Source organism: Chryseobacterium indologenes, from assembly GCF_018362995.1.
GTDB classification, from domain to species: domain Bacteria; phylum Bacteroidota; class Bacteroidia; order Flavobacteriales; family Weeksellaceae; genus Chryseobacterium; species Chryseobacterium indologenes_G.
The window spans coordinates 4669202-5008467 of the sequence record NZ_CP074372.1; the positions used below are offsets into that span (position 1 = coordinate 4669202).

Below are 339266 nucleotides of genomic sequence, written 5' to 3' on the forward strand. Positions count from 1 at the left end.
ATATTCCAATGCCTTTCCGCTTCTGTTCCCGCTTCTGCAGAATAAGATTACCGGCTTTTCAATAGATAGAATCTCATCCTGTCTATCTTCTACTTCACCAAGAGGAATATTCTTAGCACCATCTATATTACCGTCCATTTCAAGCTCCATTGGCTCACGAACGTCTATTAATTCATAGTTTCCGGATTGTATTACTTCTATTAAAGACATAGTTGTTGGGTTTAAACATTAAATTAGAAACGAAATTACGCAATTTTTTTTTGAAAAAAATCCTAATTAAAACATAATTTTTTAGAAAAGAAGCAGGATAGGAACAGGAGTTAAGAGGAAGCTCCACAGAAATCAGAAGATTGATAAAATAATCTTAATTTTGCAGTGTGAAATTATGAATGCAGGCGCTGAAAAATATTCCCAACTGATCAAGTCCAAAGCAAAAAGTTTTGGATTCCAGAGTTGTGGCATTTCTAAAGCTGATTTTTTGGAAGAAGATGCTCCTCATCTTGAAAAATGGCTGAAGAACAATTATAACGGCGAAATGAAGTACATGGAAAATCATTTCGACAAAAGACTTGATCCCCGACTTTTGGTTGAGGGCTCCAAATCTGTTATTTCACTTTCATACAACTACTTTCCCGAGGAAAAAATTTCAATTTTAGAAAATTATAAAATATCAAAATATGCGTATGCAGAAGATTATCATGAAGTAATCAAAGAGATTCTCCGGGAAATGGTTGCAGAGCTGCAGGAAGAAATAGGGGAGTTCGGATTCCGCGTTTTTGTAGATTCTGCCCCCATTATGGAAAGAAGCTGGGCTAGAAAATCAGGAATTGGCTGGGTTGGAAAAAATGCAAACCTCATTACCAAGCAAAACGGCTCTTTTTATTTTCTGGCTGAAATTATCTGTGATTTAGAATTGATTGCAGATCATGCAACTACAGACCACTGCGGAAGCTGCAGAAAATGTATTGATGCATGTCCTACAGATGCTATTGTTTCTGAGAAAATTATTGACGGAAGCCGTTGTATTTCCTATGCAACCATTGAGCTCAAAAATGAAATTCCGGACTATTTTAAAGATAAAATGGAAGACTGGATGTTCGGCTGTGATATCTGCCAGGACGTCTGCCCATGGAACCGTTTCTCAGCACCCAACAAACAAAGCCGTTTCCAGCCCAATGAAGCCTTGAAAAATTTCAAAAAAGGAGAATGGAAAGAAATTACTCAGGAAATTTTCTCAGAAATTTTCAGAAAGTCCCCCGTGAAAAGGACCAAATTTGCAGGTCTGAAGAGAAATATTGAGTTTTTGCAGAAGTCTTCTGACTGATTTTTCCCCGGACTTTCGGTGACAATCCCCCCCTTCGGAATTTTTTAAAGTTCCAAACCAGAGCTGATAACCGACCATTCCTTAAATTTTTGGCTTTAAGGAGGTAAAGATTTATATCAATAAGTTACGTGAAAAACCTTTCCTATAAAGAAAAATTGATTTTCAGGAGATCAGAATCTCACCGAAAATCAACGTTTTTTTTGTATTCTTTTAGGAGCAGTTTTTACTCTTACTTTAAACCTTTTTTGGGATTTGATAGTTTTACGCATATTTGTGAATATTTCGTAACTAAATATAGCTAATTTTTCGATTAAAACAAATACTTTTACTAAAAAATAAAGATTAAATTTTATTAAAACATGACTGTGAAAACTATATTAATGTATCTTCTGAAAGTGGTAGGAATTATTTTAGGAATTGTAGTGATTTATGTAATTCTCGGATTGCTGATTCCCTATATTCCGGTTTCGGCTAAAGATGATGGACAGAAGAAAGAAATTCCGATTTATATTTATACCAACGGAGTGCATACAGATATAGTAATGCCTGTAAAAAATGATCTGAAGGACTGGAGCCTGAAAATTCCTTTCGCCAATACAAAATCAAAAAAAACAGATTATCAGTATATCGGAATAGGCTGGGGTGACAAAGGATTCTATCTTGATACGCCTACCTGGGCTGACCTGAAGTTTTCAACCGCTGTGAAAGCTGCATTCTGGTTAAGCGATTCTGCTATGCACTGTACTTATTATAATACCATGAAAGAAGGTGACGATTGTAAAATGATCATGATCAGCAGAAGCCAGTATGAAAATCTGGTGAAATTTGTTGAAGATAAGTTTGACAGAGACCAGAACGGTAACTTCATACTGATTCCTACAAACGCTGTATATGGTGATAATGATGCTTTTTATGACGCAAAAGGTACCTACAGCTTTCTTTATACATGCAATACATGGTCGAATAATGCTTTAAAGGCTGCAGGTCAGAAAGCGGCCCTTTGGACTCCGTCAGATTTCGGAATTTTCCAGCATTATAAATAGTTTATGAAGAGGATTTATCTGTTTTTCATCACTCTCTGGTTATGTTCATGTTCTCAGGAGAAAAAAAACAGTATCGTGCATACTGCTGAAATACCTGCTGTGGCTGAAAAGAGACCTGCTGCTGACCCTTCCAGGACAAAAATAAAAGCTGAGGAAGCATTGAGGTTCTGTAATTCAAAGGCTCTTAATAATGATTTCTGTATCCTTATCGATATGAGCCTCCATTCCGGGGTGAACCGCTTTTTTGTCTGGGATTTTAAAAATAATAAAATCTCAAAAAAATATCTGGTTGGTCATGGCTGTGGTCCCAATTCTTGGAGTAAAGATGATTCTAAAGCAAATCCGGGATTCAGTAATGAGGACGGAAGCCACCTTTCATCCTTAGGAAAATATAAGCTTAAAGGAAGAGGGTATAGCGACTGGGGAATCAACATAAAATACCTGATGCACGGCCTTGAAGAAACAAACAGTAATGCTTTAAAAAGATTTATTGTCTTTCATTCCTGGGAAATGATGAGTGATAATGAAGTCTTTCCAAAAGGATCACCTGAAGGATGGGGCTGTCCTACCGTTTCCAACAATGCTATGAAGGAAATTGATCCGATGATTCAATCCTCAAAGAAGCCCGTTCTGATGTGGATATATAATTAAATCTTTGTTATACATTTGTTTCGTAACCTTCATGTAAATTGATTCCGTCTTATGAAACATACGCTTTTCCGCGAACAACAGCTCAATTGTGATGTAGAAACCGCCTGGAAATTCTTCTCTTCGGCCAATAATCTTTCAGAAATTACCCCGAAAGACATGGGCTTTATTGTATTGACGGAAATGGAAGATGATGAAATCTATGAAGGAATGCTCATCGACTATTACGTTTCACCATTGTTTGGTATTAAAATGAAATGGCAGACAGAGATCATCCACGTCGATTTTCAAAAAAGCTTTATTGATTTCCAGAAAAAAGGTCCCTACAAACTTTGGAATCACCACCATGAATTTATTCCTAATGAAGAAGGTGTTATGATGAGAGATACCATAGATTATGAACTCCCGATGGGTTTTTTAGGAGAAATTGCCCATCGCCTTTTCGTTAAAAAGAAACTGGAACATATCTTTGATTACCGTTTTCGGGTTTTGAGTAAATTGTTTTAACTATTCAGTCTCAGTTATTCAATAGGAACGGGTTATAATCCTGAGCTTAGACGAAGGAAGTCCGTTTAAAAATGATAATCGAAATTCCATTGGCTTTAGCCAAAACTTAAAACCATTAATAATCAAATATACTAGATTTCTTCTTTTTATTCTTATTCTGAACTTTAGAGGTTGGATTCCTACGGAATGACAAAACAGACTACTTAGTGTATGCGTGTATTTATCATTCCGTAGGAATCCAAATATGAATTAATAGAATTATTCATCCATTGTTTAAGTTTTTTTAACAATTCAATGACTATATTTCCCAGCAGAAATCACTATTTTTGCAGCATTATCGTTTTTACTAAAAAACTAATGTGTTCTAATTGACATGGCAGGTCTGAGGTCATTTTTCTTATTTTATATCATGCTGGTTTTTACCCTTTTCAATTCGAATTGGGCAGAAAAATCGTTGCAGAATGTTCCTCACGTTCCCCATGTAACCAATATTTATCTTCTGGATGTTTACGAAGAGGCAGATATGAATACGCATGCATTGCCTGCTGCTGCCAAAATTGTAAAACATTCCGTCAAAAAAAATGATCCTGCAATTGCAGATTTTTCAGGAATTTTAAAAGTTATTCCGAAAATCACCCTTCCGGAGATTGCTGTATCTACTATTTGTGGAGTTAAATCTTTTCTCCATCTCCTCCAGTTATACTAAGTTTAAGTTATTGAAAATCAAATTATTTTAACGAAATTTTATAACTTAAACATTTAAAAATGTATTTTAAAACTGTAATAATTTGCCTTTTGGCAACATTATTCGCTGTGTCATGCAGTAAAGACAAGGAGAAAAATAATAAAAAAGACAAAGAAGTTCCCGTACTGGAAATCAAAGAAAAAGATACATTGGTGAGCAACCAGTTTGTCACTGATATCCAGGCTAAAAAGAATGTTGAGATGCGTTCCAGAATCGGAGGCATTATACAGCATATTTATGTAAATGAGGGACAGTTTGTACATCAGGGTCAGGCTTTATTTAAAATCAATGATGCCGAGCTGCAGATGGAACTTCTGAAAGCCAATGCGGCATTAAAGCAGACTGAAGCTGATGTTCGTATTGCAGAAGTAGAATTGAAACAGATTCAGAGTCTTCATGCTAAAAAATTTGTGGCCAACAACGAGCTGGAAATGGTGAAGGCAAAGCTGTCTTCCGCTAAAGCAAAACATGCTTTTGCCGATGCTGAAAAGAGAACCGTTCTTCAGAAAATAAGCTTTACAAGGATTACGGCGCCTTTTGACGGGGTCATTGACGTGATTCCCCATAAAGACGGAAGTTTGGTAGAAAACGGTACGTTGCTGACTACGCTGTCTCAGCTGAATGAAGTATATGCGTATTTCTCAATCCCTGAAAATTTATATTTTGAGCTTTTGGCCAACGATAAGATAGGAAATCACCAAAAGATAGAACTGACACTGCCAAACGGAGTCAATTACCAGTTCAACGGAGCTTTGAAAACCGCTGAAGGTGAAATCGACAGAGCTACAGGTTCCATCCGTTATAAAGTACTGTTCCCGAATCCGGACCGTCTGATCAAACACGGAACTTCCGGAAAGCTTATTATTTCTGAGCAACAGAATAATGCAATTCTTATCCCGCAAAAATCTACGTTTTCCATTCAGGATAAGACCTATGTTTTTGTAGTGGATAAACAGAATAAAGTGAAAATGACCAGCATTAAGATCGGAACTACCTTAAGGGATTCTTATATGGTAGAAAGTGGTCTTAAGAAAGGAGATTTAATCATTTATGAAGGAACTCAGTCTTTGAAAGACGGTGATATTATCAAAATCAAAAAGAAGTATTAACCTTTCATAATCTTTAAATCTATTTACTATGGTAGAAATGTTTATAAGACGAAAGGTTCTTTCGTTGGTTATTTCCATATTATTTGTACTGCTGGGAATTATGGCTTTATTAAAGATGCCTATTACCCAGTTTCCGGATATCGTACCACCTTCAGTAACCGTTACGGCAAAATATACAGGAGCGAATGCCGAAGTATCTGCCAATGCGGTAGCTCTTCCTCTGGAAAGGGCAATCAATGGAGTTCCGGGAATGACGTATATGTCAACAGTAACTTCCAATGACGGTCTTACCCTTATCCAGGTGTTCTTTGAAGTAGGAACAGATCCTGACGTAGCAGCGGTAAACGTTCAGAACAGGGTGACAACTATTCTTGATGAACTTCCTGAAGAGGTGATCAGGGCCGGAGTTACCACTGAAAAAGAGGTGAACAGTATGCTGATGTACCTCAACATCACGAGTACAGACCCAAGTCAGGATGAGCAGTTCATCTATAACTTTACAGATATTAACGTCCTTCAGGAGCTGAAACGTATTGATGGAGTGGGGCGTGCCGAGATCATGGGACAGAAAGAATATTCCATGAGAGTATGGCTGGATCCTCAGAAAATGGCCGCTTACAATATTTCCGCAGATGAAGTCATCACTTCCCTGCAAAAGCAGAATATTTCAGCAGCACCCGGAAAAGTAGGAGAAACGTCAGGGAAAACTTCCAGCCAGCTTCAGTATGTGATCAAATATAAAGGAAAGTTTTTTGAGCCTAAACAATATGAAGAAGTTCCCATCAGATCTGATGTTGACGGAACAATTTTAAAGCTTAAAGATATTGCTAAAGTTGAATTCGGAGCGATGAACTACGGAATGGTTTCCAAAACAGACGGAAGACCCTCTGCATCCATTATGATGAAACAACGTCCGGGCTCCAATGCTTCTGAGGTTATTGAAAGCGTAAAGGCAAAGATGGAAGAATTAAAAGTAACATCTTTCCCACCCGGAATGGAGTATAACATGGCTTATGATGTTTCCAGATTCCTGGATGCGTCTATCAGTGCAGTATTGACAACGCTTATCGAAGCCTTTATTCTGGTAGGAATTGTGGTATTTATCTTCCTTCAGGACTGGCGTTCCACATTGATTCCCGTATTAGCTGTTCCGGTAGCGCTTGTAGGGACTTTTGCCTTCATGAATATGCTTGATTTCTCTGTCAACCTTTTAACATTGTTTGCATTGGTTCTGGCCATTGGAATTGTAGTTGATAATGCCATTGTCGTCGTTGAAGCCGTTCACGTGAAAATGGAAGAAGGAATGAATGCGATGGATGCTACCATCAGTGCCACCAAAGAAATTGCAGGAGCCGTGGTAGCGATTACGATTGTAATGTCAGCCGTATTTATTCCTGTAGCGTTCCTGGATGGTCCGGTAGGGGTATTTTACCGTCAGTTTTCATTGACACTGGCAATCAGTATTGTGATTTCCGGAGTGAATGCATTGACGCTTACCCCGGCGCTTTGTGCTATTATTTTAAAACCCCATGACCACAATAAGAAGAAAACAATTATTGACAGGGCTTTCCAGAGTTTCAATACAGGGTTTGAAAGACTGACCAATGGTTATGTAGGTATTTTATCAAAATTTGCGACAAGAACCACGGTTACTTTTGGACTGTTGTTTTTATTTGTCGGACTAACCTTTGTAACCAGCAAATTCCTGCCAACCGGATTTATCCCAATGGAAGATCAGGGAATGGTGTATGTAAGTGTGACCACTCCGCAGGGTGCAACAGTAGAAAGAACTGAAAAAGTGCTGGATGAAGTAACGGTTATCGCCAAGAAAATTAAAGGAGTCGAAAACGTGACTACTCTTGCAGGGTACAGCATCGTTACAGAAATTGCAGGTTCCTCTTACGGAATGGCGATGATCAACCTTAAAGACTGGAAAGAAAGAAATATTTCCGTGAATGATCTGATCACAGAGCTTTCTGACAAAACAAAAAGCATTGCTGATGCCCAGATTGAGATTTTTGCGCCGCCCACAGTTCCGGGATTCGGTAATACCAGCGGTTTTGAACTGCGTTTGCTTGACAGAACCGGAGGAACCATTGAAAATACCGATAAGATCACCAAAGATTTCGTTAAAAAACTCAATGAAGCTCCAGAACTGCAGAACAGCTTTACCAGTTTTGATGCCACTTTCCCGCAATACATGATCAACGTAGATTATGATATGGCAGCAAAGAAAGGAGTTTCTGTGGACAATGCGATGTCTACATTGCAGACAATGCTTGGATCCTATTATGCCACGAATTTTATCCGTTTCAGTCAGATGTATAAAGTAATGGTACAGGCGAGTCCCGAGCATAGAGATACCCCTGAAAGCATTCTGAATTTATATTTAAAAAATGATAAAGGCGAAATGGTTCCCTTCTCTACCTTCATCACTATTGAAAAAGTGTACGGACCCGAAGTACTGACGAGGTATAATATGTATATGTCTGCCATGATTAATGGAGAACCTGCAGATGGTTACAGCTCCGGAGATGCTATTGCTGCGGTAGAACGTGTTGCGAAAGAAACACTGCCGAGAGGATTTGATGTTGAATGGTCAGGAATGACAAGAGAAGAAATCTTATCAGGAAACCAGACTGTTTACATTTTCGCGATCTGTCTTTTATTCGTTTATCTTTTACTGGCTGCACAATACGAAAGTTTCCTTCTTCCGATGCCGGTATTATTAAGCCTTCCAACGGGAATCTTTGGTTCCTATATCGCATTGGTACTTGCTGGGTTAGATAACAATATTTATGCACAGGTGGCATTGGTCATGCTGATCGGACTTTTGGCTAAAAATGCCATTCTGATCGTGGAATTTGCAGTAGCAAGAAATAAACAGGGATACGATATCATTCCGGCAGCAATTGAAGGAGCCAGACAGCGTCTGAGACCTATCCTGATGACCTCTTTTGCATTCGTGGCAGGACTTATTCCTTTATGTATTGCATCAGGAGCCGGAGCCATCGGTAACCGTTCCATTGGTACGGCTGCGGCAGGAGGAATGTTGATAGGAACTATCTTCGGATTGGTCGTGATTCCGGGACTGTATATATTCTTTGCAAAACTTGAAAATAAGAAGAAAGATGAAAAGATTAAATCATAGAAATATAATATACGGAATTGCCTCACTGAGCTTGGTTTCATGTGCTGTTCCCAAAGTAACAGAGTTGAAAAAAGCCCAGGAATTACCGAATGAACTGATCAAAACAGATAAAAATACGGATGAATTTCAGCAGATCAATCTGAAGGCTTACTTTACAGATCCCCAGCTCCTTGAGCTTTTTGATAAAGTAGTACAGGCAAATCCGGATTTCCAGATTGCACAGCAAAGAGTGGAAATTGCCAACAGTTTCCTTCAAAGATCAAAAATGGATCTACTGCCTTCCCTTGAAGTGGGAGTACAGGCTTCCGGTGACCGATACGGAAAATATACAATGGAAGGAGTTGGAAACTACGATACCAACCTTTCTCCTAATATCACGGAAAACCAGAAAATTAACAGGGATTTTACCCCTAATTACTGGCTGGGAGCAAGAAGCAGCTGGGAAATTGATGCTTGGGGCAAGCTGAAAAACAAAAAGATTGCTGCCCAAAAGAAATATCTGGCTTCCACAGAAGGATTGAGGTTGTTGCAGGTAGAACTTTTCACGGACATTGCCAATCTATATTACCAGTTGGTGGCTTTAGACAACCGTCTTGCCATTTACCAGAAGAACTACAACCTTCAGCAAAGAGCTTTTGAAATTGTGCTGGCACAACGTGAAGTAGGAAAAGCTACAGAATTGGCGGTACAGCAGTTCAAAGCGCAGAACAATAACTGGCTGGCAGAGATTGAACATATCAGGGTAGAAATCGTTACAGTAGAACAGGCTATTACTACGTTGACAGGAAGCTACGGCGGAGAGGTAAAACGCGGAAAAATATTGATGCCTACCAATATGGAAGTCTTGAATAAAACAATTAATGTAGAAGGAGTTATCCATTCCAGACCTGATGTAGCGGCAAATTATTATGTTTTAGAAGCTTCCCAGGCTGATGCAAAGGCTGCGAAAGCTGCTTTTTATCCTAAAATTGATCTTGGAGCCGGTTTCGGACTCAATTCTTTTTCTGTAGAGACATTCTTTAAACCAAGTTCATTGGCTGGGCAATTGTTGGGAGGATTAATGGTACCTGTTTTTAATAAAGGACAGTTGAAATATGAATTCAAAGTAGCGAGTAAAGAGCAGGAAATTGCTTTTTTAAACTATCAGAAAAGTATTACGACTGCTTTTAACGAACTTCAGTCGATCCTCAAACAGACTAAGATCTATGAACGGGTTTTGAAACTGAAATCAGAAGAAGTAGGTTTTCTGGACCGTGGTGTAGAGGTTTCCAACGATCTCTATCTGACAGGATATGCCAATTATTTTGAGCTGATCAACTCTCAGAAGAGCAAACTGACTGCTGAACTGGATTTATTACAATTCCAGCACCAAAATACCAGAAATAACGTCATGCTGTTTAAAGCACTGGGCGGGAAACTGGATTAATTTTTACTTTTTTTACGATGGAGGAAGCTGTCTTTTAGGCAGCTTCTTTTATATTTTAACGCTGTTCTACGGGTTCCCGTAATGATAATTGAGATAATTAAAGGATATTGCGTTAGATTCTAACTTTATATAAGTTGAGTTAACTTTTTTTTATATGTTCCAAAAAAAGAGACTGTCCAATAGGGCAGTCTCTTTGTATATGGTTTAAAACGAATCTGCTTGTATCGCAGAAACATTTTATAAGTACATATTATTTAACAATCTGAATTTCAACAGCAGAGAATCCTTTAGGAGACTTTTCTTTTTCGAAAGATACTTTGTTTCCTTTTTTTACCGGTTCTACACAGTTATTGTTGTGGAAGAAGATATTTTCTTTAGAATTGTCTTCAGTGATGAAACCGTATCCTTTTTCACTAAGGAAAGTAACAATTCCTGTTTTTCTTGGATCTTCCTCAATAATAGGAGCAGCACCCAGTTGAATATCATCAAGGTTTACTTCCTGTCTTTGTTCAGGTGGAGTAGAAGTTAATCTTCCGAATTCGTCTACATACATGAAGACATCCTCCGCTCCTTTGTTGTTGTTCGTTTTACGTTCTTCGCGTCTTAGCGCCTTTTCTTTTTGCTTTTGAATTTTTTTCTTGAAATTTTCCTTTTTAGAAAAAGAATCTGCCATAAATTATTTTTAGTATTTAGTTTCTATAAATTAATTGGTTCAATCTGGTCTGTTTTAGACCCCTATAAAGCCTGGCTATGTTTTCTGTTTTAGATTTTCCCAATCATACAGAGCTTTAAAATTCCGACAAGTATTGTTCTTAGTAGAAGAATAAAAGTTTAAAATATGGCTGCTCAAAAAGCAAAGACTGAATAAAAATATTCGGGTCGTTACAGAAAACAAAGTATTGACTTGGTTATTTAATGTACAAATATACAACAATAAAATGAATTATCAGGTTTTAAATGATTGATTATCAGAAATGGTTTTACGACAGAATTGCCGGGATACCTTTATAGTCTGAATGTAAGACGATAATAAGAGCATAAAAAAATCCTCAGGATACTGAGGATTATAAAAAAATATATTATAAAAATGAAGTGGTGTATAATATGGCTGTGAAAGTATCAAATGTTATGCCTAAAATTGATGCGTAATCGTGAATTATAAGGCTTTGTTTAATATATGATGCTTGTTTCAGATCATATCTGGCTGGTAAATAGCATTCTATTAAAAAATGTTGTTTATATAAAAAAATATAAATGTTTTTGTCTTTCTTTTAAATTAGAACCAGAATAATACCTTTTTCTTTAAAATTCCCGAAAACTTCACCATGTTGAGGCCGTTTTTATTATCCATCTTTGCCTCATTAACATTTAAAAATAAAATCGATGTCAACACAAAATGTAAAAGGAAAAGTTGTTTTAATTGCCGGAGGAGGTAAAAACCTGGGAGGACTTTTAAGTAGAGATTTTGCAGCAAAAGGGGCAAAACTGGCAATACATTACAACAGTGAAAGCTCAAGAGCAGATAGCGAGAAAACCCTTGCTGAGGTACAGGCGTTAGGAGCAGAAGCATTTTTGTTCCAGGGAGACCTTACTCAAGTAGATAATATTACAAAATTCTTTGATGAAGCGATTTCCCGCTTCGGAGGGATTGATATTGCGATCAATACGGTGGGAATGGTACTGAAAAAACCATTTTCAGAGACTACAGAAGCAGAATACGATACTATGTTCAATGTCAATTCCAAATCGGCTTATTTCTTTTTACAGGAAGCCGGTAAAAAACTGAATGATCATGGGAAAATCTGTACCATTGTTACATCATTACTGGCTGCTTACACAGGATTATATTCTACTTATGCAGGAGCAAAAGCACCGGTAGAGCATTTTACAAGAGCCGCTTCTAAAGAATTCGGAGCAAGAGGAATTTCTGTAACTGCTGTAGCACCCGGCCCAATGGATACACCTTTCTTCTATGGACAGGAAACGGATGATGCGGTTGCTTATCATAAATCAGCATCAGCATTGGGAGGACTTACAGATATTAAAGATATCGCTCCGCTGGTAGAATTTCTGGTAACAGAAGGCTGGTGGATTACCGGACAGACCATCTTTGCTAACGGAGGATATACAACAAGATAATTTATTGGGCAATCTATTAAAAAGAAACTCACTGAAAACAGCTTTCAGTGAGTTTTTATTTTAAAAGAAATCAGGAATTAAACGGTTTTTACCTTTCCTTTTTCCATTATACTTTTGATGATAAAGAATAAGCCCAGAAGAACAAAAGGAATACTTAAAAGTTGTCCCATATTCAGACTCATTCCGTGCTCGAATTCTACCTGATCTACCTTGATGAACTCAATCAGAATTCTCATGATGAAGATCAGCAGAATACTGATTCCGAAATAAAATCCTCTTCCGATTTTAAATATGTTTTTCCTGTAAATAAAATACACAGAAAGGGAAATGATAAAATATGAGATCGCTTCATAAAGCTGGGCAGGATGTCTCGGGAGATCATCTACCTGACGGAATATAAAGGCCCATGGAACATCCGTAGGAACTCCTATGATTTCAGAATTCATCAGATTGGCAAGCCTTATAAAAGTACCACCCAACGGAAGTACAATCGCTATAGCATCTAAAACCGTCATGAACGGGATAGAAAATTTTCTTGCATAGATAAGAAGCATGATTACTAATCCGATACCACCACCATGACTGGCAAGTCCTGCAAATCCTGTAAAATGATAACTCCCATCCACTCCCTTTTGAATCGGTAATAAGATTTCAAGAGGGTGTTGAGAATAATAATCAAAATCATAAAAAAGACAGTGTCCAAGTCTGGCGCCTAGTAGAATTCCTATCAATGCATAGGAAAATAAAGCTTCATGAGCCTGTGAACTAAGACCTTCTTTTTTGTAAATACGTTTTAAAATATTTAAACATAAAACCAGTCCTGTAAGAAATAACAGTCCGTAATATTTTAAAGGAAATCCAAGAATATTGACGATTTCGGGATTCACATCCCAGTTGATATATAATAAATTCATTCCTGCAAAGATAAGAAAATAGGAATTTCCGGACCGGATGGAAGTATTTCGGTATTTTTCAATTTGATTTTCAGAAGCCTATGAGTTGATTTTGTAGATCAGATAGTGAACAGATAAGAATGAACATAATTTAAAATGATTCTTGATGAAACATTTGGTAACTTTAGCATACCACCAAAACAAAAAGCTATGCATCATCAGTTGGAGAAACATTATGTAAACAGAGTAGGCTGGCTTCGGGCAGCTGTATTGGGAGCAAATGATGGGTTGTTATCCACTACAAGTATTGTCATTGGAGTTGCGGCTGCAGAACCGGAACGGCATATTATTATTCTTGCAGCGCTCGCAGGTATGATTGCCGGAGCAATGTCTATGGCTGCAGGGGAGTATGTTTCTGTGAGTTCACAAGAAGATACTGAGAAGGCAGATTTGCTTCGCGAAAAACGTGAGCTTGAAGAAATGCCGGAAATAGAACTTAGAGAACTTGCCAAAGTATACGAAAAACGCGGTTGTACCAAAGAAACTGCAATGCAGGTAGCCATTGAGCTTACAGAACATGATGCATTGGGAGCCCACGCCCGTGATGAATTAGGAATTAATGAAATAACACAGGCAAAACCTTTACAAGCAGCGATGGCTTCCTTCGGCTCATTTGCTGTGGGTGCTTTATTGCCGTTTAGCGTTTCTCTTTTGGCGCCACTTAAACAAATGGTGTATTTCCAATACGGATTTTCAATTGTATTTTTAATGTTTTTAGGGGCCGTTTCTGCCAAAGCAGGAGGTTCTGATATTAAAGTAGCTGTATTGAGGATCTGCTTCTGGGGAACCGTTGCAATGGGAATTACAGCATTTGTGGGACATATTTTCGGGGTCAATATAGCATAAATGTGATGATAAAAGCGCTTGTAAATATTTAAATTTTACTCGTTTTTTTCCACGGTGGTAAAATTTAATAGATGTAGAATAAAACAAAACCTCTGAAAATCAATGATTTCAGAGGTTTTTTGTACCCAGGACCGGGATCGAACCGGTACTCCTAAGAACTGGTGTTTGAGACCAGCGCGTCTACCAATTCCGCCACCTGGGCTTGATGTTGATTTAAACGTGATGTTTGTTTCAAATTGGTGTGCAAATATAGGAACTTTTTTCAATGTTCAAAAGCTTTTTGAAGAAAAAATTTTAAAAGTTCAGTTCCAAACCATCGTAGGCAAGGTGTATTCCGGGTGGAAGCTGCTTATCTTCAATATCATGCAATCCCAAATGATGACTGATATGTGTTAAAAATAATTTTTTCGGTTTTAGTTCTTCAAACAATTTAATAACATCCGGAAGAATAAAATGGGCAGGATGGGGATCAAATTTTCTGATACAGTTTAAGATCAGAACATCCAGATTCTTCAGTTTCTCCTTTTCCTTTTCAGAAATGAATCCGGCATCTGTGATGTAGGCAAGGTTTTTAAATTTGTATCCGAAGACTGTAATTTTATAGTGAATCACTTCTACCGGAGTGATTTCCGTATCCAGTACATGAAAAGGTTTATTTTCAATTTCATGAAGTTCAAAAGCGGGCGCTCCGGGATATCTTACATCAGCAAAAGCATAAGGAAATCTGTTTTTTATTTCATGAGCAACCCTTGAATAGCAATATAGGGGAACATCTTTACCGCTCTTAAAAATCAATGGCCGCATATCATCAAGTCCGATTACGTGGTCATTATGCTCATGAGTTATCAACGCAATATCTACGGTATGTTCGTGGTTGGTAAGCATTTGCTGCCTGAAATCCGGACCGCAGTCGATCAGTATTTTTTTATTTTCCTCCGTAGTTACCATCACGGAAGAACGTAAACGTTTGTCTTTGGGATTTTCAGAAGTACACACTTCACATGTACAGCCAATAACGGGTACACCTTGGGAAGTACCGGTTCCTAAAAATTTCAACTTCATTTTGTTTTGAGGTTGGTTTAATTTTGGTAAATTTACAAAAAATTTCATGTCCTAATGTATCAGAAACTAACTCCTAAACAAAAAGCATTAACAATTAATCTAGATCCTACTATTTATGGTACTTTCGCAGAAATTGGAGCAGGGCAGGAGACTGTTCGCCACTTTTTTAGAGCAGGAGGAGCTTCCGGTACGATTGCTAAGGCGATGTCTGCTTATGACAAAGATTTTAGTGATGCCATCTACGGAAAGGAAGTAAAAAACAGGTACGTTACCCAAAACAGGCTTCGCAAAATGCTTCGATATGAAGTAGCTTTGATTGAAGAGCGAATTTCAAGAGATAATAATCCCGATAGAAAATTCTTTTCTTATGCCAATACGGTAACAACCATCAATTTTGACAAGACTGTAAGAGGCCACGGCTGGGTAGGAATTCGTTTTCAGACCAAAGAAAATGAAGATTACAATGAAATCGTGATTCACGTAAAATTCAAAGAAAATGATGCCACCCTTCAGCAGGAAACCTTAGGAAATCTTGGGGTAAATCTTATTTTCGGAGCTTTTAATTACTTTGACAATCCAAGAACTTTAGTAGAATCTTTATACGACGATATTGCAAAAGACAACCTGGAAATTGATATGATTGATTTCAGCGGTCCTGCTTTTGCGTATGTTGACAACAGACTGATGTCACTGCAGCTGGTGAAAAATGGAATGACCGATGCTGTGATTTTCAATTCTCAGGGCAGCAATATGCTTCCGGCAGATGTATTGTACAAGAAAAATATTTTCGCGGTAAGAGGAAGTTTCAGACCGGTAACGAAAGTAAACATTGATATGCTTAAAAACGGGATGGATATGTTTTTCAAAGATGCGATCTGTACCCATGAAGAAACAGAAGTCCTTATCGAGATCACCATTTCCAATCTGAGGGCAGACGGAGATATTGATGAAAGAGATTTCCTTGACAGGGTTGATATTCTGGCTAAACTGGGATATACCGTTATTATTTCCAACTTCTCTGAATATTACAGGCTGATTGATTATTTTGCATCTTATACAAGTGGAGACATTGGTGTAGCAATGGGCGTAAATAATATGCTGATGGTATTCGATGAGAAATATTATAAAAACCTTTCAGGAGGAATCCTTGAAGCCTTCGGGAAATTTTTCAGAAACGGGATGAGAGTATATCTGTATCCTTATAAAGATCCTGAAACCCACCAATTGCTGGATTCTTCAAACCTGAAAGTAGAAGAAAACCTGAAAGAACTCTATAAATATTTCAAACACAACAATCGTATTGTAGATATTACCAACTATAATCCAGAGTTTTTGGAAATCTATTCAAGAGAAATTTTGAGAAAAATTGCATGTTGTGTGAAAGGCTGGGAAACTCAGGTTCCGGAAGGTGTAGCAGAAATGATTAAAGAGCGTGGAATGTTCGGATATAAAGAAGAGCTTTCCCTAAAACAATTCTCTTAAAAAAATATATACAATGTCAGAATTAAAGAAAAGACTTTCCTCAATTCTTGAAAGTCCTAAACATAATACAGAAGAAAAACTTGAAAAAGTTTGCCACTTGTTGGATCAGGAAATTTCTTATTTCAACTGGACAGGTTTCTATTTCAAAAACGGAGATAAGGAAGAACTGATTTTAGGCCCTTATGTAGGAGCGCCAACAGATCATACCATTATTCCTTACGGTAAAGGAATTTGCGGACAGGTAGCAGTTTCCAATGAAACATTTGTAGTTCCCGATGTAAACGAAGAAAGCAATTATCTAAGCTGCTCCATTGATACAAAAGCCGAAATTGTAGTTCCTATCTTTAAAGACGGAAAAAACATCGGCCAGATTGATATTGATTCCCATACGGTAGATCCTTTCACTAGTGAAGACCGTGAATTATTAGAATGGCTTTGTAACGAAGTTTCTAAAATTTTATAATAGAATTTCAATATGTACAAAATATAGACTCCGGCTTTTATAGTCGGAGTTTTTTGTGAGTATTGAAATGGAATAGAATCCGAAGATTCACAGCTTGATTAGGGATTATAAGTGGTTATGACAAACATGATTAAAGGTTCATCTCCCGTATTTTCGATAGAATGATATCCTATAGAACTGATCGCTGTAATATCTCCTTTTTTAAGAATCTTCTTTCGTATAGGCCCTTCAATTCCTGTCCTTTCACGATATTCTCCTGTCCCGTGCACGACTACATACAGTTCCTGCTCATTTCTTTGATTGTGTGTATGAAATCCGGATTCATCTCCCTTATTCAATAAAACCATATATGCCGCCAGACGATTATTGGCTAATTCTTTCTGGTCAAACATCTGCAGCATATATACCGTTCCTTTTCCACCATACATATTTAGACGCTTATGCATTTGTGTGATGGCTCGTTCATTCTTTTCAAAAGCCATTACATAAAGATTGATGTATTTTGAAACTTCCTGGATAGCGTGATCAAATTCTGCTCCTTCAGATAATATAACTGTATCAGACATGTAAGTTTAATATTTAATGTTTAGAGTTTAAAGTTGGTTAAAAAATCAGCTTTGCTGCATCAGATGAATCTCAGCCAGCAATTCTTTAAAATAATTCTCACATTTCGCAATATGGGTTCCATACCAGGAAAATGCTTCGCCATCTACAATCATAATCTTTTTATCAGGATAGAAAGTCTGCAGTTCCTCAATATGTTTTTCTTTAAACGGAAACGGTTCAGAGGACAGCATGATAACGTCAGCATCCGCAAGATCTTCAGCAGTAATCTGAGGATAACGGGTTTTATCTTTGAAGATATTCTCAAAACCAATTTCTGATAAAATTCTATGGATAAATGTATCTGATCCAATCGTCATATAAGGATTGTTCCAAATGAGATAAGCTGCTTTCACAGGAGTTTCCAGCTTTGCCTGATTCAGGACTTCATATATTTTAAGATTGAAAAGCTGGGCTCTTTCTTCTTTTCCTAAAAGTTTCCCGAGGTTTTTAAGCAGATAATAATTGTCTTCAATCGTTTCAACATTTGTAACGGTTACTTTACAATCACCCATCAGGGCTTCTACCTGATCTTTTACATTTTCTTCCTTATTGGCCAGAATAAGATCCGGCTGTAACGCTTTTATTTTCTCAATATTGATATTTTTGGTCCCGCCGATTACTGCTACATTTTTTATTTTATCCTGAGGATGAATGCAGAATTTTGTTCTCCCGATAACTTCATTTTCAGTAAGCCCAAGGTCAAATAAAGCCTCAGTAATTGAGGGTACAAGTGAAACGATTTTCATATTGGCATGTTAGATGATGCCTAAAATTACAAAAGTTTTCCGGTTAAGAAAAGTCCGGCTACCGTAAAATAGATAATAAGTCCCGTCACATCCACCAATGTGGCTACAAACGGAGCAGAAGAAGTGGCAGGGTCAAGATTTAATTTCTTTAAGACAAACGGAATCATAGAGCCTGATAATGTTCCCCACAAAACAATCGCAATCAGGGAAACCGAAACACTTAGTCCAACGTAAACCCAGTATTGGCCATAATCAAAAAGCCCGATCTGCTGCCAAAGCATGATTCTTATAAATCCAATAACTCCCAGGATAGCCCCAAGACATAATCCGGAGATAATTTCTTTTTTCATGACATACCACCAGTCCTTAAGACTGATCTCCTGAAGCGCCATTGCACGAATAATTAGCGTTGCTGCCTGCGACCCGGAATTTCCTCCACTGGAAATGATCAGCGGAACAAATAGGGCAAGAACAACAGCTTTTTCAATTTCTTTATCAAAATACCCCATTGCTGAAGCAGTCAACATTTCTGAAACGAATAAAATGATCAGCCAGGTTGCTCTTTTTTTGATCATTTCAGTCCAAGAGGTCTGGATGTAAGGAAGATCCAATGCTTCCAATCCCCCGAATTTCTGGATGTCTTCCGTATTCTGCTGTTCAATCTGATCGAGAATATCATCAATAGTCACAATTCCTACTAAGACACCCGCTTCCGTAATAATAGGAAGAGCACCACGGTCATACTTTTCGAAATACGTTACCGCATCCTCTTTAGACGTAGTAGTAGTAATCGCTACAAAGTGATTATCTGTGATATCAGAAACCAAAGTATCTTCCTCTTCCAACAGTAAAGTTCCGATAGCAAGGTCATCAATCAGACGGTTTCTTTCATCCACCACATACAGGTAGTTCATGGTTTCCACTCTTTTTCCTACCTTTTTGATCTGCTGAAGACATCTCTTTACCGTCCATTCCTTACGGATCTGAATATAATAAGGAGTCATCAGACGGGCAATAGAGTCTGAGTTGTACCCAAGAAGTTTTAAAGCAATTCTTCTTTCCTGAGGATTAAGATGATTAATAGAATATTTAATAAGCTCATCTGGGAAATCCTCGAAAAGAGCTGTCCTGTCATCCGGAGTCATTGCATTCAGGATCTCAGAAACTTCATCGCTTCCGATACTTCTGATGGTATCTTCCTGGAAATCAGGATCAAGATGTGAAAAAACCTCTGCTTTGTATTCTTTCGGAACCTTCAGAAACGCGAGCAGCCTCTCGTCAGCAGGAAGTTCGCTGAGAGTTTCGGCAATATCGGCAGGGTTGAAGATAAGTTCGTCTCTAGAATTCAAAACGTGAAATTTTTTGGATATGCAAAAATAATTCAAATTTTTAAGACTGAGCAATAAAGTGGCAAAATTAAGGATTAATTAAAGTTTATCACTTCAGTATAAGGGCAAAAAAAACACCCGCCGAAGCAGATGTTCAAAAATTAAATTTAAATTCCAATATTCTTTAAATTGGTTCACATTCTGAGGTAGGGATGTACGTACAAACAGCATTTGTACAGCACTGGTATGGTCCGCAATCTGAGTTGTCTCCACACTTTTTTATTCCGCTTCCTTTAATATTTTTCTGCTCCAGCCTGTTCAGCTTCTTAAGATTTGAATTTTTCATGGTGATCAAATATTTAAGATTAAGGCTCTATCGGACAGTCATGATCAAGACATTCTCCATTGCAGCAATATCCCACAGAACATGGTCTTGTTATACTGCATCTGAACGGTCCTATGCCGCCATTAATTTGTTTCGCAGCCTCTCTGCTGAGTTTTTTTAGATTTTTCATATAGTTATAGTTTAGATTTAATGTTAGACTAAAATAGTAAATATTTTCATATTATTCATTTGGTGGTGAAAATATTTTGCCGTAAATCAATATTTTATTTAATTTTTAAATAAAAAAACACCTACAATTGCAGGTGTCCGTAATGATCATATATTATTCCAGTGGACATGGGTTCACAACACAGATGTTATGACAACATGATCCGCCCGGACATTCATAATGTTCCGTACATCTTTTGAAAGGTCCGCTGCCTTTGATTTCCTTTTGCACTTGTCGACTGAGTTTTTTTAGATTTTTCATGAGATTTGATTTTATGTGAGTTAGTTAAGTTTTTATATTCTATTCAAGACAGATGAAGGGTGAACAGATTCCGAAGCAGCACCATCCAACAGCACAGGGATTGGTTTCGCTACATCGTTCCATGGATCCTCCATTAACTTGTTTTGCTTTTTCTCTGCTGAGTTTCTTTAGATTTTTCATGATATTTTGGTTTTAATTTCAGACTAAAATAGTAAAAAATATTTAATAATTCCTTATTTAGTGAAAATATTTAATTGTTAATCAATTATTTATGATGTATTTAAAATGAAAAGCACCTGTTCCATAAGTGCGGACAAGTGCTTTATTTAACATGAAAATATTTATAATTAAGGAGACAGGAAATACTTCGTGAAAATTATGAATGATGAATGATGAATGATGAATGATGAATGATGAATTTTTCTGATACAGCTAATTGAGCAATGAAATAAAAGTTCACAATTGACTTGCGAAGCAAAATTGACCATTGATTATCAAAGGTCTTATATTCCAACCTTAAACTTTAAACTCAAAGCTCTGCTTCCGTCGGTTTCAGCTTTCTCAGTTTTTTGATGATTCCCCTTATTGCTCCTTCGGTTCCTATTTTGACAGAATTGGTTGTGGAGCCCAGCAGACGCATGTTTTTTCGGTAGGTATCATGGTCCGTTTCGGTTACAAGAGTGCCGTCAGCACCAAAGAGTTTCATACTCACAACCACCTGATTGGAGAAAACATATTTTCCAAATCCAACTTTGAAATATCTCACTTTGGAAACAATGGCAAAATCTGCATCATTGTTGAGGCAGTAGTCTACAATAGTCTGTTTATCTATGCTGTCAAAGGGAACCTGAACTTCTGCGCGAAGCATTTTATTTCTTCTGCCACTGAAATTATCGGTAACGGCATCAAAGAAAGCATTGTTGGTAGGGTCTTTTATTTCGTCAATATCAGGCTCTACTTCAGGATTGAAGTACAGAACTTTTTTTATTTTGTCATCAGCATTTTTTTGAGCTTTTACCGAAGTAAAGCTGATGAATAAAAAAGTAGTAATTGCTGTAAAGAATATAATTTTTTTCATTTGTAATTCGAATGCAAAATTACTGCCTTTTCGTTGGATTGCATAAAATTTATTAAGAAATTTTTAACATTTTTTTCTATCAAATTTGATTTATGAAATCAATAATGTTTGCAGAATCAAAAAATAGTCGTAATTTTGCACCCGTTACATAATAATCATTAAACAATATTGGAATGTACTTAACAACAGACAAAAAGCAGGAAATTTTCGCACAACATGGAAAATCTGCACAGGACACAGGAAGCGCAGAAGGACAAATTGCTCTTTTCACTTTCAGAATCAACCACTTATCTCAACACCTAAAGGCTAACCGTCACGATTTCAACACAGAGAGATCTCTAGTGAAATTGGTAGGTAAGAGAAAAAGTTTATTAGATTACCTTAAAAAGAAAGATATCGCAAGATACAGAGCTATTATTGCTGCATTAGGTTTAAGAAAATAATCTATAAAGATTTTCAAAATAAGAAGCAACTTCGAAAGAGGTTGCTTTTTTGTTTTATAATACATCGAATCTTTAACCATAAAAAGGGACAAAGCTTTTTTAGAAACTATTAGATATTTGAGAAGAACACTTAAGTTTTGAAAGTCTTTGATTTTAACAAAGAATCGCTGCGGAATGACACAATTCAAATAGAGTTGTATCATTCAGTTTGTTATTCCGTAAGAATCCAGATTTTATTATCCATAAAAATATTACAACTTAAGCCAATAACACAACTGAAGGTGCGAAAATTCCCCTTCTCTGGAGGGGTGGCGAAAATTCAAAGAATTTTTGACGGGGTGGTCAACCCATAATAGCTATTTTATTCAGCCTTCTTTCCAACCTTTCCCAAATGCGTATTCTGAAAACTATCCGGATACTTCAATCCATAGCCCAGAATCCTGTCAAAAGCGGAGTGAGAAAATAAGATGGCTCCTGTCATCTGCAAATAGGGAAGAGATAAGGCTGTTCCGGCAAAATAAACAATCACAGCTACTCCAAAGTGATGGAATAGATTATAGAAAAATGCTCCAACCTTTGTATTCACTGTATACCCCAGCATTGAAATGTCCGGCGCAAGGAATAGTCCGGCAAACCACCACCATGAATATCCCGTTTGGGCAAAAGCATAGATCCCTAACAACAGAAATGCTGCGTATTCAAGCTTTAATTGTATTTTCATAATAATTTGGTGTTAATTATTAGATAAGTTCTTTTTTATGGTAGAAAGTTACATTTTAAGACCGAAAAAAAGCGGAACACCTTTGAGATATTCCGCTTATACATTTTGATATGATTGATTTTTAATGCCCTGATTTGGCTTCAGTGGTTTCCACATGGCCAAGATATTTGGTACAGTAAGCACCGAAGATCAGAATAACCAGATAGCAGAATACAGGAATAATGAATGAATGCTGTACTCCAAACTGATCTGCAAGATATCCCTGAAATATAGGAACAATAGCACCTCCTAAAATAGCCATTACCACTAATGATGATCCCTGGCTGGTATATTTACCCAATCCTGAAATAGCCAACGTATAAATATTAGAGAACATGATAGAGTTGAAAATTCCGATTCCTAAAATGCTGTACATAGCCAGTTCTCCATGATTGACCATGGCTGAAATCAATAATACGACATTGATCGCTGCAAAGATTGATAGCGTTCTTGCGGGAGCCGCTTTACCAATGAAAAAGGCAATGAAATTCAGAACGATAAATACAAGGAAAAAGCTGATCTGAGAGAACGTAAGATTTACAATGCTGAAGATTACCAGGAAAACAGCTCCTGCTGCCCCAAGCATATAAACAGCTTTTTTGCCTTGGCTTAAAGATTGGTTCAAAGAGATAGCTCCAAGAAAACGGCCGATCATGGCACCACCCCAATACAGAGAAAGGTAATTCTTACTGATGATTTCATTGAAGCCCATAATCTGCGGTTGCTCAAGGAAACTGATGATAAAACTTCCCACCGCTACTTCTCCGCCCACATAACAGAACATAGCAAATACCCCGAATTTCAGATGGCTGAACTCAAGAGCTCCCCAACCTTTTACAACTTCTTCTTCACCCATCTGGAATGATGGAAGTTTAACTCTGGAAATCAATAGGGCAACCAATAAAAGGATTCCTGCAAAAATAAGATACGGAATTCTTGTTGCTACCGCACTGAATGATCCGTCCGGGGATGAGAAAAATTCAAAAATAAGATGGCCTCCAAGCACAGGAGCAATCGTAGTTCCGAATGCATTGAATGCCTGTGTCATATTCAATCGGCTGGAAGCAGATTCCTCACTTCCCAGTAACGAAACATAGGCATTGGCAGTAATCTGCAATACGGTAAAGCCTAATCCTAAAATAAATAAGGCCCCTAAAAACAACGGATAATACGAAAACGTAGCTGCCGGATAAAACAGGACACAGCCAAAAGCTGCGAGAAAAATTCCGAACAGGATTCCTTTTTTATAGCCTAATTTATTGATAGGATCTCCTTTTGTAATAGAGACCAGGAAATAAATCAGCGATCCGATAAAGTAAGCTCCGAAGAAGCAGAACTGTACCAGCATGGATTCAAAAAAGGTAAGATTGAAAAGTTGCTTCAGATAGGGAATCAGGATATCATTCATACAGGTGATGAATCCCCACATAAAAAACAGCAGGGTGATGGTAATCAACGGAACCGTATAATTCCTGCTTTGCGATTGTACTTCTTTATTAATCATAAACATTTATTTATCTGTATAAGGATAAGTCCTTAACTTTTTTTGCACACAGCATTGAATTTTGTGAAGTAAGGCAAATATAGGGATCAACCTATGTTTTTGCAATAATTTTAATGGTTTTTATAATGAAATGTATACTTCTTTTCAATTCAGAATATTATTTTCATTTTTTGAGACAATAATACAAAAACACCAGCATTTTTCAATGCATTATCTTCAGAAAAACACATTTTTGTTTTCACAAATAACGAATAAGTTGAGATTACAGCTATAAATTTTTGAATCTTTCATCAACTGATAGCCAATTTTTTGTATTTTGACAGCCTATTTATGCAAGTGAAAAATTTAATATTTCATTATTATATAGTACCTTTGCACACGAAATTTAAAGAGTTTAAATATTAATTCATACTCAATACGGAGTATTAAGAAGACAAATTTATGAGTATACCTCAAGCGTTTACAGAAATGATTACTCTTGCTGATGGCAGAGAAATCACTATCGAAACAGGGAAATTGGCCAAGCAGGCTGACGGATCTGTGGTAGTAAAAATGGGTGGAACAATGCTTTTAGCAACTGTTGTAGCCAATAAAGAAGCAAATCCTGGTGTAGATTTTTTACCATTAACAGTTGATTACAGAGAAAAATTCTACGCAGGTGGAAGAATTCCTGGAAACTTCTTCCGTAGAGAAGCAAGACCTTCTGATCAGGAAATTTTAACAATGCGTTTGGTGGACAGAGTTTTACGTCCGCTTTTCCCTGAAGATTTCCATGCTGAAGTTCAGGTGATGATTTCATTAATTTCTTATGACGGAAAAACAATTCCTGATGATTTAGCAGGTTTGGCGGCTTCTGCAGCTATTGCTATTACTGATATCCCTTTCAACGGACCAATGTCTGAGGTAAGAGTTGTAAGATTTGACGGAGTACTTTCTATCAACCCAAGCTATGAAGAATTGAAAAATTCTGAGCTGGACATCATGGTTGGAGCTACTAAAGACTCCATCGTAATGGTAGAAGGTGAAATGAAAGAAATTTCTGAGCAGGAAATGTTAGAAGCTATTAATTTTGGTCATGCTGAAATTAAAAAGCAAATTGAAGCTCAGGAGAGATTAGCAGAAAAAGTAGGAAAAGCTTTCCCTAAGAGAGAATATTCTCACGAAACTCATGACGAAGAAATTCGTGAAAAAGTATGGAAAGAAACTTACGATAAAGTATATGAAGTAGCAAGAACTCCATCTGGAAAAGAGGAGAGAGGAGAGAAATTCAAAGCGGTTCGTGAAGAATTCCTTGCTCAATATGCTGATAACGAAGAAGAATTGGAAAGAGTAACACCTTTCGTAAAAGTATATTATCATGATGTAGAGAAAGAAGCAATGCGTCAGATGATTCTTGAAGACAATATCCGTCTTGATGGTCGTGATCCTCAAACGATCCGTCCAATCTGGTCAGAAATTGATTATCTTCCGGGAGCTCATGGATCTGCAGTGTTTACAAGAGGTGAAACTCAGTCTTTAACAGCAGTAACGTTAGGTTCTGTGAAAGATGCCAACATGGTAGACAGCGTTATCACGCAACACGACGAGAAATTCTTCTTACATTATAACTTCCCTCCTTTCTCTACAGGTGAAGCAAGACCTTTAAGAGGAACTTCAAGAAGAGAAGTAGGACATGGTAACCTTGCTCAGAGAGCATTGCAGGCTGTAATTCCTGAAGAAAATCCATATACCATCAGAATTGTTTCTGATATCCTGGAATCAAACGGTTCATCTTCAATGGCAACAGTTTGTGCAGGAACACTAGCACTAATGGATGCCGGGGTACAGATTACAAAACCTGTTTCCGGTATTGCAATGGGATTGATCACAGATGCAAAATCAGGTAAATTCACGGTACTTTCTGATATCTTAGGAGATGAAGATCACCTTGGAGATATGGACTTTAAAGTAACAGGTACCGCAGACGGTATCACTGCTTGTCAGATGGATATCAAAATCCAGGGACTTTCTATGGATATCATGGAAAAAGCTTTGATGCAGGCTAGAGACGGAAGATTACACATCTTAAATAAAATCACTGAAACAATTGCCGAACCAAGAGCAGATGTGAAGCCTCACGCTCCGAAAATGGTAGTAATGGAGATCGCTAAAGACTTCATTGGAGCTGTAATCGGGCCTGGAGGAAAAATTATTCAGCAGATGCAGAAAGATACTGATACTGTTATTGCTATCGAAGAAGTCGGAGAAATCGGACGTATCGAAATTGCAGGAACAGACAGAGAGAAAATCAATGCTGCTGTTGCTAAGATCAACGAAATTACTTTCGTACCGGTTGTAGGTGAAATTTACAAAGGTAAAGTAGTGAAAGTAATGGACTTTGGTGCATTTGTAGCCATTGCTAAAGGTACAGAAGGACTTCTTCACATTTCTGAAATTGAATGGGCTCGTCTGGACAAAGTTCCTTATGCTGAAGGTGATGAAGTAGAAGTGAAGTTCATGGGTTATGATGACCGTAAGAAAATGAAACTTTCAAGAAAAGTTCTTTTACCAAGACCTCCAAGACCGGAAGGACAAGGTAGACCAGAGGGACAAAGAAGACCTGAAGGACAGAAGCCACAAGGTGAAAAGCCACAAAGCGAAAAACCAGTGGAAAACCAAACTCCTTCCAACGAAGCTTAATAAGATTCATTCTTAAATATAAAAAATCCCTCAATTTGAGGGATTTTTGCTTTTATATCTTTATTGTGAACCAAAGGTGAACCAATCTATTTTAATTTTTTTACCTTGTGAATCATAGGGTAAAACTCAAATTTTAAATGGTTTTGAATAATTTGTCGATCTGTTTTCTGATTGAAGGATCTTTTGTTACTTTATAAAACTCATTAATCAAATCCAGTGAAGAGGGTTTCTTAGGATATTGATTGTTGTTCAAAAAGCTTTTTAAAGCTGCATTGACATTATCCTCACCAATTAAATTACTCAATTCTATCATGGCTGCAGCCCCTTTGGAATAAGAAATATGAGGAACGTCTCCCGTAGCCTTATAGATGGGAACATTCTCGGATAATCCTTTTTCATTGTCATAGATCTGCTCATGTACTTTGATTCTTTCCATCATTTTTTCTCTGCCATGCATTTTCTTATAAAGCATCATTTCTGTATACATCGCCAGTGTTTCGGTAAGCATTACAGAACCTTCTCTGTCGTCAGGATTGATCTGACTGTTTCCCCACCAGAGATGTGAAAGCTCATGTCCTGCAAGTTCATTGATGACATCCTGTTTCTTATCTGCCTGTATATTAGCATGAAAAATCATATCTTCAGGCATAAAGATGGCAGAAGGATAGGCTGTTGCAGCAAAACCTCGGGTAAATGACGAAATCTCTGCAAAATTGATGGTTTTAAAAGGATATTTCCCGAAATTCTGCTGGCAGTAATTTAAAGTAAGTTTTGCATTTTCCAGAAGATGATCTGCGTTTTCAAAATGTTTTTGATGATAGAAGATATTGATGATAATTCCTTTATACTTCTCACTTTTTATTTCATAGTTAGCTGAAGAAACGGCAAAGCGAAAAGGGATTTGACCTGCTTTGTACTCAAAATAATGACGCCCTGATTTTGTCCATTTCTTTACCAGATCTCCGGTGCCTATGGCTGTTTGGTTCCCTTCAGTAGAAACAATCATATTAAGGTTAATAAAATCCTTTTTTATTACTTCAGGACCTTCCGGTTTCTTCAGTTCCGTAAGTTTTCCCAATTTGAACTGGCGGCGCTGTTTTTCATCCTGAATCTCATAATCCTTTTGATAACCAATGGTGGGATAATATCTGCTGATTCTCATAAAAGATCCGTTTTCAATAATGGCATTAAAGGATTGATGACCATTAACAGCAAACCATTGATAAGATAGGGTGAAGTTCAGGGAAGCAGTTTTGCCTGGCTGAATAGCCTGTTGTAATACAATTTCTGTAGTGTTTTTATCAATTTTTATTGTTTCAGGACCTGATGTCAATGCAGCCGATTTAAGCTTTAAATCCTCATTAAAATTGACGAGTAATTTATTGATGGGCTGATCGGTTTGATTGGTAAGGGTGTATTTTCCTGCAATCTGGTAGGCATTTTCTGAAGGATACAACTTAATTTCTGTGGTAACATCAGTAATATCGGGCTGTGGAATATTTTCATATTTCCGGAAGTTTTTTTCATATTCTACTGAGCTTAAGAGATTTTGGTCTTCGTTTTTAGGAATATATCCTTTCATAAAAAATATTCCGGCAAAGATCCCTGAAACCAGCAGGAAAATACTTAAAATGGAAGAGGCAACAGGTGTTTTTTTACTCCTGATTAAACCATTAAACATCCATAAAGTACAGATGGCAGCCGCTCCGAACAGAAGCCTTCGTGCAAAAGCTTTTTCATAGATTCCATAGCCGTTAAAATCGCTGTAAGTGCCTTTAAAATCAGAAAATATTCTGAAAAGAGGGTAGGAGATGATTTTCCCGGAAACAGGACCGGACAATACAAAAACTGCAAGAATGGAAACTCCGAGTGCAATGAATTTATTAGGAATTCTGTCATTAATGAAAAGGATCAATCCGGAAAACAGAATCAGAGGGAAAGTATTGAAAAGGAAAACGCCGAGATACGCCTTCCAGTCGATATGAAAATACTGATAAGCTGCCTGAAAGACAATTCCCTGGGCAATTAGAATTCCTGTAAAGAAAAACAGCAGAAGACTGATCGAAATAAAATGCCCGGCTAATCTGTTTTTTGAGAAAAAAGTGCTGTTTTCAATCAGAAAAAATCCAGAAGTTCGGCTTCTCCAGAAAATATCATTCAGAAAATAAACTGAAATAAGGAGACCCAGCAGATGAAAATTCTCTGAAATGGTTGTTGCCATAAGTCCCGAACCGGCATATTTCTGCGGAAGACGAATTCCTTTTTCAATCTCGGCATACATTTCCATGCCGACACAAAATAATAGAAGAATAGAAACTGCGGGGACAGCAATACTTTTAAACAGATAAGTAAGATCGGTTTTCACAAAAGAAAATACAGCCCGAAAAGAAGTCAACCCACCAAAATTAGCTGAAACAGTTGAATATTCTGATCTGTTCGTTTCCGATAATGGCTGAATAATTCCCGACATTTTTACTTTCTTTCCGGATAAATTGGAAAATGAAAATAATCTGAGTGAGAGAAGTAGAAATCCTGCTGATACAAGAATAAACAAGAGTCTGTTCAACAAAAGGTAACCCGTAAAAGGAACCATCTGGATATTTTTCTGATGCGAACTAAGATCACGGGCCTGCATGAAATAAGCAGACAGTCCAAAAGGGTCAATCAAAGCTGAAAACTGCTGAGTTTCCAGAGACTGAGGCAAGCTTCCAGCCATAAAAGGTGAGTTTGAAAATAATAAAATAACCATGTATAAGACATACAAAAGCAGTCCGCCTACTACAACCAGCAGTTTTTTTCTGACAATAAATGAAATAAGAAACAGAAAACTGCAGACAAATAAACTGTTGGTAAGGCCAAAGATCAATAAAGGATAGAGGTAATGGATAATCGTAAAGTTTTCCTGCATTTCACTTCCGGTACGCATGATTTGTCCTATAATAAATCCTGTCATCAGAAATGAAAAGCTTACAAATGTCTGAAGAAAATAAGCGATGAATTTCCCTTTCAGATAAGTGGATTTTGAAATCGGAAATGAAAACAGAATGTGGTCAAATTTTGAATCCTGATCTTTAAACAAGAGCTGTAAAGCATATACGGTAGCAAAAAAAATAACCGCAAGACTCAGCATTCCGGTCATAAAACCGATAGTATAAGGTGAGTTTAAATAAATTCCTTCCCCCACTGAAAGATTGAACTGGCTTCCGCAAAAAATACCAATAGCAACTAAGAGTAAGGCCACAAGATAGGTGAGCCAGTGCTTGGAAGAGCGTCCGGCTTCAAATAAAAATATAGTGTTCATGATTAAGGTTTTTGAGTGAGTGTTTGGAAATAAACGTGCTCCAGTAAAGGAGTTACGGAACTGAAATCTTTGGGAGATTCTTCAGAAAATACAGTAATATGAAGCTCCCTTTCGAGAAGCTGTCTGCTGATGATCTCATAGCTGGAACCATAGGTTTCCAGTTCGGTTTTGTCAATCGGTTTTGACCAGATTTTATTTTCCAGCTCTGCGATTAATTTTCCCGGATTTCCTTTTCTGAGAATCTGTCCGTGATTCATTACCGCCATTTCTGAGCAAAGGTTTCTGACATCCTCAACGAGATGAGTGGACAGAATCACAATCACATCCTGGCTGATATCATTAAGCAATGTATTAAATCGGTTACGTTCTTCAGGGTCCAATCCTGCGGTGGGTTCATCCACAATAATAATTTTCGGATCTCCCAATAATGCCTGGGCTACGCCGAAACGCTGTTTCATTCCTCCGGAGAAGGTGTGTACTTCTTTTTTAGCAAAATCAGAAAGGTTGACCTTTTCAAGAAGACCCAGAATTTGATTTTTACGATTATTTTTGTCGGTGATACCTTTCAATACAGCAATATGTTCCAATAGGTCATAAGCAGATACCTTTGGATAAACACCAAAGTCCTGAGGTAGGAATCCAAGATTCTGTTTGATATAATCGGGATTTTTGATAATATCTACTTCATTGAAAAGCAGTGTTCCCGATGTTGGTTTCTGAAGCCCTACAATGGTTTTCATCAGAGAAGATTTTCCGGCTCCGTTGGGACCAAGCAGCCCGAACATTCCGTTTTGGATGTCGAGGGAAATGTTCTTAATGGCTTGAAAACCATTTTTGTAGGTAAGACTGAGATTGTTGATTGATAATGTGTTCATAACGTTGTGTTTGGGGAATAAAAGGACGGGCGGCCTTTCGGCAGCTAGTTTAAATTTAAAGTTTAAAGTTTAGGGTTTAAAGTTTAGGATTGGAGTATTAGCTGGAAGTTAGAAGTGGAATTTTTACACACCCACTCTAAACGCTCCAACACGTAACTCGTACCCCGAATCCCGCAACTCGAATCTCGATTACTCTTTAAATTCAAGAATATCTCCCGGCTGGCATTCCAGGATTTTACAAATGGCTTCAAGGGTATCGAAGCGGACACCTTTGGCTTTGCCGGTTTTCAGGATAGAGAGGTTTACGGGCGTGATACCCAGTTTTTCTGCCAATTCTTTACTCTGCATTTTTCGTTTGGCAAGCATCACATCTAAGTTGACTATAATTGGCATTTTAAATAAATAGGTCTTGTTCGTTTTGCAAATGTAGTCCTTGCTTAAAGATATTCGCAAGAAACAGACAGAAAATTCCAAGCATAAAGTGAATAAACACCAGTCCCCATATCATACTTTCTACTTCCACAAAGAAACTCGCGATCATCACCAGTGGAAGCGGGATAAAAATATTGTACAGGTAAAATTTCTTAAGTTGAATAATGTTTTCCTGAGTAAACAGTTTCTGCTGGAAAAATACTTTGAAAACCCTGGCAGATAACCAGAAAAAGATTCCATAAGTGATGAGTACAGACAGAAATGAAAAAATCATATAGGAGTAATTGTTTTCGATATTCAGAAATGGCTGTTCTGTAAACGGATAATTGATGTGGAGGAACTTCCCCTCTTTATAAGGTGTAACCGCAAATCCGCTGATCAGGCAGAATACGGAATACACAAAAGTGATTAAATATCCGGCCGACAATACAGAGCAGATATAAAATAAAATTTTTGAAATAATTTTGGTCTGGTTCATGGTACGAAGAGTAATTGATATTGCAAATGTATAATTAATTATCGTAAAACAATAATTGATTTAAATAAAATTTTATTTTGTATTGTGTGGAATTTGAGAATAAAGTATTGAAAACGTTGTGATAATCACTGTTTTTAATTAATTTTAAATAATAAAAAAATAGAAACCATGGCTTACAGTACTGAACTTGCCGACCGGGTACGTGAACGGCTTTCAATCATAGAAAATATTGAGGTTGAAGAGAAGAAAATGTTCAGCGGACTGTCTTTTCTGGTAAACGGGAAAATGTGTATCAATATCAGTCATGACAACCTGATGTGCCGTTATGATCCGGAAATGGAAGATGAGGTTTCGGAGAAAAAAGGTTTTCTGCCGATGATTATGAAAGGCAAGCAGTTAAATGGATATTGCTATGTTGAACCCATTGGTTTTCAAAAAGCAGCTGATTTTGAATACTGGATCAGAATCTGTTTGGATTATAATCCGGTGGCGAAGGCGTCGAAAAAGTGAGTGGGAGTTGGGTGCTGGGTGCGAGTTTCGGGTTACTGAGGCTGAGAGTAAGAGAGTGGGAGTGTTGGAGTTTACAATCCCACATTCATCACTCATCATTTATAATTCATCATTATGATAAAGTTTTTCCCTGATCTGAATTAAGATTTTCGTTGTTTTTTCCAGATCCGGCCCGTCAGGAAGACTGGATGTTGAATAGTGTTTTTCTATTGATTGTATAAGGTGTTCTGCCATTTGCATTACACTTTCATAAGATTGGTTGCCCGCTTTAATATCTAACAGTTCGTCCCGGTTTTCTACGCGGATCGTCAGTGAACTGGTTTTAAAAATCTGTTCACAGGACTGCAGGAGCCTGATGGTGTGCATCATATTCTTGCTGTCGTAATTTTGCCCGTGGGTCTGATTGACATTATAACGGTCCTCATTACGCTCAGCCACCCATTTCCAATATTCTCTGTAATCTTTGCAGTAAACAGAGTAGGCATCAAGGTTACAGAACAGATAAGCGACCGGTTTTTCATCTTTAGGAATGGACGACACAGAAACCTGATTTGCCTCTTCATTCTGCATAACACCTTTATAACCCAATGTTCCCGATTCATCATAAAATAAAGCATACATTCCCTTTGTATGGTCAATGTTGATTAATCCGCATTTTTCCTGTGAACCACCCCGTCCTTCGGACACCCCTCCAGAGAAAGGGAATTCGAGAAGCCATTTTTTCAACGGTACAGAACCTTGCCCCTTAAGGATAAAACAGAAATCCAGAATAGATTTTCTTTCTTTATCAACAGGATTTAAAATCTTTTTGTTAAGACCTTTCACCTTTTTGATCTGGGAAACAGCATAGCCTGCAAAAGTATCTTTACAGAGTTTTGAAAGGAAATCTTCGGTTTTCAGCAGATCCATCAACGGATGTTTATATTGAATACAATCTTCCGGACTTGCCAGAATTTCAAGGATATTGGGATTGTTTTTCTGCAGCAGTTCTACAAACCTCCCGATTTCGTAATACGTAATGTCATTGGTCTCGTTGGAAACCTGCGGGATGTAATTCAGACCAAAGAAATCTTTCTTCGGCAGATAATACACTCCACGGATATCCGTATCAGAATTCTCCGTTGCCAGCCCAAAAGCGCGACTTCCGGAAATGGCTTCGAAGAGGAGGAGGTTGCGGGTTTTTAGGTCTTGGATGGTCATGATTTTTTTATTTTTTTTTGGAATAATTGTGGTGTATTAAGTGAACTTCAAAAATTAAAGTGCATCAAAAGTTTCTTTGATGATTTCCGGTAAAGGTTTGAATTGTGTAAGAAATTTATATTTTATTCCTGCAGTTGTTTTATAAGATGATAAATTATACCCCACATTGCCTTTTTCTTCTTTATTGAGAACAAGATTGTCATAATTTCCCAAATCCATAGTGATAATAAGTTCTTCTCCAGACTTTCTGAACTCTTCATAACAGTTGTTGATAAAGTTAAAAGAAGGATTTGTTCTGTCAAAACAATCTTCTTTTATACGGAATTCATAAACTGCATCATCAAGCTGTTGTAACAATATAGCTAAATCTGCATCCTTTCCGTGAAGTTCTTTATATCGGGTAACAACTAATTCAATAAAAGCTTCCGTATAGAAAATGATAAAACTATCATCATCAATATTCCAAAAAATACTATAAAAATAATTGTGTTTGGGAAGATCATACCTTTTGAAAGTTTCGATCACTGACAGAGGGACTTCAATTCCCATTTCTTCCTTTAAAAATTGACATCTTTCAATAAATTCATGTATTTTTTCTTTCTCTTTGGGAATCAATCTTTCAATCTCCTTTTGAATATATTTCTTTTTGAAAAAGTTGAATATTTTCATGTTATCTTTCTTTAAAGTTTTAATATCTCCCTGAAAACTCTTTCCATCTCAGCCTTATCCACCTTTCCTCCTGATAGACCTTTTGCTTTTTCCTCATTCTCAGCGATTGTTTTCTCAAGAAAATCAAACAATTCCCAATCGTTCGGATGGTAATAAGATTCTCCTTTGGTTCCTTTTAAGACAACAAGATCTTCTATTTTCCGTCTGGTTGCATCATCTGTTAAAACAAGCAGATCACTGAACAGTACAGGCGGAACTGTTCCTTTTTCTATGATCCATTTTCCTGTTAATGTCGTTCGTAAGCAATAAAAATAACTTTTTAATTTTACTTCTTCACTTCTGCAGGCTTCCAGATATTTCTTGCTCATGCTTAAATAGTGATAAGAAACCGCAACCGGAGAAAAACAGGTATCTGCCAGAGGTCTAAACAGTTCTATAAACTTTTCATCCACTTTATAGACGATAGGAGAGTAGAACCAGCTCAGCAAGGCCGCATTCGACTTCAACAAAAGATGGAAGGTCTTTCTCAGATCCCAGCCGGAACCGTCCAGATCATCTTCCGTCATAAATTCTATCGTTTCATCCTTATCCCAGGGAGAAAGATACCAGTCTTTGTCATGGCGGTATATAAAACGTATATCATAATCACTGTCATGAGACGCAAAACCCCATGCTCTGCTCCCTGATTCTACCGCAAGAAGGACTTCTACGCCGCGTCTTGCCTCAACTTCTTTTATTTTTTCAAGTATTTTTGGTGTCATTGTTTTTTATTTATGTTACAAAGTAAAAAGGCTAGTGCGCAATGTTCTTACGTAGGGTTTTGAGTTACGGGATTCGAGATGCGGGTTGGGAGTTTCGGGTTGGTGAGTTTGTGTGTAGGAGAGTTTGAGAATGGTGTGGGAAATTTCTTCTTCTTACTTCCAGCTACCAGCTTCCAACTCATAAAAACTACAGACAAACGATACAAAATACTCTCTATTTTACTAATATTGCACTTTTCCATTTAACATAACTATAAACACCCATGTTATCATCAGAATTACAGCATAAAATTGATTTTAAAACAAAGCCGTTAGGGGCATTAGGACATCTGGAACACCTTGCCCATAAAATCGGAATGGTTCAGAAAACTACTTCCCCACAGTTATTGAATCCTCATATGGTAGTTTTTGCAGCCGATCATGGGATTGCCAAAGCGGGTGTAAGTGCTTATCCACAGGAGGTAACCTATCAGATGGTAATGAATTTCCTGGGTGGAGGTGCTGCTATCAATGTTTTTTGCAGGCAGAATGATATTGCAATCAAAATTGTAGATGCCGGAGTCAATTTTGATTTTCCGGTAGGATTGGATCTGGTAGACAAAAAAGTAAGAAAATCCAGCCGTAATATCCTGGAAGAACCGGCGATGACGCCCAAAGAATTTCAACAGGCCCTTAAAAATGGAAAATCTGTGGTGTCTGAGATCGCTAAAAGAGGCTGTAATATCATTGGTTTCGGTGAAATGGGAATCGGGAATACTTCCGCTTCTTCATTGATGATGAGCAAACTGTTTGACATTCCGATTACCAATTGTATCGGACGTGGAACCGGGTTGAATGATCATCAGCTGGACAATAAGGTCAGTATCTTAAAAGAAGCTATAGAAAAATATCCTGCTGAAATGACCGAGGATGAAATTGCACAAACCTTCGGAGGATTAGAAATCGTACAAATAATTGGTGCCATCGAAGAAGCTTATCATCACAATATGCTGATTATGGTAGATGGATTTATTGCAACGGTAGCGGTAGCCACGGTCTGGAAAAAGAATCCTGAAATTCTGAACAACTGTATTTTCTGTCATGTAAGCAATGAAAATGCCCATCCTCAATTGTTGGGACTGATGAGAGAACAAGCTATTCTCAATCTGAATCTGCGTCTTGGAGAAGGAACAGGTTGTGCATTGGCCTATCCGATTATTCAAAGCGCAGTTAATTTCCTGAATGAAATGTCGAGTTTTGAGGGAGCACAGGTATCAAATAAAAATTAAATGAAAACCATAAAAAATGAATTGATCTACTTTGCAACAGCACTGATGTTTTTCACAAGAATTCCGGTTCCGTTTACCATTCCATATTCCAGTGAGATTATGAATAAATCCCAAAAGTATTTTGCCTGGGTTGGATTAGTGATAGGACTCATTAATGCTGTAATTCTTTATCTTTCTACGATGCTCTTTAATCTTGAAATAGGAATTGTTTTAATGATGGTCTCCAGTGTTTTACTTACCGGGGCGTTTCATGAAGACGGTTTCACAGATATGTGCGATAGTTTCGGAGGAGGATATGGAAAGGAAAAAATACTGACCATTATGAAAGACAGTCGGGTAGGAGCATATGGAACCATTGGAATTATTCTGCTGTTTGCATTGAAATTTTACAGCATTCAGGCTTTGGGAATAATAGCACCAGTAAGAGTTCTCGCCATCATTGTTTTAGCGCATACAGTAAGCCGGTTTATTTCGGGAACTATGATTTATACTCACCGATATGTTACCGATATTGATGTCAGCAAATCAAAACCTTTGGCCAATAAACCTTTGGATGGAATGGCTTTACTGGTAGGATTTATAAGTGTTTTAATTGCTTTTGCCCTGATTTCGGACTGGCGGTTGATTTTCGCTTTTGCGCTGGCCTATTTGGGTAAAATATATATGGGATGGTATTTTAAAAAGCATATTGGCGGTTACACAGGTGACTGTTTAGGATCCGTACAGCAGGTTTGTGAAGTTTTATTTTACTTAGGAACAATGATCGCATGGAAATTCATTTAATCCGTCATACCGCCGTAGAAAATCCGGAGAACCTGTGTTATGGTTTTGCTGAAATGCCTTTAAGAAAAGATTATCCTGAAGATTTTAATGCATTAGAGATAGATGATGATTATGATATCGTTATCTCAAGTTCTTCTGAGCGATGCCGTCTTCTGGCCGATTATTTTAAATTGGATTATCAAACAGATGAAAGACTCCGCGAAATGAATTTCGGGAACTGGGAAATGAAAAAATGGACCAATATTCCGGAAGAAGAAATCAATCCGTGGTATAAAGATTTTATCAATGTTAAAGCTGCTGGCGGAGAAAATCTTGTTGAAATGCAGACCCGTGTTCTCAACTTTTGGAATGAACTCATTCAGAAAAACGATGTCAATAAGGTTCTCATCATTACCCATGCAGGAGTCATACGTTTGATTCTTCAGACAGTGCTTAAGTTTCCACTTGAAAAGATGTTTAATATTCAGATTGATTATGGAAAGAAGGTCATTATTAATGTGAATGACGGAATATTTTCTGTGAAAAAGATGAATGTATAGTCACTGTAAACATTCTGCATTATTCATTATCTAGAATATGATGTTTAGATTCCTACGGAATGACACAATAGCAATAGAGCTTTATCCGTACAGTTTGTCATTCCGCAGGAATCCAGCCCGCGTTATCAGAAAAATTAATTAGGAAATCGCACTTCTGAATACTATTTCAACTGAAGACGTAAAAATTCCCCTCCTCCGGAGGGGTGGCGAAAATTCAAAGAATTTTTGACGGGGTAGTTTTCAACGTCCCCTCATCAAATCTCACAAAAAAACGCCACCCGATAGCATCAGATGACGTTATAGAATTTATTTAAAAATCCTGATAAAACTATCTTTTTCCAGGCTTTCCAGTGAAAAATCAAAGTCAGCCTCGAACTTTTCTCTGGTAATCTCTGCGCCAAGCTCTTTTACAAGTTCATTGAAAGACATCGCTTCGTACCATTGCTGATACAATGCGCTTGTAGCCATCATTGAAACTTCACTATTTCCTGAAACATGAGAATGTCCGGCTCCGAAATTCAATAGTACGAAACATTGCTTTTCGTTTTTTGTTACCAGCATTCCCAGAATCATCTGTTTTTGAACAGAATTACATCTGGCTTCAGCAAATAAATTGTTGGGATTCATCATATACTGATAGGAAATATCATCTCCTTTTCCGATCACGATTTTATATCCACAATTGGCATCTCCGCTGAAAACGTTGTTCATGACAAGTGTTGGTGCACAATGCCCTTTATTGGCATAAAGATATTCAACAGCACCGTTGGGAGCAGAAGTCATATCTCCTGAATACATCAATTGTCCGTCACCATGGTTATAAGCGGCATTCCAGCCTATTTTTCCGGCAATATTCAATCCTGAAAGGTCAAGGTCATTGGCTCCCCATTGATCTTCCCAATAAATACCTACTGCCAGTCTTTCACCATAAAAACGGGTTCCGGTAGGAATATTTCCAACAAACATTTTTTCAGAAGCTGGTAATGCAAATTCTACATTCTCAGGGAAGTAGAACTTCTTTCCGGAAAGGTTTTCATATTTCAGTTTCAAGAAATCCAGAATGAAATCATAGTTGAACTGATTTACGTAAGTTTCCTTACCTTTTTTAGTCCATGATTTTCCGTTTCTGACTCTATAGACAAAAGTATCCTGACCATACATTCTTGAGTAACATGCGGACAATGCTTTAAATAATGCAAACGGTGTCGCATTTTCCAGCCAATGCCAATCACTGTTTTCTAATAATGTATTGGTAGTATTGTTCAATGGATTTGAAATCAATGGTTTATGGTTTATTTTAGAAAGCTTTGAAATCTTATTAATAGCTTTCGGAGCTCTGTTTTTATAAGCAAGGAATAACGGCTTGAATCTGTTGAAAATTTCTGCCAGTTTTTCCATACCAAAGCTTTCAAACAGATAGGTTGGATTAAAATTACTTTGCTTAATTAAAGTAATCAATTCATCATTTTTAATTAAAAGCGTTGTATGAGTCGTTTTATAAATGACATAACGGAAAAACTCAACAGGATTTTCAGGATAAATATCGTATAGATCGGCTATTTTGATAATGGCTTCCTTATTTCTGATGTTTTCTTTTCCTGTGAAATCATATTCCAGTTCCGTATGCAGAATATGCAGCAAATCATCAATGGTTTCTTCTTTTAAAGCAATTCCTGACTTTAAGAGAGAAAGGCATTTTTCCTGCATTTCTTCTACTGTATAAGCTTTTATGACTTTAAAAATTAATTTTGTATCAGGAACATCCAATATTTCTTTAGGAATGTAAATTTCATTTTGAAAATTACTTCTATAGGTTGAAATATAGTGTCTGATCTGTTCAAAAAACAATTCAGTTCTGGAAGTATTTTTTATTTTCTCCCAGGATTTATGGAAAGTTTTATTCAAATCATTTCCATTCAGTTTTTCCTTGGCATAATAAGAGATGATCTCATTTTTTGCCCAAACTGCATTAGGTTCAATAAGAAAACCGTCATTGGAAATAAATGGCTCTGCATTCGATTCTTTGGCCAATACCGCATTGAATAATTGTAGTGTTTTCATTGTTTTAGTTTAAAAAATAAGTGAGGAGTATGTTCATTAAAAGTGAAGGGTATAGGAACTCCTTTTACCTATAGTTTATAAAAAGCGGGGAGTATCTTTCCAAAATATAGGAACTCCCTTTGCCTTATAATTTGTAAAAAGGCGGAAAGTAATTCTGAATTATAGGAACTTTCTTTGCCTTAATTTTTTTAACTAATGAAAATGAATAGGTTAATGTAAACATTTTCATTGTATTGAGGAGCAGACAGGACTCGAACCTGTGACCCACAATCTTGGCGATTTATAGGAACTTTAGTTGCCTGCAGCGAAAAGTAATTTTGTTGCTCTACCATCTGAGCTACTGCCCCTGCCGTTATAAAAAGTTTTCATGAACCTTACAGGCTTTTATACCTGCAAGGCTGGTTATTAGTGTTTGAAAACCTCTAAGGATTATATTAAATTAAAAATTATGCTTTTCTGAATTTCTTCTTTTTCTTCCATGGAGCATTCTTCTGCACGTCTCCCGCCATGATACAACCGTAAGGCATCACCTCATCCAGAACTTCGCAAAGTCCATATTCTTCAATCTGTGCTCTTACGTTCTTAGCACTTTTATAAGCGCTCGGAAGTTCAGAAATATCAACCTCATTAGAGTAGAAACGGATATCTAATCCTTCTGTTTCCTCGTTAAAAATTTCTTCAGTTGTTTTATGAGCTAAAGATCTTTTATGCTGGCTTCTGCTAAAGTTTCTTCCGGCTCCATGCGGTGCAAAACCTATGTTTCTTTCATTCGCTTTTCCCTGCACAATCAAAACAGGTTCTGCCATATTCAACGGAATCAGTCTTGGTCCCGTGATATCAGGCATGAATTTATCATCTAGCGGCGTTGCTCCTTTTGCATGGTAGAACAGATCTCCATCTTTGAAAACGAAGTTATGCTCATTCCAATATCTGTTTTCCTTTTCTATTTCCAGCTTATTCAAAACTGCATCATGAAGGGAAGTATGGTTTTCTTTTGTCCATTGTCTGATCAGCTGAAGTGCTTCCCAATAGGATTTACCTTCTTCAGTATCATAAGGAATCCAGGCATTTTCTTTTAATGTTTCAGGAGAGATTTCCTGTCTGAAACGGTTGGCCGTTTTCATTCCTTTATCATATAAGGCTGCTCCTGGAGCTCTGGATCCGTGATGTGTTACCATCATTGTATTTCCGGTATTTTTGGAAATTCCTACGAACAGGAAATGATTTCCGTCTCCCTGAGTTCCCATATGAGAACGGGCAATGCTGATCAGTTTTTCATCATTTAAGAATTCATTTTCTCTGAAAGCATCCATCAGTTCCTGAGACATCGGCATCTGTTCATCTCTTGGTCTTCCTCCATATCCGAAGTGTGTTACGGAATGTGCAGCATCCAGAACCTCTTTAGGATTGGTTTTTCCAAAATCCGTCAGCATCACAGAACAGCAGATATCAGCGCTATGGAATCCCGGGTGAATGGCATTCTTGGCAATTACTACACCTCCTACCGGAATCTGACCTTCAGGACCTGTAGGACAGGCATCAGGCATTATTGCACCACCAACGAGAGTAGGGGTTTTCATCAGCACTTTCATGGTTCTGATGACCTTTTCCACATTATCATTTTCACTTTCATGTTCTGCACGGATGTTGATCACAAAATCTTTAGCCGTTTCATGAAGCGGAATTAGATCCGGTTGTCTGAACTGTGCCAGATATTCTGCGATCTGATGTTCATCCAGATTATTCTCATTGATATAGCTAATGGCATCTTTAAACCATTTTGCTGGTCTATATCCTAATTCGATTAAATGATTTCCATTAAATTCCATTTGTTTCATTTTGATGATGCAAAGTAATATCATTATTGCGCAATAGTTTTGCGTAGATAAAGAAATTTTAATTATTTTTACAAAAAGTTTATTAAGTCGAAAAAACAGTTTTGCGGATTCGTCAATAATATATAATTAAAAAACAAGGTTTATGGTACTATTAGAACAATTAAAACATTTCCCGGAAACTATTCAGTTTGGTGATGTTATCGCTTACATTGATGAAAATTATGAATTTACTCCTACAGCTTTTCAAAACGGAGATACTACCAATCAGGCAGGGCAGAATAATGGTTCGTGTAAAGTATTCAGCTTCGCGAGTATTCAGGATCTGACGAAAGAAGAGACACTTTGGCTTTTTGGAGAATTTTATAGAGATGATGTTTTGAAAAATCCGGAGGGAGATGATCACCAGAATATCCGAAACTTTATCAAATTCGGTTGGGAGGGAATTACTTTTGACGAAAATGCTTTAAAGGAAAAATAACTTTTAGAAAAGAGCAGAAATGAATAAGTGAACAGCTTATTTAACAACACCAATCATTAAACACTAAGGTATGTCATCCAATAAAAACGCTCTGATCCGATACAAAACATTAGATAAATGTCTTAAAAACAAATACAGGAAATATACGCTGGAAGATCTCATTGATGAATGTTCAGAAGCATTATTTGAATTTGAAGGAAAAGAATCCTATGTAAGTAAGCGAACGGTCCAGCTTGACCTTCAGAATATGCGGAGTGAGAAATTCGGGTATGAAGCTCCTATTGAAGTATACGAAAGAAAATACTACCGCTACAGTGATCCGGAATACAGTATTCATAACATCTCTGTGAATGAAAGTGACCTGAAGGCCATGAACAATGCAGTCCAGATTTTAAAACAGTTTAAGGACTTTTCCATGTTCAAAGAGATGAATGGGGTTATTCAGAAACTGGAAGACTCAATTCATGCAACCAATCAGAAATCAATCATTCACCTCGATAAAAATGAACAGCTGAAAGGATTGGAACATATTGATATCCTCTATGAAAGTATCGCGAATAAAAAAGTACTGAAGATTCTTTACAAAAGCTTTACAGCAAGAGAATCCAATATATTTACTGTACATCCGCAGCTATTGAAGGAATTCAACAACCGTTGGTTTCTGATCTGTCTTTATAAACAGAAAATGTACAATTTGGCACTGGACAGGATGGAAAGTATTGAAACAGATGAAAGCCTTCCGTATATTGATAAAGATCTGGATGGAGATGAATATTTCAAAGATATTGTAGGAGTTACCGTTTCGGAATCACTGGAACCCAGAAATGTGATTTTTTGGGTAGATGCAGGAAATGCTCCTTATGTGAAAACAAAGCCGCTGCACAAAAGCCAGGAGATCATTCAGGAAGATGAAGACGGAACCCTATTTAAAATATGTGTTCAGATCAATTTTGAATTAGAAAGATTGCTGCTTGGGTTTGGGGACAGTCTGATTGTTCATAAACCCCGGAAACTACGGTTGAAAATGGAAGAAAAGTTTAATGCAGGATACAAAAATTACCAGAGTTTGATTGTTCCTGAGGAAAACTAAGCTTTCTGCTTATTTTATCTTGGCTTGGAAATTGCATTATTTAAATACACAAAATTAAGTTTATGAAATCAAGAATATTTAAAGCATTAATTGCAATCCTGGCACCCATAGCGATAGAATATATTGTTAAAAAAATATCTGAGAAGCTTGATAAAAAAGAAGATCAGAATGAAAAACCAAAGCAGATTACGGCTTAAACGTAAAGTAGTTTAAATTTAAAATTATTGAAAAGAGACTGTCATAACTAGGTACAGTCTCTTTTTTGTTGTAAAGGGATATTGTTGATAAACGCTGAAAACCACTCCGCCAAAAATTCTTTGAATTTTGCCACCCCTCCAGAGGAGGTGAATTCTCGCGTCTTCAACTCAAACATATTTATGGATATAGCTTTAATACTTTTTTAACAGATAACATGGGCTGGATTCCTGCAGAATGACAAACTGTACGGATAAACTATCATTACCATTGTGTCATTCCGTAGGAATCTAAACGTTTTGTTTATTGTATGAAATCAAAGTTTTTAATAACTTAAGTGTTTAAACGCTTTTGTGGTTCGATAGCTCATACAAAATCATAAATACCATCCTTCCATCCCAAAACTTTAGAAGAATCTGCCTTAAGCCAGTTTTTCAGGATTGTAGCATATACTTTTCTGAAATCTTCTTTATAGATCAGATCACCTTCATTCAGATTTTGCAGATCAGGAAGTGCATTCAACAGACCTTTCTTTTTAAGGTTTCCGCTGATAAAAAACATCTGGTTGGCTGTTCCGTGATCCGTTCCGTTACTGGCATTCTGGGCTACGCGACGTCCGAATTCTGAGAAGGTCATCAACAGGATATTATTGAAAAGCCCATTGCTTTTCATATCGGCAACAAATGATTTTACAGCTTCATTAATGTCATCAAATAACTTCTTTTGTCTGTCATTCTGATTGACATGAGTATCGAAACTTCCGATCGAAAGATAATAAACCTGTGTATTGATATCAGATTTTATTAAAGAAGCGACAGTCTTAAAGTCTTTTCCCAACTGAGAATTAGGGTAAATCTGTTCCGTCTTTTTGGCTTTGCTTTTTTCAAAAATATAATCTGCATTATTAATCGTAGAACCTAGGGTCTGATAAAGATAAGACACGGTTTCATCATCGTGATGGTGATCGTAGAGAGATTTAAAATATTTTTCCTGGCTGGTTTGATAAAGCCTTTTAGGATCTTTAAAGGCAAAAGCTTTATTGTTTTCTCCTTTTAAAGCTAAACTTAGCATATCATCTACTTCCAGTGCCTGAGTCGGGTGGTCACAACGATAACATTCTTCGTCCAGGAAACGTCCCAGCCAGCCTGTTTCCAGAAACTGATCACTTCTGCTTGCTGACTGCCAGATATCCATGCTCCGGAAATGAGATTTGTCGGGATTAGGATAACCTACATTATTCATGACAGAAAGCTCTCCATTATCAAAAAGTTCTTTAAAATAGAAGAGAGCCGGGTTGATCCCTGCTTCATCGGTCAATGGTATTGAATCCTGAATAGCTAATGTTTTCCTTTCTCTGAAATAAATATCATTTTTAGCGGGAATGATAGTATTTAAACCGTCATTTCCCCCTGTAAACTGAAGCACTACAAGAATATTCTGATTGGGATTCAGAGCTTCATCCAGTGTCATCGCTTTTAAAAAATTAGGCATAAGCATTGAAGCCGTAGCCAGCGAACTTATTTTGAGGAATTCTCTTCTTTTGATTAGCATAATTTTGTTTTTTTAGGGTAAAGGTGACTGATAGATGATAGATGGTAGGTTGCGGGTTGCAGGGCTAGTCTATATTTTTACTACTATTTGTTTAATAAACTTTTATGGAATTAAATAGTAAATAAAAGGTTGTAAAGCGAAACAGCGATTCACTATTACCTGCAACCTGAAATCTTCTACTAACATAACTGGTATTCCGGCGTAGACATCAGGTTGATGACATTCATTTTGATGCTCTTATCAGAAAAATTTCTTACCGAGTTCATATCAAGGCTTTGAGTATTCTGGAGAAGATAATCTTCACAGTTTTTATGGGCAAATAGTTTTTCAATACGCTCCCAGTCGATGGTGATATTAGGGTTTTTAAAGCTCTTGTTAAAAGCTGTTTCCCGGGATTTCATTCCCATATCGATATCATCGTCCTGTCGGGGACTGTATTCCAAAGGCCTAAGCCCGGACCAGATTTGTGGAATCTGAAGCCTTACCATCAGAGTAGAACTGTCAATCCATGCCTTTCCATTCGGCCATCCCGCTACATTTGGCGGATAAAGCAGCATTTGCCCCAATAATTTCTGATAAACGATGAGGTTTTCAGGGTTCTGAATATGCATAGGAAGTATCCGCATCATACCAGCCATCAGTTCTACAGGAGATTTAATTCGGTTACCGATATTCTTCTGATCATAAAACCATGTGCTTGAAAATATTTCAGTCATTAGCTTCTTGATGTCGTATCCTGAATTGTAGAAGTTTGTACTGAGTGTATTGACAATATCCTGATCTACCTTTTCATTCACAAAGAACTTATAGATTTTCATTGTAATAAACTGTGCTGTTGCTTTCTGTTCCAGAATGATATTGAGTACATCACTTCCATCAAAGTTGCCTGTTTTACCTAAAAAAGTCTTTGAGCCTTCATCGTGGAGATTTTTTCTTTCTTTGAAATATCCTTCCTTATCATAACTCCACCCCGTAAAGGCTCTGGCGCCTTCTCTTACATCTTTTTCAGTATAATTACCTCTGCCCATGGTAAACAGTTCCATGACTTCACGGGCGAAATTTTCATTAGGATGATCCTTTTTATTCTGTTGATTATTCAGGAAATTAAGCATAGCTGGTGACTGGCTCACTTCAAAAAGAAGATCTTTGAAATTTCCCAGTGCATTCTTTCGGAGGGTATTTAAAAGCTGTTTGTTGAACTTTGGATTGACAACTCTTGAAGCAAAATGTCCATGCCAGAAGAACGCCATCTTTTCCCTCATCTGCTCCTTGCTGTTTACGATTGTATTCAGAAAATTGAGATTCAGTTCATTGTTTTGCTCCCTGTTGAGACGCTGCATTTCTTTTTTCTTTTCTGCAGGAGCTGTACTGTTCATATAATCTGTCGCTAAATCCTGATCAGGCGTGTTATACGTGATCTCGCTGAAGCTGTCTTCTGTAAATAATTCATTCATTAACGCTTTAATGCTTTTATTTTTCAAATCATCAATTTGATTAATGCCAACACCAAAACCTGCCCGCCAAAGAAGATGCTTGTTTTTTAATAATGAATCAGCTATCATGAGGAATTTATTTTTTTGATACGCTTTGAAGAAAAAGGTTAAAATAATAATGGGTTAAGGATTGTTAATATTATTTCTAAGGCTGGAAGCTGGAAGAATGAAGCTGGGAGTTATGATGTGCAAGAAGGGGAAATTTTTCTTTACTTATTTATAACAGCTATAAGTTTTATATAAAAGGATATTACTTGCAGCCTCCCTCTTATTGCTTTTCTTTTTTTCTTTAATTCACTTTTTAAGATCAATTTTTGATAATTTTTGTTAAACAAATATTTAAATTTTGTTAAAAATAACGAACTGATATTCATTATTTTATGATTTTTAGCGGTGTTAAAATCAAAGAAAAAACCTTGCTTGGCATGATTTTTACATCCTCTTGTTTAGTAAAATTTAAAAATTAGAGTTATGAAAATGTTTAAACAAGCAATAGTACTGGCTGGTATTTTAACAGCAGGTATCGCAAGCGCCCAAAGTTCTCAGATGAATAATATGATCAAAGTAGGTGCAAATGTTGGTTTAGCAGTTCCCGCAGATAATCTTTCCGCTGCAGTAGGGGTGGATGTATCTTACCAGAACCTGATTACACCAGGATTCGGATTAGGTATCGCATCAGGATATACTCACTACTTTGGAAAAGAGAACAACGGATATAAAAATAATGATGTAGGAGTAGTTCCTGTAGCAGCTTTAATCAGAATTTATCCAAAACAAACCGGTTTCTATTTCGGAACAGACTTAGGATATGGTTTCCTTGTTGGAGATAAAGCAGTGGCATCCAACACCAATGTTGAAAGAGCAAGCGGAGGTTTCTATCTTAAACCGGAGATCGGTTACCACAACAGAGACTGGAATTTCTTTGTACAATACCAAAAGGTTTTTGTAGGAACAAAAGGAGATTTGCCAGGTCAGGACTATAATGTGGGGAATATCGGTGTAGGATTCGGTTACAATATTCCATTAGGAAAGTAGTTAGATTTAATATATAAACAATTATTAACCAAAACCTTTTCACGAAAGTGAAAAGGTTTTTTGGTTCTGTGCAGGATTTACAAAAACTATTATTATATTTGGTAAAATTTGAGGTTATGATTCTGAATCCAAAATTTCCACTTTATTTACCAGGAGTAGAGAACAGTAATAATGATAATGTTTCTATCATAGGGGCAAGTCTCCGTGAAGATGTAACGATCTTAGGCTATTTCGTTTCCGGGAACGGAGGTCTTGAGATAAAAGTACAAAATAAATATGCAACCAAAGAATACACTTCTTTTTCAGATATTTTAAAGAAGTTTATTCAGGATAATCAATTGCAAAATGTAAAACGTCTTGGAATGGCAGTGCCAGGTCCTGTACTTGACGGAAAAAGCAGTCCTGCAAGATTGGGTTGGAATTTAGATGTTGAAGAATATGCCCGTGATTTCGGGTTCGAAAAAGTAGACATGCTGAACGACCTTGAGGCATCTGCCTACGGAATGGCTCTTCTTGAAGATAACGATCTTGAAGCTATCTATACAAGTGGACATCTTGAAAAAGGAAATGTAGCGGTTCTTGCTCCCGGAAACGGATTGGGTGAAGCCGGATATTTCTTTGACGGAAAATACCTGAGACCTTTCGCTACAGAAGGAGGTCATTCAGAATTTTCACCAAGAACCAATGTAGAGGTTGAATTTTACCAGTTTCTAAATAATATCTACGGTATTGTAAGCTGGGAAAATGTACTTTCCAAGTCTGGGTTATTCAATATCTATAGATTCTTAAGAGATGTGAAAAGACATCCTGAGCCGGAATGGCTAGGAGAGCGCCTTGCACAGGGAAATTTTGTGGAAGAACTTTATAAAGCGGCAATCGAGGAGAATGTATTAATCTGCAGAATCGCTTTAGATACTTTCCTTGAGTTTCTGGCAAGAGAAGCTAACAACTTAACATTAAAATTGAAAGCTACCGGAGGATTGCTGATTGCCGGAGATATTCCACAGATGATCGCTGAATATATTGATAAGGCGAAATTCTATGAGAAATTCAAGATCAGTGATAAAATGGAGGAGATGCTTAAAAACACTCCTATCTATCTGGTCAAGCAAAATCATACAGCATTAAATGGTATAGCGCTTTATACAGCTTACTATCAGGTATAAAACAAAGCTCCGAAGAAATTCGGAGTTTTTTTATGGGATGATATTATTCATGAAAATAATAAATTTTATTGATGTACATCAATGAAATCTATTGAATAAGATATTACCTTTGTATCGTTAAATAAGTAAACAACTCTATTCAATGAAAAAAATATTTTTATTAGCAGTTTTAGCTGGTGGTTTAGCATTTGGACAGTCAAAAAAAGTAGTAGCGTCTGATGTACACTGGTGGGGATACAAAGTAGCAAAATCTGAGGCGAGCTCTCACGACGGTACTGTAAAAGTAAAGTCCGGAGATATGATCATGAAAGGAAACCAATTGGTAGGCGGAAGCTTTGTATTGGATATGACTTCTATCAGCTCAACTGACCTTACAGGAGAATATCAGCAAAAATTAAACGGACACCTTAAGAACGGTGATTTCTTTGAAGTTGAAAAATTCCCTACAGCAACTTTTAAAATCACTGGAATCAAGAAAAACAGCGATAAAATCTACAGCTCTCTTGTAACAGGAAACCTTACTGTAAAAGGAAAAACAAATCCAATTACTTTCCCTGCTAAGATTTCTTACAGCAAAGGAGTAGTAAGCTTAGTATCTAATAAATTCTCTTTCGACAGACAGAAATTTGATGTAGCTTACAAGTCTACAATGCAGGATGTTTTTGTGAAAGATGATATTGATATGCAGGTAAAAGTAACTGCTCAATAAATTAATCAAAAAAAGATTGTTAAAAGTGTAGAAGTTCTACACTTTTTTTTATTTTTGTTGAATTGTAAATAAAAAAGAATGAAAAGATTACTATTGTTTGCTATGGTGTGCGCAAGCATGTCATTTGTTTCTGCTCAGAAGAAATTTGATAAGGTTTCAAAAGTGACTTCATCAGAGATCAGATGGTGGGGGTATAAAGTGGTAAAAACCGAAGAAACTTCCCATTCAGGAACAGTAAAGCTGAAAAGTGGAAAATTTAACTTTGACCATACGGTTCTGGTAGATGGAGAGTTTATCATAGATATGAGAAGTATGATGGCAGGAGATGTTTCTGATGAAGATCAGATCAAGCTTACCAACGATCTGAAAAGCTCGAACTTCTTTGAAGTGAAAAAATTCCCTATCGCAAAATTCCATTTGACTAAAATTATTCCTTTAGCAAACAGTGAATACAATTCAACAGTATACGGAGACCTTACCCTTAAAGGAGTGAGAAAAACAATTTCTTTCCCTGCGAACGTATATGTTACTCAGTTTACAACCTCTATTGAATCTGCGAAGTTCTCTCTGAACAGAAGAGACTTTAAAGTATTCTATCAGTCTTCATTGAAAGATTATTTCATTAAGAACGAAATGGACATCCAGTTCAAAGTTACTACAGAAATGCTGGATAACGAGAACAGAGTTCCAAAGAAGAAAAAATAAGATTACTATACGATCAATATAAAAATGAGCAGTTCACCAGAGCTGCTCATTTTTTATGCTTTTGTTACATCAAAGATTTAGCTTAATCATTTACTGTTCCCGGTATTTTTTATAAATTCGTAGTATGAAAATTTATATTGTCAGCGGTCTGGGAGCAGACTTTAAAGTCCTTGAAAGAATAGAGTTTCCCAAACACTGTGAATTGATTTTTATAGATTGGCTCATCCCTGAAAAAAATGAGCCTTTTGATTCCTATGTTAAAAGAATGGCTGATAAGGTAGATGACTCTGAGCCGTTCTGCCTGTTGGGATATTCTTTCGGAGGTATAATTGTTCAGGAGATTGATAAATTGAAGCCTGCAGAGAAAGTGGTAATCCTTGGAAGTATAAAATCTGACAAGGAAAAGTCAAAATTCATCAAGACAGGCGAGATGACCAAAATCCCCAGAATATTACCGGTAGGTCTGTTCAACGATAAAGCGGCCAATGTATATGCTGTTATCCGAAAGCTTTTTGATCCTAAAAATCCTAAACTTTTGCAATATTTTAAAGTAAGAGATCCCTATTACCTGAAATGGTCTGTAGAAAAAGTGTCCGAGTGGAAGTTTGAAGAAAACCCGAATGTGATTCAGATCTTAGGTGATAAAGACATTGTTTTTCCAATTCGTTATTCCAAACCGGATTATATAATAAAAGGAGGAACCCATCTTTTTCCCGCTACGAAATCCAAAGAAGTTTCAAAAATATTGAACGAAGTGTTTTGTGAAAAATAAAAATATTATTAATTAAATAGTTTTTTTAGGGGTATTTGTTTTAAAAAGATGATTTTTATAGAATTTATATTTAAATTTGATAGGGTTAAATATAAATTATATGAAAGTAGGTTTGAAATGGATCGTTTCATTCTCAGTAATTACACTCGTTGCAATTGGTGGATTATTCTGGAATCCGGCTGCAGATATTCCTGTTACCGGGGAATTTTTAAGTGAAGATAAGATTGTAGGTGCGGATGTTGCCTGGATTCTGGCTGCAGCTGGGCTTGTCCTGTTGATGACACCTGGGCTGTCTTTCTTTTATGGAGGAATGGTTGGCAGGAAAAATGTGATTTCTACCATGCTACAGAGTTTTATCGCCTTAGGAGTGATCTCAATGGTCTGGGTAGTCGTAGGTTTTTCTTTGTCTTTCGGAGAATCTTTGGGTATTAACATTGCCGGAAAACACTATGGAATCATTGGGAACCCGCTCAGTTATCCCTTTTTTAGCGGAGTGGGGAATCTGCCTCATAAAATGATGGCGCCTACTATTCCTTTTATTCTTTTTGCTTTATTTCAAATGAAATTTGCGGTTATTACCCCTGCGATTATTACCGGCTCTTTTGCGGAAAGGGTTCGTTTTATTTCTTATTTACTATTCATTGTCCTTTTCAGCATCTTTATTTATACACCGCTTTGTCATATGGTATGGCATCCTGATGGGCTTTTAAACAAATATTTTGGGGTGAAAGACTTTGCAGGCGGAACAGTTGTACATATGAGTGCCGGTTTTGCAGCACTTGCCGGAGCTTTGGTGGTAGGAAACAGGAAAAATCCACATCATGAGCCTTCCAACATTCCGTATGTATTGCTGGGAACAGGAATGTTGTGGTTTGGATGGTTCGGTTTCAATGCAGGATCTGCACTCAGCGCTTCTGCATCTGCGGCTACAGCTTTTGGAACAACTACCATAGCATCTGCTTCTGCGATGATGACCTGGATTTTTTTTGATAGAATCAATGGGAGAAGTGTTTCTGCTTTGGGTGCCTGTATTGGAGCTGTAGTAGGGTTGGTGGCGATTACTCCGGGATGTGGCTTCGTAAGCATTCAGGAAAGCCTTTTTATCGGGTTTATTACTGCAATAGTTTCTAATATAATGGTTAATTGGAAGCCTTTAAAGAAAATAGATGATACGCTGGATGTTTTTGCCTGTCATGGAGTAGGGGGAATTATGGGAATGATTCTTACCGCTATTTTTGCTCATGGTGAAAAAGCAAGCTTACTGCATGGAGGATTAGAGGTTTTTCATCATCATATGGCCGCATTGGTTTTGGTTTCTGTTTTTACGTTTTTCGGTTCATTGATTTTATATAAACTTACAGATTCCATAATTACATTAAGAGTTTCTGAAGAATCTGAAAATAAAGGACTTGATCTTTCCCAGCACGAGGAAAGTTTCAGCTGATAAAAAGGGCATGAGTGTTAACTGATGCCCTGAATGAAATTTATGATTTATTGAATAGAATGAATCGCTTCAAAGATTTTATTTTTAGAATTTTCAAAGACTTCACCTCCAAATTCCTCATTATCTAAGGAATGAATGGTGACATCATTCACCCCCATAATCCCGAAAATATGTTTCAGATAGGTAGTTTGAAAATTGATGTGTCCGTTCTTTTCATTTTCACCATATCCGGTATCTCCGCGGGTTGAGAGAATAAAGAGCTTTTTGTTTTCGAGAAGCCCTACATAATCACCATCCGGCATTCCGGATCTGAATTTCCAGGTTTCGTTAATCCGCATTACCTGGTCAATATAAGCTTTTAACCCGGACGGGATAGACCAGTTATACATAGGAGTTCCGATTACATAGACATCATGTTCCCTGAGTTATTTGACCAGTTCATCACTGAGCTGTAAAGGTTTTTGGTTTTCCTCAGTTTTGTCTGCCGGTTTTTTGAATGCTCCCGCGATCCAGGATTCATCAATATTGGGAATAGTGTCAGTTCCTGCTTCCCTGTAGGTGAAAGTATCAAGAGGATATCTTGTTTTCCAGTTTTCAGCGAAAAGCTGTGTCAGTTTTCTGCTGTAAGATCTTTCATTTCTTACACTGGCATTAATAATCAATATTTTCATTTGCTAAGAATTTATAACAGCAAAATTCCTGATTATTTAGTCCTGAAAAATTGATCTAGTTCAAGAGGATTTATTTTTTTTCCTGATTCTGCTGATAAATTCTGCGGAAACACCGAGATAAGAAGCAATCAAGTATTGGGGAACTCTGGAGGAAATATCGGGATAAGTATCCAGAAAATCATGATATTTTTGTTCTGCTTTGTGCATATGATTGAATACCACTCTTTTTTCAAGGGTTCCAAGATAACTTTCCAGAATAATTCTGAAGTATTTTTCTAAGGCTGGAATTTCCTTCAGCATTTTTTGAAAAGACTGATGGCTGATCTGCAAAAGCTTTGTTTTTTCTACAGCCTGTATATTATAAATGGAAGGTTTTTGTTTTGAAAAACTGGAAATATCTGTTGCCCACCAATGATCAATAGCTAAAAAGAGGATTTCTTCATTTCCATTTTCTTCATTGATGCAGAAAGCTTTTAAAACTCCCGAAATGATATAACTGTCATGACGGCAGATTTCCCCGTTTCGCAACAGAAAATCTCCTTTTTCCAATGTTTTTTCTGTCCAGAAGCTTTTACATAAGGCTATTTCTTCCGGAGTTAGTGGGATGTGCTGGAGAATACTCTTAATTAATGTTTCCATTTAAAAAAATAATTAAAAAGAATAATATAATGATGGATCTGATAGTCATTGATACTATCAGTTCATTGACAAAAATACTTATTTTATGGGCTGTCAAAACCAAATAAATCTGGGATTTTGCTATGCTATTATTAGGATTTATCCTGTATCTTTGTTTTTGAGGAAAATGACGAATCATTTATGGAATCAATATCGGTTTTTGAAATTATTAAAGTAGGAATAGGCCCGTCCAGTTCGCATACAATGGGACCTTGGAACGCAGCAGCAGCATTTATCAGGATTATAAAAAGAGAAAGATCAATAGAAGAAGTTAAAGAAGTTTTTCTTGAATTCTTTGGCTCACTCGCAAAAACGGGGATTGGGCACGGAACTGATATTGCAGGAATGCTTGGATTGAATGGAGAAGATTTTAAGACGATCAATACTTCAAAAATTGATGAAAAAATAGATTATATTAAAAGTACTCAGACCATTAATCTGGGTGGTGAGAAAGTTATTCCGTTTATCTACGGACATCATCTGATTTTAAACATGAAAAAGAGCCTTGATTTTCACCCAAACGGAATGATCTTCAGAGCAGTTTTTGAAGACGGAACTGAACTTGTGCAGGACTTTTATTCTGTAGGTGGTGGTTTCATTGCCAGCCAGGAAAAAAACTCTATTCAAAAGCAATGTGTACGTACATTGTATCCTTGTCATAAAGCTTCTGATATCGCAAAGTACTGCGAGAAACTGGGATTTGATAAAATTTCAGATTTAATTTTCATGAATGAGGAAAGCTGGAGAACTCAGGAAGAAACGAGAAAGGAAGCACTTTATATCTGGCAGCAGATTAAAGAATGTATTTATAAAGGAGTCAATAAGGAAGGGATTCTTCCGGGTGGACTGAATGTTTCCCGAAGAGCTGCGGGAATCAACAGAAAACTGTTAGGAGATAAAATCTATAAAAATAAAGACGAGTGGTTCCAGCAGGTGGTGGACGCTGAAGAAAACTTTACGAATATCAACAAATGGATTGCCTGTTTTGCACTGGCTGTGAATGAGGAGAATGCAAGTTTCGGAAGAATTATTACGGCACCTACCAATGGAGCGAGTGGAGTAATTCCGGCGGTATTGATGTATGCTCAGGCATTTACCCCGTTTACGAGTGAGGATGATATTGTAAGATTTTTACTTGTAGCAGGAGAAATCGGAACATTATTTAAGAAAAATGCAACTATTTCTGCAGCAATGGGAGGATGTCAGGCGGAAATCGGGGTTTCTTCTGCAATGGCAGCAGCCGGACTTACAGAAATCTTAGGTGGAAGTGTTGGACAAGTATTGATGGCCGCAGAAATTGCTATGGAGCATCACCTTGGGTTAACTTGTGATCCGATTAAAGGGTTGGTACAGATTCCATGTATTGAAAGAAATACAATGGGAGCAATGAAAGCGATTACGGCCGCGAATATTGCATTGGAAAGTGATCCTACCAAAGCAAAAGTAACATTGGATGAGGTAATTCTTACGATGTGGGAAACCGCTCAGTCGATGAGTGACCGTTTTAAAGAAACTTCTGAGGGCGGATTGGCGATTGCTGTCAACGTTCCGGAATGTTAATAGAAATAACACTGTTTTAAAATAAAACCCTTAGACATTACTGGCTAAGGGTTTCTTAATAAAATAAAAGTAAAAACCGTTGGGCTTTTAGTATGGTATAAGGGAATTTACCTTAAAATTCCTCTGATTCTGTTGGCATTGGAAATCAGCTCTTCAAGATATTCATAGTTTTCTTTTTCCAGAGCGGATTTGAATTTTCTGAGCTGGGTAATGTGTTCATTCAGAACGTCCAGTACATTTTCTTTGTTTTGTTTAAAGATGGGAACCCACATTTCCGGATGCGACTTGGCAAGACGTACGGTACTTGAAAAACCGGAACTGGCAAGCTGGAAAATCGTTTCTTCTTCACGCTCTTTTTCCAGTACGGTATTGGCCAGGGCATAAGATGTAATATGGGAGATATGGGAAATATAAGCGGTGTGGACATCATGATCTTCTGCATCCATATAAATCATGTGCATATCAAGGGCATTGACTACTTTTTCAACAGTAGCTAAGGCATCTTCTGCGGATTCCTCTTTGTTGCATATCACACCTGCTTTTCCTGAAAAACTCTCTGCAATAGCGGATTTCGGACCATTATTTTCTGTTCCCCACATCGGGTGAAACGCTACAAACCTTGAACGTTTCGGGTGGTTTTTTACAGCATTTACAATGCCTGCTTTTGTAGAACCGGCATCCATTACAGTTTGCTGATCAGACACAAGGTCAAGAACAGACGGCAACAGTTTTCTGGCAGCATCCACAGGGATGGCAAGAATAATCAGATCCGAATTTTTAATTCCATGCTCAAGATCTACTCCGGCATCAATTATTTTAAGATCTAATGCATCACTAATATGCTGTGTATTGTTATCGATTCCGTAGATGAAGCTGGCCAGATTTTTCTCTCTTAATTTCAAAGCCATCGAACCTCCGATCAATCCTACTCCAATAATACTTATTTTCATCTTTTTAAATTTTTTAAAATAAAAAAACCTCGTCCCTAGGACGAGGTTTTAAATTATATTCATAAGAATCCCTATCCCAGAGCTGAGGTAAAAATTCTATAATAATATGTTCCGTTGTTAAAAATCACAAAGCAAAGGTATAAATATTTTTTAAATGAAACGAAATTTCTTTTCTAAATTGTATATAGACGGTGTTAATGGGAAGTGGATTTTTTTGTTTTGGCTTTTCTATTCAGTCTATAGCAGATTAATCTTTTTTATTGGTATTAGTTTGATATTTCTTGATAAGATTGGTTTCGAATGATAATATATCTTCTGGTATTTTTAATGTCTCTATTTCTCCTATTTGTTTCCATTTTCTGTCTTCATATAAATAGAATATTGTTTTAGCATTTGGTTTTGGTTCAAATTCACCATCTTCTACTCCTGTATAAGTAATGAACTTATTAGATAGATATGAAGCAACTACATAATAATCGTTTTCTTTAATAAGATTTTTTATTGCTTTTGAATTTTGGGAATCATTTTCAGGATTAGTAGATTTTAAAAAATACCCTTTTGAATTATTTATACTCCAAAAATATTGAGTTTCATCATTTTTTCCAATAAAGTCAACACTGAAAATACCCCTCTTTTTATCCGAATAAGTGTAAGTTGGGTATGGATTGGAGATATCTGGAATGAAAAAACCATTTACTTGATATTTATTATCCAGAAAGTTTATGGAAGAGTATTTATCAATATTTATTGCAGAGACATTTTCATCTTTTTGACCTTTACAGCCGTAAAAGAAAAATATTAGAATTAATAAAGTTAAAAAGGATTTCATCATTATGCGTTTATCTTAATTTTCAAACATTTCGAAACAGTAAGGATTATTTATTTTTTTAATATTACGTTTTTCAATCCATATCTTTTTTCTGTGTATTCGCTCTCAAATAATAACTTACCTTTATCATATCGAAGAGTACCGAAATAAAATGGTTTATCTGCATCACCTGTATATCCGTTAATTACCTGTGAATATTTTAAAAATATTCTTCCATCAACAGTTTTATCTTCTTGAAGTACATATTGATTATACATTTTCCCCATGTTTCCGGATTCTGTATAAATGATAGAATCTTTATCAATTTTCAATGAAATTCCATAATCATCTAACTTCTCGTTGGTTGCAAAATATTCTCCTGAGGGAATTGAAATCTGTTGTTTTGATGACGAAATACTTCCTGTATTTTTCTCTAAATCAGATTCATCACTTTGACTATTATAGTTATCTTTTTTTCTTCTCTCTTCTGTTCACATGAATATGATAGAAATATGAGTGATAGTAAAATTAAAAAGTTTTTCATCATTTGTTTAAATTACTTATTCCGATTTTATTCTGGTCTTATGGATATATCCTTTTTTACCTTCTTTAGATACTACCAACCACCAATCTCCGTTTTGATCTAAAACTTCAACTTGTTCTCCTGTTTTAATTTTTTGAAGAATTTGAGATGATGTATTTTTTTCTTTTCTTAGGTTAGTGAAACCATCAGGATCTATTATTATTGAATATTTTTTTTCTTGATTATCTTCTTGTAAAAGTCCATACTCTTTGGAGTATTTTTCAAGAGATGGATAACCATAATATTTGTTTTTTTGAAAAGAGTCCTTTAGTTCCGGATGAGAAACATAGACATTATTTAATAATAAGTATGATTTATCGGATTGAATATCAATATTTTCCTTACCGGTAAAGCCAAGTTGTAAAAGATAGGCAATAGCCTTTTCTAATGAAGCAGGTGTAATGCCATTTGTTTTTATGATATTGTCTTTATTATCAGTTAAATAAGATGTTAGTGCATACAGAAAAGAATCTTTGGATTTTAAACTTTCTAATAGTTTTTCTCTAATTTTAAATGAATTTGTAGTGTTATTATAGAATACAAACGATAGTCTAGAACTTTGTTCGATATCATCCCAGCTTTGGATATTTTTAACTGCAGAATTAAAAAGGGCTTCATTTTTTTCATAGTTAAACATAACTACTAAATCGATTGCAAGATCTGGATTTTTAGATGCTACATTTAAGATTGAGGTCAAGTCATTCTGGTAAATAATTTTGTTTAGGGTTAATAATTCCTCAAAATAAGGATGTTTTTGATTACTATTTATACTTACTTTGACATTATCTAAATCAGGTAGAATATCATTACCTATTTTAATATATTTTCCTTCCTTTGATATCTGAAAATTGGTAGCTTCATTGAATATTAAAATATCATTATATCCGTCTTGAAGTTTATCAGGTTTAATGCCAAGTAGATCCAGGTTTATTTTATCAAAATTTTCCTTGGTATTTTTGAATTTATGATGGGTGAAATAATTTTCAATTATTTCAGTTTCTTTTTCTATTATTTTTTTTTCCTTCTTAACTGAACATGAAAATAATATAAATGATAATAGGACTAAAAAAAATTTCACCATTTGGTTAAGTTATTTATTCTGATTTTATTCTGCTTTTATGAATATATCCTTTTTTACCTTCTTTAGATACTACCAACCACCAATCTCCGTTTTGGTCTAAAACCTCAACTTGTTCACCTGTGTTGATTTTTTGTAGGATTTGAGAAGAAGAGTTTTTCTCCTTCCTTAAATTGGTATAACCATCAGAATCTTGAATGTAGAAGGCTGTTTTATTTTTGCTTTTCTCTACTCTACATTTTTTTGCTCTTACATTTTCTTCAGGAATAGGTATTACTTTATCAGTCCATCCGGATTTCTGGATATCAATATTTTGGGGAACATCACAAATATATTTTACTGCGTCCTGAGAAATATCTGACATTGTTTTATAGATAATATTTTTAAGAAGCCATGTGTTATTATCCAAAATAATATTATATTCTTTTTCATAGTATCCACGATCAGGGAAGGATGTCTTTACAGTGAATCCTTTATTTCCAGAAATTGGAATGATATCATCAATAATATTACCTCCATCCTCAGAAAAGTTTCTTGTTTCCAATGCTAATGTATATTTACCTTGCTTATCCCCAAAAAAGATAAATAAATTTTCTCCTTGATAAGGTTTGTTACTTACAATTTTATCAGAGATGCCATCTTTGTTGACATCAAAGGTCTTTATGAAATAATCTTCATTGTTAACATAGGTTTCAAATGAGCCCCATTTAGTTTCATTTGAAGTATCCGTGGATAATAATTCTTTTGCCAAGTTTTGTTTTTCAATTGTTAAGTTGGCTAATAATGTATCATCTGGTTTTGGATGAGGAGAATCAAACAAAAATGTTAAAACTGATTTTGCATCATTCTTTGATAAAGAGTTGATTAGATCATATTTGTTATTTCTTTTAATGTATTCTATTGACTTTATTTTAAAATAATTAACAGCATCAGCTTCCCATTTTCCATTTTTTGAAATTTCTATTATTGAATTTTCATATTTTTTATATTGAGGTTTTTGAATTAAAGAAAACCAGTAATCAATATAAGAATTGGCATGTTTATAAAGAATCTCAGCAGAATCTTTTTCATCGTTCCAACCAAATGTATTTTTAAAGGTTTGAAAATCCTTTGGAAAATTTTCTAAGAACTCCTTTTCCTTTTTATTTGAAAATGACTGCTTAAGATTTGCAACATTAATGTTTTTATTTCCCTCTTGTGAAGGGCTTTTGCATGATATTAATATAGCTAGTATTAATAAGAGTAATTTATTCATATGCTTGAGTAATTATAATTTTAGCGTTTTTAATTCCTATTTCTTCCACATAGGTAAATATTTCTTTTAATTTATCTTTACTACCACCAACAAAATCTGTAGATCGGGTTGTTCCTGGTAATAAACATCCTTCAGTATCATCTGCTGTATTACCAGAATGGATTAAGATTGCTCTGTCCTTAGATACAACATCATTGAATAGCTTTAGGCCTTTTTTAATTTTTGTACCGGAATGCCATTCTAGATTGTATGTCCCAATAGGAACACGTTGCTCTTTTCCTGACTCTGTACTGTCAGGCCCTTTTTCTTCGAGGATAAAGCCTTTGATCTGAGTATTGTCAATACTGAATTCTCCAATTGTTGATTTCTTAGTTTGCCATTTTCTAACTAATCTTATTGTTACAGAACTAGACGATCCGTTATTTACAGGTGGTGAGACTTGGGTTTTATTTACACATTTTTGTGGGTATTCAAATAAAGCTTTTAATGTAATTACATAGTTCCTCCTTTCTTGTAAACCATTTGCTCCTCCATTCACTAAGTAACTTATTAAATCTACTTTGTCATCATCAGCTATTAATCCCATATTTACCGTTCCATATTTCTTTTTTTTGCCATTATCTTCCCATGTAATTGTATCTTTAGGGTAGTCAGGTTTGTGAATCTTTACATAGGATGGTGCATCTGCGGGACCTTTCCATCTTGTGCCAATACTTAATATTTTTCCTTGTTTCCAATACCATCCAGCTGATTCACAGGCTGTTGAAAGTGTGTCGGAAACCTTTTCGTAATTTGTAACTACATCAATTCCAGAATAATATTTATAGATTTTATAGTTGTTTTTCCAGGTCAATTGCATTAAACCTCTACCTTTATATTTTTCACCATCTCCTTTTGTTGTATTTCCACTTTTTATTGCATCTGGATGTTTACCTGGATCATACTTAATTCCATCGGCATATTCTTTTGCAGTTCGTAGACGATCAGTTTCATGATAAATTTGTGATAAGAAATGTAATTTTCTAAGGCAGGTGTTGATACCATAACGATTGAAGATTGTATTTATTTGAGAACGCAGCTTTTCGATGGTTCTATCTTCAGCTTTAATATTGCAATTAGGAGCATTAAATAAATTATATCCGCTACCTTGTTTAACTCGCTTTTCGCTATCACGAAGCCCATGAATTATTTTCTCAAACTCTTCTGGTGTGAAATCTCTATTACAAAAACATTTCCCAGTTTTTGGAACTGCAGGTTCAGGCTGCTTCTGCACCCCCGCCGCACTCTTCACCTTCTCCACCTGCATCAGGCCTTCCGAATTTACCCCAAATTTTTGAGATTCTGCAGAAAGATCTTTGGAGATAATTTCTATAAAATAATTTTGTTTATCGGAGTCCGGATCGCCGATAGGAGAGTCTACTCCTTTTTCAAAAATAGCTTTTGTAATGATAAATCCTGAAGTGTCACATACATCAGCAGGGATTTTAATATTTCCACTTCTGTAAACCTCATCATTGGAAGTGGAATCATATTCCCAGACTACATATTGGATGTGTTTTCCCACCATATTTTTGGAGTGAATTCTTACCCTTACTTTATCACCTACAGCGACTTTGGAAAGTTCTTTTCCTGTATCATCAATGAAAACGGCTTCTATAATATTACCTTTAGGAGCAGGTTGTTTGGGACCACCTCCTTGTTGTGGAGGAAATTTTTGAGTGTGTGTGCCGGGTTTAGGCTTAGGTTGGGGTTGATTTTGAGACTGTCCTTTATAATCAGGATTGGCAACATCTACATTTACCTGGCTGGCTCCCTGAATTTTTCCTGAATAAGTGGCTGTAACATAATACTCATGATTGGCGCCTTCATTCCTGTCACCTTTCATCAGAAACTGATTGGCCATCTGACGAAGGATTTTCTCATCAGACATCAGAGGAATTGACACTTCTGCAATCCCTTTTTCATTGACCCGAGCCTTGTAACTTCTTGTGTGACGGTTATTTTTATTGATATTAGCATCATGACCTTTTCCAGGCGCATCATCTTCCCAAAGATGGAACTCGATCTCTTTATTAAACATTGCAATGCAGTGTGCCTGCGCAATAAGAGTATCGCGGTAACTTGCCTTATTGACATCTTTTGCTCCTCTGTTGAAAAGAATTACCTTCTCTATTTTTGAAACCTTATCACTGGTTGGAATTAATATACAACTGCCAGCCAGTTCTTTGGTAGCAGATATGCCGGGTAAAATTCCTTTTTTAATCTCATAGACTTTCATCTGAAATTCTATACCCAGGCCTATTTCTCCGAATCTGTACGTTACCTTTTCACCCTTTTTAGGCTTGTTGGTAATATCTTTCCAGATTCCGTTTTTCTGCTTCTTATAAAGATACCATTCATAGTCACCTTTCAGACCGAATGACAGCCCTGAAGGTTTTATCTCATAGGTATACGTTGTTCCTACCAGAGGATTCTGATTCCCGATTATACTTCCTGTCATGGCTTAGCTGTAATAAAGTTCGTCTGTACCTTTTGTATCTTCCTTGAATTCATCAAAATCCACAACGGGATTGTAAACCTGCTGTTCCTGCGTATTCGCTTTGGCAACCTGGCTTTTACCGACTTCACTCTGCTGTCCATGTTTGAGAATGGTAATTTTTCCTCCCGTACTGCACATCAGTTCTGAGATTTCCGTAAGACAGCTTTTTCCCATCACTTTTACTTTTTCATACGTCTTCTGCCACTTTCCGGCAGGAGCATAAGCACATGGAAGATAACCTCCTGAAGTTGGCTTAAGTTTACACTGTCCAAATGGTTGTGCTGCAGGATCAAGCTGAAGGTCGTCTTCTGTTACAGCCAGATAATCGGCCTGTCCATCTCCGTCATTCCAGTAATGTTTCTGATGGCTGGTAACTTTAAATTTCGGAAATTTGAATCCCTGATTACACTGCACGGTTGCCTTCTGTACAATAAAATATTTACCTTCATGGGGACTGGAGCCACTGTCTTCTTTTTTATCTTTCTTTTCTTCTTTATTGGTTGGTTCTTCTGCTGTTCCAGATGATTGCTCTTCATTTTCTGAAGGTTCTTCTATTGAATTTTCTTCTTCAGAAGCAACATCTTCTGTAGACTCCTGCTCAGAAGATGCAGAGATATTTTGAGATTCTGTTTCCTCAGCCATAAGTTGTGGATCTTCCGGAATAAGAATGGTTTTTCCGGGAACAGGCTCCTGCATGACATCTTCCGGCGGGCAGTGGAGGTTATGATAGGTTTTTAAAATGCCCTCATTTTTCAGCTTAAACTGCCGGGCCAGCGAACTGAAAGTATCGCCTTTTTGTGTGACATAATTTTTCATATTATCCTTGTGTTATATTGATATGGTGCTGGTGAATAAATTCATCTTCATGACTGAGTAAAACTGAAGCTTTAGCCTGTAGAAGATTCTTATTTTTTGTGTGGGTGGTGTATTCTAAAATTATATTTCCTTGTGCGGGTTCAGCTGCAGAATCCTTAAACTTAATACCGCGCATGATTTCCTGTGGAGTACATCGCTCTGTGATTTTACCGTTTAAAATGGTCAAAGCAGAGTTTTCATCATCATTTGACTGTTCAATATTGAGTTCACATTGTACAGGAAACGAATTCTGTAAAAAATAAAAAGATTCTTTCCATTTTATCTTTCTTTGGAACCAATCTATTTTGGGAAACAAAGTCTGAAACAGGAGTGTACTTTGCAATTGCTGCAAGAAAACCGTTTCATCGCTGATGTTCCTTTCAAACGAATCCATGTAATTTTGAGTAATTTCTCCTACATAAAACTCTTCAAGATCTTTACGCTGATGGGTAAATGTGTCTGTGATTTTCTTGTGGTCCGCAAAGCCGGTAATTTGTCCTTTGTCATTCACAATAAATTCAAGAGGCATAATACTTTTCATGCAGGAAATGGATAAGCTGCTTACTTTATCATCGGGCGTATTTCCATTAGATTTAAAATCGTTCTGGCTATAGCTTAAAATATATTGATCCGTACTTTTGTTTTTGTCTAAAGCAAGCTCAATGATATAATCAATAGTAACGGAAGGTTCAAACGGACTTTCAAAGGTCTCATTCACGGAATATGTTTTCGCAAAAAAAGACTCAGAAAATTTTGAAGGAAAACTGTTTTTTCTTTCCTGTTCTTTTTGAACCTCTGTTTTAAAATTGATGGGAACATAGATATTTTTAACCTCATTAAGATTTTCGAACCAAACCTTATCCATCTTTTGGCAATGGGAATTGTGAAACAGCTTTAGTTCCTCACCAGTCATGCCCAGCCGGGAAGCTATAGAGGTCAATGTGTCTCCATTCCGTACCTGATATTGTAAGAAATCAATTTCCATCCAATGTGAATTATAGGATAAAGCTATTAAAAAACTCTATTTGAAATTAATTTTTAGGGTTAAATTTTAAAAATTGTAGTAGAATTACGACATAGATTTGAATCGTAGTGCAAAACCACCCCGTCAAAAATTCTTTGAATTTTCGCCACCCCTCCGGAGGATGGGAATTTTTACTTCTTCAGTTGAGATGTTTGGCCTGGATTGGAATTTTTATTGATGTTTTTGTTGTGAATAAATATGGCTGGATTCCTACGGAATGACAAACTGTATGGGTAAGACATCATTGCAATTGTGTCATTCCGTAGGAATCTTAGCTGCTATAAGGCTTTTAAAGCTTGTGTACTTTTAAAACAGTTAGTAGTAACTTAAAATAAGCCAACAAGAAAACTTTTGTGACTTTTGTGGTTTCATAATATATAGTACAACCAAAAGTTATTATTAATTTTAAAGCCATAAAAAGCAAATATGAAGAATAGATTCTTATGCGGAGTTTTCATAATATTGATCAGTTTAGGCTCTGTGTATGCTCAGAAGTCAGGTGATCAAGCGACTGTTTTTTTTACCACGAAAGCAAAGGATACTGTAAGGATCAACGAAACATTCAATGAAAATGATACAACAAATAGTAAGGGCTTAAAAAAACAGCTGAAACCTATTCAGTCCAATTTTAAAAGGATTAATTCTATAACAAAATGGACCTCTGTCAAAAAGAATAATATTGAAGGCGAATCTGCAGAAGGCGGGGAGGCTACATTTTATTATACGGATAAGGGCTTGGAAAAAGTTATTGCCAGGCATTATGGCGAAATGGGGCAGAAGCTGATAGAATATTATCTTCTTAACGGACAGCTATCGTTTGTTTTCGAGAAAGAGTATAGGTATAACCGACCGCTTTTCTATGATGTTAAAGCAATGACAGAAAATAATGATACGGAAGCATTTGATTTGAAAAAATCAGAAATTACAATGATCAGAAATTATTTTGAAAACGGAAATATTATTTTAATCAATGCTACTACGGGACGCGGGTATAATATCAGTGCTGATCATCCGGCTGAACAGGAGAAAGAGATCAAAGAAGATTTTAAAAGGCTTTTGGAGCTTGTGAATTAAAGGTGCGCTATGGTTTATCAGCTTTAATAATATTCAGTCTTTCTTCCACCTCATTGATTCTCTTGAGCCAATAGTTGATTCCTTCCTGATTGGTTACCGTTTCTTTGAAAGCATTACGGCTTACGGACCATAGATGTGAGCCATTTTTTTGATAATCCAGTTCCCGTTCCTTTTTATTTTCAGGTTCTATCCGGTATCTCCAGAATACCAGAGATTTCATATACTCTGAACGAACTTTTTCCAGATAATCAATAATGGCCTTTCTGTCCTGCGGAATATATCCGGGACCAGAGCATCCACATGAATGAAAAGTGATTCCTACAGTATACAAATCACGGATGTGCGCCCATTGCTTGTCGTCATTTTTTGGAGGGGATTTAAAATCAAGTCCCATATTGGCCATCAGGTTTCCACATTCGGGGCATTTGGCTTCCACCGAAGTCTGAGCATCCCGATCCACGTCTTTAAGGTGGCGGCGTTTGAAAGTTTTCTGGCAGTTGAAACAGGCATAATGTCCTTTGTAAACCATCATGGAGTATCGGCACATATTAAAGTCTTATTCTTTGGTTATAAGTTATTTTTTATTTGTTTTTCCTCTTCATTAAAATTGATTCCCATGAGACTGCTGGCACTTCTGGGATCGTAGACCGACCATATATCTCCCCAGGGAAATTTGAAGGTGCAGCTTGGGTAAGGTTTTTTCTTTTTTTGGGTTGGAAGCATTTCCAGGATTTGGATAAGAAAAGTATTGTTTCTGTGAAAAACGTTCATTTCTTTTTCCTCTGTCCATTCATTCCAGTCTTTGGCATCACCATTTTCCCATGTGTTCATATGGATTATGTCCAGCTGATCTTCAAAAAAACATAAGCTGAAAGATAACTGGTACCCCAGTACTTCTATATGCTTAAAATAATACCAAAAATACCCGGTTTTTACATCCCACATATTATGATAATTTTCTTTATAAAAATCAGTCTGCTTCAGCTGATCAAGACTCATTCCCCGATAAAGCCGTGTATTGAAGGTTTTCAGCTCTATAACTCCATTTTCACTGTTAATCAGCATGTCCCAAAAAATTGAAGCCATAAATATACCCGTTTTTTCTTTATAGACAACGAATAATATTTACAGCTTCTGGTAGAAATAGAAATATCGGTGTGTTATTTTGGCTATGGGTTTGAAATTATTAATGTAGAGGGGATATCAGAAAGCCAGAGACTTTTTGTATCAATCAGATTTTTCCAGCTTTTACTACTGATCAGCATCAGATCCTGAGCGTTCAGAAATTCTTTCTCAATCTTTTTCTCATTGTACAGCGTAATATGATTCGGGGCTACCTGTTCAATACTTCTGATAAGTTCCTTTACTTCAATATTGTTCCGGATCTGTCCTGCTGCATCCAGAATGATAATCTGAGAATTGTTATTATTGATCAGTCTTTTAGCATATTCAAGAAGATAAAAATCACTCAGATTAAAGATCGGAACAAATACTTTATCGGCTGTTTTAAAATCTTTTTCCACCAAAATTCCTACAGGAATATTGGTTTTATCCAGAATCTGAAGAGTGAAATCGTCAAAAGGAGAATTGTTGAATATATTTCCTTTGCCTTTCACGGTATTCAGAAGTTTTTCAGGATTGATGATTTTAGTTGTAAAACCGAGTAATCGTCCTAATAAACTTCCCTCATACATAGATTTTCCAAGCATAATCAGCAGAAGGTCATAATGTCCTTTATTGGTAATGCTGGCAAGATCACTTTCTATATCGGTAGAGGCTTTGAAAAGGGTAGTTACTTCAAGATTAAGATCGTGAGAGGTTTCAATGACGTTTTGGAATTGTGAATCCTCATACTCGTTGATATCGTAGGCATGCATTTCATCTACCGGAGCAATATTCATAGCAGTGATGCTTTTATTGCCATTCATTTTATGAGTGAAATTGTGGGCTAATTTTAAGAGAGTGCTTCCTGATTCTGGTTTATCAAAAGAGAGGAGAACACGATACTTGGAATCATTTTCATGAATGGGCTCGTCCTGATTTTTTTTAGATTTAAAAATGAAATTAATAAAATCTAAGGCTGGTCCGGTCATAAAAGTGGTGAAAAGAGCCATGATGACCAGCATTGCGAAAATTTCAGGGCTTAAAACTCCAAGGTCATATCCGATGTTCAGTACGATAAGTTCCATAAGACCTCTTGTGTTCATCAGAGCTCCGATCGTTAAGCTTTCTTTCCAGTTAATGCCTACAAATCTTGCCGTCAGTGCACTTCCTGCAAACTTTCCGAGAACAGCAGTCAGAATAATAAATCCTGCCGTCATCCATAGGTGGCTGTCATTCAGAAGTCCGATTTGAGTACGAAGTCCTGTAAATACGAAGAACAACGGAAGGAGAAGTACCAAAGCCACATCCTCTACTTTATCAATAAAAAGAGTACGGAATTTTGTGTTTTCAGGCATAATAGCTCCTGCCATAAAGGCGCCGAATAACGCGTGAATACCAATTACCTCAGTAGCATATGCAGATAAAATAAGAGTTAAAAAGAAAATAGCGACCATTGGTTTGCTGATTGTATTTTTCCCTGCCTGAAGGTCTCCGATTCTTTTCAGGAATGGTCTGACAATTTTTATCATTAAAAACACATAAGCAATGGCCATAATAATTACATAGATGGAGCTTGCAAAAGAACCTGCCTTTACAATAGCAATTACTGCAGCAAGAATGCACCATGCCGTAATATCATCTGCGGCCGCACATGTAATAACAATAGTTCCCAGTTTGGTTTTCTGGAGGTTTCTCTCCTGTACAATTCTCGCCAGTACCGGAAAGGCTGTAATACTCATAGAAATAGCTATAAATAAGGCAAAAGAAGTAAACTGGATACCTTCAGGTGCAAATTCCTGGTAAACAAAATAAGAAAGTCCTATTCCCAATGCAAAAGGAATAATAATACTCGCATGGCTGATGACTACAGCATCATGAGCTTTTTTTCTTAATACACTCAGATCCAGTTCCATTCCAACAATGTACATGAAAAGGATAAGACCTATCTGACTCAGAAACTGAAGGTTACCTAATGATTCTTTGGGGAAAAGAAATGCCGAAAACTCAGGGAAATACATTCCCACAAGTGATGGCCCCAGCACAATACCAGCAATCATTTCTCCGATTACCGTAGGCTGTTTTATTTTCATACAAATCCATCCGAAAAGCCTTGCTGTCATAATGATCGTGACGATTTGCGCCAATAATAATGCAAGCGGGTGGTAAAGATTGGTTTTAAATGATTCCAGGAAATTTTCCCAGGTAGAACCACTGCTGGTTTTAGCAACGATATTTTCTTTTACTTCCAAAGTCTGTCCTTCGATAATGAAATAATACATCAGACACGAAAAAACAGCGATGGTAGTAATGTAGAAAATTAAATTTTTGTATTTCCCCAAATTCATGATTCCAATATTTTTATGCAAATTTGATAAGAATATAGTTATGTTAAATATTCTTTTTTTTTAAATGTAATGAATGTTCTAAAAAATGTAATAAAATCTATTTGAAAGAATAACCGAGCCCGATTCCTATTCTCCAACTGCCATTCTGATCAGCCGTTTTGGTATTATAGTAAGCCGGAATCTGAAGGGCAATCTTTTTATAGATCATAGTAAGACCAGTACCCAATGTGGGCATAATAGGACTGTTTTTTGTTCCTGATGAACGGTCTTCTTTAATTCTCAGTGAAGGAAGCATTCCCAATACGAATTTTACGTTGTGGTGGGTAAGACTTACATTGGGTCCGGTAAAGTTAATAAAAGCACCATGATCTACGTATCCGGCCGCTGCTATTCCGTCAAAAAAGGATACTTCCATTTTTGAAAGTGTCTCCTGGGAAAAACACAAGCCGGATATGAGAAGTCCTGCAGCATAGAAACAGTTTTTCATTATAAAATCAATTAATTCTATGCAAAAATAAATGGATTGTATGTTGAAAAGGGGGAGTTGTAATAAAGCGCAGAAATTCTGTAACGAAACCCTGAAGATTTGAAAAAGGACTTATTTCCCGAATAGTTCCATCAGAGAATTTTTGTAGGCATCACCGATCTGAAGTTTCAGAAAAGTATGATCTTCAGTGGCAATTGTTGTAATAATTTCGTTGGTTGAAAATACTTTAATAGAAGATAAAGCAATAATCTCTTTTTTGTTGACCTGGGCAAAATCTTTGGCAGGAAGCATTTCCAGAAGGTTTTTAAAATTCAGGTTTTTTAGAACGATTGTCGTTCCGTCACTTAGGATGATATCTTTATCCCTGCTGTCGATTTCAGAAGTTTTAATATAAGAAATCTGTTCCGTAAATATGACGGTCTTTCCGATATTGGTATTCCATTCGATAAAAGCTTTTTTAGGGCTGTCTTCCACCAGTTCTTTAGCTTTTTCGAAAGCCTGGATCAGTCTTTCTTTTTTGATAGGTTTTCTTACATAATCTACCACATTCAGGTCAAAAGCTTCAGCTGCATATTCTTTATAAGCCGTTGTAAAGATGATTTTCTTGGAACCGGAAATAATTTCGGCTACCTGAAGACCTGTCATTCCGGGCATTTCAATATCCAGAATACACAGATTACAGTCGATGTTATCTATTTCGTTCAGAAAGATTTTAGGATCATTGAATGCTTTTACAACTTCTACATTATCGATCTGCTCGCATAGAAGTTTTAAATAGCTGATAGCCAATAATTCATCATCCAGAATAACGCATTTTATCATAGAATTCTCCTAAATTGATTTTTAATTCTGCAGTGAAGACTCCGTTTTTTGAACTTCTTTCCAGCTGGTAGTAAGTACTGTAGATCATTTTAAGCCTTTGATCAAAAGACTGGCTTCCAAAACCGCTTTTTTCCTTTTCCAGAATATTCTTTAGCGAAGCTTTATTGCTTACTTTCATGGTGAAAATACCGTTTTCAAGCTCCATATAAATGGAAATAAAAGAGTCCTGAGCCAGGAAATCCGTATGTTTGAAGGCATTTTCAATAAGGTCTACAGAGATCAGCGGCGCAAATACCTTTTCTTCATACAGAGAATCAGACTTGTTGATCCTTGATTTAATTCTGAAATCGAAAAGAGGATTGATCTTAATTTTATTAATTTCAATAAGACTTAAAGCAAAATTGAGCTCTTCTTTCGGGCTGACATACTTGTTATTGCTTTCATATAAAATATAATCAAGGACATTCGCCAGTTTATCCAGAGACATATACGTCTGATAGGCATGAGACTGAACCGAATTAAGAATATTTTTAAATAAATGCGGATTCAGCTTTGTACCGATATGTTCCAGACGGACTTCGTTCAGACGCTGTTCAATAAGTTTATTGGTCTCAGATAATTTCCTATTTCTCTTTTTCAGTTTCTCATGCTGGCTGAAAAGGTAAATACTGGTTGTCAGAAACAGGAAAATGGCAAAAACTCCGATGAATATCAGATAGTCATGAATCATGTAGTAATTGCCGTCCATACTATGGTATTAAAACTATTTAAGTTTTTTAAGACTGTTGACCGTCACCGTTTCTTCACATTTTTCATAGGTGATCTCGTAAGATGGATTTTTTTCGGGATAGGTTAAAAGATAGCTCGGGCAAGGTTTTTTTTGTGCATGGCTGCGGTCAAAATCTACTTTCCCGTTGGTAATGATACTGTCTTTTATAAATTTCTCATCAATCTTGTAGGCTGCCATTGCGCTCTTAGCCTCGTCAGAATATTTGAACTCTTTGGAAAGACTTTCAGCAATAACACGGCTGTTAGGTAGATAGCCGCTGCAGCTTGCCCCTTTTTTGTTTAAAATAAAAAATACGATCAAAAGCCCCGGAACGAAGCCTATTGCATAAAATTTCAGTTTCTTCATTAGAAAATTAAAAGATTGATATCGTGGTACGTAAGTCCGAAACGGTCGCAGATGATCTTTTTGGTATGTCTTCCTTTGTACATATATAAGCTCTGCTTCATTTCGTTTTTGCGGATCAGCATGTTTTCAAAGCCGCCCTCTTCGTCATAATTTAAAATATAGGAAAGGAAGAAATTCGAGATGGCCTTCGTGGTAGTTCTTGGCATTCTTGAAGTAAGGTTCGGAAGTCCGCAGTGAATGACACCGTGTTTGATGACATATGGATCTTCCATGGTAGTGAGTTCTGAGGTTTCAATAACTTTACCATTATCTATGGTAATATCGATAATGACACTGCCTTTTTTCATTTTCATCACCATATCTTCAGTGACGATAGGGGTCATGTTCAATCTTGGAAGAGCTCCTATCACCACATCAGCACGTCTTAAACTTTTGCTCAGTTCTTTTGGATCAATAATAGAAGTAGGTACCCGGCTGTCAACAATAGTATGAAGTCTTCTCAGCTTTGATAAAGAGTTGTCAAAAACTTTTACGCTGGCTCCTAAACCTATTGCAGCTTTTGTTGCAAATTCACCTACAATTCCTGCTCCAAGAATTACTACTTCTGCAGGTCTTACTCCTGTAATACCCCCAAGCATTAGTCCGTTTGATAAGGCTAATAATTCTGAAGCATATAAAATAGAAACAGTTCCCGCAATCTCCCCGATTAATCTTACCAGTGACAGCTGTTTGTATTCATCAACGATAAATTCAAAAGCTATGGCATTTATTTTTTTCTCTGCAAGCTTTAAGAAATATTCCTTGTCTCTCAGATTGATCTGAAGTGCTGAAACCAAATATGTATTAGGTTTCATGTACTCAATTTCGTCTTCAGTAGGAGGGTTGATCTTCAGAATAAGATCCTGTCCGAAAGCTTCTTTAGGATCATTGGTGATCTTCGCTCCTGATTCGGAATACTGCAAATCTGTAAAAAACGAACCTTCCCCGGACCCGGATTCTATAATAATCTCATGGCCGTGCTCTACCAACACCTGTACGGCGTCAGGAGTGATGCAGGTTCTCCTTTCGTTGAGACAGGTTTCTTTAGGAATTCCAATACTGAACTGTTTTCCCTTTTTAATAACCTCCAATTTTTCCTCTTTCGGCATCAATTCTTCTTCTGTGAAAGGAGTAAAAATATTTGTACTCATCCTTAAATTAAATTATGTCTTACAGATTGTTATTTACACTCAATTAATGAGCAAAGATACATAATATTTAATCGAATGAAACTTCTCTGTATTCACCCGTGTTCACAATACTCATTGTGTGATAGTTGAGACCATAAAGCTCCTCTTCATACACTTCCGGCCACTCGATAATGCATAAAAAAGAGTTGTCCAGATATTCTTCAATTCCGATATCATAGACTTCTTCAATGTTTTTTAAACGGTAAAGGTCAAAATGATATACTTTTCCTTTTTCCGTATTGTATTCATTGACAATAGAGTAGGTTGGAGAATTTACTTCATCCTTGCTGCCCATATTTTTAAGCAAAAATTGTGTGAAAGTAGTTTTCCCGGCTCCCAGATTTCCCTTTAATAAAAGAATATTATGTTTTAATTCCGGAATGATGCTGTCAACAACTTCCTGCCAGTCTTCGATTTTATTAATATTGAACTGCATATGCTAATTTGTTTTACAAAAATAATGATTTATGATTTGCTAAGCTAGAAATTTAAGGTTGGAATACGGAAGTTATAAACAGCACATTCCATACATATTTACAAACTCACCAACTCGCAACCCGAATCCAGCACCGAAATTCCCAACCTCTTCCAATTTCTCCATAAATTACTTAATTTTACAGCATGATTTCCAAACAGACCATTGATAAAATATTCTCCACGATCCGCGTTGAAGAGATTGTGGGTGAGTACGTGCAGTTGAAAAGAGCAGGGTCTAACTTTAAAGGACTCAGTCCTTTTCATGAAGAAAAATCTCCAAGTTTTGTTGTTTCACCAAGCAAACAGATCTGGAAAGATTTCTCAACCGGAAAGGGAGGAACGGCGATTTCTTTCCTTATGGAAATTGAGAACTTTACCTATCCTGAAGCCCTTCGCCATGCCGCAAAAAAGTACGGAATTGAAATTGAAGAAGATCTGCGTGAAATTTCTGAAGAGGCAAAACATGCACAGACTGAAAAAGATCTTTTATATAAAATTCATGAAGTTGCCAATACTTATTTCCAGGAAATTCTTTGGGATGATCATGAAGGGAGAAGTATAGGACTTTCTTATTTTAAAGAAAGAGAACTTCGGGATGATATTATCAAAAAGTTCCAGTTGGGATATTCACCGGAGAAGAAGAATGCTTTTACTGAATATGCACTGGAAAAAGGATACAACAAAGAAATTCTTGAAAAATCCGGACTTTCTATTTTCCCGGAAAATACCCCTGCAGGAGTAGACCGTTTCAGGGAAAGAGTTATTTTTCCTATTCACAGTTTTTCAGGAAGAGTATTGGGTTTTGGGGCAAGGATTCTTAAAAATAATGTTAAGACTGCAAAATATCTCAATTCACCGGAAACGGAGATCTATCATAAATCCAATGTTCTTTATGGATTGAACCAGAGTAAACAGGCGATTTCAAGAAAAAATGGCTGTCTTTTGGTGGAAGGATATATGGATGTGATTTCACTTCATATGTCGGGAATTGAAAATGTTGTGGCCAGTTCCGGAACGTCTTTAACAACGGAGCAGATCAAACTGATTAAAAGACTTACGGAAAACGTAACCATTCTTTTTGATGGTGACAATGCCGGTATCAAAGCCAGTTTCCGAAGTATTGATATGCTTTTGACAGAAGGAATGAACATCCGCGTATTGCTTTTCCCTGATGGAGATGATCCGGATTCATTCGCCAGAAAACATCCGCAGGAATATGTAGAGAAGTATATCGAAAATGAAGCGATGGATTTCATCGACTTCAAAGCGGAAATCCTGTTGAGAGATGTTGGGAATGACCCTATTAAAAAAGCAGAAGCGATAAGGGATATCGTAAAATCGGTTTCTTTTGTACAAAATGCACTGAAAAGGGAAGTTTACCTTAAAGAGGTTTCCAATAAATTCGGACTTTCTGAGCAGAGTCTTTTCAATGAGCTGGATGTTCAGAAGCAGATTACGCAGAACCAGACACACCATGTTCAGCAGCAGCAAAAGGAGAAGGCAGCACCGAAGATGGAAATTGTTCCGCTTGAAAAGGAAAAAGAAGATCCTTTTCTGTTTGATGTACTGTTCATGGAGAACAAGCTTGTCGAGCATATGCTGGCATTTGGAGATATTATTCTGAAACGTAGAAATGAACAGGGTGAAGAATATCAGATTACAGTCATTGAGGAAATTCTTCATCATTTTGAAGAAGAACAGTATACGTTTTTAGTCAAAGGCAATGAAATCATTATCACTCAGGTGAGAGAGGGAATTCAAAAAGATGAGCTCAGAAGTGGAAACTTTTTTGTATCTTTTATGGATGAAGAGATTACCACAAAGGTGGTGGATGCTTTGATTCCGTTGGATGATCTTGAAAACTGGGCTTCCAGGAATATTTATCCTCCCAATTACGGGGATAAAGTGGCAGATCAGATCCAGGGAGATGTTTTATTGCATAAATACAGGTATATTGATTATTTAATCACAGAAACAGATAAACAGTTGGATTTGTACAGGGATACTGACGAGGTAAAGTACTATGAGCTCATCAAAAAGATTACCTTATTGAAACAGGCTTCCATGCGATTGAGTAATATCATCGAATATTCGCCTATCAAAGGAATCTATGGAGATAGAAAAAGATAATTTTTAAGTCAGTTTTTTTCATATTCTGTGACAAAAAGTCCTATAAAATTTTAGGAATAAATATTGTAATTTAAACTTCGAGAATAGTATAAAAATAATACATAATAGAAATATGGACATTAAAAAAGATTTCAGAGATTTCTCTGTAAAACATTTAGGAAACAACGGTTTGGTTACCGATCAGTATATGGGAATGTATGGCCCAACGAATCTTACTCCGTACATCATGGAAGAAAGAAGATTAAACGTTGCTCAGATGGACGTTTTCTCCCGTTTGATGATGGACAGAATTATCTTCCTGGGAACAGGTATTGATGATCAGGTAGCAAACATCGTTACGGCACAGCTTTTATTCCTGGAAAGTGCAGACCCGTCAAAAGATATTCAGATCTATATCAACTCTCCTGGTGGAAGTGTTTATGCAGGGTTAGGTATTTATGACACCATGCAGATCATTAAGCCGGATGTAGCAACAATCTGTACAGGTATGGCTGCTTCTATGGGAGCTGTATTATTGGTTGCCGGAGAGAAAGGAAAACGTTCTGCGCTTAAGCATTCAAGAGTAATGATTCACCAGCCTTCAGGAGGTGCTCAGGGAGTTGCTTCCGATATGGAGATCAACTTGAGAGAGATGCTGAAACTGAAGCAGGAACTTTATGAAATCATTGGTCATCACTCAGGACAAACGTACGAGTGGGTAGAAAAATCTTCTGACAGAGATTACTGGATGACTTCTGAAGAAGCGAAAGGCTACGGAATGGTAGATGAGGTTCTGCAAAGATCTACTGAGAAAAAATAATTGATTGCAAAATCATAAGAAACCGCACCATATTGGTGCGGTTTTTTTGTTGGATTAATTTTGGATTTTAAACTGTATTGACTGTTCAGATTCCTAAGGAATGGTACAATTGGAATAAAGGTTTATCCATACAGTTTGTCATTACGTAGGAATCCACCCACAATAATTTATGAAGAAATATATCAGAAGAAATCTACAATCCAGACCATATTCTCAGCTGAAGACGTAAAAATTCACCTCCTCTGGAGGGGTGGCGAAAATTCAAAGAATTTTTGACGGGGTGGTTTTCCATGTCCCGCATAAAAAAGAAACTGTCTCAAAAAGTCAAATAATTTGTCTTTTGTCATTGACTGCATAGAATCTTTAATTCATTTTGTAATTCTATTGTTAAAATACAATTATCATTATATTCAAGATCAGTTTATAATCAATCTCTATTTTCGCAGCCATAAAAGTGAATATGAAAAAATTACTATGGTCTGTTGTAGTGCTGGCAGTATTGGCTTCATGTAAAAGTGATGATGATACCACAATAATTAATCAGGATATTAATTATTCCAAACTACCTCAGGAATTTCCATTTACAAAACTGGCTACGATCAACGGAGTAGATGTCATCAATGGCGGATTTGGTTCCGGAGCAGCAGCTCACCCAACAAGAAAAGGTGAATTCTACGTCATAACAGACAGAGGACCTAATACTGACTTTCAGAATGGGAAAAAGTTCCTTGCTCCAAACTTTACGCCTACCATCATGCATTTTAAAATCAATGCTGATGGAAATGTAGAGGTAATTAAATATATTAAACTTAAAAACCCATCCGGGCAGCTTATTACAGGATTACCAAACCCTGTAGGAATGGGAAGTACCGGAGAAATAGCTTATGATGCTTCCGGAAATGTTTTAGGGACAGATCAATATGGGTTAGACAGCGAAAGTATTGTAGCAGCTGCAGACGGTACATTCTGGGTTTCTGATGAATACGGACCGCACATCGTACATTATAGTGCAGACGGGATTGAGATGGAAAGAATAAGCCCGATAGGTGTAAATACCGGGCCAAGAAAACTACCTGCCGTTTTAGCGAAAAGGAGAGCCAACAGAGGGATGGAAGGACTTTGTATTACTCCGGATGGAAGAACGCTGGTAGGAACCATACAGTCGATGATGCATGTACCCAGCAAAGCATTGGCAACCAATACTACTTTAACGAGAATTGTCACATTTGATATTATTACAGGGCAAACCAAACAGTTTTTATATAAGCAGGACGGAGGCGCTTCTGATTCAGTTTGTGACATTACAGCATTAAGTAACAATGAATTTCTGGTGATTGAAAGAGATGGAAATTTCGGATCTCAGGGAGGAATTAAAAAAGTATACAGAATCAACCTAAGTAATGCTTCCGATGTGAATGGAACTGACATTAATGCAGTTGACGGAATGAAAATCAATGGAAAAGCCTTAGAGCAGTGTTCATGGGATGAAATTACCAATGCGGGGATAAAAGCTGTTTCAAAAACATTAGCGGTGGATCTGGTTGCAAAACTAGGCTATGAACATGATAAGTTTGAGGGAATCGTTTATTTGGGAAATAATAAACTGGCTGTTTTTAATGATGATGATTTTGGAGTAGTGGATGATGGAAATGGAAACCCGAAAGCTAAAATTCTTCCTAAAACAGGGAAGGTAGACAAAGGAACTATGTACGTAGTCGATATTCAATAATTAGATTTTTTTAACGGAAAACGGCGACATCGAAGATGTCGCCGTTTTTATATCAATAGGAACAGACTTTAGCCAGAACCTATTATTTTCAATATTAGTTAAAACCTTCAATAATCTTAGAGAAATCCTCTAATTTCAAAGCAGCACCTCCAATCAGTCCTCCGTCGATATCCGGCTGAGAGAAAATTTCTTTTGCATTGTCCGGCTTTACAGATCCTCCGTAAAGGATTGAAATTTCATCAGCAACTTCCTGTCCGTATTTTGCAGCGATGATACTTCTGATGTGTGCATGGATTTCCTGTGCCTGCTCAGGGCTTGCCGTTTCTCCTGTTCCGATTGCCCAAACCGGTTCGTAAGCGATCACAACTTTCTTGATTTCTTCAGCAGAAAGTGTGAAAAGCGCTACTTCAGTCTGATTTTTTACCACTTCCAGGTGTTGTCCTGCTTTTCTCTGCTCAAGAGTTTCCCCGTTACAGTAAACAGGAATAAGACCTTTGTCAAGCGCCAATTTGATTTTTCTGTTACAGTGAGAATCTGTTTCTCCGTGATATTGTCTTCTTTCAGAGTGCCCGATCAATGAACCGGTAGCGTCGATAGATTCTAACATATCAGCAGAAATCTCTCCAGTGTAAGCACCACTTTCATGCTCACTCATATCCTGAGAAAATACCCCGATTTCGTCCTTTTCAAAGATGTCTTTTGCCATCATTAAATATAACGCAGGCGGAGCGATCCAAACCTCACAGTTGGTAGCATTATTGTTTTTATAGCTTAGTAACTGAATCATCAATTGTTGTGCATCAATTACATTTTTGTTCATTTTCCAGTTGCCTGCAACTATTTTTCTTCTCATAAGATTTATATATTGATTTATTTACTTTTAGTGGTTTGTAGTATTATAATCCCCAAAGATTTTTCAGCAGAACATAGTATGTATGCTCCTCTTCAGTTACTTTATTATCCGCTTTGATCAATGATTTTGCAAACTGAACAAACTTTACGCGTTCTTCTTCTGTAGAATCTTCATGGAAGCATCTTGCATGGAATTCAAAGTGGTCTTTCCATTCTTCAGGCTGTAAAAGAGCCAGAGTTTCCAATTCGTTGTCAAGGTTCATTCTGAACGGAAATTCATCCGCCATATATTGCTGTACCAGCATTCCTTCCTCAGGAGCAAACTCTCCGTCTACAGAAGAAAGGATCATTAATAAGTGATATCCGGCGATTGATTTATTTGATTTTTGCATGAGCTGTAGTATGTTTAAGTTTAGTGTTTAAATTTGATAGTTGATAGTTGATAGTTGATAGTTGAGCTAAGATTATTTCTGCTCCTTATCACTTATCATTTATAATTCATCATTTATAATTAATTAACGTAGTCCTTTGCAGGCTGTTTATCTATAATTTTTCCATTCTCAAGAATCAGTACAAACGGGTTGCTTCTTGCTATGGTTTTGATGGCAGTTCCGTCCATCATTGCATTTTTAATCGTTTTAAAAGTATTCGGATAGGTAGAAACTCCATAGATTAGAGCTCCTTTCTGTGTATTTACTTTAGCTTCCACTTTCTGAAGCAGGTCAGCAGGAACATCTTTTGGATGATATGAGAATACCAAAACAGCTTTTGGAGCGTTGATAATTTCATTCGTAACTTCCATTCCTGTAGGGTCTTCAATCTTAAATTTCACAATCTCAGATTTATAACCTTCTTTGATCAGCACAGATTCATTTTTTCCTTCCTCAATTTTCCATGGAGAACCTTCTGCCCAGTATTCTGTCTTTTTGATATAATCATCCTGATTTACCTTGATAACAGCTCCTGTTTTCTGATTTTTCAGAGAATAAAAAGTCTTGTATTCAGAAGGGTTTTTTTCGATTTTTACTTTTTCACCTTTAATGTCTGTTCCTACTTTATAATCACGGAAATCAATGATCGGTTCATGCATAATTCCCTGTGCCATAACGTAAACCATGCCCAGTGAAAATACAGTTAAAAGAACATATTTAAAAGTATTGGAAGACTCTTTTTTGGTAATTCCGTACTCATCTTTTTTACGGAAATCTTTTCTGTACAGGACGAAAAGGATAATTAATCCTACAAGAAGTACAACATCTTTAAGGAAGCTCTGCCATGGAGTAAATTTAATAGCATCACCAAAACATCCACAATCTGTTACGACATTGAAATACGCCGAATAAAAAGTTAGGAACCCAAAGAAAATACAAAGGGCAATTAATACGGACAAGGTAAATTTAAGCTTTAATTTCAGCAGCAGCATAAATCCCAGGAAAAGCTCCAGTACCACCACTATAATGGAAAACAGCAGGGCAAACTTTTCTAAAAACGGCATATTGAAAACCGGAGGGGCAAAATATTCTTCCATTTTGAAAGAAAAACCTACCAGATCCACGGCTTTCACAAAGCCTGAAAGGATAAAAATAATAGCAATAATAAAGCGTAATAAACCTTTAAGCATATTAAATATTTTTGGGTTCGAATTGATTTTCTTTTTCCGAGAACTTGATCAGACAGAAGACCGCATAGTTCAGCATATCGAAATAGTTGGCATCAAGTCCTTCTGAAACGATTGTTTTTCCCTGATTGTCCTCAATCTGTTTAGTTCTTAATACTTTCTGGTAAATAAGATCTGTGATTGAAGAGATTCTCATATCTCTCCATGCTTCACCATAATCATGATTTTTTCTTTCCATTAAAGCTTTCGCTTCGTTGGAATATTTGTCATACAGACCTAAAATTTCTTCTTTATTTTCATTGAAATCATTGGAAAGACCTTTTTCAAGCTGAATAAGCCCAATGATAGAGTAGTTCACAATAGCGATAAATTCATCTTCCTCACTCTCATCCACCATTTTTTTATCGGTCATCTGAAGCGTGCGGATCCTGTTGACTTTGATGTAAATCTGGTCTGTAATGGAACTCGGTCTTAGCACCCTCCATGCAGCTCCATAATCCTGTAACTTTTTACCGAAAAGATCACGACACTGACTGATAACTTTCTCGAACTGTATTGATGTTTTTAGCATAAATTTTCTTAATCTTCCAAATATACGAATTCGGTTTTAGATTTTTGAATTTGAGAAGCTGAGTTTGTGAGTGGGAGAGTTTTAGAGTTTCTGGGTTCTACTTACCGAATTTCAGGACTTGGCCGTGTGGCTCTAACTTCCAGCCTCCAGCTTCCATCCACTAATTTCTAATTTCTAGCTTCTAATCACTCATAAAACCTTATAAATCCCTAATTTTGCAGGATATAAATCATTTATCATTCATCAATTATAAATTCCCATGCTCTCCAATTCTCCAACCTATTCAATCAACTGTAACGGTCGTTTAATACAACTTGATACCCCAAAAATCATGGGAATTCTCAATCTGACCCCTGATTCTTTCTCTGACGGTGGAAAATTCAATACCGAAAAAGCTGCTCTGGAGCATGCCGAAAAACTGTTGAAAGATGGAGCAGAAATATTGGATATAGGACCTCAATCCACACGTCCTAACGCAGAGTTTTTGAGTGCTGAAGAAGAAATAAAAAGAATTGGAAATATCATTTCTCTGATTAAAAAAGAATTCCCGGAATCCCTGATTTCCCTTGATACTTTTTACGCAGCAACCGTAAAGTTTGGGTTCAATGAAGGAATTGATCTGATCAATGATATTTCCGGAGGCCAGTATGATGCAGAAATGTTTGATACGGCAGCTCAGACAAAACTCCCGTACATTTTGATGCATGTAAATCCTTCTTATGATACCATGCATGATAAGATCAGATTTGAAGATATAACATTGGAGGTTAACAGATATTTTTCACAAAAAACAAAAGAACTTTTAGAAAAAGGAGTGAATGATATTATTCTTGATCCCGGTTTTGGATTCGGAAAAACGGTAGAAGATCAGATGAAAATGATTCATGAGGTTGAATATCTTGGATTTGGAAGGTTTCCTTTGCTGATAGGGATTTCCAGAAAGTCATTTATTTATAAACCGCTGGGAAAATCACCTTTGGATATCAATGAGGAAACCCAGAAACTTCACATGAAAGTTTTGGAGCAGGGTGCAAAAATTGTAAGAGTTCATGAAGTCGCTGAAGCAAAGCAAACCCTTACTCATTTTTTACGGAAAAAATAAAAAGTGTGAAAAAAACTTGTGAGTAATTAAAAAGTTTATACATTTGCAGTATGAATTTTATGAATCAGAAAAATATTATTGTCATTTCTATTATCGCTGTTGTCATTAGCAACAGGAAGGAAACGGCATTTTAGATAGATTTTAATTTAAATTATATATAGAACCGTTTCAAATGTTGAAGCGGTTTTTTTGTTTTAATTTTTTATAGTAAAAAATATGTACCAGTTAGTATCAGTAATTATTATCGTCATTATTATTCCCTTGCGTCTGTGAGATGGAAGATGTATAACTGTACATATATTGAGCCCTCTCACACTGTGAGAGGGCTTTTTTTATTCCTTTTTATTAATTTTTTAAACCTCTATAACATGTATTACAACGACGACACGATTATCTACTTTGATGGAAAATTTATGAAAGCCAAAGATGCAGGGATGGATCTTTACGGACAGTCTCTTCATTATGGTTACTCTGTTTTTGAAGGAATTAAATCCTACAACACAGATAACGGAACCCAGATTTTCAAAGCAAAAGAACATTACGAAAGACTGAAAAGATCAGCAGAATTGATGCATATTCCCTTCGATTATTCTGCCGAACAGCTTACAGAGCTTACCTATGAACTTCTGGAGCGTAACGGTTTCACAGATGCTTACATCCGTCCGTTGGTCACATGTTCACCCAATATGTCACTTTCAAAAGGCCAGAAATCTTATTTGTCACTTCTTGCCTGGGAGTGGAATAACGGCTATCTCGCAGATAAAATGAAAATCATGACTTCCCCTTTTCAACGTCCAAATCCGAAGGCATTTAAAGTGGAAGCCAAAGTAGGAGGACATTATGTAAACTCGATACTTGCCTGTCAGGATGCCAAAGACAAAGGCTATGATGAAGCATTGGTTTTAGATGAAAATGGAAACGTTGCAGAAAGTTCGGGAGCGAATGTTTTCTACGAAAAAGACGGTACTTTATTTACTCCGGGCAAAGGAAGTATCCTTCCGGGAATCACAAGACAAACGGTTTTTGAAATCTGTGAAGAGCTTGATATCCCAGTTAAAGAATCCTTTTTCAAACCTGAAGAAATGCGTGGTGCGGATGCAGGTTTTTTCTGTGGTACAGCAGCAGAAATCGTTGCACTGGATTCTCTGGATGATGTCCCATTTACAAAAAGCTGGGAAGATACAGTAAGTGAGAAGGTGCAACAGGCTTATTTGAAAAGGGTAAGAGTTCTGTCATTGTAAATTTTTAGAATTTAAATTATTGATTATCAGATAAATAAATCTATTTTTTAAATGATTGGATATTGTAGTTTTTAGGAAATTTAGAAATGAAAGAAATATTACAAGCTGTAGTTTTGGCTGAAAATTAAATAAAAAAAATCGCTTTAAGCAGATGAGAAGAAAAGAAAATGAAGAATAATATGCTAAATAAATATTCAAAAACATTCACACAAAACAGTGAGCAGCCCGCAGCCAAAGCAATGTTGTACGGGATAGGATTTAAAGAAGAAGATATGCACAAAGCCCAGATTGGAATTGCCAGTATGGGATACGATGGAAATACATGCAATATGCACCTCAACGATCTCGCTAAAATGGTAAAAGAAGGAACGTGGGAACATGGATTGGCCGGACTGATATTTAATACGATTGGTGTAAGTGACGGAATGAGCAACGGAACAGACGGAATGCGTTATTCTCTGGTGAGCCGTGATGTAATTGCTGACAGTATTGAAGCAATCTGTGGAGCCCAATATTATGACGGACTGATTGCATTACCAGGCTGCGACAAAAATATGCCGGGAACCATTATTGCAATGGGAAGATTAGACAGACCATCCATCATGGTATATGGAGGTACTATTGCTCCCGGTTGTTACAAAGGAGAACAGCTCAATATAGTTTCAGCTTTTGAAGCCTTAGGGAAAAAAATTGCAGGAGAAATTACAGAAGAAGATTTTGATGGTGTTGTGAAAAATTCATGTCCCGGAGCAGGAGCATGTGGAGGAATGTACACTGCCAATACAATGGCTTCTGCAATTGAAGCATTAGGAATGAGCCTTCCGTATTCATCCTCCAATCCTGCTTTAAGCAAAGAAAAACGGGAAGAATGTCATGAAGCGGGAAAATATCTGAAAGTATTACTGGAAAAAGATATTAAGCCTTCCGATATCATGACCCGAAAAGCTTTTGAAAATGCACTGCGCATGATTGTTATTTTGGGAGGAAGTACCAATGCTGTTTTACATTTTATAGCCATGGCAAAAAGTGTCGGAGTATCACTGGATCAGGATGATTTTCAAAAAATGAGTGATTGTACTCCTGTTCTGGCAGACCTTAAACCAAGCGGAAAATATCTGATGCAGGATTTGTATGAGCACGGAGGAATACCATCGGTAATGAAATACCTTTTAAAACAAGGACTGTTACACGGGGATTGCCTGACTGTAACCGGAAAGACATTAGCCGAGAATTTAGAAAATGTTCCAGATCTGGATTTTAATACACAGAAAATCATAAAACCTCTTTCAGAACCTGTAAAAGCTACCGGACATCTGAGAATACTGTACGGAAACCTTGCTGAAAAAGGAAGCGTGGCGAAAATCACAGGGAAAGAAGGCGAACGTTTTGTAGGGAAAGCCCGTGTATTTGATGGTGAAAAAAATCTGATCAGAGGAATTCAGGACGGAACCGTACAACATGGTGATGTCATCGTCATCCGGAATGAAGGTCCGAAAGGAGCTCCCGGAATGCCGGAAATGCTGAAACCTACAAGTGCGTTGATTGGAGCTGGCCTTGGAAGCAGTGTCGCTTTAATCACAGACGGAAGGTTTAGCGGAGGAACCCATGGTTTTGTAGTGGGACACATTACTCCCGAAGCCCATGAAGGAGGTCTGATAGCTTTTGTAAACGATGATGACCTGATTGAAATTGATGCCGTAAACAATACTATACAGCTCAAAGTTTCAGACGAAGAAATTGAAAGAAGAAAAAAAGGGTGGCAAAAACCCCCTCTTAAAGTACAGAAAGGACTGCTTTATAAATATGCATTAACAGTATCATCGGCTGCTGAAGGCTGTGTAACGGATGAAATCACTCAATAAAAGTATATGGAAAACCTGAATTTATCAACAGAAATACAACTTAGCGGAAGCCGGATCATTCTGGAAGCATTTCTTAACGAAGGCGTAAAAACAGTTTTCGGATACCCTGGCGGGGCTATTATTCCTATCTACGATGCCCTTTATGATTATCGGGAAACGCTGAAACATATTCTGGTACGTCATGAGCAGGCAGCGGTACATGCGGCACAAGGTCTGGCAAGAGTATCAGGAGAAGTAGGAGTCGTTTTGGCAACAAGTGGTCCGGGAGCAACCAACCTTGTGACGGGATTAGCGGATGCTCTGTTGGATAATACCCCTTTGGTTTGTATTACAGGACAGGTTTTTGAACATCTTCTGGGAACCGATGCCTTTCAGGAAATAGATGTAATGAATGTTACAAGCCCGGTTACCAAATGGAATTATCAGGTTACTGATGCCAATGAGCTTCCCGAAGTACTGGCAAAAGCATTTTACATCGCAAAATCAGGCCGTCCAGGTCCTGTATTGATTGATGTTACTAAAAATGCCCAGCTGCAATCTGTTGATTATAAAGGATATTCTCCATGTCATTCATTGAGAAGTTATAAACCAGATCCGGATCCTTGTTTTGAAAATATTGAAAAAGCGGTACAGCTGATCAATGAGGCAGAAAGACCATTTATTATTGCCGGGCAGGGGATTATGTTGGGGAAAGCTGAAAAAGAGTTCTTAGAGTTTGCTGAAAAATCAGGAATTCCGGTGGCATGGACAGTGCTGGGAATGAGCGCTATTCCTACCGATCATCCACAAGCCGTTGGGATGGTAGGAATGCACGGAAACTATGGACCGAATATTTTAACCAACGAATGTGATGTTTTGATTGCTGTCGGAATGCGTTTCGATGACCGTGTAACAGGAAAATTGGATCAGTATGCGAAGCAGGCGAAAATCATTCATCTGGACATCGATAAGGCAGAGATCAATAAAAATGTGAAAGTAGATGTTCCGGTTCTTGGAAACTGTAAACACACACTTCCGTTTCTTACAAAATGGATTACAAAAAGAGAATACCCGGAATGGCATGAAAGATTTAAAAGCTGTCATGAAATTGAAAGTATCAACCTCATCAATACTGAACTTTATCCTGAAGAAGGAGAAATTACAATGGGAGAAGTTATCCGTTATCTGAACGAGATGACAAAAGGAGAGGCGGTAATTGTAACCGATGTGGGACAGCATCAGATGGCAACATGCCGTTATTCTAAATTTAAGAATCCCCGTACCAATGTAACAAGTGGTGGATTGGGAACCATGGGATTCTGTCTTCCTGCTGCAATAGGAGCATCCTACGCAGAGACTGGACGTCCTGTAATTGCTGTCATGGGAGATGGAGGTGCTCAAATGAATATTCAGGAGTTGGGAACCATTATGCAGTATCATCCGGAGGTTAAAATTCTAATCCTTAATAACTGCTATCTGGGAATGGTAAGGCAATGGCAGGAATTGTTTCATGAAGAAAGATATTCCTCGGTGGATATTCAGAGTCCTGATTTTGTTCAGGTGGCAAAAGGATATAATATTCCAGGAAACAGAGTCTCTGAGAGAGAAGATTTGAAATGGGCCATTCGGGAAATGCTGGATCACAAAGGATCTTTCCTTCTTGAAGTTATGACCGGAAAAGAGCACAATGTATTCCCAATGATTCCTCAAGGGAAAAGTGTTTCGGAAATTGTACTGAATAATAAATTTTAAAAATAAAAATATGAAAACAGATCATAAAGAATATACCATTACAGCGTATACCGAAGATTATTTAGGGTTGATCGGACGGATCAATGCTATTTTTTCAAGAAGAAGAATTTCTATGGTAACCTTCCATGTAGGTCCTTCAGAAATAGAAAAAGTTAAAAAATTTGTCATAGTGATCAGGGAAACCGAAGATTCTGTTCAGAAAATCAGCAGACAAATGGAAAAGCAGATAGACGTTCTGGAAGTACATTATCACAGAACCCCTTATCTGACTGCAATAGAATACGCAAGCTAGTAAAAAAGTAAACATCATAATCAATAACAAATAAAATCAAAAAAATGGCAAAATTGAATTTTGGAGGAGTAGAAGAGAACGTAGTAACGAGAAATGAATTTCCGTTGGAAAAAGCTCAGGAAGTATTAAAAAATGAAGTCGTAGCAGTAATTGGATACGGAGTGCAGGGACCCGGACAGGCTTTGAACCAGAAAGATAACGGAGTTAATGTCATTGTAGGACAGAGAAAAAACTCCAAATCATGGGATAAAGCAATCGCAGACGGATTTGTTCCGGGAGAAACTTTATTTGAAATCGAAGAAGCTTTAGAAAAAGGAACCATTATCTGCTACCTTCTGAGCGATGCCGCACAGATTGAATACTGGCCAAAAGTAAAACAACATCTTACTCCGGGAAAAGCACTGTATTTTTCTCATGGTTTCGGAATCACCTTTAGCGAACGCACAGGAATCGTTCCTCCAGCCGATGTAGATGTATTTCTGGTAGCACCAAAAGGTTCGGGAACGTCCCTGAGAAGAATGTTTCTGCAGAACAGAGGTCTGAACAGCAGTTTTGCCGTATACCAGGATGCAACAGGAAAAGCAAGAGAAAGAGTAACTGCATTGGGGATTGCAATAGGAAGCGGATATCTTTTTGAAACCGATTTTAAAAAAGAAGTTTACAGCGATCTCGCCGGAGAACGAGGAACATTGATGGGAGCTGTACAGGGAATATTTGCCGCTCAGTATGATGTATTGAGAAAAAACGGACACAGTCCTTCCGAAGCCTTCAATGAAACCGTAGAAGAGCTTACCCAGTCATTAATGCCATTGGTAGCAGAAAACGGGATGGACTGGATGTATGCCAACTGCAGCACAACCGCTCAGAGAGGAGCTTTGGATTGGTGGAAGCGTTTCAGAGATGCCACTTCACCTTTGTTTGAAGAGTTGTATGATAATGTGGCCAAAGGAAATGAAGCGCAGCGCTCGATCGACAGTAACAGCAAGCCTGATTATCGTGAGAAACTGGAAGTGGAACTTACCGAGTTAAGAGAAAGCGAAATGTGGAAGGCCGGCAAGACCGTACGAAGCCTGAGACCCGAAAACAATTAATACTTATACAAGATGATGAAAGAGGGAATAAGTTCCTCCGTTTTAGAGAATGTCTATAAAGCGGAGGAACGATTAAAAAATGTAGTGGTAAAAACACCTTTGGCTGTCAATAACAATCTGTCAGCCATTTATGACGCAAATATCCGTTTCAAAAGAGAAGACCTTCAAAGGGTAAGATCCTATAAAATAAGAGGAGCCTATAATAAGATGGCAACGATGTCAAAGGAAGAACTCTCAAAAGGAGTGGTGTGTGCCAGTGCCGGAAACCATGCACAGGGAGTGGCTTTTGCCTGTCATACCATGAAGGTGAAAGGAACTATTTTCATGCCTTTACCAACGCCTGGACAAAAACTTGAACAGGTGAAAATGTTCGGGGGAGAATATATTGATGTTATTTTGTTCGGAGATACATTTGATGCTGCCAAAGATGCTGCGCTGAGGTTTTGTGAAGATCATGACAGCGCATTTATTCATCCTTTTGATGATCCTGCGATCATTGAAGGGCAGGCCACAACGGCACTCGAGATTCTGGAGCAGGCTGAAGGTGTTGTTGATTATCTTTTTGTCCCGATTGGAGGCGGTGGATTGGCAGCAGGAATTTGTTCCGTCTTTCAGCATCTGTCCCCACAGACGAAAATCATTGGAGTAGAACCTTCGGCGGCAGCAAGTATGAAAAAAGCGCTGGAAAAAGGGAAGCCTGTCCTTCTTGAAAAGATCAGCCGGTTTGTAGATGGAGCAGCTGTACAGAAGGTGGGAGATCTCACTTTTGAACGCTGTAAAAATATCCTGCACGATATGGCTACAGTAGATGAAGGACTCGTATGTGAAACCATATTGTCATTATATAATAAAGATGCCATTGTTGTAGAACCTGCGGGAGCTCTTTCTGTGGCTGCATTGGAAAAATATGGGAATGAAATAAAAGGTAAAAATGTAGTCTGCATCATCAGTGGAAGCAATAATGATATTACCCGTATGGAAGAAATCAAGGAAAAAGCTTTGCTGCATGCGGGATTAAAACACTATTTCCTCGTTCGATTTCCACAACGCCCCGGAGCATTGAAAACTTTTGTAATGGATGTGCTGGGACCTGATGATGATATCACTTATTTTGAGTACACCCAGAAAAATTCAAAAGAAAAAGGAATTGCTGTGGTAGGAATTGCTCTGAAACAGAATAAAGATTTCACTCCTTTGATTGATAAGATGAAACAATATGATTTCTTTGTCAACTATCTGAATAATGATCCATCACTGATGAATTTACTTATTTAAAATTTTAAAACCATTAAGAAGAATTTAGTTTTAAGAATAATGAAGGAAATATCTTCAGATATTTATAAGCAGAATACTTCATTCAAATTCATTTGAATCTTAACTTTCCTTATAATCTAAATTCTTCTTAATGGTTCAATTTTTCTTTATCAATTATCTTTCCAGAGAAAAATTAGGAATTACTTTCGGACGTTCTGTTTCATTAGCAACCTTCCAGGATGTTCTGTACATCCATTCCGTCATTTTATACAGCTTTTTATAATTGATATTTTCAGATTCATCCTGTGGCGTATGGTACTGATCATGTAGCACACTCGTGAAGAATATAGCAGGAATCCCAATTTTAGCATACGGAAGATGATCGCTTCTGAAATAGAAATATTCAGCGTGGCTTGGAGAATCCCAATCTTTCAGATATTTGAATTTTGTACTCTCATTATTGGCTTCTTCAGCCATTTTTACAAGTTCTTCAGAATTCTTGTGTGGAGCATTTCCTCCCAATAAAGCTGCTTCATTATTGTCATTTCTCCCAATCATATCACCATTAAGCACGGCTACAATTTTCTCTTTTGGAACAACCGGATGAGCTGCATGCCACCTGGAACCTAGTAATCCTCTTTCTTCAGCTCCATGAAAAACAAACAGGATACTTCTTTTTCCCGGCTGCTTTTTATAAGCTCTTGCCATTGCCAGCATCGCAACACAGGTACTTGCATTATCATCAGCACCATTGTAGATCGTATCATTCTTTACAGGATGTCGGATTCCGTCATGATCCTGATGTCCGCTTAGCAGAACATATTCATTTTTAAGAACCGGGTCGGTACCTTCTATTTTTCCGATGATATTCACTGATGGATATTTGTAAGTTTCAGTGATGAGGTTAAGAGTTGCCTTAGGATTGTTTTTTACCCAGCCTGCATTTTCTCTTTTGATCCATAAAACAGGAATATTATTGGTGATTTTTTCTCTCAAACCTTCCACACCATAGCTTCCTCTTGTCATTTGAGGAAGTACTTCCACCCAGCTTTGTTCAGAAGTGTCGTCGGTAATGAAAATAATTGCTTTCGCTCCCAGTTCAGAAGCTTTATTGTAATATTTATTCCTTACAAATCCCGGATATCTTCTTACAAAAAGAGTCATATCCTTAGAGATATTTTTGTCTGAAGCATTTACAGCAAGTACTTTTCCTTTGATATTGAATTTAGCAAGATCTTCAGGCTCGGCGTTTCCCGCATATACAATTTCGGCATCTATAGAAGCGTTTACAGGCTCAGCAACCAGGAAGTCTTTCCATAGTTTCAAGTTATTATCTCCAATTTTCAGGCTGCTTTGTGGAATTACCTGATGTCTGTACATATCAAAGAACTGGAAAAATGTCCCGTTATCTCCGGCAGGTTTCATTCCAACTTCTTTTGCCTTGTCGGCAAGCCACATGGAGACTTTCAATTCATCCAGCGTTCCTGCTTCACGGCCCCAGAACTGATCTGTAGCAAGCTGATACATATCGGTACGAAGATCAGTTTCTTTGATGGCAGAAACCAAAGGTTTTTTATAATTCTGAGCATTTCCCAGGGTAAACAGGAAAAGGCTCAACAGAGAGTAAATGCAATTTTTATTCATAGCAGTATTTAATTAAATTCAGCTAATTTCTCTGAAAACTGTTTTGAAAATTCCTTTCTGTCTTCTTCCAGTTTTTCCTTTGTAGAAGGTAAAATATAATTAAAAAGGATCTTGTCTTCATTGTCTAAAAAGATAATTTCCTTTTCGTTCCCATCGATCATCTGTGAGAAAATTTCCCACATCGGAGTGTCTTTTAATTTTAATAATTCAAAAAACTGTTCTGCTTTGATTTCGATTTTCTGCATGTTCTTTTTTATATATTATCGGTGAATATTCCTGAATTTACATTCAAAAATAAAGATTTTGTCTTTTTCTGACGATTAAAACTCGAGAAACTTCAGTTTAAACTGAATCGCAAAGTTTTCTTTGAAATGAGGAGTTGCGTAATAACCCACTCTGTAGAATAAACCTAAGTTAAAATAACTGGAAAGGAAATTGTTCCATTCCAAACCTACTTCCTGATACAGGTGATCCAGTTTTCTGAACTTAAACTGATGGTATTCCGGATGCTTCATATCTCCGATAGTTCCTCTCAGAACAAAATCAAAGCTGGAAACATTGTGCCCGAAACTTTTGAAATACAACGGAAGCTTGTGAGTGAAGTAATATGCGATAAATCTGTCATTATAATATTTTCCACCCTCCAGAGTAGCAAATCCAAGATAAGAAGTAAGGTTAAAATTGAAATCCTTACCAGGAGAAGCAAGCCCGTTCATTGTAAAGTTTTTCCAGATTGGCGCTTCACCCAAAACAGCACCTCCGTACAGCCTGAAACCAGTAGTCCCGATGGGTGTCTTAAAATTATGAACAAAAAGAGCATCAAAACGAGAATAATTAAAGTTCCCCTGCAGCAGTTTGTAGCTCTGCTCATAATTGAAATACAACTCAGGATACTTCTGGTCAATCAGAGATTTTCCCTGAGGAGTCATGATATTGGTAGAATTCGGAGAATATTTTAAGGTAAAAAGCGTATTGAAATTCCTGTATGAAGTTCCTCTGTCTCTGAACTGATAATCAAATTCTGCCTCTTCAGTATTTCTTCTTACGGCAAGGGCAAGTGTAAGACCATTGGTCACGTCATTCATATAGGATAAGGCAGCTCCTTTGAAGTGAAAATATTTATCATTATTCAGGTTATTCCCGAAATTCATCGTCCTCATTTTGAAGTTCCAGAGTTTTCTGTTGAACTCTCCTGATGCCGTCACATCATCATACACCTCAAATCTGAAAATTGAATTTTTTTCCAGCGAGGTTTTCATATCAAGTCCCATTCCGTATTTCCATCTTCTGTCTTTTACACCGTATGCAAAATAATAATCCGGTGAAAAATAAGGGTTGAAATTTTCATTCAGTTTTGCCTTTAAACCTAATCTGAAGCCTTCATAAGAGTTATAATTGACAATTTCATCCACCGCAAAATCTACAGAACCCACTCTGATCTGTCCGTTCAGTAATCCGGATAAGATCTGTGCTTTGCTGTCGATTTTATATTTTTTACCTAAACTGTCGATCGTTTTATAGGTGTTTTGTTCTCTTTCCGTAAGAGGTTCCGTTCTGTAACGGTCCAGAGAATGGCCGTCAATATTTTTTACGGAGAAAGTATAGCCTTTGAAATCTTTGGGATTCTCTTCGATGGGAGCTTCGAAATCAAAATATTTTGAGGTGAGGAAAGCATAGGTGCCGAAGCTTTTTTTATCTTTCTTATCGTCAGCATGTTCCTTGTCATCCATCGCCATTTTCCCCATTTTAAGCTTTGTCTTTTCATGGGCAAGGAACCATTTGTTATTGTAGAATACCCATGTACTTGTGATAATTCCGTCGTTTTTATTTTTACTGAAATTTTCAATCTTTTTGATTCCGTAGGTTTCCGTATCTACATATATGGCGCCGTTATATTTTCGTTTTCTGTCCGTTTTTTTGTAATTAACTTCACGGAAACGGATCACAAAGTTTTTTCTCCCGTCAAGAGTAACGGTATCCGAAAGAAAGAACCTGTACAATCCTCTGTTCTCGGGCTTCACCTGTTCAGGAACAATATCCCTGTTACTCTGCTGGAGTGCAATCATTTCATAGATTGGCTGCTTCAGACCAGAAATTCTGTTGTCCAGAATATTGATCTTTTCACCATATTTTTTGGAATATAAAAACTCTTGTGCTCTTTCCCAGAGAAAGAGTTTACTTTTTGAAAATACTTTTCTTGCGGAAATATTATTTAATGAATCTTTTTCTCTTTTTTTCTTGAAAATATTTAGATCATTGAAATATTGATTAAACTGTGTAAGGCTGTCTTCATCAATATCCAGAGATATTTTTTCATAGGATTTATAAGAGTAGGAACCTAAACTTTTTGGAGAGTTTTCATTAAAAAGTTTGTTCACTTTTTTCAGAATTTCCAAAGCTCTGGGATCACTTTTATCTTCAATAACTACTGCTTCAATGCTGGTGGTTTTTGAAGACTTTTTGAGCAGGGAAACCTCCATGCTGCTTTCTACTGATACCGTTTCTTTCTGATAAGAATCGGCGTCAATATCAATGTTTTTGCATCCTGTTTTAAATTCAAGAACGCCCTGTTCATTAGTGTATCCAATGACGGTGTTGTCACATGATACTTTTGCGTTAAAAACAGGCTTTTGACTGGCGTCATCCACAATCTTAATTTTTGATTGCGAATACCCCAAAAAGCAGATCAGAAAAAATAATAACAGTAAACCCCTTTTCATGTAAAATTACTATGTCAAAATTAATGATATTTATTGTTCTGGAAAAGTTTTTAACATAGTATAACATTGATTTAATCTAATGTTTTCATGGACTTTGGACCGTATAAAACTGAATGATGACAACACTTGGATAGTCTTTCTGTATTTCATGAAAATTTCCAATAAAAAAACTCTTGAACGACCAAGGTTCAGGAGTTTTTTGATCAGTTGCTATTTTGTTTTCTATGGTTTATTGATCATCCAAAGCTTTCATAAATTCAATAATATCATCTATTTCCTTGTCCGTAAGCTGTAAAGGAGTATCAGACAGTGTTTGATTGTCTACTTTAAATCCAAAAGCTTTTCCACCGCCTTTGTTGTAAAAATTCATTATTTCTTTCAATGTTCTGTAACCTCCGTTGTGCATATAAGGAGCTGTTTTATTGATGTTTCTGAGGGTAGGCGTTTTAAAGGAATGCTGTAATGAAGGTACAGTTTCATGAAACTTTCCTCTTCCCGGATCATTGTCAAAGGTTTTATTTTCACCATTGACTGCCGTTCCTAAAACTTCCTGTTCAGTTTTCTTGAAATTGGGAGGAATTGTACCATTGAATAAAGGAACAAAATGACATATTGCACATTGAGCTTTTCCAACAAAAAGATTGAACCCTCGCTTTTGGTTTTCTGTCATTGCTGACTTATTTCCCCTCATATAATCATCAAAAGCAGAATTGAATTTTGACAAAGAACGGATATAACTCGCGAGTACATTCTGAAGCTGCCAAATCTCTGTTTTTTGAGAATGGTAAATCTTTTTAAATGCCGCCTGATAGTTTTTATCCTGATTGATTTTCGCGAGAATGACATTCAGATCTCCATGCATTTCTTCTTTATTGGAGATCACATCCGAACTCTGTCCTTCCAGGTCATCTTTTCTCATATCCCAGAACTGGCCGTGTTGATAGCCTGCATAGTTGAGAGAAGGAGCATTTCTTGCAAGCTCCGAATTTTCCAGTGACATAGATCTGGCAAGCCCGTCAGTAAATGCTTTCTCAGGAATATGACAGGTAGCACAGCTTCGGTTATTGTTGTTGGAAAGGATTTTATCATTAAAAAGCTGGTGCCCGAGCGAAGCCTTTTCTTCAGAGAATGCATATTCTTTTCCCGGAGTGAAAGCATTAGGATTGAAAGCATTTTTAGCAAAGAATGTAGCCGCATTTTTGTTTAGAGCTGTTGTTACCTCAACATCCGGGATTTTCTCCTGGTTTTTAAAATCCAGCATCAGAGTGGTGATCTTGTTCAAATGATCAGGGATAAAACTGGCGTAGTCAAAAGTATTTTTGTCTGTGTTTCTTTTCAGGATTTCAATGGCTGAATTGATTTCTTTAATGATACTTTTTAAAGCTTTGTCTTTCGAACGTTCAGTGGAAATTTGTTCCAGTGTCTCTTTGATCCCTTCCAGCGAAGAAGGCATTTCCTGTAAAAATATTCCGGAAACCGGAGTATCAAACCCTGCAATTCCCAAACTTGAAATTCTGAAAGCTTCCTGCCTTAATGCATCAAAAACCTGGTCTTTACTGATGGTAATAACCTGAAAGTTGGTGGCTATGGTATTGCTTTTATTGATGAGCTTATTGAGCATTCTGATCACCTCATCTTTATTTCCTTTATCATAGGGATAAAACATTTCTTCCAGAACCTGCAGTCCTTCGGGTTCTATTTCTGTATGCTCATCCATTTCTATTTCAGGAAGGGCAGGACCATTGATAAACCTAGCAGAGTGAGGAAGGAAGTATTCTACAGCCCATTCCATTTTTTTGTAGGTTTTTCTGATATCCTGGAATTTTTCCTGAAGAAGTTTTTCGTCAGAATTTTTGGAAACAAGGGCTTTCAGTTCATTGATCTGTTTTTCAAAATCAGTATTGGTTTTGATAATCCTGTTTTTTACAGAACCAAGATCTTCATATACGGGCTGCTGCTTATCATTTTTACAATAATAGAGCGTAAAAAGTGCTGCTGCACAGTATAAGAAAAGAAGTATCGGGTATTTTGAAAGTTTACTCATAAGTATGAAAAAGTATCAACAGAAATGTTCTATTGATACTTTAATTTGATATGAAGGAATTAAAACTATTTTTCTACGTTTCTGATGATGACGATCTGTCCACCTTCTTTATTGGTGTTGATTCCGGAACCGTCAGGATTTTTAAATTTATCCAGCTGCCATGTGTGTGAGTGGATATTCACTGAGAATGTATTTGGAATTCCGATGATGTCAGAAATATCAACCATTGCTCCGAATTCCCATGAACCGAATTTCTGCAGATCTCCGGATTGGTTGTAAGCAGTCTGCCATGCAGTATCATTTCTGTTGTGCTTCATGTTCAACCATGGTTTGTATTGTTTTGTAGCGATATTCAGCTGCCAGATATAAGAATCGTGGTTGGCATTTTTGTAATAAGAATCTCCGTCTTCCTGAATGTATACAAAGTTTTCAGTAACACATAAGTTGTCAGGATTGATAAGATTATTTCCAGGATTGGAATCTCCTTCAGCAACCACTTCCAGCTTTCCTGTCAGCATATTATTGGAGTTCAGAACAAGCTTATAAACTCTTCCCCACATTGTTAATCCCGCTTTCGGATTTACACCGTCAGAAGATTCTCCTGTAGCGGTAAAGTAAATTTCTCTTCCTTTTCCTGCTCCTTTTCTGTAATCTACATCTTCCACTCTTGAAAAACGGATGGCATTATTATCAATGTTTTTCTGGTTGATCTGGGCACCTGTAAGATTTTTGGCATTAGGAATTTCAACGAATTCTACATCGTAGCTGCTTCCTTTTGTCATATCCGTTTCAGTGTAGTTGCTGTTGGTTCTCTTTAAAGAATATAACTTTCCGTTATCAAGATCTCCCTGCGTATCGGCAACATACATAATCAGCTGTCCTGCAGACTGGTGAGAAGAAGAATAAGACTGATCTTCACCAATAATGATATAAGTTTTTCCGTTAGAAATATCTTTAGGAAGCGGAACTGCGTTTTCCATAGAAGCTTTTCCCAAAGCTGGTTTTACTCTTGTTTTATCAGTTGCCTGAGAGGTCGGAGCCAAAGGATTTAAAGCGTGAACCATACTTTCTTCACCTGATTCACCTGCAGTAAGGAACGCACTGAAACCGTGAATTTCTGGAGTTGCCAGTGTTGCAGAACACAATCTCGTCATTCCTCCGGTTCCGTTTAAGATATATTCTCCTTTTACAGGTTTAAACGTTTTATCTAAATATACTCTGGATACAGATTGTTTGATCTCATGATTGGTAATCATCAGATAACCGTCAGAATTAGGATCTTTCATGATTCCCATACCGTCCGGCTGGCCTCCGAAAACGAAATCGGGAGAACCTGAAAGAACATCAGAGCTGGAAATAAGGGTGGTAATATTTAAATTTTCAAAACCAGGCATCCCAAAGACGAAAGCGGGTTCTTTAGAGAAATTTTCAAGTTTGATTTTGTCATTGACAGGAGTGTTTCCGTCCCCGTTATTGTCATCGTTGCAGCCTTGAAATACAAGGGAAGCAAAGAGTAGGGCTCCGATAGTTTTGTTAATTTTCATAAATACGTTTTTTGAATTTCGATTATGGCAAAACTAAAGTTCTGGTATTAACTAAGTTTTAAGAAGACAAAACAAATAGTTTAAGATTAGATGATGATTTGTTAAGATAAGGTCAATAATTAGAACGGATATAAATAAAGAAGTTTTGAATGAAAATGGTAGTAACAAAGGGTGATATTTTATCATATAGGGTAAGTGAAAATTTCTATACACTTACTTTTTTCGTTCACAAATCCGTTACATTCCATGATGAAATAATGGTGATTTATGCTAAAAACAATGCTTTTACAAACCTTTATTAAATAAAAAATAATGATTCAAACAAAAACAGGCTGTCTCAAAATGAAACAGCCTGTTCTGATATTTATAATAGGTATCCTATTTTAGATATTCAATGCTTTTTGGTAAGCATTTTCTAATCCTTCAAGGTTTTTACCACCTGCTGTTGCAAAACCTGGGTTTCCACCACCACCGCCTTGGATTTCTTTAGCAAGATCCTTTACGATAGCGCCAGCCTGATAATCGGCAGCCAGATCATCAGAAACACCAACAGTAATCATTGGTTTTCCGTCTGCATCAGAAAGAATGATTGTCACTGAAGTTGGGATTTCTCTCTTCAGCTGGAATACGATGTCTTTTACAGAACCTGCATCCAAGGAAGTTTTCTTCACAAGAAGCTGCTTGTTGCCTTTCTGCTCATAAGCATTTTTCCATTCTCCGATTTCTCCTTTTGCTTTTTCCTTTTTAAGGGCATCTACTTCAGCTTTCAATGACGTATTTTCTTCGATCAGTTTCTCGATAGATCTTACGACATCTTTAGACTTCAATAATTGAGAAAGTTCGATGATCTGTTTTTCAAGATTGTTGAAATACTCTTCAGATTTATCTCCTGAAATCGCTTCAATCCTTCTGATTCCCGCAGCAGCAGAACCTTCAGAAGTGATTTTGAAATGACCGATTTCGCTGGTGTTTTTTACGTGAGTTCCTCCGCAAAGTTCTTTTGAACTTCCAAACTGAATCATTCTCACACTGTCACCATATTTTTCACCAAATAAAGCCATTGCCCCTTTCTCCAGAGCTTCCTGAATCGGAATGTTTCTGAATTCCTGTAAAGCAATACTTTCTTTGATCTTTTTATTTACTTTTTCTTCAATTAATGCCAGTTCTTCCTCCGTCATTTTGTTGAAATGAGAGAAGTCGAAACGAAGATAATCAGGACCTACATAAGAACCTTTCTGCTCTACGTGAGTACCTAAAACCTCTCTTAAAGCTTCATGCAGAAGGTGAGTCACAGAGTGATTAGCCTGAGAATTTTTTCTCTCGGAAGCATTTACTTTAGCATAGAAAACAGCACCTGCATCTTTTGGAAGACCATTGATTAACGAAATAATCAATCCGTTTTCTTTTTTCGTCTCCAGTACTTCAAAACTTTCAACAGCATTTTCCAGAACCCCTTTATCTCCCACTTGTCCACCTCCTTCAGGATAGAAAGGAGAACTGCTTAATACCACCTGGTAAAATTCTCCGTCTTTGTTTTCTACTTTTCTGTATCTTGTAATATAGGTTTCAGATTCAATCTGGTCGTAGCCTACAAATGTTTCAGGCTTTGATTCAAGATTTACCCAGTCATATACTTTCTGAGCAGAATCTGCTTTTGAACGAAGCTTCTGTTTTTCCATTTCAGCTTTGAATCCTTTTACATCAATAGTTAACCCTTTTTCTTCAGCAATAATTCTTGTTAAATCGTCAGGGAAACCGTAAGTATCATACAGCTCAAAAACTTCTTCGCTTGGCAATACTTTCAGATTATCTGCAATCGTCTGCTGGATCAGTTTTTCAACTCTGATCAGACCGTTTTCAATTGTTTTTAAGAATGAATCTTCTTCACTTTTGATAACTTCAGCAACCAGTTTTCCTTGTTTTTCAAGTTCCGGGAAGAAAGGTCCCATCTGCTCCTGCAGAACAGCAACCAGTTTGTAAAGGAAAGGTTCTTTCATATCCAGGAATCGGTAAGAATAAGAAATTCCTCTTCTTAAAATTCTTCTGATTACATAACCGGCACCTCCGTTGGAAGGTAGCTGCCCATCTGCAATCGCAAAAGAAACCGCTCTGATGTGGTCTACCACAACACGGATGGAAATATCTTTTTCGTCTTCTAAGATTCCGGTATATTTCTTACCTGAAAGTTCTTCAACCTTAGCAATAAGTGGAGTGAAAACATCGGTATCATAGTTGGAAGACTTCCCTTGAAGCGCCATACAAAGACGTTCAAAGCCCATTCCCGTATCCACATGCTGAGCAGGAAGCTTCTCTAACGATTTATCTGCTTTTCTGTTGAATTCCATGAAAACCAGGTTCCATACTTCTACAACCTGGGGATGGTCATTATTTACCAGTTCAAGCCCTGAAACTTTAGCTTTTTCTTCCGGTGTTCTCAAGTCAACATGGATTTCTGAACACGGTCCGCATGGTCCGCTTTCACCCATTTCCCAGAAGTTATCTTTTTTATTTCCGTTGATAATTCTGTCTTCTGAAATGTGAGATTTCCAGAAATCATAAGCATCCTGATCTCTTTCCAGATTTTCAGAAGCATCACCTTCAAAAATCGTTACATATAAATTTTCTTTTGGAATTCCGTATACTTCAGTCAGTAATTCCCAGGCAAAAGCAATAGCCTCTTTTTTGAAGTAATCCCCGAAAGACCAGTTTCCTAACATTTCAAACATGGTGTGGTGATAAGTATCTCTACCTACATCATCCAGGTCATTGTGCTTCCCAGAAACTCTCAGACACTTTTGTGTATCGGCAATTCTAGGGGCGGTAGGCGTTTTGTAGCCAAGGAAGAAATCCTTGAACTGCGTCATTCCTGAGTTGGAAAACATAAGGGTAGGGTCATCTTTCAGCACAATAGGAGCTGAAGGAACAATAAGGTGCCCCTTACTTTTAAAATAATCTAAAAATTTTTGACGTATCTCTTGTGATGTCATAGTATTGCTTTTGCTTTTTTAAATATCAAATTTTTGATAAGATGCAAATTTAAGATTTTTAAGCGATTTGTAATAATTTTATGCTATGTTTTGAATGGTGCCGGATTTTGATGATGAATGCTCCTGACCAAGGTTTATAAAGCCTGAAACCAATGATCATTATTTAATTTTGCAATTTCCCACTTAACTTACTACCTTCGTCACCATCTGATTAAGATAAAATATCCTTTTCTATGACGAAAAATGAAATTCTGAAAAGCTGGATAGAACAGTATTCAGGACCTCTCCTGAAGAAAGCACTGTATCTGCTTTCGAATAAAGAAGATGCTCAGGACGTTGTTCAGGAGGTTTTTCTCGCTGCCTACTCAGGATATGATTCTTTCGAAACGAAAAGCCAGCCTCTCACCTGGCTGATGGCTATTCTGAATAGAAAAATTGCAGATTTTTACCGGAAAAAATATAAATCAGAACCGAATATCAGACTTGATCATTTCTTTGATGAAACAGGATCGTGGAAAAATAATGATGTTTTAAATGACTGGAATGTATCTGGGGAAGGTGATGAACTTTTAGACAACGGAGATTTTAATAAAACATTAGAGGAATGCATCGAGGAACTGCCTTCCAAGTGGAAGATTCTGTTGAAAATGTACTATATTGAAGAAAAAAAAGCACCGGAAGTAAGTCAGGAATTGAATGTTTCTACGACTAATCTTTGGAAGATTTTGCAAAGAAGCCGTATGCAGCTCAGAGAATGTCTGGAGTTTAACTGGTTTTCAAGATCGTAAGTAAAATGATAAAAGAAATACTACATAAATTATTTTTACCATGCAGTGAAGCCACTTTACTGATGGAAAAAAGAAATGCCCAATCCATTTCTGCCAAAGAAAACAGGATGCTGAGCATGCACCTGATGATCTGTAAATGGTGCAGAATGTACAATGAAAAGCTGGCACTTTTGGATAAAGCTTTTAAAAAAACTTTTTCTGAAAAAGAAACTGAAATAAATGAGTCTGAAATTCAGGATTTTAAAAATAAAATGATCGATAAATTGAATTTCTAGGAAAAATTCTGTCAGGATTTTAAAAAGGCTCCGACTATACTATTGAAAACAATAAAGTATTCAATTAAAATCTTAAAAACATGGTCGGAACAGTACAGAAATCTAAAAATCAATTCACCCAAACCGGGTATTATATCTCCCTTTTCGGAGCAGCTCTTATTTTGCTGTGGATCGGTATCTTCAAATTTACGCCTACAGAAGCAGCCGCAATAAAACCTTTGGTAGAAAACCATTTCTTAACCTTTTTCGTATATAAGATTATGAGCGTTCAGGCAGTGTCAAATCTTATCGGAACGATAGAAATTATCATTGCATTACTCCTGATATTTAGTGCGAAATTTGCTGTACTGAAGAAGTATGCAGGAATAGGAATGGTGGTCACTTTTCTGGTAACATTAAGCTACTTGTTTACAACACCGGGAATGTGGAAAGTGGTGGACGGAGTGCCTGTGACAGATTTCTTTATTGTAAAGGACCTGATGCTCTTAGGATTTGGATTGATGCTCGTTCAAAATAATAAGTAATGAATAAAAAAAAGGTAAATATGAAAAATATACTAATTGTACTCGGAATTGTTCTGGGTATAGCAGTATTTGCTGCGGGATCGGGGCTTTTCAAGAAAACGAAGCCCAATGTAGTGGAAATAAAAAAAGAAAATGAGAAAATTATGGATAACAAAAACGTTAGAGAGATTTATTTTGCAGGGGGATGTTTCTGGGGAACAGAGCATTTTTTTCAACAGATTCGTGGAGTTGTAGGAACAGATGTAGGCTATGCCAACGGGAATACTCAAAATCCTACCTATGAAGAAGTAGTAAGCCATACAACAGGTTTTGTTGAAACAGTGAAAGTGAAGTATGATCCCGAGCAGGTAGATCTGAAACTGTTAATTGACCTTTACTTTAAAACCATTGATCCTACCAGCAAAGATCAGCAGGGAAATGACAGAGGAAACCAGTACAGAACAGGAATCTATTTCACCAACAAAACAGATGAAGCCATTGTAAAAGAAGAAGTTCAGAAACTGGCAAAAAACTATAATAAGCCTTTATTGGTAGAAACTATTCCATTGAAAAACTTCTACAGAGCAGAAGATTACCATCAGGATTATCTGGATAAAAATCCGGGAGGCTACTGCCATATTGAACCGGGACTTTTTGAAATGGCAAAAAAAGCCAATCCGCTTCCAAAGCCAGGCTATCAAAAACAGGATAAAAAAGTTTTAAAAGAAAAACTGACTGCAGAACAGTATAATGTTACTCAGGAAAACGGAACAGAAAGACCTTTTCAGAATGAATACTGGAATGAAACCCGCGAAGGAATTTATGTAGATATTACCACAGGAGAACCTTTGTTTATCTCTACAGATAAATTTGAATCCGGTTGTGGATGGCCAAGTTTCTCAAAACCGATTACAAAGGCTTTGATTGATGAAAAAATGGACCGTACCCACGGAATGACCAGAGTAGAGGTAAGAAGTAAAACCGGTGATGCTCACTTAGGACACGTTTTCACAGATGGTCCTACAGATAAAGGAGGACTTAGATACTGTATCAACAGTGCTTCGCTGAAATTTATTCCAAAAGCTGAAATGGAAACAAAAGGATACGGAAAATATCTTCCGTTGTTAGATAAAAAGTAATGTGAAAGGAAGGCTGCCATTTGGCAGCCTTTTTATTTTGAATTAATGATAAGTTGAAATCTTTCTTTGATGCTTAACATGGAGATATTTAAGAGAAATAAGAATCCGAAGATCAGGTAGAATGATTGTTCCGGGAGCTTTTCTGCCAGGTCATCAATATCCATAAAATTGATTTGCTTTTTTTTCACATCATCAAAGTACACTGTACATCCATCTCCATGATAACTTCTTTCAATTTTGTTAGGATCTTTATAAAAATGAACGGCAAAAAAATGGCCTGTTTTTTCCATGTCAACGCCGTATGTATCCTGCTTGGAAATGGTCATAGCATCAATTAGAGCTATAAAATCCTGATAACTGTTTTCATCGTTGATTACAAATTCAATTCCTGACTCTTTTTTATTTCTGGCTTGGAGTTCTTTAAGTTGAGAAACATAGAATTTCTGATTTTGAAGAGCTGTATTAGGCTTTACAACAATCTTTTTATAATTCCAATTTCTATAAGGCTCAAAAGTATTGTCAAAAGCTCTATTGGGCCTGACTTTCGCAGGAAGCCCAAGATCCATTACCGTATATGGAGGATGAACCCTCTGATTTCCATAATACCAAAACAGAACGGGAATCAGTATGGCACTGATTAATCCAGGTACGTAGAATATTTTTTTCATGGTTAGTTTTTTAGCGAAACCTAATGAAAATTTTAAGCCAAAAAAAAGTGATCCGAAACGAACCACTTTAATTTTTTTGAATCTTTAAATCATTCAATCTTTAATTCTAATCATTGAAACCTACCAATCTCTTTTTCTCAAAATCCAGTATGATCCGAATATGAATAGAGCAGACCATGCCAGACATGCAATAAGACTTTCTGTAGGGTAGTGGAACTCATATTTTACGCCCATCATTTTAGCCATATTTAATCTCATCATCGGATTAGGAATAAGACTGGACATACTTTCCAACGGTAAAAGATGCGTGATGAAAAAGTCATTCTGAAGAATTTCATTTCTTTGTGGCCCCTGCATCCCTTTTACTTTTGAGAATACTTCCACAGCAGTTAAAATTCCTTCTCCAATCCAGAAGACAAAAAGAGCAAGAAATACAAACACTGATTTTCTCAGTAAAATAGAAAGAAACATTAAGAAACAGAAGAAAGTGAACAGTTTTACAAAGTAATTTCCAATGAAGAAAATCTCAGCAACAACCTTTGCAGATTCTTTTGTATTTGAATATTGATAACCAAGGAATATAGTAATACCCAATACAATCAATGTTGAAACAATCGTGAAAATACTTATCGTAAGTAGTTTTGAAGTGATGAATTCTTTTCTGCTTAATCCATCAATCGTATTCTGCTTAAACATCCGGTTGCTGAATTCCTGCGAAATAGAGAAAACAATAATCAGTCCCAGGAAAATTTTCAATAAAGCAACAATCCATGTGGTAAAGTTCCAGATTTCCGGGAAATTATAAATCCCCTGTTCCTTTAAGTTAATGGTTCCTCCGAAAATATCAAAATCAACCAATCCGATGAAAAGCAAAGCAATAAGAATAGCAAAATATAATATTGTAAAAACTTTGAACGGCTTATAGTTCAAATTTTTGTAGTATTCCAGTTTTAATAATTTTATCATGACTAATTGGTGTTTTTTACAAGTTCAAGGAATTGAGATTCAAGAGATAGTTTTTTCTTGGCCAAATGAGATAAGAAAATCCCTTTCTCAGCCAGTTTCTGATTCAGTGCCGAAGCAGAAATTGATGCATCATCACGGATCTGAGCTTTAATATAGTCTCTGTCCTGATTGACGAAACTAAACCATGGTAGCTCATTCAACGTGTTGAAAAGAAGTGTATTATTATCTGCTTTCAATTCAAAATATCCGTTGTTGGAAGTCATTTCGTCTACTCTTCCGCAGTAGATGGAGTTTCCTTCTTTCAATACAATTACATGGCTGCAGATTTTCTCAATTTCATCCAAAAGGTGGCTGGCAATAATGATCGTGATTCCCTGTTTGGCAATATCACTAATAATTTCCCTGATCTGAATAATTCCTTCCGGATCCAGTCCGTTGGTTGGTTCATCTAAGATCATCACTTCAGGGTTGTTCAGCATCGCTGAAGCAATAGCAAGACGCTGTTTCATTCCCAGAGAAAAGGTTTTGAACGTATCTTTTCTCCTTTCAAACAGGTTTACGGTTTTCAAGACTTCATCAATCCTTGAATAAGGAGCATTTTTAATTTCTGCTACAATTTTAAGGTTGGTTTCTGCACTTAAATAAGGGTAAAAGTTGGGCTGTTCGATAATCGCTCCGATCCTTTTTAAAGTTTCCGGATCAGTTCCTTTTTTACCAAACCAGAACCAGTCTCCGCTGGTAGGATTGATGGTTGAAAGCAGCATCCCGAAAGTAGTGGATTTTCCGCTTCCATTCGGACCCAGAAGCCCATAAACATTTCCTTTTTCAACGTCAAAAGAGATATTGTTGACCACAACTCTTTTGAATTTTTTCGTTAAATTTTTTACTGATAAAATCTTTTCCATGTAATTTGTTTTACATAGTAGTAGTCTATGTAAATTAGATGATGTTACAGAATTATCATAAATCAATATTAATTTATGGGTAAATACATTAAATTTGATAGAATTAATCAAGACTTATGAAGCTAATTGAACTGGCAGAAGAACTCAATGTTTCTGCAGAAGCCATAAAACAGTTTATACAGGATTTCGATCTGGAATTGGTAGACTGTATCAGTACGAATTTTGAAGTAAAAGAAGATTTTGAAAAATTTGCCCGGGAAAATGTAGACTTTTTAAGATTATACGAAAAAGATCTGGATAAGAATAAAACTCTGGAGCAGATTGCCAAAGTCATCAACCAGCCTAAAGACAAGGTAGAAAAGGTAATTAAAGATAATAACCTTAATATTTTTGATAACGGGTTTTTCAAATCTTCTATCTCCAGCTATGGAATTGATAACAAATTGGGAGGGAATTACCAGTTTGTCTACGATTATTTCGGGCACAAAACCAGCCTGCAGCAAAGAGATTTTATAGGATACAGGGATCTGTTCTTTTACACCTCTACTGTTTTGGAACCATTCCTGAATCCGCAGCAGATCAAAGACTGGGGGATCAACAAGCCTGCAGGAATTATTTTGTATGGCCCTCCGGGAAGTGGTAAAATATTTTGGGCGAATAAGATTGCTGAAATCATTGGATATCAGTTTAAAGAAGTCAAAAAACATTATTTGAGCACTTCGCTGATTGACGGAAATGAAACCAATTTCAGTGATTTTCTGTTGAATATGATGAAGGAAAATAAAATGTTGCTCTTTATGGAGGATTTTGATGAAATTATGATGCAGAGAAGAGCAGAAACAGATGTTGCTTCCTGTAATCTTGAAGCTCAGGAACTTATTCTTCATTATATCGGAAAATTTGAAAAAGAAGGAGTTTTAATGGTTGGTTCTGCCAATTCAGTTTCAGAAATTGACGAAGAAATTCTTGCTCCGGGAAGATTTGATGTCATGATCCCGATCTTTCCTCCCAACGCTTCAGAGCGGTCAGAAATCATTTTATATGCTATGACCAGAGGATTGGAAGAAGACTCTTTACTTTACAAAATACTTAAAAATAACAAAGCAGATAAAATCCCTTTCTGGCATGAAATATCTTCAAAGATGAAAGCATTCAGCAACACAATGCTGATCGATTTCACCCAAAGCTTAAAGAAAAGAATTAAAAATCTCTATCAAAGATCCAGAAATGAAAAGCTGAAGATTGATCAGAATCTTTTGAACGGGGCACTAAGAGATGCAGGTTCAAAACTTACCGAAGAATATCTGGATCAGGTAGCCAGGTTCCTTGCAGATGCCATTATTAATAATTTTGATGATTTTAAGTTCAGGATTCAGGCCTTGAAGAGCGAACTGGAAACCTACAGAGTTGTTGAAGAACCACAAAGAGCTATAGGATTCCAGCATAATGAGGAGGAGAAAGATAAAGGCTAGGTGGTTTAAGATTTAAAGTTTATAGAATAATTACTCATTACTCATTGCTCATTACTCATGAACAGCATCTGGGAACTGGACACTTTCTACAGGAAAAGAGATATCATTATCATTGGTGCCGGATTTTCCGGGCTTTGGACAGCCATATCCATTAAGGAGAAGTATCCCGAAAAATCTGTTCTCATCCTGGAGCGGAATACCATTCCATTGGGAGCATCAACGAGAAATGCCGGGTTTGCCTGTTTCGGAAGCCTTACCGAAGTTATTGCTGATTCAGAGAAAATGGGCTGGAAAAAAACGCTGGAACTTGTTAAAATGAGATTTGACGGACTTCAGAAAATTCAACATTATTTTAAAAATGAAGAAATTGATTTTGAACTTACCGGAGGCTATGAAGTTGTAAATAATGAAGAACCTTTATCCCATATTGATACCGTTAATGAAAAGCTGAAAGCAATAACCGGTCTGGATCAAACATATACTCTGAAACAGGACAAAATAAAGGAATTCGGGTTGTGGAAATCTGCATTTCTGATTGAAAACCCCTGTGAAGGAAGTCTGCATTCCGGAAAACTGTTGCAGAAACTGCTTGAAAAGTGTCATGAGCTGAAAGTAGAATTTTTATTTGGAACAGAAGTTGGAAATATTAAAGAAACAGTTAATGAGATTGCGGTTTACCTTTCTGATGATCTTTCTGTAAAAGCAGATAAAATAATCTATTGTACCAACGCTTTCACTTCCACGTTCCTGGAAAAAGAAAATATTGTTCCTGCCCGCGGACAGATTCTTCTGACAGAACCCATAGAAGGATTGAAGCTGAAAGGAACTTTTCACTATGATGAAGGGTATTATTATTTCAGGAATCTCGGAAACCGGGTGTTATTGGGTGGTGGAAGAAATCAAGATTTTGAAACAGAAGAAACAACGGCTTTTGAAACGACAGAATTTTTACAAAATCATTTGGAAAATTTTTTAAAAGAAGTTATTCTTCCCTATAAAGACTTTAAAATAGCACTCCGCTGGTCAGGAATAATGGCTATGGGCGATGAAAAATCACCCATTGTAAAACAACTTTCAGAAAGACAGTTTTGCGCGGTAAGACTTTCAGGGATGGGAGTGGCCCTGGCTCCTAAGATAGGTGAAATAATGGCTGATATGATTTAAAATAACGAAGTGTACAATGAAATACTTACCTTACGAACGTATTACTTACAAAACAAATTTATCTGAACAGGAAGTTTTAACAAGACTTTCCGGCTTTGTAGAACCCAAAAAATTCGGTTTAGGGAGGAATTCCATGAAGGATTATGAAGGTTCCGTCAATAAAAATAGCTTTGAAATCAGTAAAGTTATTCAATACAGAAATTCTTTTCTTCCTCAAATAAATGGTAGAATCCACAATGACAATGATGGGACACAAATTCAGGTAACCTTTTCATTACATGCATTTGTATCCTTTTTTTTAATAGTTTGGTGTTCATTTGCCCTGATTTTCTTCATAGGTGTGTCTATAAGAGTTATAAGAGCAAAAGAAATATCTGTAGAATTTTTTCTTCCTTTATTTATGCTCTTGTTTGTCTATGCTTTAACTATGGTAGGGTTCAAATCGGAAAGTAAACAATCAAAAGAATACCTTAAAAGAAGCTTTGAAGCCGAAATCATCAGAGAATCGTGAGTTCTGATTAATTTATGAAACCTTAATAAAACTTCAACTCGAACTCAAAACTTTAAATCCGGAACTTTAAACTCAAAATACTCCACTCTAAAAGAATTCCTTATTTTTGTAAAAAGAAAAATTCGTGATTAATAACGACCAGATAAAAGAAGTTCAATCCAGGATTGAAGACTTACACAGATACCTTCAGATTGAAAAAAAGAAGATAGAAATTGCCAATGATGATGAAAAAACAGCAGCTCCTGAATTTTGGGACAACCCGAAAACGGCTGAAGCATTCCTAAAACAGCTTCGTTCCAAGAAAAAATGGGTAGAAAGCTATGATGAAATTCAGACGCAGTTTGAAGACATACAGGTTTTAGTGGACTTTGCTAAAGAAGATCCGGATTCTGAAAAAGAACTGGATGAGACCTTTCCAAAATTGGTAGAAAAAATTGAGGACCTTGAATTCAAAAACATGCTTTCCAATGAAGGAGATGAGCTTTCTGCTGTACTTCAGATCACCGCTGGGGCTGGAGGTACAGAAAGCTGCGACTGGGCGGCTATGCTGATGAGAATGTACACCATGTGGGCAGAAAAACAAGGATATAAAATACGTGAGCTGAACTTTCAGGAAGGTGATGTAGCAGGTGTGAAGACGGTTACCCTGGAAATTGAAGGAGAATTTGCTTTTGGATATTTAAGAGGTGAAAATGGGGTGCACCGTTTAGTAAGAATTTCGCCTTTCGACAGCAATGCGAAACGCCATACCAGCTTTGTTTCCGTATATGTTTATCCTTTGGTAGATGATACGATCGAGATTAATATTAACCCTGCTGATATCTCGTTTGAAACGATGAGGTCTTCCGGAGCAGGAGGGCAGAACGTAAACAAGGTAGAAACTGCTGTACGTCTTCGTCACGCACCAACCGGAATTATCATTGAAAACTCAGAATCCCGTTCTCAGCTTCAGAATAAAGAAAAAGCAATGCAGCTCCTTCGTTCGAGACTATACGAAATGGAACTGGAAGAGCGTATGAAGGCAAGAAATGAGATAGAAGCCAATAAAATGAAGATCGAGTGGGGAAGCCAGATCCGAAATTACGTAATGCACCCATACAAATTGGTAAAAGATGTGCGTTCAGGTCATGAAACTTCAGATGTGGATGCGGTAATGAACGGAAACCTTACTCCATTCTTAAAAGCATTCCTGATGGCCGATGGGACCGCAGTTTCTGATGATGATCTCGATTTATAAAAATCATGTTTGAATTTTAGTTAAAATCTTATAATTAATTTTTGTTTCAGATATTTTAGGCTTACTTTTGTTGTTCATCGATATTTATGGAAGATTTCAATAGCTGGAAGGATTTATTAAACCCGGAATTTTATATTAAAATGGGAGGGTTTTGGCTTATTTTATTCATTGTTTTTGCCGAAACAGGTCTTTTTGTAGGTTTTTTTCTGCCTGGAGATTCACTTTTGTTTGTTTCGGGTATTTATGCTGTTGAAATCATCAAAGAGACTTTTGGATCTACAGGAAGCGATTTCTTAGATACTACATTATTAGCTTCAGGAGTAGCTCTTGCCGCTATTATTGGAAATGAAGTAGGATATTATTTCGGAAGAAAAGCCGGGCCTGCTTTATATAAAAGACCGGATTCCATGCTTTTCAAGAAAAAATACCTTTACCAGGCTCATGACTTCTTTGAAAAACACGGAGCATTAGCAATTATTATGGCTAGATTCTTACCTGTTGTAAGGACTTTTACCCCCATTGTAGCAGGAATTGTGAAGATGGATAAAAAGGAGTTTTTAAGGGATAATATTATTGGTGCTGTGCTATGGTCGTTCATTTTGATCTTTGCAGGACATTATCTGGATAAACTGTTTATGGAACAGTTTGGAATCAACCTGAAAGAGAAGCTGGAATATATCATTATTGTGATTGTTTTGGTGACAACACTTCCGGTGATCATTAAGTTTGTTTTCGGAAAAAAGGATGATTTCTCCAAATATGAAAACAAAGATTCTGAATAAAAAATAATTCAATCAAAATATACAGCCGTCTCAGAAATGAGGCGGCTTTTTTATGTATGAGAAATGTTTTTTACCACGCAAAGCTCGCAAGGTTATTATTATGATCCGTTACTTTTCGTTCGCAGAGGCGCTTCACTTAGCTAAGTAATCTATTTTGCTGAAAGAAGTGTCTTTGCGAACGATAGAATTATAAGTTTTAAAATTTCTTTGTGAACGTAGCGTTTTTAAATACATCTACCAGACAAAAATTTTTTATGCTGGATACTAAAAGATTCTTATGAACGAATTGTTTAAAATAGTAGTTTAACTATTTATTGCATTAAATAATAGCTATTTTTTAATCCATTCCAGAATATTGGGATAGATGATGCTGTCTCTTTTTCTTTTACTGAAGAACCTTGGCGCATGGCCTGCTCCTTTCATAAAGATAAACTTGTGCGGAATATTCATTTGGGTAAGCACTGAGTCCATGGCAATCCCTTGATGTTGATTGACCAAAAAATCATTATTACCCTGAAACAGGAGGGTAGGAACATTGGTAATATTCGCAATAGGACTTGCTTCTCTGAAAGCTTCAGAAACATTTTTCCGGTCAAACTTACTACCTACCACCTTTTGAAAAGTGGGAGAAGTATATTTGGAATAAAAAGATTTAAGATATTCAGAGCTGTAAAAATCTGTTGGTCCACTCAGAGAAATAATTTTTTTGATCTGATCGGAATGCTGATATCCGTAAAGTAGAGCCAGATGTCCGCCGGCACTTTCTCCCAGAAGAATATAATTATTAGGCTGAAGCTCTGCTTTTTCCGTTAAAGAATTGAATTTTTCAATCGCCAGGCCAATATCCTCAAGCTGTTGCTTATAAGTGATTTTTTTCTTTGCAGAAACCAACCGATAGTTCATATTGATACTTGGAATTCTGTTTTCAAAAAGCATTTTCTGAACCTGTATCATGTGTTCCTTCTTACCTAAAGTCCAGGCACCGCCATGAACGATAAGAACCACAGGAGAATCTTCAGCATAATCTTTGGGAAGAAAGACATCCATTTTTTGTCTTTTATGCTCACCGTATTTTAAATTGTAAATTTTCTGCTGGCCTCCGGGACCTACCCAGACTCTGAACTTCGTATTGCAGGACTGCAGCAGAAAACCGAAGCATCCCATTACGAAAAAATGATACCTGAGAATGAGCTTTTTCATTAATTAAATTTACAAAAAAATTGATGTCTTGTCAATGATAGATATCAGAATATTAAAGTTTTTCAGCGGTTTTTGATGAAAGTCCTTTTTTGATGCTGATAACATCTTTTTCTCCTTTCTTAATAATGAAAGAAATTTCGCTGTCATCATCCTGAAGGAAAAATACATCCTCTTTTTCAGCCAGCATTCTCACTTTGGGAATAGTATTGCTCTGAATAAAGAGCTGACCGTTTTCGTAAAGAATATGAATAATACTGTCGTCCGAAAGCTTATAATTACCGGCATATTTTTTAAGTAAATCAGTACTTAAAGTGACTTCTTTCTTAGGCTGGGGAAGAGTATAGGTTTGATCTAAAAGGACTGCTAGAATAGTGTTCCCTGCTTTTTCCAGCTTTTTACTCGTGATATTATTCAGAAGGATAATGCTGAGGTCCTCTTCAGGAAGCATAGCAAAATAGCTTGTAGAACCCTCTATATTTCCACCATGGTTGATGAGTTTTTTACCATACAGATCATCAATAAACCATCCGTAACCATAGCCGCTCAAATAAGGTGTTGTAGCCTTTTTAAATGTTTCTTTGGATACGATTTTATAATCTCTTAATCCTTTATAATAATTGTAAAGGTCTTCAGCAGTACTGTAGATCTGTCCTGCAGGGCCCGTTAATGTAGAATTCCAGACTTCTGTTTTTTCCTGTTTTGTTTTTGAAATATATGAATAGGGAACTGTTTTGTATGGACTTTTCAGAGCCAGATAATTAAAGCCGGTGTGAGTCATCTTCAGAGGATTTAATATGTTTTTTCTTATCGCATCTTCATAAGAAAGGCCCGTTAATTTTTCAATAATAATTCCCAGCAGAATATAACCTGAATTGGTATATGAGAATTGAGTACCCGGTTCAAAAGCCAGAGGTTCGTTTTTAAAATAGGAAAGCTCTTTATCTTTGGTAATACTGTTTCCGGTGTGAAGCAGGCTGAAATATTCCTTGTTTTGCAATACTTCATAGATACCAGAAGTGTGGGTAAGCAGATGTTCTATCGTGATTTCTTTTCCTCTTGGATAATCAGGAATATACTTTGAGATAGGATCATGTACAGAAAGTTTTCCCTCTTCACTTAATTTCATAATCATTAGAGCTGTGAAAGATTTGGTCAAAGAAGCAATCTGGTAGACACTTCCGTTCTGATTGGGTATCTTTTTTTCTGCGTTTTGCCAGCCGTAAGACTTTTCAAAAATGATTTTATTCTGATAATGGATTAAAGCCGTTCCATTAAATTTATTGATAGCTGCGTATGCTCTTATGATACTGTCTATTTCCTGCTTTTTCTTTTCCTGATCAATAGTGCTGATATTCGTTTCAGTCTGGGCTTTTAAAAGAGAACAGAATATGCTTAACATAATAATAGAACATAGTAAGGCTAAAACAGAGGATTGACGTTGCATAGTATCAGATTTTAAAAACGGTTAAAAGTAAGCAGATTTTTGTTATGTTGTTAGTAGATAATTTATTATCCATAAGGCAGCTGTCGGGAACATCATAATTTATCTGAGAAATTGTCTGGTAAACTATAGATTTTCAGCATAGTGGCTCAGAGAATTATTGTATCTGGGCAAATGTTTTGAAATTGCTTTCAGGGTAAGTGATAATGCTTCTTTGTATTCTCCCGCTGAAGAAAGGGACAGCGCTAAAAAAGAGTCTACTGCATCATTCAGTTCGTCAGAATAATTAGCTTTTTCTTCCCTTAAAATATGAATGCTTTCTTCTATCTTTCCATTATTTCTTAAGGTACTTGCCAGCTGGATTCTTGCTCTTCTCCTTCTTAAACCGGTTAATCCTTTATTTAATGCCGATCTGTACAGAGGTTCTGCTTCCTTTTCATGTCCTGTGGAATCAAAAGCACAGGCTTTTTCAAAATCAGCAATGGCCGGGGAATCCGTTAGTAATTCTGTATGATTTTTAATTTGGTGAATAAACTCTTCATTGCTTATTGTTCCGAGTTTCAGCCATATACTCTGTAATTGGGTTTCCCAGTTTTCATCCATTGGATAGATTTTAAACAAAGATACAAAATATTGAAAGCTGAGCATTGTTTAATCATTCTTATAATTTTCAAAATTATTGTCAGTTTATGAATCTAAAAACGGAATTAAATATTTATTTTTGCTAGACTTAACAAAGATTAAAAAATTATTAAAATATGGCATCAGGCTTTTTTGCAATTTTGGATGATATTGCAGCATTGATGGATGATGTAGCGGTTACCAGTAAGGTTGCTACACAAAAGACAGCAGGGATTTTAGGAGATGATCTGGCTGTAAATGCGGAAAAAGCCACTGGCTTTCTTTCTTCAAGGGAAATTCCAGTTTTATGGGCAATTACAAAAGGTTCTTTTATCAATAAACTGATCATTTTGCCTATCGTTTTTTTACTCAATTGGTTGTATGCTCCGGCTATTAATTATGTATTGATCCTTGGAGGATTCTACCTGGCCTTTGAAGGAGTTGAAAAAATAATAGAATTTCTTTTTCATCGTGACAAAAAAGGGCATGAAGTTATAGAAGAAATTGTAGAAGAAGAAAAAAGTTCTGAAGAAATAGAAAAACAGAAAGTAAAATCGGCAATTACAACAGATTTTATCTTATCAATCGAGATCGTTATTATTGCTTTAGGAACCGTACTGGAAGAAAGTCATCCTTTCATTACACAGATTTTAGTAACAAGCCTGGTGGCATTTATTGCGACTGTTGGAGTTTATGGAATTGTAGCTTTGATCGTAAGAATGGATGATGCGGGCTTTAAATTAATTAAAAAAAGTAATGATAAAGGTTTTTTCGGGAGGCTTGGACATCTATTAGTGAAGGCTTTACCTATTGTTATTAAAATATTAGGAGTCGTGGGAACAATTGCTTTAATAATGGTTGCCGGGGGAATTTTTCTACACAGAGTGGAATTTTTTCATGGCATACTTCCAACCTGGCCGGATGTTTTGAAAGAGCTTACGCTTGGAGTTGCGGGCGGATTGGCAGCGGTTGCAGTCTTCACTTTAGGAAAAGGAATCTATTCTTTAGCAACAAAAAAATAAAACAGAATTAGAATTAAATAACCAAAAAATCCTGTATTCAATAGAGTACAGGATTTTTTATTAATAAATAGGGAGAATTGATCAGTTGACTTATTAAAGGTCATACTCGTTTTTGCATAGGCATTTACTGAGATTCTTATCCCTTATTAAGTTATAGTTTGGAGTAAGTTTATTTTATTTTCAACCCATTCATGTAGGCTAATTTAATTGTATTGGCGCCATGAAATTCAGAATAATTGAGATCAATTTTATTTTCCGTTTCTAGTTTCTCGTAAAGTTTAAGAATTTTCCCTCTATATGGGCAACTGTTTACAAAATTGTTTAAAAAAATTTCAGTAGTATCTTTTTCTGAAAAACATAGAAAGAAATCTAAAGGAGAAATAGAATCTTCTGACCATTGATTAAACTTTGTTCCATTATTCTTTAAAAACTCGATGGCGATTTTTTTAGAATTAAAAATTTCGAAAATTGGAAGTATATATTTTTCTATATTTTCTGTGATTTCAATAATTGATTTTTCATAAGATAGCCCTGCTAAATTCCATTCTTTCCAATTATTATAGGGAGTTAAATAACCTATTTGATTTCCAAAAATTAATCCCTGAGAATATTCATTTTTAGTTTGCTCTATCTGCCATTTCTTTAAAATTTTAGAATAGATACTAATGTGAGGTAGGAGTTTAATGGATGAAGAATCATTTCTAAAACTCGACTGAAAATAAATCTCAAAATAGATATCTTTATCAAGGGATACTTTCTTAAGTCTTTGTCCTTTTTCAAGCGTTTTGAAACCATCAAGTTGAGTGGCAATTTCGTTACAGGCATTTAAAAATATTGTTCTTGTATCCATTTGTTTCCAGAAGTATTTTGAGTCGATCAAATAAAGAATAAAAGTATAGAAAATAAAAGAGAATAAAAAAAGAGGCTTAAAAAGCCTCTCTTATATTAATTGAATAAATCTTTTACTTTATCAAAAAAAGTTTTTTCCTTTCCGGATGGTTCTGCAACCATTTCTCCGCTGGACATCTGCTTTTCAAAGAAGTCTTTCTGGTCTTTCGTAAGCTTCTGTGGCGTCCACACATTGATATGGATAAACATGTCTCCTTTTCCGTAACTGTCGATGCTTGGAAGTCCTTTTCCTGCTAATCTTAAGATCTTTCCGGACTGAGTTCCCGGATCAACGGTAATTTTTACTTTTCCGCCTACGGTAGGAATTTCTTTTTTCGTTCCTAAAGCAGCTTCAGCAAAAGAAACATACAGTTCCTGATGAAGATTATCGCCTTCTCTCTTGATGATTTGATCTACTTCCTCTTCAATGATCACCAATAGATCCCCTGGAATTCCACCAAATGGAGCATCATTTCCTTTTCCTCTTACATTAAGCTGAATTCCGTCTCTTGCTCCTGCCGGGATATTGATTGTGATTTCCTCTTCATCTTTGATAAGACCTTGTGCATTGGCTCCTGCAGGAATTTTGTCAGCAACTTTTCCAATTCCCTGACAAGTACTACATGTAGTTTGAGTCTGCATTTGACCAAACATGGTATTCATTACTTTTAACTGAACACCGGAACCGTTACAGGTAGGACATGTTTTTGAAGTGGCACCTTCTGCCATCTTCATTTTCTTTACTTTGATGGTTTTCTGAGTACCATTTACCATTTCCTCAAGGTTCAGCTTGATTCTGATTCTTAAATTAGAACCTTTTACCTGCTGACGGCCTCCACCGCCGCCACCAAATCCTCCGAAACCACCACCGAAAATATCTCCAAACTGGCTGAAAATATCTTCCATGTTCATTCCGCCTCCGAAGCCTCCGCCTCCGAAACCGCCATTTCCACCCATTCCGGCATGACCAAACTGGTCGTATCTGGCACGTTTCTGATCGTCGCTCAGAACTTCGTAAGCCTCAGCAGCTTCTTTAAATTTTTCTTCAGCCTCCTTATCACCAGGATTTTTATCCGGGTGAAATTTGATGGCCATTTTACGGTATGCTTTTTTTATTTCGTCGGCGGATGCAGATTTGCTGATCTCAAGAACCTCGTAATAATCTCTTTTTGACATGACAATTTTATAATTGATTGTTGATAAATGATAAAAGATATTGTAAAGCTAATAAGTGAAACATTCATCAATTATCACTCATCATTTATCATTTCTGAATTTTAATTTCCTGTTACTACTTTTGCAAAACGGATTACCTTATCGCCTAAAGTATATCCTGTTTCAATAACGTCTACGATTTTTCCTTTCAAATCTTCCGATGGAGCAGGGATCTGAGTAATCGCTTCATGGAAATCAACATTAAAGCTGTCACCAGCTCTTACTTCCATTGTTTTTAAGCCTTTTTCGGTAAGTTTATTTTTGAATTTCTGATAGATAAGCTCTACACCTTGCAGGTCAGCCGGGTTTCCGTTTTTAGCGATTTCCTTTAATGCTCTTTCAAAATCATCTAAAACCCCTAACATTGAAACCATCATCTCCTGGTTGGCATACTGGAAGAATTCCATCTTCTCTTTGCTTGTTCTTTTTTTATAGTTTTCAAATTCAGCGTACAATCTGATGTAACGGTCTTTTTCTTCTGCCAAAAGTTCTTCTGCAGAAGGAGTAGCTGTCACATTGTCCTGAGACGTTGCGTCATTCTGAACGTTGTTTTCTTCCTGATTATTGATGCTTTCTTCGTTAATATCCTGGTTTTCCATAATTCAATATTTATTTACTGTTTGTTTGACAAAGAGCCTGCCAAATATGAAATCAGGACATTAAGGCAGAAAAATGAGTGAAGGTAAATGGTGAATAAATCAATCCGCTTTGCTTATGAATCTGTAAGTGTGTAGTTTTAAAAATTGACTTTGTAAAACAAAAATTGACTATTGACCATTCACTTAACAATGTCCAATAGTCAGTTCAAAAACTATAATTGTATTTTTTATTTTCCTGTAAACGTTTGATACAACAGATACAGGTTTAAAACAATAATAATAATGGAAATTGCCCACACGCAGATTTTAAGAAACGGTTTATTGACAAATTCACCCATTTTCGCTTTATCATTGGTAAACATAACCAATGGGACAACAGCAAAACTTAGCTGCATGGATAGAATAACCTGACTTAAAACCAATAGTTCGGTTGTTCCCTGTTCGCCATAAAGGATAGCAACAATAAGTGCCGGAATTACAGCAATAAGTCTAGTGATAAGCCTTCTCAGCCATGGTTTTAATCTGATATTTAAAAAACCTTCCATTACAATCTGTCCTGCAAGCGTACCGGTTAATGTTGAGTTTTGTCCGGATGCCAATAACGCAATAGCAAATGCAATACTTGCCATGGAAGCTCCTAAAATAGGGGTCAGCATTTTATAGGCATCATGAATATCAGCAACATGTTCGTTACCTGTCGTATGGAAGGTGGCCGCTGCCAGAATTAGGATTGCAGCATTAATGAAGAATGCCAGCATCAATGAAACTGTGCTGTCCAGGGTAGCAAACTTTATGGCTTCTTTTTTTCCTTGCGTATCCCGGGTATAATCTCTGGTCTGTACAATACTGCTGTGCAGATACAGGTTGTGGGGCATTACGGTGGCACCTAAAATCCCGATGGCAATATATAGCATTGCGGGATTCTGAATGATTTCCTTTTGAGGAACCAATCCTCCCAGAATCTCATTGAAAGCAGGTTTAGAAATAACAATTTCATAGACAAAACAGGCGAGGATAATGAATATAAGCCCTCCTACAATACTTTCAATCCATCGGAAACCTTTGGCCTGAAGTAAGAGAATAATTAAAACATCAACTGTTGTAATGACAATTCCCCACGTTAGCGGAATATGAAATAATAGGTTTAATGCAATCGCAGAACCAATGACCTCGGCGAGATCACAGGCGGCAATGGCTATTTCACAAAATACCCAGAGGATAAAATTGGTAGTAGGACTGAAGTGATCTCTGCAGGCCTGTGCAAGATCTCTTTCTGCAACAACTCCCAGTTTCACGGATAAATGCTGCAAAACCATTGCAAAAATATTGGAAATAAGAATTACCGATAGCAGGGTATACCCAAACTGAGCTCCTCCTGCAATATCTGTAGCCCAGTTTCCCGGATCCATATATCCTACGGCAATCATCAGTCCCGGTCCGGCAAATGCAAGATATTTTCTCCAGAAATTTGCATTTTTAGGAACTTTGATAGATGAATAAACCTCTGATAAGGAATGAGATGTTTTATCTTTTCGCCAGGCGTTCTTTATATTGAAATTCATAAATGTTAGAAATGACTAACAAATTTAATTAAATAAATGTAAACAGAGAAATCATGGTACAAAAAAATCCCGGAAATTACTTCCCGGGATCTAATTTTTATTGAATCTAAAGATTATTTAGCAAATCTTACAGCCATTTTTCTGTCTGCAGCTCTTTCAGCATCAGAAGCTTTTGCATCTACTTTAGCAAACTGACTTCCGTAACCGTCTGCAGCAATTACCTGTGCACCAACGCCAGCTTTAGCTAAAGCAGCTTTGATAAATTCAGCTCTTGCTTTTGACAATTTTACGTTAGAAGCTTCGTTTCCTGTTTTATCAGTATAGCCTCCAACTTTGATTTTTGCATCAGGGAAAGCCTTAAGGATAGCTACCAGGTTATCCAATTGTCCTTGTGAACCTGCTTCAAGTTCAGTAGAGCTTCCCATTTTGAAATTAACATGGTCGAAATCGTACCACTTATCTTTCAATGCAGAATCATCAGCTGCATTTTTGTAACCACCGGATTTAAGGAATGAAATCATTTGATCCTCCATACCACCTTTGTAACCTTTTAACATCACACCGTTAAGATCAATATTTTCGTCGGTTTTAGCAGTAGCCGGAACAGGTGTTGCAGTTCCTGTTGCAGCGGTATCTGTAGTAGTACTTGTTGTTGCAGAGTCAGACGTAACAGTAGTGGTGGTAGTGGTCTGTTTTTTCTCACACTGTTTCCACAAGAAATACCCGGCTGCCAGTAACAGTAAAAGCGGAAGCAACCATTTCCAGATTGAACCTCCGCCTTGATTATTATTGTTATTATTTTCAAATCTTTCTCTCACTTCTCTAGCTCCTTCTGAAACATTTTCTCTTGCTGTAGCTACACCTTCTGCGATGTTATCTTTAGCGGTAGAAGTTACCGAAGAAACTGTTTCCTTCGCCTGACCAAACCAATTTTCAGCTCCTAATCCAAAGGAAGCCAAAGACAGACCTGCCGGCAATAAGGAAGAAATAATGCCTTTCTGATCGTTCAGTAAACTGGAAATACCTGAAGCACCCAAATTATTGTCTGCTGCGTATTTTCCAACTGTGCCTACTGTAGCTCCAGTCACCAGATTTAACAAAGAACTGGCGGAGGTATTGCTTACTCCTGAAAAACTAGCAATGGAGTTAACTAATCCACTTACTTTATCTCCAAAAATTGAAGACAACAAGTTAGAAATAATAGGGTTGCTGGACGAACCACCTAATAAATTCCCTAAAATTCCACTTGAAGAGGCTTGTGTAATAGCATCCACAACGCCAGGCTTATCTGCACTATTGGCTAATCCTCCTACTACTGCAGGTAATAATCCGCCGATTGCTTTAGAAATACCGGATTCACTTTCTCCAAACTGCGAGGCAGCCTGTGAAACCAAAGCGGGACCTAATTGTCCTTTAATTAAATCAATGACATTTAAAGACATAATAATAAATTTTTTTGATTAATGTTGAGATAAATTTAAACAAAAATCCGTCCAAATGTCACTTTTTTTTGAATATTTCTTTAAATTTTAATGATTTTTTTTTAAATCATTAAAATTTTTAATAAGCTTTTGCGAATAACACACGTCTCTTAGAAGGTTTTCCGGAAACTAATGAAATCCCTTCTTCTACATCATCATCTAGAGGAATACATCTGATCGTAGCCTTCGTTTCATCCTTGATCTGTTCTTCTTCTTCAGCTGTACCATCCCAGTGAGCATAGATGAAACCACCTTTCTCTTCCAGAACTTTTTTGAATTCTTCGTAAGTATCTACTTTCGTAAAATTATCTTTTCTGAATTCAAGAGCTTTGTTATAAAGATCCTGCTGAATTGTTTTCAATAGATCTTCGATATAAGAATCCAGACCTTCGATAGAACGTACTTCTTTTGTCAGATTATCTCTTCTCGCAATTTCCACAGATTTATTTTCAAGATCTCTTGGTCCCATCGCGATTCTTACAGGAACTCCTTTCAATTCGTATTCTGCAAATTTCCAGCCCGGTTTGTTCTGAGTATCATTATCAAACTTTACAGAAATACCTTTTGCTTTCAGTTTAGCCTGAATATCCAATGCTACTTCACTGATTTGCTCTAACTGCTCTTCTCCTTTAAAGATCGGAACAATCACCACCTGAATCGGTGCCAGGGTAGGAGGCAGTACCAATCCGAAATCGTCAGAGTGGGTCATAATCAAAGCTCCCATCAAACGGGTTGATGTTCCCCATGATGTAGCCCATGCATGTTCTATTTTCCCTTCTTTATTGGTGAATTTTACGTCAAATGCTTTTGCGAAATTCTGTCCTAAGAAGTGAGATGTTCCCGCCTGCAAAGCTTTTCCATCCTGCATTAATGCCTCGATGCAATAAGTTTCATCAGCTCCAGCGAATCTTTCAGAAGGTGTTTTTAACCCCTGAATTACCGGCATTGCCATAAAGTTTTCTGCAAAATCTGCATATACTTTATTCATTTTTTCTGCTTCTTCCACAGCTTCATCTTTTGTTGCGTGAGCAGTGTGGCCCTCCTGCCATAAGAATTCTGCCGTTCTTAAGAAAAGACGTGTTCTCATCTCCCAACGAACAACATTCGCCCATTGGTTGATCAGTATCGGTAAGTCTCTGTAAGACTGAATCCAGTTTTTGTATGTATTCCAGATAATAGCTTCTGAAGTAGGACGAACGATAAGCTCTTCTTCCAGTTTCGCATCCGGGTCTACAATCAGTTTGGATGGATTGTCCGGATCGGTTTTTAATCTGTAGTGAGTAACAACAGCACATTCTTTTGCAAAACCTTCTGCATTCTTTTCCTCAGCCTCAAACAAGCTCTTGGGCACAAAAAGCGGAAAATATGCGTTAACGTGACCTGTTTCTTTGAACTTTCTATCCATTTCATCACGCATTTTTTCCCAGATTGCATAGCCATACGGTTTGATCACCATACATCCACGCACGCCTGAGTTTTCAGCTAAATCAGCTTTTACAACCAGCTCATTATACCATTTGCTGTAATCTTCGCTTCTTGAGGTTAATTTTGCCATTATTTTTTAAAATTTTTTTAACTTTTGTACATTATTGTTATCTAAAAATAAAAATCTATTTTTGATAGATTTTTTTACCAGTATTTTGGTACATTTTTGGTACAGATTGCAAATATAATTTAAATTAAAAATTTTTACGTTATCATGAAAAGAAATATACATAAAAATTTGCTTGGTCTGCTAAGATCCAAAGGGGTGTTGGCAATATCAGGCGGATTATTACTTGTGTCTTGTGGTGCTCAGATGGGAGGGTATAGCGAGACGGATGGGGTGTATTACGACCCCAATAAGGATACGCTACCTGAAGGAGTTATCATCAATGATAGCGGAAACAGAGTAGGAGAATATTATGACTACTATCAGGATTCCAATGTTATTCAAAATGCAGAGGCGAATTCCAGAGAACAGCAAAACAGATATAATGACTGGAGTGGTACCAATACTAATTGGAACTCCAACGCTACTGATTCAGACTGGGGACTTTATGCAGGTTCTCAGACGAACTACTATGACAACTCATGGGGATGGGGATCTCCTTGGGGATGGTATGGTGGCTACAGCCCATATTGGGGCTGGGGCATGAACCGCGGCTGGGGCTGGGGTGCAAGTTTGTCCTGGGGTTGGGGCGGATCATTCGGATGGGGCTGGGGAGGCTCTTACGGATGGGGAAGTCCATACTGGGGATATGGTGGATATTATGATCCATTCTGGGGCGGTTACGGAAACCCTTATTGGGGATACGGAGGCGGTTACTGGGGTGGTGGATACTACAACAGACCTGTTTACAGAAGAAGCGGTGCCAGTGGAGGAGGATTCCAGAATACAGGTGTAGCCAACGCAGTATACAGAACCAACACAGCCAATTCAGGCTTCAGAAATACTAATGGTGGTTTCAGAAACGGAAATAACGGAGGTTTCAGAGATTCTAACTCAAATGGAGGTTTCAGAAATAGTAACGGCGGATTTAGAAACACAGATAACGGCGGCTTCAGAAATTCCAACTCAAATGGTGGTTTTAGAAACTCCAATTCAAATGGTGGATTCCGTAATACTGCACCACAGACAAGACCTAATTATAATTATCAGCAATCACAGCCTAGAAACAACAATAGTGGAGGCTTCAGATCTAATGATTCAGGAGGTTTCAGATCTAGCGGCGGCTTCAACTCAGGTGGAGGCGGCTTCAGAGGCGGTTCTTCTGGCGGCGGTGGCGGAATGAGATCCGGCGGGGGAGGCAGAGGTGGATTCAGATAATTTTCAAACGAATAAACTATTAAAAAATAATGTTAAAAAAATCTTTAGTATTAATGAGTATTTCTGCTGCATTTTATGCGCAGGCTCAGGATGTTTCTGTGATAAGAAATACCGTGGATGTTTACTCAAGTACTCCTATGGTGGGATCGGCTAAGTTCAATGCAATGGCTGGAGCTAATGGTGCACTGGGTGGTGATGCAAACTCTTTGCTTACCAACCCGGCAGGTCTAGGGGTAGCTATTTCAGGAGAGGTTTCAGGAACTTTATCTATTTTAGGCAATAAGAACAGCAGCTCTTTAGCTGGATCTACCATAGACTACAGCAAAACCAAGGGAGATCTTGGAAATGCAGGAGGGATCATTGCTTTCCCGCTGATGACAGAAACGGCTTGGAAGTTTATTAATATCGGTATTAATTTCTCCAACCAGTCTCTTGATAATGTAATCCAGTCACCAGGTAACAACAATGTTGTTTACGCTTTTGATAAAGATGATATAACCAAGGATGCATCATTGGCAGGACATATTTATGAAAGATATGGTAATTTGTCAAAGATGAGTTTTGGGGTAGGAGCGAATTACAATCATAATTTATATTTAGGGGCAGGTTTCAATTTTTTCAACGCTTCAGTTGATCAATATGATACTTTATTTTACCGAAACCTTACCAACAATTCTACAGAAGGATTCAGTAAGCAGGATACTCCTTATACAGAAAGATCTTCAGGGTTTTCTGCTTCATTAGGGGTTATCGGAAAGCTAAGTCCTAATTTCAGAGTGGGAGCATCTCTTGAAACTCCTACATTCTGGACGATAGACAGGAATTATTATTTCTATAACGATCCTGTTTACGGGGACGATATGGGTGCTGAAAACAGAAAGTTTACTTCACCGCTTAAAGCGACAGTGAGTGCTGCATTTGTAGCAAGTAAAAACTTCTCTTTGAACGTAGACTATACCCTTGGACTTACAAAGCCTGATTATAAAGTATATGGCGGCGCAGAAAGATCATTGAATGATTTCTTTAAGGAGAATTACAAAAACCTTTCTGAAGTAAGAGTAGGAGCAGAGTATAGAGTACAGCAGTTCAGACTGAGAGGAGGTTATGCTTACCAGTCAAGTCCTTTTGATGCCCTTACGATCAGTAGATTTAATGATGCAGGTACTGTAGGAGATCAATCGTACAGCAACATGATGCTAAGTGACAGAAATACACTTTCTTTTGGTATCGGTTATGATTTCAAATCATTCTATGTAGATGCATCTTATCAGAATATCTCATCTAAGTACACGAACCCTTTTATGAGAGGATATATGGACGGAAACTCTGATTCATCTTATTATTCTGCTAATAACATCTTTGAAAGCGATGCGTATGCAGCAAGTGAGGTTAAAAATAACAGAAACAATTTCTTCCTTACAGTAGGATGGAAATTCTAAGCTTTAGATAAGCTATATACAATAAAAAAGCTCCGGAAAGTTCCGGAGCTTTTTTATTTTTTAATGAGAATGAGCAGCGGGATGCTGATGGAAGAGATGCATCATCAATGCAAGTGAGACTCCTAAAACAACCAGTCCGATTTTTACCCAGTCAATATTGTGATTTTTATTACTTTCAAAAATGATCACTGATGAAATGTGAAGGAAAATTCCTCCCACGATAGCCAGAAAATAGGGCTGAAGATCAGGATTGAAATAGTTTCCTAATAACATTCCCATTGGAGAAGCCAGGGCAAATAAGGCTACAATGAGAATAGAAGGATAAGATGAAGAACTTTTTGATTCTCCTTTTCTGTTGAATAAAAATGCTCCCAGAATAAATGAAATAGGAAGATTGTGAAATACAATTCCCCAAAGATAAGGTGACATCTCGTGCTCTTCATTGGCAAGAGGGATACCTTCAATGAAAGCATGGATGAATAATCCCACCATTAAAGCAACAGGAAGAATATTGTGTTCATTATGATGATGGAAGTGCCCATGTTCAAAACCTTTGGTAAGAGCTTCCAGAATCATCTGCAGAAGAACTCCTGCAATTACAAATATCCCAAGATTACTGCTTCCTGCAGAGGTATACACCTGAGGGAAAACTTCATTGAGACAGATTGTAATTAAAAAACCGGCACTTAATATCAGTAGATTTTTGGCCAGTTTTTCTTTTTTACCAAAGTGTTTTCCCAGGAATACTCCTGTAATTACACTTAAAATCAGTAAAAGTACTGTTGTCATTATTTTTTCTTAAATAAATTGATGCAACGCGGGGAATTTTCTTTTTTAAATTCATTCAGCTGATAATCTCCCCAGATTTTTATTCTTTCAAAACCACATTCCGAAGCATAAGCATGAATGGCTTCTAATGTGTGAAGCTTTACTTTTTCAAAGAAATGAAAAGGCTTACCGTCTGCTTCAAAACGGATATCTTTGATGACATGTCTGCCCTCTATCTTTTTAAGAATTCTGAAATCTATATCACCGCGGGTGATTGTTGTTTCAGGAACTAAAGTTTTTCTTACATACTCTTCATTCAGATAATCCAGCACAAAATATCCTCCGGGCTTCAATGCATTGTAAACCGATTGGAATACTTTTTTATCATCATTTTCATTATCAAAATACCCAAAACTTGTAAATAAATTGAATACAGCATCCATCGGGTCTGCATCAATTGGGTTTCTCATATCATGAACTTCAAAAAGGAGGGTTTGATTTTCATACTGCTTGTCAGATTCAATACTTTGTCTTGAAAGATCCAGTCCCAAAACATCATATCCTAATTTATTGAGGAAAACAGAGTGTCTTCCCTTACCGCAGGCAAGATCTATGATTTTCGACTGAGGCGGAAGCTGAAGGTCCGCTGTGAGCTTTTTAATGAAGTTTTCAGCTTCTGTATAGTCTCTGTTGCTATAAAGTAAATGATAATAAGGGGTATCAAACCAAGATTCAAACCATTCCATAATGCAAAAATAACTAAATTTGTGCGGTTAAAAGCAAAGTATTTTACAACATTAAGAGATTGAAAAATTCAATTGGACAAGAAGTTGGAGGGCTAATCTTTTAATTATTAAAGCTTTAAATCTTTTAATTCATACTTATGGATACAGAAAATATTAAAATACAGATAAAGACATTCTTCGGATTGGAGCAGATTCTGGCAGAAGAAATCAAAAAATTGGGAGGCAGGAATGTTGAAATTAAAAACAGGGCGGTAAATTGTGAAGGAGATCTGGGTTTTCTTTACAAGATCAATTACTCTGCAAGAACAGCATTGAAAATTTTGGTGCCCATTCATGAGTTCAAGGCTTTCAACCAGCATCAGTTTTATGACAGACTTTTCAAATTTGAATGGGAAAACTTCATGGATGTAGACCAGTCTTTCTCTATTGATGCCACGGTAAACTCTGAAACCTTCAAACATTCACAGTTTGTGACTTTAAAGATGAAGGATGCGATCGTGGATTATTTCCAGGAAAAATTCAAAAGACGTCCGAATGTAGAAACAAGAAATCCGGATATTAAATTCCATCTTCATATTGACAGAGAATTGGTGATGATCTCAATGGATTCTTCAGGAGATCCTTTGTTTAAAAGAGGATACAGAAGAGAACAGGGAGAAGCTCCTATCAATGAAGTGCTGGCGAGCGGAATGCTTCAGCTGGCAGGATGGGACGGAAAAGGTAATTTCCTTGATCCTATGTGCGGTTCCGGAACATTGCTGATTGAAGCGGCTATGATTGCTATGGATCTTCCGGCTCAGATCTTCAGAAAGAGATTCGGATTCCAGAACTGGAATAATTATGATGCAGAATTGTTCTCAAAAATTAAAGAATTCAGAATCAACAGAGTCAGACAGTTTGATGGAAAAATTGTTGGGTATGACATTGATGCAAGAATGCTGAACGCTGCAAGAATGAATGTAGAAGCGGCAGAAATGGAAGATGTTATTGAGATTAAAAAACAAAACTTCTTTGATTCTAAAAAGGAACTTTTCCCTTTATTGATGGTGTTTAACCCTCCATACGATGAGAGAATTTCCATTAATGATGATGATTTCTACAAAAAAATCGGAGATACCTTCAAAACTAATTATCCGAATACATTAGCATGGCTGATCTCTTCTGATCTTGAAGCGGTGAAGAAAATAGGTCTGCGTCCTTCAAGAAAGATCAAACTTTTCAATGGAAAGCTGGAAACGAGATTTTTACAGTACGAAATGTATGAAGGAACGAAGAAAGTGCATAAGCTGGAGGAAAATAAATAATAGTTTGTATCGTTTAGAATAATAAACTAATGGCCTGGAATTTTCTTGATGGACTTGAAATAATTGTCAATGTATTGGAACTATTTGGTTCTGATTCACGTTCAACTTCTGATAGAAAAAACCTGAACTATGATGAGAAGCCACAACAAAAGAGTTCAGGAAGATCTAAATATTTTACAGAGAAAGTCAGTGCTGGGCTTATTGCAGTTACAGCATTCTTTTTTCTGATTGTTTTTAAAGATCCGTTGCCAGCAGAAAATTATACACAAACTTTGGTTGTAACTTCCTTAATAGGAGTTGTGATTTCATTTGTAATGTTTTTTATATTACATGTGATGGAGCTCTACTATTTTAAGAATATCTTTAAACTGCTCCTGTTCAGTTGTTCGGTAATTGCTTTCTTTATTTCTGTGGTAATGTATGGCTATTTCAGATGTGGTTGGTTTATATAGATGTTTTAAAGTAAAAATATAAAGAAGTTGTATGGCTTGAATAATCTCTTCAGACTTAGAAACATTGGAGAAAATTGGTTTAAGCCCTTCAAGAAAGATCAAACTTTTCAACGGAAAGCTGGAAACGAGATTTTTACAGTACGAAATGTATAAAGGAACGAAAAAGTACATAAATTGGAAGATAAATAAAAACACGGATACAGCCCTTTCAAGTCTGGAGGGGCTTCTTTATATCAATTATCTTTTAAATATTATTATCTGTGATGTTTTTTAGGTTATTTATTATATTTTTATCACAAATTTTTAAAACTAATACATGAAAAAAATCTACGTAGTTATTGTCTCAGTTATACTGCATTCTCAAATTTTTTCGCAAGTAATCACGGTTTCTACATTAGCGGGAAATGGGACAGAAGGATATGCGGACGGAAATGTAAATTCTGCAATGTTTAACCGTCCTGCCGGTGTTGCTGTAGACGATGCAGGGAATGTATATGTTGCTGATACGGGAAATTATCGGCTTCGCAAAATAACTCCATCAGGAAATGTATCTACTTTAGCTGGAGATGGCACGCAAGGGTTTGCAGATGGAAGTCCAAACAGTGTTAAATTTAATGGTATTAATGATCTTATTGTTGATGCTTTTGGGAACATTTATGTATCAGATTTTTATAATAACAGAATCAGAAAAGTAAGTCCATCAGGAGATGTTTCTACTTTTGCAGGGAATGGTACTGCTGGTTTTGCTGATGGTGACAACGCAACAGCGCAATTCAAAAATCCTGCTGGGATAGCAATCGACAAAGAAGGAATTATATATGTTGCCGATCAAAATAATAACAGAATAAGAAGAATAACAGGAGGTCAGGTTACAACAATTGCTGGTGATGGAGTGGCTGGATATATAGATGGCAATGCATTATCAAGCAGGTTTGATTATCCAACAGACATAGAAGTAGTGGGGCAGGATCTATATGTAGTAGATAATTGGAATAATAAAATACGCAAAATATCGTCAGGTCAGGTTTTTACTATTTCTGGAAGTAACTACGGATTTGCAGATGGAACATTGGCTAATGCTAAGTTTTATAATCCACTTAAATTGGTTTCAAATAAATCTGCTGATTTATTTATAACTGATACGATGAACAACAGAATTCGTAAAATTTCAGGAAATCAGGTTTCTACATTATCAGGAAGCATATTAGGATTTGAAGACGGGATTGCCGGTAATGCAAAATTTTATAATCCAAATGGAATAACTATTGACAATCAGGGGAATTTATATATTGCGGATGTAGGTAATCATAGAATTCGTAAAATAATGATGAATAATGTACTTTCTATTAAGGAATTGATGAAAAATAGAGAAATGCTAATTTATCCCAATCCTGCAAAAAATGAATTCAGTTTACAATCTCTTACCAATGAATGGTTACTATTGATGGATATTTCAGGTAAAAAAATTAAAAATATCAATTTGAAATCCGGTAAAACACAAAATGTGGACATATCTTCTTTGCCTAAGGGTGTTTATATTTTAACTGATGGAAAAACGAAATCTGCGAAAATTATTAAAGAATAATAGAATATAATATGTCCTGGAATTTTTTAGATATACTTGATGTGGTTTTGGATGTATTTGGTCTGTTTAGCTCCGGATCAAAATCATCGGGCTCATCAGGCTCAAAGCCTAAAAGAAAGGCTTTAAATCACAATATAATATCTCAAAAGAAAGAGCTAAAAGATCCGGATATTCCACAGAAAAAATAATTGCAATAGAATTCAGTTGAATTAAAATAATAAAAAGAGGCTGTACTCATGTGTGCAGCCTCTTTTATTTATCGTGCCAGTGAAGGAGAAAATCCATACTGCTTTTTAAAGGCATGTGAAAAATGCGACAGGTCCTCAAAACCTACTTCAAGAAAAACATCGGATGGTTTTTTATTCTTTTCTGATAAGTGATAATAGGCCAGTTCAAGACGTTTTTGCGTCAGCCACCGCTGTGGTGTTGTTTGAAAAATCTTTCTGAAATCTCTGTTGAAAGTAGATAAACTTCTTCCCGTCAGATATCCATATCGTTCCAACGGCATATTAAACATATAATTCTTTTCCATGAAGTTAATCAGATCTACTTTCCCAGGCTCATCAAAATCAGCGAGTACAGAATCTATATTGTGATCAATTTCTCTTAAAATACTGATAGCTTCGGTAATCTTCAAGTGAGCGATATTCTCAGGAAATGGTCCTTCAATCTCAAAATAAGGAATGAGTGACGCAAGACAGCTGTTCAGAAGCGGATGACTGCTGAAACTGTGAATGCTGGATTCCCCGGGTCTATCTTTCTTTTGATGATCAACAGCGCTGTAAAATGCTTTCAGACGTTCTGTGGTAAGATGCATCACTACTGCTTTGTGAGGAAGTCCGTCTTTTGGATAATTGATAATCGTGGCAAGATGATTTCTCGGAATCAGAAAAATATCTCTGGCTTTGAAAATATAGGTTTTGTCTGCCTGGATAATTTTCGTTTCTCCTGATATGAACCAGACCAGCATATGATATTCAAAAACAGTTTCTGTTTTGAACAGCTTATCATCATAACTGGAAAGTTTGATATCCGGTGTGAGGTATTGTATCTGGAAATCCATTGTCAAAAGTTTTTCATTACAAATGTATTTAAAAACGGCGACTATATAGAATTTTACACCATTGTCATTGACTACGTCGAATCTTCGATTTCTGACGAAGGAAGAATCTCATGTAAAGCTTAGATTCTTCATTTCACTGCGTTACATTCAGAATGACAGCGTCATAATAATAAGATAAAAAGATTAATGTAGGATTGTATATAATTGCCTAAAAACAGTTATTTGGAATCAAAGGTAAATCCCAACATCTCTTCACTCAGTTTCCATAATTGCTCTGCATTTTTTTTATCAATAGAATAGGGCTGTACTCCGCGGATCGTAGCCGGTTCATCAAACCTGTGCTCAATTTGCCCTCTGTCGATTTCTGCAATATCACAGTTTTCACAATAAACTCCACCGATTTCGTTAAGCTGAGGGCTTACAGCGCACCAGATTGTAGTAGCAGCTCCTTGTTGAATGGTTTTTAACCGTGCTTCAACTTCCGGTTTGATATTTCCGTTTTCATCATGCGTTCCGAGCTGCTTAAAAAGCTCAATAGGTTCTTCTCTGCCCAGATCAGTGCCATAGACTGAACCTGGGTGAAGGGAATACGCTCTGATATTGAACTCTTTTCCTCTTTCATCAAGTTCCACGGCAAACAGATTACATGCTGTTTTAGATTGTCCATATCCGGAAAGCGTATCATACTCTCGTTTCTCAAAATTCGGGTCTTCAAAATCAAAAGTAGCCATTTGGTGGCCATATGAAGAAACACTTATAACCCTTGCTGTGTCTGCTTTTTTCAGAGCCGGCCATAATTTTGCGGTAAGATGAAACTGTCCAAGGTAATTGGTTGCCAGTTGAGATTCGATACCTCTGCTATCCCTGCGGAGAGGAACCCACATGATGCCCGCATTATTAATAAGAATATCCAGACTTCTGCCTGATGATACAAATTTTTCTGCAAAAGAGTCAATAGATGCCGGATCCATCAAATCCATTTTTTCGAGTTCAATATTTTCAATTCCTGAAAGATTTTTTCCTGCTTTTTCAATATCTCTTGCGGGAATAATGACATGTGCTCCGGCTGAGGTAAGGGCTTTTGTAGTTTCAAGGCCGATTCCTGCATACCCGCCGGTAATGATGATTGTTTTTCCGGTAAGATCAATTCCTTTTATAACTTCCTGAGCTGTTGAGAAAGCATTAAAGCCTGATTGAATGGGTTGTTGCATTGTGCTGATAATAGATTCCATTTTGTTGTTGTTTTAAATTTCTAAAGCAAAATTATGATGGATTCCTCAGCTTTATTTTGTTTAAAATGTCAAATGTCTTGGCTCAGAATTTCATTTGTAAAATCCATTTCCTGAGAAAGATAAAACCCCACTTCGTTAATTTCTCTGAATAAGCTGTTAAACTGTTTGTAGGTTGTTCTGTGAATAAGTAATTTTGAAAAATTTTCAATTTGAAGCCTACTATTTCCATTGTCGTTGCCATTTACAACCGAAAAGATGAACTTTTTGAGCTGCTGACCTCTCTTACCCAGCAGACAGATAAGGAGTTTGAGATCATTATCGTAGATGATGGTTCTCTGATCGATCTGAAACCTACCATCAAAAACTTTGAACAAGGTTTAGATATTAAATATTTCAGAAAAGATAATTCAGGACCGGGACTGACAAGAAATTATGGAGCGGCAAGAGCCGCAAATGAATGGCTGGTATTTGTAGACAGTGATGTCATTGTTGAAAAAGATTATATTGAACATATTAAAAACGATATTCTTACAATTCCTTGTGATGCTTTTGGAGGAGCAGATAAAGCACATAAAGGATTTAACCTGATGCAGAAAGCTATTTCCTATTCCATGACTTCTGTTTTTACAACCGGAGGAATCAGGGGAAGTAAAAGGGCGGTTTCCAAATTTCAGCCCAGAAGTTTTAATATGGGCGTGAAAAAAGAGGTCTTTAGGAAAGTAGGCGGATTTTCTGAAATGAGAATAGGAGAGGATCCGGACCTATCCATGACCCTTTGGGAAAACGGATTTACCACTGCTTTTTTTGATGATATTGCAGTATATCATAAACGTAGAGTTGATTTTGGTAAATTCTCCAAGCAGGTTTATCAGTTTGGCTGTGCAAGACCGATTCTTAATCAGAGACACCCGAACTATGTGAAGATTTCTTTTGCATTTCCTACCTTATTTATGTTAGGATATATGATGGGCTTTCTGGAGTATTTTATAATGCATAGAGGGATAATCCTTTCTTTTTACGGGTTGTATACGTTTCTGGTGTTGTTTCACGCTTTATTATTGACTAAAAATATCAGTATCGCCGGGATGGCAGTTATTTCCACGTACATTCAGATGTTTTCCTACGGATATGGGTTTCTGAAATCCTGGATTTTGCTGAATGTTTTAAGGATGAAACCGGAGGAGGCTTTTCCACATCATTATTATAAGAAATAATAGGGAGTATCCTGTATAGGTTTTGGCTAAAGCCGTTGAAAGATTTATTTTTTTGATAAATGGGCTTCAGCCCATTCCTATTGAATTCTTTTATGGTATAAATTAAAACGGAAAATAATAAAACACAACGTTTGTCATTCCGCAGGAATCGAACTCCTTATTTATCATTAATTTATTATCCAAATTTAAAAAAATATCAACCTAGATTCCTACGGAATGACAGACTGGATGGATAATTTAAGCGAATAATTTGTATTGAGTCTGGGGGAATAGGGTACATATATACATTCCGCTTTTCATTCCGTAGGAATCTAGACAGAACTCTTGTGATTTAAACTAAATGAGTCGTCCTAAAATAGGTTGACATAAAATTAGACAATATTTAATCCGGAGAAGTATTTATTTTCTTCGGATTTTTTATGCACTTTATCTGGCGTTTGCATATTAAGACTTAAATGTGGTCTTTTAGTATTGTAGATATTAATACTTTCTTTTATCAAGGAGTTTAAGTCTTGTATATTCTTTGTTTTACAAAACAGGAATTCCTGCTTTAATATTCCATTAATTCTCTCAGCCAATGCATTTTGATAGCAATCATAACCATCAGTCATAGAAGGTTTTATTCTATTTTTATTAAGCATGTTTTGGTAATAGCCAGAACAGTACTGCAGTCCTCTATCTGAATGATGAATCAAAGGAGTATTTGAAACTCTATTTTTCACTGCCATTTTTAAAGCTTTGGCTACATTCTCAGTATTCATATTTGAGCTTAATGAATATCCCATGATTTTTCTGCTGTAAGCATCTGTTACTAAAGACAAATAGCAGGTAGATTCCCTTGTTTTAATATAAGTTATATCGCTTACAAAAACCTGTTCTGCTTTTGCGATCTTTAATTCTTTCAATAAATTAGGATGTTTTCTAAGCCAATGTTTTGAAAAGTTGTCTTAACATACTTTTTTTGAGCACGCACAAGCATATTCTCTCTTTTTAGATAAGCAAATAAAGCATCTCTGCCTATTTTGATTCCTTCATTTTTGAACCCTTCTTTAAGTAGGTAATAAAGCTTTCTGGTTCCAAGTCTGGGCATTTCCATTCGTACTTTTTGTACGAGTATCTTTATTTTTAGTAATTCTTTTTCACGGGTTAAGCTCCTCTGCTTATTTTGATAAACTGCCTGACGGCTTATCCCAAACAATCTGCACAGCCTGGATATGCTTATTCCTTCTCTGTGGAGTCTGAAGATTGTTGGGAGGAAAACTTTTTTCTGATTTGGGTGCCATACTGCTTATCTGACATATCAATCATGGTATTAAGAACCTTAGTTTTTAGCTTTTCATCAGCTAATTCTTTTTCCAAACGCTTAATTTTTTGAGCCGGAGTTTCTTTAGAGTTATGCATAATATGGAATTTAGGTTTACTCCAATCTAAGTTACCATATCTTCGCAACCAAACCAAAACTGTACTTCTGTCTTGGATACCATATTCTTTTTGGGCTTGTTTATAAGTGTAATCACCGTTTTCTACCTGAGAAACAACTCGTAATTTAAAGCCTATACTGTAATCTCTTTGAGTATGTTTTTCCTTTTTTAATTCTTGAGCTTTCATAATATAAGTTGATTAAGTGTCAACTTATTTCAGGACGGGACAAAAAATAAAAAAAAGGCTGTTTCAATTGAAACAGCCTTTTTACAATAAATTAGGATATGGAAATGTTTTCATGGTGGTTAAGAACGCCTACTTTCAGCATACACTCCTTCATTTTATGGTAAGTTCTTTTGATGTCGTGGTCAAGACCGATGGAGAATCTGATCAATCCGTCAGAAATCCCTATAGATGCTCGTTCTTCCTCTGGAATTTCAGATGAAGTAGATTTCCCTGAGCATGAGAATAAGGTTTTATAGAACCCTAAACTTACTGCCAGATAGCCAAGATTTTCTGCCTGCATCAGTTCCATCAGTTCATTTGCTTTTTCTGTTGTACCTGCATCCAGAGTCAGTAATCCTCCGTAGCCGTATTCTTCATGAATCATGCTTTTCATTAACTCATGGTTTTTGTGCGATGGTAATCCGGGATAAGATACCTTTAAACCATCTGCCTCAAATCTTTCAGCAAGATACATGGCATTGTGGCTGTGTTGTTTTATTCTGATGTGTAATGTTCTCAGGTTTTTTAAAATACTTGAAGATCTTAAGCTGTCCATGGTAGGTCCAAGAAGCATACATGCTCCGGAATTTACATTTTTAGTATCATCAATAAATGCCTGTGTTGCACAGTATACACCTCCTACCGTATCACTGCTTCCATTGATGAATTTCGTTAAACTGTGGATCACAACATCTGCCCCGAATAAAGTCGGAGAGATTGAAAGAGGAGAGAAGGTATTATCTACAATCAGTTTCAGATTGTGTTTTTTACAGATTTCTGAAAGTTTTCTAAGGTCTGCCACTTCAAGAAGCGGATTGCTCACGCTTTCACAGTAGATTACTTTAGTATTGGGAGTGATAGCATTTTCTATAGACTCAAAATTGTTGATATCAACAAAGCTGGTTGCAACATTAAACTGAGGCATAAAGTTTTTAAGAAAAGCATACGTTCCTCCGTAGATGGTTCTGCTTGAAATAATATGGTCACCACTTTTGCACACCTGCATCAAAACCGAAGTGATAGCTCCCATTCCGGATGCTGTAACGTTGGCAGATTCCGTGTTTTCCAACTTGGCAAGAGCCTGTGCCAGATAAAGATTCATCGGGGATGAATGTCTGGAATACAGATAACATCCTTCTGCATTTCCTTCGAAAGTATCAAACATAGTCTTTGCAGAAAGGAATGTATAAGTAGAACTGTCCGAAATAGAAGGATTCACTCCTCCGAATTCCCCAAAATACTGAAGATCCTGGATCTCGTTGGCTGCGTTAAAGTTTTCCATAAATATTGTTTTTATTTTATTGTTCCAATTTGCATTAATTTGCTAATTATTACAACATAAATTTGAATTTATAGAAAATAAAACTGTAAAATATTGTTTATTTAGAAAAATTATTTAGTATCTTCGATATTGTTAAACTTTTACCAAAAAAATATCTATGGAACTTGACGAAACTGATAAGAAACTGTTACTTTTTTTGCAGGATGACTGTAAGCAAACCACCAAAGAGCTCTCCGGTAAGCTTGGATTGTCTGTTACCGCAGTTTATGAGCGTGTGAAAAAGCTTGAAAATGCGGGCGTCATATCAAAATATGTAGCTTTGTTGGACAAGAGTAAAGTTAAGAAAAATTTTATCGTTCTGTGTCATGTAAAATTAAGCCAGCATAAAAAAGAATTTGTTCTGCAATTTGAAAAAGAAGTGATGGATTTACAGGAAGTTACCGAATGCTTTCATGTGAGCGGAGATTACGATTATATCCTTAAAATAGGAGTAAAAGACATTGAAGACTACCGTAATTTTATGCTGACAAAGCTTACGACGCTGCAGCACATCGCAAGCACACACAGCTCATTTATGATTTCTGAGGTTAAAAATACAACGGCGATTGTATTGTAGATTATTAAAAATTTTTCTGCTTAGCTATTGGTTTTCTTTCGTTATTTTATCAATAAAATAATGAAGTCTTTTGATGTCTGCTCTTCCTTTGTTTTTATCATTTAAAAAGCAGGTCGTTACAATAACCATTTTTAAATCCGGGATGACACAGATGAGCTGACCACCATAGCCGGTTGCTACGAAAGCCTGATGTCCGTTGGTTTTTCTTCGCCACCAATAATAGCCATATCCGTTGGCATTAGGCATTACGTCCCAGGAATCAAGTTTTACCTGTTCTGAGGTAGACTCCTGAATCCATTTCTGAGATACGATCTGTCTGCCTCCAAGTTTTCCGTTGTTGAGAATCATAGAACCAAATTTCAACATATCTTCAGGTTTCATAAACATTTCCGAACCTCCAATATTTCTGTTCATGGAATCTGTATCCCATCGGGGTACATTTACCTTTAGCGGTTTAAAGAGGTTCTCTGTTGCAAATTGTTTCAGGTTGGTCTTTACAATTTTTGCCAATGCTGCGCCGAAAAGATGGGTTTCCCCGCTGTTATAGTTGAATACGGTTCCTGGATATTCTTCAAAAGGCAGATCCAGCACAAACTTTACAGGATCACCGGAAAAAAGCATGGCCGTTGAAAGTTTTGAATTTTCAGTCCAGTCGAAACCGCCCTGCATGGTCAGGAGATTTTTTAAAGTTAAAGTATTTCTTATTGAATCATGAGCCACCTTTCCTTCAATATTGGAAATGTTTTTAAAACTGCTTCTTGAAACATTGTATTCCGGAAGAATTTTCAAGACCGGAGTATTGAGATTAGGAAGCAGGTTTTTATCTTTTGCTATCCCTGCCAGAACAGAGACGATACTTTTGGTAACAGACTTTATACTGAAGACTGTTTCTTTATTCGCTCCGTGAAAATACTGCTCATAAATTACCTTATCATTTTCAGAAACAATAAAAGACCCCAGAGACGGAATGCTGTCATTGATTTCTTTGGTAAATTGGTCTGTAAACTCTTTGGGTAATTCTTTGTTGAAGGCCGCCTGTGCTTTCAATTCAGAACAGAATAGGGTAAGACACAGTATTGTCAAAATCTGCAGTATTTGCTTTGATCTCATTGTTTAAAAAAGAAGGGATACATTATTAGTTGATGAAAAAATATACGTTAAAATCTGTCCGAAACAGAATCGTAATTCAATTTTGGACAGATTTTAGCTGATGTTTTCAATTCCTCTAAATTATGAAAAACAATGAAGGTTTAAATATGTTTTAAAGAATGTTTTTTAATTTTTTTGAATGATTTTCAGGATGTGAAATAGTCCACTTTTAAGAAAGAAATTAAACCAACACTCCATTTTTAGAAGAGATAGGATCCGGAAGATCGGTTTCTCCGCTCATCTGAAGAAGGTCAATTTCAATGGTTCTGCAGATGGAAAGCATGGGAACGTCAAACATCAATCCTGCAAAAGGATTTTCAGAATAATCTCCCACCAGTTCCATAATAATGTAGATCCATCCGATAATGATACAGAACGGAATAGAAGTCCATATTCCCCAATCACCCAGTTTTGCAAACTCATTTACTAATCCCAATGGGAGAAGCATGATAAACAAAATGTTGAAAACAAAGGCTGTACTTGCAAACTGCCTTGGAGAAGGAAATTTTTTGATTCTTTCGGCCTGTCCCTGAAAATTATAGAATTCATTCAGGCTGTTTTGCAGCTGAGTCTGGTTGAATTCTGTAATTGCACCCATGTTTTTAAGCTCATTGATGTCTTTTGCCTGCTGAGATACCAGGTATGTGGCGAAGTTTTTGTAATCATCTTTAAGTTCATATTCTTCCTCCGAAAGGTATTTATGGAGGAAAATAGGAGCTCTTCCGTAATCCGGGAATCCGGCTTTGATTAGTCTGTTTCTTCTCAGGTTGATATTACCGAATTTCTTTTCTGTACTGATATGTTCCCATTCTGTAGGTACCAAAAGCTGTTCACGGAAAGTATATAACCATGCAATATGCCGGAAGACGATTCTTTTTTTACGGTCTTCAAGATCAAAAACGCCTATTCCTTCATTTTTGGTATCAAAAGCATAAACCATGGAAGCAAATGAACGGCTTGAATTCACAATACCACCCCAGATTTTTCTGGCTTCCCAAAGTCTGTCATAAGCCTGATTGTTTTTAAAACCAACAAGAAATGCCTCTGCTGTACCAATCAGTGCCACAGGAACCCAGGGAATTGTCATCCAGTGCCAGTTGAAGAAATAAAAGAAAACAGCAATCAATGTACACCAGATAGAGATTAAAACGAGATGTATACCTGCTAGATTGAGAACCTGTTTATAATTGACGTATTTGGTTGTGATCATAAAGATAGATGTGTTTTGCGTGTAGAGACAAAATAAATACCAAACTGTGATGGGTTTTATTTGTAATGCCTGTCAGGTAATGGATAATCGGGTTTTCTTGATTTGTAATAGTCTAAGATTGAGATTGATAACCTTAAATAAATGTAGTGAAAAAATTGCATAAAAAAACCTCTAAAAATTTTTAGAGGTTTTAATTTTATATAAAATTAATATTTCAGCATTTCTTCGATCTTACTGCTGAGCTTTTCAGCATTAGGAAGCATTTCTTTTTCCAGTATCAGGTTAATTGGGACAGCTGGAACATCCAGTGATCCCATGGTTTCTACTGGTGCATCAAGATATTTGAAGCAGTTTTTAGAGATACGGTGGGCAAAAGCTTCTGCAAAAGAGTTGTTAAGCTGTTCTTCAGTGAGAACGATACATTTTCCGTGAGCCTTTACTCTTTCAAAAACAAGTTCTTCATCCAGAGGAATTAATGTTCTTAAGTCAATCACTTCAACTCTTCCATTGAAATTCTTAACGGCTTCTTTAGCCCAGTAAACTCCCATTCCATAAGTAACCACTAATAAGGTTCTGCCTTTTTCAGTTTCCTCCTTATCAGCTTCGATGATTACTTTACCTTTTCCAAACGGAAGAACATAATCTTCAGCCGGTTCTATCGTTTTAGCATCTTCGGTTCCCGGAACTTTACTCCAGTATAATCCTTTATGTTCAAGCATTACCACCGGGTTCGGATCGTAATAAGCGGCTTTTAATAGACCTTTAAAATCTGCTGCATTACTTGGATATGCTATTTTGATTCCTTTAATATTGGCTAAAATACTTTCAACACTTCCACTGTGGTAAGGACCGCCGCCGCCATATGCCCCGATAGGAACGCGGATGATGTTGCTTACAGGGAATTTTCCGCCACTCAAATAATTGGATTTTGAAATCTCCGTGATTAGCTGGTTGATTCCCGGATAAATATAATCCGCAAACTGAACTTCGACAATTGGTTTTAAGCCCACAGCACTCATTCCCGCTGTAGATCCAATGATATAAGCTTCCTGAATGGCTGTATTGAAAACTCTTTTACTTCCGAATTTTTTTCCTAAAGTAACCGTTTCACGGAAAACCCCACCAATTCTTTCACCGACATCCTGCCCGTAAAGAAGAGCTTCAGGGTGTTTCCACATCAGTTCCTGAATAGCATGGATAGCAGCATCCACCATTACAATTTTTTCTCCGTTGGCTGGCTCACGTGTTCCTGCTTCCTCAGTAATAGGAGTGGGTGCAAAAACGTGCTGCATTACGGTTTCAGGCTTTGGATCTTCTGCATTTTTAGCTTTTTCAAAAGCTTCTTCTGCTTCAAGACGTGCCTTTTTCGTGATTTGCTTTAAAAGATCTTCGTCAATTCCTGTTTCCAGTAAATGTTTTCTAAGGATTTCTCCCGGATCTTTAGCTCTATGTTTAGTTAAATCTTCTTCGTCTCTATAGAATTCTCTTCTTACTCCGGAAGTATGGTGGCCGATCAAAACTGTTTTTGCACAAACAACTAAAGGTTTTCTTTCTGTTCTTACAAAATCTACGGCCTTCTTCATCGCTTCGAAACTTTCTATGAAATCTGTTCCGTCTACTCTCATTCTGCTTAATCCGGTGAATCCGGCAACAAAATCATAGGCATCACAGGTTCTTGCTTCGTCCTTCGTTACGGAAATTCCCCATTCATTATCCTGTACAAGGAAGATGATAGGAAGCTGATGTAAAGCTGCAAACTGTAAAGCCTCACTCACTTCACCTTCTGTAACAGAATTGTCTCCCAGGCTGCAGACCACAACAGGATTGTTTTCAAATTCCTGCAGATTGAAGTCCTGAATGTATTTGATTCCCTGTGCTACTCCTGTAGTAGGGATGGTTTGCATTCCGGTTGCAGAACTCTGATGAACAATCTTAGGTTTGTTTTCATCCCTGCTTGAAGGATGGGAATAATAAGATCTTCCTCCGGAAAAAGGATCATCAGCTTTAGCCAGTAATTGAAGCATTAACTGATAAGGTTCAAAACCAATTCCTAAAAGAATACTTTCGTCTCTATAGTAAGGAGAAACCCAGTCTTCTTTTTTTAACTGATATGCTGTTGCAAGCTGGATGGCTTCGTGACCTCTTGAAGTACTGTGAACGTATTTGCATACGTTTCTGTTTTCTTCATAAATATCAGCCATTGCCTTGGCCAGCATCATATGATTATACGCTTTGAGTAATATATCATGAGAAACTTTTTCGTGAAGTGCATTTTCCATAGGAAGCAAATATACATAAAAAAACAAAATACTAACAACTGTTAGTATTTTGTAAAAAATCTTTGTTTATATAGGTTATTCCTTGATCACTTTTTTAGAAATAACATCTTTGTCTGTTTTTACTTCAATGATGTATATCCCTTTTGTATAAGAAGATAAATCTATTGTTTCCTTCTCATTATTAATAGTACCGCTTTGTAATTTCTTACCGGTAAGGTCATATACATTGAATGTAGATTTTTTAGGAGCTTTTAGAATGTTTGTAAAATCTTTCGTTACCGTAGGAGCAATGGCAAGACTGTTAAGAGGGCTTGCAGCATCCTTAGTTCCTAATAACTCAGTAAATCCGGTTACTATGACAGAATAGTTTTGAGGGGCATTACCTCCTGTATTGTTTTTCAGTATACCTTTATTGGTAATTTCTATTTTATAGGTTCTTCCGGCAACCGGAGCATCAATTACAACCTGTTCCACATTATCTACAGTATTATCTCCTTTGGTAGCAGGAGTCATTGGGCTATTGGCATCCAGTTTCCATGGATAATAAACTGTGTTTGTAGTAGTATCTGTAATTTTCAGATCCAGATCATTGATTAATTTGGAGCCTCTGTTATTGTAAATATTACTCCATTGACTAGTAAAGTTGGTAAACTCAGGATCTACCCATGATATCGTAACTTTTAACGGCTCAGAGCCGGATGCTTTTACTGTTTTTACATTGGCAACTCCGCTGTTTAATGTTTCATCATTAAAGATAATGCTGTTGTTGGATTTCCCTACAAGAAGTTCAGCTCCTTTTTTTGCATCAATAAATCCCCAGCCAAATTGTGGGTCAGGGCCAATATTTCCTGCTTCTTTTGCTGAGTGTACCATTAAGGTTTTTGCTGATGCGGCATTTAATAAGCTTCCGGAAAACAGTTGTTTGTTAATCTGTGTCCAAAGTCCAACGATACCTGTTACTACAGGTGCAGAATAAGAAGTCCCATCTCCAACGGTGATCTTACTTCCTCCTGTGGCATTATTATCAGTCCATGCACTGGCAACTTCTGTTCCTACAGCAGTAATATCCGGTTTGATACCTCCATCATCTCTTGGTCCTGCACTACTATAAACAGAATGAATAACGTCAGAAGAATTGGTATATCTTCCGTCATTAGTTGTAATTCTATCCGCTGCTGCTACAACGATAATATTTTTCCCTAGAGAGCCAATTCCTATACAGTCATACCCTTGAGCGCAATTATTGGGAGGTAAAACATCGGTTGCTGTGAATTCAACTAAATTTCCAGAATTATCCCTATAATACTTTTTATAAGTACTTGTATCAGCACTAGGCCCTTCACCAAATGAGTTTCCGGCAGATTTTACAATGATGTAAAAAGGGTTGTTGTATACAATCTGATCATAATCACGGTCATTGGTATGATAAGTTCCCTGAGCATCAAATGTAGTATTGGGGCTTGAAAATGCTCCATTCCATACCCATGAAGGTTCATTATTAATCAGTTGAGGATCTGCCCATCCCTGATTGGTTCCATAGGAATGATTGGAAATATTGGGTTGAGCTGTTGTGATTTTTTGAAATACTGTTTTTTGGGTAGTTTCGCCGTCCAGAACAGAAGTTCCAAAAGCATAAGCATCTATAGTAGAGTTTGGTGCAATCCCTTTGAAATTAACCTGTCTTGTTGTACCATTTGTAAACGTTACAGTGTATGGGTAATCTTTTGCGCCTATAAAGCTGGAAACAGCTGTTGCGTGATCCCCATAGTTGACAGTGCTGCTTTCTTTGTTCGTTATTCTATTGGGTAAATTATTAAAGAAAACGTGACCAGCAAATACTCTTGCTACACCGGATGAGGTGCTTCCGTCGAAAATGGTGAACTTAATTCCTTCTCCATTAAAGGACCCTGTTAAACCTGTAATAGTTCCTCCCTGTAAAAAATCAGAATTGGAGTTTTTAATCTGGTCCATGTCATGAGCTTGAAAAAAATAGGGTCTGTTATCGGGTAAAAATCCTGCCAGATTGGTTCTTTGCTGCTCAATCTCTTTTAAAACTTCGGGAGTTTTGTTAGTGCCATATCGTTTAGATACATAAGAATCAAACCTATCATTGTTGTCTATTCTTTGACGCTCTAATTTTCTATTTAATTCTTCATTATTTTGCGCACTTGTCAATGTAACGATCAATGTGCTGATTAAAAGTAATTGTTTCTTCATTTTTGAGTAATAAATTGTAAAAATTATAGTTGATCAAATTTATAGCAAAAAACTGATAACTAGTTGGTTTTGGTAAATAATTCTAATTTTTTTAATAATATTTTAATATTTTATTTCATGCTTGTTTGAGTTGTTTATATTTTTAATAAAATGTATGAATTTTGTTATCGTGAATTATGGTTTATTCTTGATGTTTGGTATAAATTAATTGGAAAAAATGGAGTAACTTTACATTCTCTTTTATAAAAAAGTTAGAACATTATATGTATTTAATTTTTGACACAGAAACAACAGGTTTACCAAAAAATTTCAACGCTCCGCTTTCAGATTCGGAAAACTGGCCAAGAATGGTTCAGATTGCATGGCAGGTACATGATGATGACGGGAATTTGGTTGAAAACCAGGATTATATAATAAAACCTGAAGGGTATGATATTCCCTTCAACGCAGCCCGTATTCACGGAATTACTACAAAAATTGCCAATGAAGAAGGCCGCGACCTTGAAGAAGTTTTAAAAGAATTTGCTGAAGTTTTAGATAGAGTAAGAGTCGTTTCCGGACACAATGTAGAATTCGATTACAATATCGTAGGAGCGGAATTTTACAGAAAAAACCTTAAAGATAATCTGCAGGAAAAACCCAAAGCAGATACCATGATTTTGGGAACCGACTTCTGCCAGTTAGGCGGAGGTAGGGGTGGGAAATACAAGTCTCCAAAACTTGAAGAACTTTATGAAAAGCTTTATGGAAGCAAGTTTGATGAAGCCCATAATGCTGCTGCCGACGTAAATGCTACCGCAAGAGCTTTCTTTGAAATGATAAGAATTGGAGTGGTTCCCGCAGAAACATTAAAGATTTCTGAGGATCAGCTGGCGTATTTCAAGAGCCTTTATCCGGATCCGATAAAGCCTTTCAATATTGTTATCAGAAGGCAGGTTGCAGATTTTCATAATAAGAAAAAGCAGCAGGATTTCGGAAGTGTCGATGAAATTGATCTGGGCAAATATTTCAATTTTGACAATCACAGTGTTTTCTCAACGTTAATGGCGACTTCCAGCATTAATGATTTAATTAAAAAAGCTACGGATGACAATTTCCCTGCCGTTGGAATGGTGGATTTGGGAAATATGATGGGTGCTTTCAAATTTGTTTCGGCAATTGAAGGGGCAAATGCAGACCGTGCAAAAAAGCATAAAGAATATCTGGCGAAAAAGCAGGAAGCAGAGGAAAACGGAGAAGAATTTAATGAGGCTGAACCTGTATCAGAACCTTTAATTCCTGTTGTAGGTTGTGAATTTTATATTTCAGACCGTTACGAACAGAAACAGTTTACCAAAGATGATCCCGACAGAAGAACGCAAGTGGTTTTGCTGGCGAAAGATTTTGAAGGATATAAAAATTTAGCAAAACTTTCAAGTATCGGTTTTTTAAAAGGATTTTATTTTGGAGTTCCAAGGATCAGCAGGGAATTGATTGCTGAGTATAAAGAAGGTTTAATCGCCCTTACTTCCGGAATTCTGGGAGATATTCCGGATGCTATTTTAAATACCGGTGAGCAAAAAGGAGAGGAACTTTTCAAATGGTGGAAAGATACTTTTGAAGATGACTTTTATGTTCAGATTCAAAATCATAAACTGCCTGAAGAAGAGCACTTAAATGATGTTTTACTGCATTTTGCAGATAAATATAATGTTAAAATCTTAGCCCAGAACGAAACTTTTTATACCAATAAAGACGATTCTAATATTCAGGATATTGTAAGCTGTATCAAAGACGGGGAAAAATTGACAACTCCTGTCGGAAAAGGCTTTGGGAAGAGAAGAGGATTGGCTACCGGGGAATATTACATCAAAAATTCTGACGAAATAAAAGAAGCTTTTTTAGCTTATCCAGATGCTTTTGATGCTTATGAAGAATTCACTGCAAAATTTAAACCTTATACCTTAAAAAGGGACGTTTTACTTCCAAAATTCGATATTCCGGAAGAATTTATTCATTCCGAAGATGAGATTGATGGCGGGAAACGTGGTGAAATGGCCTATTTGAGACATTTAACATATGAAGGTGCGAAAAAAAGATATGTAGATACGGGGATCACAGACGAAATTAAAGAACGTCTGGATTTTGAGCTGGAAGTAGTTGCTAATACAGGATATCCAGGTTACTTCCTTATTGTACAGGATTTTTGTAACGAAGCAAGAAAAATGGGGGTTTGGGTTGGTCCGGGCCGTGGTTCTGCTGCAGGTTCTGCTGTAGCGTATTGTACAGGAATTACCAACGTAGATCCTATTAAATATGATTTGCTTTTTGAGAGATTTCTGAATCCGGAGAGGGTTTCCATGCCGGATATTGATATTGACTTTGATGATGAGGGACGTGATAAAATCATCAAATGGGTAGTTGAGAAATACGGTAAAAATCAGGTAGCACAGATTATTACCTATTCTGTTTTAGGAGGAAAATCTGCAATTAAAGATGCGGGAAGAGTATTGGATGTCCCGATTCCTGATACGAATAATATTGCAAAATTAATTCCGCCAAGCCCGGGGATGAACATTGCAAAAGCTTTATCTAAATATGATAAGCTAAAACCGGAAGAACAAATGCTTGTTGATGAAATGAGATATGTTCTGAATAGTCCGGATGATGCCCGTCATGACGTGCTTGCGAGTGCGAAAAAAATGGAAGGCTGTATCAGAAATACCGGTATTCATGCCTGCGGGGTGATTATTACTCCGGAAGATGTAAGTAATCTTGTGCCGGTAACCATCGCTGCAAAGGATGCGGATATTCTTGTTTCGCAGTTTGATAACTCCGTGGCGGAAAGTGCAGGTCTTCTGAAGATGGACTTCCTGGGGTTGAGAACTTTGACGATCATTAAGGATGCATTAAAGCTTGTAAAGGCAAGATATAATATAGATATTGATCCGGATCTTATTCCGCTTGATGATGCCAAAACATATCAGTTGTTTAAAGAAGGACGAACAGTAGGGATTTTCCAGTATGAAAGTCCCGGGATGCAAAAATACATGAGGGAGCTTAAACCAACGGTTTTTGCCGACCTTATTGCCATGAACGCCTTGTACCGTCCGGGTCCTATTAAATATATTCCAAACTTCATTAACAGAAAGCACGGAATTGAAGAGATCGTTTATGACTTACCGGAAACAGAAGAATATTTAAAAGAAACCTACGGGATTACCGTTTATCAGGAGCAGGTAATGCTTTTGTCCCAGAAATTGGCCAATTTTACTAAAGGTGAAGCCGATACTTTGAGAAAAGCGATGGGTAAAAAGCAGATTGATGTCCTTAATAAAATGTACCCGAAATTCATTGAAGGAGGCAGAAAGAACAACCTGAATGAAGAAAGGCTGGAAAAAATCTGGAATGACTGGAAGGCCTTTGCAGAATATGCCTTCAACAAATCTCACTCTACCTGTTATGCATTTATTGCTTACCAGACAGCTTATCTGAAAGCTAATTATCCTGCAGAGTACATGGCGAGCGTAATGAGTAATAACATTAACAATACGGATTCAATTACCATGTTCATGGAGGATTGTAAAAGTATGGGAGTGGATGTACTGGGACCGGATGTAAATGAATCTCAATATAAGTTCTCTGTAAACGAAAAAGGACAGATCCGTTTCGGCCTGGGAGCAATCAAAGGGATTGGGGAAGGTCCGAGTGAAGGAATTACACGGGAAAGAGCGAATGGAAGATTCAAAAATATTTATGATTTCTTTGAAAGAATTCTGCCTTCGCAGATGAATAAAAGGGTAGCGGAAAGTTTGGTTCTTGCGGGAGCTTTTGATGAATTGGATTCTTTCCACAGAGGTCAGTATTTTGATATTGATATGTCTGGAAGAACGAATCTCGAAAGGTTGATCAGATACGGACAAAGCTTCCAGGAAAGTAAAAATGAGATGGAACATTCTCTTTTTGCGGATTTTGCAGAAGAAGTTCAGATTGAGCAGCCGAAATTGGCACCCTGCCCGGAATGGCCAAATATGCATAAGCTTAATAAAGAGAAGGAAACCATCGGATTTTATCTCTCTGCGCATCCTTTGGATGAATTTAAATACCAATATCAGTTTATGCAGGGACAGCTTTCTAAAAAGTCTGTATTGGAAAAAGATGAGGAAAAAGTGGTCATAGATGAAGCGCCAATTCTGGAAAAAGACTCTACTGATGAGGTTGCAGATCTTATAGAAATTGTTTCTGATGACATCGTTGCCGGTGAAGAGGAAGAGATCATAGAAGAAGTTACAAAAAAAGCTGAACCGAAAGGAGTTTTTCATTTTTTGAATCTTGATGAAGTAGACGCTTATAAAGAACAGGCTTTTGCCAATAAACAGGAAGAGCTTTTTGAAGAAAAGAAAAAAGACTGGAAAACCCTGCAAAAAGAAAGAGAAAACGGTGGCGGTGGAAAAGAATATACTGTTGCCGGTCTGATCACAGAATATGTGGTGAAAGATGGTTTCAGAAGTGGTGAAAAAGTAGCTTTTGTTACCCTGGAGGATTATTCGGGATCTTATTCATTCAGATTGGGAGACCGGGATTATATGAGGCTGAAGGAAAAGCTGGAAGTTCAGAGGTTTGTTATTTTCAAAATAAAATTTGCTCAGGTGAAAGATGGAAGAGTCTTCGTAAATGTGAATGATGTGATAGAGCTTCAGGAAGCATTCGAACGATTTGCGAAGAGTATATCTTTGGTTATGGATGTTATGGATGTACGGGCTGAAGATCTTGACTTTTTCAGAACGGTTCTTGATAGAAACAAAGGAAATCAAAAGTTGAAATTCTTTATCAAAAATCTTGAAGATGATTCCCATATTGAAGTACAATCGATGAAACATTCGGTGGATTTGAATGGGGATTTGATTAAAGAAATTCAGCTTCTTAATAAATATGAGTTTTATTTAAACTAAAAAAATTTACAATAAGTGTAGAGAGTGGCCAAAAGTCACTCTTTTTTTTGTTTGTGTATTATAAGTTTTGATGAAAATTTATAAATAGTTTTTTATAATAAATAGAAAAATTTTCTACAGTCTATTTTAATGATATACTATGTTAATTGTTTGATTATTAGTATTTTATTTATTTTTCAACAAATTGCGAAATAAATATTTAAATTAAATAAACGTTTGATTTTATTTGATTTTGTAAGGGTAATTGGCTGTTTATTATTAAAATTTTATGATAATTTTTAATATTTAAAATAATATTTATACATTTATCGCCCTAACTTTTATTATTACTATTTATGAAGAAATTATTACTATTAAGTCTATTTTTAATAGCTTCCATTACCAATGCCCAGATAATGCTGGGAAGCGGGACTACCCAGGGCGGGTATGTTCCTATTGATGTCAACTACGGATACAACTACACGCAGCAGATTTTTACTAAAAGTGAAATTAACGCCAACGCTGCAGGTAATATTACCGGAATGAAGTTTTATTTACCGAATAATGCTGATATTACAAAATCAGTAGATTGGGTGGTATATGTAGGTCATACTACTAAAACATCTTTTTCCAGTACTACAGACTGGATTCCTGTATCTGGCCTGTCTCAGGTGTTTTCAGGAACAGTAAGTGCTTCCGGAGGTGAAGTGACTGTAAACTTTACCACACCTTTTGCTTATAACAATACGGATAACCTGGTTGTTGCTGTTGATGAGAATACTGCAGATTACACGGCAACTTCAAACAAATTTTATACTTTTACAGGGGCTTCCAATTCGACTTTGTATTATAGAAGTGATACAACCAATCCGGATCCGGCTTCACCACCAACAGGATCAAGAACAACAACGAAATCTGTTACAAATCTGCTAGGACTTACTCCGGGAATTCCGGCTTGTCCAGTTGTGTCTGCACCTGCGGCTGCGGCAACAGGCATTTCTGTATTGCCTACCATTAGCTGGGCTGTTGCAGGCTCTGCTACATCATATAAGATCAGCATTGGAACTACACCGGGAGCAACCAATGTGATGAACATGCAGGATGTAGGAAATGTAACTTCTTATACTTTAACGAATTCTTTGAGCTTCGATACTCAATATTATTATACAGTATATGCTGTCAACTCTACAGGAGTTTCTCCTGCATGTACAGAAAGATCTTTCACTACAATGGCTACTTTGGGATGTCCGTCTGTGAGTGCGCCTACAGCTGCTCAGGTTGGTTTACCTGTGTTAACTACTTTCTCATGGCCTGCAGTGAGTGGAGCGCTGGGATACAACCTAAGCATCGGGACATCTGCTGGTTCATCCAATGTTTTGAGTAATTTTAATATGGGTAATGTTACTACTTATACCCTTACTCCTGCACAGCAGCTGAACCCTACAACGCAGTATTATTATACTATTACAGCTTATAACGGCAGTGTTGTATCAACAGGATGTACTGAAAGAAATTTCACCACTACTATAGCGCCTCCGGCAAATGATAATTGTTCTGGTGCTGTAAATTTAACAGTAAATCCTTCTTTGACTTGTACTGCTACAACTCCTGGTAATACATTGGGAGCTACAGAATCTATGGCTGCAGGTACTTGTAGTGGAGCTCCAAATGATGATGTTTGGTATAAATTTACCGCAACAGCAGCAAGCCATGTTGTAGCGCTCTCTAATGTAACTTCTACAGGAACTACAACAGGGATTTCAGATATGTATTTCCAGGTATTGTCAGGAAGCTGTGGTACTATGACAAGTATGCTGTGTTCTGATCCTGATACGAATATCGTTACCGGTCTTACTCCAGGTCAGACTTATTATATCAGAGTATACACGTATTCATCTACTGTTACTGCTAATGCAAGTTTCAATATCTGTGTAAGTACACCACCGGCACCGCCAGCTAATGACGACTGTGCAAATGCAGTAAATATTACTATTAATCCTGATATGAGCTGTACTAGTATTACAGCAGGAACAACATTGGGAGGAACAAGTTCAGGAGTTGCTCTGGGTTCTTGTTCAGGAACAGCTGACGATGATGTTTGGTATAAATTTACTGCAACGTCAACAGGTCATACTTTCCAGCTTAAAAATATAGTTTCTGTAGGAAATGTTTCTACAACATCTTTGTATGCTCAGGTATTCAGTGGTGCTTGCGGAGCTTTGGTAAGTACTACATGTATCAGCTCAAATACAAACTTTACAAACTTAACAGGTCTTACTCCAGGTCAGACGTATTATGTAAGAGTATATACTTATGATTCTAATTCAGGGGCAAGTTTCTATGCAAACTCTTTTGATATCTGTATGGGAACACTTCCTGCAGCTCCTGCTAATGATGAGTGTTCTGCTGCTGTTTCTTTATCTGTGAGCCCAACTCTGACGTGTGCTTCACCGGTATCTGGAACAACTTTAAGTGCTACTAATTCAGGATTGGCAGTAAGCCCATGTACAGGAACTGCTGATGATGATGTTTGGTATAAATTTACAGCTACAGGTACAGATCATGTAGTATTGCTTTCAAACGTTACTGCGGTTGGAACTTCTACATCTACGAGTCTGTATACTCAGGTATTCAGTGGGGCTTGTGGTACTTTGACAAGTATTAAATGTGGTACTGCAGTGAATACACCACTTACAGGTCTTACTCCAGGTCAGACTTACTATGTGAGAGTGTATAACTCCAATACAAACGGTAGTACACTATATGCCAATAGCTTCAATATTTGTATTGGTACACCTCCGCCACCACCTGCAAATGACGATTGTGCAAATGCTGCATCTCTTTCTGTGAGCAGTACAGACGCTTTCCTGAATGCTGTGAATGGTTCTACCGTGAGTGCTACTCAGAGTTCAGGAGTTACAGCACCTACATGTAGTGCATCCGGTATCAATGATGATGTTTGGTATTCATTTACTGCAACTGGTGCTACACATCTTGTACATGTTTTATATACTGATAATGCAACAAGTACACAGATATATTCTGGAACATGTGGAGCTTTAACAGCGATGACTTGTTTTGACGGTGCTTATGGAAATTCAAGTGTATTATTACAAAACCTTGTAGCAGGACAAACATATTATGTTAGAGTATACTCTTCATCAAGTACTGTAACTACAACATCCAATTTCCAGATTGCTGTAACCACTCCTTCGCCTGTAACTAACGATACTTGTGATACGGCTATTGCTCTGGCTTGTAATGGAACGGCTCAGGGTGTTAATGCTCTTGCCGGGGATGAAACACTTCCTGCTTCAACTTGCGGTAGCTCTGGAAGTACGGCATCTTATAAAGGTGTTTGGTATACTGTAAAAGCTACTGAAAACGGTCCTATTACTATTGATGCTTGTGGTACACAATATGATGCTTACTTAAGAGTATATACAGGTTCTTGTGGTTCACTTACTTGTTTCAGCAACACTTCAGGTGTAGGATATGCTGATACTGGTTGTGCAAATACTCTTTATAATGCTCCTACATTAACATTTACTGGAGTTGCAGGGACTACTTATTATGTATTGCTTACAGGATATGCTTCAACCAGAATTGGTAATTATAGTATTTCCGTTACGCAAGGATGTTCAGGGCTTGCAACGGCTGAAGTTGAAAAGAAAAACAATGAAATTAAAGCTTACCCTAATCCATTTGTAGACGTTCTGAATATTTCAGATGCTTCTAAAGTAAAATCTGCTTCTGTAGTTGATGCTGCAGGAAGAGTAGTGAAAACTATTGACAATCCTTCTTCTACGCTTCATCTTGGAGATCTGAAACAAGGAATGTATTTAGTGGTACTGAATATGAAAGACGGATCTAAACAAACGATTAAAGCAATCAAAAGATAAAATGTATTAATTATATAACATGAAACGACAGCTAAACAGCTGTCGTTTTTTTATTTTTAATTTTTTTAAAAAGGTGTTTTAAATTTATTGTAAATTCGTAGATGTATTAATAACCAAAAACTTATACATGAAGAAAATCTTATTTGTATGCTTACTGATGTTAAGTATTGTATTAAGTGCTCAAATCAAATTAGGAGCAGGAAGTACAGACACGGGTAATGCTCCGGTCAACAGTGGTTTTGCCTTCTCTTATTCCCAGCAGATTTATACAAAACAAGAAATCAATGCTGATGCAGCAGGTAATATTACAGGGCTTAAATTTTACTTAACACCTTCTGCAAATCCCTCTTATTTATCAAATTGGGTGATTTATTTAGGACACACTACAAAAAACTCTTTAGATTATCAAATCGGGTGGATTCCTGTTGGGGAAATGACTCAGGTTTATTCAGGTACGGTTACTAATGTAAACGGAGTTGCAGAGGTGACATTTTCTACTCCTTTTCCATATGATAATGTAAGAAACTTAGTTGTTGCAGTAGATGAAAATGGATTTAATTCTAATTCAAATAATCCGTTTTTTGTATATAATACTATGGAGCAGGCTCTTTATACTGAAAGTAATACTGTTAATCCGGACCCTGCAAATCCTCCAATTGGCCATTTTCTACCTTATAAACCCGTGGTCAGCCTTATGGGGTTACTGCCCAATCTGTTACCGGATTGTCCAATAATCAGTTATCCTGCAAATAATGCTTCGAATGTACCGGTTGTGCCTAATTTTACATGGGCTGCTGTACAGGGAGCTACAAGTTATAAAGTTTCTGTCGGAACTACTGCGGGAGGAACAGATGTTGTTAATCAGCAATCGGTAATGACAACAAACTTTACTCCATCATCTCCACTTTTGGCAAGTACAGTTTATTATCTTAAAGTAACAGCAGTGGGGTCGGCAGGAGAGTCTTCCGGTTGTGTTAATCAGAAATTTACAACAGTGCAAGGTATACCCTCCAATGATGAGTGTATGAATGCTATAACTCTGCCTGTAAATCCAGATCTGAATTGTGTTGATTTTACTTCTGGAACTACTGTGATGTCAACTGTATCATCTCCTGCATCATCATGTGGTACCAGTACTGGTGACGTATGGTATAAGTTTACAGCTACTTCCGTTACTCATACAGTTAATTTAAAGAACGTAACCTCTGTGCCATTAGGAGGTGGTAATGTTTATTTTCAGGTTTTAAAAGGTGATTGTGGTAATTTGACAAGTATATTATGCTCCGGATCCGATTGTGGTTATGTGACAAGTGTATCATGTCCTGTTTCTGTTATTAATAACCTTACTGTAGGAGAGACTTATTATATTAAAGTCTTCAGCGGCTCAGGTTATTCATCTCATAAATTTGAAATATGTGTAGGGACAATGCCACCACCGCCAGCCAATGATAATTGTACCAATGCTATAAGTGTTCCTGTGAATTCTGGGATGGATTGTATCAATGTTACTTCCGGAACAACTTTATCATCAACGAAGTCTGCTGTATCTTGTGACAATTTCTCCAGATATGATGTGTGGTATAAATTTATAGCAACTGATACCAAGCATATCATTAAATTGATTAATAAAGTTGCTGTGGGAGAACCAAACTCTTTGGGAGGATTAAGTTTTAATGTGCTTGGTGGCAGTTGTGCTAATCCTGTATGTGTAGGAATAGGAGGGGCTGTTGGACTTGTTACTGGTTTTACGGTGGGAGAAACTTATTATCTCAGAGTATTTGATGTACAAGGAACACCACAATCGGGTTTCAATTTTGATTTATGTATTACAAAAGATTTGACACCGATTCCGGTAAATGATGAATGTACAAATGCTGTTTCTTTGACTGTTAATCCGGATTTGACCTGTGTTGGGGGACTTGAAGGAAGTACTTTGGGAGCAACAGTTTCAACGATGTTACCTGCAGCTTCCTGTGGTGGAACCGGGGTTCAGAATGATGTGTGGTTTAAATTTGTAGCAACAGGAGCCAGCCACAGAATTAGTTTTAAAAATATTATAGATGTTGGAGTGAGTGGTACACAGCAGGATATACGATTTGAGGTTTTCAAAGGTAGCTGTAGTGCTTTAACAAGTGTAAAATGTGGCGGAAGTGTTAATCGTTCTAGTTATATTAATAATGTTTCAGGGTTGGTTGCGGGTGAAACCTATTATATAAGGGCATACAGTACAGGTGTTGGTATTGCCGTTAAATTCAATATATGTGTAGGAACATTGCTGCCTCCTGTTAATGATGACTGTACTGGTGCTTTGACGGTTTCAAATTTTCCATATACTTATACACAGGTTGATGCTGAGCATACTACCAATAATAACGGATTTATAAATTCTTGTAGTTCTGCAATGAATGACGGGACATGGTTTACCTTCGTTGGTGATGGTTTTCTGCATAAGATTACAGTTTCAAGACCTTTAAATAGCACATTTAATTTTGGTATTGGTGCCTATAAAGGAAATTGTGGAAACTTAACGTGTGTAAAAAGAGTAGATTTTACTGGTTCAAGTCCGGTTATAATGGATTTGCCAACTATTGCAGGAAACGTATATTATATAAATATCGGAGATCGGGATTACTATACTGATACAGTGGAAGGGGTTTTTACCATTGCTATAGAAAAGGTAACCAGCCTTGGTACTCTTGAAGTTACTGATAAAAAAGAAACTATAGAAGTATACCCAAATCCATTTACAAGCGTACTGAATATTGCAAAACCACATGACGTAAAATCAGTTTCCATTCTGGATTCTTCCGGAAGATTGATGAAAACTATTGACAATCCTTCTTCTACGCTTCATCTTGGAGATCTGAAACAAGGAATGTATTTAGTGGTACTGAATATGAAAGACGGATCTAAACAAACGATTAAAGCAATTAAGAAATAAATAGTTTCTTAAAAATAGAAAAAGAGGCTGCTCAATTTGAGTGGCCTCTCTTTTTACCAGTGGAATTATCTTTTATAAAAGGAAAAGTTTAATTCATTGTGATATAATTAAAAAAATATTTTTTTTATTGTTGATTTTCACTAGATTTGAGTAACTAAACTGTTTTTTATATGAGAAATTTTTTACTTGTTGGTTTATTAATGACCGGCTTTTTATCCTCTGCACAGACTTACTGTACGCCTGCGTTTGCAAGCGGTTGTAGTGGAGGAGATGTGATAGATTCCTTTGCAATTCCGGGTGCCGGATTTGATCATCCTAATACAGGTTGCTCTACTGATGCATATGGAGATTACACTTCCATGACAATCAACCTTAGTGCAGGTTTGAGTTATGATTTTAGTGTTAAACATGATTACAGTGATCAGAATGTACGTATTTGGATAGATTTTAACAACGACGGTACTTTTGATGATGCAGCTCCGGAACTTGTAGCGTCTGCAAGCAGTGCTCTTGTAGGGTCAAACAATATTACTTCAGGGCTTATCACAATTCCTTCTACTGTTACTCCGGGTACTTACAGAATGAGAGTAGGAGACCGGTTCTCCAGTGACCCTATTCCATGTAATACAGATGGGTATGGAGAAGCTCATGATTATACGGTTGTAATTGGTGCAGTTCCGACTTGTTTTGCACCATCTGCTTTAACGGTATCTGCAGTAACTGCAAATTCAGCTCAGGTTGGATGGACAGCTCCGACTTCTGCTCCAGGCAGCGGTTATGAATATTACTATTCAACTTCCAGTACATATCCTGCAGCTGCTACTGTGGCTTCCGGAACCAGTACATCTTTAACGGCTAGCTTATCTACACTTGCTCCGGCTACTGTTTATCACGTGTGGGTACGTTCTGTTTGCAGTACTTCCAATAAGAGTGCATGGTCTCAAATGGCAACATTTATGACATCCTGCGTTTCTGTAGGAGTACCATATGCATTGAATTTCGAAAGCATAACTCCACCTGATCTTCCAAGTTGTACCTCGGTAGTAAATGACGGTTCAGGAAATATGTGGGAGACAGGTGATTTAGATGCTCAAGGATTTACGGGAAATGTTCTTGAATATTCATATGACTATGCCAATAATGCTGATACCTGGTTTTTCACTAACGGAATAAATCTTACCGCGGGAGTTACCTACAGAATTAAATATAAATATGCAAATGCAGAAGGATTTGTATATGCTGAAAAATTAAAAGTAGCTTACGGAACTTCAGCTACAAGTGCAGCAATGACCAATACGCTGGCAGACCACCCGAATGTAGTTACCAGTGCAGCAACCAGTACTTTTGTGAATTTCACACCAGCTGCCACAGGGGTTTATTATTTTGGATTCCAGGCATATTCTGATGCTAATATGAATAAGCTGTACGTGGATGATATTAATATAGATGTAGCACCAGTTTGTAGTGAGCCTAATGCGCTAGTAATGTCAAATATTACTGCCGGAGGAGCTACAGTTTCATGGACAGCTGCCACTCCTGTACCGGCAAGCGGTTATGATATTTATTACAGCACGACCAATACAGCACCTACAGCTACAACTACACCTAATTTTACAGGAGTTACAGCAACTACTTATAATATTCCAGGTTTAGCTGCTTCCACTGTTTATCATGTATGGGTGAGATCTGCGTGTAGTGCAGCCAGCAAAAGTATATGGAGTGATCCTGTTACATTTACGACATTGTGCTCAAGTGCGAACCTTCCTTATGCTGTAGATTTTGAAAATGTTACTGTTCCTGCGCTTCCAGGCTGTACAATGAATGTTAATGCGGGATCTGGGAATAATTGGGAAACAGTTGATCCGCCTTCTGACAGCCAAGGATTTACTACCAATGTATTAAGATATCATTATAATTCTTCCAATTCTGCCAATGCATGGTTCTTTACCCAGGGATTGAACCTGACAGCAGGAACACAATATACTATTAGCTATAAGTACGGGAATAACTCATCTACTTATGCTGAAAAGCTAAAAGTAGCTTACGGAACTTCACCGGCTGCATCTGCAATGACTAATTCAGTGGCAGATTATCCGTCAATCAATGATGAAATGGCTCATACAGAATCTATAACATTTACAGTTGCTGCAACTGGAGTGTATTACTTTGGATTTAATGCCTATTCAGATGCAGACCAATATAACCTGTATGTAGATGATATAAGCATTAATAATGCAAATCTGGCAACATCTGAAGTTTCTGCAGCGAAAAACAGTATCAAGGTATATCCTAATCCATTTACGGATGTGCTGAACATTTCTGATGTGAAAAACGTGAAAAATGTATCCGTAACAGATGTTACAGGAAGATTAGTGAAAACTATTGCAAACCCTGAATCTACAATACACTTAAGAGACTTGATGCAGGGCGTTTACTTGGTAACGTTAGAAATGAAAGACGGATCTAAACAAACCATCAAAGCTATTAAAAAATAATTTATCATTTAAATAGAAAGAAAGAGACGGGTCCTTAGTGATCCGTCTTTTTTATGAAGAATATATTTGACTTTTAAAATGAATAGATCAAAAAAGATGAGCGAAATATTTCACTCATCTTTTTATTTTGTCATTTGACTGTTATATAATATAAATTGTCAGGAATTATCCATTGCCAATTGCTCATTACGTATTACTCGTTATTTATTTGGCACCGGCTGGATCTCACCCTTGTTCATAAGGTCAAAAACAGTTGGGAAGAACATTACTAATATAAAATAAATGATGATCATCAGCACCACCAGTGCAAAAAGAATGATCACTAAGCTATTCGGTTTGTTTTTCTTTTTTGGTTCCATGATTTTGTGGTATTTGGTGAATAAATTTTACTTATACCAAATATTAAGCTAATTTCTTGCCACATTGCTTGCAATATCTGGCATCATCATCAATATCTTCGTTGCCACAGCGTTCACATACCATTTCCAGATTTTGTCTTTTATTTCTCATTTCAGCTGTTACAATACCGGTAGGAACAGCAATAATGGAATAACCGGCCAGCATCAGAACAACCGCGAAAAACTTCCCTAAAGGCGTAATAGGAGATACATCACCATATCCTACGGTAGTTACCGTAACAACCGCCCAATAGATAGACTGCGGTATGGTTTCAAAGCCCTGTCGTCCGCCTTCCACCATAAACATCAGTGATCCTACAATCACAGAGAATATAATCAGGAATAAAAGGAAAATATAAATCTTTCTCGAACTGTTTTTCAGAGCCCGCACAATAAGATAGCCGTCATTCATAAAATCCAGCAAATTGAAAATCCTGAAGATTCTCAACATTCTCAGCATTCTGAAAATCAGGAAATATTTAGTGATAGGAAAGAAGAAGCTGAGGTAAAAAGGGACAAGTGCCAGGAAATCTATAATTCCAAAAAAGCTGAATATATAATTCCGTTTATTCTTCACTACTGCAATACGCATAGAATACTCAATAGTGAAGAAAATGGAAATCACCCACTCCAGAATCAGGAAGGTATAATGAAACCTTTTATCAAGCTTAGGGACACTTTCCATCATAATAATGGCAGTACTTGCAAGAATTAAAGATAATAAGATGATATCGAACAGTTTTCCGAGCTTCGTATCGGAGCGATAAATGATCCGGTAAAGGAATCTTTTCCAAAGTTTGTCCTCAGGAACAAGATTATGTTCTCTTTCCATTTATATAGGTTATTTCACAGCGAAGTTAATAATTTCTATAGAGTATAGGGTAAAGATATGACTGTTAAAAGAATCCTGCAAATGTTAAAATATTTTTCATCATTAAAAAGTGAATTATTGATACTTAATTTAATGATTTTCAATACATTATAATAAGTAAAATACGAATAAAAAATGACATATAAAAATTTATTTTTTAACATAATATTAATTCAAGTTTGTAATTTTATCCAACAAAAGCTTTATATCATGAGAAAAATTTTAACCTTGTTTATTCTGTTTTTCATAAACAGTTTTGTAGATGCTCAGGTTGGGATTAATACTTCAACACCCAATGGTGCTGCAGTACTGGATATAGTCTCCAACCAGAAAGGGATTCTCATTCCTCGTCTTTCAGATACTGACCGGGACACATACCTGGCAGATAATAACGTTTCCACAGTACCACCTGCAGGTGTTGTGAATGCTAACCTTACTGCAGGAACACTTATTTTTAATACGACAACGAATAACTTCCAGTATTGGGATGGTACCCTCTGGAGACAGCTTTTTGTTCCCACATCTTCTCAGGCTGGTAACGACGGTGTCGTTAAAATAAATTCTGGAAACGCAAATGTAAAACCTTCATTCAGTTTAAGTGCAGCAGGAAGCGGATATGGGCCAAGACAACAGGTTCTTTATGCCACACCGCTGGTCTTTGCTGCAAGTCCTACTACAAGCTGGCCGGAAACCACAGTTCCATTTCCGGGAGTGACCTCCAATATTTATATTGCAGCTAGTGGTAAATGGAGAGAAAATGAAATTTACGGACAAGTACATGTCTGGAGAGCTATTGCTACAATTACTCCAGGGTCCAATTCATCAGGATCAATAAAAGCCACATTTAAAAATCCTGACTCCGGTTTTGAGATTAACTCTATCCAATTAGTCCCAAGTGGTTCAAGTGGAGCAGGTAACATTCTTACATTCTATTTCTATACTATTGCAGATCCTGCGAGTCTTGATCCGGGAAGAGGCTATCAGCTTTTTATGGAAGCCGATATAAACTGTAGTGTGGTAATGGAGTCCTTTACAAGAGTATCGCTTTTCAAAGATTAACAGTCTATTTATTTTTTTAATATCAAATTCAAACCGGCCGATGAAAGCCGGTTTTTTTATTGCTGCAGAAATATTCTTTGGAATTTTAGTAAAATTAATATCTTCGCTGTAACCGTAAAATATAAATTAATGAAGCTAAAAACTGTAATTGCAAAGATTGAAGAGGAAATAAGTATCAGACAGGCAGAAGATTTTGATAATGTAGGATTGCTGTGTGGTGTTTATGATCGTGATGTATCCGGGATCCTGGTTTGTCATGACGCTCTGGAAAATGTGGTAGATGAAGCCGTTGAAAGAAACTGCAATCTTATTGTATGCTTTCATCCGATTATATTTTCCGGACTTAAATCTTTAACAGGAAAAAATTATGTGGAAAGAGCTGTTTTGAAGGCTATTGAAAATAAAGTGGCGATTTATGCCGTTCATACCGCATTTGATAATGATTTCTTTGGAGTCAACTATGGAATTTGCAGACAGTTGGGATTAAAGAATATGAAAATTCTTCAGCCAAAAGAAAATAATCTAAAACAGCTGACAGTTTTTGTTCCGAAAGAATATTCAGAAAAAGTAAAAGAGGCTATGTTTTCAGCCGGAGCCGGAAATATCGGTTTCTATGACGAATGCAGTTTTACGGTAAATGGTAACGGAACATTCAGGCCGGTAGAAGGTTCAAATCCGTTCTCAGGACAGCAGGGTGTTCGTGAAAATGCAGATGAAGATATGATTTCCGTGATTTTTGAAAGCTTTAAACAAGGACAGATTGTGAGCGCAATGAAAGCAGCACATCCTTACGAAGAAGTCGCTCATCAGATATACAGCCTTGATAATAAAAATCAACATGCCGGATTGGGAATGTATGGAGATCTTGAAGAGGAAATGGATGAAAAAGATTTTCTGGGGTTTGTAAAAGAAAAGTTTGGTCTTGAAGTCATAAAGCATTCTTCTTTCAACAATAAAAAAATCAAAAGAGTAGGGGTTCTGGGCGGTTCCGGAGCAAGTGGAATAAGATCTGCAGCTTCCAGAAAATGTGATGCTTATCTTACCGGAGATCTTAAATATCACGACTATTTTTTAGCTGAGTCTAAAATGCTGATTTGCGATATTGGCCATTATGAATCAGAACAATTTGTTACTCAACAATTATTTGAAATTTTGTCACAAAAATTTAGTACATTTGCAATTTCAAAATCTATTGAAAAAACAAACCCAGTAAATTATTTCATTTAAATATGGCAAAAACCAACGATATTTCAGTTGAAGAAAAATTAAGAGCTTTATACGATTTACAGATCATTGATTCAAGATTGGATGAAATCCGAAATACTAGAGGAGAATTGCCAATTGAAGTTGAAGATCTTGAAATTGAGATTGAAGGTCTTGAAAAAAGAGCTGAAAAATTTCATGCTGATATCAAAGAACAAGAAGATCAGATCAAAACAAAGCATGAAGTTATTAACCATGCAAAAACTCTAATTGAGAAATACAAATCTCAGCAGGATAATGTAAGAAACAATAAAGAGTTTGAAGCATTAGGAAAGGAAATGGAATTCCAGGATCTGGAAATTCAGCTTGCTGAAAAAAGAATTAAAGAATTCGGAGTTAAAATTGCTCACAAAAACGAAACTTTAAGTGAACTGAATACGAAGATCGAAGATTTGAAAAGCCACTTGAAATTCAAGAAAGAAGAATTGGAAGGTCTTATCTCTGAAACTCAGAAAGAAGAAGAATATCTTTTAGAGCAGTCTAAAGAATTCGCAGGTAAAATCGATGAGAGATTATTAGCTTCTTACAACAGAATCAGAACAAACTCTATCAATGGTCTTGCAGTAGTAGGATTAGAAAGAGGAGCTCCAAAAGGATCTTTCTTTACAATCCCGCCTCAAAAGCAAATGGAAATTGCTCAAAGAAAGAAAATTATTATTGATGAGCATTCAGGGAAAATCCTTGTTGATGACGAATTGGTAATGGAAGAAAACGAAAGAATGAAATCTGTAATTAAGTTCTAATTATTGATTTTACATCATACAAAAGCTGTTTCAGAAATGAAGCAGCTTTTTTTTGTGTATACTCAATAGGAACGGCTTTAGCCTTTAGCATGATGTATTTTGTGGTGTCTTTGTCATTCCGCAGGAATCTCAACTCTACTTTTTGATTATAGTATGGATTCCTGCGGAATGACAAAGGTTGTGTTGTAATTGGATTAAAAAATTCAATGGTGGTGAATCAATAGAAACGGGCTTTAGCCCGTTTAACTAAAAAAATAAATACTTCCTATTGGCTTTAGCCAAAAACATAAAAAAACCGCCTCAAAATGAAGCGGTTGATGTTATTTATTCATGATGATCATACATCTTATTATACAAAGCAATAAACTTCTCTTTTACTGCCTTTCTTTTCAGTTTTAAAGTTGGAGTAAGCAATCCGCTTTCAATGCTCCATACTTCAGGCGTAAGCTCAATCTTCTTGATTTTCTCCCAATTGCCAAGATGTTCATTAATCCCTTCAATTTCCTTTTCAATTCTTTGCTTCAACTCAGTGCTTTTTGCAATTTCTTCCGGCGTGGAACCTAAATTTAGGTTATTTCTCATCGCCCAGCTTTTTGCAAATTCAAAATCAGGCTGTACCAAAGCACATGGCATTTTTTCACCATCACCTACTACCATGATCTGTTCTATAAATTTAGAAGCTTTTGCTAAATTCTCAATAGTCTGAGGAGCAATGTATTTTCCACCGGATGTCTTGAACATTTCTTTCTTACGGTCTGTGATCTGTAAAAATCCGTCACTATCAATATGCCCGATATCTCCGGTTTTGAAAAATCCATCTTCTGTAAAAGCTTCTTTAGTCATTTCTTCGTTTTGGAAATACCCTTTGAAAACAGATGGCCCTTTTACCGTAATTTCACCATCTTCCTGGATCTTTACTTTTAAGTTATCCAATGGAATACCTACTGTTCCCACTTTCATTTTCTCAAAACTATTGACGGAAATCACCGGGGAAGTTTCTGTTAAACCATAACCTTCCAGAATTGGAATTCCCGCATTTTGAAACATTAAGTTAAGTCTTGTAGACAATGCCGCTGATCCTGAAACCAATGTCACGATTTCGCCACCTAAACCTTCTCTCCATTTAGAAAATACAAGTTTATCAGCAATAATCTCCTGAAGTCCAGATGGTTTTGAGATTACTTTCTTCTTACTGATCAGGTTCAATGCCCAGAAGAATATTTTTGATTTCAATCCTCCGGCAGAAGATCCTGTGTTGTAAATTTTATCATATACCTTTTCTACCAGTCTTGGAACTACGGTCATATAATGAGGCTTCACCTCTTTTACGTTTTCCCCCATTTTTTCGATGCTTTCAGCAAAATAAAGAGAAAAACCGTTGTATTGATAAAGATAGAACAGCATTCTTTCAAAGATATGACAGATAGGCAGGAAGCTTAATGCTCTGGCCTCCTTATAATCGAAACCTCTTCTCTTCGGAATTCTTGGAATAGCACCCAATACGTTTGAAACAATATTATTATGGGTAAGCATTACTCCTTTAGGTCTTCCTGTAGTTCCGGAAGTATAAATAATAGTTGCCAGATCTTCTGTATTAATGGCATTGGAAAGGTCGTCTACTTCAATTTGTGTAGATTCATCTTTACCCAGATCAAGGATTTCTCTCCAGTTGGCAGCACCGCTGATGTTGTCAAAAGTAAATATCCCCTGTAGACTTGGGATGTTATGTTTCACTTTCATTACCTTGGTCAATAGTTCCTTATCAGAAACAAAGCAGTACTGAATTTCGGCATTGTTGAAGATAAATTCATAATCTTCAGGTGAAATACTTGGGTAAACGGGTACAGAAACGACTCCGATCTGGGAAAGCCCAAAATCCATAATAGCCCATTCAGTACGGGAATTGGTAGTAATCAAAGCGATCTTATCACCCGGTTTTATGCCCAGCTTCAGTAACCCTCTGGATATCTTATTTCCCTCATTAATAAACTCCTGCGTAGAAGTTTTTTTCCACTCACCCTGATACTTTGTTACAAACATATCCGTTTTAGGATATTTTTCTAAAGCGTAGTGCGGAATATCGAATAATCTCTTGATCGTCATGATTTTTTACGTAATTTATAAAGAAATTTAAATATAAGCATTTTTTTTAATTGGAAACATATCAATGTAATAATTAGAAATTAGTTAAATGCTTGCCATAATATATTGAATCAAAAAGGGTACAGAAAGCCTTTAAAGGATGATTGCAGTGGCTTATACACATCCTGTATACCTCAGCCTGCCGTTTTTATTTTTCTTCCTGAATAGCATGGTATTCCCAATTAGTAAACCGACACATCATTTATTGACATTTTAAACCTTAAAAACTGTTTTAACTCCCTTTTTTTGTGCGTTTTTCCCGCTTTTAATTTATTTTTTCAGATTTGCTTAAAAAGTGTAAATTTACGGCTATCTAATTATTTTTTTTATGGACTTTAATTTATCGGAAGAACAGCTGATGATTCAGCAGGCAGCAAGAGATTTTGCACAAAACGAACTATTACCTGGAGTGATTGAAAGAGACCGTGACCAGAAATTCCCTACAGAACAGGTGAAGAAAATGGGAGAAATGGGTCTTTTAGGAATGATGGTAGATCCAAAATACGGAGGAGCAGGTATGGACAGCGTTTCTTACGTGCTGGCAATGGAGGAGATTGCAAAAGTGGATGCTTCTGCAGCTGTTGTAATGTCTGTAAATAACTCATTGGTTTGTGCCGGTCTTGAAAAATTTGCTTCTGAAGAACAGAAAGTAAAATATCTTACTCCACTGGCGAGCGGACAGGTAATCGGAGCTTTTGCATTATCTGAGCCTGAAGCCGGTTCTGATGCAACTTCTCAGAAAACAACTGCTGAAGACAAAGGAGATTACTATCTTTTAAATGGAATCAAAAACTGGATCACCAATGGTGGAACAGCTACATATTATATTGTAATTGCTCAGACAGATCCTGAGAAAAAACACAAAGGGATCAATGCTTTCATCGTAGAAAGAGGATGGGAAGGATTTGAAATCGGACTAAAAGAAGACAAACTGGGAATCAGAGGAAGTGATACTCACTCTTTGATCTTTAATAATGTAAAAGTTCCAAAAGAAAACAGAATTGGTGCTGACGGATTCGGATTCAACTTTGCTATGGCGGTATTGAACGGAGGAAGAATCGGTATTGCTTCTCAGGCTTTAGGTATTGCTTCAGGTGCTTACGAACTGGCACTGAAATATGCTAAAACAAGAAAAGCTTTCAAAACTGAGATCATCAACCACCAGGCAATTGCATTCAAATTAGCTGATATGGCGACGCAGATCACGGCAGCAAGAATGCTATGTTTCAAAGCAGCATGTGAAAAAGATGCAGGAAAAGACATCTCTGAAAGTGGAGCTATGGCAAAATTATACTCTTCTCAGGTAGCAATGGATACTACTATTGAAGCAGTACAGATCCACGGTGGATACGGATATGTGAAAGAATACCACGTAGAAAGATTAATGAGAGATGCGAAAATCACTCAGATCTACGAAGGAACTTCTGAAATTCAGAAAATCGTGATCTCAAGAAGCATCGCAAAATAACATTTTATAAAACACACTACCTATGAAAAAATCTTTGTGGATCACCCTCGGTGTTGTATTGTTGTTACTAGGTATATTTGTCTGGTATAAGTACTATTTTGTTTTTGGAGAAGGCGTGAAATCCGGATACCTGAACTATGCCATGAAAAAAGGTTATATCTTCAAAACCTATGAAGGTAAACTGATTCAGGAAGGCTTCGGGAGAGGAAAAACAGGAACCATTACAAGTTATGAGTTTGAGTTTTCTGTAGATGACCCTGAGATTTTCAAGCAATTGGAAACCAACAGCGGTAAAAGCTTTGATCTTCATTACAAAGAATACAACGGTGCTCTTCCGTGGAGAGGAAATACAAAGTTTGTCGTAGACAAAGTAGTGAATATGAAATAAAACAAATAAGGCTCTCAATATGAGGGCCTTATTTTACACCAAATCACAAAATATTAATATATGAAATAAAAATTTCCATTTTTATGGTGAATCCTGTTATAATAACAAAGATTCATTGTTTTTATCTACACTTAAAGTTAAGAGGAATTTTCCTAATAAACAAGCTGTTTTTATTAATGTTATAAAATTAAGCATAAGAATTAATCTTACCTTCTAAACCTCATTAAAAAAACATTAAAAAATCCACCACGAGAATGGATTTCAAATCTAATGAGCGTCGTTATTAGGAACATTTTTATTCTTCTTCTTATAAAAGTAATACCCAATACCGGCAATAAGAAATAAAGGCCACAACGGAAGAATAAACAGGAAAATAGAAGTGATCACCTCCCAGCCTGATTCAATGGCTGCCAATGATTTTCCACCGAAAGTTTTAGGTTCTTTTTCTGTTTGAGCCTTGTCGCTGATACTTACATTGATTGTACAGATGGTATTGTCTGCGTAATTACGCCCTGAAACCTGAATGTCTTTAGTATCAATATCTCCAACATTACTATTGATAGCATCCATTAAGCCATCAAAATGCTGTATGGGAACCTTGATATCAAGGCTGTATACTTTTTGATTCTCTCCATAAGGGCTGGCAGATTCCACATAGGAAAGATTTTCACTTTTGATATAACCGTTGTTTTTATTGGCTTCTTCTCTAATGATTTCTTTCACCGTTTCCGAATTGTCTGCTTTTATCACAAGATATCCTGATTTTACCATTTTATCTTTTGGCATATTCAGTTCATAGCTGTCGTTTTTAGGCGTGTCCTTATAAATGATTTTGGTCTCTTTAATAACCTTTGGAGCTGGAGACTTTACAGCAATTTTTTCAGATTTTTTTTCAGCAGAATCTTTTTTCTCTATTTTGGATTCCAGTTTTGTAGTGGCGATTTTTTCAGATAAAGAATCTACCATTTTGGAGGTGTTCTCTATTTTTTGCTGAATATCACTTTTAGTATTTTCAAAATCTTTTATTTTAATACTGGCAGAATCCATTACCTGGTTTGCTGCTTTACTGGCATTGTCAATGGTTTCTGTAGCAACAGTAGTTGCGCTGTCAGCTTTATGGATTACTTCATTAATTTGATCCTGTGTAGCTTCTGCTTTTTTACACATAATGAAAGTGCCTGATATGGCAACGAGTAATATGAACTTTTTCATAACATTAATTTTTTTGATGAAGTAAAATTAGAAGGGAAGTTCTTGTAAAGATTGTAAATAGAATGTATTGTGCTGGTAAAATGCTAACCGTTGTATTTTCAGGGTTTTGTATTTGTTTTACAAAAGATTTACAAATTGTTTTTCTTTTTTTCGGTATTAAAAAGATTAGAGTATGTTTTCATAGAGGTGTTTAATAACAACATTTTATTATTAATGGATTAGATTCCTACGGAATGACATTCAGAACGCTGAATTTTATCCATGCACTTTGTCATTCCGTAGGAATCCAGATGTATTAAAATAATAAACCTCATGCCTTATAAAAATGATTATATAGTAAGAAATAAAAAATCCGTAGAAATTTTCTACGGATCTGTATGATAAGCAATTTTATCTTTTAATTAATGTTCCTGGAATTCACTGATAAAATGTAATTTCACATTCGGGAATTTCTCCTGTGTCATATGAATTGTGAAAGATGAGTCTGCAAGAAATACCAGTTGATTGTATTTATCTCTCGCCAGGAATCTCTGCTTTAATCTTGCAAATTCTTTGAACTCTTCAGATTTCTCGTCTGCTTCTACCCAGCATGCTTTGTGCATAGATAGTGGCTCATAAGTACATTTTGCACCATATTCATGTTCAAGACGGTATTGGATAACCTCATACTGAAGGGCTCCTACCGTTCCGATGATCTTTCTTCCGTTCATTTCCAGGGTAAACAGCTGCGCAACTCCTTCATCCATCAACTGATCAATACCTTTCGCCAATTGCTTGGCTTTTAACGGATCATTGTTGTTGATATAACGGAAATGCTCAGGAGAGAAACTAGGAATACCTTTGAAGCTCAATTTTTCTCCACCTGTAAGTGTGTCTCCGATTCTGAAACTTCCGGTATCATGCAAACCTACAATATCACCAGGGAAACTTTCTTCCACTACTTCTTTTTTATCAGCAAAGAATGCGTTGGGAGAAGAGAATTTCATTTTTTTACCCTCTCTTACCAATAAGTAATTTTCGTTTCTCTTGAATGTTCCTGAAACAATCTTTACGAAAGCAAGTCTGTCTCTGTGCTTAGGATCCATATTCGCATGGATTTTGAAAACAAATCCTGTGAATGTACTTTCTTCAGGTTTTACCAAACGGGTATCACTTTCTTTTGGCTGTGGCATTGGAGCAATATCAATGAAAGCATCCAACAATTCACGTACTCCGAAATTATTTAAAGCTGAACCGAAGAATACAGGCTGAAGATCACCTTTCATATAATCCTCACGGTTAAATTCAGGGTAAACAGATTGAATAAGATCAAGTTCTTCTCTTAAAGTTTTTGCTGCTTTTTCACCAATTACTTCGTCAATAGATGTATCATTGATGTCATCAAACTTGATAGAATCTCCAACTTTCTGTTTTTTCTCTTCTAAGAATAACTGAATATTGTTTTCCCAGATATTATAAATTCCCTGAAAGTCACTTCCCATACCGATTGGTAAAGATAGTGGGCAAACAGTTAATCCCAATTTTTGTTCTACTTCATCCAACAGATCGAAGGCATCTTTACCCTCACGGTCAAGTTTATTGATGAAAACCAACATAGGAATGTTTCTCATTCTGCAAACCTTAACCAGTTTCTCAGTTTGTTCCTCAACCCCTTTTGCAACGTCAATTACAACAATTACAGAATCTACAGCAGTTAATGTTCTGTAAGTATCTTCCGCAAAGTCTTTGTGACCCGGAGTATCGAGGATGTTGATTTTATGGTCTCTATATTCAAATGCCAATACGGAAGTAGCTACAGAGATCCCTCTCTGTCTTTCGATTTCCATAAAGTCGGAGGTAGCTCCTTTTTTTATTTTGTTGGATTTTACCGCACCCGCTTCCTGGATAGCACCCCCGAAAAGAAGTAACTTTTCCGTAAGAGTTGTTTTTCCGGCATCCGGGTGGGAAATGATCCCGAAGGTCTTTCTTTTTTGTATTTCTTTGATTAAGTCTGACATATCGTATTTTGAAGTTGCAAAAATCGTGATTTTTTACGAGGTTTTCAAATTTAAATTAAGACAATATTAATTAGGCAGAAGAATAGAAGGATAGTCACGTTTGAGAGTGATAAACAGGACTATGAACCTACTAATAGTCTGCTTTACTTGAGCTATTTATCAAACAAGCATTTTTATTAGCAATATAAAAACATCAATCAATCCAACGGCAAACAGTATAAAAACTGCTGACATGATGTATTCAAATATACCAGATTCAGTTTTTTGCGGTTCTGTCATATTAATTCTTGGTTTCAGATAATGCCACGCAGGAAGTGTGCATACAAAGTATATTTATTTTTTACCACCTTCAGAGGAAGATTCATATCAATATGTCTTATGGTCTCCTCTTTTTTCTCTGATTGGATTGTTATTTCCAGTAAAGGAGGAATGCCTGACCCCAACGGATTAACAGTATAAATATCAAAATTTTGTTTTGAAGACCGAAGGTCTTTATAAAGGATCTGATCTGCAATCTCATCCTTTGCATTATAAAATAAAAGCCCGGTTTCATCCACCACAATTTTACTTTTTAATGTTTTTCTTTTTATATAATAACAGACTGCAGGAATTAAAATAAGTGCCGAGATCCCCCAACAAATCAATGCCGGATAAATCATTGTCTCAAATCCTCTTTTATAAATTCCGTAAACGGGTCCCATAACGAAAAGTATAGTGAAAGGAATAAATATAATGAAGAATAGTGTATTCAGAACGACCGTCATCAATTTGTTTGTTGTAGACTCAATCCTCTGAAAAGGAGATTCTGTATTCATTTTGTGATGTTCATGGATAAAGGAACGAAAATAAGAAAATCCTTTTTTAGTTGCCTGTAGCAGTCAAAAAAATTATCTTTGTTTCTATATAAACTTTTTACAGAGAAAGGATGGAAAATAGCAAATATCCGAAGTTTACGTTCACATGGTTTGGCGGTGTTGTTTTGGTGGTTGGATTATTCGTGGGAACAATGGCTGTTTCTTTATTCAGCACCCTTTGGAAAGTTGTTTTCAGGGAAAATATTGAATTGAAGGACTGGTTTCTGATGGTAGCAAATTCTGTAGGATTCCTTACTGCTATTGCTTTTTTTGATTTTTTCATTGTAAGACGTACCACCCAAAAGAAGCTTAACTTCAATTTATCATCCGTTAACTTCTCTACCTATCTTCTTATTTTTCCAATGATGGCGGGGATGATGTTCATTTCAGAATTTATTGCCGCTCAGATTCCTACTACAGGACCTTTTTTTGGAAAGTTTTACGAATATTTTACCCAACTGATGAGTCAATTGACCGATAATCCTGTGGTAATGATCATTATGACGGTAATCATGGCTCCGATTTTTGAGGAAATTATATTTCGAGGGATTATCCAGAAAGGATTGATCAATAAAGGAGTAGAACCATGGAAAGCAATTTTATATGCTTCCATTATTTTTGGAGTGGTTCACGGAAATCCATGGCAGTTTATCAGCGCAGTGATGCTGGGCTGTGTGCTGGGACTGGTTTATCATAAAACAAAATCTTTACTGATGCCTATACTGCTGCACGCGTTCAATAATTTAACTCTGTCGCTGTTGGTACTTTACGGTAAAGATGAAAGTTTCGCAAAAGTTCTTAATGTTTCAGAATGGCTTGTACTGGCCGTAGGAATTGTACTTTTCTCTTTATTCTATTATCTTTTTATGAAGAAGTATAAAGTGCATTATGCTGAAATGTAAGTAACCAGGCTAAAAAAGTAAAATTGAAAATGAATATAGAAATGGAATTATTAGTAGCTACACACAACGAACATAAAAAAGAAGAAATCCAACAGATCCTGGGAAGTGATTGCGTTGTGAAAAGTCTTACCGATTACAATATTCACGAAGAAATTGTGGAAGATGGAGATTCTTTTCATGCCAATGCCCTGATCAAGGCAAAATACTGCTTTGAAAAAACAGGTATTCCAAGTTTGGGAGATGACAGCGGTCTGGTAGTAGAGTCTTTGGATGGAAGACCTGGTATCTTCTCTGCGCGTTATGCCGGAGATCACGATTTCGCAAAAAATATCGAAAAGGTATTGGAAGAAATGAAGGGGATAGAAAATAGAAAAGCGTATTTCGTCACCGTTCTCTGCTACTATGATGAAAAAGGAGCTCAATATTTTGAAGGCAGGGTGCACGGAAACTTACTGACAGAAAATAAAGGCTTTAAAGGATTCGGATATGATCCTATTTTTGTTCCTGCAGGGTATGACAGAACCTTTGCAGAGATGAATCCGGAAGATAAAAACAAAATCAGCCACCGCAAGCAGGCCTTAGATTTATTTATGGATTTTTTAAAAGTGACTGATTAAGTTTAAATATCAGGGTGAACTGACCATTTAGATTTTCTATCGTACATTTGTTATAATAAATTATTGATTTGAGTACTTATTTAACAATATTAGGTTTTAATTCAGCGATTCCAACCATCAATACATCACCCACAGCCCAGCTGCTGGAAATGGAAGAAAGACTCTTCCTCATTGATTGTGGAGAGGGAACACAGGTGCAGTTGAGAAAAGCAAAAGCAAGATTTTCAAAAATCAATCATATTTTTATCTCCCATCTTCATGGGGATCATTGTTTCGGGCTTCCGGGACTTATTGCTTCTTTCCGTCTTTTAGGAAGAGATACTCCGTTGCATGTTTATGGTCCGAAAGGGATTAAGAAGATGTTAGAAACCATTTTCCAGATTACAGAAACCCACCGTGGTTTTGAAGTGGTCTATCATGAATTGGATAAAGATTATTCCGAAAAAATATATGAGGACAACAGAGTAGAAGTATATACTATTCCGTTGGATCACAGGATTTACTGTAACGGTTACCTTTTTAAGGAAAAACCTAAAGACAGACATCTGAATATGAAAGAAATTGCCAAATACAGCGAGATTGAAACCTGTGATTACCATAATATAAAAGCAGGAAAAGATTTTGTACTGAGCGATGGCTATGTTCTTAAAAACGAAATTCTCACTCTTGAGCCTGTTGCGCCGGTATCCTATGCATTTTGCAGTGATACCCGCTACCTTGAAAGTGTTATTCCGATTATTAAAAATGCTACCGTTCTCTATCATGAATCCACATTTTTACATGATCTGAAGGAAATGGCCGATTATACAGGGCATACCACGGCATTGGAAGCGGCAACTATTGCTCAGAAAGCTCAGGTTGAAAAACTGATTTTAGGGCATTTTTCCAACAGATATGGTGATCTGACGGTATTTACCGATGAAGCAAGAAATATTTTTCCCAATACATTTTTACCAAAAGCATTGGAAAGTGTAAAGATTTAAAATGAATATGCTGAAATTTGAAGAACTCAGAGATTTTCTCAACGAAAAGGCAGATCAGTATAATGCTCCTGATTTTATTGAAAATGATCCCATACAGATTCCTCATCGTTTTTCTTTAAAACAGGATATTGAAATTGCAGGATTTCTGGCGGCTACAATTTCCTGGGGAAATAGAAAATCGATCATTAATTCTGCGGACAAAATGCTTGATATTATGGGGAATTCTCCCTATGATTTTGTGATGAATTATTCAGAAAAGGATCTTGAAGATATTCAGGATAAAAGTATTCACAGAACTTTCAATGGACAGGATTTTTCCTACTTCATCAGACAGTTCAACAGAATTTATAAAGAAAATGAAAGCTTGGAAAATCTGTTTGAAGTGAAAGAACCGGAGAATAATTTTCTCCACGCCATAGAACGGTTCAGGAGCGGTTTTCTGGAAACAGAAAAGCACAGAAGCCATAAGCACATCAGTTCGCCCTACAAAAACTCTTCTGCCAAAAGGATTATTATGTTTTTGCGGTGGATGGTGCGTAAAGATAAGCGGGGTGTGGATTTTGGAATCTGGGAGAATATAGATCAGAAGAATCTTTCCATTCCTTTGGATGTGCATACCGGAAATATCTCCAGAAAACTGGGATTGGTTTCCAGAACACAGAATGACTGGAAAACGGTGGAAGAACTGGATGCTGCCATTAGAAAATTTGATGAAGCAGATCCTGCAAAATATGATTTTGCCTTGTTTGGATTAGGAGTTACCAAAGAACTGTTGTAAAAATATAAAGGATGAAAAAATATAACGAAAAAACAGAAGTTCTTGAAAAAATAGCGGATAGTATTACATCATGGATAGGGTCTATTCAGTCTCTGATTGTGCATACTCTGCTGTTTCTTACTTCGTTTCTGCTTCCGATGCTGCATATTGTAGATTTTGATAAGATGCTTCTGATCCTTACTACAGTACTGTCTCTGGAAGCTATTTATCTGGCTATTTTTATCCAGATGTCAGTGAATAAAAGTCACGAGAAAATTGAAGATATCCAGGAGGATATTGAAGAGATCAGTGAAGATATTGAAGACATTCAGGAGGATATCGAAGAGATCAGTGAGGATATTGAAGAAATCAGCGAAGATATTGAAGAGATCAATGAAGATATAGAAGATATCCAGGAAGACATTGAAGAGATCAATGAAGAAGAGGAAGAAGAAGACCACAATGAAAGAGCAAAAAATGTAATATTGAGGAGCAATGTCAACTCTAATAAAAACGAAATAAAGGCTTTAAAAGATATTATTTCTCAGCTGCAAAATGAAATCGAGCAATTGAAAAAAGAAGAATAACTGCAACTGAATTATGACAATAAAATATAAACAGATCAATACAATTGGTCTGTTTTTTTATAAATTTCTGCTCCAGAGTGATTTACGGAAAATGTAATGATAAGAAAAAAATCTTATGAATCTAGGTGTTTATTTGAAAAATAGTAACATTAAAGGCTGATTTGTTATTGTTATTTTTGCTACATTTGAACAAATGAAAACAAAATGTTAATCTATAGACTAAAAAACTATTTTTTCCTTTTTTCTTTTATATTGATTTCTGTTTCTGCATTTTCTCAAACGAGACCAGTCAGAAAATCAGAAAAGATAAAACCTTCTGCTGCCAGTCTCAGGGCCGGAGCATTCATAGATGTGAATGTACCTCCGTACGTCCCTTCAAATTATACACCTGAGCAATTGGTGAAGAATATTTTGATCAACGGCGGTACCAATTGTACAACAGCCAATGTTACCAATGTTACAGTATCTCCTAATCATGATGTGACTAACAGCAACAGATTTTGGGGATATTTTCATAAAGGAACAACAAATTTTCCTTTTACTGATGGTATTGTCCTGACAACAGGGTATGCTTCGGAAGCTGGTAATAATTATATATCAGCTGTTGGGCAATCTACAGGAACCGGGAGTGATGCAGACCTTGTTGCCGCTACAGGAGCCAACGTTAGTTTAACGGATGCTGTAGCGCTTGAATTTGATTTTGTACCGAATTCCAACCAGGTGAAGTTCAACTATATATTTGCTTCCGATGAATATACTTCGAATTATCCATGTCTGGGTTATTCTGATGCTTTTGCATTATTGCTGAAGAAAGTGGGGGACCCTACCTATACTAACCTTGCGGTGTTGCCGGGAACAGCAGGCCCTGTAAGTGCTACCAATATTGTTCCTGCCGGCAATGGATTCAGTTGTGGACCTATCAATGCAGCTTATTTTGGAGGATTGGCAAACCCGCATCTGCTTATTAATTATTTTGGAAGAACAACACCTTTAACAGCTGTAGCAGACGTAATTCCAGGACAAACGTACCATTTTAAAATGGTATTGGCAGATGCAAAAGATTCTACCCATGATTCAGCTGTATTCCTGGAAGGAGGATCTTTTGATGTCGGAATTAAAATTGTAGATGAAGCCGGGGCAGTTTTACCTGGCAGCATCAACATGTGTGACAATACACCAAAGCAATTGAAAGCACAGGTAGCAGCCATTCCGGGAATGACGTATCAGTGGTATAAAGACGGAGTTGCCATTCCGGGAGCAACCAGCGCTATTTATGTTGCCACCCAGCCAGGAGTATATACCGTAAAGGTAATGGTTCCGGGCAATCAGTGTCCTAGTGAAGCAACCGTTACCATTATCGGAGGAACGAGTCCTACAGTACAGAATGCTGTGCTTAAGCTCTGTACAACACCTGCACTCAGTACCTTTAATTTAGAAACGGCAAAACCTCTGATCAGTACAACACAGGGAGCGGTATTCCGTTTTTATGCTAATCAGGCTGATGCACAGGCTCAAAATAATAGTTATATTACCAATCTGACAACCTATAATGGAACAGATGGACAGATATTATATGTACTGGTTTCCAATGGAGCTTTCTGTAGTAAAATTGCAACTTTAACATTAAGAAAAGAAGAAACTCCAACGGCATTGCTTACAGCTCCTAGATTAAAAATCTGTGCAGGAGAATCTGTGTTATTAACAGCTTCTGGTGGAGTAACATACCAGTGGGGTGATTCTGCAGCCACTACAGGTGGAATAAGAACTGTAAGCCCTACCCAGACAACAACATATACCGTATATGCTATCGGAGCACAAGGTTGTAAATCTCTTCAGCCGGCACGTATTACAATAGAAGTAGTACCGGCTATCGTTTCAAACTTGAAAGGAGGACATATCTGTCAGGGAGATAAAATCATTCTGGATGCAGGTTCAGGTCCTGGATATACCTATCAGTGGAGCAATGGAGAAACAGGTCAGAGTATTACGGTTTCCACTCCGGGAGAATATTCAGTAATGATAAGCAATGGGGTGTGTTCAAAAGAGTTTAAAGCACAGGTCATTAAAGCAGTGATTCCTGAAGTAATAAAAGTAGACTATAATGAAAATGGGGTAATGATCATTACAGCGAGCAATCCAAGTAATGGTACTCTGGAATATTCGGTGGATAACGGAGTTACATGGCAGTCTTCCAATGTATTTAACAATGTCCCTAAAAATAAAGTCATTTCAATCAGGGTGAGAGTTAAATTCACAAGTTGCGTAGGATTCCTTGAATTCTTTACATTCGTTATGAAAAATGTAATCACTCCAAATGGGGATAATATTAATGATATTATTGATTTCAGTGGAGTGGTCAACTATAAAGATTTCAGCGGACAGGTTTTTGACCGATACGGAAGAGAAGTCTTCAAAGCTGAAAAGATAAGACCATATTGGGATGGATATTTCCAGGGTAAAAAACTGCCTACTTCCACCTACTGGTATCAGGTAACCTTTGAAGATCCTGCGAGTAAAGAAGTTACGGTGAAAACAGGATGGATATTACTTAAAAATATAGAATAATTAAAACTATAATCGAAAGACTGACTATTTTGTCAGTCTTTTTTTATTATATTAAAATAAATAGAGTTGATATCCTAACATAAATAAATTTGCGTTAGTAATAATGTAAATTGTGTTAACTTGAATTTCAATTAAAAAAAATAGTATTTTTGTTTAAAATAATATAAAATGTTAAATAGGAGGAGAGGAAATTTATTTTTAGCGTTATTTTTAGTTTTCATAGGTAACTTTATTTTGGCTCAAAATAGAGGAAGGGTAGAAATTGCGAGAAAACCTAGTGCTGCTTCCTTGAGAGCAGGTGCTTTTATAGATGTGAATGCACCAAGCTACCCGGAATCAGGCTATCCTATAACTCAGCTAATCAATGATGTTCTTATATCAGGGGGTAGCACCTGTACCAGTTCAAGTGTAAGCAATGTAACGGTGTCTCCAAACCTACCAGCTTCCAATCAGAACCGAAGCTGGGGATATTTTAATAAATCAAATACCAATTTTCCGTTTAGCAAAGGAATTATACTTTCTACCGGATATGCCAATAAAGCAGGAAATACTCTTCAGGGAACTTTAAGCGATGACCTGGGAACAGGAGGAGATGTAGATCTGGCAAACGCTTTGGGAATAGGGAATAATAACCTGACCAATGCTACCTCTATTGAATTTGACTTTGTTGCGGCTTCTACTGAAATTACTTTCAGATATTTATTTGCTTCAAAGGAATATCAGCAGAACTTCCCATGTACCATCACCGATGGTTTTGCCTTGCTTCTGAAAAAGGTATCTGATCCTACTTATACCAATCTTGCAGTGCTTCCGGCAGGAGCAGGCCCTGTAAGTGTAACGAATATCCACCCGCAGTATCAAAACTGCGGACCTAAAAATGAAGCCTATTACGGAGGTACCAATACCGCTCAGATTGAAACCAATTTTAACGGCCGTACCATTCCTCTTACGGCAAAAGCAACTGTAATCCCTGGACAAACGTATCATTTTAAAATTGTTCTTGCCGACTATCAGGATCCCAACTTTGATTCTGCCGTATTTTTGGAAGCAGGATCTTTCGATATTGGAGTGAAAATTTTAGACCCGGCCGGAGCACAGCTGCCTGCATCTGTAAATATGTGTGATAATACACCACAGACCTTTACAGCTTCTGTTCAGGGACCCAATATAACCTATCAGTGGTATTTGGGAACCAATCCGATTGCTGGAGCTACCAATGCAAGTTATACGGCAACAGCACCAGGAGTTTATACTGTTAAGGTTTTTATTCAGGGAAACAGCTGTCCGGGAGAGGCTACCATTACAGTAGTGGGTGGAACATCTCCAACAGTACAGAATGCGACGTTAACGGCCTGTTATGCTGCCGGAAATGCTACATTTAATTTAACATCAGCACAAGCTTCAATAAGTACAACTCCGGGAGCTGTGTTTTCATATTATGCTACCTTGGCAGACGCTAATGCAGGAAATACAAATACAATTCCAAATCCCACAGCTCATCAGAGTGCAGGTGGAACGGTGTATGTAAGAGTAGCAAACGGTTTCTGTGCAAAAGTAGCACAGCTTCAATTGGTGAAAGCACCACAAATGATCCCTACTATTGCCCCTCCGGCAGTACTTACCTGTGCTAACTCTCAGACTACACTGGATGCATCAGCTTCCGTTTATCCGGCAGGTGCTACATTCAACTGGACGACTACTGGAGGAAATATTGTTTCAGGAGGAACTACTTTAAATCCTGTTATCAATGCTGCGGGAACCTATACTTTAACTATAACAAAAGTCTATCAGCCAGGAAATATTAGTTGTACAGCAGTGGGTAACGTAACGGTAACAGGAAACAGTGCTCCACCAGTTACAGGACTTACTGCAAGCAAAATAAAAATCTGTAAAGGCGGGTCTACAACACTTACCGCAACAGGAGGTGCTACCTATAACTGGGGCAATGGCCTTACCGGAAACGGAAATACACAGGTGGTTTCACCTACCGTTACAACTACTTATACTGTAACAGCAGTAGGTGCTAATGGCTGTGTGTCTCAAAATCCTGCCACTATAACAATTGAAGTGTCAGAACCTTTTACAGCACAGAACGCAATACTACATAAATGTTATCAGCCAGGATTAACTTATAATCTCACAGAAGCTCAGCCTCAGATCACAACTACAGGTGGAGTTACTTTTACTTATTATATAAACCAGGCTGATGCCATTGCTGCTAACGGAAACTTTATTGTAACCCCTACAGCATATACGCCGCCGGGAGGAAGCCAGACGATTTATGTTTTGGCAAGTAATGGAGGTTGTAGCTATGTAGTATCTCTGCAATTATTAAGCACGGCTCAAACTACTCTTACAATTGCTGCACCACAAACAATTACTTGTACGACTCCTCAGATTACAATCAATGCTTCCGCATCAGTTGTACCTGCAGGATCTACTATTGCATGGACAGGAGGGACTATCGTCTCAGGAGGTAATACCCTTACCCCTGTTGTAAGCGCTGGCGGTACCTATACTTTAACCGTTACGAATGTATCACAGCCAGGAAACCTGAGCTGTACCTATACTTCAACAGTAACAGTACAGGAAGATAAAGTACAACCGGTTGCCGCTGTTGTTTCGTCAGTGCCTCGTATTTGTATAGGTGAATCAGTAACATTAACAGCTTCGGGAGGAGTAACCTATAACTGGGGGAATGGTCTTACAGGAAACGGAAATACTCAGCTAGTTTCACCTACTGTGACTACGACATATACAGTATTTGCCGTTGGAGCTAACGGATGTATTTCTGCAACACCAGCATCGGTTACAGTTCAGGTTGGTCCGCCTATCGCAGGACTTACCGCATCCAAATTAAAAATCTGTGAAGGGGAATCTGTGACATTGACTGCTTCAGGAGGAATTACTTATAACTGGATAGGACTTACCGGAAATGGAAATACACAGGTTGTTACTCCTACCACAACAACAGAATATTCAGTATTTGCATTGGGAGGAAACGGATGTAGCTCTGTAAACCCGGCTAAAGTTACCATCGAAGTAGTTCCGGCAATTGTTTCTACATTGAAGGATGTATTTGTTTGTGCCGGAGATAAAGGAACTCTTGATGCAGGTCCGGGACCAAATTATACGTACTTATGGAATACAGGAGCAACTACCCAGACGATAACAACTAATGTTGCGGGTGCTTATTCTGTAATAATCAGTAATGGAGTATGTTCCAAAACATTCTCTGCCCAGCTGATTAATCCTGATCTGCCACAATTTACCAATGTTGTATATGATAATCACATTCTTACCCTTACGGCAAGTAACCCGACGGGAGGTGTTTTAGAATTTTCAATTGATGGAGGATTAACATGGCAGCCATCGAATATATTTACCGGTATACTGAATAATACAATGTATACTCTGATGGTAAGAGTAAAAGGTGCTAAATGCGGTACTTCACTGGACTATTTTACATTCGTGATCAGCAATGCTATTACTCCTAATATGGATGGTGTAAATGATACTATCGATTTCACAGGAATCAGCGGATATAAAGATTTTGCAGCTTCTATCTTTGACAGATATGGGGCTGAGGTATTTAAAGCTTCGAAAGGCGATGTTATCTGGACAGGATCTTTAAAAGGAATTAACCTTTCTACAGGGACATACTGGTATAGAGTACAGTGGGAAAACCCGGCCAGTAAGAAAATGGAACAGCGCTCAGGCTGGATTCTCTTAAAGAACAGAAACTAGAATTTATTAAAATAAAAATAGACAACAAAATCTTTCAGCAATGAAAGATTTTGTTGTTTTATATGGGAAACGTTATTGTGTTTTGTGAATTATTTAAAATAGAGGATAAATATGTTAAAACAATTTATAACACGATGCTACCACATTGTTTATGGTTTGTACGAATAGGGATTGATTAACGAAAATTTACTTTAAAAGGTTCATATATTGTTTTTTTATGGTAAAAAATACAAATATGTATGTGAGATATTTAAAAAAAAATTAAATTTGTTGAAACAAAAATATTATGAGAAGATATCTACCGCTTTGTTTATTTTTTTTAGTCATCTCGACTTTTTTATTTTCACAAGATCTACCGCCCAGGAAACACGTAAAGGAAATTCCTACAGCAGCCTCCAGAAGAGCAGGTGTTTTTATTGACGTTAATGCTCCGCAGTATCCTGAAACTGCTTACACTATTGAAAAAATGGTTAAAGATGTATTGATCTCATCCGGGACCAATACCTGCCTTACTCCCAATGTAAGTAATGTGAAGATCACTCCTAATCATGCTGCAAGTAATGCAGACAGAGCATGGGGATATTTTCATAAGGCAACAACCAATTTTCCTTTTAAAGACGGGCTTATTCTTTCTACAGGGTATGCAAGAAGAGCAGGTAACACTTTTGAAGGAGGACTGAGTGATGTCAACGGTGGAGGTTCAGATGCTGATCTTGCACAGGTGATCGGAGTAGTGGAAAGCAGATTGAATGATGCTGTTCTTTTGGAATTTGACTTCGTTCCAACAACAAGTCAAATTAAATTTAACTATCTGATTGCATCCGAAGAATACACAGGTTCATTCCCTTGTACTTTTGCAGATGCATTTGCGATCTTATTGAGACCTACTTCGGGCGGACCTTATGTGAATATGGCTGTACTTCCCGGAGGTGCCGGACCTGTAAGTATTACGAATATCCACCCTGCAGTACCAGGCAGCTGTGGAGCGGTAAATGAACAATATTTTGCCGGTTACAACACAGGTAACGTTGAAACCAACTTTAATGGAAGAACAATTCCATTAACTGCTACAGCAACCGTAGTAGCAGGACAGCAATATCACTTCAAAATGGTAATTGCCGATTATAGTGACCACAGTTATGACTCTGCAGTATTTCTGGAAGGAGGATCTTTCAATATTGGAGTAGACCTTTTAGACCCTGCAGGAACAAAATTGCCTTCTGATATTAACGTTTGTGATAATGTACCTCAGGTAATTACTGCTTCTGTAAATGATCCTAACCTTGTATATCAGTGGTATTATAATGGGGCACCTGTTCCTAATGCTACAACCAATACAATTACGGCTGTACAGCCAGGTACTTATACCATCGAAGTAAGTGTTCCGGGGAATCCATGTCCGGGTAAAGCTAGTATTCAGATTCATGGAGGAACAACTCCGCAGGCTCAGGATGCTACATTACTGCTTTGTACCACACCGGATATTACGACTTTTGATTTAAGCACAATTACCTCTACCATCAGCCCGACACCAGGAGCAATTTTTAAGTTCTACGTAAATCAGGCGGATGCAATTGCACAGAACGGTAATTATATTCAGACTCCATTAAACTATAACGGTAACGACGGTCAGATTCTGTATGTTGTAGTTTCCAATGGTGGTTTCTGTAGTAAAATGGTTGAATTGAAATTACTGAAAGAAGTAACCCCAACCGCTAAAGTAAAAGCTTCCAGAATAAAAATCTGTCCGGGAGAATCTGTAACCCTTACTGCTGAAGGAGGAGATACTTACCAATGGAGCAACTTCATGGGAACAGGAGATACGCAGACTGTTACTTTATATCAGACAACAACATTTACAGTATATGCCATTGGAACAAAAGGTTGTAAATCTCTTAATCCGGCAACAATAAGAATCGAAGTTACTCCGGAAATCACTTCACCATTAAAAGATGTTGAAATGTGTGTCGGTGATAAAGTGACTCTTGATGCAGGTGCAGGACAAGGCTTTAAATACCTTTGGAGTACAGGGGCAACAACACAGAAAATTGATGTAGACCAATGGGGTATCTATTCCGTAGAAGTTGATAACGGAATTTGTAAGAAAGTTTTCGAAGCTAAAGTATTGGGTGCAGCTACGCCTTTTGTGACTGGATTAAACTATGAAAGCATCAAGAAAACAGTAACGATCACGGCTGAAAACCCTCCGATGAACAATTTGCCAAGTACTTTGGAATATTCTATTGACAACGGAATCACCTGGCAGGATTCAAACGTATTTAGCAATCTTTTAGACAATACAAATTATACTGTTTTGGTAAGAAGAGTAGGGACGCATTGCGTAGGATCTCTTGAATTCTTTACCCTGCAGATCAACAACATTATTACTCCGAACGAAGACGGAATCAATGACGTACTGGATCTTAAAGCTCTTGGAGACTTTAAAAACTTTACAGGTTCTGTGTATGACAGATATGGAGTGGAAATGTTCAGATTCTCAAAAGAAAAACCTATCTGGGACGGAACAGTTGGAGGTAAGAGACTTCCTACAGCAACATACTGGTATAAGTTCAACTTTGAGTATCCGAAATCAAAAGCTCAGATGAACTGGTCAGGATGGATCATGCTGAAAAACAGAAACTAGAATTGATAATGTAATATAAAAGAAAGCCTTTCAGATTTATTTTGAAAGGCTTTCTGCTTTTTAGGTGTAAAGTTTACGATCACTTAATCCAACAAAAAAGCTCCTTTAACAGGAGCTTTATTATTGAAGTTTATTGATTTTCTTTCCAGAGATTAGCGAAGTGTATAAAATCTGCAACACTGAGTTCTTCCGCTCTCTTATCCAAAAACTCATGGCCTTTTAAAGCTTCTGGAATATTTAAGGATTTCAATGCATTAGACAATTTTTTTCTTCTCTGGTTGAATCCTGTTTTTACAATCTGCTTAAAAAGAATTTCATTGCCTGCAAGACCTTCCTTTGGATTTCTTGTAAGACGGATGACTCCGGATTTTACTTTTGGTGGCGGATTGAAGACATTTTCATGTACTGTAAACATATAGGATACATCATAATAAGCCTGTATCAGAACAGAAAGAATACCGTAATCTTTAGTTCTCGGAACGGCTGCCGTTCTCTCAGCCACTTCTTTCTGAAACATTCCTACCATTTCCGGAATCAGTTGATAATGATCTACAATCTGAAACAGGATCTGAGAAGAGATATTATAGGGGAAATTACCAATGATGGCAATCTGATCATCTTTGATAAAACTGAAGTCCTGTTTCAGGAAATCTCCCACAAAAGTCTCTTCAGTAACCTTTGTATAATTTTTTTTCAGGTATTCGATAGACTCTGTATCGATCTCTGCAAGGTAAATGTTCTGATCTTTTTCAAGAAGATATTTGGTAAGAACTCCCATTCCGGGACCTACTTCCATGATGTTATTATAGTTCTCAAAACTAAGACCTTCTACAATTTTTCTTGCGATGTTTTCATCTGTCAGGAAGTGCTGTCCAAGATGTTTTTTTGCTTTTACACTCAAGGTTTTTTATGATTTTATTAACAATGATTTTCTTTATTTCGTCCCAAATTTCGGAAGTTTTTTTCTATTTTAGCCAAAAATTTTAATATTAATGGCTAAATCTGTAGATGAATTTAATAAGAAAAGGCTTCGGTCCAGCAATATTACAGTAGTGATAAGTATTGCCTTAGTGTTATTTTTGTTAGGATTAATGGGGCTTATTTTAATTAATGCCCAGAAGTATTCTGACTATATCAAAGAACAGTTGGTGGTGAACGCCTACTTTGATGAAAATTATGATGCTAAAGATTCTGTAAAAATTGCAAAACTGGAGGAAGAAACTTTTAAAAAGGTACAGACACTAGCTCCGGTAAAAAAAGCAACCTATATTTCAAGAGACATGGCTGCAAAAGAAGCCAAGAAAAGTATGGGAATTGACAGTGATGCATTGTTTGAAGAAAATATCTTCCCATCTTCTATTGAAGTTGCTTTAAAACCTGAATTCGTAGATCCGGCAAAAATTGATGAGGCTATTAAAGAGATCAAATCAGTTCCAGGAATTATCGATGTTAAGAACGACAGTACCCTGATGGTAGATGTTTACAATAACCTGAGCAGGATCTTAAAGTGGATCTTCGGATTTTCAATTCTGTTCCTGGTATTGGCTGTTGTATTGATCAACAACTCTATCCGTCTGAAAATATTTTCAAAGAGATTTATTATTAAAACAATGCAGCTGGTAGGAGCGAAAAGAAGATTCATCCTTAAGCCTTTCATCATAGAAGCCATCATTTTAGGAGCTATTGGCTCTGTAATTGGTCTTATAGCTTTAGGTGGTGTCTGGTATTATTTCACAAGCCAGATTGGTTCTGCTTTCGTACAGGACAACAACCAGTATTTCTGGTTAGTAATCTTGGTATTGGGAGTAGGAGTTTTTATCTCTGTCTTAAGTACAATTTTCGCTACATGGAGGTTCTTAAAATCAAACGTTGACGATTTATATTACTCTTAACAATGAGCAAAAAAACAAATAAATTTTCCGCTTCAGACTTTGGACATGAAGCTGAAGTACCACAGCAAAACGCTTTCTATTTCGGACCGCAGAATTTCAAGTGGATGCTGATAGGACTGGCATTTATTGTCGTAGGATTTCTATTGATGATGGGCCCGGACGCCAATACGGTAGATGGTAAATTTGACCCGAACTCATGGAATGATGATATCTTTTCTATCAGAAGAATCAGAATAGCACCTCTGTTTGTTGTTATAGGATTTGTAATAGAAGTATACGCTATCTTAAAAAGAAAATAAATAAATTTTTATATTTTGAGATTAAGAGATTAAGAAATTGAGAGTGATGCATTCTGAATTTCCGGATCTCTTAATCTTTTAATTTTTTAAAAGAATATGGATTTAATCAAAGCAATTATTATTGCCATTGTAGAAGGGTTAACGGAATATCTTCCGATTTCTTCTACCGCACACATGGGATTTACGGCCAACCTTATGGGTCTTGAAGAAACAGAATTTTTAAAAATGTTTCAGGTATCCATTCAGTTTGGAGCTATTTTATCAGTGGTAGTGGCCTACTGGAAAAAGTTTTTTGACTTAAACAATATTCAGTTCTATTTTAAACTTGCTTTTGCTGTAGTTCCGGCGCTGGTTTTAGGATATTTATTTGATGATAAAATTGAAGCTGTGCTGGGGAATCAGATCGCTATTTCTTCAGTGTTGGTTTTAGGAGGTGTTGTTTTACTGTTTGCTGACAAATGGTTTAAAAACCCTAAAATAGACGACGAAAAAGGAATTACCATAAGAAAAGCAGTAACCATTGGTTTCTGGCAATGTCTTGCGATGATGCCCGGAACAAGCCGTAGTGCGGCTTCTATCATTGGAGGAATGACACAGGGGCTTACCAGAAAAGCTGCTGCAGAATTCTCTTTCTTCCTTGCTGTACCTACCATGCTGGCAGTAACGGTATATTCAGTTTTTGTTAAAACCTGGGGAAAAGAAACGGCAAATCCGCAGAAAGGATATGAAATGATTATGGCGTCACAGGACCACATTATGATCTTTGTGGTAGGAAATGTTGTCGCGTTTATCGTAGCACTTATCGCTATCAAAGCATTCATTGGAGTGCTTAATAAATACGGATTTAAACCTTGGGGCTGGTACCGTATTTTTGTTGGAGTTGCTCTATTGATTTATTTTTATTTCTTTAAATAAGAAATTACTCATTTATACCCATTCATGACTGCTGAAGAACTGAAATCAGGATACATTTTTTTATTGGATAAGCCTTTGGACTGGACTTCCTTCCAGGCTGTCAATAAAATGAAATATAAACTTAAAAGGGAGTTTGATCTTCCTAAAAAATTTAAAATCGGGCATGCAGGAACTTTAGATCCCAGAGCAACAGGGCTTCTGATTGTCTGCTGTGGAAAATTCACCAAGAAAATTACTGAAATCCAGGATGCTCCTAAAGAATACTGGACGGAGATTAAGATCGGAGTACAGACAGAATCCTACGATACTGAGAAACCGGAAATCCTTCATCAGGATATCTCTCATATTACTGAAGAACAGGTAAAAGAGGTACTGGAAAAGTTTGTTGGAGAAATTGAACAGAAACCACCCGTTTATTCAGCCATTAAAATTGATGGTGAAAGAGCTTACAATCTAGCAAGGGCTGGGGAAGAAGTGGAAATGAAGGCCAGAAAAACCACCATTCATTATATTAAAGATGTTAAGATAGATTTTCCTTTAGTAAGTTTCATGGTAGGCTGTTCAAAAGGAACCTATATCAGAAGTCTTGCACACGATATAGGGCAGGAATTAGGAGTAGGAGCCTATTTGACTCAATTAAGACGTACTAAAATCGGAGACTATGCTATTGAAAACGCTACAGATCAGTTTTTAAATAACGAGTACAGATTTGAAAATCTATGAAAATAAAATTATCCTTTTTCATATTTGTCTTCGTTTTTTTTAAGACATTTTCTCAGGATACAGAATCTGGAAAATCAAAAATGGATTTTTATTTTAATCCTTCCCTTAATATCGGATTTAATATTAAGAAGAAAGACCAGATCAACAATTCGCAGTATATTGAAAACAGATCCTCATTAGGAAATCTGACTTATGGTTTTACTACTATTGGAGGATATAATTTTCTTCCTAACTTTGCATTAGGAACCGGAATCAAATATAGCTTTATACAAGATAATTATCATCTGATTTATTGGGTTATTCAGCCGAAGATCATTTTTTCTCCCGGAGAAAGACCATTTTACATTGATATTAATTATGGAAAGCAGCTTAATCACTCCGTTGTTTCAGATACTGAATTTTGGGGCGGCAGATTGGGAATGCAGGTTTCTTATTCAAAAAGATTGAGTCAGGAAGGAGGAATTGTTTTTGAATCACATAAACTCAAAGATAGAGCTGATGGATTTTTCATAGGATTAAGCTATGGAATTACAATTTTCAGCAATAAAAATTATACCGGCTACGGAAAAGACTAATGGAAAAAACGCGCATCAATAAATATTTATCAGAAGTAGGATACTGTTCCAGACGAGCAGCAGATAAGCTTTTGGAAGAGGGCAGGATCAAAATAAACGGAAAAATTCCCGAGATGGGAACAAAAGTTTCCGATGAAGATCTTGTGGAAGTAGATGGTAAAGCTATCAGAGAACCTCAGGAGAAGCCGGTATATATCGTTTTTAATAAACCGGTAGGAATTGTATGTACTACGGATACAAAACGTGAGAAAAATAACATCGTAGATTATATTAACCACCCGAAAAGGATTTTTCCTATCGGAAGATTAGATAAGCCAAGTGAGGGACTGATCTTACTGACAAGTGATGGTGATATCGTTAATAAAATTCTGAGAGCCCGTAATAATCACGAAAAAGAATATATTGTTCGTGTAGATAAACCGATCAATCCGAGATTTTTGGAAAAAATGCGCAATGGAGTTCCTATTCTGGATACCGTAACCAAAAAATGTGAGGTAGAAAAGATTGATGATATGAATTTCAGAATTGTTCTTACTCAAGGACTCAACAGACAAATCCGGAGAATGTGCGAATATCTCGGATATGAAGTCAAAAAACTGAAGCGAATCCGTATCATGAACATCAAACTAGACCTCCCGATTGGAAAATGGAGAGATCTTACAGATGATGAACTGAATGCACTGAATTCTATGCTTACAGATTCCAGTAAAACATTCGACTAAAACTTATACTATACTTTAGCGGTTTCCCTCTATTTCCCAGTATCAATTGCTGGAAATACTAATGAATTATTTTTATTTCATAATTTTTCACATATTGGTGTAATATATTTTATTTTTCACAAGAAATATATTATATTTATAACAATAACACTTATAACCTGAAAATCATGAAATTAAAATTTATTGTAGCCCTTTTATTTGTGACTTTGATAACTTTTACCAGTTGTCTAAATGAGCACGATCCGGATCATTCACATGATTCTTCCTTTTACATTGATTACAGAAGCTTAAAAGGATTACCAGACGGAATTGCCGTTATAGAACTCGATCCTGAAGCCCCGAATTTTGGAAATATCAGCAGCAGGCTTGAATTGGGTGTTGGTGTATTACCACATCATATTTATTATAATCAAAACGCAAAAAAAATGTTCACTACTGCTTTGGGTGGCAGTTATCTCTATGAGATAAAAACGGGAAAAGATCAAAATGGGCTGCCAAAATTAATTGATGCAACGCCTATTGATACTGGTGAGAATACGGTAGGAGAAAATATATTTTTCACAACTGACGGAAGGTATTTTATGACCTTTATGGGAGGGGCAGGAGGCCCTAAGGATGGCAGCATAGGTGTTTTTAATGCTAATAATAATCAACTGATCAAAACAATTAAAGCACCAATTCAGGCTAATCCCAATAAGTTTATAATGTATCCGCATGGTATTTCAATTAATGAAGAAAAAGGATTAATGATGGTCAGCTCAACCATTCATCCGGACCTCACTACAGGAATGGGCAATACCTGTACTTTATTAGATCTGAACACTTATGAAATAAAAGAAACCTATCAGGTAGCAGACTCCCCAACTGATTTATCTGCTCCTGTGGAAGTGTTATTATTACGCGGAAAGTTTCCACAGTATGCACTTGCTACAACAATGCTTGGCGGAGATATCTGGATTGCTCCATACAATACTGCCACTAAAAAATATGATGCTTTTACTAAGATCTTTGACGGAAGCACAAAAGGTTTAGGCTGGGCACTCGAAATGTATATTGATGATTCAAACAAACTGTATGTGAGTTTTGCAGATCCTGGAAAGGTACTTGTCTTTGATATAAATAATCTTCCCCAATTAAAGCTTTTAAAGACTTTTGATGCTGATAAAGGAGCACACCATATGGCTTTCTTTAAAACCAAGTCAGGAAAAGAAGTGGTAGCAGTACAAAATAACCTGTTGGATCTCCCTAATCTGAACTCAGGAACCATTAGTGTAATTGATATCAACACAGGAAAAACCTTAGGTACAGTCGATTTGCGTAACCGCTATGGAATATTGCCGGAATCCATTGAAGGCACCAATGGACCAAGCAGTTATATGCATCATTAAATCCGGGGTAATATTTCAGAAACGATTCCAAAAATAATATTTTGGAATCGTTTTAAGCTATTTTACATATAATCTCATTCTTTCTTCATACTCAGGTTTCAGTTTTAAAAGTTTCCATATTTTTCTATCATCAGGATTACTGATACGGTAGAAAATGATTTTGTCTGCAGAATATTTGAAATAGGGATGATTTTTAAGCCATTCTTCGGGGGCATCCACTAATGAATATCTGGGTACATCTGAGGAATTTAATGGTGCAATTGAGATCAGCTTTTGAACAAGATCTTGATCAATATTGTATGTACTTAAAATCTGTTGCTTATTGATAAAGCCCCCTAGTTTTTTTCTGAAACCGATAATAGAACCCGCGCTTCTTTCATCCAGTCCAAATTCTATAAGTTGTCTGAAAGTAATTTTATTGAGATCTGTTTTTGAAAAATCGGTTTTTTCCTGCTGCTTTTCCTGGAGTTTGATATAAGGTTTCATTTCCTGAAATTTCTCAGCAGAAATCACAAAACATTTCTGCAGATCGTCTAGGCTTTTAAAGCTTCCCCGTAGATTTCTGTCCCGGTAATTAATGATGGTAATGGCTTGCTTTTCTGAAAATCCAAAAGCTTTCCAGCCCTCCAGATCCAGTTGATTAGGATCAAAAGAATGGTACTGGATTTTGGTTTTAACCGTACTGTTCTTTGCTGAATTTTGAAAAGTTTCAGGAGTTTTTGCAGGTAAAAGTAAATAAGGCTCCAGCTTGCTGTAATTTTCCGGAGAGATGATAAAACATTCTTTAAACTTCTCCTTGCTGATAAAGCTGCCTCCCAGATAATTTCTGTATTTTAAAATAGCTTCTGCCTGTCTTTCACTGAAACCCATTTTTAGCCAGTCATTAGCAGAAAACCGATCAGGATTGAATTTCCCTGAAATCGTAATTTTTTTCTTTCCATACGCATTGAATCCTTTTGGTTTTCCATTCTCTGTTATTTCAGGAAGTAAAATGAATGATTCCAACTCCCTGAATTTCTCGTCAGAAATAGCGTAACATTTTTTCAACTGTTCTTTTGACATAAACTTTCCCCCTACAATATCTTTATATTTAAGAATTGTAGCAGTCTGCTTTTCTGAAAAACCAAGTTTCTGCCATTGCTCTTTGTCCAGTGTATTGGGATCAAAATCTGATAGTTTCGCAGAATTTGAAGAACTAGTAATAAACTTTACATCAGGAAAAGGTTCTTTTTCCCGGCTGGTATATTTCTGATAGGCCAATAAAATAGTCAGCAATGTGACCATAAATGCCAATTTCTGGTAATAGCTTTTTCTCATCATGAAGTAAAAATATCAATAAGAATTAAGCGTGTCAATATCTGATAATGAATTGGTTAAATATGATATACAGATTGTGTTTAATGCTTATGAAGCAATCAGAAATATCATCTTTTATATGATATAATTTCGTAATTGAGAGTGAATGTTGTGATTAGAGTTTATCTGTTTTTTGTTTTTAACACGACATGTTTTGTCGTTGTGTGTGAATAATTTTGCATTTAAATAAAACAAATGTCAATATAAATAAAGTGGATTTAATAATAAATAGTAAGATATATGTTAAATCGCATCTTTGTGATTTTCATGTCTTAAAAAGTGTTAAATTCGCGAAGTTTTAAGAAACTAATTACTAACTCAGAAAACAACATTGGAATGAAAAAATTCTATATAGGTGCATTCACTTTATGCACGGTCTTGGGCATCTCTGCCCAGGAAGTGGTATGGCAGAAAGACATCAAATCCTCTACCCAGGATTTTCTTAGTCAGGTTACTACAACAATCGATCAGCAGTATCTTATAACGGGAAGCTCTATCCAAAGTAATAAGCAGCAAACATCAGGAAATAAGCAAAACAACGGTTACGATTTTCATCTTGTAAAACTGAATCAACAGGGAGATGAAGTCTGGGAAAAATATTTCTCAGGACAAAATCATGATTATCTGTCAGCAACTGTTACTACACAGGATGGAGGGTTTCTATTAGCCGGAACATCCTATTCAGGAAAAGGCTTAGATAAAAAAGACGATTCTAAAGGAGGATCTGATATCTGGCTGATCAGAATCAATGAATTTGGTGATGAATTGTGGCAGAAAACACTCGGAAGTTCTTCAGACGAAGAAGCAAGAGCCGTTATCCAGACCACCGATTTGGGATTCTTTGTTGCAGGGAATGTTCAAAACTCTTCAAAAGGTTACGGTTCAAAAGATGTTTTGATCACAAAACTAGATAAGAATGGAAAAGAACTCTCCCAATTAATTTTAGGCGGAAAAGGTTTAGACGAAGTAGAGAAAATGATTCCAACGAAAGATGGCGGAGCCTTACTGGGAATTTATTCAAGAAGTTCCGAGGTTCGTGTTTCGGGATCTGAAAAGTCTCAGATGCGAGATGCGGGTTCTGTGTCAAACGGTCAAAATTCGAATCCCGTATCGCGAAACTCGAAACAAACTGAAAACTTTGGTGAAGGTGACTATTGGATTGCCAAGCTCGATAAAAACGGAAAAGTGGAATGGGAAAAGAACTTTGGAGGCAAAGGAGATGATCATATCAGAACGCTGGCACTAACTTTAAATGGCTTTGTTATCGGTGGAGAATCCAGATCGGAAAGATCAGGAAACAAAACGGTTGGATTGGAAGAAGGAACAGACCTTTGGCTGATTTCTTTAAATGAAAGAGGCGATGAACAGTGGCAAAAATCCTACAATTTCAAAAACAGAGATATCCTGATGGGAATGAGTGTCCTTCATTCTGCAGATGATAAATCTTCCAAAGGAATTTTATTAGGAGGCTATACTCAGGCTGAAGGAAGAATACAACCCGATGATGAAACGTTCTGGATGTTGTATCTAGATCATAATGGTAATGAACAGTGGAGAAAGCATATCAAAGGAGAATCCAGAAAGAAGGAAGAGAGACTATCTGACTTAAAGCTCAACAGAGACGGTTCAATTGTTCTGGCTGGGACCAGTGCAGAAGAGCTTGGGAAAGAGAATTGGAAGATTGTGAAACTAGGAGACAAGCAGGTTGATCAGTTAATCGAAAAATATGATATCAAGATTTATCCAAATCCTGTATCTGATTATGCTTACGTAGAAATTGGTTTTGATTTTAAAGATGCTGATATTCTGTTGTATGATATGTCTGGAAGACAACTGCAAAATCTGAAAACAAAGAACAGAGTGACAAAGATTAACACTCAGGCTTTGGTTCAGGGAGCTTATCTGGTGACTATAAAAACTGATAACAACAAAACGGCGAATGCTAAGTTGATAAAGAAATAAACGAATAATTATGAAGAAAATATTTTTACTGTTGATAGCCTTTTTAGGCTATCAAGCCTATTATGGGCAGGAAAGAAGCTTAAATAAAGGAGTAGAACATCCTGTTCCTACTATTTCGTCATTAGCTACCTATACGAATATCCCTGTTTCTGTACAAACCGGAATTCCTAAAATATCCTATAATTTAGTTAATGTTCCGACTAATAATAACTCAGTTAATATCAACCTGATGATCAATTACCATGCAGCGAACGTTACCGAAGATTTATGGTCTGGAGATTTAGGATCAGGCTGGTCACTATTGGGCCAGGGAGTTATATCAAGAGATAACTACCAAGATCCTGACGAATCTTTTGATGATAACACAAAAACTTTTTACTTCAAAAATGATTTTAATGATATTTACAATTATAATATTCCAGGAGAATCGGGAAGGTTTAAATTTGTAAGAGATACTTTGAATAACAGTTTTCAATTATTAAAACTGACCCCTACTACATCAAAAATTACCTATCAAAGAAATAGTAATCAATCCACTTTGATTATTGATTCTTTTACCATAACTAGTGATACAGGAATCAAGTATAAGTTTGAAACTTATAATAAATCTACTGCATCGGTGTGGAGATGGAGTTTTGACTGGCTTAATGATATGTATGGCAAGCTTGCCTATAGAAGTGCTTTTTTCTTAACGACGATAGAAGATGAAAATAATCAGGAACTTGCAAAATTTACTTATTTCAGAGATTTGGTGTATGTGACTGGGACAGGAAATACAGTTACAGAATCAGAATTGAATAAGCTCAGTCGTATTGAAATTAAAGATAGGGGAATCATTGATATGGAATATGGGAAAAAACAATATGTCCAAAAAGGGGATCAGTTTTGGCTAAAAAGTATGACATTAAAAACAATCAATAATCAATTTGTGTCGAAATATATATTTGATGTAAATAATACTTTAACCTCTTACAGTAAAGTAGATATAAATAATACTATTTTGGAGAAGACAAATTTTGGGTATGGAGGGAATACGGAGATTCCGACTATATATCCACCTGTGGAAGAGGGAGAGAATGTCTATGGGAATACATTACTTAATACTATCTCTTTACCAACGGGAGGTGTTATTGAGTATAATTTTGAAATGATTCCCTATTTTAGTGTTCAGATAAATAAAGAAATTCCAGCTCCTACAGAAAACATTGGGAATGTAGGCTTCAACCAGTTTGGTTCAACCCGAAAGTATTTTTTTACACTGGCTGAAGATAAAAAAATAACCATTGAGTCCCCTGTAGGAAGCTTATCCGGCTATCTGTGGTCTCTTATTTTTTATAAAAAAGTAGGAAACACTTATCAAATAGCACCTTATAGTTTAGGAAATGCATTTTCAGATGATCCTTCTAATTATCCAGAAAAAAATGAAATAAAATTTAAGGCTGGTGAATACTATGCTGCTTTAAGCAGTACATCACCCGCAGCCTTTCCAGAACCATTATTTTTTGATGCTGTAAAGAAAGTTGGAGATTCTACGGTGGTTACTGAAATAAGATCATCCCGTAGAGGAATTCCGAGAATAAAAAATATTAAATACTATAATGATATTCTATCGGTTCCTTCACGGGTGGAAGAATATTCTTATAAAAAGTTTGAAAATCCTGCTGTTGAAAGTGGTCATTTTGAAGGGGGAGGTTTTTTATCAGATGGTATTAGTCCAGCTAATCCCGTTCTAATTTATAAAAATGTAAAAGTTTCGGGAGGTACGGAGGGGTATACTAATTATTATTTTAAGGCAACTGACGCGTATCCCGAATATTCTGAGCCTTCACCTTATCCCGGAACTAACTATAGGATTATTCCCAATTATAATTTTACAAGAGAGGGGCTTTTAGAAAAGAAAGAAATTTATAGTATTACTGGTCAAAAAGTATCGGAGGATTTGTTAGATTACATTATGGAAGACTATCCCGCTCCACCTTATCCTTTAATGAATAACGGAATTAGTAATACTCCCTATACAAAAACAGCATGGATGAAAAATGAGACTATTACTTCCCGTAATTATTTTAATTCAGGTATTACTGAAACGAAGAAAGTGATTTTTAATAACACGAATAATTACAGACCTAATTTAGAAAAAGTGACTTCATTTGACGGAAGTATCCAAGAAGTAAAATATAAATATGCGTTAGATAAAAACATTCAAAAATTAATTACAGCCAATATTATAGGTATTCCTTTAGAGAGTGAAACAACTCAGACTATTGGTGCCGTCACTAAAACAATTTCAAAAACAGAAACAAAATACGATAACCCATTAAACTTACTCCCAAGTTCTGTCCTATCTACAGATCTACAAAATGTTACTTCTACAGAAGTTACTTATGACCAATATGATTTAAAAGGAAACTTACAGCAGTATACCACGAAAGATGGTATTTCTACCGTAATTATCTGGGGGTATAATCAGACTCAGCCGATTGCTAAGATAGAAGGAGCTAAATTAACAGATATCCAGCAGTCCTTAATTGATTCTATTGTTAATGCCTCCGATACAGATGCTCTAGCAGCTTCTGGTAATGATGAGACAGCATTTTTATCAGCATTGAGTTCATTCAGGAGTAATACAGCTTTATCCGGTTATCAGACCACTACTTATACTTATGATCCTTTAGTAGGAGTAAGAAGTATCACTTCACCATCAGGAATCAGAGAAAGCTATGTTTATGATTCGGCTAACAGGCTTGAAAAAGTGATTGATGTGAATGGCAAAGTGTTGAAGGAGATGAAATACAATTATAAAAACTAAACACAATCATGAAAAAACTCATATTACCAATAGGAGCCTTGCTTTTATCTAATATAACCTATGCCCAGCTTTCCACGATTTCAAGCAATGAAAATTATATTCAGACCAAAACATATTTAGATTATAATGGAACAGCTGCTACCAAATCCTTAGAAACGGTACAGTATTTTGACGGATTGGGAAGACCCAAGCAGATTATCAACTTACAAGCTTCACCTTTGGGAAAAGATGTTGTGACCCACATTGAATATGACCCTTTCGGAAGACAGGTTAAAGACTATCTTCCTGTTCCCCAACTTTCCACAAGTAACGGGAATTATTATTCAGGACCTTTGGGTGTTTATCCTAACACCTATGGCAATGAAAAGATCTATTCAGAAAAGGTTTTGGAAAACTCACCTTTGGACAGAATTCTGGAGCAGAAACAAGTTGGAACTGCATGGGATAACAAACCCGTACAATTTGGATATGACGCCAATGTCGATGGTGAGGTTAAAAAATATACAGCCACTTTTACCTATACCACTTTTACTTCCCAACTCATCCCATCCGGTTCCTATGCAGTAGGACAGCTGTATAAAAATACAGTCACCGATGAAGACGGCAACTCAACCATTGAGTTTAAAAACGGCCAGGGGCAGGTGGTATTGGTCAGAAAAGTAATCAGTGCTACAGAAAGTGCAGATACCTATTATGTTTACAATGATTATAACCAGCTGGCTTTTGTGATTCCTCCCAAAGCTTCCGTAGAAGCAGATCCCAATACCGTACTTAGTGATTTATGTTACCAGTATAAATATGACGGAAGGAACCGTCTGGTAGAAAAGAAACTTCCCGGAAAAGGCTGGGAATATATGGTGTATGACAAACAGGACAGGCTGATCATGACCCAGGATGCTGTCATGGGAGCATTAAAACAGTGGCTTTTTACCAAGTATGATCAGTTCGGAAGAACAGCATACACAGGCCTATATACCAGTACCCAGGTGTATGGTACAGCAGGAAGAGCTGCAGAGCAAATATCAGCAGATGCTAAGGGGAGTAATAATGTAACCAGGTCCTCTACCGTAGGATTTACCAACAGCGGGGTAGGAGTATATTATGATAATGGTTCTGCCAGTTATCCTGGTTCTGTCACTACGCTGTTAACGGTTAATTATTATGATACTTATCCGACAGGCTCCCCTGCGGTAACCAATGTCTTTGCCCAACCTCTTCTTACAGATAATCCTGCTAATGCACAAACCACTAAAGGATTTCTTACAGCTTCTTATGTAAAGAATATAGAAGATGACAATTGGACAAGGAATTTTATCTGGTATGATACCAAAGGAAGAAATATCGGATCAAGAAGTCGTAATTATCTTGGAGGCTATACTGTGATTAATAATAAGCTTGACTATACCGGGGTTATCCTTCAGACCAATACTTACCATAAAAGGCTGGGTTCAGACCCTGAAAAAATCATTGTAGAAAAATTCACCTATGATTCCCAGAACAGGCTTCTGACCCAGACTCATCAGATAGGAAGTAATCCAGTTGAATACATTGCTCAAAACAAATACAATGAACTTTCCCAGCTGGAATCTAAGAAAGTAGGAGGAATAGCTGCGGCCTCCCCATTACAGACCATTGCTTACCAATACAATATCCGTGGTTGGATGACTAAAATCAATGATCCTGCTAATCTGAACGGGAAATTATTTGGCTATGAGATGAAGTATAACAATCCTGTTTATACCAATACTTCATCCGGAAGGTTTAATGGGAATATTGCTGAGATTGATTGGAATATTTCCAGTTCCGAGGGGTTGAAAAGATACAATTACCAGTATGATGCTTTAAACAGGGTGTTGAAAGGAGCTTATTCCCAGCCCAATGCTTCTTTAGCCCAAAATAACTATTTTAATGAAGAGCTGAGCTATGATCTCAATGGGAATATTAAAACCTTAAAGAGATTATCATGGCCTGCTGCCGGAGGAACAACAGCAGAGAAGATTGATGATCTGATCTATAACTATCAGAATGGAGACAAAAGTAATGTATTGGACAAAATTACCCTTCCTCCAGGAGTTATTAACAACAGTTCAGGATATAATGCTTTGCAGGGAACCATGGTGTATAATCCCAACGGGAATATGACGGATCATCCTGACAGAAAGATGAAGATCATTTATAATTGTCTGAATCTTCCCAATTATATTTCAGTTAACGAAGGATTGATAGGTATTTCCAACACCAGCTATACCTATAGGGCAGATGGAACCAAAGTATCTAAAACATACAGTATGAACGGATCTATAGAAACCAATTATCTGGATGGTTTCCAGTATGATAACAGGCATGCATATGATACTTCAGCCTCTCTTTATACCATTCCTGCATTAAAATTTGTACCTACCTCAGAAGGGTATTATGATTTTACTGAAAATAAGTATATTTACAATTACACGGATCATTTAGGAAATGTAAGAGTGAGCTACAAAAGTAATGGCAGTGGTGGGAGTGAGATCATTGATGTCAACAATTATTATCCTTTTGGATTAAAACATCAGGAGAGCCCTATTGTCCCAGCCCCTTTTGCAGGAGTGCCTTATAACTATAAATACAATGGGAAAGAGCTTCAGGAGACTGGAATGTATGATTATGGAGCAAGATTCTATATGCCGGATATGGGAAGATGGGGTGTGGTAGATCCTAAGAGTGAGTTAGGTAGAAGATGGGGGCCTTATACTTATGCTCTAGACAATCCTATTCGATTTATCGATCCAGATGGAATGTGGCCATACCCTGTAACTACACGTTCTTTTGCTCCATTTGAGTCTTTTGGAGGATGGTTTGGAGGTGATAACAGAGGGTTTTCTACTTCACAATCTGTTACGTCTAGATTATCACACGGTTATGTAATGAATACTGATAATCATACTTACACTAATTATGGAGCTACTTCCAGTCCTTCTACTCATTTTTTGCTTGGCTCTGCAACAGCGACAGATGACCGTGGTACAATTACAAATGCGGTATATAGCTCAAATAAAGATGGAAGTACTACAACTTCTTGGACATCTACGATGGCGGGGCACAATCCATTAGTTCCAGGTTCTCCTGATATTGATGTTAAAACTAATTTTAGTTTAACAGAGAATAAAAATTCAGGAACTTTAGGAGTTAACGTTACTCAAACAGGAGATGGATTTCCTTCAGCAGAGACAATGATTGGTGATACAGCTGGGAATCAATTGATGATAGGTGTTAGTCCTGCAGTAGGGAATCCTTACACCAGTTTACCAGGGGATGGCAGTAAACCAATGATGAGTAACAATTTTACTATAACAATGGATAAGAATGGCGTATTTACAGGAGTGCAAAAAGGGGATAAGACATACTCTGTTGGCGATTGGAATAAAACAATGACTTCGCAACCAGCTGTTGAAAGAGTACCTATTCCAGAACCAGGGTCATTGGAGTTTGAAATGGTAAGATAATAAAAAAAAATACAATGAAAATACTACTAACAAATTGGATAAATATATTAGGCGTTTTTATATCCCTCTTAGTTTATTCTATCATTTTTAATTTTACTGTTGATGATGGTGTTACAAGAAATTTTTTTCAATCAATATTTGCTGCAATATTTTTACTCTTTTTATATGGCGTAATGTTTTGGGCAGGCTTTATATTAGCACTTATTATTTTAGATTTAATACTTATAGTTCCTAATCAGGATAAACTTATTTTAAAATTATTATTTGAATGGGTTATAATTAGTATCCCTTTTATATACTGGGCTATCATATATGAAAAACAACGAAATATTTTTATGGTTGCTATAATAGCTTTTCTAGTAACACAATTATTAAGAAAAAAAATAATAAATAAAGCCATTCAATGAGTGGCTTTATTTATTTTACTGTTGTGCACTAGATAGTGCGTGCCCCGCTGTCACGAACATTTTGCTTGTGTCCACAAATAAAACAAAACCACTGTACAAACAGTGGTTTTTGTTCTTTATTCTAAAAAATGTGTTTTTTACAAAATGTCCTACTTATAAAGCAACTTTTCCAGTTTACTCATCAGTAATCCTTGTTTTTCAGAATATAAAATCTGCTGCAGTAAATGCGGCGGATTTTAATATATTGTATAAAACTTATTCAGCATCCCTTTCTCCCAGAGACTCTTTCAGCTTAATAAGCTCAGCTTTTACAAATTCCAGTCGGTCAATAAGGGTAATGGTTTCTGAGATTTTACTGTTTGTAGTCAGGGCGATGCGGGCTCCGTCCAGAGTGTATCCTTTTTCTTTTACCAGATGGTAGATCATCTGAAGGTTTTTGATGTCTTCAGGAGTAAAATATCGGTTTCCTTTTCTGTTTTTTTTAGGCTTGATAATCGGGAATTCCTGTTCCCAGTAACGTATTAATGAAGTGTTTACATCGAATGCTTTTGCCACTTCTCCTATAGAATAATACAGTTTATCAGGTAAATTTATTTTCATTTTACAACTCCTAAACCTCAAAGATAAAAATTTTTTAAAGTTTAATCCAAAATATATTGTAAAAAGTGCGGTCATACTTTGTTTCAAAGGAATTTAGGGGTCTAAATTCATCATTCAAGAACAAACGTTTGTAGTAGATATAAAGGATCATGATATACTGGCGCTTTTTTGTCTAAATTTGTGAATTCTTACGATATATAAATATAAATGAATCCGATTTCTGTTCTTCATATCGATCTTTTTCAGGCGGGTAAAAATACTTCAGATTTTTATTTTAACACAATGAAGAATCATTTGGTGGTAGGACATCGTCATATAGAGAAACCTCACAGGCATGATTTCTATGCGGCTGTTCTTTTTACCAAAGGAGTAGGGGTACATGAAATCGATTTTCAGAGGTATGAAGTGTCGGAAGGAAGCCTTTTCTTTCTGTCACCTGGGCAAATTCACAGCTGGGAACTATCGGAAGATATAGAAGGTTATATTTTCTTTTGTTCTCAGGAATTTTATGAAATGCATTATGTGAATCAGAAGCTGAGGAATTTTCCTTTTTTCGGATCTGTGTCTTTTCCGAGAAAACTTCAGTTGGACGCTCTGGAGCTGAAGAAGAATATTAGGTTATTTCAGGAACTGGGAGAAGAACATCAGGCTAAAAATATAATGAAAGAAGGTCTTATTTTGTCATTAATGTCTCAGATCTTCATTAATTCTACCCGATTATTTTCCAGAGATTTTGACACACAGGATTCTGCCACCGGACTTTCTTACTTTAAACATTATCAGGATTTCGAAAATCTGATTGAACAGCATTTTGCAGAACATAAATCGATTGCCTATTATGCTTCTTTATTAGGAATTTCATCCAAACATCTGAATAGAATTGTACAGACTGTTGTTCAAAAAACAGCTACAGATATTATTACAGAAAGAGTAGTGCTGGAAGCCAAAAGAATGTTGATGTACCTGGATGAAAGCCTGGTTGAAATTGCTTTCAGATTAGGATATGAAGAATATTCCTACTTTGTAAGAGTATTCCGGAAAAGTTCCGGAATGACTCCTACGCAGTTTATGAGGAAATATAAGGCTTAATGAGTTTAAGGTTTAAGGTTGCTGGTTGTTTTGGTTACGAGTTGCGGGTTTCTTTTGTTTCGAGTTTACGAGTTGCTGGTTACACACAACCTTAAACTTTGAACCTTGAATTCTCCCTAATCCCTGCAACCTACCATCTGCTCCCTAAAGAGCTAACTTAAACGGTCCTTCAAAAGTTGTTTCAAATGAATCTACCAGTTTTCCTTTCTCATCAAAGACTCCGATGACCATATTTTGTTTTGAGAACTTAATGTTTTCTTCAGGAAAGGAAATGTTAATGTTTCCTTTCAGGATCTGGTCTCCTTTCAAGATGATTTTTTCAGAACCGAAATACGTGATTTCTGCATTCGATGGAGTGATAACTTTGATATTTAGGATCTTTTTCTCATTAGATTTATTCAGAAGCGTGTAAATAAAGGTATTGGTGATTTTACCGTTTTTAACGAAAAATGTAGAGCCCGCTGGTTTGATGAACTTAGCTTCCATAGAACCACGGTCGTACATTAAAAATCCAAGGAATCCAATCAGCAATGCCAGAATAACGGTTGTCGCTTTCATTCTCGGAGTAAATCTGAATTTCTCGCTGTTTTCAATTTCTGATTCTGTAGCATAACGCACCAATCCTTTAGGTAAACCTACCTTTTCCATTACTTCATCACAGGCATCAATACAGGCTGTACAATTCACACACTCCAGTTGCTGCCCGTTTCTGATGTCGATTCCTGTAGGACAGACAACAACGCATTGGTTACAATCTATACAATCTCCTTTGCCGGCCGCTTTTCTGTCTTCATTATTTCTCCATTTTGAACGGCCTTCCCCTCTTTTAAAATCGTAATATACGTTGATTGTCTGTTTATCAATTAAAACACCCTGAAGCCTTCCGTAAGGACAAACCAGCGTACATACCTGCTCACGAAGCCATGCAAAAACAAAATAGAAAGTCATCGTGAAAAAGATCATTGTAATGAACTTTAAAGGATGTTCCGAAGGTCCTTCCAGCATAATCTGGAAAACCTGTTCATAGCCTACAATATACATAAACATGAAAGTAGATATGATCAGAGAAATCAAAATAAATACGGACCATTTCGTCACTCTTTTTCGGATCTTCTCGGCATCCCATTCCTGTCTGTCGAGTTTCATCTGCTTATTTCGGTCTCCTTCGATCCAATATTCTATTTTACGGAAAACCATTTCCATAAAAAGGGTTTGAGGGCAAAGCCAGCCACAGAATATTCTTCCGAAAACCACGGTAAATAACATTACAAAAATAACAGAAGTTACCGCGCCTAATGCAAGGATAAAAAAGTCCTGCAGGTAGAAAGGCTGTCCGAGTATAAAGAATTTCCTGTCGATAACATTGATGAGCAGAAAAGGATTATTGTTGATCTTTACAAAAGGCAGTCCGAAAAATAATGCAAGAAGAAGATAGCTGGTGTAATTTCTGTAATTGGTGTATTTTCCTTTAGGCTTTCTGGGGAATATCCACTTCCTTTTTCCGGTTTCATCCATTGTTCCCACTGAATTTCGGAAATCTTCATTTTCAATTTCTAAAGATTTGATATTGTTGGACTCTGCGCTCATTGTTGTATGCTATAAAAGTATTTTGGTACTATTTTCAACAGGATAACCTCTTTTTTTGAATTGATTTTTTATTGAAAAAAAGTGATCGATCCTGTTACTGCAAAGCTCCGGATTATATCCTTTTACTACTAATATGATCTACTTCAAAAATAGGACAATTGGGACATTTTGTATTTATGGTTTTTATTGTATCAAAACGGGAATATATTTTGAAACCTGAAGGCCATATTGTAAATTGCGGGTTTAAAAATGAAGCATGAAGAATATCTTTAAAATAGGCATGATTGGTTTGGTTTTCGCATTGGTAAACTGTCAATCAGTAAATTATAGTAAAATGTTTTATGAAGGAGTAAAACCGGAAAGGGTTTCCGATACGTTCAGTTTCACAGAAGGGCCATCAGCAGATAAAGAAGGAAATGTTTACTTTACCGATCAACCCAATGATAAGATCTATTATTGGGACTGGAAAAGCAATACAGTAACAGAATTCTTAGACAAGACGGGAAGGGCAAACGGAACGCACTTTGATAAAGACGGGTATTTGATTACCTGTTCAGATGATCAGGGAGAAATCTGGAAAATTTCCAAAGACAAAAAAGTAGAAGTTCTGCTTAAAGGTTTTGAAGGGAAAAGGTTCAACGGTCCCAATGATGTATGGAATGATGAAGCCGGAGGAATGTACTTTACCGATCCGTTGTATGAAAGAGATTACTGGATCGGTTTTAAACAGGAACTGCCACACAAAAGCCTTTATTATAGAGATAAATCAGGGAAAGTTACCAAGCTGGATACATTTACCCAGCCGAATGGAATTGTAGGCAGTGAAAAACTGAAAAAATTATACCTTTCTGATATTGATGCCGGAAAAACCTATGTATATGACATATTGGGTGAAGGAAAACTGTCTGAAAAAAGACTTTTCTGTGAAATGGGCTCAGACGGAATGGAGTTAGATAAGCATGGTAATCTTTACCTTACAGGAGATGGAGTACATGTTTTTAACCGTTCAGGAAAGAAAATTTACCATATTCCTATCCCTGAAAAGTGGACTTCCAATGTAACTTTTGGTGGAGAAAATAATGATATACTTTTCATTACCGCTTCAAAATCTGTATATACTTTTCCTACAAGGGTAAGGGGGATCAAATAATTTTTGTGTCATTGCGAGGAGCATAGCGACGAAGCAATCTCTTTTCATTAAATATGATTATAAATATGAGATTGCTTCACTTCGTTCGCAATGACAATAGAGTATTGAGTGGAGGGTTTAGTAAGCAACCTCCATTTTTACTTTCTTTCCTTTCAGTTTTTCGTTTTGCAGCTTTCTTAAAACAGCATTGACTTTATTTCTGGAAACAGCAACATAGGAAGTGGTATCCTTTACTTCGATCAAACCGATATCTTCTTTCTGAAGTTCTCCTTTTTTGATAAGATATCCCACAACATCCACTTTATTGACCTTATCTTTTTTTCCGGCACTGATATAAATAGTCTGGAAAGGTGTTTTTTCCGGAACCTTAGTAAATCCGGCAACACTTTCCTCAGGAGTATTATTTTTAATGAATGGGAAATTTTCGTCCTCTGTCATGATCATATATACAAAACCTTTGGCATTCATTCTTGCAGTACGTCCGTTTCTATGAATGAAGGCATCTTCTTTTGGTGGAAGCTGATAATGTACAATAGATTCTACCTCCGGAACATCAAGTCCACGGGCAGCAAGATCTGTAGTAATAAGAATTCTGGCAGAATCATTTCTGAATTTCAGCAATGCACGTTCTCTTTCATCCTGTTCCATACCGCCATGGAAGGTTTCTCTGTCGATTCCCATCTGATAAAGGAGTTCAGAAATTCTGTCAACAGCTTCACGGTGGTTACAGAAGATAAGCGTTCTTTTATTTCCTATTTTGCAGATTAAATTAAACAAAGTATCAAGTTTTTCCTCAGAGATTGTCATTACTTTTCGCAATTGAATATCTGGTTTTACTTCACTTAGTTTTAAAAAGTCGATTGTTTTTTCATTTTTAAGACCTGTAAACAATGGAATTTCATCCATTGCAGTGGCTGAAGTTAAAATTCTTTGTGAAAGTCCTTTTAATGAGCCTGCAATAAACTCCATATCTTCATGGAAACCTAATTCCAGTGCTTTATCGAATTCATCAAGAACGAGGGTTTTAATCGTTTTCGGATCGAAATTATTATTTCTCACATGGTAAGCAACTCTTCCCGGAGTTCCTATTAATACTGCAGGAGCTTCAATTAAATTGTTAACCTCAATCTTTTTGTCGTGTCCGCCGTAACAAACAGATACTTTATAATCTGTTCCCATTGCTTTGAAAACCTGTTCAATCTGTAAAGCCAATTCTCTGGCCGGAACCAATATTAATGCCTGAACTCCCTGAACATTTTTTTTCAGATTCCGAAGAACCGGGAATAAAAAAGCAAGAGTCTTTCCAGATCCTGTAGGAGAGAGTAAAACAATGTCTGTATTGTTTTCTGACGCATTATAAGTAGATTTCTGCATCTGATTCATATCCTGAATCTGCAGCTTCTGATAGATTGATTGTAGTTCCATGGTGCAAAGGTAGTGAATTTAAGCGGGTGCTGCGTGGGAGAGTTTGAGGGTTTGAGAGTTCTGGAGTGATAGCATTTTAGGGTTTGAGAGTTTGAGTGGGATAGGGAAGTGCAGCTCTTCTTTAATTGTTATTGTTTTAATTCTGGGTTACTGTCATTCTGAATGAAGCGTAGCGAAATGAAGAATCTCATTTTGTCCACCATTAGTTATAGTGCTTCGTAAATTACGTTTGTAAACTTTAAGTTTATGCTCAGCATGACAGCGAATATTTCTTCATTCTAAATTTAAAACAGTTAGTATTAGATATGTCATGCTGAGCGAAGCCAAAGTATTATTTTAATCAAAATATTGATTTTTAAATATATAAGTTAAATATTAACACGCTGAAACCTGTTGTTTATCTCAAATAAAATCCCTATCTTTGCACCCACTTTTGGGGTGAAAAGGTTTGATGGGTAAATTACTTAAAATTAATTACTTCCGTATTTTTTAATCCGCATTTATTCAAACCGTTAAAAAAGAAGGAATACAAATTTTTATTAGAAAATGTCAAAAGAGACAAATTCAGCAGAGGTTTTATTAAACCAAAACGTAGCACCAGAACAATTTGATTGGGATTCTTTCGAATCAGGTCTTGATGCAGATGCGAGAAAAGAAAAAAGCGATTTAGAAGAAATCTATAACGGATCTCTTAACAGCCTGAACGATAATGACGTTTTAGTTGGTAGAGTTGTAAGATTAACTGACAAAGAAGCTATCGTAGACATCAACTTCAAATCTGAAGGTGTTATTTCTCTTAACGAATTCCGTTACAACCAAGGCCTGAAAGTAGGTGACGAGGTAGAAGTAATGGTTGACAAGAGAGAAGACAAAACTGGTCAGTTACAATTATCTCACAGAAAAGCTAGAACACTTAAAGCTTGGGATAAAGTAAACGAACTTCACGAAACTGGAGAAATCGTTAACGGTTTTGTTAAATCAAGAACTAAAGGTGGTATGATCGTTGACGTTCACGGAATCGAAGCATTCTTACCTGGTTCTCAAATTGACGTTAAGCCAATTAAAGATTACGATCAGTTCGTAGGAAAAACTATGGAGTTCAAAGTTGTGAAAATCAACCCTGAGTTCAAAAACGTAGTTGTATCTCACAAAGCATTGATCGAAGCAGATATCGAAGGTCAGAAAAAAGAAATCATCGCTCAGCTTGAAAAAGGTCAGGTTCTTGAAGGTACTGTTAAGAATATTACTTCTTACGGTGTATTCATTGACTTAGGAGGTGTTGATGGATTGATCCACATTACAGACCTTTCTTGGTCTAGAGTGAACCACCCATCTGAAATCCTAGAGGACGGACAGACTGTAAAAGTTGTAATCCTTGATTTCGATGATGAGAAAACAAGAATCCAGTTAGGTATGAAGCAATTAGAAGCTCATCCTTGGGATGCTCTTTCTGCTGACTTGAAAGTAGGTGATAAAGTAAAAGGAAAAGTAGTAGTTCTTGCTGACTATGGTGCATTCGTAGAAATCGCTCCAGGTGTAGAAGGATTAATCCACGTTTCTGAAATGTCTTGGTCTACTCACTTAAGATCTGCTGGAGATTTCGTAAAAGTAGGTGATGAAGTAGAAGCTGAAGTATTAACTTTAGATAGAGAAGAAAGAAAAATTTCTCTTGGTATCAAGCAATTGTCTAAAGATCCATGGGAAAACATCGAAGCTAAGTATCCGGTAGGATCTCAGCATGTAGGAACTGTAAGAAACTTCACTAACTTTGGTGTATTCGTAGAGTTAGAAGAAGGTATCGACGGATTAATCTACATCTCTGATCTTTCTTGGACTAAGAAAATCAAGCACCCATCTGAGTTCTGCGCAGTAGGTGATAAATTAGACGTTGTAGTTCTTGAATTAGATATCCAGGCTAGAAGATTATCTCTAGGTCACAAGCAATTGACTGAGAATCCATGGGATAAATTCGAAACTAAATATGCTGAAGGAACTATCCACGCTGGTAAAGCTGTAGAAGTTCACGATAAAGGAGCTTCTGTTCAATTCGAAGATGCTGAAGTAGAAGCATTCTGCCCTTCAAGATTATTAGAGAAAGAAGATGGATCTAAAATCAAAAAAGGTGAAGAAGCTCAATTCAAAGTAATCGAATTCAACAAAGAATTCAAGAGAGTAGTAGTATCTCACACAGGTATCTTCAGAGACGAAGAAAAGAAAAACGTTAAAGAATCTTCTTCTAGAAACGTATCTTCTTCTTCAAACAACGAAGAAAGATCTACTCTTGGAGACATCGATGCATTAGCAGAGTTGAAAAGAAAAATGGAAGAAGGTAAATAATCTTTGAACCATTGATATATAAGGAGCCGCTCATTTGAGCGGCTTTTTTTTATCTCTATACCAATATGAAAAGTAAAAATATGATTAAAGAAAAGGGTAGATAATATAGCTTTTTCAAAAAATAGTAACATAAAATAAAAATAGATAATCATTGAAAATATTACAGTGATGTGTGATTTATATAATGAAATAATTAAATCGTAATGATTTAAAAATAAGATAAATACAATGTGATAGGCATAAATTTATGATGAGGTTCTCCTTATTGAGAAATATGTAAAATAATATTAATCTGATGATTTTTAATTTATTCATTTATGTTTTTGTTTTTAATAAAAAAAATATGAAAGTTATGTGAATTATTTGTAGATTAGCGCCTTTAATAATGGATATGAAAAACAAAGCTTTACCTCTTTTATTTGCGGTATTTTCTGCATTTCCAACAGTATTGTTTGGACAGGATAATGAAAAACTGATTAAGGATTATATTTCTCAAAATAAGATTAGAGAATATAAAAAGTCTGCTCTTAATAATATCATTGTTGATATTGTAGATCCTTCAAAATCCTTAAATGGTAATGTTGTGAAATTTTTACAGACTTATAATAGTTTACCAATTTACAGTTCTGTAGGAACAGCATTGATCAAGGACAATAAAATTGTTTATTATACAGATAATTTTATAAAAGATTATACTGCATCTACATCCGGTACAGCTGCTATTAGTAAAAGCACAGCGCTTCAAAAAATTGCTGAAGACCTGAAAAATCCTGATATTGCAAATTTTACGATTCTTGAATATCTTGAAAAGACTCAAAAAAAAGCCACATCAGCCAATCAAAGACTTGTATATACTAACGACGAGAGCGGAAACTTACGCTTGGCTTATGAATATACCTTAACGGAACCAAAAACTCCGAATTACTGGAATATTTTAGTAGATGCCAACAATGGAAATATCCTGTTAAAAAATAATCTGACTTTATCTTGTAATTTCCATCATGATGCTTATAGCTCAGATGCTGAATATGGCCATGCTGATCATTTTGAAAATACCCTAATGGGCCCCAAAAATAATGTAGCACAGAATAATATTCCGTTACTTTTACCGGATAATGCATCCTATAACGTGTTTCCATTGCCAATTGAAGCACCTACTTTTGGTTCAAGATCAATCATTACTAATCCTTGGATCCTGAGTGCTTCTCCTGAAGGATGGCATTCTGACGGAACCAATCATTATACGGTTACAAGAGGAAATAATGTTTTTGCCTATGAAGACGCTGCAGGAACAGCTTTAACAGCGCCTGATTATCTTACAGGAGCTCCGGCAGATGGTGGGGCTACAAGAAATTTTGATTTCCCTTTTAATATCAATGAAACTCCTTTAAATAACAGGAATGCTGCCATTACGAATTTATTTTATCTGAATAATAGAATTCATGATGTTTTCTACAAATTTGGATTTACAGAATCTGCCAGAAACTTCCAGCAGAATAATTTTGGTAATGGACCTGTAGGAGGAGATGATGATTCTGTATATGCAGAGGCGCAGGATGGAAGCGGATTAAATAATGCCAATTTCTCTTCAGGGCAGGATGGTTATAATGGTAAAATGCAGATGTACCTTTGGTCTCCGGTAGGAAGAGTATTTTATTATAATGCACCAAGTACTGCTATTTCCCGTACACCGGGAGCAGGAACTGCGCAATTTGGTAATCCACTACCTATGAGCGGTATTACAGGAGATGTAGCACTCTCATCAGTTTTGGATGGTTGTACAGCTTTGCCTGCAAGTTCATTGACTAATAAAATAGGACTGGTTGAAAGAGGAACATGTTCTTTTGCTGTTAAAGTGAAAAACCTTCAGGATGCCGGGGCTAAAGCGGCGATTGTTTATAACAACGCAGTGAATGGGGCTACTATAGGTAATATGGCGGGTAACGATCCGACAATTATAATTCCTTCGGTACTTATTAACAATGCAGAAGGAGAATATATCAAAACTCAAATGGCAGCAAGTACAACAGTAAATGTTACCTTGAAAGGAAATATGACTCCTGATGGAAGTTTTGATAATGGAATCGTAACTCATGAATATGGTCATGGAATATCCAACAGAATGACAGGTACAGGATACAACTGTCTGAATGCAGGAGTAAGTAAAGAACAAATGGGAGAAGGATGGTCTGATTTCTTCGCCTTAATGTTGACTAATAAAGCTGGAGACAATGCTACTGTGGCAAGAGGTACAGGTACTTATGCATTAGGTCAGGCGATAACAGGTGCTGGTATCAGACCTGCAAAATATTCAACAAGTCTTGCAGTTAACGGATTTACATATGGAGATACCAATGGAATGGAATATAATAACGGATCAGCAGTTGTTCCGGATGTACACTCTATTGGTTTCGTTTGGGCTACTATGTTATGGGATCTTCATTGGAAATATGTTGAAAAATATGGTTATTCTTCGGATGTATTATCTACAACGCCTAACGGAAGTACAAAAGTATTACAACTGGTAACAGATGCTTTGAAACTTCAGGGATGTAACCCTAGCTTTATTGATGGAAGAAATGCAATATTAGCAGCAGAGTTAGCAACTACCGGAGGTGTTGACAAATGTATGATCTGGGGTGTTTTCGCAAGAAGAGGTTTAGGAGTAAGTGCATCTGCAGGAGTGAAGAATAATATTAATGATCAGATTCAGGACTTTAATGTACCGGAACAGTGTTTATTAGCTACCAATGAAGTGAATGGTGATAAAAATAAAAATATTTCCATCTATCCAAACCCTGCTAAAGACGAGTTTTATATCAATTTCCCAAGCAATACTCTTGGAAAAGTAAGTGTAGAACTTTATGATATGTCTGGTAAACTGGTTTCTTCTGAAGATAAAATTTCGCCGGATGCTAAGAATGCAATTTCTACAAGTAACCTGGTAAACGGAACTTATATGGTGAAAATCAAAGGACTTGGTTTTGAAGCCGCTTCAAAAGTAATGGTTAAAAAATAATTTACTTATATTTAATTTCAAAATCGCCACAAGCTTGCTTGTGGCGATTTTGTTTATCTATCATGATAACATTTCGGATAGGTTTAATTTATATGTCGTAACTTTGCAGGCTGAAAAAAAAATTATGAAGAAGAAAAATATACTAAAAGGTGTTTTATTTGTAGGGATTGGAGCTAGTATATACGGTATGTTGGCCACTTTTGTGAAAATGGCTTACCATGATGGTTTCACTACTTCGGAAGTAACTACTTCCCAGTTTGTATTAGGTTTGACAGGACTTTTGATCCTTAATCTTATTCAGACTCTAACCTCAAAACAGAAATTATCGCTGCCAAATTCTAAAGAAGTCAGAATGTTGCTGCTTGCAGGAACTTCTTTAGGAGGAACAAGCTTATTTTATTATATTGCTGTACAATATATCAATGTTTCAATTGCTATAGTACTTTTGATGCAGTCAGTATGGTTCAGTGTGGTGGTGGAAAGTATTCTTACAAAAAAACTGCCCAACGCAAGAAAAGTAGTTTCAGTAGTTATCGTATTGTTGGGAACAGTTTTGGCCACGAATCTTATCAATATGGATATAGAACTTGACTGGCATGGAGTCTTCTGGGGACTGATGGCCGCTGCGTCATATACTTTGACGATGTTCACTTCCAATACGCTGGCAACCCATCTTCCGGTTTTCAGGAAAAGTATCATTATGCTGGCAGGTGGTTCTGTAGTAGTTTTTGCATTTTTATTCTTTGCACAGATCGGACCTATGTATTTTGATGGTTTAAAATCATTATACTTGAATTTTACAGATAATACAGAACATATCCATTCATTCAATTATTCAATATTCCTGACATACGGATTTGTCCTGGCTCTTTTTGGAACCATTATTCCTCCAATTTTATTCAATATCGGATTCCCAAATGCGGGGTTGGGCCTGGGAAGTATTGTTTCCTCACTGGAACTTCCGGTTTCCGTAACAATGGCCTTTGTTTTATTAGGGGAGAAAGTATTTCTGATTCAATGGATAGGAATTGCTTTGATCCTTTTTGCTATTGTTTTGATGAATTTACCTTCAAAAAAAGTAAAAGAAGTTTCGGTAGCAGAATTGTCTTAAAAAATATTTAAATAAAAATAACAGTTGAAGCCGTTCCTTTTGGAGCGGTTTTTTTAATTTTAATCTTTAAATAAAAGTTTCATGAAACATTTCAGAAATATAGCTGCTGTTTTTGCGTTGATGGTGTCCGGTTTTATGTTTTCACAGGTAAAGCCTCTGGATGCAATGCTTTCCGATTATAAATACCCTTATGAAGTTCATTTTCTTAATTTGAAGTCTCAGGGAGAGGATTTGAAAATGGCTTATATGGATGTAAAGCCACAAAAGCCTAATGGGAAAACAATAATGCTTCTTCATGGAAAGAATTTCAACGGAGCGTATTGGGAGAAAACGGCAAAGGATTTGTCTGCAAAAGGATTCAGAGTAGTGATTCCTGATCAGATCGGGTTTGGAAAGTCTTCAAAGCCTCACGCTTACCAATTTTCTTTTTCACAACTGGCAGAGAATACGAAAGGAATTTTGGATGAACTGAAAATTGATAAAGCAATCGTTCTGGGGCATTCAATGGGTGGAATGGTAGCGACTAGATTTACATTGCTGTATCCGGAAAAAGTACAGAAGCTAATTCTCGAAAATCCAATCGGGTTGGAGGATTATAAGACTTTTGCTGCATATCAGACAATCGACCAAGCGTATCAGTCCGAACTGAAAAATACTGCAGAAACTTATAAAAATTATCAGTTCAAATTCTATTATGATAACAAGTGGAAAGAAGAATATCAGCCCTGGCTTGATCTGATTGCAGGATGGACTCTTCATAAAGATTACCCTCAGGTAGCCTGGGATGCAGCGCTTACCTCGGATATGATCTATAATCAGCCCGTATGTTATGAATTTAAAAATATAAAAGTTCCCACACTGCTTATTATTGGAACAAGAGACAGAACGGCAATCGGGAAAGATAGAGCGCCTAAAGAACTTCAGCCAAAAATGGGACAGTATCAGGAATTAGGAAAGAAAACCCAGAGTGAAATTGCAGGCTCAAAGCTTGTAGAGATTGAGAACGTAGGGCATCTTCCACACATTGAAGTATACCCTCAGTTCTTTGAAGCTCTGTATAACTTTATACAGTAAAATATTTGAAACATTAAGTTTTTATATAAAAATGGTTCTTCTTTTTCATTTTCATCTGATGAAACTTAACGATTCTTATTTTCTTATTAAACTTAATGTTTCAAAATTAATTTTTCCTGTATTCAAAGAATACTAAAGTACAAACTCCAATTCCCGAAAACAAGACACAGGAAATCCCTAAATTCTGGATAAAACCAACGCTTATCAGGCCTAAACCTATCAGTATATAATACATTAGTCCCAGCAAAGCTCCCGCACTTCCGGTTTCATTTTTATAATGGATAAGTGCGGTACTCAGAATATTCGGAATAGCAATGCTGAATGCCATTACAATGAAGAAGTATGGAATTAAAAAGTATATCCCTTTACTCACCAGAATCCATACGAAAACTGAGGCGATACATGCAGTAAATGTGCCCGCTTCAACTAAATATTTAGGTTGTATGTTCCTCAATAACAGAAATCTGTTAAGTTTTGCTCCGGCAAATGTTCCGACAGCCAATATAACACTGCTGTATCCGAAAATATATGAGGAATAATGATATTCTTTAAAGATAAACGGAGCCAGTGTGTAGTAGGAAAACAGCAAGACATTAAAGCTCATAATCAGTAAGCAGCATTTTATAATAGTTTTATCACGAAGCATTCTCTTTAATAAATCAGTTAAAATAACCATATTGATTTCTTTTACTGAATGTTGGGTTTCTGAAATTTTCTTACGGGAAAGAGTATAAAACAGCCCTGCAAGCAGACATAATGTTATAAAAACACCCTGATGTCCAGCGGACGAAATCAATACTGATCCGGTCATCATTCCTATTACAGGACTTATGGATAAACCAATTCCAATCCAGGAAAATACTTTGCTGATATTGTTTTGATCATACGTATCTCTTAGAATTGTTTGTGTAACAATAGAGCCTACAGAAATTCCAAATGCAGAAATAATCCTGGCACTAAGGAAAATCATGAAATTGGGTGCAAAAATAGCTGCCAGTGTTCCGATTCCATAGGTGATAAGCCCGTATTCAAGGGATTTTTTTCTTCCGATTCTATCACATTGTACTCCCCAAAATGCTACTCCCAGAGCAAATGCTATAAAATATAAACTGATCGTCAGGGTAACAGATTCTTCATTCACTCCGAACTGCTCCTTCACCATTGGTAAAACCGGGCTGTAAATAGTTTCTACAAACTGAGGAAGCATTACAAGTACGGTCAGCAGCCAAATGGGATTTGTCTTTTTCATTTTTTTCTGCAAAGTTTCCAAAATTTCAATGTATATTTATAATGACATAAAAACAAAAAATATCAAAAATAGGACATGGCTGTATTGAAGCAAAATGAAGAGTTTGATGCGGATTCTATCCGGGAAAAGGTAATTGGAATAGCTTCTGATATGGTGATGCATGATTCCGGCTTTCATTTTCATACAACGAAAGCTCAGTTATTATATGCACCATCTGGCTGCATGACCGTTACTACTTCTGATAGGCAACTGGTTTTGCCTCCATTCAGAATGCTCTGGATTCCTGCCAATGAGACTCATCGGGTAAATTTCAGAAATATTGTGGCTTACAGGTCAATCTATTTTGATGAATGTTATGCCGAAAAATATATGAGATCCAGTCTTAAAGTTTTGCACGTCAACCCATTATTAAAAGAAATTATTGAAAGGATCTGCTTTTGGGAATGGTCAGAACTCAGAAATGATCAGGTCAATCTGCTCAATGTTTTCTGGAATGAAATAAGTGGAGCTTTGGAAGAAAAGCTGGAGATTAAAATCCCGCAAGACAGACGTTTTAAGAAATTTTCAGAAGAGTGGACTCTGCGCTATGCTATGCCGCCGATGTTGAAAGATCTTGCTGAAAAAACCGGAGCAGTGGAGAAAACAATCAGCCGTATTTTTAAAAAAGAAACAGGGTTGTCTTACCAGGAATGGAGGCAGCAGTGGCGGTTGCAGCGATCCATTGAACTTTTGGTGGAAGGTAATTCAATAGGAGAGGTGTCTCATATTTTAGACTTCTCTTCAGACAGTGCTTTTATTGAGTTTTTCAAAAAACAGACAGGCTCGACTCCTTTGCAATACCTCATAAAGCATGAGTAATATCTTTACAGGTGATAAAAGAGATTGGATAGATGAACCTTGACAGGGTTGAACGAGATTGATTTAGAAACAGGAAAAGGAACTCCAAATAGAAAATAAAAAGAGTTTTAAACAAAAAAAGAGACTGTTTACGTGTAAACAGCCTCTTTTTGTATGTATTGTTGTCTGAATTATTTCTTCTTGTAAGCAGCGTCTTTGATTCTTGCTTTTTTACCTCTAAGGTCTCTGAAGTAGTAAATTCTAGCTCTTCTAACTCTACCTTTTCTGTCAAGCTCGATTTTTTGAAGTGCAGGCAGGTTAATAGGGAATACTCTTTCTACACCTACATCACCACTCATTTTTCTGATAGTGAAAGTTTTTGTAGAACCAGTACCTCTTAATTGGATAACTGTTCCTTTGAAGAACTGAGTTCTTGTCTTTTGTCCTTCTTTAATTTCGTAATACACAGTAATTGTATCACCTGCTTTGAATTCAGGGAATTCTTTTTTAGCAATGTACTTGTCTTGTACGTACTTTAATAAATCCATTATTAATAAAATAAAATGTTAAAGCTAAGCAACTTACACGTTCTTCGTCAGAGGTTGAATAACAGGTTGCAAATGTACAAAATACTTTTTGAATATGCCAAATAATTAATGTACTAAAAACTATAATTTTTTCATTCCGGTTTTGCTAAAAAATTAACGGTTTCTTTAAAGTACCATCAGACAGAGTTTATATGGGAATTCTACTTTTGCCCGAAGTAAAAAATCCGAACAACGATTTTTTAAATTCCTGATTCACAATTTAAAACTATATGTTATTTTAAAACTAAAGCTATTATGAAACATTATTTCTTCTTTTTTTGTTTCGCGGTCCAGATGGCTTTCGGGCAGGTTTTGTTTCCCTATTTACAAAATCCAACCCCGAATTCTATGATCGTCAATTGGAAAACAGCTTCCAATAATGAAACAACCGTGATCTACGGAGATTCTCCAACGAATTTGAACGTGACAGTAACAGGAACTACCAATATCTTTTCAGATACAGGGTACAACAACAACTATTATTATCATACGGCAAAGGTTACCAATCTGCAGCCGAATACGAAATACTATTATAAGATAAAAACAGGTACCAGCGAGTCTGCTGTCTACAATTTCAGAACGCTTCCTTTGCCTGGACAGGCTGTAACGGCTAATGGAAAGATCCGTTTCCTTATTATGGGGGACAACCAGATTAAAGCTGAGCCCAGATATGATACGCTTACTTTGAATGCCTATAAAAAATTAAAAGAAAAATTCGGAGCCGCTTCAGATCCGTCCGATAATGTTGCTCTTACTTTTATGGTGGGTGATCAGGTGGATGTAGGAACATTGGATCATTATGAAAATGTTCACTTTAAAAAGAATATCAAATTATCACCGTATCTGCCAATCCAGACAACAGTAGGAAATCATGAAACCTATGGAACGATGGGAATGAATTCTTACTATGCTCATTTTTATATTGATGAAATTAGTTATAAAGGAATAAACTCAGGAAATGAAAATTATTATGCTCAGCAGGCTGGGAACGTTTTGTTTGTAAGTTTAAGTTCTGAACATACAGGATCAGCACAGCAGACATGGCTTCAGCAGATCTTAACAGCAGCTAATAATGATACTACAGTAGACTGGATTATTTCTTTAAGCCACAGACCTTACCAGGCTGAACAATATGTGGGAGATATCTCTACATGGGTAAGAGAAAATGCCGTACCACTTCTGGTAACTTCAGATAAATATTTAATGCACGTGGGAGCTCACCATCATTTATACCACAGAGGACAGCTTAAAAATACACCAAACTATCAGATTATTTCCGGTGGAACGGCTTGGGATCAGTATTGGGGAATGTCTAATGAAAAGGATTTTGATGATGTTCAGAAAACTTTGACAGACTGGACGTATCAGATCGTAGAAGTAGATGTTCCGACAGGAAAAGTGGATATTGAATGTTATTCTATCGGAGGAGTTTACAATAAGAAAAATAATGTACTGGTAGATTATTTCCACAGGTATAAAAATCAGCCTAAACCGGCAAAACCATCCATTACAAACAATTTCTCAGGGGCTATTACTTTACCTTTGACATTAAATGGAAGTGCATTTGCCTCTTCAAATAATGAATTGCTGAACACAACGCAGTTCCTGATCAGTAAGACATCCAGTTTTTCTGTGATTGAAAAAGAATTTTACCGCGATTTTGAAAACTGGTTTGGAAAAGACGGAAACGGAACTCCGGATAAAACCAAAAACCTGAATGATGGCGTAGACATTACAAAAGCAACATTGGCTGCTAACTCTATTCCAAACGGAATCTATTACGTGAAAACGCGTTACAGAGACAGAAACCTGGAGTGGAGTGACTGGAGTGATGTAAAGCAGTTTGAAATCACCGGAAGTGTTGTTTCAAATCCTACATTTACTTTAAATAAAACAGAATATGCCCAAAATGAAGCGATTACTGCTACTTTCACAGGAGGTCCGGGGAATCAGCAGGATTGGGTAGGAATTTATAAAAAAGGACAAACGCCGGCCACTACTACTTCACAGGTATACAGTTATACTAACGGACAGGTAGCAGGAACGGTTACTTTTAATAATGGTATGGCTAATAAAGGTCAGTATTTTGCAGGATTTTTTGCTAATGGTGGTTATACAGAAATCACTCCAAGAAAAAATTTCTATGTAGGACCGAAAGTTCAGTTGCAGACAACTTCTGATACGTATCCGGTAGGAGGAACGGTTGTTCTTAATTTTACAGACGGACCCAACTTACAGAAAGACTGGATCGGAATTTATAAAATGGGACAGACTCCGGGAACTACAGCTTCTATCAAATGGAGCTATGTAACAACTGCATCAGGAACGCTTAATTTCACAGGCCTTCCGAAAGGATATTATTATGCTCAGTATCTGCTAGAAGACGGATATAACGGAATCGGGGAGAAGGTATTCTTTAAAGTAGGGGATATCGTGACTGATTTGTGGATCAATAAACCGGTATATACTTTAGGTGAAAATATTACGGCTTCATGGACAGATTCTCCGGGAATTATTAAAGACTGGCTGGGAATTTACCCGCAAAGTGTCCAGACACCGGATGATAACTTCGTTTCTTATACCTATTTTGACGGGGTGACTCAGGGAACAAAAACAATCCAGGGAACAGCAGTTCCTGCCACACCAGGAAACTATTATATGGTCATGTTTACCAATGATTCTTATACAGAAGTTTCAAACAGAGTACAGTTCCAGGTAACTTCACCAACATTAGGAACTGAGGAAACCAGAAGTACAGAGAAAAATGTAGTGTTGTATCCAAATCCGACCAAACCGGGACAGCCTACTTTTATCAAAAGTGATTATCCGATTGAGAAAATCGAATTGGTTTCAGCTTCAGGAGAACTGCTTTATGTATCGAAAAATATCAATAACCAACGTTTCTCTTTGGTGAATGAAAATCTTCCGGCAGGCGTTTATTTTGTAAAAGTACACGGAAGAAAACTATTTACTTTAAAGCTGATCATTCAGTAAGGTAAACTAAAACACAACTATAACGGAGAGGCTGTCAGTAATGATAGCCTCTTTTTATGGATGTAAATGATTATAAAATTATCCATAATTATCTGTGAAAATCTGTGCCCATCTTTGGTTAAATAAAAAAGCGATTCCAAAAAATGAAACCGCCTTTGATATATAGTTGTGGTAATTAGTCAAATAGATGGTACAGATCATCCTCGCTGATCAGCGTCTGGTTTTCAGCAGAAGCATTTTCCTCCTGAGCGTCGGCCAGCGTTTTAGTTTCCTGAATGAGCTTTCCATCCATATTATAAAGTTTTAACAAGATCCATTTTCCGCTGCGTTCAAGTTCTTTAGCTCCATCCCATGTTTTTATTCTGATTTTTCCGCTTTGAATAATACCTGCTTTTACAGAAGACTTATTGGCAGGCTTTCCTTTTACATACTGTGTGATTTGTGCTGTGAAGGAATAATCTTCCCCGTCTTCACTGATAGGTTGTGTAAATGTATATAAGATAGTGCCTTTGGGGTCATAAACAGTTGCATCATATCCTGTTTGTTTAGCGTTCAGCTTTTTTTCAAAACTCAGCTTCGTATTATTACCTTCAAAAAAGCTTTTGATATTTACGATAATACCTTCCTTATAAACTGTTTCATTAAAGCCTTCATAAGTAGTACCATTATAAGGGATGCCATCTTTATATGTTAATGTAGATTTCAGCTTTCCCTCCGGGGAATAATATTTAATTTCCTGGATAAGATCATCTTTTAAAAATTGCTCGGAGGATAACTTTCCGTCTTCATCAAAATATTTACTGGTTACCTTTGAGCCTTTTTCATAAGTATCAATAGAGGAAATCTGTGAATATTCATAAGCCAGATGATAATCATTCCCGTCCATTGGATTATAAATATCATTTTCCTTATCATATTGGTAGATCAGATGACCTATTTTTTTACCCGACTCATCATAAGTGGTTTTATAGCCATCTTTTTTATTCATTTTCTGTTCCTGTAAAATCTTTCCGGTTTTGCTGTAGACAACGCCTTCCTTTACACTGCCGTCCTTTCTGTATTTTTCTATCTTAGAAATCCTCATTGGACTGGAATAATAATCCACCACCATATTTTCACCCGAACCGGAGGTCGTATTGCTGCCAAGATATTTTCCTTTTTCACCGTAATATTTTGTTTCAGTGTTGCTGTCCTTATCAATGATGGTTTCATTTCTGATGCCTTTAATGTCATTATCATAAACGGTTGTTTTTACAGGCGTTGAGTTTTCATATTCAACCAGAATATTAAAATCCATTCCCTCCTCAGCGTCTTTATAGCTGAACATCTTTCCTGAAAAATTTCCATCAGCTTTATAGACCACATCTTCTGTCAGCCTGCCATTCATATCATAAGTCTGGGCAGGGCCAACCTGCTGTCCGTTGGAATAGGTGGCGAAATTCAAAACCTTTCCTTCAGGAGTGTACCAGGTCACTTTTCCGTCAAAAACTTCACTGTTTGGAGTTGTGTCAGAAGCCAGACCTTCCATCTGTAGTTTGCCGTCTTTATAGAAATCCTTGATAAGAGTGAGCTTGCCTTTAGGAGTTGTTTCACGGTAATATTCCATGTTGTCCTGAGTGGTCTTTTCCCAGTTTTCATCGAAATAAGTTTTTTCCTGTGCATACACATTGATGCTGAGTACCAAGGCAAGTAATGCTGAGGTAAATAATTTTTTCATGTTTTTATTTAAAGTTTGATTTTGATATGATTAATGTGATGATACATATTGAAATGTTTCTCTGAAGAGATCAGAAGAAGTAAAGGGCAATCATGCTCTGCCGTAAAATAATTTTTATATTAAGTTGTGTTTAAAATCAATGATACCCGAAATAAAATAGACTGTATTTCTGGATTTGAAGCCTCAAATATATATCAATTTGATGAGAAATACCATAAAAAACGAACAGACTTGTTCATTTTTGTTGATAAAATTCTGATTTTTAAAGTTTTAAATGTTGAAAAAAAGGATTGAAAGAAGTATTCAATTCAGGACGATTTCCGGTCGTGGGATATACCGGAAAATTTATTAAATTTAGCCAACAGAAAAATCTAATATTTCATGATAGATAAAAGAGTAAAAAATGCAAAGGAGGCCATCGAAGGAATTCAGGATGGAATGACACTGATGCTTGGCGGATTCGGACTTTGCGGTATCCCTGAAAACTCAATCAATGCTTTGGTAGAAAGTGATGTGAAAGATCTTACCTGTATTTCAAACAATGCAGGAGTAGATGATTTCGGATTAGGATTACTGCTTCACAAAAGACAGATTAAGAAGATGATTTCCTCTTATGTAGGAGAAAATGCTGAATTCGAAAGACAGATGCTTTCAGGTGAGCTGGACGTAGAACTTACTCCACAAGGGACTTTAGCTGAAAAATGCAGAGCTGCCCAGGCGGGAATTCCAGCTTTTTACACACCTGCAGGTTACGGAACTGAAGTAGCAGAAGGAAAAGAAGTAAAAGAATTCAAAGGAAAACCTCATATTCTGGAACATGCTTACGATGCAGACTTTTCTATCGTGAAAGCATGGAAAGGTGATCATGCCGGAAACCTTATCTTCAAAGGATCTGCAAGAAACTTCAACCATCCTATGGCGGGTGCTGCGAAGATCACCATTGCGGAAGTAGAAGAATTGGTAGAACCGGGACAATTGGATCCAAACGAAATTCATATTCCGGGAATCATGATTCAAAGAATTTTCCAGGGAGAAAAATTTGAAAAAAGAATTGAGCAGAGAACAGTAAGAACTAAAGAATAAGCCCAAATAATAAACAAGAAGCGCTGAAAATATTTTCAGCGCTTTTTTTATGCTTGAGGAACTTGTGTTTTCCTTTCCCCGATTTGTTGTCTCCACATGGCGTAATAAAGTCCCTTTTCGGCAATCAGATTGCTGTGGGAACCTGTTTCTACTACCTGCCCGCGTTCAAGTACATAGATCTTATCAGCATGCATAATCGTACTTAAGCGGTGTGCAATAAGTACTGTAATCTGTTCCCTTTCTTTTGATATGTCTTTGATAGTCGTAGTAATTTCCTCTTCAGTAATACTATCCAATGCAGAAGTAGCTTCGTCAAATATCAGAAGATGAGGTTTTCTTAAAAGAGCTCTTGCAATCGCTATTCTTTGTTTTTCACCGCCACTCAGTTTCAGACCGCCTTCACCAATAACTGTTTCAATTCCTTTTTCAGCTCTTTCCAGCAATGCTGTACAGCTCGATTTCTGTAAAGCAACAGCCAGTTCCTCTTCAGTAGCTGAAGGATTTACGAAAAGAAGGTTTTCTTTAATAGTTCCTGCAAATAACTGGGTATCCTGCGTTACAAAACCAATCTGATTTCTCAGTTCATCAAAATCAAATTCCTTTCCATTAATTCCATTGTAAAAAATATTTCCTTCCTGAGGCCTGTACAATCCAACCAGCAGTTTTACCAATGTACTTTTTCCGGAACCACTCGGTCCAACGAAAGCAATGGTTTCACCGTTTTTAAGATCAAAAGAGATATTATTTAAAGCTTTATACTGGGCAGACTGATGTTTGAAAGAAACGTGTTTGAATTCCAGTTCTTCAATAGCACCAATTTGTTTCGGATGAAGAGGTTTTTCCTCTACTTCTTTTTTCATTAAACGGTCAAAATTCTGAAGAGATGCTTCAGCTTCACGGTAAGAAATAATAATGTTTCCAATCTCCTGCATTGGTCCGAAAATAAAGAAACCGTAAAACATCAGTGACAGATATTGTCCTGGAGTTACAATATTTTTAAAAATCAAATACAATAAAGTCAGGGTAATCATCTGCTGGAGAAAATTCACCATCGTTCCCTGGATAAAACTTAAAGAACGTATACTTTTCACCTTTCTTAATTCAAGACCGAGGATTTTATAAGTATTGTTATTTAAACGGATCACTTCCTGATTGGTTAATCCTAAACTTTTGACAATTTCAATATTTCTTAAACTTTCTGTAGTACTTCCCGCTAAAGCTGTGGTCTCGGTAACAATATTTTTCTGAATTACTTTTATTCTTTTACTCAATAAATTGGTAACAATAGCAATAAAGAATATTCCACAGATATAAACCGGCATAATAGACCAATGTAATCGGATTGCATACACCGAAACGAAAATAATGCTCACCAGAATCCCGAAGAAAATATTAATGAAATTTGTGATAAATTTTACAGTGTCTTCTCTTACTTTCGTTAAAATTGATAGGGTTTCACCACTTCTCTGATCTTCAAACTCCTGAAAAGGCAACGCCATGGAATGCTTTAAACCATCTGTAAATATTTTTGCACCAAACTTCTGGGTGATGACACTTACCACATAATCCTGGAAAGCCTTGGCAATTCTACTCACCATTGCCGTTCCGATAAGAAGTCCCAGAAAATAAAAAGCACCATGATATACAGAGCTTCCATATAAATATTCATTAAGATTTCTGGGTAATAATTTTTCTTTATCAAAAAAATTAGGATGAGTAACCAGCTGGTCAAGGATATTTCCTGTAATAGCAGGAGCAAATAAAGAGAAAACCTGATTGATAGTAGCCAAAAACAATGAAATGAGAATCAGCCACTGATAAGGTTTAAGATATTTAAAAAGTATTTTCATTCTGTTAAAATAATGGAGCAAAATTACAGATATTATTTTAACTAACAGTGTTAATTATTGAATACAACAAAGCCCTTTTGTATTCAAGTGAAAATAATTAAATTGCAGTCTAAGTTTTTATTATGCTTACAAAAGAACAAATTGCCAAAAGAATTTCAAAAGAACTCAAAGATCGTTATTATGTAAACCTGGGAATTGGGATTCCTACTTTGGTTGCCAACTATGTTCCGGAAGGTATTTCCGTAGAATTCCAGAGTGAGAATGGAGTTTTGGGGATGGGGCCTTTCCCTTTTGCAGGAGAAGAAGATGCTGATATCATCAATGCCGGAAAACAGACTATTACTATTTTAGAAGGAGGTTCATTCTTCGATTCAGCATTCAGTTTCGGGATGATCCGTGGTCAGAAAGTTGACCTTACCATCCTTGGAGCAATGGAAGTTTCGGAAAACGGAGATATTGCCAACTGGAAAATTCCGGGAAAAATGGTGAAAGGAATGGGTGGTGCAATGGACCTTGTGGCTTCTGCTGAAAATATTATTGTTGCAATGATGCACGTAAACAAAGCGGGAGAAAGTAAAATCCTGAAGAAATGTACGCTTCCTTTAACTGGTGTAAACTGTGTGAAAAAAGTAGTAACTGAATTAGCTGTTCTGGATGTAACTCCGGCTGGTTTCAAACTGGTGGAAAGAGCACCGGGAGTTTCAGTAGAAGATATTATTAAAGCTACAGAAGCAGATCTGATCATTGAAGGTGAAATTCCTGAAATGCAGTTCTAATCTGATTACAATATAAAAAATTTCGGCCTCACAAAGTGAGGCCGAAATTTTTTATAAGATGTGAAATAAAACCGACATCGGAACTCGGAGCGTCAAAAAAATAATTCCTGTGAGCGTTAAGAAAATTCTATTGTCCGAAGCGCGAGACTAGTTACGAATCGATTCAACAATAATGAATTCGCGCAAGTTTAGAATTTTTAGAGAACAGGAATTATTTTTAGCGAAGAGGTCCAGGTCTTGAATTTTGTTTCTTTGTTTCAAGACAAAAAAATTAAAGCAAAAAAAAACGATGCGTTTGTCATTTAGAATTAGACAAATAGTTCTAATAATGACTTTAAAAGCGACATCGGAACTCGCAGCGTCAAAAAAATAACTCCTGTGAACGTTAAGAAAATTCTATTGTCCGAAGCGCGAGACTAGTTACGAACCGATTCAACAATAATGAATTCGCGCAAGTTTAGAATTTTTAGAGAACAGGAATTATTTTTAGCGAAGAGGTCCAGGTCTTGAATTTTTGTTTCTTTTGTTTCAAGACAAAAGAAATTTAAAAACAAAAAAGCTGCCTCATCATGAAACAGCTTCTGTATTTAGTCTAATATTATCTTATTTATTTCTCATCCTGCGCCCCAAACACCTTCTGCAAAATGCTTGTCGTTCTCATTGCAGGAGTATTTCTGATTCCGCTTTCTTTATCTGCAACCATTTTGAATACACCATTGATGGTTTCTGTAGTAACATATTCGTTAAGATCTGTTGTTACAGATTGTCCTGTAAAAGTATTGTATTTTGAAATCAGGTTTTTCCAAAGCGTATCAGCACCTACTTTTCCTAATGATGCCTTTACTTTAGGCTGGAAAGCACTGAACAGCTGGCTCTGGGTTTTCCCCTGAAGATAACTTGTTGCTGCATTATTACTGCCCAATAAAATATTCTTGGCATCTGTAATGGTCATGGAAGTAATGGCATTGGTGAAAATAGGAGCAGCTTCTGTTACGGCATCTTCAGCAGCTCTGTTTAATAATTTTACGCCTTCATCAGCAAGACTTCCCATACCGATGGAACGTAAAGTGGTATCAATCTTTCTTAATTTTTCTGGCATTAAAATTTTTACCGCTTCATTTTTGAAAAAACCATCCGTAATCGCCAGTTTTTTGACTCCGTCCGTTACTCCCATACTTAAGGCTTCTTTTAATCCTGAAGAAATCTGGGTAGAGGTAAGGTTTCCAAGATTAGCAGATGATTTATTAGTCTGAGTGGAAGTTGTGGTTGTGGTGGTAGTTTTAGCACCATTATTTTTTACGGGAACATTCAGATCTACGCCTGTTTTATCTTTAACGGCAGATTTTATGATATCGAAAATTTGTGCCTGTGTTGACATTGAGAATAATAATCCGACTGCCAGGAAAAAGTTTTTTTTCATCCTATTTTTTTACAAATTTAAATCTTTTAATTTTTTTAAGTCGACTAAGTTGATCAAAAAACAAACCATAATGTACAGAATATAATAGAATAATATCTAAGAAAATAATTTGGCAAACGGTAAATTGTCCATTCACAAGAAACTAACAATTTAAGATGTTTAAATTTTGTTTTTAAAAAGGGCTAAGAGTTTTGAAAAATAATTATCTTAGCTCAAATCTTAATTTCATCCAATGATACGGACTTTTTTAGTATTTTTTGTATTGATTTCAAATGTAATTTTTGCCCAGAATAAATTGAATCTAATCCCTTATCCTCAAAAAGTTGAATTTTCACAGGGTGAATTTATAATCCCTGAAACTCTGCTATTAAGCAGCAATTTACCAAAAGAGGAAACAGGGGTTTTCAAAAAAAGGTTAGGCTCTGGGTTTAAATTCCAAGAAATTCAAAAAGATGGTGGAAGCCATTTGACCTATTCTATAATTCCTGTAGCTCCAACAGATGCAGAACAGAAAAAAGAATATTATTCAATAGGAATTTCTCCTAAGCAGATTCATATAAAATCTTATACTAAGCAAGGTTATTTTCTGGCACTGCAAACATTGATTCAGGTTTTTGAGCAGTATAAAGAGAGTAAGAAAATTCCGGCTTTAAAAATTGAAGATCAACCGAAATTTGCATGGAGAGGAATGCATCTGGATGTCTGCCGCCATTTTTTCACAGTAGATGAAGTGAAGCAATATATAGACTATCTGGCAATGTACAAGCTGAATACTTTCCACTGGCATTTAACAGATGATCAGGGATGGAGAATTGAAATTAAAAAATATCCAAAACTGACTCAGATAGGTTCAAAACGTAAAGAATCAATGATCGGGGCTTATGTTGATAATACTTTTGACGGGAAGCCTTACGGACCTTATTTTTATACTCAGGAACAAATAAAAGAAGTAGTAAAATATGCTCAGGACAGACATATTACAGTAGTTCCGGAAATCGAAATGCCTGGGCATGCTTTGGCCGCATTATCTGCATATCCTGAACTGGCCTGTACAAAAGGCCCTTTTGAGCCTGCTACTAAATGGGGCGTTTTTGATGATGTTTTCTGCCCGAAAGATGAAACATTTACTTTCCTGGAAAATGTTTTGGATGAAGTGATGAAGTTATTTCCATCCAAATACATTCATATCGGAGGTGACGAATGTCCGAAAACGCGATGGAAAGAATGTGCGCATTGTCAGGAATTGATTAAGAAAAATAACTTAAAAGATGAACATGGTTTACAAAGCTATTTTATTCATAGAATTGAAAAATATGTCAACAGCAAAGGACGAAAAATCATTGGTTGGGACGAAATTTTAGAAGGAGGGCTGGCACCCAATGCTGCTGTGATGAGCTGGACTGGTGTAAACGGTGGTATTGAAGCAGCAAAATCAAAACACTTTGCCGTAATGACTCCCGGAGCATACTGTTATTTTGACCATTATCAGGGAGATCCGCAGTCTGAGCCTAATGCTTTTGGTGGTTTTACTCCTTTAGACAAAGTATATTCTTACAATCCTATTCCTTCCGAACTGAATGCCGAACAGGCGAAATATATTATGGGAGTTCAGGCTAACTTATGGACGGAATATATTTTAGACTTTAAACAGGTTCAATATATGATCTTCCCAAGATTAATGGCACTTTCCGAAGTGGGTTGGGGAACCTCAGATCCTAAAAATTATAAAGAGTTTGAAAACAGGGTGATCAATCAGTTTAAAGTTCTGGATAAGATGAAGGTGAACTATGCAAAAAGCATTTATAATATCACCGGAAAAGTAATTCCCTCAAATAATGGGATTGCTTATGAACTGTCTACCTCACAGAACTCAAACGGAATCAGATATACTTTAGACGGAACAGATCCTTCGATCAACTCTAAAACTTATGAGAAAATGGTTCAGATTCCTAATTCTTTAACGATAAAATCAGCTTATTTTGAAGATGGCCAGCTGAAAAGTGCTGTTTCTACCCAGCAATTTACCATTTCAAAAACTACTGGGAAAAGCATAAGTCTTGAACAGCAGCCAAGTGAAAATTATTCTTTTGGAGGTGCTTTTACTTTGGTAGATGGTATTATCGGAAATGTAAAACAGCTTGGTAAAACATGGCTTGGCTTCCAGGGGAAAGATGTTGTGGCAACCATAGATTTTGGTCAGAAAACAGCTTTTTCCGAAGTTTATTTCAATACCCTAGAAAATAAAGGAAGCTGGATTCACCTTGCAAAATCTGCGAAAATTTTCGTTTCTGATGATAATAAGAATTTTAAAATGATCAAGGAAATTGGCACTGCAGAAATTCAAAATGCCAAAGGGAAAATCAGATTGAATGTAGGAACACAGAATGCAAAATATCTGAAAGTAAGCATTGAAAATGCGGGCATTATTCCGGCAGGAAATCCTGGAGCAGATTCAAAGGCATGGCTGTTTGTAGATGAAATTGGCGTAAATTAGCCTTATTAGTTGCAATATTATCAGACTTATGTACAAATCAATTTCCTTCATTTTATTGTTTTTTTTTATGTTTTCATGTAAGCCTGAGAATGTAAAAGCAAAAGAATTTAAAATAGGAAAAGTTAGTTTTAATTATCCTTCTGATTGGAAATTAATAGAACCAAAGATGATTGATTCTTATAGTGCATATTTAACTAATAATGAAGATACTATATTTATAAATTATGGAAGATATAATCATAAAATTTACAAAAATAAATTAAGTGAGAATTTAAGGGAACAAATTGAAATAAATGGGAGAGAAGCCGTAATTGAAATACCAAATTCTAAACAAGGATTTTATAATATTTATGTTCCAAAATTAGATTCATTAGATGGAGTTATTATATCATCATCTTCATTAAAAGATAGGAAAAAAGTTGCTACAATATTATCTGGTTTTAAAATAGACAATATTGGCAATTCAAATATTTTAGATAAGAAGAATTTCTCAAACAAAAACAAAGAAACTGGATTAACTAATTATGAATACAATTGCTTAAGCTGTCATTCTGAAAATAATCGAGTTATTGGTAGGTCATTAGATAAAGCTTTTATAAATTCCAAGAGCAGTGAATGGCTGACAAACTATCTATACTCAGATAAAAAAAGTTATTATACTGATATTAAATGCTTTCAATTTGATAAAAAAGATTCGATATTAGTAAATCAAATGGTAAATTACCTAAAACATAAATAATTTAGAATTAAAATTATGCAGGACAATACCATACTTTCTTCCGAATTTTCATCACCAGATCTGGTAGAAAAGCTGTATCAATATGGTACAACGAAAAATTACCATGAAGGAGATATCATCTTAGATGAAAATGCTTCCATTCGTTCTATTCCTATTGTGATGAAAGGAATGCTGAAGGTCATCAGGACTGAAGAAGACGGACGTGAAATTTTACTATACTACATCAAAGCGGGAGAAAGCTGTATCATGTCTTTTCTTGGTGGAATGCATAACGAAAAAAGCATCGTAAAAGCCGAAATCGAAGAAGATGCGGAAATTCTTTTTTTACCGGTAGACAAAGTATCTTTATTCATCAAAGAGCACCCGGAATGGTTAGACTATATCTTCAGATTGTATCATAAAAGGTTTGAAGAACTATTGGATATCATCAATGCGATTGCTTTCAAAAAAGTAGATCAAAGACTGCTGAATCTGCTGCAGAAAAAATCTGAACTTACCCACTCTGAAACCATCACTACAACTCATGAACAGCTTGCAAATGAGCTGGGAACTGCAAGAGTAGTAGTCTCGAGGCTCCTCAAGCAACTGGAAGAAGACGGAAAAGTAAAGCTGGGCAGAAACAAAATTACCCTCCTGAAAACCCTTAATTCATAAACGATACCTCATTTTAATCAAGGGCACTCACATTCCCCTCCTTTGGTGGGGTGGCGAAAATTCAGAGAATTTTTGACGGGGTGGTCAACCTGTCATTGCGAACCAAAGGAGAACCAATCTCGGGTAATTTTCTTGTGTTCTTTGTAAACATATTAGTGTTCATTCGTTTTAAACCTTCCTTATGTAACAAAAGTAGCTGTAGCCTTCCTTTCACTTTCCCATTTTTGCATCAGAATATTTGAATAGTAAAATGGAAATTATAGGGTATGCAGCAGCAGTTTTAATCGGGATTTCTCTCGGTTTGATCGGAGGTGGGGGAAGTATTCTCACCGTTCCGGTCCTTGTTTATCTCTTTGGTCTCGATGCCTTTCTGGCAACGGAATATTCCCTTTTTATAGTGGGAATAAGCAGTCTTGTTGGATCTGTTTCGTATTTTAAAAAAGGGTTGGTCAATTTTAAGATGGCAATGATATTCGGAATTCCTTCTGTGCTTTCCATCTTTTTAACCAGAATATACCTTCTCCCTTTAATTCCGGAAGAGGTATTCAGAATACAGAACTTTACCATTACCAGAGACATTTTTTTATTATTGATTTTCGCAGGCCTGATGATTCTGGCTTCTTATAAAATGATAAAGGGCAATGCTTCAGAAAAACTTTCAGAAAGAGCTGCAGATAAGAATAATACTTTGCTGGCTGCAGGACAGGGTTCTGTTGTGGGTGTTCTAACCGGATTGGTAGGAGCAGGAGGTGGTTTTATGATTATTCCGGCATTGGTTAACCTCTTAAAAATTCCCATGAAGATCGCGATAGGGACTTCTTTAGTCATTATCTCCTTCAATTCTTTGATAGGCTTTTTTTCTTCTGCAAATCACGTAAAAATAGAGTGGAAACTATTGATTTCTATCGCGACAATTGCTGTTGCAGGAATTATAATAGGTTCACAGCTATCAAAAAAGATAGATGGAAAAAAACTAAAACCGGCATTCGGATGGTTTATCCTGATCATGGGTATTTACATTATTACCAAAGAAATATTTCTTTAAATCTCTTATGTAACAAAAGTAGCTGTAGAGGAAAAAAGAAAGCGGGAGATTTGTATCAGATAACAACATCAAAAAATAGAGACAATGAAAATAAAACAGATTTATACAGGATGCCTGGCACAGGGAGCTTATTATATTACTTCAGCAGGTGAGGCGGCAATTATCGATCCTTTAAGAGAGACACAACCTTATATCAACAGACTGAAGGAAGATGGAGTAGAATTGAAATATATTTTTGAAACCCATTTTCATGCTGATTTTGTCAGCGGACACCTTGATTTAAGCAATAAAACCGGAGCTCCGATTGTGTATGGCCCAACTGCAAAACCAGAGTTTGAGGCTATCATTTCAGAAGATCATCAGATATTTGAAATAGGAGATATTACAATCAAGGTTCTTCATACACCAGGGCATACTCTTGAGAGCTCATGTTATTTGTTGATAGATGAAAATGGAGATGAAAAAGTATTATTTAGCGGAGACACTTTATTCCTGGGAGATGTAGGCCGTCCGGATCTTGCACAGAAAGGAGCGAATATGACTCAGGAAGAACTGGCAGGACTTTTATATGACAGTTTGTATCATAAAATTTTGCCTTTGGATGATGATATTACGGTATATCCTGCTCATGGAGCTGGTTCAGCCTGCGGTAAAAATATGCAGAAAAAAACGGTAGATACACTGGGAAACCAGAAAAAGACCAATTATGCTTTGAATCAAAAGGACAGACAGAGTTTTATAAAAGAAGTAACAGATGGACTTTTGCCTCCTCCTGCTTATTTTGGAATGAATGTTATGATGAATAAAAAAGGATACAGCAGTTTTGATGAAGTTCTTTCAAAAGGATTGCATGCACTGGCTCCGGAACAGTTTGAGGAAATTGCTGAAGCTTCAGGAGCTCTGATTTTAGACGTGAGAGACAATCATGAATTTGCCAAAGGTTTTATCCCGCAGTCGGTCAATATAGGACTGGACGGTGATTTTGCCCCTTGGGTAGGTGCTTTAATTGCTGATGTGAACCAACCTATTCTTCTGGTAACGGGAAAAGGAACCGAAGAAGAAGCCGTAACGAGATTAAGCAGAGTAGGGTTCGATCATATTTTAGGATTTTTGAATGGAGGTTTTAAAGCCTGGGAAAAGAGCGGAAAAGAAACTGATTTTGTCAACCGTATCTCTGCAGAACAGTTTGAAACCGAGGTAAAAGAAAAAGAAGCAAAAATCATTGATATAAGGAGAGAAAGTGAATATAATGCTGAACACATTCATGAAGCTTACAGCATGCCTTTAGCGTATATTAATGAATGGATTAATCGCTTACAGCTTGAAGAACACTTTTATATGCATTGCGGAAGCGGATATAGAAGTACAATGGCTGCAAGTATCCTTCAGGCAAGAGGGTATAGGAATTTCACAGAAATTGAAGGAGGTTTTAAAGCTATTTCATTGACAAGTATTCCTAAAAGCGACTTTGTGTGTCAAACTAAAATTTTAAATAAATTAGATTAAAAAAAAGAAATGTTGGAGATTATAAAAGAACCGTGGCCATGGTATATTGCAGGTCCATTGATTGGCCTTACCGTTCCCGCCTTATTGTTGATGGGAAATAAATCCTTTGGAATCAGTTCCTCGCTTAGGCATATCTGCGCAGCCTGTATACCCGCCAATGTGAATTTTTTCAAATACGACTGGAAAAAAGAATCCTGGAATTTATTCTTTGTAGCTGGAATTTTCTTCGGAGGAATGATTGCTGCCCATTTTTTGGTTAATCCAAATGAAATAACAGTAAATCCCGATCTGAAAACGGAACTGGCAGGCTATGGAATTACAGATTACAGCAATCTGGTCCCGGGACAGCTCATGAACTTTGAAAGTTTGTTAACCTTGAGAGGATTTATCACAATGGTTGTCGGTGGTTTTTTAGTAGGTTTCGGAACAAGATACGCAGGAGGATGTACCAGCGGACATGCTATCATGGGACTTTCCAATTTGCAGTGGCCTTCTTTAGTGGCAACAATCTGCTTTATGATAGGTGGCTTTTTAATGGCCAATCTTATTCTGCCTGTGATCCTTTCCCTGTAGGTATAATTAAAAAAAGAATTTAAAATGATAAAAGAAAAAGAACAGGATATACGTCATCAGGATGCTGTTTGTGTAAACGAAAGTACACTTACTTACCGATGGTATCACAACCTGAAGTACCTTGCTGCAGGAATTATTTTTGGGATTATATTTGTGAAAGCAGAAGTGATCAGCTGGTTCAGAATACAGGAAATGTTCCGTCTGCAGTCTTTCCATATGTACGGAATCATTGGGAGTGCCGTGTTGGTGGGAATGATTTCTGTGTGGCTCATCAAAAAATTCAATATCAAGACAATATATGGTAAACCTATTACCCTGACACCTAAAAAGTTCAATAAAGGTCAGATTTATGGAGGATTGATATTCGGTTTTGGCTGGGCCATTACCGGAGCCTGCCCGGGGCCTCTTTTTGCTCAGATCGGAACAGGAGCTTTGGCAGTATCTGTTACCCTGTTGAGTGCAATTGCCGGAACATGGGTATATGGATATTTCAGAGATCAATTACCCCATTAATACCTTAAAAAAGACTGTAGAAAATAACCTGCAGTCTTTTTTATGTATAAAATTATGAGTAAATGAAGTTCTCCGCTCCTAAAGCCATATAAAGATTAATACGCTCTATTCTGTACTGAAGTTCCAGACTGATGAGGTTCATTTCATTTTTAAGGAGATCTCTTTGCTTACGGATCAGTATAAAGCTGTTGTTGGTACCTACTTTTATTTGTTTTTCGGTGAGGGTAATATTTTTTTTCATTTCATTGACAGCATTGGTAGTATAGGTCATCTGCTTTTCAATGGAACGAAGATTGGCTAAAGAAGATTCCACTTCGTTCAAAGCATTCAGGACAGCTTTTGAATATTCTTCAACAACCTGTTTCTGCTGGGAATTTTTAATCTCTACATTCTTTTTTAACTTTCCGCTATTGAATAAAGGAGAAACTAATCCTCCGCCCACTTTTAATAACGGATTGGAAAATAAAGAATTGATAGATTCCACATTACTTCCGGCAGAGCCAAGAGAGGTGCTTATACTCAATGAAGGAAGTCTTGCTGCTTTTGCCTGCTGTACTTCGTAAAAAGCCTTTTCAATCTGAAAATGATTAGCCTGTATGTCTGATCTGTTCTCTAAAAGCTCAAGCGGAAAAGATTCAGGAATACCGGTGGTTACAGCATTAAAAAAATTCTGAGTGGCCAGTTTTCCTTCCGGATATTTTCCGGTGAGCAGTTCCAGAGATCTTCTGGATTGTGTATTCGCGTTTTTTACTTTTTCCAGATAACCTTGCAGAGAAATAATCTCTGCTGTTATATTGGAAATATCTAAGGCATTTGCCGTTCCAACTTTCTTTTGAATGATGTACAGCTTTTCCAGGTCTTTAGACTTCTGAATATAACTTTCAATTTTATCTTCCTGAATATTTCCCGCAATATTCAGGAAATAAGCCTTAGCAATCATCCCTGCAATAGATTGGTGAAGCAAGGTATTCTGATGTTTTGCAGAAAAATAATTGCTGGTGCTTGCCATCTGTGAAGATTTATTTTTCCCCCAAAGGTCAATCTCCCAATTGGCTTTTAATGCCAGACGCCGGATCTGAGTATCACTCACTAAATTATTGGAAGTATTGGCTACTGCACTTACACTCGGATAAAGATCACTTCCTGCAATTTCCATGGCCAGCTCAACCTGATTCAGTTTTTCCTTCGCAATAATAAGATCAGCATTATAAAGCATTCCTTCATTGATCAACGCTTCCAGCTGAGGAGTTTTAAGATCATTGATCCAGTCATAGGAAACCGATCTTGAGTTTGCTTTTCTGTCGAAAATCCATTCATCCGGAATTTCTATATGAGAAGCAATCTCACTCTTTTCTTTAAGTTCGTTTATATTTTCCTTAGTGGGCTCTTTATAACCGATGCATGAACTTAAACTTACGGAAAGTACACTCAATAAAATTAATTTTTTGTACATGTTAATGAAGTTTAGGAATCAGATAATTGACTTTACTGCTTACACGTACCATTACTTTTCGGATCAAATGAAGCGGTTTGATATAGTCAGAATAAATGACAGCTGTTCCTCTTGCCCCAACGGTGAGCTGTTTCTGATTGTCTTCCAATACAAACTTGGCAATAAGTTTTCCATCAGTTTCTGGCAATTGTCTTGCCGTATCAGGAAGTCCGGCCGTAGACCCGTTTCCTCCAAGCATTCCTCCGGCATTATTCATAATTCCCTGGCTGGTAGCATCAATTACATATTCAAGTCTGGCTTTCACAACTTTTCCCGGTTCTGTTTTAAGAGCTAATTCAACTTCATTACCTTTTTTTACGGTTTCCAGTTCATTCTGTGCAAAGAATCCAATCACAGACTGCTGCTTCTGAATCAGCACGAAAGCAGATTTAAAAGGTGCCATGATCGCTCCTTCATTCAGCTGAACATTGGGAATCACTCCATCAGTAGGAGCAAGAACAACGGTTTGAGAGAGGTTCCATTTTGCCTGATCCAGCTTTGCCTGAATTTCAGACACTGATGAATTTTCTCCATCATAAGAAGCACTGGATTTGGTTTCCAAAGATTGTTGCTGTGACTGCGCAGCACTGATTCTTGACTGCAAATCCTGTACATTGGTAATTGCCTGTTCGAGATCAAATTTATTAGCAGCTCCGGCTTCCACCAATTCTTTGTACTGAGCCGCTCTTTTATTAGCCAGATCCAGCTGTGACTGCAACCCTGCAATATTTTTTCTGGAAGCTGAGATGTCCGTATTATAAGAGCTTACAGTAGCTTTCATATTGCTTAGTTTGGCCTCCAAAGATTTTATTTCCTGTACATAAGGCTCTCTGTCCAGTACAAATAAGGTATCTCCTTTCTTTACTTCCTGATTGGTCGTTACATATACCTTTTTCACTTTTCCTAAAACCTGCGTGGTAATATCCACACTTCTGTTTCCTACCTTTACATCAGAAGTAATAGGGCAGTAGTAATTTAAACTTAATATCAAAGCAATAGATCCGAAGATAGGCAGTGAGTATACTACCACCTGTGTGGTAAAGGTCCAGGGGATTAGTTTTAATTTTTTAATAAGGAGCCAGCATATTCCGGCATATATTGCGACTAGTAATTCAAGCATGTTTGTTAATTTTCGAGGGTTTTCAATTCTTCTTCCGTGATTTCTGTGTCTTCTTCAGGGGCATTCTGGTTACCATAATCGTAGTTGGCCCAGATTAAAGCAACCGGCCATAAAAGGCCTCCAAAAACAAGGGAAAGGAGGCACATACTTTTTATGGCGTTCAGTTGAGGATGTTTCTTTTTTTCTGCTACTTTTTCCGGATAAATATGAACTTTCCAGAAGAGATAAATGCCTGCAAGAGGTAAAACAAGTAAAATTAACCATGAAGCAGCATTCGCTATATTGTCTTCTAAATTGCCTGTTGATGCCTGAACAAAATTGCATGATAACAGCAGGCAAAGAAGTAAGAGTATTCTTTGCATAAAATAATTGTATAAGGTAATAATGAAATGTAAACAAGGTGGTAACCGGCTGTCAGTAATTATATGCCTGGTTACTGTGAATCTTAAGGAAGATTAAAGATGATTCAATAATAAGGTGTCTTTTTAGATGATATTTTTCTCATTTTGCTTTTAATTGTTTGGGTAACAGTGTTTTCAGTAAGCAAAAATAGAATGAATAAAGTGAGAAAAAGTATTCCTAAGTTATTTTTTTCTTTCGTTCCTTTTTTTATGGATGCGGGCTGTCATCCTCGAGAGAGAGTTGGGAGTAATGCCCAGAAAATTGGCAATATACTTTCTGTTGGCGTTCTGCGAAGTAAAAGGACGGGTTTCCAGGAACTCTTCGTATCGAGAGTGCGGAGAAGTAGAGCAAAACTGTTCTGTACGTACTTTTAATGTGCTGATAATCTGTTTTAAAGATTTGAGATACACATTGTAAATACCTCTGTGCTGAAAAGCGGCTTCTTCAAATTCACTCTTGTTGAACAGGAAAATCTGGCTTTCCAGTACGGCTTCTATCGTGTATTTTCCTTCGTTTTCATTAGCATAAGATTCCGGACTTTCCATAATGACGGCTTCCTTTTCAGAAGGGAGAAAAAGATTGCTTTCAACCCCGTTTTCATCATCAAAGAAAAACCTTAATAATCCATGGGAAAGAATGAACAGTTGATTAAAAGACTTACCGGGTTCTACCAGTTTTTCTTTTCTTCTAAGGAGTTTTGGGGTACTGATATTGACCAAAATAGTAATTTCCTCATCAGAGAGTTCCTGAAAGAAAGAGATATTTCTGAAAGTTTTAAATGAGTCCATTACAGCAGTAAAGATAAATAAAAATAATACACAGATATTCATTGAGCAGCCATGAGGATTTCATGGAAGTTTTTTTTAGATTTGTGAGCATTATACAATTTGAGATACCATGAACAATAACCGAAGAAGTTTTATTAAAAAACTGGGAATTGCAACAGCAGCACTTGCCTTAAACCCATTAGATTTAATGGCTGCTGAATTACCCGAACCCACTGCTAAAGCTGTCAACAAACCGATTGTCCTTTCTACCTGGAATTTCGGATTAAAAGCTAATGAAGAAGCATGGACAATCCTTGGAAAAGGAGGAAAAGCTTTGGATGCGGTTGAAAAAGGAGTTCGCCTTGTAGAATTAGATCCCAAAGAAAGAAGTGTAGGATATGGAGGCCGTCCGGACAGAGATGGAAGAGTAACGCTGGATGCCTGTATCATGGATGAAAATTATAATATTGGTTCGGTAGCATGTCTGGAGCATGTGAAAAACCCTATTTCTGTTGCCAGAGCAGTAATGGAAAAAACACCTCACGTCATGCTGGTAGGAGATGGTGCATTGCAGTTTGCCCTTTCACAGGGATTTAAAAAAGAAAATCTTCTTACTCCGGAATCCGAAAAAGAATGGAAAGAATGGTTAAAAACCAGCCAGTATAAACCCATTGCCAATATTGAAAACCACGATACCATTGGAATGATCGCATTGGATGCTCAGGGAAACCTTTCAGGCGCATGTACAACCAGCGGAATGGCCTTTAAAATGCACGGCAGAGTAGGAGATTCCCCGATTATCGGAGCAGGTCTGTTTGTAGATAATGAAGTAGGAGCAGCTACAGCAACAGGCCATGGTGAAGAAGTCATAAGAACGGTAGGAACCCATCTTGTGGTGGAACTGATGAGACAAGGCAGAAACCCGCAGGAAGCGTGCAAAGAAGCAGTGGAAAGAATTGTGAAAATCAATCAGAGAAGAAACAAAAATCTGAAAGATATTCAGGTAGGTTTTATCGCGATCAATAAACAGGGAGAATATGGTTCTTACTGTATTCAGGACGGGTTCAATTTTGCCGTGTATGATCAGAAGGGTAACCGCCTTGAAACTCCTGAATTTGCTTTGAAATAATTCAAATTAAAAAAGAATAAGCTTTGCTTGTTCTTAATAAAATATAGCCATGCAAGGGCTTTAGCCAAAACTTAAAATATGAAAAGAACAATTATCGCTTCCTTATTTCTCATTATCGCATGCAAGGAAGGAAAGAAGGAGATTAAAACAGATGTCAAACCGCAGCAGACTGAAGAGAAAGTAGTTTTAAATAATGAATCCAATGAATCAGAAGATGCTGAAAAATGGTTGGAGAAGAGCATTGTAGATTATTTTAAAGCTGATATCGGAAGTGAAGAAAATAATATGCAGAAGATCACAACCAAAGACTATTTCGAGTATAAAACAGATGCAACGAATGTAGATATGGATGTAGAGGGAAGTCTGACTGAAAAAGAATTTCAGGATAAATGGAAATCGAAATTTGATACCAATAAAGCAGGAATTGGAGTGGGTTTCCTGATTACAGCACAGGACTGGGATAAAATTGAAGTCGGGAGCTGTGATTTAAAATCTACCTCAAAGGATGAATATATCTTTAATGTAATGTTGACTGATAATAGTTTTAAAGCCCAATATCCGGCAGTAATAAAAGTAGTAAAACAAAACGGTTCCTTTTTGATTGCAGATGTATTGCAGGACGAACCAAAGTAAAATTAAACAGATACATACAATGTCAAAAATAGAAATAGCGTGTTTTAATCCTGAATCAGCAATGATTGCTTTTGAAAACGGAGCAGACAGAATAGAATTATGTGACGGTCTCAGTGAAGGGGGAACTACTCCGGATTTTGAAACAATGAAAAAGCTTCGTGAAAAAATTAATATCCCGATTTTTGTGATGATCCGCCCAAGAGGAGGTGATTTTACCTATTCGGATTCAGAATTTGAACAGATGAAAAATGAGCTGGTTCATTTGAAATCTTTACAGGCAGACGGTTTTGTATTTGGTATTCTCAACGAAAATGATGAGGTTAATGTTGAACAGAATAAAACTTTAGTTGAACTGGCCGCACCGCTTCCGTGTACTTTCCACCGTGCCTTTGACCGTGCTGCAAACCTGGAAGAGTCATTAGAAAAAGCAATTGAATGTGGCTTTACAACCATTCTTACCTCCGGCCAGAAACCCAATGTATCAGAAGGAAAAGAAAATATTAAAAAACTGATTGAACTTTCCGATGGAAGAATAGAAATACTTGTTGGAGGCGGACTTCGTTCATCCAATATTGAAGAAATAAGAGCTGTTACCAATGCAGAGTACTTCCATTCCTCAGCCATTACGGATGGTGGTGCTTTTGCGAACCCGGCTGAAGTGGTTACGTTGAAGAGTAAGTAATGCATTTATACACTCAGTTTGTCATTCCAGGCGCAGTAGGAATCTAATTCTTATGGTAGAGATTCCTTCGTACCTCGGAATGACAAAATCACTGGTATGGTAACAATACAAAACAAATTTATTGATGAATAGAACGATCCTTTTTGCTTTCCTTTTTATGCAGAACATCCTTTATGCACAGTTTTTCCAAAGAAATTTGTCTTCTGAGAACTGGCAGTTTAAAAATTCAAAAGATCAGAACTGGCTTCCTGCGAAAGTACCGGGAACCGTTCATTTGGATTTAATGGATAACAAGGTCATTCCTGATCCTTTTAAAGATGAAAATGAAAAGAAAGTACAATGGGTAGAAAATGAAGATTGGGATTATCAGACTCAATTTTCGGTTTCCTCTCAGGAATTGAAAAATGATAATATTGATTTAGTCTTTAATGGCTTGGATACATTTTCTGAAATTTATCTTAATGGTAAGCTCTTAAAGAAAACAGATAATATGTTCAGGAAATGGAATATTCCTGTGAAACAATTTCTGAAATCAGGTACTAATACATTGCAGATTAAGTTTCAATCTGCTGTTAATGCCGGAAAAGAACTGGCCAAAAAAGTTCCGTTTACCATGCCGGAATCGCCAAGAAGTTTTGTGAGAAAAGCACAGTATCAGTTCGGATGGGACTGGGGACCAAGATTGGTTACTGCGGGAATCTGGAAAGATGTTACACTAGAATTCTGGAATAATGCCAAAATTATTACCGTTAAAGATATTCAGAACAACTCTGAAAAAGCCTCTGATTTACATTTTGAAGTGGAAATTTATGCTCAAAATGCAGGAGACTACACCTTAGATCTTAATAAAATCCACCAAAAAATAGCTTTAAAAAAAGGGATTAATACAATATCAGTTCCTTATGACACAAAAGGGATGAAGCTTTGGCAGCCTAACGGGCGTGGTGAAGCTAATCTTTATGATTTTAAAATAAAACTTTCAAAAGACCTTAAAAATATTGATGTTAAAGATATCAGGATAGGATTAAGAACTGTAGAATTGGTTCAGGAAAAAGACGAAAAAGGAAAATCATTCTATTTTAAAGTGAATGGAAATCCGTTGTATATCAAAGGAACCAACTGGATTCCGGGAGACAGTTTTTCACCCAGAATGACCAAAGAAAAATATCATAAACTGATCAAAGATACCAAAGACGCCAATATGAATATGATCCGTATCTGGGGTGGTGGCATTTATGAAGATGATGAATTTTACAAAGCCTGCGATGAAAACGGAATTTTGGTATGGCAGGATTTTATGTTTGCAGGAAGTTTTTACCCTGCAGACGAAGCATTTTTAAACAATGTAAAAGAAGAAGTAAAGGATCAGGTCAGCAGACTTCAGAATCATCCATCTATTGCTTTGTGGTGTGGGAATAATGAAATTGATGAAGCTATTGTCAACTGGGGATATCAGAAACAGTTCAACTATTCAAAAAATGATTCACTGCAGGTTTGGAAAGACTATAAAAAGTTATTCCATGATGTGATTCCCAATGCACTGGCAGAAAACCTGAAGTCTGATAAAAATATATATTGGCCGAGTTCTCCGTCTATCGGCTGGGGACATAAAGAAAGCCTTACAGAAGGAGATTCTCACTATTGGGGTGTTTGGTGGGGAGAGCAGCCATTTGAGATTTACAACGAAAAAGTAGGACGTTTTATGTCTGAATATGGTTTTCAGGGAACACCAACTCTTGAAACTACCAAATCCATGTTTTCAGGAATCCCGGATTTAAATTTGCAAAATTCAACTATCAAAGCACATGAAAAGCATGCCCGAGGTTGGGATATTATTAATGAATATCTGAAACGTGATTATAAAATCCCGACCGATTTTGTTCAGTATAATTACGTTTCACAGCTGCTGCAGGCGAGAGGTATGCAGATTGCCATTGAAGCTCACCGCCGTGCAAAACCTTACAATATGGGAACACTGTATTGGCAGCTCAACGACTGCTGGCCGGTAGTTTCATGGTCTTCCATTGATTATCTCGGAAACTGGAAAGCCTTCCATTATCAGGCAAAAAGAAGCTTTGAACCCGTTTTGGTATCAATAGCGGAAACCAATAAAAGCTATGACGTTTATCTGATAAGTGACCTTATGAAAGAACTGAAAGTAGATACGAAGTTTGAACTCATTGATTTTAAAGGGAAAACACTTTGGAAAGCCAATCAGTCAGACGTTGTAAATGCTGATGTAAGCAAGAAAATCAGAAGTATAAATAAATCAGAATTAGCACAGTTTAATCTGTCTGAAGCCGTTTTAAAGATCAGCTTTGAAAAGGATGCAACATTTCAAAAACTATTCTTTTTTAATAAACCGAAAGACCTGAAACTTTCAAAACCAAATATCAAAATCAGAAAAATGTCACCAAGTGAAATTGAAATCTCAACAGATGTCCTTGCAAAAGATATTTATTTGATTGGAGATACTCATTTCAGCGATAATTTCTTTGATCTCCTACCGGGAACTTCAAAAAGAATAACACTCTCAAAACCTTTGGGAAATGTAGAATTGATGAGCCTTTGGGATGTGATGAAAGAGTAATGAAATTTATAAAGATGATATGGTTAACTTTTTATTCTGATAAAATTTGATTAAATTACCAAAAAATGGTAACTTTGATATGTTGAGTTTAAAATCAAAATCATATGGGACGTAATACATCAGTTTCTTTAGGTGATTATTTTGAAGATTTTGTAGATCATAAGATTGCTGAAGGACGGTATAAAAATGCAAGTGAAATGATCAGAGCTGGTTTAAGATTACTTGAAGAAGAAGAAAATAAAATTCAGATTCTTAAAAATGCTATTCAGGAAGGTATTGAAAGTGGAGTTGCTGCTGATTTTAATCCGGAAAAACATTTGGCATCATTAAAAGCTAAGATAAAAAGGTAATGGCTCAATATACTTTTACCAATAAAGCTGTTGAAGATATTACTAAAATTTATGAATATACTTTGGAATTTTGGTCAGAATTTCAAGCAGATAAATATTATGAAGAACTCATTTATTTTTGTCAGATGCTAGCAGAGCATCCTAAGATTGGAAAATCTTATCCTGAGCTTGAATATGATATTTTTGGCTTTTTATCAAATAAGCATATTATATTTTACAGAATTATTGGAATAAAAGAAATAGAGATTGTTAGAATTCTTGGTGCTGAAGTAGATTTGAAAAACAGGATGAAAGATTAAGCTATTGATAATTATAAAAATTATGAACAAGAAGAGCTATCCATTACGATAGCTCTTTTTGATAGTATAGTGAAATTTAAACAATAATTATGTTAGTTTGATTGTTGTTTATTGTATACTTCCCAGTCCAGATACCCTTCCATGGTAAGTCCGTAGTGAAGTTCTCTTTTTGGAGGAGTGAGCTCCCAGTTGTTTTCAAGTCTTTCCACGAGATCAGGGTTGGAAATAAAAGCTTCCCCGAACGCTGCAATATCAATTAACCCTTCATTAATCAATTTTTCAGATTTCTCTCTGTCCATGCCTCCTGCAAGAATAATCACTCCATCATACCAGCTTCTGAAACGTTTCATAAAATCTTCCGGTAAAGCAAAACTCCCTCTCGATTTCTGGTCCATAATATGAACGTAAACAATATTTCTCTTGGAAAGTTCTTTCGCCAAATACTCATAAGTAGCTTCTATCTCATCGTAATAAGGCATTTCGTACAATCCGCCATAAGGAGTTAAACGGATAGCTACCTTATCAGCGCCGATCGCTGCAATCGCAGAATCCACAATCTCCAGTAAAAAACGAGAACGATTTTCTATACTTCCGCCATATTCATCATTACGGGTATTCACAAACGGGTTCAGGAACTGTTCAATAAGATATCCGTTGGCTCCATGAAGTTCAATTCCATCAAAACCAGCTCTTATAGCATTTACCGCCGCTAAAGTAAAATCCTGAACAATCTGTTTTACTTCATCAGTAGCCAATGCACGTGGTTTGGAATTAATGACAAAACCTTCTTTTCCGTTTTCATCATATCCCCATGCATGCGTTTCACCTGCCTGAATATCAGAAGAAGAAACAGGAGCTTGCCCGTCCGGTTGGATCGTTACATGAGAAACACGTCCCACATGCCATAATTGAGTGAAAATTTTGCTTCCTTTCTGATGTACAGCATCAGTCACGAGTTTCCAGCCTTCTACCTGTTCGTCAGTATATAATCCCGGAATATGAAGGACTCCTTTTGAAGTAGGAGAGATTGCAGTACCTTCTGTAATGATCAGTCCTGTACCGGTACGTTGTGCGTAATATTCAGCATTGAAACCTTTCGGAATTCCATCTTCATTTCTGGCTCTGGTCATTGGAGCCATGGCAATTCTGTTTTTAAGGTCTAAGGAACCTATACTTGCTTCTTTGAAAATATTAATATTCATTGTTTAAAATTTTAATTATTAAAAAAATGAGATGATTGGTCTTATTTTATTATTTTACAAATGTGTTTCTAAAAGATATTTTCACTGATTTATTTTCAGTTAGTATTTTATCTCTTATCAACAGTACAAATTTCCGCCAGAATTTATTATTATAAAAATTATTTAAAATATAGTTATTTATTATAAAAATAATATCTTGGAATTTAAAATGAGGTTGATGAGGAGAACAGATTTGTTTGTTGAATTGGTGAAAAAGAAATCCATTAAGACTTTGTAATAATCAGGAATAGTATTCTGTATCGGAATTGTACTCAAAAAAATATAAATTTTACCCTTCCAACTCAAAAATCAGCCGTAAATTTGCATCATATTTCTTTACAGTTATGGTAAATTTTGTTCTCATTGCAGTGTGCATTATTGCAGGAATGATATTTAAAGCAACAAAATCTATCCACCCCGATGCTCACAAGGGTATCAATACCTGGATTCTTTATCTTGCTCTTCCGGCAGTTTCGTTTAAATATCTGCCTAAAGTAAAATGGACAACAGAAATGCTGTTTCCGATAGCAGCCACATTTTTAATTTCTGTGTTCTGCTTCTTCTTTATGATGTTTTATAGCAAGAGCAGGGGATATTCAAGGCGTTCCAGAAGTACCTTAGAACTGGCAAGCGGTTACAGTAATACATCATTCATAGGATTCCCATTGATCAGTGCTTTTTATGGCGAAGGGCTTCTGAGTATTGCCATTATTTGTGATCAAACGATGTTCTTTGCCCTTTCTACTCTTGGAATTATTGCTGCTGTAAAAGGAGGAAGCAGATCAGGAAAAGTAAGTGCAGTATTCATTTTAAAAAGACTCATTACATTTCCTCCATTAATAGGTTGTATTTCCGCCCTGATATTGTCGCGGTTTATTGATTTTACCGTTGCAGAACCGTTTTTTGATAAGCTTGCAGCTACCGTAAGTCCATTAGCTTTGTTTTCAGTTGGACTGCAGCTGAAATTTAACGGATGGAAAAAACTGATTCCGCAGATGTCAATGTCAATGCTTTACAAGCTTATTCTGGCACCGGCAATTGTTTTGGGAATGGCTTTATTACTGGGAATAAAAGGAGATGTGGCTAAAATTACCGTATTTGAAGCGGCGATGCCTACATTGGTTACCTCCAGTATCATCGCAGAACAGTTCAGACTTAATACAAAACTGACCAATCTTATCATCGGAGTCAGTATCATTGTAGGATTTTTTACCTCCGCATTTTGGTATGAGATGACCCAATTACTGTTTTAACCATTTATAGATTCATTCTTAGAGACTTTCTGAATTGTACTGTTCTTTTATCCGCACACTTTGTCATTCCGTAGGAATCCAGCCTGTCATATCATTGTTTTTGATCAATAAATTAATACAGTTTTAGATTTTATAATACTTGATTGTTTAGATTCCTACGGAATAGACAAAAGAGGAAGTAAAAACATACAACAGATTTAGTTTCCAATTCTGTTAAAGATTATGAGAGAGTTTTTGTAAAGTTGCAGTTCTCTGAAGAAAAATCTAATTTTACACTTTAAATATTTCCCTTGCAATACGCTCAAATTGTTTTACCACTTAACCTCAAAGGATCTTTTACCTATAAAGTTCCCGAAGAAATGATGTCCGAAATTCAAGCCGGAATGCGCGTTCTGGTACCATTTGGCGGAAAGAAAATCTATACGGGAATTGTATTTGAGCTTCACGACAACGCGCCGGAAAATTTTACTGCTAAAGAAATTATCAGTATGTTAGATGATAAGCCGATTGTTCCTGAAGAACAGATCCGTTTCTGGAACTGGCTTTCGGAGTATTATCTGTGCAGTCTTGGTGAAATTTACAGGTTTTCATTCCCTTCTTCTTTGAAGCTGGAAAGTGAAACTTATTTAAAATTAAAACCAGGAATTGTAGTTGATTTTGAAAACCTGGATGTCAATGAAATGTACCTGATTCAGGCACTCGAGGTCCGACAGCTGATTAACCTGACGGATATTGAGGCTTTTATCCCTAAAAAGGATATTATCAAGACCATCAATTCATTGATTGATCTTCAGTATATTGAAATTGATGAAAAAATTGCTGAAAAATATAAAGCTAAAGAAGTAGCTTATGTGAGAATTAAGGATGAGGTTTTGGCCAATCAGAATCTTACGGAAATTCTTTTAAAACTAAACAGAGCCCAAAAACAGAAAGACCTGTTCCTTCTTATTTTGGAAAAACAGACAGAAAATCCAGATGCTCATATCAAAAAATCTGAGTTGTTTGAGGACGGTTATTTCGGAAGTTCCCATTTCAAACCATTAGCAGACAAAGGTCTTGTGGAGGAATATTACATGCAGAAAGACAGAATTGAAAGCTATGAAGGAGAAATTGAAGAGCTGGAAGAACTTTCTGAACAGCAGAAAATTGCTAAATCTGAAATTGATCAAGCTTTTGAAGAAGGAAAAAATGTCCTGCTTCATGGGGTAACTTCATCAGGAAAAACACATATTTATTTAGAAAAAATTGAGGAATGTATCAAAGAAGGGAAAAATGTTCTGTTTTTGCTTCCTGAAATTTCCCTTACCAAACAAATTACGCAGAGATTAGAAAAAAAATATGGCAGGCAGCTAGGTTTTTACCACCAGAAACTGACAGATTTTGAAAGGGTAGAAGTCTGGAGAAGAATCAGGCAGAATGATATCCGTATTCTGATCGGAACCCGTAATGCATTGTTTTTACCTTATCAGAACCTGGGACTTATTGTGGTGGATGAAGAGCATGATTCTGCCTACAGACCAAGGGAAGTGACTCCTTATTTCAATGCTAAAGATGCCTCATTGGTTTTGGGCGGATTTTACAATGCGGGAGTAATCCTTGGATCTGCAACACCTTCTGTCGAAAGCTACTACAGAGCCAGAAAAGATAAAATGAGATATGTTTTCCTGAATGAAAGATTCGGGAATGTGAATCTGCCGGAATATGAACTGATCAATTTCAAAGAAGCGCTGGATTCTAAAAAAGTTTCCGGAAATTTCTCTTTGAAACTTGTTGAAGAGATTAAGAAGACGGTGGATGAAAAAAAACAGGCGATTGTCCTGCACAACCGCCGTGGCTATTCTAATGTCATAGAATGTGAGAGCTGTGGCTATGTCAATTACTGCTCCAATTGTGATGTGGTGATGACCTATCACAAGGCAGCCAATGAAATGAAATGCCATTACTGCGGACAAAGAGCTTCAAAACCGAAAACCTGCCCGAAATGCAATTCTGAAAAGCTGAACGAAAGAGGAGTAGGTGTAGAGCAGATTCATGAAGAAGTTTCCAAACTGTTTCCGGAAAATGAGGTGGACAGAATGGATGTGGATTCTATGCGTAAGAAATTTGCCTACGAAAAGCTATATGAAAAGATTGAAGACGGAGAAACAGACATTATCGTAGGAACTCAGATGATTTCCAAAGGACTGGATTTTGATCATATTGAACTCGTTACTATTCCCAAAGCGGATTCCTTATTATATGTACAGGATTTCAGAGCAGAAGAAAGAGCCTATCAGCTGATCACACAGGTTTCAGGAAGAGCCGGAAGGGTTTCCGGAAAAGGAAGAATTCTTATTCAAACCTTTAATCCTGATCATTCTGTATTCCAGCTGATCAAGATGAACAATCCTGCGAAGATCTATAAATATATCCTTACCGAACGCCAGAAATTCCATTATCCGCCCTTTACGAAGCTTATTATGATTGAAATGAAGCACAGAAAAGAAGATAAAGTGGACCGGGCGTCTCAGTTCCTGGGCTCCATTTTAAGAAAATATCTTCCGGAAGATTGTGTTTTAGGTCCTGAAAGAGCTCAGATTGCAAGGCTGAATAATCTATATCAGTTTCAGATTATGCTTAAGCTTCCCCGTGGGAAAAACTATGAGAAATTCAAAAACCTGGTTTTGATAAGTTTGAAAGAATTTGATGAAATCACTGCATATCAAAGCATTAAAAAAGATGTTTTTGTTGATTTTTAACAATTTTTAACAAACTTTACACTCTTTTATAACGGGTCAGTGGTCTGTTATATGACAATAATTTCTACTTTTGGACGTTGATTAAGTGTTTGGCTCTTTAATTGAATGATTTAACCTGTCATTTTTTATAGCGTCAAAACTATAGAACAAAAAGAAGATAGATGGTAAATTTCAGAAAATATATTTCAAGTGCGGCGGTGTTGGCTTCTGGTCTTTTCCTGGCTCAATCTACCGTTTCTACCGTTCTTTATTCTCAGAATTATGACAGTCAGAAAAGCAGTTTAAACCTGCCTTCACCCGTTAGTACGATGGTGGAGAAAACTGTTTTGTCAGCAAAAGAACTTGTAGATATTAATGTGAACACAATGATGGCGGATCCTGTGCTGAAAAATGCAAGCTGGGGATTCGTAGTGTACGATCCGAAAACGAAGAAAGTAATCTCTTCGTACAATGAAAATACTCCTCTGGTACCTGCTTCTACTACAAAGCTGCTTACAACGGAAACGGCATTAAACCTGCTGGGTGAAAACTACCGTTGGATGACTCAGCTGGAGTATTCAGGAACTATAGATGAAAATGGAGTTTTAAATGGAAATCTGTATGTCATAGGAAGCGGTGATCCTTCTTTGGGAACAAACAAAGCGGGTGCATCATCTTACAGAGACATTATTTCAGATTTCGTGGGCGGAGTTTCAAGAGAGGGAATCAAAAAGGTAAATGGTGATATTATCATTCAGACAGCGCTTTTCAAAGGCAATATTTCAGTGCTTCCGGAAAATGTTGTATGGCTGGAAAACAATAATTATTATCTGCCTGCAGGAAGTACCCGTGATATCAACCCGGCTAACGAAAAACTGATTGTCAAAAAAGGGAGTTTCTCAACGGATAAGAAATTTTTCTATGTTTCTCCTTACAATCATCAGATGGTATATGCTGATAAATATGAAGGAAACGGGGCTTTAACAACCAAAATTCCTGATGCTCCGGCCTATCTTGCCAACTCGTTCAGAACAACATTGGTGAAAAGCGGAATCCCTGTTACCGGAAAAGTAAGTCCGAAAATGACAGATTCAGCCCCGGAAGGCAGAAAAATGCTTTCAGCTTATAAATCTCCAACTTTAAGTGACATTATTTATTATACCAATCAGCACAGTGATAATTCATTGGCAGAAGCTTTATTAAGAACAGTTGGTTATCAGAAAATGGGTGACCAGACTTCAGAATCAGGAAGAATTGTGGTGACAAACCACCTGAAGGATGCCGGTTTTGATATGAATGGTCTTAATTATATGGATGGAAGCGGGCTTTCAAGAAGCAATAATGTAACGCCTATTTCTCAGGCGAAATTTCTAACCTCTTTGATGGATCAGAAATATTACAGATCTTATCTGACTTCTTTACCAATCGGAGGACAATCCGGAACGTTAAAAAGAATGTTCATAGGTGGAGGTAACGGACAGGTTTTTGCAAAAACAGGAACTTTGAATAAAGTAAAAACATTAGCAGGTTATCTGAAGACAAATTCCGGGAAGACATTGGTGTTTTCTTTAATGGTAAATAACTATTCAGGGTCGGTAGATATGGTGAAAAAGAGAATGGAGAAAATTCTTGAACCTGCACTGGATCTTTAAAAATTTTTTATTTTATATATTATAACAGCCTTTTAATCATTGATTAAAAGGTTTTTTTTATATTTGGTTAAATTTTTCTAAACATGACAAAATTGTACCTTTTGGTGTTGGGATTTTTATTTTCTCAGCAGTTCTATGGCCAGAAGCATGAACAAAACATTGATATGAAAGGATTGATCGAAAAAGAGAAAAAATCCTTTACGCAAAAAATGAATATCGGGAATACGAATCCCAATACTCTGAATTACGATTTACAGTATCAAAGAATGGATGTTACGCTCAATCCGGCTTCCAATAATATTTCCGGATCGGTAACTTCTCATTTTAAACCTACTCAGAGTATGGGAAGCATTTATTTTGATCTGACAACTTCTTTAACGGTTTCTCAGGTTAAATATCATGGTAACAACCTTGTTTTCCAGCAGCTTCCTTCCAACGAAGTGAAAATTGATTTTCAGACTCCGATAGCTGCGAATACGCTGGATTCTCTGACGATTCATTATTCAGGAATGCCGCCTAGTGCCAATGGTGCCTTTACAACAGCTACGCAGGGCGGAGTCCCGGTACTTTCTACTTTAAATGAACCTTATGGCGCACAGGATTGGTTTCCCACAAAACAAAGTCTGAATGATAAAATTGAAAGATTCGATTTCAAAATTACAACGCCATCTAATTACAGTGTTGCCGCCAATGGAAAACTTATGTCCGAAACTTTCCCTACAGGATCAACCAAGCTTACTTTCTGGAGAACGATGTATCCTACACCGGCTTATCTTATCGCATTGTCTATTACCAACTTTGTCAAGCTTACTGATACCATCGGAAACCCTCCGTTTCCTTTTGTCAACTATATTTATCCGTCTACGAATTCAAATGCTACCAGCATAGCCAATATTAACTGGACAAAGCAGGTGATGGATACTTTTGAAACCTATTTTGGTTCTTATCCTTTCCGTAATGAAAAATACGGCCACATGGAATTTATGTACGGAGGAGGTATGGAGCATCAGACGATGTCTTCCATGGGAGGCTGGAGCAAACAGTTGATTGCCCATGAGCTTACTCATCAGTGGTTTGGTGATAAAGTAACCTGCGGTGCATGGAATGATATCTGGTTGAATGAAGGTTTTGCAACTTTCGGAGAACATGTTGCCAATGAAAAGTTACTGATGACCAATACTGAGTTCCTTAATTATCTGCAAGGTCAATCCAATTATATTACAGCAAGTACAACGGGAACTGTATATGTGCCAGACAGCGGACTTTCCAGCATCAATAGAATATTTGACAGCAGACTGTCTTATTCTAAAGGTGGATATGTACTGAGAATGCTGAAATGGATTTTAGGTGATGCTGCATTTTATCAAGCTCTTAAAGATTATCATGCAAGACCGAATTTAGCCTACAGCTATGCTCGTACCGCAGATTTTAATGCTTCTCTGCTTCAGTCTACCGGAACAGATTTTACAGGATTTTTTAATGACTGGGTGTATGGGGAAGGATATCCTACGTATACTATAAAATGGATGCAGGGTGGTAATCAGGCTTTATTTAAAGTTTCTCAGACCCAAAGCAGTTCTGCAGTGAGTTTTTTCGAAATGCCTTTACCTATAAAAGTAACCGGAACTTCAGGACAAACGGCTTATCTGGTCCTTAACAATACTTCCAATAACCAAAGTTTTTTAGAATCTGTGACATTCCCTATTGCAAGTGTTCAGTTCAATTATGAGTACCAGATTCTGGAGAAAAACTCTACCGTTACTCAGGATAATACTTTAAGTGTTTCCTCTGTTGAGAAAGAAAGCTTTGGACTCTATCCAAATCCTGCAAAAAATGAAATTAACTTGAAAGGTATCAACAGAGCTGCAGATTTTACGATTCATGCAGTAGATGGGAAACTGGTAGTAAAAGGAACTTATCAGCCAGGCAAAGCGATCGGAATTTCAGAATTGGTTCCGGGAACTTATTTCATTACCATTGATGAAAAAAGCATCAAATTCATTAAACATTAAAATTTAAGACTCTAAAATATCAATACATATTTTACTTATCATTACCGATAAAAATAACAGGAAGCTTTCAGATCTGAAAGCTTCTTTGTTTTCTGGCAGCTTTAGCCCCTCTCTTCCGGGCTATTTTTACTTTATATCCAAACCATCTTTCTTTAAACAGTTTTCGCATGAGGTTGTCAAAATGTCTTGTGATGACCAGGTTCTTGAATCCTCTCCATTTCTCAAGAGGACTTGAAGGTAAGGCTCTCACCGAGATGGAATAGCCTTCCGTATCATACTGAATATAGTGCCACCATCCGGAAGGAATATAAAGGGTTTCACCAGGGTGAATCACTGCTTCATAGCCGTTTAAATAGAGTAGTGCAGGATATTTTCTGTAGTCTGGGTTTTTAATTTGGGCAAGACTGTGGAAGTTATATGGCAGCTTATACATAAAATCAGACTGTTCCCAGGGAAAAAGCCAGATTCTTTTGATTCCCTGAAACTGGGTAATGAAAACGTGTGACATATCAATGTCAATATGATTTCTGGTAACAGAACCTTCCCCTCCAAAAAACATAAAAGGAAGCCATTTTAGTATTTTACCATTTGTAACATCATTGTAGATAAGATCGTTTTTAAGTTCAGGTTTTATTTTTAATAAATTAAACAAAAAAAGGCGGTGTTCAGTAGGGGTGGACTGTATAAGATCGAGATATTCTGAAAATGTACTTTGTGCTATAGGATCACTTGCGACTCTGTCAAGAGAATCAAGCTCGCTGCCATAAATATTTACCTTGTGATCTCCTGCAATTTCTTTGAAATATTCATAATTCCATTTTTTGAAGGCAGGGCTTTCCGGATGTATAAAATCTTCAATAATAATTGGAATTCTCGGCTTCATATGGTCCTTAATAAAGGTTTCTGAATGGATGGTCTTTATTTTTTGTACCGGCTTTAATCTCATGCTCTCAAATTTTAAACAAATATAAATATTATCCCACTAAATTTATAGACTAATAATGTTAAAACTGAAACCTGAATTGATTTTTTAGAATTAAACATATAAAAGGTTTTATTTTACTGCCTTTTTAGTAAATTAGCACATCTAAAAAATTACTAAAAATGATCTCTGAAAAATACCTTCAACATTTACAGAACGAACTTCAGAATATTGAGAATGACGGACTTTACAAAAGAGAAAGAATCATCACTTCTCAGCAAAGTACAGAAATAGAAGCTAACGGAAAAAAGCTTTTGAACTTCTGTGCTAATAATTATCTGGGATTATCCAACCACCCGGAAGTAATGAAAGCGTCTCAGGAAATGATTCAATCTCATGGATACGGGATGTCATCTGTACGTTTTATCTGTGGGACACAGGATATTCACAAGGATTTGGAGAAAAAAATCGCTGACTTTTTAGGTCTTGAAGATACCATTCTTTATGCGGCAGCATTTGATGCAAACGGTGGGGTTTTTGAACCTTTGTTTACTGAAGAGGATGCTATTATTTCAGATGAACTGAATCATGCTTCTATTATTGACGGTGTTCGTCTTTGTAAAGCAGCGAGATACAGATATAAAAACAATAATATGGCGGATCTGGAAGCTCAACTGATTGCAGCTTCTGAAAAGAACCACCGTTTCAAAATTATCGTAACAGACGGAGTATTCTCAATGGACGGTATTGTTGCAGATCTGAAAGGAGTGTGTGACCTTGCTGATAAATATGATGCTTTGGTAATGGTAGATGATTCTCACGCAACAGGTTTCATCGGAAAAACAGGCCGTGGAACTCACGAAGCCAATGAAGTAATGGGTAGAGTGGATATCATCACTTCTACTTTAGGAAAAGCATTAGGAGGTGCTTTAGGAGGTTTTACTTCCGGTAAAAAAGAGATCATTGATATGCTGAGACAGCGTTCAAGGCCTTATTTGTTCTCGAACTCTCTGGCACCTGGGATCGTAGGAGCTGCTTTGAAAGTATTGGATATGATTTCTGATAATACTTCTCTTCGTGATCAGGTAATGGAAAATGCAGAATATTTCAGAACCGAAATGAAAGCGAAAGGTTTTGATATTCCTGACGGTGATGCTGCTATTGTTCCGGTAATGCTTTACGATGCACCTCTTTCTCAGAAAATGGCTGAAAAGCTTATGGATGAAGGAATCTATGTAATCGGATTCTTCTATCCTGTAGTACCGAAAGGAAAAGCCAGAATCAGAGTACAGTTATCTGCTGCTCATACTAAAGAACATTTGGATAAAGCAATTGCTGCTTTTGAAAAAGTTGGAAAAGAATTAGGAGTGATTTCTTAATCATTACGTTGATTAAAATAATGGAAATATAATGTTCGGCTCGGGCAGCTTTGCTGCCCCGAGCCGAATTATTTTTTATATAAAACGGTTTTTACTTATATTTTCCTGATCAAAAGAAATTTATTTTTAACAATTATATAATAAGCTTATCTTTGCTGTTAATTTTTTCTGAATGCTTTATACAATAATCAAAGCGCTGCACATTATTTTTATGGTAAGCTATTTTGCGGGAATTTTTTATCTCGTGAGGATTTTCGTTTACTATAAAGACACCGATGAATTTCCTGAAGAGAAAAAGAAAATTCTTAGAGAGCAGTACACCTTTATGGCCAGAAGACTGTGGAATATTATCACAGTTCCTGCCGGGGTAATCATGGCAGTATGTGGATTGGTCATGATCTTTTTAAATCCTGGCCTGATGAAAATGGGATGGTTTCACTTAAAACTAACATTCCTTATCGGGCTTGCCATTTACCATTACTGGTGCTGGAAAAAAGTCCTTCATTTAAAAGAATTACATGGTGGTACACTGCCGATTGCCAATATCAAACTGAGACAGGCGAATGAAATTGCAACATTCATTCTGTTTCTGGTTGTGTTTACCGTTATATTAAAATCAATGGTGATCGAATACTGGTGGCAATTAATTGCAGGATTTTTCGTTCTTGTATTTCTGATCATGATGACTGTGAAACTGGTTAATAAAAATAAAAAAAACAAATAATTGTAGAGTAGGACGTGTGTCTTAAACATTCATCCTTTTTACATCTTACAAAAAAACTATGATTGCAATTTTAAAGAAAGAACTTTGGAGTTACTTTGGAAACTGGAGTGCATGGGTGATCATTGCCGCTTTCAGTTTGATCGCAACTCTTTTCCTGTTCTTTTTCGACAACGATTCTAATATTTTTGAGATCGGAATGGCCTCGCTTCAGAGTTATTTCGTATTGGTTCCATGGCTGCTGATGTTTATCATTCCGGCCCTTTCTATGAAAACTTTTGCGGAAGAACAGCAGACAGGAACATTAAACTGGCTTTTTTCACAGCCGTTAAAGGTTTCTGATCTCGTAACCGGGAAATTCCTTTCTGTATGGATTGTTGGGGTTTTATGCCTTATTCCTTCACTTATTTACCTTTATACAGTATATGTGTTGGGAGTTCCTGCTGGAAATATTGATCTGGGAATGACCTTTGGAAGTTACTTTGGACTGATTATTTTAATTGCGGCATTTGCCGCCGTGGGAATTTTGGCTTCTTCATTGTCACAGAATCAGATTATGGCTTATCTGTTGGGCGTTTTCATGTGCTTCATTATGTATTTTGGAATCGAGCAATTAGCAAGCTATAAACTTTTGGGAGGAGCAGATTTTATCCTTCAGAATATAGGTTTCTATCAGCATTTCTTAGGCTTTACAAGAGGGCTTATTGATTTTAAAGATGTAGCGTATTTTGTTCTTGTCATTGGTGCTTCATTAGTATTGTCCAATCATTTTATAAACAAAAAGAAGTAGAATTATGAAGAAGATCAATGCTAAATCTCCACTGGGAATTTTCTTAATTGCAATTGTTCCTTTGGTTATTATCCTGACCTATTCAGGAATCAGATTAGACTTAACAAAAGAAAAAAGATATACACTTTCTGATAATACCATCAAAGTACTGGAGTCTGTTAAAAAGCCTCTGACTGTTGATATATATCTGGAAGGAGATTTTCCGGCAAGTTTTAAACAGCTTCAGAGCGAGACGAAATTCATGCTGGAAGAATTCAGAAAAATAAATCCGAAGATCGATTTTAAATTCATCGATCCGATTAAAACAAAAATGTCTCAGGACACGCTGATGGCCTTGGGAATGCAGCCGTCTATTCTTCCGGATGTAAAAGATGGAAAGATTTCACAGATCACCCTTTTCCCATATGCTGTAATCAAACATGGGAATGACGGTGTTTCTATACCGTTGGTAGTACAACAGGCCGGAATTGATGCTGACCAGCAGTTAACAAGATCCATTGAAGGGCTGGAGTATAATCTTATTTCCAACATTAAAAATATTGCAGCTGCAAAAAGAAAGAAAATCGGGATTCTGGTCAATCATGATGAATTGAACCCTGATGAATTCCAGGGATTTGTACAGCTGGCTATGGAAAACTATGATGCTGGACCTATTATTCCTAAAAACCAGACTGAACTTTCATTAGAAGATGTTCCTTTATTAAAGCAAATGAGTGCTTTGGTGATTGCAAAACCAAGAAAAGCTTTCACAGATAATGAAAAAGTAATCCTTGACCAGTACATCATGAATGGAGGGAAAACCCTTTGGATGATTGATGCGGTAAATGCTGAGATGGATACCTTAACAAGATCTAAAAAAGTAATGCCTTTCCCGGTAGATATCAATATGACAGACTTCTTTTTCAATTATGGGTTAAGAATTAATCCCGCTTTGGTAAAAGACGTTAAAAAGTTTGCACTATTAAGACTGGTTACAGGAGAAGTAAGCGGAAATCCACAATACACAAGCCTGCCTTGGCCGTATTATCCGCTTGGAATTGCTGAAAATAATAATCCGGTCACAAAGAATATTAACCCGGTAAAATTTGAATTCCCTACTTCTATCGATACTTTAGGGGGAAGAAAGAATATCAAAACAAAAGTTCTTTTCGAATCCAGTGAAAGAACATTACTGAAACAGGTTCCGAACTATGTGGACCTGAAAGAAATTGCAAGTGTAGACAGTCTTGGACAAATGGAAAAACCAAGCACACCGAAGATTTTCGCTGTAGCATTGGAAGGAAAGTTTAATTCTGCCTATGCATCCAGAATTGAAAGAAAATCTTACCCTGGATTCAAACCATCCAGCCCGGAAAACAAAATGATCGTTATTGCAGACGGTGATGTAGGAAGAAATAAGGTGATCAAAGGAAAACCGCTTCCATTAGGTGTAGACCTGCTGACCAACGAGCAATTTGGAAACGAACAGTTCCTGAGAAATGCTTTAGACTATCTATTAGACGACAGCAACCTGATGGAACTGAGAAACAGAAATATTGAAGAAAGACTTCTGGACAGACAAAGAATCACTGAAGAGAAGTCCACATGGCAGTGGCTGAACTTACTGCTTCCATTGGCCATTATCGGCCTTATCGGAGGATTGTTCTTCTGGCTGAGAAAAAAGAAATTTGGATAAAATATAAAAGTCCGGAAGATACTTTCTTCCGGACTTTTTATTGTAATATGGCCCAATCTTGCTTTAAAATCAATTTAATTATGACTCCTGAAGGAAACAACCTGCTGGAAGGGTGACCACAGAAGCCTTGCTTATAGCTTTAGTTATAAAAAAGTTGAGTTCACATCGATATTCAATAATATTTGAGATTAGTACTAATACACTATAGATTATTGCTGAAAGGCTCCTTTTGGAAGTAAAGCGGCAGTTCTGTAATAACTGATATCGGTAGGGATCTGAGCCTGAAGATCCTGGAAGGTGTCATAATCATAATGAACCCAGTTTTCTTCATGGTCGGGATCAGGAGTTTTGTCTACAGCCAGTTCAAGCTTTCCGTCTTCCTGGTAGCTGCATTCTATGGCGGCATATTTTTCACCACTTTTATCCTGGGTATACCAGCATTTTATGGTTCTTTCGAGCTGTGGTTCATGGGTTTCGTTATCAATGACCTGAGAGCAGATAAAGTTTTCCAGGTCGTCCGTTTTGAAAACGGTTTTAGAAATTAAAGGCAGATCATCTACGGATAGGGAATACAGTTTATTGGTAGAAATAATAAAACCGTCGGCAGTTTCTTTTTTCTCAATATCAAAAAAATCAGATTTCTCCTTAAGATATTCTACTACATTCGCCTCGTCCTCTTCGTCACTTAAAAAATAATTGATGTTGTAAACACTGTCTTCGTTGATGAATTCAATTTCTTTTAGAAAATCAGAACCTTCCTCATAATAATACAGATGATATTCGCTTAGCTTCACAGCTTTACTTTTAGAGATAATTTCTCCAAAAATGTTTTTGTACACTTTTCTCATTTTTAATCACGTTATTTAGTTTCATCTATTAGTTTAAGTGGTATCACAAAGATAAGTTTTCTTTTTTTATCTAAGTCTGAAGTGTAAAATAGTATTTATTTCGTAAGTATTTTATATATCCTTTATAAAATCCTCATATTCATAGTAAAACCTTTCGAAACCGTCCATTTTGTCCACAAAAAATTCAAAAATTTCTTGCCAGGTATTTTTGTTGAAAATGGAAACTCCATGTTTTTCTATCCATATCCTGCTGATAATCTTTCCGTTCTCAAGGGTAAAGTGTTCTTCTTTATGAAAATCTCCGGTATAATCTTTTAAGATATCTTCCAATGACCAGATCTTTTCGTAATAGGCGTTTCGGAAAATTTCGTCCTTCATTTCGATATCCAGAGAAACTTCTGCTTTTTTATTGTCGGCAGAAAATTTAAATGCCATATCCTTGATTTTGGTATCATAAAGGATCCATTTTCTGGGAAATGATCTTCCGAAAGCGGTCCAAAATTCCTTTTTTAACTGCTGTGCCTCTTGTTTACTGAACATACGGCAAACATAATGATTTAATAGGAGAAAGGCAAAAATATGGTACTAAAACCGTGAAATTACGGATAAGCCGGATGAGCAAAAATACCTAAAGGCAAAGCTGTAATTGAAGATTTATCTTTCTGCTTGCAGCTCTTTTTCAAATGTTAAACAATTTTCTTATTTTTGCTGTAATGCTTTCAAAAAAATCTCAATATGCGTTCAAGGCGCTTTCATATCTTGTAGAAAAAAGAAATGAAGGCCCGATTCTTATTTCCGAAATTGCGGAACACAAAAAGATTCCTTTAAAGTTTTTGGAAAATATTCTGCTTGAACTAAAAAAAGCGGAAATTCTTGACAGTAAAAAAGGAAAGGGTGGAGGATATTTTCTGAAGGAAAAACCTGAAAATGTGAAACTGGCGAAAATCATTCGTCTGGTAAACGGTCCTATTGCCATGCTTCCTTGCGTAAGTCTGAATTTTTACGAAAAATGTGATGACTGCAATGAAGATCACTGTGGACTTCATGATGTACTGATAGAGGTGCGGGATGCTTCGCTGAATATTCTGGAGAAAAAAACTTTAATGGATCTGGTCGACTGACCTGATCCTTTTTTTTGAATTAATAGTCTACTTTTTTTGTAGGATAAATATTTTATCAGATATTTGCAGTACTTCAAATGAATAAACTATGATTTCAAAAGAAGAGGCAAACCGATTACAAAAGCTTACACTCTCCATGACTGCAGTGCATTCTGCTGCAGTATACAGTATATCTGCAAATATTACCTTATACAGAAGTGCTGAAAACATACGATCGTTAAATGTCTTTATTTTCGATGTGACGGATAATCAAAAACTACAGACTAAAACGATTTTTTAATATGGTGATTTCAAGAAAAATTCAGGTAAGGCTTAATGTCCTTTTTGTGACGGCTGTCATTATATCTATTGTTGTTTTTTCAATGTATGAACTGGGATATCTGGAAGAGCTGCAGACCATTCTGGCAAAAAATAATTATATTTTTTACTGGATGCTTCTGGTAGGGGTCTTTGCAGAAATTGTGGCGGGATCAATGGGGATGGGATATGGAGTGATCTGTACCACCACACTTATGCTTCTGAATATTCCACCACATATTGTGAGTGCAAGTATCCATTCAGCAGAAAGTTTTACAACGGCAGCGGGAAGTCTCAGTCATATCAGATTGAAAAATGTCAGTAAGAGTTTAGTGAAAAAACTTGCAGTACCGGCAGTTATCGGGGCTGTTATTGGTGCGGTAAGTCTTACTTATCTTGGAGAATACTATGCAAAAATCACCAAAACACTGATCGCTTTTTATACTTTATATCTCGGGATTCAGATTTTATCAAATGCTTTCAAAGAAAAACAAAGTAAAGCATTGAAAAGGAAAACCAATCTTACCAGACTGGGAGTGATAGGTGGTTTTATAGACTCTTTTGCCGGTGGAGGATGGGGACCTCTGGTAACCGGAACTCTGATTAAAAATGCATTTACTCCAAGATTTGCCGTAGGAAGTTCTACCGTAGCCAAATTTATCCTTACCCTAACGGCCGCCGTTACCTTTTTCTTTACGCTGGGAATTCAGCACTGGAATATCATTCTCGGCCTTTTAATCGGCGGAATTATTACTGCTCCTTTTTCAGCTATGCTTACTGCAAGGCTACCTGTGAAGAAAATGTTTGTGATTATCGGAACATTGGTGATTGTGATGAGTTCTATAACTATTTATAAATCAGTTTTTAACTAGAAATTATGCCTTGTATTGAAAAATAAAGGGTTTAAAAAGATATTCGGTTTTGAAAATATTTTACTTTTACATCACTAAATATTAGAACATGAATTTACATATCATTGCACTTTTTAAGTTTAATGAAAACTATCTGATGGATGCGGTAGAGCTGTTTCAGAACCTTGTGAAAGAAACAAGAAAAGAAGAAGGCTGCCTGCAGTATGACCTTATTGAGGATAAAGATAATAAAGGAACTTTCTTCCTGATCGAACTTTGGGAAAGTGTTGAGCATCACAACAGACATAACGGCCAGGACCACCTTTTGGATTTCCGTAAAGATGCTTCCAAAATCATGGAGAGCTCAGCAGAAGTGTACAAAGGATTTAAGATATATTAATTTTGAGGATATAAAGAATTTCTCAATTACCTTACAGAATAAAAGGCGGTCTCAAACTATTGAAACCGCCTTTTTATTAGAAAAAATAGAAAGTATTAAAATAAAAAGTTTATTTCACGATAAGCTTTTTCGTCTCCGAATGGCCACCGTAAGTAATTTTTACAAGGTAATTTCCTGATGTAAGCGTAGAAAGGTTCAGATCCTGTTTGTAGAATCCTGCCTGATTAGAAAGCTCTGCAGAATATACCTTTTTACCGGTAAGATCATAAACCTCCACATTTCCTTTGTTGCTTGCTTTTTCTTTAACATCAAAAAGAACCGTTACTTTTTTATCTGCTGGTGCAGGATTAGGATAGATACCAAAAGAAGCCTTTTTCCCAACTTCAGTAATTCCTAATGTTTCAGTAATTTTTTTGTATTTGAAATACATATTGCCTGTACTTGCCCCGCCATTAGTTGTGAAGTACATTCTGTAGTAGTCATTTCCTTTTTTAACATAGTATACCACATCGCTTTTTACCGTTCCGATGCCTTTCCATGAGTGGCCCACAGTTGTAATAGCTGTTGAGAAACTTGCATTGGCAGGGATTGTATAAGCTGTTGTAGCCTGTGTTTCCGGCTGTGTCATTGCTACTTTGATATTAGGGCTTTGGATGGCTCCGGAAAGCGGATACATCTGCACGCCCATATAGAACGTATAATATTTTGTAAATACGAAATCCCATGCATTTCTTGACGGTTCAAGATCAGGAACTTTTGCTCCGGTATCAAATGAAAAATAGTTAAAATATGAATCATCCGTTCCGTTAGCGATGGTTCTTGTTTCTGTAGCGCCCCAAGCAGTACCATTCCATTTTGAATATTTAAAAGTATATCCTGCAAACGCATCTTCTATCGCAAATTTGATGTATGTTCCTGAAGGATATTTTAAAACAAAAATAGCTTTCCCCTGGATATGGTGATTCATAGGATTGTAAACTCCCCATCCTGTTGAAGGGATATTGGGGTTTGAAGATGTCACAGGTCCCTGTTCAAAAGCTCCCTGGCTCCAGTCAGTGGTCTGATCCGGGTTATAAAGAGGATCTCCCCATGAAGCCTCATTGCTGATGCTGATATTATCCCAGTCTGCTAAATTAGTTGAAGCAGTGAACACTTCAATATCCTTTGCATCATTTATTCTTGATCCAAATGCATAGTTTGAATTTCTATAAAAAGCAACATCCCAGGTATTGGCAGGCTGAGAAACCATATTACCATCTGCAAGATTTACAAATACTCTGTTTTGATATCCGCTCCCCATTGTCATATTTACCTGTGAGTATCCCAATGCATCAGTTTGTGCCAAAACAGTCTGCTGAACAGACATTGCCAATACTGAAGCCAATAATAGTTTTGTTTTCATAACTTATTTTTTAAATCCTTATTTAGAATGATTCTACAAAAGTATATAATTATTTTTAATGAGTCTAAATAAAAACATGATTTTTATCGTGTTTTTACTTTAATTATACTTTTGTTTACATAAAATATGAGCACAGAAAAGCCGGAAGGATTGATCCCGCCGGCTTTAAAAAGGCCAATAATAGTCTAATAAACCTTATTTTTTGATGAATTTTGTCTGAATCGTTTTTCCTTCAGATGTTTCAATATTCATATAATAAACTCCAGTCTGAAGAGTGCTGATATCAAAATTTTGTCCGTTGGGTTTTCCTTCTGTTGCTTTTTGTCCGGCAGCAGAGTAAATGCTGATATTTTTAAGATCTTTTTTTGATTTAAATTCTAATGCCGTTTGATCAGAATTTAAGGCAAATCTGATGTTTTCTGTTACTTTATTGTTGTCATTTACTCCTAAAGAAGCTGTCGTGTTATACACTACATTATCAACCTGAATTGCAACGTGAGTTGCTGTAGGAGTAAATTTAAATACAATATATGAACCTGTAGATGCCGGAATATTTACACTGATATTCTGAACTGTACCAATAACCGATACACTGATGGGGCTTCCGACAGGAACAAATGTTGACATATCCGCAGGATTGGATGCTATCCCAATCTGGATGCTACCCGGACCGGGAGACGGAGATACTAAAGTCGTATCAAAAGTTAATGTCTTATTTCCTGTTGGAACTTCAATTTGAGGAGAAATCAGATATGAAGACCCTGCCGCATTATTTCCTGCATAGGATTGAACGAACCTGTTAGAATCACCTGTTACAATCATTCTCGGAGGTACAGGAGGAAACTCTCCGGTAATTGGTGCAACAATGGCAGACCATCCAAACTGAGGGAAAGTTGTATTCCCGGCTGTAAAATTATTGAAATTTTCATTGATGTTAGATACCTGAGCATTCGCTGTTAAGGCTGTAAACATCAGAGTTCCTAAAAGTAATTTTAATTTCATGAGATTATTTTTATTTAGAATTATTCCACAAAAATATATATTTATTTTTAATGAGTCTAAATAAAGTTTTATATTTGTCGAAAATTTGTACCCTTATGAAGAAGAAAGTGCTTTCCGTTCTATCATTATCCGTGGCCTTATGGGTGAATGCACAAGAAAAGGATTCTCTTAATCAAAAGAAAATTGAAGAAGTTGTTATTACAGGACAGTACATGCAGCAGTCCATTAACAAATCGATATATAAGGTTGATGTAATTGATGCAGAACAGATTAAAAATATGGCAGCCACTAATGTTGCCGAGGTTTTAAATCAAAGTCTTAACATACAGATCACTCCGGATACCCGTTCAGGAAATTCCACGGCCAATATTATGGGACTTAACGGTGATTATGTGAAAATCCTTATCGACAATATTCCGGTAGTAGGGGATACAGGATTGGGAAGTAATATTGACCTTACCAAAATTACCTTAAGCAATATCGAAAGAATTGAAATTGTAAAAGGAAGTATGGGCGTTGAATATGGAAATGGAGCAGTTGCCGGAGTAATCAACATTATTACAAAGAAAACCAGTACAAAAAAAGTAAGCGTAAGAGGTTCGGTACAGGAAGAAACGGTAAGGGATAATTACGATCTTAAGAAAAGAGGGAACGGAAGACATATTCAGAACCTGAATATAGATTATAATATCAGCAATGAATGGTTTGCCAGCATCAATTTCAACCATAACCAGTTTATGGGATATGAAGGAGAAAGCAAAGGTTACAAATATTTCGGACAGGACAATCAGAGAGGCTATGAATGGAACCCGAAAGATCAGTATGATGCCTCTGCATTGTTAAGATATACCAAAAACAAAACAACATTTTTTTACAAACTATCCTATCTTAATGAGAGTTTTAACTTCTACAACCCTGAAGTAAGCAGAAATCCGCTTAATGATGGAGTAGGTGGAGTATCTTATGAAAGCAGGGACCGAAAGTACAATACTGACCGCTGGATTCACCAGTTTAATATTCAAACCAATCTGGGACATATCCGATACATGGGGGATTTCTCTTATCAGAATCAGGACAGAAAATATTACGACTACAATTACGACATTCCAAACAGAGCGATAAAGAGCCGTCAGGATGAAAAATCTTACTATAAAACCGATGTCATTTATTCAAGAGGGATGTTCAGTAATTTTCTGGATAGTAAAGTTTTTGATTTCCAGCTGGGGTATGAGTTAGATTACACTAATGGTTATGCTGCTTTGATTGCCGGAGACTTCTTTGGTGAAGCGGTAAAAAGAAAGATATTTACCTATTCCAATTTCCTTTCCGCAGAATGGAATGTTTCAGACAAATTTTCATTAAGGCCGGGAGTAAGACTTTCCCTTAGTGAGAACTTTAACGATCAGTACAACTATTCCTTATCTGCAAGATATAAAACTTCCGAGAATTCAAATCTTAGAGCAATCTTAGGATCTGCAAACCGTTTCCCTAAATATGACGAGCTATACACCTATTTTGTGAATCTTAACCATGATGTACAGGGAAACCCGGATTTAAATCCTGAAAAGGGATTCTCTGCGGGACTTTTCTGGAATCAGAACTTCTCAGTGGATAATGGCTGGAAAATCGCTTATGGAGTAGATGCATTATATCTGGATGTGCGTGACAGGATTGAAATGGTTGTGGTAAAACAACCTTCTACCTATAAATACATGAATCTGAACAGGTATAAAAATCTATTATTCTCAGCCAATGTAGATTTCAGAAAAGATCAGTTTGCCCTGTCTTTAAGAGGATCTGTGAACGGAACATCCGTATCAATGAATGAATTAACATCCTCTTCTCCTACAGATTTCCAGTATTTGGTACAGGCAGGTGCTTCTGCAACGTACAAACTGAAAAATACCGATACCAATTTTGCCCTTTACTATAAATTCACAGGTCCGGACAGAATTTATGTGTCTGACGGAGCAAGTGGTTTCCGCCTGGGAAAAGTAGACAGTTTCCATATGATGGATTTTATCGTAAGCCAGCCTTTCTGGAATAAGCATTTTGAAATTTCTGCAGGGGTGAAAAATATATTTGATGTGACGAGATTAAACTCTACTGCAGTTGCCGGTTCAGCGCATACAGCAGCGAATGGTTTTGTTAATTTATACTATGGCAGAAGCTATTTTGCCAGATTAATGTTTCAATTTTAAATAATAAGTTACTGTTATGAAGTATTTAAAAATATTTTCTGTTCTTTCCATCATGGTGGCCACACAGTCCTGTCTCTCTGCAGATGAAGATCCGGTTCCGGTTCCTCCCATGACTGGATCAGAAGTCAATGTAAAAGTGGGTGGTCCTACAGAACCTAATCAGGTTTGGATTGATCTGAGTGATTACACCAATCCGGCTGTCAACAGCAGAACAGACTGGGATCTTGGTTTTTATACAGGAGATGAATTTCGTGTAATAATGAACGGGTCTCTTGCTATGACAGTTATTAAAATACCTGATGCTACAGATATCAGTAAAATAAAAGATGCTGATGTTGAAAGTTTGAAAGAAATTGCTCAGGTAGGAACATTTGATGCAGCCAACATGAAGTATATCGATAATCCTGATGGTAATTTTCTGACTCAGACTTCCGGGATTGATGCCATCAAAGAAAATGATACTGATAATCCTGTTTATCTGATCAATCTGGGAAGAGAAATACCTTCCGCAGCCAATATCGGGGCAGGTTCCGTTTCATTGTCCGGTGATCCGAGAGGATGGAAAAAAATTCAGATCCTGAGAGCTCAGAATGGATATAAAATCCGCTATGCCGATCTGAATGCGACAGGAACAGATATCAAAGAATATATCATTACCAAAGATACAGAATACAACTTTTCGTTCTTCAACCTGAAAACAGGTACACCTGTAAAAGTTCAGCCTAAGAAAAAAAGCTGGGACTTAGCATTCACAACGTTTACCAATGAGGTATTCATGGGACCTGCAACCAGCGCGGGAAGCTACTTCTATGCAGATTTTGTAACGACCAATACCTTGAATGGAGTAGGTGCTTACCAGGTAAGTGTTACAGGAAGTCTGGATCAGGCTTATACCGCATTCAAACTGAAAGACGTAGAGCCGGCTAAATTTGTTTTTAACGATCATAGAGCCATCGGTGATAAATGGAGAACAACAACGGGCACGGCATCGAATCCTGTTCCTTTTGTCTACTCAGACCGTTTCTTTGTGCTGAAAGATGCTGAAGGTTTCTACTTTAAACTGAGATTCAACAAAATGAAAGATGAAAACGGAAACCGCGGGTACACCAACTTTGAATTTGAACCTTTATAAATAATCAAATAATAGTATATCATGAAAAAATTCATCCTTGCAGCTTCTGTACTTGTAGCAGTGTATTCCTGCAAAAAGGCAGAAGCATCAACGAAAGAAAATACAAGGGAAGCCACTTCTGAAGCACCAAAAACCAACAATAAAATAGTAACGTTAAACGGCGGAATTACCGAAATCGTAGCTGCTTTAGGCCACGAAAAAGAAATCGTGGGAACAGATGTTACAAGTACTTATCCTGCATCTTTAAAAGCTACGGCTAAAGATTTAGGCCACATGAGATCAATGACCATTGAGCCGATCATGGCAGTGTCTCCGACATTAATTTTAGCTTCTGATAAAGATATCAACCCTGAATTAATGGGGAAAATCAAATCTTCCGGGATTCAAACTGAAGTATTCAAACAGGAATATACAGTAGATGGAACTAAAAAGTTAATCGAATCTGTAGCAAAAGCGATTGGAAATACAGATTACCAGAAATTAAACGACAAGATTGACGCTGATCTTAAACAAGTACAGCCTATTGCTAAAAAACCAAAAGTATTATTCATCTACGCCAGAGGAAATATGCTGATGGTGAGTGGTAAAAATACACCAATGGCTTCATTGATCACTCTTGCAGGAGGTGAAAATGCTGTAACTGATTTTGAAGACTTCAAACCATTGACCCCTGAAGCTGTTGTAAAAGCTAATCCTGATGTACTGTTCTTCTTTGAAACAGGTTTACAGGGAGCAGGAGGAAACGAAGGCGCTCTTAAAATGCCGGGTGTTTCCCAAACCAATGCAGGAAAGAATAAGAAGATCATCGCAATGGATGGAGGTTTAGTATCAGGTTTCGGACCGAGACTAGGAGAAGCAGCAGTAGGATTAAACAAACTTTTAATTGAAAACACAAAGTAAACTATACTTTTATCTTATTATAAGTGCAGTACTGCTGGTCATTATAGCAGTGCTGTCACTTAATACAGGAGTGTATGATTTCGGAGAGAATTCTCCGTTCAGGGCACTGTGGCAATTTATAAAAGGTGATCCGTCTTTGTCCTTAAGTGATAAATATGTGATTTGGGACGTAAGAGCAGCCAGAATTGTTATGGCAATTTTAATAGGAGGAATGCTTTCCGTCTCAGGAACCAGCCTTCAGGGACTTTTTAAAAACCCGCTGGCAACAGGTGATTTAATCGGCCTTACATCGGGTGCAACCCTGCTGGCGGCAATTGCGATTGTTTTAGGAGGACATTTCAAAGAATACCTTCCTGAGGTTGTACAGTTTTCATTGGTAGGAATCGCTGCTTTTATAGGATCATTCTTATCTATGATGCTGGTATACAGGATTTCAACAAGCGGAGGAAAAACAAATGTAGTGATGATGCTGCTTACCGGCGTTGCAATAACCGCAATAGGTTTTTCAATTACCGGATTCCTGATCTATATTTCAAAAGATGAACAGCTTAGAGATTTAACCTTCTGGAATCTGGGAAGTCTGGCAGCCGCTACATGGACAAAGAATATCATTCTGGCCGTTGTAATGACGATCGCTTACATCATTTTATTGCCTAAAGGAAAAGCTTTGAATGCCATGATGTTGGGAGAAAAAGATGCTCAGCACCTGGGAATCAATGTGGAAAAACTGAAAAAACAGATCATCATCACCGTTGCATTAATGGTGGGAACCTGTGTAGCATTTTCAGGGACAATTGGTTTTGTAGGTCTTATTGTACCTTATATTTTAAGACTTTTATTCAAATCCAACAATACCTTTATCCTGCCTTTATCAGCCATGTGCGGAAGTATTTTGCTGCTAACAGCAGATACATTCAGCAGAAGTATTGTAGCGCCGTCTGAGCTTCCAATAGGAATTCTGACTGCACTGATGGGAGGACCTATCTTTATTGCTATTTTGGTTAAATTTAAAAAATCACTGTAATGATCAAGGCACACCAGATTAATTATAAACATAAAGAATTCCGTATTCTGGATGGGGTAGATGTCTCTCTGGAATATGGTGAATTTTTAGCCATTGTAGGTCCGAACGGAGCAGGAAAATCAAGCCTTATGAGTGTTTTGGCAGATGAAGTGAAATCCGGAAAACAAAAAGTATTATTTAAAGATAAGCTTATTCAGCATTGGAATGTAAAGGAGCTTTCCAGACATAAAGCAAAATTTTCTCAGCATAACAGCAATGATATTCCGCTTGAAGTAAAAGATGTGGTCATGATGGGAAGATATCCTTATTTTGATGCCCAGCCCGGTAAAGAAGATTTGGAAGCCATGAACAATATGATGTATGAAACCGATATTTTTCATCTGAAAGACAGAGATTACAATACCCTGTCCGGAGGAGAAAAGCAAAGGGTGCATCTGTCAAGAGTAATGGCACAATTACAGAACGACATTACCCATAAACTGGTTTTTCTGGATGAACCTTTGAACAATTTGGATATAAAACATCAGTATAAGGCGTTGGAAATTATCAAAAACTTTACGAATAAAGCCAATAGTGCCATTGTTGTTTTACATGATCTGAATCTCGCAGCACAATTTGCAGACAAGATATTATTGATGAAATCAGGAAAAGTTTCCGCCTTTGGAACTCCACAGGAAGTTTTCACAGCAGAAAACATCAGCCAAGCCTATAATTTTCCTTGTACCATCTGCGGACACCCTATTACAAATAACCCAATGATCATTTTTGGATAACCATGGAAAAAGAAGAACTTAAAATCCTTGCACAGAATCTTGCCAATCCTCAGGGAGAAAAAGGCATTGAGATTGGTGAAATGATGAATGCCACCAACATCGGGATGACGTTGGAAAGTATTAAAACACTTGTGATAGATGACGGTCAGCATATCCTCGAAATAGGACACGGCAATGCCGGGCACCTGAAAAGTATCATGAGCCTTGCCAAAAACCTCAGATATACAGGAATCGATATTTCTGAAACCATGCACAATGAAGCCAGAAAACTCAATAAAGAATTTGAAAACCAGGCAGATTTTATTTTGTATCAAGGAAAGAAACTTCCTTTTCAGGACGGGACTTTCAACAAAATATTTACAGTCAATACTGTGTACTTCTGGGAAAATCCGGTAGAATTTTTAAATGAGATCTACAGGGTCTTGAAAGATGACGGAACATTCGTTCTTACATTCGGGCAAAGAGATTTCATGGAAAAACTGCCGTTTACAGAGTATGATTTCACACTCTACAACAACAATGAAATGGAAGAACTGATCTCCAAAAGTCATTTTAAAAGAATGAAAACTTCCGAAAAAGAAGAAGAAATAAAAAGTAAAACAGGAAACGAAACAATACAAAGAATTTATACAATTTTAACCATAAAAAAATAAAATAATGAGCACATTAGTTAATGATTTAAAGGAAAAATGGGAAGCTCTGAAAGCAGAAAATCCACATATCAGAATAAGAAATGCCGCTGCACAGCTAGGTGTAAGTGAAGCCGAATTATTAGTAACCAGTGTAGGGGATGGTGTAACTGTTTTAAATGCAGATTTTCCGGGAATTCTTACAGAAGCTGAGCAGTTGGGAAAAGTAATGGCTCTTACCCGTAATGATGAATGTGTTCACGAAAGAAAAGGAATCTATCAGAACAGTGATTTCAGCAGCCCGCACGCACAGCTTTTCGTTGGAGAAGACATTGACCTTAGAATTTTCCTTAACCACTGGAAGTTTGCTTTTGCAGTTGTGGAAGGAGATAAGAAAAGTCTTCAGTTTTTCGGAAAAGATGGTCTGGCATTGCACAAGATCTATCTGACAAAAGACAGCAACGAAGAAGCTTTCGATGCTATCGTTGAAAAATTCAAAGCTGAAGATCAGAATCAGGCTTTTGTATTTGAGGCAGTTGCTCCAAAGCAGGCTGAAAAAGCAGATGCAGAAATTGATGTAGAAGGTTTCAAAAAAGCATGGACAGAATTGAAAGACACTCATGATTTCTTCATGATGACCAGAAAATATGGAGTAAGCAGAACGCAGGCATTAAGATTGGCACCGGAAGGATTTGCTAAGAAAATCGATAATGCTAAAGTGGTTAACATCCTTGAAGATGCTTCTGAAAAAAATACACCAATTATGGTTTTCGTTGGAAACAGGGGAGTCATCCAGATCCACACCGGAAATGTGAAGAAAACACTTTGGCACCAGCAGTGGTTCAATGTAATGGACCCGGATTTCAATTTACACCTTGATGTAACGAAAATCGCAGAAGCCTGGATCGTTAAAAAACCAACTGAAGACGGAGAAGTAACGGCTATCGAAGTATTCAACAAAGAAGGAGACTTTATCGTTCAGTTCTTTGGAAAAAGGAAACCTGGAATTCCTGAGCTTCAGGAATGGAAGGACCTTGTAGCAGCTTTAGAAAAGTAATAATTAGATGATTTGAATGAGACCGTTTTGTTTGTAAAATTCAAAGCGGTCTTTTTTTATTCGGATTTTGGCGAAGAATAATCAATGACTTTAAGGTAGATTTGCTGATAAGTGAATTCGCTGTTATAGTACAATGAGTGCCAAAATATTTATGTAATTTGTGGTTAAATATAAAAAAATGAAAAATATTTTCATAGCGATACTGCTTGCCGGTTTCTGTTCTTTGAAGGCGCAGGAGCTTAAAGCTTTCCAGTTTTATGATAAAAAAGGAAAAGAAGTAAAGACGGAAAAACTGGTGAAAGAACTGGCGGATTATGATGTGGTCTTTTTTGGTGAAAACCATAACAGTTCTATCAATCACTGGCTTCAGCTTAAAATTACAGAAGCTCTGTTTGCTAAAAAGAACGGACAGCTTATTTTAGGAGCTGAAATGTTTGAAAGAGACAATCAGCCTCAGCTGAACCAATATTTGAACGGGAAATTTGATGCTAAAACATTCAAAGACTCCGCACGTTTATGGAACAACTATGCAACGGATTACAAACCTTTGGTAGATTTTGCTAAAAATAAAAAACTGAATTTTATTGCCACCAATATCCCCAGAAAATATGCCTCTCAAACCGCTAAGGAAGGTCTGGAATCCCTGAACCAATTAAGCGAAAAAGAGAAAACATATATCGCTCAGTTACCGATAAAAGTTACATTAGACACTCCGGGATATCCGGAAATGAAAGCAATGATGGGAGATCATGCGGAAGGAACCAAAGTGATGAATTTTATTTCAGCCCAGGCAACGAAAGATGCTACAATGGCAGAATCTATCCTGAAAAACTTACAGGCCGGAAAAACATTTATCCATTACAACGGAAACTATCACAGCAAAGAATTTGGCGGAATCTATTGGTATATCAAACAGAAAAATCCTAACCTGAAAATGGCTGTCATCTCTGTTTTTGAATCAGAAGATCCTGAATTGAAAGTTCCTGCTAAAGAGTATATTCCAACAGATTTCAATCTGATTATCCCGGGAGATATGACGAAGACTTTTTAATCTTACAAAAATGTCATTCTGACGAAGGAAGAATTTCACTGTTAACTTATTATAAGATTCTTCACTACATTGCATTTCTTTCAGAATGACAAAAATCAAACTTACATTGAATTCAATAGGGTCGGGCTTTAGCCCGGCCATTTTTATATAAAAGCTTCAACGGCTTTAGCCAAAACATAAAAATCAACGTTCCATAATTATTTTTACTCCACAATATTTACCTTTGTACCATATTCAAAAAACATGAAGAAATTACCCATCCTACTGATTTTTTTTATAGGCCTGTTGAACGCCCAGAAACTCACTTCCAATGAGATTTCAATTATTAATCAGGGAGATATAAATACAGCACTACCGATTTATCAGACAACAGATGCCAGCCAGCATAAAACATTGCTGAGCATTTCTTCAGAAGCAGATCCCCTTGATCCGAATACGGCTGTTCTGGTAAAAAGAATGAAGGAATCCCTTCTGTCAACAGATGGTGGAGTAGGAATTGCTGCTCCTCAGGTGGGAATCAACAGAAAGATCATCTGGGTACAGCGTTTTGATAAAGAAGGAACTCCTCTGGAATATTTTATCAATCCTGTCATTGTATGGCATTCCGATCTGCAGAATCTTGGTCCTGAAGGAGACCTGTCTATTCCTGATTTCAGGGATCAGTTTTACAGAAGTAAGGTGATTCAACTGGAATATGTGGATTTGAAAGGACAGAAATATTCAGAAATTGTAGAAGGTTTCACAGCCGTAATTTTCCAGCATGAAATTGACCATCTTTTCGGCATTCTTATCTCTGATAAAAAAGAAAAAGAGAAAAACGATTCTTATAAAAAAGTAGATGCCTATCAGAAAAGTGATTTGATGAAAGACAGGAGATAAGGATGAGTTATAAATTATAAATTATAAATGATGAATGATGTCAAACTTCTGTTTTCTATCGATATTTTAAAATAAAATCTTCTCCATCTTCATAATCTGCGGGATCAACGTGTGAAATCACTCCAATATCAGATTGTAAATTACTTTTTAGCTGTTCAAAATACATTTTTTCAGTTTCCTTGGTGCCATTGAAGGTCAGACTCATAATAAGTTTGTCGTCATCAGTAATGTCTGCACCTACCATGATTTTGTTGGGGTTATCATGATATTTATTCCAATAAAAAGTCTGGGTGATGGATGGTGTTTTAATGAAATAACCAATCATTTCATCTTCTGTTTTGAAAATGTAATTTTTGTCATGTCTTGGATAGGTATAATCCAGATTTAATTTTTTGTAGCCCGGAAGAAATGTATTTAATACTAAATTAATTGTCTTCCTTGATTTTTGCCCCGCATACACCTGACAAACAATATCTATAATGATGTCCATTAAACAAAATTACTTTATTCTAAGAGAATAAGTAGCAAAGTTAATATTTTAAAATATCTTCAATCATCTGTGTTCATCTGCGAAATTTGTGGTTAAAAATAAAATAAAAGGAGCTGTTTCCATGGAAACAGCTCCTTTCGTTATAACTATGCTTAAAAAAATTGGATTAATCGTTGTTGGTTACTGATAATTTTACCTCCATATTATTTCTGGTTGCATTAGAATAAGGGCAGATTTGGTGTGCCTTTTCTGTCAGAGCCTGTGCTTCCTCAATAGAAACTCCAGGAATGTTGACATCAAGTTCTGCTGCCAGTCCGAAACCTCCATTTTCAAGTTGGCCAATGCTCACTTGTGCAGTAACAGTCGTTTCTCCGGTTTTTACTTTAGACAGACTGATTACTCTGTTCAATGCGCTGTCGAAACATGCAGAATATCCGGCTGCAAAAAGCATTTCAGGGTTTGCAAAATCTTCATTGGCTCCTCCTAATGCTTTCGGCATTCTTACATCAAGATCCAATACTCCGTTTTCACTTTTTACATGTCCGTTTCTGCCTCCCTGAGCAGTTACTTTGGTCGTATATAATGTTTTCATTTATTTTCTATTTTGTTTAATATTTTTAGAACTGTGTCTTTAAGATGCAGCAATTCTTCCGGCTGTATACCCAGTCTTTCCTGAATTTTTCCCGGAATTTCACATGCCTTTTTCTGAAGCTGTTTTCCGGCTTCGTCTAAAAATACTTCAACCACTCTTTCGTCTTCTTTTTTCCTTTTTCTGATGATAAATCCTTTGGCCTCCAGTCTTTTAAGAAGAGGTGTCAGAGTACCGCTGTCCAGGAACAGCTTTTCTCCGATGTGGGTTACGGTAAGTCCGTCACCTTCCCATAATACCATCATAACAAGGTACTGCGGATACGTTATGTCCAGCTCATCGAGGAAAGGACGGTAAAGTCCTGTGATCTCTTTGGCAATAACATACAGCGGGAAGCAAATCTGGTTTTCTAGTTTGGGGGTTTTCGGATTTTCCATAAGTTTGAGTACGAAAGATTCGATGAAGGTATTACTTTTTTATGATAAATTCATCCATTGGAATTCTGACTTTTTTCATAGAAGACAGCCAGTCATTGGCTTCGTCACGGTATCCAAGATATAAAAGGCTTACACTTTTTAATCCTAATTCTTTTAATCCCAATACTTCATCTACCACTTCATTACTGAATCCTTCTGCCGGAGTACTGTCAATTTTAAGTTCAGCAGCCTGAGCCAGGGCAATTCCTAATGCAATATATGTCTGGCGGGCCGTGTGTGCAAAATGCTCTTCAGGAGTCTGTGCCCCATATATTTCTTTAATTTTATCGGTATAGCTTCCGAAACGGCCTCTTGGAAGGTCTCTTACATCGGTATGATAATCGTAAACTTTGTCAATTTTTTCATTAGAATAGCTGTCCCATGCTGCAAAGACCAAAACGTGAGAAGAATCTCTCATTACTTCAGGGTTTAAAGCACCTGCTACCATTTTTTCTTTCAGTTCCTGATTTTCTACCACGATGATTCGGAATGGTTGTAATCCCGATGAAGTAGGAGCCAGTCTTGCTGATTCTAAAATAGTATTAAGATCTTCCTGTGAAATTTTTTTGTTCGGGTCATAAGCTTTTACAGCGTGTCTCCAGTTTAGGTTTTCTATTAATGACATTTTTTTCTTTTGTTTTAAATTAAACTACTTGGTGGTTGTTGAACTTCCTGTTTTTTTAATTGAAGTAAAACAACAGTACAAATATATAAACAATTTAATTGTGTGCAATTTAATTTTGAAAGATTTTATTGATGACGATTATTGATGAATTAAAATAAATAATAATACAGTTTGCTCTTAACTCATTTTTCGTATGATTCGGATTTTTTAATACCTTCTCTATTCCAATCTTTGCAGGAGAATTTTAAACTAAAAACAATGCAGAGATTTAAAAACAAAACCGCGTTAATTACCGGAGGAACAAATGGAATGGGTCTGGCTACCGCTCGGAAATTCATTGAAGAAGGAGGAACAGTCATTATTACAGGAAGAAGTGAAGATACTGTGAATATGGCTCTGGAAAAACTTGGAGAAAAGGCTTTTGGAATTGTATCCGATGCCGGAAATATAAAAGATCTGATGAACCTTCAGCAGGAAGTCAGAAAATATACAGAACAGATTGATCTGGTCTTTGCCAATGCGGGATACGGAAGATTTGCTCCTGTAGAATATGTGGATGAAAACCAATTTGACGAACTTTTTAATCTTCTGGTAAAAGGTCCTTTTTTTACAGTGCAGCAAATATTACCATTGATGAATAGCGGAAGCTCCGTTATTTTTAATACTTCCGTGGCGACGGATATTGCGATGCATAACTTTTCCGTGTATTCTGCTGCTAAATCTGCTGTGCAGTCTTTCATTAAAACCTTTGCGGTAGAGCTTACAGAACGCGGGATCCGTGTCAACGGGGTGAGTCCCGGACATATTAAGACCAATATTTTTAATAATACAGGCTTAACCGGAGAGCAGATTGAAAATGCCATTGAGGATATTATTCCTACCATACCTTTTAAAAGACAGGGGGAACCGTCAGAAATAGCCAATGTAGTTCTGTTTCTTGCATCAGAAGAAGCCTCTTATATCCATGGGGCTGAAGTAAAAGTAGATGCCGGGATTTCTGTGATCAGATAATGGCAGAATATTTCAGAGCAATTAAAGATTATTTGATCTCTTTAATTTCCTTGATGATATTGGTTTTATTTTCAATACCAATATTATAGGTCTTACTTTTCTTAAGGCTCTGGGTTGCCTTTTCCATCAGAGTTTTGTACTCCGGTGATTTTTTTGAAATATAAAAAACCTGAGCACTGATTCCAATGGCAACACGTACTACTTCATTGGGTTTATCCGGATCTTCGGTGATATCTGAAATAGTAGCATTATTATACCAGGTTAAGTTCTGTGAACTGGAATTACCGGAACAGGATGTAATCATAATAAAAAGTAATAATAGATAGGACCAGGCTTTCATAGCAAAAAGTATTAAGTAAAAAGCTCCTGCAATGTATCAAAATAAATGCAGGAGCTCTATATAAATTAGTTAAAATCCACAGCTTCCTACGCTAGGTGCAGGAGAAGGAGAACATCCTGAAAGGGATGAGAAGATATTCAATACACAATTGGTATTTACATAGTTGTTATCATACAGTAAAGAACCTGATGGACTTCTGTAGTACACGTTTCCTGCTGTATTGGCAAAAGAGGATACAGACGCAGATCCACAGCTTGTGTTCGTACATGCCGCTCTCCATGCAGCATCAGTTACAGGTCCGCTGGAGAATAATGATGGATCAATGATTCTTTTCTCAACAATTCCGGAAGCATTTTTAAAGCTTACCAATATTGCTACGTGATATACCCATGATACGCAGCATGTTCCTGTAGAAGCTCTCAGGTTACCGTACACGAATTGCTTTTCACAGTCGTATCCTGCATTCAATAGTATTTGTCTCATTTTGTGGGCTCTTGCATAGCATCCATCAACAGGATATCTGAAGGTGATGCATGGAGAAGAAGCTGTAGAAGTTCCGCAGGCCTGATTTTTTATCTGAGCAAACAGACTGTTTAAAGTGGCAAGGTCAGGAATAACGCTTACTGCTTTTCTGCTCTCTTCTTTTACTTCTTTAGTAAAGATAGATTTGAAATAACGGATATCTTCAGCGGTAGCTTTGTCTACTTTTGCGATTTCGCTGGTATTGGCTTTAAGGAAAATCTGAACAGGAGTTTCGTTTTCAACAGCCTGTCTGATTATGGAAATATAACCTGCATTTTCTTTAGTGTCCCTGATGTAATAGGGTTGAGCAGTAACCATAAATGAGATTTTAAATTTCCCATCTTCTTTTTCAATCCCTACCGGGACAGTTTTGCCGAAATCTTTCATTGCAATTTCGTTTGACTCTTTGGCAACAAGATTAGGATCCTGGTTGGCAGCTGAATCTGAGCAGGCATTAAATGACAGTACCGACACAAATACCATCATGGATAACAGAAATTTTTTCATAGTTTTTATATTTTGGTGGTTAATTTTCAGTGAACATTTTAATTTGTAATAGTTCACTTATTCGTGATATTAAAAGTAATAAAATTTAAAATATATGCAAGATTTTTTTTCAATAAAATAAATTATTCTTTCATTTTATTGATTTTATGATATTTAAAATGGTGAAAAACTAATGATTATAGTGGTGGATTTAAAGAAAATAAGTTTTTTTTAAATTATGAGTTTTTTGGTTTTCATGGGTTAGATTCCTACGGAATGGACAAACTGTGGGGTAAAACCTCGATTCCAATTGTGTCATTCCGTAGGAATCTGGCCAATTTCACAAATCAGCACTATTTTTCAACATCTATAAGGTTTTGAAAACCTTTGATTTCCAAATTATGAAACGGTTTAGATTCTATGGGATTTAAATGTTCTGATAATTATGATACTATTTAAACTAAAAACCCAGTTTCAATTATTGAAACTGGGTTTATTATATTTTAAGTCAATTGACTATTTGTAAATGAGTTCTGCCTGGAAAACGTCTGCAAAATGTTTTCTGATCTTTGCTTTCAGTTCTTCCATTTCTTCCGGAGTAAGCTCTCTTTCAAGTTCTCTTTTCAGAGAAGTCACCTGCTTATCTTTGATACCACATGGAATGATGTATTCAAAATAACGCATATCCGTATTTACATTCAATGCGAAACCATGAAGAGTTACCCATCTTGAAGCTTTTACACCCATCGCACACATTTTTCTGGCATAAGGTTTCCCTACATCCAGCCATACTCCTGTTTCTCCCGGAGAGCGCTCACCTTTAATGCCGTATTCTGCAATCGTTCTGATGATTACTTCTTCCAGATTTCTCATGTATAAATGAATGTCTGTAAAAAAGTTCTCAAGATCCAGGATAGGATAGCCTACAACCTGTCCGTAACCGTGATAAGTAATATCTCCGCCACGGTTTACCTTTACGAAAGTGGCATCAATCTCTTTCAGTTTATCAAAGCCGGCAAGCATATTTTCTTCGTGTCCGCTTTTTCCTAAAGTATACACATGAGGATGCTCTACAAAAAGAAGGTGGTTGGGAGTGGTTGTATGCTGTTCTGCAGGAAGATCTCTGTTTTTTATCTTGGTATCAATGATATTTTTCATCAGCTGCTCCTGATAATCCCAGGCTGGCTGATATTCTTTGACCCCTAAATCTTCAAATTCTACTGATTTATTTTGATTTGTATTCATTTCAATTTTTGATATACAAATTTAGTGAATTTTACCCTTTTATGGAATGGATAAAATCTATGGCACTTTTCTTCCAGTCTCTATCCTGAAGCAGAATATTCACAAAGGCTGTTCCTATGATACCGCCATCCGCTTTTTCCGTTACATTTTCAAAATCCTCTTTCGATTTAATTCCAAATCCGATCATCACAGGATTTTTGAGTGGGAGGGAAGCTACCCTGGAAAGGTAGTTTTCATTTTTTAAAACCGCATTTTCATTACCCGTTGTAGAGGAAGAGCTTACTGCATACAGAAAACCTGAACTTAGAGAATCAAGATACATCATTCTTTCATCAGAGGTTTCCGGAGTCACCAGAAAAGTAAAGTTAAGATTGTACTGCTTTAAAACAGACTGATAATTTTTCTCAAACTCAATAGGAGGAAGATCCGGAAGAATCAACCCTGAAACACCGCTTTCCGAACATGCTGCACAGAATCTCTCAAATCCAAAACTCAAAACAGGATTGATATAACCCATAAGGATAATGGGAATTCTGATTTCGTCTTTGATGGCTTTTAACTGAGATAGTAACTTTTCAATCGTCATTCCGTTTTGTAAAGCCAGTTCATGAGCCTTCTGAATCACCGGTCCGTCCGCCACAGGATCAGAATAAGGCATTCCGATCTCGATCATATCTGCTCCGGAATCCTGAATCAGTTTTATAATATCAGCAGTATCTTCCAGTTGTGGAATTCCTGCGGTGAAGTATATATTTAGTTTTTTCATTTCTTTCATTTCTTTCTTTTTTGTATTGATGTATTGGTGTAAAATGTATTTATGACCAGGTTTTATCTGTTAACATCATTTTACGTGAATACTTTTTACATTTTATAAATTCTTCAGATACGTTTCCATATCCTTATCTCCACGGCCACTCAGACAAATGACAACAACATCATTTTCATTAAATTTCTTCTTGTCCAGAACAGCCAGCGCGTGAGAGCTTTCCAATGCCGGAATGATTCCTTCCAGTTTGGTCAGCTCGAAAGCACATTTCAAAGCTTCATCATCATTAATACTAAAGAATTCAGCACGTTTTTCTTTAAATAAATGCGCATGAAAAGGCCCGATCCCCGGATAATCCAATCCTGCAGAGATAGAATGGGGTTCAATGACCTGGCCGTCTTCTGTTTGCATCACAAGGCTTTTACTTCCGTGAAGTACTCCAAGAGTTCCTAGGAAAGTAGTTGCCGCAGATTTTCCTGAATCTACCCCCAATCCTCCTGCTTCTGCAGCAATGATTTTTACTTCTTTTTCCTCTACAAAATGATAAAAAGTCCCTGCCGCATTACTTCCACCCCCTACACAGGCAATCACATAATCAGGATTTTCTCTTCCGATTTTCTCTTGAAGCTGCTCTTTGATTTCTTTTGAAATAATGCTTTGAAATCTTGCCACAAGATCCGGAAATGGATGAGGACCTACCACGCTTCCAATCACATAATGAGTTGTCTGAGGATTGTTGATCCAGTCTCTTAACGCTTCATTCACTGCATCTTTAAGTGTTTTTGATCCTGAAGTGGCTGGCACAACTTCAGCACCCAGCATTTTCATTCTTGCAACATTCGGGGCTTGTCTCTGGATATCAATTTCTCCCATGTAAACAATACATTCCAAACCAAGCAAAGCGCACGCTGTAGCGGTGGCAACACCATGCTGTCCGGCTCCGGTTTCAGCAATAATTCTGGTTTTTCCAAGACGTTTTGCTAACAGAACCTGTCCCAGAGCGTTATTGATCTTATGAGCTCCGGTATGGTTGAGGTCTTCCCGTTTTAAATAAATCTGAGTCTGGTATTTCTGACTTAGGTTTTTAGCAAAATATAAAGGAGTAGCACGGCCTACATAATTTTTCAGCAAATCCTGATACTCAGCCTGAAAATCTTCAGATTCTATAATTTCAAGATAGTTTTTTTGCAATTCTTCTACATTAGGATAGAGCATTTCGGGGATAAAAGCACCTCCAAACTCTCCATAATATCCGTTTTCATCGGGGTTTTTATAATTCATTTTTTTATTCTTTAGTAATTAAATAAGCATTATTCTGTGCGCTTAGCTGATTAAGCAGTTCTTTGGTTTCCTTTGATGCATTAAAAATCAAAATATCATCGTCTTCAGAGTTAATCCATTCCGATCCGATACTTTCTTTGATCATTTTAGCTTTGTCATGAAGAATTTCAATTGAACACTTTTCATAAAAAAGGCGGAGATCCGAATGGCAGAAACCAATAGTATCCAAATTTCTCTGAATAACATTTTCTTTGAAATGACGAACTAAAGCAGCTCCATACCCTTTCTTTTTATGAGCAGAAACAAGTCCTACAGCTTCCGCAAAAGAATAATCAGTGCCGGCTATTTTTAACGTAAAATCAAAATTGACACGCATCAATGCCAGAATATTTTCATCGGTATCCAGTATAAAATGAAATTCAGAATCTTTGAAAAAAGTCCGGAAATAAGCAGACTTCATGCTGTTCCAGGCAGAAATATCCCAAAGCTGTAAGATATGTTCTATCTCATTTTCCGTTAAATCTTTCGTCTCCTTTACTTGATATTTCATGAGTTTAAGCTATTAATAAATGTAAGATGATAATCGTATTGTTGTTTGGTAATCAGTTTTTTATAATGTAATAATTCTATTTTATGCATTAAATCAATTAATGTTGCTTTATCTATTTTGGATTGATACATGGTAATTGCAATTTCCAGATTGTCAATCATATAATAAGAATCAGAGTCTTCATACAGCAGAAATATTTTAGCATAAATCAATCCTAAGTCATATTTTATAACTGATCTTACGTGGCTATCCAGAAACTTATCCGAAATAATAACAAGATAATAGCTGTTCCACAAACTGATTCTTTCAAAAAAGTACTGGATATCGGTTTCCTGAAAATCTTTGATGATTTCAATGAATTCAGACAATAATCCACCAACTTCCCAATGCTCTATATTGCTGTCATTCTCAGCTACAAAATGATACAGAGCCTGGATTTTTTCATTCCCAAATTTAGGAGGAAACAGGGTTTTATAAAATGTCTTTTTTAGCAAATGTATGTTCATCATTGTGTCTTTTTAGGGGTTATATCTTTTTATTGATATAGGTTTTTAAACTTTTTTATCCGGTCAATATTTTTATTTCCAGGCTCTATTTCAAATTTTGAATTGATATCTAAAGCAAAAGGCTGCTGTTGTAAATCTTCAATATCTCCAATATTTTCTTCTGAAATACCACCACTTAAAAAGTAGGGCAGTGGAATCTTAAGATCGTTCAGCAAAGTCCAGTCAAACTGTTTTCCCGTGCCACCGAATGCTTTCCCGTCTGTATCAAACAAATAATAGGTGATAGGTGACAGGTTGCAGGTTTCAGATTGCTGACTGAAAGTTTGCAGTATTTTATTTTTGGTTGCTGAATCATTGTTTCCTATCCTTATCACTTTAATGATCTTGACTTCGGGATCCAGTTTTTGTCTTAATCCAGCAATGAAACGATAACTTTCGTCGCCATGAAGCTGTACAAAATTCAATCCTGCTTTTTGAACAATCTGTAGAATGACCTCTGCTTTTTCGTTTACAAAAACACCAGTTTTTCCCTGATGATTAATGGCAGAGATTTCTTCCAGGTTCAGATGATTCAAAACATATCTCGGTGATTTTTCATAAAAGATAAAGCCAAGAAAATCTACGTTCATTGCCATCAGCTCTTGAATCTGGCTTAATTGCGTTAAGCCACATACTTTGAGTTTGGGAGTGCTGATAGGTTGCAGGTTCATTTCAGGTATCATTTTGTCTATTAAATTTGTACTGAAAAGTCTTCAAATGCTTTAGCCGGATTTGTATTTTTCATAAAATATTCTCCCATCAGGAAGCCGTCAAATCCTTTTTCTTTTAAAAACTGAAAATCTTCAAGGTTATAAATACCGCTTTCCGCTACAGATAAAACTTCTTTTGGAAGCAGGTTTTTCAGCTGAACAGAATGTTGCAGATCCACTTTGAAGTCTTTAAGATTTCTGTTGTTGATTCCTACAAGATCAATTTTTGAATTACAATGTTTCAGTTCATCTTCCGTATGAATTTCCAGTAAAACTTCCATTTTCAGTTTATGGGCAAGATCTGTAAATTCTTCTACCTGAGCGGATGAAAGACAGGAAGCGATCAGTAAAATGACATCAGCACCAATACTTTTAGCTTCATAAAACTGGTATTCATCAATCATGAAATCTTTTCTCAGAATCGGAATGTTAATATCATTTCTTACACTTACAATATCATTTAAGTTTCCTCCGAAAAAATCATGATCAGTCAGAATAGAAATTCCACTGGCTCCAAAATTTTCGTATGCTGAAACCACTTCTAAAGGTTCTACATTATTGTTTATGATTCCTTTTGAAGGAGATTGTCTTTTAAATTCAGCGATAATTCCGCTTTTATTTTTGATGGATTCTTTCAGAGAATGGGTTTTCCTTCCAAAAAAGGCTGTGCTCTTTAACCGGTCAAGAGATATGCGTGATTTTGCCCCGGCAACTTCCTCTTTTTTTCGTTCAATAATTTTATCAAGTATGGTCATTTGATACAGAATTTAATAAGATGATAAAAATGATAAACCATTAAGGGATATTAAGATGATAAGATAAATTAAGTTCCATCAAAGATGGAGAATGAAGGATGTCGCTAAATAAATAGCTTTAGCCATGATCTTAACTATTCTTCACCACTTAAAAATTCTTAACGGTTAAAAAAAATAATAAGACTAATTAATTAAAAGATTAAAACTTTTCAACGCTTTTCCACTTTGCAGACTTTCCTGAGCTAAAAGAAGACAATCATTATATGTTCCAAATTGGTGAGTATTGTACAGCGCTACTGAAGCATTGGCCAGAATCACAGAATTTTGTTGTTCCGTACCGTTTCCTTCCAGGATATTCATAAATATTTTTGCCGTTTCCTGAACAGAGCTGCCAGCTTTAATATCTTCCAGCGTTACCGGATTGAAACCTAAATCTTCAGCAGAATAAATTTCTTCTCCGTTTTTTGTTATGATTTTGCTGTCGTCGGTAAGACTTATTTCATCATATCCGTCAAGGCCATGTACCAGAATAAACTCACGTTCCTCTTTTTGAAGGAGGTACTGATAAATTCTTGCAATTTCCAGATTGTATACCCCAATCATTGAATATTTGGGTTTTGCAGGATTAACTAATGGTCCCAAAAGGTTAAAAAATGTTCTTAATCCCAAAGATTTTCTCAATAATCCAACAGATTGAAGCGCGGGATGAAAATAAGGAGCATGTAAAAAGCAGATATTGGCTCTTTCAAGGTCTTCATTCAATTGTTCCGAACTGTTTTTGAACTGATAGCCCAATTCTTCCAGTACATTGGATGAGCCTGTGATAGTGGAAGCTCCGTAATTTCCATGCTTGGTTACCTTCTGCCCGGCTCCGGCCACCACAAAGCTGGCTAATGTTGAGATATTGATAGTGTCTTTTCCGTCGCCTCCCGTTCCCACAATGTCAATGGCGTCACTGGCATCTATATCTGCAGGAACAGCCATCTGCAGCAGAGCCTCTCTGAAGCCTTCCACTTCCTTCAGAGTAATATTTCTCATCAGGAAAACACTGATAAATGCAGTAACTTCTGCGGAATTGAACTTATTCTGTGCAATTTCAATCATGGTAGCCTTAGCTTCTGATTTTGAAAGTGTATTATGGTTGAACAGGTATTGCAGTATTTCTTTCATTTGTGGCGTTTTTATTGTTGTTGATGGGATTTCAAGTGTTTTCACGATAAAAGAAAGTTTTTAATGATTACTTCTCCTTCGGGTGTTAAAATACTCTCAGGATGGAACTGTACTCCGTGTACATCATAGGTTTTGTGCTGTAAAGCCATGATCATTCCGTCTTTATCTACAGCTGTGATTTCCAGTTCCTCCGGGAAACCTTCAGGATTTACTGCCCAGCTGTGGTATCTGCCTACTTCTAATCCGGAATGCAAATCTTTGAATAATTTAGTATTTTCTTTTACCAATTCAGTCGTGGTTGCTACTCCGTGGAAAATTTCAGCCAGGTTAATAAGATTTCCTCCGAAAGCTTCAGCAATAGCCTGCTGTCCGAGACATACTCCCAGGATACTTTTTTTAGGGGCATATTCTTTAATAAGGTCTAATAAAATGCCTGCTTCCTCAGGAATTCCAGGACCTGGAGAGAGAATGATCTTGTCATACTTTCCAATTTCTTCCAGAGTAATTTCATCATTTCTTACCACATCCACTCTTTGATTCAGAATTCTTTCAATAATCTGGACCAGGTTATAAGTGAAGCTGTCGTAGTTATCAAATACGAGAACTTTAAGGGGCTGCTGCGTGTTTATATTGTTGTTCATTTCTTTTTTGTTAGGTTGTTTTGCTAGTTGCTAGTTGCTAGTTGCTAGTTGCTAGTTGGTAGGGCTTATTTTATTTTTCAACTATTTTTTCTGCTTTTTCCACTGCTTTTTTCAGTGCATTCAGCTTGTTATTGACTTCCTGCAGTTCATTTTCCGGAACCGATTTTGCCACAATACCGGCACCAGCCTGATAAAAGAGTGTATTGTTTTTACTTAAGAAAGTTCTGATCATGATGGCCTGGTTGCAGGTTCCGTTCAATCCGATCATTCCTATACAGCCACCATAATACCCGCGGGAGTCTTTTTCGTATTGATTAATAAGTTGAAGCGCTTTATGTTTCGGAGCTCCACTCAGTGTGCCCTGAGGGAAGGTTGCAGATACCATTTCAAGAGGGTTGATATCTGTGGAAACATCGGCTGTTACTTCACTTACCATATGAATAACGTGAGAGAATAGCTGAATTTCTTTAAGCTTGGTCACCGTTACATTTTTTCCGAGTTTTCCAAGATCATTTCTTGCCAGGTCCACCAGCATGGTATGTTCTGCATTTTCTTTAGGATCAGCTTTTAATTCTTCAATAGCCTGAAGATCAGTCTCAAAGTTTCCTGTTCTTTTAGATGTTCCGGCAATCGGGTGGATGATTGCTTTATTGTCTTTTATAATTAATTGGCTTTCAGGACTAGATCCGAATAATTTATAATTTCCGTAATCAAAATAGAAAAGATACGGAGAAGGGTTGATATTTCTTAAAGCACGGTATACATTGAATTCATCTCCCTTGAATTTCTGTTCAAACCTTCTGCTCAGAACAAGTTGGAAGACATCGCCACGCATACAGTGTTTCTGGGCTGTTTTTACCAACTCTCTATACTCTTCATCAGTAATATTAGACGTTTCCTCATCTGTTTTTTCGAAAGGATACACCGGAGTATTCTGATTTTTAATAAGGTTTTCCAACAGATGAAACTCGGATTTTACGCCGTCAATAGAATTTTCAATGATATACATTTCATCGTTGAAATGATTGATCGCAATTACATATTGATATAATCTGTATCTCAGAACAGGAATTTCAACTTCCTTACTTTGTGCTTTAAGATTGATCTTTTCGAAAAACTGTACCGCTTCAAAGCTTGTATATCCAAAAAGGCTCTGGGCGGTTTGTTCTATAGGATCGTTGGTTTCTTCACATTTAAAAATTTTCCTGAATTCTTCAAATATATCTGTGATATTGCGTTCCATCATGAATTGCTTTACAGGAGCAGAAGCAGGAAGCTTGATTTCATATTCGTTGAGGTTTTTTACTTCAATTCCTGCAATGGCATTTACAGCGATGAAGGAAAAGTTGTTATCAATACTTTTTGAATCCGAGCTTTCCAGAAGAATGGTATCGCGGAATTTATCTCTGATTTTAAGATAAATATTCATGGGCGTGTGAAGATCTCCCAGTATTTTTTTCGAAACAGTTTTTATTTTAATTGTATCAGTATGCATTTTGTTTTTTTGTAAGATTAAAGAATAAAAAAAGGCTTCAACGGTATCCGTCAAAGCCTATATATTGTTTTTTGATTATTTCTGCTGTATGATTAGCAACATGACAATACCTTCAGACCCGACGAAGAGTTTGAAAGCCACCACCAAATATTGTTGCTCATTTTAAACATGGGACAAATGTAGAAAATTTTTTAATACAAAAACTAAAAAATAGTAAAAATTAAAAAACTTAATATAAGAATCTCCTATTTAAGCTGTTTAAGCTCAAGTTGTAATTCTTTGATTTTCTCTTTGTAAGCTTTATCATCATAGTATTTTACATACTCTTCCAATGCCGCAATGTATTCTTCAAGGAATTCTTTATTGGTTCTGTCTGCTTCATATTTGATTTTTGCAGAGTTGACGGGGGCTTGCTTTTCATATTGTCGTAAAATCTTGCCTTCTCTGGACTGATCATAAAGAATAACTATGTTCTTTTCATATCCGGGAATGTATTTTACAGGAATATCCTTATCATCAGGTATTCTGATTGAATTGCTGATAGGATAGATTACAGCAGAAGTGGTGGAGAAAAAGGTTGTGGTGTATTTTCCGTCCTGTTTCCTTACAATGGCTTCATAATCATGGATAAACATTTCGTTTAGGGTGGAGTTGGTTTCTACATCAGATGTGATGATTGCTATGCTTTCCACTCCGTATTTATTTAAAAACCATGCATTTAAAAACTGTCCTCCAATCCCGTTTAATATTGCCAGAGGAATGATCGGGATCAAAAACCATGCTTTTTTGGTCAGGTAAGAAAGTCCACCAAAGAATACCAGCAACAGAATCACAGTATAAAAACCATGATGACTGGTAAAAAACAGAATTTTTGAAATTAAAACCATGGATTAAATATAACGATAATAATCTTTGATTAAACGCTGGGATGGCAAAAATGTTATTAAATTACTGTTAAAACGGTCGCAAAGGCGTTTCACTTAGCAAAGTCCGCTGTGATTAGCTAAACAAGAGCCCTTGCGAACAAAAAAGTAGAGTTTTACATAATTATTTTGTGATCCCAGCGTTTAAAACAACTATTTTACGGGTTCAGACAAAGGAATATCAGGAGTTCCACTATAGAAAACAATCAGCGTTGCCCCTTTATCTCCGGTTTTTCCTCTGTGGCCGGTATTAACCATTTCAGGAAGAACCTGACCTTTTCTTATCCATTGTGTTTTGCCATCTTCCTTTCTTTCGATCTGGATTTCTCCTTTTTCTACATACGCAGCATTAATGACAGGGTGTTTATGCCAGTGCAGAGCTTTGTTGGGAGGAACAGCAATTTTCAGAACCGATATTTCAGGCTGTGTTGTGGGATAAGCCGGATACACAGTTCCATCCCAGGACTTTGTAGTTTTTAAAAGCGTTACAGATTCAATTTTATCAGAATATTCTGATTGTGGCTCGTTCGATGAATTATCACAGGAAAGAAGCAGGGAAGAGAGTAGAGCAAAGAAAGCTGTACCCAATAGATTTTTTTTAATCATAAACTTTCAATTAATAGATTGATTTTGGTTCGGATGATCCGTGATACAAAAATAGCAAGCTTGTTTAAATTTCCCTAATGTTTGAATTATTTTTTTATTGATCTGATTACAATTCAGTCCTTAAAAAATATTTATCAAAGAAAACATTTGTCATAAGTTTAAAACTTTATTTTTTATATTTTTGCTACCAAATTAGAAAAAAATGAAAAAAGTATTAGCAATCGCATTTATCGGAGGTTTATTATTAGCAAGCTGCAAAAAAAAGCCAGATCACTCTTTACAGGATAGCAACACTATGATGGAAGAGCCAGAAGCAACGACTGTTGTAGATTCTACGGCAAAAACTGCTGTTCCTGCTGCTGCAACTCCGGCTACAACTGCTCCTGAAGCTGCTAAAACAGATTCTACAGCGAAGAAATAATGAAAAAAATACTTTTGGCAGGAACACTCGGCCTTCTGATCATTTCCTGTTCTAAAAAAGAAAATACAGCAGAAGTGGCTCCTTCTTCTGAGACAACAGCTGTTTCAGAACCGGCTAAATCTAATCTTTCAGGTGACCAGATCATGGAAACATTGGATTGCTCAGGATGTCACGCTGTGAATGAGAGAATGATAGGACCTTCTTATAAGGAAATTGCAGGGAAGTACTCTGAAAAGGATACAGAATTGTTGGCTTCCAAAATTATAGAAGGCGGAAGTGGAGTATGGGGAAGTGTGCCTATGGCTGCCCATCCACAGGTATCTAAAGAAGATGCCAAAAAAATGGTGGAATATATTTTAAGTCAGAAGAAATAAAATATGTCTGCTGAAAAATCCAGTCTGCACACAAGAAATCTGCATCGCAATCCCTATGATTTTGATGAGCTTATTTCTTGTGTGCCGGAACTGAAACACTTTGTTTTCGTTAATGCTTATCAGACGGTAACCATTAATTTCAGCATTCCAAAAGCGGTGAAACTGCTCAATAAAGCCTTACTCTTACATTTTTATCATATTAAAGGCTGGGATATTCCCGATACCAATCTTTGTCCTCCAATTCCCGGAAGGGCAGATTATGTACATTATATTGCTGATCTTTTAGCTGAACAGCTGGACCAAATTCCGACAGGAAATTCTGTAAAAGGATTGGATATAGGAACAGGAGCTAATCTTGTGTATCCTTTAATCAGCCACAGATCTTATGGCTGGGAAATGCTGGGAACAGATATCAATCAGGATTCTTTGGCCAATGCTCAAAATATTCTGGATCAAAATGAAGACCTTATGTCTGTTATTCAGTTGAAAAGTCAGCCTGATGCTGATCATATCTTTACCAATATCATTAATCCTGATGACAGGTTTACCTTCACCATGTGTAACCCTCCTTTTCATGATTCTGAAGATTCTGCAATGAAAGGAAATATTAGGAAAACAAAAAATCTTAATAAATCAAAGAAAGCCAAACCTGTTCTTAACTTTAGCGGTCGGCAGTCTGAGCTTTGGTGTGAAGGAGGCGAACTGGCTTTTATTACAAAGATGATTCATGAAAGTGCATTATTTTCATCACAGGTTCTTTGGTTCACGTGTCTGGTTTCCAAAAAAGACAACCTCAATAAGCTCAACAATCTTTTAAAGAAAGTAAACGTTGTGGAGGTGAAAACCATTGACATGGCTCAGGGACAAAAGGTAAGCAGAATGCTGGCCTGGACGTTTATTCCTCAAAAAGATCGAAAAGCCTGGTTTATTTAAGGTTCAAGGTTTAAAGTTTAGGGTTCAATGTTTAAAGTTTATAGCACGATAGTACATATCTTGAATCTCATTACCCCGTATCCCGCATTTCCTGTCCACTTTTTAAAATTTCTGAAAAAAGCCATTGATGGTCATGTCAAAAATGCCTAAATTTGTACGCTTTTAGAAAAATAAGAAATGCAATTATCAGAACAAGAAATCATTAGAAGAGAAAAGCTGAATAAGCTTACTGAAATGGGGATTAATGCGTTCCCTGCGGATGAGTATACCATTACAGATACTACAGAATCTATAAAACAGGACTTTTCTGAAAGTAAACAGGTGAAGATCGCTGGTAGATTGATGTCCCGCAGAATTCAGGGGAAGGCTTCTTTCGCAGAATTGCAGGATTCTAAAGGAAAAATCCAGGTTTACTTCAACAGAGACGAGATCTGTCCAGGTGAAGATAAAGAACTATATAATGAAGTATACAAACACCTTTTGGATATTGGTGATATTATCGGTATCGAAGGAGAATTGTTTACTACGCAGGTAGGAGAGATGACGGTTTTAGTAAAGAACTTTACACTTCTTACAAAGGCTTTGCGTCCTCTTCCTCAGGCTAAAACTGACGAAAACGGTGTTGTACATGACGGTTTTACAGATCCTGAATTAAGATACAGACAGCGTTATGTAGATTTAACGGTAAACCCTCAGGTTAAAGAAATTTTCGTGAAGAGAACAAAATTGTTCAATGCCATGAGAACATTCTTCAACGATGCAGGGTACTTTGAAGTAGAAACTCCTATTTTACAGTCAATTCCTGGTGGAGCGGCAGCAAAACCGTTTATCACGCACCACAATGCATTAGATATCCCATTATATTTAAGAATTGCCAATGAATTATATCTGAAAAGATTGATCGTAGGTGGTTTTGATGGAGTATATGAGTTCTCTAAAAACTTCAGAAATGAAGGGATGGACAGAACGCATAACCCTGAGTTTACCGCTATGGAGATCTATGTAGCATACAAAGACTACAACTGGATGATGGATTTCACTGAGAAATTATTGGAATTCTGTGCCACTCAGGTGAATGGAAATGCAGAATCTACTTTCGGTGAACACACGATCAACTGGAAAGCTCCTTATCCAAGAGTTTCCATGACAGAAGCGATTCTGAAATATACAGGATTTGATATTACAGGAAAAACTGAGAAGGAATTATACGATTTTGCCAAGTCTATCGGTATTGAAGTAAACGAGACGATGGGGAAAGGAAAATTAATTGATGAGATCTTCGGTGAGAAATGTGAAGGAAACTTTATTCAGCCGACATTCATTACAGATTATCCGATCGAAATGTCTCCGCTGACAAAGAAACACAGAAGCAAAGAAGGCTTAACAGAGCGTTTTGAATTAATGGTATGTGGTAAAGAAATTGCCAATGCGTATTCAGAGCTTAATGATCCTATTGATCAGAGAGAACGTTTTGAAGCACAGATGACTTTATCTGAAAGAGGAGACGATGAGGCAATGTTCATCGATCAGGACTTCTTAAGAGCATTGGAATATGGTATGCCGCCAACTTCAGGGTTAGGAATTGGTATGGACAGATTAATCATGTTCTTAACGAACAATGCATCCATCCAGGAAGTGTTATTCTTCCCTCAGATGAGACCTGAAAAAGCAGTTCCACAGATTGAACTGGGAGAAGATGAAAAGGTAATCCTTGAAATCCTTAATTCTCAGGAAGAAGCAATGTCTTTAGCTGAAGTAAAAGAAAGAAGCCAGCTATCCGGTAAAAAATGGGATAAAGCTTCCAAAACTCTTACAAAGAACAATATTGTGAAAGTAGAGAAAATTGATGAAAATCTTTTGATGACATTGGTTTAGTCGAAATCATTTCTATAATATTATATAAAAGCGAGCATTTTGTTCGCTTTTGTATTTTTTTTGTATTTTTTCATTAATTTGCACCAGATAAAAACACGCTTTAATGAGAAAATTAATTACTACAAGTATTGTATTGGTCAGTTCCTTGATCAATGCACAAATTAACTTAATCCCAGATTCTAATTTTGGAAATAATAGTACAGTTGATTTAGGATCAGATGTTACTGCATTTCTTTCTTACCATTTTTTAAATGACAAAATAATGGTTCAAAATTATGATCTTGTAGATCCGGATCTTACTTACTCCAGAGTTACAATGCTCAATAATAATGGTAGCTTAGATGGTAGTTTTGGTACAGGTGGTTCTTTTCTTTTCCCGAAAAACTACAATGCTAACGAAGATGCAGATTTTGTGTATCATCTTACTTCATCGCATCTATTCATGTTTTCTGGTAGAAAATATTTGTATAATGGAACTTTAGATCAAACTTATGGAACGAACGGACAATCGCTAAGCTATCATCCGTCAGAAATTTATCGGAAAGTACTTCCTGATGGCAAATTAATTATCAGAACCATAAATAATTTTTATCGATACACACAGTCAGGGAATTTAGATACGACTTTTGGTACCAATGGAAGTCTTGTGAGTAATAATCTTTTAACAAATTATGGCTATCCAACTTTTGATTACCATCAGGAATTCGTTCCATTATTTTCGGACAATTCTGTTTTAGAATACGATGGTAATTATTCTCATTTTAGAAAGATGAATTACACCACGGGTTATTATGATACTAATTTCGGGGTGAACGGAGATGCTCAATTTTCTACAGGAACTTCTGCTACGATTATGAAATTTCGTGTTTTGAATGACAATTCTTTCATTAATTATTTATTTGATAATAATACTAACTTTTTAACGAAAACATTATCAACGGGAATGTTAGATAATTCTTTTGGAAATAATGGTAGAATTGATTTACCAAGTAACATAAGTGCTACAAATTTATTGTACAACCAGGATTTTGCTGCGGTCAATGATAATAATTTTATTATTCCTGTTTTCGATGATAACTATCCGAAAAAGATGTACCTCGCCAATTTCAATAATAATGGATTAAGTACAATAAACAGTCAGAATCTTTTAGATACAGGAATTACCACTGCTATGGTAAATCCTGATGACAAAGTATTTATTTCTGTAAAAGATGGTTATCTCTATCTTTTTGTAAATCCTAGATTTATCAAAAGATATTTAATCTCAGAAAATACTTTGAATACGCGTGAAAATATAAACAAGACTGACGAAATTAGTTTTAACAATCCTTTCAAAGATGAATTACATTTTAAAACCACAGAAAAAATAAAATTTACCGAAATTTATGATGAAGCTGGGAAATTGGTCTTGAAAAATTCAGGACAAAAAGACAACAATACTTCTGCGCTTCCAAAAGGGGTTTATATTATTAAAATAACCAAGGAAAATGGGCAGATAATTTCTAAAAAAGCAATTAAGAATTAATAGTATCTATTTGCTGAAAGTAGAGAAAATTGATGAAAATCTTTTGATGAAATTGGCTTAAGATTTTTCAGAAGATATAAATATAAAAGGTACAGAGCTATTCTGTACCTTTTTCTTTTTTCCATTTCCGAAGCTGATTTCTGAAGTTCTTAAACGGAGCTACGGTATTGATATGAATCCATTTCCAGACGGGCCATTGAGCCGGTGTAGTTGCCCATTTTCTTTGTCCCGGAATGAATAATGTATCGTCATCAAGGCTTTCTATCCATGCAATAATTTCATTAACCTGATTTTGTAATAATGCTCTTTGCTCTTGTAAGCTATAAGATCCGTATTGATCATAAAATGACTGATATAATCCCTTCAGGTTATTCCATTTGTATTCAGGAGTAGGTGTTTTAACATCAATTCCCTTTTTTTCATCAGATTCCCATTGCAAAAGCAGGTGAGTCCAGCCCAGCTGATAAGAAATGTTTTGTGATGGAGTTTTGTCAACTCCGGATTGAAGGTCTTTTTCGTCTTCTTTAATATCATCAAATTCCTGATCGTAAAGCTGGAATCTTTTCTTCAGCTCTTCAATAAGTTCTGTTTTATCCTTATAGCTCTGCATATTTTACTTATTTTCTAAGTTTACTGAACGATGCCATCAGATAAAATAAAAAGGGAAGAATAAATAATGAACCCAGCATCAAAGCCCATCCCAATGCGGCAATAGTTTTTTCAGGGGCCATATGTTCCAGTAATGAAAGATGCTGTCCGTTTCCTAATAGAATAATATTCGGATTATGCTGATACGTTGCAGCTACTAAAATCATGACCATCTGAAATCCTGCCAATGCACGTACAGGAAGTAGTTTTTGTCGGTTTAATGCTCTTAAAATAAGTAATAAAGCAATCGTTGCAAAGGCAATAGCCATAATTCCCAAAGGTTTTGAAAATACCCACATCAAAAGAGGAATATCTGAAATATAAGCTGTTAAAAACACCAATATTCCGGTAATGACCACAAAGATCATCGTTTGCTTGGACTTTCTTATCATCAGCAAAAGATCTGCTTTATCACGGGTCTCCCTCAATGAAAAGATAGAAGCCAGATAAGCGCACAATGCTACAGTGAATAGCCCCACAGAAACTCCAAACCAGTTCAGCCAGCTAAAAATATATAAATCCACAAAACTTACCGCGTCAGGATTGATAGAGTGGGAAACTGTTGCCGCAGCAATTAACCCTAAAAAGAAAGGTGTTAAAAGACTCGCGTAATAGAAAATCTGGGTATATAAAACCTGCCAGTTGTCTTTCACAGCATCATAGTGTCTGAAGGTAAATGCTGTTCCTCTTGCAATAATGCCTACAAGCATCAATACCAAAGGAATATGCAGATAGGTAGACATGGTAGTATAAATTTCGGGAAACCCTACAAAAAGAATCACAATTGCGATGATCAGCCACATATGATTGGCTTCCCAAACAGGAGCAATAGATTCATACATGATTTCCTGAGTCTTATGTCTTGCTTTTTTATTGGTGAAAAGCTCTACAATACCAGCTCCGAAATCGGCTCCTCCCAGAATAATATAAAGACAGATGGAAAGCCAGAGAAAACCTATAACAACGTAGATCATGATTTTTTGTTTTTATCGTTAAACTGAGGGTCGGTAGGATCGTAAAGTTTCGGTACCATTTGAATCTGTCTTCTTAAAAGGAAGATAAGAATCATCGATAATGATATGAAAATTGCAGTAAAGAAGTAGAAGGAATACTGTATTCCAGGCATTGGGGTAACAGCATCTACTGTTCTCATAATTCCGTAAATAATCCACGGCTGTCTTCCCACTTCCGTCACCGTCCATCCCGCTTCCAAGGCAATATATCCAAAAGGTGTTGCTATTAAAAAGGTTTTTAGCAGCCAGTTTTTACTCAGCCATTCCTTTCTGAAGAAAAAGGAATATAAATAAATAACTCCAATACCAATCATGACCACTCCGAAAAAGATCATAATCTGAAAAGCGTAATGAACAACTGCAACCGGAGGCCATTCATCTCTCGGAAAATCTTTAAGACCTTTTACTTCAGCATTGAAATCATTGCTCACCAGAAAACTTAAAACCTTTGGAATCTTAACAGCATATTTCACCTCTTCTTTGTCTTCGTCAGGAATTCCCCCAACGATAAATGAAGCACCTTTTTCAGTTTCAAAATGAGCTTCCATAGCAGCCAGTTTTATCGGTTGTCGTTCTGCTACCGATTTTGCGGCAACATCACCGCTTAAAGGTGCTCCGAATGCACCGATAAGAGCAAAACCTACCGCAATTCTAAAAGCTTTGGTATGAAATTCAATATTTCTTTTTCGCATGATCATAAAAGCATGAACTCCGGCTACAGCAAATCCCGTTGCACAAAATGCAGCAACAGTCATGTGAAGAGCCTGTGGAAACCATGCATCGTTGAACATCGCTTTAATAGGATCTATGTTAAGGTATTGCCCATTTATATAATCAAAACCCGTTGGAGAATTCATCCATGAATTGGCTGCTACTACCAGAATTCCGGAAGCAAGCCCGCTTACTCCCACAAGAAATCCGCAGAACCAGTGAAACCATTTGTTGAATCTTTCCCATCCATATAAAAAGAACCCGATGGCAATAGCCTCAATGAAAAAGGCTGTTCCCTCAAGAGAAAAAGGCATTCCGAAAATAGGACCGGCATGTTTCATAAAACCAGGCCATAAAAGCCCCAGCTCAAAAGAAAGCATTGTTCCCGAAACAGCTCCGGTAGCAAAAAGAATGGCTACTCCTTTGCTCCACGCTTTTGTAAGTCCTTTATATATTTCATTATTGGTCTTTAGGTATTTCCAGTGGGCAAAAGCCATGAGAAAAGGCATCACCATACCCACACAGGAGAATATAATATGAAAGCCCAGTGAAAGCGCCATCTGGGCACGGGCAGCTATAAAATCATCCATAATATCAACTTTTCAGTAAATAAATTTACGCATAAATTATTGATGTTGAATATGATTTACAACAGTTGGTATTTCACCAATACCTTTTAATTTTGAATCTTTTATTATCTTCCTGCTCCTTATGTTTTCAATAAGAAAACTCTACATTTTTTTGACACTTTTTAACTTTCATACCTCGAAAAAAATCACGATATTTGTGAGTCTTTGCATACAGCAAGAATTTTAATATTTAATATGAGTCAAAAACAATATACAGCTAGTAGTATTCAGGCATTGGAAGGAATGGAGCACGTTCGTATGCGTCCTTCAATGTACATTGGTGATGTAGGAACAAGAGGTCTTCACCATTTGGTTTATGAAGTAGTAGATAACTCTATTGACGAGGCATTGGCAGGATACTGCGACACGATCTTCGTTAGCATCAAGGAAGGAAACGGAATTGAAGTAAGTGATAACGGTAGAGGTATCCCGGTTGATTTCCACGAAAAAGAGCAGAAATCAGCTCTTGAAGTTGTAATGACAAAAATTGGAGCCGGTGGTAAGTTTGATAAAGACTCTTACAAAGTTTCAGGAGGACTTCACGGAGTTGGGGTATCATGTGTGAATGCACTTTCCAACGAAATGGTAACTACTGTTTACAGAGACGGAAATATTTATCAGCAGATTTATTCTAAAGGAAAAGCTCAGACTCAGGTTGAAGAGATCGGACATAGCGAGAAAAGAGGTACAAAGCAGTTTTTCCAGCCGGATGATACCATTTTTACGGAACTGATTTACAACTATGATACATTAGCAAGCCGTTTAAGAGAACTTTCTTACCTTAATAAAGGAATTACCATTACGCTTACTGATGAAAGAGAAAAATTGGAAGACGGTTCTTTCCGCTCAGAAATTTTTCATTCTGAAGGAGGGTTGAAAGAATTTGTTGCTTATATCGATGGTAACCGTGAATCTATTATGGAGCACGTGATTTTCATGGAAGGTGAAAGAGACGATATTCCTGTTGAAGTGGCGATGCGTTATAACACGTCATTCAACGAAAATCTTCACTCTTACGTTAACAATATTAATACCCACGAAGGAGGTACCCACCTTGCAGGTTTCAGAAGAGCTTTAACAAGAACGTTAAAGAAATATGCAGATGAATTGGGACTTCCAGCTAAAGAAAAAGTAGAAATTACCGGTGATGACTTCCGTGAGGGATTGACAGCTGTAATTTCTGTAAAAGTAATGGAACCTCAGTTTGAAGGACAGACTAAAACAAAATTAGGGAACTCTGAAGTTTCCGGTGCTGTTGATAAAATTGTAGGGGAGATGCTTACAAACTTCCTGGAAGAGAACCCTAATGAAGCTAAGGTAATCGTTCAAAAAGTTGTTTTAGCTGCTAAGGCAAGACAGGCTGCGAAAAAAGCCCGTGAAATGGTTCAGAGAAAATCTCCAATGGGAGGTTCTGGTCTTCCCGGGAAACTTTCTGACTGTTCATCCAAAGACCCGGCCGAATCTGAACTATTTCTTGTAGAGGGAGATTCTGCAGGTGGAACAGCTAAACAGGGAAGAGACAGACATTTCCAGGCTATTCTTCCTCTGAGAGGTAAAATTTTGAACGTAGAGAAATCTATGCTCCATAAAGTATATGACAACGAGGAAATCAGAAATATCTATACTGCCCTTGGAGTATCTGTAGGTACTGAAGAAGACAGCAAAGCTTTGAATATGGCGAAGCTTAGATATCATAAAATTGTGATTATGACCGATGCTGATATCGATGGTTCTCACATTTCTACTCTGATTCTTACTTTCTTCTTCAGGTATATGAAAGAACTTATTGAGAACGGATATATCTATATTGCTCAACCACCTTTATACCTATTGAAGAGAGGTAACAAAAAGGTGTATGCTTACAATGAAAAAGAACGTGAAGAATTTACTTTAGAAATGTCTCCGGACGGAAAAGGAGTAGAAGTACAACGTTACAAAGGTCTTGGGGAAATGAATCCTGAACAGCTTTGGGAAACAACCCTGAATCCTGAACACAGAATTCTGAAACAGGTAACCATTGATAATGCAGTGGAAGCAGACAGTGTTTTCTCAATGTTGATGGGAGATGAAGTTCCGCCAAGAAGAGAGTTTATCGAGAAAAATGCGAAATATGCAAAAATTGATGCATAAACCTTTTTAAAAATATAATAAAAAAAGCTTCTGATTATTTAGAAGCTTTTTTTATATTTGGATAAACCAAAAAAACAATAATATGTTAACTCTTTTACAAACAGATCCTTATAATGGGACAGATGCAGTGTCTGGAGCAGCCGCTGCAGGATTAGGGATCGGAACAATGTTCTTCGGCTTACTATGCTATATTTTCTATGGATACTGCATGTACAAAATCTTTCAGAAAGCAGGAAGACAAGATGCCTGGGCTGCTTTTATCCCGATTTATAATTCAATAGTATTGCTGGAGATCGTGAAGAAACCAATATGGTGGATCATTCTGTTCTTTATCCCGTTGGTAAACATCTATGCATGCTGGGTTGTATATGACAGACTGGCGAAAGGTTTTGCCAAAGAAACTCCTCTTTACACTATTCTGATTCTCCTTTTTGGATTTATCTTTATTCCTGTGTTGGGACTTGGCAGTGATCGTTATGATAGTAAACTGGTTCCCAATGATTAAAAAAGAAAATGAAAAACTTAAAGACTTCAGAAATGAGGTCTTTTTTTATGAATGGCTGTTAGATTGTAGAATTAATTATACTGCTGATTATTATTAATTCTACAGCTTTTGAATTATATGAATCATAATTTATTTTAAATTTGAAACGCAGACAATATGAAGTTTTATCACTTCATGCACAGAATAAATATTTGGAATGAGTATAAATATTCTGTTTTAACTTTTCAGACTTAAAATAATGAAAAGTTGATAATGTGTTCATATCCTTATAAGTACATCCAAAAAGTACTTTTTAAGTATTAGGTTTAAGGCTTCACTGTGTTGAAGCCTTTTATATTTTTTTAACAGTTATTAAGATTTTCTTATTTTTGCTTAATTTTAATAACTATGATGAAAATATTAGTTCTTGGGGCTTTCTCTATTGCCTCATTACATTTTGCACAAAGCTATCCTGCTTCTGCAATTCCTGAGAATTTAAAGAAAAATGCTAATGTTGTTATACGAAAAGATTTTACAACAGCTCAGATAAACAAAGTTGATCAGATAAAATATCAGTATAATACGGTTATTACAGTTTTAAACAAAGATGGTAATGATCAGGCTACAGCTTATATTCCTTATGATAAAGCAAGACGTATTTCAAATGTAAAACTGACTATCTACGATGAAGCCGGAAAAAAGATTAAAAGTGTTTCAAAATCTGATTTTCAGGATGTAGCAAACAATCCCCAGGGAATTTTTTATTCTGATAACAGAGTTCTGGTGTATTCTTATACACCGGCTCAATATCCTTATACCGTTGACTTTTCTTATGAAACTGATGATGAAAATACAGTTTTTATCCCTGACTTTGTACCTTTTACTTCTATCAAAACATCTCTGGAAGAAGCACAGTTTAAAATCATTAATACTTCAGGAATTGAGCTTCGCACTAAGATATATCCGTCAAAATACAATTATGCTTCTGTTATAGAAAATGGTGGCGCAAATGATAAAACTTATTCATACAAAAACGTACCTGCAATTGATGATGCTTTTATGATACCGCAGCCCGTTAAAATCTTGCCTTCAGTAAACTTTGCACTGGCAAAATTCAGCTTGGCAGGAAAGCAGGGAACTTTAAACAGCTGGACAGATTTCGGAACCTGGATTTATAATGATCTTCTGATACCGGTTTCAGCTTCTACTCCTGCTATCAAGGCAGAAGTGGCATCTTTACAACTGCAGGGATCTGTGGAAGATAAGGTGAAGAAAATTTATCAGTACATGCAGAACAAAAGCCGCTATATTGCTGTAGCATTAGGAATAGGCGGCTGGCAGCCTATGATGCCGGATGAGGTTCAGAAAAAAGGCTATGGAGACTGCAAGGGGCTTACGAATTATATGAAAGTTCTTCTGAATGAGGCGGGAATTCCTTCCAATTATTGTATCATTACTTCTGGTCGTTCGCAGGTTTCTTTTGATCCTGAATTTCCTTCCATGGGTGGAAACCACGTTATCCTGATGGTTCCGACTGAAAAGGGGAATATCTGGCTTGAAAATACTTCTCAGCAAATGGCTTTTAATCATTTAAGTTACAGTACAACCGATAGAAATGTACTGGCAGTGACCCCAAAGGGAATCGAACTTATCAATACACCGGTATATAAAGCAGAACAAAATAAAGAAAAGCAGGTGTTGAAAATTAACCTTAATGAGGATAACAGTATCGCCGGAACAGGAAACTTTTACTATACTGGAAATCAATATGATTATAATTTAAGGTTTGTAAATCTAAACCCAAAAGAGAAGAACGATGCCGTAAAAGCCAATTTTGACATTTTGAACTTTGAAAAAGTGGAAATGAAAAACTTTAACAATGACAGAGACAATGCTGTTATTACATACGATCTTGATTTTAAAACCAATAATTTCTCTAAAAAAGCAGGAAACAGCCTTTTATTCAGATCTGTACCCATTTTTTCTGATGTTGTTTATAAGACGGATGAGAACCGTGAACTTCCTTTTGAAGTCAATATGTCTTTCGAAGATGAATATGAAATTGCCTTTGTGCTTCCTTTGGGCTATAAAATTGATGAAACTCCGGATAACTCAAACATCACTTCTGAATTTGGATCATATAAGCTAAGCTTTGTTAAAAATGATAATCAGATAAAAGTGATCAGGAAAATGCAGATCAATAAAGGATTGTATCCAAAAGAAAAATATAATGATTACATCAGTTTCAGAAAGAAAATTCTGAATATGGATAATTCAAAAATTTTAATAACAAAAATATAACCATGAAAAAGCTAATAGTATTGGTCCTTTGCTCTGCCAATGCAATAATGATTAATGCTCAGAAGAAATATGAATTTCTGAATCCTCCGAAATTCAACGATGCAGATTTATCCAAAACTAAATCTTTATTGGATGAAAATGCTCCTGCTGAAATTTTGTATAAATCTGCTTACTTTATGATAGATGCGAACACAGGGAATCTGCACAAAAAATATTATTTCAGGGTTAAGATTTATGATAAAGACAAAGCTGAAGACTGGTTGAATCTTGAAATTCCTATTTATAATGTTGGGACCAACAGAGAATCACTGGGTAAATTCAAGGCTTTTACCTACAATCTTGAAAACGGAATCACGGTTCCGGTAAAAGTGGAAAAAAGTTCACAATATAAAAGTAAGGAGAATAAATATGTTACTCTGACAAAATTTGCTTTTCCAAGTGTGAAAAACGGATCTGTCTTAGAATATCAATATGAAATTATATCTCCGTTCCGCTTTATGATTCCAGAAGTATTGATAGAATCAGATACTCCTTCGCTGAACACAGAATATGTTTTTGATACCCCTATCAATATGTCATACAATGTGAACTATACTGGCGGACTTACACCTAAATACAGAGAAATGGAGGAAAGGAACCTGTATGGTGCCCAATACAAAACCTTCAGATTTGCTTATGAAAACCTAAAAGGCTTTAAAACTGAAAAGTTTGTAAGGAATGACAGAAATTTCAGAACGAAAATCAGTGCAGAGTTGAACTCTACTAACTTTGGTGAGCTTAAACTGTATTCATCCTCATGGGATCAGATCGGAAAAAGACTTTATGAAAGTGACGATTTTGGAGGAGAACTGAAAAGAACAAAGCTGGCAAAAGAAAACATGCCGGCAGGAGTTTCAGAAATGAAAACCGATCTTGAAAAGGCAAATGCCATTTTTTCATATGTTCAGAAGACTTTTACCTGGAATAAAGATAAAGGAGTCTCTACAGAAGATGGTATCAAAAAATTGTTGGAAACTAAAGTTGGAAATGCAGCAGAAATCAATCTTTTCCTTGTAATGATGCTTCGTGAAGCCGGGCTTAAAGCTGATCCGTTGGTAATTTCTACTGTGGAAAATGGGTTGATTAACCTGGTATCACCTAATATTTCCAACATGAATTTTGTATTGGCCGCTATCAATATTGATAATCAATTGCATATCTATGATGCGACATCAAAGCAATCCTCTCTGGATGAAATACCTCTTAAAAACTGGAATCAATATGGGATTTTGGTTACTAAAGAAAAGACTCTGCAGATTCAAATGGCCAATGTAAAATCAAGCAACACTTTCCTTACAGTCAATGGTAAGATCAATGATGATGGAAGTATTTCAGGAACCTATTCTGACAGAGATACAGGTGCCTATGCCATGTATGTGAAAGACAGCTATGATGACAATGCTGAGAAATATAAAAAGCAGTATAAGGAAAACTTTTCTATGGACTTTACGGATATCAATTCAAAAGTATTGGAAAACGGAGATTTTGAAAGCAGCATGAAATTCTCTTCAATGAACCTTATTGATAGAGTAGGAAAGAAAATGATCATCAATCCGATGCTGTTTTTAAACAAAAGTTCCAACGAGTTTGATCAGACGGAAGTAAGACAATATCCCATCGATTTTGGATCGCCTATTACGAAAGTGAAAAAGGTAGTTCTTGAAATTCCTGAAGGATATGTTATTGAAGAAATGCCTAAAGAAAAAAGAATCGTTACTGAAGATAAAGAAATAGCCTATACCTATTCGGTAGAACAAAAAGGAAATAAACTGGAAGTGACTACCACCACAAAAGTGAGCAGTTCAGATTATCCGAAAGAATATTATCCTGCATTTAAACAAATCTGGGGAGTAGCATCTAAGTTTGAAAACCAGGTAATAAGCCTTGTTAAAAAGTAATATGTAAGAAAACTTAAGCAAGATTTATAAAAAAAAATAAAGCTTTTTCGAAAACCATTCATCTTTTGAATGGTTTTTGTATTTGATACCAAAAATCAGAATTATGAAAAATACGATTGCTGTTATAGCATTATCTTCTTTCTTAGCGGTGACTGCCTGTAAAAAAAATGAAAAGGCAGGGCCAGTAGAAAAAACAGAAAATAAAACCACGGAAGGATTTGTGGTAGACTCTGTGAAAGTGAATGATTCTACAAAGATCACAGATTCTTTAAAAGTGAGCTACACTTCAAAACTATTGGTTTTTCCTTCATTAAAAGATAAAAAGTTATTAGACAGCATCTATTTTCAGAATGAAAAAATCAAAGACTTTTCCAAAGCAGGTCTTCAGGCCTACCTTGATAAAGAAAAGAATGATTATTTCAATTCTATAAAAAATGATAATAAAGATTGGGTTTCTGATGTTACCTATGCTCAGAATTGGTATTCGAGTTCACATATGAATTTAATGTCCAATACAAATGATTATATGCATATTCAGTATGTAGGAAGCGGGTATGAAGGGGGAGCTCATGACAATTATGGTTTTTCAGAAAGAGTTTTTGATCTTAAAAACAGTAAAAAGTTAGAGCTAAAAGATATTACTTCAATGCCTAAAAATAAAATTGAAGCAATTCTGATGAAAAATATTGATAAAATCAACAGCGGAACGATGGATGGTGACGGAGAAGTAAAAAACTCAGAAATGCTGCTGGTTGAGAAAATCCCTGCATCCGATAACTTTTATTTTGATGATAAAAACCTGTATTTCCATTATAGTCCTTATGAAATTGCCGCTTTTGCAGCAGGGGATATCACAATTCCAGTCTCGTGGGAAGACCTCAAAGGCACATTAAATACAGAATTTAAAGAAAGAATGAAAATTAAGTAAATTAATGCTTCCAGATCAGGAAGCATTTTTTAATTTTGCGTCAATGGAAAAAGTAGCTTTTATTATCAACCCTTTTTCGGCCAAAAAAAACTATCAGCCGTTTTTGAATGAACTTAAAACAAAGGTTAACAACCCGTTGTATTATGTGTCAGAATCTATTCCGGGAACCGATGAGTTTATCCAGTCTCATTTTGAAGAAGTGGATATTTTTGTGGCCATAGGAGGGGACGGTACCATTTCTACCGTAGCCAAAAATCTGATTAACACAGAAAAGATTCTGGCTATTTTCCCGGCTGGTTCAGGAAACGGATTTTCCAATGAAACCCAGTTCAGTAAAAATCTGGATGAACTTTTAGAAAAAATAAAGGTCAAAAACTCCAGAAAGATTGATACTTTTACGGTAAACGACAGGCTTTCTATTAATGTTTCAGGAACAGGATTTGACGGTAAAGTTGTCAAGGAATTTGAAAAAACAAGCCGCGGATTCAAAAACTATATCAAAGTTTCCTTAAAAACTTTCTTCAACTACAAGCCTATCAAGGTGAAGTTTTTTGATGAAGAATATCAACAGTACAACGGAAGATATCTCATGATGAATATTGCTAACACCCGTCAGTTTGGTAATAATGCTTACATAGCTCCAAAAGCCAGCAAGAGTGATGGTTTGGTGGATATGGTCTTGGTGAAAAAGTTTCCTTTGACCTATTCTGCGCTGTTTGCTTTCAGAATGTTTACCAAAAGACTGAAAGACGATGACTATGTCACCTATCTTCCAGTCTCTGAAATATCTTTTAAAGTCAATACCAAAAACTGGCACCTCGACGGTGAATTCAATAAAATAAAATCACCAATTCATGTTAAAGTACAGCCGTCAAGCTTAAGTATCCTGATTTAAAGTTCAAGGTTCAAGGTTTTGAGTTTAAAGCTTACAGGGAGATAGTCCTTAATAAACTTCCTCTGAAACTTCATAGAATATCTCCTGATACCTATAACCTACGATCTGCCACCTGTTTATACTTCCAGCTTTTTCACAACTTCATCCGGATGATCCATGCAATATTGAAGTTGGTTCTTGTCAAGTTGTTTTTCCCAGTTGGCAACTACTACCGTAGCTACAGAATTCCCGATTACATTAGTCAGGGCCCGGCATTCACTCATAAATTTATCGATCCCAAGAATTAATGTCATTCCGGCAATTGGAATTTCAGGAACTACTGCTAGGGTTGCTGCCAGGGTTACAAATCCGGCACCCGTAACACCTGCGGCTCCTTTTGAACTTAACATTGCCACGAGAAGAAGCATCAGCTGTTTTTCAATAGGAAGATGGATGTTTAATGCCTGTGCGATAAACAGAGAGGCCAGTGTCATGTAGATATTGGTTCCGTCGAGATTGAAGGAATATCCTGTAGGTACTACAAGTCCTACAATAGCCCGTGAGCAACCCGCTTTTTCAAGTTTTTCCATGATTCCCGGAAGGGCAGACTCTGATGAGCTGGTTCCCAAAACAAGAAGAAGTTCCTCTTTAAGGTAAAAAAGAAACTTAAAAATATTAAATCCGTTATACCATGCCACGGCTCCTAATACCAGAACTACAAATAGTATAGATGTAATATAGAAAGTAGCTACCAGAAATATAAGGTTCAGTACAGAATGAAGCCCATATTTTCCGATAGTAAATGCCATTGCTCCAAAAGCTCCTATTGGGGCCAGTTTCATAAGCATATGAACGATTTTAAATACCGGAGTTGACAGATCCTGTAAAAAATCAGTTACTTTCTGGCTTTTTTCTTTTGTTAAAACCAAAGCTACTCCCATTAAAATAGCCACCAAAAGAACCTGAAGAATATTATCACCCACCAAAGGACTGAATAAAGTCTCCGGAATAATATTCATAATGAACCCCGTAAGCGTTGATTCATGAGCTTTTGCCTGGTATTGAGAAACATCGCCTGAAAGAGTAGCAGGATCAATATTTAAACCATGGCCCGGCTGTAAAATATTTCCTACTATTAATCCGATGATAAGTGCAAGAGTTGAAAATGTGAAAAAATAGATCATTGCTTTTATGGCAATTCTACCTACTTTTTTCAAATCGGTCATGTGAGCGATTCCCAGCGTGAGGGTAATAAAGATCACCGGGGCGATGATCATTTTTACTAATTTGATGAACCCATCCCCCAGAGGTTTCATTTTTTCTCCCAGTTCAGGATAAAATTTTCCAAGAAGAATACCGGCAACGATGGCAATAATCACCTTGAAATAAAGCTGATTGTATATTTTTTTTGCTTTCAAAGAACAGTCGTTTTGTTTTTTAAGGGCGAAAATTAAGAAAATTTATCTGAAAACATGACAAAAGTCATTGAAAAGATCTGTACAGAGGACTGATCAATAAAAAACTCCGGCTTCATTCGTAAAAAGGCAAAAGCCTTTTAGAATGAAGCCGGAGCTGTATTTAATTTTTTGAAAGATACTATTATTCCACTGCAACAGAATCATCTCCACGGCCGTCTGCCACTGCATGGATGCTTCCGTTTTCATCAAGAACAATCATTTCTGTTTTTCCAATGTATTTTGTTTTTTCAATAACATAGTTTTTGCTTTTCAGATCCGAAATTGTGCTTTCAGGGAAGTTATTTTCTACCGTAATCGTTTCCGGAAGCCATTGGTGATGGAATTTTGGTGCATTCACTGACATATTGGCGTTCAGTTTAAAATCAACAACATTCACAATAGACTGGTATACTGAAGTAGGGATGGTAGTTCCTCCGGGAGTTCCCACTACCATATAAGGTTTTCCATTCTTAAGGAGGATAGTTGGGGTCATGGAAGAAAGCATTCTCTTATTCGGCTGGATAGAATTGGCTTCTCCGCCCACTGCACCGAACATATTGGGTACACCTGGTTTGATAGAGAAATCATCCATTTCATTATTTAAGAAGAATCCGGCTCCTGAAACCAATACTTTACTTCCGTAATAACCGTTAAGAGTTGTGGTTACAGAAGCAGCATTTCCATCCTTGTCCAAAACGGAAATATGAGTAGTCTGCATAGATTCTTTAGGCTGTTCTATGATTTTACCTACTTCTGCACTAGGTGTAGCTTTATCAAAACTGAAACTCTTCCATCTTCCTTTCAGATAGTCGTCAGAGATCAGGTAAGAAGTTTTATCCTGAATAAAATCCGGATCACCCATATATTCTGCTCTGTCTGCAAAGGCTCTTCTTTCTGCTTCAGCCATGATTTGAACGGCTTTTGTAGAGTTTTGCTGATACTTTTCGAGGTTTTCAAAACTTGCCATTCTCAGCATTTGAGCCAGAAGAACTCCACCGCTTGAAGGTAAAGGCATGGTTACTACATTGCTTCCTTTATATTCAAATTCAAGGGCTTTTCTCTCTGCAACTTTATAATTTTTAAGATCTTCCAACGTGATAATTCCGTTGCCCCTTTTCATTTCAGCAACTAAAAGATCAGCTGTTTTTCCCTCATAAAAACCTTTTGCTCCTAATTTTTGGATCAGTTTCAAGGTTTCAGCCAGGTCTTTTTGAATTAATAAATCTCCGGCTTTCCATGGAGCATCTTTTACAAAAATGATAGAAGATTTGTTATGTTTCTGAAATTTTTCCCTTTGGTTATTCAGCATTTCTGCTTCCTTATCTGTAATAGCAAATCCTTTCTCTGCAAGATCAATGGCGGGTTGAATAATTTTTTCCATAGGGAGTTTGCAGTATTTAAGGGTAGCAAAAAAACCGGCCACACTTCCGGGAATACCCACTGCCAGTCTTCCATTTTGAGAAAGATCCGTATCTGCTTTTCCTTTTTTATCAATATACATATCGCGGGAAGCTTTTTTCGGAGCAGTCTCTCTGTAATCTAATGTGAATTTTTCCCCATTGTTTTTTACGCCTACCAGAAATCCACCGCCTCCGATATTTCCTGCCTGCGGATAGACAACAGCAAGGGCATATTGCGTTGCGGTAACAGCGTCGTAGGCATTGCCGCCCATTTTTAAGATCTTGGCACCCGCTTCACTGGCTAATGGATGTGCAGAGACTACTACACCTTTCTTTTTTACCTGTACTTCCTTGATAATATTGATATCTGTGAACTGAGCCCAGCTGAGTTGAGCAGCTAACAGCATCGAAGCAATTAAAATCTTCTTCATATGATTGTTTTTCTTGAAACAAAATTATTGAATTTTAACCGAACAGCAACCTGATGATCATTGCATTTGATTTTTTCTTTCATTGAAATTATCTAATTGAAAATACAGAGCATTTTCGCGATACTATTTTAAATACACCTTTTTTATTATGGTTGGCATGTTTTTTTTACTTTTGTACAATTCTAAAAAAATCTGAAAAATGGAATCCTATACGGAAAGAATACTGATTACAGGTGCCTTGGGTCAAATTGGTACCGAACTTACGAACAGACTTGTTGAAATCCACGGAGCGGAGAATGTTGTTGCTTCAGGATTGGACAGATGGCAGGAAGGAATTACTTCTGCCGGACACTATGAAAGAATGGATGTTACCAATACACAATTGGTAAGACAGGTGATTCATGATTACGAGATTACTACAGTGTATCACTTAGCGTCACTTTTATCCGGGACTTCGGAAAAGCAGCCTGTTTTCGCCTGGAAACTGAATCTTGAGCCACTACTTCATTTTTGTGAAATGGCGAAAGAAGGGCTTCTTAAAAAGATCTTCTGGCCAAGTTCTATCGCTGTATTTGGAAAAGGAATTCCAAAGCATGATGTGGGACAGGATGTAGTGCTGAATCCGACAACCGTTTATGGGATCTCCAAAATGGCAGGGGAGAAGTGGTGTGAGTACTATTTCGATAAATATGGTGTAGATGTAAGAAGTATCAGATATCCTGGATTGATCTCATGGAAAACTCCGGCAGGAGGTGGAACTACTGACTATGCGGTTGAGATTTTCTATAAGGCCATTGAAGATGGAAAATATACAAGTTTCATTTCCGAAGATACAGGAATGCCGATGTTGTACATGGATGATGCCATCAATGCAACCTTGAAATTAATGGACGCTCCGAAAGAAAGTTTATCCGTTCGCTCTTCTTATAATTTAGGAGGAATGTCATTTACTCCAAAAGAACTGGCAGCAGAAATCAAGAAAGAAATTCCGGATTTTGCTATTGATTATAACCCGGATTTCAGACAGGCAATTGCAGATTCATGGCCGGCTTCTATTGATGATTCAGTAGCTAAAAAAGACTGGGGTCTGACTTATGATTTCGGAATTTCTGAAATGACGAAGGACATGATCAAGAATCTAAAGGTAAAATTAAGCAAGGATTAATAATGTAAAGTAATGCTTTAATTAATAATCTTTTTAACATCTGATTTTTAATATTTTACAGAATTTATATAAACTTTAATTTAAATGGTATTATTGACTTTTAACATCACCTGTATTGAAGCTGAAGTAAAAAACGGCTCTCAAATTACTGATGATGAGCGTTTGAAAATTATAGAAAATAATACCAGAGCAATTCTTAGAATTTTAGATATTCATGATATCAAATCAAGTTTTTTCGTAGAGATTTCTCTTGTCGAAAAGCTTCAAAATTTAATAAAAGCAATTTCATCCAAAGGGCATGAAATTGCTTTTTATAATAAAGACTCCAATCCTGAAGAAATTGAAAATGCCAAAAAGAATATTCAGGATCTTCTGGAAAAACAGATCAGGGGAATCCGTCAGAAAGATGTAAAAGTTTCACAGGAAATTTTGAAGCTGATGGAATTTAATTACGTTTCCAATATCGATAATGCCAATATTCTTTTCCCTTTCAAAAGACTCAAAAGAGATACGGAAATTACAGAAGAAGACGGACTGAGTATTGTCCCTGAAAGTATCTCCCCTTACAGTCAGCTTCCCTATAATGATTTCGTGTTCCAGATCCTGCCGATGAAATATTACCAGAATATGGTGCTGGAAACTTTGCAGAATGAAGAATTTGTATTGATCTACCTGAACACATGGCAGTTTACAGATTTTAAGAAATACCGTTTTGATATTCCATTTTACAGAAGCTTATTTTCGGGCAAAAAAATGGAGGACAAACTAGATGCCCTCCTTACTTTTCTCAATGACAGGGAAATGGCTACTTCCCGTATGAAAGATTATATTTTTTAGGTTGCAGGTAGTAGGTTGCAGGAATTAGGGAGAATTCAAGGTTCAAGGTTTAAAGTTTAAGGTTGTTTGTAACCAGCAACTAATAACTCGCATCCCGAACCCCGCATCTCTAACTCAGCTCAAAAAGCGTAATCTCCGGTAATACTCCAACTCTTCCCGGATAGCCCAATACTCCGAATCCTCTGTTTACATACAGTAGCTTTCCTTCGCTTTCATATAAATCAGCCCATTTTGGGTATTTGTATTGTACCGGTGACCATTTTATATTTTTAAGATCCAGTCCAAACTGCATCCCATGCGTATGCCCTGAAAGTGTCAGGTGGATATTTGCAGGGTGTTTTTTTACCACATAATCAAAATGGGTAGGGTCGTGGCTCATCAGGATCTTTGTGGCAGATTCCGGTACGTTTTTTAAAGCATCATCTATTTTTCCAAATTGAGGGAATGGTTTTAATCCCCAGTTTTCAACTCCTAGAATGTAAAGTTGTTCTCCGTTTCTTTCGATGACTCTATGTTCGTTTCTCAACATATCAAAACCAGCCTGCTTTTCATAACTAATCAGGGTGTCAAGGTTTTCTTTTTTGGCAGCAGGTGATTCCCAGGATACGTAATCGCCGTAATCATGGTTTCCTAATACTGCAAACTTACCGTCTTTGGCCTGGATTTTTGAAAACAACAGAATGAAAGGCTTGAACTCATCTGCAACGTTATTGACCATATCTCCGGTAAATAATACCAGGTCAGGTTTTTGCTCATTAATCAGATCTATAGCATGTTGTAATTTGCTGGGGTCAGAGAAGCTTCCGCTGTGAACATCAGAAATCTGGACGATTTTATATCCTTTGAAGCTTTTCGGAAGATTGTTGAATTTTACCCTTACCCTTCTTACGGTGTGTCGGTATTTACCAAAAGTAATCCCATCTATGAAAAGAGCAGAAAGAATACCTCCCATTCCTAAGCCTACGATGCTCAGGAATTTCCTTCTTTCCGGGAAGAAGTTTTCTGAAGACTTGGCAAAGCCGATCAGGTATCCTCCGGTTCTGAAGATATCGTCAATTAATAAAAACAGAACGACAAAAATTTTTGGAAGAATGAAAATCAAAAATAGAGAGATCATAATCTGAGCCCTTACCGTACTTCTGTCTGATCTTTGGAAATGGGTGACTTCATAAGCGAAAATTCCATACACGGCTAAAGAGAGTACCCAATATCCGATTTTTATCCATGAATTATCAGTAAGTGTTCTGATAGCCTGATAAATATAAACTTCCAAAAACAGGAAGATTCCAGCGATGATTAAAAAATTTTTTTGCATGTTCTGATCAAAAAAAGCACAAAGAATAACTTCCCTGTGCTTTTATATTTTTTTGTTTATTAAATATTTTAAGGAAATCTGTAAACGAGCGCATTGATGTTCATTCCGGCACCTACCGAAGTCATCACAACGTTCCCTTTTTCTTTAAACGTTTGACCCTCCATTTTTCCTTTAATTATTAAATCATACATGGTAGGAATTGTTGCTACAGAAGTATTTCCAAGATCCTGAATCGTCATAGGCGAGATCGAGTGATCATATTCTTTAATGTCATAAAGCTTGTGAAGTCTTTCAATCATCGCGTAATCCATTTTAGCGTTTGCCTGGTGAATTAAGATTTTATCTATATCTTCAATAGAAAGACCTGCATCAGTAATGGTGTCTTTAATGGCTACGGGTACGTTTTTAAGCGCGTATTCGTATATTTTTCTTCCCAGCATTCTTACATAAAGACGTTTTTGGTCTACTTCTTTATTGATAGAAGGGGCGTTTTCAAGATAATTCAATTCCGGACCATTGTCACAGATTGTATTGTGAGCGATGATTCCTACATTTTCATCGTCAGTAGCTTTTACCACAACTGCTCCGGCACCGTCAGCAAAGATCATTCTGTTTCTGTCATGCGGATCTGTTACACGGCTTAGTGTTTCACCTCCTATTACAAGAATTGTTTTTGCTACTTTAGCTTTAATAAGGTTATCAGCCAAAATCATTGCTTCTACCCATCCCGGACATCCGAAAAGCATATCATACGTTACGCATTTTCTGTTTTTGATCCCCAGTTTATTCTTCACTCTTGCTGCCATTGTAGGCATAAAATCAGCATATCCGTTTTCGGTAACTTCTCCGAAATTGCTTGCATAGATGATATAATCCAATTCCTCGCCGTCTACTTTTGCATCCTCAAGGGCAGTTTTTGCAGCTTCATAACCGATTTGTGAGTTGGAAAGATCATCCTCAATGAATCTCCTGTTTTCGATTTCTGTAATCTCTACAAATTTCGCAATGGTCTCTTCCACAGGCTTTTCAATCTTTACTCCGTCTTCAGTGTAGAACTCGGAATTCATGAAGTAATCTCTACCAATAACTCTGTTCGGAATATAACATCCAGAGCCAATAATGATCGTATTCGGCATTCGTTTATATGATTTTTTTAAAGATGCAAAGTTAATAATTAATATTAATAACGGAGAATTAAAAATATTATTAAATTTGCAAAAATTGTACTTTACAATCTATGAAAAACAACTCGTCCTTAAAAGGCTTACTTATTGCAGCTGTGGCGTTTATCGTTGCCTTTGGGATCTACTTCCTTTTTTTAGCCAAGAAGAATTATTATGTTGTAGATAATCCTACCCCGAATACGTATTACTTTAAGATCAATAACGGATCTGAAGGAATCATCTCTGCCGGGCAGTATGTGCATGTGGATTTGAATAAAGGGAAAAACTCTATTCAGGTTTTTGATCAGAACAAAAAAATGCTGTATGATTCGGCATTTGAAGTGAATAAGCTTCGTGGTCTGATTAATATTACCCATCAGGATTACTATGTGAATGATCAGTATTACGGATACAATCTTAAAAAAGATTCGTTGCTGGCCAACCTTGATAAAACGGTCATTGACGGAAAGGATTATTACGGAGGAGCCAGACGCTTCAATAAGCTTTACACAGAAGATTTTTATTACAATGTGGATGAAGATTATGACAAAGTGATCAAGAATATCCAGAAAGTGGAATCCCGATCTAAAATCTTCAGAAAGCAGGATTACCTAAATTATTATAAAGAATATTACAAGTTTTAAGTTTTGACAAAAGATATCACCAAAGTTACTCCCTACAATTCAGAGGCTACGAAAAAAAGCCAGGTAGAGGATATGTTCGACAATATTGCACCGAAGTATGACCTTCTGAACCATGTTTTATCCATGAAAATTGATGTTTTGTGGAGAAATAAACTGGTAAGATGGATGAAAAATGATAATCCGCAGGAAGTGCTGGATGTGGCTACAGGAACGGGAGATCTGGCAATTACTATTGAAAAAGGAACCGGTTCTAAAGTAGTTGGATTAGATTTATCACAACAAATGCTGAATGTTGGCGTTATTAAAATAAAAAAACTTAAATTAGACGGCAAAATTTCCATGCAAAAAGGGGATGCAGAAAATTTACCTTTCGAGGACAATAGATTTGATGCTGTTTCCGTTGCATTTGGAGTAAGGAATTTTGAAAACCTTCCCAAAGGTTTAGCAGAGTTAAGAAGAGTAGTTAAAGATAACAAAAGTGTTTATATACTGGAGTTTTCAAAGGTTGAGGGTTTCATGGGGCCATTTTATATGTTTTATTTCAAAAATATATTGCCTGCCATCGGCAGATTGGTTTCTAAGGATAATAGGGCGTATACATACCTTCCGGATTCTGTAAATGCTTTTCCTTTCGGGGAGAAGATGAAGCAAATTCTTTTAGATACGGGATTTAAGAAAGTTGAATATAAAAAATTAAGTTTAGGTATAGCCACAATTTATAAAGCAACAAAGTAACCTATGAATAAATTTCTATTAAAAGCACTGGTTTTAACCTCAGTAAATGTTGCCGTTTTTGCAAACGCGCAATTCAGAACCCGAAACAGAATGGATAAGTTGGAAGATTTCGACGAGCAGAAATTCAGTTGGGGGTTTTATTTGAACGGGAACAGACTGGATTACCGCATTGTTTTGCATCCGAAATATGGGATGAATGATAATGAAAACCTTGTTACCTCCAAGGAAAGTTATAGCTTCGGTGCCGGGCTTATTGCAAAATGGAGACTGAATGATTATCTTGATGTAAGGATAGAACCAGGTTTACAGTTTGCACAAAGACAGTTGACTTTTAATACTCAATCCAATGACATTTATGCAGGCGGTTCTTTGACCAATCCTCCTTTTATGCCATTCCCTTTACAGGAAAAGGATAAAGTAAGAGAAATTAAATCTACATTAATTGACGTTCCTGTAATGCTGGAACTTCACGGACAAAGATGGTACAATTCAAGACCTTACATTGCTGCTGGGGTAAACTATGTTGTAAACCTTCAGTCTAACTCAACTTCCACAGATGATAACATGCAGGGAATCTACAGATCAACGACTCACAACTTTGCATGGTCTGCAGAAATGGGGATCCAGTTTTATTTCAACAAATTTAAACTGACTCCTGCTGTAAGAGGAACATTCTTCATGAACAATGAGAAAGTGGCTGATAACGCTACTACACCTCCTTACTGGGCTTCTGCGATTTCTACATTACAGACAAGAGCTGTAATGTTTGTTCTGAAATTTGAATAAAAAATATTTCATTGAAAAATAGACCGGAGGTGCATTAGCACCTCCTTTTTTGTTGTTATATCAAAATATAGAGTGTTTTATTTTTGTTAGTGTTATTATTTTTTTATTTTTGCTTTTAGTTAGAATATACAAACCTGAAATGCTTCAAGATTTAGAAAACAATTTTTCAGAATTAGAGAGAAAGATTTCGACTCTGCAAAAGAACTATAAAAATCTTACGGAAAATTTAAAAGAATTAAGTATTGAGCATGAAGAGTTGAAGAAGAAGTATGATGAGGAGAGAAGAAAGAATCAGGTATTAGCAGAAGAACAAAAAAATATAAAACTTTATTCAGCAATATCAGGAAATCCTGAACACAATAGATTAATGAAAAACCATATCAACAGATTGGTGAAAGAAATTGATTTCTGTATTGCTCAGCTTCAAAACAGTGGATTATAATGGAGATAAGGAGAATAACCGTCAACATTGCAGGAAGAGTGTATCCGCTGAACGTACCGGCAGCAGAGGAAGAAACTTTGCGTAAAGTAGGGAAGCAGATCGAGAATATGATTAAAGATTTTGAACAGAACTTCGATGTAAGAGATAAACAGGATGCTCTGGCTATGTGTGCCCTTAAACTGGGAACCAATGCAGAAGTAGTTTCTCTTAACTACGAAAAAAATATTAATTCTACCAACGAGAGATTAGTTCAGATTAATCAGTCGTTGAATGAAATCGGGAAATAGATTTTTTTTCCTGAAAAATTACTGCCTACAATAATTCTAACACATTAAAGGTAAACTCAACGCTAAACAATTACCGAACAAATGTCCATCGAATGGCGTGCCGGATTTCCGGATTACAGACAATGGAAATCAGTTCAAATCGTGTTGATTAGGAGTTTACTCTCAATCTCTGGATTATTGTAGGCTTTTTTATTTGGATATGAAGACAATTAAAACTCAATATATATTATGACAACAGCCATTATAGCCGGCGTTATTTGCTTAGTTATTGGGGCAATCATAGGGATGTTTTTCTCTAAAAGCTCATTGAATACTAAGGCAAAATTTATCATAGATGATGCAACAAAAAATGCCGAAAACCTTATAGAAAAAGCTACCGTACAAGCTGAATCCATAAAGAAAGAAAAAAACCTTCAGGCAAAAGAAAAATTCCTGGAACTGAAATCTCAGCATGATGCAGACATTCAGTCCCGTGAAAAGAAAATGCAGGAAGTTGAAAAGAGAACGAAAGACAAAGAGCATAAGCTGAATGATGAACTTAGCAAGACCGGAAAACTTGAAAAAGATTTGGACAAGCAGATTGCAGATTATGCTAAGAAGAACGAAATCCTTGAAAGAAAACAGCAGGAATTAGATATAGCTACTGCCAAGAAAGTAGAAATACTTGAAAAAATCTCTAATTATACTGCAGAGGAAGCTAAAGCAGAATTGGTAGAAACCATGAGAGCTGAGGCAAAAACAAGAGCACAGGCACATGTTCAGAGCATCATGGAAGAAGCTCAGCTGAATGCGAAAAACGAAGCAAGAAAAATCGTTATTCAGACTATTCAGAGAATTGGAACTGAGCAGGCTATTGAAAATTCAGTATCCGTTTTCAACATCGAGTCTGATGAAGTAAAAGGTAGAATTATCGGTAGAGAAGGTAGAAATATCCGTGCTCTAGAAGCTGTAACAGGAGTTGAAATCATCGTTGATGATACTCCGGAAGCTATTCTTCTTTCATGCTTTGACCCTGTGAGAAGAGAGATTGCAAGACTATCCCTTCACAGATTGGTTACTGATGGTAGAATTCACCCGGCAAGAATTGAAGAAGTCGTTGAAAAAACCAGAAAACAAATTGAAGAGGAAATCATTGAAGTAGGTAAGAGAACGATCATTGATTTAGGAATCCACGGATTACACCCTGAATTGATTAAAATCGTAGGTAGAATGAAATACCGTTCTTCTTACGGACAAAACTTACTACAGCACTCAAGAGAAGTGGCTAACATTGCTGCAACTATGGCTGCTGAATTAGGATTAAACGTAAAATTAGCCAAAAGAGCAGGTCTTTTACACGATATCGGTAAAGTTCCAGAGCAGGAATCAGAATTACCACACGCACTTTTAGGAATGCAGTGGGCTGAGAAATATGGTGAAAACCCTGAAGTAGTGAACGCTATCGGAGCTCACCACGACGAGATTGAAATGAAGTCATTACTATCTCCGATCATTCAGGTTGCCGATGCAATTTCAGGAGCAAGACCGGGAGCTAGAAGACAGGTATTGGAATCGTATATCCAGAGATTGAAAGACCTTGAATCTGCAGCACTAAGCTTCGACGGAGTATCCAGCGCTTATGCAATCCAGGCTGGTAGAGAACTGAGAGTAATGGTAGAGAGCGGAAAAGTGAACGATGAAGTAGCTTCTCAACTTTCTTACGATATCTCTGAGAAAATTCAGAATGAACTGACTTATCCGGGACAGGTAAAAGTAACAGTAATCAGAGAAACGAGAGCTGTGAATATTGCCAGATAATAATCAGAAAAAGATATTTAATAAAAACCTTTCAAGAAATTGAAAGGTTTTTTATTTTTATCAAAACTTAAAAATGCAAGAACTGTCCATGTCTTCAAAACTGAAGTACATTTTTTCAATTCCCGTTATTATTTCCGCCTTAGGCTATTTTGTAGATATTTATGACCTTCTTTTATTCGGGATCGTCAGAATACCAAGTTTAAAAGCGCTGGGACTCAATCCGGATGCTGACGGAACCTTTATTCTGAACTGTCAGATGGTGGGGCTTCTTATCGGAGGCGTTTTCTGGGGGATTTTCGGAGATAAAAAAGGAAGGCTTTCCGTACTCTTCGGATCTATTTTAGTGTATTCTCTGGCTAATATTGCCTGCGGGTTTCTTCCTTACTTTCCAAAAGAACATTTGGTGTGCCAATATGCCGGTTTGAGGTTTATCGCAGGTATTGGCCTCGCCGGAGAGCTTGGAGCGGGAATTACGCTGGTTTCTGAAAGTCTGCCGAAGAGTCTGAGAGCAATCGGAACCTCAGTGGTGGCTGGTTTTGGATTAATGGGAGCTGTAGTGGCTCAGCTTACGGTAGAACTGGCCGGTGGGTGGAATATCTCTTATATCATTGGCGGGATTATGGGAATTATGCTGCTGGTACTGAGAATAAGTGTATCCGAATCCGGAATTTATAAGAATATTGAGCATAAAAACGTTTCAAAAGGTAATTTTCTATCCTTTTTTACCAATAAAGACAGATTGATAAGATACTTAAAATGTATTGCCGTAGGATTACCTACATGGTACTGTATAGGGATTCTTGCCGTTTTAGCCAATCAGTTTGCCCCTGAATTAGGGATAAAAGAGATTAACCCTGGAAAAGCAATTATGTGGGCTTATGTGGGGATCTCTGTCGGTGACCTGTTGAGTGGTTTTATTTCTCATGCTTTAAAATCCCGTAAAATGGCCATTTTTTACATGCTGATCTTTACCCTGATTGGAGTAGCCATCATGTTATTTGGGAATACCAACACGGAAACAAAATATTATCTGTTTTGTGTATGGTTGGGCTTCGGGACAGGTTATTGGGCTATGTTTGTGACCTTGGCGGCGGAACAGTTTGGAACCAATATCAGAAATACGGCAACAACAACGGTTCCCAATATGGTAAGAGGACTTGTACCAGTGATGATATTTGCTTTTGATTCTCTGAAAGGACATTTCCCCGTTGTGGAAAGTGCTGCTATAGTAGGAGTGGTAGTATTTGGACTTGCATTTTATTCCTCACTTACCATTTCCGAAACTCATGACAGAGACCTTGAATTTACAGAATAATCTGAACTGTTTAATAAATAAGCCTGTGCTATTCCTTGTTTTTAATATAATAATTGGTTTAAAATCAATAATTTATTAATTTTGTTCTGATTATTGTTGCGTATAATTAATATTTGTTTAACTTTGGAAGGTAACTAAAACTATATTGTTTAATCAAACTAAATCTCATGAACATTATGAAAAACGCTAAAAAATTAAGAAAACAAGACCTTAAGAATATCGTAGGAGGAGTAAGCGGAAATCCGGATTTATCTCTTTGCGGATGTAGCTGCTCTGGCTCTGTAACAGGACCTTGGTATTGTGTACAATATATAGCTTGTCCACAGGTCTATACTTGTGGTGAAGCCGCAATCTAAAGAAAATTATTTCAATACGAAATAAACATTTCCACATTTAATATGCAGAACCCTTTTGATATCAAAAGGGTTCTGCTCATTTTAATGGATAATATACAGAAGGCTGCCCACACTTATGGTAATCCACAGAAGTACAGCGGTGAGTAAAGGTTTTAATCCTATTGATTTCAGCGTTTGAAGAGAAAGGGTAGAACCAATGAAAAACAAGGTCAGATTCAGGCCGGATTTTGCTAAAACAGTTATAGAAGTACTGAAGCGGTCAAGAAACGGGAAATACGTATTCAAAAGAATGGCTACAATAAAATAACCGATGAACCACGGAATTTTTATTTTTGAACCCTTACTTTTAAAAATGAACATTGTAATCAGGGAAATCGGAATGATCCAAAGGGCACGTGCTAATTTAACAGTCGTTGCTATTTTCAGGGCTTCATCGCCATACTTGCTGGCTGCACCTACAACAGAGCTTGTGTCATGAATTCCCACTGCACACCAAAGCCCAAACTGTTCCTGTGAAAGATTCAGCAGATGTCCTATGGCAGGATAGACAAACAAAGCAATAGAATTTAGGGTAAAAACAATCGCTAAGGCAAGAGAAATCTGTTTGGTGCTAGGTTTAATAATCGGAGATACTGCGGCAATAGCACTCCCTCCACAAATAGCTGTTCCTGCAGAAATAAGGTAAGAAAGAGGTCTTTCCAGCTTAAATATTTTGCCCAGAAAATAGCCTAATACCATTACTGTAACAATACTCACAACCGTTAACATCAAGCCTGTTTTTCCGGCGTGTAAAGCTTCATCCAGTTTCATCCCGAATCCAAGGCCCACAATTGAGATCTGCAAAAGTAAATGAATATAATGATGAAGATGTTTCTCAAAAGGATTTTCGATAAAAACAGCCAGGCCAAAACCTAAAACAAGGGCAATTGGTGAAGATACAAGAGGGGTAAGGCACAGAACTGCCAATACAATAAAAAATACTTTTCGGGTCATTTCATTCTGAATGAAATCTTTCATAATGCGAACTTTTAAATTTGCATCAAAATTCCGGAAAATAGTATTACGAAATAAATTGTATTTTGTTATATTGGATAACTAAAAGTTATATCTTTGCTTATTGCTTATTGCTTATTGCTTATTGCTTATTGCCTGTCATTCTGCAAACCTCAGAAAAAGCTTAATCAGTTCAGATTGCTCTCCTTTAGGCAGAATAAAATGGAAGTCTCTTTCAATGCTGAAGTTTTTAATATCAATGACGGTCAGGACGTTGTTTTTCAGTTCATTCAGGATGGTGCTGATCGAAAGAAATGCCATACATTCCGAGTGGAGAAGATAGTTCTTGATACTTTCACTGCTTCCCAGCTGCATGATGATATTCAGTTCATGGATATTGATTTCTTTTTCTTTAAGCCTGTTTTGTATAAACTCAAGAGTCCCCGAACCCTGTTCTCTGAAGATCAGATCCAGATGATAGAGATCTTTTAAGTTTAAGGTTTTATGAGCAAGTGGGTGATCTGATTTCGCTGCCAGAACAATTTCATCAGGTTTAAAAGTCTTATATTCAAAATAAGAAGACTGTGATTCCCCTTCAATGATTCCCAGATCAATTTTTTCTTCTTTTAAAAGGGCAGAAATAGCTTCCGTATTTCCAGTAAGAAGCTCAATCTTAATATCTTTATAATATGTATTAAATTTCGCTAAAATTTCAGGTAAAATATACTGCGCAACGGTTGTACTCGCCCCGATAATCAGTTTTCCCTTATGCTGCTGATTGATCTGGCTTATCTCAAATTCCATGTCGCGGTAGATATTTCTGATCTTTTCTGCATGCTCATACAGAATCTTTCCGCTTTGAGTCAGCTGGATAGAAGTTCCTTTACGGTCAAACAGCTTGGCGCCTATCTGAGTTTCAATCTCTTTAATGTGTTTAGTGACAGCGGGTTGTGAAATATGAAGCTCTTCTGAAGCCTTAGTGAAACTTAATCGGGAAGCTACCGTATGGAAAACTTTTAATCTGTAATCGAACATGGGGTAAAATTACGAATTATTGTTGGAAGTGGCGAGAGGGTACGGGATGCGGGTTTCGGGGGTTCGAGTTTAAAGTTTAACGTTTAACGTTTTGGGTAACTAGTAATGGGCAACCAAAAACAATTTATAAAAAATCCGAGATTGAACGATCCTGCTGATCTTCAAATCTTCTGTTTTTCGATTCTCCGATTTTCTGTTGGGTATAAATACTGTTGTGTCCTGAAAGAAGATAAGATGCTACACAGGCAATAGCGACATAAACTCCACATTCTGCTCCGAATAATTCAATTCCCATCAGCATACAGGCTAGAGGAGTATTGGTTGCTCCGGCAAATACTGCTACAAATCCCATTCCTGCCAATAATCCGAATGGCAAAGGAATAAAGAGAGACAAAGCACTACCTAAAGTAGCTCCGATAAAGAACAACGGGGTAACTTCTCCACCTTTGAATCCTGCTGAAAGTGTAACAATAGTAAAAATCATTTTTAACGCAAAATCATACAAAGGAAGCTGTTTCTCAAAAGATTCCACAATCACAGGAACACCTAATCCGATATATCGGGTAGTACCCATCGCAAAAACTGCCATGGCAATAATAACTCCACCGACTACAGGACGAAGAGGCGGATATTTAATTTTTGATTTGAAAACAGAGCCTGCCCAATGAATAATCTTACTGAAAGCAGCAGCACAGACCCCGAAGATTATTCCTGCCAGAATACTGTATAGAATGGGTAAAAACTCCAGCTTAGGAATAAAGTCAATATGATAATGGGTATGTTTTACATTCCATAGATTTGTGGCCCAGTCCGCCAGAATAGCTGAAGCAAAAGCAGGGAATATCGCATTATACCGTATTCTTCCGATCAGAAAAACCTCAAGTCCAAAAACAGCTCCAGCCAAAGGAGTCCCGAAAACAGAACCAAATCCGGCAGCAATGGCCGAAATAATCAATATTTTCCTTTCATTTCTGTCAAGTTTGAAAGGTCTGGTAAGCTGATCTGCTATAGCTCCTGCCATCTGAAGAGCTGTTCCTTCACGCCCTGCAGATCCTCCGAAGAAATGAGTTATCATTGTACCCAGATACACAAAAGGAGCCATTTTAAACGGAATAATTCCTTTGGGCTCATGAATGGTGTCAATCAACAAGTTGTTTCCAGCCTCAACATCTTTTCCAAAATAATAATAAAGAAGTCCTATCAGAAATCCTGCTACCGGAAGCAAAGCTATCAGCCAAAGATGGTTTTCCCTGAAATCTGTTGCCCATTCCAATGATTGCAGAAATCCTGCAGAAGCGGTTCCCACCAATGCACTGATAATGATGCTAATACATAACCATTTTAAAATATAAGGCAGAGCCGGAAATTTTCTGAAGAAAAAATGGGTGTGAAAAATTGCTTTTTTACCAAGTGTTCTTTGACTTTTTGACATAATAATCCTGATTAGTTATTTGTTAATAATCTTTTAATCAGGCGTCATCAGCTTTTGTAAAGCGGTTGGGTAAGGAAGAACACCATTTCCTTTGAGGGTACAAATATATGAATTATGGTAAAAAGATAAAAGATAAAAGATAAAAGATAAAAGATAAAAGATAAAAGATAAAAGATAAAAGATAAAAGATAAAAGATAAAAGATAAAAGATCTTGTCGTTAAAATTCAATAGAGGTGGGCTTTAGCCCGCCCACATCAATTTAACACTTTGCACCGGCTTTAGCCCAAACTTAAATAAATCAGAGTTTTAATAGATTGGATAATGTATAGCCTTATCGATTTCGAGCGGGTTGTTGTATTTTCTTATCACTTCCTGCATGTTTTTGGTCTGAGTGTTTAGCTCATCTACGTTGCGAATCTCTTTTCCGTTGATATTTATTTTCAGGTCGTTGTTGGATTTACTGAAGTTATTTCTTTCAAACGCAAAAGGATCATTGTAAAACTCCATGATCAGCTTATGCTTCTGCTTTTCATTGATGGGAATAGCTTTGTTACCGAAATTGGATTCAAGAAAGTCATCAGTCGGGTATACTTCCGGCAGTTCCTGACTTTTGATAAGATGATAAATGAAATTTTTCTTTGTGTCAGATAGTTCAAATATTAAACCCGGAAGCCCGCGTAATTTAAAAGGACCTTCATTGAACGGAATATCTTTACAGAACCAGGCTGTCCAGTTTCTACCTCCGAATTGGGTTGTAGCTTTTTGCAAGGTATAGCTGTCTGCTTTTTTGGTTTCACTCGAAATTGTCCAGTTTATTTTATCTGTAGTTTTAAAAGAATAGTATCCATTTTTGATGTTGATGAAATTTTCGTTCTCAAAAGAATTAATCTTTCGTTTCACCACCTGTCCGGACATATCCGTATGACTGCTATTCATCCCGAATTTTTTATTTAAAGAATCTGTCGTCATAAGATTTTTTCCGTAAAACTTCACCTCTTTTGGGGTAATGTCCAGTATCATATTTAACTTCTCATAAGTAGTTTCTGTAGAATCCATCTTATATTGCAGTTCATAAATAAACCGATGCATCTGCGACTGGACCAACGCTATCATCAGCAATGTCATTAAGGTAAAAGTACTTTTCATATAATGTGGTTAGTTGTGTAAATAGTTGCTGGTTGTTAGTTGCCCACAACCTTAAACTCTAAACTTTAAACCCGCGCACCCCGCATCTCGTCTCTATAAAAACGGTTTCATCTCATCCTCAATCTGCGTTCTCAGCTCCATCAGACGTTTAGCATAGATTTCCTGTTGTTTTTCTTCCTCTGTTTCCGGAATCCATTTCGGTACCGGAAGTTTTTTCCCATTTTCATCTACGGCAACAAAAACGATGATACAGTGTGTTTTTTTCTCAAAATTCGGCTGCTTCAGGTTTCTTGAAAAAACATTGATGGCGATATGCATGCTTGAGGTTCCGGTGTAGATCACCTGCGCATCCACTTTTACCACTTCACCAATTTTAATAGGGTCATAAAAACGGATTCCGCCTACATATACGGTGACGGAATAATTACCACTCCAGGTTGTCGCACATGCATAACCGGCCTGGTCAATCCATTTCATAACACTTCCTCCATGTACATTTCCTCCGTAATTCACATCTGAAGGCTCCGAAATAAACTGAAAAGTAATAGGCTTGTTCTGCATCTTTATAAAATTTGAATAAAGTTATTTAATAATTTCCAAAGTTTTAGATTAAATCCTACTTTTGGAAGACGAAACTTTCAATGAAAGAGAATTTTAACCCATAACAGACTTAGAAACCGTAATGAAGAAAGTATTTTATCTCAACACATGTGATACCTGCAGAAAAATTTTAGCCCAATTCGATCTTACAGACTGGGAACTTCGAGAAATCAAAAAAGAGCCGATCACGAAAGAAGAATTGGCAGAAATGCATAAAAAAACAAAATCATACGAAGCATTGTTCAGCAGAAAATCTACTCAGATCAAATTGAGAGGTTTGGATGTAAAATCATTGACTGAGAAAGATTTTAAAGAGTTGCTGCTGGATCATTATACCTTTTTGAAAAGACCTGTTTTTATTACAGACAAAGAGATCTTTGTTGGAAATGATAAGAAGAATGTTGAAGAACTTCAGAAATTCTTTGGGGTAAGCGAATAAATAAGACTTTAAATAGTTGATGTATCCGGCTCAATAATAATTCATTATTGAGCCGGATATTTTATATGTGTATTGTAAGTGTTTGATTTTTAATACTATTTATGACTATATTTATAATCGCCAAAAATTTACAATATGAAAACAAACTTTTCAAAAACAAAGAAACTGAGCAGATCAGAGTTAAAAGAGATGAGTGGAGGAATTGCTTTCATTCCTCCTTGCAGTATTTTATGCGGGCCTGCCGGAGGAGTGATTTCTACCCGACCTGGAATAGGAGACGCCTGTAATGCAGACCGTTCAATTTGCTGTATCTGCTACTAAACAAAAAGAGGCTGTAATCTAAATTACAGCCTCTTTTTATATCTTTTGAACAATTATACAAAAGGAGCTTTTACCACTTTTGCAGGAATGTTTTTGTTTCTTACCTGAATAAAGATCTCAGATCCTAATTTGAAATGAGGCTTGTCTACATATGCAAGACCCAATCCGATTTTCTTCATTGGAGACTGTGTTCCGGAAGTTACTTTCCCGATTACATTTCCTTCAGCATCTACTACAGGATAATCATGTCTTGGAACTCCTTTGTCTGTAAGTTCGAAACCAACTAGTTTTCTTGTAACTCCTTCCTCTTTTTGTTTTGCGAAAACATCTTTAGAAACAAAATCTTTATCAAACTTAGTAATCCATCCTAAACCAGCTTCGATAGGCGAAGTCGTATCATCGATATCATTTCCGTACAGACAGAATCCTTTTTCTAATCTTAAAGTATCTCTGGCAGCCAATCCGCAAGGAATAATTCCTTCTTCTTTACCAGCTTCCATCACAGCGTCCCAAAGTTTTTCAGCACTTGCATTGTTGAAATAAATCTCAAAACCACCGCTTCCTGTGTATCCTGTGTTTGAAATGATCACATTATTTTCTCCTGCAACAGTTCCTACTGTAAAGTGGTAGTAAGGAATTTCTGAAAGATTTACTTCTGTAAGTTTTTGAAGGATTTCAGTAGCTTTAGGCCCCTGAACTGCCAATAATGACATCTCATCAGAAGCATTGGTCATTTTAGCCCCGAAAGTATTGTATTTTGAAATATGATTCCAGTCTTTATCAATGTTGGAAGCGTTCACAACCACGAAATATTTGTCATCTTCCATTTTGTAAACGATAAGGTCATCTACAATTCCGCCGTTTTCGTTGGGAAGACAAGAATATTGAGCTTTTCCGTTTTCAAGAGCATCTACATTATTGGTAGTTACATACTGTAAAAGGTCTTTTGAACCCGGCCCTTCGATGAAAAACTGTCCCATGTGGGAAACATCAAATAATCCTGCTTTTTCTCTTACTGCAAAGTGCTCTTCTGTAACCCCTGAATATTGAACAGGCATTTCAAAACCTGCGAAAGGTACGATCTTAGCTCCCAAAGAAACATGTTTGTCGTACAAGGCTGTTTTCTTCATATTTAATTTTTATTTCTTTATTTTAAAACTGTTAAAAGTCTCATTGAATTGGGTCATATAGTTTCCGTTCCAGAATTTCTGGCCACAGTTGATGGAAACTAAATATAAGTTTTTGTCTTTTTGAAAAACTTTGGTTATCCAGAACAGCTTCTCTTTTTCATCAAAGTGTTCATACACATATTCTGTGTATCCTTTCTGTCCCTTTTTATCTTTCACTTTATTCTCCTGATCCTGTGACTGATAAAGTGCCAGGATGAATTTTTTTACTTCTTCTTTAGGAAGTGTCAGATCATGATATTCCGAAATTGTAATGGCTCCTATCTGGCTGGTAGGAAAAATATTGATGATCTCGCTGTCATTTGTAGATTTCCAGCCGTCCGGAACATTAATAGAGTAGTTGGGACTTTCATATACTTTTGCTTTTTGGGCAAAAAACAGACTTCCCGTTAAGATTGCAGAAAAAAACAATATTTTCTTCATCATTTAAAAATGGTGTTTATATTCTTCGAGGATAATTTTGAACCATTCTGTAAAGTTTTCAGGATGTTCAGAGATTTCTTTATCGAGATTTTCAGGGGAAATGAATCTGACATCTTCCACTTCTTCTTTATTCAGATTGAAATCAGCTTCATAGTTTCCCACAAATACGTGATCCAGCTCGTGCTCCCAAAGGCCGCTGCCAACATCTGCTTTATAAATAAAATTGAATTTTTCTGAAAGTTCTGTCTCTATTCCAAGCTCTTCCTTTAGTCTGCGCAGGGCCCCTTCCTTATAAGTTTCCCTATCTCTTGGATGTGAGCACACCGCATTGGTCCATTGATTGGGAGAATGGTATTTTCCTGAAGCCCTTTTCTGAAGAAGCATTTCTCCTTTACTGTTGAACAGAAATACAGAAAAAGCACGGTGCAACAGGCCATTGACGTGAGCCTGCTGTTTTTCCATCAGCCCTAAAACCTCATCTTCAGGATTTACTAAAACGACAAATTCTTCCATTCCTACAAATGTAAGAGTAATAAATGTATTTTGGAAATTTTTAGATAAACATCATGCTTTTTGTAGTAATCCTGAGAAAGTAGAGAATGCTTTTTTATAAATTTGCAAATTTACTTTTGCTTTTTGGCTATTCTTATATATTAATCATAAAAAGAAATATCAAAACGAAAAATTTTAACTATTTGAGATGAAATGGTTGATAAAATATTGATATTATTCTTCAAATACTACTTTTTGTAGTATATTTTTAACTTAAACTAAGATTAACGTGCCTGATAGTTGTAAAAACGCTAACTTTGTTACTTAATATTTAGTAATGGAATTAGAATACATTGAACACATTAGTCCTATTCTAAAGGATGGCGTAAAAAATTACTTAATAGATATCGACGGAACCATTACAGATGACGTTCCAAACGAAGAACCGGAAAGAATGGTTACCTGCGAACCTTATCCTGATGCACTGGAAACTGTCAACAGATGGTATGATGAAGGGCACCAGATCTGCTTTTTTACTTCAAGAACCGAAAATCTGAAACAAATCACTATTGACTGGCTGGATAAGCATGGTTTCAAATACCACAGCGTACTTTGCGGAAAACCAAGAGGAGGAAATTATCACTGGATAGACAATCACCTGGTAAGAGCTACAAGATACAAAGGAAGATTTACGGATTTGGTAGAAAAACAAGTGACCATTGAAGTATTCAAAGAAGACGGCGAATAAAAATATAATTCAAAGATTTAAAGATTAAATGCGAACCCGGTTCCTTTAATTTTTAAATCTTTCATTTTTTAATATACTCGATATTTTATGAAAGTTTTAGCAAACGACGGCCTGGATCAATCCGGAATAGATGCATTGACAGAAAAAGGCTTTGAAGTGATTACTACAAAAGTTCCACAGGAGTTTTTGGTAGATTATATTAACGAGCACAAAATCCGTACTCTATTGGTGAGAAGTGCTACGCAGGTAAGAAAAGATATTATTGACGGATGCCCATCTATCGACATTATTGGAAGAGGTGGAGTAGGTATGGATAATATTGATGTAGACTATGCAAGAGAAAAAGGAATCCACGTGATCAATACTCCTTCTGCTTCTTCGGAATCGGTAGCTGAGCTTGTTTTTGCTCATTTATTTTCCGGAGCAAGATTTCTTCAGGATTCTAACAGAAAAATGCCTTTGGTAGGAGATACTGAATTTTCAGGTCTTAAAAAAGCTTATGCTGCCGGTATTGAACTGAGAGGAAAGACGATTGGTATCGTGGGAATGGGAAGAATCGGGCAGGAAGTGGCAAGAATTGCTTTAGGACTTGGGATGAGAGTGGTTGCTGCTGATAATAATGTAGGAAAAGCGAGTATCAAAGTAAAGTTTTATAACAACCAGTTTATCAATGTTGATATCGAAACTGAGCCATTGCAGGAGGTTTTAAAGCATTCAGACTTTATTACGCTGCATGTTCCGGCTCAAAAGGATGGCTATATGATTGGTCAGAATGAATTTGAAATCATGAAAGACGGAGTAGCTGTTGTGAACTGTTCCAGAGGAGGAGTTATTGATGAAGCAGCTTTAATTCAGGCCTTAGATTCCGGAAAAGTAAGATTTGCCGGATTGGATGTTTTCATTAATGAACCAACACCTTCTAAGGAAATTCTTAATCATTCTAAAATCTCTCTTACCCCTCACACGGGAGCTTCTACTCTTGAAGCACAGGACAGAATTGGGCTTTCTTTGGCTGAGCAGATTTCAAGTATTTTACAGATTCAATAATTGAATGATATTATACAACAAAAGCACCTCAAGTTGAGGTGCTTTTTTATTTTGAATTTTTGTCAGATTATATATTTTTGCTTTTCAACAAATCTCTGATCTCTGTCAGTAGTTTTTGATCCTCTGTAGGTCCTGCAGGAGCCGGAGCATCTTTTTTGTTGACTTTATTGGCTAGTTTGATGATCCAGAAAAGAACCATGGCAATACAAAGGAAGCTGATTACTGCTGAAAGGAAATTTCCATACGCAACCCCGTTCCATGTAAGTTTTGCAATATTTTCTGCGCCGGCTGCTTTTAATGCCGGATTCAGTATCAGAGGAGTGATTACATCTTCTACCAAAGACGAAACAATTTTACCAAATGCTGCACCAATGATCACACCGACAGCAAGATCGAGAACATTCCCCTTAAAGGCAAACTCTTTAAATTCTTTTACAAATCCCATAATTTATATTTTTTTAATTAGTATATACACAAAAATATAATTAAAAAATGTAAAAAACACTACTTTTTATAGTTTTTTATTCCCAAAACATTGAGTTTTATGATGAATTCATAGAATTGGATTTAATGAATATTTTAGCTTTATACAGATACTTTATTTCATTCATGAGGTCTCCTTATTTTTATTATTGACGTGATACCATAATGAAAAATCTTTTGTAATTTGCTTAAAAGTTTGTTTCACCTATGAAGATTTTTACCGCAGAACAGATTCGCAGCTGGGATCATTTTACAATTTCCCATGAACCGGTTTCATCCATCCAGTTGATGGAAAGAGCTTCAATGGCAGCAGCCCACTGGATTTCGGAACATTGTAAAAATCATAAAAAGCTGGCCGTATTCTGTGGCAACGGAAACAATGGAGGAGATGGATTGGCGGTAGCAAGAATACTGTACCTCAAAGGTTTTGATGTCGATGTATTTGTAGGAGATTCCAAACGGAAATTTTCAGAAGATGCTTTGGTCAACCTGAAAAGGCTCCGCGATTTATCAGGAATTTCAGTCAGAAAATTTGATCAGAGCGAACACTATAATTTTGATGATAAAACAATTATTATTGATGCTCTTTTCGGAACAGGTTTATCCAGATCGTTGGAAGGGGAGTTGAAAGGACTTGTAGAGCAACTGAACTCTAAAAAGAATATTAAGATATCCATTGATGTGCCTTCCGGATTATCTTCAGATGAAATTTTTGATAATGGTCCCGTTATTCTGAAATCTGATTACACACTGACTTTTCAAGGCTGGAAAAGAACTTTCCTTCACCCCGAAACCGGAAAATATACCGGTAAAGTAGAAGTACTGGATATTGATTTAAACAAAACCTATGCTGATACAACGGATGCAGAATACTTTATCATTGATGATCCGTTGATAGAATCTATATTCAGGCCCAGACAGGAATTTTCTCATAAAGGAAGCTATGGTAAAGCTGCAATCATAGGAGGAAGCTATGGGAAAATAGGAGCTGCCGTTCTGGCTACACAATCTGCCTTAAAAACCGGAGCTGGACTCACCTTTACGCTGGCACCGGAATGTGGATATGAGATACTCCAGACCTCTTGTCCTGAGGCTATGTTTATAGAAGGAGGGGAACAGTTTATAACAAAATTTGAGATAGACAAAGACCTTATCTATGGCATAGGACCTGGACTGGGAAATCATCCGGATACTGAGAAAAGTTTTCTGAGCTTTCTGAAAAACTATTCCAGCCCGTTGATTCTGGATGCCGATGCATTGAATATTATTTCTAAAAAATCAGGAAATCTGAAATTAATCCCCAAAAAATCAATTATTACGCCTCATCCAAAAGAGTTTGAAAGGCTTTTCGGAAGTACAGAAAATTCTTTTAAAAGACTTGAACTAGCCAGAGAGAAGGCAAAAGAGTATCATATTTATATCGTATTGAAAGATCATCATACACAAGTTATTACTCCGGAGGGAAATGTGTTTTACAATATAACGGGAAATGCGGGTCTTGCGAAAGGAGGCAGTGGGGATATCCTTACCGGAATTCTGACTTCACTTTTAGCACAGGGCTATTCTGAGGAGGAAACCTGTATTCTGGGAATATGGCTTCACGGAAGATCGGCTGATCTTGCTTCAGAAAGACATTCAAAAGAATCTATGCTTCCCACGGATGTTATTGGTGAATTTGGAAGCGTTTTTGAGGAGCTGAACAGGAAAGTTGCCAGAAGTTTGTAATAGGAAATGAACTGAACGGCTTTTTAAATAGACTTAAAAACAAAAAGGCAAATTTGTAGCGCTACAAATTTGCCTTTTTATCTTAAAACCGGAGTCCTTTAAACTCCAGTAGTATTCTTACCTTTTTCTATGTATTCAGGTTTTTCATTTTCTTCCGGAGTAATCTTAAATTTCTTAGAAACGATCATGATAACAACTCCTGCAATCATAAAGGGAATAGAAAGTACCTGACCTGTATTCAGACCTCCGATCTGGATGAATTCGTCACCTTGCGGCTCTTTAAGGAACTCAACAAAGAATCTGATAGCCCAGAGAATAATAAAGAACAGTCCGAATAACCATCCCTGCTGATATTTTTTATCTGTTTTTCTGTAAAGTATCCATAATAAAATGAATAGAAGAACATACCCTACAGCTTCAAATAACTGGCTTGGATAACGAGGTACGGTAAGACCATATTCACTGCTTTGCTGTGGGAAAAGTAAGGCAAACGGAGAGTTGGGATCAGCAGGTTTACCAACGATTTCAGAATTGAAAAAGTTTCCCATTCTTACAAATGCTCCTCCTAAAGCTACTACAATACCTAATCTGTCATATACCCAGAACGGATTTTTTCTGATGATTTTAAATGAATAATACAGCGTTGTGAAGATCAAAGCGATAGTAGCGCCGTGACTTGCCAATCCTGAAAATCCTGTGAATTTTAAACCATTTTTTGTACTTATGGGTAAAAATACACTCCAGAAATCCTCTTTAAACAATTCCGGTTGATAGAAAATAACATGTCCTAATCTTGCCCCAAGGATTGTTCCAAGTAAAGTCCATGTGAAAAGAGGTTCAAGGTATCTTTGGTTAATATTGTCAATCTTAAAAATTCTCGTCATTAAAACATATCCGAAACCAAATGCAAATACAAACATCAAACTATAAAAGTGAAGGGTAAATGATCCGATATGAATTCCTTTCGATGGATCCCATATTTTGAATGGAATTTTTAGTTCTATGGTATCAGAATCTGTAATAGGTTTTGCTGTTTTTACCGCATATTTAAACTTTGTAACATTTTCCTGGGTAGCAGCGGTACTGATCAGCTTAAAGTTTTTATCAAGAAACTGATAGTTGGCATCTTTGAATCTTGCCAATGCTGAAGCTGCATAATTATAATAAGAAGGCTCAAGGCTGGACCCGTTAAGGATCACAACAAAAGACTGGCTCTTATCTGATTCTCTGTCCGGAAAAGCGGTAAGGTCTCCCATTTCTGTGGTAGAATAGATTTTTACCGGAACATTGCTTCCGTTGATATCTAAAGTTCCGTCAGATAAACCTCCAGGGTATTCCTGCGCAAAAAAAAGCTGCGTGGTGAACGCAAACAGCACAAGATAAATTCTGAAAAAAATAGTATTCATTTTCTATTGATTTAATAGTTTGATTATTGACATTTATGTTTGGGTGGAACGGGATCATAACCGCTGCCTCCCCACGGATGGCATCTCAAAATTCTTTTAAATCCCAGCCAGAATCCTTTAAAAATCCCATGAACCCGAAGAGACTCAATCATATAATGAGAACAGGTAGGTTCGTAACGGCAGTTTTTGGGAAGTAAGGGCGAGATGAACCATTGGTAAAATTTTATCAAAATTACCAGCGGAAATGTAATGATTTTATTGAATGTAAGTTTCAAAACAATGCAAAAATAGGGTAAAAAAATGAAAATTAGTTTAATTTTGTTATAAGTTTCGGTGATCAAAAATCCGGAACATTGATCTTAAAAATAGAATTACTTTGAATCAAAATATTCCATTAGCTGAAAAATTAAGACCCAAAACCCTGAACGATGTATTGGGGCAGGAACACCTTACCGGCAATAAAGGAACAATCAGAAAAATGATTGAAAATAACACGCTGAATTCGCTGATCCTTTGGGGGCCTCCCGGAACTGGAAAGACGACGCTGGCTGAAATCATTTCAGAACAGTCGGGAAGGAAGTTCTATAAACTTTCTGCTGTTTCTTCAGGGGTGAAAGATGTTCGTGATGTCATTGATGATGCTAAAAAACAGAATTTGTTTTCCGGGAAATCACCCATCTTATTTATTGATGAAATTCACCGCTTCAACAAATCTCAGCAGGATTCATTGCTCCATGCCGTAGAGAAAGGCTGGATTGTCCTGATAGGAGCGACTACTGAAAATCCAAGTTTTGAAGTAGTTTCAGCGTTGCTTTCGAGAAGCCAGGTTTATATTTTAAAAGCTTTGAGTTATGAAAAACTTGAAGAATTGATTGATATTGCTTCTGAAAGATATAATAAAGATGAAGGAACCGATTTTAAAATCCTTGAAAAAGAAGCTTTTATTCAATATTCGGGTGGTGATGCCAGAAAGTTGATCAATTCTGTAGAATTGGTTTTGAATCAATATAAAAACTCCGGTACAACAGAAATCATTAATACCGATGTTCTTGAAGTTCTTCAGGAAACCATGGCGCTGTATGATAAAAACGGCGAGCAGCATTATGATATTATTTCCGCCTTTATCAAGTCAATGCGTGGTGGTGATCCAAATGGAGCTGTGTATTGGCTGGCAAGAATGATTGCCGGAGGGGAAGATATTAAGTTTATTGCCCGTAGAATGCTTATTCTGGCCGCTGAAGATGTAGGGCTGGCTAATCCCAATGCGCTGGTGGTTGCCAATAATTGTTTTCAGGCGATCAATGTGATTGGAAATCCTGAAGCAAGAATTATATTAAGTGAAACGGCTGTCTATCTTGCGGTTTCTCCTAAGAGTAATTCTGCTTATATGGCGATCAATGAAGCATTGGCTTTGGTAAAACGAACCGGGAATTTACCGGTACCACTTCATTTGAGAAATGCTCCTACAAAACTGATGAAAGATCTGGACTATGGAAAAGAATATAAATATGCACATTCCTATGAAGGAAATTTTGTGGAACAGGACTTTCTCCCTGAGGAAATCAGGGATGTAAAATTATATGAACCTGGTACTAATTCTACTGAGAAGAAGATTTATGAGGAGCTTAAGAAAAAATGGAACAATAAATATTAAAATAAAAAAGGATGCTGAAAATGGCATCCTTTTTATATTATTCAAGTTATTCGGTAGTGTAGATAAACAATGTTTTCTTACCGTTGTGATCTTTTGTTTCAGCTTTTTTCTTGATCTCAGGATAGATCATCGTGCTGGTATCCGTAAATTCATAACCTTCAATAAATACCGGATTGTCTGCCGGAATATTATATTGTGCGTTGATGTTGGATAAGGACATTCTGTCCAATGTATTTTCTCCGTTTTTGAATTTGTATTCAGTTACCCCTTTTGTAAAAACAGAACTGTATTTTTTTAAACTTTGGGGAAGACCTACCGAAGTATTGTATACTTTAGAAACCTGCAATATGTTCTTTTTCGCATTGAACAATTCTACTGTTCCGATAGCGTTGTCAGCAACTGCAAACTTTACAGCAGGATTTTTTTGCTGTGCAAATAAAGTAGCCGAAGAGAGTATTAAAAAAGAATAGAGTAATTTTTTCATAATCAGAATATGTAACTGTTAAAAACGTGATAAATATAGTTATTTTTTATAAAATGTGAATGAAATCTCAGATTGTTTTACATTTTATTTATAATAAAAACTTTTATTTTGATTATCAGTCTGTAGTTTCTTCATTTTTATCTTTTTTGTCAACCATATTTCTGATGATATTTTTCAGTCGCTGAAAAGCGAAAGAACTTAATAATAAGATAATTCCGAGAGCAATAAAGGCGCTGATTCTTGAAATATTATCCATTTGCCATACATCATAACCGTAGAGTTTTAAAACCATAAGCCCTATCAATGCAAAACCAACCTTGTTGTATTCCTGAATATCTTTTTTTAAACCCATATAAATAAAAATGCTGGCAAGAATAGTCCATACTATAGGAAGATAAAGAATATTGAAGTGTTCGCTTGCTTCATAAGAATGAGGAAGGTCATTAGAAACCATTAAAACATAAGAATGATGAAGCTCGCAGCTTAAGGAAATGATAAGTGTCAATGACAGGATCCAGTAAGAAATCCAGACTTTATGAAATTCCGATGATGGAATGATCCGGGAACATACATATATAAAAGGAATCCACTGAAGCAGATGCAGTAAATAGAAACTTAAATGGAGCTTTTTTGTTAATACAGCCGTTACAATTGGTAGTGTGGAAACTGAAGTATTAAGGATGATCAGAAATAAAAACAGATAAATCAGAGCGGTCTGAACATCACTTCTGATATTCAGCAGTTTTCTGAAAAGTAATAATATAAACAGATAATAAATACTGAATAATAATCCTATGCTGACAATCGCTGACCAAGGCATTTCTGAAACATGATATGTGATTTCAAGAAGAAAACTGATATAAATAACTCCGTAGCTAATCACAGTCACAAGATCTTCAAAAAAGGTATTAACTTTCTCCTGCGATTCTTTTCCGGTATTCCTTAATAAATATAAATTGATCATTAGGGAAACGATCGTAAATGAACTGGTAATAAACGGAGGATTGAATATGATATTAAAATCTGTTGTTCCCAGATACTCTGTCCAGGTTACAATCTGAGCGATCATGACCAATGGAAAAAGGATGTAAAAGAAAATCCTAAAAATCTTATGACCTGTTTTTTTCCAGATGAAAAGCAGCAGGGTGGTTTCTATTGCCCAGATACTGGTGATAAGGTGGGTTTTAAACTGAATAGCTATGGCAATAGTGATAAGGCTGGTAACGAGTCCTGCAAATACAGAATAAGCGACTCCGAAGTTTTTTCGTCCATATTCTCTAAAAAGCAGGATAGAATTGACTGCAGCAAAAATGAGTGGAAAAATAATGGGAGGTTCATAGGCTAAAGTATCAAAAATATAAAGTAGTCCCAGAACACTCGAAAAATTAGCAAAAGCAAGTATTAAAATATCAGAAGTTGAAAGGATATTTTTCTTGATGTAGTCATGCAGGGCAAAAAGGTAGAAAATCACATAACTGATCATGTAAAAAGTAATGCTTAAAAGTTCCGTGCTCTCATTCGTCCAATAAAAAAGATAAGCGGTTGTAAAAATATAGGCAGTCCATCCTACGCTTTTCCAGTGTTGAAGAAAAGAGACTACCAGCATTCCAATATTTAAAAGAGTAAGATAAATAAAAAGGAAAGGGTAGTTGCTTTGCCCAGTACTGATCATCAAAGGAGCACTGAAACCTCCAATTAGTGAAAAAATAATCAGGACTTGACTTTTGTAATAATAAGATAAGATAATAGATGCTGCTGTAATGAGGGCGGTGATCACAAAAGCTGTATTCTGTGTAAAAAGATGATATTCCCGGAAAGCGATGGTGGCGGTGAAGTACAACACGGCAATTCCGCCTCCGGTTATAATAGAAGCAAATGCTGTATAGTTTTTTCTGAGGAAATGTCCTGTAATGATGATTCCTGCTCCGGTACAAAAACCAATACCCGCTCTTGCAGTTTCTCCGATCCAGTTTTTATCAATAGCATACTTTACAAAGTAACCGATTCCGAGAACAAGAGTAAAAATACCAATGATGGTGAGGGCGTTTTGTTTTAAAAAATCAAAAACAGGGGTCAGCCAGTCTTTTTGAACCGGCAATAGAACTTCTTCATTTTCTTCCCTGTTTTTTATTTCTTTAGGAACAATTTGATGAGGCTGTACTTGCTGAGGAACAATAGTTTCTTCCGCTGAAGCTTTTTTTTGCATCACTTCAGACTGAGCCGGGGCCTTATTGATTTTATAATTAAGGTCAGTGATTTCCTTTTCAAGTCTTCTGATTTTAGTATTCAGATTGTTGAAAATGATGAAGATTACTATAAGTATGATGACAGCAATAAGTTCATTCATTTCATTAGTTTTATCAAATATAAAGAAATGTTTGAAAAGCGATTTAAAAAATTAACCCATCACTTATACTGTGATGGGTTAAATGGTATAGATAACTAACAATATGTTTTACTAGTTGGATACTTTGTAAATATAGAATGATGAGATACTGGATCCTAACAATCCTGCATTAATAACACCTGAGTCTGTAAGTCCAAAAGATACTTTATCACCAGCCTGGAATGAATACAGAGAGTTGATGCTGGAATCAGAAAGTGTTAAGTTAACTGCCAGTGCAAGGTTAACACCACTGAAAGGACGGCTGTCTATTAGTGTGGATACTCCTGCTCTGGTTCTTGCGATTCCAATTCCCGGGCCCCCTGACAATAATGATGCCTGTAGACCTGTTCCATATCTGAATGCAAATCCAATAGCATATACCCCTGTAGATGGAATGGTATAAGAACCGTCAGCATCTGTAAATAAAGCGGCACTACCTATATTACGGTCAGCTGCCACAAAGTTGACAGGCAGGAATGATGCAGGGAAAACTCCTACATTCAGAAAGCTTAGACCAGTAGTTTTTTTTGCTGCATATACAGTAGTATTGGTTCCTGATGCGGCAATTAATAGCGCAGGATCTACAGTGTAAACCTGAGTACTTCCCTGGTTAATTGCTAAAACCTGATAGCCAGGTAATGCTGTAGCTGCAGGTGTGTCTCTAACTTTCAGTGTTCCATTAACATCTAGAGTTGCAGATGGAGTAGCTGTATTGATACCAACTTGTGAAAACAAAGGTAAGGTTGCGCATGCTAATATTAAGCTGTAAAGTTTGGTTTTCATGATCAAGATTTTTAATTAGTTGCTTAGCAAATATACAATAAAAATTATACCCTTCATTGTGAAATTTGCAATTTTAATATTAATATGATGTAATATATTTAAACATATGTTTGTATTTTAGGTTAAATTATCTCATAATTAAATTACGAGTTATTATATTTATTTTTTAAATAATTGTCTGTTTATGAGGTTTTTAAAGAAATTTATTTCTCCCTATTGTGTGGGTTATTTTTTTAGCAAAAGGGCGGTGTTGAGTACCGGATATTTTTTTTATAAAAATTATTTTTTTTCCGTTTTTAGTCGTTTTAAAAGCAAAAACACTGCTCAAATGGCAGTGTTTTTAATGTATTTATTTGCTTTTTTCTAGCTTTCCAGGAGGAATTCTTTATAGTTTCCAAGAAAATCAACATTAGCATTGATAGATTCCAGCTCTTTGAGCGCATTTCCATGTAAGACTTCTTCCCAAGGTCCTTCCACGTTGATGAAGAAGAAATAATTGCCCAGTCCGGTCTTTAATGTTCTGGATTCAATTTTGCTGAGGTTCATTTTTCGCCATGCAAAAACAGATAAAACCTGATGCAATCCACCGGGGTGATCTTCAGGAAGAGTGATCAGCATTCCCGCTTTTTCTCCCAAAGTTTCCAGCTTGTTATTTTGGTAGGTACTGTGTTGCTTAGAAATGATGATAAACCGGGTATGATTCTGTTCAAAATCCTGAATATTACGGTTGATAATTTTCAGTCCATATAAATTGGCGGCAAACTGGTTAGCAACAGCAGCAATAGCAGTCTCCTTGTTCTCTGAAACAAATTTTGCGGCAGCAGCTGTAGAGGAAAAATCCTGCTTTGGAATCTCTTTATAATGAGTATCCAGAAAATGGAAACTCTGTGCGAGTGCCTGTGGATGTGAATATATTCTTTCAATATTCTCAATAGAGTTGTCCGGGTGAATCATAAGGTGATGCGCAATAGGCATTACCGCTTCTGCTTCAATCTTAATAGACGGGGTCTTATATAAATAGTCCAGCGTCATAGAAACTGTTCCCTCAATAGAGTTCTCCAAAGGTACAACGGCCTTTACTGCTTCTCCGCTTTCAATAGCTTTAAAACAATCCAGAATACTGGCTTGTGGTAATAACTCTTCATCAGGAAAAAGCTGCGCCGCGGCAAGCTGGGTGAAACTGGCATGAGGTCCCAAAAATGCAATCTTCATAATATAATATATAAGGGATGATTAAAATAAAGGTACAAAGGTGCGAATTAATTCATAAATAGAGTTCAATGTTTTATGTTTAAAATTTAATGCTGGGAGGTACGAGTTACGAGGTTCGGGTTACGGATGCGGGATGCTGGTTATTTTGATGCTGTTTACTCATAACATTAAACCTTGGGGTCTTTAACTTTAAAACGTCTAATCCCTATCACCTGCTACCTAACTCCTGCCATCTGGCTACTCCTTCCAGTTCTTCTCAATCATTTCCATCAGAAAATCTGGACATTTGATAACCTTATTGGTTTTTGCATCCAGAAAAAATAGAGTAGTGGAAGCTTCTGTTATTTTAATATGCTCTTCATTGTAAATTTCATATTCAAATTCGATCCTTACTCCCGGAATTTTTTTAACATAAGTATGAATTTCTAATTTTTGATCATACAAAGCTGGTCGGATATACTTAATTTTATAGTCCGAAACGGGCAGCCAAATTCCTTGGTTTTCAATTTCATCGTATGAAATTCCTATGCTTCTGAAGAGCTCAACTCTCCCCACTTCGAAGTACGTTGCATAGTTGCCATAGTATACGTATTTCATTGGATCTGTTTCTGCGTAACGTACTCGTATTGAGTGTGTTGTGTGTATCATTTTAGATGTTAAATTATACATACAAATATATTTTTAAATAATCAATACCTGCAATATTTTTTTTTGAAAAGAAAAAATTGGACCTTTGTCTTCCTTCTAAACACAGTACAAACAAAGAATAATCGGGGCATAAAAA

General features: G+C 36.6%; 296 protein-coding genes, 2 tRNA genes, 3 pseudogenes and 1 riboswitch (1 of these 302 cut by a window edge). Of the genes and pseudogenes, 157 read left to right on the forward strand and 144 right to left on the reverse strand.

All coding sequences use genetic code 11. From position 1 onward, the window contains the following. Window positions 1–210, reverse strand: the 5' portion of a protein-coding gene (locus tag DYR29_RS21250) for a rhodanese-like domain-containing protein (protein ID WP_213278416.1). 90 nt of this gene lie to the left of the window's left edge; the window shows 210 of its 300 coding nt (coding positions 1–210); the start codon lies at window positions 208–210; the stop codon falls past the left edge of the window. 175 nt (window positions 211–385) lie between these two features. Here DYR29_RS21250 and queG point away from each other — a divergent pair, with 175 nt between their 5' ends. From queG to DYR29_RS21290, 8 genes are all read left to right on the forward strand, one after another. Next, complete coding sequence (gene queG / locus DYR29_RS21255) at window positions 386–1324, forward strand: tRNA epoxyqueuosine(34) reductase QueG (RefSeq protein ID WP_213278417.1); 939 nt, start codon at window positions 386–388, stop codon at window positions 1322–1324. Window positions 1325–1683: 359 nt separating this feature from the next. Continuing rightward, window positions 1684–2367 carry a TIGR02117 family protein gene (locus DYR29_RS21260; RefSeq protein ID WP_213278418.1) on the forward strand — a complete coding sequence of 228 codons (684 nt, stop codon included), beginning with the start codon at window positions 1684–1686 and terminating at the stop codon, window positions 2365–2367. Window positions 2368–2370: 3 nt separating this feature from the next. Beyond that, on the forward strand, window positions 2371–3018 hold the full coding sequence (locus DYR29_RS21265) for a murein L,D-transpeptidase catalytic domain-containing protein (RefSeq protein ID WP_213278419.1): 648 nt from the start codon (window positions 2371–2373) through the stop codon (window positions 3016–3018). 51 nt (window positions 3019–3069) lie between these two features. Further along, complete coding sequence (locus tag DYR29_RS21270) at window positions 3070–3522, forward strand: SRPBCC family protein (RefSeq protein ID WP_213278420.1); 453 nt, start codon at window positions 3070–3072, stop codon at window positions 3520–3522. A gap of 373 nt (window positions 3523–3895) precedes the next feature. Beyond that, on the forward strand, window positions 3896–4228 hold the full coding sequence (locus DYR29_RS21275) for a hypothetical protein (RefSeq protein WP_213278421.1): 333 nt from the start codon (window positions 3896–3898) through the stop codon (window positions 4226–4228). A 59-nt stretch (window positions 4229–4287) separates the two neighbouring features. After that, window positions 4288–5376 (forward strand): efflux RND transporter periplasmic adaptor subunit, encoded by a 1089-nt coding sequence (locus DYR29_RS21280; RefSeq protein WP_213278422.1) that lies wholly within the window; start codon window positions 4288–4290, stop codon window positions 5374–5376. A 28-nt stretch (window positions 5377–5404) separates the two neighbouring features. Then, a complete protein-coding gene (locus DYR29_RS21285; protein ID WP_213278423.1) occupies window positions 5405–8527 on the forward strand; it encodes an efflux RND transporter permease subunit in 3123 nt (1040 codons plus the stop codon). Next, window positions 8508–9953 (forward strand): TolC family protein, encoded by a 1446-nt coding sequence (locus tag DYR29_RS21290; RefSeq protein ID WP_213278424.1) that lies wholly within the window; start codon window positions 8508–8510, stop codon window positions 9951–9953. Before DYR29_RS21285 ends, DYR29_RS21290 begins: the two co-directional genes overlap by 20 nt. Before the next feature lie 250 nt (window positions 9954–10203). On the opposite strand, the gene DYR29_RS21295 is transcribed toward DYR29_RS21290, so the two are convergent. Next, a complete protein-coding gene (locus DYR29_RS21295) occupies window positions 10204–10626 on the reverse strand; it encodes a cold shock domain-containing protein (protein ID WP_047420468.1) in 423 nt (140 codons plus the stop codon). 710 nt (window positions 10627–11336) lie between these two features. Here DYR29_RS21295 and DYR29_RS21300 point away from each other — a divergent pair. Next, complete coding sequence (locus DYR29_RS21300) at window positions 11337–12092, forward strand: SDR family oxidoreductase (RefSeq protein WP_213278425.1); 756 nt, start codon at window positions 11337–11339, stop codon at window positions 12090–12092. Window positions 12093–12169: 77 nt separating this feature from the next. On the opposite strand, the gene lgt (DYR29_RS21305) is transcribed toward DYR29_RS21300, so the two are convergent. Beyond that, complete coding sequence (lgt, locus tag DYR29_RS21305; RefSeq protein WP_213278426.1) at window positions 12170–13006, reverse strand: prolipoprotein diacylglyceryl transferase; 837 nt, start codon at window positions 13004–13006, stop codon at window positions 12170–12172. 189 nt (window positions 13007–13195) lie between these two features. Here lgt (DYR29_RS21305) and DYR29_RS21310 point away from each other — a divergent pair, with 189 nt between their 5' ends. Further along, window positions 13196–13891, forward strand: a complete 696-nt coding sequence (locus DYR29_RS21310; protein WP_213278427.1) for a VIT1/CCC1 transporter family protein — start codon at window positions 13196–13198, stop codon at window positions 13889–13891. Window positions 13892–14013: 122 nt separating this feature from the next. On the opposite strand, the gene DYR29_RS21315 is transcribed toward DYR29_RS21310, so the two are convergent. Together DYR29_RS21315 and DYR29_RS21320 are read right to left on the reverse strand one after the other, a co-directional pair. Beyond that, window positions 14014–14093: transfer RNA gene (locus DYR29_RS21315), tRNA-Leu, on the reverse strand. A 92-nt stretch (window positions 14094–14185) separates the two neighbouring features. Further along, window positions 14186–14953, reverse strand: a complete 768-nt coding sequence (locus DYR29_RS21320) for an MBL fold metallo-hydrolase (protein WP_213278428.1) — start codon at window positions 14951–14953, stop codon at window positions 14186–14188. A gap of 54 nt (window positions 14954–15007) precedes the next feature. Between DYR29_RS21320 and DYR29_RS21325 the strand changes: the two genes are divergently transcribed. Together DYR29_RS21325 and DYR29_RS21330 are read left to right on the forward strand one after the other, a co-directional pair. Next, entirely contained in the window at window positions 15008–16435 is a 1428-nt protein-coding gene (locus tag DYR29_RS21325; protein ID WP_213278429.1) for a TonB-dependent receptor, read from the forward strand. A gap of 13 nt (window positions 16436–16448) precedes the next feature. Continuing rightward, the gene (locus DYR29_RS21330) at window positions 16449–16898 is read left to right on the forward strand and encodes a GAF domain-containing protein (RefSeq protein ID WP_213278430.1); all 450 of its coding nucleotides are present in this window, start codon (window positions 16449–16451) and stop codon (window positions 16896–16898) included. A gap of 98 nt (window positions 16899–16996) precedes the next feature. On the opposite strand, the gene DYR29_RS21335 is transcribed toward DYR29_RS21330, so the two are convergent. The 7 genes from DYR29_RS21335 to DYR29_RS21360 form a co-directional block, all read right to left on the reverse strand. After that, complete coding sequence (locus tag DYR29_RS21335) at window positions 16997–17464, reverse strand: cupin domain-containing protein (protein ID WP_213278431.1); 468 nt, start codon at window positions 17462–17464, stop codon at window positions 16997–16999. Window positions 17465–17509: 45 nt separating this feature from the next. Then, window positions 17510–18250, reverse strand: a complete 741-nt coding sequence (locus DYR29_RS21340) for an ABC transporter substrate-binding protein (RefSeq protein ID WP_213278432.1) — start codon at window positions 18248–18250, stop codon at window positions 17510–17512. Window positions 18251–18276: 26 nt separating this feature from the next. Continuing rightward, window positions 18277–19599, reverse strand: a complete 1323-nt coding sequence (gene mgtE, locus DYR29_RS21345) for a magnesium transporter (RefSeq protein WP_034692244.1) — start codon at window positions 19597–19599, stop codon at window positions 18277–18279. A 344-nt stretch (window positions 19600–19943) separates the two neighbouring features. Continuing rightward, window positions 19944–20093, reverse strand: coding sequence for a bacteriocin-like protein (locus DYR29_RS21350; RefSeq protein WP_158521347.1), 150 nt, complete (start codon window positions 20091–20093; stop codon window positions 19944–19946). 153 nt (window positions 20094–20246) lie between these two features. Then, complete coding sequence (locus tag DYR29_RS23060; protein ID WP_156106370.1) at window positions 20247–20393, reverse strand: bacteriocin-like protein; 147 nt, start codon at window positions 20391–20393, stop codon at window positions 20247–20249. Window positions 20394–20432: 39 nt separating this feature from the next. Next, complete coding sequence (locus tag DYR29_RS21355) at window positions 20433–20573, reverse strand: bacteriocin-like protein (RefSeq protein WP_167498892.1); 141 nt, start codon at window positions 20571–20573, stop codon at window positions 20433–20435. A 349-nt stretch (window positions 20574–20922) separates the two neighbouring features. Further along, the gene (locus DYR29_RS21360; RefSeq protein ID WP_213278433.1) at window positions 20923–21471 is read right to left on the reverse strand and encodes a pyruvate decarboxylase; all 549 of its coding nucleotides are present in this window, start codon (window positions 21469–21471) and stop codon (window positions 20923–20925) included. 173 nt (window positions 21472–21644) lie between these two features. Here DYR29_RS21360 and rpsO point away from each other — a divergent pair, with 173 nt between their 5' ends. Then, window positions 21645–21914: a 30S ribosomal protein S15 gene (rpsO, locus tag DYR29_RS21365; RefSeq protein WP_045494446.1), complete on the forward strand. Its 270-nt coding sequence runs from the start codon at window positions 21645–21647 to the stop codon at window positions 21912–21914. Between the two features lie 361 nt (window positions 21915–22275). Here rpsO and DYR29_RS21370 read toward each other — a convergent pair whose 3' ends face one another. Then, window positions 22276–22635, reverse strand: coding sequence for a DUF4260 domain-containing protein (locus DYR29_RS21370; RefSeq protein ID WP_213278434.1), 360 nt, complete (start codon window positions 22633–22635; stop codon window positions 22276–22278). Window positions 22636–22756: 121 nt separating this feature from the next. Next, the gene (locus DYR29_RS21375; protein WP_249413558.1) at window positions 22757–24178 is read right to left on the reverse strand and encodes a sugar MFS transporter; all 1422 of its coding nucleotides are present in this window, start codon (window positions 24176–24178) and stop codon (window positions 22757–22759) included. Window positions 24179–24619: 441 nt separating this feature from the next. Between DYR29_RS21375 and DYR29_RS21380 the strand changes: the two genes are divergently transcribed. Then, complete coding sequence (locus DYR29_RS21380; RefSeq protein WP_213278436.1) at window positions 24620–26857, forward strand: polyribonucleotide nucleotidyltransferase; 2238 nt, start codon at window positions 24620–24622, stop codon at window positions 26855–26857. A gap of 133 nt (window positions 26858–26990) precedes the next feature. Here DYR29_RS21380 and DYR29_RS21385 read toward each other — a convergent pair whose 3' ends face one another. From DYR29_RS21385 to DYR29_RS21400, 4 genes are all read right to left on the reverse strand, one after another. Beyond that, entirely contained in the window at window positions 26991–30158 is a 3168-nt protein-coding gene (locus DYR29_RS21385) for an ABC transporter permease/M1 family aminopeptidase (RefSeq protein WP_213278437.1), read from the reverse strand. A 2-nt stretch (window positions 30159–30160) separates the two neighbouring features. Further along, window positions 30161–31033: an ABC transporter ATP-binding protein gene (locus DYR29_RS21390; protein WP_213278438.1), complete on the reverse strand. Its 873-nt coding sequence runs from the start codon at window positions 31031–31033 to the stop codon at window positions 30161–30163. A 189-nt stretch (window positions 31034–31222) separates the two neighbouring features. Continuing rightward, entirely contained in the window at window positions 31223–31426 is a 204-nt protein-coding gene (locus tag DYR29_RS21395; RefSeq protein WP_002980904.1) for a helix-turn-helix domain-containing protein, read from the reverse strand. Between the two features lies 1 nt (window position 31427). Beyond that, on the reverse strand, window positions 31428–31943 hold the full coding sequence (locus tag DYR29_RS21400) for a DUF2975 domain-containing protein (protein WP_213278439.1): 516 nt from the start codon (window positions 31941–31943) through the stop codon (window positions 31428–31430). Window positions 31944–32111: 168 nt separating this feature from the next. On the opposite strand from DYR29_RS21400, the gene DYR29_RS21405 reads away from it, so the two are divergent. Beyond that, window positions 32112–32453 carry a TfoX/Sxy family protein gene (locus DYR29_RS21405; protein WP_213278440.1) on the forward strand — a complete coding sequence of 114 codons (342 nt, stop codon included), beginning with the start codon at window positions 32112–32114 and terminating at the stop codon, window positions 32451–32453. A gap of 99 nt (window positions 32454–32552) precedes the next feature. Here DYR29_RS21405 and DYR29_RS21410 read toward each other — a convergent pair whose 3' ends face one another. Genes DYR29_RS21410 through DYR29_RS21420 form a run of 3 tightly spaced genes read right to left on the reverse strand, consistent with a single transcriptional unit; the run spans window position 32553 to window position 35083 of the window. Beyond that, on the reverse strand, window positions 32553–33653 hold the full coding sequence (locus tag DYR29_RS21410; protein WP_213278441.1) for a nucleotidyltransferase domain-containing protein: 1101 nt from the start codon (window positions 33651–33653) through the stop codon (window positions 32553–32555). A gap of 54 nt (window positions 33654–33707) precedes the next feature. Continuing rightward, a complete protein-coding gene (locus DYR29_RS21415) occupies window positions 33708–34322 on the reverse strand; it encodes a hypothetical protein (RefSeq protein ID WP_213278442.1) in 615 nt (204 codons plus the stop codon). An 11-nt stretch (window positions 34323–34333) separates the two neighbouring features. Continuing rightward, window positions 34334–35083, reverse strand: coding sequence for a nucleotidyltransferase domain-containing protein (locus tag DYR29_RS21420; protein ID WP_213278443.1), 750 nt, complete (start codon window positions 35081–35083; stop codon window positions 34334–34336). Between the two features lie 263 nt (window positions 35084–35346). Here DYR29_RS21420 and cobT point away from each other — a divergent pair, with 263 nt between their 5' ends. From cobT to cobC, 3 genes are read left to right on the forward strand one after another with little or no spacing between them, the layout of a single operon-like run. After that, complete coding sequence (gene cobT / locus DYR29_RS21425; RefSeq protein ID WP_213278444.1) at window positions 35347–36351, forward strand: nicotinate-nucleotide--dimethylbenzimidazole phosphoribosyltransferase; 1005 nt, start codon at window positions 35347–35349, stop codon at window positions 36349–36351. Next, window positions 36352–37134: an adenosylcobinamide-GDP ribazoletransferase gene (locus tag DYR29_RS21430; protein WP_213278445.1), complete on the forward strand. Its 783-nt coding sequence runs from the start codon at window positions 36352–36354 to the stop codon at window positions 37132–37134. Next, on the forward strand, window positions 37119–37673 hold the full coding sequence (cobC, locus tag DYR29_RS21435) for an alpha-ribazole phosphatase family protein (protein ID WP_213278446.1): 555 nt from the start codon (window positions 37119–37121) through the stop codon (window positions 37671–37673). The genes DYR29_RS21430 and cobC overlap by 16 nt, the downstream gene beginning before the upstream one ends. A 306-nt stretch (window positions 37674–37979) precedes the next feature. Here cobC and DYR29_RS21440 read toward each other — a convergent pair whose 3' ends face one another. The 3 genes from DYR29_RS21440 to DYR29_RS23065 form a co-directional block, all read right to left on the reverse strand. Beyond that, on the reverse strand, window positions 37980–39734 hold the full coding sequence (locus tag DYR29_RS21440) for a hypothetical protein (protein WP_213278447.1): 1755 nt from the start codon (window positions 39732–39734) through the stop codon (window positions 37980–37982). Window positions 39735–39970: 236 nt separating this feature from the next. Beyond that, a tRNA-OTHER gene (locus DYR29_RS21445) sits at window positions 39971–40081 on the reverse strand. A 99-nt stretch (window positions 40082–40180) separates the two neighbouring features. Continuing rightward, complete coding sequence (locus DYR29_RS23065) at window positions 40181–40981, reverse strand: RtcB family protein (protein WP_425394640.1); 801 nt, start codon at window positions 40979–40981, stop codon at window positions 40181–40183. Window positions 40982–41714: 733 nt separating this feature from the next. On the opposite strand from DYR29_RS23065, the gene DYR29_RS21455 reads away from it, so the two are divergent. The 3 genes from DYR29_RS21455 to DYR29_RS22955 all read left to right on the forward strand — a co-directional run bounded on the left by DYR29_RS21455 (window position 41715) and on the right by DYR29_RS22955 (window position 43337). Beyond that, window positions 41715–42050, forward strand: coding sequence for a HopJ type III effector protein (locus DYR29_RS21455; RefSeq protein ID WP_213278449.1), 336 nt, complete (start codon window positions 41715–41717; stop codon window positions 42048–42050). 70 nt (window positions 42051–42120) lie between these two features. Continuing rightward, window positions 42121–43140 (forward strand): helix-turn-helix transcriptional regulator, encoded by a 1020-nt coding sequence (locus DYR29_RS21460; RefSeq protein ID WP_213278450.1) that lies wholly within the window; start codon window positions 42121–42123, stop codon window positions 43138–43140. Window positions 43141–43202: 62 nt separating this feature from the next. Next, entirely contained in the window at window positions 43203–43337 is a 135-nt protein-coding gene (locus DYR29_RS22955; protein WP_262712114.1) for a hypothetical protein, read from the forward strand. Window positions 43338–43701: 364 nt separating this feature from the next. Here the strand turns inward: DYR29_RS22955 and DYR29_RS21465 are convergent, their stop codons facing one another. Beyond that, window positions 43702–44886, reverse strand: a complete 1185-nt coding sequence (locus DYR29_RS21465; protein ID WP_213278451.1) for a DUF1501 domain-containing protein — start codon at window positions 44884–44886, stop codon at window positions 43702–43704. A gap of 179 nt (window positions 44887–45065) precedes the next feature. After that, a complete protein-coding gene (locus DYR29_RS21470) occupies window positions 45066–46448 on the reverse strand; it encodes a DUF1800 domain-containing protein (protein ID WP_213278452.1) in 1383 nt (460 codons plus the stop codon). Between the two features lie 402 nt (window positions 46449–46850). Here DYR29_RS21470 and DYR29_RS21475 point away from each other — a divergent pair, with 402 nt between their 5' ends. From DYR29_RS21475 to DYR29_RS21500, 6 genes are all read left to right on the forward strand, one after another. Then, complete coding sequence (locus DYR29_RS21475; RefSeq protein ID WP_047423738.1) at window positions 46851–47414, forward strand: hypothetical protein; 564 nt, start codon at window positions 46851–46853, stop codon at window positions 47412–47414. A gap of 116 nt (window positions 47415–47530) precedes the next feature. Further along, window positions 47531–48580, forward strand: coding sequence for a glucokinase (locus DYR29_RS21480; protein ID WP_213278453.1), 1050 nt, complete (start codon window positions 47531–47533; stop codon window positions 48578–48580). Between the two features lie 142 nt (window positions 48581–48722). Further along, window positions 48723–49289 carry a YceI family protein gene (locus DYR29_RS21485; RefSeq protein ID WP_142719455.1) on the forward strand — a complete coding sequence of 189 codons (567 nt, stop codon included), beginning with the start codon at window positions 48723–48725 and terminating at the stop codon, window positions 49287–49289. Window positions 49290–49367: 78 nt separating this feature from the next. Next, window positions 49368–49994, forward strand: coding sequence for a YceI family protein (locus DYR29_RS21490; RefSeq protein ID WP_047423735.1), 627 nt, complete (start codon window positions 49368–49370; stop codon window positions 49992–49994). Between the two features lie 124 nt (window positions 49995–50118). Further along, on the forward strand, window positions 50119–50766 hold the full coding sequence (locus tag DYR29_RS21495) for an alpha/beta hydrolase (RefSeq protein ID WP_213278454.1): 648 nt from the start codon (window positions 50119–50121) through the stop codon (window positions 50764–50766). Between the two features lie 100 nt (window positions 50767–50866). Further along, complete coding sequence (locus DYR29_RS21500; RefSeq protein ID WP_213278455.1) at window positions 50867–52210, forward strand: ammonium transporter; 1344 nt, start codon at window positions 50867–50869, stop codon at window positions 52208–52210. A gap of 47 nt (window positions 52211–52257) precedes the next feature. Here DYR29_RS21500 and DYR29_RS23070 read toward each other — a convergent pair. Next, a pseudogene (locus tag DYR29_RS23070) lies at window positions 52258–52881 on the reverse strand (FMN-dependent NADH-azoreductase). A 60-nt stretch (window positions 52882–52941) separates the two neighbouring features. Next, a complete protein-coding gene (locus tag DYR29_RS21515) occupies window positions 52942–53520 on the reverse strand; it encodes a Crp/Fnr family transcriptional regulator (protein WP_213278458.1) in 579 nt (192 codons plus the stop codon). A gap of 180 nt (window positions 53521–53700) precedes the next feature. Here DYR29_RS21515 and DYR29_RS21520 point away from each other — a divergent pair, with 180 nt between their 5' ends. Continuing rightward, on the forward strand, window positions 53701–55119 hold the full coding sequence (locus DYR29_RS21520) for an L-serine ammonia-lyase (RefSeq protein WP_213278459.1): 1419 nt from the start codon (window positions 53701–53703) through the stop codon (window positions 55117–55119). 107 nt (window positions 55120–55226) lie between these two features. Here the strand turns inward: DYR29_RS21520 and DYR29_RS21525 are convergent, their stop codons facing one another. From DYR29_RS21525 to DYR29_RS21560, 8 genes are all read right to left on the reverse strand, one after another. Further along, window positions 55227–56069: a prephenate dehydrogenase gene (locus tag DYR29_RS21525; RefSeq protein WP_213278460.1), complete on the reverse strand. Its 843-nt coding sequence runs from the start codon at window positions 56067–56069 to the stop codon at window positions 55227–55229. Between the two features lie 247 nt (window positions 56070–56316). Further along, on the reverse strand, window positions 56317–56898 hold the full coding sequence (locus tag DYR29_RS21530) for a hypothetical protein (protein ID WP_213278461.1): 582 nt from the start codon (window positions 56896–56898) through the stop codon (window positions 56317–56319). Between the two features lie 50 nt (window positions 56899–56948). After that, window positions 56949–57209: a hypothetical protein gene (locus DYR29_RS21535; RefSeq protein WP_213278462.1), complete on the reverse strand. Its 261-nt coding sequence runs from the start codon at window positions 57207–57209 to the stop codon at window positions 56949–56951. 228 nt (window positions 57210–57437) lie between these two features. Further along, complete coding sequence (locus DYR29_RS21540; protein WP_213278463.1) at window positions 57438–58541, reverse strand: SH3 domain-containing protein; 1104 nt, start codon at window positions 58539–58541, stop codon at window positions 57438–57440. Between the two features lie 13 nt (window positions 58542–58554). Next, window positions 58555–59793, reverse strand: coding sequence for an SH3 domain-containing protein (locus tag DYR29_RS21545; RefSeq protein WP_213278464.1), 1239 nt, complete (start codon window positions 59791–59793; stop codon window positions 58555–58557). Then, complete coding sequence (locus DYR29_RS21550; RefSeq protein WP_213278465.1) at window positions 59786–62293, reverse strand: DUF5675 family protein; 2508 nt, start codon at window positions 62291–62293, stop codon at window positions 59786–59788. The genes DYR29_RS21545 and DYR29_RS21550 overlap by 8 nt, the downstream gene beginning before the upstream one ends. Window positions 62294–62296: 3 nt before the next feature. Next, on the reverse strand, window positions 62297–63148 hold the full coding sequence (locus DYR29_RS21555; RefSeq protein ID WP_213278466.1) for a DUF4280 and LysM peptidoglycan-binding domain-containing protein: 852 nt from the start codon (window positions 63146–63148) through the stop codon (window positions 62297–62299). Between the two features lies 1 nt (window position 63149). Next, window positions 63150–64172, reverse strand: coding sequence for a LysM peptidoglycan-binding domain-containing protein (locus DYR29_RS21560; RefSeq protein WP_213278467.1), 1023 nt, complete (start codon window positions 64170–64172; stop codon window positions 63150–63152). A 465-nt stretch (window positions 64173–64637) separates the two neighbouring features. Between DYR29_RS21560 and DYR29_RS21565 the strand changes: the two genes are divergently transcribed. After that, window positions 64638–65285 (forward strand): hypothetical protein, encoded by a 648-nt coding sequence (locus DYR29_RS21565; RefSeq protein WP_213278468.1) that lies wholly within the window; start codon window positions 64638–64640, stop codon window positions 65283–65285. 7 nt (window positions 65286–65292) lie between these two features. Here the strand turns inward: DYR29_RS21565 and DYR29_RS21570 are convergent, their stop codons facing one another. The 9 genes from DYR29_RS21570 to tsaE all read right to left on the reverse strand — a co-directional run bounded on the left by DYR29_RS21570 (window position 65293) and on the right by tsaE (window position 72843). Next, window positions 65293–65817: a hypothetical protein gene (locus DYR29_RS21570; protein WP_342213459.1), complete on the reverse strand. Its 525-nt coding sequence runs from the start codon at window positions 65815–65817 to the stop codon at window positions 65293–65295. Between the two features lie 35 nt (window positions 65818–65852). Next, entirely contained in the window at window positions 65853–66371 is a 519-nt protein-coding gene (locus DYR29_RS21575; RefSeq protein WP_249413559.1) for a hypothetical protein, read from the reverse strand. An 83-nt stretch (window positions 66372–66454) separates the two neighbouring features. Continuing rightward, the gene (locus DYR29_RS21580; protein ID WP_249413560.1) at window positions 66455–68734 is read right to left on the reverse strand and encodes a cation:proton antiporter; all 2280 of its coding nucleotides are present in this window, start codon (window positions 68732–68734) and stop codon (window positions 66455–66457) included. 97 nt (window positions 68735–68831) lie between these two features. Continuing rightward, window positions 68832–69221, reverse strand: coding sequence for a hypothetical protein (locus tag DYR29_RS21585; RefSeq protein ID WP_213278470.1), 390 nt, complete (start codon window positions 69219–69221; stop codon window positions 68832–68834). A gap of 111 nt (window positions 69222–69332) precedes the next feature. Continuing rightward, window positions 69333–70043, reverse strand: a complete 711-nt coding sequence (locus DYR29_RS21590) for a LytR/AlgR family response regulator transcription factor (RefSeq protein WP_213278471.1) — start codon at window positions 70041–70043, stop codon at window positions 69333–69335. After that, a complete protein-coding gene (locus tag DYR29_RS21595) occupies window positions 70018–70791 on the reverse strand; it encodes a histidine kinase (protein WP_213278472.1) in 774 nt (257 codons plus the stop codon). The genes DYR29_RS21590 and DYR29_RS21595 overlap by 26 nt, the downstream gene beginning before the upstream one ends. Window positions 70792–70806: 15 nt before the next feature. Beyond that, the gene (locus DYR29_RS21600) at window positions 70807–71178 is read right to left on the reverse strand and encodes a DUF4258 domain-containing protein (protein ID WP_213278473.1); all 372 of its coding nucleotides are present in this window, start codon (window positions 71176–71178) and stop codon (window positions 70807–70809) included. Continuing rightward, window positions 71178–72368, reverse strand: a complete 1191-nt coding sequence (locus DYR29_RS21605; protein ID WP_142719438.1) for an alanine dehydrogenase — start codon at window positions 72366–72368, stop codon at window positions 71178–71180. Before DYR29_RS21605 ends, DYR29_RS21600 begins: the two co-directional genes overlap by 1 nt. A gap of 67 nt (window positions 72369–72435) precedes the next feature. After that, window positions 72436–72843 carry a tRNA (adenosine(37)-N6)-threonylcarbamoyltransferase complex ATPase subunit type 1 TsaE gene (gene tsaE / locus DYR29_RS21610; protein WP_213278474.1) on the reverse strand — a complete coding sequence of 136 codons (408 nt, stop codon included), beginning with the start codon at window positions 72841–72843 and terminating at the stop codon, window positions 72436–72438. Window positions 72844–73028: 185 nt separating this feature from the next. Between tsaE and dnaG the strand changes: the two genes are divergently transcribed. The 3 genes from dnaG (at window position 73029) to DYR29_RS21625 (ending at window position 77542) form a co-directional block, all read left to right on the forward strand. Further along, window positions 73029–75014: a DNA primase gene (dnaG, locus tag DYR29_RS21615; RefSeq protein ID WP_213278475.1), complete on the forward strand. Its 1986-nt coding sequence runs from the start codon at window positions 73029–73031 to the stop codon at window positions 75012–75014. A 112-nt stretch (window positions 75015–75126) separates the two neighbouring features. Next, window positions 75127–75813, forward strand: coding sequence for an ATP-dependent Clp endopeptidase proteolytic subunit ClpP (clpP, locus tag DYR29_RS21620; RefSeq protein WP_034726592.1), 687 nt, complete (start codon window positions 75127–75129; stop codon window positions 75811–75813). Between the two features lie 460 nt (window positions 75814–76273). Continuing rightward, entirely contained in the window at window positions 76274–77542 is a 1269-nt protein-coding gene (locus DYR29_RS21625; protein ID WP_213278476.1) for an esterase-like activity of phytase family protein, read from the forward strand. 94 nt (window positions 77543–77636) lie between these two features. Here DYR29_RS21625 and tpiA read toward each other — a convergent pair whose 3' ends face one another. The 4 genes from tpiA to DYR29_RS21645 form a co-directional block, all read right to left on the reverse strand. After that, on the reverse strand, window positions 77637–78395 hold the full coding sequence (gene tpiA / locus DYR29_RS21630) for a triose-phosphate isomerase (protein WP_047423713.1): 759 nt from the start codon (window positions 78393–78395) through the stop codon (window positions 77637–77639). 43 nt (window positions 78396–78438) lie between these two features. After that, window positions 78439–78786 (reverse strand): TerB family tellurite resistance protein, encoded by a 348-nt coding sequence (locus DYR29_RS21635; protein WP_213278477.1) that lies wholly within the window; start codon window positions 78784–78786, stop codon window positions 78439–78441. Window positions 78787–78905: 119 nt separating this feature from the next. After that, window positions 78906–80015 (reverse strand): BT_3928 family protein, encoded by a 1110-nt coding sequence (locus DYR29_RS21640; protein ID WP_213278478.1) that lies wholly within the window; start codon window positions 80013–80015, stop codon window positions 78906–78908. A 1-nt stretch (window position 80016) separates the two neighbouring features. Then, window positions 80017–80583, reverse strand: a complete 567-nt coding sequence (locus DYR29_RS21645) for a DUF1599 domain-containing protein (RefSeq protein ID WP_213278479.1) — start codon at window positions 80581–80583, stop codon at window positions 80017–80019. Between the two features lie 331 nt (window positions 80584–80914). Between DYR29_RS21645 and folP the strand changes: the two genes are divergently transcribed. The 7 genes from folP (at window position 80915) to ilvA (ending at window position 89177) form a co-directional block, all read left to right on the forward strand. After that, window positions 80915–81685, forward strand: coding sequence for a dihydropteroate synthase (gene folP / locus DYR29_RS21650; protein WP_249413561.1), 771 nt, complete (start codon window positions 80915–80917; stop codon window positions 81683–81685). Window positions 81686–82053: 368 nt separating this feature from the next. Beyond that, complete coding sequence (gene ilvE, locus DYR29_RS21655; RefSeq protein ID WP_213278481.1) at window positions 82054–82926, forward strand: branched-chain-amino-acid transaminase; 873 nt, start codon at window positions 82054–82056, stop codon at window positions 82924–82926. A 179-nt stretch (window positions 82927–83105) separates the two neighbouring features. Then, window positions 83106–84788, forward strand: coding sequence for a dihydroxy-acid dehydratase (gene ilvD / locus DYR29_RS21660; RefSeq protein ID WP_213278482.1), 1683 nt, complete (start codon window positions 83106–83108; stop codon window positions 84786–84788). 6 nt (window positions 84789–84794) lie between these two features. Beyond that, window positions 84795–86519 (forward strand): biosynthetic-type acetolactate synthase large subunit, encoded by a 1725-nt coding sequence (ilvB, locus tag DYR29_RS21665; RefSeq protein ID WP_213278483.1) that lies wholly within the window; start codon window positions 84795–84797, stop codon window positions 86517–86519. Between the two features lie 10 nt (window positions 86520–86529). Further along, the gene (locus tag DYR29_RS21670) at window positions 86530–86811 is read left to right on the forward strand and encodes a hypothetical protein (protein WP_213278484.1); all 282 of its coding nucleotides are present in this window, start codon (window positions 86530–86532) and stop codon (window positions 86809–86811) included. A 44-nt stretch (window positions 86812–86855) separates the two neighbouring features. Further along, a complete protein-coding gene (gene ilvC / locus DYR29_RS21675) occupies window positions 86856–87902 on the forward strand; it encodes a ketol-acid reductoisomerase (RefSeq protein WP_142719425.1) in 1047 nt (348 codons plus the stop codon). 12 nt (window positions 87903–87914) lie between these two features. After that, on the forward strand, window positions 87915–89177 hold the full coding sequence (gene ilvA / locus DYR29_RS21680; RefSeq protein ID WP_213278485.1) for a threonine ammonia-lyase: 1263 nt from the start codon (window positions 87915–87917) through the stop codon (window positions 89175–89177). A 153-nt stretch (window positions 89178–89330) separates the two neighbouring features. On the opposite strand, the gene DYR29_RS21685 is transcribed toward ilvA, so the two are convergent. The 6 genes from DYR29_RS21685 to alaS form a co-directional block, all read right to left on the reverse strand. Continuing rightward, complete coding sequence (locus DYR29_RS21685) at window positions 89331–90800, reverse strand: M20/M25/M40 family metallo-hydrolase (protein WP_213278486.1); 1470 nt, start codon at window positions 90798–90800, stop codon at window positions 89331–89333. An 8-nt stretch (window positions 90801–90808) separates the two neighbouring features. Next, a complete protein-coding gene (locus tag DYR29_RS21690) occupies window positions 90809–91045 on the reverse strand; it encodes a hypothetical protein (protein WP_213278487.1) in 237 nt (78 codons plus the stop codon). A gap of 75 nt (window positions 91046–91120) precedes the next feature. Next, on the reverse strand, window positions 91121–93448 hold the full coding sequence (locus DYR29_RS21695; RefSeq protein WP_249413562.1) for a DUF5686 family protein: 2328 nt from the start codon (window positions 93446–93448) through the stop codon (window positions 91121–91123). Window positions 93449–93749: 301 nt separating this feature from the next. Beyond that, window positions 93750–95564 (reverse strand): cytochrome-c peroxidase, encoded by a 1815-nt coding sequence (locus DYR29_RS21700; RefSeq protein WP_213278489.1) that lies wholly within the window; start codon window positions 95562–95564, stop codon window positions 93750–93752. Window positions 95565–95629: 65 nt separating this feature from the next. After that, on the reverse strand, window positions 95630–97108 hold the full coding sequence (locus DYR29_RS21705) for an alkaline phosphatase PhoX (protein WP_213278490.1): 1479 nt from the start codon (window positions 97106–97108) through the stop codon (window positions 95630–95632). Window positions 97109–97491: 383 nt separating this feature from the next. Next, a complete protein-coding gene (alaS, locus tag DYR29_RS21710; protein ID WP_213278491.1) occupies window positions 97492–100095 on the reverse strand; it encodes an alanine--tRNA ligase in 2604 nt (867 codons plus the stop codon). 233 nt (window positions 100096–100328) lie between these two features. Between alaS and DYR29_RS21715 the strand changes: the two genes are divergently transcribed. The 4 genes from DYR29_RS21715 (at window position 100329) to msrB (ending at window position 102800) form a co-directional block, all read left to right on the forward strand. Beyond that, window positions 100329–100883 (forward strand): sigma-70 family RNA polymerase sigma factor, encoded by a 555-nt coding sequence (locus DYR29_RS21715; RefSeq protein WP_213278492.1) that lies wholly within the window; start codon window positions 100329–100331, stop codon window positions 100881–100883. Window positions 100884–100888: 5 nt separating this feature from the next. Continuing rightward, window positions 100889–101158, forward strand: a complete 270-nt coding sequence (locus tag DYR29_RS21720) for a hypothetical protein (protein WP_213278493.1) — start codon at window positions 100889–100891, stop codon at window positions 101156–101158. Between the two features lie 80 nt (window positions 101159–101238). After that, window positions 101239–101682 (forward strand): DUF417 family protein, encoded by a 444-nt coding sequence (locus tag DYR29_RS21725; RefSeq protein WP_213278494.1) that lies wholly within the window; start codon window positions 101239–101241, stop codon window positions 101680–101682. A gap of 20 nt (window positions 101683–101702) precedes the next feature. After that, complete coding sequence (gene msrB, locus DYR29_RS21730) at window positions 101703–102800, forward strand: peptide-methionine (R)-S-oxide reductase MsrB (protein WP_213278495.1); 1098 nt, start codon at window positions 101703–101705, stop codon at window positions 102798–102800. A gap of 32 nt (window positions 102801–102832) precedes the next feature. Here msrB and DYR29_RS21735 read toward each other — a convergent pair whose 3' ends face one another. The 3 genes from DYR29_RS21735 to DYR29_RS21745 all read right to left on the reverse strand — a co-directional run bounded on the left by DYR29_RS21735 (window position 102833) and on the right by DYR29_RS21745 (window position 105339). Then, window positions 102833–103468 (reverse strand): hypothetical protein, encoded by a 636-nt coding sequence (locus DYR29_RS21735; RefSeq protein WP_213278496.1) that lies wholly within the window; start codon window positions 103466–103468, stop codon window positions 102833–102835. 120 nt (window positions 103469–103588) lie between these two features. Beyond that, window positions 103589–104434, reverse strand: a complete 846-nt coding sequence (locus tag DYR29_RS21740) for an ABC transporter permease (protein WP_213278497.1) — start codon at window positions 104432–104434, stop codon at window positions 103589–103591. Between the two features lie 2 nt (window positions 104435–104436). After that, the gene (locus tag DYR29_RS21745; protein ID WP_213278498.1) at window positions 104437–105339 is read right to left on the reverse strand and encodes an ABC transporter ATP-binding protein; all 903 of its coding nucleotides are present in this window, start codon (window positions 105337–105339) and stop codon (window positions 104437–104439) included. A 116-nt stretch (window positions 105340–105455) separates the two neighbouring features. Between DYR29_RS21745 and DYR29_RS21750 the strand changes: the two genes are divergently transcribed. From DYR29_RS21750 to DYR29_RS21770, 5 genes are all read left to right on the forward strand, one after another. Then, window positions 105456–106811 carry an ATP-binding protein gene (locus tag DYR29_RS21750; protein ID WP_213278499.1) on the forward strand — a complete coding sequence of 452 codons (1356 nt, stop codon included), beginning with the start codon at window positions 105456–105458 and terminating at the stop codon, window positions 106809–106811. A 57-nt stretch (window positions 106812–106868) separates the two neighbouring features. After that, entirely contained in the window at window positions 106869–107975 is a 1107-nt protein-coding gene (locus tag DYR29_RS21755; RefSeq protein ID WP_213278500.1) for an NAD(P)/FAD-dependent oxidoreductase, read from the forward strand. Between the two features lie 16 nt (window positions 107976–107991). Continuing rightward, a complete protein-coding gene (locus tag DYR29_RS21760) occupies window positions 107992–108486 on the forward strand; it encodes a hypothetical protein (RefSeq protein WP_213278501.1) in 495 nt (164 codons plus the stop codon). Window positions 108487–108610: 124 nt separating this feature from the next. Then, window positions 108611–109723, forward strand: a complete 1113-nt coding sequence (gene prfB / locus DYR29_RS21765; RefSeq protein ID WP_213278502.1) for a peptide chain release factor 2 — start codon at window positions 108611–108613, stop codon at window positions 109721–109723. Between the two features lie 86 nt (window positions 109724–109809). Beyond that, on the forward strand, window positions 109810–110505 hold the full coding sequence (locus DYR29_RS21770; protein WP_213278503.1) for a DedA family protein: 696 nt from the start codon (window positions 109810–109812) through the stop codon (window positions 110503–110505). A 330-nt stretch (window positions 110506–110835) separates the two neighbouring features. Here the strand turns inward: DYR29_RS21770 and DYR29_RS21775 are convergent, their stop codons facing one another. From DYR29_RS21775 to DYR29_RS21785, 3 genes are all read right to left on the reverse strand, one after another. Continuing rightward, window positions 110836–111705: an alpha/beta hydrolase gene (locus tag DYR29_RS21775; protein ID WP_213278504.1), complete on the reverse strand. Its 870-nt coding sequence runs from the start codon at window positions 111703–111705 to the stop codon at window positions 110836–110838. A 52-nt stretch (window positions 111706–111757) separates the two neighbouring features. After that, the gene (locus DYR29_RS21780) at window positions 111758–113149 is read right to left on the reverse strand and encodes a serine hydrolase (RefSeq protein ID WP_213278505.1); all 1392 of its coding nucleotides are present in this window, start codon (window positions 113147–113149) and stop codon (window positions 111758–111760) included. A gap of 123 nt (window positions 113150–113272) precedes the next feature. Beyond that, window positions 113273–113749: a tetratricopeptide repeat protein gene (locus DYR29_RS21785; protein WP_249413563.1), complete on the reverse strand. Its 477-nt coding sequence runs from the start codon at window positions 113747–113749 to the stop codon at window positions 113273–113275. Window positions 113750–113904: 155 nt separating this feature from the next. Here DYR29_RS21785 and DYR29_RS21790 point away from each other — a divergent pair, with 155 nt between their 5' ends. Continuing rightward, the gene (locus DYR29_RS21790; protein WP_213278507.1) at window positions 113905–114789 is read left to right on the forward strand and encodes a DUF808 family protein; all 885 of its coding nucleotides are present in this window, start codon (window positions 113905–113907) and stop codon (window positions 114787–114789) included. Between the two features lie 169 nt (window positions 114790–114958). On the opposite strand, the gene DYR29_RS21795 is transcribed toward DYR29_RS21790, so the two are convergent. From DYR29_RS21795 to proS, 6 genes are all read right to left on the reverse strand, one after another. Beyond that, window positions 114959–115639 (reverse strand): DUF4304 domain-containing protein, encoded by a 681-nt coding sequence (locus tag DYR29_RS21795; protein ID WP_213278508.1) that lies wholly within the window; start codon window positions 115637–115639, stop codon window positions 114959–114961. A gap of 95 nt (window positions 115640–115734) precedes the next feature. After that, window positions 115735–116853, reverse strand: a complete 1119-nt coding sequence (gene dnaJ, locus DYR29_RS21800) for a molecular chaperone DnaJ (RefSeq protein WP_047423678.1) — start codon at window positions 116851–116853, stop codon at window positions 115735–115737. A gap of 101 nt (window positions 116854–116954) precedes the next feature. Beyond that, window positions 116955–117494, reverse strand: a complete 540-nt coding sequence (locus DYR29_RS21805) for a nucleotide exchange factor GrpE (protein ID WP_425394641.1) — start codon at window positions 117492–117494, stop codon at window positions 116955–116957. A gap of 224 nt (window positions 117495–117718) precedes the next feature. Next, window positions 117719–119053: an Nramp family divalent metal transporter gene (locus tag DYR29_RS21810; RefSeq protein ID WP_047423675.1), complete on the reverse strand. Its 1335-nt coding sequence runs from the start codon at window positions 119051–119053 to the stop codon at window positions 117719–117721. 113 nt (window positions 119054–119166) lie between these two features. Then, window positions 119167–120495: an OmpA family protein gene (locus DYR29_RS21815; RefSeq protein ID WP_213278510.1), complete on the reverse strand. Its 1329-nt coding sequence runs from the start codon at window positions 120493–120495 to the stop codon at window positions 119167–119169. A gap of 118 nt (window positions 120496–120613) precedes the next feature. Then, the gene (proS, locus tag DYR29_RS21820) at window positions 120614–122089 is read right to left on the reverse strand and encodes a proline--tRNA ligase (RefSeq protein ID WP_213278511.1); all 1476 of its coding nucleotides are present in this window, start codon (window positions 122087–122089) and stop codon (window positions 120614–120616) included. Between the two features lie 144 nt (window positions 122090–122233). Between proS and DYR29_RS21825 the strand changes: the two genes are divergently transcribed. Beyond that, window positions 122234–123343, forward strand: a complete 1110-nt coding sequence (locus DYR29_RS21825; protein WP_213278512.1) for a prolyl-tRNA synthetase — start codon at window positions 122234–122236, stop codon at window positions 123341–123343. 53 nt (window positions 123344–123396) lie between these two features. After that, a complete protein-coding gene (locus tag DYR29_RS21830; RefSeq protein ID WP_249413564.1) occupies window positions 123397–124782 on the forward strand; it encodes an OmpP1/FadL family transporter in 1386 nt (461 codons plus the stop codon). A gap of 60 nt (window positions 124783–124842) precedes the next feature. Here DYR29_RS21830 and DYR29_RS21835 read toward each other — a convergent pair whose 3' ends face one another. Both DYR29_RS21835 and DYR29_RS21840 read right to left on the reverse strand, forming a co-directional pair. Then, window positions 124843–125571, reverse strand: coding sequence for a ZIP family metal transporter (locus tag DYR29_RS21835; protein ID WP_047423668.1), 729 nt, complete (start codon window positions 125569–125571; stop codon window positions 124843–124845). Continuing rightward, entirely contained in the window at window positions 125571–126296 is a 726-nt protein-coding gene (locus tag DYR29_RS21840; protein ID WP_213278514.1) for a class I SAM-dependent DNA methyltransferase, read from the reverse strand. Before DYR29_RS21840 ends, DYR29_RS21835 begins: the two co-directional genes overlap by 1 nt. 137 nt (window positions 126297–126433) lie before the next feature. Between DYR29_RS21840 and DYR29_RS21845 the strand changes: the two genes are divergently transcribed. The 5 genes and pseudogenes from DYR29_RS21845 (at window position 126434) to DYR29_RS21860 (ending at window position 129825) form a co-directional block, all read left to right on the forward strand. Continuing rightward, window positions 126434–127600 (forward strand): THUMP domain-containing class I SAM-dependent RNA methyltransferase, encoded by a 1167-nt coding sequence (locus DYR29_RS21845; protein ID WP_213278515.1) that lies wholly within the window; start codon window positions 126434–126436, stop codon window positions 127598–127600. 29 nt (window positions 127601–127629) lie between these two features. Beyond that, window positions 127630–128052, forward strand: coding sequence for a branched-chain amino acid ABC transporter substrate-binding protein (locus tag DYR29_RS21850; protein WP_213278516.1), 423 nt, complete (start codon window positions 127630–127632; stop codon window positions 128050–128052). Window positions 128053–128092: 40 nt separating this feature from the next. Next, window positions 128093–128218 (forward strand): annotated as a pseudogene (locus tag DYR29_RS22890) (class I SAM-dependent RNA methyltransferase); the annotation flags it as partial. Window positions 128219–128368: 150 nt separating this feature from the next. Beyond that, the gene (locus DYR29_RS21855; RefSeq protein WP_213278517.1) at window positions 128369–129637 is read left to right on the forward strand and encodes a T9SS type A sorting domain-containing protein; all 1269 of its coding nucleotides are present in this window, start codon (window positions 128369–128371) and stop codon (window positions 129635–129637) included. Between the two features lie 11 nt (window positions 129638–129648). After that, window positions 129649–129825 (forward strand): hypothetical protein, encoded by a 177-nt coding sequence (locus tag DYR29_RS21860; protein ID WP_213278518.1) that lies wholly within the window; start codon window positions 129649–129651, stop codon window positions 129823–129825. 68 nt (window positions 129826–129893) lie between these two features. Here DYR29_RS21860 and DYR29_RS21865 read toward each other — a convergent pair whose 3' ends face one another. Next, complete coding sequence (locus tag DYR29_RS21865; RefSeq protein WP_213278519.1) at window positions 129894–130700, reverse strand: helix-turn-helix domain-containing protein; 807 nt, start codon at window positions 130698–130700, stop codon at window positions 129894–129896. 218 nt (window positions 130701–130918) lie between these two features. Beyond that, window positions 130919–131932 (reverse strand): SDR family NAD(P)-dependent oxidoreductase, encoded by a 1014-nt coding sequence (locus DYR29_RS21870; protein ID WP_213278520.1) that lies wholly within the window; start codon window positions 131930–131932, stop codon window positions 130919–130921. A gap of 209 nt (window positions 131933–132141) precedes the next feature. Between DYR29_RS21870 and DYR29_RS21875 the strand changes: the two genes are divergently transcribed. Continuing rightward, window positions 132142–133146 (forward strand): glycosyltransferase, encoded by a 1005-nt coding sequence (locus DYR29_RS21875; RefSeq protein WP_213278521.1) that lies wholly within the window; start codon window positions 132142–132144, stop codon window positions 133144–133146. Between the two features lie 371 nt (window positions 133147–133517). On the opposite strand, the pseudogene DYR29_RS21880 reads toward DYR29_RS21875, so the two are convergent. Next, window positions 133518–134754: pseudogene (locus DYR29_RS21880) on the reverse strand (IS3 family transposase). Window positions 134755–134845: 91 nt separating this feature from the next. Next, window positions 134846–136075, reverse strand: a complete 1230-nt coding sequence (locus tag DYR29_RS21885) for an aminotransferase class I/II-fold pyridoxal phosphate-dependent enzyme (RefSeq protein WP_213278522.1) — start codon at window positions 136073–136075, stop codon at window positions 134846–134848. A 157-nt stretch (window positions 136076–136232) separates the two neighbouring features. Here DYR29_RS21885 and DYR29_RS21890 point away from each other — a divergent pair, with 157 nt between their 5' ends. Continuing rightward, window positions 136233–136691 (forward strand): Lrp/AsnC family transcriptional regulator, encoded by a 459-nt coding sequence (locus tag DYR29_RS21890; protein WP_047423663.1) that lies wholly within the window; start codon window positions 136233–136235, stop codon window positions 136689–136691. Between the two features lie 24 nt (window positions 136692–136715). Here the strand turns inward: DYR29_RS21890 and DYR29_RS21895 are convergent, their stop codons facing one another. From DYR29_RS21895 to DYR29_RS21910, 4 genes are all read right to left on the reverse strand, one after another. Continuing rightward, entirely contained in the window at window positions 136716–137801 is a 1086-nt protein-coding gene (locus DYR29_RS21895) for a serine hydrolase domain-containing protein (RefSeq protein WP_213278523.1), read from the reverse strand. A gap of 220 nt (window positions 137802–138021) precedes the next feature. Beyond that, window positions 138022–139050, reverse strand: coding sequence for a bestrophin family protein (locus DYR29_RS21900; RefSeq protein ID WP_213278524.1), 1029 nt, complete (start codon window positions 139048–139050; stop codon window positions 138022–138024). Window positions 139051–139256: 206 nt separating this feature from the next. After that, the gene (locus DYR29_RS21905; RefSeq protein ID WP_213278525.1) at window positions 139257–141329 is read right to left on the reverse strand and encodes an alpha-ketoacid dehydrogenase subunit alpha/beta; all 2073 of its coding nucleotides are present in this window, start codon (window positions 141327–141329) and stop codon (window positions 139257–139259) included. A 75-nt stretch (window positions 141330–141404) separates the two neighbouring features. Beyond that, window positions 141405–143546, reverse strand: coding sequence for a S8 family peptidase (locus DYR29_RS21910; protein ID WP_213278526.1), 2142 nt, complete (start codon window positions 143544–143546; stop codon window positions 141405–141407). A 263-nt stretch (window positions 143547–143809) separates the two neighbouring features. On the opposite strand from DYR29_RS21910, the gene dnaE reads away from it, so the two are divergent. The 4 genes from dnaE to DYR29_RS21930 all read left to right on the forward strand — a co-directional run bounded on the left by dnaE (window position 143810) and on the right by DYR29_RS21930 (window position 157794). Continuing rightward, on the forward strand, window positions 143810–148477 hold the full coding sequence (dnaE, locus tag DYR29_RS21915) for a DNA polymerase III subunit alpha (protein ID WP_213278527.1): 4668 nt from the start codon (window positions 143810–143812) through the stop codon (window positions 148475–148477). Window positions 148478–148812: 335 nt separating this feature from the next. After that, complete coding sequence (locus DYR29_RS21920) at window positions 148813–152358, forward strand: T9SS type A sorting domain-containing protein (RefSeq protein WP_213278528.1); 3546 nt, start codon at window positions 148813–148815, stop codon at window positions 152356–152358. 127 nt (window positions 152359–152485) lie between these two features. Continuing rightward, complete coding sequence (locus tag DYR29_RS21925; protein WP_213278529.1) at window positions 152486–155299, forward strand: T9SS type A sorting domain-containing protein; 2814 nt, start codon at window positions 152486–152488, stop codon at window positions 155297–155299. A 170-nt stretch (window positions 155300–155469) separates the two neighbouring features. Beyond that, the gene (locus DYR29_RS21930; protein ID WP_213278530.1) at window positions 155470–157794 is read left to right on the forward strand and encodes a fibronectin type III domain-containing protein; all 2325 of its coding nucleotides are present in this window, start codon (window positions 155470–155472) and stop codon (window positions 157792–157794) included. Between the two features lie 200 nt (window positions 157795–157994). Here DYR29_RS21930 and DYR29_RS21935 read toward each other — a convergent pair whose 3' ends face one another. Together DYR29_RS21935 and DYR29_RS21940 are read right to left on the reverse strand one after the other, a co-directional pair. Beyond that, window positions 157995–158153 (reverse strand): hypothetical protein, encoded by a 159-nt coding sequence (locus tag DYR29_RS21935; protein WP_167498900.1) that lies wholly within the window; start codon window positions 158151–158153, stop codon window positions 157995–157997. A 43-nt stretch (window positions 158154–158196) separates the two neighbouring features. Then, window positions 158197–159024, reverse strand: coding sequence for an ion transporter (locus tag DYR29_RS21940; RefSeq protein WP_142719381.1), 828 nt, complete (start codon window positions 159022–159024; stop codon window positions 158197–158199). Window positions 159025–159273: 249 nt separating this feature from the next. On the opposite strand from DYR29_RS21940, the gene DYR29_RS21945 reads away from it, so the two are divergent. The 3 genes from DYR29_RS21945 (at window position 159274) to DYR29_RS21955 (ending at window position 162128) form a co-directional block, all read left to right on the forward strand. Continuing rightward, the gene (locus tag DYR29_RS21945; RefSeq protein WP_249413565.1) at window positions 159274–160122 is read left to right on the forward strand and encodes a hypothetical protein; all 849 of its coding nucleotides are present in this window, start codon (window positions 159274–159276) and stop codon (window positions 160120–160122) included. A 129-nt stretch (window positions 160123–160251) separates the two neighbouring features. After that, window positions 160252–161349 (forward strand): Nif3-like dinuclear metal center hexameric protein, encoded by a 1098-nt coding sequence (locus DYR29_RS21950; RefSeq protein ID WP_213278532.1) that lies wholly within the window; start codon window positions 160252–160254, stop codon window positions 161347–161349. Between the two features lie 2 nt (window positions 161350–161351). Then, window positions 161352–162128 carry a zinc ribbon domain-containing protein gene (locus tag DYR29_RS21955; RefSeq protein ID WP_142719378.1) on the forward strand — a complete coding sequence of 259 codons (777 nt, stop codon included), beginning with the start codon at window positions 161352–161354 and terminating at the stop codon, window positions 162126–162128. A 324-nt stretch (window positions 162129–162452) separates the two neighbouring features. On the opposite strand, the gene DYR29_RS21960 is transcribed toward DYR29_RS21955, so the two are convergent. Continuing rightward, window positions 162453–164231 carry an AMP-dependent synthetase/ligase gene (locus DYR29_RS21960; RefSeq protein WP_213278533.1) on the reverse strand — a complete coding sequence of 593 codons (1779 nt, stop codon included), beginning with the start codon at window positions 164229–164231 and terminating at the stop codon, window positions 162453–162455. A gap of 367 nt (window positions 164232–164598) precedes the next feature. Between DYR29_RS21960 and DYR29_RS21965 the strand changes: the two genes are divergently transcribed. After that, window positions 164599–165738 carry an acyl-CoA dehydrogenase gene (locus tag DYR29_RS21965; protein WP_213278534.1) on the forward strand — a complete coding sequence of 380 codons (1140 nt, stop codon included), beginning with the start codon at window positions 164599–164601 and terminating at the stop codon, window positions 165736–165738. Window positions 165739–165760: 22 nt separating this feature from the next. Further along, window positions 165761–166126, forward strand: a complete 366-nt coding sequence (locus DYR29_RS21970; protein WP_213278535.1) for a hypothetical protein — start codon at window positions 165761–165763, stop codon at window positions 166124–166126. Between the two features lie 267 nt (window positions 166127–166393). Here the strand turns inward: DYR29_RS21970 and DYR29_RS21975 are convergent, their stop codons facing one another. From DYR29_RS21975 to DYR29_RS21985, 3 genes are all read right to left on the reverse strand, one after another. Next, window positions 166394–167338: a hypothetical protein gene (locus DYR29_RS21975; protein WP_213278536.1), complete on the reverse strand. Its 945-nt coding sequence runs from the start codon at window positions 167336–167338 to the stop codon at window positions 166394–166396. 401 nt (window positions 167339–167739) lie between these two features. Further along, window positions 167740–169335, reverse strand: coding sequence for a peptide chain release factor 3 (locus DYR29_RS21980; RefSeq protein ID WP_213278537.1), 1596 nt, complete (start codon window positions 169333–169335; stop codon window positions 167740–167742). A gap of 293 nt (window positions 169336–169628) precedes the next feature. Next, window positions 169629–170150, reverse strand: a complete 522-nt coding sequence (locus DYR29_RS21985) for a hypothetical protein (protein ID WP_213278538.1) — start codon at window positions 170148–170150, stop codon at window positions 169629–169631. Between the two features lie 110 nt (window positions 170151–170260). Between DYR29_RS21985 and DYR29_RS21990 the strand changes: the two genes are divergently transcribed. From DYR29_RS21990 to DYR29_RS22025, 8 genes are all read left to right on the forward strand, one after another. Then, window positions 170261–171091 (forward strand): CPBP family intramembrane glutamic endopeptidase, encoded by an 831-nt coding sequence (locus DYR29_RS21990; protein WP_213278539.1) that lies wholly within the window; start codon window positions 170261–170263, stop codon window positions 171089–171091. A gap of 41 nt (window positions 171092–171132) precedes the next feature. Further along, window positions 171133–171708: an RdgB/HAM1 family non-canonical purine NTP pyrophosphatase gene (gene rdgB / locus DYR29_RS21995; protein ID WP_425394600.1), complete on the forward strand. Its 576-nt coding sequence runs from the start codon at window positions 171133–171135 to the stop codon at window positions 171706–171708. A 68-nt stretch (window positions 171709–171776) separates the two neighbouring features. Beyond that, entirely contained in the window at window positions 171777–172691 is a 915-nt protein-coding gene (locus tag DYR29_RS22000; RefSeq protein ID WP_213278540.1) for a ribonuclease Z, read from the forward strand. 7 nt (window positions 172692–172698) lie between these two features. Then, window positions 172699–173469, forward strand: coding sequence for a TIGR02757 family protein (locus DYR29_RS22005; RefSeq protein ID WP_425394601.1), 771 nt, complete (start codon window positions 172699–172701; stop codon window positions 173467–173469). A gap of 11 nt (window positions 173470–173480) precedes the next feature. Further along, window positions 173481–174035, forward strand: a complete 555-nt coding sequence (locus tag DYR29_RS22010) for a DUF1003 domain-containing protein (protein WP_047423643.1) — start codon at window positions 173481–173483, stop codon at window positions 174033–174035. 204 nt (window positions 174036–174239) lie between these two features. Next, window positions 174240–176600 carry a choice-of-anchor L domain-containing protein gene (locus DYR29_RS22015; protein ID WP_213278541.1) on the forward strand — a complete coding sequence of 787 codons (2361 nt, stop codon included), beginning with the start codon at window positions 174240–174242 and terminating at the stop codon, window positions 176598–176600. 168 nt (window positions 176601–176768) lie between these two features. Further along, entirely contained in the window at window positions 176769–180347 is a 3579-nt protein-coding gene (locus tag DYR29_RS22020; RefSeq protein WP_213278542.1) for a choice-of-anchor L domain-containing protein, read from the forward strand. Between the two features lie 286 nt (window positions 180348–180633). Next, entirely contained in the window at window positions 180634–182991 is a 2358-nt protein-coding gene (locus DYR29_RS22025) for a choice-of-anchor L domain-containing protein (protein WP_213278543.1), read from the forward strand. A gap of 130 nt (window positions 182992–183121) precedes the next feature. Here DYR29_RS22025 and rsmA read toward each other — a convergent pair whose 3' ends face one another. After that, complete coding sequence (gene rsmA / locus DYR29_RS22030) at window positions 183122–183892, reverse strand: 16S rRNA (adenine(1518)-N(6)/adenine(1519)-N(6))-dimethyltransferase RsmA (RefSeq protein ID WP_213278544.1); 771 nt, start codon at window positions 183890–183892, stop codon at window positions 183122–183124. A 91-nt stretch (window positions 183893–183983) separates the two neighbouring features. Between rsmA and DYR29_RS22035 the strand changes: the two genes are divergently transcribed. The 7 genes from DYR29_RS22035 (at window position 183984) to DYR29_RS22065 (ending at window position 189505) form a co-directional block, all read left to right on the forward strand. After that, a complete protein-coding gene (locus tag DYR29_RS22035) occupies window positions 183984–184883 on the forward strand; it encodes a cell division protein FtsX (RefSeq protein WP_047423638.1) in 900 nt (299 codons plus the stop codon). A gap of 2 nt (window positions 184884–184885) precedes the next feature. Beyond that, a complete protein-coding gene (locus DYR29_RS22040) occupies window positions 184886–185182 on the forward strand; it encodes a DUF3098 domain-containing protein (protein WP_142719366.1) in 297 nt (98 codons plus the stop codon). A 96-nt stretch (window positions 185183–185278) separates the two neighbouring features. Then, entirely contained in the window at window positions 185279–186097 is an 819-nt protein-coding gene (locus DYR29_RS22045; RefSeq protein ID WP_047423636.1) for an undecaprenyl-diphosphate phosphatase, read from the forward strand. A gap of 24 nt (window positions 186098–186121) precedes the next feature. Next, on the forward strand, window positions 186122–186820 hold the full coding sequence (truB, locus tag DYR29_RS22050) for a tRNA pseudouridine(55) synthase TruB (protein ID WP_213278545.1): 699 nt from the start codon (window positions 186122–186124) through the stop codon (window positions 186818–186820). Window positions 186821–186900: 80 nt separating this feature from the next. Continuing rightward, on the forward strand, window positions 186901–187395 hold the full coding sequence (locus tag DYR29_RS22055; RefSeq protein ID WP_213278546.1) for a hypothetical protein: 495 nt from the start codon (window positions 186901–186903) through the stop codon (window positions 187393–187395). Then, the gene (gene rluF, locus DYR29_RS22060; RefSeq protein WP_213278547.1) at window positions 187395–188117 is read left to right on the forward strand and encodes a 23S rRNA pseudouridine(2604) synthase RluF; all 723 of its coding nucleotides are present in this window, start codon (window positions 187395–187397) and stop codon (window positions 188115–188117) included. The genes DYR29_RS22055 and rluF overlap by 1 nt, the downstream gene beginning before the upstream one ends. Before the next feature lie 167 nt (window positions 188118–188284). Beyond that, entirely contained in the window at window positions 188285–189505 is a 1221-nt protein-coding gene (locus DYR29_RS22065) for a YncE family protein (protein WP_213278548.1), read from the forward strand. Window positions 189506–189562: 57 nt separating this feature from the next. Here DYR29_RS22065 and DYR29_RS22070 read toward each other — a convergent pair whose 3' ends face one another. Continuing rightward, the gene (locus DYR29_RS22070) at window positions 189563–190825 is read right to left on the reverse strand and encodes a helix-hairpin-helix domain-containing protein (protein WP_213278549.1); all 1263 of its coding nucleotides are present in this window, start codon (window positions 190823–190825) and stop codon (window positions 189563–189565) included. Window positions 190826–191197: 372 nt separating this feature from the next. Between DYR29_RS22070 and DYR29_RS22075 the strand changes: the two genes are divergently transcribed. From DYR29_RS22075 to DYR29_RS22090, 4 genes are read left to right on the forward strand one after another with little or no spacing between them, the layout of a single operon-like run. After that, complete coding sequence (locus tag DYR29_RS22075; protein ID WP_213278550.1) at window positions 191198–192823, forward strand: T9SS type A sorting domain-containing protein; 1626 nt, start codon at window positions 191198–191200, stop codon at window positions 192821–192823. Between the two features lie 10 nt (window positions 192824–192833). Further along, the gene (locus DYR29_RS22080) at window positions 192834–195632 is read left to right on the forward strand and encodes a hypothetical protein (protein WP_213278551.1); all 2799 of its coding nucleotides are present in this window, start codon (window positions 192834–192836) and stop codon (window positions 195630–195632) included. Window positions 195633–195640: 8 nt separating this feature from the next. Further along, on the forward strand, window positions 195641–199117 hold the full coding sequence (locus tag DYR29_RS22085; protein WP_213278552.1) for a DUF6443 domain-containing protein: 3477 nt from the start codon (window positions 195641–195643) through the stop codon (window positions 199115–199117). Between the two features lie 14 nt (window positions 199118–199131). Next, the gene (locus DYR29_RS22090; protein WP_213278553.1) at window positions 199132–199524 is read left to right on the forward strand and encodes a hypothetical protein; all 393 of its coding nucleotides are present in this window, start codon (window positions 199132–199134) and stop codon (window positions 199522–199524) included. 255 nt (window positions 199525–199779) lie between these two features. On the opposite strand, the gene DYR29_RS22095 is transcribed toward DYR29_RS22090, so the two are convergent. Further along, the gene (locus DYR29_RS22095) at window positions 199780–200124 is read right to left on the reverse strand and encodes a MerR family transcriptional regulator (protein WP_213278554.1); all 345 of its coding nucleotides are present in this window, start codon (window positions 200122–200124) and stop codon (window positions 199780–199782) included. Between the two features lie 207 nt (window positions 200125–200331). Here DYR29_RS22095 and DYR29_RS22100 point away from each other — a divergent pair, with 207 nt between their 5' ends. Continuing rightward, window positions 200332–201213, forward strand: coding sequence for an AraC family transcriptional regulator (locus DYR29_RS22100; RefSeq protein ID WP_213278555.1), 882 nt, complete (start codon window positions 200332–200334; stop codon window positions 201211–201213). Between the two features lie 144 nt (window positions 201214–201357). On the opposite strand, the gene ccoG is transcribed toward DYR29_RS22100, so the two are convergent. Then, complete coding sequence (gene ccoG, locus DYR29_RS22105) at window positions 201358–202800, reverse strand: cytochrome c oxidase accessory protein CcoG (protein WP_213278556.1); 1443 nt, start codon at window positions 202798–202800, stop codon at window positions 201358–201360. 256 nt (window positions 202801–203056) lie between these two features. Here ccoG and DYR29_RS22110 point away from each other — a divergent pair, with 256 nt between their 5' ends. Continuing rightward, window positions 203057–203950, forward strand: a complete 894-nt coding sequence (locus DYR29_RS22110; protein WP_213278557.1) for an SMP-30/gluconolactonase/LRE family protein — start codon at window positions 203057–203059, stop codon at window positions 203948–203950. A gap of 117 nt (window positions 203951–204067) precedes the next feature. Here DYR29_RS22110 and DYR29_RS22115 read toward each other — a convergent pair whose 3' ends face one another. Then, the gene (locus tag DYR29_RS22115; protein WP_213278558.1) at window positions 204068–205375 is read right to left on the reverse strand and encodes a DEAD/DEAH box helicase; all 1308 of its coding nucleotides are present in this window, start codon (window positions 205373–205375) and stop codon (window positions 204068–204070) included. 546 nt (window positions 205376–205921) lie between these two features. Between DYR29_RS22115 and rpsA the strand changes: the two genes are divergently transcribed. The 4 genes from rpsA (at window position 205922) to DYR29_RS22135 (ending at window position 212916) form a co-directional block, all read left to right on the forward strand. Beyond that, a complete protein-coding gene (gene rpsA, locus DYR29_RS22120; RefSeq protein WP_213278559.1) occupies window positions 205922–207712 on the forward strand; it encodes a 30S ribosomal protein S1 in 1791 nt (596 codons plus the stop codon). 391 nt (window positions 207713–208103) lie between these two features. Further along, complete coding sequence (locus DYR29_RS22125) at window positions 208104–210731, forward strand: T9SS-dependent M36 family metallopeptidase (protein ID WP_249413566.1); 2628 nt, start codon at window positions 208104–208106, stop codon at window positions 210729–210731. Between the two features lie 124 nt (window positions 210732–210855). Next, on the forward strand, window positions 210856–211842 hold the full coding sequence (locus DYR29_RS22130) for an EamA family transporter (RefSeq protein WP_213278561.1): 987 nt from the start codon (window positions 210856–210858) through the stop codon (window positions 211840–211842). Between the two features lie 81 nt (window positions 211843–211923). Beyond that, window positions 211924–212916 carry an alpha/beta fold hydrolase gene (locus tag DYR29_RS22135; RefSeq protein ID WP_213278562.1) on the forward strand — a complete coding sequence of 331 codons (993 nt, stop codon included), beginning with the start codon at window positions 211924–211926 and terminating at the stop codon, window positions 212914–212916. Between the two features lie 106 nt (window positions 212917–213022). Here DYR29_RS22135 and DYR29_RS22140 read toward each other — a convergent pair whose 3' ends face one another. Beyond that, the gene (locus DYR29_RS22140; RefSeq protein ID WP_213278563.1) at window positions 213023–214165 is read right to left on the reverse strand and encodes a multidrug effflux MFS transporter; all 1143 of its coding nucleotides are present in this window, start codon (window positions 214163–214165) and stop codon (window positions 213023–213025) included. A 75-nt stretch (window positions 214166–214240) separates the two neighbouring features. On the opposite strand from DYR29_RS22140, the gene DYR29_RS22145 reads away from it, so the two are divergent. After that, window positions 214241–215023 carry an AraC family transcriptional regulator gene (locus tag DYR29_RS22145; protein ID WP_213278564.1) on the forward strand — a complete coding sequence of 261 codons (783 nt, stop codon included), beginning with the start codon at window positions 214241–214243 and terminating at the stop codon, window positions 215021–215023. A 170-nt stretch (window positions 215024–215193) separates the two neighbouring features. Here DYR29_RS22145 and rplS read toward each other — a convergent pair whose 3' ends face one another. Further along, window positions 215194–215550, reverse strand: coding sequence for a 50S ribosomal protein L19 (rplS, locus tag DYR29_RS22150; RefSeq protein WP_047376947.1), 357 nt, complete (start codon window positions 215548–215550; stop codon window positions 215194–215196). Window positions 215551–215844: 294 nt separating this feature from the next. Here rplS and DYR29_RS22155 point away from each other — a divergent pair, with 294 nt between their 5' ends. After that, window positions 215845–218583, forward strand: coding sequence for a fibronectin type III domain-containing protein (locus DYR29_RS22155; RefSeq protein WP_213278565.1), 2739 nt, complete (start codon window positions 215845–215847; stop codon window positions 218581–218583). A gap of 175 nt (window positions 218584–218758) precedes the next feature. Here DYR29_RS22155 and DYR29_RS22160 read toward each other — a convergent pair whose 3' ends face one another. Further along, on the reverse strand, window positions 218759–220300 hold the full coding sequence (locus tag DYR29_RS22160) for a membrane-binding protein (protein WP_213278566.1): 1542 nt from the start codon (window positions 220298–220300) through the stop codon (window positions 218759–218761). 381 nt (window positions 220301–220681) lie between these two features. Here DYR29_RS22160 and DYR29_RS22165 point away from each other — a divergent pair, with 381 nt between their 5' ends. Further along, window positions 220682–221383, forward strand: coding sequence for a CoA transferase subunit A (locus DYR29_RS22165; RefSeq protein WP_149388075.1), 702 nt, complete (start codon window positions 220682–220684; stop codon window positions 221381–221383). A gap of 47 nt (window positions 221384–221430) precedes the next feature. Here the strand turns inward: DYR29_RS22165 and DYR29_RS22170 are convergent, their stop codons facing one another. Next, window positions 221431–223233 carry an ABC transporter ATP-binding protein gene (locus DYR29_RS22170; protein ID WP_213278567.1) on the reverse strand — a complete coding sequence of 601 codons (1803 nt, stop codon included), beginning with the start codon at window positions 223231–223233 and terminating at the stop codon, window positions 221431–221433. Between the two features lie 122 nt (window positions 223234–223355). On the opposite strand from DYR29_RS22170, the gene DYR29_RS22175 reads away from it, so the two are divergent. Then, window positions 223356–224009, forward strand: coding sequence for a CoA transferase subunit B (locus tag DYR29_RS22175; RefSeq protein ID WP_047376943.1), 654 nt, complete (start codon window positions 223356–223358; stop codon window positions 224007–224009). Window positions 224010–224616: 607 nt separating this feature from the next. On the opposite strand, the gene DYR29_RS22180 is transcribed toward DYR29_RS22175, so the two are convergent. After that, window positions 224617–225429: a DUF4197 domain-containing protein gene (locus DYR29_RS22180; protein WP_213278568.1), complete on the reverse strand. Its 813-nt coding sequence runs from the start codon at window positions 225427–225429 to the stop codon at window positions 224617–224619. A gap of 232 nt (window positions 225430–225661) precedes the next feature. Between DYR29_RS22180 and DYR29_RS22185 the strand changes: the two genes are divergently transcribed. From DYR29_RS22185 to DYR29_RS22215, 7 genes are all read left to right on the forward strand, one after another. Next, entirely contained in the window at window positions 225662–227923 is a 2262-nt protein-coding gene (locus DYR29_RS22185; protein ID WP_213278569.1) for a glycoside hydrolase family 20 protein, read from the forward strand. Window positions 227924–227951: 28 nt separating this feature from the next. Further along, window positions 227952–228662: a hypothetical protein gene (locus DYR29_RS22190; protein WP_213278570.1), complete on the forward strand. Its 711-nt coding sequence runs from the start codon at window positions 227952–227954 to the stop codon at window positions 228660–228662. Window positions 228663–228677: 15 nt separating this feature from the next. Continuing rightward, complete coding sequence (locus DYR29_RS22195) at window positions 228678–229316, forward strand: Crp/Fnr family transcriptional regulator (protein WP_213278571.1); 639 nt, start codon at window positions 228678–228680, stop codon at window positions 229314–229316. A gap of 250 nt (window positions 229317–229566) precedes the next feature. Next, on the forward strand, window positions 229567–230361 hold the full coding sequence (locus DYR29_RS22200) for a sulfite exporter TauE/SafE family protein (protein WP_213278572.1): 795 nt from the start codon (window positions 229567–229569) through the stop codon (window positions 230359–230361). A gap of 84 nt (window positions 230362–230445) precedes the next feature. Then, window positions 230446–231867, forward strand: a complete 1422-nt coding sequence (locus DYR29_RS22205) for an MBL fold metallo-hydrolase (protein WP_213278573.1) — start codon at window positions 230446–230448, stop codon at window positions 231865–231867. Between the two features lie 9 nt (window positions 231868–231876). Further along, a complete protein-coding gene (locus DYR29_RS22210) occupies window positions 231877–232440 on the forward strand; it encodes a YeeE/YedE family protein (RefSeq protein WP_213278574.1) in 564 nt (187 codons plus the stop codon). Between the two features lie 24 nt (window positions 232441–232464). Continuing rightward, complete coding sequence (locus DYR29_RS22215; RefSeq protein ID WP_213278575.1) at window positions 232465–232953, forward strand: DUF6691 family protein; 489 nt, start codon at window positions 232465–232467, stop codon at window positions 232951–232953. 52 nt (window positions 232954–233005) lie between these two features. Here DYR29_RS22215 and DYR29_RS22220 read toward each other — a convergent pair whose 3' ends face one another. The 4 genes from DYR29_RS22220 to DYR29_RS22235 form a co-directional block, all read right to left on the reverse strand. After that, window positions 233006–234406, reverse strand: a complete 1401-nt coding sequence (locus tag DYR29_RS22220; RefSeq protein WP_213278576.1) for a TolC family protein — start codon at window positions 234404–234406, stop codon at window positions 233006–233008. A gap of 1 nt (window position 234407) precedes the next feature. After that, window positions 234408–235565: an HlyD family secretion protein gene (locus tag DYR29_RS22225; protein WP_213278577.1), complete on the reverse strand. Its 1158-nt coding sequence runs from the start codon at window positions 235563–235565 to the stop codon at window positions 234408–234410. Between the two features lie 5 nt (window positions 235566–235570). After that, window positions 235571–235927 (reverse strand): DUF3302 domain-containing protein, encoded by a 357-nt coding sequence (locus tag DYR29_RS22230; RefSeq protein ID WP_213278578.1) that lies wholly within the window; start codon window positions 235925–235927, stop codon window positions 235571–235573. Between the two features lie 222 nt (window positions 235928–236149). Then, complete coding sequence (locus DYR29_RS22235; protein ID WP_213278579.1) at window positions 236150–236755, reverse strand: Crp/Fnr family transcriptional regulator; 606 nt, start codon at window positions 236753–236755, stop codon at window positions 236150–236152. Between the two features lie 109 nt (window positions 236756–236864). On the opposite strand from DYR29_RS22235, the gene DYR29_RS22240 reads away from it, so the two are divergent. The 6 genes from DYR29_RS22240 (at window position 236865) to DYR29_RS22265 (ending at window position 242417) form a co-directional block, all read left to right on the forward strand. After that, entirely contained in the window at window positions 236865–237863 is a 999-nt protein-coding gene (locus tag DYR29_RS22240; RefSeq protein ID WP_213278580.1) for an isoaspartyl peptidase/L-asparaginase family protein, read from the forward strand. Between the two features lie 78 nt (window positions 237864–237941). Continuing rightward, entirely contained in the window at window positions 237942–238496 is a 555-nt protein-coding gene (locus tag DYR29_RS22245; protein WP_213278581.1) for a hypothetical protein, read from the forward strand. A gap of 19 nt (window positions 238497–238515) precedes the next feature. After that, window positions 238516–239178, forward strand: coding sequence for a copper homeostasis protein CutC (locus DYR29_RS22250; RefSeq protein WP_213278582.1), 663 nt, complete (start codon window positions 238516–238518; stop codon window positions 239176–239178). Between the two features lie 124 nt (window positions 239179–239302). Next, window positions 239303–241768 (forward strand): beta-mannosidase, encoded by a 2466-nt coding sequence (locus DYR29_RS22255; RefSeq protein WP_213278583.1) that lies wholly within the window; start codon window positions 239303–239305, stop codon window positions 241766–241768. Between the two features lie 104 nt (window positions 241769–241872). Continuing rightward, window positions 241873–242118 carry a type II toxin-antitoxin system ParD family antitoxin gene (locus DYR29_RS22260; RefSeq protein ID WP_213278584.1) on the forward strand — a complete coding sequence of 82 codons (246 nt, stop codon included), beginning with the start codon at window positions 241873–241875 and terminating at the stop codon, window positions 242116–242118. Continuing rightward, window positions 242118–242417, forward strand: coding sequence for a type II toxin-antitoxin system RelE/ParE family toxin (locus DYR29_RS22265; RefSeq protein ID WP_213278585.1), 300 nt, complete (start codon window positions 242118–242120; stop codon window positions 242415–242417). The genes DYR29_RS22260 and DYR29_RS22265 overlap by 1 nt, the downstream gene beginning before the upstream one ends. A gap of 92 nt (window positions 242418–242509) precedes the next feature. Here the strand turns inward: DYR29_RS22265 and DYR29_RS22270 are convergent, their stop codons facing one another. Next, a complete protein-coding gene (locus DYR29_RS22270) occupies window positions 242510–243619 on the reverse strand; it encodes an alkene reductase (protein ID WP_213278586.1) in 1110 nt (369 codons plus the stop codon). A 383-nt stretch (window positions 243620–244002) separates the two neighbouring features. On the opposite strand from DYR29_RS22270, the gene DYR29_RS22275 reads away from it, so the two are divergent. The 4 genes from DYR29_RS22275 to DYR29_RS22290 all read left to right on the forward strand — a co-directional run bounded on the left by DYR29_RS22275 (window position 244003) and on the right by DYR29_RS22290 (window position 251292). Beyond that, entirely contained in the window at window positions 244003–244911 is a 909-nt protein-coding gene (locus tag DYR29_RS22275) for an AEC family transporter (protein ID WP_213278587.1), read from the forward strand. Between the two features lie 290 nt (window positions 244912–245201). Continuing rightward, window positions 245202–247649 (forward strand): replication restart helicase PriA, encoded by a 2448-nt coding sequence (gene priA / locus DYR29_RS22280; RefSeq protein ID WP_213278588.1) that lies wholly within the window; start codon window positions 245202–245204, stop codon window positions 247647–247649. A gap of 161 nt (window positions 247650–247810) precedes the next feature. Continuing rightward, entirely contained in the window at window positions 247811–249280 is a 1470-nt protein-coding gene (dacB, locus tag DYR29_RS22285) for a D-alanyl-D-alanine carboxypeptidase/D-alanyl-D-alanine endopeptidase (RefSeq protein WP_047423591.1), read from the forward strand. 83 nt (window positions 249281–249363) lie between these two features. Next, window positions 249364–251292 (forward strand): M1 family aminopeptidase, encoded by a 1929-nt coding sequence (locus DYR29_RS22290; RefSeq protein ID WP_213278589.1) that lies wholly within the window; start codon window positions 249364–249366, stop codon window positions 251290–251292. Between the two features lie 67 nt (window positions 251293–251359). Here DYR29_RS22290 and DYR29_RS22295 read toward each other — a convergent pair whose 3' ends face one another. Further along, a complete protein-coding gene (locus tag DYR29_RS22295) occupies window positions 251360–252238 on the reverse strand; it encodes a cupin-like domain-containing protein (RefSeq protein ID WP_213278590.1) in 879 nt (292 codons plus the stop codon). Between the two features lie 158 nt (window positions 252239–252396). Here DYR29_RS22295 and kbl point away from each other — a divergent pair, with 158 nt between their 5' ends. The 4 genes from kbl (at window position 252397) to gldG (ending at window position 256779) form a co-directional block, all read left to right on the forward strand. Beyond that, window positions 252397–253593, forward strand: coding sequence for a glycine C-acetyltransferase (gene kbl / locus DYR29_RS22300; protein WP_213278591.1), 1197 nt, complete (start codon window positions 252397–252399; stop codon window positions 253591–253593). A gap of 172 nt (window positions 253594–253765) precedes the next feature. Next, the gene (locus DYR29_RS22305; RefSeq protein ID WP_213278592.1) at window positions 253766–254317 is read left to right on the forward strand and encodes a CopD family protein; all 552 of its coding nucleotides are present in this window, start codon (window positions 253766–253768) and stop codon (window positions 254315–254317) included. 58 nt (window positions 254318–254375) lie between these two features. Continuing rightward, complete coding sequence (locus DYR29_RS22310; RefSeq protein WP_047423584.1) at window positions 254376–255104, forward strand: ABC transporter permease subunit; 729 nt, start codon at window positions 254376–254378, stop codon at window positions 255102–255104. A gap of 4 nt (window positions 255105–255108) precedes the next feature. Continuing rightward, window positions 255109–256779 (forward strand): gliding motility-associated ABC transporter substrate-binding protein GldG, encoded by a 1671-nt coding sequence (gene gldG, locus DYR29_RS22315; RefSeq protein WP_213278593.1) that lies wholly within the window; start codon window positions 255109–255111, stop codon window positions 256777–256779. A gap of 209 nt (window positions 256780–256988) precedes the next feature. On the opposite strand, the gene DYR29_RS22320 is transcribed toward gldG, so the two are convergent. Then, a complete protein-coding gene (locus DYR29_RS22320; protein ID WP_213278594.1) occupies window positions 256989–257618 on the reverse strand; it encodes a hypothetical protein in 630 nt (209 codons plus the stop codon). Window positions 257619–257738: 120 nt separating this feature from the next. After that, entirely contained in the window at window positions 257739–258167 is a 429-nt protein-coding gene (locus DYR29_RS22325; protein WP_047423581.1) for a DUF4268 domain-containing protein, read from the reverse strand. A 173-nt stretch (window positions 258168–258340) separates the two neighbouring features. Here DYR29_RS22325 and DYR29_RS22330 point away from each other — a divergent pair, with 173 nt between their 5' ends. The 3 genes from DYR29_RS22330 (at window position 258341) to DYR29_RS22340 (ending at window position 260296) form a co-directional block, all read left to right on the forward strand. After that, window positions 258341–258748: an RrF2 family transcriptional regulator gene (locus DYR29_RS22330; RefSeq protein WP_047376986.1), complete on the forward strand. Its 408-nt coding sequence runs from the start codon at window positions 258341–258343 to the stop codon at window positions 258746–258748. Window positions 258749–259029: 281 nt separating this feature from the next. Then, a complete protein-coding gene (locus DYR29_RS22335; protein WP_213278595.1) occupies window positions 259030–259917 on the forward strand; it encodes a sulfite exporter TauE/SafE family protein in 888 nt (295 codons plus the stop codon). An 88-nt stretch (window positions 259918–260005) separates the two neighbouring features. Continuing rightward, window positions 260006–260296 carry a putative quinol monooxygenase gene (locus tag DYR29_RS22340; protein WP_047376912.1) on the forward strand — a complete coding sequence of 97 codons (291 nt, stop codon included), beginning with the start codon at window positions 260006–260008 and terminating at the stop codon, window positions 260294–260296. Between the two features lie 109 nt (window positions 260297–260405). On the opposite strand, the gene DYR29_RS22345 is transcribed toward DYR29_RS22340, so the two are convergent. Both DYR29_RS22345 and DYR29_RS22350 read right to left on the reverse strand, forming a co-directional pair. Next, window positions 260406–261698 carry a T9SS type A sorting domain-containing protein gene (locus tag DYR29_RS22345; RefSeq protein ID WP_213278596.1) on the reverse strand — a complete coding sequence of 431 codons (1293 nt, stop codon included), beginning with the start codon at window positions 261696–261698 and terminating at the stop codon, window positions 260406–260408. 195 nt (window positions 261699–261893) lie between these two features. Next, entirely contained in the window at window positions 261894–262700 is an 807-nt protein-coding gene (locus DYR29_RS22350) for a T9SS-dependent choice-of-anchor J family protein (protein ID WP_213278597.1), read from the reverse strand. A 95-nt stretch (window positions 262701–262795) separates the two neighbouring features. On the opposite strand from DYR29_RS22350, the gene DYR29_RS22355 reads away from it, so the two are divergent. The 9 genes from DYR29_RS22355 to DYR29_RS22395 all read left to right on the forward strand — a co-directional run bounded on the left by DYR29_RS22355 (window position 262796) and on the right by DYR29_RS22395 (window position 272346). Then, window positions 262796–264901: a TonB-dependent receptor plug domain-containing protein gene (locus DYR29_RS22355; RefSeq protein ID WP_213278598.1), complete on the forward strand. Its 2106-nt coding sequence runs from the start codon at window positions 262796–262798 to the stop codon at window positions 264899–264901. A 16-nt stretch (window positions 264902–264917) separates the two neighbouring features. Beyond that, a complete protein-coding gene (locus DYR29_RS22360; RefSeq protein ID WP_213278599.1) occupies window positions 264918–266033 on the forward strand; it encodes an HmuY family protein in 1116 nt (371 codons plus the stop codon). A gap of 21 nt (window positions 266034–266054) precedes the next feature. Beyond that, complete coding sequence (locus DYR29_RS22365; protein ID WP_213278600.1) at window positions 266055–266933, forward strand: heme/hemin ABC transporter substrate-binding protein; 879 nt, start codon at window positions 266055–266057, stop codon at window positions 266931–266933. Further along, window positions 266917–267957, forward strand: coding sequence for a FecCD family ABC transporter permease (locus DYR29_RS22370; protein ID WP_213278601.1), 1041 nt, complete (start codon window positions 266917–266919; stop codon window positions 267955–267957). Before DYR29_RS22365 ends, DYR29_RS22370 begins: the two co-directional genes overlap by 17 nt. Then, window positions 267957–268730 carry a heme ABC transporter ATP-binding protein gene (locus DYR29_RS22375; protein ID WP_213278602.1) on the forward strand — a complete coding sequence of 258 codons (774 nt, stop codon included), beginning with the start codon at window positions 267957–267959 and terminating at the stop codon, window positions 268728–268730. Before DYR29_RS22370 ends, DYR29_RS22375 begins: the two co-directional genes overlap by 1 nt. Window positions 268731–268732: 2 nt before the next feature. Then, window positions 268733–269383: a class I SAM-dependent methyltransferase gene (locus DYR29_RS22380; RefSeq protein WP_213278603.1), complete on the forward strand. Its 651-nt coding sequence runs from the start codon at window positions 268733–268735 to the stop codon at window positions 269381–269383. 4 nt (window positions 269384–269387) lie between these two features. Beyond that, on the forward strand, window positions 269388–270416 hold the full coding sequence (locus DYR29_RS22385) for a hemin-degrading factor (protein WP_213278604.1): 1029 nt from the start codon (window positions 269388–269390) through the stop codon (window positions 270414–270416). 178 nt (window positions 270417–270594) lie between these two features. Beyond that, window positions 270595–271467 (forward strand): ChaN family lipoprotein, encoded by an 873-nt coding sequence (locus DYR29_RS22390; RefSeq protein WP_213278605.1) that lies wholly within the window; start codon window positions 270595–270597, stop codon window positions 271465–271467. 243 nt (window positions 271468–271710) lie between these two features. Next, window positions 271711–272346: a peptide deformylase gene (locus DYR29_RS22395; RefSeq protein ID WP_213278606.1), complete on the forward strand. Its 636-nt coding sequence runs from the start codon at window positions 271711–271713 to the stop codon at window positions 272344–272346. 55 nt (window positions 272347–272401) lie between these two features. On the opposite strand, the gene DYR29_RS22400 is transcribed toward DYR29_RS22395, so the two are convergent. The 4 genes from DYR29_RS22400 to DYR29_RS22415 form a co-directional block, all read right to left on the reverse strand. Then, entirely contained in the window at window positions 272402–272836 is a 435-nt protein-coding gene (locus tag DYR29_RS22400; protein WP_213278607.1) for a hypothetical protein, read from the reverse strand. A 166-nt stretch (window positions 272837–273002) separates the two neighbouring features. After that, on the reverse strand, window positions 273003–273428 hold the full coding sequence (locus DYR29_RS22405) for an organic hydroperoxide resistance protein (RefSeq protein WP_047423567.1): 426 nt from the start codon (window positions 273426–273428) through the stop codon (window positions 273003–273005). Then, window positions 273425–273862 (reverse strand): MarR family winged helix-turn-helix transcriptional regulator, encoded by a 438-nt coding sequence (locus DYR29_RS22410; RefSeq protein ID WP_213278608.1) that lies wholly within the window; start codon window positions 273860–273862, stop codon window positions 273425–273427. The genes DYR29_RS22405 and DYR29_RS22410 overlap by 4 nt, the downstream gene beginning before the upstream one ends. A 31-nt stretch (window positions 273863–273893) precedes the next feature. Beyond that, window positions 273894–274526, reverse strand: coding sequence for an NAD(P)H-dependent oxidoreductase (locus DYR29_RS22415; protein ID WP_047423564.1), 633 nt, complete (start codon window positions 274524–274526; stop codon window positions 273894–273896). Between the two features lie 258 nt (window positions 274527–274784). Between DYR29_RS22415 and DYR29_RS22420 the strand changes: the two genes are divergently transcribed. Further along, window positions 274785–275537, forward strand: a complete 753-nt coding sequence (locus tag DYR29_RS22420; protein WP_213278609.1) for an SDR family oxidoreductase — start codon at window positions 274785–274787, stop codon at window positions 275535–275537. 28 nt (window positions 275538–275565) lie between these two features. Here DYR29_RS22420 and DYR29_RS22425 read toward each other — a convergent pair whose 3' ends face one another. The 14 genes from DYR29_RS22425 to DYR29_RS22490 all read right to left on the reverse strand — a co-directional run bounded on the left by DYR29_RS22425 (window position 275566) and on the right by DYR29_RS22490 (window position 287572). Beyond that, window positions 275566–275841, reverse strand: a complete 276-nt coding sequence (locus tag DYR29_RS22425) for a hypothetical protein (protein WP_213278610.1) — start codon at window positions 275839–275841, stop codon at window positions 275566–275568. 105 nt (window positions 275842–275946) lie between these two features. Further along, window positions 275947–276906 carry a protein-glutamine glutaminase gene (locus DYR29_RS22430; protein ID WP_213278611.1) on the reverse strand — a complete coding sequence of 320 codons (960 nt, stop codon included), beginning with the start codon at window positions 276904–276906 and terminating at the stop codon, window positions 275947–275949. A 495-nt stretch (window positions 276907–277401) separates the two neighbouring features. Continuing rightward, entirely contained in the window at window positions 277402–278130 is a 729-nt protein-coding gene (lipB, locus tag DYR29_RS22435; RefSeq protein WP_213278612.1) for a lipoyl(octanoyl) transferase LipB, read from the reverse strand. Window positions 278131–278161: 31 nt separating this feature from the next. Continuing rightward, a complete protein-coding gene (gene trpA, locus DYR29_RS22440; protein ID WP_213278613.1) occupies window positions 278162–278896 on the reverse strand; it encodes a tryptophan synthase subunit alpha in 735 nt (244 codons plus the stop codon). 102 nt (window positions 278897–278998) lie between these two features. Next, on the reverse strand, window positions 278999–280177 hold the full coding sequence (gene trpB, locus DYR29_RS22445) for a tryptophan synthase subunit beta (RefSeq protein WP_213278614.1): 1179 nt from the start codon (window positions 280175–280177) through the stop codon (window positions 278999–279001). Between the two features lie 4 nt (window positions 280178–280181). After that, window positions 280182–280727: a GNAT family N-acetyltransferase gene (locus tag DYR29_RS22450; protein WP_213278615.1), complete on the reverse strand. Its 546-nt coding sequence runs from the start codon at window positions 280725–280727 to the stop codon at window positions 280182–280184. Beyond that, on the reverse strand, window positions 280724–281236 hold the full coding sequence (locus tag DYR29_RS22455) for a hypothetical protein (protein ID WP_213278616.1): 513 nt from the start codon (window positions 281234–281236) through the stop codon (window positions 280724–280726). Before DYR29_RS22455 ends, DYR29_RS22450 begins: the two co-directional genes overlap by 4 nt. Before the next feature lie 26 nt (window positions 281237–281262). Then, window positions 281263–281943, reverse strand: a complete 681-nt coding sequence (locus DYR29_RS22460; protein ID WP_213278617.1) for a phosphoribosylanthranilate isomerase — start codon at window positions 281941–281943, stop codon at window positions 281263–281265. Between the two features lie 20 nt (window positions 281944–281963). Next, complete coding sequence (gene trpC / locus DYR29_RS22465) at window positions 281964–282737, reverse strand: indole-3-glycerol phosphate synthase TrpC (protein WP_213278618.1); 774 nt, start codon at window positions 282735–282737, stop codon at window positions 281964–281966. Window positions 282738–282920: 183 nt separating this feature from the next. Beyond that, window positions 282921–283907, reverse strand: coding sequence for an anthranilate phosphoribosyltransferase (gene trpD, locus DYR29_RS22470; protein WP_213278619.1), 987 nt, complete (start codon window positions 283905–283907; stop codon window positions 282921–282923). A 41-nt stretch (window positions 283908–283948) separates the two neighbouring features. Further along, window positions 283949–284548 carry an anthranilate synthase component II gene (locus DYR29_RS22475; RefSeq protein WP_213278620.1) on the reverse strand — a complete coding sequence of 200 codons (600 nt, stop codon included), beginning with the start codon at window positions 284546–284548 and terminating at the stop codon, window positions 283949–283951. Window positions 284549–284618: 70 nt separating this feature from the next. Beyond that, window positions 284619–286043, reverse strand: a complete 1425-nt coding sequence (locus DYR29_RS22480; protein ID WP_213278621.1) for an anthranilate synthase component I family protein — start codon at window positions 286041–286043, stop codon at window positions 284619–284621. Between the two features lie 245 nt (window positions 286044–286288). Then, window positions 286289–286930: a hypothetical protein gene (locus DYR29_RS22485; RefSeq protein WP_213278622.1), complete on the reverse strand. Its 642-nt coding sequence runs from the start codon at window positions 286928–286930 to the stop codon at window positions 286289–286291. Window positions 286931–287119: 189 nt separating this feature from the next. Then, a complete protein-coding gene (locus DYR29_RS22490) occupies window positions 287120–287572 on the reverse strand; it encodes a cupin domain-containing protein (protein ID WP_213278623.1) in 453 nt (150 codons plus the stop codon). Between the two features lie 202 nt (window positions 287573–287774). Here DYR29_RS22490 and DYR29_RS22495 point away from each other — a divergent pair, with 202 nt between their 5' ends. The 5 genes from DYR29_RS22495 to DYR29_RS22515 all read left to right on the forward strand — a co-directional run bounded on the left by DYR29_RS22495 (window position 287775) and on the right by DYR29_RS22515 (window position 292700). Beyond that, complete coding sequence (locus tag DYR29_RS22495) at window positions 287775–287993, forward strand: hypothetical protein (RefSeq protein ID WP_213278624.1); 219 nt, start codon at window positions 287775–287777, stop codon at window positions 287991–287993. Next, the gene (locus DYR29_RS22500; RefSeq protein WP_213278625.1) at window positions 287993–288367 is read left to right on the forward strand and encodes a c-type cytochrome; all 375 of its coding nucleotides are present in this window, start codon (window positions 287993–287995) and stop codon (window positions 288365–288367) included. Before DYR29_RS22495 ends, DYR29_RS22500 begins: the two co-directional genes overlap by 1 nt. A gap of 3 nt (window positions 288368–288370) precedes the next feature. Further along, window positions 288371–289300, forward strand: a complete 930-nt coding sequence (gene rlmF / locus DYR29_RS22505; protein ID WP_213278626.1) for a 23S rRNA (adenine(1618)-N(6))-methyltransferase RlmF — start codon at window positions 288371–288373, stop codon at window positions 289298–289300. A gap of 177 nt (window positions 289301–289477) precedes the next feature. Beyond that, window positions 289478–291175, forward strand: a complete 1698-nt coding sequence (gene lysS, locus DYR29_RS22510; protein WP_142716224.1) for a lysine--tRNA ligase — start codon at window positions 289478–289480, stop codon at window positions 291173–291175. A 103-nt stretch (window positions 291176–291278) separates the two neighbouring features. Next, the gene (locus DYR29_RS22515; protein ID WP_213278627.1) at window positions 291279–292700 is read left to right on the forward strand and encodes a T9SS type A sorting domain-containing protein; all 1422 of its coding nucleotides are present in this window, start codon (window positions 291279–291281) and stop codon (window positions 292698–292700) included. A 97-nt stretch (window positions 292701–292797) separates the two neighbouring features. Here the strand turns inward: DYR29_RS22515 and DYR29_RS22520 are convergent, their stop codons facing one another. Genes DYR29_RS22520 through DYR29_RS22530 form a run of 3 tightly spaced genes read right to left on the reverse strand, consistent with a single transcriptional unit; the run spans window position 292798 to window position 295662 of the window. Continuing rightward, window positions 292798–293310 carry a ClbS/DfsB family four-helix bundle protein gene (locus DYR29_RS22520; RefSeq protein ID WP_213278628.1) on the reverse strand — a complete coding sequence of 171 codons (513 nt, stop codon included), beginning with the start codon at window positions 293308–293310 and terminating at the stop codon, window positions 292798–292800. Window positions 293311–293317: 7 nt separating this feature from the next. Beyond that, window positions 293318–294322, reverse strand: coding sequence for a cytochrome d ubiquinol oxidase subunit II (locus DYR29_RS22525; protein WP_047423542.1), 1005 nt, complete (start codon window positions 294320–294322; stop codon window positions 293318–293320). Continuing rightward, window positions 294319–295662: a cytochrome ubiquinol oxidase subunit I gene (locus DYR29_RS22530; RefSeq protein ID WP_213278629.1), complete on the reverse strand. Its 1344-nt coding sequence runs from the start codon at window positions 295660–295662 to the stop codon at window positions 294319–294321. Before DYR29_RS22530 ends, DYR29_RS22525 begins: the two co-directional genes overlap by 4 nt. A 234-nt stretch (window positions 295663–295896) precedes the next feature. On the opposite strand from DYR29_RS22530, the gene gyrB reads away from it, so the two are divergent. The 6 genes from gyrB (at window position 295897) to DYR29_RS22560 (ending at window position 304376) form a co-directional block, all read left to right on the forward strand. Next, complete coding sequence (gene gyrB, locus DYR29_RS22535; RefSeq protein WP_213278630.1) at window positions 295897–297831, forward strand: DNA topoisomerase (ATP-hydrolyzing) subunit B; 1935 nt, start codon at window positions 295897–295899, stop codon at window positions 297829–297831. An 82-nt stretch (window positions 297832–297913) separates the two neighbouring features. Further along, entirely contained in the window at window positions 297914–298336 is a 423-nt protein-coding gene (locus DYR29_RS22540; protein WP_142716228.1) for a DUF5684 domain-containing protein, read from the forward strand. A 387-nt stretch (window positions 298337–298723) separates the two neighbouring features. Further along, window positions 298724–300616 (forward strand): DUF3857 domain-containing protein, encoded by a 1893-nt coding sequence (locus DYR29_RS22545; RefSeq protein ID WP_213278631.1) that lies wholly within the window; start codon window positions 298724–298726, stop codon window positions 300614–300616. 2 nt (window positions 300617–300618) lie between these two features. Continuing rightward, on the forward strand, window positions 300619–302553 hold the full coding sequence (locus tag DYR29_RS22550) for a transglutaminase-like domain-containing protein (protein ID WP_213278632.1): 1935 nt from the start codon (window positions 300619–300621) through the stop codon (window positions 302551–302553). A 103-nt stretch (window positions 302554–302656) separates the two neighbouring features. After that, on the forward strand, window positions 302657–303481 hold the full coding sequence (locus DYR29_RS22555) for an RsiV family protein (protein ID WP_213278633.1): 825 nt from the start codon (window positions 302657–302659) through the stop codon (window positions 303479–303481). A gap of 43 nt (window positions 303482–303524) precedes the next feature. Next, window positions 303525–304376 carry a diacylglycerol/lipid kinase family protein gene (locus DYR29_RS22560; protein ID WP_047423842.1) on the forward strand — a complete coding sequence of 284 codons (852 nt, stop codon included), beginning with the start codon at window positions 303525–303527 and terminating at the stop codon, window positions 304374–304376. Window positions 304377–304492: 116 nt separating this feature from the next. Here the strand turns inward: DYR29_RS22560 and DYR29_RS22565 are convergent, their stop codons facing one another. Together DYR29_RS22565 and ggt are read right to left on the reverse strand one after the other, a co-directional pair. Beyond that, window positions 304493–305773, reverse strand: a complete 1281-nt coding sequence (locus DYR29_RS22565) for a dicarboxylate/amino acid:cation symporter (protein ID WP_213278634.1) — start codon at window positions 305771–305773, stop codon at window positions 304493–304495. Between the two features lie 181 nt (window positions 305774–305954). Further along, the gene (ggt, locus tag DYR29_RS22570) at window positions 305955–307643 is read right to left on the reverse strand and encodes a gamma-glutamyltransferase (protein ID WP_213278635.1); all 1689 of its coding nucleotides are present in this window, start codon (window positions 307641–307643) and stop codon (window positions 305955–305957) included. 199 nt (window positions 307644–307842) lie between these two features. Between ggt and DYR29_RS22575 the strand changes: the two genes are divergently transcribed. Together DYR29_RS22575 and DYR29_RS22580 are read left to right on the forward strand one after the other, a co-directional pair. After that, window positions 307843–308808, forward strand: a complete 966-nt coding sequence (locus DYR29_RS22575) for an NAD-dependent epimerase/dehydratase family protein (protein ID WP_213278636.1) — start codon at window positions 307843–307845, stop codon at window positions 308806–308808. An 84-nt stretch (window positions 308809–308892) separates the two neighbouring features. Next, complete coding sequence (locus DYR29_RS22580) at window positions 308893–309645, forward strand: polysaccharide deacetylase family protein (RefSeq protein WP_213278637.1); 753 nt, start codon at window positions 308893–308895, stop codon at window positions 309643–309645. A 109-nt stretch (window positions 309646–309754) separates the two neighbouring features. On the opposite strand, the gene DYR29_RS22585 is transcribed toward DYR29_RS22580, so the two are convergent. Next, complete coding sequence (locus DYR29_RS22585) at window positions 309755–310960, reverse strand: metallophosphoesterase (RefSeq protein ID WP_213278638.1); 1206 nt, start codon at window positions 310958–310960, stop codon at window positions 309755–309757. Window positions 310961–311028: 68 nt separating this feature from the next. Next, complete coding sequence (locus tag DYR29_RS22590; RefSeq protein WP_213278639.1) at window positions 311029–312096, reverse strand: 3-oxoacyl-ACP synthase III family protein; 1068 nt, start codon at window positions 312094–312096, stop codon at window positions 311029–311031. Between the two features lie 101 nt (window positions 312097–312197). Between DYR29_RS22590 and DYR29_RS22595 the strand changes: the two genes are divergently transcribed. From DYR29_RS22595 to DYR29_RS22630, 8 genes are all read left to right on the forward strand, one after another. Further along, window positions 312198–312767 carry a hypothetical protein gene (locus tag DYR29_RS22595; RefSeq protein ID WP_034695976.1) on the forward strand — a complete coding sequence of 190 codons (570 nt, stop codon included), beginning with the start codon at window positions 312198–312200 and terminating at the stop codon, window positions 312765–312767. A 3-nt stretch (window positions 312768–312770) separates the two neighbouring features. Then, window positions 312771–313502 (forward strand): bifunctional demethylmenaquinone methyltransferase/2-methoxy-6-polyprenyl-1,4-benzoquinol methylase UbiE, encoded by a 732-nt coding sequence (gene ubiE / locus DYR29_RS22600; RefSeq protein WP_047423526.1) that lies wholly within the window; start codon window positions 312771–312773, stop codon window positions 313500–313502. A gap of 3 nt (window positions 313503–313505) precedes the next feature. Further along, window positions 313506–314288: a porin family protein gene (locus DYR29_RS22605; protein ID WP_047423525.1), complete on the forward strand. Its 783-nt coding sequence runs from the start codon at window positions 313506–313508 to the stop codon at window positions 314286–314288. Window positions 314289–314427: 139 nt separating this feature from the next. Beyond that, the gene (locus DYR29_RS22610) at window positions 314428–314730 is read left to right on the forward strand and encodes a hypothetical protein (protein ID WP_041461837.1); all 303 of its coding nucleotides are present in this window, start codon (window positions 314428–314430) and stop codon (window positions 314728–314730) included. Beyond that, window positions 314730–315017, forward strand: coding sequence for a cell division protein ZapA (locus DYR29_RS22615; protein ID WP_047423522.1), 288 nt, complete (start codon window positions 314730–314732; stop codon window positions 315015–315017). Before DYR29_RS22610 ends, DYR29_RS22615 begins: the two co-directional genes overlap by 1 nt. Before the next feature lie 228 nt (window positions 315018–315245). Next, a complete protein-coding gene (gene rny, locus DYR29_RS22620; protein ID WP_047423520.1) occupies window positions 315246–316814 on the forward strand; it encodes a ribonuclease Y in 1569 nt (522 codons plus the stop codon). A 73-nt stretch (window positions 316815–316887) separates the two neighbouring features. Then, window positions 316888–318129: an MFS transporter gene (locus DYR29_RS22625; RefSeq protein WP_213278640.1), complete on the forward strand. Its 1242-nt coding sequence runs from the start codon at window positions 316888–316890 to the stop codon at window positions 318127–318129. Between the two features lie 176 nt (window positions 318130–318305). Next, a complete protein-coding gene (locus DYR29_RS22630; protein ID WP_249413567.1) occupies window positions 318306–318485 on the forward strand; it encodes a hypothetical protein in 180 nt (59 codons plus the stop codon). 81 nt (window positions 318486–318566) lie between these two features. Here DYR29_RS22630 and DYR29_RS22635 read toward each other — a convergent pair whose 3' ends face one another. From DYR29_RS22635 to DYR29_RS22655, 5 genes are all read right to left on the reverse strand, one after another. Then, on the reverse strand, window positions 318567–319502 hold the full coding sequence (locus DYR29_RS22635; RefSeq protein WP_213278641.1) for a YeiH family protein: 936 nt from the start codon (window positions 319500–319502) through the stop codon (window positions 318567–318569). A gap of 135 nt (window positions 319503–319637) precedes the next feature. After that, complete coding sequence (locus tag DYR29_RS22640) at window positions 319638–320513, reverse strand: LysR family transcriptional regulator (protein WP_213278642.1); 876 nt, start codon at window positions 320511–320513, stop codon at window positions 319638–319640. Between the two features lie 124 nt (window positions 320514–320637). Next, the gene (locus DYR29_RS22645; RefSeq protein WP_213278643.1) at window positions 320638–321945 is read right to left on the reverse strand and encodes a voltage-gated chloride channel family protein; all 1308 of its coding nucleotides are present in this window, start codon (window positions 321943–321945) and stop codon (window positions 320638–320640) included. Window positions 321946–321976: 31 nt separating this feature from the next. Further along, a riboswitch (Fluoride riboswitch) is annotated at window positions 321977–322044 on the reverse strand. 208 nt (window positions 322045–322252) lie between these two features. After that, window positions 322253–323092: a GLPGLI family protein gene (locus DYR29_RS22650; protein WP_213278644.1), complete on the reverse strand. Its 840-nt coding sequence runs from the start codon at window positions 323090–323092 to the stop codon at window positions 322253–322255. 93 nt (window positions 323093–323185) lie between these two features. Beyond that, on the reverse strand, window positions 323186–323653 hold the full coding sequence (locus DYR29_RS22655) for an acyl-CoA thioesterase (protein WP_047432118.1): 468 nt from the start codon (window positions 323651–323653) through the stop codon (window positions 323186–323188). Between the two features lie 121 nt (window positions 323654–323774). Here DYR29_RS22655 and DYR29_RS22660 point away from each other — a divergent pair, with 121 nt between their 5' ends. Further along, window positions 323775–324131, forward strand: a complete 357-nt coding sequence (locus tag DYR29_RS22660; protein ID WP_213278645.1) for an arsenate reductase family protein — start codon at window positions 323775–323777, stop codon at window positions 324129–324131. A gap of 135 nt (window positions 324132–324266) precedes the next feature. Beyond that, the gene (locus tag DYR29_RS22665) at window positions 324267–324452 is read left to right on the forward strand and encodes a hypothetical protein (RefSeq protein WP_213278646.1); all 186 of its coding nucleotides are present in this window, start codon (window positions 324267–324269) and stop codon (window positions 324450–324452) included. A gap of 53 nt (window positions 324453–324505) precedes the next feature. On the opposite strand, the gene gcvT is transcribed toward DYR29_RS22665, so the two are convergent. Genes gcvT through idi form a run of 3 tightly spaced genes read right to left on the reverse strand, consistent with a single transcriptional unit; the run spans window position 324506 to window position 326575 of the window. Continuing rightward, window positions 324506–325582 (reverse strand): glycine cleavage system aminomethyltransferase GcvT, encoded by a 1077-nt coding sequence (gcvT, locus tag DYR29_RS22670; RefSeq protein ID WP_213278647.1) that lies wholly within the window; start codon window positions 325580–325582, stop codon window positions 324506–324508. 9 nt (window positions 325583–325591) lie between these two features. Beyond that, window positions 325592–326065 (reverse strand): hypothetical protein, encoded by a 474-nt coding sequence (locus DYR29_RS22675; protein WP_213278648.1) that lies wholly within the window; start codon window positions 326063–326065, stop codon window positions 325592–325594. Next, window positions 326066–326575, reverse strand: coding sequence for an isopentenyl-diphosphate Delta-isomerase (idi, locus tag DYR29_RS22680; RefSeq protein WP_213278649.1), 510 nt, complete (start codon window positions 326573–326575; stop codon window positions 326066–326068). A 316-nt stretch (window positions 326576–326891) separates the two neighbouring features. On the opposite strand from idi, the gene DYR29_RS22685 reads away from it, so the two are divergent. Both DYR29_RS22685 and DYR29_RS22690 read left to right on the forward strand, forming a co-directional pair. Continuing rightward, window positions 326892–327302, forward strand: a complete 411-nt coding sequence (locus DYR29_RS22685; RefSeq protein WP_047376850.1) for an LNS2 domain-containing protein — start codon at window positions 326892–326894, stop codon at window positions 327300–327302. An 87-nt stretch (window positions 327303–327389) separates the two neighbouring features. After that, the gene (locus DYR29_RS22690; protein ID WP_142716250.1) at window positions 327390–328349 is read left to right on the forward strand and encodes a D-2-hydroxyacid dehydrogenase; all 960 of its coding nucleotides are present in this window, start codon (window positions 327390–327392) and stop codon (window positions 328347–328349) included. A gap of 67 nt (window positions 328350–328416) precedes the next feature. Here the strand turns inward: DYR29_RS22690 and mscL are convergent, their stop codons facing one another. Beyond that, on the reverse strand, window positions 328417–328794 hold the full coding sequence (gene mscL, locus DYR29_RS22695) for a large conductance mechanosensitive channel protein MscL (protein ID WP_047432100.1): 378 nt from the start codon (window positions 328792–328794) through the stop codon (window positions 328417–328419). Window positions 328795–329039: 245 nt separating this feature from the next. On the opposite strand from mscL, the gene DYR29_RS22700 reads away from it, so the two are divergent. After that, a complete protein-coding gene (locus DYR29_RS22700) occupies window positions 329040–330557 on the forward strand; it encodes an NAD(P)H-hydrate dehydratase (RefSeq protein WP_213278650.1) in 1518 nt (505 codons plus the stop codon). A gap of 98 nt (window positions 330558–330655) precedes the next feature. Here the strand turns inward: DYR29_RS22700 and lgt (DYR29_RS22895) are convergent, their stop codons facing one another. Together lgt (DYR29_RS22895) and yidD are read right to left on the reverse strand one after the other, a co-directional pair. Beyond that, on the reverse strand, window positions 330656–331477 hold the full coding sequence (gene lgt, locus DYR29_RS22895) for a prolipoprotein diacylglyceryl transferase (protein WP_249413689.1): 822 nt from the start codon (window positions 331475–331477) through the stop codon (window positions 330656–330658). A 509-nt stretch (window positions 331478–331986) separates the two neighbouring features. Then, a complete protein-coding gene (gene yidD / locus DYR29_RS22710) occupies window positions 331987–332238 on the reverse strand; it encodes a membrane protein insertion efficiency factor YidD (RefSeq protein WP_047423501.1) in 252 nt (83 codons plus the stop codon). A gap of 101 nt (window positions 332239–332339) precedes the next feature. On the opposite strand from yidD, the gene DYR29_RS22715 reads away from it, so the two are divergent. Continuing rightward, the gene (locus DYR29_RS22715) at window positions 332340–333617 is read left to right on the forward strand and encodes a replication-associated recombination protein A (RefSeq protein ID WP_213278652.1); all 1278 of its coding nucleotides are present in this window, start codon (window positions 332340–332342) and stop codon (window positions 333615–333617) included. Window positions 333618–333663: 46 nt separating this feature from the next. On the opposite strand, the gene DYR29_RS22720 is transcribed toward DYR29_RS22715, so the two are convergent. The 5 genes from DYR29_RS22720 to DYR29_RS22740 all read right to left on the reverse strand — a co-directional run bounded on the left by DYR29_RS22720 (window position 333664) and on the right by DYR29_RS22740 (window position 339130). Continuing rightward, window positions 333664–334101 carry a hypothetical protein gene (locus DYR29_RS22720; RefSeq protein WP_213278653.1) on the reverse strand — a complete coding sequence of 146 codons (438 nt, stop codon included), beginning with the start codon at window positions 334099–334101 and terminating at the stop codon, window positions 333664–333666. 115 nt (window positions 334102–334216) lie between these two features. Beyond that, entirely contained in the window at window positions 334217–336448 is a 2232-nt protein-coding gene (locus tag DYR29_RS22725; RefSeq protein WP_213278654.1) for a DUF2339 domain-containing protein, read from the reverse strand. Between the two features lie 111 nt (window positions 336449–336559). Then, entirely contained in the window at window positions 336560–337270 is a 711-nt protein-coding gene (locus tag DYR29_RS22730) for a hypothetical protein (protein WP_213278655.1), read from the reverse strand. Window positions 337271–337633: 363 nt separating this feature from the next. Further along, complete coding sequence (gene pheA, locus DYR29_RS22735) at window positions 337634–338482, reverse strand: prephenate dehydratase (RefSeq protein ID WP_213278656.1); 849 nt, start codon at window positions 338480–338482, stop codon at window positions 337634–337636. A gap of 237 nt (window positions 338483–338719) precedes the next feature. Next, window positions 338720–339130 carry an acyl-CoA thioesterase gene (locus tag DYR29_RS22740; protein WP_047423407.1) on the reverse strand — a complete coding sequence of 137 codons (411 nt, stop codon included), beginning with the start codon at window positions 339128–339130 and terminating at the stop codon, window positions 338720–338722. Window positions 339131–339266 lie beyond the last annotated feature (136 nt).

Excerpts from the sequence above, each read along its gene's own strand:
- queG (WP_213278417.1), top strand. The coding sequence starts at position 386 with ATGAATGCAGGCGCTGAAAAATATTCCCAACTGATCAAGTCCAAAGCA.
- DYR29_RS21260 (WP_213278418.1), top strand. The coding sequence starts at position 1,684 with ATGACTGTGAAAACTATATTAATGTATCTTCTGAAAGTGGTAGGAATT.
- DYR29_RS21265 (WP_213278419.1), top strand. The coding sequence starts at position 2,371 with ATGAAGAGGATTTATCTGTTTTTCATCACTCTCTGGTTATGTTCATGT.
- DYR29_RS21270 (WP_213278420.1), top strand. The coding sequence starts at position 3,070 with ATGAAACATACGCTTTTCCGCGAACAACAGCTCAATTGTGATGTAGAA.
- DYR29_RS21275 (WP_213278421.1), top strand. The coding sequence starts at position 3,896 with ATGGCAGGTCTGAGGTCATTTTTCTTATTTTATATCATGCTGGTTTTT.
- DYR29_RS21280 (WP_213278422.1), top strand. The coding sequence starts at position 4,288 with ATGTATTTTAAAACTGTAATAATTTGCCTTTTGGCAACATTATTCGCT.
- DYR29_RS21285 (WP_213278423.1), top strand. The coding sequence starts at position 5,405 with ATGGTAGAAATGTTTATAAGACGAAAGGTTCTTTCGTTGGTTATTTCC.
- DYR29_RS21290 (WP_213278424.1), top strand. The coding sequence starts at position 8,508 with ATGAAAAGATTAAATCATAGAAATATAATATACGGAATTGCCTCACTG.
- DYR29_RS21295 (WP_047420468.1), bottom strand. The coding sequence starts at position 10,626 with ATGGCAGATTCTTTTTCTAAAAAGGAAAATTTCAAGAAAAAAATTCAA.
- DYR29_RS21300 (WP_213278425.1), top strand. The coding sequence starts at position 11,337 with ATGTCAACACAAAATGTAAAAGGAAAAGTTGTTTTAATTGCCGGAGGA.
- lgt (WP_213278426.1), bottom strand. The coding sequence starts at position 13,006 with ATGAATTTATTATATATCAACTGGGATGTGAATCCCGAAATCGTCAAT.
- DYR29_RS21310 (WP_213278427.1), top strand. The coding sequence starts at position 13,196 with ATGCATCATCAGTTGGAGAAACATTATGTAAACAGAGTAGGCTGGCTT.
- DYR29_RS21320 (WP_213278428.1), bottom strand. The coding sequence starts at position 14,953 with ATGAAGTTGAAATTTTTAGGAACCGGTACTTCCCAAGGTGTACCCGTT.
- DYR29_RS21325 (WP_213278429.1), top strand. The coding sequence starts at position 15,008 with ATGTATCAGAAACTAACTCCTAAACAAAAAGCATTAACAATTAATCTA.
- DYR29_RS21330 (WP_213278430.1), top strand. The coding sequence starts at position 16,449 with ATGTCAGAATTAAAGAAAAGACTTTCCTCAATTCTTGAAAGTCCTAAA.
- DYR29_RS21335 (WP_213278431.1), bottom strand. The coding sequence starts at position 17,464 with ATGTCTGATACAGTTATATTATCTGAAGGAGCAGAATTTGATCACGCT.
- DYR29_RS21340 (WP_213278432.1), bottom strand. The coding sequence starts at position 18,250 with ATGAAAATCGTTTCACTTGTACCCTCAATTACTGAGGCTTTATTTGAC.
- DYR29_RS21350 (WP_158521347.1), bottom strand. The coding sequence starts at position 20,093 with ATGAAAAATCTAAAAAAACTCAGCAGAGAGGCTGCGAAACAAATTAAT.
- DYR29_RS23060 (WP_156106370.1), bottom strand. The coding sequence starts at position 20,393 with ATGAAAAATCTAAAAAAACTCAGTCGACAAGTGCAAAAGGAAATCAAA.
- DYR29_RS21355 (WP_167498892.1), bottom strand. The coding sequence starts at position 20,573 with ATGAAAAATCTAAAGAAACTCAGCAGAGAAAAAGCAAAACAAGTTAAT.
- DYR29_RS21360 (WP_213278433.1), bottom strand. The coding sequence starts at position 21,471 with ATGAAAAAAATTATATTCTTTACAGCAATTACTACTTTTTTATTCATC.
- rpsO (WP_045494446.1), top strand. The coding sequence starts at position 21,645 with ATGTACTTAACAACAGACAAAAAGCAGGAAATTTTCGCACAACATGGA.
- DYR29_RS21370 (WP_213278434.1), bottom strand. The coding sequence starts at position 22,635 with ATGAAAATACAATTAAAGCTTGAATACGCAGCATTTCTGTTGTTAGGG.
- DYR29_RS21375 (WP_249413558.1), bottom strand. The coding sequence starts at position 24,178 with ATGATTAATAAAGAAGTACAATCGCAAAGCAGGAATTATACGGTTCCG.
- DYR29_RS21380 (WP_213278436.1), top strand. The coding sequence starts at position 24,620 with ATGAGTATACCTCAAGCGTTTACAGAAATGATTACTCTTGCTGATGGC.
- DYR29_RS21385 (WP_213278437.1), bottom strand. The coding sequence starts at position 30,158 with ATGAACACTATATTTTTATTTGAAGCCGGACGCTCTTCCAAGCACTGG.
- DYR29_RS21390 (WP_213278438.1), bottom strand. The coding sequence starts at position 31,033 with ATGAACACATTATCAATCAACAATCTCAGTCTTACCTACAAAAATGGT.
- DYR29_RS21395 (WP_002980904.1), bottom strand. The coding sequence starts at position 31,426 with ATGCCAATTATAGTCAACTTAGATGTGATGCTTGCCAAACGAAAAATG.
- DYR29_RS21400 (WP_213278439.1), bottom strand. The coding sequence starts at position 31,943 with ATGAACCAGACCAAAATTATTTCAAAAATTTTATTTTATATCTGCTCT.
- DYR29_RS21405 (WP_213278440.1), top strand. The coding sequence starts at position 32,112 with ATGGCTTACAGTACTGAACTTGCCGACCGGGTACGTGAACGGCTTTCA.
- DYR29_RS21410 (WP_213278441.1), bottom strand. The coding sequence starts at position 33,653 with ATGACCATCCAAGACCTAAAAACCCGCAACCTCCTCCTCTTCGAAGCC.
- DYR29_RS21415 (WP_213278442.1), bottom strand. The coding sequence starts at position 34,322 with ATGAAAATATTCAACTTTTTCAAAAAGAAATATATTCAAAAGGAGATT.
- DYR29_RS21420 (WP_213278443.1), bottom strand. The coding sequence starts at position 35,083 with ATGACACCAAAAATACTTGAAAAAATAAAAGAAGTTGAGGCAAGACGC.
- cobT (WP_213278444.1), top strand. The coding sequence starts at position 35,347 with ATGTTATCATCAGAATTACAGCATAAAATTGATTTTAAAACAAAGCCG.
- DYR29_RS21430 (WP_213278445.1), top strand. The coding sequence starts at position 36,352 with ATGAAAACCATAAAAAATGAATTGATCTACTTTGCAACAGCACTGATG.
- cobC (WP_213278446.1), top strand. The coding sequence starts at position 37,119 with ATGGAAATTCATTTAATCCGTCATACCGCCGTAGAAAATCCGGAGAAC.
- DYR29_RS21440 (WP_213278447.1), bottom strand. The coding sequence starts at position 39,734 with ATGAAAACACTACAATTATTCAATGCGGTATTGGCCAAAGAATCGAAT.
- DYR29_RS23065 (WP_425394640.1), bottom strand. The coding sequence starts at position 40,981 with ATGGGAACTCAGGGAGACGGAAATCATTTCCTGTTCGTAGGAATTTCC.
- DYR29_RS21455 (WP_213278449.1), top strand. The coding sequence starts at position 41,715 with ATGGTACTATTAGAACAATTAAAACATTTCCCGGAAACTATTCAGTTT.
- DYR29_RS21460 (WP_213278450.1), top strand. The coding sequence starts at position 42,121 with ATGTCATCCAATAAAAACGCTCTGATCCGATACAAAACATTAGATAAA.
- DYR29_RS22955 (WP_262712114.1), top strand. The coding sequence starts at position 43,203 with ATGAAATCAAGAATATTTAAAGCATTAATTGCAATCCTGGCACCCATA.
- DYR29_RS21465 (WP_213278451.1), bottom strand. The coding sequence starts at position 44,886 with ATGCTAATCAAAAGAAGAGAATTCCTCAAAATAAGTTCGCTGGCTACG.
- DYR29_RS21470 (WP_213278452.1), bottom strand. The coding sequence starts at position 46,448 with ATGATAGCTGATTCATTATTAAAAAACAAGCATCTTCTTTGGCGGGCA.
- DYR29_RS21475 (WP_047423738.1), top strand. The coding sequence starts at position 46,851 with ATGAAAATGTTTAAACAAGCAATAGTACTGGCTGGTATTTTAACAGCA.
- DYR29_RS21480 (WP_213278453.1), top strand. The coding sequence starts at position 47,531 with ATGATTCTGAATCCAAAATTTCCACTTTATTTACCAGGAGTAGAGAAC.
- DYR29_RS21485 (WP_142719455.1), top strand. The coding sequence starts at position 48,723 with ATGAAAAAAATATTTTTATTAGCAGTTTTAGCTGGTGGTTTAGCATTT.
- DYR29_RS21490 (WP_047423735.1), top strand. The coding sequence starts at position 49,368 with ATGAAAAGATTACTATTGTTTGCTATGGTGTGCGCAAGCATGTCATTT.
- DYR29_RS21495 (WP_213278454.1), top strand. The coding sequence starts at position 50,119 with ATGAAAATTTATATTGTCAGCGGTCTGGGAGCAGACTTTAAAGTCCTT.
- DYR29_RS21500 (WP_213278455.1), top strand. The coding sequence starts at position 50,867 with ATGAAAGTAGGTTTGAAATGGATCGTTTCATTCTCAGTAATTACACTC.
- DYR29_RS21515 (WP_213278458.1), bottom strand. The coding sequence starts at position 53,520 with ATGGAAACATTAATTAAGAGTATTCTCCAGCACATCCCACTAACTCCG.
- DYR29_RS21520 (WP_213278459.1), top strand. The coding sequence starts at position 53,701 with ATGGAATCAATATCGGTTTTTGAAATTATTAAAGTAGGAATAGGCCCG.
- DYR29_RS21525 (WP_213278460.1), bottom strand. The coding sequence starts at position 56,069 with ATGAAAATAAGTATTATTGGAGTAGGATTGATCGGAGGTTCGATGGCT.
- DYR29_RS21530 (WP_213278461.1), bottom strand. The coding sequence starts at position 56,898 with ATGAAATCCTTTTTAACTTTATTAATTCTAATATTTTTCTTTTACGGC.
- DYR29_RS21540 (WP_213278463.1), bottom strand. The coding sequence starts at position 58,541 with ATGGTGAAATTTTTTTTAGTCCTATTATCATTTATATTATTTTCATGT.
- DYR29_RS21545 (WP_213278464.1), bottom strand. The coding sequence starts at position 59,793 with ATGAATAAATTACTCTTATTAATACTAGCTATATTAATATCATGCAAA.
- DYR29_RS21550 (WP_213278465.1), bottom strand. The coding sequence starts at position 62,293 with ATGACAGGAAGTATAATCGGGAATCAGAATCCTCTGGTAGGAACAACG.
- DYR29_RS21555 (WP_213278466.1), bottom strand. The coding sequence starts at position 63,148 with ATGAAAAATTATGTCACACAAAAAGGCGATACTTTCAGTTCGCTGGCC.
- DYR29_RS21560 (WP_213278467.1), bottom strand. The coding sequence starts at position 64,172 with ATGGAAATTGATTTCTTACAATATCAGGTACGGAATGGAGACACATTG.
- DYR29_RS21565 (WP_213278468.1), top strand. The coding sequence starts at position 64,638 with ATGAAGAATAGATTCTTATGCGGAGTTTTCATAATATTGATCAGTTTA.
- DYR29_RS21570 (WP_342213459.1), bottom strand. The coding sequence starts at position 65,817 with ATGATGGTTTACAAAGGACATTATGCCTGTTTCAACTGCCAGAAAACT.
- DYR29_RS21575 (WP_249413559.1), bottom strand. The coding sequence starts at position 66,371 with ATGGCTTCAATTTTTTGGGACATGCTGATTAACAGTGAAAATGGAGTT.
- DYR29_RS21580 (WP_249413560.1), bottom strand. The coding sequence starts at position 68,734 with ATGAATTTGGGGAAATACAAAAATTTAATTTTCTACATTACTACCATC.
- DYR29_RS21585 (WP_213278470.1), bottom strand. The coding sequence starts at position 69,221 with ATGAAAAACTGTTTCTATGCTGCAGGACTTCTCATATCCGGCTTGTGT.
- DYR29_RS21590 (WP_213278471.1), bottom strand. The coding sequence starts at position 70,043 with ATGATAAAATGCGTTATTCTGGATGATGAATTATTGGCTATCAGCTAT.
- DYR29_RS21595 (WP_213278472.1), bottom strand. The coding sequence starts at position 70,791 with ATGGACGGCAATTACTACATGATTCATGACTATCTGATATTCATCGGA.
- DYR29_RS21600 (WP_213278473.1), bottom strand. The coding sequence starts at position 71,178 with ATGAAGAAACTGAAATTTTATGCAATAGGCTTCGTTCCGGGGCTTTTG.
- DYR29_RS21605 (WP_142719438.1), bottom strand. The coding sequence starts at position 72,368 with ATGAGTACAAATATTTTTACTCCTTTCACAGAAGAAGAATTGATGCCG.
- tsaE (WP_213278474.1), bottom strand. The coding sequence starts at position 72,843 with ATGCAGTTCAATATTAATAAAATCGAAGACTGGCAGGAAGTTGTTGAC.
- dnaG (WP_213278475.1), top strand. The coding sequence starts at position 73,029 with ATGATTTCCAAACAGACCATTGATAAAATATTCTCCACGATCCGCGTT.
- clpP (WP_034726592.1), top strand. The coding sequence starts at position 75,127 with ATGGACATTAAAAAAGATTTCAGAGATTTCTCTGTAAAACATTTAGGA.
- DYR29_RS21625 (WP_213278476.1), top strand. The coding sequence starts at position 76,274 with ATGAAAAAATTACTATGGTCTGTTGTAGTGCTGGCAGTATTGGCTTCA.
- tpiA (WP_047423713.1), bottom strand. The coding sequence starts at position 78,395 with ATGAGAAGAAAAATAGTTGCAGGCAACTGGAAAATGAACAAAAATGTA.
- DYR29_RS21635 (WP_213278477.1), bottom strand. The coding sequence starts at position 78,786 with ATGCAAAAATCAAATAAATCAATCGCCGGATATCACTTATTAATGATC.
- DYR29_RS21640 (WP_213278478.1), bottom strand. The coding sequence starts at position 80,015 with ATGCTTAAAGGTTTATTACGCTTTATTATTGCTATTATTTTTATCCTT.
- DYR29_RS21645 (WP_213278479.1), bottom strand. The coding sequence starts at position 80,583 with ATGCTAAAAACATCAATACAGTTCGAGAAAGTTATCAGTCAGTGTCGT.
- folP (WP_249413561.1), top strand. The coding sequence starts at position 80,915 with ATGGGAATTCTCAATCTGACCCCTGATTCTTTCTCTGACGGTGGAAAA.
- ilvE (WP_213278481.1), top strand. The coding sequence starts at position 82,054 with ATGTATTACAACGACGACACGATTATCTACTTTGATGGAAAATTTATG.
- ilvD (WP_213278482.1), top strand. The coding sequence starts at position 83,106 with ATGCTAAATAAATATTCAAAAACATTCACACAAAACAGTGAGCAGCCC.
- ilvB (WP_213278483.1), top strand. The coding sequence starts at position 84,795 with ATGGAAAACCTGAATTTATCAACAGAAATACAACTTAGCGGAAGCCGG.
- DYR29_RS21670 (WP_213278484.1), top strand. The coding sequence starts at position 86,530 with ATGAAAACAGATCATAAAGAATATACCATTACAGCGTATACCGAAGAT.
- ilvC (WP_142719425.1), top strand. The coding sequence starts at position 86,856 with ATGGCAAAATTGAATTTTGGAGGAGTAGAAGAGAACGTAGTAACGAGA.
- ilvA (WP_213278485.1), top strand. The coding sequence starts at position 87,915 with ATGATGAAAGAGGGAATAAGTTCCTCCGTTTTAGAGAATGTCTATAAA.
- DYR29_RS21685 (WP_213278486.1), bottom strand. The coding sequence starts at position 90,800 with ATGAATAAAAATTGCATTTACTCTCTGTTGAGCCTTTTCCTGTTTACC.
- DYR29_RS21690 (WP_213278487.1), bottom strand. The coding sequence starts at position 91,045 with ATGCAGAAAATCGAAATCAAAGCAGAACAGTTTTTTGAATTATTAAAA.
- DYR29_RS21700 (WP_213278489.1), bottom strand. The coding sequence starts at position 95,564 with ATGAGTAAACTTTCAAAATACCCGATACTTCTTTTCTTATACTGTGCA.
- DYR29_RS21705 (WP_213278490.1), bottom strand. The coding sequence starts at position 97,108 with ATGAAAATTAACAAAACTATCGGAGCCCTACTCTTTGCTTCCCTTGTA.
- alaS (WP_213278491.1), bottom strand. The coding sequence starts at position 100,095 with ATGACATCACAAGAGATACGTCAAAAATTTTTAGATTATTTTAAAAGT.
- DYR29_RS21715 (WP_213278492.1), top strand. The coding sequence starts at position 100,329 with ATGACGAAAAATGAAATTCTGAAAAGCTGGATAGAACAGTATTCAGGA.
- DYR29_RS21720 (WP_213278493.1), top strand. The coding sequence starts at position 100,889 with ATGATAAAAGAAATACTACATAAATTATTTTTACCATGCAGTGAAGCC.
- DYR29_RS21725 (WP_213278494.1), top strand. The coding sequence starts at position 101,239 with ATGGTCGGAACAGTACAGAAATCTAAAAATCAATTCACCCAAACCGGG.
- msrB (WP_213278495.1), top strand. The coding sequence starts at position 101,703 with ATGAAAAATATACTAATTGTACTCGGAATTGTTCTGGGTATAGCAGTA.
- DYR29_RS21735 (WP_213278496.1), bottom strand. The coding sequence starts at position 103,468 with ATGAAAAAAATATTCTACGTACCTGGATTAATCAGTGCCATACTGATT.
- DYR29_RS21740 (WP_213278497.1), bottom strand. The coding sequence starts at position 104,434 with ATGATAAAATTATTAAAACTGGAATACTACAAAAATTTGAACTATAAG.
- DYR29_RS21745 (WP_213278498.1), bottom strand. The coding sequence starts at position 105,339 with ATGGAAAAGATTTTATCAGTAAAAAATTTAACGAAAAAATTCAAAAGA.
- DYR29_RS21750 (WP_213278499.1), top strand. The coding sequence starts at position 105,456 with ATGAAGCTAATTGAACTGGCAGAAGAACTCAATGTTTCTGCAGAAGCC.
- DYR29_RS21755 (WP_213278500.1), top strand. The coding sequence starts at position 106,869 with ATGAACAGCATCTGGGAACTGGACACTTTCTACAGGAAAAGAGATATC.
- DYR29_RS21760 (WP_213278501.1), top strand. The coding sequence starts at position 107,992 with ATGAAATACTTACCTTACGAACGTATTACTTACAAAACAAATTTATCT.
- DYR29_RS21770 (WP_213278503.1), top strand. The coding sequence starts at position 109,810 with ATGGAAGATTTCAATAGCTGGAAGGATTTATTAAACCCGGAATTTTAT.
- DYR29_RS21775 (WP_213278504.1), bottom strand. The coding sequence starts at position 111,705 with ATGAAAAAGCTCATTCTCAGGTATCATTTTTTCGTAATGGGATGCTTC.
- DYR29_RS21780 (WP_213278505.1), bottom strand. The coding sequence starts at position 113,149 with ATGCAACGTCAATCCTCTGTTTTAGCCTTACTATGTTCTATTATTATG.
- DYR29_RS21785 (WP_249413563.1), bottom strand. The coding sequence starts at position 113,749 with ATGGATGAAAACTGGGAAACCCAATTACAGAGTATATGGCTGAAACTC.
- DYR29_RS21790 (WP_213278507.1), top strand. The coding sequence starts at position 113,905 with ATGGCATCAGGCTTTTTTGCAATTTTGGATGATATTGCAGCATTGATG.
- DYR29_RS21795 (WP_213278508.1), bottom strand. The coding sequence starts at position 115,639 with ATGGATACAAGAACAATATTTTTAAATGCCTGTAACGAAATTGCCACT.
- dnaJ (WP_047423678.1), bottom strand. The coding sequence starts at position 116,853 with ATGTCAAAAAGAGATTATTACGAGGTTCTTGAGATCAGCAAATCTGCA.
- DYR29_RS21810 (WP_047423675.1), bottom strand. The coding sequence starts at position 119,053 with ATGAATTTCAATATAAAGAACGCCTGGCGAAAAGATAAAACATCTCAT.
- DYR29_RS21815 (WP_213278510.1), bottom strand. The coding sequence starts at position 120,495 with ATGTCTTTAAATGTCATTGATTTAATTAAAGGACAATTAGGTCCCGCT.
- proS (WP_213278511.1), bottom strand. The coding sequence starts at position 122,089 with ATGGCAAAATTAACCTCAAGAAGCGAAGATTACAGCAAATGGTATAAT.
- DYR29_RS21825 (WP_213278512.1), top strand. The coding sequence starts at position 122,234 with ATGAAAAGAAATATACATAAAAATTTGCTTGGTCTGCTAAGATCCAAA.
- DYR29_RS21830 (WP_249413564.1), top strand. The coding sequence starts at position 123,397 with ATGAGTATTTCTGCTGCATTTTATGCGCAGGCTCAGGATGTTTCTGTG.
- DYR29_RS21835 (WP_047423668.1), bottom strand. The coding sequence starts at position 125,571 with ATGACAACAGTACTTTTACTGATTTTAAGTGTAATTACAGGAGTATTC.
- DYR29_RS21840 (WP_213278514.1), bottom strand. The coding sequence starts at position 126,296 with ATGGAATGGTTTGAATCTTGGTTTGATACCCCTTATTATCATTTACTT.
- DYR29_RS21845 (WP_213278515.1), top strand. The coding sequence starts at position 126,434 with ATGGATACAGAAAATATTAAAATACAGATAAAGACATTCTTCGGATTG.
- DYR29_RS21850 (WP_213278516.1), top strand. The coding sequence starts at position 127,630 with ATGGCCTGGAATTTTCTTGATGGACTTGAAATAATTGTCAATGTATTG.
- DYR29_RS21855 (WP_213278517.1), top strand. The coding sequence starts at position 128,369 with ATGAAAAAAATCTACGTAGTTATTGTCTCAGTTATACTGCATTCTCAA.
- DYR29_RS21860 (WP_213278518.1), top strand. The coding sequence starts at position 129,649 with ATGTCCTGGAATTTTTTAGATATACTTGATGTGGTTTTGGATGTATTT.
- DYR29_RS21865 (WP_213278519.1), bottom strand. The coding sequence starts at position 130,700 with ATGGATTTCCAGATACAATACCTCACACCGGATATCAAACTTTCCAGT.
- DYR29_RS21870 (WP_213278520.1), bottom strand. The coding sequence starts at position 131,932 with ATGGAATCTATTATCAGCACAATGCAACAACCCATTCAATCAGGCTTT.
- DYR29_RS21885 (WP_213278522.1), bottom strand. The coding sequence starts at position 136,075 with ATGGAAAACTTTAACGCAGCCAACGAGATCCAGGATCTTCAGTATTTT.
- DYR29_RS21890 (WP_047423663.1), top strand. The coding sequence starts at position 136,233 with ATGGAACTTGACGAAACTGATAAGAAACTGTTACTTTTTTTGCAGGAT.
- DYR29_RS21895 (WP_213278523.1), bottom strand. The coding sequence starts at position 137,801 with ATGAGATCAAAGCAAATACTGCAGATTTTGACAATACTGTGTCTTACC.
- DYR29_RS21900 (WP_213278524.1), bottom strand. The coding sequence starts at position 139,050 with ATGATCACAACCAAATACGTCAATTATAAACAGGTTCTCAATCTAGCA.
- DYR29_RS21905 (WP_213278525.1), bottom strand. The coding sequence starts at position 141,329 with ATGGAAAATGCACTTCACGAAAAAGTTTCTCATGATATATTACTCAAA.
- DYR29_RS21910 (WP_213278526.1), bottom strand. The coding sequence starts at position 143,546 with ATGAAGAAACAATTACTTTTAATCAGCACATTGATCGTTACATTGACA.
- dnaE (WP_213278527.1), top strand. The coding sequence starts at position 143,810 with ATGTATTTAATTTTTGACACAGAAACAACAGGTTTACCAAAAAATTTC.
- DYR29_RS21920 (WP_213278528.1), top strand. The coding sequence starts at position 148,813 with ATGAAGAAATTATTACTATTAAGTCTATTTTTAATAGCTTCCATTACC.
- DYR29_RS21925 (WP_213278529.1), top strand. The coding sequence starts at position 152,486 with ATGAAGAAAATCTTATTTGTATGCTTACTGATGTTAAGTATTGTATTA.
- DYR29_RS21930 (WP_213278530.1), top strand. The coding sequence starts at position 155,470 with ATGAGAAATTTTTTACTTGTTGGTTTATTAATGACCGGCTTTTTATCC.
- DYR29_RS21935 (WP_167498900.1), bottom strand. The coding sequence starts at position 158,153 with ATGGAACCAAAAAAGAAAAACAAACCGAATAGCTTAGTGATCATTCTT.
- DYR29_RS21940 (WP_142719381.1), bottom strand. The coding sequence starts at position 159,024 with ATGGAAAGAGAACATAATCTTGTTCCTGAGGACAAACTTTGGAAAAGA.
- DYR29_RS21945 (WP_249413565.1), top strand. The coding sequence starts at position 159,274 with ATGAGAAAAATTTTAACCTTGTTTATTCTGTTTTTCATAAACAGTTTT.
- DYR29_RS21950 (WP_213278532.1), top strand. The coding sequence starts at position 160,252 with ATGAAGCTAAAAACTGTAATTGCAAAGATTGAAGAGGAAATAAGTATC.
- DYR29_RS21955 (WP_142719378.1), top strand. The coding sequence starts at position 161,352 with ATGGCAAAAACCAACGATATTTCAGTTGAAGAAAAATTAAGAGCTTTA.
- DYR29_RS21960 (WP_213278533.1), bottom strand. The coding sequence starts at position 164,231 with ATGACGATCAAGAGATTATTCGATATTCCGCACTACGCTTTAGAAAAA.
- DYR29_RS21965 (WP_213278534.1), top strand. The coding sequence starts at position 164,599 with ATGGACTTTAATTTATCGGAAGAACAGCTGATGATTCAGCAGGCAGCA.
- DYR29_RS21970 (WP_213278535.1), top strand. The coding sequence starts at position 165,761 with ATGAAAAAATCTTTGTGGATCACCCTCGGTGTTGTATTGTTGTTACTA.
- DYR29_RS21975 (WP_213278536.1), bottom strand. The coding sequence starts at position 167,338 with ATGAAAAAGTTCATATTACTCGTTGCCATATCAGGCACTTTCATTATG.
- DYR29_RS21980 (WP_213278537.1), bottom strand. The coding sequence starts at position 169,335 with ATGTCAGACTTAATCAAAGAAATACAAAAAAGAAAGACCTTCGGGATC.
- DYR29_RS21985 (WP_213278538.1), bottom strand. The coding sequence starts at position 170,150 with ATGAATACAGAATCTCCTTTTCAGAGGATTGAGTCTACAACAAACAAA.
- DYR29_RS21990 (WP_213278539.1), top strand. The coding sequence starts at position 170,261 with ATGGAAAATAGCAAATATCCGAAGTTTACGTTCACATGGTTTGGCGGT.
- rdgB (WP_425394600.1), top strand. The coding sequence starts at position 171,133 with ATGGAATTATTAGTAGCTACACACAACGAACATAAAAAAGAAGAAATC.
- DYR29_RS22005 (WP_425394601.1), top strand. The coding sequence starts at position 172,699 with ATGCTGAAATTTGAAGAACTCAGAGATTTTCTCAACGAAAAGGCAGAT.
- DYR29_RS22010 (WP_047423643.1), top strand. The coding sequence starts at position 173,481 with ATGAAAAAATATAACGAAAAAACAGAAGTTCTTGAAAAAATAGCGGAT.
- DYR29_RS22015 (WP_213278541.1), top strand. The coding sequence starts at position 174,240 with ATGTTAATCTATAGACTAAAAAACTATTTTTTCCTTTTTTCTTTTATA.
- DYR29_RS22020 (WP_213278542.1), top strand. The coding sequence starts at position 176,769 with ATGTTAAATAGGAGGAGAGGAAATTTATTTTTAGCGTTATTTTTAGTT.
- DYR29_RS22025 (WP_213278543.1), top strand. The coding sequence starts at position 180,634 with ATGAGAAGATATCTACCGCTTTGTTTATTTTTTTTAGTCATCTCGACT.
- DYR29_RS22035 (WP_047423638.1), top strand. The coding sequence starts at position 183,984 with ATGGCTAAATCTGTAGATGAATTTAATAAGAAAAGGCTTCGGTCCAGC.
- DYR29_RS22040 (WP_142719366.1), top strand. The coding sequence starts at position 184,886 with ATGAGCAAAAAAACAAATAAATTTTCCGCTTCAGACTTTGGACATGAA.
- DYR29_RS22045 (WP_047423636.1), top strand. The coding sequence starts at position 185,279 with ATGGATTTAATCAAAGCAATTATTATTGCCATTGTAGAAGGGTTAACG.
- truB (WP_213278545.1), top strand. The coding sequence starts at position 186,122 with ATGACTGCTGAAGAACTGAAATCAGGATACATTTTTTTATTGGATAAG.
- DYR29_RS22055 (WP_213278546.1), top strand. The coding sequence starts at position 186,901 with ATGGATTTTTATTTTAATCCTTCCCTTAATATCGGATTTAATATTAAG.
- rluF (WP_213278547.1), top strand. The coding sequence starts at position 187,395 with ATGGAAAAAACGCGCATCAATAAATATTTATCAGAAGTAGGATACTGT.
- DYR29_RS22065 (WP_213278548.1), top strand. The coding sequence starts at position 188,285 with ATGAAATTAAAATTTATTGTAGCCCTTTTATTTGTGACTTTGATAACT.
- DYR29_RS22070 (WP_213278549.1), bottom strand. The coding sequence starts at position 190,825 with ATGATGAGAAAAAGCTATTACCAGAAATTGGCATTTATGGTCACATTG.
- DYR29_RS22075 (WP_213278550.1), top strand. The coding sequence starts at position 191,198 with ATGAAAAAATTCTATATAGGTGCATTCACTTTATGCACGGTCTTGGGC.
- DYR29_RS22080 (WP_213278551.1), top strand. The coding sequence starts at position 192,834 with ATGAAGAAAATATTTTTACTGTTGATAGCCTTTTTAGGCTATCAAGCC.
- DYR29_RS22085 (WP_213278552.1), top strand. The coding sequence starts at position 195,641 with ATGAAAAAACTCATATTACCAATAGGAGCCTTGCTTTTATCTAATATA.
- DYR29_RS22090 (WP_213278553.1), top strand. The coding sequence starts at position 199,132 with ATGAAAATACTACTAACAAATTGGATAAATATATTAGGCGTTTTTATA.
- DYR29_RS22095 (WP_213278554.1), bottom strand. The coding sequence starts at position 200,124 with ATGAAAATAAATTTACCTGATAAACTGTATTATTCTATAGGAGAAGTG.
- DYR29_RS22100 (WP_213278555.1), top strand. The coding sequence starts at position 200,332 with ATGAATCCGATTTCTGTTCTTCATATCGATCTTTTTCAGGCGGGTAAA.
- ccoG (WP_213278556.1), bottom strand. The coding sequence starts at position 202,800 with ATGAGCGCAGAGTCCAACAATATCAAATCTTTAGAAATTGAAAATGAA.
- DYR29_RS22110 (WP_213278557.1), top strand. The coding sequence starts at position 203,057 with ATGAAGAATATCTTTAAAATAGGCATGATTGGTTTGGTTTTCGCATTG.
- DYR29_RS22115 (WP_213278558.1), bottom strand. The coding sequence starts at position 205,375 with ATGGAACTACAATCAATCTATCAGAAGCTGCAGATTCAGGATATGAAT.
- rpsA (WP_213278559.1), top strand. The coding sequence starts at position 205,922 with ATGTCAAAAGAGACAAATTCAGCAGAGGTTTTATTAAACCAAAACGTA.
- DYR29_RS22125 (WP_249413566.1), top strand. The coding sequence starts at position 208,104 with ATGAAAAACAAAGCTTTACCTCTTTTATTTGCGGTATTTTCTGCATTT.
- DYR29_RS22130 (WP_213278561.1), top strand. The coding sequence starts at position 210,856 with ATGAAGAAGAAAAATATACTAAAAGGTGTTTTATTTGTAGGGATTGGA.
- DYR29_RS22135 (WP_213278562.1), top strand. The coding sequence starts at position 211,924 with ATGAAACATTTCAGAAATATAGCTGCTGTTTTTGCGTTGATGGTGTCC.
- DYR29_RS22140 (WP_213278563.1), bottom strand. The coding sequence starts at position 214,165 with ATGAAAAAGACAAATCCCATTTGGCTGCTGACCGTACTTGTAATGCTT.
- DYR29_RS22145 (WP_213278564.1), top strand. The coding sequence starts at position 214,241 with ATGGCTGTATTGAAGCAAAATGAAGAGTTTGATGCGGATTCTATCCGG.
- rplS (WP_047376947.1), bottom strand. The coding sequence starts at position 215,550 with ATGGATTTATTAAAGTACGTACAAGACAAGTACATTGCTAAAAAAGAA.
- DYR29_RS22155 (WP_213278565.1), top strand. The coding sequence starts at position 215,845 with ATGAAACATTATTTCTTCTTTTTTTGTTTCGCGGTCCAGATGGCTTTC.
- DYR29_RS22160 (WP_213278566.1), bottom strand. The coding sequence starts at position 220,300 with ATGAAAAAATTATTTACCTCAGCATTACTTGCCTTGGTACTCAGCATC.
- DYR29_RS22165 (WP_149388075.1), top strand. The coding sequence starts at position 220,682 with ATGATAGATAAAAGAGTAAAAAATGCAAAGGAGGCCATCGAAGGAATT.
- DYR29_RS22170 (WP_213278567.1), bottom strand. The coding sequence starts at position 223,233 with ATGAAAATACTTTTTAAATATCTTAAACCTTATCAGTGGCTGATTCTC.
- DYR29_RS22175 (WP_047376943.1), top strand. The coding sequence starts at position 223,356 with ATGCTTACAAAAGAACAAATTGCCAAAAGAATTTCAAAAGAACTCAAA.
- DYR29_RS22180 (WP_213278568.1), bottom strand. The coding sequence starts at position 225,429 with ATGAAAAAAAACTTTTTCCTGGCAGTCGGATTATTATTCTCAATGTCA.
- DYR29_RS22185 (WP_213278569.1), top strand. The coding sequence starts at position 225,662 with ATGATACGGACTTTTTTAGTATTTTTTGTATTGATTTCAAATGTAATT.
- DYR29_RS22190 (WP_213278570.1), top strand. The coding sequence starts at position 227,952 with ATGTACAAATCAATTTCCTTCATTTTATTGTTTTTTTTTATGTTTTCA.
- DYR29_RS22195 (WP_213278571.1), top strand. The coding sequence starts at position 228,678 with ATGCAGGACAATACCATACTTTCTTCCGAATTTTCATCACCAGATCTG.
- DYR29_RS22200 (WP_213278572.1), top strand. The coding sequence starts at position 229,567 with ATGGAAATTATAGGGTATGCAGCAGCAGTTTTAATCGGGATTTCTCTC.
- DYR29_RS22205 (WP_213278573.1), top strand. The coding sequence starts at position 230,446 with ATGAAAATAAAACAGATTTATACAGGATGCCTGGCACAGGGAGCTTAT.
- DYR29_RS22210 (WP_213278574.1), top strand. The coding sequence starts at position 231,877 with ATGTTGGAGATTATAAAAGAACCGTGGCCATGGTATATTGCAGGTCCA.
- DYR29_RS22215 (WP_213278575.1), top strand. The coding sequence starts at position 232,465 with ATGATAAAAGAAAAAGAACAGGATATACGTCATCAGGATGCTGTTTGT.
- DYR29_RS22220 (WP_213278576.1), bottom strand. The coding sequence starts at position 234,406 with ATGTACAAAAAATTAATTTTATTGAGTGTACTTTCCGTAAGTTTAAGT.
- DYR29_RS22225 (WP_213278577.1), bottom strand. The coding sequence starts at position 235,565 with ATGCTTGAATTACTAGTCGCAATATATGCCGGAATATGCTGGCTCCTT.
- DYR29_RS22230 (WP_213278578.1), bottom strand. The coding sequence starts at position 235,927 with ATGCAAAGAATACTCTTACTTCTTTGCCTGCTGTTATCATGCAATTTT.
- DYR29_RS22235 (WP_213278579.1), bottom strand. The coding sequence starts at position 236,755 with ATGGACTCATTTAAAACTTTCAGAAATATCTCTTTCTTTCAGGAACTC.
- DYR29_RS22240 (WP_213278580.1), top strand. The coding sequence starts at position 236,865 with ATGAACAATAACCGAAGAAGTTTTATTAAAAAACTGGGAATTGCAACA.
- DYR29_RS22245 (WP_213278581.1), top strand. The coding sequence starts at position 237,942 with ATGAAAAGAACAATTATCGCTTCCTTATTTCTCATTATCGCATGCAAG.
- DYR29_RS22250 (WP_213278582.1), top strand. The coding sequence starts at position 238,516 with ATGTCAAAAATAGAAATAGCGTGTTTTAATCCTGAATCAGCAATGATT.
- DYR29_RS22255 (WP_213278583.1), top strand. The coding sequence starts at position 239,303 with ATGAATAGAACGATCCTTTTTGCTTTCCTTTTTATGCAGAACATCCTT.
- DYR29_RS22260 (WP_213278584.1), top strand. The coding sequence starts at position 241,873 with ATGGGACGTAATACATCAGTTTCTTTAGGTGATTATTTTGAAGATTTT.
- DYR29_RS22265 (WP_213278585.1), top strand. The coding sequence starts at position 242,118 with ATGGCTCAATATACTTTTACCAATAAAGCTGTTGAAGATATTACTAAA.
- DYR29_RS22270 (WP_213278586.1), bottom strand. The coding sequence starts at position 243,619 with ATGAATATTAATATTTTCAAAGAAGCAAGTATAGGTTCCTTAGACCTT.
- DYR29_RS22275 (WP_213278587.1), top strand. The coding sequence starts at position 244,003 with ATGGTAAATTTTGTTCTCATTGCAGTGTGCATTATTGCAGGAATGATA.
- dacB (WP_047423591.1), top strand. The coding sequence starts at position 247,811 with ATGGTAAATTTCAGAAAATATATTTCAAGTGCGGCGGTGTTGGCTTCT.
- DYR29_RS22290 (WP_213278589.1), top strand. The coding sequence starts at position 249,364 with ATGACAAAATTGTACCTTTTGGTGTTGGGATTTTTATTTTCTCAGCAG.
- DYR29_RS22295 (WP_213278590.1), bottom strand. The coding sequence starts at position 252,238 with ATGAGATTAAAGCCGGTACAAAAAATAAAGACCATCCATTCAGAAACC.
- kbl (WP_213278591.1), top strand. The coding sequence starts at position 252,397 with ATGATCTCTGAAAAATACCTTCAACATTTACAGAACGAACTTCAGAAT.
- DYR29_RS22305 (WP_213278592.1), top strand. The coding sequence starts at position 253,766 with ATGCTTTATACAATAATCAAAGCGCTGCACATTATTTTTATGGTAAGC.
- DYR29_RS22310 (WP_047423584.1), top strand. The coding sequence starts at position 254,376 with ATGATTGCAATTTTAAAGAAAGAACTTTGGAGTTACTTTGGAAACTGG.
- gldG (WP_213278593.1), top strand. The coding sequence starts at position 255,109 with ATGAAGAAGATCAATGCTAAATCTCCACTGGGAATTTTCTTAATTGCA.
- DYR29_RS22325 (WP_047423581.1), bottom strand. The coding sequence starts at position 258,167 with ATGTTCAGTAAACAAGAGGCACAGCAGTTAAAAAAGGAATTTTGGACC.
- DYR29_RS22330 (WP_047376986.1), top strand. The coding sequence starts at position 258,341 with ATGCTTTCAAAAAAATCTCAATATGCGTTCAAGGCGCTTTCATATCTT.
- DYR29_RS22335 (WP_213278595.1), top strand. The coding sequence starts at position 259,030 with ATGGTGATTTCAAGAAAAATTCAGGTAAGGCTTAATGTCCTTTTTGTG.
- DYR29_RS22340 (WP_047376912.1), top strand. The coding sequence starts at position 260,006 with ATGAATTTACATATCATTGCACTTTTTAAGTTTAATGAAAACTATCTG.
- DYR29_RS22345 (WP_213278596.1), bottom strand. The coding sequence starts at position 261,698 with ATGAAAACAAAACTATTATTGGCTTCAGTATTGGCAATGTCTGTTCAG.
- DYR29_RS22350 (WP_213278597.1), bottom strand. The coding sequence starts at position 262,700 with ATGAAATTAAAATTACTTTTAGGAACTCTGATGTTTACAGCCTTAACA.
- DYR29_RS22355 (WP_213278598.1), top strand. The coding sequence starts at position 262,796 with ATGAAGAAGAAAGTGCTTTCCGTTCTATCATTATCCGTGGCCTTATGG.
- DYR29_RS22360 (WP_213278599.1), top strand. The coding sequence starts at position 264,918 with ATGAAGTATTTAAAAATATTTTCTGTTCTTTCCATCATGGTGGCCACA.
- DYR29_RS22365 (WP_213278600.1), top strand. The coding sequence starts at position 266,055 with ATGAAAAAATTCATCCTTGCAGCTTCTGTACTTGTAGCAGTGTATTCC.
- DYR29_RS22375 (WP_213278602.1), top strand. The coding sequence starts at position 267,957 with ATGATCAAGGCACACCAGATTAATTATAAACATAAAGAATTCCGTATT.
- DYR29_RS22380 (WP_213278603.1), top strand. The coding sequence starts at position 268,733 with ATGGAAAAAGAAGAACTTAAAATCCTTGCACAGAATCTTGCCAATCCT.
- DYR29_RS22385 (WP_213278604.1), top strand. The coding sequence starts at position 269,388 with ATGAGCACATTAGTTAATGATTTAAAGGAAAAATGGGAAGCTCTGAAA.
- DYR29_RS22390 (WP_213278605.1), top strand. The coding sequence starts at position 270,595 with ATGAAAAATATTTTCATAGCGATACTGCTTGCCGGTTTCTGTTCTTTG.
- DYR29_RS22395 (WP_213278606.1), top strand. The coding sequence starts at position 271,711 with ATGAAGAAATTACCCATCCTACTGATTTTTTTTATAGGCCTGTTGAAC.
- DYR29_RS22400 (WP_213278607.1), bottom strand. The coding sequence starts at position 272,836 with ATGGACATCATTATAGATATTGTTTGTCAGGTGTATGCGGGGCAAAAA.
- DYR29_RS22405 (WP_047423567.1), bottom strand. The coding sequence starts at position 273,428 with ATGAAAACATTATATACGACCAAAGTAACTGCTCAGGGAGGCAGAAAC.
- DYR29_RS22410 (WP_213278608.1), bottom strand. The coding sequence starts at position 273,862 with ATGGAAAATCCGAAAACCCCCAAACTAGAAAACCAGATTTGCTTCCCG.
- DYR29_RS22415 (WP_047423564.1), bottom strand. The coding sequence starts at position 274,526 with ATGTCATTAATAGAAAACCTAAACTGGAGACACGCTGTAAAAGCTTAT.
- DYR29_RS22420 (WP_213278609.1), top strand. The coding sequence starts at position 274,785 with ATGCAGAGATTTAAAAACAAAACCGCGTTAATTACCGGAGGAACAAAT.
- DYR29_RS22425 (WP_213278610.1), bottom strand. The coding sequence starts at position 275,841 with ATGATTACATCCTGTTCCGGTAATTCCAGTTCACAGAACTTAACCTGG.
- DYR29_RS22430 (WP_213278611.1), bottom strand. The coding sequence starts at position 276,906 with ATGAAAAAATTTCTGTTATCCATGATGGTATTTGTGTCGGTACTGTCA.
- lipB (WP_213278612.1), bottom strand. The coding sequence starts at position 278,130 with ATGAATACAAATCAAAATAAATCAGTAGAATTTGAAGATTTAGGGGTC.
- trpA (WP_213278613.1), bottom strand. The coding sequence starts at position 278,896 with ATGAAAAAACTAAATATATACTTCACCGCAGGAATTCCACAACTGGAA.
- trpB (WP_213278614.1), bottom strand. The coding sequence starts at position 280,177 with ATGAATTATAAAAACCCCGATGAAAACGGATATTATGGAGAGTTTGGA.
- DYR29_RS22450 (WP_213278615.1), bottom strand. The coding sequence starts at position 280,727 with ATGAAATATCAAGTAAAGGAGACGAAAGATTTAACGGAAAATGAGATA.
- DYR29_RS22455 (WP_213278616.1), bottom strand. The coding sequence starts at position 281,236 with ATGATGAACATACATTTGCTAAAAAAGACATTTTATAAAACCCTGTTT.
- DYR29_RS22460 (WP_213278617.1), bottom strand. The coding sequence starts at position 281,943 with ATGAACCTGCAACCTATCAGCACTCCCAAACTCAAAGTATGTGGCTTA.
- trpC (WP_213278618.1), bottom strand. The coding sequence starts at position 282,737 with ATGACCATACTTGATAAAATTATTGAACGAAAAAAAGAGGAAGTTGCC.
- trpD (WP_213278619.1), bottom strand. The coding sequence starts at position 283,907 with ATGAAAGAAATACTGCAATACCTGTTCAACCATAATACACTTTCAAAA.
- DYR29_RS22475 (WP_213278620.1), bottom strand. The coding sequence starts at position 284,548 with ATGAACAACAATATAAACACGCAGCAGCCCCTTAAAGTTCTCGTATTT.
- DYR29_RS22480 (WP_213278621.1), bottom strand. The coding sequence starts at position 286,043 with ATGCATACTGATACAATTAAAATAAAAACTGTTTCGAAAAAAATACTG.
- DYR29_RS22485 (WP_213278622.1), bottom strand. The coding sequence starts at position 286,930 with ATGGTTTTAATTTCAAAAATTCTGTTTTTTACCAGTCATCATGGTTTT.
- DYR29_RS22490 (WP_213278623.1), bottom strand. The coding sequence starts at position 287,572 with ATGATTAAAAAAAATCTATTGGGTACAGCTTTCTTTGCTCTACTCTCT.
- DYR29_RS22495 (WP_213278624.1), top strand. The coding sequence starts at position 287,775 with ATGAAAAAAGTATTAGCAATCGCATTTATCGGAGGTTTATTATTAGCA.
- DYR29_RS22500 (WP_213278625.1), top strand. The coding sequence starts at position 287,993 with ATGAAAAAAATACTTTTGGCAGGAACACTCGGCCTTCTGATCATTTCC.
- rlmF (WP_213278626.1), top strand. The coding sequence starts at position 288,371 with ATGTCTGCTGAAAAATCCAGTCTGCACACAAGAAATCTGCATCGCAAT.
- lysS (WP_142716224.1), top strand. The coding sequence starts at position 289,478 with ATGCAATTATCAGAACAAGAAATCATTAGAAGAGAAAAGCTGAATAAG.
- DYR29_RS22515 (WP_213278627.1), top strand. The coding sequence starts at position 291,279 with ATGAGAAAATTAATTACTACAAGTATTGTATTGGTCAGTTCCTTGATC.
- DYR29_RS22520 (WP_213278628.1), bottom strand. The coding sequence starts at position 293,310 with ATGCAGAGCTATAAGGATAAAACAGAACTTATTGAAGAGCTGAAGAAA.
- DYR29_RS22525 (WP_047423542.1), bottom strand. The coding sequence starts at position 294,322 with ATGATCTACGTTGTTATAGGTTTTCTCTGGCTTTCCATCTGTCTTTAT.
- DYR29_RS22530 (WP_213278629.1), bottom strand. The coding sequence starts at position 295,662 with ATGGATGATTTTATAGCTGCCCGTGCCCAGATGGCGCTTTCACTGGGC.
- gyrB (WP_213278630.1), top strand. The coding sequence starts at position 295,897 with ATGAGTCAAAAACAATATACAGCTAGTAGTATTCAGGCATTGGAAGGA.
- DYR29_RS22540 (WP_142716228.1), top strand. The coding sequence starts at position 297,914 with ATGTTAACTCTTTTACAAACAGATCCTTATAATGGGACAGATGCAGTG.
- DYR29_RS22545 (WP_213278631.1), top strand. The coding sequence starts at position 298,724 with ATGATGAAAATATTAGTTCTTGGGGCTTTCTCTATTGCCTCATTACAT.
- DYR29_RS22550 (WP_213278632.1), top strand. The coding sequence starts at position 300,619 with ATGAAAAAGCTAATAGTATTGGTCCTTTGCTCTGCCAATGCAATAATG.
- DYR29_RS22555 (WP_213278633.1), top strand. The coding sequence starts at position 302,657 with ATGAAAAATACGATTGCTGTTATAGCATTATCTTCTTTCTTAGCGGTG.
- DYR29_RS22560 (WP_047423842.1), top strand. The coding sequence starts at position 303,525 with ATGGAAAAAGTAGCTTTTATTATCAACCCTTTTTCGGCCAAAAAAAAC.
- ggt (WP_213278635.1), bottom strand. The coding sequence starts at position 307,643 with ATGAAGAAGATTTTAATTGCTTCGATGCTGTTAGCTGCTCAACTCAGC.
- DYR29_RS22575 (WP_213278636.1), top strand. The coding sequence starts at position 307,843 with ATGGAATCCTATACGGAAAGAATACTGATTACAGGTGCCTTGGGTCAA.
- DYR29_RS22580 (WP_213278637.1), top strand. The coding sequence starts at position 308,893 with ATGGTATTATTGACTTTTAACATCACCTGTATTGAAGCTGAAGTAAAA.
- DYR29_RS22585 (WP_213278638.1), bottom strand. The coding sequence starts at position 310,960 with ATGCAAAAAAATTTTTTAATCATCGCTGGAATCTTCCTGTTTTTGGAA.
- DYR29_RS22590 (WP_213278639.1), bottom strand. The coding sequence starts at position 312,096 with ATGCCGAATACGATCATTATTGGCTCTGGATGTTATATTCCGAACAGA.
- DYR29_RS22595 (WP_034695976.1), top strand. The coding sequence starts at position 312,198 with ATGAAAAACAACTCGTCCTTAAAAGGCTTACTTATTGCAGCTGTGGCG.
- DYR29_RS22605 (WP_047423525.1), top strand. The coding sequence starts at position 313,506 with ATGAATAAATTTCTATTAAAAGCACTGGTTTTAACCTCAGTAAATGTT.
- DYR29_RS22610 (WP_041461837.1), top strand. The coding sequence starts at position 314,428 with ATGCTTCAAGATTTAGAAAACAATTTTTCAGAATTAGAGAGAAAGATT.
- DYR29_RS22615 (WP_047423522.1), top strand. The coding sequence starts at position 314,730 with ATGGAGATAAGGAGAATAACCGTCAACATTGCAGGAAGAGTGTATCCG.
- rny (WP_047423520.1), top strand. The coding sequence starts at position 315,246 with ATGACAACAGCCATTATAGCCGGCGTTATTTGCTTAGTTATTGGGGCA.
- DYR29_RS22625 (WP_213278640.1), top strand. The coding sequence starts at position 316,888 with ATGCAAGAACTGTCCATGTCTTCAAAACTGAAGTACATTTTTTCAATT.
- DYR29_RS22630 (WP_249413567.1), top strand. The coding sequence starts at position 318,306 with ATGAAAAACGCTAAAAAATTAAGAAAACAAGACCTTAAGAATATCGTA.
- DYR29_RS22635 (WP_213278641.1), bottom strand. The coding sequence starts at position 319,502 with ATGAAAGATTTCATTCAGAATGAAATGACCCGAAAAGTATTTTTTATT.
- DYR29_RS22640 (WP_213278642.1), bottom strand. The coding sequence starts at position 320,513 with ATGTTCGATTACAGATTAAAAGTTTTCCATACGGTAGCTTCCCGATTA.
- DYR29_RS22645 (WP_213278643.1), bottom strand. The coding sequence starts at position 321,945 with ATGTCAAAAAGTCAAAGAACACTTGGTAAAAAAGCAATTTTTCACACC.
- DYR29_RS22650 (WP_213278644.1), bottom strand. The coding sequence starts at position 323,092 with ATGAAAAGTACTTTTACCTTAATGACATTGCTGATGATAGCGTTGGTC.
- DYR29_RS22655 (WP_047432118.1), bottom strand. The coding sequence starts at position 323,653 with ATGCAGAACAAGCCTATTACTTTTCAGTTTATTTCGGAGCCTTCAGAT.
- DYR29_RS22660 (WP_213278645.1), top strand. The coding sequence starts at position 323,775 with ATGAAGAAAGTATTTTATCTCAACACATGTGATACCTGCAGAAAAATT.
- DYR29_RS22665 (WP_213278646.1), top strand. The coding sequence starts at position 324,267 with ATGAAAACAAACTTTTCAAAAACAAAGAAACTGAGCAGATCAGAGTTA.
- gcvT (WP_213278647.1), bottom strand. The coding sequence starts at position 325,582 with ATGAAGAAAACAGCCTTGTACGACAAACATGTTTCTTTGGGAGCTAAG.
- DYR29_RS22675 (WP_213278648.1), bottom strand. The coding sequence starts at position 326,065 with ATGATGAAGAAAATATTGTTTTTTTCTGCAATCTTAACGGGAAGTCTG.
- idi (WP_213278649.1), bottom strand. The coding sequence starts at position 326,575 with ATGGAAGAATTTGTCGTTTTAGTAAATCCTGAAGATGAGGTTTTAGGG.
- DYR29_RS22685 (WP_047376850.1), top strand. The coding sequence starts at position 326,892 with ATGGAATTAGAATACATTGAACACATTAGTCCTATTCTAAAGGATGGC.
- DYR29_RS22690 (WP_142716250.1), top strand. The coding sequence starts at position 327,390 with ATGAAAGTTTTAGCAAACGACGGCCTGGATCAATCCGGAATAGATGCA.
- mscL (WP_047432100.1), bottom strand. The coding sequence starts at position 328,794 with ATGGGATTTGTAAAAGAATTTAAAGAGTTTGCCTTTAAGGGGAATGTT.
- DYR29_RS22700 (WP_213278650.1), top strand. The coding sequence starts at position 329,040 with ATGAAGATTTTTACCGCAGAACAGATTCGCAGCTGGGATCATTTTACA.
- lgt (WP_249413689.1), bottom strand. The coding sequence starts at position 331,477 with ATGTTTGTATTTGCATTTGGTTTCGGATATGTTTTAATGACGAGAATT.
- DYR29_RS22720 (WP_213278653.1), bottom strand. The coding sequence starts at position 334,101 with ATGAAAAAATTACTCTATTCTTTTTTAATACTCTCTTCGGCTACTTTA.
- DYR29_RS22725 (WP_213278654.1), bottom strand. The coding sequence starts at position 336,448 with ATGAATGAACTTATTGCTGTCATCATACTTATAGTAATCTTCATCATT.
- DYR29_RS22730 (WP_213278655.1), bottom strand. The coding sequence starts at position 337,270 with ATGAAAACCAAACTTTACAGCTTAATATTAGCATGCGCAACCTTACCT.
- pheA (WP_213278656.1), bottom strand. The coding sequence starts at position 338,482 with ATGAAGATTGCATTTTTGGGACCTCATGCCAGTTTCACCCAGCTTGCC.
- DYR29_RS22740 (WP_047423407.1), bottom strand. The coding sequence starts at position 339,130 with ATGATACACACAACACACTCAATACGAGTACGTTACGCAGAAACAGAT.